Consider the following 461373-nt stretch of genomic DNA (forward strand, 5'->3'; position numbering starts at 1 on the left):
GATGAGCCGCTGGGAGCGCTGGATGCCTTAACGCGGATTGAAATGCAGGGTTTGATCGAATCGCTGTGGCAGCAGCATCATTTTACCGTGCTGTTAGTGACGCACGACGTCAGCGAAGCCGTCGCCATGGCCGATCGCGTTTTGCTGATCGAGGAAGGTCAGATTGGTCTGGATTTACTGGTTGATCTACCGCGTCCCCGCCGTCGGGGTTCGGCAAGGCTGGCGGAGCTGGAAGCGGAAGTCCTGGATCGCGTGATGCGACGCGGCGAAAGCGATCAGCCAGTGCGTTATGCCCAGCAGCGCTAAAAAACGGAGAGGATTAACAAGCCCTCTCCAGACTACCCTGATCGTTTGTGCAGGATGCGGAACGCTTTACCCTTCGGCCTGACGCTCTCACGCTTCAGGTTTATCAGCTGACGAAAATAGCGGGTTTATTCAACCCGCTATTTTATTATCAGGCATTCAACGCCTTGGTAATCTTCTCGTACAGATCGCCGGACAGCTTATCTAATCCTTTCAGCTGCTCCAGCGCCTTGCGCATCAGCGCCTGGCGCCCGGCATCGTAACGTTTCAGGCGAATCAATGGCTCAATCATGCGCGCCGCGACCTGCGGATTACGGGTATTGAGATCGGTCAGCATTTCTACCAGGAACTGATAGCCGCTGCCATCTTTAGCATGGAAAGCGGACGGATTACCTGAAGCAAAGGCCCCAATCAGCGCGCGGATGCGGTTTGGATTGCCCATGGTAAAGGCGCGATGGTGTAGCAGCTCGCGCACTTTTGTTAGCGCATCGGCCGCCGGGCTGGTGGCTTGCAGCATGAACCATTTGTCCATAACTAAACCATCCTGATGCCAGCGCTCGTCATAAGCCGCCAGCAGTGCTTCGCGGCACGCTAGCTGCGCTGCTACTGAGGCTGATAGCGCGGCTAGCGCATCGGTCATGTTGGTGGCCTGCTGATATTGTGCTTGCACCAGTTTATTCGCCAGTTCTGCATCGCCAAACGCCAGATAGCTCAGGCAGACATTTTTCAGGGCGCGCTGTCCAATCGCAGCGTGCTCGATCCGATATTCAGTCTGCTGGCTGGCGTTATAGACCGCAAAGAACTCATTGGCTAACTCCTTCGCCAGCAAACGTTGCAGCGCTTCACGCACCACCGCTATCGCCTGCGAATCGATCACCTCAAACAATTCGGCAATTTCATTTTCACCCGGCAACGTTAAAATCAGCGCCGTCAGTGCGGGATCGCTGTTTTTATCAAGCAGCACGGCACGAAACGCATCCGCAACATGCAGCGGTAGCGAAAGCGGCTGGCCTTGTTGGTGACGCGCAACATTCAGGCGCAGGTAGGTCGCCAGCAAACTTTGCGCCGCGTCCCAGCGAGAAAAATCGTTACGCGCATGGCGCATCAGGAAAGTAAGTTGCGCATCGCTCCACTTGTAGTCAAGCTTCACTGGCGCTGAGAATTCACGCAGTAGCGACGGCACTGGCTGGAAGTAAACCTTGTCGAAAATAAAGGTCTGAAACTCTTCAGTGATATTTAACACAGGGTGAACCGGATGGCCATTGTGTTGCAGCGGAATGACGTTGCCTTCACCATCATATAATTCAATATCCAGCGGAATATGCAGCGGCAGCTTCTCTTTCTGATCTGCGGTTGCGGGCGTATGCTGAGTGACATGCAGCGTGTATTGCTCCAGCTCCGGGTTGTAATCGTCGCGGATGGTTAACACGGGTGTGCCCGACTGGCTGTACCAGCGGCGGAACTGCGACAAATCCACATTCGAGGCATCTTCCATTGTCTGTACAAAATCATCGCAGGTCGCCGCGCTGCCGTCGTGGCGATCAAAATAAAGCTGCATACCTTTCTGGAAATTTTCCTCGCCCAGCAACGTGTGCATCATACGGATCACTTCTGAACCCTTTTCATACACCGTTAAGGTGTAGAAATTATTCATTTCGATCACCTGTTCGGGGCGAATCGGGTGTGCCATCGGGCTGGCGTCTTCAGCAAACTGCGCGCCACGCATGATGCGAACATTATCGATACGGTTGACCGCACGCGAGCCGAGGTCAGAGCTGAACTCCTGATCGCGGAACACGGTTAACCCTTCTTTCAGACTCAACTGGAACCAGTCGCGGCAGGTCACGCGATTGCCGGTCCAGTTATGGAAATATTCGTGACCGATAACCGCTTCGATGCCAAGATAATCTTTATCGGTGGCGGTTTCAGCTTTTGCCAGCACATACCTGGAGTTAAAGACATTGAGCCCTTTGTTCTCCATTGCGCCCATGTTGAAGAAGTCCACCGCGACAATCATAAAAATATCGAGGTCATATTCGAGACCGAAGCGCTCCTCATCCCATTTCATGCTGTTTTTCAGCGAGGTCATCGCCCAGTCAGCCCGATCGAGATTACCACGATCAACAAAGATCTCCAGCGCCACATCGCGTCCTGATCGTGTGGTGAAGCTGTCACGCAACACGTCGAAATCCCCTGCCACTAACGCAAACAGGTAGCAAGGTTTGGGGAAGGGATCTTGCCACTTCACCCAGTGACGCCCTTGCGCATCAAGTCCGCTGTCAACACGGTTACCGTTTGAAAGCAGGAACGGATAGCGTTCGCTATCGGCAATAATCGTGGTGGTGAAGCGCGCCAGCACATCTGGACGATCGAGATACCAGGTAATATGACGGAAACCTTCCGCTTCACATTGGGTACAGAGCGCTTCGCCCGATTTATACAATCCCTCAAGTGCTGTATTTTGATCGGGATGAATGTCGTTAACGATCTTCAGCGTAAAACTGTCAGGCAACTGGTTAAGTACCAGCTTACCTTCCTCTGCATGATAGGCCGACCACGGCTGCCCATTCACTTCCAGCGCAATTAAGGTTAACGCTTCGCCATCCAGACGCAATTCAGCCTGGCTGTCACCTAAGCGTTTGACCTGGCTGAGCGCTGTCACACGTGTGGTAGCAGCATCCAGTTCAAACGTCAGATCAATATCGGTAATGGTATAATCCGGCGCACGATAATCGTGGCGATATTTAATTTGTGGCTGTTGCGTCATATTCCGTCTCGCATTGGTATAAGTTTACCGCCAAAGTCTAAGCTGGTTACTACCAGCTTGCCACGCACAATACATGTAATAGCAAGACATGTAATGGCAAGAATCGCTACAATTCCTTAACAATGGCACATTTTAACCTCGACCCATAGCCTTGAAATATGCTGTGATCGGCCTCAGTTACTGATTTATACTTCTGTGTCGTTATGACTTTTATCACACCGGACTCTGCGCCACCGAACAGGATGCTGAAACGCGCCATGACAGGACATGCTTCCCCGATATTGACTTCGCTGCTGGATACGGATGCCTACAAGCTCCATATGCAGCAAGCTGTTTTCCACCGCTACCATGACGTAACGGTGGTGGCGGAGTTTCGCTGCCGCGGTGACGAGCTGCTGGGTTTTTACGCTGATGAGATTCGCGAAGCGATTAACGCTATGCAGAGGTTGTCACTCAATGATGAGGAGTATGCCTGGCTGGCAGCGCTCCCCTTCTTCCAGAGCGATTATCTCAACTGGCTGCGAGATTTCCGCTACAACCCTGAACAGGTTAAGGTACGCAATCATCACGGCAAGCTGGACATTCGTATTCAGGGACCGTGGCGGGAAGTCATTATGTGGGAAGTACCGCTGCTGGCATTAATCAGCGAAGTGGTGCATCGCCACCGCACCCCGCAAATCGGAACGCAGCAGGCACTGGATCATCTGCACACGAAGCTTGATGCGTTTAAGCATGACGTTGCCGATCTTGATATGTCGCGTTTCCGACTGATGGATTTTGGCACTCGCCGTCGCTACTCACAGGTTGTACAGCAGTCGATTGTTAGCACGCTTAAGCAGGATTTCCCCTGGCTGGTTGGCACCAGCAATTATGATCTGGCGCGCCGTTTAGACCTGACACCGGTTGGCACCCAGGCACATGAATGGTTTCAGGCGTTTCAGCAAATTAGCCCGGTACTCGCCAACAGTCAGCGTGCCGCCCTGCAAGCCTGGCTGGATGAATATGACGATCAGCTTGGTATTGCATTAACCGATTGCATTGCCATGGATGCCTTCCTGCGTGATTTCGGCCTGGCCTTTTCCCAGCGTTATCAAGGGTTGCGCCACGATTCAGGCGATCCGGTTGAATGGGGTGAAAAAGCCCTTGCCCACTATCAAAAGTTAGGCATCGATCCACAAAGTAAAACCCTGGTATTCTCCGATAACCTTAACCTGGATAAAGCCCTGGCGCTGTATCGCCACTTTGGTCAACGCGCTAACGTTATCTTTGGCATCGGCACCCGATTAACCTGCGATATTCCCGGCGTCACGCCGCTTAATATTGTGATTAAACTGGTGGAATGTAACGGCAAGCCGGTTGCGAAACTTTCTGATAGTCCGGGCAAAACCATTTGCCAGGATAAAGCCTTCGTCAAAGCGTTACGAAAAGCCTTCGATTTACCCCTGGTAAAAAAGGCCAGTTAAGCATCCTCCTACCGGGGCGCTAACCCGCCCCGCTTCTGCTGTAATAAATCTGCTTTTCTCCCGCAATTTTGCTTGTTTCCTGTTTAGCCGCAAGTAACATAGCAAAACCCCGGATGGGGCAACTTTTTTTACTCACTTCTTCTATATAGAGAGATATTTATGAGCGTAGTGCCTGTAGCGGATGTACTGCACGGTCGCGTCGCGGTTGACAGTGAAGTCACCGTACGTGGTTGGGTGCGTACCCGAAGAGATTCAAAAGCCGGTCTTTCCTTTATCGCCGTTTATGACGGTTCCTGCTTTAATCCCGTTCAGGCTGTCGTCAATAATTCTCTGAATAATTATCAGGATGAAGTGCTGCGTCTGACCACCGGTTGTTCTGTCATTGTCACCGGCACCGTCGTGGCTTCGCCAGGACAGGGCCAGGCATTCGAAATTCAGGCTACCGGACTTGAAGTCGTGGGCTGGGTTGAAGATCCAGACAGCTACCCGATGGCGGCTAAACGTCACAGCATTGAATATCTGCGTGAAGTCGCACACCTGCGTCCACGCACTAACCTGATTGGCGCAGTTGCGCGCGTTCGCCACACCCTGGCACAAGCGCTGCACCGCTTCTTCCATGAAAATGGTTATTTTTGGGTGTCGACACCACTGATTACGGCGTCTGATACTGAAGGCGCAGGCGAAATGTTCCGTGTTTCAACGCTGGATATGGAAAACCTGCCGCGTAACGATCAGGGCAACGTTGACTTTAGTGAAGATTTCTTTGGGAAAGAAGCCTTCCTGACAGTATCGGGCCAACTGAACGGCGAAACCTATGCCAGCGCACTGTCAAAAATTTATACCTTCGGGCCGACTTTCCGTGCTGAAAACTCCAATACCAGCCGCCATCTGGCTGAATTCTGGATGCTGGAGCCGGAAATCGCCTTTGCATCGCTTGATGACGCAGCAGCCCTGGCGGAATCCATGCTCAAATACGTGTTTAAAGCGGTTTTAGATGAGCGTGCTAATGATATGGCGTTTTTTGCCGAGCGAGTGGATAAAGATGCAGTCGATCGTTTGCAGCGCTTTATTACCACCGATTTCGCCCAGGTGGATTATACGGACGCGGTTGACATTTTGATAAATTGTGGCCAGACGTTCGAGAACGCCGTTTCATGGGGCGTTGATCTCTCTTCTGAGCATGAACGGTATCTGGCGGAAAAACACTTTAAAGCGCCGGTCGTGGTGAAAAACTATCCGAAAGATATCAAGGCCTTTTATATGCGCCTTAATGATGACGGTAAAACTGTTGCCGCAATGGACGTTCTGGCGCCAGGCATTGGTGAGATTATTGGGGGTTCACAGCGTGAAGAACGTCTGTCTGTCCTGGATGCACGCCTGGAAGAAATGGGGCTGAATAAAGAAGATTACTGGTGGTATCGTGACCTGCGTCGCTACGGCACCGTTCCTCATTCTGGTTTCGGTTTAGGTTTCGAACGTTTAATAGCCTATGTCACGGGCGTACAAAATGTAAGAGATGTTATCCCCTTCCCACGCACCCCCCGTAACGCGAGTTTCTAAAATCTGATATTAATTATAAGAAATTCATATATATAACGAGGTCGGCATCGCCGGCCTTTTTTTATTTTTGTAAATTATGAGTTCTCTCACAAAGTTCCCTTAATTTTACATTTTGTAATATAATTTTTCTCACTGAAACAAGATTACGAGTTTAGTAGCATTTTCGAGGTGGAATTGCCGTCAGGGTGATGGAAAGATGCGTGCAGATACATGAGACGCCCATCTTCTTTCAGGGTTCCCGTAAAGGTTTCTTGACATGAGTGGAAGGTGTCCGAATAACTCCAATGAGGGTAATAAATAATGATGAAGCGCAACATTCTTGCAGTGGTTATCCCTGCTCTGTTAGCTGCAGGCGCAGCAAACGCAGCAGAAACCTATAATAAAGACGGCAATAAACTGGACCTGTACGGTAAAGCTGTTGGCCTGCATTACTTTTCTGATGATGACGGCCGCGATGGCGATCAGACTTATGTTCGCTTCGGTTTTAAGGGTGAAACTCAGATTAACGACCAGCTGACCGGTTTTGGTCAGTGGGAATACAACGTTCAGGCTAACAACTCTGAAGGTTCTGATGCACAAGACGGTAATAAAACCCGTCTGGGCTTTGCCGGTCTGAAGTTCGGTAACGCTGGTTCGATCGACTACGGCCGTAATTACGGTGTGGTTTATGATGCAATCGGCTGGACCGATATGCTGCCAGAGTTCGGTGGCGATTCCGGCTACTCCGATAACTTCATGAACGGCCGCAGCACCGGTCTGTTAACCTACCGCAACACTAACTTCTTTGGTCTGGTTGACGGTTGGGACTTCGCTGTTCAGTATCAAGGTAAAAACGACCGTACCGACATCCGTCGTGCAAACGGCGATGGCTGGGGCCTGTCAACCTCTTACACCTCACCAATCGGTGTGGCTGTTGTAGGTGCATATAGCAGCAGTGACCGTACTGATGCTCAGGCGGCAGGTACCGTTGCAGCTGATGGTACTGTAGTTGGCGCGGGCAAACGTGCTGAAAACTGGGCTACTGCGCTTAAGTATGATGCCAATAACATCTACCTGGCAGCGATGTACGGTGAAACCCGTAACTCTACGCCAATTTCAATCACCACTGGTCCTGGCACAACTAACACTGCTTTTGCTAACAAAGCTCAAAACATTGAACTTGTTGCGCAATATCAGTTCGATTTCGGTCTGCGTCCGTCTCTGGCCTATGTTCAGTCTAAAGGCAAAGACATCGATGGCGTGGGCGATGCTGACCTGGTCAAATACTTCTCTATTGGCGCAACCTACTACTTCAACAAAAACATGTCTACCTATGCTGAATACGATATTAACCGGTTGGACGACAACAACCCGTTGGGTCTGAACACCGACGACATCGTAGCTGTAGGTCTGGTTTACCAGTTCTAAGTCAGACAGTCTGAAGATGTAGAAGAAACGGAGCCAAGGCTCCGTTTCTTTATCGGCAAATCCTCGCTCCCTCGCCTGTTAACTTTTTGTACTATTAGTTTTTTTACTATTCCCGCTTCCTGATCGCTAAATGATGAATTTGTCTCGCAAACGGTTGGCTTTTGCCTGCCTCAGCGCTAACCTGATAGCTCATTTTGCTAAAGTTCACGCTACTGGACCTGACTCATGTTTGAATCGATCTCTGCTGCACCCGCCGACCCTATTCTTGGACTGGCCGATCTGTTCCGCGCTGATGACCGCCCTGAAAAAATTAACCTGGGTATTGGCGTCTATAAAGATGAAACCGGTAAAACGCCCGTACTGACCAGCGTTAAAAAAGCCGAACAGTATCTGCTGGAGAATGAAACCACAAAAAACTATCTCAGCATTGATGGTCTGGCAGATTTCGCTCGTTGCACGCAGGAGTTATTGTTTGGCAAAGAGAATGCTTTGATTGCCGCAGGTCGCACGCGTACGGCTCAGACCCCAGGCGGCACCGGTGCGCTGCGGGTAGCCGCAGATTTTCTCTCGACTCAAACCCCGGTAAAGCGAGTCTGGATAAGCAATCCAAGCTGGCCAAACCATAAAAACGTGTTTAATGCTGCCGGTCTGGAAGTGTGTGAATACCAGTATTACGACGCTGAAAACCATACGCTAGATTTTGACGGTATGCTGGCCTCGCTTAAGGATGCTAAAGCGGGTGATGTGGTGCTGTTCCATGGTTGCTGCCACAACCCCACCGGTATCGATCCTACGGCTGAACAATGGCAACAACTGGCACAAATTTCTCAGGCTAATGGTTGGCTGCCGCTATTCGATTTCGCCTATCAGGGGTTCGCTCGCGGTCTGGAGGAGGATGCTGAAGGATTACGCATTTTCGCTGCAACGCATCAGGAACTCATTGTTGCCAGCTCTTACTCGAAAAACTTTGGCTTATACAACGAGCGCGTTGGGGCGATTACGTTAGTGGCTGCCGATACCGCTGTAGCAGACGCGACATTTAGCCAGGTGAAATACACCATCCGCGCCAACTATTCGAACCCGCCAGCGCACGGCGCTGCCGTCGTAGCGACTGTTTTGGGCAACGACGCTTTACGTACTATATGGGAGCAGGAGCTTTCCGATATGCGCCAGCGTATTCAACGCATGCGCCATCTTTTCGTGAATACCCTGGCAGAGAAAGGCGCGCAGCGTGATTTTAGCTTTATTATCAGGCAAAACGGTATGTTCTCCTTCAGCGGGCTGACGAAGGATCAGGTGATTCGCCTACGTGAGTCGTACGGCGTTTATGCGGTAAATTCTGGCCGGGTGAACGTGGCGGGCATGACGCCAGATAATATGTCAGCGCTGTGCGAAGCCATTGTCGCTGTGCTTTAAGCAAGCCAGATTCAGCATAAGAAATGGGCCAAATGGCCCATTTCTTATTGCAGAAAAGGATTACTGATACGTTCTCGCCCTAAAGTAGAGGTCGGCCCATGTCCGGGAATAAACTCCACATCATCGCCTAACGGCAGTAGCTTCGTTTTAATCGCCTCGATCAAGTGATGATGGTTTCCTTGCGGGAAGTCAGTACGACCTACGCCACCATTAAAGATCACATCCCCCGATATAAGTAATCTTCCGACACGATCAAAAAAGACGATGTGTCCTGGCGTATGGCCTGGACAGTGCCTTATTTCCAGCGTCACTAAACCCACTTGTACGCTGTCACCCTCTTCCAGCCAGCGATCGGGGGTAAAAGGGTCACATTCATCCAACCCAAACATACGGCTCTGAGTGGGTAATGCTTCAAACAAAAACGCATCCAGTTTTTGCGGACCGATAACCGGAACCTGATAAAATGCGGCTAACTCAGCGGCCGCACCGACATGATCGAGATGACCATGCGTTAGCAAAATTTGTGCCGGTTTAAGCTTCAGCTGCTCAAGCGTCTGCCTGATGTTTGCTGCATCACCGCCAGGATCGACCAGAGCCGCTTCACGCGTGGTTTCACACCAGATGACAGAGCAATTCTGTGCAAATGCGGTAACAGGAATAATGTGGTAATTCATAATGCTCCATGACCGACTCGCGCAGCGCTGCCGGTTTATGACCAGTGCCTTACCGGCCCGGTATCAATGTGCACAAAGTTGCTGCGTGGGTAATATCCTACACCACCCGCGCGCATTGTTAATGCAGCTTTGCGAACATTGTTCAACGCGATGCCTTCAATATGAAAATCCATCGCCTGCCCCTTCGTGTGATAGCTGTGCTTCGCGACACCCGGCCCCCTTTCGCGCAACATGTTATTTGTCGCCAGCGAACGATAACCGGAAATTAACTGCACCGGTTTATGTGTGTCCAGCAAGGTTTGCAGACGGTAAATTTGATCAAATAAATGGGGGTCAATATTTTTCACCTGGTTAACACGGAAGTCGCGGAAGAAGTGATTCAAACGCGACAACTCATCCTTGTCATAACTTTTCCCATTAAAAAACTCAGTTTTAAGGGTTTCGCCAGTATGCAGATTATTAAGCGTCAATACACGTGGACGAGAAGTTGAAAGTGAGGCCCTTGCTGAAGCTGGCAATAAGGCCAGGCCAGCGGCTGCGCTTCCGCAAAGGAGAAGTTTGCGACGAAAAGAATCGATATTAGACATGTAGCGTGTTACCTGAAAGTGGAGCCATAGAAATGTGCAAAAAGCGCACAAGGCCGAACCTTAACTATCTCTCAGGTGATCGTCAACCCATGGTGAGGGAGTTTATATGGCGATCCCCGTTGGGATCGCCTTTTTGAAGCAGAATTTGCTTTTTTATACGCATTGAAGAGTGACGAATAATCAATCACTAGAGCATGAGTTGTCCTGCTCGTGGCAATAGCTGGCTGCCCGATCGTGCAGTATCATCATAATTGTAAATATCTGTTCGGTACTGCGGTTTACCATCCTCCGCAACCCATGCAGTTAAGTAATAAAGGTTAACCGGAATATGATGACGAATAGACACATAGCGCGTATCTCCCTCTTTTAAGGTGCTTGAGATGCGGCTGTCGTTCCAGCCCACATTCTGCAACAGGATCTCCGCCAGTTCAGAGGCTTTGTTGACGCGAACACATCCCGAACTCAGCGCCCTAATATCGCGTTGGAACAGCGTATGATTTGGCGTGTCGTGCAGATAAATCGCATCGGAACTCGGCATATTAAATTTATAACGACCGAGCGAGTTCGTTGTGCCTGGCGCCTGGCGCAGGCGATACGGGAAGGAGGAAGCCGATACCATTCTCCAGTCAATCATGCTGGGGTCGATAACCTGCGCGTCCGCGCTCCAGCCTGAAAGCAAAATATATCCATGCTTATAGAGATAACTGGGGTCCTGTTTAACCTTCGGAATAATGTCCTGTCGTACCAGCGACGTCGGCACATTCCAGGGCGGATTAAGTACCACGTTATTCAACGCGCTCCGCATCAGCGGTGTTTTACGATCGGGGCGCCCCACAATGACCCGTGAGGAAAGAACCTTATTGCCATTGTTGTAATAAATCAGCGAGTAGTTGGCTATGTTCACCATAATGCCGTTGTGCATGTCATCTGGCAGTAGCCGTAACCGCTGAATATTCAGTGCCAGTAACGCGGCGCGCATCTGTGGTGAAACATTCAGCCATTCACGCGTACGCGGGCCAATAGCGCCATCATCGGCCAGCCCTTGCCATTGCTGAAAGCGTTTAACCGCCGCCACCAGCGTATTGTCATAGATATTGGCTACGCTGACTTCCGTACTGGAGTTCTGAACATTGCCCGGAGACTGCGGTGACTGAGCAGGAAGATCGCTAACGCTGGTAGCAGAAGGACTCACCGCTACCGGTTGTTCGCTTTGGCTTACCGGCACGGCGGCGGTGGGCACCGCGTCATCCGTGGGGGCTGGTGTTGAGGTCTGCGCACGCAACATACCGCTGCGCTGTAAAATCTCGCGTAAAGCGGGCACATCGTCACTCACCTGACCTGGGCGCAACGTTTCGCGATTTCTCAACTGCGGCCACGGACGCTTATCTGCCAGTAAATTTTTTAACGCTGCATGCATCAGCGTATATTGAGGATGCTGCGGAGCCAGCGAAGCAATAAAGCTTGCGTTAGCGCCCGCATTTACTGCGTTTTGCCACTGATTCACCACCGCCACAGAAGGTTGCGCCAGCTTATACGGCACATTACTGTACAGCCAGGTTTCGCCCTGCGTCGGTACGTTCGAGACAAATTGCAGATAACCGAGCATGGCGTCCGACAGCACCACATCACGGGCAAAGCCTTTGATGTCTGGATTGGTTAAGCGATCAACCCAGCGGGTAAATTGTGGTTGCACACCGGAAAGTGCAACTTCGGCCAGTTGCTGCTGAAATTTCTCTACTGCGTTGCGATCCTGCCAAATCGGCTGCATCTGGCGTGATGCATAGAGAGTCGCCAGCGAAGCCTGATAGAAAGGTTGATCGGCACCGGAGAAAGCTTGTCTGATGCGCTGTTGACTCTCGCTAACAGCCATCGTGCCGTGGGGTGAACCCGGAAGTGCAGCGTGCGACGCGCTAAATGGAATAACCGTTAGCGCCAGCGCTAATAGTGAAATAATGCGATGATGTTTGATCTTATTTGCCAGCAACATCCCTGCCCCCTTGATTAATCTACTGCGCAGCGTTCCCTGAAACTACTGCGGTTGGGCGTTACTTATCGTTTTGAGTATATGAATAAAAAACGGCATTTGCCTCAATCGACAAACGCCGTTACCAGATTAACCAATGGCGCAGTTTTTGACTACGGTTCCACCTGAGATTTTTCTGATTCAGGGTCCGGACTGGAATCCACCGCGTTTTCACGCTGTGTCGAGGAGAGATCGGCGGCAAAGCCGCGTAAGCCGACAACGTGGACGTGCTCGGTGTTGTTAAACACTTTACGCACTAACTTGTAGGTGGTGCCTTTCTCTGGACTGATGTTTTCTGGCGCAGCAATAACTAACTGCATCTCCAGACGTTCACACAGTTCAAATAGCGTGGCGATGGAACGTGCATCCAGACGCGCCGCTTCGTCAAGGAACAAAAGGCGGCAGGGCGAAATATCTTTGCCGCGCAAGCGACGCGATTCCTCTTCCCAGCTCTGAACCACCATGACCAGAATCGACATGCCCGTACCGATAGCTTCACCGGTTGACAGCGCGCCACTTTCTGCGCGCAACCAGCCATCGGAGCCACGGTTCACCTCCACTTCCATCTCAAGATAGTTGCGGTAATCCAGCAGCTCTTCACCGATAGTTTGTGGCGTGCGCTGCCCCATATCGATATGTGGATTCAACCGTTGATACAGCTTCGCCAGTGCTTCAGAGAAGGACAGACGTTGGCTGTTAAACAGATCCTGATGCTGTTCATGCTCTTCTGACAGGGTATCCAGTAGCATAGAGTGGGTTTCACGTACATTAACGTTAAGACGCACGCTGCGTACCTGACCAAAACTCACCGTCTGCAAGCCCTGATTAAGCTGACGAATGCGGTTCTGCTCGCGCTGAATAGTTTTGCGGATAATATTCGCCACGCTGCGTGAGCTAATCGCCAGCATTTGTTCACGTGCCGTCAACTCTTCCGTCAGGCGATTCAACTCAATTTCCATCTGTTCGATGGCTTCAACCGGATCATCGGTACGGATGATGTCCTGACGAATACGTTCACGCAGATGCTGATAAACGGCAATGAAAAACTGTATTTTACGTTCGGGACGCTTAGGATCTTCCGACAAGCGCAGCACATCACGCAGATGTTCGTTATCCGAAACCGCCAGACGCAGCGCACCCAGCGCTTTATCTGACATCGAACGCAGCTCATCACCGCTTAAATAAGCCAGCTCGCGTCGATGCAGACGGCGCTCAACGCCGTTGTCTTTTACCAGACGTAGCACTAAGCACCAACCCGCTTTAGCTCTTACCACCTGCTCACGTTTCTGATGATAATCACGTTCAAGGTGGCGCAGCTTTTTACGCAGCGTTTCCATTTCCGCTTCGCAGAACGTCAGCTGTTTTTCCAGCTGATTACGACGCGCACGGTTGTGGCTCAACGCAGTGTAAAGTTCGTCACGGCGAAGACGTGCGCGCGCTTCCGCGCTGGCATCCGCCTGTACGCCAATAGCCTGCATCTCCTGTTGCAACTCTTTCAACATGTCGCGTCTGGCGTCATAAGCGCTTTTCAGCGAGGCCAGCACTTGCGAATATTGCGTCAGCTGCGCCTGATGCTCACGCAGGCGCTCACGCATGCGGCTGCGTTCGCCTTCTGCCTGCTCAAGACGCTGGCGGAGTTTATCGCTGAGATCGTTATTACCATTCAGCATACCTGCCGAATCATGGTAGCTAAAATGGGCCCGCCGCTGGACCACTTCGGTCAAAGCAAATGCCTGCTGGCGAGCACTGTGTTGTTGCTGCTGTGCCTGCTGATAATCAGCCTGCAATTGTTCGTGTTGCTCAGGGTCGCTTTGCAATACGGAAATCAGCGGTTCGAGCTTAGCCAGCTTCGCGCCATGCTGATGCAGGAAGCGCGCGGCGTCCTGGGCTTCTTCAACCTGCTCGCGAATCTCCTCGCAGCGATCGGCCAACGTGTCGTCGAGCAACACATTCACGCGCGGCAGCAAACGGTTTAACTGCGCAACACCCTCTTTCGCCTGCTCGTATTGCTGACGCTGCTGCTGATTGGTGCTTTCATGCTGGTTTAGCGCACGCTCCAGCTCGCCGCGACGGGCGCCAAGCTGGCGGATCTGCGCTTCAGGATCATCATCAAAAGCCACCGCCAGATGGCTACCGATAAAGCGGCTAAAGGACTGATGCAGACGCTGGGTTTTCTGCACGTCGAATGACAGGGTGGCATAACTTTCCGCCAGACGATCGCGTTCGACATGCAGCAGTTCCAGCTGATTCTCACGCGCGGCACGCCCAAACAGCGGCACCTTCGGAAAGCGCGAATAGCGCCATTGACGCTCGGCGATTTTAACAACCACGGCGTTTTGTAATTCATCAACGGCGAAAACGCTGTCATCAAAAGATTGCGGATCGCCTTCGATCAGATAGAGATCTTCCGGGCACTCTTCCAGGCCATCAAGCTGTGCCTGCACCAGCGACAGATCCGGCACCACAATGGCATGACGCGAAGGGCCATACAGCGCTGAAAAGTAAGGAGCGTCGTCGAGCGTGACATCATCATAAATTTCAGACAGCAACACGCCGCCAAACCGCTCTGCCAGCTGATTTAAGCGTGCATCTTCGGCACCGCCAGGCTGGCTAAGCCGTTCAATCTGCTGCTCAACCTCACGCTTACGCGCCGCGACCTCATCACGTGCAACCGTGGTTTCACGCTCGCGCTCCAGCAGTTGCTGCATATATTCCGTTACATGCTGGCTGCTCGCCAGTGCCTGTCCAGTCTGCTCGCTAAGCTGCGTCAGAATTTCCTGCGCTGCCAGCCAGTGTGGCGCACGTGCGGTAAGCGCAGCAATGCGTTCACGCAGTTGCTCCTGTTCCTGACGCATTTTCATGCGCTGTTCACCCGCATCCGACACGCTGCTGTTTAGCTGTTCAATCTGAGCTTCGAGTTCACGCTGTAAACCTTCCAGCGCGTCGGCGTCATAATGCTGTCCCTGGCGTTTACAAAATTCAGCTAACAGACGTTCGGCTTCATGCTGTTCGCGCAGGCGCTGTTCAAGCTCATTCAGACGCAGACGCAGCGAAGAGAGCTGATCGGCGTGATGGCGCTGGTTATGGGCATCGCGCAGCAACTCGCGGCCGGTTTGCCACGCGTCCTGACGGCTGACTTCGCCCGCAATGCTGGTAACCAGCGCTAAAGCCTGTTCAAACTGGCTGTGCGCCGCTTCCGCCACACTGAGTTTTTGCTCCAGACGCAACAGGCGTTCGGTTGTTTCTTCTTCTTTCGCCTGGAAGTTTTCCTGCCATTCGGCGGCATTGTCGATGGTTAAATCAGGGAGCTGGCACAGCGCACGCGCGCGCTCCAGCGCCTGCAACGCCTGTTGATACTGGATCGCTCGGGTTTGCTGCACGTCAAGCGCCTGCTGGAAATCAGCCAGCTGGCTTTTCAGCTCATCCACTTCCAGTTCGGCAGCTTCGGCGCGTGCTTCGTTCTCTTCCTGAATTTCGCGCGCTTCCGCCACCACTTCGTTCTGCTCTTCCAGACGAAGCGTGAGATCTTCGATGTCGCTGTCGTAGCGTTCGATTTTTTCCTGCTGGCGCATCGCGGTTTGCACCAGGTTCAGGTGATCGCTGGCCGCTTGATAATCGGCTTCCAGATCGTTCTCTGCGCCACTGTGCCCGGACAGTTCACGTGCCATTTCAATATGGCGATACTGCTCGGAAGCAAGTTGTTGACGGCTGCTGAACAGGTCGTTGCGCAGCTGTAGCGCGCTATCCAGATAAATGCGGCGCTCATTGGCATGACGCATGTAGTCAGCAGAGACGTAATTAGTCGCTTCGGTAATCAGATGCTTAAACAGATCGCGATCGGACTGCGTTACGCGAATCGCTTCCAGCGTCATGCGGTTTTCACGTAGCGCGGCTTCCATATCCTGGAAAGCTTTACGCACGCCACTGTTTTCTGGCAACAGATAGTCACGCAGCGAGCGGGTAATCGCGCTGGAAATCCCGCCGTACAACGAGGCTTCAATCAGGCGATAGAATTTGCTGCGATCGCTGGCGGAGCGCAAGCGTCGCGGCACAACGCCAAGATCAAACATCATGGCGTGATAATCAGTGATGGAATTATACTGACGGAACTGCACGCCTTCCTGCGCTTCAACCCGATCTTTCACTTCGTTGAGCGGCAGCACGCGCGCCTGACGACTGTTCAGAATCTCCGTCAACATGTCCGTTGGATTGGTATCGGCTGGCAGCCCGTGAATGCTGAACGGCTTAAGATCGACTTTCTTATCGCGACCCGCCACCTGCTGCAAACGAACGCCGACGACCACACGCTGGTGACGTGAGTTCACGACATCCAGCATTGAATAGCAGACGCCCGCACGCAGTTTACCGTGCAGACCTTTATCACGTGATCCTGACGTTGCTCCCGCTTCCGTAGTGTTACGGAAATGAAGCAGCGTCAAATCAGGGATCAGTGCAGTCACAAAGGCTGCCATAGTGGTGGATTTACCGGCCCCGTTTCCGCCAGACAGCGTAGTGACCAGTTCATCCAGATCAAAGGTTCGTGCAAAAAAGCCGTTCCAGTTAATCAGCGTTAGCGAACGAAATTTTCCGCGTTCAATCATGCTTGCTCTTCCTCCGCGTTGTCACTCGCTTCGCTGTCATTTTCCTCACTCTCATCCGCATCAACAGGTGCCGTTCCGTTTTCCAGCAACATGGCTTCCCCATCGCGAATCAGCCGTAGCTGCGCTTCACGGGCATCATCACCGCTGCGCACATCGGCGCCAAAGCGGAATACCGATTCGGTAATGCGAAACTTGCTGCTGTCGTTGCCAAAGAACCACACCATACCAAGACGACGCAGGCGACTCAGCGAGGCGCGCATCTTCTCTTGCAGCCGGGTACGATCCAGATCCGACCCCGTAGAACGCTGGTTAACGAACTTTAATAACTTGTTTTCATCGGCCAGCGACAGGAGTTCATCGTAAAGCTCCTGCTGGGTGAAAATACCTTCATTGGCCAGACGTTCGGGGCTGAGATAGAGATAACAGAGGATTTTTCCTACCATCATATCCAGCTCGGACAATACCGAACGTGGGATCAGCGTGGTAGAGCGCGGCCGCAGATAGAAAAAACCTTCTGGCGCGCGGATCAGCTCAACGTTGTAACGAGCATAAAATTCTTCGAGATATTCCTGGTAATCCATCAGAAAAGCGTGGTTATCCAGCTCTTCGATACCAATGTGTCGCCCTGCGCGTAACTGGCTGTCTAACGCGGGGAAAATCGGATTCGCCAGTGCCTGAGCCAGCTTAACTGGCATCACTTGTTCAATATTTGTCGATGACATGTGCCTGCACCTTGGCTCCGTAATCATTAATGGCCTGCCATTCCACAGGCAAGCCGGCTAAATCGGCTTCCGCTACCCCGAGACGTACGGCCTGGTCCACCACAATTCGGGCAAGATCGAAATGTCGAGCCCGTGGATATTGCGCCAGATAATCGCGCATCACTGTAGCGAGGTTGAGCGGTTTTTGCTGAGACTTATACGCTTGCAGCGCTTCTTCAATCATTGCTGCCAGCTGCTCACGAATTTCGTTGATCTCTTCGTATTCCAGTTCGGTGGGCAGCTCGCCCATAACTTCGTCATTACGCAGCGTCAGTTCTTCGTCGCGCATGTCATACAGGCGTTCAGCATTGGCGTAGGTAAGCGCCCAGGGCGCGTCAAAGTAATTTTGCACTGACAGGCGTAAACGCTGCGCAAAGACACGGTTTTTATCCATATCGATGGCGGTACGAATGAATTTATGCACGTGACGATCGTAACCGATCCACAGATCGATTGCCTGCTGGCCCCAGCTGGTAATGCGGTCAAGTTTGCTTTGCAGATCAAATACCAGCTTGTCGACAAAGCCTAAATCGGGGCTGTTAAGCGTCGCATCCTGAATACGCAGCAGATTTTCCTGTAGCTTATCGCCTGCGGCTTCCAGCGTATCCTGTAACTCGCGCAACGTTCCTGAAGTTTCTGATAGCAGCATTTCACAGCTGGAAATCGCCGCGCGCCAGTCTTTGTTCAGCAGATCTGCGATGTCGTTTTTCACCGCTTGCTGCTGCTCATCCATCATGCGCTGGGTCATATCGATACTGTCGAAAATCTCAGCAACTGAATATTTCAGGGGGGCAAAGACATTGCGATGCCAGTGAAATTCATCACCGTTTTCCTGGGCGGCGTCGGCGGCGCGTTTCAACTCGCTGGCCACAATCGACAACTGCATGGATAGACGCAACGTAGAGAATTCACGCTGGCGGATATAGTAATCGGTAATCCCAATCGCCAGAGGCGTCAGGCGATAGATTGCACTGCCTTCGGTCAGTTCGCTGGTAAACCGGTTGAATAAACGCTGGCGCACCATATCATTGATGGCATTGTTAGCACGCACCAGCACGGTTTCATGGGTTTGTTCAAACGCTTTACTGACGTGACGAAATGCGTCAATCAGGTCGCCTTCACTCATTTCGCCATCCATCCGCTCACCATTCAGGGTGGCGACGGCCAGCAAAAAGGCCAGACGTTCTACGGGCAGCGCAAGAGAAAAGTCGTTCTTACGCGCCCAGGATACCAGTTCAGGTACCGTCTGGGAAAATTCACTCATAATTCGTCCTTCTGCCCGGGTTTGCGCGCGGTCACGTGAATGTAGCGCCCTAAGCTTAAAAAGGGTTCCTGACGGCAAAAACGCCGCTCCATCTCAATGATTTCATCATCGCTTTTCGGCTCGCCTTTAGGCGGTTTCATGTAATCACTGAATACCCGGATGCCGGCGCGTTGCTCAATGATAAATCCACAGGTTTCGAGCCAACGGTAAACCTCATCGGGGTTGCGCGGGTAATCAGGCGACAATGTACGCTTCTTGCGTTTCGTTAAATTGGTGCGTAAATAGCCGAAATTGCCGAGGGTCAAGGTGCGTAGCGTCAAACCATGCAGGTTATAAAACATCAGCGAAAGCACACCGCCAGGTTGCAATACATCAAACAACGCTTTAAGAGTTTTCTCAGGCTCAGCGACCCATTCAAGCACAGCGTGAAACAATACCAGATCCACCGGCGTATCCAAATGTTCGCTAATCTGCTGAGCGCTAATTTGTTTAAATTGCATCCGCTGGCTCACGCCCTGCGCTTCGGCATTTTCCTGCGCACGACGCAGCATCTCTGCGGATAAATCGCACAGCACGATCTGATGACCGCGCGCTGCCAGACCACTGGAGATTTGTCCTACCCCGCCGCCTGCATCAAGGATCTTCAGTGGCTGTGCCGGCAGGCTGGGAAGAATGGTCTCCAGTTCATCCCACAGGATCGCCTGGCGCACCAAACCCTTGGTCGTGCCGTAAATATTTTGCGAAAACTTTTCCGCGAGATCGTCAAAGTTGCGATCCTGCATGGCGTTGGCTCCGGTATGCTGCGGTAAGACTTATGCTATTTTGTCACAGGCACAAGAAGAATGAACCTTTCATCCTGTTCTTCCCTTCCGGCTGCTGTTTTTTCAGACAACAGGAGTGTTTTTTGATGTTTTTTATCCTGAAAAAAGTAGTGGGCAGCATGTTACTTCCCCTGCCATTTCTGCTGTTGCTGATGGCAACGGGCCTTTTGCTGCTTTGGTTCAGTCGCTGGCAGCAAAGCGGCAAAATCCTGCTCTCAGTGAGTTGGCTGTTGTTGCTGTTATTTAGCCTTCAGCCTGTAGCCGATCGTCTGCTTTTACCGCTGGAAAGTCATTATCCAACCTGGAATGGTGCAGAAAAGGTGGATTATATCGTGGTGCTGGGCGGCGGCTACACGTTTAATCCCAATTGGGCGCCCAGCTCAAATTTGGTCGGGAACAGTTTACCAAGAGTGACGGAAGGCGTGCGCCAATGGCACCGCTATCCTGATGCCACCTTGATTTTTACCGGCGCGGCTGCAGGTCAAAATCCCAAAAGCAATGCATGGGTGGCGGCGAACGTGGCGGAAAGCCTGGGCGTACCGCGTGAGAAAATTCATATTCTTGATCGGCCAAAAGACACTGAAGAAGAAGCGCAGGCGGTAAGAAGGCAGATTGGTTATCACCCTTTTCTGTTGGTCAGTTCAGCTAATCATCTGCCCAGAGCAATGCAATTTTTTCAGGCGGCTGGATTAAATCCTATCGCCGCACCCGCCAACCAGCTGGCGATCACATCACCGCTTAACGGCTGGGAACGCGTCATTCCTTCCCCGATTTGGCTGGGGCACAGCGAACGCGCTATTTACGAAACATTAGGGCAAGCCTGGCAGCGGCTAAAGTCTGATGATTTACCCTCAACCGAGCCAGGGAAATAACCCGTTGGCGAATAGGGTCAACACCCCGACTGACAAACTTTGCGCTGTGCGCTCGGGGCGATACGATCCCACCGGTAATACTCGCCAGAGCAAGCCTGCAGTTACTGGCGCGCGCTGCAGGAACGTCAGGCTTGCATGGCTAAACGCACGCGCGCCAAATCTTCTGGCGTATCTACGCCCACACTGGGAATGGTTTGCGCCACAGCTACGTGGATCTTTTCGCCGTACCACAGCACACGAAGCTGCTCAAGCAATTCGATTTGCTCAAGCGGGCATGGCGCCCAGGCAATATAGCGTCGAATAAAACCGGCACGGTAGGCATAAATACCGATATGACGCAGGAGACTGTCGCCAGTTTGCTCGCGAGATGCCGCGTAACGTTCCCGATCCCATGGGATGGTGGCGCGTGAGAAATAGAGCGCATAGCCTTGCGCATCCATCACCACTTTGACTGCGTTCGGATTGAACGCTTCTTCGGCATCCGTAATGGGCACCGCAAGCGTGGCCATGCCCGCTTCGGCCTGGGCCAGATTGGTTGCGACCTGACGTACAATTTCTGCGGGAACCATCGGCTCATCGCCCTGAACGTTCACGATGATTTCGTGATCGGCAAACTGATACTTTTCGATAACTTCCGCTAAACGTTCAGTACCGGATTGATGGTCGGCACGCGTCATGCACACTTCACCGCCAGCAAGTTCAACTGCCTGCGCCACATCAGGATGATCGGTGGCGACAATCACCCGGCTGGCGCCGGATTCACGCGCACGCTCCATCACGTGTACCACCATTGGTTTACCGTGAATATCGACCAGCGGTTTTCCGGGTAAACGTGTAGAGGCATAACGCGCGGGAATGATGGCGATAAAACTCATGGATGGATCTCTTCAACTGATAAGGTGCGGGCTTCATTTTCCAGCAGGACAGGAATACCATCACGAACCGGAAATGCCAGCGCATCCGGTTTACAGATCAGCTCTTGTTGAGCATTGTTGTAATACAGCTTGCCATTACATACCGGGCAGGCAACGATTTCGAGTAAACGGTGATCCATATATCCTCCATCAAGGACCGAATGCTAAGGCATCAAGCATACCATAGCGCAGGCTTTGCGGGTGTGTGGAAACACGTTGAAATGATGAGTAAGCCGCGGCAAATTTTAGCAATGAACGGTCCAGGATGACGTCCAGGCATCGAGTAAATCATGAGTAGCCTGCTCTACAATAACCTGTTCTGCCTCTTGCCAGGTTGCGAACCGATTAATTGCCCGCTGAACATCCTGGACAAAGGATTGCGTAACGCGTGTCGCCTCTTCCAGCCAGAGATTTTTAATGATGAGTTGTCTGGACTTGCGCAGCATACGCGCATCCAGCCGGCCTTTAATTTTTCCTCTGTGCAAAATAGGTAGTACAAAATAGCCATATTTGCGTTTCGCTTCTGGCGTATAGCACTCAATACGGTAATCAAAATCAAACAGTTCCAGCGCGCGTTTGCGATCCCAAACGACGGGATCAAAAGGGGACAGCAATGCGCTGTGGCGGGCGCTAACGGATGAATTAAGCAGCGGGAGATAATCGCGATGTAGCCACATCTCGCCGAGTGCTTCAACGTTAACCGGTACAATGTGACCCTCAGCCTGCGCTTGCATCAGAAAAGGTTTAAGCGCCACCCGCTTAAGACGGTAATAATCAGGTAGCCAGTTAGCACGGAAAATCCCCAGGCTGCGCGCACTGTTCAGCAACATTAATCTGATCGCTTCAGCTTCATTAATACTATGCAGTTCGTCTTGCCAGTCCGGCATTACGCGCGAGCGCAAATCGTAAACGCGCTGGAAATTTCGCCTTTCTGCAACCATCAACTCGCCTGCACTGAACAGGTTTTCCAGATGCCGCTTGTGGGGTTTCCATGCCCACCAGCCGGGTTTATGGTTGCCGTCACTTACAAAATCCGCCGCCCTGACCGGACCATTTTGCTGGATATGAGCAAGCAGCCCGGCAATCTCTTGCTGATGTTCTTTCACCCATGCTGCGTTGTATTTCCAGCCCAGCCGTTCTGGCGACAACATGCGATGTCGCAGCAATTTATAATCTTCGCGAGGAATAAAGCAGGCTTCATGCGCCCAGTATTCAAAAAAGTTACCCTGCGTCAGCGCCTGGTCCAGCCATGCCTGTGGATACGTACCCAGACGGCTGAACAACACCAAATAAGGGCTTCGGGCAACAACGTTAATGGTGTCAATTTGCAGCAGCGACATGCGGGAAACGCAATCAACAATATCCTGAAAGCGAGCGCGACGACTGGGGGTGCGCAACAATCCCTGTGCCGCAAGATGAAGGTTTCGAGCGTGTTGTAACGAAAGTGAATGCATCATGTTCATTCTCTTCCTTATCCGACACGCCTGATATTAATGATGCAGGTCAGGCGAGTATGTACGGCAAAGTTGTTCTATATCATTTAGCAAAGGCTCAACCCCTTCGCCCTGTAATTCAGCCTCTACCGGAAGATACCACCAGTCTGGCCGCGCAAATGATCGGCATTTGACTGCGTCTTTTTCTGTCATCAGCAAGTTCTGACCGGTGACCAGCAAACGCGCTAACTCAGCTTCGCTGTAAGCGTGGTGATCGGCGAAAGCGATTTCGGCGACCGGCGTTAATCCCTGCTGCTTTAGCGTCGTGAAAAAACGCGGCGGATGACCGATGCCCGCCATTGCAACAACATTATCCAGCTGGTGTATGGGCTTTTTCTGCCCGGTGAGTAAATTAGTCACCAGGCCCGGCTGTAAATGCATGGCCATTTCACCCACCTGCGCCGTGCCGCCATTGACGATAATGGCGTCAACATCTTTTAGGCGCGACGCGCGCTCACGCATCGGCCCGGCAGGCAACCACCATCCATTACCGAAGCGGCGCATGCCATCTACCACGACAATCTCTTTATCACGTTGCAGCGCGTAATGTTGCAACCCATCATCGGTGATAATGAGGTCAATATCACCCTGCTTAAGCAGCGCTTCAACGGCTAAACGCCGTTTCGGCGCTACTGCAACTGGCGCCCCCGTGCGTTGAGCGATCAATACCGGTTCATCGCCAGCTTGTTCAGCAGGGGTTTTCTCATTAACCAATAGCGGATAGCTGTCGGCCTTACCATTATATCCGCGTGACACTATGCCGACTTTTAACCCACGCTGCTGCAATGTCTGTACAAGCCAAATGACAACCGGCGTTTTACCGTTTCCCCCCGCAGTGAGATTGCCCACAATCACCACCGGAACGGGCGCGCGCCAACTTTTACGCCAGCCGCGCTGATAACTGTAACGAATCAACGCGGCAATTGCGCCATACAGCAGGCTTAACGGCCATAACAGCAGCCACAGCGGCGATTGCCCACTCCAGATACGTTCAATCATTGGCCAAACTGCATCTTGTGAAGCTGTGCATACGCACCTTTCTCCGCCAGTAGCGTTGAGTGGGTGCCGCGTTCCACAATCTGTCCGTCTTCAACCACGACAATTTCATCAGCCTTTTCAATAGTTGAAAGGCGATGCGCGATCACTAGCGAGGTGCGGTTCTTCTGTAATTCATCAAGCGCAGACTGTATAGCACGTTCTGATTCAGTATCCAGCGCTGAAGTAGCTTCATCCAGAATTAAGATTGGGCAGTCACGCAGCAGCGCTCGCGCAATGGCGATACGCTGGCGCTGTCCACCTGACAACAGTACGCCGTTCTCGCCAATAACGGTATCCAGGCCGTTATCCATCTTGTTGATGAAATCCATCGCATGGGCCATGGTTGCGGCTTTTTCGATCTCTTCACGGCTGTATTGTTCGCTACGCGCATAAGCGATGTTGTTCGCAATGGTATCATTAAACAGATGCACGTTTTGAGAAACCAATGCGACCTGATTACGCAGCGAGAACAGCGTGTATTCACGCAGATCATGTCCGTCCAAAAGAATCTCGCCCTGCTGGATGTCATAGAAGCGGGTCAGCAGGCTCGCCAGCGTTGATTTACCTGAACCGGAACGCCCCACTAACGCAACTGTTTTACCCGCAGGGATTGAGAGATTGATGTTACGTAAAGCAGGTATATCGCGCCCCGGATAAGTAAAGGTGACGTCACGGAATTCAATATCGCCTTTAGCACGGGTAGTTTCACGTGTACCGTTATCAATTTCTTGTTCGCTGTCGAGAATTGAAAACAGCGTTTGGCAAGCAGCCATGCCGCGCTGAAACTGAGCGTTGACGTTGGTCAGCGATTTCAGCGGACGCATCAATGCAATCATTGATGAGAAGACCACGGTAATCGTTCCGGCGGTTAACGTATCCATCACGCTTGGGAAACTGGCCGCGTAGAGCACAAATGCTAAGGCAAGCGAGGCAATTAACTGGATTACAGGATCTGAAATCGATGAAGCAGAAACCAGTTTCATACCTTGCTGGCGCATGCGATTGCTGACCCTGGCAAAACGCTCGGCCTCTACTTCCTGTCCGCCAAAGATCAACACTTCTTTATGCCCTTTAAGCATTTGTTCGGCGCTGGTTGTAACCTGTCCCATGGTGTTTTGCATGGTTTTACTGATGTTACGAAAACGCTTAGACACGGTACGTATGGCTAAAGATACGATGGGTGCCAGTAGTATCAGGATTAATGACAGCTGCCAGCTGTAATAAAACATCATGATAAACAGGCCAATAATCGACGCGCCTTCACGGACCACTGTAACCAGCGCACTTGATGAGGACGAAGCAACCTGCTCAGAATCGTAAGTAATACGTGACAGCAGTGTGCCCGTGGATTGCTGATCAAAGAAGGCGACCGGCATGCCCATCATATGGCCGAATAACCGGCGACGCATACCCATGACTACATTGCCCGAAACCCATGAAATGCAGTAACTGGAGATATAGCTGGTCACCCCACGCACCAGCATCAGCCCGATGACTGCAAGTGGCATCCACAGCATCACTGACTTATCTGCCTTACCAAAGCCGTCATCCAGTAAAGGCTTCAACAGTGAGAGCATCAGGGTGTCGCCTGCGGCGTTGAGTATCAGGGCTATCGCAGCCACAAATAAACCCGCTTTGTGAGGCGTGATCATCGGCCAGAGTCGACGAAATGTCTGCCACGTTGAGAGATCTTTATCTTGATGCATTATTTATTCACGTTGTTGGAAATAGCCGGCCATTCTACCTGGATTCGCGTTTCACGCCAAACCACTGATGATACCAACGGGGCATTAATTGTTCTCTTAGCCCTGCAACCTGCGTTTTTCCGTTGTTGATGGTGATACTTATCTGGCCTGACTGGCCGGTGTCGAACCAGTTAAAACCATTTTTGCGGTAATTTTCCAGTACCGATTTAGCTGGCATACGCCATGCATTGTAGCGTGCCAGAGAAGCTATCGCTGTGTGCCCATTGATATTTCGAAGTAACAGCGTAGTTGATGACGTCCGGCTGCCGTGATGCGGCACCTGTATGACATCTGCTTTTAGATTCTGCTTTTCCAGCTTCACTAACTGGCGCTCCGCTATAGCTTCAATATCACCAGTGAGTAAAAGTCGAACTTTTCCATCGTCTACGCTGAGCACACAGGAGTCATTATTATCGCCTGGTGTGGAAGCACTTAATGGCCACAGAACTTTAAAATGCAGTTGCCGCCATTGCCATTGGGCCCCTCGTGCACAGGGTAAGTGATCAGCATTATTTAGCGCGCTTCTTACCTTAATTTGTGGCCAGCGCTGCTTTATGGATTCAAGCCCACCGCTGTGATCAAGGTGTCTATGGCTGAGGATGATTTGCTGTAACTGCAACTGCTTGCGCTCAAGCCAGGGAACAACGACGCGCCTGCCGGCATCATCTGTTTGCCAGCGCGGGCCAGTATCATATAAAACGGCCTCTTTGCCCTGGCTAATCACGACGCTTAAACCATGCCCTACATCTAACATATCTATTCGCCAGCCTTGCTGCGCTTTTTCCTGACGGCTAAAGAGCAGCGCAATAGCAAGACTGCAGCAACTAAGCGGTACACAATAGAAAATCTGGGTACGCCAGATAAACAGCCCACCCCAGACGATGACAGCAAAAAATTCGGCGTGATACAGCGGCCACCATCCACTGGGCAACATTGTCAGGGCGTCGATAAGTCCACGTAGCGTTAAGTCAGCTAGCCACCAGAATATGGCAGAGCCTGAGGCAACAGGCAGCATCATGGCGATTAATATTAAAGGAACGGTCATAAACGAGACGACAGGTACAGCAATTAAATTGGCGAGCAATGCCGTTAAGCTAATCCCGTTGAACAGGCTGACCTGGAGCGGTGCCATTAAAATCATCATGCCAATTTGTAAATGCACGAGTCTCAGTAATTGCAGGAGTAGCCAGGGTTGTTGCTTAAAGCGTGCCGGTAAAGGAAACCAGTGATACCAAATCAGTAACATGCCGACCGCAGAGGTAGAAAGCCAGAAGCTATCGGAAAGTGTCGCTACCGATGTAAAACTGGCCCACCTGCCGATGTAAATCTGACCCACCTAGGGTAAAAATGGCAGTTTTAAGGCACTGCCAATGATGACATTGGAGACCAGAGTGGAGATTAGTGTTTTACACCGTCAGGGCATGTCGATACGCGCCATCGCGCGCCAGCTTTCATGCTCTCGTGAGACCGTTCGCAGATATATTCGTAGCCCGCTGCCCGTAGCGGATATGCGCTACAAGCCTCGCGCACCCAGACCCTGCAAGCTTGACCCGTTCAAGACCTATATCCTTGAGCGCGTGGCCGCTGCCAGGCCCCTCTGGATACCCGCCAGTGTGCTGCTGCGCGAGATCCGTCAGCGTGGTTACGAGGGTGGTTACAGCATGCTGACCGCTTTCCTGCACCCCATTAAGCAGCCCGTCACTGAAGAGGTAACACGCTTCGAGACCGAGCCTGGCTTTCAGATGCAAGTTGATTTCACCATCATCAGACTCGGTCATAACCCATTGCTGGCCTTTGTCGCCACGCTGGGCTGGAGCCGCGCGACTTTCGTCAAGTTTTACAGCAACCAGGACTCCGCTGCCTGGTGTGACGGCATTGAGTCTGCGCTCAGGTTCTTCGGCGGGACGCCGCATCAGCTGCTGTTCGACAACGCCAAGGCCATCATCATTGAGCGCGATGTCTACGGCCCCGGTAAGCATCGCTGGAACCCGCAGTTGATGCACGTCGCCGAGAAGTATGCCTTTACTCCCAAGGTCTGCCGACCCTATCGCGCCAAGACCAAGGGTAAGGTTGAGCGGTTTAACCATTACCTCAAGAACAGCTTTATCGTGCCTCTTACCGCGACCTTCCGGCAGGCCGGGCTGGTACTGGATGTACCTGCTGCCAACACACGCATCGGCGAGTGGCTGGTCACCGTCGCGAACACACGAGTGCATGGCACCACAGGCGTACCGCCTGAGCAGCGCATGCCGCGCGAGCGTGCTGCGCTATTGCCGTTACCGAAGGTCACGTTGGCATTGCCTGCACCTGTCCCAGCGCTCAGCCAGCGTCCGGTGCCGACCGAGAGCCTGCAACATCCTCTGGCAACGTACCAGGCCTTGCTCGAGGTGCCAGCATGAACCTTCAACATGATCGTATTGCCGCGCTCTGCGAGCAACTCAAGCTCGACCGCCTGCCGGCAGAGTGGCCGGGTGTGGCACAGGCGACCATCGACAACAGCGGCACGCATGCCGACTTCCTGGAAGCCGTTTTGCAGCTCCAGCATGATGGCCAGAACGAACGGCGTCGCCAGACCATTTTGCGGTTATCAGGCCTGCCGGTGATAAAAACACTGGAGCAGTTCGATTACGCCTATGCCAGTGGCGTTCCACGAAGTCAGATCCAGGAGTTGGCGGGTCTGACATTTATCGAACGTCAGGAGAACGTTGTCCTGCTCGGGCCTTCTGGCGTCGGCAAAACGCACCTGGCGACCGCCATTGGCTATAAGGCCGCGATGGCGGGTTTAAGCATTCGGTTCATTACCGCCGCCGACATGATGCTGCAACTGATGGCGGCACATCGTCAGGGTGACCTGAAGGGCTACCTGAACCGCGTCGTAGGTAAACCTAAGCTGTTGATCATCGACGAAGTGGGATATCTGCCGTTCGGTAAAATGGAGGCGAACCTGTTCTTCCAGGTAGTCGCTAAACGGTATGAGTCAGGCAGCGTGATCCTGACCAGCAACCTGCCGTTTACGCAGTGGTCCGGAACGTTTGGTGATGACGAGACACTGACGGCAGCGATGCTGGATCGGCTGCTTCACCATGCGCATATCGCCCAAATCAGCGGCCAAAGCTATCGACTGAAAGATAAGCTGAAAAGCGGTCAACTCCAGAAGAAAACGAAAGCAACAACGCTCGAATGATTCAAAGGGGGTGGGTCAGTTTTACTTTGGCAGGGTGGGTCAGAATTCGATCGGTATTGACAGGAAAGTACGGTTATGGGATCAATCGCTAATAATGAACCAATGCATAATGTCCATACTTGCCAGCTGCTTAATTGAATAGCTGTAATACGTGTCGCTATCCACAGCGTTAAAGCTAACAAGGCACGCTGCGCAGGCGCATGGCTGCCTGATAACCAGGTATAGATAGCCGCCAGAATCCAGCTGGCGAGCAGTGGATATAAATAGCCAATAAAACGCGCCGGTAAAAGAAACTGTGTGCCACGCGCAAGTAGCCAGCCTAATCCAGCTGCCAGCGCTATATGCATGCCTGAAATAGCCATCAGATGCGCGGTTCCCGTATCGCGTAGCAACTGACGAGTGGTTTTACTTAAATCATCACGGATACCAAATGCGAGTGCTTTAAGCGTAGCCTGTTGCGGAAGTAACCTTAACTGCACCTCATGATGCTGAATAAATCGCCATCGCCAGCTGCAAGTGGTTGAACTGGCAGTTTGCTTCACTATCCGGCCTTGCAACGGCGTGTGATTCGCCAATGCAAATCGCTGCGAATCAAACTCACCTTCATTTAGCCGTGCATGCACTGGCCTTAGCCGCAGTTGCATATTCCAGCGCTGGCCGGGACAGTATTCGTTTGTCGCATTATTAAAAGAAATCCAGGCAAAACGAGGTGGGAAAATATAGCGAGTTCCCTCTCTTAACAGCCTGACCTTAATTTGTTTATTTTTCTGGCGGACTTCATCAATGCGTACAGTGAAATTCCCCGGTTTGGCCGCTAACCCTTCGATATCAGTTTTAATATGCTGAGCGCTATTAAGCATCCACACCATTAATAAAATAGCGACGCCGACCATTCTTATCGGTTGAAAGGTGAACTGTAGGAAAACAAAGCCAGTACAGGCCAGGATTAACAATATTGCCGGGGTTGGCAGCTGCGGTAGCACCATTAACGGTAAACTGGCGATGATCGCCATTCGAGCCAATACAGTCCATTTCAGCATGATAAATTCCGTTTAAGAGATATTTTCATTCTGACAATGTGGCGAGTAATGAACAGGCCCGATGTGCTTCTATAGAATCTGTTACGCAGAAAGACGCGCTTTTTGCATTTCACATAACATTAATTTGGAAAGTGGTTCACATTGCAAATTTAAGCAAAAAAAACGACATCCGGAGATGTCGTTTATGCGATTCGGTATTGGCTTAGCCGTAGATATTTGCACGGTCGCGTAATTCTTTGCCTGGCTTAAAGTGAGGAACGTATTTACCTTCCAGATCCACTTTGTCACCCGTTTTCGGGTTACGGCCTGTACGCGGTGCGCGGTAGTGCAATGAAAAGCTGCCGAATCCCCGGATTTCAATGCGCTCGCCCTGTGCCAGTGTTGTGGCCATGTGCTCAAGCATTTCTTTTACCGCATCCTCAACGACTTTCGCCGGTATATGAGTATGCTGGCCCGCCAGTCTTTCAATCAGTTCTGACTTGGTCATGTAACCTCCGGTTAATCCCTATTGGAATGTATGACAGCTTTTTACCGAAACCGGGCAGTTTCCTGCCCGGTGCGTTAGGGAAATTACTCGCCTTTCGCCGCTTTGAACGCTTCAGCCATAGCGCTAGAGAAATTGCTTTCTTCCTGTTTGGTGTTAACAGTATTGATGGCTTCTTTCTCGTCAGCCTGGTCTTTCGCACGAACAGACAGGCTAACAACGCGGTTTTTACGGTCAACGCCGGTGAATTTAGCTTCAACATCATCGCCAACATTCAGAACCAGAGTTGCGTCTTCAACGCAATCCAGCGAAGCTTCAGAAGCGCGCAGGTAGCCTTCAACGCCGTCTGCTAATTCAACTGTAGCACCTTTAGCATCAACTGCAGTCACTTTACCGGTGACGATTGCACCTTTCTTATTCAAAGTGATGTAGTTGTTGAACGGATCTTCTGCGAGTTGTTTAACACCCAGTGAGATACGCTCGCGCTCTGCATCAACCTGCAGTACAACGGCAGCGATTTCGTCGCCTTTTTTGTACTCACGAACGGCTTCTTCGCCAGTCGCGTTCCAGGAGATGTCAGACAGGTGAACCAGACCGTCGATGCCGCCGTCCAGGCCGATGAAGATACCGAAGTCAGTGATTGACTTGATTTTACCTTCAACGCGATCGCCTTTGTTGTGGGTCTCAGCGAACTGCTGCCATGGGTTAGATTTACACTGCTTCAGACCCAGGGAGATACGACGACGCTCTTCGTCGATGTCCAGAACCATAACTTCAACCACATCGCCTACGTTAACAACTTTAGACGGATGGATGTTTTTGTTGGTCCAGTCCATTTCAGAAACGTGTACCAGACCTTCAACGCCTTCTTCGATTTCAACGAAGCAGCCGTAATCAGTCAGGTTGGTAACGCGACCGGTCAGCTTAGTGCCTTCCGGATAACGCTTAGCGATAGCAACCCATGGATCTTCGCCCAGTTGTTTCAGGCCCAGAGATACACGCGTACGCTCGCGGTCGAATTTCAGCACTTTAACAGTGATTTCGTCGCCCACATTCACGATTTCGCTTGGATGCTTAACGCGCTTCCATGCCATATCAGTGATATGCAGCAGGCCGTCAACACCACCCAGATCAACGAATGCGCCGTAGTCAGTGAGGTTCTTAACGATACCTTTAACTTCCATGCCTTCTTGCAGGTTTTCCAGCAGCTGATCGCGCTCAGCGCTGTTCTCAGATTCGATAACGGCACGACGTGAAACCACAACGTTGTTACGCTTCTGATCAAGCTTGATTACTTTGAATTCAAGCTCTTTACCTTCAAGGTGCAGAGTGTCGCGAACTGGACGTACGTCAACCAGTGAACCTGGCAGGAATGCACGAATACCGTTCAGCTCAACAGTGAAGCCGCCCTTGACTTTGCCGTTGATAACACCGGTAACAGTTTCTGCTTCTTCGTAAGCTTTTTCCAGCGTGATCCAGGCTTCGTGACGCTTAGCTTTCTCACGGGACAGCAGGGTTTCACCGAAGCCGTCTTCTACTGCATCCAGCGCAACGTCAACTTCGTCGCCAACCTGGATTTCCAGCTCGCCGGCTGCGTTCTTGAACTGCTCTGCAGGAATTGCAGATTCAGATTTCAGGCCCGCATCAACCAGAACAACGTCTTTGTCGATAGAGACAACAACGCCACGAACGATGGAACCCGGGCGGGTTTCGATTTCTTTAAGGGATTCTTCAAATAGTTGAGCAAAAGATTCAGTCATATTGATAATCTTCAGGATTCTTCAATTTAACGTCCATCTGACTTCATGTCGGATGGGGTTGTTTCACATGCCCAGCACCGGGTCCGTGGTACAGGGTTAATAAATTCTGTCATACCGAAATATTAAATGCCCAGTTTTTCTCGGGCATAGCGCAGCGCTTTGTCGATAACCTGTTCGATAGACATCTGTGTCGAGTCCAGAACCAGCGCGTCTTCAGCGGGAACTAAAGGCGCGATTGCGCGGTTACGATCGCGGTCATCGCGTTCTTTTATCTCGGCTAAAAGGCGATCAAAGTTAACACTAAAGCCCTTTTCCTGCAACTGTAGCATACGGCGGTGCGCACGCTCTTCCGGGCTGGCATCCAAAAATATTTTTACCGGTGCGTCAGGAAAAACCACAGTTCCCATGTCGCGCCCGTCCGCAATTAGCCCCGGGTTTTCCCGAAAACCGCGCTGGCGTCGTAACAGCGCTTCGCGTACACGTGGAAAGGCCGCAACCCGCGAAGCGGTATTACTTACTTCCTGGGTGCGAATTTCACCCGTTACCTCTTCACCTTCAAGGAGAACCTGCATATCACCATTTTGTGATACAAAGCGCACATCGAGATGCGCTGCAATCGGTACAAGCGCTTCTTCAGATTCAATATCAACCTGATGATGTAACGCAGCCAATGCCAGCACGCGATAGATCGCGCCTGAGTCCAACAAATGCCATTGTAAGGATTCAGCCATCGCTTTGCACAGGGTGCCTTTTCCCGCACCACTCGGCCCATCGATAGTTATAACCGGGGCTGTCGCCGTCATCATTCTCTCCTGTTGCTGCGCGTTTATTGGCCATCAAGCCTTAATAATGGCAAGCATTATACGCGGCCTGAGCCAGGTTCGTTACTCTTTAGCATAGACAGGCTTAAAAATTAGAGACAAATCAGAGGACTTCTAAGGAGGAGCGGTCAGTTAAAGCGAGAAATCCGACGCCTGAAGCGCCGGATAGATAGCCTTACGCTTTCTGGCTAATTTTAGCCAACTGCTCGAAATAGTCAGGGAATGTTTTAGCCGTACAGCCCGGATCCAGGATAGTTACTGGCGTGTCAGATAGCGCTACCAATGAAAAACACATTGCCATGCGGTGATCGTTATAGGTGCCAATCTCAGCGTGAATTAAAGAAGCGGGTGGCGTAATACGAATGTAGTCATGGCCTTCTTCAACTTCAGCGCCAACTTTACGTAATTCGATTGCCATCGCGGCCAGACGATCAGTTTCTTTTACACGCCAGTTGTAAATATTATTTAATTGCGTTGTGCCTTCTGCAAACAACGCTGTCGTTGCAATGGTCATAGCTGCATCAGGAATATGGTTCATATCCATATCAATGGCCTGCAGTTTGCCAGCGGTACAGGCTATATAATCATCGCCCCATTCAACGGTCGCGCCCATTTTTTCTAGCACATCTGCAAAACGAATATCGCCTTGCACGCTGTTTCGACCAATACCAGTAACGCGAACCGTGCCGCCTTTAATCGCTGCAGCGGCCAGGAAATAAGAGGCAGAAGAAGCATCACCTTCAACCAAATAGTCGCCCGGTGACTGATACTGCTGTTGCCCTTTAATAATGAAGCGCTGATAACGTTGGTTGTTAACTTCTACCCCAAAGCAGCGCATCAAATGCAAAGTAATATCAATGTAGGGTTTTGAAACCAGGTCGCATTTAATCGTAATGTGTGTATCTTGCTCAGCTAAAGGTGCCGTCATGAGCAAGGCGGTTAAAAACTGGCTGGATACACTGCCATCAACACTGACCTCGCCCCCCACGAAACCGCCATGCAGATGAAGCGGCGGATAATCAGCGTTCTCAAGGTAATCGATCTTTGCTCCGCCCTGGCGTAAGGCATCCACCAGATGACCAATTGGACGCTCTTTCATGCGAGGCTCACCAGTCAACACAACGTTTTGCTGACCTAAACACAGCGCAGCTGCCAGCGGACGCATCGCTGTACCCGCGTTACCCAAAAATAATTCTAACGGCGCAGATGACAGCAGTGGTCCTGCATTTCCCGTTACCTCGCACACGGTACGATCGTCGGAAAGCGTATAATTCACACCCAGCGCTTTTAGCGCATTGAGCATATGCTTCACATCGTCACTGTCGAGCAAATTAGTCAGCCGGGTAGTACCTTTCGCCAGTGCGGCCAGTAGCAAAGCTCGGTTTGACACGCTTTTAGAACCGGGTAAGTTAACGGTGCCATTAACACGAGCAATCGGTTGTAGAGTCAGGGAGTCCTGCATGTGAAACTAAATCCTCAAAAAAGACGAAAAACCCCGCCTGCCGACGGGGTCGATGCCAATACGAAAATTGGCAGGTCATTATTAATTAACCGTGGCGACGCTCGAAATCAGACATGAAATCTGTTAGCGCTTTTACGCCCTCTAACGGCATTGCATTGTAGATAGAAGCACGCATACCGCCTACCACCCGATGCCCCTTCAGCGCATGTAAGCCAGCCTTAAATGATTCTTCCAGGAAGAGTTTGTCCAGAGAAGCATCCGCCAACTGGAATGGAACATTCATGCGTGAGCGGTTATTGACCGCAACGTCATTACGGTAAAAGCCACTTTTATCAATTACACCATAAAGTAAGTCAGCCTTAGCTTGATTGATTTTATCCATCTCGCTTACGCCGCCCTTCTCTTTTAACCATTTAAATACCAATCCAGAGAGATACCAGGCAAAGTTTGGCGGCGTGTTAAACATCGAATCGTTTTCTGCCAGGACTTTGTAATCAAGGACTGACGGCACGTAGGGATGCGCCTTGCCTAATAAATCCTCACGCACAATCACCAGGGTTAAGCCTGCAGGTCCGACATTCTTTTGCGCACCGGCATAAATCACACCATAACGATTAACATCAATGGGACCTGAAAGAATAGTAGAAGAAAGATCTGCGACTACGACTTTATTCCCAAAGTCGGGTTGCTCATCAATGGCGATTCCATCAATCGTTTCATTTGGGCAAAAATGCACATAAGCAGCATCGTCACTGAGATCCCATTCGCTCATTGGCAGAATGGCGCGCTTACCATCAAGCGTGGTTTTTACATCCAGCGTACGTGGGGAACAGTACTTTTCTGCTTCTTTAATTGCACTATGAGCCCAATAGCCGCCATCAATATAATCAGCGCCTGATGCGTTGCCTAACAGATTACCAGGAACTGCAGCGAACTGAGCGCGCGCGCCGCCATGGCAGAATAAAACTTTGTAGTTGGGCGGTATTTTCAGCAGATCACGCAAGTCCTGCCCGGCCTCTTCTGCTACCTGTATGAACTCTTTACTACGGTGGCTGATCTCCATTACAGAGGTACCCAGGCCGTGCCAGTTTGTCAGTTCTTGTTCTGCACGACGGAGCACTTCTACCGGCAGCATCGCTGGGCCGGAGCTAAAATTATAAACTTGTGTCATTTCCCCTCACCACTGTCATATCGAACGGTTATGAATAATCTATCGGTTTTATCACTGCCTACTGGCTGCTGCAATCATAAATCGGAGAGCGGTCACATTTTCTGAATTTGCCTCGTGGAAGGTTATGTTGCGTATGCACAATGCAGCGAAATATTGTGAGGCTGCTCGTGTGAAATGATTTTATGGGCTGGGTTAACAACTAAAAGTGCGAAAAATAGCCAGCAGAAATTTGTGACGCCTTAATAGCGAACAAGCAGTAAAGTCCGTATCATTGCGCGCTTTACGCACACCTATAACAGAGAGAGCGGCACTATGACGCAAACTTTTATCCCAGGCAAAGACGCCGCACTGGAAGATTCAATCACACGCTTCCAGCTTAAACTGCAGGACCTTGGCTTTAATATTGAAGAAGCCTCCTGGCTGAATCCCGTTCCACATGTCTGGTCTGTGCATATTCGTGACCGTGATTGCCCACTTTGTTTTACCAACGGCAAAGGCGCCAGCAAGAAGGCGGCTTTGGCCTCTGCTTTAGGTGAATACTTTGAACGCCTCTCCACCAACTATTTTTTCGCTGATTTCTGGCTAGGAAATTCCATTGCTAATGGCGACTTTGTTCATTATCCCAATGAAAAATGGTTCCCCTTGCCTGCCAATAATGCGCTTCCTGAAGGCATTCTTGATAGTCGCCTTCACGCTTTTTACGATCCAGAGAATGCGTTAACAGCAGCGGAACTGGTTGATTTGCAGTCAGGTAACAGCGACCGCGGCATCTGTGCCTTACCTTTTACCCGCCAGTCAGACCTGGAAACGGTTTATATTCCGATGAACATTATCGGCAACCTTTATGTTTCTAATGGCATGTCTGCAGGTAATACCGCGAATGAAGCACGAGTCCAGGGTTTATCGGAAGTGTTTGAGCGCTATATCAAAAACCGTATTATTGCCGAAGCAATCAGCCTGCCTGAAATCCCGAAAAATGTTATGCAGCGTTATCCGGACGTCATTGAGGCTATTGCTCGTCTCGAAGACGAAGGTTTCCCTATTTTCGCCTACGATGCATCGCTGGGCGGCAAATATCCGGTTATCTGTGTCGTACTGTTCAATCGCGAAAATGGCACTTGTTTCGCCTCTTTCGGCGCTCATCCAGATTTTGGTGTTGCGCTGGAGCGTACAGTCACAGAATTACTTCAGGGCCGCAGCCTGAAAGATTTGGATGTCTTTACGCCGCCGACATTTGATGATGAAGAAGTCGCTGAACATGCCAATCTGGAAACACACTTTATTGATTCCAGTGGCTTAATCTCATGGGATCTGTTTAAAGAAACGGCCGATTATCCTTTCGTTGACTGGACGTTTAGCGGCTCCACGGAACAAGAATTCAATACATTAATGGCTATTTTCCGCGCTGAAGATCAAGAAGTTTATATCGCGGATTATGAACATCTGGGCGTTTACGCTTGCCGTATTATTGTACCCGGCATGTCTGATATTTATCCGGCAGACGATTTGTTACTGGCAAACAACAGTATGGGAGCCGGTATTCGTGAAACGTTACTGGCATTACCCGAAAGCAACTGGAATCCAGAAGAGTATCTGGATTTGATCGCCCAGCTGGATGAGGAAGGCTTTGATGATTTCACTCGCGTACGTGAGTTATTAGGCCTGGCAACCGGGAAAGACAACGGTTGGTATACGCTGCGTATCGGAGAACTGAAAGCGATGCTAGCGTTAGCGGGTGGTGATTTAGATCAGGCGCTGATTTGGACTGAGTGGACAATGGAGTTTAACAGCTCAATTTTCACCCCAGAACGCGCTAACTACTATCGTTGCCTACAAACTCTTTTGCTGCTGGCAATGGAAGATGAACGCGATCCGCTTCAATATCATCACGCTTTTGTCCGTATGTATGGCGCTAAAACAGTTGAAGCAGCCTCCGCAGCGATCTGCGGTGAAGCGCCATTTAACGGACTGCAACCTGTTGATAGCGATTTGAAAACTTTCGCTGCGCATCAGTCATTACTTGCAGCCTATGAAAAGCTGCAAAATGCCAAGCGCATCTACTGGAATAATAAATAAAACCCACCATTTTAAATGGGTGAAAATCAAAACAGAACAAGCATCAATGGCACTAAAATTATTTAGTGCCATTTTTTAATAACGCTAAGAAATTGAACCATTAAAAACGCACCGGCAAATGCTCTAATACGTTTAACATATTATTTTTCTTTAAAACCCGACTTCAGGCTGGGAAAATCCAGTCAGCCACGATAAAAAATATTTTATTTTTTAAAATAAATTTAAACAATGAAATTCAACAAGTTAAAAACAAACAAGCTTATTTTTTAAGCTAGTTTTTATCACCAATCCGGCAAACATGATCCATATCAAATCCCCTTCCCTGTACCTTTGTTAGTATTTTTACAGACAAATTTCGGAGATGATTAGCGTGAAAGCTGATAATCCTTTCAATCTGTTATTACCAGCTGCGATGGCGAAAGTGGCTGAAGATGCCGGCGTTTATAAAGCGACTAAACATCCCTTTACTACATTCTTTTTGGCCATCACTGCTGGCGTTTTTATTTCAATTGCTTTTGTTTTTTATATCACTGCAACCACAGGCAGTGCTGCTATGCCTGCTGGAATAGCAAAATTAACAGGCGGTATCTGCTTTTCACTCGGTTTAATGCTTGTTGTCGTTTGCGGCGCGGACCTGTTTACCTCAACGGTATTAATTGTCGTCGCCAAAGCGAGTGGACGCATAAGCTGGGGGCAACTGGCGCGTAACTGGGCCAACGTTTATTTCGGTAACCTGGCTGGTGCCCTGTTTTTCGTTGCATTGATGTGGTTTTCTGGCGAACACATGACCGCAAATAGCGCATGGGGTTTAAATGTTCTGCAAACAGCCGACCATAAAATGCACCACACCTTTATTGAAGCTGTTTGCCTCGGCACGCTTGCTAATTTGATGGTCTGCCTGGCAGTCTGGATGAGTTACTCTGGCCGAACACTCACCGATAAATTAGTGGTAATGATTCTGCCAGTTGCAATGTTTGTTGCCAGCGGCTTCGAACACAGCATTGCCAATATGTTCCTGATTCCTTTCGCTATTGTTATCCGCGATTTTGCCAGCCCAGCCTTTTGGCAGGCAGCCGGTGCAAGCGCATCAGAATTTCAGGCACTTTCCGTCAATAACTTTATTTTCGACAACCTGATTCCGGTCACCCTTGGCAACATTATCGGTGGTGGTCTGCTGGTTGGGTTGACTTACTGGGTTATCTACTTACGTAGCGATGACGCAGCGCATTAAACGTATCCGGACAGCGCAGACGCTTCTTTGCGCTTGAATGTAAAAGTCTTCTTCGATAAGGCAGGTATATGATGACCGAACTTAATGCAAAACTGGCTTCGGCCTGGGAAGGGTTCGCTACTGGCGAATGGCAACACAGCGTCAATGTGCGCGATTTTATTCAAAAAAACTATACGCCTTATGAAGGTGACGAATCTTTCCTGGCTGGCGCAACAGACGCGACCACAAAATTATGGGAAAGCGTGCTGGAAGGTATCAAAATTGAAAATCGCACCCATGCGCCGGTAGATTTCGACACTGATCTTGCCTCGACCATTACTTCACATGAAGCTGGCTATATTAATAAGTCGCTGGAAAAAATAGTGGGTCTGCAGACCGAAGCTCCATTAAAACGCGCCATTATTCCCTTTGGCGGCATCAAAATGGTCGAAGGTTCGTGTAAAGTTTATGGTCGCGAACTCGATCCCACGCTAAAAAAAGTCTTCACTGAATACCGTAAGACCCACAACCAGGGCGTGTTTGACGTGTATACGCCAGATATTATGCGTTGCCGCAAATCAGGCGTCCTGACCGGTTTGCCCGACGCATATGGTCGCGGGCGTATTATTGGTGATTACCGCCGCGTAGCGCTATATGGCATTGATTTTCTGATGGCAGATAAATTCTCGCAGTTTGCTTCTCTACAAAGTGACCTTGAGAACGGCGTTAACCTGGAAGCGACCATCCGTTTACGTGAAGAAATTGCAGATCAGCATCGTGCTTTAGGCCAAATTAAAGAGATGGCGGCTAAATATGGGCACGACATTTCTGGCCCGGCGACCAATGCAATCGAAGCCGTTCAATGGACTTATTACGGTTATCTGGCTGCTGTAAAATCGCAAAACGGCGCAGCGATGTCATTTGGACGCGTGTCCACCTTCCTTGACGTCTATATCGAACGCGACCTAAAAGCAGGCAAACTAAATGAAGAACAAGCGCAGGAGCTAATCGACCATTTAGTCATGAAGCTACGTATGGTGCGCTTCTTGCGTACGCCGGAATATGATGAGCTTTTCTCAGGCGACCCAATCTGGGCAACTGAATCTCTGGCTGGCATGGGTATGGATGGACGTACGCTGGTAAGTAAAAGTACCTTCCGTTTCCTGAACACGCTTTACACCATGGGTCCTTCGCCAGAACCGAACATGACTATTTTGTGGTCGGAGAAACTTCCGGTCAACTTCAAAAAATACGCGGCGAAAGTCTCCATCGATACGTCATCTCTGCAGTACGAAAATGATGATTTGATGCGACCTGATTTCGACAATGATGACTATGCAATAGCATGCTGCGTAAGCCCAATGATTGTCGGCAAGCAAATGCAGTTCTTTGGCGCACGCGCCAATCTGGCAAAAACGCTGCTGTACGCCATCAATGGCGGTGTCGACGAAAAGCTGAAAATGCAGGTTGGCCCGCAAGGCGATAAAATTACCGATGATGTGTTGAAGTTCGATACCGTAATGGAACGCCTCGACCAGTTTATGGATTGGTTAGCGAAACAATATGTGACGGCGCTAAATATTATCCACTACATGCATGACAAATACAGCTATGAAGCCTCCTTAATGGCGCTTCATGACCGCGACGTTTATCGCACCATGGCTTGCGGCATCGCTGGTTTGTCAGTAGCAGCAGATTCATTATCTGCAATTAAATATGCCAGGGTAAAACCGATTCGCGATGAAGATGGCCTGGCGGTTGACTTTGATATCGAGGGTGAATATCCGCAGTTTGGTAATAATGACTCGCGCGTTGATGATTTGGCCTGCGATTTAGTCGAGCGCTTCATGAAGAAAATTCAGAAATTAGCGACTTATCGTGATGCTGTACCAACCCAGTCAGTGCTGACCATCACTTCAAACGTGGTTTACGGCAAAAAAACTGGTAACACCCCAGATGGTCGTCGTACAGGCGCTCCTTTTGGACCGGGTGCTAACCCGATGCATGGTCGCGACCAGAAAGGTGCTGTTGCTTCCCTGACTTCAGTTGCAAAACTGCCGTTTGCTTACGCGAAAGACGGTATTTCTTATACTTTCTCAATTGTGCCGAATGCGTTAGGTAAAGACGATAATGTACGTAAGGCTAACCTGGCAGGCTTGATGGATGGTTATTTCCACCACGAAGCGAATAGTGAAGGCGGTCAGCATCTGAATGTGAATGTCATGAACCGTGAAATGCTGTTAGATGCCATGGAACATCCGGAAAAATACCCACAGTTGACCATCCGGGTTTCAGGTTATGCCGTTCGTTTTAACTCACTGACAAAAGAACAGCAGCAGGATGTAATTACACGGACTTTCACACAATCGCTTTAAAGGCCAGGCGTTACGATAATAAAAAGGCTCCTTAAAGGAGCCTTTTATCTAAAAATCGGCTTTGGTTGTTTTCTGTGGCAGGCACCAACCAAAATTGATTTTTATATTCTGAGCACAACACAGATTGTGCAGCCTGCTACGACAGGCTTATCTGGAGAATACATCGCAATGTCAGTCATCGGTCGCATCCACTCATTTGAATCCTGCGGTACTGTTGATGGTCCCGGCATCCGTTTCATCACTTTTTTCCAGGGCTGCCTGATGCGCTGCCTTTATTGCCATAATCGCGATACCTGGGACACGCATGGCGGCAAAGAAATTACGGTAGAAGCCTTGATGGCGGACGTTCTGTCGTATCGCCACTTTATGAATGCTTCCGGCGGCGGCGTAACCGCATCAGGTGGCGAAGCGATTTTACAGGCAGAATTTGTTCGCGACTGGTTTCGTGCCTGTCAGGCCGAGGGTATTCATACTTGCCTGGACACCAATGGTTTTGTCCGTCGTTATGATCCCGTAGTTGATGAGCTACTCGACGTAACCGATCTGGTCATGCTCGACCTCAAGCAGATGAATGATGATATTCACCAGATTTTGGTTGGTGTTTCAAACCACCGTACCCTGGACTTTGCACGCTATCTGCAGAAGAAAGGCAAGCGGACATGGATACGCTTTGTCGTTGTTCCGGGTTATTCTGATGACGATGAATCAGCGCATCGCCTAGGCGAGTTTACCAGGGACATGGATAATGTTGAGAAAATCGAGCTGCTGCCCTACCACGAACTGGGTAAGCATAAATGGATTGCGATGGGTGAGGAGTACAAGCTTGATGGCGTGAAACCGCCATCTAAAGAAACCATGGAGCGGGTAAAGAGTGTTCTGGTCAGCTACGGTCACAACGTTATGTACTAATTAGCGTTATGTCTTAATTAACTGTATGTCTTAAAAGGAGAGCATTTGCTCTCCTTTACATGTCTGGCTATTTAACTTCAGGCATGCGCCACAGGTGTGGCCTGCTGATCGGCTTTGCGCAACAGCATCACTAAATAGACCAGCGAGACTACTGCGATCATCACAAATAATAAGCGGTCAGAATAATTTTGCATCAGCATCGAAGTCATACTCGGGCCCACAAGACTGCCAACCGTATAGCTCATCAGTAATGCCTGATTCATTCCCACCAGTTCATGATGTGCAACGGTTTCGCATGCCCAGGACATGGCTACCGGATACAGCGTAAAGCCTGCCAGTCCTAATATGAAAAGCGCGGGTGCCATCGCAGCGCCGGATAGCATCGCTAACGCGCCAAGAATCACCACAAATACCTGCACACGCAGGACCAGCATACGCCCAAAGCGATCGGCAAGACGCCCAACCGGCCATTGCCCTACAATCCCCGCACTGACCAGCAAAGCCATCCAGTAGCCTACATTGGCGTCGCTCATACCCTGATGTGACAGATAAAGCGGCATCAGGCCATATAGCGAACCTAAAACAATGCCAGAAATGATGCAGCCATTAATACCAAGACGTGAACTGCGATGACGCAGCATGGGCCAGATTCGTCCCGGTGCTGCTTCAGTCGATTCACTTTCAGAAGCCACACGCATATAAATCAGTGGTAAGACAGCGCATATCACCAGCGTTGTCACCCAGGGAATAACGCTTACGACTTCAGTAGTAACCTTGCTTACCAACAGCTGGCCAGCAACCGTACCGAGATAATAAACAATCATATACGCTGCCAGCAGCTGACCGCGATTACGAACGGTGCCGCTACACAGCAAAGCGCTTTCTACAACCACCCATATCAACGCACAACCCACGCCAGCGATAAAACGCAACGCTGTCCAGCCCCAAAAACCATTACATAACGCCAGGCAAACCGTTGCCGCCGCAAATAACAGCGACGCAAGATAATAGCTACGATTAAAACCCTGTTTTTTTATCAGCCAGCCAGCCAAAAAAGTGCCGATCAGATTGCCGGTGTAATAAGAGGAGCTGACCATGCCTATTTGCCAGGTCGCCAGTAAATCATGCGTTAACCACAGCGGGACAAGCGTGTTAAGTACTGCAATTGAAACCGTCATTAACAGCAAGCCGCAAAGCAGCAACATCACAGGGCGTGACCAGGTAGACATAGTGGATAAAACCGAAAGGAAGAAAGGAAATTGCGCGCAGTTTGCCACTGCTTTTTTTAAAGTCAACGGGCTAAAAATCAACACAGCATTTTTTGCTGCACGACAATTTAATTTACTAATCTTCAGTAAGTTAGGCTGCAGCTGATCACTGCATCCGTTTTTCCTATCTCTATGAATAGAGAGATTTTTAAGCCATAAGCCCATCAAAATATCGATAACGTTTATTTGTGATAGGTTTGTGCTTCTAACTGCCTGAATAATTTCATTCAGCCATAAAAAAACCCGACCTGAGTCAGGCTTAATTAAAACGTCTGTTAACCAATAAACTCAATGCCCTTCATATAAGGACGTAACACTTCCGGCACTCTAATGCGGCCATCAGCTTGCTGATAGTTTTCCAGCACCGCAACTAAGGTACGGCCTACTGCCAGCCCTGAACCATTCAGTGTATGGACCAGACGTGGCTTTTTGTCTTGTTTACTACGACAACGCGCCTGCATACGACGCGCCTGAAAGTCGCCCATATTGGAGCAGGATGAAATCTCGCGATAAGTATTCTGTGCAGGCAACCAAACCTCCAAATCGTAAGTTTTGGTTGAGCCAAAGCCCATATCGCCAGTGCATAGCAGCACCTTACGATACGGCAGATCCAATAGCTGTAAGACTTTTTCAGCGTGACCAACCAGCTCCTCCAGCGCATCCATTGAGGTTTCGGGCGTCACGATTTGCACCATTTCAACTTTGTCGAACTGATGCATACGGATCAAACCTCGGGTGTCACGTCCATACGAACCGGCTTCAGAACGGAAACATGGTGTATGTGCGGCCAGCTTTATCGGCAGGCTTTCTTCTTCAAGAATTTCGTCGCGAGCGAGGTTGGTCAGCGGCACTTCGGCTGTTGGGATCAAGGCGTAGTTACTGCTGTCTGACTCTTCTGCCAGCGGTTTAGTGTGGAAAAGATCCTCACCAAATTTTGGTAGCTGCCCTGTACCGTATAACGTCGCATGATTGACCAGATACGGAACATAAGTTTCAAGGTAACCGTGCTGCTCACTGTGCAGGTCAATCATAAACTGACTAAGCGCGCGGTGCAGACGGGCAATCTGACCCTGCATCACGACAAAACGTGAACCGGTCAGTTTTACCGCCGCAGCAAAATCCAGCTCTTTGGCGGCTTCTCCCAGCTCTACATGATCTTTTACCTGGAAATCAAACTGGCGTGGCTCACCCCAGCGGCTGACTTCCTGATTATCGTTTTCATCTTTGCCCAACGGCACTTCATCTGCTGGCACGTTAGGCAATGCTAAAGCAAAGTCACGAATTTTATTTTGCAGCTCGTCCAGTTCTGCTTTAGCAGCGTTCAGGCGTTCGCCCAGCGCATTCACTTCCTGACGCAGCGGCTCGATGTCTTCCCCACGGGATTTGGCCTGACCGATGGATTTGGATCGTGAATTACGCTCAGCCTGCAGATTTTCCGTTTCAACCTGCAACACTTTACGACGCTCTTCACAGGAGCGCAGCGTTTCTACATCCAGTTTGAATCCTCGGCGTGCCAGTTTTTCTGCGACTGCGTCTGGCTCATTACGCAGCAGATTGGGATCGAGCATGCTTATCCTGTGTATTTGAAAGTTGTTTAAAAGAAAGGACGCGTTCCCGCTGGAACGCGTTGAAAACCTTGACCACATTACCGCAACGCCTGTTTTAGCGGTAGCGTTTTGTCGGGCTATTTTGATCCTGCTCAGCAAGCCAGGCTAGCTTTTCGCCAATTTTGCCTTCAAGCCCGCGCTGAGTGGGATGGTAATAGCGCGTTTGTGCCATTTCAGGGGGGAAATAGCTCTCACCCGCGGCGTAAGCATGCACCTCGTCATGCGCATAACGGTATTCCCTGCCGAGGCCCATCTCTTTCATCAATTTTGTCGGCGCATTACGTAAATGTTCAGGAACATCGTAATCAGGATTATCACGTGCATCTTGCATCGCGGCTTTAAATGCAGTGTAAACCGCATTGCTTTTGGGTGCGCATGCCAGATAAACAATCGCCTGTGCAATGGCGCGTTCCCCCTCCGCTGGACCGACTCGCGTAAAGCAATCCCAGGCGGCAATAGCAACCTGCATAGCGCGTGGATCGGCATTTCCCACATCTTCAGAGGCAATGGCCAGCAGTCGCCGTGCGACATAAAGTGGATCTCCACCTGCAGTAATAATGCGCGCATACCAGTAAAGAGCCGCATCCGGTGCCGAACCCCGAACCGACTTATGCAACGCTGAAATCAAATCGTAAAAGCGATCGCCTTTATTATCGAAACGAGCCGAACGTTCACCTGACACTTCATTGAGTAACTGTGGCGTTAATTCCCGCTGACCGGCGCTATTAGCTTCTGCCATGTCCGCCATCATTTCCAGCGTATTTAAGGCGCGACGCGCATCACCGTTTACCAGCTCAGCAATCATCCGCCGAGTGTTATCGGGTAATACAATGTCGCTGTTACCATAACCGTGATCTTTATCCTGCATAGCCTGCAGCAGGACCTGCTCAATATCCTGGCTGGATAATGATTTAAGCAGGTAAACGCGGGCGCGTGATAACAGCGCGGAGTTCAGCTCAAAAGAGGGATTCTCGGTAGTGGCACCGATAAAAGTGATGGTTCCATCTTCAATGTGCGGTAAGAAGGCGTCCTGCTGACTTTTGTTGAATCGATGCACCTCATCCACAAACAGAATGGTACGACGACCCACCTGTTTACTTTGGCGGGCGCGTTCAATCGCTTCACGGATCTCTTTAACGCCAGACGTCACAGCAGAGATACGCTCAACATCAGCCTTACCGTAATGGGCGATAATTTCTGCCAGCGTAGTTTTACCTGTTCCCGGCGGCCCCCAAAGAATCATTGAATGCAGATGCCCGGCTTCGATAGCGCGCGGCAAGGGCTTGCCCGGTGCCAACAGATGTTGCTGACCGATATACTGTTTCAACGTTTCTGGCCGCATACGCGCGGCCAGGGGTTTGAAATCTTCGGTGGAAAAATCCAGAGACAGGTTATTACTCACTACAACCTCATCAACGTTGATCGTCCACCGTTACGCCTTTAGGCGGTGTGAACGTAAATTTATCTGGACTGATTGCGCCATTTTTCTGGCTTTTCAGCTGATAGCTGCTGCGCTGGCCATCTTGCTCAATCGCGCTGAACTGGTTGATAGTCCCGTCCGGCGTCACCGAAATGGTGAATTGCTTCAGATTGCCGTCACTGTTTTTCGGTGACAGCTCGAAGTTATCGCCCTTCTGTTTAATATTATATTGCAGCCAGTCGCTGGACTGATTACGCGCAATAAGCATAAACGGCGTATTGCTGGTCGCATTCTTCAGTAAACTCACTGTCGCTTGCTCGACAAAAGGATTGTAAAACCACAGCGACTTACCATCAGAAATGATGACGCTTTCATCCGGTGCCGTCATGTGCCAGTTAAACAGACTGGGGCGCTTCACCCACAATTCACCTTCACCATCCTGTACGTTTGCGCCAGTGCCGTCTGTTACTTCCTGGGTGAAGCTGGCGTGAAAGCTGCTGACTTTATTAAGACGTTGCTGCAAATCACTTGAAGCATCAGCCAACACGCTGGCAGAAGCGAAAGTGGCCAACAGGCCAAAAGCCATTACACGTAATTTCATTTGCTTCAATTCCTTATCTCTTCGTTTCCCATTAATAGCGTCTTTAAGACTGAACGCCGTCCTGCCATTTAAACAGGAGAAAAAACCGAAATCATAGTCAAATATGGGGATGATCGGCTGATAAACAATGAGCCAGTATAAACTGGCTCATTGATTTAAGTTTCAACGCTTGTCTTGATCACGTTACATTTCATGTGGTGGCGGAGCCAACACCTCGCGGTTCCCGTTATGTGCTGGAGGAGAGACAATGCTTTGCGCCTCCATCTGCTCAATGATGCGCGCCGCACGGTTATAACCAATACGGAACTGACGCTGTACCCCAGAAATTGATGCCCGCCGTTTATCGACCACAAACGCTACTGCCTGATCGAACAGGGGATCGAGCTCTTCATCACTGTCCATTCCGCCTGCACCGCCTTCGCTTTCTTCGCCAGCGGTAATGCTCTCAATATATTGCGGACGACCACGCGCTTTCCAGTCCTGCACCACCGCATGCACTTCCTGGTCGCGAACAAATGCCCCGTGAACACGCACAGGCATTGATGAGTTCGGCGGCATATAAAGCATATCCCCCATGCCCAGTAAGGATTCGGCTCCGCCCTGATCGAGAATAGTACGTGAATCAATCTTGCTCGATACAGTAAAGGCGATACGGGTTGGAATGTTGGCCTTAATTAAACCGGTGATCACATCAACCGATGGGCGCTGCGTCGCTAACACCAGGTGGATACCAGCAGCACGAGCTTTTTGCGCCAGGCGAGCAATCAACTCTTCCACTTTTTTACCCACCGCCATCATCAGGTCGGCAAATTCATCCACCAGCACCACAATATAAGGGAGCTTTTCTAATACCGGCGGCGTCATGTCCATGCTGTCACCCGGCTTCCAGAACGGATCGGGGATCGGGCGGCCCATCGCTTCGGCCTGTTCAACTTTTTCGTTGTAGCCAGCCAGATTACGCACGCCCAGAGCAGACATCAGTTTATAGCGACGCTCCATCTCACCCACACTCCAGCGCAGCGCATTGGCGGCGTCTTTCATGTCGGTAACCACTTCGGTTAACAGGTGTGGAATGCCTTCATAGACAGATAGCTCCAGCATTTTCGGGTCGATCATAATAAAGCGCACCTCTTCCGGCGTTGCTTTATACAGCATGCTGATAATCATGGTGTTAACGCCCACAGACTTACCAGAACCGGTCGTACCCGCAACCAGCAGATGTGGCATTTTGGCTAAGTCAGCTACCACAGGTTGTCCGGCAATATCTTTCCCTAACACCACCGCCAGCGGAGAGGGATTGTCGCGGAACTTAGGACAATCCAGCACTTCACGCAGATAAACGGTTTGCCGGTGTTTATTTGGCAGCTCCAGCCCGACATAGGGTTTACCGGGAATAACTTCTACCACGCGAACCGCAACGGCCGAAAGCGAGCGCGCCAAATCCCGCGAAAGATTAGAGATACGCGCAGCTTTCACGCCAGGCGCCAGGTCCAGCTCGAAACGCGTAATGACTGGCCCCGGCGAAATGCCGACCACTTCGGCTTTCACGCGATAATCTCCTAGGCGTGACTCAACCAGGCGTGCGGTTTGCTCCAGCGCGAACATGTCTACCGGCTCTTCCTCTTCTGGCGGAGCCGTCAACAGGCCAAGCGTAGGCAACGGTGTGGATGGTTTCTCTAGAGGCTGTTCGTGACGCATCAGGAAAGGATGAATCAGACTGTCATGCAGCGAAGGTTTCGCTTCTTCAGCCGCTTGTGTAGGGACGGATGCTGCAAAAGGAGAATGCGCTTCCGGTGGTGGAACCGGTGCTGGCGTTTGAGGTGCAGCGACTTCCGCCTTTTGCTGCCACGGTTCATGTGATACCGCAGGTTCTTCCGGTTCAGGCATCGCAGCGATAGTAAACAGCGGCTCAGTTGGGCCGTCATCGACCAGATCTTTCATTGGTGAAAAATCGAAGGCGGAAGAGGTATCCAGATTAAACGCTGGCGCTGTGGCTTGCTCTTGCTCTTGCTCTTGCTCTTGCTCTTGCTCTTGCTCTTGCTCTTGCTCTGGAACATAGCGTTGCTGCTGTTGCTCTGCAAATTGACGAGCGAGCGAAGCCTGCTGCAGAGCGTCTTCATCCTCTTCTTCCTGCTGCCAGTTTTCCCCATAGCGCTGCTGTTGTCCAGACTGAAAAGCTTCACGCAGTTTAGCCTGTTGTAATGCTTCCTCGTCATCTGGCGTCCAGGTGGCATTTTCTTCCGCGGCCATGGTTGACTGAGTAGCACTGGACCTTTCCGCTTTAGCCTTCTCTTCCGCCATACGCTGTGAAGGCAATTTAATGCCATAAGATGCTAATTCACGACGCGTCGGCAGTTTCACCGGATTGGGACGTGGTAAAGATGGCCCGATCCCTTGCTTAACCTGCGGGTTGTGATTGATTTCAGGAGCAGGATCAAACGTCGGTGCCAGTGCAGACGCACGCGACGCGGCAGACGCAGCGGCAGTGCTGACAACGGCGGCGGCTGTCGCGGAAGGCGCTTCTGGCAATGAGGAGGATGTCTCACGCCAGTTGCCCATTTTAGGTTCATCATCTGTAAAAGCAGAAAACTGCGGCGCTGAAACTGGTTTTTCTTCAGGCACTTCAAAGCGATAAAGTGGTGGCGAACTGTCTGGTGCTTGCGAGGAAGCGGGTTTAAGGGGAGCCGCCTGGACTGTTTCAGATGGCGCAGCAGGCGAAGCCGGCGACGCCGCTGAAACAGGCGCTGCAGGTTGTACCGGTGCTAATTTAACCTCTGCGGCTTCTACTGTGGCGGTCACAGCAGCACTGGTTGCCGCCGCCGCTTTCGCTAATAACGGATCCTGCGGGTTGTTAACCTCGCTGGCAGGTGCGCTATGTGGTGCAGCCAACAGCACATCATCGTCATCCTGTGGGATAGCATACAAACTGGATGCAGGCGCAGATGCAGCGTCTTCGTCATAGTCCGCCTCATCTTCTTCCTGCCATCGTTCATCATGACGTGATCGATTGCTGGCAAAAGTCAGTACGCCCATGACTACGCCGCCAATTCTTTCGGCAATCGTCAGCCATGACCAGCCGGTATACAGCGTAACACCCGCCGCCCAGACGCACAGCAACGCTAGCGTACCGCCCGCTGGACTAAACCATGGCGCAATGGCGTTACTAACCAGGCTACCAATTACGCCACCAGACGCGAAATACCAGATGTCATCCGCGTTCAGTGCCGCCATGCCGCACGTAGTGACTACCAGCGCCAGCCCGCCGATTAAACGTAAGCCAACAGCAAAATAATCGAAATAATCCTGCTTATCACGCTGGCAAAAAGCGATCCAACACAACCCAAGAATGACCGGAGGAATGGCATAAGCCATACCGCCAAAAATAAAAAGCAAGGTATCCGCAAGCCAGGCGCCACCGCTCCCGCCAATATTGTGGATAGGTTCGTGCCAGGCCGTTTGCGACCAGCTCGGATCGGAAGGGTTAAAGCTGACCAAAGAAACCATCAAATAGATGGCAAAAAGCGCCACCAGGATGAGCAACGCTTCCAGTAGACGACGTCCACTGCTCAGCGATTGTAACGAAACGTCTTTATCTTCTGTGTATTCCTGGCTCAAGAGGACTCTCCAGGTGCCTGTAAAGTATGAAGCAACAGCGCCGGGCAACCCCGACGCTGATCCTGTATGAATTCACAGGAGTGTATCGAAATCCCACAGGTTTTGCACCTGCTCCGCATCAGCGAGTTTTGATCACCAGGCGATTGCTCTGTTTGACCTCTTCCATCACTACATAAGTACGCGTGTCGTTAACGCCTGGCAGACGCAACAAGGTTTCGCCCAACAGTTTGCGATAGGCAGACATATCAGGTACACGTGTTTTCAACAGATAGTCAAAATCACCGGAAACAAGGTGACACTCTTGAGTTTCCTCAAGTTTTTGCACAGCGGCGTTAAATTGCTCAAAGACGTCTGGGGCGCCACGATTCAGAGTAATCTCAACGAATACCAGCAATGATGCATCCAGATAATGCGGGTTTAATTGTGCGGTGTAGCCCAGTATAAAACCCTGACGTTCAAGGCGGCGCACGCGCTCAAGGCATGGCGTAGGCGATAGCCCTACGCGTTTGGAAAGTTCTACGTTTGAAATACGACCGTCTTTCTGCAGTTCATTCAGAATATTTCTGTCGATTCGATCGAGATCTTTCCCGGGGCGTTTCTTATTGTCTACCATTATTATTGTCTCTCTTCATTCCTTCCCTTTCCCTGCCACACCCTGAAAAACGCTCATTGTTCGGGGCATTTTGAAGTGAAGTATCAGAGCCTGTGCTAACGCACTCATCCGCATGACGCATGCTGTCTGTCCACATCATGCGTCATTACCAATGTCAGGCTGCATTTATTCGACGTTGCGCGCAAAACAAGACATAACGCCCTATTTTGTTTCGACTAACGCCCTTCGCTTCTGACACTGTTTTCGCAAATGCGCAGGCGATTGTCAAAGTAAAATGTCCAAATCCAGTACAAGATGCCAGACAGTCGTCTGGGTAACTGTTTTTAAATGAATATTTTTGAGCAGCTGCACCACAAAAAACCGATTTTTGCCCCATTGTGGCGCACAGGGGGAGCGAAAACCGGCTTCATCGTCTACGCCGTTTGCAGCTATCGTTAACAAAATCGCGCAAGCCTTGTCATTGCAACACGTTATTCCCTACAATCGCAGGCTATGTCAGCCGAATGAAACTGAGGAACGCATGAGTACGGCAAAACACAGTAAGTTACTCATTCTGGGCTCTGGTCCAGCAGGTTATACCGCAGCGGTTTATGCTGCACGCGCCAACCTGAATCCGGTGTTAATTACCGGGCTGGAAAAAGGCGGACAGCTGACCACAACCACAGAAGTGGAGAACTGGCCGGGTGACCCACACGATCTGACAGGCCCATCCTTGATGGAACGCATGCACGAACATGCGGAGAAATTTAATACCGAGATCATTTTTGACCATATTCACAGCGTTGATTTGCAGAGCCGACCGTTTCGTTTAACCGGCGACAGCGGCGAATATACCGCCGACGCGTTGATTATCGCCACAGGTGCCTCTGCACGCTACCTGGGTTTGCCCTCTGAAGAAGCCTTTAAAGGTAAAGGCGTTTCAGCCTGCGCCACCTGCGATGGGTTCTTTTATCGTAATCAAAAAGTCGCAGTCATTGGCGGCGGCAACACGGCTGTAGAAGAAGCGCTTTATCTGGCAAACATCGCTGCAGAAGTACATTTGATCCACCGCCGCGACAGCTTTCGCGCTGAGAAGATCCTGATCGATCGGCTGATGGAAAAAGTGCGCAGCGGTAATATCGTCTTACACACCAATCGCACGCTTGAAGAAGTGGTTGGCGATCAAATGGGCGTCACCGGCTTGACGTTACGCTCCACGCTTGACACTCAGGAAACAGAGGCGCTGGAAGTTGCTGGCCTGTTTGTTGCAATTGGTCATAGTCCGAATACAGCGATTTTTGCTAATCAGCTCGATTTAGAAAATGGCTACATCAAAGTGCAGTCTGGATTACAGGGGAATGCGACACAGACCAGTATCCCAGGCGTGTTTGCTGCAGGCGATGTTATGGACCATATTTACCGTCAGGCCATTACCTCGGCGGGAACCGGTTGTATGGCTGCCCTGGATGCAGAACGCTACCTGGATGGGTTAGTTAAAAACGATCGCTAAGTTGTTAATTCTCTGATCGTAATCAAAAGAGGCGGCTGTTTTTCAGTCGCCTTTTTTGTTGCCATCATGCTAGATTCATGCGCCTGGAGAAACAGTGCCTTCCCTGTTTTGCATTCCTCACTGGCATATTTACGGTCTCGCATGAATAAATCGCGACAACAGCATCTTACCCGCTGGCTTCGTCAGCAACGCAGGCACGCTGAACGATGGTTGCGTCTGACCACATTGCTGGGACTTGCCAGCGCACTGCTAATCATCACGCAGGCCTGGTTGCTCGCTTCTTTGCTGCAGGCCTTGATCATCGAGCAACAACCCCGCGATACACTGTTCTCTTACTTTTTGCTGTTACTGTTGTGCTTTGTGCTGCGTGCGGCTTTCAATTACGCACGGGAGCAGGCCGGCTTTCATGCCGGTCAGGCCATTCGCAAGGCTCTCAGAAAGCAGGTATTAGATCGACTGGCGGAACTGGGGCCTGCCTGGATTCAGGGGAAACCTGCTGGCAGTTGGGCCACGCTGTTGCTGGAACAAATTGAAGAGATGCAGGATTACTACGCGCGCTACCTGCCTCAGATGACGCTGGCAGTGTTGATCCCTTTTTGCATCTTGTTCACGTTATTCCCCTTAAACTGGGCCGCTGGTTTAATTCTGTTTGTAACGGCGCCATTAATTCCTTTATTTATGGCGTTAGTGGGTATGGGAGCCGCCGATGCTAATCGCCGCAATTTTATCGCTCTTGCACGGCTGAGCGGCGATTTCCTCGATCGTCTGCGTGGCCGTGAAACGCTGCGCCTGTTTCACCGTGGTGAAGCGGAAAAAACGGCGATAGCAAACTCAACCACCGATTTTCGCCAGCGCACGATGGAAGTTTTGCGTCTGGCCTTTCTCTCTTCCGCTGTGCTGGAGTTCTTCGCGTCGTTAGCTATCGCGGTGGTCGCCGTCTATTTTGGCTTTTCTTATTTAGGGGAACTGCACCTGGGCGATTACGGTAAAGGCGTAACGCTGTTTGCCGGTTTTTTAGCCTTAATCCTGGCACCCGAATTCTTTCAGCCCCTGCGCGATCTCGGCACTTTTTATCATGCGAAAGCGCAGGCCGTTGGCGCAGCAGATGCCCTTGAGCGCTTTATGCAAGAGGTGCCAGATGTCGCGTCTCAGCAAGAACAGCGGCCGTTTGCCATAAACGCCCCGATTGAAATGCAGGCAAAAGACCTGCTGATTTGTACGCCGAACGGTAAAACATTGTGTGGTCCTCTTTCTTTTAGCCTTGCTGCCGGTCAGCGCGTGGCATTGATCGGTCAAAGTGGTGCCGGCAAAACCGCGTTAATGAATGCGCTGCTGGGTTTTTTACCTTATCAGGGTTCGCTGATTGTTAATGGCGTGGAGTTGCGTGATCTTGCGCGCGACGACTGGCACAGACACCTGGCCTGGGTTGGCCAGAATCCGCATCTTCCGGCTTCAACGATTCGCGATAATATTTTAATGAGCACACCTTATGCAGCAAATCGCTTTGCAGAAGTTTTGCAAGCGTGTGGCATAAATGAGTTTCTGCCACGCCTGCCACAAGGTCTGGATACGATGCCCGCTGATGGCGGCAGCGGACTATCAGTAGGCCAGGCTCAACGCATCGCCGTAGCGCGTGCGCTGTATAAACCGGCATGTTTATTATTGCTGGATGAGCCCGCTGCCAGTCTTGATGCGCTTAGTGAAATGCACGTTATGCAGGCCCTGAATCAAGCCGCGGCGCAGCAAACCACCCTGATGATTACCCATCAGCTTGATAACGTTAAAGACTGGGATGTTATTTGGGTGATGCAGAATGGACAATTGATACAGCAAGGAAACTGGCAGCAGCTAAGCGAACAACCCGGCCAGTTTAAGCAGTTGCTGAAACATCGCCAGCAGGAGGTGAGCTAATGTCTGCATTGCGCCCTTTCCTTCGTCTCTGGAGCCGCCATCCTTATCGTTTAGCCTTAGGCATCCTGCTGGCTATCGTGACATTGCTGGCCAGCATTGGCCTGTTAACGCTTTCCGGCTGGTTTCTCGCCGCCTCTTCAGTAGCAGGTTTCGCTGGGCTGTATAGCTTTAACTATATGCTGCCCGCCGCAGGTGTGCGTGGTGCAGCGATTACACGTACCGTAGCCCGTTATTTCGAACGCCTGGTGAGCCACGATGCCACCTTCCGCGTATTACAACATCTGCGTGTATTTACCTTTAGCCGCTTAATTGCCTTGTCGCCGGGACAGTTATCAGGTTTTCGTCAGGCCGACTTACTAAACCGCTTTGTTGGCGATGTCGATACGCTCGATCATCTTTATCTGCGCGTTATTTCTCCACTGACTGGGGCTTTTGTCGTAATTGTGCTGGTTACGCTGGGGCTTAGCCTGATTGACCTGCAACTCTCCTTTCTCCTTGGCGGCACCATGTTAGCTACCCTGCTGATTATGCCCCCGCTTTTTTATCGCTTAGGCACGCCGGCAGGTCAGGCAATAGCACGTGGGCGTATGCGCTGGCGCATGCAATTAATGCACTGGCTGGGCGGTCAGGCGGAGTTAACCTTGTATGGCACGGCACATTCATGGCGTAAACAACTTGATAATGAAGAGCGTGGCTGGCAACAGGCGCAGCGTAAGCAGCAACGTTTACAGGCTTTAGCCCAAAGCCTGCTGCTACTCATTAGTGGAATGACGCTAACGCTTCTGCTCTGGATTAGCGCTGCTGCGATCGGTGAAAATCAGCTGCCAGGTTCATTTATTGCTTTGGTTGTGTTCTGTGCACTGGGCGCTTTCGAAGCGTTAGCGCCAGTAGCGGGCGCATTTTTGCCGCTAGCACAGGTTATAACAGCAGCCCGACGTGTGAATGACATTATTGTTCGATCGCCAGCAATTACTTTTCCTGCAGTCGCTAACGTACCAGCGGATACACTGAAGGTGTGCATTGAAAATCTGAGTTTCACTTATCCCGATCGACCTGATGCTGTTCTCAGTCATTTTTCATTAAATATGCAACGCGGCGAGCATATTGCATTACTGGGACCAACCGGCTGTGGCAAATCTACGCTGTTAGCATTACTGACGCGCGGCTGGGAAAGCCAGAGCGGCACTATCACGCTCAATGATTTACCGCTGCAAAACTGGGATGAGGCGCAATTACGCCAGCGTATTAGCATGGTGACGCAGCGGGTACATTTATTCAGCCAGACTTTGCGCGATAATTTATTGCTTGCCTGCCCAACGGCTCACGATGAGGCGTTAAAAGCGGTACTTGTTCAGGTCGGTCTGCGCCACTTATTTGATCAAGATGAAGACTTAAATGCCTGGCTTGGCGAAGGCGGACGTCCGCTTTCCGGCGGCGAACTGCGCCGTTTGGCCATTGCGCGCGCGTTACTGCATAACGGTGATCTCTGGTTACTGGATGAGCCTACCGAAGGTTTAGACGCCACGACTGAGCAACAGATCCTGACGTTACTTAATCAAGTGACGCAGGGGAAAACATTAATCATCGTAACCCATCGGCTCAGCGGTTTGCAGCATATGGACCGCATTTGCGTCATGGAAAACGGTAGAATTATTGAGCAAGGAAATCACGCCGAATTAATCTCAAAAGGTGGACGTTACTGGCGTTGCCAGCAGCGCTTTGCGCTATAGTTTTAGCGAATAGCTGACAGGTAGAACGATGCAATGAGACTGGTACAACTTTCACGGGAGTCACTGAATTTTCCGCCGCCTGAAATGGCTTTGCGTGAACCCAATGGTCTGCTGGCAATGGGCGGTGATCTCTCTCCTGCCCGTTTGCTAAATGCTTATCAACGCGGCATCTTTCCATGGTTTTCTCCCGGCGATCCAATCTTGTGGTGGTCTCCCGATCCGCGCGCGATTTTACTGCCTGAATATTTTCATCTCAGCCGCAGCATGAAGCGTTTCCATAAACAGTCGCCTTATCGCGTTACGATGAACGAAGCGTTTGCCGATGTGTTAGAAGGCTGTGCCAGCGGGCGGGAAGAAGGAACATGGATCACCTTCGAAGTTAAACGCGCCTGGTTGCGGTTGTATGAATTAGGCCATGCACATTCGATTGAAGTATGGAACGCGCATAAATTAGTCGGCGGTATGTATGGATTAGCGCTGGGGCAAATATTTTGTGGTGAATCGATGTTTAGTCGCCAGGAGAATGCTTCAAAAACGGCGCTCTGGGTGTTTTGCCAGCATTTCGTTAATCATCAGGGTCGCTTAGTTGATTGCCAGGTCCTGAATCCGCATACCGCATCGCTCGGCGCTCAGGAAATTCCCCGCGTCGATTATTTGCAGTATGTGCAAAGCCTTGCATGGCAACCGGTCAGTGAAGGCTGCTGGCGTACGCAAACCCTTTTTTAAGCCCGCACAGATGTTTTGCACACATAAAGCGTTAAAAGTGATATAATAATCGAGTTTGGTATGTCGTCCGCGCTTTGTAGTTGTAAGCCGGAATTGCCAGGCTGGGAATCTCAACGCACTCTCGGAACTGTTTCAATCGTGCGCGTGTAACCGGTTGATACAGATTCTTAGCCCGCTACTCCCCCGCAGACGTCACATAAAACACCCGAATTTAACCGAGATGCTCGCGTTATAACGCGAAGCACGGCGAAGCGTTGGCAAAACCGTCGACGGTTCTTTACATAAATCGTTGAATTGGGCATTATCTTGCCGGTTCAAGTGAAAGGTAGTACACCCAGAGGATTCGATGGCCAAAGAAGACAATATTGAAATGCAAGGTACCGTACTGGATACGTTACCTAACACCATGTTCCGCGTAGAACTTGAAAACGGACACGTGGTTACCGCTCATATCTCCGGTAAAATGCGCAAAAACTATATCCGCATCCTGACGGGCGACAAAGTGACTGTCGAGCTAACCCCGTACGACCTGAGCAAAGGCCGCATTGTCTTCCGTAGTCGCTAAGCTGCTCTTAGCTTGCTGTAGATAATATCTGACAGCAAAAAAAGGCCGGATTCGCATCCGGCCTTTTTCATTTCTGACATCGATAATTAATGCACGGTGCCTTCCGTTTTACGCTTTTCCGCGCTCAGGAAATGGTAGGTTAACTGGCCTTTTTCTTTATCCAGCCCAACGGATACCGATCCTCCCTCCACCAGTGAACCAAACAGCAATTCGTTAGCCAACGGTTTCTTGAGGCTTTCCTGCACGGTGCGCGCCATCGGACGAGCACCCATCGCTTTATCATAGCCTTTCTCAGCCAGCCAGTCGCGTGCTTCATCGCTCACTTCCAGCGATACTCCTTTCGCATCCAGCTGCGCCTGCAACTCAACAATGAACTTATCCACTACCTGATGGATGACGTCGGTAGACAAATGACGGAACCAGATAATGTTGTCAAGGCGGTTACGGAACTCTGGCGTAAAGATCTTTTTGATCTCTTCCATCGCATCGGTGGTGTTGTCCTGCTGGATCAGGCCGATAGATTTACGTTCCGTTTCACGCACCCCAGCATTGGTGGTCATGACCAGCACCACGTTGCGGAAGTCCGCTTTACGGCCGTTGTTGTCAGTTAGCATACCGTTGTCCATCACCTGCAACAGCAGGTTAAAGACGTCCGGGTGCGCTTTCTCAATCTCATCTAACAACACAACGGCATGCGGATGTTTAATTACCGCATCCGTTAACAAGCCGCCCTGATCAAAACCCACGTAACCCGGAGGCGCACCAATCAAACGGCTGACGGTATGGCGCTCCATGTATTCGGACATATCAAAACGCAGCAGTTCAATGCCCAACGCTTTCGCCAGCTGTACCGTCACTTCGGTTTTACCGACGCCGGTTGGTCCCGCAAACAGGAATGACCCTACCGGTTTCCGATCCTGGCCCAGGCCTGCACGGCTCATTTTGATCGCTTCGGTCAATGCCTCAATGGCATTATCCTGACCAAACACCAGCATTTTCAGGCGGTCATCCAGATTTTTCAACGTATCGCGATCGCTTGCTGAAACGCTTTTTTCTGGGATACGCGCGATGCGTGCGACAACCGTTTCAATGTCAGCCACATTAACGGTTTTCTTACGCTTGCTGACCGGCATCAAGCGTGCGCGCGCGCCCGCTTCATCGATAACATCAATCGCTTTATCCGGCAGATGACGATCGTTAATGTATTTCACCGCCAACTCCACCGCCGCACGCACCGCTTTCGCGGTGTAACGCACATCGTGATGCGCTTCGTATTTTGGTTTCAGACCATTCAGGATCTGCACGGTTTCGTCCATTGACGGTTCAGTGATGTCGATCTTCTGGAAGCGACGCGCTAAAGCGCGATCTTTTTCGAAGATATTGCTGAATTCCTGATACGTAGTCGAACCCATAACGCGGATCTTGCCGCTGGAGAGCAGCGGCTTAATCAGGTTAGCGGCATCCACTTGTCCGCCAGACGCTGCACCCGCACCGATGATGGTGTGGATCTCGTCAATGAACAGAATGCTGTTATTGTCCTGTTCGAGCTGCTTCAGCAGGGCTTTAAAGCGTTTCTCAAAGTCACCGCGATATTTGGTACCCGCCAGCAACGAACCAATGTCCAGTGAGTAAATTGTGCACTCTTTCATCACTTCCGGAACGTCGCCCTGCACGATACGCCAGGCCAGCCCTTCGGCAATGGCGGTTTTACCCACGCCCGACTCACCCACCAGCAGCGGGTTATTTTTACGGCGGCGACACAGCACCTGAATAGTACGCTCCAGCTCTTTGTCGCGACCAATCAGCGGATCGATTCCGCCGACGCGAGCAAGCTGATTAAGGTTGGTGGTGAAGTTTTCCATACGATCCTCCCCGCCTGCTTGCTCTTCGTTGACTGGATTTTCTGCGTTCGGCGCCTGACCGGGTTCGTCTTTACGCGTACCGTGAGAAATGAAGTTCACCACATCAAGACGGCTCACTTCGTGTTTGCGCAGCAGGTAAGCCGCTTGCGATTCCTGCTCGCTGAAGATGGCGACCAGTACATTGGCCCCGGAGACTTCGCTACGGCCCGATGACTGGACATGGAAAACCGCACGCTGCAGCACACGCTGGAAGCTGAGCGTAGGTTGCGTATCACGCTCTTCTTCGCTGGCGGGCAGCACCGGTGTGGTTTGCTCGATAAAGGCTTCGAGTTCCTGCCTTAGAGCCACAATATCTACTGTACAGGCTTCCAGTGCCTCTCTGGCCGACGGGTTACTGAGTAACGCCAGCAACAGATGCTCGACGGTCATAAACTCATGACGGTGCTCACGCGCTCTGGCGAAAGCCATGTTTAAACTGAGTTCCAGTTCTTGATTGAGCATTTGGCACCTCCCCCAATTATCGCTCTGACGATCTGTCTACCTATATGGAGACAGGATCAGGCTTTTTCCAGCGTACACAGCAACGGATGATGATTTTCCCGCGCATAATTGTTCACCTGGGCCGCTTTGGTTTCGGCGACTTCAGCAGTAAATACACCACATATCGCTTTACCGTGGTAGTGAACTTTCAACATCAGCTGCGTTGCACGTTCAATATCATAAGAAAAGAACTTTTGCAGAACGTCAATAACAAATTCCATAGGTGTATAATCATCATTGTTCAGAATGACTTTATACATTGAAGGCGGCTTTAACCCTTCGCGTACTTTGTCTTCGGCCAGATGTTCAAAATTAAGCCAGTCGTTTGTGTTTGCCATAATGATCCGTTGAGATTCCGCCTATCAAATATAAACCTGTTACCGTTCATCTTTAGAGTTTAACACGCCTGTCAAGCACCCCACCGACGATGAAATTTTATCCAGAAAACCCCGTGCGTGACCTGTATCACAAAATTTGCAATAGCGTTAACCACCTCAAATTTTAATGATTTTCTCCCTGTGTAGCTCGGCGCTTTGCTTGACGCCAGTGACTGTTTCTCTACATTCTACTGACACAAGCTGATTGAGATTTAATCGATCTCGACTCACAGCTTCAATGACCTCACCTACTTAATAGAATGTCTTGCGAGGGAAGTAAAAGCATGGAGACGGGTACAGTTAAATGGTTCAATAACGCCAAAGGCTTCGGCTTTATCTGTCCAATCGGGGGCGGCGAAGACATCTTCGCGCACTACTCTACGATTAAGATGGATGGTTACAGAACGCTAAAAGCCGGCCAACAAGTTCAGTTCGACGTCCACCAGGGTCCGAAAGGCAATCATGCCAGCCTTATCGTGCCAGTTGAAGCGCAGGCAGTCGCCTGACGTTTATCCCCATTCTGAACTCTTCCAAAAAAATGCCAGCCAATGCCGCTGGCATTTTTTTAATCGGCGTTACCGTGAGCCAGCCAATGTACACGTGAAAACATCTGACGCATCAGCGTGGGAATGGCTTCCGGCCCGCGTTCCGCCGCTGCCATCGCCACGGCAATCGCCAGTTCGGGTTTCGATGCATGATGAATGGCATGGCTAATAATACGCCTGGCGCTCATGGGCGCGTTTAACGGCAGGTGCGCCATTTGATGATAAACATCCTCGAAGCCGTGCTTATAAAGGAAGTGCTCCATATCCAGCGCCGGAAGCTGGGTAAGGTGATTTTGCTCTTTATCCTGCGCACACAGCTGGCTGCGCGTGGTCGCAGCATACTTATCTCCCGCCTCATCGCCATCCGTTAATACATGCCAGTCAATACCCATGCGGCGGGCAAATTTAAGCAACGGTTTTAATCCCGACTGCGCAAACTCAATCACTTTTACGCCTTCAGCGGCAAAGTGATACCCACATTGTTGCGCCAGCTCATTGATAATCCACACTTCGGTTTCACCTTCTACTAACAGCCAGCAGCGGGCAAACAGCGCGGAGGGTCGATTCACGCGTATATGAAAACCAATCCGACGCCTGTCTTCTGCGCTCAACCCTTCCGGACCAATTCGCCACGCGGCAACCCGCGCCGGTTCACGTACCAGCCGACAGACATTTTCTACCGGCACCTGCGACAGAAGTTCAGCCGAATTAGTGGTGGCGATTTTTTGCAGCGGCAGTAATTCCAGTAAATTCCACGCCACCGACAGCATAATAGGATGAAGCCGCGTTTCGGGATCTTCTATCAGCAGCAGCGGCCGGGCATCCTCAGCCAGCGGTTCGCTCCCACGAGCCTGCACCAGGAGCGTAAACATTCGCAGCAAAATCAGCTGGCGACTGCGCGAATCGGTTTCAGAGATAAACTGATTAAGCTTATCCAGCGAGCGCCAGCTCTGCCTGCCATCGCGCGCTTGCGGATCAACGCGTTTCGCCTGGCGGACATCGCTCGGTTGTTGCACCAGAAAATAGTGCTCCATCAGTTGCTGCATGGTCTGCAATCCCTGACGCAGCACATCATCGCTGAGCTTTTGCGGCTGCGTTACCAGGTCTCGCGTAAGCGTGTCGATTTCCAGCGTCAGCTGATCCAGTGTGGTTGCCTGCCCATCGTTATGGTTCTCGCTATGACGAGCACGACGACTGAAACGCGCATCGCGCAGCCGCAATACCGGATGCATACGCAGCAAATGACGAATGGCAATCTCTGTGCTGACTTCAGCTAACACATTGCCCTGCCGATCGATAAAACGCCGCGAGGTATGGACGTTCTCCTCACGCAGCCTGGCGCGAATGCTGTAACGCAGCCAGCGCTGGCCTTGCTCATCCCGCTGCCAAAATGGCGAAAAATGTTCATCATGATCGCTACCCGCATCACGAAAGTGGAACACAATCTGCAAGTGTCGCCGTTGGTCATTGACGTCGCCCGGCGTGAAGTGAAAATCACTGGCGCTAAACTGATAATCTTCCGTTTGCGGCGACAGTAACAGTGTCAGCGCATCCAGCAAGCTGGATTTACCCCAGGCGTTTTCGCCGATTAACAGATTAGTATGCGTTAATGGCAAAGAAAGCTGGTTAATGCCGCGAAAACCGCGAATGTCGATATGTTCCAGAATCATAGCGTGGCTCATCCTCTTGTTAACCGAAGCATGGTTGGCGAACGTAAACCGGTCAAGCCGCTTAAACCGTTGGTTTACTCTTTCCCGCTTTTTCGCTAGCGTGTTGTCACTTTTCGCATGGATGGCTTAAATATGTATTCCGGGCTTCTGATTATTCTGGTTCCGCTGGTCGTTGGCTGGCTTCTTTCTCTGCATAAAACCGCCGTTCTCCATTTGGTTAATCGCTTACTGAGCGGGATGGTTTATGTCATTCTGTTCTTTATGGGCATTAGCCTGGCGTTCCTTGATAACCTCAGCAGTAATCTGCTCACTGTTTTCTACACCGCTCTGGTTGCCGCACTTTGCATCATGCTATGCAACCTGCTGGCGCTGCTGTGGCTGGAGAAGCGCCTGCCGTGGCAATACACACACAAACAAGAAAAATTGCCATCACGTCTGCATATGGCGCTGGAATCACTCAAACTTTGCGGCGTTGTGGTGGTAGGATTTTTACTCGGCCTGACGCAATGGGCCTTTTTGCATCACGCCTCGGCAGCCAGTGAATATGCGCTAATTTTTCTGCTGTTTTTAGTGGGTATCCAGCTTCGCGGCAGCGGCATGACGCTGCGCCAGATTATTCTTAATCGTCGTGGCATGATGGTCGCCTGCGTGGTGTTGGTGAGCGCCTTAACCGGCGGCATCATTGCCGCACTGCTGCTCGGCTTACCCATAAAAACCGGTTTAGCACTGGCCAGCGGCTTCGGCTGGTATTCACTGTCCGGTATTTTAATGACGGAGGCGTTTGGTCCGGTCATCGGCAGCGCCGCTTTCTTTAATGACCTGCTGCGCGAACTTACCGCCATTATGCTTATCCCGGTGCTGATTACGCGTCACCGTTCCAGCGCGTTAGGATTGTGCGGCGCTACCTCAATGGATTTCACTTTGCCCGTGCTGCAACGCGCCGGTGGAACAGAGATTGTTCCCGCCGCCATTGTCCATGGTTTTATCATGAGCCTACTGGCACCGGTTCTTATCGCCCTGTTCTCCGCTTAAATTCTCCTGACAAAACGCAGCGCATTTTTTTCACAGCTGCGTTCTGACAACCTCGTCTAAGCTTCTCTTTTTGCGCTTTTGGTTAGCCATCGTCAGGATGGCCAACCACCAAAAGGAGAATACGATGAAAAGAACCGTTGCAGCGCTGATCGCAAAAACGCTTGAGAACGCTGGTGTCAAACGCATCTGGGGCGTCACCGGCGACTCTCTTAACGGCCTGAGCGACAGCTTAAATCGTATGGGCACCATTAAATGGATGCCAACCCGCCATGAAGAAGTCGCCGCTTTTGCCGCTGGCGCGGAGGCGCATGTGACAGGTGAGCTGGCCGTGTGCGCGGGCTCATGCGGTCCCGGCAATTTGCATTTAATTAATGGTTTATTTGATTGTCATCGTAACCATGTTCCGGTACTCGCGATTGCCGCACATATCCCTTCCAGCGAAATTGGCAGCGGCTATTTTCAGGAAACCCACCCCGAGGAGTTATTCCGCGAGTGCAGCCATTATTGCGAGCTGGTGTCTAATCCCGAACAGTTGCCGCAGGTGCTTGGCATTGCCATGCGTAAAGCGATCCTTAATCGTGGCGTGTCAGTAATCGTCATTCCGGGTGATGTAGCGCTGAAGCTGGCACCGGAAACGGCTAGCGCAAACTGGTATCCACCCCAGCCGCCGCAAATTCAGCCGCAGCCCGCTGCGTTAGCACAGCTGGCGCAAACGTTGAATGAAGCCAGCAATATTACATTGCTGTGCGGCAGCGGTGTTGCGGGCGCTCACAAGGAAGTGGTTGAGCTGGCTGCTACGCTGAAAGCGCCGATCGTTCATGCGCTGCGCGGTAAGGAACACATCGAATATGCTAACCCTTACGATGTGGGTATGACCGGTCTGATTGGTTTTTCATCGGGGTTTCACGCGATGATGAATGCCGACACGCTGGTGCTGCTCGGCACGCAATTCCCCTATCGCGCTTTTTATCCTGAAAAAGCCAAAATAATTCAGATCGATATTAATCCCGGCAGTCTCGGCGCCCATTGTCACGTTGAACAGGCGTATACTGGTGATGTGAAAACCACGTTGCAGGCTTTATTGCCGCAGCTGACGAAAAAAAGTGATCGTCAACACCTCGACAGCGCACTCGAACATTACGTTGATGCACGCAAGGATCTTGATGCTCTCGCCCAACCCAATGACAGGCAGGCGATTCACCCACAATATCTTGCTCAGCAAATCAGCCATTACGCCAGTGACGATGCGATTTTCACCTGTGATGTCGGTACGCCAACCGTGTGGGCGGCCCGCTATCTGAAAATGAACGGGAAACGCCGCCTGCTCGGCTCGTTCAATCATGGTTCAATGGCCAACGCTATGCCGCAAGCCCTGGGCGCACAGGCTATCAATCGCGATCGGCAGGTGGTTGCGCTGTGCGGTGATGGAGGATTTAGCATGTTGATGGGCGACTTCATCACCGTTGCGCAGCTGAATTTGCCGGTAAAACTGGTGATTTTTAACAATAGCGTGCTGGGCTTTGTCGCGATGGAGATGAAGGCTGGCGGCTACCTGACCGATGGCACTGAACTGGAGAATCCTGATTTTGCCGCCATCGCCCAGGCCTGCGGCATTAAAGGCATACGCGTAGAGAAAGCGTCCGACTTAAACGGCGCGCTGGAACAGGCGTTCGCCCATGATGGCCCCGTGCTGGTGGATGTGATCACCGCCAAAGAAGAGCTGGCAATGCCGCCGCAAATCAAGATGGAACAAGCCAAAGGCTTTAGCCTTTACATGCTGCGCGCCATTCTGAATGGACGCGGTGATGAAGTGGTTGAACTGGCGAAAACTAACTGGCTGCGGTAAAACGGGAGAATGCCATGCGCGGGCGTAATGCCCGCCGTTTTATTTCTCAGGAAAGCTCAGGAGCGCAACGTGATCGATTTACGCAGTGACACCGTTACCCGGCCAGGCGCCGCAATGTTACAAGCGATGATGGCAGCTGAAACCGGCGATGATGTTTATCGTGACGATCCAACGGTTAATGCACTGGAAGCCGAAGCCGCACGTCTGGGCGGCAAGGCCGCCGCGCTATTTTTCCCTACCGGCACTCAGGCCAATCTGGTGGCGTTACTCAGCCATTGTGAGCGCGGCGAGGAGTACATCGTCGGGCAGCAGGCTCACAACTATAAATATGAAGCCGGTGGCGCTGCCGTGCTGGGCAGCATTCAGCCCCAGCCAATTTTAGCCGCTGATGATGGCACGCTGCCGCTGGATGAGGTCGCGGCGGCGATCAAACCTGACGACATTCATTTTGCCCGCACCCGGCTGCTTAGCCTGGAAAACACCCATCACGGCAAAGTGCTGCCGCTCCATTATTTAGCCGAAGCCTTTCAGTTTACCCGCGAACATAAGCTGGCGCTGCATATTGACGGCGCACGCATCTTCAACGCGGTGGCCGCGCAGCAGGTTCCACTGGAAACGATTGCCCGCTATTGCGATACCCTGTCTGTCTGTTTATCCAAAGGGCTTGGCGCGCCGGTCGGCTCGCTGTTATGTGGCGATGCGGCCTGTATTGAACGCGCGCGCCGCTGGCGCAAAATGGTCGGTGGCGGTATGCGTCAGGCAGGTATCCTGGCAGCAGCCGGTTTGTATGCGTTGCAGCATAACGTTGCGCGTTTAAAAGAAGATCACGATAACGCCGCGTGGCTGGGGCAACAGTTGCACGAGACTGGCGTTGAGGTGGTCGATCAGCAAACCAATATGGTGTTTATACGTATCCCTGCCGGGCAGGTTGAACCGTTAAAGGCCTGGATGGAAGCGCGTGATGTGCTGATCAGTGTCGGCCCGTCAACGCGTTTAGTGACGCACATGGATGTGGATCGTGCCGCGCTGGAAAAGGTAGTGACCTACTGGAAGGCATTTTTACAGCAGTAATTACTCCGCCGCGCCATATTTCTCCAGCAGCGCGGCGGCAATCGCTGCGGTTTCCGCATCAGGTAGGCCGCGATAATCAGCCGGGCGAAAATGCATCTGGAAGGCAGCGATAACCGTTTGCTGCTGGCCCGGCGCCATTTCTGGCGTTACCGGATAGCCGTAACGCTGTAGCAAATCCATTATTTTCTCTACTGGCACCCGCGCTCGCGGTGTTTGGCCGGCTAAAAAGTGCTGAACACGGCTGGCATCTGGCCACGCCCCTACTCCCTGTTGCGCCAGGTATTGCCAGGGAAAACGCGGACCGGGATCCTGCTTGCGCTGCGGCGCAATATCGCTGTGACCAACAATATTTTCTGGCCGGATACCGTAACGCTGCGCCACCTCTTTTACTAATGCACTAAGCGACGCGATTTGCTGCGGGCTAAAAGCCTGCCATTCGCGCCCGGTTAGCGTGCTGCGATAACCGTTATTGACCAGCTCAATGCCAATCGACGTGTCGTTAATGCGCGTCGCCCCGCGCCAAAAGCTGGACCCGGCATGCCAGGCCAAATCCTGCTCAGGCACCAGTTGCCAGATAACGCCTTTACCGTCGCGTTGAGGAGGCTGACGCGGGATCAAATAATGGGCGCTGACCTGTTGGTCGGTCAGCGTGGCAAGCGACGTCGGGAAATCCTCAGCGGTGTAATGGATCACAATCACTTTGATGCGCGGACGTGCGCCCTGTGCTGGATGACGGAGATCCACCCAATAGCCATGACGTAATTCCACGCCGGACTGGCAGCCAACCAATAGCAGCCCTGCTAGTACCAGCAGCAGCTTTTTCAACGCACGATCACCGCAGTTCCGCTCACGCTGACCATTAACATGCTGCTGTCTTTACCCACGGTTTCGTAGTCAATATCGATCCCTACTACAGCATTTGCGCCTAACGCTTTAGCCTGTTCTTTCAGTTCTTTAAAGGCAATTTCACGCGCCTTACGTAACTCTTTCTCGTAAGCGCCGGAGCGTCCCCCAACGATGTCGCGGATCCCCGCGAAAAAGTCACGAAAAACGTTCGCTCCCAAAATCGCTTCGCCGGTCACAACGCCACAATATTCACTGATGCTGTGGCCTTCTAATGTCGGTGTGGTTGTCAGTTTCATGTTGTTCTCCTTTTCACCCTTGCGCCTAAAGCTCTTACGACTAAAAGCACGGCTATACTCTATGCTAAAAATGGCGCTTTGCCAGAGAACAATAAGGAAATCGAGATGAGAAACAAAGCCTTTGCGCTTTTGATCCCCGCAGCAATGCTGCTCAGCGCCTGTACCACCGTTGAGCCGGTCATCAAGGATAATGGCCCACGTACAGCGCCCTGTGTAGATGGCGGTCCCGATAGCGTCGCACAGCAGTTTTACAACCTGCGCATTGCCCGGCCTACACAAGGTTTGCCGGACAGCACTACGCTGGCAAAATACCGTCCTTATCTGAGCGAGCACCTCTATCAAACATTGCTCGCTGCCAGTCACGAGACCAACGCGGGTTCCTGGCGTGACGGCGATCTGTTCTCCAGCCTGGCGCAGGGGCCAACCGAAGCCAGCGTCGCGGATGCCTCCACCATTCCTAATCGCGATGCGCGCAATATTCCGCTGCGTGTTGATCTGAGCCGCGACGGCAAAAAATGGCAGGATGAAGTCCTGATGATCCACGAAGGCACCTGCTGGGTAGTGGATGACGTGCGTTATGCCGCTAACGTGCCGCATCCTGACGGTGGTAGCCTGAGCCAGATGCTGGAACACGCGAAGAAGAAATAATTGCTTATTTTCTGCGCGGTCAGTTTCCAGTATTAAGCGCGCTGCATCTTTGCGGCGCGTTTTTACTTTCTATCGCGGCAAAACCGTTGCGCTAAGCCCTTCTCAGCGTTGGACTACGCGATATTGTGCTACGCTTTTAGGATTTCCCTGCCGTTTAATAAATTTTAACTCACCTCAATTGCATAACTATTCTGGTAACGTTAAGATTCGCGGCATCAATTGCTATTCATATTTGGCGCATGAGTATTCAACTAAACGCAATCAACTGCTTCTACGGTGCTCATCAGGCGCTGTTCGACATCAACCTGGAATGCCCGCAAGGGGAGACACTGGTGCTGCTTGGTCCGAGCGGTGCAGGCAAGAGTTCTCTGCTGCGCGTTCTGAATCTGCTGGAATATCCCCGTTCCGGGCAGTTGTACATTGCCGGAAACTCATTCGATTTCAGCAAAAAACCTTCTGACGCCGCGATCCGCGAACTGCGCCAAAATGTCGGCATGGTTTTCCAGCAATACAACCTCTGGCCGCACCTGACGGTATTGCAAAACCTGACTGAAGCGCCCTGTCGCGTGCTTGGTTTGACAAAGGCAGAAGCAAAAGCGCGTGCCGACAAACTGTTGGATCGCTTGCGCTTAACGCCTTACAGCGATCGCTTTCCGCTGCATCTTTCGGGGGGTCAGCAACAGCGCGTTGCGATTGCGCGGGCGTTGATGATGGAGCCGCAAGTATTGCTGTTTGATGAACCCACTGCCGCTCTCGATCCCGAAATTACCGCGCAAATTGTCAGCATTATTCGCGAACTGGCGCAAACCCAAATCACCCAGGTGATCGTCACCCATGAAGTGGAAGTGGCGCGTAAGACCGCCAGCCGCGTGGTATATATGGAGAATGGTCATATTGTGGAACAGGGTGACGCCAGTCGTTTTTCACAGCCGCAAACCCAGGCGTTTGCTCACTATCTTTCGCACTAAGTCAGGATGCTAAAAATGAAAAAGGTTGTACTTGCTGCACTGCTTGCTGGATTAAGCCTGAGCGCATCTGCTGCTCAGACCATTCGCTTCGCCACTGAAGCCTCTTATCCTCCGTTTGAGTTTGTTGACTCAGAAAACAAAATCCAGGGCTTCGATGTCGATCTGGCGAATGCGTTATGTAAAGAGATGGATGCAACCTGCACCTTCACCAATCAGGCGTTTGATAGCCTGATCCCCAGCCTGAAGTTCCGCCGTTTTGACGCCGTGATGGCCGGTATGGACATCACGCCAGAGCGTGAAAAGCAGGTGCTGTTCAGCCAGCCTTACTATGACAATTCTGCCCTGTTTGTGGCGCAGAAAGGCAAAGTAGCTGACATAGCCGCGCTGAAAGGCAAACGTGTGGGCGTACAAAATGGCACAACACACCAGAAATACCTGACCGAGAAACACAGTGAAATTACCACCGTGCCTTACGACAGTTACCAAAACGCGGTGCTTGACCTGAAAAATGGTCGCATCGACGCGGTATTTGGTGATACCGCCGTGGTCAACGAATGGCTGAAGCAAAATACTACGCTGGCACCCGTCGGTGAAAAAGTGACTGACAAAGCCTATTTCGGCACTGGCCTCGGCATCGCGGTTCGCATGGGTAATACCGATCTGCAAGCGAAATTCAACGCTGCGTTGGACAAAGTGAAAGCAGACGGCACCTATAAAACCATCTACAGCAAATGGTTTCAGCAGTAACTTTCAATGAATGAAATGATTCCACTTGCAAGCGCCGCCGGTATGACCGTCGGCCTTGCCCTTTGTGCGCTTATCGCTGGCCTGGTGCTGGCGATGATTTTTGCTGGCTGGGAATCGGTGCGCTGGAAGCCCCTGGCCTGGATCGGCACCGGTCTGGTTACGCTGATTCGCGGGCTGCCGGAAATTCTGGTGGTGCTGTTTATTTACTTCGGCGCTTCGCAAATGCTACTGACTTTATCCGACGGTTTCATCCTGAACGTTGGCTTATTTAAGTTACCCGTTCAGATGCAGATCGAAAATTTCGACGTGAGTCCTTTCCTGTGTGGCGTAATTGCGCTGGCAATGCTCTATTCTGCCTACGCATCACAAACCCTGCGCGGCGCGTTGAAAGCCGTTCCCGCAGGGCAATGGGAATCTGGCCAGGCGCTGGGTCTGAAGAAATCGGCAATTTTCTTTCGTCTGATCATGCCGCAAATGTGGCGACATGCGCTGCCCGGCTTAGGCAATCAATGGCTGGTGTTATTAAAAGATACGGCGCTGGTGTCGTTGATTAGCGTGAATGATTTAATGCTGCAAACCAAAAGTATCGCTACCCGCACGCAAGAGCCGTTTACCTGGTTTTTAGTGGCGGCGGCCATTTATCTGGTGATTACTTTGTTCAGCCAGGCGGTATTACGTCGCATCGAGTTGCGCACCACCCGTTTTGAGCGGGGAAACAGCTGATGCTTGAGTATCTACCTGAATTAATGAAAGGGCTGCATACCAGCCTGACGTTAACCTTGGCCTCACTCATTGTGGCGCTGGTGCTGTCGTTGCTGTTTACCGTGGTCTTGTCCCTGAAAACACCGTTGCTGACGCCGTTGATAAAGGGATTTATCACGTTATTTACCGGCACACCGCTGTTGGTACAAATTTTCCTGATCTATTACGGCCCAGGCCAGTTTCCCAGCCTGCAACAGGTTCCGTGGCTGTGGCATCTGCTGTCACAGCCCTGGCTCTGTGCGATGCTGGCGCTGTCGCTGAACAGCGCGGCTTACACCACGCAACTGTTTCACGGCGCAGTGCGCGCTATCCCTTCCGGTCAATGGCAATCCTGCGCCGCGCTAGGAATGAACCGCCAGCACACGCTGCGTATTCTGCTACCCTATGCGTTTAAACGCGCCCTGTCATCCTATTCAAACGAAGTGGTGCTGGTGTTTAAAGGCACATCGCTGGCTTACACCATTACATTAATGGAAGTGATGGGCCATGGTCAGCTGTTATATGGTCGCACCTATGATGTCACGGTGTTCGCCGCTGCCGGTCTGGTTTATTTATGCGTCAACGGCTTATTGACGTTGCTGATGCGCCTAATCGAAAAACGCGCACTGGCATTTGAACGGCGAAATTAATGGTTAGGCGAGAAATCTCGCCTTTTCTACCTTTTTTCTCACAGATATTGCATAAAAATTCATTTTATGCCACCCTGTAATCCGTCATAACGCAGTTGTGCTGATGATGTTTTACAGGAGCTGTATCATGAAAAAATGGATTGTTGCCGCTGCACTGGCAGCCCTGGCAATGAATGCTCACGCTGCGGAGAAAATCCGTTTCGCCTCTTCGGCAACCTATCCTCCGTTTGAATCGTTGGATCGTGAAAATCAACTTGTCGGCTTTGATATTGATTTAGCGAAAGCGTTATGTCAGCAGATGAAGGCAGACTGCACTTTCACCAACAATGCCTTTGACAGCCTGATCCCCTCGCTTAAATTTCGCCGCTACGACGCGGTGATTTCTGGAATGGACATCACACCAGAACGCAGCAAGCAGGTCGATTTCACCCAGCCTTATTACGCCAACTCTGCCATTGTGATTGCCCGCCAGGGTAAGTTCAGCAATATCGGCCAGCTAAAAGGCAAACGGATTGGCGTCGAAAACGGCACCACGCACCAGAAATACCTGCAGGACAAGCATCCTGATGTGGTTATGGTGGCCTATGACAGCTACCAGAATGCGATTCTGGATATGAAAAATGGTCGCCTGGATGGAGTATTTGGTGACAGCGCCGTGGTTAATCAGTGGCTGAAAACTAACAGCGATCTCGCAACCGTTGGCAAGCATGTTACCGATGCCGACTACTTTGGCACCGGCTTAGGCATCGCGGTGCGTAAAGGCAACGACGCATTGCGCGAAAAGTTGAATAACGCGCTGGCCGAAATAAAAGCCAACGGCAGCTGGCAGCAGCTCAATCAGAAGTGGTTCCCCGAATAAGCATTATGGGCCAGCAAAGTGCTTGTCTGACCGGTTCTGCACTGTCCTCAGTTCAGACGGTAACTGCGCTGGCCCACCCTTGATGCGTTGCAACCTATCGCTTTGTCTCCGTTCGCTTAACCGTTCGCGTTTACGACGTCCCGCATTACACGATGTCACAGCATTACAAGCGATAACCGCTGTTAACCCACAATTAAGAACTTTAATGCTGCCTTTACTGCGAAGGGATGGCGGCAAATTTCAACGCCTCAGAAAAAATGCGCGACTGCTGGCGGGCAAGAAAAGCAGCAGCAACACCAGCAGATCCGGCAGCTTTTGCTGTAGCGTATGATGAATAATCTGCGCATTGTTTTCGCCGCTGATGCTAAAAATTTCTGGATAAATCCAGCCCGTTGATGCCAGCAACATATAAATCAGCACGATTATCTGCGTACCGACATATCCCCAGCGGCCACGATTGCTGCCACGCATTAAGGTAAAAGCACAGCGCAATTCAAACAGAAAGATCAGCTGACTCGCGATAAAGATAAAGGTAGAATCCCAGGCCTGGGCGCTGCGATGAACGAAGTTGATAATTTCGCTATAACCCAACGCATTAGCGAGCATTAATACGCTGAGGCAGCGCGTAACGATAATGGCTATCCCCGCGACTGTCACCGGGACAGGCGCATCCGGTAATACCGATCGGTGCTTGAGGGTTTCCGACATGTTTCATGCTCCGCACGCCATAGAAAATGGGCTGGAAAACCAGCCCATTTTTATAGTGGCAAACGTTACGGATTTCAGCCACGTTTTGCTTTCTGAATATCACTGACACGCTGTTTTTCTTCGTGTGCCATAACGCGCCAGGCAATAAAACCCACCAGACCGACCACAAACAAAATCAGCGAGGCCAGCGCGTTGATTTCTGGATTCACACCGCGCCGCACCGTAGCGAAGATTGCCATCGGCAGCGTGGTTGCACCAGGTCCGGTGACAAAGCTGGCAATCACTAAATCGTCCAGCGACAGCGTAAAAGCCAGCAGCCAGCCGGTGACAATCGCTGGGGCAATCATCGGCACGGTAATCACAAAGAACACCTTAAGCGGCGTCGCGCCTAAATCCATTGCCGCTTCTTCTATTGAACGGTCCAGTTCACGCAGGCGCGAGTTGATGACTACCGCCACATAAGCGGTACAAAACGTGACGTGCACCAGCCAGATGGTTAACATTCCCCGTTCGCTCGGCCAGCCGAATGCGTTGCCAATGGCCACAAACAGCAGCAGCAGCGACAAACCGGTAATCACATCCGGCATGACCAGCGGCGCGGTAAGCATAAAGGCGAAACCGTTATGCCCCCGAAAACGCCCAAAGCGAACGATAATCACCGCCGCCAGCGTGCCCAGTACTACCGCCATGGTGGCCGACAATCCGGCGATGCTCAAACTGAGCAGCACCGCATCAATCATCGCATTATCCTGGAACAGCACGTGATACCAGTGAAATGAGAAGCCTTCCCACACCGTGACCAGTTGCGATCGATTGAACGAATAGATCACCAGCAGCAGCATGGGAGCATAAAGAAACAGGAAGCAGCACGCCAGAATAGCGGTGCGCCAGGGCGAGCGGATCACGGGCAGATTATTCATCCCTTCTCTCCCATTTCACGGTTTTGATGCTTGTGGAACCAGATGATCGGCAGAATCAATATCAGCAAAATAATCACTGCCAGCGCCGATGCCACCGGCCAGTCGCGGTTATTAAAAAATTCCTGCCACAAGATACGGCCAATCATAATGCTGTCTGGTCCGCCGAGCAGTTCCGGGATAACGTATTCCCCCACCGCCGGGATAAACACCAGCATCGAACCGGCAATAATCCCCCCTTTGGTCAACGGCACGATAACGCTGAAGAAAGTTTTCAGCGGTCGCGCGCCCAGGTCCAGCGATGCTTCAACCAGCGAATAGTCAATACGGGTTAATGCGGTATAGATGGGTAGCACCATAAACGGCAGATAGCAGTAAACAATGCCAATATACACCGCAGTATTGGTGTAAAGAATAACCAGCGGATGATCAATAACGCCCAGCCACATCAGAAAACGGTTAAGGATACCGTTGTTATTAAGCAGACCCATCCAGGCATAAACGCGCACCAGGAACGATGTCCACGACGGCAGGATCACCAGCAGTAGCAGAATAGTACGCATTGATGGTTTGCTGTGCGCGACTGCCCACGCCAGCGGATACCCAATCAGCAGGCAGATCACCGTGGAGATGGCGGCCACCTTTAATGATTGCAAATACGCATCGACATATAGCGGATCGTCCGTGAGTTGCAGATAGTTAGCAAAGTTGAGAACGATGCTGAACTGATCGTCGGCCCACGAGATCAGGTCGGTGTAGGGCGGGATCGCGCGCGCAATATCGGCGAAGCTGATTTTCAGTACAATCAGGAACGGCAACAGAAAAAACAGCACCAGCCACAGGTAAGGTAATGTGTACTAGCTCAGACCTGATCTGACAGTTACCGGTTATTTATACAGGTGTCTGTCAGATTAAATCTGGTTCAGATTCTTTTCTGCCCAGACCCGTTTTCCATCAAGTAACGTGGCCATTGGCGTACGCCCGCAGCACATTTTCCCCTGATGAGTTCGCTCATTATTGTAATGCCACAACCAGTTGTCCAGATCCATTTGCAGGCTCTCCAGGTCTGCATATAGCTTCTTGCGGAACGTAACCTGATAAAACTCCTGCAAAATGGTTTTATGGAAGCGCTCGCAGATACCGTTCGTCTGCGGGGACATCGCTTTCGTTTTCGTATGGTCGATATCGTTGATGGCCAGATACAGCTGATAATCATGTTGCTCTACTTTACCGCAGTACTCTGTGCCCCTGTCGGTCAGTATTCTCAGCATCGGCAGCCCCTGAGCCTCATAGAACGGCAGTACCCGATCATTAAGCAGGTCGGCTGCAGTGATCGGCGTTTTACTCGTATACAGCTTGCAGTGAGCCATTTTCGAGTACGTATCCACGAACGTCTGCTGGTAGATGCGGCCAACGCCTTTCAGATTCCCAACGTAGAAGGTGTCCTGCGACCCCAGATAACCCGGGTGAGCCGTTTCGATTTCACCGCAGGCTTCGTCATCGTGCACCTTCTTCTCCAGTGCGGCGATTTGAGCATCGGTAAGCACAATGCCTTCTCTGGCGACCTTTTCCGTAAGCGCCTTCAGCCGCTTACGGAAGTTCTCCAGGTCATGTCGTTGCCAGATGGAGCGCACGCCGCTGCCGGAGATAAACACGCCTTTTTTACGCAGCTCATTACTGGTCCGGTGCTGACCGTGGGCCGGGAACTCAACGGCGTACTCAACAACCGCCCGTTCAGTGGCTTCATCGGCCCGATTCTTCAGGTTGGGTACCCGACGGTTTTGATTAACCAGCGCGTCAATGCCGCCTTCTTCAGCTAGCTCCTGGTAGCGGTAGAATGTGTCGCGTGACACCCCCATGATTTTACAGGCTTTTGATACGTTACCGAGTTCTTCGGCCAGATTGAGCAGGCCGGCTTTGTGTTTGATGATGGGATTGTTAGTATGAAGCATGAGAGTTACCTCGTGTTTTGTATAAGGATTAGACACCCATATCAAAACCGGTAACTCTCAACCTTTCAAGGTCCAGTGTCAGATCAAGTCGCGACTAATACAGGTAATGCAATGACCAGTTTGCGGCCATGCTGCATTTTGATACGCGTCACCCAGCGCTGTAGCGGCGTTCCCACCAGCCTGGCGGGCGCTTTGCTGCGTTGAAAAATCTGGCTCACTACGCCTCCTTAAACCGTTAATACCACGCAGCTGTCGCTATCCCAGCAGAGACGAACTTCATCGCCCCACGTCGGCAATCCTTTGCGATAGCGATGCGCGTTTTGTAGCTGTGCACTGATCATTTGTCCGCTGCGCAAACGTACGTGGAATATTGACAGGTCGCCAAGATAGGCAATGTGCACGACCTCGCCCACAGCAAAGTTGCAGCCATCCGCCGGAACCTCTTCACACAGCATCACTTTTTCCGGTCGCAGCGCAACATGCACCGGCACGTTGTCTATCACCGAGACGTCCGAATCCACTTTCAGCGGATGGACTAATCCCGGACTTTCAATGATGAAGCTATTTTCCTGACGCTCGCGCAGCAAGCCTTCAAATACGTTTACCGAGCCAATAAATTCGGCGCTGTAACGGCTGGTCGGGTGCTCGTAAATCTCTTCTGGCTCGCCAATCTGCACAAACTTACCGCGGTTCATAATGGCGATGCGCCCCGCCATGGTCATTGCTTCTTCCTGATCGTGCGTCACCATGACGCAGGTTGCGCCCACGCGCTCCAGAATATCGACCACTTCAAGTTGCGTACGGTCGCGCAGTTTTTTATCCAGCGCGCCCATAGGTTCATCCAGTAACAGCAACTTAGGGCGTTTCGCCAGACTACGCGCCAACGCCACGCGCTGGCGTTGGCCACCAGAAAGCTGATGCGGCTTACGTTTCGCAAACTCCTGCATATGTACCAGCGACAGCATCTCTTCGACACGGCTGCTGATTTCGCCCTTCGCCAGCTTGTCCTGCTTCAGGCCAAAGGCGATATTCTGTTCCACTGTCATATGCGGGAACAGGGCGTAAGACTGAAACATCATATTAATGGGCCGCTGATACGGTGCGACATGCGACAAATCCTGACCATCCAATACGATTTGTCCGCTGGTTGGCGGCTCAAAACCGGCTAACATGCGCAACAGCGTTGATTTACCGCAGCCAGAGGCGCCAAGCAGGGCAAAAATTTCACCTTTATAAATGGTCAGGCTGACGTCATCAACGGCGTGCTGACAATCGAATGATTTGGTCAGATTACGGATTTCCAGCAGCGGCGCTAACGCCTTTGCGTTTTTATTTTGAGGACGGGGAATGGCGTCGTTCACTAACATTCATCTCCGGGCCAGGCGGAACGGCACAGCAAAGCCAGCCGCTAAAAATGGCACAACAGAGGCCATGACTGCGCCTCTGTTGCTGTTGCGTTATAAGCTTATTCGTTCGAACGAATCACTTACCACTTTTCACTTTAGTCCATGCGCGCGTGCGCACACGATCCAGTTTTGGCTCCTGTACTTTCAGCACGAACAATTTAGACATGGCTTCAGGTGTTGGGAAGATGCCGGGATTGTTACGCACGTCAGCATTAATTAGCGGCAGCGATGCCTTATTACCGTTGGCGTAATTCATTTTGTTAGAGACATCGGCGTTCACTTTCGGGTCCATGATGTAATTCAGCCATTGATAAGCTGCATCAAGATTTTTTGCATCTTTCGGAATGGCCATCATGTCAAAGAACGCCAGGGCGCCCTCTTTCGGCACGCTATAGCCTAAATGCACGCCGTTTTTCGCTTCATCCGCACGGTTTTTCGCCTGCAAAATATCGCCTGACCAGCCAATCGCGACGCAGATATTGCCGTTAGCCAGATCGTTAATGTACTGGGAAGAGTGGAAATAGCGAATACTGGGACGCAGCTTCAGCAGCAAATCGGTTGCCGCACCGGAATAATATTTAGCATCTGAACTGTTCGGATCTTTGCCGAGATAGTTCAGCACGGTAGCGAAAATCTCTTCCGGCGCATCGAGGAAAGAGACGCCGCAGCTTTTGAGTTTTTCCAGATTTTCTGGTTTCAGGACTAAATCCCAGCTGTTTACCGGCGCTTCTGCGCCCAAGGCTGCTTTGACTTTATCGATGTTATAACCAATACCGGTGGTGCCCCACAGATAAGGAATGGCATATTTATTGCCCGGATCGTGCTGCGCGACTTTTTCCATCAGAGCCGGATCGAGGTTTTTATAATTTGGCAGTTTGCTCTTATCCAGCGGCTGAAACACGCCGGATTGTAGCTGACGAGCCAGGAAGCTGGAGGATGGCACCACGACATTGTAGCCGGTGCTGCCCGCCATCAATTTGCCTTCCAGCACTTCATTCGAATCAAACACGTCATAGACCACTTTGATACCGGTCTGTTTTTCAAAATTTGGCACGGTATCTGGCGAGATATAATCGGACCAGTTGTAAACATGCAGGGTTTTATCTTCCGCCATTGTGCTGGCAGAAACTGCCATCAGCACGCCAGCAACCACACCTGACAACCATTTCTGATGTTGGTTGAGCATTTTTTTCCTCCTGAGCGGGGTCATCACAACGCTGTAAACTTCTGATCCGAACGTTGCGTTCTGTGCGTAAAGTCAGTGACACAATGAATCATTATTCAGCGGGAGTTTAAGAGCAAAAAATCTGTACCTGCGCTGCGTTTACAAGGGTGATGCAGCCCCGCAAGAATAGCTGCCCGGCAAAAGGTTCACCAGACCCCGGCTTAAAAAACGCCTAATCGCGATAGTTTATGCATATTTGAATGATGAGGTTCGGCTTTGAGGCCATAAAGAACGCCAGTTATCTGGCATTAAAGGGCAAAATGCAGAATAAAACGTGGTAAGGCAGGCAAGAAAAACTGCTGCCGAAAGCAGCAGTAAGACAGGAAAGGATCAATGCAACATTGAGTGACCCAGCAAGGTCGCCGGACGTTCCTCTTCTTCATCGTCACTGCTCAGCAGCAGGTTATTCGCAAACGCTTCCATAATGACCATGGAAATTTGCGCTTCGCTCTGCTTCATAAAGTGCGCGAACTGACCAAAGGTTAGCCCGGCTTCGGTAAGCATTGACTGACACACGATCAGCTTTGGTAAATTATCATCCTGAATGTCGATAAACGCTTTTACCGTCAGGGAACTGGCATTGATTTGCGACAGGTCGCCCACCAAAGGAATTAACGCCGTCGGCTTCACTTCAGCCAGTGCAGAAAACAAAATGACGTTGTCGACCAGATCGATTTTGGCGTCAAACACCCCTTCGAAGTTCTGCATATGCGGCAAATGAAGGGCCTGACAGGCATCACATTCGAACCAGGTGATATTTTGCTGATCCAGCCAGCGACGCAACAGGTCAATATCCGGAACGACAAGAGAATCCATCGTAAAATCCCATGGGGTGAATAAACAGGCGACTAAGCTTACGGAAAAATTGTCAGAGGCGCCACGAAAACCGCTGAAAAGCACCGGTTAGCCAGCGGTTTTAGGAGGGTGGCCGGGTATGGCGTGCCGTTCAATCCAGTTGATCATCATGCCAGCAATATCCAGACCGCTGATCGTTTCAATGCCTTCCAGACCCGGCGATGCGTTGACCTCCATCACCAGTGGACCGCGATGAGCCCGCAAAATGTCAACGCCTGCGACCTCTAAGCCCAGGGTTGCCGCCGCTTTAATGGCAATATCGCGCTCCTGCCCGGTGATAATGACCGGATGCGCTTTGCCGCCGCGATGCAGGTTTGATCGGAAATCGCCCTCTTTCGCTGCCCGCTCAATAGCCGCCACCACCTGTTTGCCAATCACCAGACAGCGAATGTCGTGGCCCTGTGCTTCTTTGATAAATTCCTGCACCAAAATATGGGCGTTCAGACCGCGAAAGGCGTCAATAACGCTTTCTGCTGCCTGCCGCGTTTCGGCCAGCACCACGCCAATCCCTTGCGTGCCCTCAACCAGTTTCACTACCAGCGGCGCACCGCCGACCATGGCGATGAGATCCTGCGTATCATCAGGAGAAGAGGCGAATCCGGTTACCGGCATGTCGATACCTTCCCGCGCCAGCAACTGTAATGAACGCAATTTATCGCGCGCACACGTGATCGCAGCTGACTTATTGAGCGGATAGCTGCCGCACATTTCAAACTGGCGCAACACGGCAGTGCCATAAAAGGTGATGGGAGTGCCGATACGTGGAATAACCGCGTCAAAATGACCGAGCGGTTCGCCGCGATAGTGCACGGCGGCTGACGCTGGATTGATGTTCATGTAGCAGGAAAGCGGATCGAGGATTTGAATAAAATGGCCACGCTGCTCAGCGGCTTCGCGTAAACGACGGCACGAATAAAGCGATTCATCACGCGACAGGATGGCCATTTTCATTATCGTATTCCCTGGGTCAGATTAACGTGTCGCCCAGCCCTGCTGATGCAGGTAATCCAGCATAAACGGGCGCGTTTCTTTGATGATCAAGCGTTGAATCAGCTGGCTCCAGGTTTCACTACGTTGATTGCTGTCACGCTGCTGATAGTAAACCGCCGTGCGGCTGTCGTAATCGGCGAGCACCGCGGGATCCACCGAATGATAGCGATTTTCATGCACTAACATGGCCTGCGGTATACGGGGCTTCACGTCGGGTACGGATTCCGGATAACCGATACAAAAACCAAACAGCGGCAGCACGTATTGGGGTAACTCCAGTAATTCGGTGACCTGCGCAATGCTGTTACGGATACCGCCGATAAACACGCCGCCAAGATCCATCGATTCCGCAGCGATCATCGCATTTTGCGCCATCAACGCGGTGTCTACGCAACCTAGCAACAGTTGCTCAGCGCGGCCTAACTGGGCCTCCGGGCAAATCTGTAGGTGGCGGTTGAAATCAGCGCAGAAAATCCAGAACTCAGCCGCATCCGCGACCCAGGGTTGCCCGCCCGTAAGCGTGACCAACTGCTCACGCAAGGCTTTGTCGGTAATACGCACAATGGATGAGCACTGCAAAAAGCTGGATGTCGAGGCCGCCTGCGCTGCGGCAATGATCGCTTCACGTTGTTCTTCGTTAACGGGCTGTTCGGTAAAGGCGCGAACAGAGCGGTGGCTACACAGTAAATCAATGGTTGGTGTCATAAGTCTCCGGCAACGTTATCTTTTTTTATTGGTGCGATTAAACAGCTGTGGCGCCATCGCTTGTGCAGTACGCCACATAACCAGCCAGGCAGCAGGCAACATCAGAACGACGCCTGACAATAGCAGTACGGTCGCCAGCGTTTTCCTGCCAACAGAGGGAAACGCCGGCAGCCAGTGATTGACGACCAGCAGTGCGGCAGCAATCAGCAAGCCGCCCAGCATTTCCATCACCAGAATCGGTTTCGGTAATCTTGCTACGCTACGCATCGCCCTGCTTCTGTATCACACCTGAATGAAACGACAATTATGGTTAATCAGCACAAACTTGCATAGATGGCGGGCATTAGACTAACAGGCAAATCCTACTTTCTTTAAGCGGTACGAGCGGGCATGATGATTGCCATTCTTTATTGTGTTGCGTGATACCGATCACGCAATGGCCGCTGCAAGGAGTTCTCAATGATTGCTGTAATTTTTGGTCGCCCAGGCTGTTCTTATTGTGTTCGTGCTAAAGAGCTGGCTGATAAGCTGGCTGCCGATCGTGATGATTTTAGCTATCAGTACGTTGATATTCAGGCGGAGGGAATTACCAAAGCGGATCTGGAAGCCAGCGCAGGTAAACCGGTTAGCACCGTGCCGCAGATTTTCCTGGATGAGCAGCACATCGGTGGTTATACCGAATTTGCGGCCTGGTCTAAAGAAAATCTGGGTTTTAGCGCGTAAGTCCTTTCAAAGCGGAGCCGTGACAGCTGGCTCCGTCCTAACGGCAAGCATCGCCTTCTCGCCGCGTCGTACGGCAAACATTGTACGTCCATCCAATGAGCCTTAACAGCCGATGACAACCGTTGAGATACGTTGTTTAGCTGCGCCCGTTAATAGTGTGCCTGCAAGGTTATCGGCTGTAACTGGCTGGTTAAGCTGTACGTATGTTGTAAATCATCCACAGCCGAGCGCGCCCTGGTGCTTTATTTGCTGCTTCCAGGTGGAAATAAAAAGCAACAGCCCGCGCTTCGTATGAATGTATTCCCCCATAGCTGAAAACGGGTTTTCTGACTAGAATAGCCGCCGTTTTAACCGCTACCGCTTTTCGATGCGGGACGGGCACGGCTTGCGCTGCACCTCAATAAAACAAGCTACACTTCAATCGGTTACTTACACACAAGAAGTTAAACAGTGAATATTAATGTCGCAGAATTGTTAACCGGAAATGACATTCTGTTATTATTTGTCGTATTAACGCTCGGGCTTTGTCTGGGTAAATTGCGTCTCGGCTCGGTCCAGCTGGGAAACGCCATTGGCGTATTAGTTATTTCTTTATTATTAGGCCAACAACACTTCACCATTAATACTGATGCATTGAGCCTGGGCTTTATGCTGTTTATTTTCTGTGTCGGTGTTGAAGCGGGTCCTAATTTTTTCTCTATTTTTTTTCGCGACGGTAAAAACTATTTTATGTTGGCTATCGTCATGGTGGCCAGTGCGCTGCTATTAGCGTTAGGTTTAGGCAAACTGTTTGGCTGGGACATCGGCTTAACGGCTGGCATGCTGGCAGGATCGATGACGTCTACCCCGGTCTTAGTTGGCGCAGGCGATACCCTGCGACAAAGCATCGGCGACAGTAAACAGTTAGCTTTGATGCAAGATCATCTCAGCCTTGGCTACGCCATTACTTACCTGATTGGATTAGTTAGCCTGATTTTTGGCGCGCGCTATCTGCCACGCCTGCAACATCAGGATTTATCCACCTGCGCACAGCAAATTGCTCGTGAACGGGGTCTGGATGCAGACAGCCAGCGCAAAGTTTTTTTGCCGGTGATCCGCGCCTATCGCGTCGGCCCGGAACTGGTGGCCTGGAGCGGCGGTAAAAATTTGCGTGGATTAGGAATTTATCGCCAGACCGGCTGCTACATCGAACGTATCCGCCGTAACGGCATTCTCGCCAGCCCGGATGGTGACGCTGTGCTGCAAGCCGGTGATGACATCTCGCTGGTTGGCTATCCTGATGCGCACGCCCGCCTTGATCCCAGCTTCCGCAACGGTAAAGAAGTTTTTGACCGCGACCTGTTGGATATGCGCATCGTCACCGAAGAAATCGTGGTGAAAAACCATAACGCGGTGAATAAGCGTCTGAGTAAACTTAACCTCACCGATCACGGTTGTTTTCTTAACCGCGTTATTCGCAGCCAGATTGAAATGCCAATTGATGACAACATCATCCTGAATAAAGGGGATGTATTACAAGTCAGCGGCGAAGCGCGTCGTGTTAAAAGCGTGGCCGACCGTATTGGCTTTATCGCTATTCACAGTCAGATGACCGATCTGCTGGCATTTTGTGCCTTTTTTATTGTGGGTTTGATGATTGGCTTAATCACTTTTCAGTTCAGCAATTTTAGTTTCGGCATTGGTAACGCCGCCGGTTTGCTGTTTGCGGGGATTATGCTGGGCTTCCTGCGCGCCAACCATCCCACGTTCGGCTATATCCCGCAAGGTGCGCTGACCATGGTGAAAGAGTTTGGTTTGATGGTATTTATGGCGGGCGTTGGGCTGAGTGCAGGCGGCAGTATCAACCATGGTCTGAGCAGCGACGGTGTGCTAATGCTGCTATGCGGTTTGCTGGTCAGCCTGCTGCCGGTGGTGATCTGCTATCTGTTCGGGGCTTATGTATTGCGAATGAACCGTGCGCTGCTGTTTGGCGCGATCATGGGCGCACGGACCTGCGCACCAGCCATGGAGATTATTAGCGACACCGCGCGCAGCAATATTCCGGCGCTCGGCTATGCCGGGACTTATGCCATCGCCAATGTGCTGCTGACGCTGGCGGGCACCCTTATCGTTATTGTCTGGCCAATTCTGCCCTTATAAAATTTTTTTAGCTGAGTCCAGAACTTTTTTGTTAAGTCACAGTCTGATTAAGTGCCACTGCTTTTCTTTGAAATCCCCAGATTGTGGAGCCCGTTAACCTTTTAGTTAGCGGGTTTTTTTATGCCTGACATCACTCTCCTCTGTCGTCCAGCCTGCCCTTCATCCCGATGTCATCAAACCTAAACCGTTTTGCAACCTAAATAAAGATTAAGACTTTCTGCTATGGACGAATGTGCCTGTTACTTTCAGGATAGCGCGCTTATGTTATTAGCAATTCTTGCGTTTAGCTTTAGCCGATCGATAAACCCGAACCGGCATATTTCTGCCTGTTGCAGAGAACGCTGTCTGGGATCGCTGGGCCTAACGCCCTTTTCAATGAGGAATGCCACCCGTAATGGAAGAGTTAAACCGCAGGCTGTTTATATTGATCAACGCCACGTCAGATTCGCCGATCTGGATGCTGCAACTGGCGACATTTATTGCCAAAGACCTGATTGCTATCGTGCCGCTGCTGATCGTCGCGTTATGGCTATGGGGTCCACATACACAGGTTAAATCCCAGCGGGTGCTGGTATTGAAAACCGGCATGGCTTTGATTTATGCACTCGCGATATCCTGGTGCGTGGGGCAATTGCTGCCACATCCGCGCCCGTTTGCTATGGGCCTGGGGCATCAATTTCTACGTCATGCTGCTGACGATTCTTATCCCAGCGATCACGGCACGACTATTTTTACCTTTGCGCTGGCGTTCATCTTCTGGCATCGCCTGTGGTCTGGGGTAATTTTGTTAGGGATTGGCAGCGTTATCGCCTGGTCTCGGGTGTATTTAGGCGTGCACTGGCCCATGGATATGTTGGGCGGCTTTTTGGTCGGTCTGCTGGGGTGTCTGGCGTCGCATCTCGCCTGGCAGCACTACGGCAATCGCATGTTGAATGTGGTTAATTCGCTGTATCGCGCTTTATTCGCTTTACCGATTCGCAAGGGTTGGGTACAAAACTAAAAACAGCGGGACGCATCGCTGCGTCCCTGATTTTTATGAAAACCACTTCCCGAACCAGCCATTGAATTTCATCATCACAAAATCAATGATGCGGCTAAAAAAGCCGCCCTGCGGCATATCCTGCATCACCACCAGCGGACGCTGTTCAATGGTTTTACCATTTAGCTGGAAATTGATCGTCCCGACCACCTGATTTTTCTTCAGCGGCGCTTCCAGTTGTGGCGAGTTCAGCGTGTAGCTGGCCTTCAGATTTTTCATCTGTCCTTTTGGAATGGTCAAGGCGGCGTCTTTGGCTACGCCCAGGTTCACTTGATTTTGCTCACCAAACCAGACGCGCTGCTGGGCAAAAGGCGCATCCGCTTTAATTGGCGTAACCGTTTCGTAGAAGCGGAAACCCCAGGTCAACAGCTTCTCACTTTCGCGAAAACGGATTGCATCGCTGGCGGTGCCAAGCACCACCGAAATCAAACGCATGTCGCCTTCGGTCGCCGAGGCCACCAGATTATTCCCTGCCCCCGATGTGTGGCCGGTTTTGATGCCGTCAACCTTCAGGTTAGTGCTCCACAGCAGGCGATTGCGATTCCTCTGGCGGATATTATTGAAGGTAAATTCCTTCTCTTTATTCAGCGCATATTCTTCCGGCACATCACGAATAAGCGCCTGACCAATCAGCGCCATATCACGTGCGGTGCTGTATTGCCCCTCGGCATCTAAACCGTGCACCGTCATAAAATGCGTATTTTTCAGACCAAGCGCTTTAACGTAATTGTTCATCAAACCGATAAACGCATCCTGACTGCCCGCCACATAGTCCGCCAGCGCGATACAGGCATCGTTACCCGACTGAATCACAATGCCTTTATTCAATTCATGTACCGGAATGCGATCGCCCGGCTTCAGGAACATCAGCGATGAACCTTTCAGTTTTGGATTACCCGTCGCCCATGCATCCTGGCCTACGGTCACACTGTCATCCGCTTTTATCTTGCCCGCTTTGATCGCCTGACCCACCACGTAACTGGTCATCATTTTGGTCAGGCTGGCAGGATCGAGACGCTGGTCAGCATTGGATTCGGTCAACACTTTGCCGCTGGCGTAATCCATTAAAATATAAGCCTTAGCGTCGATCTGAGGAGCATCAGGCGCTTGTTCCGCGAATACGCTGACAGGCGCAACGAGTAAAGAGGTCGCAGCAAAGAGCCGCAGGCGAGAAGCAAAGTGTTTTTTTGTCATGGGCTTGCCGGAGTGTCCTTATTAAATCAGGGTTTAAGGCAGAAAATCTTCAGTTAGAACGCTAACCGCTGGCGTCAGCGAAAAAAACCGGTGAATCGTAAAGTTTTTTAGAGTTTAGTCGAGTAACCCTGGCATTCATGCTGCGTGCTTGCCAGTTTTCTCCCAGCGCGTCGTCAGAAAAAATACGTGAAAATCCGATTTTTCGCAGAACAGTTAAGGCCGTCACAAATTTCAGCTAACCTGATTTCAGTCAGCCTGAGGAGGATCCCATGGACTTAGCCCTGTTTGATCTGGATGAAACCCTGATTTGCGATGACAGCACCAGCCTGTGGCTGCGCTGGCTGGCTTCACAAGGTTTTGCATCTAACGACCTTATCGACGAAGAGCAGGCATTAATGGCGCAATATTATGCCGGCACCCTTTCTATAGAAGAATACATGAATAAAACTCTCGCTCCGCTGGCTGGCATGGCAACCATGACTGTGGACGGCTGGGTTCGGCGCTTTATCCATCGCGACATTATGCCTCGGGTCTTTCCGGCGGCCCGTGAACGTATTCAGTGGCATCAGCAACGCGGCGATAACGTAATGATTATCTCCGCCAGTGGCGAACATTTAGTTATTCCCATCGCCGAACGTTTAGGGGCATATGGCGCGTTAGCTATTGGCGTTGAGGTGGTTAATGATCGCTACAGCGGCCTGACTTACGGCACCATGACCTATAAAGAGGGTAAAGTGACGCGCCTGACTGACTGGAAAGCACTCCAGGAAGATGAAACCTATAACCGGACCTGGGCTTACAGCGATTCGATGAATGACCTGCCCTTGCTGGCCCTGGCCGATCATGCCCACGTGATTAATCCTGATGCATTGCTGCATCAGGAAGCTCTGGACCGGGGTTGGGAAGTGTGCCGCTGGGTGCGATAATTATCCGCGGGACGCTTTCGCGTCCTGTTCTAATCCGACCTTCAGCAGCTTGCCATTAGCTTCATCGGTGAGCACGTAAAGGTAGCCATCCGGCCCCTGGCGGACGTCACGAATGCGCTCGTTGCGATCTTTTAATAACCGCTGCTCCTCAACCACCTTCTCGCCGTTCACCCGCAAGCGAATCAAACTTTTTTCCTTCAGCGCGCCGATAAACAGCGAATTTTTCCACTGAGGAAAACGCGCGCTGTTATAGAAAGCCATGCCGCTGATGGCGGGAGAGACCTTCCAGTAGAAAACGGGCTGCTCAGTGCCATCAACATGTGTGCCCTTTGATTCCGGCACTTTCTCGCCGCTGTAATCAATACCGTAGGTCGCCAGCGGCCAGCCGTAATTTTTCCCTTTTTCTGGAATATTGACTTCATCGCCGCCACGTGGCCCATGCTCACTTTCCCAGATTTTTTGCGTCCAGGGATTGAGCGCCAGCCCTTGTGGATTACGCAGGCCATACGCCCAAATTTCGGGACGTATGCCGCTGTGATTAACAAACGGGTTATCTTTCGGCACGCTGCCGTCGCCATTCAAACGCAGTAGTTTACCTTGCAGCTTATCTGTATCCTGCGCGGCGCTGCTGACGAAGTTATCGCCAAAGGCAATCCACAAAAAGCCCTGTCGGTCAAAAGCCAGTCGTGTTCCGATGTTATTACCGCTCGACAATGCTGGGGTCTGGCGAATCACTTCATGAAAGTCGCTAAGCTGGCGATTATCTTTGCTCAGCGTGCCATAGCCGACTACCGCCCCTGCCTTACCACTGCTGTCAGCTTCGGTATAACTCAGCCAGACGCGACGGTTTTGTGCAAAATCCGGTGCCAGCACCACGTCCAGCAAACCACTTTGACGGTGCGCCCACACTTTTGGCACGCCCTGAATCGGTCTGGATAAACCGCTGTCCTGTCGCCAGCTGCGTAACTGACCGGAACGTTCGGTAATCAATACGGTTTGGTTATCTGGCAAAAATGCCAGTGACCAGGGATGGTCGAGCTTGTCTTGCAGCACCTGAACCTGTAGGTCTGCCGCCAGCGTCGAAAAAGAGCACATTACGCTGAAAACCAGCGCGGCGGGGAAGCGAGTCATGGCACTCTCCTGTTGGGATACAATGCCCTTAAGCGTAGACAGCTGTTACAGAACGATGTCTGAGATTTACAAAAGATTAAATCAGCGACCCCATATCATCGTCCTTAGCGCTTATTGCCGTGCATCAAAAGCCACGGCGTCACGTATCATCGTATCGAGGCCGGGTTTCAGGTCGGCAAAGGTAATGGGTGCGTTGCTGTTAGTGACTGTTTTACCAAACGCTTTGCGCACGACTTTGATCAACGGTTTGCCGGTTCGCGCGTCGCTGATTTCAACTTCCAGAAACAATTCACTGTTTTGTATGCGATAGCCGGAAGCCGCCATCGTACCGGCAACAACCGCGGCGATCGGCACCATTTCATAGAACTGCATGCCCTTATTTTCTGCGGTTACAGCAGTAATAGCACTGCGCACGCTTAACGAACGCGGGCCTTTTTGCGACACCAGCGGTTTACGGGTTGCAATAGCCCCTTTCAGCTGAATATCGATGTAATTGCGCACCTCATCCAGCGTTTGCTGACTGATACGCTGCGTCGGACGCGCTGCCGGATAATAAACCACGGGGGTGTAGACCACCTCGTTATAATTGCTGTTGTGATAGTCCGGTGAAATCCAGCGCAACGTAGGTTGGCCACTCGCCGAATCGCTGGGTTTTAATTCACTGTAATCACCTAAAAAACCTGAATATTGCTGCTTATCCGCTACCTGTGAAGTGCACCCCATCAAAAGCAGTGAAGCGACGACAAGCAATGCCGTAAGAGAGGAAGTACGCATAGCAAACTCACTTATGTAAAGAAGGCTTTACTAAGCATAGATAAGCTAAACCGTTTGTGCGGCGAAAGGGGGGAAAGGATGAGAACAATAAGCCCGCCGCAGGACGAGGCGGGCTGGAAGACGTTACTCGAAACAGGTATCAGGGTTATCAGCCAGCGAAATGAACTGCTTGCCACCTTCAGTCAATGCAATAATCTGCCCGCTTTCAATATCATAAACCCAACCATGCAGACGCAGCGCACCTTTACGCAGCGCGACCGCCACGGAGGGATGGGTTTTCATATTATTAAGCTGGGCGATAACGTTCTCTCTTACCATTTCGTTCAGCTTCTTCTCAGGCGAGTCATATTGCCGCCCTTCCACCACCGCTTTCGCCGCATCAGCGTAGCGCAGCCAGTGTTCCACCGCTGGCATGGTATCCATACACTGGCAAGATGCGATAGCGTTCATGGCTCCGCAGTTAGAGTGACCACAAATGATGATGTCGGTAACACCCAACGCAACCACCGCGTATTCGATGGTTGCCGAAACACCGCCCGGTTCAGGGCCAAATGACGGTACGATATTGCCCGCATTACGAATAACGAACAGCTGTCCTGGCTCCTGCTGGGTCACCAGTTCCGGCACCAGTCGGCTATCAGAACAGGAAATAAACAGCGCTTTCGGATTTTGATTCGACGCCAGGCTTTTGAAAAGATCCTTCCTTTCGGGAAACACATTCTGCTGGAAATTCAGAAATCCATTGATGATCTCTTTCATTATTTAGCTCTCACATTATCCACTTCGTCAGCTAAAGGATCGATGCCTTTAGTGTTGATTTGTCTGTCTATTATTAAAGCAAACAGCCAAATATCAACGAGGATTTAAGCAAACGTCCCCACTAAACACAACCTTTGCGTTATTTACCTCTGCCGGCAAACTGTGCGTAAAATTTGCCGGATTAAATATTCAGCTCGCATTTACCGAAAAAAAACCGCTATTTTAACCTGTGTTTTTCAGGTGTTAGCAGATCGTTTTTTCTCTGCCGCTTTACGGGATGTTGACCTGATAAACCCTTACAGATAACGCTACAATTTTCATTTCAACACAGGTAAAATCCCGCGCCATCGCTGTGCTGAACCGGAAATAAGGCTATGACTACCACTACAAAAAACCTGCCGCCGCGCGTAGGATTTGTCTCTCTCGGCTGTCCTAAAAATCTCGTTGACTCTGAGCGCATCCTGACGGAACTGCGCACTGAAGGGTATGAGGTGGTGCCGCGCTATGACGATGCTGAAATTGTTATTGTTAACACCTGCGGCTTTATTGACAGCGCCGTTCAGGAATCGCTGGAAGCGATTGGTGAAGCGTTGAACGAAAACGGCAAAGTGATCGTCACCGGTTGTCTGGGCGCCAAAGTCGATCAGATTCGCGAAGTGCATCCAAGAGTACTGGAAATTACAGGTCCACACAGTTACGAGCAGGTGCTGTCGCATGTGCATCATTATGTACCAAAGCCAGAGCATAATCCGTTCCTGAGTCTGGTGCCGGAACAGGGGGTGAAACTGACGCCTCGCCATTACGCTTATCTAAAAATTTCGGAAGGTTGTAACCATCGCTGTACTTTCTGCATCATTCCTTCAATGCGTGGCGATCTTGATAGCCGCGCCATCGGTGAAGTACTGGATGAAGCCAAACGCCTGGTCGAAGCCGGCGTAAAAGAACTCCTGGTCATCTCGCAGGACACGTCAGCCTATGGCGTTGATGTTAAACATCGTACCGGTTTCTGGAACGGTTCACCGGTAAAAACCAGCATGGTCAGCCTGTGTGAGCAGCTCGCTAAACTCGGCGTCTGGGTGCGTCTGCATTATGTTTATCCGTACCCGCACGTAGACGATGTGATTCCGCTGATGGCGGAAGGCAAAATTCTGCCTTATCTCGATATTCCGTTACAGCACGCCAGCCCGCGTATTCTCAAACTTATGAAGCGCCCAGGCGCGGTCGAACGCACGCTGGAACGCATTAAACGCTGGCGTGAAATCTGCCCAACGTTAACGCTGCGTTCGACTTTTATTGTGGGTTTCCCCGGCGAAACCGAAGCAGATTTCCAGTTGCTGCTCGACTTCATAAAAGAAGCGCGTCTGGATCGCGTTGGCTGCTTCCAGTACAGCCCGGTTGAAGGTGCTACCGCAAATCAGTTACCGGACCCGGTTGATGAGGCCGTGAAGCAGGATCGTTATGATCGCTTTATGCAGCTGCAACAACAGATTTCTGCCGAACGCTTGCAGGAAAAAGTGGGCCGCGAAATTCTGGTGATCATTGATGAAGTGGATGAGGACGGCGCAATTGGCCGCAGCATGGCTGATGCGCCAGAAATTGATGGCGCGGTCTATCTGAATGGCGAATATTCTGTCAAACCCGGCGACGTGCTGCACGTAAAAGTCGAGCACGCCGACGAGTATGATTTATGGGCAAGCCGCGTTTAATCGTCTGTCGTTTACCCTGCTTTAACCGTATAACTGCTGGTGCGCTTTCTTACGCGCCAGATAATCTTGATCAGCCCGTAACCGATCCCAATACGCTTTGAAAATGGCCGCCGCAGCGGCCTTTTCTTCAACTACACCCCGTGGCAGCTCTTTGCCTGCTGCATCATATTTCCTTCCCCCCTGATGATTGCTATAGCGTCGGGCGCGTGTATACCCCATCTGAATAAACTTGCGCGCCATATCCATGCCCACAAAATCATCCTGTGCGCGGTACTCTTCAAACAGCGCCATGATTTTTGCCGCCGACGCTTTGGCAATCGGTACGGTACGAAAGCGCCAGTGCGGTAAAATTTCGCCTTTGTAGGGCTGGACCAGCAGCACGCCCTGCTCACCGCGCCCCACCTGGTAACGTTCAGGATGTTTGCGGAAATCGATAGTGCTGAAGTCCTGATCGTAATCGAAAGGTTTCATGTTTTTATTTTAGGATCGAGCGCATCACGCAGGCCATCACCGAGCAGGTTAAAGGCTAAAACGGTGAGGAAGATCGCAAGGCTGGGGAAGAGGGCAACATGTGGCGCAATCACCATATCGGCGCGCGCTTCGTTGAGCATTGCGCCCCATTCCGGCGTCGGCGGTTGCGCGCCCAGGCCGAGAAATGACAGGCTAGCGGCGGTGATAATGGATGTGCCAATACGCATGGTGAAATAGACCACAATCGGCGACACCGTACCCGGCAAGACATGACGCGTCAGTATGGTCCAGTCAGACGCGCCAATGCTGCGCGCCGACTCAATATAAGTTTGATGCTTGAGCACGAGCGTATTGCCGCGTACCAGGCGAGCAAAAGCCGGAATGCTGAAAATGGCGACCGCAACCACCACATTGTTCATACCGCTGCCCATGATTGCCACCACCGCAATCGCCAGCAGAATACCGGGAAAAGCAAACAGCACATCGCAAACACGCATGGTGATACGATCCCACCAGCCTTCGTAATAACCCGCCAGTAAGCCAAAGAGCGTGCCAATAAACGCGCCAATCGCAACGGAAAAGAACCCCGCGATCAGCGAGATACGCGTTCCCACCAGCACCCGACTGAAAATGTCGCGGCCCAGCGAATCCACGCCAAACCAGTGCATCAGCGACGGTCCCTCATTCAGCCGGTCGTAATCAAAAAAATTTTCAGCATCGAATGGCGCAATATAAGGCGCGATAAACGCCAGAATAATTAACGCCACCACAAACAAGCCCGCCAACAACGCCACTGGTTGCCGCTTAAAGCGCCGCCAGAATTCACGCCACGGCGTGCGCACCCGACTTTCCTTTATCAGCGGCATGGCTTTTAATGCCGCCTCGCGTCGCCAGTTTTTCATCGCGACTCCTTATTTGTAGCGTATGGCCGGGTTGATGACCGCATACAGCATGTCAACAATCAGGTTGATCAAAATGAATTCCAGCGAGAACAGCAGCACCTCGGCCTGAAGAACCGGGTAATCGCGCATCTCTACTGAATCCACCAACAAACGGCCCAGTCCCGGCCAGTTGAATACCACTTCCACCACAATCGAGCCTCCCAGCAAGAAGCCAAATTGCAGTCCCATCATGGTAACTACCGGGATCAGAGCGTTGCGCAAACCGTGTTTTACCAACACCAGCGATTCCCGCACGTCTTTGGCGCGGGCGGTGCGCATATAGTCTTCCTGCATCACCTCAACAAACGAGGCGCGTGTGAAGCGCGCCATTACTGCGGCCACTGCCGCGCCCAGCGTGATGGAGGGCAAAATATAGTGCTGCCAGCTATCGGCACCGACGGTCGGCAACCAGCCAAGCTCAACCGAGAAGACCTGCATCAGCAGCATACCCAGCGCAAAAGCGGGAAACGAGATACCGGAAACTGCCAGCGACATACCGATGCGATCGGGCCAGCGGTTACGCCACACGGCAGAGACAATGCCAATGGTCATGCCAAAAATCACCGCCCAGATCATGCTGGCCAGCGTTAACCACAATGTCGGCATAAAGCGTGAAGCAATCTCATCCGCAACCGGGCGTTTCGATACCATTGACTGACCGAAATCGCCCTGCAACGCATTGAGAATAAAGTGCCAGAACTGCTGAGGCAGCGGCAAATCCAGCCCAAGCTCCTGACGCACCATTGCTACCACCGATGCATCCGCATCAGGGCCGGCAATCAGCCGTGCCGGATCGCCCGGTAGCAGATGAACAAACAGGAACACGAGCACTGCCACGATCAGCAATGTGGGGATCAGCCCCAACAGTCGTTTTAGAAAATAATTAAGCATGCAACATTCCGCGCAATCGCGGCCAGCCGGGCAGGCTGGCCTGCTCCGTTACTTCAGGCTGGCTTCATCAAAACTGAATGAGGTATCAGGCATGACGTAAAAACCGCTGAGATTTTTGCTGTTAGCCGACACCAACTGTTCGACCACCAGCGGGATCCACGGATGGTCATTCCAGATACGATCCTGCGCATCTTTATACAGTTTGGCCTTCTGAGTACGATCGGTGGTTTTCAGCGCATCCAGCAGGTCTTTATCCACCTGCGGATTGCTATAAAACGCGGTGTTAAAGATGGCTGGCGGCGCTGACGTGGTGGCGAAAAGCGGTGTTAACGCCCAGTCGGCTTCGCCCGTTGATGCGGCCCAGCCGGTGTAGAACATGCGCACGCCGTTTTCTTTCTGCCCTTTGCCCTCCACTTCAGCGGCACGTTGACCGGCATCCATGGCCGTGACTTTGACTTTCACGCCAACCTGCGCCAGCTGCTGCTGGGTAAACTGCAACACCTTCTGCGCGGTGCTGTGGTTGTGCGAGGACCAGAGCGTGGTTTCAAATCCATTTGGATAACCGGCTTCTTTCAGCAATTCGCGGGCTTTTGCCGGGTTGTACTGAATCGCTGGATAGGCCTGGGCAAAGTCGATAGTGGGCGGCACAATACCGGTTGCTGGCGTGGCGTAACCGGCAAAAGCGACTTTTGCCAGAGCCTGACGGTTTATTGCGTACTCCAGCGCTTCGCGCACTTTTGGATTATCGAAAGGTTTTTGCGTCACGTTCAGGCTAATGTAACGCTGCATGATCGACGGCGTGGTGACCACGTCAATTTTGCTGTTTTTCTTCAGCAACTTAACCTGCTCATTGGGCACCGGGAAAGCAAAGTTAGCCTCGCCAGTTTGCAGCATTGCCGCACGGGTATTGTTATCCACTACCGGACGCCAGGTAATGCTGTCGAGCTTCGGATACCCTTTCTTCCAGTAGCCGTCCCATTTCTTCACCTTCACGAAATCGGTCTGGTTCCAGGTCACGAACTCAAACGGGCCGGTTCCCACCGGATGAAAGCCGATGTCCTTGCCATACTTTTTAAGCGCGGTGGGAGAAATCATGGCCGCTGCCGGGTGCGCAAGGTTGTTGATAAAAGCGGAGAACGGTTGCTTCAGGGTAATCTTCACCGTGGTTGGATCAACCACTTCGGTGGTAGCGATATATTTGAACAGGTTGTAACGCTTCAGATGGTTGTCGGGATCGCTGGCGCGATCGAGGTTGACCTTCACTGCTTCAGCGTTGAAGTCAGTTCCATCCTGAAATTTAATCCCGGAATGCAGCTTAATGGTGTAAGTCAGGCCGTCATCACTGGCCTGATAGCTTTCTGCCAGGACGTTGATCAGCTTCATATCTTTGTCGAAGCCGAACAGGCCCTGATAGAAGGATTTCGCCACCGCCTGCGACAATGTATCGTTGGCATCGTAGGGGTCCAGGGTAGTGAAATTGGAAGCCACGGCAACCACTACATCCTGCGCCGCCCAGGCAGGCAGCGCCATCGCGCTGCTCAGCACACCTGCAGCAAGTAACCCTTTACGCATCGTAATATGCATTTTTTTCTCCTGTAATCCCTGTCTGGTTAGTCGTCGAAGCGACGTGCTTTCATTTTACTCAGGTCACGCTGATAACATGGCGGGCAACAAAATGACCCGGAGCGACCTCCAACAGCGGTGCGACTTCCGGTTCGTCACCCAACGAACGAATTGGGCTGGGAATTTCATCCACCATTAAAGCCCGCTCACGACGCCGGTGCGCCGGATCGGCAACCGGCACTGCAGCCATCAGTTTTTTAGTGTAAGGATGCTGCGGCTGTTCAAATACTGACTGGCGCGGTCCCATCTCAACAATCTGTCCAAGATACATGACGGCTACGCGATGGCTGATGCGTTCTACCACTGCCATATCATGAGAAATAAACAGAAAAGCGATACCGAATTCACGTTGCAGATCGAGCATTAAATTAATAATTTGCGCCTGGATTGATACGTCAAGCGCTGATACCGACTCATCGGCAATGACCACTTTTGGGTTGAGTGCCAGGGCGCGCGCAATACAGATACGCTGGCGTTGGCCGCCCGAAAATTCATGCGGATAACGTTGTGCATGTTCCGGTAACAAACCCACTTTTTCCAGCAGCCAGGCCACGCGCTGCTCTGCTTCGCGGCGTGGCATTATGTTATGCACCAGCAGCGGCTCCATAACAGAAAAACCGACCGTCAGGCGTGGATCGAGTGAGGCATAAGGATCCTGGAAAATAAACTGAATATCGCGTCTTAGGTGTGCCAGCGCCTGGCCGGACAAATCATCAATGCGCTGACCATTAAAGGTGATAGTACCCCCCTGGCTCGCGACCAGCCGTAGCAGGGATCGCCCGGTGGTAGATTTACCGCAGCCCGATTCCCCCACCAGCGCCAGCGTTTCGCCAGCGTAGAGATCAAAACTCACTTTCTCTACTGCGTGCACGCGACTTCTGACCCGGTTGAGCAGGCCGCTACGAATATCAAAGCGCGTGACCAGATCGCGCACCTGCAAAATCGGTGCCTCTGCATGTTGTACCGTATCCTGCGGCGTTGCTTCGCTGTTTTCACCCTGCAATAGCGGAAATTTTGCCGGTAAAGTTTGGCCGCTCATGGCACCGAGTTTTGGCACCGCTGCCAGTAACGCTTTGGTATAGGGCTGTTGCGGCGCGCTAAACAGCTGCTCAACCGGTGCGTTTTCAACCACATCGCCGCGGTACATCACCTGTACACGATCGGCCATTTCTGCCACTACGCCCATATCGTGAGTGATAAAAATCACTCCCATTTGCATCTCTTTTTGCAGCACGCGGATCAGCTGAAGGATTTGCGCCTGGATGGTCACATCAAGCGCGGTGGTGGGTTCATCAGCAATCAGCAGCGCCGGTTTACACGACAGCGCCATCGCAATCATGACGCGTTGGCGCATCCCACCGGAAAGCTGATGGGGAAAACGCTTCAGGACATTTTGCGCGTCGGGAATGCGCACCAAATCCAGCATACGACGCGCTTCGGCCAGCGCCTGGCTGTGGCTTTTACCCTGATGTAAGCGAATGGATTCGGCGATCTGTTCGCCCACCGGAAATACGGGATTAAGCGAGGTCATCGGCTCCTGAAAAATCATCGCCATGTCAGCACCGCGCACTCGCCGCATCTGGCCGGGTGAAGCGCGCATGATGTCCAGCATCTCGCCGTTGCGCCGCCGTAGCTGGATTTCGCCACTGACCCTCCCACCGCTTTGCTCAATCAGCCGCATCAACGCCAGCGAAGTAACGGATTTACCCGACCCGGATTCTCCCACCAGCGCCAGCGTTTCGCCACGATGGAGATCGAGAGAAAGCTGGCGCACCGCTTCCGTTATCACACCTTCATGCTGGAACCGCACATTTAAGTCGCGCACAGCCAGTACCTGCTCTGGCGCCATAAACACTGCTTGCCGATCAGTCATGCCTGCTCCTTAGCTTTCGCGGTAAATCGCCACTTCAACCGCTTCACCTACGCGCGCAAATCCCCGATACATGCCTTCGCTGTTAAACGGCAGTGCGACATTTCCTGCATGATCGATCGCGATCAGCCCGCCGCTACCGCCCATCTCCAGCACCTTATCATGTATGACACTGACAGTTGCCTGCTGCAAACTGCGCGCGCCGTAGCGCATCTGCGCGGCAACGTCATAGGCTGCTAGCGTGCGGATAAACACTTCGCCCGTGCCGGTACAGGAAACCGCTACGCTGTCGTTAGCCGCGTAACAACCGGCACCGGGCAACGGTGAATCCCCCACACGCCCGGCTTGTTTATTGGTCATTCCGCCCGTTGAGGTTGCGGCGGCAAGGTTACCGTTGCTATCCAGTGCCACTGCGCCGACCGTACCGAATTTATGGTCGGGGTTGAGCGGATCGTCGCTGTGGCTTTGCGCCTCGCCGTCATGATCGAGCACCAGCTGGTCGCTGTTTAGCGCACGTTGCAGCTGTTCCCAGCGCTCAGGGGTGGAGAAAAAGTCAGGCTCGACCTGCTCAATCCCCTGAGAGAGGGCAAACTGTTCCGCGCCTGCGCCGATAAACAGCACGTGTGGACTGGTTTCCAGCACAGCCCGCGCCGCCAGCACTGGGTTACGGATGCGCGTCACCCCTGCCACCGCGCCGACTTCCAGCGTGCGGCCATCCATGACGCTGGCGTCAAGTTCATGGGTGCCCCGGTGGGTAAATACCGCGCCTTTGCCCGCGTTGAACAGCGGGCACTCTTCCAGCAAACGTACCGCTTCGGTCACCGTATCCAGTGCGCTTGCGCCCTGCGCCAGCATTTGCTGCCCGCGCGTAACAATATGGGTTAATGCCTGACGATACTGTTGCTCTTTTTCGGCGCTCATCGCGGCACGCGTAATCGCGCCCGCCCCACCGTGAATGGCGATAACTGCAGTTACCATAACGCTTGCCCTGTCGTTGCATCAGGGTTGAAAATCCCTGATTTAGAATGGTTTTCACCCATTTTTGTTAATTTTTGACTATAGAAAGCCTGTTATGGGATGTAAAGCGGAAACTGTTAACCTGGTCATAACCTTTTATTGTGGCTTATGCCGTTGCAGCAAATACAAATGCCACCATAATAAGCAGCAAATGCACTAACCCCAGGTTGAATCCCAATGGAAAGCTTGACCGCAGAATTAATCTCTCTTGAGGATGCTCAGGAAAAAATGCTGGCGCAACTGACGCCGGTCACCGATTCCCTCAGCGTGTCACTGGCTGAAGCTGCCGGACGTATTACGGCCCGCGCAGTGACATCACCCATCGATGTGCCCCCCTTTGATAACGCCGCGATGGACGGTTATGCCATTCGCCTGGCTGATGCCGCCAGCAAAAAGCCGCTGCCCATTGCCGGTAAAGCCTTCGCGGGTGCGCCATTCACGGGCGAATGGCCTGCTGGCAGTGTAGTGCGTATTATGACCGGTGCGCCGCTCCCCGCAGGCTGTGAAGCGGTGGTGATGCAGGAGGAAACCGAACAGCATGGCAACGCCATAACGCTTACTGCACCGGTAACCCCTGGACAAAATATTCGCCTGCTCGGCGATGATATTCGCGAGGGACAAACGGTGCTGACGGCTGGCGTACGTCTTGGTGCGGCTGAACTTCCGTTGCTGGCTTCGCTGGGTATCGCAGAAGTCAGCGTGCTGCGTAAGCTACGGGTCGCGATATTCTCAACCGGTGACGAATTACAGCCGGTTGGTCAGGCGCTGGCGGCAGGCCAGATTTACGATACCAACCGCTTTACCGTGTCTTTGATGCTAAAAAAACTGAGCTGCGAAGTGATCGATCTTGGCATTATTAAAGATGATCCCCATGCGTTACGCGTTGCCTTTGAAGAAGCCGATCGCCAGGCAGATGTGGTGATCAGTACCGGTGGCGTCTCGGTCGGTGAAGCCGATTTCACCAAAACCATGCTGGAGACGTTAGGCGTGATCACCTTCTGGAAACTGGCCATTAAACCCGGTAAGCCCTTTGCCTTTGGACGCCTCACCAGCAGCTGGTTCTGCGGTTTGCCGGGTAATCCGGTATCGGCGGCGGTAACCTTTTATCAGTTAGTTGTTCCGCTGCTTGCCACGCTGACCGGACAGAAAAAATCAGCCCTGCCGCCCCGTCAAAAAGTTCGTGCCGCCACGCCATTGAAAAAATCCCCCGGTCGCCTTGATTTCCAGCGTGGCTTTTATCGTCAAAACGATCAGGGCGAATTAGAAGTGCATACCACCGGTCCGCAAGGCTCGCATGTATTCAGCTCTTTTGCGCAGGCCAACTGCTTTATCGTGCTGGAGCGTGAGCGTGGAGATGTCGAAGCGGGTGAATGGGTAGAAATAGAACCGTTTAATGTCCTGCTGGAGGGATAAATGCTGCCCGAACTCAGCGATAAGGAGATGCTGCGCTACAACCGGCAAATCGTGTTGCGCGGCTTTGATTTTGACGGGCAGGAACAGCTTAAAGCCAGCCACGCTCTGGTGGTGGGTTTAGGTGGCTTAGGCTGTGCGGCGGCTCCGTACCTGGCAGCGGCGGGCGTGGGCAATTTAACCTTGCTTGATTTCGACACGGTTTCGCTGTCAAACCTGCAACGACAGATTTTGCATCATGATGCCGATGTCGGTCGCGCTAAAGTGGCGTCCGCTGCGCAAAGTCTGGCGGCGATCAATCCGCACTGTAAGTTGCACCGCCTTAACGCACGCTATGACGATGACGCGATGCTGGCGCTGATTGCAAACCAGCAGGTTGTGCTGGATTGTACTGATAACGTTCAGGCACGCGAGCAGCTCAATCGACTTTGTCGTCAACAACGCGTGCCGCTGGTATCAGGGGCGGCGATTCGTATGGAGGGCCAAATCAGCGTTTTTTCCTGGCAGCCCGGCACGCCCTGCTATCGCTGCATCAGCCGCCTGTTTGGTGAGCAGACGCTAAGCTGCGTGGAGGCAGGTGTAATGGCACCGCTGGTAGGGGTGATTGGTGCGATGCAGGCGATGGAAGCGATTAAACTCCTGACAAACTACGGCACCCCCGCCACCTCGCGTCTGTTAATGTACGATGCGATGAGCGCAGAATTTCGCAGCATAAAGGTGGTGCAGGACGCACACTGTGAAGTCTGTGGACAGTAACAAACCGGGGCAGCGAACTGCCCCGGTTTGTTTTATACGATGCCCTGGCTACGCAGGTAATCTTCATAATTGCCGGTGAAATCCACAACACGGTCTTCTTTCATTTCCAACACACGGGTTGCCAGCGAGCTCACAAATTCCCGATCATGCGAAACGAAAATCAACGTACCTTCATACATTTCCAGCGCCATATTCAGCGATTCGATAGATTCCATATCAAGGTGGTTGGTGGGCTCATCCATAATCAGGATGTTTGGCTTTTCCATCATTAATTTGCCAAACAGCATACGTCCCTTCTCACCACCAGAAAGTACTTTAGCCGGTTTCTTAATATCATCCTGAGAAAATAGCAGGCGACCGAGAATACCGCGCACGGTTTGTTCATCATCACCCGGCTGTTTCCATTGACTCATCCAGTCAAATACGGTCAGATCGTTAGCAAAGTCTTCTGCGTGATCCTGGGCATAATAACCAATGCGCGCATTTTCTGACCATTTAACGCTGCCGTTATCCGGCGTGAGTTCGCCCACCAACGTTTTCAGAAAAGTCGATTTACCGATACCGTTAGCCCCCAGCACCGCTAATTTTTCGCCCACCTCAAGCATCAGATTTAAATTTTTGAACAGCGGACCGTTATCAAACCCTTTGGTTAATGCTTCTACTTCGAGCGCATTACGGAACAGTTTCTTGTCCTGCTCAAAACGAATAAAGGGATTTTGACGGCTGGACGCTTTCACTTCTTCCAGCTTAATTTTATCCATTTGCTTCGCGCGCGAAGTTGCCTGACGTGATTTAGATGCGTTGGCGCTAAAGCGACTTACAAATGATTGCAAATCGGCAATTTGCGCTTTTTTCTTAGCGTTATCGGCTAACAAACGTTCACGCGCCTGCGTTGCTGCGGTCATATATTCATCATAATTACCCGGATAAACGCGTAACTCACCGTAATCTAAATCTGCCATATGGGTGCAGACCATATTCAGAAAGTGGCGGTCATGCGAAATGATAATCATGGTGCTGTCGCGTTCGTTAAGAAACTGCTCCAGCCAGCGAAAGGGATCAATGTCCAGGGTGTTGGTGGGGTCGTCCAGCAATAAAATATTGGGATTAGAAAACAGCGCCTGCGCCAGCAATACGCGCAATTTAAAACCCGGTGCAATTTCACTCATCGGCCCATAATGTTGTTCAACCGGAATACCCACGCCAAGTAATAACTCTCCGGCACGAGATTCAGCACTGTAACCATCCATTTCACCATACAGCACTTCAAGGTCAGCCACTTTATAGCCGTCCTCTTCGCTCATTTCTGGCAGGGCATATATGCGATCGCGCTCTTGCTTAACTTCCCATAATTCATTGTGACCCATGATTACGGTATCAAGCACACTATATTGTTCGAAGGCAAACTGATCCTGGCGTAACTTACCGATACGTTCATTAGGATCGTAAGAAACATTACCGCCGCTTGGGACCAGATCGCCACCCAAAATCTTCATGAAGGTGGATTTACCGCTGCCGTTCGCACCGATTAAACCGTAACGATTACCGCCGCCAAATTTAACGGAGATATTTTCGAACAGTGGCTTGCTGCCAAACTGCATGGTGATATTGCTGCTAACTAACACGGCATTGACCTTTATGAAGAAGTGGATGAAAAAACGGCAGCTATTATGCCAGATGTGATGTAGCGCACGCCAGCGCAAGGCGTGCGGACCCAACAAGGTGTTTGATAAGTGGGAATATCCCTTGAAAATTTATGTGCAGACAGACGGCAATCGGTCAATTTGAGCAATGCGGTTAATAATGTGACGTCACTCAGAAGCAGCCAATGCACATGCAGCCTGGCGTAGAACAGCGATAAATAAAAAAGCCGAGACACCAATAACAGGTCCTCGGCTCCCACATTACAAGGAATGTGCCAATTAATCGATCAGGAAACTATCCAGGCTTTTACCAGAATCCAGCGCTTTTTTAATCGCAGCCGGGGTACGGCCCTGGCCAGTCCATGATTTCGTTTCACCGTTTTCGTCAGTGTAAGAATATTTTGCTGGACGCGGAGCACGCTTAGCGCGTTTTTTACCTGGCTCCAGAGCGCCTAATAATTCATTGGGATCAATACCGTCTGCCAACAGCATTTCGCGATATTTAGACAGCTTCTCTTCTTTTTCGCGATTTTGCGTTTCTTCCGCTTCTGCTTCTTCGCGACGTTCAGTCACGACAACGGTTAATTTTTCGAGAATTTCTTCCAGGTCAGAAAGTGGCAGCTCACGAGCTTGGGCACGTAATGTGCGAATGTTGTTCAGAACTTTAAATGCATCACTCATCACAATGTCCTTGTTTGAAGGGGGTAATTAAAACTGTAGCGATAAGATTACCTAATTCAAATAAAAAAATAAATTAATTTTACACTCCAGATAATCCCGAACCGTATTTTAAATGGTGATACATTTTTTAGTGGGTCATTTTAGATCTTTTATTAACGTGAAATTAACAGTCGCGCTGCGTTAATCCTGGCGGCTGGAATCGATTTCAGTCGTTAGAATTTTATGAAAAGTTACCGATTGTGCTTAAAGGAAAGCATAAAACTGTGTCAGCGTTATTCCTGTTATCCCCTGGTCAGCAAGGGATTTAACCAAGGCTAAAGTTCGACATTGCTCAGAAGCGCTGTACAACTTGAAGCAAAAAAATAAGCCTGGTTAATAAACCAGGCTTATTTCTCTTTGCGTATTCTTAACGTTAGGAGGTTTTTTTAATTACAGGCGTTAGCGTTTGCGCTTCTTCATTGGTTGATAACCAGTCATGCAAATAACGCTCAATCTGCTCAAGGCTGCGGTTACGCGTTTCCGGTACGCAGGCCACGACAAAAATTGCGCCGCCAATACCTATCACCGCAAAGATAAAGAACGCACCAGAAAGACCGACGCTTGCCAGTAAAAGGGGAAACATCAATGAAATAAGAAAATTAGCAATCCACATGGCAAACACCGCCCCGCCCATAAATATGCCGCGCAGGCGCGTAGGGAAAATTTCTGACAGTAGCAACCAGGTCACCGGTGAGAGTGCGCCTTGTTGAAAGCTAAGGAACATCAACATGCCCAGTAATACCATATAACTGCGTAAGACATCCGGCTGACCATTTACCGTCTCCGGCATTAAATAACTAACGGTGCCGATAAATAATAAACACGCCGTGTAACCAAACTGGCCGATCATTATCATGGTACGACGACCTATTTTCCCCAGCAGCCAAATACCGGCAAACGTCATCAGTACGGAAATTGCACCATTAGCAATAGTGGCAAACAAGGCGGCACTGTTGCTCATACCGACCGCTTTTAGCATCATCGGTGCGTAATACATAATGGTATTGACGCCAGTGAGCTGTTGAATGGCCGCGATCCCCACGCCAATCAGGAATAGCTTCAACAACCACGGCTTGCGTAGTTCACCCAGACCGGGATACTGTTGACTCTCTTCGCTCAGCGTCTCTTCAATTTCCGTCAGCTCCCAGTCAACGTCCTCTTTCGCACGTGTGCGCTCCAGAACCTGTCGCGCTTCAGCCAGACGGCCTTTCATGGCGTACCAGCGCGGCGTATCAGGCATAAACATCATGCCAAACCATAACAGCACCGCCGGAATGGTGGCGATTGCCAACATCCAGCGCCAGGTTGTTTCCCCTCCCCACGCGGCGTTAAAACCGGCATTAGAGATATAGGCGAGCATTTGACCGGAGACGATCATCAGTTCCTGCAGCGTGACCAGCTGCCCACGCTTATTTGCCGGGGCAATTTCTGCGATGTAAACGGGTACGGTCGCGGCAGCGCCGCCAACCGCAATTCCCAGCACTAGTCGGAAAAAAACCATCCAGTTCACATCCGGTGCTAACGACGAGCCCAATGCGCCGGTGGCAAAGATTACGGCTAAGATCAGAATGATTTTTTTTCGACCAGCGGCGGCGGCAAATTGTCCAGACGCCAGCGCGCCAAAAGCTGCACCAAGCAGCAGGCTGCTGGTCACTAAGCCGGTGGTGAATGGAATGAGATGGAGTTCCGGGCCCATAAACAGCAGCGCACCGGAAATGACGCCGGTGTCATAGCCAAACAGCAGGCCGCCAAGCGTGGCAACGACAGCAATCACTTTTACAAAGGGTTCGGTACGGACAGCGCTGTTTGGCCCGGAGGCTTTGTTAGGGGTGAGGTAGCTTTCTCTGGACATATTTTCTCCTGGTGATGTCACAACACCTAAAGAAAATGGATTATTTATGCCATTAACAATAAGAATGGAAAATTAATTTTGCGTAACGCGTCATAAAACCGAGTGAAAATTGCGCTACCCCTCACATTTTTTATGATAAACCCTTTACCCTCTGGCTAATTTTTCGCTGTTTTTATCAGAACAGCCTCAGTTTTAGAAATTTATATTTCATTAGCGTTAATTATTTTCCCTGCGTTATGCCGCCTGTTTCGACAGCAGACTGTGACGATACCTTTTCCCGACGCGCAATTCTGCGAAAATCCGGTATCGCCCTTATGTCAGTCGTCATAAAAATGCCGCGTTCCGCAGGATTAACGCTCGCTTATTACTCACCCTGTAAGGGCAGCATAACGGACCCACAATGCCAGACGGGGAAAAAGCAAATAAGAATAATTTCCTTAACGGGCTTCTTTGTGCTTTTCGGGAATTTGTCGCTTTTAAATTCTTTTGCTCTTCACCACCGAAAATTGCGCCAGAAGGTCACGGCACATATTGCCGCGCATTAGGTCAGACAAATAATTAACGGTCTGCTTATGAAAGCGTTACAGCCTGGTTCGTTTCACCTTTTGTCATAATGGCAGGCAGAACGGCGAAACGTGGCGGGAGTGACTCCCACTATTTCACTGGCGAGACTGATTTCAGTTATTGCTGCGTCCATAATAGCTAGCGCACCAGCGGAACGTTACCGTTGAATAAAACAGGCGTAACGTTGCTAATTTTTAAGCGCACGCTGGTGGTCGATCTGCTGACATAGCGAAAGTGAAAGAGGTTCTCTGCGCCTTCTTTGCAGTGTTAATTCACCTGCGTCGCCGGCCCAAAGACATCGTACTGCGGCAAAGTAACCTGTTGATAGGTTTCCCAGCCGCCGCCCAGGGCTTTATACAACGCGACTAAATCCAGCCCGCTTTGCATTTTTGCCTGAGTCGCCTGTTCCTGAGCCTGCGCTAACTGTCGCTGGGCATCCAGCACATCAAGGAAGGTAGAAAGCCCTTGTCGGTAGCTGTCGCTGGCTAAATCAAACGCACGTTGTAGCGCGCCGGTCGTTTCATCCAGTGCAGTCACACGCTGTTGATCGGCGCGATAACTTACCAACGCATTTTCAACGTCCTGCAATGCGGTTAGCACGGTTTGACGATAATCCAGCGCCGCGCTGGCCTGCTGCGCACGTGCCAGTTTTACGCTCGATACCAGCCGTCCGCCCTGAAAAATTGGGATCGATAATGAAGGGCCGTAGCTATAAAAATGGCTGCTCCAGTTATCCAGATAGCTGGCATCGGTATTGCGTACCCCAAGCTGTCCGGTCAACGACAAATCAGGGAACAGCTGCGCCACTGAAACGCCAATATTGGCGGTTTGTGCATGTAGCGTGGCTTCTGCCTGTCGAATATCCGGCCGACGGCGCGCCAGCGTTGACGGAATACCAACAGAGACAATCTTCGGCAGCGCCGGTATCGCTTTCGGCGTATTCAGTTCGGTATCCAGCGCGCCAGGGGTTTTCCCTAATAGCACGGCTAATCCGTTCATTGCCTGGCGAGCCTGGGCTTGATACTGCGGCAGCTGCGCCTGCAGCGTACTGAGCTGGGCGTGGGCATTTTCTACATCGGTTAACGGCGCCAGGCCGTGGCGCTGCTGGCTTAGCGTCAGCTGAGTGGTTTGTTGTGCGACATCGATCTGTTGTTGCAGGGTTTGTACCGTGGCTTGCGCACCGCGCAGTTGCAGCCAGGCACGCGCCACTTCGGCTTCTAATGATACTAACGCATCGTTACGCTGCTCAATAGCCGCCTGCGTCTGGGCGTTTGCCGCCTCGACCTGACGTCGTACTTTGCCCCATAGATCCAGCTCCCAACTGGCGTCAAAGCTGCCCTGATAAAGCGTCACCGGCTGCGTCAGGCTGTTAAGCTGGCTGGCGACGTCACTATCAAGCTGATCGTAAGCGCCATTTGACTTCAACAGGCCCTTCAGACCAGGCTGCTGGCGCATGACGCTGGCTGAGCCGTTCAGGCTGGGAAATAAGCTGCCCTGCGCCTGCGCCAGCTGCTCACGCGCGCCAGCAATACGCAACACAGCCTGTTGCAATGTCAGATTACCTTCAATAGCACGCGCAATCAGGCTATCAAGCTGGGGATCGTTAAAGTTGCGCCACCAGCGGGTATCTACCACCGAAGATTGCGGTTTCGAGGCTTCCTGGGAATCCAGCGAGTTATAGCCGCCCGGCATCTGTGGTTTTGGGGCCTGATAATCTGGCCCGACAGCGCAACCCGTCAGCCATATTGCCAGCGTCAATAAGCTCAACGGCTTCAGACCGCGAGAAAACATAACCTGCATGTCAGTGTGCTCCTGCACTGCCTTCGCTCTTAATCGGCGCCAGCAGCCAACAAAATGGAATCAATATCAGAGCGATAATGCTCAATCCTGAAAAAACGTCGATGTAGGCGAGAATACGCGACTGCGCGATCATCTCCTGATAAAGCTGCCCGGCCGCCAGCGTCATCGGATCGCCAACCGCCGAAGTGAAGTCGCGAATTGCCTGCGCCCAGTGCTGTATGGTGATGTTAAATTGCTCGTTAAGAGGCGTCATGTTGTGCACCATATGCGCGGACCGCACCTGTTCGCGTTCGGTGATGGCGGCGGTAGACAGCGAAATACCAATCGATCCGGCAACGTTACGGAACATAGTAAACAGCGCGGAAGCATCGGCATTCAGGCGCTGTGGAATAGTTACGAAAGCAATGGTGGTGAGCGGCACAAACAGAAAGCCAAGGCCGATCGACTGCGCACTACGCATCAATACCAGCGTGGTGAAATCAATATTTGGCGCTAAGCTCGCCGAATAGAAGAACGCGACGGCAAGACAGGAGAACCCAAACGCGATAATGTAACGCGTCTGCACGATCGGCATCAGTTTTAACACCAGCGGAATGGTCATTACAATTAACACCGCGCCCGGCGACAGCACTAAACCTGACCAGGTTGCGGTGTAGCCGAGATCCTGCTGTGCCAGCTGTGGCAATATCACTGAACTGCCGTACAGGATCATCGCCATACCAGCCATCAATAAGCCCGCTACCCAGAAATTGCGATCTTTCATCACCAATATATCAACCACCGGTTTACGTGCATACATCAGCCAGTAAACCGCGCCGACTATGCCGATCACCGCCAGAATGGCGAACAACACGATAAAGTGCGAGGCGAACCAGTCTTCATCTTCGCCGCGATCCAGCATCACCTGTAAACAGCCAAGCCCAAGGGTAATCAGTGATATGCCGATGTAATCGATTTTCAGCCGACCTTTAGCCCATTTACGCTCCCAGGGTGGATCTTCCAGCAACTGATAGATCGCCAGTACAGTAAGAATCCCTACCGGGATATTAATGAAAAAGACCCAGCGCCAGCTGTAGTTATCGGTGATCCAGCCGCCAAGCGTTGGCCCGATGACGGGCGCGACGATTATCGCAATTGAGGAAAGGCCAAAGGCCTTACCGCGATCTTCCGATTTGAAGTAGTCAAGCAGTACCGATTGCTGAACCGGCTGCAATCCCCCGCCAAAGAAGCCCTGCAACACGCGAAACAGAATGATTTGCCATAACTCGGTGGCGATGCCACACAGAAACGAGCACAGGGTGAACATTACAATACAAATCAAAAAAAACTGCTTGCGACCAAATAACCGGCTAAAAAAGGCAGAGATGGGCAGTACAATGCCGTTCGCCACCAGATACGAAGTCAGTACCCAGGTTGACTCATCGTAACTGGAAGAGAGCGAGCCGGCGATGTGCGGCAGCGCCACGTTGACAATGGTTGTGTCAAGAATCTCCATGAACACCGCCAGCGTAACTGTGACAGCAACCAGCCACGGATTACTGGACGGTTTCCAGCTCTGCGACGGGCTCATTCCACCGTCACCTTCGGTTCAACCGACAGGCCGAGCGGCAGCGGATGATTCGGATCTAAACCTTTATCGATGACAATTTTTACCGGCACACGCTGTACGATTTTTACGTAATTACCGGTGGCGTTTTCCGCCGGGAAAGTCGAGAAGCGCGAGCCAGAACCCATCTGGATACTATCGACATGCCCTTCCAGCTGCATATCTGGCCAGGCATCAACGGTGATCGCCACTTTGTCGCCCGGATTCATGCGTTCCAGCTGTGACTCTTTAAAGTTGGCGGTGATCCAGATGTCGGGTGATACCAGCGAGAACAGCGAGGTTCCGGCCTGCACCAGCGTGCCCAGCTGCACATTACGTTTGGTGACAAAGCCGTCATAAGGTGCCCGAACCTGGGTATAGGAAAGATTTAATTCCGCCGTATTCAGTTGCGCTTTCGCCTGCTCAACCTGCTGCTGACGCGCTTCCACGTTGGTTTCCTGCTGACGGATTTGCAAAGCAACCTGGGAAGCAACCTCCACTTGCGCTTTGGCACTTTGCAATTGCGCCTCGGCGGAACGCAATTGCGCACTGGCGCTATCTATGTTGCGCTGGCTGGTGGCTCGTGGATCGACGCCACGCTGGCGGCGGTAATCCGCTTGTGCATTAAGCAGATTAGCCTGCGCTTTAGCCTGATCGGCGAGCGCCTGATCGCGCTGCGCTGGATACTGCACGCGCGACAGTGCCAGCTGCGCCTGCGCCTGATGCAGTTGCGCCTGCGCCAGTCCCAGCTGTGCTTTTGCCTGATCGCGCTGCGCCATATTGTCCTGCGGATCGATCTCTACCAGCAGATCGCCTTTTTTCACGCGCTGGTTATCGTTGACTAAAAGTTTAACCACATAGCCTGAAGCTTTTGGCGCAATTGTCACTGCGTTGCCTTCGGTAAACGCATCGTCAGTGGTTTCTTCATTGCGGGTGCTAAACCAAAACCAGAAGCCAACGATCAGCATGATGACCACCACAATCGCCAGAATAACCAACGGCTTTTTGCCGGGGCGTTTGCGCTCGGATTCATCCTCATCGTTGTTCTGCTTTTCCTGAGTATCCTGGGTATCCTGTTTTTCTGTTGACTGACTGTTTTTATCCGCCGCGTTATCAGCGTCTTCCTGGCGTGGCTCGCGTTGATCTTTCTCGCTCATAATTCCCATCACTGGCTAAGGCCCTAATTCTCGGGCATAAAAGGTCAATTTAACCTTAGATCGTAAACTGGCAAATTCCAGTGTAACTTTACATAACTTGAGGAAAGGCGCACGTCTGGTCAATTTCACCTTTAGCAGGACGAGAGAATGAGCCTTATGCCAGCAGAAACAATAACAGCCAGCCGCTAAGCATTGCCCAGGCCAGTAACGGAACAGAAAACAGATGAAATTGCCACCAGACGCGGCGATCTTTCGCCATACGTAGCGCGATCAAATTAGCAAGCGAGCCGGGCAGCAGACCAACCCCGCCAATATTAACCGCCCAGGCGAGCAACTCGGTTGGGGGAACTTTTTGCAGCAACAGTATGGTGGCAGGCACGTTACTGATTACCTGCGATAAACCGATGGCCAGCAGATAAAGCGCACCCTTGTCATAATGCGCAATGGCACCAAAACGCGTCTGTAACAGCGGTAAATACGTCAGCAAATAAACATCAATAAACATGGCGATAAACACCGCCAGCAAACTCCAGTCGATATTGAGTAATACCGGACGCGCCAGCACTAAAAAACACAGCACAATGGCCAGCAGCGCCCAGCCGGTGAGATGCCATTCCAGCGCCATAATAAACAGGACATATAACAGCACGCTCACTATAAACAGTGGCTTTTGCCAGTGAAGGGTTTCGCTATTGCCATGTTTATGAATTTCACGCCTTGAAAAACACCACCAGGTTAGCGACATCAGAGTTAACATCAGCCAGACCGCCAACGGTAACATTTGCAAGATAAAGCCGGCCACACTGAGCGAACCGTGGCTCCATAACAAAATATTTTGTGGATTGCCAACAGGCGTGATTAACGATCCGGCATTCACCGCCAGTGCTTCAAAAATAATTAAACGTGAAATCGGTAAGCGGGAGAATTTACGTAACGTGAGCGTTAAAGGCACTAAAATAAACAGCGCCACATCATTAGTCAGAAACGTAGAAAGCAGTGCAGCAGCCAGAACCATAAACAGCGCTAGCGCACGCTCATGCCTGAAACGTGCGATTAACTTCCCGCCTAATACGTCAAAATAACCGCTGGTTTCTAACCCTTTAGTGAGGATCAACAGACTGGTCAGCGTCATCATGGTGTGCCAGTCCACCGCCTTCGGCAGATCTGGCCAGGAGAAATCGACCAGAAACAGAAGGATCGCGCCCGTCACTACCAGCAGATGCAAAATGCGGTCATGCAAAAACGAACGAAACACGATAGGCATGAGGGCCGGTCGCCTTAAGAATTAGCGGTTCTCGTAAAATTTCTGAAAAACCGCCAGCGTTTCATCACTGACATGATGCTCAATGCCTTCGGAATCACGACGAGCCGTTTCCGGGCTGATGCCCAGCGCTAACAGAAAGGTTTCAACAATATAATGGCGTGCACGGCTCTCTTCCGCGAGTTTTTCGCCTTCAGCGGTGAGAAATACGCCACGATAGGGCACCTGCTCAACTAACCCAGTGCTGCTAAGGCGCTTCAACATCTTAGCAACGGTTGGCTGAGAGACACCCAAACGTGCCGCCATATCAACCTGACGCGCTTCGCCAAACTCACCAATTAAATCAGAGATTAACTCAACGTAGTCATCAATAAGCTCACGACGATGCGCTTCACGCACCTGCCGAAAACCTTCGACATGCTCTTCAATATCTTTTAGTGGTCCTTGCGGGACAGAAACCACGCTTTTAGCACGACGACTCATTCAGCTTCCTCTTTATTATTTTCCGCCTTTAACCTGCTCTGCGGATTAGCTGCGCCTATTGTAAACCAGCTGCAACGAAGCTCAAATTTTTCCTGATTAGCATTGGCTAAACGGTATAGCCAATGCTATATTTGTTGGTAATGTAAGCAGGCCTATCAGCCGCGAGCTAAAGATCATATCGGATCCTTACCTTTTACTGCTGATTTTCCGGGTCTTATCCCTGGATCCTGCTTGCTTTTGCGTCAACATTAATTGGGAGGTGATGCGATGAGCACCCTGAAATGCTGTTTAGATTGCAGCAAATGCTTCCAGGCTGAAAAAATGGCTTCTGTGGATGTGAAATCCTGGTTGTGCCTGCTGACGCGTTCCCCGTTTACGCTGCGCCTGATGTTGATCGAGAAATTGCTGGGCAACAAACCAGCCGATCGCCGCTGCCAAAATTTGATCTGGCGCGGTTAACTCATCCCGCACCGCTGGCCTTTTAGCGCCCCGCTAAAAGGCTTTCCTCTCCTTCTGTACATTTTGTTACTCTCTTTCCGCTGGCCGTTTCGTTTGTTATTGAACTTTTTCCAACCCGCATAATAGCTAGAGCTGAAACGCTTCAATAAAAAGTCGCCTCATAGTTAGCCTGCTAATTTTCTTCTTGCAACCTTTTGTCATTCCTAATTAATCTCCCCATAACAAAAATTACAACCTTATAACAAACCACCCGTAATGGGTTTCCAAGGAAAAGCAATGTCAGCCAACAAGCCTGAAGAGCATCCCTCGGGCCGGAGACGTTTTTTACAAAAATCGCTCTCGCTCATCCCTCTCGCCGCTGCCGCCAGCACGGGTGTCGTTTCATTAACTTCCCCCGCAGCCGAAAAAACGCAAGGCGTAGTACAGGATTACGTTCCTGCCTACTTCAATGATAAAGAGTGGAAATTTCTGCTTGCCGCCTTAGAGCGTCTGATTCCCAGCGATGCAAACGGTCCCGGCGCCGTCAGCGAAGGGGTCCCCGTTTATATTGATAAACAGATGGAACTTCCTTACGGCTATGGCCGGTTGTGGTACATGCAGGCGCCGTTTGCCGAAGCCGCACCGGAAATGGGTTATCAGTCACATCTGGTGCCGCGCGACACTTATCGCGTCGGGATCAAATTAACCGATGACTACTGCCAGCAAAAATTTCAGAAAGATTTTTATCAGCTGGACGCCAGCCAGCAGGAAGCTGTGCTGCGCGATCTGGAAGCGGACCATATCCGCAATGAAGCCATTCACGGCAAGCTATTTTTTGAGCAGCTACTGGAAAACGCCAAAGAAGGGTATCTCGCCGATCCGATACATGGCGGCAACCAGACTCTGGCCTCGTGGAAGCTGATTGGCTTTCCCGGTGCCCGTGCCGATTTTATTGATACGGTCCAGCAACCTAATAAACCGTATCCGCTCGGTCCGGTCAGTATTTCCAGTAAAAGGAGTGTGTAATGGCTGCAGTAAAAAAAGATTCCGTCGATATTGTTATCGTCGGATTTGGCTGGACCGGCTCGCTAATGGCGATGGAACTGGCCAGCAGTGGCTTGAAGATTGTGGCGCTGGAGCGCGGCGAGAACCGGGATACTTATCCTGACTTTGCCTATCCCCGTATCGCAGATGAACTGACCTACGGCATTCGCCTGAAGCTGTTTCAAAACGCGGCTAAAGAAACAGTAACAATACGCCACAAAACCAGCGAGACTGCCCTGCCTTACCGCCGCTTTGGCTCTTTCCTGCCGGGCGATGGCGTGGGTGGCGCAGGGACGCACTGGAATGGTCAACTGTGGCGCCCGCTGGAAGCAGATCTCAAAATGCGCAGCACGGTCATTGAAAAATATGGAGCAAGCTTTATTCCTGAAGGCATGACGGTGCAGGATTATCCGTTTAGCTATGAAGAGCTGGAGCCGTTTTTTGACAAATTCGAGAAAATTTGTGGCGCATCAGGCAAGGCAGGCAATATAAACGGTGAAAAAATTGCTGGCGGTAACCCCTTTGAATCACCGCGTAAAAATGATTATCCCACCAGGCCGCTGCAAACGCTTTATGCGGGAGATTTGTTTGCACAAGCTGCACAAAAACTGGGGTATCACCCTTTCCAGTGTCCGGCAGCCAACTGTACCGAATCCTGGACCAATCCTTATAACGTCCAGCTTGGGGTATGTAATTATTGTGGTTACTGCGAGCGCTTCGGCTGTTTTAACTACTCTAAAGGTTCACCCCAGTCATGCGTGATCCCGGCGTTACGTCAGCATAGTAATTTTGAGCTGCGTACGCAGTCACATGTTATCCGTGTGAATACCGACAGCAGCGGTAAAAAAGCCACAGGCGTCACTTATATTGATGCGCAAGGTAATGAAATCGAGCAACCTGTCAATACCGATCGAATTCTGACCCACCCTGCCAAAGTAAAACTGACCCACCCCCTTTGAATCATTCGAGCGTTGTTGCTTTCGTTTTCTTCTGGAGTTGACCGCTTTTCAGCTTATCTTTCAGTCGATAGCTTTGGCCGCTGATTTGGGCGATATGCGCATGGTTAAGCAGCCGATCCAGCATCGCTGCCGTCAGTGTCTCGTCATCACCAAACGTTCCGGACCACTGCGTAAACGGCAGGTTGCTGGTCAGGATCACGCTGCCTGACTCATACCGTTTAGCGACTACCTGGAAGAACAGGTTCGCCTCCATTTTACCGAACGGCAGATATCCCACTTCGTCGATGATCAACAGCTTAGGTTTACCTACGACGCGGTTCAGGTAGCCCTTCAGGTCACCCTGACGATGTGACGCCATCAGTTGCAGCATCATGTCGGCGGCGGTAATGAACCGAATGCTTAAACCCGCCATCGCGGCCTTATAGCCAATGGCGGTCGCCAGGTGCGTTTTGCCGACGCCAGAAGGCCCGAGCAGGACAACGTTCTCCTGACGTTCGATACATGCCAGACCCGCCACCTCCTGGATCTGACTTCGTGGAACGCCACTGGCATAGGCGTAATCGCACTGCTCCAGTGTTTTTATCACCGGCAGGCCTGATAACCGCAAAATGGTCTGGCGACGCCGTTCGTTCTGGCCATCATGCTGGAGCTGCAAAACGGCTTCCAGGAAGTCGGCATGCGTGCCGCTGTTGTCGATGGTCGCCTGTGCCACACCCGGCCACTCTGCCGGCAGGCGGTCGAGCTTGAGTTGCTCGCAGAGCGCGGCAATACGATCATGTTGAAGGTTCATGCTGGCACCTCGAGCAAGGCCTGGTACGTTGCCAGAGGATGTTGCAGGCTCTCGGTCGGCACCGGACGCTGGCTGAGCGCTGGGACAGGTGCAGGCAATGCCAACGTGACCTTCGGTAACGGCAATAGCGCAGCACGCTCGCGCGGCATGCGCTGCTCAGGCGGTACGCCTGTGGTGCCATGCACTCGTGTGTTCGCGACGGTGACCAGCCACTCGCCGATGCGTGTGTTGGCAGCAGGTACATCCAGTACCAGCCCGGCCTGCCGGAAGGTCGCGGTAAGAGGCACGATAAAGCTGTTCTTGAGGTAATGGTTAAACCGCTCAACCTTACCCTTGGTCTTGGCGCGATAGGGTCGGCAGACCTTGGGAGTAAAGGCATACTTCTCGGCGACGTGCATCAACTGCGGGTTCCAGCGATGCTTACCGGGGCCGTAGACATCGCGCTCAATGATGATGGCCTTGGCGTTGTCGAACAGCAGCTGATGCGGCGTCCCGCCGAAGAACCTGAGCGCAGACTCAATGCCGTCACACCAGGCAGCGGAGTCCTGGTTGCTGTAAAACTTGACGAAAGTCGCGCGGCTCCAGCCCAGCGTGGCGACAAAGGCCAGCAATGGGTTATGACCGAGTCTGATGATGGTGAAATCAACTTGCATCTGAAAGCCAGGCTCGGTCTCGAAGCGTGTTACCTCTTCAGTGACGGGCTGCTTAATGGGGTGCAGGAAAGCGGTCAGCATGCTGTAACCACCCTCGTAACCACGCTGACGGATCTCGCGCAGCAGCACACTGGCGGGTATCCAGAGGGGCCTGGCAGCGGCCACGCGCTCAAGGATATAGGTCTTGAACGGGTCAAGCTTGCAGGGTCTGGGTGCGCGAGGCTTGTAGCGCATATCCGCTACGGGCAGCGGGCTACGAATATATCTGCGAACGGTCTCACGAGAGCATGAAAGCTGGCGCGCGATGGCGCGTATCGACATGCCCTGACGGTGTAAAACACTAATCTCCACTCTGGTCTCCAATGTCATCATTGGCAGTGCCTTAAAACTGCCATTTTTACCCTAGGTGGGTCAGATTTACATCGGCAGGTGGGCCAGTTTTACATCGGTAGCGACAGCAACCGGCTGCTTTAGTGGTATTAAGCGCCTTTCAGCTCCATAACGTGCGCCTGCTGCTCTTATCCAATATCGGCAAACCTTACAACCCAATGACCGGCGAAGGCGTGGTAGGCCGTAATTATGCCTATCAGATGACCGGCGGCATTAAGTTGTTCTTCGATAAAGACACTTATTTCAATCCGTTTGCAGCTACTGGCGCAACCACCACAATGATTGATGATTTCAACGCAGAAAATTTCGATCACAGCAAGCTTGGTTTTGTGGGCGGTGCCACAATTTCCGCCGCCTTCTCTGGAGGTCGTCCGATTCAGCAAATGGGCATTCCTAAAGATGCACCGCGTTGGGGTTCCGGCTGGAAGCAGGCCATCAAAGACAATTATCTGCATACGATGAACGTAGGTTCATCGGGTTCAGTGATGCCATATCGTCAATGCTATCTCGATCTTGATCCGACCTATAAAGATATTTATGGCCAACCGCTGTTGCGGATGACGTTCGACTGGCAACAGAACGAGTTGAAGATGACGAACTTCATTAAGGACCGGGCTGAAGAGATCGTTAAAACCATCAATCCCAAAACCTATGAAGTGGCCTTTAAGACCCTGAATAGCCATTACGATGTACGTCCTTATCAATCCACACACACCACTGGCGGCGCGGTGATGGGTGATAACCCCTCCACAAGCGTAGTGAATAAGTATCTGCAAAGCTGGGATGTGCCAAATCTGTTTGTTACTGGCGCATGCTGCTTCCCGCAGAACCTTGCTTACAACCCAACCGGCATTGTTTGCGCCACGACACTGTTCGCCGCCGAGGCGATTCGCACGCGCTACCTTGCCAGTCCCGGTCCGCTGGTTCAGGCTTGATAAGGAGAGAGACGGTGAAAAGATCTCAGGTAGTTTTTGCACTCGCCGCGCTGGCAGGTATAGCGAGCGGTGCGCAGGCGGCTACGCCGGAATCCATTGCGCACGGTAAATATCTGTCCATAGCCGGGGATTGCGCCGCTTGTCATACCGCCGCTGGTGGCCAACCCTTCGCTGGCGGATTAAAAATGAGTACGCCTGTTGGTGCGATCTATTTCACTAACATCACGCCGGATAAATCAACCGGTATTGGCGATTACAGCTATGATGATTTTGCTAAAGCGGTGCGCGGCGGCGTGAAGAAAAACGGGTCCTCCCTTTATCCCGCGATGCCCTATCCTTCCTACGCCAAAATCACCGACAGTGATTTGCATGATCTTTATGACTACTTTATGCAGGGCGTCAAGCCGGTCAGCCAGGCCAATCACGACAGCGATATTCCGTGGCCGCTCAATATGCGTTGGCCGCTTTCGCTTTGGCGCTGGGCATTTACCGATGATAAAACTTTTGCCAGCACGCCTGACAAATCCGCTCAATGGCAGCGCGGCGCCTATCTCGTCCAGGGATTAGCGCACTGCGGCTCTTGTCATACCCCACGCGGCATTGGATTTCAGGAAAAAGCGCTGGATCAGTCCGATAAAGCCTATCTAGCCGGCGGCACGCTGGAAGGCTGGCATGCGCCTGATCTCACGGCGACTCAGGCAGATGGCCTCGGTCGCTGGTCGCAACAGGATATTGTCGAATTCCTGAAAACCGGCGCCAATACGCAAGCTTCAGCATTCGGTTCAATGACGGAAGTGGTGAATCACAGCACGCAATTTCTGACCGATAACGATTTGAATGCTATTGCCATTTACCTGAAATCATTACCCGCCAGCCATGTTATGCCGGCGCCACAAAACAGCGATGCTACCGCGCAAGCGTTGTTTAAAGGGGATGTCAGCCAGCCTGGCGCTCAAATTTATCTTGATAACTGTGCAGCCTGTCATCGTAGCGACGGCAAAGGCTATACGCGAACGTTCCCGGCGCTGGCCCATAATTCAGCCGTGCTCAGCGATGACCCCTCATCCGTCATCAGTATGATTTTGCAGGGCGGTAAGCGTGTCAGCACTCAGTCGGCCCCAACTGGCTTAGCCATGCCGGATTTCGGCTGGCGTCTGGACGATCAGCAAGTAGCCGATGTGGCAACGTTTGTGCGTAACGGCTGGGGTAATCATGCGAAGCCGGTTACGGCCGATCAGGTGAAAGATATACGTAAAATCACCATAGAAAGCGAACCAGGACAAGAACCGCAGAAATAAAAAAACGGCCCGATAAGGGCCGTTTTTCTGTAAACAGTCTACGCTAACTTAGAAGCTGTAACCTACGCCAGCGATCCAGGTGCCAACGTCAACGTTACGAATGCGGCTCTGCTCGTAGCCTACATCGACTGCAAAGTTTTCAACTGGGTTGAACTGCAAGCCTGCGCCGTAAGAGAAGCCTACGTCGCTGGTATCAGATTTGTCACGCACCACAGTCGAGTTCTGCTGGTATTTGCCGTAGCCGATACCCACAACACCGTAGATGCTTGCCCAGTCGTTCAGACGGTAAGCAGGACCACCGGTAACGCCGTAATATTGGCCTTTGTCATAAACGTTACCGCCGCCATGATGATCTTTCTCGGTGTAGGTGAAAGATGCGATCCAACCCAGTGGGTTAGAACCGTCTTCGTAGCGGTATTTCAGGTTGAAGCCGTTTGCTTTGTTAGCAACGCCTTGGTAATCACTCTGCGCATAGCCACCGGTTACGGTGCTTTGAGCCATTGCAGAACCTGCGGATACAGCCAGAACACAGGCCAGTGCTGAAAGACATGCAATTTTTTTCATAACCACCTCAAATGTGAAAGTACTACTCTCCTGACAACGCTGGAAATATAACAAAAAATAGCAAGAAACTCTGCCCGGATTTTGTTGTCTAACAGAATGTTTGGTGTAACAGGACGTTAATACACGATCGTATGTCATTCTTTTTTCTTATAAAAAGCATCATATTCCTGCAATATAATTTTTGTCATTAAATCTTCGCTTTAAGTAAAATCCTAAAAAATCCTGACGTTTCTTTACCTAAACGGCACTAAATTTGTTCATTTTTTACCCGGTTAAACTACATTTAAAGCGCGCGTTATCATCTCTTTTATCTGCCAATTCCATTACACTGTTCGCCTTGTTACATACATGATTAAGGATGCGCTCACAGGATGTCCCTTAGCTCCCGCACCAAAAATTTTGCGCCTGTCTTTATGCCTGTCGCTGTATTGCTGCTCGCCATGCTATCGCTGCAGGGAGGCGCATCACTGGCAAAATCCCTGTTTTCTACCGTAGGCTCAACAGGGATTACGGCTTTACGTTTGGGTTTAGGCACGCTTATTCTCTGTACGATTTTTAAACCATGGCGGCTGCACTTTACGCGTGAACAGCGGGTGCCGCTGTTAATATATGGTTTAGCGCTTGGCGCAATGAATTTCATGTTTTATTTATCGATTCGTACTCTGCCGCTTGGCGTAGCCGTTGCACTGGAATTTACCGGGCCATTAACGCTGGCATTACTGGGTTCGCGTCGTCTGCTGGATTTTGTTTGGGTCGTGCTGGCCGTGATGGGGTTGTGGTTCCTGTTGCCATTTGGCGCAACGATGACGGCAATCGATCCGTTTGGTGCGGCATTAGCAATAGGCGCAGGTGTCTGTTGGGCATTTTATATCCTGGCGGGACAGCGCGCAGGCGCAGAGCATGGGCCGGCTACCGTTGCGATGGGTTCGCTTATTGCTTCCATAATTTTTGTACCACTGGGTCTGGCATTCGCAGAAAGCGGCATCTGGCACTGGAACATCTTGCCCATCGCTTTACTGGTTGCTTTGCTCTCAAGCGTCATTCCCTATTATCTTGAGATGATGGTGCTTACGCGTCTACCTGCACGTATTTTTGGCACGCTGATGAGTCTGGAACCGGCGATGGCAGCGTTGTCGGGTATGCTATTTCTCGGCGAGACCTTAAGCGGAAAACAGTGTCTGGCGCTACTGGCGATTATCATTGCTTCGGCTGGTTCAACCCTGACAATGAAGCCCAAAAAGAGCCAGTTAAGTGAAGTGGAAATAAATAACAAAGCGGAAAAATAATTAACTGGCCTGCTAACCGGGTGGGCCAAATAATAATGAAATCAGTCTTAATGATTATTCTTAATTAAAAGCGAATCGTTACTATTATTATTTTGAAACAGTCCAGTACACTCTGTTGACGAAACAAACCAACCCTTTGTAAATAAAAACCTTTTTCTAACAAGCCATTTAACACTGTATTAACCCAGTCGGGTTAACTTGTTATTTCCGATAAGAAATAATCTATTTCAATCATTGCTATTGTCGTTACTGCAAATTCTAAAATCGCTGCTATACTTATTTCCGTGTTTCATTTAGGACAACCATCAAAGAGAGGACCGAAACGATGAGTACCGCTAAATTGGTTAAAACAAATTCTTCTGATCTGCTTTACACCCGTAATGACGTAGCTGAAAATGAAAAAAAAGCTACCATTGAGGTGCTCAACCGTATGGTAGTCGAATTTATTGATTTGTCGCTGATCACGAAACAGGCGCACTGGAACATGCGCGGTGCTAACTTTATCGGCGTACATGAAATGCTGGACGGCTTCCGTACCGTCATTACCGATCATCAGGACACCATTGCAGAGCGTGTGGTACAGCTTGGTGGCGTCGCGCTGGGTACCACCCAGGTCGTTAATGACAAAACGCCGCTGAAAAGCTACCCGCTAAATATTCACAGCGTGCAGGATCACCTTAAAGCCCTGGCAGATCGCTACGGTGTGGTCGCTAACGATGTGCGTAAAGCCATTACTGAAGTCAAAGATGAAGATACCGCTGACATCTTTACCGCTGCATCACGTGATCTCGATAAATTCCTGTGGTTTATTGAATCTAATATCGAATAAGACGTTTGAAGATAAAACAGGCGGGGAAACCCGCCTGTTTTACGTCCTGCCTGCCGCTTTTTATGACTTCGTTAACAATTTTTCCTTCCTGATTTTCTCCGTCCTTTTTTTTACGTCACACTTTCCGTTGCACTAAAAAAATGTCACGCACCACAATGAGTCACCAAATTAGTGCAACTTTTCTTTGCAAAACAAAACGGTGACAGGTGGTGCATTTAACCTACTGATCTCATAGATTTTGCGAAGTTGGCATAATACTTTCATAAGACAAGCCGCAAACCCAGGCCTGCAGCCTGATAGTAATAAGGAAAATTGATGAAGTCACTGTTTAAAGTCTCTGTGGCCGCGCTGGCGCTGGCCTTCTCATTCTCTTCTACCGCAGCAGAAAAAAAACTGGTTGTCGCAACCGACACCGCCTTCGTTCCTTTTGAATTCAAGCAAGGGGATAAATATGTCGGCTTTGATGTGGATTTATGGGATGCCATCGCTAAGGAGCTGAAGCTTGATTACACCCTGAAGCCCATGGATTTCAGTGGAATTATTCCTGCACTGCAAACGCGCAACGTTGATCTGGCGTTAGCCGGCATCACCATCACCGAAGAACGTAAAAAAGCGATTGAATTTTCTGACGGTTACTACAAAAGCGGTTTACTGGTAATGGTGCGTAATAACGAAAACGACATTAAAAGTATTAGCGACCTGAACGGCAAAGTACTTGCCGTAAAGAGCGGTACAGGTTCTGTCGATTACGCAAAAGCCCATATCAAAACCAAAGATCTGCGCCAGTTTCCAAATATCGACAATGCTTATATGGAGTTAGGCACCAACCGCGCTGACGCGGTGCTGCATGACACACCAAATATCCTGTACTTCATCCACACCGCGGGGAAAGGCCGCTTCAAAGCAGTAGGTGATTCCATTGAAGCTCAGCAATATGGCATCGCTTTTCCAAAGGGCAGCGACGATCTGCGCACCAAAGTAAACGGCGCGCTGAAGACACTGAAAGAGAACGGTATCTATAACCAGCTGTATAAAAAATGGTTTGGCAGCGAACCTAAATAACAATTCGAGGTAATGCTCCCAACTTACTGATTTAGTGTATGATGGTGATTTTGAGGTGCTTGCGTGGCTTCCATTTCCATCAGATGTCCTTCCTGCTCCGCTACTGAAGGCGTGGTGCGTAACGGCAAAAGCACTGCCGGACATCAGCGCTATCTCTGCTCTCATTGCCGTAAAACATGGCAACTACAGTTCACTTACACCGCCTCTCAGCCCGGTACGCACCAGACAATCATTGATATGGCCATGAATGGCGTCGGATGTCGCGCCAGTGCACGCATTATGGGCATTGGCCTCAACACGGTTTTACGTCACTTAAAAAACTCAGGCCGCAGTCGGTAACCTCGCGCATACAACCGGGCAGTGATGTGATTGTCTGCGCTGAAATGGACGAACAGTGGGGCTACGTCGGTGCTAAATCACGTCAGCGCTGGCTGTTTTACGCGTATGACAGGATACGGAGGACGGTTGTGGCACACGTCTTCGGTGAACGCACTCTGGCCACACTGGAGCGTCTTCTGAGCCTGCTGTCGGCCTTTGAGGTCGTGGTATGGATGACGGATGGCTGGCCGCTGTATGAATCACGCCTGAAGGGAAAGCTGCACGTTATCAGCAAGCGTTACACTCAGCGCATTGAGCGACATAACCTGAATCTGAGACAACATCTGGCAAGGCTGGGACGGAAGTCACTGTCGTTCTCAAAATCGGTGGAGCTGCATGACAAGGTCATCGGACATTATCTGAACATAAAACACTATCAGTAAGTTGGAGTCATTACCCTTTATTACCCTGTTTTTATTTTCGATTTTCAATCCCGGCGACAGCCTGAAATTTATGATGTCTGCCACGGTACGTAGCCTGGCAATTATTGGTATCGCCGCCTTTGCTTCCGGCATGTTGACGCGCTGGATTGGTAAAACCATTACTTTGTCGCCCGAGCTGCGCCGTAACTACCCTGAACTGCAAAATCGCGTAAATGACTGGGTGCGCGCAATGCTGAAACTGGCTCGTATTATCACTGTGTTTGCCACTGTGCTGCTCCTGCTCAATGCCTGGAATCTGTTCGATCTCTGGCACTGGTTAACGGTAGGCGCAGGCGAAAAAATGGTGGATGTTCTGATCCGCATCGTGATGATTCTGCTGCTGTCGGCTATCGGCTGGACAGTGCTGGCGAGTTTGATCGAAAGCCGTCTGTCCTCTGATTCTCACGGTCGTCCAATGCCCAGCGCCCGTACGCGCACCCTACTGACGTTATTTCGTAATGCGCTGGCGGTCGTCATCAGCACCATTACTATTATGATTTTGCTGTCGGAAATTGGGGTTAATATCGCTCCGCTATTAGCGGGTGCAGGTGCATTGGGGCTGGCAGTATCGTTCGGTTCACAAACGCTGGTAAAGGATATTATCACCGGTATTTTTATCCAGTTTGAAAATGGCATGAATACGGGCGATCTGGTTACTATTGGTGCAATTACTGGCACGGTGGAACGCATGTCAATTCGTTCGGTGGGCGTGCGCCAGGATACCGGCGCGTATCACATCATTCCATGGTCGTCGATCACTACTTTCGCCAACTTTGTGCGCGGCATTGGCTCATTTGTCGCCAACTATGATGTCGATCGTAGCCAGGACACGGAGCGCGCCAATCAGGCGTTGCAATCGGCGGTCACTGAACTGCTGGAAAATCCAGAAATTCGCGGCATGGTGATTGGCGAGCCGAATTTTGCCGGGCTGGTGGGGTTGACTAATCAGGCATTTACTGTTCGCGTCTCGTTTACCACTCAGCCGCTCAAGCAGTGGACGGTGCGCTTTGCTTTGGATGACAAGGTGAAAAAACATTTCGACGCTGCGGGCATTAAAGCGCCGCATCAAACAGTGGAAATAATGCAAACTGGCCCAGACATGGCGGGTGCAAGCTTACCCACGCTACCCGCACCACAATAACCGCCACATCAGGCAGCGTATTATTTAAGCCGTTTCGTGCGTAGCGCCGCTGGCATAAAAGTCCAGGCCAGAAAACGACTCTGTTTCTGGCCTTGTGCCATATTGACCACGCGCACTTCTGCATCCAGCGCCTGTAACTGTTTTTCCAGCACAGGCAGGTTTTCTTTACGTGAGACCAGCGAAGTAAACCACATGCATTGGCGCCCCAGCGCTACGCTTTCTGCAATCATCTTACTGACAAACGCCTTCTCTCCCCCTTCACACCATAATTCATTATTCTGACCGCCAAAGTTAAGCGGTGCCGTTTTTTGCAGGCCAAGGTTGCGTACTTTACGCTGCGAACCGGCGGCGGCTTCTGCGGCGGAGGCATGGAACGGCGGATTACACATCACAGCATGAAAGAAGTCATTTTTACCCACGATGCCTGACAGGATCGCCTCGCTGTTTTTTTGCTGACGCAGGCGGATCATTCTTTGCAAACCAGGATTAGCCGCCACGATGCGGTTAGCCGCTTTTAGCGCTCTTTCATCAATTTCGGTGCCGGTAAAGCGCCAGCCATATTCAGCCTGGCCAATCAGCGGATAGATGCAGTTAGCGCCGCAACCAATATCCAGTACATCGGCCACGGGAATCGTGCCATGATTATCCAGCGCCAGCAGATCAGCCAGATAATGCACATAATCTGCCCGTCCCGGCACTGGCGGGCACAACGAGCCGGGTGCAAGCTGCCAGTCGAGACCAAAAATAGCTTAATCAGCGCCTGGTTCAGCAACATCACCGCATCAGGATCGGCAAAATCCACGGACTGCGCCCCATAACCATTTGGCCGCACTTTTGCCGCCAGAGGCGGGTGCGCAGCGGTTAACGCGACAAAATTATATTCGCCCTGATGACGATTACGGACATGGAACGGTGACGGGCTGGCTGACTTTTTCATACTTTCTCTCAATTATTCTGGCGCGCGTACAATACGCTGTGACTCGCTGAAAATAAACCTGCACGATCCGCTTACACAATTCTCTCGCTTTCAGGCGATGCTGTGACGCTAAGATAAACTAAAAACCGCCCCGGAGATGTCATGACGCATAAACGTTACTCTTATCAACCCCACGTCGGTCATGGACTACCGCATGATCCGCTTAACGCCATTATTGGTCCACGCCCGATTGGCTGGATCAGCTCAATCAGTGCCAGCGGTCATCGTAATCTCGCCCCTTACAGCTTCTTTAACTGCTTTAACTATCACCCACCGATAATTGGCTTTGCCAGCAGCGGCTGGAAAGACAGCGTACAGAATATTTCTGAAACCAAAGAGTTCGTCTGGAACCTGGCGACACGCTCGCTGGCGGAGGCGATGAATGAGAGTTCCGCCTCGGTGGCCGCCGATCAGGACGAGTTTGCGCTCGCTGGCTTAACGCCTTTAAGCGCATCACAGGTCAAAACCAGTTTAGTGGCAGAAAGTCCGGTGAATTTTGAATGCAAACTCTCCCAGCTCATTCAGTTACAAGACGCACACGGCAAGCCAATTAATAGCTGGCTGGTGCTGGGTGAAGCGGTGGCGATCCATATTGATGAAACACTGCTGGAAAACGGTATTTATCAAACCGCCAAAGCCGAGCCGGTGCTGCGCGCCGGTGGACCCAGCGCCTATTACGGCATCAGCGAAGCCCAGCGTTTTGACTTAGTGCGCCCGGACGCACGCCGGATATAAATTATAACAGGCACCCGCCCGCGTTTTCATGATGGCGCGGGCCACGGCAGCGGCCGCCAGCGAATCCCCTGCTGTTGCCCACGTCCGACGCAGCCGTCAGCCCTGCAGATTATTAACCCGGACCGATCCCTTTCCCGGAAAAACAGGCTGCGTCGAAGCAGTACAAACGCTGTAGAAGCTGGGTGCAGTTAAATTAACACTTTCCCTTTTCGATAAACGCATGCATCAGCGGCTTAAGCACCTTTTGCAGCTGCGACGCACGCTCTTGCCGCCAGGCGAAAGGTGGCGTCTCATCCATATAATTGCATTGTGCCAGTTCCAGCTGTACCGCCTGTACATTCTGATCCGGCTGACCGTAGGCGCGGGTAATATAACCCCCTTTAAAACGTCCATTTACTACCCAACTGTATTGATCTTGCGCGGTGCAGACGTCCTGAATGGCATTAATTACCGCCGTGCGACAGCTGGCACCATCGTTAGTGCCGATGTTTATATCCGGCAGCCGCCCTTCAAACAAGCGCGGAATCACGCTGGCAATGGAGTGCGCATCAAACAGCAAGGCATAGCCGTGCGCGGCTTTGAGCCGAGCCAGTTCTTGCTGAATCTGCTGATGATAAGGCTGCCAGATGTTATCGATATAGTATTGGCGCTGCGCTGCGCTGGGCGTCTTGCCGTCGGCAAAGGTCGGCGTGCCGTCAAACAGCGTTTCAGGAAACAAACCGGTTGTTGCGGTGGTGTACAGCGGCTGGTTATCCGGTGAGCGATTGAGATCAACCACAAAGCGTGAATAGCGGCCAATCAATACGCTGGCCCCCAGATCGCGGACAAAATCATATAGCAGAGGAATATGCCAGTCGGTATCGGGCAAACCGCGTGCGGCCTCGCTTAATCCTGATTCGACTTCAGGCATGAGCTGCGTTCCGGCATGCGGAATGCTGACCAGCAACGGCATTTTACCAGGGGTAAAATGGAAAGGCGTTATTGCATTACTCATTTGGCTTCTCCGCGATAAATAACTTTGCAGGGCAGTTCGCCGCCCAACCAGTAAACCAGCTCTGCCGGACGTGATAGCGGCCAATGTACAAAGTTCGCCACTTTCCCCACTTCCAGAGAGCCATGTGTCTGCTCTAATCCAAGCGCTTTAGCACCCCAAATCGTCACGCCTGCTAACGCCTCTTCCGGCGTCATACCGAATAGCGTGCACCCCATGTTTAACATCAACCTTAACGATAATGCAGGCGAAGTACCGGGATTTGCATCGCTCGCCAGCGCCATCGGCACACCGTAACGGCGGAACAGATCAACCGGCGGACGCTGTGTTTCACGCAGCAGGTAAAACGCTCCTGGCAGTAAAACCGCTACCGTATTGTGCTGCGCCAACGCTTTGGCATCGTTTTCTGTTGCATACTCCAGATGATCGGCAGACAGTGCCCCATAGCTTGCGGCCAGCGTCGCGCCCCCCAGCGAGGAGAGCTGCTCCGCATGTAATTTAACGGGCAAGCCCAACGCTTTTGCCTGGTCAAATACCCGTGCCACCTGCTGTGGAGAAAAAGCCAGATGTTCGCAAAAGGCATCCACTGCATCGGCCAGCCCTTCGGCTTTTACTTTTGGCAGTAGCCGATGACAGATGATCTCGATCCAGCCCTCGGGATTTTGTTTGAATTCTGGTGGGAAACTGTGCGCTGCCAGACAGGTCGATACAACATCCGCCGGTACGCTTTCGCTTAACTCGCGAATTGCACGCAACATGCGTAGCTCGCTTTCTTCATCAAGGCCGTAGCCGGATTTGATCTCAACCGTAGTAACGCCTTCTGCCAGCAAACGATCCAGCCGCCAGCGCGCTGATGCAACCAGCTCTGGCTGGCGGCGCGCGTAGCGCGTACCGTCGAAAGAATGCCGCCGCCCTGCGCCGCAATTTCGGCATAACTGGCGCCATTCAGCCGCTGCTCAAACTCCTGGCTGCGATCGCCACCGAACACTAAGTGGGTATGGCAATCGACTAAACCTGGCGTAATGATGCCGCCGGGAAGCTGATGCTGTTCGCGGGCCGTAAAAGCGGGCATTGCTTTACGTGGCCCCAGCCACACCAGCTTGCCTGACTTCACTGCCAGCGCGCCATCCTCAATGGTCTGGTATTTACCACCCTGCATGGTAACAAGGTCGGCCCCCAGCCACAGGCTGTCTATGGATAAATCATCTGCTGTTATCACCTCATCGCTCCCGACATTTACACTGTGCATTAAAGTATGTATATGTATATACAACCACATCCGTTGAGGATCAACCATGGCGACTTTTTTTGCTTCACGCGCATTGCTGGCTGACGGCTGGCGCAAACAGGTTCGAATTTCAGTCAACCCGGCGGGCTTCATTGAAGCGATCGCTGCTGATAGCCACGCGCAGAATGCGATTTCACTGCAAGGCGAGATAATTCCCGCTATTGCAAATCTTCACTCTCATGCGTTTCAGCGCGTAATGGCCGGACTGGCCGAAGTTGCGGGCAATCCGCAGGACAGCTTCTGGACCTGGCGCGATTTAATGTATCGCATGGTGCAGCGTCTGTCGCCAGAACAGGTGGGAGATATTGCCGCACTGCTTTATATCGAGATGCTCAAAGGTGGCTACAGCCAGGTCGCAGAATTTCACTATTTGCACCACGATCCGCAAGGCATGCCTTACCCCGCAGATGCGATGCTGCAACAGCTGATTGCCGCCGCTGAGACCGCAGGCATTGGCCAAACGTTACTGCCGGTGTTGTACAGCTACAGCGGCTTTGGCGCACAAAAGCCAACCGACGGGCAAAAACGCTTTATTCAGCAAACCGATCGCTATTTGCAGCAGCAAACCTGGTTGCAAAACGCGTTGCACGACAAGCCGCTGCACAATCATGGGCTGTGTTTCCATTCGCTACGTGCGGTGAGCGAAGCGCAAATGCATGAAGTATTGTCTGTCAGTCCTGCCACACTGCCGGTGCATATTCATGTCGCCGAGCAGGAAAAAGAGGTTAACGACAGTATCGCATGGAGTGGCGAACGACCGGTTGCCTGGTTGATGAACCGTTTTGAAGTCGATAAGCGCTGGTGCCTGATTCACGCTACGCATCTTGATGACGACGAGATTCGGCGGCTGGCAGCCAGCGGCGCGGTTGCAGGTTTATGCCCTACCACCGAAGCCAACTTGGGCGACGGCATTTTCCCGGCGGTTGAATATATCGCTCAGGGCGGACGCTGGGGCATCGGTTCCGACAGTCACGTTTCACTCAGTACTCAGGAAGAGCTGCGCTGGCTGGAATACGGTCAACGCCTGCGCGATCGTCGGCGTAACCGCATCACCACGCCAGATCAGGCCTCAGTTGGCGATCTGCTTTGGCAGCAAGCGGCGCAAGGGGGCGCGCAGGCATGCGGCATTCGCAGTGGTGAAATCGCCGTTGGGCAACGCGCCGACTGGCTGGTTTTAAAAGATGATGCCTGGCTCGACGGCATTGATGACAACGCCCTGCTCAATCGCTGGCTGTTTGCCGGGCAGCGCGATCAGATACGCGATGTGTATGTAGCGGGCAAGGCGGTTATTCAGAATGGCTGTCACGCGGCAGAAGAAGCCTGTGCCAGACGTTTCAAACAGACAATGGCAGCGTTACGATGAAGCGTTTCTCTTACGATGATTTGCCGGTAAGTCGCTGGCGCAACGGCGGTGGTGAAACGCGCGAAATCATGAGTTTCCCGCCCGGCAAAGAACAATTTGGCTGGCGCGCCAGCATTGCGACCATTTCAGCTGATGGACCGTTTTCGCTTTTTCCCCATGTGGATCGGGTTATTACCTTGCTGCACGGCGACGATGTGTTGCTCAGCGCGCCAGGCGTGCAGCATCGCTTAACGCCGCTTCAGCCGTGGGCCTTTTCCGGTGAACTGGCCTTGAGCGCTTGCCTGAATGGTAGTGCCAGCGAGGATTTTAATATCATGACGCGCCGCGACAGCTGGCAAGCCACGGTTGCAATAACCTCAACGCTGGCTTGCAGTGAAAACGGCGTAGCGTGGGTATTAAGCGGAGAATGGCAGCTGGCGAACGGTGAAAAACTCTCTCGCCAGCAGGGCGTCTGGTGGACGGATGAAACGATGCAGCTGAGACCGGGTAGCGACGATGCACAGCTGCTGTTTATCTGCCTTAGCCGTGTCCTTTAAATCGCCCCAGCAATTTGTAACGTGAACACGGATACAGCAAACGCGCATAGGTCACAATTTTATTATCACTCCACGTCTGGCGGCGAATCAGCAGACAAGCTTCATGCTCATCCAGCGCCAGAGGTTTGCGCTGACGCGCATCTGGCAGCACCGCTTCAACAATATGTTCCCCGGCGGTCAGCGGCGCGACACGCATCAAATAGGTGTAGGGCGTCAGGCTGTGATAATTCTGGGTGAGGTAATCTGGTGCCACTAGCGGATTAACTAAACGATCTTCCAGCTGTACCGGCAGGTCGTTTTCATAATGCACAATCAGTGAATGATAGACAGTCTGGCCGGTGCTCAGCCCTAAAATAGCCGCCTGTTCGGGGTCGGCCTTGTTCTGGCCGATGGCGAGGATTTGACAGCGGTGCTGATGCCCACGCTGAGCAATTTCATCGGCGATATTATGTACTTCCAGCATCGCCGTGTAGCCTTTCATCTCCGCGACAAACGTGCCTACACCCTGCATACGTACCAAAAAACCTTCACTGGTAAGCTCGCGTAACGCACGGTTAATCGTCATACGGCTGACGCCCAGCTCATTCACCAGCTCGCTTTCTGACGGTACACGCTGATTAGACTTCCAGTGTCCTTCACGAATCTGGCTGACAATGGCCTGTTTAACACGCTGATAAATCGGCGCGGGTTCATTGCTCATGGCCGCAGCCAGTTGGGCTATCGCCGTATGTTCAACCATGTCCGGTTCCTTATCCTGATAATGTCCCGAGTTTACCGTCTCAGGGCGGAAATGTATATACATCTAAATGGCGCAAAAGTGCACTGTTGGTGCACTACATGCCTCATTACAGTGCAACCCTTGCCGTTAAAAACTCTACGGGCCTGACGCAGCAAAGCATAATTTTTGTGATCGGTTTGGCACAGCACTTGCTACTTGTATAGACAAGATTAGACACTTATGCTTCACTCGCTTTAATCCGCTGGCCAGGAAGCAGCTATTAACAGTGGCAACGCCAGCAAACTTGTATATACAGGAGTAGGCTATGTCAGGTGCATCTCATCATTTATGCCTGGTTCCGGGCGAGGTTGATCTCGCGACGTTGCGTGCTATTTATTACGGCAACGTGTCTCTCAGACTTGATGAACGTACGCGTATCGCTGTTGCACGGTCACAGGAAACAGTGGAAGCCATCGTTGCTTCCGGCAAGGTGGTTTATGGCATCAATACCGGCTTCGGCAAGCTGGCGCAGACGCAAATCCCCGCTTCGCGCTTAGCCGATCTGCAACGTAATCTGGTGCTGTCGCACAGCGTCGGTTTAGGCGATCTGCTGCCCGATAATGTCACGCGCTTGATTTTGGCCAGCAAGATTATCAGCCTGGCGCGGGGTCATTCTGGTGTGCGCATCGAACTGATTGATGCGCTGCTGGCGCTGTTTAACGCAGGCGTGATGCCGTGCATTCCTGCAAAAGGTTCGGTTGGCGCTTCCGGCGATCTGGCACCGCTGGCACATATGTCGCTAATGTTACTGGGCGAAGGCCAGGTACGGGTTAACGGTGAAATGATGACTGCCGTTGAGGGTCTGGCCAAAGTGGGGCTTAAACCTTTCATCCTCGGCCCGAAAGAGGGTTTGGCGCTGCTGAATGGTACACAGGTCTCCACCGCGTTGGCACTGCGTGGCCTGTTTGAAACCGAAAATCTGTTCGCCGCCGGATTAATGGCCGGCGCGTTGTCGCTGGAAGCAATTAAAGGCTCGCTGAAGCCCTATGATGCACGCATTCATCTGGCGCGCGGTCAGCAAGGCCAAATCGCCGTTGCCGCTGCCGTAACAGCATTGATTGAAGGCAGCGAAATCCTCGTTTCGCACGTTAACTGTGGTCGGGTACAAGATCCTTACTCTATCCGCTGCGTGCCGCAGGTGATGGGTGCCTGTCTGGATAATCTGAACCACGCCGCGCGCATACTGCAAATTGAGGCCAACGCCGCCTCTGATAATCCGCTGGTGTTTAGCGAATCCGGTGATGTGATTTCCGGTGGCAATTTCCATGCCGAACCGGTGGCCTTCGCCGCTGACATTATCGCGTTAGCTATTGCCGAAGTGGGTGCGATTTCTGAACGACGTATGGCGCTGTTGCTCGATACCGGCTTGTCCGGTTTACCGCCTTTCCTGGTGCGCGACGGCGGCGTGAACTCAGGCTTTATGATCGCCCAGGTCACCGCAGCGGCGCTGGCTTCTGAGAACAAATCGCTGGCACATCCTGGCAGCGTTGACAGCCTGCCCACCTCCGCTAATCAGGAAGATCACGTTTCTATGGCAACGTATGCCGCACGTCGCCTTGGTGATATGTGCTTTAACACCGCAGCGGTTGTCGGCATTGAAGCGATGGCGGCGGCACAAGGCATTGAATTCAACCGACCGCTACAAAGTTCTGCGTTACTCGAACAGGCGATCAGCACCATCCGCGAGCAGGTGGCTTTTCTTGATGAAGACCGCCTGCTGGCCCCCGACATTGAGACCATGCGTCAGTGGGCGAGCCGTGCCGACTGGCCACAACCATTGACCGCGCTGCTGCCCAGCATGCGTTCTATATCTTCCGCTGAATAAGGATTCTGTAATGAGCGAAACTCTGTCTCAGGCCGTGGCACGCGAAATCCGTGCTCCACATGGTGATAAACTGCATTGCGCTAACTGGCTGATTGAAGCTGCCTACCGCATGATCCAAAACAATCTCGATCCTGACGTGGCCGAACGCCCGGAAGATTTGGTGGTATACGGTGGCATTGGTAAAGCGGCGCGCAACTGGGAATGCTTCGAACAGATCTTACGCTCGCTGAAACTATTAAAACCGGATGAAACGCTGCTGATTCAGTCAGGCAAACCGGTTGGCGTTTTCCGTACGCATGCCGATGCACCACGCGTCTTGCTGGCAAACTCGAATCTGGTGCCGCACTGGGCTAACTGGGACCATTTCCACGAGCTGGATAAAGCCGGATTGATGATGTACGGCCAGATGACCGCCGGTTCGTGGATCTACATTGGCGCGCAGGGCATTGTGCAAGGCACTTATGAAACTTTCGTCGAAGCGGGTCGTCAGCATTACAACAATGACCTCAGTGGACGCTGGATTTTGACTGCGGATTTAGGCGGGATGGGAGGCGCGCAACCGCTGGCGGGTGTATTAGCGGGGGCTTGTGTGCTGGCAATTGAGTGTCAGGAATCACGCATCGATTTCCGTTTGCGTACCCGTTACGTTGATCATAAAGCCACCTCGCTGGATGAGGCGCTGGCGCTGATCGAAGAAGCCACCAAAGCGAAAAAAGCGATTACCGTGGGCCTGCTGGGTAACGCGGCGGAAATCCTGCCTGAGCTGGTAAAACGCGCTAAAGCAGGCGGACCAAAACCGGACATTGTGACCGACCAAACCTCGGCGCATGACCCGATTAATGGTTATTTGCCGATTGGCTGGGATCTGGCCCGCTGGCAGCAAGAGCGCGTCAGCCAGCCAAAAGCGGTAGAAAAAGCCGCACGCGCCTCTATGGCAGTGCACGTACAGGCGATGCTCGACTTCTGTCACATGGGTATTCCAACCGTGGACTACGGCAACAACATTCGCCAGGTCGCGCTGGATGAAGGCGTGAAAAATGCGTTTGATTTCCCAGGTTTCGTGCCAGCCTATATTCGTCCCCTGTTCTGTGAAGGCAAAGGCCCGTTCCGCTGGGTGGCGCTGTCTGGCGATCCAGAAGATATTTACAAAACCGATGCCAGACTAAAAGCGTTGTTCCCCCATAACAAGAACCTGCACCGCTGGCTGGATATGGCGCAGGAACGTATCGCCTTCCAGGGCTTACCGGCGCGCATTTGCTGGCTGGGCCTGGGAGAACGTCACCTGGCCGGGCTGGCATTTAACGAGATGGTGCGCAACGGCGAACTCAAAGCGCCGGTCGTTATTGGTCGCGATCATCTGGATTGCGGTTCTGTCGCTTCACCAAACCGCGAAACCGAAGCGATGAAGGACGGCTCCGATGCTGTTTCTGACTGGCCGCTGCTCAATGCGCTGTTAAATACCGCAGGCGGTGCCACCTGGGTGAGCCTGCATCACGGCGGTGGCGTAGGTATGGGTTTCTCGCAGCACGCAGGCGTAGTCATTGTGTGTGATGGCAGCGAAGCTGCTGATGCACGTTTGGGTCGTGTATTGTGGAACGATCCCGCCACTGGCGTGATGCGTCATGCCGATGCGGGCTATGAACAGGCACAGGCTTGCGCGAAAGAGCATGGGCTGACATTACCCATGCAGGCGTAAACCTGACGTCTCCCCTTTCCCCGGCGCGGGAAAGGGGAACTGCGTACACCCTTTCCTTATTACTTATTCCATTTTGATTTAGCCTATAGCCAAATTTAGAACCTATCCCAAAAGGATTTTATTCCAGACAATGATGCTGCAAGCAAAATGCAGCATCGCCTCGTAGTTTTCGACTTTCTTCTCCCATCGCGTCAGTATGCGGCGAAAGCGATTCATCCAGCTATGCGTTCTTTCCACAACCCAACGATGAGCCCTGAACTCGCTGTTTTTAATTGCCTCAGACTCCTCTTTCCCCGACTGGATATGAGGTTCATAACGACGAGCTTTCAAACAAATTTCCACCCATTCAGCCTCATAGCCTTTGTCCATACACAGATGCAGCCTGCGACCCGGCCTGCCGGTCTGTAGCGCGTCCAGCGTATCTTCAACCAGTTTTATGTCGTGGGTATTTGCCCCTGCGACAGCCAGCGAGAGCGGAAGCCCGTTCCCGTCGGTCATCAGGCTCCGCTTTACTCCCTGCTTCCCCCTGTCAGTCGGGTTGCGACCTGTTTTTTTGAGCCTGCAAGGGGCGATTTTGTCATGCAGCCATCCATCGACAACCATGACCAGTCAATGGCATCCCGCTTCTCGCAGGCAAGCAGCCCGTTTTGCCAGAAGCGTTCAAATACTCCAGCATCCCGCCATTCCTGAAAGCGGCGGTGGGCTGAGCTGGATGAGCAAATATCCGAGGCATTCAGGGCATTCCATTGGCAACCGGTTCTGAGCACAAAGAAAATGGCGTTCATTGCGGCACGATTATCAACACGTCTACGATGCGTGCCCAGCGGATGGTGGGTTTTATGTTCCGGGAGAAGTGGAGCCATTTTCTCCCAGAGTTCATCGCTGATCTGCCACTTGTTGCCCGCCATACTTCGCCCTCAAAAATTGCCATTATTTACGATCTGACAATTCCTTTTGGGATAGGTTCTTAACCGTTTCGGCAATAGACGTGCGCGTGTCAGACCACTAAAGTGAAATCTCCTCAATCCGTAAGGAGCGCGTTTCTGCATGACCCTTTCCCCTGCCCTGCTTGAAGATGCCCTGCGCTGGCGCCACCAGTTTCACCAGGAGCCTGAACTTGGCTACCAGGAGCATAAAACCAGCGATATTGTCGCTCAACAGCTCGAAGTCGCTGGACTGCGCGTATTTCGCGGCTTAGCAGGTACGGCTGTGATCGGCACGCTGGAGAACGGTCCGGGGCCGGTGATTGGCCTGCGGGCGGATATGGATGCCTTACCGATTACGGAAAAAGGCGACGTGCCATGGCGCTCCTCACAGCCTGGCGTCATGCATGCCTGTGGACACGATGGCCACACCGCGATTCTGCTCGCAGCCGCCAGACAGCTAGCCGCAACGCGTCAGTTCAGCGGCACGGTGCATTTTATTTTTCAGCCTGCCGAAGAAAACCTCGGCGGTGCGCGCAAAATGGTGGAAGAAGGACTGTTCCAGCGCTTTCCGATGGATGCGGTCTACGCCATGCATAACTGGCCGGGTATGCCGCTCGGCACGCTGGCGGTGAATCCGGGCGCGATGATGGCTTCGCTCGACTCGTTTGAAATCACGCTCAACGGCAAAAGTTGCCACGCGGCGATGCCAGAAAGTGGTGCCGATCCGATGGTGGTAGCCGCTGAATTAATTCTGGCGCTGCAAACCATTCCTTCGCGTCGTCTGTCACCGCTGGCATCTGCCGTGGTGAGCGTGACCCAAATTCACGGGGGCGAAGCCATCAATGTTATCCCGGAGCAAATTGTGCTGCGCGGCACGGTGCGCTGTTTGCAAACCGATGTGCGTGATCGGGTACGCAGCCTGATCGGGAATTTTGTCAGCACCTTACCAAAGCCGTTTGGCGTGTGCGGGAAGATTGAGTGGTTGCCTGGGTATCCGGTCACTGCAAATCATGCGGGTCCGGCTGAACAGGTGCGCACGGTGGCGCGGGATATGTTTGGCGCAGAGAGCGTGAAATGGCAGGTTAATCCGTCGATGGCGTCGGAAGATTTTGCCTGCATGATGGAAGCCTGTCCTGGCGCCTATTTTTGGCTGGGTGCCGACGGCGAAACGCCTTCTGCTCCGTTACACAACGCGCGCTACGATTTTAACGATGATTTGATCCCGCTGGGCATCGAATTTTGGCAGACCCTGGTAGAAAAAGCGCTGCCAAAAGCCGACGTTAGTAGCCCACGTCGCTAAGGCGCTGTAATCCCGCGTCCAGCGAATCGCACTGACCGCTGGCGCGTAAACAGCAGGCAATCTGCAAACGCAGCGCCTCTGGCACCTTCCGCTGTTTCGCCAGTACGTCTTCAGTCCAGCGTGCCGTTACCGCTGCCGTTTTATCGCCAGGCAATGCCAGTGCAACTTCTGGCTGTCGTTCAACCCATATCTGTGCTGGTGCCGCTGCGCCGTGAACGTAGCTGATTGCCGGACAGCGTAGCGGATTGGCATACACTTCACCCTCGGTGCCGTTCAGCAGAAGGGCTGGCGCATTAATGTCACTGAAAAACTGACCCACGCGTGGCACATATTCAGGATGAGAAACGCTCGACAAACGCAGCGCCTCGCGTTCACCAAAGGGTGTCGCCAGTTTTGCCAGCGTATGCGCACTGTTACGCACGCCCATGCGCCAACGCAGCGAAAGCTGTTTCGCCATTGGCGGACAAAGATTGTCGATAGTAATAAACGCCAGCTTGCCGTTGTCCAGGCATGCCTGCGCCTGTGATTGCGTGGTTACCGGCTGCACGCCAAGTTCAGCAAAAACCGCCTCGCTGGTCACGCGAGTGGCATCGTCGCTCACGCCATGCATCAGCACCGGGAAGCCAAGCTGGTTCAGCAACAGCGCCAGTAACGGCGTCAAATTGCCCTGACGGCGTGCGCCGTTATAACTGGGAAGCACAACGGGCATCAGACGACTGGCTGGTGCACGTAACGTCATCATCCGTGCCTGCATCGCCTGGTAAAAGCCGCGCATTTCGGCCTCGCCTTCGCCTTTAATACGCAGCGCAATCAAAATACCGCCCAGCTCAAGATCGGGCACGTCACCGGCCAGCATCGCGCTGTAAAGCGCGACCGCGCTATCGAAATCGATGTCACGCGCGTGATTTTTTCCACGCCCGATCTCTTTAATAATTTTATTTAGTTCCATCACTCGCTTCCGTTAAAGTACGCGGCCCTTTAGCGCCGCGTGGGACGTTTTTTACGCACGGCTGGCGTGGGTGCGCTTTTTATTACCGCATGTTCGGGTGTTGCTGGCTGCACAATAGGAAACACCGGCAGCGCCGCAAGTAACCGGCTGCCGTAAGCCTTGCTCAACAAACGGCGATCGTAAATGACAATTTCGCCATAACATTGATGGCTACGGATCAAGCGGCCGACCTGCTGAATCAGCGTGAATGAAGCGCTGGGTAAACTCTGCACCTCAAACGGATAACGCTTCAGGCTTTTTAGCCATTCGCCTTCGGTTAAAATTACCGGACTGTCCACCGGGGGAAAAGCGATTTTATGAATATGTACCTGGCTCAGCAGCTCGCCTTTCAAATCCAGCCCTTCTGCAAAAGACTGCAGGCCAATCAGAATACTGGTATCGCCCTTTTCTACGCGCTTGCGGTGCAGTTCGACCAAACGACTGCGTGGCTGATCGCCCTGCACCAGCATTGTCAGCCGTAAATCTGGCAGGCAGGCGACAAATTGCTGCATGGCTCGTCCGCTGGCAAACAACACCAGTATCCCTTTGTGCTTCTCTTCTGCTATTTGCTGACGGAAGAACCCTGCCATTTCGGCAATGTGTTCCGCTTCATGGGCCATCAACGGCTCGTAACGCATTTGCGGTATCACCAGTTTGCCCTGATCGACATGATTGAATGGCGACGCAAGCGCGACAAAACGGTCGCCCGCTTTCTCATTCAGGCCAGACATTTCCTGCAGGCGATGAAAGCTGTTCAGCGAACGCAACGTAGCGGACGTCACCACCACATGCGGGATCTTCCGCCACAACATTTTTTCAAGCTGATCGCTAACGCGAATACCCGCGCAGTGAAACAGCAGGTGCGCCTGACCATCACGCAATTCGCGAGTGATCCACTTTGATCCCGGCGCGCCCGACGCTTTCTCTAGCGCCGCCAGCCGCCACAGCTTACTCACCGATTCAAACCAGCCAAACTGCCGGTTGAGCTGTAAGAGATTACGGTGCAGCCGCACCATATCGACTTTGCCGGTTTGCTCGCTCAGGGCATTGATCAACCCTTCGCTTAAACCGCGTAGCGCATCACAGCGCCTGAATAACTGGGTACAGAGTTCCAGAATTTCCTGTGGCAGCTCGCCAAGCACGAAACGGTATTCACCCGGCTGGTTATGCGCCGGTAATAAAGGCGTTAAAGCGTTACTGATAATCGTTAATAATTCACGTAATTCGTCGCAATGAGCTTTAAGCCGTTCAGGATTTGCCAGCGGCGGCGGCGATTTAGGCCGCATCTGCGTCATAATGCCGTCGACTAATTTTACAAACAGATCGAGCTGTAAGCTGTTCCAGCCAGGGGTAATATCAGCACTCATCTCCAGCGCGTCGCGTGCGACTTCAGGTAAATGATGTCCTTCATCAAGCACCAACATCAGCTGTTTGGCGGGCGGCAACACCGATTCGTTTTCCATCGCAGCCATAACCAGCGCATGGTTTGCCACTACCACATCAACCTGCTCGATTTCACGACGCGCCACAAAAAATGGACATTCGCGATACCAGCGGCAATGCGCCCCCAGACAGCTGGCTTTATCGGTAGAAAGCCGCTGCCACAAGCTATCGCTGACGTTCTCTTCGCTGTGATCGCGCAAACCGTCCCACTGATAACGCTCAAGGGATTTTTGCAAACGTCCACACTGGATTTGCTCTTCTTTGGTGCTGCTGATCGCCTCATCATCCAGATACAACAGGAGATCGCCCTGCTGATCGTCATCTGCGGCCATTGCCGCTAAATTGCGCGGACAAATATAGCGACCGCGACCAAAGGCAGCGGTAAAGGTAAGATCGGGGATAATTTTCTTCAGTAACGGCAGATCCTTAGTGAAGATCTGGTCCTGTAACGCTACATTCGCCGTGCTTATCACCAGCCGCTTCTCTTCAGCCCGGCTGACGGCGATGCCAGGAATTAAATAGGAGAGCGTTTTACCGACGCCGGTTGGCGCTTCAACCGCCAGATGACGGCCATCGTCACCCGCCAGGCATTTCGCCACCGCAGCAATCATCTGTCGCTGCGGCGGGCGGGGAATAAAGTCAGGCACCTGTTGCTGCAGCGCTTTATACCACTGCGCTATCTGACTTTTTAATGCTGCTGTCAGGGCCATTATCTTGTTACCCGCAGAAAAAATTGCCTGTATTTTTACACAGTATCCGGGCTACGTCAGCTTTCGCTGTGTTTTTTTCGTCGCGTAAAATCCTCAAGCCAGGGGTAGTTATCAACCGCAATAAGCCCTTGCAGATGCCGTCGGCAAAACAGCGTGTCGCTGTCGCGCCTGTGTTTTTCCTGATCCGTCATGGTATCTCGCCGATAAATAGCGTGCACCGTCTGTCAGATGTGCAGCAAAAGAGGGCTTGCCTGCTAAATGAAAACGTAAACAGTCGTCCGCTTTTAATGTCCCCTGCAGTACTTTTATGCTGAAGGTCAGGCCGTCTTCGCACAGCCAGACAGGCTGTTCCATTCCATCTTGCAGTGATGCGTCATCATCAATATGCGCGCCGGGATGCAGCCGTGCCCCCTGCCCGCTCACAGTGAAAGTGGATGGCGGGGGCGATACGTTACGGCGAAGGAAATCGCTGTTTCATTCTGGCAGACTGGCGGCTGGTCACGCGTAAGCAGCCGATTTCTATTTCTCTGCGCCTCCACTCCGCTCAACAGATGCGACATAGAAAGCCCAACGCAGCGCGGCTGTTGGGCTGGCCTCACTGCGCTCAATGCGCAATAATGACGCCCGGCTTATTCTGGTTGCGGTTGACAGCTCATTGAACGACAGCCGCATTGTAGACTGAGCGCTGTCAGACGAGCCGCTAAGCGTCGTTTCGTCTCCTGATTCTGCATAATCCCTGCTCATTTATGAGATTTTATTCTCATAAATGAGAGTAGGCTAAAGATAAGCCTGGCAACACGTTGTACAGTCAGGAAACTATTGTCCGGCTTATCCTGCCTGGTTATGGTGTTTCGAATCAGGTCGCCACAAAGAGGAAAGTATGACCTTAAGTATCGGTGATGTGGCCGAACGCTGTGGGATCAACCCGGTAACGTTGCGCGCATGGCAAAGACGCTACGGTCTGCTGAAGCCACAACGCTCTGAAGGCGGGCATCGTCAGTTTGATGAAAAAGATATAAATCGCATTGAAGAGATCAAACGCTGGATTGAAAGCGGTGTGCCGGTGGGCAAAGTTAAAGCGTTGCTGGAAGGCAGTGATATTGAGGCGCATGACAGCTGGACTTCTCTGCAGGATGAGCTGGTTAGCGTGTTACGCCACGTTCGCCCGTCAAAGTTACGTAATAAAATTTCGCAAATTGGCCGTGAATACCCGGTTGATGGCTTGATCGATCACGTTTTTATGCCGGTGCGTCAAAAGCTCGGGCTGGATCAGAATACCGCCCGCCCCCTGTGCAGTTTGCTTGACGGCGCATTGATTGATTACATTGCTTTTTGTCTCGCTTCAGGCCGTAAAAAAGCCGGTAAAGATGCCGTGATTGTTGGCTGGGGCATTGACGATCGTACGCGTATCTGGCTTGAAGGCTGGCGTCTTTCCCAGTTTGGCTAGCGCATTGATGTGCTTGCTGAGCCTCTTAATTTGCCGCGCCCGGAGCTGTTTCCGGGTTTGAATATGTTTGTCTGGACCGGCAAAAAGCTGACGCGACGTCAACAGGAACATTTGGCCCGCTGGGAAGAACAAGGTTACCCGGTACGCCTGCACGAAACGCTTTGATAACAAAAACGCACGCTGGGCGCTTTGCCTGTTCCCTTGCGCGCGCTATTATTCCCCGCTCCATGTTACACACTCAGGCTTCTGCATGAACTGGCAAAAAATTTTCTTCGCAACACTGTTTTTCATCATGGCCGTTGGTGGCACCGGCGGATTGATGCTGGTGGGCTACAGCATTATTGTCCACGCAAACTAAACCAACGCTGCAAGCGCTCAAACAGGCGATCGCTGACAATCGCTAACAGCGCTACCAGCAATGCTCCCTGAATCACGTAAGCGGTATTAAAGCCGCTCAGACCGATGATGACCGGCGAACCGAGACTTTTTGCGCCGACGGTTGAAGCGATCGCGGCAGTGCCAATATTGATAATCACCGAAGTCCGTACACCCGCGATGATCACGGGCGCCGCCAGCGCTAATTCCACCTGCCATAAACGTTGCCAGCCACTCATGCCGACGCCTTGAGCGATTTCACGGCTGCTGGCGGGCACGCTGTCAATACCGGCCAGCGTTCCCTGGAGAATCGGCAATAATCCATACAGCAGCAGCGCTATCACCGCAGGCCAGGCACCAAATCCCATCACCGGTACGGCAATAGCTAAAACTGCCACCGGGGGAACGGTTTGTCCGGCAGCCACTATCGTCTCCATTAACGGGCGGAAAGCGCGTCCGTGGCGACGCGTCACTAATATACCGCTAGTTACGCCAGTCACAATCGCCAGCAGGCTTGCCGTGACAACCAGAAAAAGGTGTGCCAGTGTTAGCTGCCAAAAACTGTCCTGCTGATAGAGCGGGCGCGCCAGTTCTGGAAACCAGTGCGCAAACAGCGGCCCGCTGTACGGCATGGCGCTGAGCAGAGCGAGATAAAAAATCATCAGCCACAGCAGCGGATCTTTCAGCCAACGCATTGCACGCCCTCACGCAAATTGAGTAAATCGGTGAAGTGCAGCACGCCAAGGGGTTTTTGCTGATCGTCAACGACCGGCAACTTGTCGGTGCGACGGGTAATAAATTGCGATAACGCTTCGCGTAGCGTCAGACCCGCCATAATCGGTTCGCCCTCCAGCCATTCACCGCGCCGCGCCGCGTTACCTGCCTGGCCCAGCGCCAATAGCCGCACGCCCATTTCGCTTCGCCCCAAGAAGTCGCGCACAAAGTCATTTTTGGGCTGAGTCAGCAACTCAACCGGCTTACCCTGCTGAACAATTTCGCCGTCATCCATCAGCACAATGTTATCTGCCAGCGTCAGCGCTTCGTCAATATCATGAGTGACCAGGACAATGGTGCGTCCCGATAAGCGATGAATGCGCAACATTTCCTGTTGCAGCGCACTGCGTGTCACCGGATCGAGCGCACCGAAAGGTTCGTCCATCAGCAATACTTCAGGATCGGCGGCCAGTGCGCGCGCCACGCCGACGCGCTGCTGTTGCCCGCCGGAAAGCTGGTGCGGATAGCGGCGCAGCAGCGGAAGGTCCAGGTTAAGCAGGCTGAACAGCTCCTCGACACGTTCGCGCACCCGTTTTTTTGACCAGCCGAGCAGCGCGGGCACGGTGGCGATATTTTTTTCCACCGTCCAGTGCGGAAACAGGCCGATGGACTGGATGGCATACCCCATGCGGCGGCGCAGCATCCGCGCATCTAACTGACGAATCGCCTCACCCGCAAAACGGATTTCCCCTTCATCAGCTTCAACCAGCCGGTTAATCATTTTTAGCGTGGTGGATTTCCCTGAACCCGATGTGCCAAGCAGCACGCTAAATTCGCCTTTATCTATTTGCAATGACAGGTTTTTCACTGCCGCTTTACCGGAGAAATACTTACTCACGTTATCAAACTGAATCATCTTTTTTCTCCAGCAGAGAGATCAGCAGCCGGAACAGAGCATCAATGGCTACCGCCAGCGCAATAACCGGTATGACACCCAGCAGCACCAAATCAAGTGCGCTGCTTAACAGACCCTGAAAAATAATGGCGCCAAAGCCGCCCGCGCCAGTCAGCGCGGCAACCACCGCCATTCCCAGCGTTTGCACCACCACCACGCGCAAACCGGCCAGCCACACCGGCAGCGCCAGCGGTATATCAACGGCAAAAAACTGTTGTCGCTCGCCCATGCCCATGCCGCGTGCACTTTCACGCACATCGTGCGGCACCTGCTGTAGCCCCACCACCACGCTACGCACCAGAGGCAGCAAGGCATACAGCACCAGCGCAATGAGCGCAGGCGCCATGCCGATACCGCTAACCCCCCACGCGCCCAGCCACGGAAAGCGTTTTACCAGGCCCGCCAGCGGCGCGATCAGCAGGGCGAACAGCGCCACCGACGGCACGGTCTGAATAACGTTAAGTACGCTGAATACGCTGCCTTGCCAGCGGGTCCGACGGTAGAGCACCACCCCCAGTGGCAGCGCGATAATCACCGCAGGCAACAACGTGCCGCCGAGCAGCGCCAAATGCCGCATTAAAGCCGCATCAAATACTGACTGGCGATTGGCATACTCTTTTAGCAGCGAGAGGTGATCGAGCGTGCCGCTCGTCAGCAGTATTACCGGAATAATCCATACCTGAATATTCAGCAGCAGCCGGGCGAGGCTATGGCGAGTATATCGTCGTATCACGTCTGTCATCAGCAACAGCGTTAATCCGCTGGCGCACCACATGCCGCTGGCAAAACTGGTTCGTGCCAGCGGACTCCCCTGACTCGCCATCAGTGCCGCCTGATTACCGCTCAGCCAAATCATCCCCGCCAGCAGCAACTCGCCGGCAAGCAGCGATAACAGCAGCGTCACGCGCGCCGGTTTACACCACAGCAGCACAATCAGCAGCGCCAGCGGTAAGAGCAGTACCGCCGCATGGCTGGTTTGCCACAGCATCAGCGCTTGCCCGGCAACCAGACGGTTGGCGGCATAGTTGAGAAACGGTAAGCCCGTCAGGCTGATGACGATCATTATGACCAGCAGCAGCGCAACCGGTGAATGGCGTGGCCGATACATCGCATCCCGCGATAAAAACATCGCTACAGCAGCTTCTTCTGTTGCAGCCATTGCGTTGCTACGCTGCTGGCATCTTGTCCGTCCACGGCAATTTTGGCGTTAAGCTGTTGCAGCGTTTTCTCGTCCAGCGCGCTAAAAACCGGTTTTAGCCAGTTGCCTGCCTCCGGGTAGGCTTTGAGTACCGCTTCACGGATCACCGGCGTGGGGGCATAAATGGGCTGCACCCCTTTTGGATCGCTCAGCGTTTGTAAACCCAGCGCCGCAACCGGGCCATCAGTACCGTATGCCATTGCCGCGTTGACGCCCGAGGTTTGCTGTGCGGCTGCACTGATCGTGACTGCCGTATCGCCGCCTGCCAGTGACAGCAGCTGATCCTGCTTGAGGTGAAAACCGTAGGCTTTTTCAAACGCCGGTAACGTATCGCCGCGTTCAATAAATTCAGCCGACGCTGCCAGTTTGAAAGTGCCGCCTTTTTTCAGATAGCCGCTGAGATCGTCCAGTGATTTCAACTGATTTTTAGCGGCGAGATCGTTACGCACCGCAATCGTCCAGGTATTATTAGCGGGCGCAGGCGTTAACCAGATCAGATGGTTTTTTTCGGCATCCAGTTTTTTTACTTTTTCGTAGCCCTGTTGAGCATTTTTCCAGGCGCTGTCTTTCTCATCATTAAAGAAGAAAGCGCCATTGCCAGTGTATTCCGGGTAAATATCCAGCTCACCGGCGGTAATCGCACCGCGTACAACTTGTGTATTACCTAACTGAATTTTGTTTATGGTTTTGACGCCATGATTTTCCAGCACCTGCAAAATGATGTTACCCAGCAGCGAACCTTCAGTATCGATTTTGGAGCCTACGCGCACCGGATCGGCCGCATGGGCGACGCCCAGGCTCAGTAACAGCGCACTGATGCTTATCCACCCCTGAATTTTTTTCATTACGTATTCCTTGTTCTTAGAAAGAGAGCTTTTAGTCATATGCATTAAAAGCGTAGCCTGGCACTGCCGTTGCGTGACAGACGATCATTGATTCGGTTAACAGTTTCAGACCATTGGGATCTGACTTATAACTGAATGGAATTTACGTCTAGACGTCCGCAGATTATTCTGCTTACCCAGTTTAATAAGAACAGACAACATCATGTCCGACTTAACATCTTCAGCCCATGTGGCAACAGCAGGGAGCGCGCCTACGGGCGAAACGCAATGGATCCGCAGCGCGTCAGACGTTTCAAATCTGATCAATCATAGCGATAACGCCCGTAATAACGCACGCATCGTGGTGGCTATCGCCCTCGGCGGGGTATTTCTCGATGCCTACGATTTGGGCGCGCTGGCGTTCGGTATCAAAGATATGGCGCGGGAATTTAATCTGTCTCCGACCGGCACGGGTTTGGTGGCCTCATCCATCACCTTCGGCGCGATTGTTGGTGCGTTGATTGGTGGCTACCTCACCGACAAAATCGGCCGTTATCGTGTATTTATGGCCGACATGTTTTTCTTTGTAGTGGCCGCGCTGGCTTGTGCCTTTGCGCCGAATGAATACGTGCTTGGTGGCGCTCGCTTTGTGATGGGATTGGGCGTTGGCATTGATCTACCGGTGGCGATGGCATTCCTGGCGGAATTTTCGAAGCTGCGTGGCAAAGGCAATAAAGCCGCCAGCGTGGCGATGTGGTGTCCAACCTGGTACGCCGCCATCAGTATCTCTTATCTGCTGGTGCTGCTGCTGTACGGCGTCTTGCCGGAAAGTCACGCCGACTGGCTGTGGCGCTTAATCCTTGGTTTCGGCGCCGTGCCCGCGATTCTGATCATCGCCATTCGCAGCCGCTATATGAGCGAATCGCCGGTTTGGGCTGCTAATCAGGGCGATTTGCAAGGAGCCGCCAGTATCCTGCGTAGCGCGTGGAATATTAATGCCCAGGTGGCGAAAGATGCATCCCTGACGCCAGAAAAACCCGCACGCCGCGCCAGCTGGCGCAACTATAGCGCGCTGTTACAGGGCATCTATCTGCGTCGTACCCTGCTGGCTACCATCACCTCGATTGCATCGTCGTTTGCTTATAACGCAGTGGCTTTTGGCCTGCCGGTGATTATTTCCAGTTTCTTTGCCCAGTCTATGCTAACCACAATTTTGGTTTCGCTGGCGCTGAACCTGCTGTTTGCCTTTATCGGTGGGGTGCTTGCGGTACGTCTGGTGCCGCGTCTCGGTGCGTGGAAGATGTCGGTGGTGGGTTATAGCTGTCAATGTATTGCGCTGCTGGGGCTGGCCTTAATCGGTCGCCCGGAAGGCGGCCAGGAAGCGGCACTGGCTATCGCTATGCTGGCGCTGTTCCTGTTTGGCCAGGGCTTTGGTCCAGGTTCGCATACCATGACGTTTGCTTCACTGAGTTACCCGACGTCACTGCGTGGCGTAGGAGTCGGATTTAACCAAACGTTGATGCGCGGCAGCTCAACGGTATCCCTGTTTCTGTTCCCGGTGTTAGTCGCCGCGTTGGGTACCGGCGTGTTTTGGGTGATCTTCCTGGCTCCGCTGGCCGGCTTACTGGCACTGCTGGCGATTCGCAGGGAACCGTCAGGCTATGATGTGGATGCGGAAGATTTTAATCAGTAAGCGACAGGCCGCACCCAATGAGGTGCGGCTTTTTATGAAGCAGGAAAGCTAAACGCGTCGAGACAGGCCGGGATACGCGGAAAGGTATATAAAAACCACGGCGTGAACTGTTGCGGATTCTGCGTCATTTGCTGCTGGATTTCCTGAACCGAACGATAGTCAAACGCATCCGCTTCCTGCGGATTAAGATTCGGCATTTCATCGCAGACGGCAAAAAAGACGTGCCCGTATTCGTGTTCGGTCAGTCCATTGCTCAGCGGCAGGTTGTAGCTCAACTCAAATATCGGCGTTAGCGAGACATTCATCCCCATCTCTTCACGCAGGCGACGTTCAGCCGCATCCTGCGTTGATTCATGCGGATAAGGATGACCGCAGCAGGTGTTGCTCCATAATCCACCGCAGTGATATTTATTGCTGGCGCGACGCTGCAGCAGCAACTCATGCCGGGAGTTGAATACATAAACCGTTACCGCACGATGTAATAATCCCTTCTCATGCACTTCCAGCTTTTCCATTTTGCCAGTGGGGCGATCAAGATGGTCGACGAGGATAACTTCAATAACAGACATGTCGGTTCCTTGCGATTAATCCTAACTATTTTGGCACAGGATGTGGGGTTTGCAGCGCATAAAATCGTGCTTTTTCTGAGGAGGCCGTATCAGCCACGGCTTGCGGATGGGGAACGTTATTCAGGCCAGCGGGATAGCTGACCTGTTGAAACAATTACAGCCTGAAGCTTTGCACTATTGATTCCAGCTGCACGCTTTGCGTTTCCATTGCCTGAGCGGCGGCAGAAACCTGCTCAACCAGGACGGCGTTCTGCTGCGTGGTGCCGTCCAGCTGAGTAATGGCGACGTTAACCTGCTCAATACCCATACTCTGCTCCCGACTGGCCGACATGATTTCACCTATTAATGTGGTCACGCTACTGACGCCCTGCATCAGCTCATCCATGGTGTTACCCGCCTGCTCTACCAGCTGGCTACCGGTATCGATATTGGCTACCGACTCTTCAATGAGCTTTTTGATTTCACGCGCCGAATTCGCCGAGCGTTGCGCCAGGTTACGCACTTCTGACGCCACCACTGCGAAGCCGCGGCCTTGTTCACCGGCTCGCGCCGCCTCTACCGCCGCGTTCAGTGCGAGAATATTGGTCTGGAATGCAATGCTGTCGATGACGCTAATAATATCTACGACTTTACGTGACGAGTGATGGATCTCGCCCATGGTGCTGACCACCTGACCTACCACGTCGGTGCCACGCGCCGCGACTTTTGACGCATCGTCTGCCAGTTGGTTGGCGTGAGTCGCATTATCCGCGTTTTGACGTACCGTGCCGGTCAGTTGCTCCATGGATGCCGCCGTTTCGACAATCGAACTGGCCTGATCTTCCGTACGCGACGACAGATTGGCGTTGCCGCTGGCGATTTCACGCGAGGCTGCGCTAATCGTCAGCGCACTTTCACCCACCTGGCGCATCAGCCCTTGCAGGTAGCTAATAAACTGGTTGAAGCTTTGTGCCACCGCGTTGAACTCTGGGCTGCTGCTGGCGGGCAAACGCTGGGTTAAATCGGCGCCTCCCATCGATAACGCTTCGATATTTTTATTCAGCACATTAAGGCGTTTCATCATAGTGCGCACAAAACCGAGTAACACCAGTAACAAAATCGCCGCCAGCGGGATCTGCACCAGACCAAGACACGTCAACATCGTGTTGGATTGCGCATTCAACAGACTGGTTGGTACGCTACTGGCGAGATACCACGGGCTGCCAGGAATGGCTTGCAGCAACAAGCTTTGCTGACCATTGTCGCTGTCAAAAGTGGTTTCTGCTGGTTGAGTTCCGGCATCCGCCAGCATCGCCTTTAACGGCGCGGCCATCGGCATTTTCAGGTCGGCCAGGTTCTCCAGCTTCGGTGTGGCGCCCACCAGCGCGGCATTACCGACGACTTTACCGTCGGCTTCAACGATCAGTACCTTGCCGTGGATCGCTTCGCCCATCTGCTTGGCTAACTGATTAAAGAAGCCGAGGGTGACGTCAATCGTCGCAACCCCCCATACGGAGCCACCGCGATAAATCGCCATGGCACAGTTAGTACGCGGCTGCGGGCTGGCGGCATCCTGATACGCTTTTGCCCAGGCGCACTGGCCTTTTGCCGCTGCCATACCGTCTTTATACCACGGCTGCTCCCAGTATTTATCGGCCGCCTCTGAGTTCCAGTAAGTGTTTACCCGTAGTTGATTACTGGCATCACGAGCAAAAAAGCTGCTGGCTTTCTCTTTGTCTGCGTCACGGCGATTCGGTAACGGCCAGATGCCGCCGCCGAAGACATTGCTGTCTTGATATTGGTTAACCAGAGCAGGCAACACGGTCTCGATGGTGGCGCTTTCCATAACGGATGCGGCTTCAGTAATGGCACGTTGCTGCGCCTGCACCCGGTTCATCTGTTCAACGATGCTACTGGCGAGCGAGTTAACCTGGTAACGCACCAGCCGACTTTCATTGTGGATCAGCTGTGGTGCGACAAACTGGTTGATCACTAATACGGTAATCAACATCAGCAAAATAAAGAACGCGATGAGTGTTGCGGTGAAGCGGGATTGGGTTGTTTTGAACATCTTTGTTCCCTCAAGCCTGGTGCGGCGCAATTGCCTGATCCGATTTAACGGCTTGCGGCTGGAGAACTTGAGACAGAGAAGATCACAGTTTGGAGAAATTATTGATTAGGGTGAGAATTTAGTTTGCGGGGATCAGGAATATCTCCCACAAACTAAAAAATTATTCCGCCGAATCCACGACCTGCTGCCTTGGCCGGAAAATGTGATTGCTCCCTTGCGCGGTCAGCAATTCGCGTAGACGCTGGCCGCCATGCTCATCTGCCTGAGCGAAAATCCGCTCGGCTTCCGTTACGGGGGTGGCCCACAGTAATTTAGGCCGGTCACTGTCGCGTTTCGGTAATTTAAACTGCGCTTTATCTTCTGCCAGCTCGTTCGCCAGCAAAAAACTTTCAAAACCAACCGGCGCAACTTCTGACGCTAACGTATGCCCTTCGCCCAGCCATGTCAGGCGTGCCCAGGGAAGATGAACAAACTCTGCCAACGCGCTGGCCATTTGTACCGCGTTACCTTCCGTCATCACTTCGCCGTCAACCGCCATCGCCAGTTCAACCCGGCGATACTGAGGAGCCAGCTCATCAAACAGATAATCCACTTGCGGCATAGGACGAATGCTCATCCCCAGCGTCAGGAAATACCACGCGCCCTGATACCAGTGCTGGGAAATCGCCATAGGTGGCCAGCTTCCCTGATCGATAGCGTAATATTTTACCGACTCGCCGAAGTGCGCCTGATAACACGCCATCAAATCTTTTTGCACCCTGTCCCATTCGCTGCCGTCGTGCCATTCGCGCCAAAACTGACGCTGCTGTACGGCACGGGCATAGTAATCATTGGTAGATGCGGAACCCAGCGGCGCAGTCAGCCGGTTCTTTTTAATGCAGCCTGCGGAAAAGCTGACCTGTTTGTCCTGATACAGGCTCCACCCTGGGATCACCGCCAGCAGTTGGCCGTAATACCACAGTGCAGCGCCATCATCACTCGGTTCCCACAGCACCTGCAAACCCGCAGGATCGAGTGCCGGCTCGGCTTCCAGCGTGCGGCAAAACTCTGCGCTCAGTAGCGGTGCAATACCCTGCTCCATCGCTTCGCGATCTTCCTGGGCGGGCGCGGGCGCAAGATTACGCAGCCAGCAACCGCGCACTGCATACTGACTGCGAAACAGATCCGTCGGCCAGATGTAGTGTCGCTACCGATGTAAAACTGGCCCACCTGCCGATGTAAATCTGACCCACCTAGGGTAAAAATGGCAGTTTTAAGGCACTGCCAATGATGACATTGGAGACCAGAGTGGAGATTAGTGTTTTACACCGTCAGGGCATGTCGATACGCGCCATCGCGCGCCAGCTTTCATGCTCTCGTGAGCCCGTTCGCAGATATATTCGTACCCCGCTGCCCGTAGCGGATATGCGCTACAAGCCTCGCGCACCCAGACCCTGCAAGCTTGACCCGTTCAAGACCTATACCCTTGAGCGCGTGGCCGCTGCCAGGCCCCTCTGGATACCCGCCAGTGTGCTGCTGCGCGAGATCCGTCAGCGTGGTTACGAGGGTGGTTACAGCATGCTGACCGCTTTCCTGCACCCCATTAAGCAGCCCGTCACTGAAGAGGTAACACGCTTCGAGACCGAGCCTGGCTTTCAGATGCAAGTTGATTTCACCATCATCAGACTCGGTCATAACCCATTGCTGGCCTTTGTCGCCACGCTGGGCTGGAGCCGCGCGACTTTCGTCAAGTTTTACAGCAACCAGGACTCCGCTGCCTGGTGTGACGGCATTGAGTCTGCGCTCAGGTTCTTCGGCGGGACGCCGCATCAGCTGCTGTTCGACAACGCCAAGGCCATCATCATTGAGCGCGATGTCTACGGCCCCGGTAAGCATCGCTGGAACCCGCAGTTGATGCACGTCGCCGAGAAGTATGCCTTTACTCCCAAGGTCTGCCGACCCTATCGCGCCAAGACCAAGGGTAAGGTTGAGCGGTTTAACCATTACCTCAAGAACAGCTTTATCGTGCCTCTTACCGCGACCTTCCGGCAGGCCGGGCTGGTACTGGATGTACCTGCTGCCAACACACGCATCGGCGAGTGGCTGGTCACCGTCGCGAACACACGAGTGCATGGCACCACAGGCGTACCGCCTGAGCAGCGCATGCCGCGCGAGCGTGCTGCGCTATTGCCGTTACCGAAGGTCACGTTGGCATTGCCTGCACCTGTCCCAGCGCTCAGCCAGCGTCCGGTGCCGACCGAGAGCCTGCAACATCCTCTGGCAACGTACCAGGCCTTGCTCGAGGTGCCAGCATGAACCTTCAACATGATCGTATTGCCGCGCTCTGCGAGCAACTCAAGCTCGACCGCCTGCCGGCAGAGTGGCCGGGTGTGGCACAGGCGACCATCGACAACAGCGGCACGCATGCCGACTTCCTGGAAGCCGTTTTGCAGCTCCAGCATGATGGCCAGAACGAACGGCGTCGCCAGACCATTTTGCGGTTATCAGGCCTGCCGGTGATAAAAACACTGGAGCAGTTCGATTACGCCTATGCCAGTGGCGTTCCACGAAGTCAGATCCAGGAGTTGGCGGGTCTGACATTTATCGAACGTCAGGAGAACGTTGTCCTGCTCGGGCCTTCTGGCGTCGGCAAAACGCACCTGGCGACCGCCATTGGCTATAAGGCCGCGATGGCGGGTTTAAGCATTCGGTTCATTACCGCCGCCGACATGATGCTGCAACTGATGGCGTCACATCGTCAGGGTGACCTGAAGGGCTACCTGAACCGCGTCGTAGGTAAACCTAAGCTGTTGATCATCGACGAAGTGGGATATCTGCCGTTCGGTAAAATGGAGGCGAACCTGTTCTTCCAGGTAGTCGCTAAACGGTATGAGTCAGGCAGCGTGATCCTGACCAGCAACCTGCCGTTTACGCAGTGGTCCGGAACGTTTGGTGATGACGAGACACTGACGGCAGCGATGCTGGATCGGCTGCTTCACCATGCGCATATCGCCCAAATCAGCGGCCAAAGCTATCGACTGAAAGATAAGCTGAAAAGCGGTCAACTCCAGAAGAAAACGAAAGCAACAACGCTCGAATGATTCAAAGGGGGTGGGTCAGTTTTACTTTGGCAGGGTGGGTCAGAATTCGATCGGTATTGACAATGTAGAAATAAGCGGTGCGCGCATTTTGCTCGACAATCGCTGTCAGGGTATGTTGCTGATTGTGGACTTCAGCAATCAGGGGTTGATACGTCATAGAGCCTCAACAAAGCGGGAGGAATTCTTTTTCCCCGAGATTAGAGCAGGATCCTGACTGCTGCCACATGAGGCAAGGGTAAAACTCTCAAAGTGTGAAAAGCACAGTTTAAGGCAGGCGGTTTAAAGCCAATTCGTTATAAGCCCTCAACCTGCCCATTGTCTGTAGGTACGTTAAACCGGTAAGCGAGCCTGGCAGAATATTAAGGCTCTCTTCCCATCCGCAGCATAGCGCGCTGATAAGCGCCACGCTGAATTGACCAGCGCAAGGTGCCAGCAACCAGATTAATTTGCCGATCAAGCCAGTATTGCTGCCAGCGACCAACACGATAACCTGACATTTGCTGCGCCCAGTCCGGCATCAAACTTATTCCCGCTTTCAGCATAACATTCATCACCGGCCTGGCCTGCCAGCCTGGTGCAGGCGCGTTCATCAGCGTGTGCGTGACGTCGGCGGTGCGCGCATCAAAGCGCAATTCGCTACGCATGACCTGCAGATAATGTTCGACTTCCGCGCAACTTTTAGGCACCTGCTGCGCGCCCAGTGCTTCGGCGATACTAGCCGCCTCATGGTAGTAGCGGTCTTGCTCGGGCAGCGTAAGAGAGGGATTTTTATAGCGCAGGTGAGCGGCAAGGAATCGACTGGTTTCTGCTACGTGCACCCATGTCAGTAAGTGCGGATCGCTGGCGGCATAAGGTTTGCCTGCGCTATCAACGCCGGTCACTTTCAGGTGGATACGCTTTACCCGCTCAATAAGTAGCTGCCCATCGTGGCGGTTACCAAAGGTAGTTACCGCAATGAACTGGCTGGTACGACGCAATCGTCCCAGCATATCTTCACGAAAGTTTGAATGGTCCCACACGCCTGCCAGCGCGGCGGGATGCAGCATTTGCAGCAGTAGCGCGCTGATACCGCCACACATCATCGAAGTGAAATCGCCATGTACACGCCAGATAATGCTGTCCGGGCCAAACAGACCTGGATCGCCGGGTGGCTGAGAAATGTCGAATTCGTTAAGTGAGAGGCCGTTCAGACGAAAGACGTGTTGCTGAATGCGTTGCCGAATGTTCATGTTATATCGTGTGCGTTGCTCCCTTACTTCATCATAAGCATAAAGAGCAACGCACCTCCGCCTCTTACAAATAATCGAACTGTGCATCCTGGGTTCGCACAGAATCCAGTCCGATCATGACATTGAATTTGCCCGGCTCCGCCACGTGCTGCATTTGCTGATTCCAGAACTTCAGCGCATCAACATCAATCTTAAACGTCACCGTCTGCGATTCGCCCGCTTTTAGCATGATGCGTTTAAAACTGCGCAATTCCTGCACCGGACGACTCAGGGACGCCACCGGATCATTCAGATACATCTGCACCACAGTAGCGCCGTCACGTTTGCCGCTGTTGGTTACCGTCACGCTGGCGTTAATCGTGCCGTTACGCGGCATGGTGCGCGACGACATCGTAACCGGCGAGACCGTAAAGCGGGTGTAGCTCAGGCCATAACCAAACGGATAAAGCGGACCGTTAACCGCATCGTAATAATGCGAGGTGTACTTATTTGGCTTTTCAAAATTGTAAGGACGGCCCGTAGGCAAATGGTTGTAATAAATCGGGATCTGACCCACAGAGCGGGGGAAAGAGACCGGCAGTTTGCCCGATGGATTGTAATCGCCGAACAGCACATCAGCGATAGCATTACCGCCCTCGGTGCCGCTAAACCAGGTTTCCAGCATCGCATCCGCCATGCGATCTTCATTGGCGACCGCTAGCGGACGACCGTTCATCAGCACAATCACCAGCGGTTTGCCGGTAGCCTTCAGCGCGGCAAGCAGTTTTTGCTGGCTCTGTGGAATCAGCAGCTCACTACGGCTGGATGCTTCGTGTGCCATGCCCTGCGCTTCACCGATGGCAGCAACCACCACATCAGCCTGCTTAGCCTTTTCTACCGCTTCATCAAGCAGCTGCTGCGGAGAGCGTTTATCAACGGATACCGCTTGCTCATACAGATTCAGGAAATCCTGAATGCCTTTGTTATCAGAAATATTGGCGCCTTTGGCATACAGCAGCGTCGCCTTGCCCGCCGTGGCGTTACGCATACCTTGCAGCAACGAAATGGATTGCTTCGCCACGCCTGCGGCTGACCAGCTTCCCATAATGTCGCGCTGGCTGTCTGCCAGGGGGCCAATCAGTGCAATGGTGCCCGTTTTTTTCAGCGGCAGGGTTTCCAGACGATTTTTCAACAGTACCAGACTTTTACGCGCCACGTCGCGCGCTTCAGCACGGTGTAAGCGGCTTTCGGCATTGGTATCCGGCGGATCGCTCTCCTTCGGACCAAGATGGCTATAGGGATCGTTAAACAGCCCCATATCGTATTTCACGTTCAACACATGGCGCGCCGCATCATCAATTTCCGCCATGCTCACCGCCCCCTTTTTCACCAGGTCCGGCAGATATTTGCTGTAATACTCATCGCTCATACTCATATCGACGCCAGCTTTCAGCGCAATGCGCACCGCATCTTGTGGATCGCTGGCCACGCCATGCTTAATCAGCTCTTTAATTGCGCCATGATCGCTGATGGTGATGCCTTTGAATTTCCATTGTCCGCGCAGCAGATCCTTCAACAGCCAGCCATTGGCGGTCGCCGGTACGCCATTAATGGTATTAAGCGACACCATCACGCCACCACTGCCTGCCTCTAGCGAGGCTTTATAAGGGGGCAGGTAATCCTGAAACATGCGCTGCGGACTCATATCAACCGTGTTGTAATCACGCCCGCCTTCCACTGCACCATACAGCGCGAAGTGCTTTACGCTGGTCATAATGGAATAGCGATCGGCCGCGCTTTTGCCCTGCATGGCTTTCACCATGCTGCGACCCATTTCCGCAGTGAGATAAGTATCTTCACCGAAGCCTTCCGAGACGCGTCCCCAGCGCGGTTCGCGGCTGACATCGACCATCGGTGCCCAGGTCATATTCAGACCGTCATCAGCAGCCTCATAGGCAGAAATGCGGCCCACTTCACTCACCGCATCCCGATCCCAGCTCGCCGCTAACCCCAGCGGAATCGGAAAAATCGTGCGCTGTCCATGCACCACGTCATAGGCAAAGAACAGAGGGATTTTCAGACGGCTGAGGTGCATGGCCTGGTCCTGCATGGCGCGAATGTCCTGACGCGTCACTGTATTAAAAATCGCGCCGACCTGGCTTTTGCGAATCATCTCGCGGATTGCTTCTTTAGGATTATCGGGGCCAACGCTTATCAAACGTAGCTGGCCGATTTTTTCATCCAGCGTCATTTTTTTTAGCAGATCGTTGACGAAGGCGTCGCGCGCCTGTTCCGTCATGGGATGATGACTAATCAGCTCCTCTGCCAGTGCGGGTTGCATAGCGAGGGAGACAGCGAGACTAACAGAGTAAATCCATTTCATCAGATCGGGTTCTCTTAAGTGACTACGCAGTATCGAATTAACAGGCGGCAGTGTGCCACAAGTTCAGAATAGCGGGTAGCTGACGCTGGCACACTGGTCCCGTGCGCCTGACGTGCTACATTAATGACGCACGAATAAGACAAGGGAATTGCCCATGATAAACATCTCTGCCCTACTTTCCGATTTACGCAGGTTAGTCGGCCCCTCCCATCTCCTGACTGAAGCAGCACAGACGGCACGCTACCGTAAAGGCTTTCGTTCAGGCGAAGGGGATGCCTTAGCCGTGGTTTTTCCCGGTACGCTGCTGGAATTGTGGCGGACCTTACAAATACTGGTAAATGCCGACGTTATTATTTTGATGCAGGCCGCAAATACCGGACTGACAGAAGGCTCGACGCCGCACGGCAACGATTACGATCGGCCATTAGTGATCATCAGCACGTTACGGCTTGATAAGTTACAGCTGATCGAGGATGGCAAACAAATTTTAGCGTTTCCAGGCAGCACGCTGTATCAGCTGGAAAAAACGCTCAAGCCGCTGGGCCGCGAGCCGCATTCGGTGATCGGCTCCTCATGCATTGGCGCATCGGTACTCGGCGGTATCTGTAATAATTCTGGCGGTTCGCTAATCAAACGCGGTCCGGCTTACAGCGAAATGGCGCTGTTCGCGCAGATTGATGCGCAGGGTAAATTAAAACTGGTGAACCACTTAGGTATTGATTTAGGTGCGTCACCAGAAGAGATTTTAGGTCGCCTGGATGATGATCGCTGGCAGCCCAAAGATGTACAACATGATGGCCGCCACGCATCGGATAGTGAATATGCCGAGCGGGTGCGCGAAATCGACGCCGATACCCCGGCGCGTTTTAATGCAGATGCGCGTCGGCTGTTTGAAGCTTCAGGTTGTGCGGGTAAGCTGGCTGTCTTTGCAGTGCGACTCGACACCTTTCCCATCGAACCGCAACAGCAGGTTTTCTATATTGGCACCAACGATGTTGGGGTGCTGAGCGATATGCGCCGTCATATTCTGGCGCACTTCAAAAACCTGCCGGTTGCTGGCGAATATATGCATCGTGATATTTATGACATCGCTGAAGTTTACGGCAAAGACACCTTCCTGATGATCGACAAGCTCGGTACTGACAAGATGCCGCTGTTTTTCACCCTGAAAGGTCGCGTTGACGCCTGGCTGGCAAAGCTATCTTTCGTTAAGCCACATTTCAGCGATCGTGTATTACAGCGTTTGAGCCGCCTGTTTCCGGCGCATTTGCCGCAGCGAATGAAACAATATCGTGATAAGTACGCGCATCATCTGATGCTGAAAATGTCCGGTGATGGCGTGCAGGAAGCGCGTGATTATCTGAAAGACTGTTTTCGTGAAGGCGGGGGCGAGTACTTTGAGTGTAAAGGCACAGAAGGTGCACACGCGTTTCTGCATCGTTTTGCCGCCGCGGGTGCTGCGGTACGCTACCACGCGGTGCATTCGGATGATGTCGAAGATATTCTGGCACTGGATATTGCTCTGCGTCGCAACGATCGCGACTGGTTTGAAACGTTGCCGCCGGTAATCACCCAATCGCTGAGCCACAGCCTCTACTATGGCCATTTCTTCTGTCATGTATTCCATCAGGATTACATCGTGAAAAAGGGCGTAGATGTGCACGCGCTGAAGGAGAAGATGCTGGAAATCTTACAGGCGCGCGGCGCAGAATATCCGGCAGAGCACAACGTCGGGCATCTGTATCAGGCCAGGCCGCAACTGGCTTCGTTTTATCGCCAACTTGATCCGACCAACAGTTTTAATCCCGGCATTGGAAAAACCAGCAAACAGAAAGGCTGGGCGGTAAAGCAAATTTAAGCTATTTTTCTTAAAAAATTTATAGAAAAGGCATTCTTTATAGTGAATGCCTTTTTATATTTACGGCATCGGCTCTTCAGCCGCCGCTTGTTGCCGACGTTCGATAATCATTGTCTGTGGCGCTGACAGCACGATGCCCTCTTTACGCAATCGGGTAAGAATGTCGAACAGCAAATCACTTTTCGCTCCAGAGATCTGACGCTGGCTCGACACATTACCGGTGACGCTGAGCACAATGCCCTCCGGCGTCAAATCTTTAAACGATACTGACGGCTCAGGTGTTTCCAGGATGCGTTCGTTTTCGTTATACACTTCCAGCAAAATTTCACGTACCCGTACCGGATCGATGTTCAGTGGGAAAGTCAGCAGAATGGTGACCACCCCTTGCGCATTGCCCATGGTCGCGTTGCGTACGTTTTGCGAAATAAGCTGCGAGTTCGGCACAATGACCGTTGACTTGTCGCTAAGCTGAATCTCGGTAGCACGCACGTTGATGCGGCGAATATCCCCTTCTATTCCGCTAATGCTCACCAGATCGCCCACTTTCACCGGACGTTCGGTCAGCAGAATAAGTCCTGAGATAAAGTTCTTTACGATCTCCTGCAAGCCAAAACCGATACCGACCGACAAGGCGCTAACAATCCAGGCCAGCTTGTTCCACTGCAAACCCATGATCGACAGCGTCAGCAGAATAATCAGTACATAGCCGACATTGCTGAACAGCGTTACCAGCGAGACGCGCATACCAACGTCCATGGTCGTTTTCGGCAGAAAATCGCTATCCAGCCAGCGACGTACCGAACGCAGCACATAAATACCGACGATCAGGCAAACCAGCGCATTGACCATGTGCGCCGGAACAATATTGAGCGATTCCAGCCCCTTACCGCCCCAGAATTCGATGGCTTTTTGCAACAATTCAATCGGGGTTGATGAGGCGAAAGTGGCGTTCAGTAACGCCAGTACCACAAACAAAATCAGGAAAGTTTTGCCAATGGCCGCTAATACCGTTGCCGTTTGTTGCAGGTGGCGCTCATCAATATTTAGCGAACTTTGAATACGCCTGCCGGATGGGTTGTTGGTGGAAAATAAACTTTCACAGCCGTCGTTGAACAGATGACTGAGGAAATAAAACGAGCCGAACAGAATACCGCACCAAATTACCTCGTAACTCAGAAAGCGAGCCAGCGTAACGTATCCGATAATCAACGATAGCAGAATTGCAATCGCCATCAGCGTCAGCGCCATATGTATCAGCCCGACTAACGTCGAGCGCGCTTCGGGCGGCGTGGCTGCCTGCACCATACGACGGCGAGCGCGATTGGTGCGTATGCTGATAGCCAGCGCGGTGCTACCAATCAGCAACGCGGTCAGGCCGTTAGCAAAAATGGTGGTATTCAGGCTGGTGCCAACGCTGTAGTTAAACGCTTCTACCGTCTGGAAAATAAACACCAGCAACGCCGTAATCGGCGGGAATGGCTTCAGTGCCAGAGCGACGTCGTTAGAAATCGCCGGTAAGCGCCAGCTTGGACGACGCGTAGATAAGAAGGCACGTCCTAAACCCGCAATCAGTCCACAATAGACGCTAAGCTGCACCAGACGATCCACAAAGTCCTGTACATCGGTAGACACTTCATCACGGCGTGTAAAAGCCAGCGCAATAAAGTTGAACGTCAGCACCACCGCAACCAGGGTCGTTAGCGCAATAGCCGCAGCGAGAAAGCTGCGGCGCAGTCGGCCTTCAGGCATTTTATGAATGCTGATGCTGGCGAGAAACTCTTCGCTGTAACGACGGCCCGGCACCATCACCAGTATGGCGGCAATCAGCCAGGCGATAGTGCCGAAACGCCAGCCCGGTTCCCAGGACAGCCCGGCGGTATCTTGCAACTCGTCAAGGAAATCACTGATCTTTTCGCCATCAAGATCCTGGCTATTGAACACCGGGGCCCAGAAACGTGGGCCGAAAATACTGCCGGAGTTTAGCGCCAGCTGACTTTTCAGCTGATCGCGACGCAGGTTAACGATTTGCGAAGAGAGCGTCAGTGCGCCGTTTTTAATGCCTTCGGCCTGCTTGATCTGCGCGTCCATTTTGCTCTTTTGGCTCTCAAGCGCGTTACGTTTACGCGTGACTTCCGCGGTCTCTTTCATATCGCTGTCTGACTTCGGTGCCGGTCCAAGCACCGCCAGCTGGGCTTCCAGCTGCTGACGATCCGGCAGCAATGCCTGTCCCAGCGTATCGGCATTACCTGACAGCTCCAGCGCCATCTCATTCAGCTGACTGAGTTTGCTTTCACTGGTTTCACCCGACACCTGACCTTTAATCTTGTCGAGGATCTTTTGCATTTTTGGCAGCTCAACCGCGGCATTCACCCTGGGTTGCGTCTCTTGTTCCTGTGCGGCGCTCGCCGCATCGTCCGCTGCCAGGCTGAGTCCAGGGGCAAAGAACACCAGAGCCAGCATTAATAGCATAAAAAAGGATTTTAACTTAAACATGAGAATGAGATTCCGGCACAATAATCAGGCGATATTCCCTCGCCGTTCGCGCGTAGTGTAGGATTTTGCGGGTCATGAAACTATAGGAATAGGGGGTAATTCTCATGGTGCCCACCGAAGTGAGCACCGAATGACTTTACTCAATTGCGGAGCTGCTGGCCGCATTGCTGGCCACCTGCGACGCCTTCTGTTTTTTATAAGCCAGCGCAGCAGCAGGGACTGGCGCGGCCTTGCCCGTTTCTAACCAGTCGCGCAGGCGATTCGCATCGGCAAAATGCGTGTATTTACCGAACGCATCCAGCACCACTAACGCAACCGGACGATGGTTGATTTGGGTGCGCATTACCAGGCAATGCCCCGCTTCATCGGTGTAACCCGTTTTGGTCAACTGAATACGCCAGTCATCTTTATAAACCAGGTGGTTAGTATTACGGAATGGCAGCGCATAAGCGGGATGCGCAAATACCGCAGTGTCTTGTTTCGTCGTGCTGAGCTGTCCCAGCAGCGGGTATTCACGCGTGGCTTTCAGCAGCTTGATCAGATCCTCTGCGCTGGAGACATTCTGAATGGACAAGCCCGTTGGTTCGACGTAGTGGGTGTGGGTCATGCCGAGGGCGCGCGCTTTAGCGTTCATCGCACGAATGAAGGCGTTATAGCCGCCGGGATAGGCATGCGCGAGGCTGGCTGCAGCACGGTTCTCTGATGACATCAACGCCAGCAGCAGCATATTGCGGCGGCTGATTTGGCTGTTGAGCTTAACGCGAGAAAATACGCCGCGCATTTCAGGTGTCTGACTCACATCTACCGTCAGCATTTCGTCCAACGGTAAATGGGCGTCCAGCACCACCATCGCTGTCATTAATTTAGTAATAGACGCAATGGGTCGCACACGATCTGGATGGCTGGAGAACAGCACTTTATTAGTGCTGAGATCGACGATCATCGCACTGCCAGAAGCAATTTGTGGCTGAGCAATCGGTGCCAGCTGCGACAGCGACGTCGCCGCATGAGCCGGAAGCGCCTGTATCTGCCCGGAAACGAGCAGCGCCAGCGACAGCAGTGAAAAACGAATTTTTGCAGGCATCGTAAGAAAAAGACCCGGTTAAGATTGTGCGCTGTGTTCAGACACAGGCCGCCCGCTCCCGATCAGTCAGTGAGCACGCGGGCTGGCTGCAGCATCATACGCTGAAGTCTCCCCCTTTTCCTGGCGAGATTGTTTCCGGGCGTTAAAAAAGCTGCCGCCAGTGCGGCGGCAGCGACAGGATTAAAACAGTCGTGGTCCGTAACCCCACAGGATCACGGTCATGGCTAACAGCACTTCAAACACCAGTACGCCAATGGCCAGCGTTGAGCCAGAAAACCGCAGGCTCTCTTCACGATCGATATTCAGGAACAGCGGAATACCGACATACAGCAAATAACCGGTATAGACCAGTGCCAGTGCACCAACAAAAACACACAGCCATACCAGCGGATAGAGCGCCACCAGCCCGCTCAAAAACAGGGGAGTCGCCACATAGCCTGCAAACACCGTACAACGCTGGACGTTAGGACGTTGCGGGTAATCACGCGCCATCCAGTGTATGACCCGTCCCATAACCGCCACGCCGCCCAGAATAATCAGATAAAACAGAATACCGAGCCCAATCCCGGTCAGCAGATTAAGTTGCACAAAACGCCCTTCGCCCAGATTCCAGCCCAGCTGTGTTGTACCAATAAAGGCGCAGATCACCGGAATGGCAGCCATTAACAGAACATGGTGGGCGTAATGGTGCGAAACGCTTTCGTTCTCTTGCTTGATGTTGCGCATTTCCTGGTTCGGATGCGACAGAAGACCCCAGACATGATTCATACAAACACTCCTCTGATGCGATGGGCCGCCCCTTCTCACCTGCAGACTTGTCTTAAGGGCAGCTTCATTTTCAAGTATAAACGTCGCCGCAATTTCTGCGGCGATTGCTGAATAAATCAGCTGAAAAAGGCCATTACCTACGCTACTGAGCGGAAGCCCAGGCGGTTAGCGTATAAACTGAAGCTGGCGATCATCAAACAGGGAGGTCAGTTTTGCATTTTGATATTAATGGGTTAATCACCGAATACGGTTATCTGGCGCTGTTTATCGGCTGCATTGCTGAAGGAGAAACCTTTACCCTGCTCGGCGGGGTCTCGGCGCATGAAGGCTTGTTGCATTTTAGCGGCGTCGTTTTAGCCGCGATGGCGGGCGGTGTGGTGGGCGATCAGTTGTTGTACTGGCTGGGCCGACGCTATGGCAGGCGCATCTTGAGTCGGTTTAAAAAGCATCAGGATAAAATAATTAAGGCGAACCGCCTGATAAAGCGTCGTCCCAGCCTGTTTGTCATTGGCGTGCGCTTTATGTACGGCTTTCGTTTGATTGGTCCGATTATTATTGGCGCCAGTCGGCTCAAACCCATGAAGTTCTTTCTGCTGAATGTCGCTGGAGCGGCGATCTGGGCACTGATTTTTGTCACGCTGGGTTATTTTGCTGGCGGCATTATTACGCCATGGTTGCACGCACTCGACCAGCACTTAAAGCATGTGCTTTGGCTGGTCGGCGCGATAGTATTTGCGTTCCTTGTACGCTGGGTGATTCGCCGCTGGCACACCAAACGGGCAGATCAGTAACCTTTGAATTGCGGATTCGCCAGCATAAATCCGCCATCGATAATAAACGACTGACCGGTCGTGTATGTTGCCCATTCTGAACATAGCCACGCCACCATACTGGCAATTTCATGCGTGTCGCCGGGCCGGCCTGCCGGTATTTCCGGCATTTTTATCTTATGCACGTCTGCATCGGTCATATCATTCATCGGTGTGGCAATGGCACCGGGCGCAACAGCATTCACCAGAATATTGTGTGGCAGCAGGCTTAACGCCATTGATTTGGTTAAGCCGCCGATAGCGTGTTTGGATGAGGTATAGGCCACGGAACCAGGTAGTGGCGTGTGTTCATGTACCGATGTGATGTTGATAATACGGCCCCCTTCGCCCTGCTCTACCATTTTTTGCGCGGCAATCTGGCTACAGACAAATGCGCCATCAACATTGACGCTAAAAACGTTGCGCCAGTCCTCGAACTTCACATCCAGGAAATCGGCTTTAATATTTGTCCCCGCGTTGTTGACTAACACATCAATGCGGCCAAATTTATCGATAAGCTGTTGCAGAGACTGACCGCCCTGTGGCGGATCGGCAAGATCAAGCTGAATGACTTCGGCACGACGGCCTTGTTCACGTACCCGCCGCGCAGTGTCCTGTGCGCCTTTTTCATCCGAGCGCCAGGTAATGCCAATGTCAAAGCCCTGTGCTGCCAGCATTTCAGCACAACGGCTGCCGATACCTGAATCCGAAGCGGTAATCACGGCTACTTTAATGGATTGCGTCGTCATTGCTTGCTGCCTCCTTAAAAAGTGTGTCAAAGAAGTATAGAACTTAACTATCTGTGCCCAAGCGGAGCCGCATTGCGTCTCCTGGCTATAGTTAGGGTTAACACTAACCGGGAGTAATGGATGAGTACGGTAAAACGCAAAATTGAGGATCATGGTGTTATTGGCGATTTGCGCACCTGCGCCCTGGTCGCCAACGACGGTACGATTGACTATCTCTGCTGGCCAGAACTTGACAGTCCTTCGGTATTTAGCGCGCTGCTTGATGGGGAAACCAGCGGCTTGTTTTCTCTTGCACCGGACTGGAAAAACGTTCGCCGCCAGCAGCTTTATCTCCCCGACACCAATATCCTGCAAACGCGCTGGCTGGGTAATGAAGGCGTGGCTGAAATCACTGATTATATGCCAATTTGCGATGATGCCGATAAACTGCCCCGCCTGATTCGACGGGTAAAAATGGTGCGTGGCAGCACGCATTTCACCATGCGTTGTGCACCGCGTCATGATTATGCGCGTGCACAGACCCGCGCCGAAGCTCAGCGCGGCTGTATTGATTTTCACGCTGACGGCCAGCCGTCGTTGCGCCTTGCCGCGACGGTCGTGATGACGCTGGATGACAATGCCGCCACGGCCAGATTTGTCCTGAAAGCCGGGGAACACGCCGAATTTGAATTGGGTAGCGTTGACGATGCGCATGTTGAAGCCATTGCCACTGAACGCTGCTTTGAAGAGACGCTGGCTTACTGGCGGCGCTGGTGCGCGAAAAGTAATTATCGCGGTCGCTGGCAGGAAATGGTGCAGCGCTCGGCACTGGCATTGAAATTACTGACCTCACACCGGCACGGTTCCATTGCTGCCGCTGCTACCTTTGGTTTGCCAGAAGAGTTAGGCGGAGAGCGTAACTGGGATTATCGCGCCTCCTGGATCCGTGACGCGTCATTCAGCATGTATGCCTTAATGCGTCTCGGCTACGTTGGTGAAGCTAAGCACTTCACCAAATGGGTTGGGCGTTGTGTTGAAAACAGCCATCATGACGAGATGCGTTTACAGGTGATGTATCGCCTCGACAGCAGCACCGAACTACACGAAATGGAGCTGCTTAACCTTTCGGGTTACGGTCATTCCCGGCCAGTACGCATCGGGAATGACGCCTGGCAGCAAATCCAGCTGGATATTTATGGCGAACTCATGGACGCCATCTATCTCGCCAATAAATACGGCGAAGCGATTTCCCAGCGCGGCTGGAGCCAAGTCTCGCAAATGATTGATCGCCTGTGCGACAGCTGGAATCAACCGGACGCCGGAATTTGGGAAATGCGCGGCGAGCCGGAGCATTTTCTGCATTCCCGGTTGATGTGTTGGGTAGCCCTGGATCGTGCATTACGCCTTGGTATGAAACGTTCATTACCGATGCCTTATGAACGCTGGGATCGCGCGCGCCGCGATATTCGCGAAGATATTTGGCAGAACTTCTGGAACAGCGATCGCGGTCACTTTGTCTCAACGCGTCACGGTGAATACCTTGATGCGTCAATGCTGTTAATGCCGCTGGTGCGTTTTGTCGGTGCCACCGATCCTGACTGGCTGGCCACGCTCGACGCGATTAAAACCCAGCTGGTCAGCGACGGCATGGTACGCCGCTACAATATTAGCCAGACTCCTGCCGATGGGCTGAAGGGATCGGAAGGTTCGTTTGGTGCCTGTTCGTTCTGGTACGTCGAATGCCTGGCGCGTGCCGGACGCATTCAGGAGGCGCAATTTGAATTTGAAAAGCTGCTCAGCTACGCCAATCCGTTGGGACTGTATGCTGAAGAGTTCGACAGCCGTGGCCATGCGTTGGGCAATTTTCCGCAGGCGCTCACCCATCTGGCGTTGATCAGTGCCGCTTTTTTCCTGAACCGCAAACTCAGCGGTGAAGTGACATTGTGGCAGCCTTGAAAGAGGGATATTTCGTCTAAAATAGCTATATGAAACACCTGGTTAAGGTGAGAAGTTTCGTAAACTGTGTCAGGACAGCTAAGATCCTGATTCACAACATCAGTTTAATGAACATATAATGCGCAGCGGGTCACCCTGACCGGCACGCTTTCAATACACTGACAAGCCTGAAATATGGCGATAACGACTTGTAAAATATGAAAATGAGTATTCGCGCGTTCGCTACAATCGCTTTGGCCCTGGCCGCTTTCAGCCAGTCTGCCTTCGCTGTGGTTTATCCTTTACCTGCGGCAAACAGCCGGCTGGTTGGGGAAAATATTGAAATTACCGTCCCACAAGACAGCAAATTGCCACTGGAAGCTTTTGCGGCGCAGTATCAAATGGGCCTCAGTAATATGCTGGAAGCTAACCCAGGCGTTGACGTTTATCTGCCGCAGGCTGGCCGTAAAATAATTATCCCGCAACAGTTGATTCTGCCTGACGCACCGCGTGAGGGCATTGTCATTAATAGCGCGGAAATGCGTCAGTATTACTATCCGAAGGGCAGCAAAACCGTCGTGGTTCTGCCTATCGGTATCGGTGAACTGGGTAGAGATACGCCCATTAACTGGACCACTACCGTACAACGCAAAAAAGATGGCCCGACCTGGACACCCACCAAAGCGATGCATGCAGAATATGCTGCACGCGGTGAAAACTTACCGGAAATGTTCCCGGCTGGCCCGGATAACCCAATGGGCCTGTATGCGCTGTATATTGGCCGTCTGTATGCCATCCACGGTACTAACGCCAACTTTGGTATCGGCTTACGCGTAAGTCACGGTTGCGTACGTTTACGCGCCGACGACATCAAATGGCTGTTCCAGAACGTGCCAGTGGGTACGCGCGTACAGTTCGTCGATCAACCGGTGAAAGCGACGGTGGAAGCCGATGGCTCACGTTATGTAGAAGTGCACAATCCGCTTTCTACTACCGAAGAACAGTTCAATTCAGGCGAGCTTGTACCGATTACGCTGACCCAGGCGGTAAGTAAGGTGCTGGTTGATAACAGTGTGAACCAGGACGCAGTTAACCGGGCGATTCAGCGCCGCTCCGGTATGCCGGTTAAAGTTAACGCTGTTGCGAATAATGTGCAGACTACGCCGGTCGATGTGCCAGAAGGTCAGAACGCACAGCCGAAAGAAGAACCGATGACGCCAGTGACCGCCCAGGGCGCAAACGCCATGGATCCAAACGCTGCCCAGCAAACACAACCTCAGCCCGCCGCTGCTAACGACGACAATTCATAATCATTGCTTCGTTAGCGATAACCCGCTGTGCCATGAACCCCGAAAGTTGAACATCCAACGAGTAGGGGTTTTTCATTATGAATAAAAAACGCCGTTAATTACAGGCATCAGGCTGCCTGCCATACTCTGAACAATAGCGGTTGCAGAAAGGTGCTCCGCGCCGACGCCGATCATTTTACTGTCATACAAAGCGTGTATCACACTGCCCATAGCGGATGCAAACTGACATCTGGCATGTGAAACCCGAGGTGTGCCATGAGCGAAAATAGTCTGTCGTCTACTCCCTCAACACCAGGACGTCCTGATTTCAACGGTAAAGGTAGCCGATTCTCAAAACCGCTGTTTCTCACTCTTCTGGCGGCAGGTCTGCTATTTGCCGGGCTGAATTTATTCAAGGATGTTGAGGAAACAGGCACGGCGGTGACCAGCTATGTTCCCTTCCTGCTGCTGGGTCTGGCGCTGCTGATAGCGCTGGGTTTTGAGTTTATTAATGGCTTTCACGACACGGCGAATGCCGTGGCAACGGTGATTTATACCCGCTCCCTGACGCCAGGCGTCGCGGTGATATGGTCGGGAATATGTAACTTTCTCGGCGTGTTGCTCTCCAGTGGCGTGGTGGCATTCGGCATAATTTCCTTGCTGCCGGTGGAGCTGATTCTGCAGACCGCCAGCAACAATGGCTTCGCCATGATTTACGCCCTGCTATTTTCTGCGATTATCTGGAACCTCAGTACCTGGTATTTTGGTTTGCCATCATCGTCATCGCACACATTAATTGGTTCAGTTATTGGGGTAGGCGTCGCAAATGCCATGTTGCAGGGACTGAGCTGGACAACGCCACGCGTTTTATCCCAATGTGGGTCAAAGTGGTGGTGGCAATTGCGCTGGGGCTGGGAACCCTGGTTGGCTGGCGCCGAATTGTGGTTACGGTGGGGGAGCGCATCGGCAAAACTCATCTTACCTATGCGCAGGGAGCAAGCGCCGAGCTCGTGGCGATGATAACCATTGGGGCGTCTGACAGCTTCGGCCTGCCGGTATCTACAACGCATGTTCTCTCTTCAGGCGTTGCCGGCACTATGGCAGCAAACCGCTCAGGATTGCAGATCGCTACCCTGCGCAACCTCGCCATTGCCTGGGCGCTGACGCTACCGGCTTCCGTCCTACTTGCCGCTCTGCTTTATGGGCTGTTTATCCACTTTTAATCAGCGACCGCTGTAAGCGTTCTGCGACAGCCATGATCGGGAGATTTACGCGTCGGTGCACGGCATCAGGTTGTGCACCGATTAACGTCGGGTGCTTTGCAACCGCAACCGCAGCGTAATTAACAGCGCGCCCAAAACCATCATTGCCGCCGCCAGATACACCGACTGCATGCCCCAGTGACCGATAAACAAGCCCGCGACCGGCCCCGTTAATCCCAGCCCCAAATCCAGGAATGCCGAATAGGTGCCCAGCGCCGAGCCGTGATCCTGACGTTCAACCTGTTTCACCGCTTCAACACCCAGCGCCGGGAAGATCAGCGAAAAGCCGCAGCCGGTAAGAAATGCGCCACCCCCCACCAGCAGTGCGCTGTCAGCTTGCCAGATGATGATTAATCCCAGGCATTCCAGCAGGAAGGAAACAAGCGATACGTTAAGGCCACCAAAACGGGTAATAAAGCGACCAAAACTCAAGCGCACCAGCACAAACCCAAGGCTAAATACCGACAGCGCCAGCGCCGCTCCATGCCAGTCACGGCTGGCAAAGTAGAGCGTAATAAAGGTGGCGATAACACCAAAACCGATAGTGCCAAAGCCCAACGCCATGCCATATAGCCAGACACGCGAAAAGACACGATGAAAAGGAATGCGTTCACCCACACTAACGCTGACCGCCGGTTTGCTGTTAGCCAGCAGATAACCACCTATACCCATTAAGGCAATCAGTCCGGCGAAGCCGCTCATGCCAAACCCTGCATTAAGCATCACCCCGAGCGGCGCACCAATTGCCATCGCCAGATAGGTCGCGACGCCATTCCACGAAATGACGCGAGCGGTTTGCATCGGTCCGACAATATTCATGCCCCACAACGTTGAACCCGTGCTGCTAAAGCTTTCACCAATGCCGAGAAACAAACGGCCCAGCGCCAACAGGGCCAGGCTGAGCATCGGTAAATGGCGCACTAACGCCGCAATAATCGTCAGCACCCCGCTCATGCCGCAGCAGATCAGCCCCAGCATAACCACACGTTTTGGCCCAAGGCGATCGGCAAGGCGGCCCGACTGCGGGCGACTGAGCAACGTTGAGAAATACTGCAAACTGATAATAAGCCCGGCGATAAACGAGCTGAAACCCAGCTGGTTTTTGACAAAACCGGGCAGCACCGCCAGCGGCAGGCCAACAGAAAGATAACAAAAGAAGGTAAAAACAATGACGGAAAGAATACGTTTATTGAGCTGGCTGTTACTCAATACGGCGACGTCAGACATGGCGGACTTGTAAGCTATGTGAAAATTTCATCCATCATACCTTTAGCCTGCTACCCAGTCGCCTGATTTTTTTATCACAAACTGCCAGCAGCCGCATGACGATTGATGGCGCCAGCTATGGCACTGGAAGTTTTTAACGTGCGGATTTCACTGAATAAACCCTCTGCTTCGCCATAGGCTTTGCGTAGATAGCCCAGCCACTGCTTGATACGGGCAACATGATAAAGTCCGGTATCGCCCTGCTTTTCGAGGTGAGTGTATTTTTGCAGTAACGCGACCACGCCAGGCCAGGGCATCGGCGCTTCGTGGTACTTCACCACCCGGCTCAGGTTCGGCACGTTAAGAGCACCGCGTCCGAGCATAATTGCGTTACAGCCGGTAATACGCAGACAATCTTGCGCGCTTTGCCAGTCCCAGATTTCACCGTTGGCGATAACCGGGATGCGCAATCGCTGACGGATTTCACCAATCGCCTGCCAGTTAATGGCTTCGGCGCGGTAACCGTCCTCTTTGGTGCGGCCATGTACCGCCAGCTCGCTGGCCCCGGCCTGCTGTACCGCATCAGCAATTTCCATGCTACGCGCGCTGGAATCCCAGCCAAGACGTACTTTTACCGTTACCGGCAATTCGTCAGGCACGGCTTCACGCATCGCTTTAGCAGCGCGATAAATCAGCTCAGGATCTTTGAGCAACGTCGCTCCGCCACCGCTGCCATTTACCACTTTGGAAGGACAGCCGCAGTTGAGATCGATGCCCCAGGAACCCAGTTCCACCGCGCGAGCAGCATTTTCGGCGAGCCATTCAGGATACTGCCCCAGCAGCTGTAAACGCACCCGCGTGCCGGAGGGCGTGCGGCTGGCGTTATGCAACTCGGGGCAGAGGCGATAAAAGGATTTTACTGGCAACAGCTGATCGACCACGCGCAAAAACTCGGTAATGCACAAATCGTAATCGTTGACTTCCGACAACAGCTGACGCACCAGCGAATCGAGCACGCCTTCCATCGGCGCCAGTAAGACCCTCATCGCTTAGCTATTCCCGGAACGTTTCACTGCCGGGCGACGTGGACGTGCCGGTTTATCAGCCGAGGCCGGACCCTGACGACGTGCCTGCTGAGGCCGTTTGTCACCAGAAGGCCGTGGCATCGATGAGCCGGGACCACGCCCACGCCCGCCGCCGCCACTACGCGTTTGCTGCTGGCGTCCGTTTTGAATCGGTTCCGCTTTGATTCCTGGATCCGGGTCGTAACCGGCAACGGCCAGACGCGGAATCTCACGCTTCAGCAGACGCTCGATGTCACGCAGCAGTTTATGTTCGTCAACGCATACCAGCGACAGTGCTGCGCCAGTTGCCGCAGCACGCCCGGTACGACCGATGCGATGGACGTAATCTTCTGCGACATTTGGCAGCTCGTAGTTAACCACGTGTGGCAGTTCCTCAATATCGAGGCCGCGTGCGGCGATGTCCGTCGCGACCAGCACGCGAATGCCGCCTGACTTAAAGTCAGCCAGTGCACGTGTACGTGCGCCCTGGCTTTTATTGCCGTGGATCGCGGCGGCGGTAATTCCATCTTTACCAAGCTGTTCAGCCAGATGGTTTGCACCGTGTTTGGTTCGGGTAAACACCAGCACCTGTTGCCAGTTACCTTCACCGATCAGCTGCGACAGCAGCTCGCGCTTGCGCTTTTTATCAACAAAAACCACCTGTTGCGAAACCTGTTCAGACGCGGTGTTACGGCGTGCGACTTCCACCTGTTCCGGGTTGTGAAGCAGCTTTTCTGCCAGCGTTTTAATCTCATCAGAAAAGGTGGCAGAGAACAGCAGGTTTTGACGTCTGGCTGGCAGTTTTGCTAACACGCGACGAATGTCGTGGATGAAACCCATGTCAAGCATGCGATCCGCTTCATCCAGCACCAGCACTTCAACCTGCGAAAGGTCCACTGCATTCTGATGTGCCAGATCCAGCAGGCGGCCTGGCGTCGCAACCAGAATATCGACGCCGCCACGCAGTTTCATCATTTGCGGATTGATGCTGACACCACCAAACACCACCAGTGAACGCAGCGGTAAATATTTGCTGTATTCGCTGACGTTTTCGCCGACCTGCGCCGCCAGTTCACGGGTTGGGGTCAGAATTAGCGCGCGCACCGGGCGACGGCCACGCGCAGTACCGGCTTTCGCCGACAATTTTTGTAACAACGGTAAGGTAAAACCGGCTGTTTTACCGGTGCCGGTCTGGGCGCTTGCCAGCAGATCGCGGCCTGACAGCACCACAGGAATCGCCTGGCGCTGAATCGGTGTGGGTTCGCTGTAGCCTTGTTCGGCGACCGCACGCAAAATATCGGCACTCAGGCCGAGAGAGTCAAAAGACATTAAGTGTTTTACTCCGGTCCGCTCTGGCCGTGATTCACGGTGTAGTTTTCAGAGGGATAGTGACGCCAGCTGGGGCTGACGCGTGAAAAGGGCACAAACTACGATGCGTAAGCGAGCCAGTGTAGCAGCTTTATGGCGGCGGGGCGAGATAGCTCACATTTCCTGACAGAACGTGCAACGCTATAAACAGGAAGGCCACCGTTAGGTGGCCTTCGGCTTAGCTACGTTTTTTCTCGACGCGCCCTGTTGGCTGTTGGCTCTTTCGCCAACAGCGACACCAGCGCCGGCCCCACTAACATCACCAGGCCAAGGCAGGCCAACAGCAGACTGTTATGAAAGACGCGCGACACTAAAAACAGCGTCATCATTGCCGCCCCAAAATAGTAAGTGGTGGTCGCTTCTTCAAGGTAATCGCCCAGGGTGCGCAAACGAGCACTACGCTGCGTGACCAGCATGGTGATAAACACCCCCGCATAGGCCACTACCAGTGTACTGCACACTTCAACCAGCGCGTTATGTTTCCAGCCCCAGACCAGCGCCACAATTACCAGCAGATGCAACGCGATATGTGCATACGTTTGACCGGTGATAATTTGAATACGATTAGACCATTTCATTTTCTTCTCCTGGCAGACCCAACAGGTCGCCCAAGTACAACCGGCACAGGCCGGTGACGGATTTCCTCAATGTAAAGCAAATTTCGGATAACGCCCTAAATGTCGCCCTTCTTCACCACCTGTTTGTGACAAAGACTACACTTTGATCCTGTTGATGATGAAAAGGAGTGCGTCGCGAGTATGCCACAAAACAAGCAAGGATTTTCATTTAAAGTCCTGACGATCAACACACACAAGGGTTTTGCCCCCTTCAATCGCCGCTTCATCCTGCCGGAACTACGCGAAGCCGTTCGCGCGACCTCAGCGGATGTAGTTTTTTTGCAAGAGGTGATGGGTACGCACGCCATCCACCCGCTGCACCATGAAAACTGGCCGAATATGTCGCATTACGAATTTCTGGCCGACACAATGTGGAATGATTATGCCTATGGGCGCAACGCCGTTTATCCCGAGGGACATCACGGTAACGCCATTTTGTCACGTTTTCCTATTATCGATTATGAAAATCGCGATATTTCTGTTGCCGGAAGTGAAAACCGCGGCATGTTGCACTGTAAAATTGCCCTGCCTGAACCACACGGCTTGCTGCATGTGATCTGCGTACATTTGGGGCTGAAAGAGGCGCATCGCCATGCGCAAATGAAAATGATGTGCGAGATGATTGCTTCCCTGCCGCCCGATGCGCCGCTGGTGGTGGCAGGTGACTTTAACGACTGGCAGCATCGCGCCAATAAGATCCTGAAACAAGGCGCGGGATTAAAAGAAGTTTTCAGCATGAAAACCGGACGCCCGGCGCGCACCTTCCCGGCCCGCTTCCCTTTTCTGCGGCTGGACCGTATTTATGTGCGTAACGCGACGGTAAGTCATCCGTGGGCGCTACCGCGTAAACCCTGGTCGCACCTGTCCGATCACGCACCGCTGGCTGTGGAGATCCATCTATGAATTTTCACTGGCAAGAGGGGAATAAACTGCGCCTGCTGGAAAACGGCGATGAGTTTTTTCCGCGGGTATTTGGTGCTATTCAGCGTGCCGAACGCGCGCTAATGCTCGAAACGTTTATCCTGTTTGAAGATGAAGTTGGAAAAGCGTTACATCGTGAATTACTGGCAGCAGCAGAACGCGGCGTGAAAGTTGAAGTCATGGTATACGGCTACGGGTCGCCAGATCTGTCAGAGGATTTTATCAACAGCCTGACCGGTGCAGGCGTGCGCTTTATCTATTACGATCCGCGTCCGCTGGTCATGGGTATGCGCACCAATGTATTCCGCCGCCTGCACCGTAAAATCGTGGTCATCGATGACGTTATCGCCTTCGTTGGCGGAATTAATTTCTCTTCTGAACACAACACCAGTTACGGGCCGGAAGCAAAACAGGATTATGCAGTAGAAGTTAAAGGCCCGGTGGTGGCAGACATTACCCGCTATGTGCAATGTGCCATGGGCAGTGAGCAGGCGACGCGCCGCTGGTGGGGAGCGCGCTCGCATCGTCCGGCAAAAAATGCCACGCCAGGGGATGCCCAGGTCCTGTTCGTTTATCGCGACAATGACGCGCACCGCGACGACATCGAAACGCATTATCTTGATATGCTGCGCAGCGCCAGAGAAGATGTGATTATTGCCAATGCCTACTTTTTTCCTGGTTACCGTTTGCTGCGTGAGATGCGTAACGCGGCTCAGCGTGGCGTGCGCGTCCGGCTGATTGTGCAGGGCGAACCGGATATGCCGATTGTGAAAGTCGGCGCAGAAATGCTCTATAACTACCTGGTGGATGCAGGGGTTGAGATTTATGAATACTGTCGTCGTCCGCTGCACGGTAAAATTGCCGTGAAAGATCAGCAATGGTCAACGGTCGGCTCCAGCAACCTTGATCCGCTAAGCCTGTCGCTAAATCTGGAAGCGAACCTGATTATTCACGATCGCCAGTTTAACCAGACACTGCGCGAAAATCTGGGACATTTACTGGCGGAAGAGTGTCAGCGCGTGCAGGACGATAAATTGCCGCCGCGCACCTGGTGGCATCTTACCAAAAGCGTGATCGTGTTCCACTTCCTGCGTCACTTCCCGGCCATTGCCGGTTGGTTGCCCGCCCATACGCCGCTTTTGGCTCAGGTTGATCCCCCGGTTCAGCCAGAAATGGAAACGCAAGACCGGATCGAAACGGATAATGAAGGAGCGAAACCCTGATGGCGAAAAAGCATCCTCGCTGGCGACTGGCGAAAAAAATCCTCACATGGCTGTTTTTTATCGCGGTGATCGTGCTGCTGGTGGTCTATGCACGTAAGGTGAACTGGGAGGATGTGTATAAGGTCATCGTTAACTATGACCGTTTCGTGGTGTTAATTGCCGCCGGGTTAGTGGTAGCGAGTTACCTGACTTATGGCTGCTATGACTTGATTGGCCGCGCTTACTGTGGCCACAAGCTGGCGAAGCGTCAGGTTATGCTGGTGTCATTTATCTGTTACGCCTTCAATCTGACGCTAAGCACCTGGGTTGGCGGTGTAGCGATGCGTTACCGGCTCTATTCTCGCCTGGGCTTAAACAACGGCACGATTACGCGCATTTTCTCGATCAGCATTGCGACTAACTGGCTGGGCTACATTCTGCTGGCAGGCGTGATATTCACGGCGGGCATGGTTCCGGTTCCCGCAGGCTGGTTTATTGGCGAGACGACGCTGCGATTAATTGGTGCTGCGCTGCTGGTGATGGTGGTGGTCTACTTGTGGGCCTGTGCCTTTTCAAAGCGTCGCCGCTGGACAGTGAAAGGTCAGACATTGCAGTTGCCATCGCTGCGCATGGCGCTGCTTCAGTTTGTGGTCTCCTGCGCCAACTGGATGGTGATGGGCGCAATTATCTGGCTGCTGCTGGGCCGGAATGTAGGCTATCCGGTGGTGCTGGGTGTGTTGTTAATCAGCAGTATCGCAGGCGTTATTATCCATATTCCGGCAGGCATTGGCGTGCTGGAGGCGGTATTCCTGGCGTTACTGAGCGGGCAACATGCAACGCATGGCACAATCATTGCTGCGCTGCTGGCCTATCGCGTATTGTACTTTATTTTGCCCCTGCTGCTGGCGCTGGTGCTTTATTTGCTGCTGGAGAGTCGGGCTAAGCACCTGCGTGAGAAAAATGAGAAGAAGTTGCAGAACGTACAGAAATAAGACGGGCCATTTTAACCCTCTTGCGTATTGCCAGAGGGTTAAAATTTCAGACAAGCCAGGCTAGCGGCGATTACCAAAAATTCGCAGTAACATCAGGAACAGGTTAATAAAGTCGAGATACAACGTCAGCGCGCCCATAATTGAATAGCGACGCAGGTTTTCTGTATCACGTACATCGATCTGCGCACCCATGTTTTTCAGTTTCTGCGTGTCATACGCTGTTAAGCCTACAAACACCACCACACCAATATAGGTAATGGCCCACATTAACGCCGGGCTTTTCAGCCAGAAGTTCACCAGCGACGCCAGCACGATGCCAATTAACGCCATAAACAGCAAACTGCCAAAGCCACTCAGATCGCGTTTAGTGGTGTAGCCGTAGCAGCTCATCGCGCCAAACATCCCAGCGGTGACGAAGAAGGTACTGGCAATCGAAGAATAGGTATAAACCAGGAATATGCTCGCCATCGTTAACCCGGTCAGCGCCGAATACAGCATAAATAATCCGGTTGCCACCGCGCCGCTCAGGCGATGCACCATGCCGGAAAGGAAGAAAACCAGGCCGAGCTGTACGATAATCAAACCAAAAAATGTGATGCGATTAGCAAACACCAGCTCCATTATCGCTGGCGTGCGGGCAGCAAACCAGGAAACAAAGGCAGTGAGCAGTAAGCCACAGGTCATCCAGCCATAGACCTGCGCCATATATACCTGCAGCCCGCGGGTCGCAGGCTGCACTATTGAATCATTGCGTGGATATCGGTCCATGATGCACCTCTTGTAATTGGATTTGGACACACTCCGTCAAACGGAGACTCGCTAAGTGTGGCACAGCTCCGCTCAACTATGCCACAACCTATGCACTAACGACGCAACAGGCATTGTTGATAACGACTATCAACACGCTGCGCAAACCAGGCAGTGGTGAGTTTACGGGTAATTTTGGGGCTTTCCAGCTGGATGCCAGGCAGCATTTCTCGCGGCAAACGGCGCCCGGCCATTTTATCAGCCAGCGTGAACACCTGCTTCCATACATCGCTGTCGCTAAAATCTGCCTGCTCCCCTTTTTCTAAATCATCACGAATTTCGCTGTTACTCATATCAATGCGCTTCGCCAGCGTGCGCACCGCCAGTTCGGTAGAACCGGCTTGTTCTGAGCCATAAAGAATAAGATCGCCATCCAGCGCCAGCTTCATGCCAGTAACACGTGCTACAGCGGCCTGGAAGGCCGCGTTACGGCTGGCGTACCAGCCCGCATTAAAATCGGCGAAACGATACAGCGGCTGGCTGTAATCGGCCGAATAGCCCAGCAGATGCATAATACCGAAATACATACCGCCGTGGCGGGTAAAGACTTCCCGGCGGATCGAGCCGTCCACCGGCCACGGATAGCCTTTGGCATGCGCTTCAGCAAAGGCAATACTGACCTGCATCGGCCCCCCCGTATGGATTGGATTAAGATTGCCAAACAGCTTCTGCCCCATCGGTATTCTGTCAATAAAGTCATCAAAGATAGCGCTTAGCTCTTTTTCACTACGGACTTTATCCAGCCGCGCAGCATAGCTTTCTCCATTGGAGGATTTGATCAACAGCGCAGTACGCACCAGGAACGCGGGTACATGAACGCTGGCGGCACGGCGATCGATTTCACCCCAGGCAATTTTAGTCAAGCCCGGCACCGCCGCTTCGGCGCTGAAATTAGACTCCTGATCGGCAATGGCGATCGCTGCGCACAGGTTACTGCTGCTGGGATCGATCTGCTGGGTGCGGAACGCGGTGTAAATATCGTCGGCCCAGTCTGATTTATGCGTGACGTGTAAAGGCAGCAACTTCTGAATTTGTGCTTTGACATCAGCAGGCTGGCGAACCGGTACTTGCGGTGATTTTTTGGTGCTACACCCCGCCAGCATCAGGGCGGTAATCAACGCCAGCCGCTGCAAAAGAGTCGTGGATGACATGCCTGTCCTCTGGTGAAACGAAACGCCTACCTTATCATTGCAGCGCATCAGGCGGCAGGTCTGTTTTTCTGAACTACTTTTAATCTTTTACGCTTAAAAGGCTGCAACATGTTGAAACGCTTACCTCTCGCTACGCTTAGTTTGCTGTTGGTTGGCTGCGGCGGCAATAATTCTCCGGCCAATGTCCACGCGCCAGGCGCGCCTGCCTCGGCTTCCCTGCAAGTGCTGGAAACCGGCGCGGCCGCCCTGCAAGCCCGTCCCCCCATTGATGCGATTAGCGCCTATCTGGATGGGTTTCATTTCTACAATGGCGACCAGAATGGACAGATGGAAGCGCATCATTACGTGACGGTGCTAAATGAAGATGTGATGCAGGCCGTGATTTACGACGGCAATACGCGTGATGCAAAACTCATGGGTGTGGAGTACATCATCAGCGAACGGTTATACAAAACCTTACCGCCTGAAGAGAAGAAGTTATGGCACAGCCATCAATATGAGGTGAAATCAGGTTCACTGATTGCGCCAGGTTTACCCGCCACAGCCGATCACGCATTAATGAAACGCATCGCCAATACTTACGGAAAAACCTGGCATACCTGGCACACCGATCGCGACAAAGCCTTGCCGCTGGGCATTCCGGCGTTAATGATGGGATTCACCGCCGATGGACAGCTGGATCCACGCCTGCTGGCCGATCGTGATAAGCGGTTTGATATAGAGACGAAAACGATCCGTGCCGAACGCGCCGATATTGTGACGCATCCGGTGGTGCCAGGAGCGAATGCCTGGGAACAAGGACAGGTGATCCAACTGAAACGCGTGGCGGGCGGCGGTGAACACGCGCATGGCGAAACACATTTCGCTCCCGCCGAGCAGCTTAAAAAACCTTAATCCCAGCGCTGTGCTGCCTGCTGGTCGCTGACGCGCGCATCAACCCAACGTTCGCCCTGTCCGGTCGTTTCACGTTTCCAGAAAGGAGCGCGGGTTTTAAGGTAATCCATAATAAATTCCGCAGCGGCAAATGCGCTGCTGCGATGCGCGCTGGTCACGCCGACAAAGACGATTTCATCGCCTGGAAACAGTTCGCCAACACGATGTATTACCGTGATACGCTGCAGCGGCCAGCGCTTGCGTGCATCATCCACGATATCCTGCAACGCCTTTTCGGTCATGCCCGGATAATGCTCCAGCGTCAGCGCCACCACATGATCGCCAAGATTATGGTTGCGCACCTTGCCGGTAAACGTCACCACTGCGCCATCTTCTTCACAGGCCGCCAGCCAGCTGTACTCTTCGGCCATATTAAACGGTGCGCGGCCAACACGAATTTGCGTTTCCATCTTATCCTCCGGTAACCGGCGGAAAGAATGCCACTTCATCGCCTGCCCGCAACGGATGCGTCATCGGCACCAGAGTTTGATTCACCGCCGCCAGCAGTTTGTCGGAGTCCAGCGCCAGCGCCCAGCGATCGCCCCGCTCAGCCAGCGCACGACGCAACGCGGCAATGTCGGGATAAGCTGGGGAAATGTCTATTTCGCCCGCGCCGATTAATTCGCGGACCTGCGCAAAAAACAGCACTTTAATCATGCCCTACCCGCCTGAAAATCACCAGATTTACCGCCGCTTTTGCTCAGTAAACGCAGCTTTTCGATAACAATATCTTTCTGCACCGCTTTGCACATGTCATAGATCGTCAGAGCCGCCACAGAAGCCGCAGTTAACGCTTCCATTTCAACCCCGGTTTTGCCCCTCAGGCGACACAGCGAGGTAATGCGCACCCGATTAAACGCCGGCTCGGCAATCAGGTTTACCTCAACTTTGCTCAGCATCAGCGGATGGCACAGCGGAATCAATTCCCAGGTCCGTTTAGCCGCCTGAATACCGGCAATGCGCGCAGTGGCAAAAACATCCCCTTTATGGTGGCTGCCTTCGACAATCATTTGCAGCGTTTCCGGTTGCATCAGCACCAACGCTTCCGCCTGCGCTTCGCGCACCGTGTCCGCTTTGGCTGAGACATCCACCATGTGAGCTTCACCGGCGGCATTAATGTGTGTGAGTTGTGTCATATTTACAGCTTCTTCAGATGTGAAACGAAATTACACGGGCGCGTACGCGCATCCACTTGATCGGCAATAATGCGCTCCCAGGCACTGCGACAGGCAGGCGTGGAGCCGGGTACGGCGAAAATCAACGTTTGATTCGCCATACCCGCTACCGCACGCGATTGCAGGGTTGAACCACCGATGTCTTCATAGGAAATCATGCGAAACAGCTCGCCAAAACCGTCAATCTCGCGGTCAAAAAGCGGCAATAGCGCTTCCGGCGTACTGTTTTTGGGGTTAAACCCCGTCCCCCCATTCACCATCACCACCTGCACATCTTCGCTGGCGATCCAGCGCGAAACAATAGCGCGTACCCGGTAAAGGTTGTCCGGCACAATGGCGTGATCAACCACGCTATGCCCGGCTTCGCGAGCCGCTTCACGTAGGTAATCACCAGATGTGTCATTGTCGGCATCGCGGCTGTCCGAAACGGTTAGCACGGCAAGCTGCAACGGTTGAAATTCGGGGGTTGGTTTACCCATGGTGGCTCCTGAATTATCCGCCAATATAAGAAAGATTTTGTGTCATGCCGGTATTACCCTGATGCAGAAAATGCGTCTGCTTTTTCTGACCGAGGCTGCTGGCGATACGCGCTTGCAGTTCCAGCTGCTGATCATCAGCGGCCAGCAAATCGCGCAGCGGTATGCCACCTTCGCCAAACAGGCAAAGATGCAGATTACCCTGGGCAGACACGCGCAGACGGTTGCAGCTGGCACAAAAATCTTTGGCATACGGCATGATTAAGCCAATTTCGCCAATATAATCCGGGTGAGAAAACACCTGGGCCGGACCATCGCTGCGTCCGCTTAAGCGACGTTGCCAGCCCTGGGCGATCAATTGATCGCGGATCACGGCGCCAGAGACATGCTGCTGACGAAACAGCGAGCCGCCGTCGCCGGTTTCCATCAGTTCGATAAAACGTAGCTGAATGGGGCGAGGTCGAATCCAGTCAAGGAAGGTAATCAGGTTGTGACTGTTAAGATCGCGCATCAGCACGCTGTTGACTTTGACCTGCTGAAAACCCGCGTCAAAGGCCGCATCGATTCCTGCCATCACCTGATGGAATTTATCCTGACCGGTAATAACATGAAACTGACGCGCATCCAGGCTATCAACGCTGACGTTGAGCGCGGTTAAACCGGCATCGCGCCACTGTCTGACGTCGCGCGCAAGGCGATAGCCGTTGGTGGTAACAGCAATATGGCGAATCGAAGCGTTTTCACGTACTGCAGCGATGATGTCGGTGAAATCGCGCCGTAGTGATGGTTCGCCACCGCTCAGGCGCACTTTTTCAGTGCCTGCGGCAGCAAATGCGCGCGTCACACGACGAATTTCATCCAGCGAAAGAAAGCTTTTATTACGGATGCCGTGCGGTTTGTAGCCGTCCGGCAAACAGTAGGTACAACGGAAGTTGCATACGTCCGTGACCGACAAACGCAAGTAATAGAACTTACGTTCAAATGCATCAGTAAATTGTGGCACCGGAACACCTTTCCAGATTCGGGAGATGCAGGCATTTCTTTCTGCACCCTGGTAGCGCGAAGGCTACGGCCTGAATCCCCTATCTTGCGACTTAGGCACTCAGGCTAGAGTGTACGCTGACCTTATGATCAACGCGGTTAGAGTGATGGTAGCGCGAAATTTCATACTATTCCATCGGCTGTTTTCGCTATATATTTAGTAACATAACGAACTTTCACCGCATTTTCGCGACAGGATACGTTAAAATGCACAGCAGAAATTGATGATTGTCATCCTCGTCCGGCCCTGTTTTTAAGAGGTCAGGCACCCGGCGCGTTTTAAGGAGAAGTATGAATCGAACACTGGCCTATCTCGATCGCGTCGTGGCTTTAGGTGGCGGACATGGTTTAGGACGCGTGATGTCGGCGCTTTCCCCGCTTGGTTCGCGCCTGACCGGCATTGTTACGACCACGGATAATGGTTGCTCGACCGGGCGTATCCGTCGCTCAGAAGGCGGTATTGCATGGGGTGACATGCGTAATTGTATTAACCAGTTAATCGCTGAACCCAGCGTGGCGTCAGCGATGTTTGAGTATCGCTTTGCCGGCAACGGTGAGCTGGCAGGTCATAATCTGGGCAATTTGATGCTGAAAGCGCTCGATCACCTTAGCGTGCGTCCACTCGAAGCCATTAATATTATTCGCAATTTATTAAAAGTAGATGCGTTTCTCATCCCGATGTCCGAGCAGCCGGTTGACCTGGTGGCGCTGGATAACGAAGGCAATATGGTTTACGGCGAAACCGCCATCGATGAGATGAAGCAACCGCCGCAGGAAATGATGTTGCATCCTAACGTGCAGCCTACCCGTGAAGCACTGGAAGCCATTGCTGAAGCCGATCTTATTCTGATTGGTCCCGGCAGTTTTTATACCAGCCTGATGCCCATTTTACTGATGGAAGAAATGGCTCAGGCGCTGCGTCGTACGCCCGCGACCATGGTCTACATTGGCAATCTGGGACGTGAGCTAAGCCCCGCCGCCGCCAGCCTGACCGTTGCCGATAAGCTGGAAATGATGGAACGTTATATTGGCAAACGCGTCATTGATGCCATTGTGATTAGCCCGGCAGCCGATACCCGCAACATTGAGAACCGGCTAATTGTGCGCGAACCGCTGGAAGCCGCTGACATTCAATATCGTCATGACCGCCAGCTGTTACGCGTCGCATTAGAACACGCCATCCAGGGGTTAAACTAAATTACGATGCAGCAATAAAAAGCGTGCGCAGTTCATGCAGCTGATCGCGCACGTTAGCCGCCTGCTCAAATTCCAGGTTCTGCGCATGCTGCTGCATCTGCCCTTCCAGCTCGTGGATCTTTTTCTGCAGTGCCTGCGGCGACAAGGCCAGATAATCGGCTTCCGCTTCGGCTGCACCACGTCGTGTTGACCTGGCTTTGCCGCGCGTTTTCACCACGTTATTACCCAACTCCAGAATATCAGTGATCTTTTTATTCAGGCCCTGCGGTACGATGCCGTTGGCTTCGTTATATTGCTGCTGTTTTTCACGACGACGCTCAGTCTCTTCAATGGCGCGCGCCATTGATGGCGTAATTTTGTCGCCATAAAGAATCGCTTTCCCATTGATATTACGTGCGGCACGGCCAATGGTTTGAATCAACGAGCGTTCGGAACGCAGAAAACCTTCTTTATCCGCATCCAGAATCGCCACCAGTGACACTTCTGGCATATCCAGACCTTCACGCAGCAGGTTAATCCCCACCAGTACGTCAAATTCGCCCAAACGCAAATCGCGGATAATCTCCATACGCTCAACGGTATCAATATCCGAGTGCAGATAACGCACTTTTTCGCCGTGTTCTTCAAGGTATTCGGTAAGATCTTCTGCCATGCGTTTAGTCAGCACAGTCACCAGGACGCGCTCGTTGATCGCCACGCGCTGGCGGATCTCTGACAGCAGATCGTCAACCTGGGTCGCGACCGGGCGCACCTCAAGGATCGGATCCAGCAAACCGGTCGGGCGCACCACCTGATCGATAACTTCGGAGCCCGATTTTTCCAGTTCATAATTGCCTGGCGTCGCGGAGACATAAATCGTTTGTGGGGCCAGCGCTTCAAACTCTTCAAACTTCATTGGGCGGTTATCCAGCGCGGACGGCAAGCGGAAACCGTATTCGACCAGCGTTTCTTTACGCGCCCGATCGCCGCGGTACATGCCGCCGATTTGTGGAATGGTGACGTGGGATTCATCCACCACCAGCAACCCATCCGCAGGCAAATAATCAAATAACGTGGGTGGCGCTTCGCCCGGTCCGCGCCCGGAAAGATAGCGCGAATAGTTTTCGATACCGGAACAATAACCTAATTCGCCCATCATCTCTAAATCAAACTGGGTACGCTGAGTAATACGCTGCTCTTCTAACAGCTTATTGTTTTCCAGTAATACTTTGCGACGGTCAGCCAGCTCAACTTTAACGTCTTCCATCGCCTGCAATATACGCTCGCGCGGCGTGACATAGTGCGTCTTGGGATAAATGGTAAAACGCGGGATCACCGACTCCACCTGACCGGTCAGCGGATCAAATAACGACAGCCGTTCGACCTCTTCATCAAACAGTTCCACACGCAACGCGATGTCATCGGATTCTGCCGGAAAGATGTCGATCACCTCACCGCGCACGCGGAACGTGCCGCGCTGGAAAGCCTGATCGTTACGGGTGTATTGCAGCTCCGACAGACGGCGCAGAATACTGCGCTGATCGATAATCATGCCGCGCGTCAGATGGAGCATCATTTTCAGATAGAGATCGGGATCGCCCAGACCGTAGATCGCTGAAACCGACGCCACCACAATCACATCGCGGCGCTCAAGCAGCGCTTTGGTCGCGGAAAGGCGCATCTGCTCGATATGTTCGTTTACCGAGGCATCCTTTTCAATAAAGGTATCGGAGCTGGGAACATAGGCCTCGGGCTGATAATAGTCGTAATAAGAGACAAAGAATTCCACAGCGTTGTCCGGGAAAAATTCTTTCATTTCACCATAGAGCTGCGCCGCCAGCGTTTTATTCGGTGCCAGTACCATCGTAGGCCGATTAAGATCGGCAATGACGTTGGCTACGGTAAACGTTTTCCCCGAGCCGGTTACGCCTAGCAGCGTCTGATGAGCCAGTCCATCCTCAAGCCCTTCTTCCAGGCGACGGATCGCTTCAGGCTGGTCGCCAGAGGGCTTGAAAGCAGAATTTAATTTAAAGGCTTTACTCATGAATGTGGTTCCTGCTGAAGAAGTCGGCGGGCAGGCGATAAGTTTACTCCGCTATGGCAATTTTACCAGAAAAAAATACTGGATATAACAACAGTAATTCTGCACTGTTATGAGGAAAGTCGCCGTAATCTGTAAACAGAATGTATAAGCCAGACACGGCATCTTTGTTGCGCAAGGTTATCCCCAGATGGAGCGTCATTTTAACATTTGTCAATAGAGCGTCATAAAATTACGGTTTGATGAACTGACGGATAATCCTTAGGCTTGTTTTTTATTAACTTTTTGAATTTATTCATTAAGGCCGAAAAGCCCAGTTTCTCAGCATAATGTGAACAAGCCGCGTATTTCCTCGCTTTCAACCTGTTTTCATTACCTAATGCACAAGGTTATCCACAGGAATAGTGGATAACTAAAGTCAGCCCTGTCGCCATCGGCTGTGTATAATTTTTCCCCCAGCAAAATCCCGCTTAGAAATACATTTTTTTCGGCTAAATTTGCCCCTTTCTGTAAAGCTTTAACTATCCTTTTGGAGCCTTGATGAAAAATTTACTCGCTGAAAGAGTCTTTTAAAGGCCGGTCATCATCAGGTGCGGTGCTTCGTCACAGCACAGCTGCACCAGAACCGTTAAGCATCCGGCACTGTCTGAGTGCAATGTTTTTATCACTTCAGAAATGGTTAAACATTTCTCATGTTTGGCCGCCATTTTATCGCTTTCTCAGGCTAGAACAGGCCATATTTTGAATCTGGCCTGAGAATTGCAAGTTCTGGTATCGGTAAGCGTCCCCGCGCTCGTTGGCGTACTGTGCGGCAATGGCGGAAGCGCCATTGTTGATGTCTTGTTTGCCAGACGACAAAGAGCGGAAGCATTCAGGCCAATTATCTGGAAGGAGTGTATAAGATGCTGAGTTTACGTTCGGTAAATCAATTTTACGGTCAAAATCACATACTGTGGGATATGGATCTGGATCTCCCCCCCGGCACCTGTACCGGCGTTCTGGGTCGCCCCGGTATGGGCAAAACCACGTTAGTGAATTGCATTATGGGCAAACTGCCGATCAACAGTGGCTCAATATTCTGGCAGGAAAATGGCGCACCGCCGGAGGATTTGCTGCTGCAACCGGCTGAACAACGCGCGCGCAGAGGCATTGGCTATGTACCTCAAGGAAGCCATATTTTCACGCAGATGAGTGTTGAAGATAATTTATTGATCGCGCTACTGGCAGGTGCGGATCAGGCAGATCGCCATCGCGCTATCCCTGAAATGGTATTTGATCTGTTTCCTGCCCTCTATTCTTTACGCCAGCAGCGCAGTGGCGATCTGCCGGTTGATCAACAACAGCAGCTGGCGCTAGCGCGGGCGCTGGTATTACAGCCCAAACTGTTAATTCTGGACGAGCCCACCGATGGCATGTCGCCATGGCTGGAAGAAGAGATGGGAAATTTGATCCGCCGCCTCAATCTGGATTACGGCATGACGATATTGCTGCTGGAGCAGCGTGTGTCACTGATTCGTCGGGTTGCCGATTATTTTCTGCTGCTGCACCGCGGGCGCAATGTGGCGCAGGGCAAAGTGGCGCAGTTAGATGATTTCACCGTCAACAAATGGCTGACGGTGATGTGATCAGGCAGGCAAGGTCAAATAGCGGCCACAGTCGGCATACTGGGCGGCATCGGTGAGATACGGAATCTCGCCGAGACAGGGTGCCGGTAAACGCTGTTTCAGCGTAGTAAGATACTCCTGGTGGCGTTTGCCCGGCGGCAAAACGGTATTGGCGATCCAGCCCGCCAGGCGCAGCCCACGTGCTTTTATCGCATCAGACGTAAGCATAGCGTGATTAATGCAGCCCAGTTTCACGCCCACCACTAAAATCACCGGTAGCTGTTCCGCTTCCACCCAGTCGGCGTAAGTTTCACTTGCCGATAGCGGCGTATACCAACCGCCTGCGCCCTCAACCAAAATCCACTCGGCTAGCGGCTCCAGCTGACGTAACCCTGTCGATAACGTATCAAATGTAATTGGCCTTTCCTCTTCGGCGCTGATGATATGCGGTGAGGTTGGTTCAATAAACGCCAGCGGATTGACCTGTGGGTAATCCAGCGCCACGCTGCTGTAGCGCAGTAAGGCCAGCGCATCGCTATTACGAATGCCTTCAGGCGTAACGTCGCAGCCTGACGCTACCGGCTTGTAACCCGCGGTACGAAAACCCGCTGCGCTTGCCGCTTGCAGTAACGCGCTGCTGGCAACGGTTTTACCGACTTCGGTGTCGGTGCCGGTGATAAACCAGCGTTTCATCATGAACTGACTCCATACATCAAATGGTAACTAAGGCGAAATCCTTGTGCGTCGCGTGGCCAGTGTTTTTCCAGCTGCGCCAGACGCTGACGTGTTAATAAGTGGCTTTCACGCCCCTGATGCAAATGCGTTGCGCCAATACCTTTTAGGGAGCGCATTGCGCTAAGCGCATCCGGAAAATGCAACGTAATCACCTGCGACTGACATTTCAGGTGATATTCAGCACAGGTAGTCGCGATCTCCTGTTCATTCAGGAAATGATTGGCATGGGCGCCATTATCAATATGCGACCAGGCATGATGCACTTCATACAGCGAACCGGCACTTAACGTAGAAAACAGCAAGCAACCTTCTGGCTTCAGCACACGCGTAAACTGGCTCAGCGCTGCACGTAACGTGTCGCTCCACTGCACCACCAGGTTGCTCCACACCATGTCCATACTGGCGCTGGCAAACGGTAGAGCATCAATATCCCCCAACAGGTAATGGTCGGCCGCGTTATTTTGTCGGGCCTGTTGAAGCATCTGTGCTGACAAATCGAGCGCAGTGACTTGCTTGCCACGCTGACGCCAGACATGGCTATACCAGCCCGTCCCACATCCGGCATCCAGCACCTTTTTACCGGTGTGCAGCGGTGCCAGCGCCAGCAGTGCATCGCCGCTTAAGCGTTGCAATGCCGCGTGGCGATCATAATGTGTGGCCGCACGACCAAAAGCGCGTGCCACGGCGCGTTTATCCACCAACAGCGTCATGCAGCGCCTCCAGTAATACGTCTATATCTTCAGGCAAATGCGCGGCGGTTAAGGTTATACGCAACCGGGCTGTGCCCGGCGGCACGGTGGGGGGGCGTATCGCGCTGACCCAGCAACCCGCATCGGCCAGTTTTTGCGATAACGCCATTGCCTGAGCATTGCCGCCGACAATTAACGGCTGGATAGCGCTGTCGGCATTCATCAATTGCCACGGTAGCGAAGCCGCGCCCGCACGGAAGCGCTGAATATTGGCGTTGAGCTGCTGGCGCAACGCGTCACCTTGCTGAATCTGTTGCAGTGCCGCCTGCAACGCACAGGCTTGCGCCGGTGGCATCGCCGTTGAATAAATCAGGTGGCGAGAGAACTGCAGGAAGTAGTCTGCGGTTGCGTCATCACACAGCAATGCCGCACCGCTGACACCAAACGCTTTGCCAAACGTCACTACTAACAGTTCCGGTTTTACCTTTTGCTGCCAGCAGCTACCGCGTCCCTGCTCGCCTGTCACACCAATGCCATGCGCATCATCCACCAGCAGCCAGCCGTTAGCGCGACGCGTTTGTTCAGCAATTGCGCTTAGCGGCGCGCTGTCGCCATCCATACTGAAAATGCCTTCTGTCACCACCAGCGTTTCGCCGACACAGGGCGCATCTAAGCGCGTCGCGAGGCTCTGGACATCGTTATGACTGTAACGACGCAGTTGCGCCGGGCTATGGCTGGCCGCATCTAATAGCGACGCGTGCGCCAGTTTGTCCGCCAGAATGCGATCGTTTTTTTCCGCCAGCAGATGGATCACCGCCTGGTTGGCAGCAAAACCAGAAATAAACAGCAGCGCACGCGAATAGCCCAGCCAGTCGGCAAGCTGCGCTTCCAGATCGGCATGCAGACGATGGAAGCCGGTTACGTGGCCCGATGCGCCCGCCCCTGCACCGGCTTGCTCAGCGCCCTGCCGCCAGCCCGCAATCACCGCAGGATGCTGGCTCAATCCGAGGTAATCGTTGCTGGAAAAGTGGCGATAATGCTTACCCGCCAGCAGCAGCGAGCGGGTGTGGTTGCCTTCGGTGATATGGCGCTGGCGCCAGCCATCGACTGCGCGCCGCTGCGTCAGCGCCTTGGTAATGCGATGCTGCCAGCTCATTACACCGCCGCGTTATAGAACTGTTCGGTATCGGCTTTAAACAGCTGCTCGCTTAAATGCTGCTGCTGTTCGTTATCGCCGTTTTGCGTATGCGTATGTTCTGGGTTCAGTCCCAGTTTGCGGAACAGTAGGTGATCTTTGTCTTCTTCCGGGTTTGGCGTGGTCAACAGCTTGCAACCGTAAAAGATGGAGTTAGCCCCGGCCATAAAACACATCGCCTGGGTTTGTTCACTCATCTGTTCACGGCCTGCGGAAAGGCGTACGTGCGAAGTTGGCATCATGATGCGCGCAACCGCAATGGTGCGGATAAAGTCGAAAGGCTCAACGTCATCGTTATCTGCCAGCGGCGTGCCTTTCACCTTGACCAGCATATTAATTGGCACGCTTTCTGGTGGCGTTGGCAGGTTTGCCAGCTGCACCAGAAGCCCGGCGCGATCGTTAACGGTTTCGCCCAGGCCCACTATGCCGCCTGAACAAACTTTTATACCGGCATCACGGACTTTACCCAGCGTATCCAGGCGCTCCTGATAGCTGCGGGTAGTGATGATGCTGCCGTAAAATTCCGGTGAAGTATCAAGATTGTGGTTATAAAAATCCAGTCCGGCACCGGCAAGACGCTGTGCCTGCGTGTCGCTAAGCGTGCCCAGCGTCATACAGGTTTCCATCCCCATCGCCTTTACGCCCTCGACCATTTTTTCGAGATAAGGCATGTCGCGGTCGCTGGGGTTCTTCCATGCTGCGCCCATACAGAAACGGCTGGAACCCGCGGCTTTAGCCTTGCGGGCGGAGGTTAAGACTTCATCCACTTCCATTAGCCGCTCGGACTCAAGCCCGGTTTTATAGCGCGCACTTTGCGGACAGTATTTGCAGTCTTCCGGACAGGCGCCAGTTTTGATGGATAACAAGGTGCTGACCTGTACCTGGCGCGGATCGAAGTGCTCACGATGTACCTGCTGCGCTTCAAACATGAGTTCGAGAAACGGTTTATCAAATAGCGCCTGTGCCTGCGCGAGTGTCCAACGTTGTGCCATTGCTTGCTCCAAAAAAGGGTGTCATCCCGACGATTAACGTGGTTATACTTGTAAACTATATTTTTTATTTTTGGTTTACAATACCCATGTTCACTCAAAGCGACGCCGAATTTGATCGCCAGCATATCTGGCATCCCTACACATCCATGCAGGATCCGCTGCCGTGTTACCCGGTGGTGGCAGCGCAAGGGTATCTGCTACAGCTGGCTGATGGGCGCGAGTTAGTGGACGGCATGTCGTCCTGGTGGGCAGCCATTCATGGCTACAACCATCCCCGTCTGAACCAGGCGTTACAGCAGCAAATGACGCAGATGTCACACGTGATGTTTGGCGGCTTTACCCATCCCTCAGCAGTAGCGCTGTGTCGCAAGCTGGTGGAAATGACCCCCGCCGCGCTGGAATGTGTTTTCCTTGCCGACTCCGGTTCGGTTTCAGTAGAAGTGTCAATGAAAATGGCGCTGCAATACTGGTTAGGACGCGGCGAAACCCGCCAGAAATTTTTAACCCTCAAGCGTGGCTATCACGGTGACACTTTTGCTGCGATGTCGGTGTGCGACCCCGATAATTCGATGCACAGCTTATGGCGTGGCTATCTACCCGAGCATGTTTTTGCGGCGGCACCAGAATGTGGTTTTGATGATGAATGGAATGCGCATGATTTCGACGATTTTGCTCGCCTGATAAAGCAGCATCATCAACAGCTAGCGGCCGTTATTCTTGAGCCAGTTGTGCAAGGCGCGGGGGGAATGCGTTTTTATCACCCGCGTTATTTACAACGCGTACGTGAATATTGCGATCGCTACGGCGTTTTACTGATAGCTGATGAAATTGCCACCGGCTTTGGTCGCACCGGCAAGCTGTTTGCCTGCCAGCATGCGGGCATTGAGCCTGATATTTTGTGTGTCGGGAAAGCATTAACCGGCGGCACCATGACGCTGGCCGCAGCCCTGACCACGCGCGAGGTAGCCGATACCATCAGCCGTAGTCCGGCAGGCTGTTTTATGCATGGCCCAACCTTTATGGGAAATCCGCTGGCCTGTGCGGTTGCCGTGGAGAGCTTGCGCATGTTGCAGGAGGGCGCATGGACAGCGCAGGTTGCCAGCATCGAGCATCAGCTGCGTGAACAATTACTGCCATTGCAAGCGGCGTCGCAGGTGAAAAGTGTTCGTGTATTGGGCGCAATCGGCGTGGTAGAAACCCATCAGCCGGTCAACATGGCGGCGTTACAGCAATTTTTTGTTTCACAGGGTGTCTGGATACGGCCATTTGGTCGATTGATTTACCTGATGCCGCCTTACATCATCGCCCCGGCAGCCCTGGAAAAGCTTATACAGGCCATAGGCGTGGCGCTTGAGCATCCTTCCCATTTTACTTCGTGAGTTAAGCTAACAACTGGAAGTGGCACCCTTTTTCGCTAAGATGAGGGGGAGTTTAACGACAACAGAAGGAGAGGTGATGCGAATTTATAGTCAGGACTTTAACGAGGGCGACAAACTGCCTGAGAAGCATGTGTTTAATGGCATGGGTTATCAAGGCGAGAATGTGTCGCCGCATCTTGCCTGGGAAAACGCGCCGCAAGGCACCAAAAGTTTTGTCGTGACCTGCTACGATCCCGACGCGCCGACCGGTTCCGGCTGGTGGCATTGGGTGGTAGCGAATATCCCTGCCAGTACCACCGCCCTAGCGCAAGGGGCGGGATCAGGCGTAGTTTCATTACCTGCGGGTGCCGTTCAGACGCGTACTGATTTCGGCCAGGCCAGCTATGGCGGCGCAGCGCCACCGAAAGGCGAAAGTCATCGTTATATCTTCAGCGTACATGCGTTAGACGTGGATAATATCGACGTAGACGAAGGCGCAAGTGGCGCAATGGTGGGTTTTCATGTGCTGGCCAGCGCGTCGTTAACTGCGATGTATTCGTAATCCTTTTCATGTCTGTTAACGCTGTAAAAAAGACGTGACGACAGGATAAATATCGCCCGCATCTATTGCGGGCGTTGAGGGAAATGAATCAGGCTGCAAGCTGATGAATGACTACCCACATCGGGCCCTGGCCTACCGCGTAACGGCCTAATGGTTTTAATAAACCCTGTGGCTCAGTAATGCTGTAAATCTCAACATGATGGGATTTCTGCCCCGCCGCCACCAGATACTTGCCACTGGTATCAATGTTAAAACCGCGCGGTTGCGTTTCGGTTGGCTGGAAACCTTCTATCGCCAGCAATGCGCCATCTTCACTGACACTGAATACCGCCAGCGTGCTACTGGTGCGATCGCAGGCGTACAGGAATTTCCCGTTTGGCGTAAGATGAATATCCGCAGCCCAGCGCGTACCGGTAAAACCTGGCGGCATCAAATCTAACGTTTGTACCCGTGCCACTTCACCCTGGGCATTACTGAGCGCCCAAACATCCACGGTGCTGTCCAGCTCGTTCACGCAATAGGCGTAATTGCCGTTCGGATGGAACGCCATATCTCGCGGCCCGGCACCTTCAACCGTCGTGACCTGCGCCTGCTTACGCGGCGTTAACTGGCCTTCTGCGCTCAGTTCGAACAGGCAAATACGATCCTGCTTCAGAGCAGGAACAAACAGCGTCTGGTTAGCGTTATCAATATTAGCGGAATGACATCCAGCCAGACCGTGAATGACCTGTGAAGGCGCCTGTGGTAAACCATCGACACTGATCGGGCTGACGCTAACGCATTCGTCATTATATGATCCGCAGAACAGGAACTTACCGGCATGATCGGTGGAGAGGTGTGTCGGACTGCCCGGCAAAGGTGCCTGCCCCGCCTCGGTCAGGGTACCGTCGGCTGCAATACGAAAGGCTAAAATGCGGAAACTGGGCCGCACGCCAACATAGAGAAAATCTTTTTTCGGACTCACCACCATCGGCTGAACCTGACCGGCGACATCTGTCACCTGAAGCAGAGTCAATGCGCCATCTTCATTCAACTGCCAGACGTGAATCTGCTGACTCTCTGGACTGGCGGTGTAGACAACTTGTTTCATGCATTCTCCTTTTACGCTGCCTGCTTAACTTCAGGAAATCACTTTAGCGCGTTTTCCGTGCCGCCGCTGGAATCATTTGTGCCTTGTTTTTTGTCTCTGCCCCGCCCGCAATGTAGACTTGACGCCTCGCTAACTGATACAGACGGAAGGATTAATGAGCTATCGTGTCATTGCCCTCGATCTCGACGGCACGCTATTAACGCCAGCAAAAACCATTCTGCCGCAGTCCATCGAAGCGCTGAAGCGGGCGCGCGAAGCCGGTATTAAGGTCGTCATTGTTACGGGTCGCCACCACTGTGCGATTCATCCTTTTTACCAGGCACTGGAGCTGGATACACCCGCAATCTGCTGTAATGGAACCTATCTGTATGATTATCAAAATAAAAAAGTATTAGCTGCCGATCCGCTGGACAAACAGCTGGCGTTACGCGTCATTGAAATGCTGGATGAACAGCGAATCCACGGCCTGCTGTATATCGATGAGGCGATGCTGTACCAAACGCCAACCGGCCATGTTACCCGCACCTTAAACTGGGCCGAATCGCTGCCGCCCCACCAGCGTCCGGTATTTAAGCAGGTGCCGGATCTGGCACAAGCGGCGCGTGAAGCTGAATCTATCTGGAAATTTGCGCTGTCTCATGAAAATATCGCCGAGCTGGAGCTGTTCGCAGAGAAAGTGGAGGCAGAATTAGGGCTGGCATGTGAATGGTCCTGGCACGATCAGGTCGATATTGCGCGAGGCGGTAACAGCAAAGGCAAACGGCTGGCACAATGGGTAGCATCGCAGGGTCTGAAGATGAGCGAGGTGATCGCGTTTGGTGATAACTACAATGATCTCAGCATGCTGGAATCCGTTGGTCTGGGAATAGCCATGGGCAATGCCGATGAAGCCATCCAGCTCCGGGCGAAAAAGGTCATCGGCACCAATCTCGAAACCGGCATTGCCGATACTATCTATAAAGAAGTGCTGTAATCAGGATGTTATCGAGACGCTTTTGATCTGGGCATAAAGCCATTGTTCTGGCCGAATGCCCAGTTCATCCCGCGCCCATGGCGAAATGCGCGCCCATAGTTCGCTGATACCGATACGCAATTTCACTTCTACCTGTTCGCCAACTTCCATCAGTTCCACCACCTGTGCGGGCAAGATATTACGGATCGAGGTGTTATGTGGTGGTTGCAGCGCCAGCGAGACATCCGCTGAGGCAATGCGAATACGTAGTGGTGTTTTTACGGGATGGTTTATCCGGCTGACCCAGATGTGCTGATCGCCTAACGACAGCGCGGTCATCGGATAATCCGGATGCTGTTTCAGCACCTGCACGCGCAGCACGCTGGTCAGTTCACTTATCGGCAGCCACGGACGCATCGCGCTGCTGCTCCAGACACACTCCAGCGGACCAAACGCTTTAACTTTACCGCTATCCAGCACCAGCACATTGTCGGCTAACTGCAGGATCTCTTCGAGGCTGTGCGACACATACAGCAGTGGAATTTCGACCTGCTTCGCCAGCTTTTGCAGGTAAGGCATCAGCTCACGTTTACGCGGCAGGTCCAGCGACGCCAGCGGCTCATCCATCAGCAAAATATCTGGCGCGGTGAGTAAAGCGCGTCCAATCGCCACGCGTTGTTTTTCGCCACCAGACAGCGATACCGGAAAGCGATTCAGTAGCGCTTCCAGACCAAGCAGCGAAACCAGGTGGTTAAACTGCCCTTTCATCTTCGGAGCCATGCCATATTGCAGATTGCCGCGCACGCGATAATGCGGAAACAGGCGCGCATCCTGAAAGACATAGCCAATGCGGCGTTTTTCCGGCGGCAGCACGATCCGTTTTTCCACATCAACCAGCACGCGATCGTTAAGATGGATATATCCATGCTGTGGCTGGGTTAATCCACCAATAGCATTAATGAGCGAGGTTTTCCCTGCGCCCGATACGCCGAACACCGCCGTAATGCCTTTAGCCGGAATCTGCGCGCTGACGTCAAGAAGATGATCGCCCAACTGCTGGGAAAAATTAAGTGACAGCATCAGGCCCCCATGCGCTTACGGCCCCAGCGCGCCAGCCATTCCGAAACCATTAACGACGCCAGCGCCAGCACAATCGCAATCACGCATAATCGCGCTGCTGCGCCTTCCGCACCGGGAGTTTCAATCAGGGTATACATCGCCAGCGGAATGGTGCGCGTCTCGCCGGGAATATTTGAAACGAAGGTGATGGTTGCGCCAAATTCGCCGAGCGAACGCGCAAACGCCAGTACAGTGCCAACAATAATGCCCGGCAGAGTCAGCGGTAACGTGATGGTGAAAAATACCCGCCAGCGACCCGCGCCTAACGTTCGGGCGGCTTGCTCCAGTCGCGTATCAACGGCCTCCAGCGCCAGACGAATCGCGCGCACCATCAGCGGAAACGCAATCACCGCCGACGCCAGCGCCGCGCCGCGCCAGCTAAAAGCGAAGCTAAAGCCAAACCAGTCATACAGCTTTTCACCGATTATCCCCCGCCGTCCCAGACCAATCAGCAGCAGATAACCGACAACCACTGGCGGCAGCACCAATGGCAGGTGAATGAAACTATCAAGCAGGGTTTTGCCCGGAAACCGGCAACGGACCAGAATCCAGGCCATCAGGATGCCAAATGGCAGGCTGCAGAACACGGCAATGCCAGACACTTTCAGGCTGAGCATCACCGCCTGCCATTCGAAATCGCTAAATATCATGTCTTGGGTGTGAATCCGTAATGTTTAAACACGGTAGCCGCTTCCGGCCCTTTTAAGTAATTATAAAAAGCAGTAACGGCACTACCGTCGTGATCTTTAACGATTGCCATTGGATATTCCACTGCTTTATGGCTCGATTCAGGGAAAGTTCCGACGACCTGCACTTTATTGCTGGCTACCGCGTCCGAACCATAAACAATGCCATACGGCGTTTCGTTACGCTCAACCAGCGCCAGCGCGGCGCGCACGTTATTGCCACGTGCCATGACCGGCGATACGGTCTCCCATGCGCCTAATTTCTGTAACGCTTCTTTCGCGTAAATACCGGCTGGCACGTGATCCGGGTCGCCCACGGCCAGCCGCTCGCCTTTCAGCAGGCTTTTCCAGTCGGTTTTTTCGTTGATGGTTACCGCTTTAGCCGATGCGCTGCGGGGCGCCACCAGCACCAGGTCATTACCTAACAACGTGAAGCGCGTGTTGTCGATCATGCTCTTTTTCGCGACTGCATCATCCATCCATTGCTGATCGGCAGAAATAAACAGGTCGGCCGGTGCGCCCTGCTCAATCTGGCGTGCCAGCGTGGAAGAAGAAGCAAAAGAAGACACCACTTCGACGCCGCTTTTTTTCTGATACTGGGTGGCAATATCCTGTAAGGCATTCGTCAGCGACGCCGCTGCAAATACGGTAATTTTTTCTGCCGCCACGGCCTGACCAGCCAGCGACACGCTTAATACAGCAGCCAAACCCCAACGGGTTGATGATACAGACATGTTCTTCTCCAGCAGTTCGTTGTGTAGGCGATAATACAACGCAAATTCCCGCAGTGTCATGAAATTATCGGGTGAAAATCAACAAGGCTGAAAAGGAAGAGAGGAGCGCATCAACGCCCGTAACAATGACGGGCGTTGTGGGAAATTAATTGTGCGAGCGGGATGAAGCGTTTTCGCGATGACCAAATTTTGAGATGACGTTAAACACTTCGCCCAGGCCATAAATCAGGCCAAGCATCAGGGCCATTATGATGGGCACCATAATTACCGCCACGGCGAGGCTTTTTAGCAATTCCAACATGGAGCGTCTCACTTTGCGAACAAAAAAGGGATTGTAACGGTTCAGGTAAAATTTGCGCAGCCCTTTTCGTGCTTTTACTTTTTCAACAAAACGCCGCTATCATCACAGGGTTTTCCTGAATTGATCTTTTGCCGGAGCTGTCATGCAAGCCGAACTTTCTCTTCATATCCGCTTACAGCAGAAACTTTTTGCCGATCCACGCCGCATTGAGCTGTTGAAACGCATCCAGCAAACCGGTTCAATCAGCCAGGGCGCTAAGCTTGCAGGCATCAGCTATAAGAGCGCGTGGGATGCCATTAATGACATGAACCTGCTGGCGGACGAAACGCTGGTTGAGCGCGCCACCGGCGGTAAAGGCGGTGGCGGTGCGAATCTGACGCGTTACGGCGAACGACTGATTCAGCTGTTTCAGTTGCTGGAGCAGATTCAGCAAAAAGCCCTTGATGCCTTGCAGCAAGACTCTCTACCGCTCGACAGCCTGCTGGCGGCAATTGCCCGTTTTTCCTTACAAACCAGTGCGCGCAATCAATTATTTGGCACGGTTATCGCGAATGATGATCAACCGATAGTGCAACATCTGACTATTTTACTGGCCGATGGCCAGACCCGGCTGAACGTAGCCTTAACCCAGCGTAGTGCAGAACGCCTGCAACTGACGGCGGGCAAGGAAGTGCTGGTGCTGGTCAAAGCGCCGTGGATCCGGGTGAACTACCAGCCGGGCAAGGAGGATAACCAGCTGGCAGCGCAGATTAATGCCATTGAGCCCGGCGAGCAGGTCAGCGAAATTTTGATGACCTTAGCCAGCGGCGAAACGCTGTGCGCCACGTTGCCGAATGACGAGGTAAAGCAGCTAAAGCTACATGACACTGTGATCGCCAGTTTCAATGCCAGGCATGCGATTGTCGCTACGTTACTTTGATTTACAGGTCGTGATTTGACTTCATCGCAGCCAGTGGTTACAACTCAGTAACACTGATGCATAAAATGGAATATATCATGGCTTCATTGCAAATTTTGCAAGGTACGTTTCGCCTTAGCGACACGCGAACCCTGTCCCTGAACGATATACAGCTGCACAGCGGCGAAAGCTGGGCCTTTGTTGGCTCCAACGGTAGCGGCAAGTCATCGCTGGCACGGGCGCTGTCCGGTGAACTGGTGCCATTAACAGGCACTTTTAGCAGTCATTACCAACGTCCGACCCGCCTTTCTCTTGAACAACTGCAAAAGCTGGTTTCCGATGAATGGCTGCGTAACAACACCGATTTGCTAAGTGAAGGCGAAGATGATACAGGCCGTACCGCTGCAGAAATTATTCAGGATGAAGTGAAAGATGCGTCGCGCTGCGCACAACTGGCAGAACAGTTTGGCATCAGCTATTTACTCTCGCGTCGTTTCAAATATCTTTCCACGGGTGAAACGCGCAAAACTTTGCTGTGTCAGGCGCTGATGAAGCAGCCAGACCTACTGATTCTGGATGAGCCGTTTGACGGCCTGGATGTCGCCTCCCGCGCCAGTCTGACCGAAACGCTACAAAGCCTGGAACAGCCCGACTTCACATTAGTGCTGGTATTAAATCGCTTCGATGACATCCCTGATTATATCCAGCAGGTCGGCGTATTAGCGGAATGTACGCTAACCCACAGTGGCGCACGTAAATCTATTTTGGCTGAAGCGCTGGTGGCACAGTTAGCCCACAGTGAACAGCTACAAGGCATGGTATTACCAGAAGCAGATGTTCCCGATCATCTGCCAGCGCTGGCAGATGATGCACCGCGCGTGATCCTGCGTAACGGCGTAGTGTCCTATAACGATCAGCCCGTGATTGATGGGTTGAGCTGGCAGGTCAGCGCAGGTGAGCACTGGCAAATTACCGGACCAAACGGAGCCGGAAAATCAACGCTGCTGAGCCTGGTTACTGGCGATCATCCGCAAGGTTACAGCAATGATTTAACCCTGTTTGGTATTCGTCGCGGCAGCGGGGAAACCATCTGGGACATTAAACAGCATATCGGCTACGTCAGTAGCAGCCTGCATCTGGATTACCGTGTCAGCGTGAACGTGCGCACAGTGATCCTCTCCGGCTTTTTTGATTCGATTGGCCTGTATCAGGCGGCTTCAGATCGCCAGATTTCGCTGGCACGTCAATGGCTGGCGCTGCTGGGCATGGATCATGACAAAGGCGATGCGCCTTTCCATAGCTTGTCGTGGGGCCAGCAGCGTCTGGTTCTGATTGCGCGTGCGCTGGTAAAACACCCCACTCTGCTGATCCTTGACGAACCGCTGCAAGGGCTTGATCCCATCAACCGTCAGCTGGTGCGCCGTTTTGTTGACATATTAATTGGTGAAGGTCGCACTCAGCTGCTCTTTGTCTCGCATCACGCCGAGGATGCGCCGCACTGTATCACTCACCGTTTGAGCTTTGTCGCTCGCGATGGCGGCTACGATTACCGTCAGGAATCACTGCGTTAACTTCTCTAAACGCCGCCCTGTCGGCGTTCTTTTCATTTTATGGTGTAACCGCTACCATTTAGTCAGAATTTTTTTAGCCCGCGTTCATCACATAAAGCCTAAAAATAAGTATAGTCAGCTTGTGTAAACGATACCATTTATCCAGGCTCGATCACGCTTTCGTGCTAGCTGATGTGCTACTTTTTATGGATGCCTAACCGGCTTTTAACGCTTACCAGGATTAAACATGGAAAAATTTAACCCGGTCGATCACCCGCATCGCCGATATAATCCCCTGATCGATCAGTGGATTTTGGTTTCTCCTCATCGTGCTAAACGTCCGTGGCAAGGTGCACAAGAAACCCCTGCGGCCCATACGCTTCCCGCACACGATCCCGATTGCTTTTTGTGTGCGGGTAATACACGCGTCACAGGTGATAAGAATCCGGACTACACCGGCACGTATGTTTTCACGAACGACTTTGCCGCATTGATGACCGACACGCCGGATGCGCCGCCCAGCGATGACATCCTGATGCGCTGCGAAAGCGCGCGCGGCACTAGCCGTGTTATCTGCTTTTCGCCTGATCACAGTAAAACGTTGCCGGAGATGACGCTCAACGCGCTGGAACAGGTGGTGCGTACCTGGCAGGCGCAAACGGCCGATCTCGGCCAGCATTATCCCTGGGTGCAGGTTTTTGAAAACAAAGGTGCGGCAATGGGCTGCTCCAATCCTCATCCTCATGGGCAGGTATGGGCCAACAGCTTTCTGCCTAATGAAGCGCAACGTGAAGATGATCATCAGCGTGCCTATTTCGCCAAAAACGGCTCGCCAATGCTGTTGGATTATACCGCTCGTGAACTGAAAGATGGCAGCCGCAAGGTCGTTGAAACCGATCACTGGCTGGCTGTCGTTCCCTGGTGGGCGGCCTGGCCATTTGAAACGCTGCTGCTACCGAAAGCGCATGTGAAGCGTCTGACCGATTTGAATGAGGCGCAGCGTAAAGATCTGGCGCTGGCGCTGAAGCAGCTCACCAGCCGTTATGACAACCTGTTTCAGTGTTCTTTCCCCTATTCCATGGGCTGGCACGGCGCGCCGTTCAATGGTGATACCAATGAGCACTGGCAGCTGCATGCCCACTTCTATCCGCCGCTGCTGCGTTCTGCAACGGTGCGTAAATTTATGGTCGGATATGAAATGCTGGCCGAAACCCAACGCGATCTAACGGCTGAGCAGGCTGCTGAGCGGCTGCGTTCTGTTAGCGACGTTCATTTCCGTGAGGCACAATAATGAGCTTAAAAACTATCACCCATCAGGTTTTTTCGGATGTTTACGGCTATGCGCCGACACATACTATTCAGGCACCGGGTCGCGTGAATCTGATTGGTGAACACACCGACTACAACGACGGTTTTGTGCTGCCCTGCGCCATTAATTATCAAACAGTCATCGCCTGTGCCCGACGTGACGATCGTCAGGTACGCGTAATTGCAGTGGACTACGACAACGCGCAAGACAGTTTTTCGCTGGATGAGCCCATTGTCCGCACGGAAGAGCCCATGTGGGCGAACTATGTGCGCGGCGTGGTGAAACACCTGCAAAAACGCCATGCGGATTTTGGCGGAGTCGATATGGTGATCAGCGGCAATGTGCCGCAGGGCGCGGGATTGAGCTCCTCGGCATCGCTGGAAGTGGCGGTTGGCACCGTATTGCAGCAACTGTATTCCCTGCCGCTGGATGGCGCGGCAATTGCGGTAAATGGCCAGGAGGCAGAGAACCAGTTCGTCGGCTGTAATTGTGGCATCATGGATCAACTGATTTCCGCCCTGGGCCAGAAAGATCATGCCATGCTGCTTGACTGCCGCACGCTGGGTACGCGTCCGGTTTCTATGCCAAAGGATGTCGCCGTGGTGATCATCAATTCTAACTTCCGCCGCAACCTGGTCGGGAGCGAATATAATACGCGTCGTCAACAGTGTGAAACAGGTGCGCGCTTCTTTGAGAAGCCAGCACTGCGTGATGTTGATCTGACGCAATTTGAAGCAGCCGAAGCCAAACTGGATCCGCAAGTCGCCAGGCGCGTTCGTCACATCCTGACTGAAAACGCCCGCACATTAGAAGCCGCTGACGCGCTGAGCAATGGGGATTTGAAACGCATGGGTGAGCTGATGGCCGAATCACACGCATCAATGCGTGATGATTTTGAAATCACCGTGCCGCCCATTGATACGCTGGTGGAAATCGTGAAAGCCAAGATTGGCGATCGCGGTGGCGTGCGTATGACTGGCGGTGGCTTCGGTGGTTGCGTCGTGGCGTTAATGCCTCTCGACCTGGTCGATCAGGTTAAAGCCGCCGTAGAAAAACAGTACGAAGCGAAAACCGGCATCAAAGAGACCTTTTATGTCTGTAAATCCACAGAAGGAGCCGGCCAATGCTGAATGATATAAATTCGCATGCGCCAGATGGTCAGCCGTGGCGCATTACCGTTTTACGCAACGCCAATGGCATGATCGCCACCTTTATGGACTGGGGAGCAACCTGGCTGTCGGCTCGCGTGCCGATGCATGACGGCAGCGTGCGTGAAACCCTGCTTGGCTGCGCCACACCATCCGACTATCTGCATCAGGACGCCTATCTCGGCGCGACGGTGGGCCGATATGCTAACCGCATCGCGCAGGCCAGACTGAAGAAGCTGGATTGCCAGCTGGCCGCGAATCAGGGGGAAAACCAGCTTCACGGCGGCCCGGAAGGCTTTGATAAACGCCGCTGGCAAATTGTCAGCCAGTCTGACAGCGAAGTGCATTACCGCCTGGATTCGCCAGAGGGCGATCAGGGCTTTCCCGGCAATCTGATTGCCGATGTACGCTTTCAGCTTGATGACGATAACTGTTTGTCGATCCGCTATGAAGCACGCTGCGATAAAGCCTGTCCGGTCAATCTGACCAATCACGCTTACTTTAATCTTGATGCACAACATGGTGACGCACGCCAGCATGTCTTACAGTTGCACGCCGATCGTTACTTGCCGGTTGACAGCGCGGGTATCCCTGATGCGCCACTGAAAGCGGTAGCGGGCACCAGCTTCGATTTCCGTCAGGCTAAAACCGTGGCCCAGGATTTCCTCGCGGATGACGACCAAAAAGCGGTGAAAGGCTATGACCACGCCTTTTTGCTCAATAGCGCCGGTGACGCCAGTCAGCCTGCTGCTGAATTATGGTCAGCAGATGGCAAGCTGCAACTCAGCGTGACGACATCTGCGCCAGCCTTGCAGCTTTACTCTGGCAACTACCTCGACGGCACCCGCGCCCGCGAGCAGGAAAGCTATACTGCTTTCCAGGGCATTGCGTTGGAAAGTGAATTTTTGCCGGATTCACCTAATCATCCTGAATGGCCGCAAGCTGATTGCTGGCTGCAACCGGGTGAATGCTGGGAGTCGGTAACACGTTACCGCTTTACGCCACGCTGAGTTACCGCCTGGAAAACGCGCAATGCGTAACACACAGGCTTACGCGGTGCGCTGTTTTCCGTTATGGTATGGCGTTATCAATGCGCCGCTCGTCGGGCTGGCAGCAGCAGGTTTCCATTATCATAGAAACATTAAGTATTAAGGAGTTAAGCTATGGCCGTAACTAAGCTGGTTCTGGTGCGACACGGCGAAAGCCAGTGGAACAACGAAAACCGCTTTACCGGATGGTATGATGTCGATCTTTCTGACAAAGGTCGCACTGAAGCCAAAGCAGCCGGTCAGCTGCTGAAGAAAGAAGGTTTCGTCTTTGATTTCGCTTACACCTCTGTGCTGAAACGCGCTATCCATACGCTGTGGAATGTTCTTGATGAGCTGGATCAGGCCTGGCTGCCGGTTGAAAAATCCTGGCGCCTGAATGAGCGTCACTACGGTGCGCTGCAGGGTCTGGATAAAGCCGAGACCGCTGCGAAATATGGTGACGAGCAGGTTAAACAATGGCGTCGCGGCTTCGCAGTGACCCCGCCAGAGCTGGATCGCAGCGATGAGCGCTTCCCAGGACACGATCCGCGTTACGCCTCTTTGACCGCTGAACAGCTGCCAACCACCGAAAGCCTGGCGCTGACTATCGATCGCGTTATTCCTTACTGGAACGAAAGCATTCTGCCGCGCCTGAAAAGCGGTGAGAAAGTGATTATCGCTGCACACGGTAACTCACTGCGTGCCCTGGTAAAATATCTTGATAACATGAGCGAAGAAGCGATCCTGGAACTGAACATCCCAACTGGCGTGCCATTGGTGTATGAGTTCGATGAAAACTTCAAACCGCTGAAGCATTACTATCTGGGCGATGCTGACGAAATCGCTGCGAAAGCAGCCGCCGTGGCAAACCAGGGTAAAGCAAAATAAGCTAACGCTGCAATGCAAAAGGCCAGACGCGAGTCTGGCCTTTTTAGTCTTAGCGCTGCGAAGCGTTAACCGCGGCGCTGTTTTACCGCGGCTGCTAACTGGCGCAGCACTTTATCGGTGTCATCCCAACCAATGCAGGCGTCGGTCACGCTTTTGCCGTAGATCAGCGGCTCACCGTTTTCCAGGCTCTGGTTACCTTCCACCAGATGACTTTCAATCATCACGCCAATAATGCCCTTCTCGCCCGCGATAATCTGCTGCGACACATCCTCCGCCACCAGCATCTGCTTTTGATACTGCTTGCTGCTGTTAGCGTGGCTAAAATCGATCATGACCTGCTGCGGCAAACCGGCTTTTTCCAGCCCCGCTTTAACTGCGCGAACATGGTCTGTGCTGTAATTTGGCTCTTTACCGCCACGCAAAATAATATGGCAGTCGCCATTGCCGCTGGTTTCAACAATGGCGGAGTGGCCATATTTGGTCACCGACAGGAAACAGTGAGGAGAACCTGCGGCGTTAATGGCGTCGATTGCTACTTTGATAGTGCCATCGGTCCCGTTCTTGAAACCAACCGGGCAAGACAGCCCTGAAGCCAGCTCGCGGTGAACCTGTGACTCAGTGGTACGCGCGCCAATCGCGCCCCAGCTCATCAGATCAGCGACATATTGGGGCGTGATCATATCAAGGAATTCACCCGCCGCCGGCAAACCGCTGTCATTGATGTCCAGCAGCAGCTTTCGCGCCATACGCAGGCCATCATTGAGTTGAAAGCTGCCGTCCATATACGGGTCATTAATTAGCCCTTTCCAGCCTACCGTGGTACGCGGTTTTTCAAAATAAACTCGCATTACCACTTCCAGCTCGCCTTGCAGCTCATTGCGCAACGTCAGCAGGCGGGTGGCGTACTCTTTTGCGGCTTCGGTGTCGTGAATTGAGCATGGGCCAATCACCACCAGCAGGCGATCATCCTGGCCTTGCAGGATCCGGTGAATCGCCTGACGTGCCTGAGACACGGTCTGAGCGGCGTTATCGCTCGCGGGGAATTTTTCAAGCAGCGCAACAGGGGGTAACAGCTCTTTAATTTCTTTGATGCGTAAATCATCGTTCTGGTAATTCATACTGATTCCATATTATTTCTGGCCCAGCGCGCGCCGGGCACAACCCGAACAATGTAGCCCGTTGTGCTGGGGGTGTAAATTCCCAATCGGTTTAAAATGTGCGCATGAAATTTGCATTTATCAGCTTATCAACTAAGAACCTATCCCAAAAGGATTTTATTCCAGACAATGATGCTGCAAGCAAAATGCAGCATCGCCTCGTAGTTTTCGACTTTCTTCTCCCATCGCGTCAGTATGCGGCGAAAGCGATTCATCCAGCTATGCGTTCTTTCCACAACCCAACGATGAGCCCTGAACTCGCTGTTTTTAATTGCCTCAGACTCCTCTTTCCCCGACTGGATATGAGGTTCATAACGACGAGCTTTCAAACAAATTTCCACCCATTCAGCCTCATAGCCTTTGTCCATACACAGATGCAGCCTGCGACCCGGCCTGCCGGTCTGTAGCGCGTCCAGCGTATCTTCAACCAGTTTTATGTCGTGGGTATTTGCCCCTGCGACAGCCAGCGAGAGCGGAAGCCCGTTCCCGTCGGTCATCAGGCTCCGCTTTACTCCCTGCTTCCCCCTGTCAGTCGGGTTGCGACCTGTTTTTTTGAGCCTGCAAGGGGCGATTTTGTCATGCAGCCATCCATCGACAACCATGACCAGTCAATGGCATCCCGCTTCTCGCAGGCAAGCAGCCCGTTTTGCCAGAAGCGTTCAAATACTCCAGCATCCCGCCATTCCTGAAAGCGGCGGTGGGCTGAGCTGGATGAGCAAATATCCGTGGCATTCAGGGCATTCCATTGGCAACCGGTTCTGAGCACAAAGAAAATGGCGTTCATTGCGGCACGATTATCAACACGTCTACGATGCGTGCCCAGCGGATGGTGGGTTTTATGTTCCGGGAGAAGTGGAGCCATTTTCTCCCAGAGTTCATCGCTGATCTGCCACTTGTTGCCCGCCATACTTCGCCCTCAAAAATTGCCATTATTTACGATCTGACAATTCCTTTTGGGATAGGTTCTAAGCTTTTTACCTGTAAGCACTGAGGAACTGGCTGCTTGCACAATTAATATTTGCTGTTAAGCCAAACGGCGGAATTATATTTCGCCCGAGCGACTTTTCTTCTCAATCTGCACTACTGGATATGAGACAAGCAACTGTCATTAATTAACAGGAGCATAATGATGAATAAGTTTGCAATTATCTTTTTGACGGCAGCGATGACCCTGGGCAGCGGTGCGGCAATGGCGGCAGACAGCAGCAGCAACAACGGTACCGCAAATCAGGCTGCTGACGCTGGCGCAGCGGCAGGTGGTGCAAAAGAAAATCTGCCACCAAACAAGGTTGATAACAGTAAAATCAACAATTCTGGTGTGAATAGTCATTCTGCGGCCACAGGCGGTAGCAGCGGCAAGAATATGTCCGCTGATGAAATAGACCAGAATAGCCAGTGCAAAGACGGCAAATGTCCCAATATCAACAAAAAAGTTGAGACTAAAAAAGGTGGCGGCGAGGTTAATACCAAAACCGACGGCACCACACAGTAAGCGTTTATTAAAGGAGAGCAAAGGCTCTCCTTTATATTATCTCCTCATTTCTTCCGCTATGCTGAACCTGTGAAATTAACAGGGACTTTCTCATGGCTTCTTTACTTCTGATTGACGATCATCCTCTGGTAGGAGTGGCGCCGGAAGCTGCGTTAAATAATGCTCCCATCCTATCCGTTTATTAGCCGCCAGCAGTGAAAAAGCCGCACGTCCGCTATTACTGCATCCCCTCGACATTATTGTGCTGGATATAGGTCTGCCGGATTGCCCGGTACTCATCTATTCTGGTCAGCAAACCAGCCACTATGTGCGCAGTGCGCAAGCACTGGGTGCCGCCTGATACTTTGAATAGCGATAGCTGGTTTAGCAGTCCGCTACGTATTTATCGTAATCAACAAAACCGGCGTGCAGTAATGTTCAACAGTCAAAATGCCCAGCTCGCCATCAGCCAGTCAACGCTCGGGTACGCTGGCTCTTGCGCATCACTGGCGTAACTACAGCAGCGATCTCCAGGCCTTGTATACCCTGCTTAATCAGCAAAACGATTACGTGGTGGCGGATGAAACCAGTGCCGGTTTTCTGCTCAGCCAGCTTCAGCAGGGTCAGATTTATCAAATTGCTTCGGTCATCGAAACCGGTCAGCTTAACCTACGCGCATTTGCCCGCGATCCGGCTCTTATACGCTGGCTTAGTCAGAGCTTACGTCAGTTGCCAGCCGAATTGTTGAGCTCACTACAAAGCCGCTGGCGCACCCCATTACCGCGTTATCAGGACACACAAACCTTGATGCTTAGCACAGCGGAGCTGTCACTGGATAAGCGCGCATCCCGTCATTTATTACGCTGCCGAACGCGATAATTATCCGTGGAGTTATCGCGACAGCAGCGGTACCGCGCGCGGTTACGGCATCGACCTGTTAAAAGCGGTGGCACAAAGCGCGGGCCTGCATTTTGCACCACGCTGGGTGAATAATCCGCAGCAGGCGGCAAATATGCTGGCGCAACATCAGGTAATGCTGCAACTGATGCAGCCATTGACCGGCACAGCGATGCCAAACGTCAGCCTGCCGGTTTGGCGCGCCTTATGAGCAATTTACACCACCAGTCACGCCCCGCTCGTTCACTGGAGCGATCTGCGCGACAAACGCATTGGCATATTACAAGTCGATTTGGCTTCGCAGTTTCTGACCGCCGATTTACAGGCGCAAACCTTTGCCGATCGCACCCGTTTGTATGACGCGCTGACCCATGGACAGATTGATGCTTTAGTCGATAACGTGCTGTCGGCGCGCTGGCGTATTGCCAGCCGCAACGACAGCAGAATACATCTTGCCTTTGCTGCCAGCGATATTGCCTGGCCGATAGCGTTAGGTGTAGCGCCGAATCAGCCCCTTTTGCATTCGTTGCTTGATCGCGCGCTGCAGCAAATCCCTGCCGATACGCAAAGCCAGATGCGTGACCGCTGGTCGATGCCACCGCAGCCGGGTAGCGTGATGGCGATGCGTTCGCTGCCCCTGATGGTGCAGATAGGTGCAGGCGTGGCAATTATCGTTTTGCTGCTGTTGCTTGCCCGACGTTACTGGCAGCAGCGCCGCGAACGTCAGCAGCGTGAGCAGGCCGAGCGCGCTAACACAATGAAAAGCCAGTTTTTAGCTACCGTCAGTCATGAGCTATGCACGCCGATGCAGGCGATTATTGGCCTGCTGGAGTTAGAAAAGCAGCAACATCCGAGCGCCAGTCTGGCTTTATTACACAGCAGCGCGCATTCACTCATGACATTATTAAATGATCTATAGAATCATGCGCGTATTGAGAGTAACAGTTTTGCCCTTGCGCCACGTCAACTGGCGTTCGCACAATGACTGGCGCAGCTGCAGCACTATTATCATCCCTGATGCGCCAGGACGGGCCAACAGTAACTTTTCAGGCGCTAACGCCATTGCCGCAGACGGTATTGATTGATGCCGATCGTTTACAGCAAGTGGTGAATAACCTGATGATGGATGCGCTGAAATTCTCTCGACACGGCGAGATTTTCCTGACGCTGGCCGCTGAAAGTCATCTCATTCTTACGGTAAGCGACAGCGGCAGCGGTATTCCACTGGATGAGCAACAAAAGTTGTTCGATCCGTGGTATCAGGCGCCATCCGGGCAATCCGTATCGGTTCAGGGGAGCGGGCTGGGGCTTTTCATCTGTCGTGAAATCGTGTCACGTATGGGGGGCGAAATCAGGATTAACTCCCGGCCCGACGCGGGGACACGGGTCATCGTTACGCTGCCGTTGATGCTTTGCGATACGCCCGAAATAAGCGATGAAAATGTACTCCCGCTTTATCCACATTTGCGTGTAGCTGTCGTTGATGATCATCCTGCTAATCTGCTGGTGATGCAGCAGCAGCTGGCACGTTTTGCTATTCAGGCGGATGGCTATGAACAGGGGCGCGCTTTGTTGCGGGCCGACGCACAACAGCCGTATGATTTGCTGTTTATTGACCAGATGATGCCACGTCCGAATGGTATGCAGTTGCTCCGCCTGCTGCGTCGTCGTGATCGCCAACGCAACCGTCAGCCGCTGCGCATACTGTGCTCAGCCAATTCGCAACGGCTTAGCGTGACGCTGCAGGAGAATGAACAGATGCTGACTAAACCGGTTTTACTGCGGGACATAGCCGCGCTACTGCAACGGTTATAGCATGATCTGTTACAGGCTCTGGATGATAACCTGTGGTAGCTGGCACAGCAGAACGAGCAATTTCTGCTGCGCTTAAGTCGCACGCTACGTGAAACGTTAGAATCTGACCTGGCACAGATGAAAACGGCGAAGGAAACCGCCAACTGGACACGGCTGGCAGAAGCTGCACACCGGATGAAAGGAAGCTGGCTGCTGATTGGGTTAAGCGAAGGCGTAACGCTAAGCCAGCAACTGTCTGAAAGGGCAAAACAGCATCAGGACGTGACTGATGAATGGAATTTGCTGGTATCATTAACTAACAGGTTGCTGAAAAAACTGGATTCTTATGGCTCATACCCACTCACATAGCGGGCAGAACAGCAATCGCAAGCGCCTTGCTGCGGCCTTTGCTGTTACCGCCGTGTTTATGCTCGCCGAAGTTATCGGCGGCTGGCTTTCTGGCTCGCTGGCACTGCTGGCTGATGCCGGACACATGTTAACGGATGCCGCCGCGCTGTTAATGGCGCTGCTGGCGGTGCAATTCTCACAACGTAAACCCAATGAGCGGCACACCTTTGGCCTTCTGCGCCTCACCACACTGGCCGCCTTCGTTAATGCCATTACGCTGTTAGTGATTACGGCGTTAATCGTTTGGGAAGCGATACGGCGTTTTTATCAACCGCAGCCCGTGGCCGGCGGTTTAATGCTCGGCACTGCTATCGCAGGGTTATTTGCCAATATGTTGTCGTTCTGGTTGCTTCATCACGGCAGTGAAGAAAAAAATTTAAACGTTCGCGCCGCGGCGCTGCACGTAATGGGAGATTTACTGGGTTCGGTTGGTGCTATTGTTGCCGCAGTGGTTATTATGCTGACCGGCTGGATGCCGATCGACCCGATATTATCTCTGGTGGTGTCGTTGCTGGTCTTGCGCAGCGCGTGGGCATTGCTGCGTGAAAGCCTGCATGAACTGCTGGAAGGCGCGCCACGTTCGCTGGATGCCAATAAACTCGCGCGCGACCTGACGCTAAACCTTCCTGAAGTGCGCAACGTTCACCACGTTCATTTGTGGCAGGTCGGTGAGAAACCCGTCTTAACGCTGCATGTGCAGGTCATCCCTCCCTACGACCACGATGCGCTGTTGCAGCGTATTCATCACTACCTGCACCAGCACTACCAGATTGTCCACGCTACGGTGCAGATGGAATATCAACCGTGCGCCGGTCATGATTGCGAGCTGGGCCTGAATAATGATTCAGCCGCCAGGCATCACCATCGTCACGCAGGACATAGCCATCCTCACTGATTTGACAGCGCGTGTGAGCCATGCTCGCGCGCGCTTTTAATCCACATTCGCGAACCGTTCAAAGCAATCAGCGTCAGGATAATGTACTCCAGCGACATCGCATAAACCCCCTGTCGGGCAAATATCAGCACGCTAATCACGTTGATAATCACCCACAGTAGCCAATTCTCAACGTATTTTCGCGTCATCAGGACCATTGCCACAATCGACAGAATCATCATGCAAGAATCCCAGAACGGGAAGGCATCGGGCTGCAGTTGCGGCATTGCCACTTCCAGCCCTAAACCGTTCATCAGACTTACCGCTGCGCGCGTCAGCACGGCAAATACCGGATCGATGTACTTCGTCATCATACCGATAGCGATGACACAGACCGCACCCCATATCAGCGCCTTAGGCAGCGGCAGCCAGCGAATTTTCAATGCCGCCTGGTTATCTGACGTCTGCCGACTCCAGGCATACCAGCCATAAACGTTGGCAACGAAGAAGAACAGCTGTAGCAGCAGGCTGGCGTAGAGCTGGATTTGAAAAAAGATCACCGCAAACAGCGTGACGTTGATTAATCCGAAAGGATAGTTAATGACTTTTTCCAGGCTGGCAAGCCAGATACACACCAGGCCAGCCAGGGTGCCAATGGCTTCAATCCATGACAAGTCGTAACCGCCTGCACCCAGAGGTATGTGCACCAGAATATTTTGTGTGCTTAAGAAGTCCATAACAGGCACCAGTAAAAGGCGTACGTCAGGCGTTGCCTTTTACATTAAGTTTAAGTTCCGCTGCAAAGGATAGCATGCGATTCAGGGGCAGTAATGCCGCTTCCCGTAATCCCGCATCAACATGGATTTCATGCGCCTGCCCGCCGGATGCCAGCCCATCCGCTATCGCTTTTAAGCCGTTCATCGCCATCCACGGACAATGCGCACAGCTGCGGCAGGTAGCACCCTCGCCCGCGGTTGGCGCTTCCAGTAATTCTTTCTCTGGCACGGCTTGCTGCATTTTGTAGAAGATACCGCGGTCGGTCGCCACAATCATTTGGGGATGCGGCAACGTTTTAGCCGCCTGAATTAGCTGGCTGGTAGAACCCACCGCATCAGCAAGATCAACAATGGCCTGCGGTGATTCTGGATGAACCAATACCGCCGCATCAGGATAAAGCCATTTCATCCGCTGAAGCGCCTGGGTTTTAAATTCATCATGCACGATACAGGCGCCTTGCCAGCACAGCACATCTGCGCCGGACTTTTGCGTGACGTAGCGGCCCAGGTGACGATCCGGCGCCCAGATAATTTTTTTGCCAAGGCTGTCGAGATGTTCGATCAGCTCAACCGCAATACTTGAGGTGACAACCCAGTCGGCCCGCGCTTTAACTGCCGCTGAGGTATTGGCATAAACCACTACGGTACGATCAGGATGCGCATCGCAAAAGGCGCTGAACGCTTCAATCGGACAGCCAAGATCGAGCGAACATTCAGCCTGTAAGGTTGGCATCAAAACGGTTTTTTCCGGGCTGAGAATTTTTGCCGTTTCGCCCATAAAACGCACACCCGCGACCAGCAACGTGGTCGCCGGATGGCTGCTACCAAAACGCGCCATCTCCAGTGAATCTGCAACGCACCCGCCAGTTTCTTCTGCCAGCGCCTGAATGTCGGGATCGGTGTAATAATGCGCCACCATCACCGCATTACGCGCTTTGAGTAACTCTTTGATCTTTGCACGATAAAATTCTTTTTCATTATCGCTTAAGCGGGCAGGTTTTGGCGGAAAAGGATAAATGGCGCTTTCAGGATCGAACATTACACTCATAACACCGCTCTCGTTTTATCTAATTAACAAAAGTCGTCATTTATAACGACTTATGGCGTTCGCTTCGCCATCATGTTTTATATGCTAAACACGATAGCGGAAAAGCGTACAAGTGTCGTGCTTTTTTTGCGCATGTTTTTTAACGATGCGAGGCGTTATACATCTGGCGTTGTCTCAAGCTGCAACAGAAATGCTTTTACGTCGAGCCCGCCAGCAAATCCGGTCAGCTTGCCGTTAGCACCAATTACCCGATGGCAAGGCGCAACAATAGAAAGGGGGTTTTTCCCGTTTGCTGCACCCACCGCGCGCATCGCCGTCGGGTGGCCGATCTGCTCGGCAATCTGGCGATAGCTTCTTGTTTCACCGAATGGAATCGCCACCAGCGCTTGCCACACTTTCTTCTGAAATTCAGTGCCGGCGAAATCCAGCGTCAGGGTAAATTGCTGACGAGCGCCGGCAAAATATTCCAGCAGCTGTTTTTCAGCTTCACATAAAACCGGATGCCTGTCGTTGCGTTCCAGGGGGGCCAGACGCACCCGTTTAGGATTGTCGTTCTGCCATAAGATCGCCGCAAGGCCAAGATCGCTGGCAATTAATTTCAGTTCGCCAACTGGCGTGACAACAGATTTGTAGTAGTACATGGTGTATCTCCCGCCAATGTGATGACACGCATTATCGCACTTTTATCATGACAAACTGGCTGTTTCCGGTCATCGCGATAAACTAGTGTGCTGTCCGAAAACAGCCAGTTCGTGACGTGTTGCGGGTATAGGCTGGCGCTTTATTTAGCGGAGATTTTTCATGCTCGATCCCGATAGCGCTTATCAGGCGTTAACCTCGCGTGATACGCGATTCGACGGCGTTTTTTATGTTGGCGTGACATCGACCGGAATTTATTGTCGGCCCGTTTGCCCGGTAAAAGCGCCCATGCAGAAAAATTGTCTGTTCTTTGCCAGTGCCGAGGCCGCAGAAAAGGCGCATTTCCGTCCCTGCTTACGCTGCCGTCCTGAACTCGCGCCGGGTAACGCGCCAGTCGATCAACCTCACCGGATAGCCGATCGCCTGGTTCAGCGTATAGAAGAAGGTTTGCTGGAAGAGCACGAAGGGCTGGACGAAATTGCCGCCGAGTTTGGCCTGAGTTTACGTCAGTTAAGACGCATTGTTCAGCAAGAGCTGGGAGTATCACCGCTGGAATTGAAACAGACGCGCCGCATGCTGTTAGCCAAGCAGTTGCTTACTGAAACTCGCCTGCCCGTTATCGATGTTGCTTACGCCAGTGGATTTAGCAGCCTGCGCCGCTTCAATGATGTCTTTCAGGCACGCTATCGCATGACGCCGAGTGCCTTACGCAAAGAAATTGCACAACCAACCCAATCGTATCCCGGCGATACCGCACAACTGCGTCTCAGCTATCGTCCACCTTATGACTGGCTGGCTATGCTGAATTTTTTACAGATTCGGTTAATGAAAGAAGTGGAAGCGATTGAAGGAGAAACTTATCGCCGTACTGTCGCTCTGGGTAAGTATCGCGGCTGGATCAGTGTTTCACATCTGCCCGCTAAAAACGCGTTACATGTGACGTTTACTACCTCATTAATACCGGTATTGCCTGCTCTTTTACGTCGGCTGCGCGACCTGTTTGATCTGAACGCCCAGCCATTGCTGATTGCAGCTCATCTTCGCCAGGATCCTTTATTAGCTTCCAGTATTATTACCTTTCCCGGCCTGCGCGTACCGGGCGCATTTGACGGGTTTGAGATGGGCGTTCGCGCTATTCTGGGTCAACAAATTACGGTTAAGGCGGCAACGACACTAAGAACCTATCCCAAAAGGATTTTATTCCAGACAATGATGCTGCAAGCAAAATGCAGCATCGCCTCGTAGTTTTCGACTTTCTTCTCCCATCGCGTCAGTATGCGGCGAAAGCGATTCATCCAGCTATGCGTTCTTTCCACAACCCAACGATGAGCCCTGAACTCGCTGTTTTTAATTGCCTCAGACTCCTCTTTCCCCGACTGGATATGAGGTTCATAACGACGAGCTTTCAAACAAATTTCCACCCATTCAGCCTCATAGCCTTTGTCCATACACAGATGCAGCCTGCGACCCGGCCTGCCGGTCTGTAGCGCGTCCAGCGTATCTTCAACCAGTTTTATGTCGTGGGTATTTGCCCCTGCGACAGCCAGCGAGAGCGGAAGCCCGTTCCCGTCGGTCATCAGGCTCCGCTTTACTCCCTGCTTCCCCCTGTCAGTCGGGTTGCGACCTGTTTTTTTGAGCCTGCAAGGGGCGATTTTGTCATGCAGCCATCCATCGACAACCATGACCAGTCAATGGCATCCCGCTTCTCGCAGGCAAGCAGCCCGTTTTGCCAGAAGCGTTCAAATACTCCAGCATCCCGCCATTCCTGAAAGCGGCGGTGGGCTGAGCTGGATGAGCAAATATCCGTGGCATTCAGGGCATTCCATTGGCAACCGGTTCTGAGCACAAAGAAAATGGCGTTCATTGCGGCACGATTATCAACACGTCTACGATGCGTGCCCAGCGGATGGTGGGTTTTATGTTCCGGGAGAAGTGGAGCCATTTTCTCCCAGAGTTCATCGCTGATCTGCCACTTGTTGCCCGCCATACTTCGCCCTCAAAAATTGCCATTATTTACGATCTGACAATTCCTTTTGGGATAGGTTCTAAGTAGTCGTTTCGCTCAGGCTTTTGGCGAGCCATGTCTGACGCCTTTCGCCGACTTATCGCGCTATTCAGCCCATCCACAGCATATCGCTGAAGCCACGATCGATGATATTGCCAGGCTCGGCATTGTCAGCGCGCGTTCTAACGCTATTTTGGTCTTTGCTACCGCCTGCGCTGAAGGTGCGCTGCGCTTTAACGCGACGCTATCGCCTGATGAAATGATGAGGCTGCTGGTGAGCTTGCCGGGCATTGGTCCATGGACAGCGCATTACATTGCGATGCGGGCGCTACGCTGGCCTGATGCTTTTCCAAAGGAGGATATTGCGATTCGCAATAATCTTGGTGGGCTAACGCCGCGTGCCGCAGAAGAACGCTCGCAACAATGGCGCCCCTGGCGCAGTTATGCGGTGATGCATATATGGAAGAGTCTGTCTTAACTCAAAACCTCGCTGGATAAATGCACCTTCTGGCATGGATGGTTAGCTCAATTTATCGTTTTGTTTTTCAGGCGTAAGCGTCTCATCCAGACCGTCTTTTATTTTTGCCCGCGTTTCCTACCATGGACACTTTCGCGAACATGGACACTACCGTGGACAAAAATACGCCTTACACCAGAAGACCATGGATCTTCACAGCGCTGAGCCTGCGCTTTAATGAGGCTCTGACTTACCGTGAAATAGCAGAACAACTGAACCTTAGCTCATCTGCCATACATAAAATGTTCACGCGTTTTCGACGAACCGGAATTAACTGGCCATTGTCGGAAGAATACACGCCTGAACGCCTGGAGGAAGAGCTCTATGCCTTCAATCTTGAGACAAATCTTCCTGTAAAAAAACGCCGGCCGGACTGGCCTCTGGAATTCAAAATTCGCATGGCGGAGCTGACCCTGCAGCCGGACGCCTGTGTGGCTCAAATTGCCCGTGAGCATGGCATTAACGATAATCTGCTGTTCAACTGGCGCAATCTGCATCGTCAGGGGCTACTGGATCCGGCCAACAGAGCGACTCTGATTCCGGTTACTATGGAGCCTGTTGTCCCTCCGCCCAGGCAAAACGGCGTCGTATCAGCAGACCTGCCACCGGTCATCAGCTGCAGGCTGACGTTGCCAGGTGGAAGCCTCAACCTGACTGGCCCGCTGACGCCTGAACTTCTGCGCGCACTGGTCAGCGAACTCAGGGAGGGTGAGTCATGATTAGCTTTCCGGCAGGTTCGCGGATCTGGCTGGTTGCTGGCGTGACAGATATGCGCTGTAGCTTCAACGGGCTGGCAGCGAAAGTGCAGAACACGCTTCGCACCGATCCGTTCAGCGGTCATCTGTTTATCTTTCGCGGTCGTCGCGGCGACATGATAAAGGTGCTGTGGGCCGACCGGGACGGCCTGTGCCTGTTCACCAAACGACTGGAGCGGGGGCGCTTCGTCTGGCCGGTGACCCGTGACGGAAAAGTGCATCTGACGCCTGCGCAGCTCTCCATGCTGCTGGAAGGCATTAACTGGAAGCACCCACAGCGGACTGAACGGCCTGGCCTGCGGATATAACCTGCTGTAAAATGGGGTTATGGACGCATCCCTTCCCGATGAAAACGCCCGGCTCAGGGCGCTGCTGCTGGAGCAGCAGACCACCATCCGCAAAATGGCGGAGTATAACCGCCTGCTCTCACAGCGGGTGGCGGCGTACGCCAGCGAAATCAACCGGCTGAAGGCGCTGATCACTAAGCTTCAGCGCATGCAGTTCGGCAAAAGCTCCGAAAAGCTGCGTGAGAAAACGCAGCGCCAGGTGCGCGAGGCTGAAGAGCGCATCGGCGCCCTGCAGGAGGAGATGGCTGAGGCGCTGGGTGAGCAGCATGACCCGGTGGTTCCGCAACCGCTGCGCCAGTCTTCTGCCCGTAAACCATTACCGGCCACACTCCCCCGCGAAACCCGCACGCTGTCGCCGGCAGAAACCGCCTGCCCGTCGTGCGGCGGAGAGCTCAGCGCGCTGGGCTGCGACGTATCGGAGCAGCTGGAGCTCATCAGCAGCGCCTTTAAGGTTATCGAAACGCAGCGGCCAAAACTGGCCTGCTGTGGATGTGACCACATCGTTCAGGCGACCATGCCGGCAAAACCCATAGAGCGCAGCTACGCGGGTCCCGGGCTGCTGGCGCGCATCGTCACGGCAAAGTTCGCAGAGCACACGCCTCACTATCGTCAGTCAGAGATATACCGGCGTCAGTGCGTGGAGCTGAGTCGTGCCACACTGGGGCGCTGGTCCGGTGCGGTCAGCGAACTGCTGGAGCCGCTGTATGACCTGCTGCGCCAGTACGTGCTGATTCCGGGCAAGGTGCATACCGACGATATCCCTGTGCCGGTTCAGGAGCCGGGCAGCGGTAAAACCCGCACGGCCCGGCTGTGGGTCTACGTGCGGGACGACCGTAACGCGGGCTCACCGCTTCCCCCGGCGGTGTGGTTCGCGTACTCGCCGGACCGTAAGGGGATACATCCGCAGCAACACCTTGCCGGATACAGCGGTATCCTGCAGGCCGATGCTTACGGCGGCTACAACGCACTGTACGAAGACGGCCGTATCGCCGAAGCGGCCTGCATGGCGCACGCCCGGCGAAAAATCCATGACGTTCACGTCCGCACACCGACCGACGTCACAACCGAAGCGCTGAAGCGCATCGGTAAACTGTATGCCATCGAGGCGGAGATACGCGGCAGCCCGGCAGAGGAGCGGCTGGCGGTCCGGAAAGAGCAGACGGTCCCGCTGATGCAGTCGCTGTACGACTGGGTACAGGCACAGATGAAGGTGCTGTCGCGCCACTCGGATACGGCGAAGGCGTTCTCGTACCTGCTGAAGCAGTGGGATGCGCTGAACCTGTACTGCAGCAACGGCTGGGCCGAGATAGACAATAACATCGCAGAGAACGCGCTGCGTGGCGTTGCCCTGGGGCGGAAAAACTGGCTGTTCGCGGGTTCAGACGCGGGCGGGGAACGTGCTGCGGTACTGTACTCGCTGATCGGCACCTGCCGGCTTAACGGCGTGGAACCGGAGGCGTGGCTGCGTTGCGTCATCGGTCATATCCAGGACTGGCCGGTGAACCGGGTCCGTGATCTGCTGCCCTGGAAGGTCGATCTCACTTTTGTCTGAGCGTCAATACGGTCTGGATGAGACGCTTACTGATCGCCTCTCCGACACTCACCGTATTTTTGGCGAGCGTATTTCTGCGACGACGCCGGGTACGTATGTCGGATTCCGCTACCCTACCCAGCACCGCATCAGCCGGATTGTTTACGGTTTCCCAGCCAAGAACCGAACTTGCCACCCGGACAAGTCCACCGGCCCCACAGCCTACTGGCCCGGTTTTAACCGAGCGCATATCACCTTTTGTTACCCCATCATTCCCGATAATCAGTACGCTGGTCGTTTCAAACGCATCCCCTGCCTGCGTTTCGGCCAGAGAGCCTTTCGGTATCAGAGTCTGTGGTACGCCTGCAAACTCCACATTCGTCAAAAAAGAATGCGTTGCGGACAGCCGCTGCCCGCCCATCAGCGCCCAGATAGCATCGAGAAAGATCCCCCCGGCTATGTCCGGGTTAATCTGGTTCGCCAGTTCTGCGTTATTGCGGGCGATGGCGTCCCGATTTTCCACTTCCATTGTGACAAGTGCGCCCTGCGGTGTTTCCGGCGACAGGTCAATTTCCTGACCAAAGACATCCCGGAACTCATTTTCAACCTGCTCCCGCAACGTGGAGGTGTCAGGGATGATCACTCCTGTGCTTGCTATAAACTGATAATCAGACATTAAGCGTTATCCTCCCGTAGAGGGTGCTGATCACGGCGGTGTAATGAAGCTCGTTGTTTTCAATCGATGCAGAAAAGGAATCGACTGCCAGAACTTGAGAAATTTCCCGCATACGGTCGCGGAACGCCGCCTCAAACATTGGCAAATCAGCATCGCGGCCAAAGGTGGTTTTCCAGTAAGGTATTCCCTTGTCCATCCTGTGCAGCATTTCACCCCGTAACGCTCTGGCATAGTGCATACAGCAATTTTTCACCGCCGCTTCATCACGAACCAAAGCCAGGTTGCCATCGTTTCCGAGGTAAATATCATTACCTTCAGTAACATCAAACGTCATCATACCGGCACCCCACTGTTGCCCGATCCCGGCTGAACACCGCTATGCTGGTGATCAGCGCCAATATTTTTACCGTTATGTCGCATAGTCCCGCCGTTTGACTCACTGTTACCGTTGGTCTGGTGATTGCCGTTCACCGTCACGTTGCCGTTAAAAATGCTCTCAGCAGCGTTAACTTCAAACACTGGCGTATCCAGCACCGCCTGCCCGTTATGCAACGCCAGACACACGCTGCCATCCAGCGACTGGATCACCAGCGCATCAATATTTTTGCCATCCACCATCCAGCCTTTAACGCTGTCTGGAAAAAACATCGCATCACTGAATGATTTCAGCCGGTGGGTATTAGGCTCATCCTCCAGACCGCCGCGCTGAAAAATCAGACTGATATCGCGATCATTGGCTTTCAGCCAGCCAAAATCCCCCGGTTTTAGCGGCACCCGGATAAAGAACCCGCCGCCGCCAAAGCGGAAAACAGGAATATTATGAACAGGAGCGCGGGGTATTCTTTGCCCTTCGGTTGACACCATCATCACCAGCGGTTTAATCACCGCGCGGTTCGTGGCGTCGTCATAACTGACCACCGTTGCGGGTAACATATCGTCGGTGTTCATCATCAGGTTACGAAAAGCGCCCATAAGCTGCCCTGCCAGACTGGATTCACTGGCAATATCGGTATTCGGTTTATTCATTGGTTAAGCCCGTTTACAGGTGGCCTGATAAAAGAAGGGATCGTCGTGTGAGGCAACATCGAACTTAAGCTGCTCGATGATGTAATCACCATCTAAAGAAGGGTTAAATTTACTCTCCAGCCGTAACGTGCCGCCCAGGCTGGATTCACCGTCGATAAGCCAGGTCACGTCCAGGCCTTTTTCGGTGGCTTTGGGTAGCCCGACCATCCCGGTATTCTGGTTGATAATTTTGACTCGCCCTTTGACCGCACCGGCTTCGTCCTTCACATACAGAACATCATCATCGATAAAGGCTTTAACGCCACCACCATCCTGCAACCGCTCGACCTGTTTCAGCTTTGAGCCGCAAAAATACCAGTTAGCAATATTTTTATCCGTGGCCTGAAAGTCGAGACGTACACCGCAGTCCCGCGCAATCCCTGCGGATATTTCACTCAGCTTACTCTTCGCACCGGAGGACGTTGCCACAATATCCCGCGCACTGCCGTTACCCGTTTTTGCTTTCAGCGTTAACGTCACGTCAGGCGGGCTGGAGGGTTCAGCACTGACAATATCACCCACGAAAAGGCGAAATACGCCGGTACTCGCCCTCCCGGCTTCCAGTATAAGCCGGGAGGGTTGCTTGCTTTTGTTATAAGGGCTGGTTTCCGTCAACAGCATATTGCGGGTGGTCGCATTCAGCCCATCAATGCTGACCGTGCATTCATTCTGCAACGGATTCGCATATTTGGTGCCGCTTGCCTTTACGCGCATCCCTTCATACCACTGTATATGCCCGCTGACTTCTACCCCCACCCTGATCCGCCTTAAATCAATCATCCGACCCCCAGAATACCAGGCTTTGCGTTTTGCCGAATTCCTCATACCAGGGCAGGGCATCGCGTTCTGTGATAAACGCAAAATTACCGGCTGGGGTCAGATAAGAGTAGGGTATTAAGGGTGCATCGGTCGTCGCTCTGGTTGCCAGCATGACAACCTCATCGTTGCGGCGTATGTCACACACCATCATATTTCTCGCGACTTTGATCGTCAGATCCCAGCGGTTATCATCAATGGTAATTTGCAGGCGCTGGTTCGGCACCGGGTTTAACGGTATTTCACGCATCGTGCTTATCCTCCCAGAACCCTGACCAGAACCGATTTTTTCCGTTCTTCGGATACCGATTTTGTCTGTGCACCGCCCCTTTTAACGGTACTGGTCTGCAATGGCTTCTGAACTTTTTTGGGCGGTAGATCTCCGTATTCGGGTGTTACACTGCGCCACTCGGTGAACCGTAAAGACAACTGGATAGCATCGGCCATCTCAGCGGTCTCATCGTGGTAGAAATTGACCAGCAGCATAGGCTGGTAGGTTTTGACTCTGGTCTGAATGCCTACCAGCTTGTTTTGTTCCCAGGCTTGTTGCATCAGGCCAAAAGCATTTTTAAGCTCACCGGATAAAATCAGATCCATGCCAATTTCCACGGCCTGCACAACAACATGATCGCTACGGGTTTCCCCTGACTCGACCTGAAAAGTGGTGGCTTTGTGCTCGTCGCGGATATTGATTTTTATCGGGCTGGCGGTTTCAAACAGCGTGGTAAAACTGTCGGTATCGAAGATTTTTACATCAGTGATCATATTGCCAGCCCCGTTTGCGTTTGCTGCCCCAAATCCTGCAACTGTTCCTGCAATGCGTCTTTCGTGCCCGCCGCCATGCCTTTAGCATCGGTTGCTTTGGTTTCAACCTTCACTTCCCCAATATTCAGGGTGGTTTCATTTTTCACGCTGGAACGATTGCTGATAGCAGTGCTGGTCACGGGGTTAAGGGGGTGATTATTCGCCGCTGCAATTTGGGCTTTTCCCTGCTCGACCATATTCTGTGTATCCTGCTGTGGTGAAGGATGTTCAGCTTCAGGAATACGGTGCGTCACCTCTCCCTCAGCGCTGATTTTACGCTCTACGGTGAGTTCTTTTTCATCATCAGCACCAAACCAGCCCGCAACGACTGACCAGCCTTTCTGGATGGTATCCAGACCGCCGCTTATCCAGCCAATCACCTTCTGCACCTGCTCCCACATCCAGGTAAATATGCCGACAACAGCATCCGCCACGTTATCGAAGACGCCCCCGAACTGTGCGCCCCATTTAACCAGACTTTTTATTGACTCCAGCAACCAGCCAATAAACTGGTTCAGGGCATTATTCATTGTGTTGTAAGCATCAACCACTACATCAGCAACGAATTTAGCGGCGATTTTCAGGTACTCAAACAGGGTCTTGAATGCTTCCCACAGCGTCATAATGACCTGTTTAAGCTCAGGATAGGCATCAAGAATTCGCCCGATCATTGAATCATTACCGTCGATAAAATTCATGATGTCGTCGTAAACCAGCGCGAACGCTGCGGCAAGCGCCGCAATGATGGCGATAATAGCGAGTATTGGCCAGGTTGCTGCCAGCGTGGCAGCAGCGGCGGCAAGCATCGGAGGAACGTAGTACGCTGCAACAGCCACACCGATCGCGAGGAAAAAACCGATGATGAGGTTCTTATTTTCCCGGCAAAAACCAACAAATTTACTTAAGAATTCCATGCCCTTAGTCAGGTAAGGCAACACCATTTCGAGGAAGCTGTTTTTTAACAGGCCGGATGATTGCCTGAACCCCTGCATGGCCTGATTAAAGCGCCGGGACTGTTCAATACTGTCTTTGGTAATGCCAGAGTATTCTTTTTGCAGGCCCATCATGCGTTCCATCTCATGACGGCCCTTCATCATCAACTCAATCGTTTTGTCGTCCGTCACCCCAAGGTTTGCAAGGTGCGATTTGGCTTTATCAAAACTCATCCCCTTTACTTTATCTGCTGTAGCGAGGATTTTTTCCATAGAGTTCGTGGTGCCGCCAAAGGCTTTTGCCATTGCCGACAAATCAGCCTGAGCACTTTCCCTCGCGCCCCCCAGCTCGGCAACTGAACCGGCGAAAGCATCCACATCCGCCGTCGCCACATTGATCTTCTTGCCCAGCTTATCAAGCGCCTCCACTTCCTCCGCGCGTGAAACAGACTCGCTGAAAATGGAAGATACCCCCAACAATACGCCAAGTACCCCAAGGGTTTTCTGGGCTAATGCGGCAACGCTGGTTTCCGTGCCGCTGGCAAAATCACTGACGCTTTTTGCCGCTTTATCGGCTTCATGCTGGGCCTGTTTCATACCATCAATAATATCGTCGGTAGAACGCTGAACATTTTTAAACGCCGCGTCGGCCTGCCGGGTGTCGAATTCAAACACCTGCACAAAGGTATCTAACAGAGACATTATCGGTTTCCTGCGGCGGCGAGCGCCTCGTTATAGCGGTTAGTCACAGCGATTTCCCACAAGTCCATCGCCTCTTCCAGGTCTATTGAGGTTTTGAGTTCTGTGAAGCTGGCGAGTTTTTCTGAGATGATGACTGCAAAGAATCCATCAGCGTTTTTATAATCGACGGGAGTGAATCGCTGATTTTGCCCAGCAGGTAAGGCAGGAAACCTTTGCTCCCGGCGTTGCCGAAAAAACTGGTGTTGTACCTCAGCATCTCCAGTTCAAGGCGGATCAGCGCTTCACCGTCCGGTACATGGTTATCAATCAGCGTCTGGGTTTTCAGGCAAATTTCTGCACCATCCCGCACGACTGCCACATTAGCCATCATTTTCAGCATGGCTTCTTTACCGATTTCGTAGTCGCCAATTTTAGGTGCGTTCGACAGCGGATATTTTGCCAGGATTTCACGCCCCAGCGTGGCGGGCAGACGGCTGATCACAAAGGTGTGCATCTCACCATCAACATCTTTAATTTCAATATCTTTCGGCTTAATGAGCATAATGGCCCCAATAAAAAAGGCGGGATGTTCCCGCCTGATAGTTAACGAACGCGCGTACTGTCAAAGTCCTGGAACACAAAGGTATAAGCCTTTGATTTAAGACGCCCACCGCTGGCAGCTGAGTTACCCCGACTACCGTTGGTAATTTTTCCGTTTCGCGCGGTAGTGGTCGCGCCGTCACCGTAGGACGCCACGAGCGTAATAATATCTCCGGCGTGTCTGCGGCCACGTTTCGCCGTGTTGGCTTCCAGCAGGATCGCCAGATTCTGATCTTCTTCACTCCCCGGTAGCACGTTTATCGTCACAGCCTGCGGGGTTGGTGTTGACCAGGACACCAGATTGCCATTGATATCCATGCCGGTCTGGGCGATATCGACAGCAGGCAGATCGAACGGGTCGGCATCATCGGCGAAAGCCGTTACCAGTATTCCTGCCGGAAAGGTTGTACTGGCCTGAACCAACAGACTGAGGCCAGTTGCAGATACATCATTCATCATTTAGTCCTTATACCAGGTTGTGCGAGCCTTCGACCTTACGTACCCAGTCGCCTTTACCGTAAATCAGTACGTATTTCATCACGTATTCCGGCAAGCCAGATGGCCCGGTACTTTCAACAATCTGCGCGTTGTACCAGTAGCCCTTGTCCTGAATATCGTGCCACGCTAAATCGTCACCAGACGCATCAGCCACCGCGAGTTTCTGTACATCCGAGAGCGTTTTGCCGGGGAGGATGGTGCCGTTATTCACTGCTTTGGTCACGGCTCCGGCGATAATCATCATTGCCCTGGCCTCACCATCGCGGTTTGCAGGTACGCCGCGCGTCGCCAGCAATAAAGAAAACCATTGCTGTGCAATGTAGGCTTTTAACCATTGCTCATTGGCATGAACGCTCATGTCCAGCGGTGCGGTACCCGGCCCGCACAGGAAACCACGCTGGTAAAACGCAATATGTGAACCCGCCACCGCCGTTTCGCCGTAATAGTTGACGCGCAACTTATCCAGCTTGTCGGCATCCAGATCGGCGGTTACCTGTGCCGGGGACGGCACGCCCAACTGACGAAACATATAGTTGGTGGGGGGGGTTGTTCGGTCATAGTCCGTTGCCGCCATAACCGCCATCGGTAACGCCTGAGCATAAAAATTATCCTCGGTTTTAAGATTCAGCGCCGTTGACGCTGTACCTATCAACGCCGCGCTAAAAGCCTCCGCATCTGTTGCGGAAATATTCAGATGTAGCTGGTATTTCACGTTCTCACCTGCCACATACTGAGCAAGGGCAACGACCTGTTCGAGCGTCAGTGGGTCGATAAAAGTCGCACTGCCGAATGAATCCGAGATTTTCTCTGCCGCCATAAAGGCTTCTAGCGGAGTTTGTGCGGTATTTCCGGGCAAGGCTTGTCCGCGAGATAAACCCATCGCATCCGCAAGAGCGGAAGACTCAACGTTAATGTTTGCTCGCTCCGGTACCCCACCACCGAGTTCAAACGTGCCGCTGATAGCGATAAAAGTCACTCTGGCAGAAGCGAAAGCGGGTTCAGATTCAGCATTTAGCTTTTGCTGTACGGTCGAGGCTACATCGGCGTAGGACTTGGCCGTAGAAAGATCGATTTCGGTGAGTTCTTTACGAATATTACCGATAATCACCGTGAGTGTTCCGGTAGTGATCGCCTTCAACTCGTCCAGACTGGCCGCATCCCCTCCCGAAAGCGTCGGTGCCCGACCGGTTGGTACCCAGGGTGCTACCTGCAATTCTCTCGGCTTATTGACGGGGGCCGGGCTGGTATAGCTGAAATATTGCCGGGCAAAATTCGCTTCGGGAGAGCTGGCCCCCAGAAACTCATCAATCTGACCGCTGGCGAATTCCAGCACATCACCGGATGGAATTTTTGCGTTTTGAGAGAATATGCGGCCCGTCAGTTTGCGCATCGGTACAGCAGACGCGCCAATGACCGCACTCGCAATGCTGACATAGCGTGTTTGTTTGATTGGCATGGTTAAACCTTAATTAAATGCGGTGAATATCAGGATAAAGCGCTTTTACTGCTGTGGTGTTTGGGAACATTTCGCGGTGGAATGTGACGTTAAAATCAAACGAGGGGTTCTGTTCATAATCCCCCTGGTCATTGATAAAATAAGGCGTTCGAATACCAGAAGCACGTTGTACCCCCACACCCTGTTTTTTTAGCGCATCAATAAAAGGTAGTGAGTTCACTATCATTCGAACCGTGGCAGTCAGGTCGGTTGCTGTAAGTTCACTGGCATCGGAAACCAGCCCCTGAACCTGCAACGTTTTTTCTACCAACTGAGTTTCTTTGTGATTCGCATCAGTGCCAGCAACCTGATAGTTTCGCGCCTGCCATCCGTGGCCTGCCTCGTTGATGGGAAAGAACATAACAAAGCTATCTTCCCTCCCCTGCTTTGTTGACTGGAAACCGGCAACAACAGGTATCGAAAGCCCCGCATCATTCATTTGCGCCAGCATCTGGTGCCGGATGACAATGTAAACCTCGTTATCCGTCATAGCTTCCAGCCTCAATGCAAAGAACAGACTTCCAGCCGTCCTGCGCGTACCAGTCTGCATCACCAGTGACGTCATAGCGCTTGCCGTTGAACACCAGATAATCCGGTGCATCCCCCCGCTGGATGGCGTGAATATCGTGCGAAGTGTAGAGCCGCCGATAAACTTTGCCGGTCACCAGCCCCATTTCCTGTACATCCTGCGTATCCACCGCCTGCCAGCTACCCGTGACCGGTTCGGGCGAATGGTACTGCGCTACCCATTTGCCAAGGTCGTCTGTAGTGCGCGACTTAAACCGATACCAGAAAGCCGTCTGCTGTGGGATCACCCGTGCGGCCACATTGTAGAGATTGCCAAACATTATTTGTCCTCCACTGTATAAGTGACCGTCTGCAACATCTGTCCGGTATCTACCAGCGGTTTTGTTGAGGCTTTACCTTTGCTGTGTCTTCTGGCTCTGCCCCGGATGGTGGATGTATCCAGCGGAGGCGTTGTCAGGGTACGGATGGCATTCTTTACATCCCCCGCAGCTTTGGCTCCAATCTGATTCAACCCATCGTTAAGCGCAATACTGCCTGCAACAGAAGCATTAACGGCTTGCGAGATGAGATTTTTGTAACCAGCGGCATTCTCTGTCATTGCCGGACGCAGGAAAGGCCGGGGCGGGATGCCGCCAGCCGGATACCCAAGTTCCTGAATGGCCGCGACATAAGCAATCGGCGTACCGTCAGGGTATTTACTGTGCTCAAAAAATCCGATCTTCAACTGCTTTTTGTTCAGTTCATCGTAGACCGCTTTCAGCCTGGCAAAATTACTCATCGTCTCAGCCTCCCGCGCATCGGAAACCGGCCACCCACGCTACGAAAGGCCGCACGTTCTCCCATGCCACCGATATAGCGCGGTACACTACAGCGTTTAATCAACGCCAGATATTGCTGGCCGAATGGCGTCAGGTTGTACCAGTGTGACCAGTTTGAACTCGTCGGCGGGGCAGCAAATGATACGCTCACTTTATCGATCGTGGCGCTGGTCACCGCCCCTGAAGGGGATTCTCCTTTAGCCGCCATCTGGCGCAGCGTCAACATATGCGCAACCACCAGCATCCACAGTTCACTGGTGCAGATCCCGTGACATTCCGAGAAATAACAGGTTGCTGATTTGGCGATAATAAAAATATCATCAGCAGGCACATCGTTAAACTGTGGGTAAAGCACACGAAATGCTTCGAGGGGAAAGGTGCCAGCATCCATAATCATTTACCTTTTTTGTTGTTTTTCGGAACCTCTTTATTTTCTGCTTCAAGAGATTCAGGCGTATCTGGCGCTGACAGATCGCTGGCTTCCATATTGGTCGCCACTTTTTCGGGATCGGCTTTTATTTCTTCAACCGCGATAAAACCATTTTTTTCATGTAGCTGAAAAACATGATTCTTTCTAAGTAGGGCGTACTGCTCATCGGTAATTTCAGTAACACGACCACGTGGGGTGTACATTTGTCTGGTCATGATATTGGCTTTTCCAGCAATAAATAACGCTCCACCCGCTTCCAGTGAGTAATTCTGGTCACTGGAAAGCGTGGAATAAACGTAGATAGGCATGGGTAATCCTTAAAGATTAAGCCCTCAAAAATTGAGGGCTGTTATCAAAGACCGGTCAGACGGGTGATCGCCCAGGGACGGGTGACAATGACACCAGCAGTGGCATTAGTGGCATCTTCCAGATAGCCCTTGATCTGATTCTCAGACCCCAGCAACTGGTATTTCACCGGCACAACCTGCAAAATTGTTGCACTGGTTGCGGTAGAACCATCATCCACGCTATCGGCAAACATATAGGCAATATTTGCCCCGCCATTCGCACCTTTGAATTCAGGTGAAAAGACCTGGCGCATATTGGAATAGTTGTTGTTGATCCACTCTTTGACGGTTTCACCTTTAGCGACCGGATTAGAGATGTTCAGCGCAGAACGGAAACCCAGCGGCAACGTCAACGTGATCGGCGTATCATCGCGAATAATTCCGCCTGAATTTGCTTCCAGACGTGAAAACATCGCGGTGATGTCACCAGTGATTTGCGCAAATGTTGCGCCCTGCCACGGTGCTGTCGCAGTTTCATAGGATGGCAGGTTTGGGTCATTTAACAGACCAAAAACACGGGTAGTCGGGCTGTTAAAACCCTGATAGCCGACTCGCTCACGCCCCTGCTCCAGTGACTCAGTAGCAGCAACGCGTTTTTCTGCTGCCGCCTCAAAACCCGCCGCCGACTGGCGAGCCTCCTCCAGCTTACCTACCTGAAAACCTTGCTCAAAACGTACAATACCGCGACGTTCCTGATCCTGCGCATAGGAAGCCAGCGGGATATTAGTGTGGTCACCGTACAGTTCTGGTTTGCCTACCGGCGTTGCCACGTTCAGGATGATCTCTTCATCGTGCCACTCACCCGCGTTCATTACTCCGGTAATTTCATCAAGAACACGAACACGGGTCGCCGTGCGGATAAGACCCGGTAAAACATGTTGCAGCATTTCACGATGAATAAGACCACCGCTTACCGCAGGGCCGGTTAACGCGGAGTCCATCGCCGCAAGGCCACCGAAGCCAAGTTGCCCCAGCTCGTTGTACGTCCACTTTTGATCGGGCTTAATATTCAGCGGCCCACGTCTGCGGATCTCGCGGCCAGACATATAAAATTTTTCTTTGCTTAACGCCATTTTATTACTCTCCGATTACGGTTCAGGGGTTATGGCTCGATCTGGATATGGGATCTCGGTCAGGCGAACAAGACAGAGATGGGGTGTTTCAGCAGAACCAACGTGACGTGATACAAAGCCAATCGCTTTGTCTCCGGCGACCAGTGTGGCTTTAGCGGTCAGTTCGCCGTCAGCGTTAAACACCACTGGCATGTTAATTGCGTTAGCCGATTCGCTAACTTCGACGTATACCTCTCCCATAGTGAGAAACTCCCCCTGAGTCCCGTTGCGGGCATATTCGGTCTCGATACGATACGCTTTCGGGTTAATCATGATCCCCGCAAACGCCCCATTACCGCCCGGCTGCACAGATTCAACACTGGCGTCTTTGTAGGTATAGGCCAGACCAAACAGATTCTTTTTTTCGTCGGCTGAGTCCAGAACGGCACTGGTGGCGCGAAGTGGGCCAAAGTGGCTGACTTCACCGACTACGCCGGAGATCATGCCGTTTGCTACAGATTTAGGGATTGCCATTATTTATCGCCCCATTTATCTAAAATTGACTGGTTGCTGACGGCCTTATCCATCGCAACAGACGGCTTTTGGGAATCCGGTACTCGTCCCTGCATCCACGCATCAAGCGCGATAGCCTCAGTGCCTTTACCACACTGGATACCCAGCTTTTCAACGCCATATTCTGCGACCTGTTGCGCAGTCATGGGCGCATGATCGAACACACCAACGAATGGCGTTAACTTACGCGCCAGTTCATCGCGGGCACCGATTTGTTTCAGCAACGCACCGGTATCCATTGTCGGTTTGCTTTTCTCCAGTTTTGCCACCTTGCGTTTCAGCGCGGCGATGGTATCAACCGTGCCAATACTTCTGCGCAGGCGTTTAAGCCGACGACTGAGACTGTCAGTGGTAGCCTGGTCGAGCTGCTCTTTCGCCTCCTCGATAGCCGATTCTGCCGACTCGATAGCCGTTTCAGCATTTTCGATAGCGCCAGGCTCCCCGGTTTCTGCTGCCTCCGCTGCTGCCTCAGCCGCTTCTACCGCCGCCTCCGCGCCTTCTTCTGCCGCTGCTGCCCCTTCGGTTGCTGCTGCCGGATCAACGGGGTCAGCAGGGTCTGCGGGTGCAGTCGGATCGGGATCGTCCGTAGTTGGCTTACCCGCCGCCAGCGCTGCCACAACAATCTGTTTGATTTGCTCAACCTGTTCGGGGGTAAAACCACCGTCATCAGTTGTGGGCTTGTTTTTGTCATCATCTGGATTCATGCGAATGAGTTCCTTGGTATCTATGGTTATAACGTGATCCTGCACGGAGACATCGGGGCCAGTTCGCCCCTCGTCCACCAGCGCAAGGTGGTTTGCTCTGATATGCCGCTGAACAGCGTCATAGGGCTGGCCGTTGAAATTGCCAGGGGTGAAGTCATAGCGGCATCGATAGCCGGGAGATAAATCTATTTTTCCGCTGCTGATATTGCTCAGGGCGGAGTTAGATAGAATTTTGATGTTTCCCCGTAAGTAGGGGTAATCGAACCAGATATTTTCACCAATGACGCCCTGTATCCCTTTTTTCTCAGCAGGGGTGGCGTCTTTACCCAGCATTTCGTGCTCATCAATGAAGGGCATCAGCCGGAAAGAGTTAATCGTATCGATGCTACGTAGCTCCTCCTCCGGTCGATAGACACGATAGATACGGCTGGGGTCAGGAGCATTAATTTCAGCCCCCAGATAATCAAAAACCCCAACTTTTGAGATGGGGTTGTCTTTTACTTCCAGCCAGCCATTGAGGTCATACGTTCGTTTAGTTTCGTTCATGAGGTGTCACCAAAATCCACAACCGGCGTCCAGAAGCATTTGCAATTAGGCAACGTACCGGGTAGGCCACGCTGACCGGTTTTTTCATCAATAACAGGAGGGTTATCCAGATCGAACGTCTGGCCGTCTAACCTGAGATGCAGTTCTCTGGGTTCAGCGCTACCGGCTGAGTGATGCCAGACTGCTTTACGGATACCGGCTGATTTCATCCGCTCATAGTTAGATACCGTGGTGATTTTCCGGCTCTGATCCACAGCGATAAACTGCGCCCGTTTTTCTGTCACCGTGCCGGTTTGCCTGATTTCGTCGAGAAGGGTTTTGGCTCCCTCGCCTGGGTGGCTGACGGATCGCAGCGCAGCGCCTTCAATCCTGCGATGAATCTGTTCAGGAATGGTTTTAATCAGCGCGACGTTCTCTGCGGTGGCAGCGGTTAAACGCTCTTTCATCTCACCCGGCATATCTGGCGTCTTTATTGTCAGCCCCCCGGATAGCGTTTTTAGTGAATCGTCCAGGTTGCGTTGCGCGGCCAGATCGGTCTGGGAAACAAACTTATCCGCTATTTCTGCCGCTTTTTTGTTGAAAATACCGTCCCATTTACGTTTCAGGCGGTTCAGCCAGATACGGGTCTGGCTGGCAACGCTGGCATCCATACCAACCGGCGCAAAGTCGTCATTCAGTTGGGTAAAGGTTGCCTGATAGTCAGCTATCATCTGGCGCACCAGTTGCGACATAGCCTGGCTGTAGCGTGTTGCCGGGGCGGCTGGATAGGCCAGCGGTTTCCCCTTCATTACCGCCTGACGGGATGCCGCCCATCGCGCCCGATTCTCCCGGAATCTGATTTTCTTCTTCATCGGTCATGTCCAGCCCGTAGTAACTCGACTCTTTATCCGCCGCCAGCTTTTTACGAATGTCGTAGCCGTCAATGGCTCCGGCTGTAGCATATGCAGAGGCTGTTTGTGCCTGTTTCAGTTCAATATCGGCATATTCTGCTGCGGTCGGGCTATCCAGCGGTTTCCAGTTGATACTGACCTCAACAACGGGCAGGCCCGCGCTACGCAACAACATATCGAAATGGCGCTGTAACAGTTCTTCAAGGTCGTTCGACTGAATACTCTCCAGTTCCTCGCGATAGCTGGCTTCCTCGTACTCCCCCGTGGCGTTAAAGCCTTTCGGTGTAGTGCCAAGAAGTTTTGTGGCCGGAACATTCGCACCCGCCGCGACCAGTTGATATTGCGTCATAATGGTGGCATCGAGATCGGCCAGTGAGGTATCAAACTGCTGCACGGTATCCTGACTTCCGGTAACGTGAACGCCGTAGTTGTCACGCATTTCAATGAAATAGGACATATTCTCGCTGACGGTCGCTTTATCTGCGCTTTCCAGATCGCTGATACCCATCGTCAACAGACGCTTGGTCATCGCCAGTTCAGGGGCTTCGTTAGCTGTACGTTCTGAGGCATAAACGCGCTCGTAGATGCGCTCAGGCACGGATACGCCAAAATAGTTGTAGGTCGGCTTGAGAACATTCGGTACCGGGAAGGGCACGAATTTAACAAAATGCGATTTATGGTACCGGCGACCGGCGATCACGTAATACGTGGGTTCGTAAAAATCCAGCCCTGCCGGATCTTGCAGATTGGCCTCCGTCAGTTCAGGCGTCACCCACTGCGGGTCGATCTGCTTGATACCCTTGTAACTTCCTCTGACCACACCATCGATGTTAAAGGGGTTTTCATACCACTCTTTGGGGTTTGAAGTCTCAACGACAAACAGCGCCAGACGACCACCATATACGCGACCAAAATGGATCAACTCTTTCATCGCCTGATTGATGCGGTATTTTTTGCTGCGTTTTATGAGCAATTTAGCGACATCTTTATCGTCGCAGTCCAGGTCATAGCCCTGCCGGATAGCATCACGCGCGGGCATATTACACGCCTTATCCACCAGCCAGTGTTTGGCTATCACCGCGCACATATTGTTGCCGATAAAGCCCTGGCTGGCGTACCACATAGCCTGTGCTTCGGGAACACCGTAAACATTCCCACCTTTAAATGCAGGCACGGAACCATCGATGGAGTCCATCGCCACACCGCTAATAACAGGTTGCGGTAAGTCCAGACCGTTAAATCCCTCCGAACGCGCCAGTGCGGGGTAAAGCTGAGTGGTGAACGCCGACCGTTTAACCGGCGCGACCTGATTTTTACGCCTCTTAAACGGCCACATAGTTACCTCTTCGTTGTAAAGAAACTGCCTTTTTTGGTGTATAGCTTGCGTAGCGCCTGGGTCATGGCATCAACCGTATCGTCGTGAGCACCAAACGGGAATGTGGTAATTTCCTCGACGGTTTCAGTTATCCAGGGGGCCGTACTCGGGTGTGGCAGGAGTACGTTGCCTGATTCCCACTCAGCCGTTACCGCATGAGCACGGGCGACTTTGCTACCATCCGGCTCGACAGGGATCAGGCCGGATACCGTGGACTTCAACGAATCGATAACAGCAGGCCCGTTAGCTTTGTCCTCAACGTATTTTCGACGACCTTCCGGGAACATATCAGACTGACGTTTAACCGCTTTTAACGTCTGTGTGAAGCTCATGCGGGCGCGTGTCTGATACAACAGGTAGGCGTTGGCGTCTTTTTTGCCCCATACCTGGCCGACAACATAGTCCGTTCCTTCGCTGTCTTTAAAGGTCATATCCCAACTGTGGATAACGGTATCGAATTTGGCTGGCAGATCTTTAGGTAAGTAATATCTGACCCAACCTTCCTGGAATATCTGTCCGTCACCCGGTTTGGGCGATTGCTGGTACATTGCCGACCAGAAATAGTCGCCCAAAATAGCTTTCGTCTCTAACAGCTTATCGAGCGGGTGTAATTCAGGAACCAGCGCTTCGCCCTGCGCATTAATAGCGGGAAAGGCTAACACCTTAGCTTTCTGCGTTTTCTCTATTACCTGGCCGGATAAATCATCGGTAGCCCAGCGGGTTGCCATAATGATTTCACCGCTATTTTTCGACAAACGGGTTTTAAAAGTCGAAACATACCAGTTCCAGATAGATTTTTTAGTGGTAGGGCTAAGTGCTTCCTTAGAGTTCTTTATTGGATCATCAATAATACCAAGGTCGACTTTTTTACCCGTTAAAGGCCCACCGACACCCGCACAAACATAGCTACCCTTGTAGTTAGCTATCCCAAATCCATCAGAATTACGTTTAACTGCTACACCGTCTTTGGCTTTATTACCAGACCAGCTTTCAGGAAATAATAACCGATATTCATCTGATGCCATGATACGTTGCACATCGGCATTCATATCCCCGGCTAAATCCGATGAATATGATAAAGCACCGATACGCTTATCAGGATATTTACCAAAGAAGTACGCCGGAAGATAGCGAGAAACAATATCAGACTTTCCATGTTGCGGCGGCGCACCCAGTATCAAAACGGGACGCTTACCTTCCATCATCTCCAGCAGAAATTGATCCACTGCTTCACAAACTGTTTTAGAAAACGGGCTGGTAATATATTCTGGGTTAATGTACTGAATAAATTCATGCAGACCTCTGCGAGCATGACGGCGCTTTAACAGTTCTTTGGCAGCATCTTCTTTACTGATTACCGATGATTGCTGCAAGTTGTTCATCTGTTAACTCCGATGCGGTATGGGTATGCTGAATAGGCCCACCGTTTGCACCTGTCAGTTCGTTGCTAATCTGATCACGAAATGCCTGCACACTCACATGCTTACCAAGCAACTCAAGGTTTTTCACCTTATCAGGCCACTTTATTTTTTTGAGGATACCAACCATTTCACGCTCATCCCCCCTGCCCTCAAACATTTCAGCCAGGTCGAAACCGCTTAAATATCGACGCCAGACCAAAGGCCAGTCACTTACCGGCTTAATGGTCATATCTTCATTGAGAATATCCAGTGTATCCATCTGATCAATTTCAACCAGACGTAGCAAAACGTAGTTGGCATCAACGCCTAATTGCTCTATACGTTCCTGTTTCAGTTGGTTGATACGCTGAACAACTTCAGGTTCAAGTAACAGGCGAGGCCCCGCGCTATAGGCTGTTTTTTTGCTATATCCCGCCCGGATCGCTGCCGGGCCAGCTTTTAGGTCAACAATAAATTCCCGGCAAAAAAGCTCTTTCTTAGCGTTGAGTCTTTTTGCCATAAAATAAATTTCCTCTACTCTTTCGGTGCAAGACATACATTACGAATATAATCCTGCAACCCTGCTATTTGACTTCGTGCTGTTTCGATTCGCTTTCTGAGGGTGAAATAATCCCGTTGAGCGGTGTCTGTAAGTCCGGCGCGGGTTCCATCATCCAGGCCGCTGGTGGTGGTGTGACTGGACACGGATTTGCAACTGGCGTTGACACGCAGCCGCTGAGTACCAGCGTTAACGCTACGCTCAAGCTGATTGATAGTAGCCTTAGCATCTGTTAGCTCTCTTGTGTATTTAGCATCAATATCCGCCACAACGCGCTGTCTGGCCTGCATATCAATGATGGCTTTTTGTCTGGTTTCAGCCAGTTGAGCAAACTCGCGCTGCTTGTCGAGGGCGTGGTGGTAGTTTTCGCGGTAGTGGAACGCTAACCGGCCCGCAACGACGATCCCAACGACCAGTATTCCGACAGCCATCGTTCGCCAACTGAATGAAATATTCATGCGGGATAATCCCGGTGTGGTAATTGGAAATGGGGGCCGTCTTTAAGCGTTTTCCAGTCTCCGCCCCACTCAACAGGAATATTAAGTTCCGCTGCTGCTGCTTTAAATGCGGAAGCGATCTGTTCGTAGTATTTCCACTCCCAACTAACCTGACTACCGAGATATGCCACTACGTCAACCGCATGGCCCGTAATATGACGGCTATTCATAGTCTGGCTTTTCCCTTGCGCTAATAATTGTTTCTGACGCTCTCGGCTGCGCAAGCCCTCCGTAATACCAAAATCAACAGTGGTTAATGTCAGCGCAAGCCGTACTATTTTCACCAGATCGGCGTTTACTCCCACCAGATTATTTTCACTACGTTTACTAAATTTATAATCAGGCATGGGATCACCTTAATGGTTTAGCAAAACGCATAACGTTTCCGCGAGCAGCAAGAACAGCGGCACAAAATGCCAGATTGATAAAAGTCTCTGACCAGTCCGCACAACCGTACTCACCTGTCAAAATACGGACAGGTACCGATGCGGAGGCAATAATAAGGAAATAGGCACACCAGGCAGCAAGGGGACGGTGTGTCCCCCCAGCCCTGCGAAAGGTCATCAACCTCAACGCAATCACAGCGCAAGCCAGTGCATTAACAATGAGGAAAATTTCATTGACCATCACCGCCACCCCCTCGCAGTTTTTTAAACCACTGCCCCGGATTCTCTGACTGCTTGCTGATATACATGAACACGCGTACAGCAATAGCCGAAGCAACTACAGCCCCCAGAGGGCGCTCCGCATGAATAACTTCTGGTGTCACATAGTTGATAACATCTGTCACAAACCCCGCCGTCTGCCCCCCGATAAGGAACGAGGCAAGAAACGACAGCAGGCGTTGCCAGATAGACAAATCAGACGCCGACAAGACATAAATGACTGCACCAGAAAAGGCTCCGATGATCACCCCCGTATCTCCACCAGCGAATAAACTTGCGATAGTGATACCGCCGATCATATAGGTTGCCGCACTGGTACCTGTGGTTAGCGGTTCCGGCATTGTTCTTTCTCCTTTGTTCGCCGCAGGGCAGAACGCCGGGCGCTAGACATGAAAAAGGCCACGCTTCAGCGCAGCCCTGAAATAATTGCGGGAAACACTACCCCCGCTTTAAACATTGTTCCGGCATTAGCTCCTGAAACAGCACTTCGATCCCCAGCTTTTCAGCCAGAGCGTATTCAGCGCGTGCGCCAGCACTAGAACGCCAGCCATCAAGCAGATAAATCGCATCTGCGCGTTGCAGCATCGCGAGGGAAATCGCCATGTAATCAGCCTCACTAAGCCCATCGGGTAATACAGCAGGATTCAGTGGGGTATCGCCAGATGCGGCAATTTCCGCTGCCGCTGCGAAGAAAGCTGGCCGGTTAAACTCAGGCAATACCCACCATAGCGCGGACGGTAACCCATTTATCAGATGGCAGAAAGTGATACACGGCGGCGGCGGTTTCTGTCATATCCTGCTGATTTAACATGTCTTATTCCTGAATTAATTGCGTTGGCACACAAATAACTCTGACCAGAGAGCACAGCAAGCGGTAAGTCGCATTCAGGCGGAAAAAATCAGCAAAACGGGGGCTATTTAACATAATGGTTCTTAACCGCACCGGCAAAAATGCACTCGTTTAAAATGTCACCCTAACGCCGCAAAAGTACATGTTTTCCTGGCGTTATTTGACTAAAAACGGCAGCAACATTTTTATAACAAAACGCCACTATTAGCGTTCAACCAAATCAGCATGTGAACGGCTCATTTTTGACAGTTTTATGTTTTCAGTAGCCCGGAAACACGAAAGCCCCGCATCCGAAGAAGCGAGGCTTTGAAATTGAGGTCGTAAAATTAACTTATAATTCTAGATGCTAGAAGATTAGCACAGGTTTTTGGGCGCCCGCAAGAGGTTCAGGCAAAACAACAATCGGGTCCATATCAAGTCGAACAGCCATCGCAACTAAACATCCCTCTAAAAACTCCTCTGACGCATTGAGAGACGCCCTAACCTGCATCCTAGGGATATCCATAGCCTCTGCGATAAATCGTGTTGAATGGCCCCCGATGAAACGCTGCCCCAGGATCAGGATGTCTTCTGCATGGCGTACCGTGCTCATATGCGCGACGCAGGTATCAATTGCCATTCCGTCCTCGTCGGAGCAGCCCGGCTTACCAGCTTCGGGTTTGCGTCCGGGTGTTACCGACATCGCAGGCCAGTCCACCAGTGAGCAGTATTCTTCACTCGCAGCCCACCGGCCCCACCGTTCTAAAACTTCTTGCATATTTCTGCGCATAGCTTTTGACCTCAACATTTCTCAACAAATCTGGTGTTATTCGCTGTCAGGTGTCCAGGTTATATAAAACTGGCTTGGTGCAACGTTTACGGGGCAACCCACCAGCATATCGGGAATTTGTATCTCCGCATTCTCTGGGATTTCAGCAAGTTCCACTACCCGTCCATTAGTAAGTTCTAAGCCGCCGCCTTCTTCCTCAAAAACCAAAGGACGTGTATCCGTGACAAAGGTCTGATAGTTGCTTTCCAGCACTGTGGCCCACGCAACCACTTTCCGAAAACAAAGGCATTTTGACGCATCACCGGTATCTACAGTCGATACCTCCCAATATTTACCGGATGGTTCTGTCACTATTGAACGAATTGCTGCTGCTGATCTCCCGTAGCCTTGTGCTACTTCCAACTTTTCCATTTCGCTAATTTTTACAGTTTCCATTTTGTAACTCCTTTGTGGGTTAAATAAATTTCAGGCATTGCATATGTATATTCGGTGAATGAAAAACGCAACGGCTCGGGCGCAACAACCCCCTCCCCCCTAAAGGGGGGAGAGGGGTATTGTGTTGCGCCGCTACGCTTGCCGTCATGTTGCGCTTGTTGCTCTTAAAAAATCCTTTGAAATCAGTGGAGCAACAATTTTTGTTGCGCTGTTGCGCTTTGTGTTGCGCCTGTATGCCAAAATCTTGGTTGCACTGATTATTTATGCGCATATTTTGCATAAGATTTGCATTCGTACTTTTATGCAAATTCGTAGTTTTTTGCGAATTGGTAAGATTAAACAAGTTTATCCCCTCCAGCTGGCACGCTCTCGCCAAGAGAATCTTTAATAACGCCATCATGCTCTACAATGTAATCCTTCTCTTTCATGCGTCCTAAAACAGTACGGAACTGGCCCGCGCTCTTATCTGTCTCATCTTTCCACATCTCGCGAAGTACCGAACGGTTAATAGTACCGCCAGAGGCTTCAAGTTTTTCCCACACCCACGATTCATCGCTGCTGCCTTTGATATCTGCATCGGTTTTAGCCATCAGCGGATCAATCTCAGCCAGAGGAACATCTTCGAAAACGCGTTCGGTTGTCAGCCTTACGGGGTCATACACATCCCCCTCGGTACTGGTGTACTCATCATCGTACATCTCATACCCGGCGATAACTTCATCAGGCAACTGGACGGTTGGAACCAGATAGCCCCGGACGGGCTGCGCCGGGCCGGTACGCTGCTTCTCATTTATAAGGTTCACCGCGTCGTCAATGCGCTCAACGCGAATAACCGCATCGGCGTTAGCAAAAGCAGCAGAAGAGCCACGCATTCCTTTGCTGCTGTCCTTACCGCTATGATGTACTGGGATCACCGCTGCGCCAGTCTCATTAACGATCCGCGTCGCACCCGCCATAAACTTTGCCACGTCGCTGGCGCTGTTTTCGTCGCCCTGCATCATTGACTGCGACAAAGTATCAACAGCAACAATCCTTACAGATTCACCGGTAACTTGCTCAATCCGCCTGATTTCTTTGATGATGGCACTGACCCGTGCCGGAACAGAGAGATCGACCGCCAGCGGCAACGTGTAGAAAAGTTCAACCGGTTTACCGCCGTTATATTTATCCGCCCAGGCACCAACACGCGACATAACTGAACTGCCACCTTCAGCAGCAACATACAAAACCGCACCGCCTTTGATGTTTCGCCCGGCCCAGCGATGCGTTTTCATCGCTACCCGACAAAGAATCGATATGATGCAATACGATTTAAAAGAGGATGAAGGGCCGTAAAACATGGCAACGCCAACGGGTACCAGCCCTTCAACGATAAACTTTCCCGGCTTACCGTATCCACCTGAGTGAGGAAATGATCGGGGTTGTTCGGGTTCTTCTGGCGGGAGTTCGTCAAAGTCCTCAACGCTGGCGACAGAGGACTGGCGCATACGTTCAGCCGCAGGATTTTTCCATCCGGCTTGCTGCGCACGGGTAAAGATAGCCTGGAAACCAGTGCGATCTGCCGTCAGCTTACCTTCATCCCAGCGGCGTTCAGCCTCCGCAATATCCGCAGCACTCCCACCACCGGCAGCAGACCATTCCAGCCAAAGATCTCTGGCCTGTCCTTCAAATTCAGTATCCATAAACCATGCGAGGCGACACCCCATTGACGCCCAGGCGTTATGCCTGCCACATTCAGGTTGTGCGTCAGCCAGCACAGTGGGATGCCACATCGCAGAACGCAAATCGTCAAAGGTCTGCTGGGTTACGTGATTCAGATCGACGAGACGCGACAAATCATCACTAGCGTGATCAGATACAGACGGAGATGGCACATCGCCAGCCCTTGCCAGCAGCATATCAACGTCAATTACCTTGCCTGAAAAATCAATAAAAACGGCGCTTTCATGGGGGGCATACACCATGTGATCAAGGTTATATACCGATCTGTCCCATTTAACCGGGCCATCGCCAATCAGGCTGTAGCAGTCCATCAACTCCCGCTCAATCGCTTCACACAGGCGTTTATAATCGGATGTTGCTACGGTGTGGGAGAGCGCGAAACACAGACGCCAGCGTTGTTCTCCGTTTACAGTTGGGTGCTCATGGCTGGCGGTGGAATAGGCAAATCCAAGATATACCGACGCGGAATCGCGTAACGCGGGCCAGTCGGCTTCTGAACAACCATCCATATCCAGCCATATTACATCGCGGTCACCCGCATTAACGGCGCTACGCCCGTTCGACGTGTCGCGCATCGCCCCCCAAAGGTAAGACAGGCGCTTTTTTTTACGGGACAAGATGTCCTTTGAATCATCGTGAGTGACGCCAATATTTTTCCGCAAGCGTTCAACTTTCGTCCGATAGTCGGCAAAGTCTTTCGCCCGCGCGGGGGCTGGTCGGCTATCTGTAGCTCCCTGCCCCACTGAGTAGTGTATAGGCATGGGTTAAGCCTTTTGTTCTGCTGTTTGAGCTTTCACTTCTGAGAATAGATTTTCCAGCGTACGTACAACAGATAACCTTGGGTCAGCATTTTTACCCGATACGATACGGCTTATTGATGCCTGGCTAATGCCTGTGCGGGCCTGGATTTCAACCTGCGTAAGGCCTGATGCAATCAATGCCTTGACCGTTTCTTGGGGAGAAAGAGGTTGCATAGAGAGTTCCTCACTACTTTTAAATTCAATACCGGATTAAATCATAATTCAGTTTTGAATTAAAAGCCAGAGTACACTATTCAATATAGAATATTCAGCCTTGGATACCCCAACAAGGACACAGGCATGAACAAATCAACAGATCAACTAATCGCCAATATTACCCTCCTGATGCAACGTAAAGGGGTGGCGAACGTAACTGAGTTAGCAAAAAGTACTAAAATCCCACAACCCACTATGCACAGGCTGATCGCGGGAGACATTAAAGAACCGAAGTATGCGCTGCTGAAGCGTATTGCTGATTACTTTAAAATTAAGGTTGAAGAACTAATGGAAAAGGATCTCATTGACTTAAAACCCGAATGTAATGTTAATAGTTCACCTGAACTGCTTCATTTCACAAAGGTTCCTGTCGTAGGAGGTGCACAACTGGGTAACGGGGGGCATTGGGTAAACCTTCAGTATCCGGTTGGCTATGGGGATGGCTTTATCAACTGGCCAACAAAGGACCCGGGGGCCTATGCTCTTCGCTGTTCTGGTGATTCCATGAAGCCACGCATCAAAGACGGTGAGTATGTCGTTGTTGAACCTGGCCACGGCTACCTGCCGGGAGATGAGGTACTTGTCATTACCAAGGATGAACAAGTAATGGTAAAAACCTTTCTTTACGAGCGCGATGCCGAAGTCATGGTTATGTCGATAAACGAAGAACACCTTCCTATACGCTTTGCCCTTAAAGAGATCGAAAGCATTCAGTATGTCGCAGGAATAGCAAAACCTTCCCTCTACATAGGCGATTGATTCAACTATCCTTTCTTCCCGCCGCCCTGTGAGGCGGTAATTTTTTGCAAAAATAAATTCACTTTTGAATTGACAGGGAATTCATGTTTCACTATAAATTCATTATTGAATTTTTCCAGAATTCAAAATTGATAGTCGAACGGCGCGACTTTAAACCATGCGTCGGAACCGCTCTTTAACAATCTGGAAACTGACGCTGCATACCGGACAAACATTGCGCAGTGCGATCGCTCCCTGCGACATCAAGGAAGGTGCTACAGGCGAGGCAAGACATACGCCAGCATAGCGATCAAAGCGGAGGGCATAACGGTACGTAGAGTCAGTTAAAAGCATTTTTCAAGCGCCATCGCGGCGCTTCATAAAGTGCTTTTATTTCTTTTTGCCCTGCCCAAACGCCCCACCAGATAAAGGTTGGGATGCGTAATAGTGCTGCTTTCTATGCGTCATCACATCGGTAGCACTGTTGTTTTTTATCCCAATGCTAGCGCTGATCGCGGAATTTCGTTCTTCCATCATAGATTTGCTAGCGGAATCTATAGCGGCATTTCTAATTAAATCTTCTTGCTCTCTGGTAATGCCCTTGTGGTGATTGAGATGACGCACAAGCCTTCCGATTCTGAATTTATTTTTACAGATGGGGCAGACAGCATATTTTTCCCAAGAACTCGTATCCATTTCTTAACCCTTACCACTAATGGTGTGAACGAAGATAAATCAGACACCATCCGGTTTCCAGCACGTCAGGAGGATTCAACCAGATGCAACAGCCTGAAAAAGTTAAAAACGCCCCGTTAGGCACTGCCCCCGTAAATAACACCGTTCGCCGCCTGCGCTGGTTGCGTAAGCGCGATGAACTGGAACGAAACCCCAACGCCCACTTCCCGATCACCCTTTATATCTGAGGTACCCCATGAGCCTTGAATTAGTCATTAAAGAAAATACCGAGGTAATGCGCCAGCTAATTGCCGCAATGCAGAGCGGCAAAACCTTTGCGCCTGACGCACCGCCGCAACCGAAAACAGACAGCGCCAAAAAAGAGGAACGAAAGGGGCCTTTCTGGTGGAAAAGCCTGGACGGACTAAAAACCGGCGTGGCGGATGATACTACCGCGCTGAAAGCGATAATCGACGCCAACGCTGGTATTGAGATCACCAAAGTCGAATACCTGCAATTGCAGGAGAAGCCCGAAAAAGAAGCACCTGATATTGAATCACTTGATATCCGCATTATCACAGCGCTGGCCAATCTGTTCGGCGCGAAAGCTAAGAACCTCACGACTGAACAGGTAGATAAAGCACGGGCGTATGAGAATGGCAACAAACGCGATCAGTTCACTGACGCACTGAGCCTGGCGCTGATCGATTGCAAAGCGGTGAAAAACACCACACGTGCGGTACTACTCGATCTCTGTATCGTCATGCTGGCGCACTGGAGTGCGATGGAAACCATCGACGAACGTCAGGCGTTTGCCGAATTGTACATCAAAACACCGTACAACAAACGCGCTGGCCTGATACCTCAGAAAGCTGAACCGGAGGCAACACCAGAACCGGAAACTACCGAGCCTGAGCAGGACACCGCAGCACTTTTTGAACAGGCCAGGACTCTGGTCATGAAGCTGACAACAGGCGGCTATCGTAATGAAGCGGTGGAAATCCTGAACAAATTCGGCGCTCAGAAGCTGGGTCAGGTTCCCCAGGAAAATCTGGCAGACGTTGTGATGCTGGCAGAACAGGCGCTGGCGGAGGGGTAAGCAATGCCGGAACAACATGCGAAATTATCCCCCTCAGCAGCACACCGCTGGCTCAACTGTACGGCGGCACTGGCCGTAGAACAGTTTGAGACTGACGAAACAACGAGTTATGCCGAAGAGGGCACAGCAGCCCATACTCTGGCGGAGATTGTTCTTCGTAACCGACAGAAACACCCACCAGAATATGCAGGCTGTGACGTTGGCACCTATCTCGGAACCTATCCGCTGGCGCATCCATCAAAACCGAATCCGGGGCCGCAGGTCAGTCAGGAAATGGTTGATAAGGTGGGTGAGTATGTTGAAGCGGTCTGGACGCTGGCGCAGCAACCCAGCGCGATACTCATGGTGGAGCAGAAGTGTGACTTCTCTCACATAGTCGGTATACCCGATCAGTTTGGTACCTCTGATGCGGTAATCATCATCGGCGACGAATTGCAGATCCACGACCTCAAATATGGCTATGAGAAAGTGGATGCGTTCGAAAACCCCCAGCTAATGATTTATGCGCTGGGAGCACTGGAACAGGTCAGTCTGATCGCCGACATCAATCGTGTACGAATGTTTATCCACCAGCCGCGCATCAACCACGTCAGCGAGTACGAATGCAGCGTACAAAATCTGGAAGAGTTCGGGCAGAACGTGAAAGCCATCGCTGCCGATGTGCTGCAACTGGCAGACCACGCAGGGGATAACGGCCCCGATGTTATTCCGGCAACGGCATTCCACCCCGGAGAGAAAACCTGCCGTTGGTGCAAGCGGCGAGGTAAATGCCAGGCGCAGGCGGAATATGTGTCGGCTGCGCTGATGAATGATTTCAGCGAAATATCCGACCCGCCGCCTCTGGAAGACGCATTGACCACCGCCCGTCAGAAGCTGGCTGAATCGGATGGGAAATGGCTGGGTGAAACGCTACCACTGATTGACCATATCGAAAGCTGGTGTAAAAGCGTCCGCTCTGCGGCATTTAACATGCTGCAAAATGGCCACTCCGTTTCCGGCTATAAACTGGTTCAGGGTAAACAAGGTAACCGTTTGTGGAGTAGTGAAGAAGAGGCAATTTCCCTGCTTAAAGACCAGTTCCGGTATAAAAAGGAAGAAGTTTATACCTTCAAAGTTATCAGCCCGGCGCAGGCTGAAAAACTCATTAAAAAGGCCAACCCGCGCCGCTGGGCGAAGGTAGAAGCCATTATTACCCGCCCTGATGGAAAACCAACAATAGCACCAGAGTCCGATCCCAAACCAGCTTTAAACATCAATCCTGCAAACGACTTTGACGATGTTGAAGCCGCTGAATCCCTCATTTGAATTAAAGGTAAATATCTATGAAAGTAAAACTGAATAACGTGCGACTGGCATTTCCGGCATTATTTGAACCTAAAACTGTTAACGGTGAAGGTGAGCCACGTTTTAGCGCCGCATTTATTTTCCCACCAGACCATCCCTGCGTGAAAGAAATTGAAGCGGCTATCGCTCAGGTAGCTAAAGAAAAATGGGGGCCGAAAGCCGACAGCGTTCTTAAATCCTTACGCACCGGCCTGAAAGTCTGCCTGCACGATGGCGATGAAAAAGCCGAATACGAGGGCTACCCCGGTAATAAATTTGTCTCTGCCAGTAATAAAGCACGGCCACTGGTTATCGACCGCGATCGTTCCGCGCTGACCGCCGCCGATGGCAAGCCGTATGCCGGTTGCTATGTTAACGCCACCATCGATATCTGGGCGATGGATAACAACTTTGGCAAACGTATTAACGCTTCGCTCGGCGGTGTCCAGTTCTGTCGCGATGGTGATGCATTCGCTGGCGGCGGCGTGGCAACCGAAGACGATTTCGACGATGTGAGCGAAGGCGCTGACGCCGAATCGCTGATCTAACCCATCCAGCCCCGCCGCCAGCGGGGTTCAACCTTCAAAGGTGAGCACATGATGAATACCACCCCATTTAACCAACAACTGGTTTACCTGAACAAAGGCACCCTGAATGAAGAACTGACCGAAGTTCTGGCCGAGGTAGTGAAAGCGGTACGCGAAACCGGTAAAGCGGGTTCCCTGACACTGACACTCAAAGTGGCAATGTTCAGTAAAGCCAACGAAGACGTAGTGAAAATCTCCCCGGTTGTCGCCAGCAAAGTACCAGAGGGCGAACGCGCCGAAACCATTATGTATTCGACAGCGGATGGCGATCTGCTGCGTGACGACCCCAGCACAGTACGCACCGAACTGAAACAGGTTGATGCCGGACAACAGGAACGGCGCACCCTGCCAGAACAGGAAACCAGCCTGCGTAAAGTTATCTGACCCTTTTAGCCAGTACCAGGGGAAACCACTCACCCGGCCAACGCGCCGGGTTATTTTTATCCAAAACAGGAACAAAGAAATGACCGAAGCTCAAACTATTCAGGACATTGTAAAAAGCCAGCAGGTTTTTGATATCCACGGTAACCCAGCGGTTGCCCTACCAGAAGGTTACGAACTGGCCGATCTTGAGCACTTTCTTCCAGCGCCGCGCCGCATCCGCCAGAACGTAAAACTCTTGTCCGCTGATAGTTTCATCCAGTACTGCGCAAAGTTTGCAACCGATGCCTCGGTGATCCTGGCCGATGCCAACCAGACAAAGTTAACCGCCCAGCTAGACTACCACGCCGATCCTGCCACACCAGACTGGTGTAGCCACTCCGCTGTTTATCAGTGCGTGAAGTCCAAACCCTGGAAGATTTGGGAAGAACATGATGAAACCGCTATGGGGCAGGAGGCTTTCGCTGAATTTCTGGAAGACCGCGCTGGCGACATTGTTACCCCAACCGGTGCGGAACTGCTGGAAATCGCGACTAAATTCCAGGTGATCCGCAAAGCAGTATTTGGTTCCGCTATCCGCCTCGCCACCGGGGAGTTTCAATTCAACTACAGCGATGAAAACGACAAAGGCACCATTGAGGTACCGGAAGTTATCACGCTGGGCCTGGCACCTTTCCATAACGGTGAATCATATGAGGTGCAGGCTCGTCTGCGTTACCGCCTGCGCGAAGGTAAGCTGGCCTTTACCTTCAAGCTCATCAACCCGGAGCGCGTGATCGAAGATGCCTTTAACTCTGTCGTTGAGAGTGTTAAAGCCGGTGTGACCGAAGCAACCGTCTACGACGCGCAAGCCTAAACGACAACACCCCACCCGGCGAAATGCCGGGTGTTTTGCAAAGAGAGGAATTAACAATGTTGCCCGAATGGAAGTATACCAAGGGTAGCCCACGGCATTTTATAAAAGCGCCAGAATGGGTAACAGTTAGAACTCGAATATTTAAGGATGGGAAAGTGATAGGGGATGCGTGGCTGGAAAAGCATGAGATTGGCTCTCGTGCTCTTTCAGTCGGCCATCGAAAAAGAGGTGAGTTCACTGTCGAAAACCTTCCTTATAACCCGTACATAGAAGAAATTATCGCAGTCCGCGAAAAGCACTATCCCTGACACCCGTAAATATACCGACCATCCAACTCCGAAATAATCCATACGGAGATTAACCATGTCTGAAATATGGAAATCTATTCCCGGCTATGAAGATCGATATGAAATCAGCGATCAGGGTAACGTTCGAAGCCGGGTATTTATGCAGAGATATTTACTTCGAAACGGTTTAGAAGCATTCCGCCAAACTAAACCGCGCATTATTTCACAGCAGGTGACAAACAGTGGCTACGCACTCGTTCATCTGCATCTGAACGGCCATCGCCAGGCCAAAACGGTACACACTCTTGTCGCCAGCGCTTTTATTAGCGGTAAGGGCGCAACAGTAAATCACATCAACGGCAACAAACTTGATAATCGCGCCACCAATCTGGAGTGGGCCACTTACAGCGAGAACCATCTCCATGCCGTTGCTACTGGACTAAACCAACAGGCCGTGCGCGTTCAGAACCCCGATACTGGCGAGATATTCCCCTCAATCACCCAGGCGGCAAAGGCCAGCCGATGCAATCACAGGAAAGTAGCCAAATGGGAACGAGTGTAGAACCTCTTTTTTGCGACCTTGAAACGTACAGCCCAACGCCAATTAATTGTGGTACCCACCGCTATGCTGAGAGTGCCGAAGTAATGTTGTTCGCATGGGCTATCGGCAATCAGCCTGTTCAGGTTTGGGATTGTACAACTAAAGCCCCCATGCCTGAAAAGCTAAAGTCCGCACTTGATGATCCACAGGTGCTGACCGTCTGGCACAATGGCGGCATGTTCGACACAGTGATACTTCAACGCGCTATGGGGATCACTATTCCGCTAGATCGTGTTCACGATACGCTGATACAGGCGCTGGCGCATGGACTCCCCGGTTCGCTTGGTACATTGTGTGGAATACTGAATGTCCCGGTAGATCAGGCAAAAGATAAAGCTGGTAAACAGCTAATTCAGCTATTTTGCAAACCCCGTCCGAAAAACAGCAAGATTCACCGTGCCACCAGCCAGACCCACCCCGTCGAATGGCAACGATTCGTTGAATATGCCAAGTCTGATATTGAAGCGATGCGGGTAATCTGGAAGCAAATGCCACGATGGAATCTCAACGCCTTTGAAACCCGACTCTGGCATCTCGACCAGCGTATTAACCGGCGCGGAATCTGCATGGATGTTGAATTAGCTAACGCAGCGATTGTAGCTATCGACGCAGAACAATCACGGTTGGCGGGACTGACACATACTATGACAGATGGCGATGTTCAGGCAGCGACACAGCGTGATGCCATGCTCCGCCACATCTCCGCTGCATTTAATATCCAGTTACCCGATATGCAGGCCAGCACGTTACAACGGCGAATTGACGATCCCGAAACGCCACCAGCTTTGCGAGAATTACTAACAGTACGTCTGCAATCCTGCACCACCAGCACCAGTAAGTATAAGGCGTTGCTTAAAAGTATCAGCAGCGACGGACGCTTGCGGGGGACAAAACAATTCTGCGGTGCCTCCCGCACGGGTCGCTGGGCAGGGCGAATATTTCAGCCCGATAACCTCCCCAGACCTACGCTAAAACAGGACGACATTGATTTTGGTATTGAAGCACTGAAAGCCGGGTGCGCCGATCTGCTTTACGATGATGTGATGCAGTTGACCAGTTCAGCCTTGCGCGGCTGCATCATGGCCCCTGCGGGTAAAAAACTGGTGGTATCTGACCTTAGCAACATCGAGGGACGCGTACTGGCGTGGCTGGCCGGGGAGAAGTGGAAGCTACAGGCATTTCGAGATTATGACACCATCATCGGCACCGATGAAAAAGGTGAAGCAATCCGCGCTGGCCATGACCTGTACAAACTGGCCTATGCAAAATCTTTCGGCGTCCACCCGGATGAAGTGGACAAAGATCAGCGTCAGGTCGGCAAAGTGCAGGAACTGGCGCTGGGCTATGAAGGGGGCGTTGGCGCATTTCTGACATTCTCTCTGGCGTACAACATCGACCTCGAAGAAATGGCCTCTGCCGCTATCGACAACATTCCGCGTCACATACTGGATGAAGCCGTTCGTGCATATGAATGGGCGGTAAAACAGAAGCGAACCTACGGGCTGTCAAAACGCGCTTATGTTGTTTGCGACTCCTTTAAACGGCTCTGGCGCGAAGCACACTCGGCAACGTTCAGCTTCTGGAAGGAGATCGACCAGGCCACCCGCCGCGCCATTGCTACACCCGGCATAACAATTTCCTGCCGAAAACTAAAACTTCGCCGTGATGGAAGCTGGCTTCGTATCCAGCTTCCCTCCGGCCGAGCGGTCTGTTACCCCGGCGCACGTATCGACGACAGCGGCAAGATCAGCTATATGGGCATCAACACCTACAGCCGGAAATGGCAACGCCTGCAAACCTACGGCGGCAAACTGGCGGAGAACGTTACCCAGGCTACCGCCCGTGATGTGATGGCAGCGAATATGCCCTGTGTGGAGGACAACGGTTACGACATCATACTGACGGTGCATGACGAAGTGCTGACGGAAGCCCCCGACACCGCCGATTACTCCCACGAACACCTGAGCACTCTGCTCGCAACTAACCCCGCATGGGCTTTAGATCTGCCGCTATCTGCTGGCGGATTCGAGGCGTATCACTATCGTAAGGACTAACCCTATGAAATACCTGTATGTGGTGATGGATGGCCGCGCACAATTCGACATTAACCGGGCCGCGATACTAGAGTGTTGCGGTAATAAAAAACCATCCTGGAAATCCCTGCGTGAAGATTGGGGTGAACAGGGAGCCGTGCTCGTCCGGTGCCACCAGTCTCAAATTAACGGCGAAAATGTTTACACCGATGAGGAAGTCGTCGGCGTTATCAACTGATCGAGGCCAACCCTTATGTCTTTTAAAAATTACGACAGCCCCCTGTATTACCGGGCTGCGCGTGAGGCTGCGCAAATTGAACGTGAAGGTGACTATCGCCGCGCGGCAAAGGTATGGACAAAAGCCAGCCGCTTATCACGCAACGGAGTTAACCAAGAGTGGAGCGAAAACCGCTCCGACTTTTGCCTGATGCAGGTCGGGCGGGAAAAACTCAAAGAGGCGGTTATCGATGGCCTACATCCGTGAATCCACCATCGAAAAACATCTGGTAGCGGGAGTGAAAAAGGCTGGCGGCATCGCGTACAAGTTTTTATCTCCCGGTCGCCGTGCGGGGCCGGATCGGGTGGTACTGCTACCGGGTGGCCGGGCAGTCTTCGTCGAGTGCAAAGCCCCCGGCGAAAAGCCACGCCCCGAACAGTTGCGCGAACATGAACGGCTTCGGGCGCGGGGCTTTACCGTAGTGGTGCTGGATAGCAAAAATCTGGAGGGAATATTGTGAGTAAACGTGATGATCCGCAATTGCGGGTACGAATCCCGCAAGAACTTAAAGATGCGCTGGAGAAAATAGCTTCTGATAACGACAGAACACTGACCGCCGAGATCACAAGGCGGCTACGTGAAAGCCTTGAACAGGATGGGGTCACTTTCTCTTACTGAGGACATTGTGGAGTTTTTCGACCGCATCCCGCAATTCATCTTTATTAGCATCGGCCCAAGCCAGACCAAATTCACGTTCGTATTTTTCTTCTAATTCCTCACGCGCCATAACCTCAGCCTCATGGACGTCAACCATGACATAGTACCCGGTCGAAGTGTTACCAAGATGGTTGTCTTGTATCAAAGTGGCTTCCAACCGGTCAACGATTTCCGCAGTCAAAGTTCGCTTATTTAAACGCGCTTTTTCCTCAAGCTCACTCTTGAGTTCTGCGGGGATACGCACCCGTAGTTGTGGATCATCTCTTTTGCTCATCGCTGCCGCCTGAAAAAATTGTGAGAACAACATGCCTCACATTTGTGTTGACTTCAAGCCTCACGGAGAGTACTAATATTTTAGTTCTCACATTGAGTACTAAATGAGGTATTGGATATGGCTATAAAACCGTCACAACTTCATCATGCGGATTTACTCGCACATCTGGCCAGCCTACTTGAAGCTGCGCAGTTGCTGGTGATCTTCAATGGTGGGTATCAGCTAGCGTTAGAAATTATTAATTTTGTACAACAGGCTGCGAAGGAGGCCGCAAATGCAGATGAGCAGTTTTGAAATGAAAAACGCACCAGTAGCGCCAACTACCGATGCGTCAGTAAAACATTCAAGCTTAGGAGGCTTAACGATGTATACCTCACAGGATAATAGCGCGGCCCCCATAACTATGTCCAGCCGGGAGATCGCCACTCTGGTTGAATCCCGACATGATAAGGTCAAGCAATCCGTTGAACGCCTTGCCAATCGTGGTGTTATTAGTCTTCCCCCAATGGGGGAATACCTCGACCGCCTGGGCCGAAAAGCTCACGAATACCACCTTACCAAACGTGACAGCTACGTAGTTGTCGCGCAACTCTGCCCGGAGTTTACCGCCAGACTGGTTGACCGTTGGCAGGAACTGGAAGCCCGCAACGCTATACCTGTTATCGATCCGATGGTTGCTCTTAACGACCCGGCTACAATGCGCGGTTTGCTGCTTGGTTATACCGAAAAGGTGCTCACCCTGGAAAACCAGGTGCAGGAAATGAAACCGGATGTTGATGCCCTGTGCCGCATCGCAAAATCTGACGGTGGCAGCTGCATCACCACTGCGGCCAAAGATCTGCAAATTCGGCCAAAAGACCTCTTCGCTTACCTCAGCGCCAATAACTGGATCTACCGCCGCGCCGGGGGCAAAAGCTGGCTTGCTTACCAAAGCAAGATCCAGTCTGGTTTGCTGGAGCATAAAGTCACCGTTGTCACCAGGGGGGATGGTTCAGAAAAGACCGTCGAGCAAGTACTGGTAACGCCAAAAGGATTAGCCAAACTATCACAGTTGCTGAACCAGCAGGCAGCATAAGATAACCGGCCCCGCCACAGTGCGGGGCTTTTTACAGGAACAACAGCGTGCAACAGGCATTTACCCCCCGCCCTTACCAAAACCTCATTATCGACCATTCCCTGAACCTACCCCGTACCAATATTTGGGCTGGTATGGGTATGGGAAAAACCGTTGCCACACTGACCACGCTGGAAGATCTCTTTATGTGCGGTGCCGAAACACAGCCGGTGCTGGTTCTCGCCCCCCTGCGTGTTGCACGGTCAACATGGCCGGATGAAGTCAATAAATGGAACCATCTCCGCAATATTGAGATGCAGCCAATTGTAGGAACAGTTAAAGAACGGCTGGCGGCGCTGCAAAACACCAATGCCAGCGTGTATACCACCAACTACGACAATCTGGTCTGGCTGGTTGAAACGCTGGGGGATCGCTGGCCGTTCGGTACGGTAGTCGCCGACGAGAGCACCCGGTTAAAGTCATTCCGGTTACGGCAAGGCGGCAAACGCGCAGCGGCGCTGGCAAAGGTAGCGCATAAGCACGTAAACCGCTGGATGAATCTCACCGGTACGCCTGCACCGAATGGCCTGATCGACCTGTGGGGCCAGGCATGGTTTGTTGATCAGGGCCAGCGTTTGGGCCGTACCTTTGGCGCATTCACTTCTCGCTGGTTCAACAACATTCAGTTTCCCGGCCAGCAGTGGTCAAAGCTGGAACCCCGCCCCTTTGCGCAGGAGCAAATGCAGGCAGCGCTAAGTGATGTAACTATCTCGCTGGATGCAGCCGACTGGTTTGATATTGAGGAACCGATCCACAACGTTATCCGGGTGCAGATGCCAGCAAAGGCGCGGCAACAGTATCAGGAAATGGAAAAGCTGATGTTTCTGGAACTAGACGGCACCGACATCGAAGTGCAGAACGCCGCCGCTAAAACGGTGAAGTGTCTGCAAATCGCCAGCGGTGCTGTCTATACCGACGACAAAGGTACGTGGTCAGAGATCAACGACGCCAAATTACAAGCGCTGGAAAGCTTGATTGCCGAATCTGCCGGTATGCCGGTGCTGGTTGCCTACCACTTTAAAAGCGACTTAGCCCGTTTACTGAAAGCTTTTCCAAAGGGTAAACAGCTTGATTCCGATCCGCAGACGCTGCGCGACTGGAACGCTGGAAAAATACCGATGCTATTCGCTCACCCTGCCAGCGCAGGCCACGGCCTCAACTTACAGGATGGCGGCAATATACTGGCGTTTTTCTCCCACTGGTGGGATCTGGAGCAATACCAGCAAATTATCGAACGTATAGGGCCAACGCGCCAGATACAGGCAGGGCATAACCGTCCGGTCTGGATACACCACATTATCGCCGCCGATACCGTAGACGAACTGGTAATGCAGCGGCGCGATTCAAAACGCGAAGTGCAGGACATCCTGCTCGAAGCCATGAAGAAGCGAGGTATGTGAAGATGGCTACTCGGTATATTGGTTACCCTGAAATGAAACGCTTAACCGGGAAGAGCAAGCCGACCCTATGGCGGATGTATGCAAAGAAAAAAGAGTTCCCTAAGCCAGAGCGAACGCCCAGCGGAACATTTCTCGGATGGCCCGAATCGGTCTATGAAGAGTGGGTTAGGAAAGAAAAAACGTAGAAGTTATAACTTGACCCACAACTTGACCTCGGTCGGTTGTGGGTTTTTTCTTTTTTACATCTAACTCATTGTTTTAAATGGCGCGCCCTATAGGATTCGAACCTATGACCTACGGCTTAGAAGGCCGGTGCTCTATCCAGCTGAGCTAAGGGCGCGTGGAGATGGCGTGGATTATACGGAGCGACCCGGTTGAGTCAACGGTTTTGACCTGCCAGTCAGCATGGTTGTCGAAGATTAAGACAATGTCAGCAATTCAAAACCTGACAGCGCGATGCGCTTCTGACAAAATAGGCGCCTTCCCCGTTTCAACACAATACAGTGGATTTCCTCTCTGATGGCAGCAAAAATTATTGACGGTAAAACGATTGCGCAGCAGGTGCGCCTTGAGGTTGCGGAAAAAGTAAAGCAGCGTCTGGCAGCCGGAAAACGCGCGCCGGGTTTGGCGGTCGTTCTGGTAGGTGAAAACCCTGCATCGCAGATTTATGTTGGCAGTAAACGTCGCGCCTGCGAAGAAGTGGGTTTCATCTCCCGCTCTTACGATTTGCCCGCCACTACCCACGAAGCCGAATTGCTTGAGTTAATTGATAATCTTAATAACGACCCGGAAATTGATGGCATTCTGGTGCAGCTGCCGCTGCCAGCAGGCATCGATAACGTCAAAGTTCTGGAACACATCACTCCAGATAAAGATGTCGATGGTTTTCATCCCTATAATGTGGGTCGTCTGTGCCAGCGTGCGCCAAAACTGCGCCCCTGTACGCCACGCGGTATCGTAACGTTGCTTGAGCGCTACAACATTGATACCTATGGCTTGAACGCTGTGGTGGTAGGCGCATCAAATATCGTAGGACGCCCGATGAGCATGGAACTGCTGCTGGCGGGCTGTACGACTACCGTTACGCATCGCTTTACCAAAGATTTGCGCCATCATGTTGAACATGCGGACCTGCTGGTGGTTGCGGTCGGTAAACCAGGCTTTATTCCGGGCGACTGGATTAAACCCGGCGCGATTGTGATTGATGTGGGTATTACCCGTCTGGAAAGTGGCAAAGTGGTGGGCGATGCCGATTTTGCCACCGCCGCTGAGCGTGCTGCCTATATCACACCAGTGCCCGGCGGCGTGGGCCCCATGACGGTTGCAACCTTAATTCAGAATACGCTGCACGCATGTGAAGCCTTTCATGATAGTGAGACAAAATAATGGCGAACTTCTCTCTGGGAAAATTCCCGCACGTTGATCTCTGTGATTTGCTTAAACTGGAAGGCTGGGTAGAAAGCGGGGCACAGGCCAAGGTGGTGATCGGTAATGGCGAAGTGCTGGTCGATGGAATAATTGAAAGCCGTAAGCGTCGCAAAATCCTTCCCGGTCAGACGGTAGAATTTGCTGGGCAGCGTGTAACGGTTATTGCCTGATAGACCCGGCGTCCCTGTTCTATGGGGGCGCCTTAAATCCGCTCAGCGCCTGCCACCCGCGTTTCTCCGTCGATTTGCGCTAACTCAATATGATTCAGCGCCGTATGCTGGCGAATTAACGTCGCCAGCCTGGGGGAATGACTGGTAATCCAGAGCTGGCTGAACTGGCTGGCTTCTGCAATTAAACGTGCCAGTGCAGGCAATAAATCCTCATGAAGACTGTTTTCAGGTTCATTAAGCGCCATAAACTGCGGTGGGCGCGGACTCAGCAGCGCAACCACTAAACAGAGAAAACGCAGCGTACCATCAGAAAGTTCAGCGCTTTCCAGCGGGCGTAAAATACCACGGCGCAACATCAGCATCTGAAAACGTCCGTTTTGCACATCAACCTGAAATTCGCTGTCAGGAAAGGCTTCATCCATTACCTGATAAAGTAATTCGTGATGGCCACGCTCAACAATGGTAGCCCAGGCCGCCGCAAGGTTACTGCCATCATGAGACAGAACCGGTGCGCGCACGCCAATTTGCGGAGCGCGAATGGGCGAGCCCGGCCAGACGGCAAATTCATGATAAAAGCGCCATTGCCGCAACCGTTCACGCACCTGAGATAATTCGGGATAGCGATGCGGCTCTCCCAGCTGGCCAAACAGCGACTCTTCCGGATGCAGAACTGACGGATAAGCGACGCGTTCGCCTTCTATATTATGCAAAAATGCCGTTTGGTTTTGACGCTGCATAAGGCAGGACGAAGGGCGGCGCTGATGACCGCTCAGCCATAAATGCTCTTCTTTTACCAGTGGATCGCGGTTGAATAAACTGGTGGCAAGCGGCTCGGGAAAGCCGACATCCAGTTGATAGTCCATATCGTCCATTTGTACTGCCAGCGAAAGCCGTTTGACATCCTGGCGACGATCGCCCCGGCGTAAGCCGCCCGCCCACATGACTTTCTGGATACCGCCTTCTTCCGCCAGCGCCAGCGCCAGCCGACCACTGGCTGCTTCGTGCAGCAGGCGTACCGCTTTATAGAGATTGGACTTGCCACAACCGTTCGGACCGCTCACCACGTTTAGCTGATGCAGCGGCAGCGTTAAATCTCTGACGGAACGGAAACCGCGAATCTGGATCTGTGCAATCGGCATAATAAAAAAGGCGATTTCTCGCCCTCTCCGGTTACTTACGGCGCCAGGTCGATCCCTGCGGGCCGTCTTCAACAATGACGCCAAATTCATTGAGCCTGTCGCGGGCGACGTCAGCTTGCGCCCAGTTTTTCGCCGCGCGAGCTTCGGCACGGATTTTTACCCAGTGCTCAATTTCCGCCACTTCCTCTGCGTTAACCCGCGCCCCGCTTTGCAGGAATTGCTCTGGATCTTGCTGCAATATGCCGAGAACGTTTGAGATTTCTCGTAATTTTGCAGCCAGCGCATTCGCCGCTGCGACATCTTCGCTTTTCAGACGATTCACTTCACGCGCCATATCGAATAGCACCGAATAGGCTTCTGGCGTGTTGAAATCATCATCCATTGCCGCACGGAAGCGTGCATCGAAATCTTCGCCACTGCTCGCCGCCACGCTGCTGTCGGTATGACGCAGCGCGGTATAAAGACGTTCTAATGCCGCACGCGCCTGATTCAGATTATCTTCGCCATAATTGAGCTGGCTGCGGTAATGACCAGACATCAGGAAGTAGCGCACGGTTTCGGCATCGTAATGCTGCAATACGTCGCGCACAGTAAAGAAATTGCCGAGCGATTTAGACATTTTTTCGCGATCCACCATCACCATACCGGAATGCATCCAGTAATTGACGTACGGACCGTCGTGAGCGCAGGTTGATTGCGCTATTTCGTTTTCATGGTGCGGAAACATCAAATCAGAACCGCCGCCGTGAATATCAAAATGTTCGCCAAGCTGTTTACAGTTCATGGCTGAACATTCAATATGCCAGCCTGGACGGCCATCCCCCCACGGCGAAGGCCAGGCGGGTTCGTCAGCTTTGGACATTTTCCACAGCACAAAATCCATCGGGTTACGTTTAACGTCCGCGACTTCGACACGTGCACCGGCCTGTAACTGTTCCAGATCCTGACGTGATAAGGCGCCGTAATCGGCATCGCTCATCACATCAAACATCACATCGCCGTTATCCGCAACATAGGCATGACCACGCGCGATCAGCTTCGCAACCAGCGCAATAATTTCCGCAATATGGCGCGTGGCGCGCGGCTCCAAATCTGGCGGCAAAATACCTAACGCCGCAAAGTCCTGATGCATCTCGCCGATCATGCGATTAGTCAGCGTTTCAATACTTTCGCCATTTTCGTTGGCACGTTTGATGATTTTATCATCAATATCAGTGATATTACGTACATAATTCAGCTGATAACCGCAATAGCGTAAATAGCGCGCCACCACATCAAATGCCACAAACGTCCGCCCGTGACCAATATGACAGAGGTCGTACACCGTGATGCCGCAAACATACATACCGATCTTACCGGCATGAATGGGTTTGAATTCCTCTTTCTGTCGACTCAGGGTGTTATAAATCTTAAGCATTGAACATTTCCGTATTGACGTATGTAGTTGACACTTATTTTGGGTATCCCGACATTGTGCCGTATTTTTAACGCTCGCGCGACGCAAAGCAAGCCAACTGCGCCTCCCTGCTGACGTGCCATTGCAAATTATGATATAAGAACCGTCGAGAAAAAGAGGCACGCCATTAAACGATGCGGCCTTAGCGACTGACGACAACCTTTACAGGACAACAAAAATGGTAACTTTCCAGACGAACCATGGCGATATAGTGATTAAAACCTTTGATGACAAAGCGCCGGCAACCGTACAAAACTTTCTGGATTATTGCCGTGAAGGCTTTTACGACAACACCATTTTTCACCGCGTCATTAACGGCTTTATGATTCAGGGCGGCGGCTTTGAGCCGGGCATGAAGCAGAAAGCGACCAAAGAAGAAATCCGTAACGAAGCCAACAACGGCCTGAAAAACACCCGCGGCACGCTGGCTATGGCGCGGACTTCCGCTCCACACTCCGCTACCGCGCAGTTCTTTATTAACGTGGCTGACAATGATTTTCTGAACTTCCGTGACGAAAGCCTGCAAGGCTGGGGCTACTGTGTATTCGCTGAAGTGGTTGAAGGTATGGATGTCGTTGAAAAGATCAAAGCCGTTTCCACGGGTCGCAGCGGCATGCACCAGGATGTGCCAAAAGACGACGTGATCATTCAGAAAGTGACCGTCAGCGAGTAATGTCGCGCACGCTGTTTATCGCAGATCTCCATCTGTGTCAGGAAGAACCGGCGATTACCGCCGGTTTTCTGCATTTTTTACAGCGCGAAGCGGTGCATTGCGACGCGCTGTACATCCTTGGGGACCTGTTTGAAGCCTGGATTGGCGATGACGATCCTAATCCGCTGCACCAGACAGTTGCCGAGGCTTTGCACGCCCTGCCAGTGCCTGTTTACTTTATACATGGCAATCGGGATTTCTTGATTGGCCGCCGCTTTGCCCGTGCCAGCGGTATGATGTTATTGCCGGAAGAGCATGTTTTAGCGCGCTACGGTCACCGTGTATTGATCATGCATGGCGACACCTTGTGTACTGACGATCAGGGTTATCAACGCTTTCGCGCAAAAGTACATAACCGCTGGATCCAAACGCTATTTCTCGCCCTGCCGCTGTTTATTCGTAAACGCATTGCGGCGCGTATGCGTGCCGACAGCAAACAGGCAAATCAACACAAATCTGTCTCCATTATGGATATTAATCGGCAAGCGGTTGAAGCAACGATGCTGCGCCAGCAGGTTCGTATGCTGATTCATGGTCATACCCATCGCCCGGCCATACATTCCCTGACGATACAGGGCGAAACCGCCGAGCGCGTCGTTTTAGGCGCGTGGCATACAAAAGGGTCAATGATTCAGCTGGATGACAGCGGTGCTCAACTGATCGAATTCGACTTTTAAAAAACGAGCAGAACCGGACCAGTTTAGCCCGACGCAACCGTTTTCCTTGCTGCTTTCTCATGCTATTCTCTGTGCCCTTCAAAACCTGTCCGCCCGGCCAGGTCTGTTTGTTTATTCACAGGAGCTGACCGCATGTCATCCAACGCCGCCCCGGCCCGTATTGCTATTGTTATGGGTTCCAAAAGTGACTGGTCCACCATGCAGTTCGCTGCGGAAATTCTTACCAGCCTGGACGTGCCCTTCCATGTTGAAGTGGTTTCAGCGCACCGCACCCCAGATAAGTTATTTAGCTTTGCCGAAACGGCGGCTGATAATGGTTATCAGGTAATCATCGCAGGTGCTGGTGGCGCGGCACATTTACCTGGCATGCTGGCAGCCAAAACGCTGGTTCCTGTGCTGGGTGTACCGGTACAGAGCGCCGCGCTGAGCGGCGTTGACAGCCTCTATTCTATTGTGCAGATGCCGCGCGGTATTCCGGTTGGCACATTGGCAATCGGCAAAGCCGGTGCCGCAAACGCAAGCCTGCTGGCGGCACAGATTCTGGCGATTCACGACAGCGCTCTGTCCTCCCGCCTCGCCAACTGGCGTCAGACCCAGACCGATGAGGTGCTGAACAACCCGGACCCGCGGGAGGAAGCATGAAGCCGGTTTGCGTTTTAGGTAATGGCCAGCTTGGTCGTATGATGCGTCAGGCCGGTGAGCCTTTAGGCATTGCGGTGTATCCGGTGGGGCTGGAAACCGATCCTGATGCGCTGCCCATCGCTGAAAGCGTGATCACCGCTGAAATTGAACGCTGGCCTGAAACCGCCTTAACGCGCGAGCTGGCATGTCATCCCGCCTTTGTGAATCGCGACATTTTTCCACGTCTGGCGGATCGTCTGACCCAGAAACAGTTGCTCGCTCAGCTCAGTCTCGCCACCGCGCCGTGGCAGTTGCTGGCAGATAAGCGTGAATGGCCAGAGGTATTTAATACGCTGGGTGAACTGGCAATTGTGAAGCGTCGCACAGGCGGTTACGACGGCCGCGGTCAATGGCGTTTACGAGCCAGTGAAACCGCTACGCTGCCTGATGAGTGCTATGGCGAATGCATTGTCGAACAGGGCATTAACTTTTTAGGTGAAGTCTCGCTGGTCGGCGCGCGTGCGCAAGATGGCAGCACCGCGTTTTATCCGCTGACACATAATTTGCATCAGGACGGCATTTTGCGCACCAGCGTAGCTTTCCCGCAGGCCGATGCTGCACAACAGCAACAGGCTGAAGTGATGCTCAGCGCAATTATGCATGAGCTGGAATATGTCGGCGTGATGGCAATGGAATGTTTTGTCACACCGGAAGGCCTGCTAATCAACGAGTTGGCTCCGCGCGTACATAACAGCGGGCACTGGACGCAAAATGGCGCTTCGATCAGTCAGTTCGAGCTGCATCTGCGGGCCGTACTGGGCCTGGCTTTGCCACAACCGGTGGTGATGGCTCCCTCAGTGATGGTGAATCTGATTGGCACTGCGGTAAACCTGGACTGGCTACAACAACCGCTGGTCCACCTGCACTGGTACGACAAAGAGGTGCGTCCGGGTCGCAAAGTAGGTCATTTAAATCTCACCGACAGCGATCAGCCGCGCCTTCAGGCTGCACTTGAAGCGCTGATACCACAGCTGCCGGAAGCGTATGCCAGCGGCATTGCCTGGGCCGTGGAAAAACTCTGATCGTATATTTTTTATCCCCATAACGTTCAGTTGCCAGATAAGGGGAAACCGGGTGAGAGCTACCGCATGCAAAGAAGTAAACATGCCGCAGCCCTCACCTGTTGCCCACCGTTAAGGGTTCTGGTTCATCATCCTGCCTCAAACCCTTTAAACAGCGCTTTCCCTTTCAGTAACCGAACGCCCAGCCAGCCGCCGCACAACGACAATAACAGCGCACCGCCGAGCGGTAACATCAGCCACAACGTCCAGTCCGGCTGCCAGGGGAAATCAAACACTTTACGCTGCAAGCCTCATAATGCTGCTTCTGCACCCAGGGCTGCCGCCACGCCTGACACGACGCCGAGCAAGGCAAACTCACACCACAGCGTGCTTCGCAGCAGCCGCTTACTGGCCCCCAACGTACGATATACCACCAGTTCCTGACGGCGCTGCCGCATCCCGACCTGAATTTGCGCTAATAACAGCAACACGCCACAGGCCGTTACCAGTACGACCATGATCTCTAGCGCCTGGCTGACCTGCGCCAGCAGCTGGCCGATCTGCCGCATAATACTGCCAATGTCCAGCAGGCTAAGCGTCGGGAATTGACGGTTCAGTTGCGCCAGTAATCGCGGGTTGGGATCCATACGAAAACTGGTCAGCCAGGTTTGTGGCTGCGCATCCAGCGCGCCCGGCGGGAAGATAAAGAAGAAATTAGGCCGTAAACTTTCCCAGTCCACTTTACGCAGGCTGGTAATTTTGGCGCGGAATGTCTGTGTATCGCCGTCAAAGGTCAATGAATCACCCAGCTTCAGGCCTAAACGCTCAGCCAGCTCAACCTCCATTGAGACTTCGCCCGCTTTCGGTGGCCAGCTTCCGGCGACCAGCGGATTATGATCGGGTCGCTCTGTCAGCGAAGTCAGGTTTAATTCGCGGTTCAGCGCGTTATCCATCTTCGGATCGGCTTTTTTGCCGTTCAGCTCACTCAGGCGCACACGGGCAATAGGGTAAAACATTTCTGGCTTGATCCGGTGAACTTGCAGAAAATCGCGTACCTGCGGCACCTGATCTTCAGTCATATTCAGCAGAAAAAAATTTGGACTGTCCGCTGGAAGCTGTTGCTGCCAGCGATCCAACAGATCGCCACGCATCACCAGCAGCAAGGCCAGCAACATGAATGACAGCGAAAACGCTGCCAGCTGGCTCAGCGTTATACCCGGCTGACGCAGCAGGCGGTTGATTGCTAACCGTAGCGCCAGATTGCGCAAAACTAAGCGTCGCAACAGCAGTAACGTGCTCCAGCCGAGCAATGCCAGTAATCCCGCCAGTAACACCACGCCCGTCAATAGCGCCCACAGCATTTTGCTGCCTCCCATCAACAGGGCCAGCAGCGCTACCACCAGCACACCCACCACAGGAAGGTAGATTTTCATCGGCCAGATACTGGCTACCGCGTCCCGACGCAGCACCCGCAGCGGCTGCGTCGCCAACAGCAAACGATAAGGACGCAGCCCCACCAGCAATGAAATAACGAATAAAGATCCCACTGACCACATCCATGGCCACACGCTGGCAGCGGGCAGGCTTGCCGGCAACACCGGTTTCAGCATCGTCATTAATATTGCTTCAACGCCCTGCCCCACAATGCTGCCGCCGATTGTCGCCAGTAATAATACCGCCAGCCATTGACCAATCATCAACTTTTGCAATGCGCCACGGGTGGCGCCCAATGTTTTCAGTACCGCCACCAAATCATAACGGCTGCGACAGTAATGGCTCATTGCGACCGCCACAGCCGCAATCGCCAGCATTAACGTTAACAGCGCTGAAAGCAGTAAGAATTGCTGCGCACGCTGCATGGAGCGCCCCAGCGCATCTTCAGAATTTTCAATGCTCGTCCATCGCTGTTCGGGTTTTAACTGCGGTTGGATCCAGCGGTCATAAGACGCCAGCTGCGTGGGATTACCGGCAAATTTGTAGCGCCAGGTCAGGCGGCTACCCGGCTGAATCGCGCCGGTCTTGTCCACATCGGCAAGGTTAATTAGCAAACGTGGCGCCATCTGAAACGGATTAAATCCTCCATCCGGTTCCTGGATCACTTCTCCGGCAATACGCAATGTAGTATCGCCCACCTCCAGCCGATCGCCGACTTTCAGGTTGAGGAGCGCCATCAAGCGGGGAGCCGCCAATGCCGTGCCCGCAACGGGTTTCAGTCCCGACGGCTGCGTTTGCAGTACGCCAAACATCGGATAACGGTTATCCACCGCTTTTACCGCCGCCAGCTGCGGCGTTTGTCCGGCAAACGTCATGGTCATAAAACTCAGCTGTCTGCTAACTGACAAACCTTCTTCGCGCGCTTTCTTCAGCCACGCTTCTGGCACAACATCGCCGCTGCGTAAGGTTCGGTCACCCGCCATGAAATCACGGCTTTGCTGGTTCAGCCCTTTTCCCATGCGATCGCTGACAGAACCCAAAGCCAGCACGCAGGCCACCGCCAGCGTTAATGCCAGCCAGACAATAAGCAGCGAAGGCGAACGCCACTCGCGCCAAAACCAGCGCCAGATCATTGCTCCTCCCACAATTTGCCGTCACGCAAACGTAATCGGCGATCGCAACGCGCTGCTAATTGTTCATCGTGCGTAACCAGAATCAAGGTGGTGGCGAAATCGCGGTTGAGTGAAAACAGCAAATCAGCGATGTGATCGCCCGTTTTGCGGTCCAGATTACCGGTCGGTTCATCTGCAAACAGTAAACCAGGACGTCCGCTGAAAGCGCGAGCCAGCGCGACACGCTGTTGCTCGCCACCCGAAAGCTGGGCAGGAAGATGATGCAGACGTTCCCCTAAACCCAGCTGAATAAGAAGCTCGCGGGCCTGATCGCGGCTTTGACGATCGCTGTCGCCGCGCAGTAGGGCAGGCAACTGCACATTTTCTTGTGCATTAAGTGTCGGCACCAGCATAAAAGCCTGAAAGACAAACCCCACCTGCTGTGCGCGTAACGCCGCGCGTTGTTCTTCATTCATCTGCTGTAACGGCTGGCCCAGCAGCTTAACCTCGCCGCTGCTGCCATCGTCAAGACCGGCCAGGATGCCTAATAATGTGGATTTACCGGAACCGGATTCTCCAGTCAACGCGATGGTTTCAGCTGGTTTGACAACTAACTCAACTCCGGTAAGGATGGTTAGCTGATGCTCTCCCTGACCGACGGACTTAGTAAGATCATGAACTTCAATAATGTTTTCCGCTGGCATTATCCCTTCCTGTTATTGTGCCTTTTGCTGGTGTCTCGCCTTGCTGCGGCTGACACCCTGATGATTTTGGGTGACAGCCTGAGCGCCGGTTACCGGATGTCAGCCTCTGCTGCCTGGCCCAGCCTGCTCAATAAGCAGTGGCAGCAGCAACCCAGAGTCGTCAACGCCAGTATCAGCGGCGATACCGCTGCACAAGGACTGGCACGTTTACCTGCTCTATTAAAACAGCATCAACCGCAGTGGGTGTTAATCGGACTGGGCGGTAATGATGGTTTACGCGGTTTTACGCCTGATGCTATTGCGCAAAATTTACGTAAAGTCATCGACGACGTGAAAGCTGCCAATGCTAAACCGCTGCTGATGCAGATTCGTTTACCGGCCAATTATGGACGTCGTTATACGGAAGCGTTCAGCGGGATCTATCCCGATCTGGCACAACAGTACGACATCCCTCTGGTGCCCTTTTTTATGGAGCAGGTTTACCCGAAACCTGAGTGGATGCAGCAGGACGGCATTCATCCCAATCCTGATGCGCAACCTTTTATTGCCAACTTAATGGCAAAAGAACTTGCTCCGTTAGTTAAGCAGTAATCGTCACATCCAGCGCAAAAACAGGTAAATAAATGCAAAAATCTGTCCTGATAACCGGTTGTTCCAGTGGCATTGGCCTTGTCGCAGCAAACGATTTGCTGGCACGTGGATATAACGTTATTGCCGCCTGCCGCAAAACTGAAGACGTGGCACGCATGAACGCGCTCGGCTTTGTTGGATTGCAGCTGGATCTCAACGATCCCGCTAGTGTCGATCGCGCTGCGGACACGGTGATCGCCCTGACTAACAACACACTTTTTGCTTTGTTTAACAACGGTGGCTTTGGCGTTTATGGCCCGCTGCAAACTCTCTCCCGCCAACAGCTAGAACAGCAATTCGCCACCAATCTTTTTGGAACACATCAGTTTACGATGCGCCTGCTTCCTGCCCTGCAGGCCTGTGGCGATGGTCGCATCATTAATACCAGTTCAGTGCTGGGTCTGGTGTCTACACCCGGTCGTGGTGCGTATGCCGCCAGCAAGTATGCGCTGGAAGCGTGGAGCGATGCGCTACGCCTGGAAGTTTGCCGTAGCGGCGTGCATGTCAGCCTGATTGAGCCCGGTCCACTCAAAACGCGTTTCACCGACAACGTCACCCAGGGTGAGCAAGAGAAACCCGTGCGCAACCCCGGTATTGCTGCCCGTTTTACCCTGCCGCCGGAAGCCATTCTGCCTAAATTACGCCACGCGCTGGAGAGCAAACATCCACGTTTACGCTATCCGGTGACCTTGATCGCACACGTTATGGGCTGGCTGAAACGCTTGCTTCCGGGCTGGATGATGGATCGCATTTTGCGCAGCCATTAACCACTCAAGCCGAATTCAACTTGAAGCGCGGCTCGTTGGCCCCATATTCTTAGAACACTTTCTGCAAAGAGACTTATTCATGTCACCACACGCTTCGATTATCGACATCAACGAATCCAACCTGCATCAGACACTTGAGCAGTCGATGCAGCTGCCGGTGCTGTTTTACTTCTGGTCCGAGCGCAGCCAGCATTGTCTGGAACTTACGCCGCTGCTGGAACGTTTAGCGCAGGAATATGCCGGACAGTTTATTCTCGCCAGACTGGATTGTGATAAAGAGCAAATGGTGGCTTCGCAGTTTGGCTTGCGATCGATTCCGACGGTTTATTTGTTCCAGAATGGCCAGCCGGTTGATGGCTTCCAGGGACCGCAGCCAGAAGAAGCGGTCCGTGCGCTGTTAGAAAAAGTACTGCCGCGGGAAGAAGAACTTAAAGCGCAGCAGGCAATGGCACTGATGGAAGAAGGCAAGCCGCTTGATGCACTGCCGCTGCTGAAAGAGGCGTGGCAGTTAAGCAACCAGTCGAGCGAAATCGGTTTCCTGCTGGCTGACGTGTTGATTACCTTGAACCGCAGCGACGAAGCAGAAGCGGTGCTGAAAGCGGTGCCGCTACAGGATCAGGATACGCGCTACCAAAGCCTGATCGCGCAGATCGATTTGCTGAAGCAAGCCGCCGATACGCCGGAAATTCAACAGCTACAATCTCAGCTGGAGAGCGAGCCTTTGAATGCCGAGTTGGCTGCTAAACTTTCGTTACAACTCCATCAGGTGGGCCGCAACGAAGAGGCGCTGGAGCTACTGTTTAGCTTCCTTAAATCTGATCTGAATGCCGCTGATGGCCAGGCGCGGAAAATGCTGCAAGAAATTTTGGCTGCGCTAGGTACCGGCGACGCACTTGCTGCACGCTATCGTCGCCAGCTCTACTCGCTGTTGTATTAAGTGAGGGACAACGGGCCGAAGCGACTCGGCCCGTCAGGCTGACAATCTGGAGGTTATATGTTGACTGTTATTCCGGTGCTTATCGTACTGGCGCTTGTCACCGTGTGGGCGGGCGTCAAAATTGTGCCGCAAGGCTTCCAGTGGACAGTAGAGCGTTTCGGTCGTTATACCCGTACGCTGCAACCCGGCTTAAGTCTGGTGGTCCCGTTTATGGATCGTGTTGGTCGTAAGATCAATATGATGGAGCGGGTGCTGGACATCCCTTCGCAAGAGATCATCTCCAAAGATAACGCAAACGTCACCATTGATGCGGTGTGTTTTATTCAGGCCGTTGACCCGGCACGGGCCGCTTATGAAGTCAGTAATCTTGAGCTGGCCATTATCAACCTCACGATGACCAATATGCGCACGGTGCTGGGCAGCATGGAGCTGGATGAAATGCTGTCGCAGCGTGACAGCATCAATACGCGGTTGCTGCATATTGTCGATGAAGCGACGAATCCGTGGGGCGTAAAAATTACCCGCATTGAAATCCGTGATGTACGCCCACCGCAGGAACTGATTGGCGCGATGAATGCGCAAATGAAAGCAGAGCGCACCAAGCGCGCCGATATTTTGGCAGCAGAAGGGGTTCGCCAGGCCGCAATACTGCGTGCTGAAGGTGAAAAGCAGTCACAGATTCTCAAAGCGGAGGGCGAACGCGCTTCTGCGTTTTTACAGGCGGAAGCGCGTGAACGTCAGGCGGAAGCCGAAGCGCGTGCCACTAAAATGGTATCTGAGGCAATTGCTGCCGGTGATGTTCAGGCGATCAACTACTTTGTGGCGCAGAAATATACCGATGCGCTGCAAAAAATTGGCGAGGCGAATAACAGCAAAGTGGTGATGATGCCGCTGGACGCCAGTAGCTTGCTGGGTTCCGTCGCGGGTATCAGTGAATTGCTTAAAGATGCACGCTCCGAGTCGAAACGCTAATGCTGGTTGATATTATTGCTCATCCGCACTGGTTCTGGCTGACCCTGGGAGGCTTGCTGCTGGCGGCAGAAATGCTGGGCACCAGCGGATACTTATTATGGAGCGGCCTGGCGGCGGTAATGGTGGGCATTATCGAATGGTTTATTCCGTTCAGCTGGACGGCACAGGGCTCGATGTTTGCAATACTGACTCTGGTTTGCGTGTTCTTGTGGTATCGCTGGATGCGCTACCGCGAAAACCTACAACAGCCGAATGCACTGAACCAGCGCGGCAACCAGATGATTGGTATGCATCTGACACTGGAGACCTCACTCAAGGATGGGCTGGGTCATGTACGCATTGGTGACAGCAGCTGGCGCGTACAGGCTGAACAGGACTTAGCAGCGGGCACTCAGGTCGAAGTGATTGCTGTGGAAGGCATCACGCTGCGTATTCAACCGCGCTTCCCTTCCGAATGATGACAGCAACCCGCCAGGTTATTAATGATGGGGCATTCGGCGCCGTCATCGCCCGGACAGGCTTCTGCCAGCGCTAATAAACGTGCACGCATGGCGTGGAGTTCTTCAATATGCACCGCAATTTCGTCTGCCTTTTGCAACGTGCGCGCTTTCACATCCGCGCTATGACGCGCAGGATCGTTGAATAACGTGACCAGTTCGCGGCACTCGTCAAGCGTAAAGCCCACCTGACGCGCCTGGCGCAATAAATTCAGCTCTTCGACGTGATGCGGATTGTAGCTACGGTACCCGTTCTCACTGCGCAACGGTGGTGTGACAATGCCCTTCTCTTCATAAAATCGAATTGCTTTGCTGGTAAGCCCGGTTGTTTTTGCTACATCGCTGATATTCATTTTCTCTTTCCCCTTCCCTCCCGAAGGCGGGTAACAGAATGACGCAACCCATAGAGGCGCTATGCCCGTTTAATTATTTACCTGCTGAACCTCTCCTGAACTTCCCGGTTTGCCACGCTTAAGTGAGCGCAAGGTAGACATACGACTAAAAAGGATTGTAGCCCACTATGCCTTGTAAACAGCAGGCACAGCGTGAATACAGCGTCTGGCTTCCGATATAGCGGAGTGGTCGTTCGTTGCAGTGCAATATTGTTCCCGCCCTGCGATGAACGAGTTGCAAACGGGTATTGCTATCCCGCGCTGCCTCCGTCTGGCAAGCCCGATGTCATTACTCAGAGGAACCGGGTATGCCCAATGCGAAGCCCTTTACCCGATTCGCCGTAATGTATATTCATTGCGCTGCCCCCAATGTTAACGCATCTGCCAACCTTGCCAGCTTCCGCCGAATGCGTTTTCCTTCGCACTCTCGCCGCCCTGTTTGCATTTCATCGCTATTCTTACGTTTTGCGGAAAGCCTCCAACAGCCAGCCAGTTAAATGCTTGACCTTCCCCTTGATGGAAGGTCTAACCTTTAACACTCATCGAAAATGACCACACGATCAAATAGCATGAAACGAGGAGTTGAATATGTCACAGACTATTTCCCTGACGCTGGACGGATTGTCTTGCGGTCATTGCGTCAAGCGCGTGAAAGAGGCGCTGGAACAGCGTAGCGATGTCGAACAGGCAGAAGTTACCCAGCAGGAAGCGCAAATTGTAGGCGATGCTGAGGCCGCTGAACTGATTGCGACGGTTGAGCAAGCGGGCTATCACGCCAGTCTGAAAACAAATAACAGCCACCCAAAGTCTGAGCCGTTGACAGCAGCAGAGCCGCCGCCGGAGGCGCTGACAACGGAATTTACTTCTCAACCGGCAGAAAAAACGTTGCCGGCCCATTTTCTGTTAATTGATGGCATGAGTTGCGCCAGCTGCGTCAGTCGGGTTGAGAAAGCGCTGCAACAGGTAGAGGGAGTGAGCCAGGCGCGCGTCAATTTAGGTGAACGCAGCGCGCTGGTGCTGGGTAACGTCGAACCACACCAGCTGGTCGCCGCAGTTGATGGTGCCGGTTATGGCGCGCAGATCATAGAAGACGAGCAGGAACGCCGCAAGAAACAACAAAGCAGCGCCCGTAAAGCCATGCGCCGTTTCAGCTGGCAAGCTGCGGTTGCGCTGCTGTTTGGCATCCCGCTAATGCTTCGGGGCATGCCCGGCGACAATATGATGTTGACCGGGAATAACCATACGCTCTGGCTGACGCTGGGTATTGTTACGCTGCTGGTGATGATCATTACCGGCAACCATTTTTATCGTAGTGCCTGGCGCAGCCTGATGAACGGCAGCGCCACAATGGATACGTTGGTCGCGCTTGGCACAGCCGCTGCGTGGATCTACTCCTTCAGCGTAGTGCTGTGGCCGGATTTTTTCCCGATGCAGGCACGCCACCTCTACTTTGAAGCCAGCGTAATGATTATCGGCCTGATAAATCTTGGCCATGCGCTGGAACAGCGAGCGCGTCAGCGTTCATCGAAAGCGCTTGAGCGCCTGCTCGATTTAACGCCGGACCAGACACGCGTCATCACCGATGATGGCGAAAAATTACTGCCCGTTAGCGCAGTGCAACCAGGCATGATACTGCGATTAGTTACCGGCGATCGCGTACCGGTTGATGGCAAAATTCAGGACGGCGAAGCCTGGTTAGACGAAGCCATGCTGACCGGCGAAGCCGTGCCACAAAGCAAATCTGCGGGCGATACGATTTTTGCCGGTACGCTGCTGCAAGATGGCGCGGTGCGCTTCGTTACCAGCGCGACCGGCAATCACACCACACTGTCGCGCATTATTCGTCTGGTTCGTCAGGCGCAAAGCAGTAAGCCAGACGTTGGTCGTTTAGCCGATCGGATTTCAGCTGTCTTTGTCCCGGTCGTTGTTGCTATTGCCGTTATTAGCGGGCTGCTCTGGTATTTGTTTGGGCCACAACCGCAAATTGCCTACACGCTGGTGATTGCGACCACGGTATTGATTATCGCCTGCCCCTGCGCCCTGGGTTTAGCGACGCCAATGTCAATTATTGCCGGTGTGGGTCGCGCTGCGGAACTGGGCATACTGGTGCGTGATGCCGATGCGCTTCAACGCGCCAGTAAAATCGACACGCTGGTATTCGATAAAACCGGTACGTTAACCGCCGGTACGCCACAGGTAACTGACGTTATCCCCCTCGGTCCTGCTGACCGTCAGGCTGTTTTGCAGGCCGCCGCCGCACTTGAGCAGTCAGCCAGCCATCCACTGGCGAAGGCGATTGTCGCAGCAGCGGGTGAGGCAAAACAATCGGAGGTAGAGCAGTTTCGTACCCTACGCGGTAAAGGCGTCAGCGGCCTACTCGACGGCAAAAAAATGCTGTTGGGCAATGCGATGCTAATGCACGAGCAAGGCATTGATTGCCCGTCTGTACAGGCCGACATCGATCGGTTGACACAGCAAGGCGCAACGCCCGTTTTACTGGCGCAGGATGACAAACTGACGGGCTTAATTGGCTTGCGTGATCAGTTACGTGACGAAAGCCACGCGGCTCTCCAGCGGCTGCATCAAGCCGGTTATCGGCTGGTTATGTTGACAGGCGATCATGAAAAAACCGCGCGCGTTATTGCCGCTGAAGCCGGAATTGACGAAGTGATTGCCGGGGTATTACCAGAAGGCAAAGCCGATGCGATAGCAAAAATGCAGCAGCAGGGCCGCGTAGTGGCAATGGTCGGCGATGGCATTAACGATGCCCCTGCGCTGGCACAGGCCGATGTGGGTATTGCGATGGGTGGCGGCAGCGATGTCGCCGTGGAAACCGCGGCCATTACCTTAATGCGTGCCGATTTAAACAGCGTTGCTGATGCCTTAGCCCTCTCCTCTGCGACCTTACGCAATATTCGGCAGAATTTATTCGGTGCGTTTGTTTATAACAGCATCGGTATTCCGGTCGCGGCGGGAGTGCTTTATCCGCTGACCGGCACGTTGCTAAGCCCCATTGTGGCGGGCGCAGCAATGGCACTGTCATCCATTACCGTGGTAAGCAATGCTAACCGACTGTTGCGTTATCATCCGCCGCGTCAGTAATCGCCACTACAACGCTATTTTTCACGTTCTGAAATCGCTAGCATGGCGTTTTAAGCGAATTAAGGACAGGGAATGACAGGTAGCGTTTGGCATACTTTGCGCAGATTAATGAACCGACTGTTTCCCGTCAGCTATCGTTGGCCTGCCATCGATGTGCGGCTTGGCAATCGCACACTGCATCTGGTAGGCAGTATTCATATGGGCACCCGCGATATGCAGCCGTTGCCCGATCGTTTACTACGCCAGCTGCAACAGGCTGATGCGCTGATTGTCGAGGCGGATATTACTCAGGGCGGCTCGCCTTTTGAAAACAGCGGTGAGCGCGCGCCCTTAGCCGAACGTATTGATACTGACGCTCTGGCAAAGCTTGACGCTCTGTGTAACGAACTTAATCTTACTGTCAGCGTCTTTGACACCCTACCCGCCTGGCAAATAGCGCTAATGTTACAGGCGCAGCAGGCTCAACGATTAGGGCTTCGACCCGATTACGGCATCGATTATCAGCTCTTACAGGCAGCAAAAAACTGGCAGAAGCCGATAATTGAACTGGAAGGCGCGGAGACGCAGATTTCGCTGCTAAAAACGCTGCCGGACGATGGCATGATGTTGCTGCAGGATACGTTAATGCACTGGCACACCAATGCACGGCTGCTACAGATGATGGTGAGCTGGTGGCTGGATGCGCCGCCGCGTCAGTCACACATTGCCCTGCCGACCACCTTTAGTCAGGCGCTTAACGACACGTTAATCAGCCAGCGTAATACCCAGTGGCGCAGCACGTTACAGGCTCTGCCTGCCGGGGAATACATTGTCGCCGTGGGCGCGTTGCATCTCTACGGCGAGGATAATTTGCCGGATCTGCTTAAGATTTTATAAAAAAAGAGAGCCGATAGTTTTATCGGCCCGTCAAAGAGGAATTTGTTTATGATTTTGGTTATCGCTCAGCAATTGCGTTGCTGGCGCGGGGCCAATTTTCACCCAAAGAACAAACTTTCGCCACCTTTATTCACTATTTTTTGCCATAAGATTATGGTGATCACCTCAGCAAAACAGGTACAGCTATGACACCCGCGGTAAAACTACTTGAAAAACAAAACGTCAGCTTTACATTGCATCCTTATGATCACGACAGCCAGGAAACGCATTTTGGTGATGAGGCGGTCCGAAAACTCAATCTAAATGCACAACAGGTTTACAAAACGCTGCTGGTGGCGTTAAACGGTGATGCAAAACAGCTGGCGGTTGCGGTCACACCGGTTGCCAGCCAGCTTGATTTAAAGAAGGTCGCTAAAGCGTTCAAGGCAAAAAAAGCCGATATGGCCGATCCGCAAATGGCACAGCGCATTACCGGCTATTTGGTGGGGGGGATCAGCCCGTTAGGCCAAAAAAAGCGTCTGCCAACGGTGATCGATCATTCAGCCGCTGAATTTGCCACCCTGTTTATCTCTGGCGGCCGACGGGGTTTAGACATTGAGTTAGCTCCGCAGGATCTTTCTCGTCTGTTGGATGCGCCGCTCGCCGATATTGCTCGCCGCGACTAAACGCGCGGCTGAGCGCAGAGTTGATCGATCATCCAGCGTCCGGCGGGTCCTGGCGGATTGCGCCGCGACCAGATCACTTCTATCGCAATATGTTGCGGCCAACCCGCTAAAGGTAGCTCTTGTAAAACCCCATGACCAAACTGATTTACCAGCCAGCGCGGTAAAATACTCCAGCCAAACCCCTGCTCGGCCATTTCCAGTAATAAAAGATAATTGGGTGCCGACCATACACGCCCCAGCGGCAGCGTCTCACGCTGATCAACCCAGGTGTTCAGGCGCAAATGACGCACTTCTTCTAGCTGGCTTTCGCGAAGAGTGGCTTGTTGCGCCAGAGGATGATCGCGATGCAGGTAAATCGCCATCTGCGCTTCAACCTGTAAACGTGCCATCGCAATATCCGCAGGCAAGCGTGGCTGGGTGCGAACCACGCCTAAATGCACCCGGCCAGTTTGTAACAGATCGAGCACATCTTCGTCTTCCGCCATCATGCATTCCAGCTCAATCTCCGGGTAACGTGCATCAAACTGCCTGAGAAGTTGTTCATGATGATCGGTTTGCCAAAAATCAGATACGGCAAAACTCAGACGAGGCTCAACGCCTTGCGCCAGCTGCACCGCCAGCGTATCCAGACGTTCACTGGCGGCCAAAATCTGCTGCACCTGCGGTAACGTCCGCCGTCCTTGTTCGGTAAGCAGCGGCTGCCTGCCGCTGCGATCAAACAGCATAAAACCGAGATCGTCCTCCAGATTCGCCACCGCCGTACTGATTGTTGACTGACTTTTACCCAGGATACGCGCAGCAGCAGAAAACGATCCGCTGTTCACGGTTTGCACAAAAGCTTCAAGAGATTCGGGGGAATATCGCATTTTATCCATCGCTTTTATCGATAGTTATTCATTTTATCCTGGCATTTTTTCGTGAGAAGCTGCACGGCTAATTAAGAGGAGATCATTATGCGTACCCGCTCAATGAAAGAACGTTTTTTACATGCCGCTGGATTTGAGATTTTAGCGATCCTTACGGTATCGCCGCTTGCCGCCTGGGTAATGGAAAAGCCGCTGTTTCAAATGGGCACGCTGGCAATAATGCTGTCGAGCATCGCTATGCTGTGGAACATGGTCTATAACAGCGGCTTTGACCGCCTTTATCCGCCCGATCAGACTCGCCATTTCTCCTTACGTGCCCTGCATGCGCTGGGTTTTGAGGGCGGATTTATCCTGATTGGTTTACCGATTGCCGCGTGGATGCTAAGCATTACGCTGTTACAGGCGTTTCTGGTGGAGGTGGCATTTTTCCTGTTTTTTCTGCCCTATACCCTTGGTTACAACTGGCTATGGTATAAGCTACGTCAGCGCTGGATAGTGCGTAAATCTTGCGAAGCCCGCTAAAAAGGAGGCGCTTACGCCTCCTTAAGTTCAATACGTTGACCCGTCCTTACGACCAAATCCACGCCAGGATCATCTTTGGATAGCTGCGTTTACGTGACTTTTCCGCCGCTTTGTCGCGTGCTTTAATCTGCGACTCCGTTAAATGAATAATCTCATCTTCCGGCATGTAATCGCTGGCTTTGATCGGTGAATGTGCGTTAATCCACGCGCGTAAGACTTGCGCATCGACATCGCCGCTATTCACATAACCGGCATGGTTATCCAGACGCGGATAGCCATCGCCGCCAGCCGCATTAAAGCTGTTAGTTGCCATGCGATAGGTTTGTTTATCATCGATCGGCTGGCCGTTAATCTGCACATCACTTACCGTGCTGCCGTCAGCAACCAGACTCACATTAGCAAACTGGGCAAAGCCACCAGAATCAGGTTTGAGGTTGGCAACCACCGCCAGGTACTTTTTAATCTCAGCCCCAGTCAGGGGGACCGACACCACCTGATTACCAAACGGCTGCACCTGCAACAAATCACGCCAGGTCAGCTTGCCCGGCTTCAGAGAAGTGCGAATGCCTCCGCCGCTCATCACGGCAAAATCGGCGTGAGTATGCGCCATCTGCGCCCGCAAAATAAGCTGCCCAAGATTGGTTTGTTCAAAGCGCACTTTTTCGTTTTCACCCTCGAATACGCCTTCAGCGCTGCCCACATTAATCTTCAGCTTCGTCTCTGCGCGTTTCTGGTACGGCATCAACAGCTTCATCATGGCGGTGTTTTTCGGGATCGCTTCCTGCCAGGTCAGCCAGGTTTCGCTGCCATCCATATTCTTAATTTTATGCTTAAGATTCACCGACACCAGTTGATACGACTCTAGCGAGATCTCACCATTTCGATAGGTAAAGTCGCCGCGACCCACATATTTGCCCCATTTATCGGCCTGCATAATCCAGACCCCGTTTTGTTTATCGGGCTGGCAGGGCTGGCCCGGCTGATAATTTTTGACGCTGACATTCTCTTTTTCCATGCACACTGCATCATGTGAATGACCGCCAACAATCATATCAATCGTGCCTTTCGGCAGGCTACGCGCCAGCGTCACATCGCCAGGCGCGTTGCTGCCGTGCTTGCCATCGGCGTAGTAGCCAAGGTGCGTCAGTGCGACGATCACATCGGGCTTTTCACTGGCACGCAGTTCAGCCACCGCTTTTTGGGCTTCGCTAATGGGATCGCGGAATTCGATGTCGTTCAGACCCGCCGGATTCGACAGCCGCGGGGTGTCTGGTGTAATCAAACCGAGCACGGCAATTTTTAATCCCATACGTTTAAACACCGCCCACGGCTTAAACATCCTTTGCCCACTGCTTTTCTGATAAACATTTGCCGCTAAAAACGGGAATTTCGCCCATTTCTCCTGCTTGCGTAGCACATCAAGTGGTTTATCAAATTCGTGGTTACCTAACGTCATGGCATCGTAGCCAATCAGGTTCATGCCACGAATATCAGGTTCGGCGTCTAATTCATCGGATTCAGGCACACCAGTATTCACGTCACCGGCAGACAGGATCAGCGCGCCACCGCCTTTGGCCTGTATGTCGTAACGCAGCGTATCCATTAACGTCTTTTGTGCAGCCAGACCGTATTCGCCCTGATCGTTAAACCAGAAATGGCCGTGTTCATCGTTGGTGTGAAGGATGCTGAAACGGTAAGTGCGATCCGGCACAGCCGCCTGAGAAAGCATCGGTGTCAGCGCCAGCAGCAGCGCGATTCCTTTTTCTGACCAGCGTGGTAACAACAAAGCCACTCTCCTTATTCACCCATTTGGCCCGTTTATCTGCGGGCTAGCTTGCTAAATCGACCTTCTGTTTCGCACATTCCTCTCTTTAACTCAAGGCCAAACGCGATCAGAAACCATTCAGCCCGTTATATCTTCACTGGCCGAAACAGCGCGAGCGTTAACAGATATTTGCCTTTATGCTGGGGCGACCAGGCGGGTGTTTACATGGCGGGCGATGGGGAATATGCGTTATTTATTTCTTACCGGCAGTCTGGACGCTGCAGCGCCTGCGTGCCAGCACATAGTTTTTACATTTACGGCTGACAGCCAGTAACGAGACGTACAACACCTTTCCTGCCTGTTAATCGTCGCAATTATCGCTTTTCCGACAGGAATATTTTTTCATTCCCTTCCTTTATAAACCCGGCTTACGGCCGATATTAGAGATAATGCGTTAAAACAGGCGTTAGATTGCGCTTTCATCTTAATTAATCACTTTTTTACCTTAGAACCTATCCCAAAAGGATTTTATTCCAGACAATGATGCTGCAAGCAAAATGCAGCATCGCCTCGTAGTTTTCGACTTTCTTCTCCCATCGCGTCAGTATGCGGCGAAAGCGATTCATCCAGCTATGCGTTCTTTCCACAACCCAACGATGAGCCCTGAACTCGCTGTTTTTAATTGCCTCAGACTCCTCTTTCCCCGACTGGATATGAGGTTCATAACGACGAGCTTTCAAACAAATTTCCACCCATTCAGCCTCATAGCCTTTGTCCATACACAGATGCAGCCTGCGACCCGGCCTGCCGGTCTGTAGCGCGTCCAGCGTATCTTCAACCAGTGTTATGTCGTGGGTATTTGCCCCTGCGACAGCCAGCGAGAGCGGAAGCCCGTTCCCGTCGGTCATCAGGCTCCGCTTTACTCCCTGCTTCCCCCTGTCAGTCGGGTTGCGACCTGTTTTTTTGAGCCTGCAAGGGGCGATTTTGTCATGCAGCCATCCATCGACAACCATGACCAGTCAATGGCATCCCGCTTCTCGCAGGCAAGCAGCCCGTTTTGCCAGAAGCGTTCAAATACTCCAGCATCCCGCCATTCCTGAAAGCGGCGGTGGGCTGAGCTGGATGAGCAAATATCCGTGGCATTCAGGGCATTCCATTGGCAACCGGTTCTGAGCACAAAGAAAATGGCGTTCATTGCGGCACGATTATCAACACGTCTACGATGCGTGCCCAGCGGATGGTGGGTTTTATGTTCCGGGAGAAGTGGAGCCATTTTCTCCCAGAGTTCATCGCTGATCTGCCACTTGTTGCCCGCCATACTTCGCCCTCAAAAATTGCCATTATTTACGATCTGACAATTCCTTTTGGGATAGGTTCTTAATCCCATAAATTATTCAGCGAACGGCTGCGGGTTGCATTAAACTCAGTTGTTACAAGCGGATACATTTGCATACAAGGAGACAACCATGCATCACACCACACCGTTGATCACTACCATTGTCGGGGCATTGGTTCTGGCTTTTCTCCTTGGCATGCTGGCAAACCGCCTGCGAATATCACCGTTAGTGGGCTATCTGCTCGCGGGCGTGCTGGCCGGTCCGTTTACGCCCGGCTTTGTAGCCGATACCAATCTGGCGCCCGAACTGGCTGAATTAGGTGTGATTTTGCTGATGTTTGGCGTCGGCCTGCACTTCTCCTTAAAAGATTTGATGTCGGTAAAATCGATCGCCATACCCGGCGCCATCGCGCAAATTGCGGTGGCAACGTTATTAGGTATGGGCTTGTCGTGGGCGATGGACTGGTCATGGATGACCGGTCTGGTATTTGGCCTGTGTCTTTCTACCGCCAGTACCGTGGTGTTGCTGCGCGCGTTAGAAGAACGTCAACTTATTGATAGTCGGCGCGGTCAAATTGCGATTGGCTGGTTAATTGTCGAAGATCTGGTGATGGTACTGACGCTGGTCCTGTTGCCCGCAATTGCCGGAATGCTGGAACAGGGCAACGCCAGCGCGGGGTTGCTGGTCTGGGATCTGCTGCTGACCATCGGCAAAGTCGCGGCGTTTATGGTGTTAATGATGGTGGTTGGGCGCCGTGCGGTGCCGTGGATCCTTGCCAGAAGCGCCGCCACCGGTTCGCGTGAACTTTTTACGCTGGCGGTGTTGTCGCTGGCGCTGGGCATCGCTTTCGGTGCCGTTGAATTCTTTGACGTGTCTTTTGCCCTTGGCGCATTTTTTGCCGGGATGGTGCTCAACGAATCTGAACTGAGCCACCGCGCCGCACACGATACCTTGCCGCTGCGCGATGCCTTTGCCGTGCTGTTTTTTGTCTCAGTCGGCATGCTGTTTGATCCGATGATTCTGCTAACGCAGCCATTAGCGGTGCTTGGCGCCCTGGTGATTATCGTGGTGGGTAAATCCGTCGCCGCCTGGCTGCTGGTATCGCTGCTCGGTCATTCACGTCGCACTGCCTTAACCATTTCCGTTAGCCTGGCGCAGATTGGCGAGTTTGCGTTTATTCTTGCAGGACTGGGCATCTCTTTGGGCCTGCTGAGCGCGGAAGGACGCAATCTGGTGCTCGCCGCAGCGATTCTTTCCATTATGCTCAACCCGATTCTGTTTACGCTGCTTGAGCGGTATCTGGCGAAAACCGAGACCATAGAAGAACAGACGCTGGAAGAAGCCATTGAGGATGAGAAACAGATCCCGGTGGACATATATAATCATGCGGTCATTGTTGGCTATGGCCGCGTGGGCAGTTTGATTGGTCAGAAACTGCTGGAAGCCAATGTGCCGATGGTAGTGGTGGAGAATTCTCGTCCCCGGGTTGAAGCGTTGCGTGAAAAAGGAATTAAAACCGTGCTGGGCAATGCCGCCCGGGCCGATACCATGGAGCTGGCGCGTCTGGATTGCGCTCGCTGGCTGCTGTTGACCATTCCCAATGGCTATGAAGCAGGTGAAATTATTGCGGCGGCACGCGAAAGGCACAAAAGCATTGAGATTATCGCACGGGCGCATTATAACGACGAAGTAGACTACATCTTAGAGCGTGGTGCTACGCGCGTGGTGATGGGGGAACGTGAGATCGCCAATAGCATGTTGCATATGCTGGCAGAAGAAATGGCGCAGGATCGCCAGGATCTGGCGGGTTAAGGCACGCCGTAGCCCGCTTTTGCACCAAAGAGGCCCCTGCACTTTCCCTTCTCCCGCTTCGGGAGAAGGAAAGGCTCGCACAACGTTATCGATCCCAATAAGACTCTTCCAGGCTGTCTTCTCGCTCTGGCAAGCCACGCATCAGGCGTGGTGAATGCTGATTTAGCACCTGATAACTTACGCGGTTGGCGTATTTACACACCTGGGCCAGCGAAGAGTAAGTCAGATAAGGCCGGGCGTGTTTACTGGAGTTCGGCACTTTCAGGCGGTGATAATTGTTTGCGGTGATGTCATGCTGTCAATACCGATCGAATTCTGACCCACCCTGCCAAAGTAAAACTGACCCACCCCCTTTGAATCATTCGAGCGTTGTTGCTTTCGTTTTCTTCTGGAGTTGACCGCTTTTCAGCTTATCTTTCAGTCGATAGCTTTGGCCGCTGATTTGGGCGATATGCGCATGGTGAAGCAGCCGATCCAGCATCGCTGCCGTCAGTGTCTCGTCATCACCAAACGTTCCGGACCACTGCGTAAACGGCAGGTTGCTGGTCAGGATCACGCTGCCTGACTCATACCGTTTAGCGACTACCTGGAAGAACAGGTTCGCCTCCATTTTACCGAACGGCAGATATCCCACTTCGTCGATGATCAACAGCTTAGGTTTACCTACGACGCGGTTCAGGTAGCCCTTCAGGTCACCCTGACGATGTGACGCCATCAGTTGCAGCATCATGTCGGCGGCGGTAATGAACCGAATGCTTAAACCCGCCATCGCGGCCTTATAGCCAATGGCGGTCGCCAGGTGCGTTTTGCCGACGCCAGAAGGCCCGAGCAGGACAACGTTCTCCTGACGTTCGATAAATGTCAGACCCGCCAACTCCTGGATCTGACTTCGTGGAACGCCACTGGCATAGGCGTAATCGAACTGCTCCAGTGTTTTTATCACCGGCAGGCCTGATAACCGCAAAATGGTCTGGCGACGCCGTTCGTTCTGGCCATCATGCTGGAGCTGCAAAACGGCTTCCAGGAAGTCGGCATGCGTGCCGCTGTTGTCGATGGTCGCCTGTGCCACACCCGGCCACTCTGCCGGCAGGCGGTCGAGCTTGAGTTGCTCGCAGAGCGCGGCAATACGATCATGTTGAAGGTTCATGCTGGCACCTCGAGCAAGGCCTGGTACGTTGCCAGAGGATGTTGCAGGCTCTCGGTCGGCACCGGACGCTGGCTGAGCGCTGGGACAGGTGCAGGCAATGCCAACGTGACCTTCGGTAACGGCAATAGCGCAGCACGCTCGCGCGGCATGCGCTGCTCAGGCGGTACGCCTGTGGTGCCATGCACTCGTGTGTTCGCGACGGTGACCAGCCACTCGCCGATGCGTGTGTTGGCAGCAGGTACATCCAGTACCAGCCCGGCCTGCCGGAAGGTCGCGGTAAGAGGCACGATAAAGCTGTTCTTGAGGTAATGGTTAAACCGCTCAACCTTACCCTTGGTCTTGGCGCGATAGGGTCGGCAGACCTTGGGAGTAAAGGCATACTTCTCGGCGACGTGCATCAACTGCGGGTTCCAGCGATGCTTACCGGGGCCGTAGACATCGCGCTCAATGATGATGGCCTTGGCGTTGTCGAACAGCAGCTGATGCGGCGTCCCGCCGAAGAACCTGAGCGCAGACTCAATGCCGTCACACCAGGCAGCGGAGTCCTGGTTGCTGTAAAACTTGACGAAAGTCGCGCGGCTCCAGCCCAGCGTGGCGACAAAGGCCAGCAATGGGTTATGACCGAGTCTGATGATGGTGAAATCAACTTGCATCTGAAAGCCAGGCTCGGTCTCGAAGCGTGTTACCTCTTCAGTGACGGGCTGCTTAATGGGGTGCAGGAAAGCGGTCAGCATGCTGTAACCACCCTCGTAACCACGCTGACGGATCTCGCGCAGCAGCACACTGGCGGGTATCCAGAGGGGCCTGGCAGCGGCCACGCGCTCAAGGGTATAGGTCTTGAACGGGTCAAGCTTGCAGGGTCTGGGTGCGCGAGGCTTGTAGCGCATATCCGCTACGGGCAGCGGGCTACGAATATATCTGCGAACGGTCTCACGAGAGCATGAAAGCTGGCGCGCGATGGCGCGTATCGACATGCCCTGACGGTGTAAAACACTAATCTCCACTCTGGTCTCCAATGTCATCATTGGCAGTGCCTTAAAACTGCCATTTTTACCCTAGGTGGGTCAGATTTACATCGGCAGGTGGGCCAGTTTTACATCGGTAGCGACATCATGCAGCAACGCGGCCAGTGCGCCATCTCCTGCCCCGTTGGTATTCATAATTTTCTCCGGACCGCCCATGTAAGGTGCAATATGGGAAAAAATACGCAACGGTTGCTGGAAGTCTTGCTGGCGCATCACCCGACTGAATTCATACTGGTTAAATTCTGCAATCGCCCCCGGCAATAGTGGATGATTAGTTATGCGCTTGAATTCGTCTTCAGTGTAGCCTGCCATGTATAAGCCGGTCGGACCGGCGGTACACAGCACCACATCCACCCAATTCAGTGCCATATTGGCAGCTAACAGTGGATCCGCTTCACCGGTCAGCGCGAACGCTTCTTCTTCATTCATGGCGACAATTGAAACGTGATCGCGTAAGAAATCGCGCCAGAACGGCGGATTGGCGCCAATCACATGTTTCGTCCCCAGCGTCAGCACCACCGGCACGTTGTGTCGTTTGGCGTATTCAATCGCCTTGAGCGTAGCCTGCGGCATCGGCTCGCTGTCGTGGCAGCGCACCAGATACGATGTCAGCACCAGCGCCGAGGCCCCTGCAATCACCTCTTCAGGGATGCTGGCAGGCTGCAACTGGTTCATCTGCCCTGGACTGATGGCGAAGGTGCGCTCTCCCTGCTCGCTAATCAGTGTAAAGCAGCGACCGATTGCGCCATCAATTCCCTGCAGATAGTTGAGATCCATGCGGCTGGAGGTATTGCACAAATAACGATAAGCGTAGCCACCAATCTGAATGTTATTGCACATCACGCCCAGCAAGACTGAGCGATCATCGGCCAGCACCGAGTAGTTATGCAGCGTATTGCCGATAGTGCCGCCTGCAAACTGATGACTGATCAACGCGCCACGCATCAGCTCTGTATACAGCGCCTCAGCAACAGCATCCTCGATCACTGATGAATGGCCGGCGCTTAAACCGTAGCGCGCCAGAAAGGTGTCATCTACTTTGGCTTCAATATCGACCAGGGTCTGATCGATACCCACTACCCAGCAGCCCTCCTCAACTTCATGCTGAGTCGGCTGCAATAAGGGATCGCGTGCGCTTACGGGAAAATAGTGTTTGGATTTGCGTTTGCCAGGGAATTTCATGGAGGCTGCCGTAGGGGAAAAACAGGCAGAGAATGATACCACATTCTCTGCTTGTGCTTTAGCGGCGTGCGGTAATCAGTTGCACCATCATGTCGATATGCGCTTCATCATCATTTAAAGCCGGGATGTACTCAAATTTCTCACCGCCGGCATGCATAAAGAACTCACGGTTCTGCTCACTGATCTCTTCCAGCGTTTCCAGACAATCAGCGGAAAAGCCCGGACTCATCACCTGCACATGCTTCACGCCTTTGGCTGGCAGACCTTGCATGGTTTCGTCAGTGTACGGCGTTAACCAGGGTTCGCGACCAAAACGTGACTGGAAGGTCAGCTTAACTTGATCGTTGCGCAGCCCGAGCGCTTTTGTCAGAGCGGCGGTAGTATCGGCACAACGCTGCGGATAATCATCGCCTTCATCGGCAAAGCGCTGTGGAATGCCGTGATAAGACATGACCAGCAAATCTGGCTGCCCGTGCTTAGCAAAAGCGCGTTCGACCGAGGCTTTCAGCGCCGCAATATAAGCCGGATGATCGGCATAATCGCGAATAAATTCAACATCCGGCAGCGAGCGGTAATTTTTGAATACAGCCGTTAAGCCATCCCACACCGCAGCAACGGTGGAGCAAGAGAATTGCGGATAAAGCGGCAGAACGATCAAGCGTGTGACGCCTTGCGCCATCAGGCTGTCAACCGCGCTTTTCAGGCTGGGATTACCGTAGCTCATACCCAACGCTACCGGCATATCAAGTTGCGCGGCGAGCGCATCTCGCTGACGCTGGCTATAAACCATCAGCGGCGAGCCGCCTTCCATCCAGACCGATGCATACAGTTTTGAGACGCGCGGCGATCGGAACGGCAAAACAACGCCAGTGAGAATCGGCCACCAAAGCCAGCGCGGTGTATCGACTACGCGCGGATCGCTCAGGAACTGTTTCAAATAACGTTTAACTGCAGGTGTGGTTGGGGCGTCTGGCGTACCTAAATTTACCAGTAACACGCCGGGCTTATCTTGCCTCATTGTTATTCCTTGCTGACGACGGGGGTGCGTGAAAACGAGGGAAATTGTAGCGGAAATAAGAAGTGGTAACAGCGATTACTGCAAGAGGGGCCAGTTAAACCAGCCCCAACGCGCTTAACCGAGGATGTCGGCCAGTTCTGCGCTTACTTCAGATACGCTACGCGTACCGTCAATTTTGCGATAGGCGGTGTTGCCCGCTTTGGCTTCTTTGCTGTAGTAAGCAATCAGTGGCGCGGTCATCTGATGGTATTCCACCAGGCGCTTGCGCACGGTTTCTTCCTGATCGTCTTTACGGGTGGTCAGATCTTCCCCGGTCACGTCGTCTTTACCTTCCACTTTTGGCGGGTTGAAGGTGACGTGATAGACGCGGCCAGACGGCGCATGAACGCGACGACCCACAATACGTTCAACGATCAGTTCATCCGGTACGGCGAATTCCAGCACGTAATCCACGTTAATCCCGGCTTCCTTCATCGCATCTGCCTGAGGAATGGTGCGTGGGAAACCGTCTAACAGGAAACCTTTTTTGCAGTCGTCCTGCGCGATACGTTCTTTTACCAGCGCAATAACTAACTCATCGGTAACCAGCTTGCCCGCATCCATAATGGCTTTCGCCTGGTTACCAAGATCAGAACCTGCTTTCACTGCAGCACGTAACATGTCGCCGGTGGAGATTTGCGGAATGCCATATTTCTCCATGATGAATTGGGCCTGAGTCCCCTTACCTGCGCCCGGAGCACCGAGCAGAATAATACGCATTGCGTAAATCCCCTTGCGAATCGCATTGATCAATCTGAGAAGGCGAAGAACATACCATTATGATCCGCGCATCACAAGGAAGGCACGGATCCTGTTGCGGCTACTTTACTGGCTTTCTGGTCAGATACCAGCCTGCCGGTTCAGGGTGACGCCCTTTTCGGATTTGTGGCCAGCGGCAAATAAGTTTTGTAGCTGCTTACTGACATCATGCGTGACGTTAATGCCTTTTTTGCCGCCACCACGTACATTCGCGTTAATCTGTAAACTCTCGTGGTTCGGCCATATCACCAGTTCTTCTGAACTTTTTAGCGTGGCCAGCAGCGAGGCCGGTAAGATAAAACTGGCAAACGGTAAGCCGGGCTGGTGGCTGGAGTTTAGCATGACCGGTGAAGTAAGCGCAATAATGGCCGTGTTATAGGATCGCCAGTCATCTTCATCCAGACGTTTGAGCGTATTTTGAATGGCTGTTCCCAGCGTCAGGCCGTGTTCGAACAGGCGTAATTCGCTGCGCACCAGCGTGCTGAAATCCTGCGTGCGTAACGCCACCAGCACCAGCTCATTGCCCAGCTCAGCATGACGATCAAGGCGTGTAACAAACAGCTGTGCTTCATTTATCAACCGATGGTGCAACATGCTGGCGAAGCTTTCGCTGGCGTCGGTAACGCCCCGCTGCTGGCAATCGCTTAAGGATCGCACCATACCCTGTGGCACATCAATATGCGGCACCAGCGTAATGTTACCCGCCATCAGCGGTATCGCGGGCAGTACGTTAAGTTCGGTGACAGGATAATGAGAAGCATAACGTGTCTGATTGCGTGCCTGTTCCTGACGTAAAAAAAGTTGAGAGAGCAGGACGCGCGCCACATGTAACGATGGTGTGAAGAACAGATCAAAATGTTCCAGCCTGTACAGTCGTGACAATATGAGACGCAACCTATCTCGTGCCTCTGAAGTACTTTCAGATGAAGAAGATAAGGGAGCCATCGTATTTTTTTCTCATAATAATTGCGGTGTGATGGCAAGCGACTCGTCCTAAGCCAGGCGGAGCAAAGCCGAATAAAGGCACAAACAAACTCATCGGTCAACCCGCCAAAATTTGCTCAGAAGGGTAGGCCAATGCGACTAGACTTTAAAATGATATAAACTGACAATCCCTGTTAGGTTTTTACACAGGGGCTGAGTATGACCGGACTACCACCGCTGAGAGCGCTGCACTATTTTCACCAGGCAGCTTTAAACAGCAGCTTTAGTCTGGCGGCCGAACACCTGCACGTCACACACAGCGCCATCAGCCACCAAATACGCCAGCTTGAAAACTGGATGGGCAAGCCGTTATTTATCCGTACTCATGGGCGCGTCAAATTAACCTCACACGGTGAACGCTTACTTATCAGCTGTCAGAAAGCCTTCGGTGAGTTGCGTACTACCAGTGAAAGCATTCGTACCGGGATGCGTCACCATTTAAACGTGTCATGTTCGCCCAGTTTTTTGTCGCAATGGCTGATCCCGCGTATTGCCACCTTTTATCAGCGCCATCCTGAAATCGAAGTTCAGTTTCAGGCGCTGGCAGAAATCGATCAGCTACGCAGTGAACATATCGATGTGTTAATTCTCAGCTACGAACGGCCCCCGGATGGCGATATTGATGCCACGCTGGTAAGCGAAGATTATATTGGCCCACTGTGTTCGCCGCACTTCGCGCAGCGTTTTCGCAATGTACATGACCTGGTGGAGTTACCGCTGCTGCATGCTGACACCCGCCTGCACGCCTGGTCAGAGTGGGCAAGCAGCGCCGGGGTGCGAGGAAATTTTCTTGCGGGTAAGCATTTTGAGAATCTGACGTTAGGTATTCAGGCGGCACGTAATGGGCTGGGCGTAATCATGGCGCCGCGTTTGCTGGTTCGTCAGGAGCTGGAGGATGGCACGTTGATAGCACCCATTGGTTTTGTCCAGGTTGCGCGCGCAACCTGGATGATGACCAAAGAGAGTCGGCGACACAACGCGGAGATAAGCCTGTTTCGCCACTGGCTACGCGAAGCGGCGCAGCCATAAAAAAAGCCGGTGAACCTTGTCACCGGCTTTTTTTTTAGGCCGTCAGCAGCTGATTCATGCGACGGATAAACTGGTTCGGATCATCCAGCGTGCCACGCTCAGCCAGCAGCGCCTGATCCAGCAACAATTCGACCCATTCGCCGAAACGCGCTTCGTCCGGCGTATCAGCAACACGTTTCACCAGTTGGTGATCCGGGTTGAGTTCAAAGATGTACTTCACTTCCGGCACTTCCTGACCCGCCGCCGCAAACAGCTTCGCCATCTGCGTGGTCATTTCATTCGCGTCGGTGGTGACAATCGCTGGCGTATCGGTCAGACGATGCGTTAAACGCACCTCTTTCACGCGTTCGCCCAGCAGCGTTTTCACCCGCTCAACGAACGGTTCCAGCGCCTTTTCAGCTTCTTTCTGCTCTTCGGTCTCTTCATCTGCCAGCTTGCTCAGCGACTCATCCGCTTTGCTCACCGACTGGAAAGCATGTCCGTCGAACTCGGTCAGATAGCTCATCATCCATTCGTCAATGCGTTCAGACAGCAGTAAAACTTCAATGCCTTTTTTGCGGAACAGTTCCAGATGCGGGCTGCTCTTCGCGGCGGCATAGCTGTCGGCGGTGATGTAATAAATCTTCTCCTGACCTTCAACCATACGGCTGACATAGTCTTCCAGCGAAATAGTCTGTTCTGCACCTTCGCTTTGCGTCGTTGCGAAACGGAGCAATTTGGCGATAGTTTGCTGGTTGGCATGATCTTCCGCCGGGCCCTCTTTCAGCACCAGACCAAACTCTTTCCAGAAAGTTTGATATTTATCGCTGTCATCCTTCGCCAGTTTTTCCAGCATTTGCAGTGCACGCCGGGTCAGCGCACCACGCAGGCTTTGGGTCACGCGGCTATCCTGCAAAATTTCACGCGATACGTTAAGCGGCAGATCGTTGGAATCAATCAGTCCCCGCACGAAGCGTAGGTAATTCGGCATAAACTGCTCAGCATCATCCATGATGAATACACGCTGCACGTACAGTTTCAGACCGTGTTTATGGTCGCGGTTCCACATATCAAACGGGGCGCGCGCCGGGATATAAAGCAAGCTGGTGTATTCCTGCTTACCTTCTACGCGGTTATGGCTCCAGATGGCCGGATCGCTGAAGTCATGCGCAATGTGCTTATAAAACTCGGTGTACTCTTCATCACTGATGTCAGCTTTATTACGCGTCCACAGCGCCTGGGCTTTGTTGATCTTTTCCCAATGAGTGGTATCGTTTTCTTCGTCTTTGCTTTCGATTTCCACTGGCAGTGCAATATGGTCGGAATATTTACCGATGATATTGCGCACGCGCCAGGCATCAAGAAACTCATCTTCGCCTTCACGCAGGTGCAGCGTAATTTCAGTGCCGCGATCGTCTTTAGTGATGTCTGCGATAGTGTAGTCACCCTCGCCCGCCGATTCCCAGAATACCCCTTCGTCGGCTGATGCACCCGCCGCGCGGGTACGCACGGAAACTTTGTCCGCGACGATAAACGCTGAGTAGAAACCGACACCAAACTGACCAATCAGCTGGCTGTCTTTGACCTGATCGGAACCCAGCGACTCCAGAAACGCTTTAGTACCGGATTTCGCAATAGTACCGAGATTCTCGATCACCTCGTCACGGCGCATCCCAATGCCGTTATCGCTTAGCGTGATGGTGCGGTTGTCCTTATCAACAGAGAGACGCACGCGCAAATCGCCATCGCCTTCATATAAGCTGGCATCAGACAACGCACGAAAACGCAGCTTATCTGCCGCATCCGAGGCATTGGAAATCAGCTCACGCAGAAAAATCTCTTTGTTTGAATAGAGAGAATGGATCATCAAGTGCAGAAGTTGTTTTACTTCCGATTGAAAACCACGTGTCTCTTGTCCTTTCATGGTCATTGCTACCTCAACAAAACAGGTTGAACAAACGTTGAGGAAGATGTGGGGATGGGAGCGAAAATTTCAAGCCGGTGTCAGAGATAACACCGGCAAGCGTTTAAAATTTAATCTTGTGACGACCGGCCAGCGAATGCGACAGCGTGGTGCCATCCACCATTTCAAGCTCGCCCCCCACCGGTACACCATGTGCAATGCGGCTGGCATCAACACCATACTGCCCGCACAGCTCAGCGATGTAGTTAGCGGTTGCTTCGCCTTCCACGGTTGGATTGGTGGCGAGGATTACTTCCTGAATGGTTTCTTTTTCTAGACGCTGTTCAAGCCGATCCAGACCAATATCGGCCGGGCCAATGCCATCAAGCGGCGAAAGATGGCCCATCAGTACAAAGTAGCGACCAGCGAACTGCCCGGTTTGCTCAATGGCATGAATATCTGCCGGGCTTTCTACTACGCAGATCAGACCATTTTGCTGACGCCGGGGATTGGCGCAAATCGTACAGATTTCCTGTTCAGTGAAAGTACGGCAATCAGCACAATGACCGATTTCCGACATTGCCCGCGTCAATGCCTGCGCCAGCCGCATGCCACCGCTGCGATCGCGCTGCAATAGCTGAAAAGCCATACGCTGTGCCGATTTCGGCCCAACGCCAGGCAAACAGCGCAGCGATTCCATCAAAGATTCAAGCAGTGGACTGGTTTGCATCAGAACGGCATCTTAAAGCCAGGCGGCAGTTGCATGCCGGAAGAGACGTCTGCCATTTTTTCTTTCTGCGTTTCATCAATGCGGCGTGCTGCATCGTTGAAAGCCGCAGCGATAAGATCTTCCAGCATCTCTTTGTCGTCTTCCAACAGGCTTGGATCGACTTCCACACGACGGCAGTTGTGCGCGCCGTTGATCGTCACCTTCACCAGACCTGCACCTGATTCACCGGTGACTTCCAGTGCGGCGATCTCTTCCTGAACTTTGGCCATTTTGTCCTGCATTTGCTGGGCCTGCTTCATCAGGTTGCCCAATCCGCCTTTACCAAACATAGTTTTCTCTCTCAGCTGTGGCCACAACGCTATCTCCCGGACAGCGGCAGCGTGATCAAACGGGTCGGATACTCTCTTCATCCAGATCAGCGTCAAAAAAGCGACGCAGCGTCTGAATATGAGTATCACTGGTGATCGACTGGCGCGCCTGCGCCAGCTTCTCTTCATAAATGGCCTGACGCCACTCCAGTGGCGTCAACACCGTCGAATTATCATCTTCAATGACCGACAGTTCAACTGCCAGCCCGGCGGCCTGACTTAATGCTGCACTTAATGCCTGTTGCGCGGCGGACGAATTCAGATGTCGCTGGCTGGAACGCAGGTGCAAACATATGCCGTTGGCCGTGGTTTCTTTCCAGGCGTTTAACGCCAGCTGCTGCACCAGTTTTGGTAGCTGCAGCGCCGCAATTTCGGCGGCCCAGGCGTCGCGCTGTTGCGCCTCTTCCGCCAGCCGTGCCGCCAGCTCAGGGGTTTTCTCATGCTCTAGCGCAGAACGCAAGGCTTTTGGCGTCGCCACTGGTTCGGGGGTATTCACTGGCTGGGTTTGCGCTTTCCAGCGGTAGGCTTCTTTTTTTACCGGCGTCGCGGATGCGTTATCGCGAATGCGCTGTTGGCTACGCTCGGTAACCGAGGCCAGCCGCTCCAGCGCGGGGTTGGCCGGCCGCGCTCCAGGCGCCGCCGGCTCACTCTTTTTTAGTTTGTTCGCTCCCCGGCGCAGCAGCTGCGTGCGCGCCTGCAACAGCTGACTGGTGGAACCGGGTAACGAAGGATCCGGTGCAGCCACAGGCGATGTTTCATGATGCTGAGTAACGGATGCCGCATCATCGGGAGGGGCCATTTGCGGTTGTGCCGCTTGTGGCTGCGCAATGTTTGGTTGTGCCTGGGCCGTTTGCGGCTGCGTAGCGGCGATTTGCTGCAGTAACGCCGGACGTGCTAATGGCTCAGCTACCTGCGCTTTTGGATGAAACGCGAGCGCACGCAGCAGCGTCATTTCAACCCCCATGCGGCGATCGGGCGCCATGGGCAGTTCTTTGCGCCCCATTAACAGCGTTTGGTAATAAAGCTGCACATCCGTGGGCGGGACTACACGCGCTAATTCGCGCAACCGTAACGCATTGCTCTCTTCATCATCATTTAAGGAGGTTGGCAGCAGTTGCACCATCGCAATACGGTGTAGCAAACGCAGCATTTCAACCAACAGGGCTTCCCATTCCACGCCGCGTGATGCGGCCTGACTGAGCAACGCCATCACCTGTTCACCGTTACCATCCACCACCGCTTCGATCAGGCCCAGCGGCTGTTCATCATCCAGCGTGCCCAGCATGGCGCTAACGGTTGCGCTACTGACCGCACCCTGCCCCATCGCGATGGCCTGATCGGTCAGACTTAACGCATCGCGCATACTGCCATCCGCGGCGCGTGCCAAAAGTTGCAGTGCTCGCGATTCGCTCTGAATCTGCTCCTGCTGTAAGACGTACTCAAGCTGCTGGCGGATTTGATCGACATCCAGCGCTTTGAGATGGAATTGTAAACAGCGAGAAAGAATGGTCACCGGCAGTTTTTGCGGATCGGTGGTTGCCAGCAGGAATTTGACGTGCGACGGCGGTTCTTCCAGCGTTTTCAAGAGGGCATTAAAGCTATGGCGCGACAACATATGCACTTCATCAATCAAATAGACTTTGAATCGACCTCGTGCGGGCGCGTATTGCACGTTATCAAGCAGATCGCGCGTATCTTCCACTTTGGTACGCGAAGCCGCATCGATCTCAATCAGATCAACGAAACGGCCTTGTTCAATCTCACGGCAGTTGTCGCACTGTCCGCACGGCGTGGCGGTAATGCCGGTTTCGCAGTTAAGCCCTTTGGCCAGCAGACGCGCAATAGTGGTTTTCCCTACCCCGCGCGTGCCGGAGAAGAGATAAGCATGATGGATTCGTCCCAGAGACAATCCATTCGCCAGCGCCGTCAGAACATGTTCCTGACCGACTACGTCAGCAAAAGCCTGGGGACGCCATTTTCGCGCAAGTACCTGATAGCTCATGTGGATTCGACGAATTTAGATGGAAAGGTGAGCGCAGATGTTTTGCAACTCCTGTATAGCGTTGCAGTAGTCTAACAGCGAGAAATGTATCTGCCTATCACTGGTTATCCCGATGACCCGCAAGAAAGCCCTACCTTACGATAAGGCGCGCAAAATAGCTTAGTGGCCTGGAAAATTGACCAGGCTATAGCACTCAAGACCGAGCGCTTTCAGACGTGTTTCACCCGTCAAATCAAACAGGTTGATAATAAAAGCGGCATGTTTAACTTCACCACCTGCGCGACGGATCAGTTTTACCGTCGCTTCAATGGTGCCGCCGGTTGCCAGCAGATCATCCACCACCAGCACCATGTCGCCCGGCTGGATAGCATCTTTATGCAGCTCCAGCTGATCGGTGCCATATTCCAGCTCATAAGTTTCGCTGAAGGTTTCGCGCGGCAGCTTACCGGGTTTGCGCACCGGAACAAATCCTACGCCCAGGCCTAACGCTACCGGCGCGCCAAACAGAAAACCACGCGCTTCGGTGCCCACCACTTTGGTGATGCCTTTATCGCGATAACGCTCCACCAGCAGCGCAATGGCCGTGGCATAGGCTTTTGGATCTTCCAGCAGACTGGTTACGTCACGAAACAGAATGCCTGGCTTTGGATAATCAGAAATACTTTTGATGCTGTTTTTAATGTATTCAAGCTGCTGCGCAGTGTCGGTCATAATGATACGCCTGGTAAAAAATTCTGTTTTGCGCAGCTCTCATAGCGCCAGTCTCTGATAAAAGGCTCAGCGGGAGAGTATTCACAAGGGAAAGCCACGCACGAAGAGGCCCAAATCTAAGCAAATGATCGCATAAATGCAACTTTATCGCGGCGGCTGGCGCGGCTCTGGCGTTTCAGCGACGACCGGGATGCGCCACATAAATGCCACCAGCAAAGCTAACATTGCCAGCAGCATGCTGCGAACCCAAAGGATCTTGACCAACGCAATCGAAATAGCAAAGGTAAGAATAATCAATGCGATAGCACGTCCTTTCGTCCTGGGCGGCATAGCGCGATGCTGCTGCCAGTGACGAAGATAGCGACCAAACGGCGAGCGCCACAGCAGCCATTCATGAAAACGCGGAGAGGAACGGGCAAAGCACCAGGCTGCCAACAGCATAAATGGCGTGGTAGGTAATAAAGGTAATACAATACCTAACGTGCCCAGCACAATTGCCAGCCAGCCGAGGATTAATAACACAATGCGTTGCATGAATATCGCCCAGAAATTTTCTTTTCCGCACACGTTAGCACAAATGACAGACGCGTTATGAGCCTCAGTTCCATTCAGTTACGACTGCAGCAGCGCATTCTTGGTTTGCATCAGGAGATTGCCGGTCACCCTGATGGACGCTGCCGCCAGCCCCGCTTCGATAGTCAGCTGTTTCGTTGTAAAGGCACACGACTAACGGATTATCTGCAGGAAATTGAGCAAAATTTTCAACGATTATGCGCCCACGCAAACGATTTGTCGCGCATCACCTGGCTGGCTGAACATCTTGTTGACCAAATCGCAGCCCTGCAACGGGAAGCCAGTACGCAACAGTTACGGCTCCCGCGTGAACAGCCGCACAGCAATCCGCGGGAAGCGAAGCTGCAGGAATATCGCGAATACGAGCGGCGCTTACAGGCAATGCTTGATCAGCGTGAACAGCGGCTGGCGCTGGCTGAAACGCTGGCGGTACAGCAGCAGTTAAAGCAGGATCTGGAGATCCTTGAAGGTCGTATGATGCGCTGTCGACAGGCAATTCGTTCCGTAGAATGGGGGTTATCGCTGCGCGCCAGCAATGAAAGGGAATAAGCGCAACAGCGGGCGCTGCTGTCTGTAAATAATGATGCGTTTGTGCTAATGAAAGTGCCGTGACGTAAAAACGTCTTAAAAGGAGTGGTTATGGCTTTAGAAAATGCCCCTGACGATGTCAAGCTGGCGGTGGATTTGATTCAGCTGCTGGAAGAACATCAGCTGCCTGTGGAAACGGTGCTTTCGGCGTTAGCGATGGTACAGCGGGATTATGAAAAGAAACGCGACGCTAGCCACACGGACTAATCATGAGCGGTTAAGGTCGGACTCAACCGTAACATATCAATAAAAGCGTTGACTAATTCCGGCGCATCGCCAGCTAAATCGAAACTTTCAGGCGTAAATAGCCAGCTTTCCATCATGCCATTGACATAACCGCGCATGATGAGCGCCGCCTGGCGCGTATTGAGGCGCGGCGACAACTGTGCTGCTTCAATACACTGGCGCAGGACATCTTCAATTCTGTCGTAACATTCAAGCAGTAAATTTTGCTGAATGTTTTTCAGCGTCGCCATTTCACCCACAAATTCACATTTATGGAAAATGATTTCCATTAAAGCGCGACGTTGCGGATCGTTTGCTGTTGCTTCAAAGATATAGACTAGCATGGCACGTAACACTGAAAGTGGATCGCCGGGATATTTTGTTTGATACTCAAGTTCCACGTTATCTAGCCCGGCGTCGCAACGTAGCCAGATTTCATGCAAAACGTCAGCTTTATTTTTGAAATGCCAGTAGATAGCGCCCCGCGTAACACTGGCCGCAGCAGCAATATCTGCCAGTGAAGTGGCTGAAACGCCCTGTTGTGAGAACAGGATGATGGCGGCATCAAGAATTTGATGTCGGGTTTCAAGTGCTTGCGCTTTGGTTTTTCGTGCCATAGGGTACTTTTTTTACAAACGGGAAAGTTTACATACATTTGTGAATGTATGTACCATAGCACGACCCGCGATTTGACGCAGCAATGGGTTCTTCGGTTTGTGAGCCATTGATCATTTGTTATCGGACTCTAGAGGTTTATTTATGAATAAAATCAGAGGATTATCGCCTCTGGCGGCCGTCCTGATGCTTTCAGGCAGCTTTATGTTAACAGGATGTGATGATAATAAATCCCAACAAGCCGCCCAGCAACAGCCGCCAGAAGTCGGCGTTGTCACGCTAAAAAACGCGCCTTTAAAGATTTCCACCGAATTACCCGGCAGGACTTCCGCGTATCGCGTGGCCGAAGTGCGTCCTCAAGTTTCCGGTATCATTCTGAAACGTAACTTTGTCGAAGGCAGTGATGTAAAAGCAGGACAATCTCTTTACCAGATCGATCCGGCCACTTATCAGGCGGCCTACGACAGTGCTAAAGGCGACCTCGCGCAGGCTGAAGCTAATGCGCGCATTGCTCAGCTCACGGTCAAACGTTATAAGCCGCTGCTGGGTACAAAGTACATCAGTCAGCAGGACTATGACACCGCCGTTGCTACCGCCGCGCAAAACGATGCTGCAGTACAAGCCGCAAAAGCAAATGTCGAAACGGCTCGCATCAATCTTGCCTACACTAAAGTCACTTCGCCAATTAGCGGACGGGTGGGTAAATCTTCTGTCACAGAAGGCGCGCTGGTGCAAGACGCGCAAACAACTGCACTGGCCACCGTGCAGCAGCTTGATCCAATGTATGTGGACGTGACTCAATCCAGCGACGATTTTTTACGTCTGCGCCAGGAGCTGGAGTCTGGCAAGCTGAAACAGAATGATGGTAAAGCCAATGTCACTCTGCTGATGCAGAACGGCAAAAGTTATGCTCAGCCTGGTACGCTGGAATTCTCCGATGTAACCGTTGATGAAACCACCGGTTCTATCACTCTGCGCGCTATTTTCCCGAACCCCAACCACGCTCTGCTGCCTGGCATGTTTGTACGTGCACGTCTGGATGAAGGAACCAACCCAGACGCGCTGCTGGTGCCGCAGCAGGCTGTTGCCCGGACGCCAACCGGTCAGGCGACGGTGATGGTTGTTGGTGCGGACAACAAAGTAGAATCCCGCAACATAAATGCAGCGCAGGCTATCGGCGACAAATGGCTGGTGACCGAGGGTGTGAAAGCGGGTGAGCGTGTCATCAGCACCGGTTTACAGCGTGCTAAACCAGGTGCGAAGGTTACGCCACAAGAAGTCTCAGACGATGCTAAGTCCGCGCCAGAGTCCCAATCGCAGGCCCAGTCTGAAAAATCATCGTCATAACAGGAGCCGTTGATACATGGCTAAGTTCTTTATCGATCGTCCCATCTTTGCGTGGGTCCTCGCCATCATTATTATGATGGGTGGTGTGCTATCGATTATCAATCTACCGATTGAGCAATACCCCAACGTTGCGCCGCCGTCAGTTGAAATCCAGGCCACCTATCCAGGAGCGGATGCAAAAACGTTGCAGGATTCCGTGACGCAGGTCATCGAGCAAAACATGAATGGCATCGATGGGCTGATGTATATGTCCTCGAGCAGTGATTCATCCGGCACGCTGACGCTGACCATCTCTTTCGAATCGGGAACCGACGCAGATATTGCCCAGGTACAGGTGCAAAACAAACTGCAACTGGCAATGCCTCTGCTACCGCAGGAAGTGCAGCAACAGGGAATTCAGGTTAAAAAATCCTCTAGCAGCTTTCTGATGGTGGCAGGTTTCATCAGTGAAGATGGCAGCATGACGCAGAATGATATTTCTGACTATGTTGCGTCAAACATCAAAGATCCGATCAGCCGTACGCCAGGTGTAGGTGATACGCAGGTATTTGGTGCGCAATATGCGATGCGAATCTGGATGGACCCGCATAAGCTGAATAACTATCAGCTCACGCCGGTGGATGTCATTAGCGCCCTGGATACGCAGAATGCTCAGGTTGCGGCAGGCCAGTTGGGTGGTACCCCTCCTGCGCCAGGTCAGCAACTCAACGCATCGATTATTGCACAAACGCGTCTGACGTCTACTGAAGAGTTCGGCAACATTCTGCTAAAAGTGAATTCGGATGGCTCACAGGTACGTTTGCGTGACGTGGCGAAAATTGAACTCGGCGGTGAGAACTATGAGATCATTGCGCGTTACAACGGCAAGCCAGCATCCGGTATCGGTATCAAACTGGCCACGGGTGCCAATGCGCTGGATACCGCAGACGCGGTAAAAGCTGAACTGGCTAAGCTGCAGCCCTTCTTCCCTGCCGGGATGAAAGTGGTTTATCCCTACGACACGACCCCGTTCGTTAAGATCTCTATCTTCGAAGTGGTGAAAACCTTGCTGGAAGCGATCGTGTTGGTGTTCCTGGTAATGTACCTGTTCCTGCAAAACTTCCGCGCCACGCTGATTCCGACAATTGCCGTGCCGGTCGTGCTGTTAGGCACCTTTGCCATTATCAGCGCCTTTGGCTATTCGATAAATACCCTGACGATGTTCGGGATGGTGCTCGCCATCGGCTTACTGGTGGATGACGCCATCGTGGTGGTTGAGAACGTTGAGCGCGTCATGGCGGAAGAGGGATTACCGCCCAAAGAAGCGACCAAACGCTCGATGGAGCAAATTCAGGGTGCGCTGGTCGGTATCGCGCTGGTGTTATCAGCGGTGTTTGTGCCGATGGCGTTCTTTGGCGGCTCGACTGGGGTTATTTATCGTCAGTTCTCCATCACCATCGTTTCTGCAATGGCGCTGTCAGTATTAGTGGCGTTGATTCTGACGCCTGCGCTTTGTGCCACCATGCTGAAGCCAATTGCAAAAGGCGACCACGGTAAAACCACCGGTTTCTTCGGCTGGTTTAACCGCCTGTTTGACAAGAGTACAAACCACTACGTTGACAGCGTGGGCCATATTGTCCGCAGCACCGGTCGCTATTTAGTGATTTATCTGGTGATTGTGGTCGGCATGGCTTACCTGTTCCTGCGATTACCCTCCTCCTTCCTGCCGGAAGAAGATCAGGGCTTACTGCTGGCTCAGGCACAGCTGCCCGCCGGCGCAACGCAAGAACGTACTCAGAGAGTGTTGGATCAGGTAACGGATTACTTCCTCACCAAGGAAAAAGACAGTGTTAACTCAGTATTTACCGTAAACGGCTTCGGTTTTGCCGGTCGCGGCCAGAATACCGGTATTGCATTTGTCAGCCTTAAACCGTGGGATGAGCGTGCGGGTAGCGATATGAAGGTGCCGGCAATTGCCGGTCGTGCTATGAAAGCGTTGGGCAAGATCAGAGATGCGATGGTTATCCCGTTTAACCTGCCAGCGATTATCGAACTGGGTAATGCCACCGGCTTCGACTTCGAACTGATCGATCAGGGCAACCTGGGCCATGCCAAACTGACCGAAGCGCGTAATCAGCTGCTGGGTATGGTGGCGCAACATTCAGACTCGCTGGCGGGCGGGCGCCCGAACGGTCTGGAAGATACGCCACAGTACAAACTGATCATCGATCAGGAGAAAGCGCAGGCGCTGGGCGTGTCGCTAAGTGACATCAATACTACGCTGGGCGCCTCCTGGGGCGGATCCTACGTTAACGATTTTATCGACCGTGGACGTGTGAAAAAAGTGTATGTCATGGGCAAAGCAGATTCGCGTATGTTGCCGGATGATATTGGGAAATGGTACGTGCGCAACAGCAGCGGAACTATGGTGCCCTTCTCTGCCTTCTCGTCGGCGAAATGGCAATATGGTTCTCCGCGCCTTGAACGCTACAACGGCTTACCTTCTATGGAGATTCTGGGCCAACCCGCAGCAGGCAAAAGCTCCGGTGACGCGATGAATCTGATGGAACAACTGGCCTCGAAGCTGCCAACCGGTATTGGCTACGACTGGACCGGCATGTCTTATCAGGAACGTCTGTCAGGTAACCAGGCGCCAGCGCTGTACGCCATCTCGCTGATTGTGGTGTTCTTGTGTCTCGCTGCACTGTATGAAAGCTGGTCCATTCCGTTCTCAGTCATGCTGGTTGTTCCGCTCGGGGTCATTGGCGCATTGATCTTTACCACGCTACGTGGACTGAGCAATGATGTTTACTTCGTGGTGGGATTACTGACTACCGTTGGCCTCTCAGCGAAGAACGCCATTCTAATCGTTGAATTTGCGAAAGATTTGATGGAGAAAGAAGGCAAAGGTTTGATAGAGGCAACGCTGGAAGCATCACGTATGCGTCTGCGTCCTATTCTGATGACATCGCTTGCCTTTATTCTTGGCGTGTTGCCACTGGCAATTAGTTCCGGTGCGGGTTCCGGCGCGCAAAACGCCGTGGGTACAGGCGTGATGGGCGGTATGGTGACCGCAACAGCGCTGGCTATTTTCTTTGTTCCGGTGTTTTTTGTCGTGGTACGTCGCCGCTTCAGTAAGAACAAAACGGAGCTGGAAAAAGGCCATCCGGTTGAACACGACCAGTCACACTAAAGTGTGATGCCTGAAAGGCCGCGCAAGCGGCCTTTTTTATTGCCTGTCTGTCTTCATTTCTGCCTTGTTCCGAATCCCTTCCCCTTTATTTCCGGCCTTCCTTACGGTTGCATTCATCAGGAAGGAGGTGCATACTATTGTAATATTATAACATTACATGAAGGTGGGAATATGAAACCCCATATCCATCCGCATTATCGGCAGGTTGTGTTCCACGACACTTCTGCCAACGCCTGGTTCAAAATCGGTTCAACTATCAAAACCGATCGCACCGTGGAATTTGAAGGAGAAACGCTGCCCTATGTCCCGCTTGACGTTTCATCAGCCTCCCATGTGCATTACACCGGTAAACAAAAAGATTTCACCAAAGAAGGCAGTACCGCACGCTTTAATCAACGTTTTGGCCGCTTTCTGGGCCGTAAATAGAGAGGGAAACATGCAAGTATTGAGCTCGTTGCGTTCAGCTAAAAATCGCCATAAAGATTGCAAAATCGTCCGTCGCCACGGGCGCGTTTATGTGATCTGTAAATCGAATCCGCGCTTTAAAGCGGTACAGGGAAGGAAATAAAAAGTCAGGACGTGTCGTGATGATATTGGCCGGGAAAATTCCCGGCTTTTTTTTATGCTTAACGCATGCTGCCTAACATGGCGTTGACGTTGTGTTTGAACGCGGTTACATAGGTTGCTGCCGGCCCCGATGCGTCAGACAGTGCTTCAGGATAAAGCTCGCCGCCCGGTTGCGCACCGGTTGCGCTGGCAATCTGCTTCACTAAACGCGGATCGGTTTGGTTCTCAATAAAGTAACGGTTGATATGTTGCTGCTTCAGCTGTTTGATCAACCCCCCAACGTCGCTGGCACTGGCCTCAGCTTCAGTAGAGAAGCCAACGGGCGCCAGAAAATTCACCTTATAACGCTGACCGAAATAGCCAAACGCATCGTGGCTGGTTAATACTTTACGTTTAGCGGGTGGAACAGCTTCGAAAGCGGTTTTTGCCCAGCTATCCAGATTTTTGAGCTGTTGAATATAATTTTCGCCACGCAGACGAATATCGGTCGCATCCTCGGGATCGGCTTTAATTAATGCATTCATGATATTAGTCGCGTAGATCACGCCATTTTGCAGGTTGTTCCAGGCATGTGGGTCAGTGATATTTTTACCGTCCTCTTCCAGGGTGCGCGTGGTCACCCCTGTGGAAGCAATAACGGGTTGATTTTTGTATCCTGATGCCGTGACCAGACGATTCATCCACCCTTCCAGCCCCAGGCCGCTAACAAATACCACGTCGGCTTTCGCCAGCGCCTGGCTGTCCTGCGGCGTGGGCTCGAAAGTATGCGGATCACCATTCGGCCCGACCAGACTTTTTACGTGCACATGATCACCACCGACTTGTTTAACCATGTCCGCCAGTACAGTAAAGCTGGCTACCGCTTCCACGGTTTTCGCCATGGAGAAGGGGCTAACCAACATCGCACCAAGCGCCAGACTAACCGGTAACTTTTTCATAAAAACTCCTTAATTTAATGGCGGCGTAAAAGACCGCCGCACGGCCCTGTCAAAATTGAGAGAAAGAACAGAACAGCAGCACTCAGTACCACCGCAGGTCCGGCTGGTAATGAGAAATGCCAGGAAAGGATTAAACCGATAAATGACGACATTCCCGCCAGCAACATGGCAATGCCGAGCATGGCGGCAAGATGGCGACTCCAGAAGCGTGCGCTTGCGGCGGGTAACATCATCAACCCGACTGACATCAAGGTGCCTAACACCTGGAAGCCCGCCACCAGATTCAGCACCACCAGCATCAGAAAAAGTCCATGCACCAGCGGCGCACTCCATTTGCCCTGGGCGCGCAAAAAGTCCGGATCAAATGCGTCAATGACTAAAGGCCGGTAAATAAGCGCCAGCATCAGCAAGGTAAAAGCAGCAATACCACTCACCAGCAGCAGCGCCGGGTTATCCACCGCCAATAGTGATCCAAATAGCACATGTAAAAGATCTACGCTTGAACCGCGCAACGATACTAACGTCACACCCAACGCCAGCGAGCCGAGATAGAAACCGGCAAAACTGGCATCCTCTTTTAACGGCGTATAGCGGCTGACGGCACCGGATAACAGCGCAACGGCTAAACCCGCGATCACTCCGCCAATCCCCATCGCCACCAGCGAAAGTCCTGAAATGAGATAACCAATGGCGGCGCCCGGCAGCACCGCATGTGATAACGCATCGCCAATCAGGCTCATGCGACGTAGAGAGAGAAATACGCCAAGCGGCGTGGCGCTAACGGCTAAGGCGATACAGGCCACCAGCGCGCGTCGCATAAAGCCAAACTCCATGAAAGGGTGTATCACTATCACGACGCGACTCTCCGCAGCGGAGTGGAAGCTATTTGTGTCTGGCGATGAGACGCATCGTCCATTGACAGTACATCGTTAAAGTAACGGGCAACCAGAGGACGATCGTGTAGCACCACCAGCAGAGTCGTTCCCGCATGCTGCTGTTGTTGCAGAATCGACATTAATAGCGTGACGGTTTGGCTGTCGATCCCATTAAATGGCTCATCCAGCAGCCAAAGGCGGCTGCGCTGTAACATCAGGCGAGCAAACAATACGCGCTGTAGCTGACCGCCTGATAATGTGGCAGGTTGCGCATCGGCATGCTCTGTCATGTGCACCGCTTCAAGCGCCTGCCAGATTTCTTTCCGCAAAGCGCGAGTGATGCCGCCGAACCAGCCGCAGCGCGGCCAGCAACCTATCGAAACCAGCTCAAAAACAGTCAGCGGAAATCGCGTTTCCAGCTCAGTGCGTTGTGGTAACCAACCCAGCTCTTTGCGTGGTAAAAAAAGATCGCAATGCCCGGCGATGGGAGGCAATAAGCCAGCGATAGTCTTTAATAATGTCGACTTCCCGCTGCCATTAGCGCCCACCAGCGCTGTCATACTGCCTGCCGCTAACTGGCCATTGATGACGGGCGTTACCGTCTGACCCTGATAGCCGACACAAAGATCGCTGAATTTGATCATTTTTGTATTCCCCACCACATCGCTAGCCCCAGCAATGCAATCAGTGTCAGGGCGACACATAATCTGCCGCTTAGCGACAGTAGTAGTCCGCTGTGATTCATCACTGCCACCTTATAATGTTATAACATAACACTAATAATACCTGTTTTTATGAGCAGCGAGAGAGAGTAAAATGTTTCAAAAAATAACGTTGCAGCAATAAAAAGGCGGGAGCTATAAGTATAAAATCAGTTTAATCAAAGAGTTAACGGGTTACGAATCCCAATGACAGGTCAAAGCAACCGTAAGTTACTTGCAAACTTCTTGCAGAACACTAATGATAGGATTATCAATTATTATTACAAACATCTGATATGCTACATCTTGAATGTGATATTGCGCCGGGTGAAAATGACTGCGCAAAATTAGAATCAATTATTCAGCGGAATATTCTCAAAATAGCAGAACCGCTAGCGGGCGATTTACAGTGGTATTCACAAAATGCCCGGATAGTTCCTGAAAGTTTTAAAATTATTTCTGTTGAGAATGGTGGGCCTAATAGATTTAAAATGCTTTACCATTTTGAGTGGAATGTATTTAACCCCTGCCTGGATCTAAACGAGACAGTAACGCAAAAAGAACAGATAATGTTTCGCGTTGTGCCTGGTGCGCTTGCGTTTGAGGTCATCGATAATACGCGCCCTTCTCCAGGCGATGAATTGTAATATTTAGTAATGGAGGTGAGCATAACTAATGGTTTTACTCTATATTTAAAGCACTCCGTTTATTAATAGCTCTAATTATCGCTTCCTGGCCGCTTTATCTTATCTTGCCGCATCGCGGTACCTGTGCTAGCTACGGAGGGGAAAAAGATGGACGAATACTCACCGAAACGGCATGATATTGCCCAGCTTAAATACCTGTGTGAGAACCTGTTTGACGAGAGTATGGCAGTATTAACTGATAGCCATCACGGCTGGGTTAATGATCCGACTTCTGAAAGCAACTTGCAACTTAATGATCTGATTGAGCACATCGCTTCTTTCACGATGAATTACAAAATTAAGCACGTTGAAGATGAAGCGCTGATTTCGCAAATCGATGAATATCTTGATGATACCTTTATGTTATTTAGTAATTACGGTATCAATCCGCAAGACCTTCAACGATGGCAACGTTCAGCTAAACGCTTATTTAATCTGTTTACTGAAGAGTGCGCTTTTCTCCAGCAACCAAGCCATTCATTATAGTACTTATGTGAGAACGGTTTATTTATGAACAAAGCCTTAACCAAAACGGATTATTTGATGCGACTGCGTCGTTGTCGCTCAATCGATACCCTTGAAAGGGTTATTGAAAAAAACAAGTATGAATTATCTGACAACGAATTAGCGGTTTTCTATTCTGCGGCTGATCATCGTTTAGCTGAGCTGACGATGAATAAGCTTTATGACAAAGTTCCCGGTTCGGTATGGAAATTCGTCCGTTAGTCTGTCAATACACTACGTCTTTTCGCGGTAATGTCTTTAATCATCTAAAAAATCTCGCCTGCATACAAGGGATTGATCTCAGGCGAGCTTCGCCTGTCTGTCGTTTCTGAAGGGATTGTTTGAGAAAGCAGAAATGGTGGAGGCCCTGCCAGCTACATCCCGGCACACGCGTCACCTGCTGCGGCTGCTTCCTTCCGGACCTGACCGAGTTCACAAGCTAGCATTGCGGGAGAACCAACAGGGCCTCCATTGACAAGCTCTCATCACAAGAGCGCAGGCATTATCGGGGAAGGCTCCGGCAATTGCAAGTAAAGGCCGGATGACCGTTGTTTTCTTGAACAACAGACCTTTTCCGCGCTTTCTACCCGCCCCGGCCATGCTAAAGTTGCAGCCATTTACTGAGACAGGATCAGCCGATGGATCAACCTGACAGCTTTCAACAACGTATCTGGCAAGTCGTCGCTGCCATACCCCGCGGTAAAGTCACCACCTATGGTGAAATCGCGCAACTGGCAGGCTCTCCGCGCGCGGCGCGTCAGGTTGGTGGAGTATTAAAACGTTTACCTGCAGGCAGCTCGCTTCCCTGGCATCGGGTGGTAAACCGCCATGGTTCAATTTCTTTGCAGGGAGAGGATTTATTTCGTCAACGTGATGCGCTGGAAGCTGAAGGCATTGAAGTCAGCGATGACGGACATATTGAGCTGGAGAAATATCGCTGGATAGGTTAAGCGATGAAAAGGGGCGAACCCGTCGCCCCGAAATCATTACATATTAGTTGGTGCAGGTACTGAAGATGATGGCGTAACCTGCGCTGGGGAGGTAGAGGGCACGGTTGTTGCCGCTCCCGGCTGCGTTGGTATCGCTCTTTGTGGAACCGGAACCAGCAACAGCTCAGCCTTAGTGCCGCCCTGGTTGATAACCGGCTTCACGTTATCAGTGATAAAGGCCAGCTTACCGTCAACAGCAATCGCTGCGCTTAGCAGAATTCGTGCGTTAGATTGAACATCGGCGGGGTTAAACGGCAGCACAAACTGGAACGGTGCTTGTTTACCTTCGGTACGCACAACGCGCTGCGACAGCACTTTCGAGGGTCCGCCCGCTACAGAAGCATCCGACAGCGTGACGGTTAAAACCGCATCCGGTGGCAACGCAACGCGTTGACGAATATACACCGAACCGCTAACGTTTGGCTGGGTAATGGCCGCTTGCTGCCCTGCTACTGCGGCACCTAAAGTTGGCGTCGGAACCGGCCTGCCTTTGTCGGCACACCCTCCGACAGCCACCGCCAATGCTAATCCACTGAACACTTGCCAGAGTTTCATTGATGTCGTCTCCATTTGATCAAAATGATTATCAGCAGCGAATCTGCGATACAGCGCTTCATTCGCTGTATGTTCCTAATACTGGCACAAATATCGAAAACCTGCCTGGCTGGCACCAGCGTTAAAGACTGATTGACGACAACTGGTCGGATCTTTCAAACTGAACCAGACATTATTTTGAGGAATACGCGATGAGCCAGGCACTGCAAAATCTGCTGAATTTATTGAATCTGGAAAAACTCGACGAAGGTTTATTCCGTGGTCAGAGCGAAGATCTGGGTCTGCGCCAGGTATTTGGCGGTCAGGTGGTAGGCCAGGCGCTGTACGCTGCGAAACAAATGGTGCCGGAAAACCGCATAATTCATTCATTCCACAGCTATTTTCTACGTCCTGGCGATAGCAAAAAAGCTATCATTTACGATGTTGAAACTTTACGTGACGGCAAAAGTTTTAGTGCCCGCCGCGTCAGTGCGATACAAAACGGGCAGCCTATTTTTTATATGACCGCCTCGTTTCAGGCACCTGAAAGTGGTTTTGAGCATCAGAATCAAATGCCAGCCGTTCCCGGCCCGGATAATTTATTGTCCGAGCAGTTTATGGCGCAAAAAATGGCGCATATGTTGCCAGAAAAGGTACGCGAAAAATTTATTGCTGAGCGTCCGCTGGAGATTCGACCGATACAAATACACAACCCGTTAAAGGGACATGTAGATGAACCGGTGCGTCAGGTCTGGATCCGCACGAATGGCGCTTTACCAGACGATTTACGGCTGCATCAATATGTTTTGGGCTACGCATCCGATCTGAATTTCTTACCTGTTGCGCTTCAACCGCATGGCAAAGGTTTTTTAGAATCCGATATGCAGGTTGCCACCATCGATCATTCGATGTGGTTCCATCGCCCGTTTGATTTTAGCGAATGGCTGCTTTACAGCGTGGTCAGCACCTCGGCGTCTGGCGCGCGCGGGTTTGTTCGTGGAGAATTTTATAATCAGCAGGGAGTGTTGGTGGCATCGACGGTGCAGGAAGGAGTGATGCGTCAGCGCAGCGAGTAAAAAAGGAGGGCGATTCCTCGCCCCCCTTTTATGTTTTCGCACACAGCTCTTTTTGAGCGGATGTATTATTGATTGTAAGCGTTTTCGCCGTGGCTGTTCACATCCAGACCTTCGCGTTCCTGCTCTTCCGGTACACGCAGCCCGACAATCATGTCAGCCAGTTTAAAGCCGATAAATGCTGCCACACCTGACCAGACGATGGTGACGCCAACGCTGAAGATTTGTACCCAAACCTGATGGCCCATGGTTACACCTTCTGCATAGCCCACACCGCCCAGTGAAGAAGAGGCAAACACACCGGTCAGAATACAACCTACGATACCACACACGCCATGCACACCGAACACATCACAGGGATCATCAACGCGCAGCCATTTTTTCAACGTCGTTACGCCCCACAGGCCAGCCAGGCCCCCGACCAGACCAATGATCAATGCCCCGCCGACACCCACATAACCACAAGCCGGGGTGATTGCAACCAGACCACCAATGAAGCCAGAACATGCTCCCAGCAGGGAAGGATTGCCACGCAGCGCCCATTCACCGAAAATCCAGGACAATACCGCACCCGCGGTAGCCATTACCGTATTCAGGAATGCCAGCGCAGCGATTTCGTTAGCGGCTGAAGCAGAACCGGCATTAAAGCCAAACCAGCCGACATACAGAATGGCAGTACCGGTGAAAACCATTGGCAGGTTATGGGGTTTAAACGCTTCTTTACCGAAACCGGCACGCTTACCCACCAGATAAGCACCCACCAGGCCAGCAATGGCCGCGTTGATATGCACCACAGTGCCACCAGCAAAGTCCAGCGCGCCGTCCTGTGCCAGATAGCCGCCTCCCCATACCATGTGAGCGATGGGCAGATAAGCCAGCGTCAACCATACCACCACAAAAATCAGTACCGCTGAGAAACGAATACGTTCCGCTATCGCACCAACAATCAGGCCGACGGTGATACAGGCGAAAGAGGCCTGAAACGCAACGTGAATGTATTGATAGAAGCTGCCCATTACCGCAGTCAGCTGGATATTTTTCAGCATCGCCCACTCAAAGCCACCAAAGAAAGCGTTACCTTCGCTGAAGGCGAGCGAGTAGCCGTAAACCATCCACAGCACACAAACCAGAGAGAAAGTCACTGCAACCTGCGTTAACATTGACAGCACGTTTTTGGCACGAATCAAACCGCCGTAAAACAATGCTATTCCTGGAATCGACATAAACAGCACCAGCGCGGTGCAAATCATCATAAATGCATTATCAGCCTTGTCCGCAACGGCAGGTGCAGCCATCGCGAGCGATGGTAACAGTGCCAGGCTGGTCAGGCCCAACTTCGTTAAAATTTTATTCATTTTTTCCATCCCATCACATTACTGAATCTGGTTTACAGCGCTGCTTCGTCGGTTTCGCCGGTACGAATACGGATTACGCGCTGCAGTTCAGCGACGAAAATTTTACCGTCGCCAATTTTACCGGTGTACGCCGCCTTGCTGACTACATCCACGACTTCATCAAGCTGATCGTCAGCGATAGCGACATCAATTTTCACTTTTGGCAGAAAATTCACGCTGTATTCAGCGCCACGATAAAGCTCGGCGTGCCCTTTTTGACGCCCAAAACCTTTAACTTCGGAGACGGTAAGTCCCTGAATACCAATAGAGGATAAAGCTTCACGTACATCCTCCAGCTTGAATGGTTTAATCACGACGGTAACCAGCTTCATAGGATCCCCTCCAGCTATTAAATGAATGAATCTTTCGGACACGCAGTGATATAAGCAAAGCGCGTGCCATAAATAAAAAAAGCGATGAATCAGTAAGGCAAGCGCGCTACAACTTGCTTCGTTTTGGGATGGATAAGACGGAGGATAGATGAAGCGGATTGAGAATGGGTGACTGTCGCACCTCTTTGGTGCTTCAGACCTCAAAGAAGTGCATTTATACAGAATATTCCGATAAAGACGGGCTAAAAAGGTGCAATTTACCCTTCTGTTGTTAAGGTTATGCCCGAAGCAAGTTCATCTCCCGCTTGCTGAAGTTGATACATTTGCCAGTAGCGGCCTTGCTGCGCAAGCAGCTGTTGGTGATTGCCCTGCTCCACTACTTGTCCACGATGCAGGACTAAAATGGTATCGGCCTCAATAATAGTTGAGAGACGATGCGCGATAACCACCAGCGTGCTGTGCTGGCGTAAGGCGCGCAGTGTTTGCTGGATCGCCTGTTCAGTGCCGGAATCAATATTTGCAGTGGCTTCGTCGAGGATCAAAATTTTTGGCAGCTCGACCAACACGCGTGCCAGTGCCAGTAACTGTTTTTGCCCGACAGAAAGATTATTGCCCTGCTCGCCCAGCCGGGTATGGATGCCTGCCGACATACTGCGGGCTAAAGGTGCGAGCTGGACCTGCTCCAGTACCTGCCAGACAGCCTCTTCGCTAATAGCGCGCCCTAAGCGCACATTCGCTAACAGCGTGTCGGCCAGTACCACCGGGTCCTGCTGTACCATGGCGATACCACGTCGCAATACCGCATGGGTTAACTGACTTATCGGACGTTCATCAAGGCGAATTTCACCGCGCGTTACCGGATAATATCCCATCAATAAGTTTGCCAGCGTACTTTTGCCGCTGCCGGTATGCCCCACCAGCGCGACAAATCCACGGGAAGGCACATCCAGATTGATTTCACTCAGCACATCACGATCTTCACGGTAGGCAAAACTCAAATGGTTCAGCGTGATGCGGCCTGAAGCCAGCGGACGATTATCCTCCCCGTATTGCTGCTGCGCAGCGTCCATCAGCTCAAAGATACGCTCGCCGGAAACCACCGCCTGTTGCAGCATTGATTGCTGCGTGGTGAGCTCAATCAACGGCTCATTCAGACGCCCCAGATAAGTGATAAAAGCGTAAAGCACGCCAACTTCAAAGGCGCCCGGCACCGAAAAGCTGAACAGCAGCAGCAGGCCGCACAGCACCAGCGCTGAAAACAGGCTTAACAAGGGTCGCAACAGAAAACCATCTAACCGCAGCGTTTCCATGCGCGCCAGATAGTGCGAGCGGCTCGCCTCCCCCATACGTTCACCAAAACGCGCCTGCTGGCGGAATTGCTGAATTACGCTCATGCCGCTGATCACTTCGTTGAAACCATTATTGATTTCGGCGAGATAGCTGCGCACGCGTCGTGCAATTGGCGTGCTGTAGCGCTGATAGATCAGCATGACCACCAGCACCATTGGAAATATCAGCATTGCCACCAGTGCCATGTGCCAGTCGAGGCTAAACATCGCTACCATCATCGCGCCAACTAATGCCGCGCTGCGCAGTACTGTTGCAACGACGGTAACGTAAAGATCCCGGATCACTTCGGTATCGTTAGTGACACGCGAGATGATCTGGCCAACCGGCTGAGTATCGAAAGCGCTCAGTGGCTGGCGCAGCGCTGCATTCATCACGTCGCTGCGAAGCCGCTGCACTACGCCAATCGCGGCACGGTTAAATAGCAGCGCCTGCCCATAATGCAGCGCCGCAGCCAGCAGTTGTAACAGAACAAAACTCACCACCAGACCGGCCACCAGCGCCCACGGCATCTGATGTTTCGTCACCAAATTATCGATAAAGTAGCTGACCAGAACCGGGCCTGTGACTTCGGCGGCCGCGGCGATCCACAACATCGCCACCGCTAACGACAGCGATCTGCGCCAGGGTTTGCCGTAACTCAACAAGCGTTTTAAGGTTGGCCACAAGTGCCGCGACTTAGCCATGTGGCACTCCTTTTTCATGCTCATCCTCATCCAACGCGGCTTCCAGCTGCTGATAACGATACATATCGCGATACCAGCCAGGCTCTGTGGCCAATGCATCGTGGTCGCCGCGTTGTGCGACCGCACCGTGTTGTAACACTAAAATTTCGCTGGCTTCGGTTAAAGCGGACAAGCGATGAGCGCTGATAATCAAGGTGCGGCCCTGGCCCCAGATCCGCAGGTTATGCAGAATTTCATGTTCCGTTCGCCCGTCAACCGCCGACAGCGCATCGTCAAGGATAAGCATCTCCGCGTTAAGCAATAACGCACGGGCAATGGAAATACGCTGTTTCTGCCCGCCCGATAACATCACGCCACGCTCACCGACTTCGGTTTCATAGCCTTGCGGCAGACGCAAAATATCATCATGAACGCAGGCCATTTTTGCCACGCGCTCAAGCTCTGCCTGAGTGGCACTGGGTTTGCCTAGGGCAATATTATGCGCCACGCTATCCGAGAACAGGAACGGCGTTTGACTCACCACCGCCAGACGACTGCGCCAGCTATCAATGCGTAGCTGAGATAACAGTGTGTCGTGATAGCGAATATCGCCTTGCTGAATATCAAAGTGGCGCTGAATAAGGCTGAGCAGCGTGCTTTTTCCGCTGCCCGTTGGCCCACACAACCCCAACATTTCGCCCGGCTTTAGCTGAAAATTCAGATGGCTTAACACCGGGCCAGAACTGGCTGGATAGCGAAACTCGCGAATGGCGGCCTGAAGAATGCCCGGCTCTGAAGGCAGGGTTTTTTGACCGTCCTCTACCGCAGGCGCTTCCGCCAGTAAGGTGCGAATACGGCTCCACGCTGCGCTACCGCGTTCAACAATATTAAACATCCAGGCCAGTGCCAGCATCGGCCAAATCATCAGGCCAAGATACATGACAAAGCTGGTAAGCTGGCCCAGGGTCATCTGATCATGCCAAACCAGCCAGCTTCCACCGCCGACGGCCAACAAATTAGAAAAGCCAATGGCAATGTAAATGGTGGGATCGAAACGCGCATCAACGCGCGCCACGCGCAGATTTTTTTCTCCCGTATCACGTGCGATGTCGGAAAATTGCTGCGACTGATGTTCTTCGAGGCCAAAAGATTTGATCATGCGGATGCTGGTCAGGCTTTCCTGCGTCTGATCGTTGAGACTGGAAAAAGCGGCCTGTGCCCGTTTGAAACGTTGATGAAGCTGATTACCGTAACGATGGATCACCAGCGCCATAATGGGCATTGGCACCAAAGAGAGCAAAGTGAGTTGCCAACTGATTTGCGTGCTCATCACCAGTAATACCACGCAGCCCATCACCAGTGAGTCTACCAGGGTTAAGACGCCTTCACCCGCGGCAAAGACTACGCGATCAACGTCATTTGTGGCACGCGCGATTAAATCCCCGGTACGATGACGCAGGTAAAAGGCCGGGTGCTGACGGCTTAGCTGGCGATAAAAATCCTCTCGCAACTCAACAGCAAGCTGATAGGAGGCGCCAAATAACAGCCCCCGCCAGACGTAGCGCAACAGATACCCCACAACCGCCGTGAGTAACATAATGCCAATCCACATGATGATTTGACCGGCACTCATACTGCTGCGCGTTACGCCATCTACGATGATGCCTACCACACGCGGTGGCAACAGTTGCAGGACAGCAATGATGATCAATAAGGTGACGGCACCGAGATAGCGTCGCCATTCACGGATAAAATACCAACTTAACTGGCTGAATAATCGCACAACGCTATTCTCAATCTTTTGCCCTTACGGGGCGACAGGTAAAGCCGTGGTGTATTTAATCTCTTCCATGGCAAAGCTGGAGGTGACGTCAATCAAGCCCGGCACGCCGTTAACTAAGCGCTTATAAAAGTTGTCATAACTTTTCATATCTGCAACCTGCACGCGTAACAGGTAATCGTGTTCTCCAGCCATACGATAAAAGGCCATCACCTCGGGCATGCTTTGCACTACCGAGACAAAAGTCTGATACCAGTCGCTGCTATGCTGCTGGGTTTTAACAAACATAAAAGCAGTTAAGGATAAGCCGAGCTTCTCGCCATCAAGCAACGCGACGCGTGCGCGAATAATGCCATCAGCTTCAAGCTTTTTCAGGCGTTTCCAGCATGGCGTTGTGGTGAGGTTTACCGCATCTGCCAGCTCCTGCAGCGATAATGTACAATCCTGCTGCAGCAGCGCCAGCATTTTAAGGTCAGTTTTATCTGGCATTGGTGAATTCCGGAGAAAGGGTTTCTCTATTAACGCCATTTTAGCGGCAATATAGCCAACCCTTTTTTCCGTGCGTGCCTTAAACTAACGCTGCTGAATGCGCACAGGGTGCGCTTACCGGGCTCACGACGTCATAAAAGAGACGAATATGGATCGTTAACGTCTTGCTGAAACACATTCGATTCGCCTGGATCAGACAGATGTTAACAGCAAGAGGTAAGCGTCCATCCGCGCGAAGACTGAAACAGAGCCTGGCGCGTAATCAACAGATCGCTGGCGCAGTTTTAATCATGGCTCATCGTCTTTTCACAATCTTCGTTTATCCTTGCGCCATAACAGTAAATTGATCCGCAATGATAACCATGCTGGCGGCCTCAACAAGGCAAAGCATACATCGGCGACTCAACAGTACCCTGCCGACTTTTTCTGTGGCAATAAGCCCGCTCACGCTTTTATAGCAACGTAAGCAACAGCTGATGACCTGTGGCTTATAGTTGCTGCGATGTAGCTCTCGCTAGCAAATTTTTGCGCCACCGGATATTGAGAAGCTCCGGCTTACTTCCCTGGGCTGGTTCGATTTCAGCCGCGTCTGGTTTCCGCCGTCGATTAACGCTTCACACAGCTGTTCAGCAGCGAACGGAAGCATTACCATACGCACAAATTGCTTAACAGGAAAACACCATGAAACGCGCTGTCGTCGTTTTCAGTGGTGGACAAGATTCCACCACCTGCTTAATTCAGGCGCTTCAGCAATATGATGAAGTATATTGTGTGACCTTCGATTATGGTCAGCGCCACCGCGAAGAGATCGAAGTTGCGCATCAACTTTCGCTGCAGTTAGGGGCTTGCGCGCATAAAGTGCTGGATGTCACCATGCTAAACGAACTCGCGGTTAGCAGCCTGACGCGCGATAATATTCCGGTTCCCAGCTATGATCCCCATGCTAGTGGCTTACCCAGCACCTTTGTTCCCGGACGCAATATTTTGTTTCTGACCCTGGCGTCAGTTTATGCCTACCAGGTAGAGGCTGAAGCGGTTATTACGGGGGTTTGCGAAACCGATTTTTCAGGCTACCCCGATTGCCGCGACGAATTCGTTAAAGCGCTCAATCATGCTGTGAATTTAGGTATGGCGCGCAATATCCGTTTTGAGACGCCTTTAATGTGGCTCAACAAAGCCGAAACCTGGGCGCTGGCTGATTACTGGCAACAGCTGTCACTGGTGCGTAAACAAACCCTGACCTGCTATAACGGCATTAAAGGTGATGGCTGTGGCGACTGTGCGGCCTGTCATTTACGCGCTAATGGTCTCAACGCTTATCTCAACGATCAGGCCGGTGTTATGGCATCCATGAAAAGTAAAACCGGTTTGAACTGATTTATTTCGAACAGATGACAAGCGGCGAGATTTCGGTTTTGCCGTCTTATCATCGTTCCATTAAATCGTGTAAGCGTTGACGCAATTCGCCATTAAGCGGCACCGCTTTCTGACTATGCAAATCAACGCATACAAAGGTCAGCGCCGCGTCTGCAATCACTGTTTCATGTCCGGCTAACAGTACACGCTGCGCGAGAATACCGCTTTTACCGTTCAACTGCGTTAACTCACTTTCAATTTCTAATACGTCACCCAGCACGGCCGGGCGACGATAATTGATATTAATATTGACCACGACAAAAGCCAGCTTCTGCGTTACCAGCCAGTTGAAAGCGTTGACTTCTTCCAGCCATTGCCAGCGCGCCTCTTCCAGGAACTCCAGATAGCGCGCATTGTTAACATGTTGATAGACATCCAGATGATAGCCACGTACTTTAATAGCGGATCGCATTTTCTGCTCCTGTCACAGCGAATAACTGGTTGGACCTGCTCACTCTAGCAAAGTCCAACCGCTGCGGCTGGCTATATCGTCAAGATGTGTATCACCTCACAATTTCAGACGCGAAGCATTTCTTTCTACTAAGGCATTGCCGATACCGGGCACTTCTTTTAGCTGCTCAATCGCCGTAAAGGCGCCATATTGTTCGCGATAATTCACAATCGACTGCGCTTTTTTCAAACCGATACCATTCATCCCGGCTGACAGCTGTTCTGCCGTAGCGTCATTGATACTGATTTTTTCCTGCTGCGGCACTGAAACCTGAGCTGCCTGATCTTCGCTTGTGGTTTCTGCGGCCTGCAGTGCAGTTTGAAACAGGGCACCGCCAAGCGCCAGTGAAAGACAAAGTGCATATAAAGTAGGTTTTGCCATGCTGTGTTTCTCCTTGTGTTTAACAGCAGGCTCAGAATGTCACGGCGAAAAGACAGGCTCAAAAGGCGAAGTTTAAAAATGGAAAAGGCCGCGAAAGCGGCCTTTGTTTATTTCAGCGATTACTGATTTTTTGCGAGGCTTACTGCATTTGTGCCGCGGCACCGTATTTAATTTTTGCCTCTTTACGCAAGTTTTGCAGCAGCGCTTCGAAGGCTAACTGAGCATTATTTTGCGTCACGCCTTTAACCATTTCGGTAATCTGTGGCTGAGGCATACTGCCGGCGCTGACTTTATCGACAGCCACCAGTACTACATTGCCTTGCATATCTTCGCTAACGCCCCAGGAGGGTTTGTTATCGGCAGGCTGTGGCAGATTGAAAGCTGCCTGCGCAACGGGATCTTGCGCGTTACGGTCCACCGTTGTCACGCCGCTCAGCGTTAAGCCAGCGACAGATAACGCTTCCTGCTTACCGGCTTTCAGGTCTGCCAGTAATTTATTCGCCTGCGCTTTCGCCTGCTGTTGCGCTTTATCGTGCTTCAGCGTATCGGTGATTTGCGCTTTAACCTGTTCTAATGGCTTCACCGCTTCTGGTTTATGCTCGCTGATACGCAGCACAAACGCGCGATCGCCCTCAACACTGATAATGTCAGAGTTATTGCCCGGCGCACCGTTTTGACCAACCAGACCGCCGTTAAAGATGGCCTGTTTTACCGCATCGAAGTTAAGTTCTTTCGGTAGATCGTCATGGCTGAACCAGCCCGTTTCAGTGGCTTTTATACCTGACGCTTGTTCAGCACCTGCCAGCGATTCATTGTCATTGCTGGCTGCTTCACTGACTTTCTGCTGCAGTTTATAGAAGGCATCAACGCCTTTTTCCTGCTTCACTTTGTCTGCCACGCTATCGCGTACGTCAGCCAGCGATTTAACCTGCTCTGGCTGCACGTCATCAAGACGTACGATCAGGAAGCCAACCGATGATTTGATTACGCCGGATAGCTGGCCTTTTTGCGTCAGCGCGGCATTTTTTAGCTCATCAGGTGTGGTTACGGGTTCCAGCCAACCCATATCGCCGCCTTTGCGGGCTGAAATGGGATCGATAGATTTGCTTTTCGCCAGTTCGGCGAAGTCAGCGCCGCCTTTCAGCTGCGCTAAAAGCGCATTCGCATCAGCTTCAGTTTTGGTCTGAATCACGCTATAGCGATTACGCTGCGGCTGAGAATAATCAGCTTTGTGTTGATCATACCAGCTCTGGATTTCTGCCTCGCTGGCGGCTTGCTGCATACTGGCTGCATCAAGTTTGATATAGCTGACACGGAACTGCTCAGGCGCCATAAAATTGTTTTTATTTTGTTGGTAATACTGACTTATTTCCTCATCAGTAGCGGCCTGCTTAGCGGCAAGGGCATTTACATCGATTGTCGCCTGGCGGATAGCACGCTTCTGTGAGACCAGATCTACCAGCTTGCTGGTTTCGCCTTTCAGCATAAAGTCGGTATTCGCTACTGCATTGATCAGCTGCTGATTCGATAACTGTTTGCGCAACGCTTCCGCATATTGATCGGCGGTATAACCCATGCTGGAAATCAAACCGTTATATTTGCCGTTATCGAATTTGCCATTGGTCTGGAAAGCCTTCTGATTAAAGATGGCTTGTTTAACCTGGTCATCACTGATGTCGATATGAAGATCTTTGATATATGCTTCAAGCAACGCCTGATCGACCAGCTGAGACAGCGCCTGTTGACGTATCTGCTGCATATAGCCATCGTTGCTTGCCAACTGAGAAAACTGATCGCCCAACATTTGCTGTTGACGATTACGCTCATTATTGAACGCCTGCTCCAGCTGTCCCCGACTGATCTCCTGACCATTAACTTTGGCCGCATAATCATTGTTGCCGCCAATCAGGTAGTTGCCAACCCCCGTCAGCACAAAGGAAAAAATGATCAATCCCAAAATAATCTTGAGCACGACATGGTTCGACGCCGCGCGTAAATTGTCCATCATGGTATGACAGCACTCCGCTATAGTGTGAATATAAAGCTCGGCCATAATGCACCGTTTTGCTGGCACATTACGAAGCTGCAAGTTTAGCTGGCAGCATTAATCCTGCTGAGATGCGTCTCACGACCTTTTTCTGCGCTACAAAATAAAAAAGCACATCTCAAAGATGTGCCCGTATATTACATGAGAACGCGTTAACCGTCCTCTAATCCACTGAAGAAAATGCTTCAATGAATGGATTCGTTAACATTAATTGACCGCGTCTTTCAATGCCTTACCCGCACGGAAACCCGGTACTTTACCTGCTGGAATGGTGATTTCTTTACCCGTTTGCGGGTTGCGACCGGTACGTGCAGCACGCTCGCGCACAGAGAAGGTTCCGAAACCAACCAGCGCCACTTCATCGCCGCCTTTCAGCGCGTCAGAAACAGAACCCATGAATGCATCTAAAACACGTCCCGCTGCTGCTTTAGAAATATCAGCGTCCGCAGCAATTTTGTTGATCAATTGTGACTTATTCACTCTCTTCATCCCCTCTTTATTATTTCACTTCGTATCCGTGCTTCCCGCCGGGTACGAACGCGCAGCAAGTTATATCAAGCCTGTTGAGCCGAAACAACGGTAATTCTCTTAGAACGTTGCTCCTGCAACCACCTAAAGTAGCGGCACAAAAAAAAGCTGGCAAGCGCCAATTGCCTTGCCAGCTCTGCTTTTTAACGGTTTTTGCCGTTAATCACTATTTCGCGGTTGCGACCTGCATACCATAAGGCGCATTTTCCAGTGCCAGGTTAAGCACTTCTTCAATACGTTTCACCGGATGAATATCCAGATCGGCAATGACGTTTTGCGGGATCTCTTCCAGGTCGCGCTTATTGTCATCCGGGATCAGCACAGTTTTAATGCCGCCGCGGTGCGCTGCCAGCAGTTTTTCTTTCAGGCCGCCAATAGGGAGCACCTGTCCACGCAATGTGATTTCACCCGTCATCGCGACATCAGCACGCACCGGGTTGCCGGTCAGACAAGAAACCAGTGCGGTGCACATAGCGATACCGGCGCTCGGGCCATCTTTCGGTGTCGCGCCTTCAGGTACGTGAACGTGAATGTCACGTTTCTCATAGAAGTCGCCGTTGATTCCCAGTTTTTCTGCGCGCGCTCGCACCACCGTTAAGGCTGCCTGAATGGATTCCTGCATAACTTCACCCAGCGAACCGGTGTAGGTCAGCTTACCTTTGCCCGGTACGCAGGCAGTTTCAATCGTCAGCAGATCGCCGCCTACTTCTGTCCATGCCAGACCCGTTACCTGACCAACCCGATTTTCGCTGTCAGCACGACCATAATCGAAGCGCTGTACCCCGAGGAAATCCTTCAGGTTCTCACCATCAATGGTGATGTGCTTCGTGGCTTTATCCATTAATAGCGATTTCACTGCTTTACGGCAAAGCTTTGATAATTCGCGCTCAAGGCTACGCACACCGGCTTCACGCGTGTAGTAACGAATAATGCCAACGATAGCGCTGTCTTCAACGGTAATTTCGTTTGCTTTTAAAGCGTTACGTTCAATTTGTTTCGGCAGCAAATGCTGTTTGGCAATGTTAAGTTTTTCATCTTCGGTATAACCCGACAGACGAATCACTTCCATACGGTCCAGTAAAGGCGCCGGAATGTTCATTGAGTTCGATGTTGCCACAAACATAACGTCTGAAAGATCGTAATCAACTTCCAGATAATGATCGTTAAACGCAATGTTCTGTTCTGGATCAAGGACTTCCAGCAGTGCGGAGGCGGGATCACCACGCATATCCGAGGACATTTTATCGATTTCATCCAGCAGGAATAGCGGGTTTTTCACCCCAACTTTCGCCATTTTCTGGATCAATTTACCCGGCATTGAACCGATGTAAGTACGACGGTGCCCACGAATCTCTGCTTCATCACGTACGCCGCCCAATGCCATGCGTACATATTTACGGCCGGTTGCTTTTGCTATCGACTGGCCCAGTGAGGTTTTACCTACCCCCGGTGGTCCAACCAAACACAAAATTGGCCCTTTGATTTTGCTAACACGGCTTTGCACTGCAAGGTATTCAAGGATGCGATCTTTCACACGCTCAAGGCCGTAATGATCGATGTCCAGCGTTTCCTGGGCTTTACGCAGGTCTTTTTTCACTTTGCTGCGTGCGTTCCAGGGAACCTGAACCATCCAGTCGATATAGCCACGCACAACGGTCGCTTCGGCTGACATCGGTGACATCATTTTCAGCTTTTGCAGTTCAGCTTCCGCTTTTTCACGCGCTTCTTCCGGCATTTTTGCTGTATCAATTTTACGCTTCTGCGCTTCGTACTCGTCTGGCGCGTCATCCATTTCGCCCAGCTCTTTCTGTATGGCTTTCATTTGCTCATTCAGATAATACTCACGCTGGCTTTTTTCCATCTGCTTTTTAACACGGTTGCGAATGCGCTTCTCAACCTGTAACAGATCGATTTCAGATTCCATCATTGCCATCAGATATTCCAGACGCTCGTTCACGTCTGACATCTCCAGCACTGATTGTTTATCCGCTAATTTCAGTGGCATATGCGCAGCGACGGTATCAGCAAGACGGGCCGCATCGTCAATATTGTTTAGAGAAGTAAGGACTTCAGGCGGGATCTTTTTATTGAGTTTGATATAGCCTTCAAACTGGTTGATCGCCGTGCGTACCAGAACTTCTTGCTCACGCTCTTCAATTTCTGGCGAAGCCAGATATTCAGCCTGAGCAACAAAATGATCGCCATTGTCTGCCAGCGTCGTGATGTGCGCACGCTGTAAACCTTCGACTAATACTTTAACCGTGCCATCAGGCAGCTTCAGCATCTGCAAAACAGATGCAACGGTCCCTACCGAAAAGAGATCGTTAATGCCAGGTTCATCCGTTGAAGCCTCTTTCTGCGCGACCAGCATGATCTTCTTATCATGATCCATTGCGGCTTCAAGGCACCGAATCGATTTTTCCCGACCGACAAACAACGGAATTACCATGTGCGGATAAACCACCACGTCGCGCAGCGGCAACACGGGGATTTCAATGCGTTCAGAACGCTCAGGATTCATAGAGCTCTCTCTTAGTTTAGTGTCCGCCAGGTGATGGGAACCGCATCATGCAGGAAGTATGCAATTACCCACAGGTATCTGAGTATATGGGGTTGATCGTCCGACATTCAACGTCACGGAGGCGAGAAAAACAAAAGGGGAAAGAATTTTCCCCTTTTTTAAGATAACAACGTGGACGGATTGTTTATTTATTCACCAGAAGCCTGGGCTTCGTGCTTACCATAAATCAGCATCGGGTCTGACTGCCCCTCAATAACTGACTCATCAATGACCACTTTTTCAACGTCATCCATTGAAGGCAGGTCATACATGGTTTCCAGCAAAGCCCCTTCAACGATGGAACGCAGACCACGTGCGCCGGTTTTACGCGACATCGCTTTTTTAGCGATAGCGGTTAACGCCTCGTCACGGAATTCCAGCTCAACGCCTTCCAGGTTAAACAGCGACTGGTACTGTTTAGTTAATGCATTTTTCGGCTCACGCAGAATCTGAATCAACGCTTCTTCGCTCAATTCGCTCAGCGTAGCAACAACCGGCAAACGACCAATAAACTCAGGAATCAGACCGAACTTGATCAAATCCTCTGGTTCACATTGAGCCAGGAGTTCGCCTTCGGTTGCTTTCTGCGATTTGCCTTTCACCGTTGCGCCAAAACCGATGCCTGATCCGGTTTCTACACGCTGTGAAACCACTTTATCCAGCCCTGTGAACGCACCGCCACAGATAAACAGAATCTTTGAGGTATCAACCTGCAAAAACTCCTGCTGTGGGTGTTTACGACCACCTTGCGGTGGCACCGCAGCGACAGTGCCTTCAATCAGCTTAAGCAAAGCCTGCTGGACACCCTCGCCGGACACGTCACGCGTGATAGATGGATTGTCAGACTTCCGTGAAATTTTGTCGATTTCATCAATGTAGACAATACCGCGCTGGGCTTTTTGCACATCGAAATCACATTTCTGCAGCAGTTTCTGGATGATGTTCTCAACATCTTCACCCACATACCCGGCCTCTGTCAGGATCGTTGCATCGGCCATGGTAAATGGCACATCAAGCAGACGCGCCAGGGTTTCCGCCAACAGCGTTTTACCGCTACCGGTTGGACCAATCAGTAGAATGTTACTTTTACCCAACTCAATGCCGTTGCTGGTGTCACCGTTACGCAGACGTTTGTAGTGGTTATACACCGCCACAGCCAGCACTTTTTTCGCCCTTTCCTGACCGATAACGTAATCGTCGAGGTGACGGCGGATTTCATGCGGCGTAGGCAATGCGCTACGTTCGCGATGCGGGGCGACTTCTTTAATCTCTTCGCGAATGATGTCGTTACACAGATCAACACACTCATCGCAGATATACACTGACGGCCCGGCAATCAGCTTACGGACTTCATGCTGGCTTTTGCCGCAAAAAGAGCAGTACAGCAACTTTCCTGAACCGTCTTTGCGCTTATCTGTCATCAGTTAACCTCTTCTAGTTCTCAGGCCATACCGGCGTACGGCGCTGGCCGTGTAGTCACGGCCGAAATTCATTCAACCCATAATATAACCGTTATCCTGATAACTATAGCGTAAGGATAAGGGTAAGTTGGGTCTTATTGGCGATGCGTCAGAATAGAATCGACTAATCCATACTCTACCGCTTCACTCGCTGAGAGGAAACGGTCACGCTCAGTATCGCGCTCAATTTGTTCCAGCGATTTGCCGGTGTGCTCTGCCATCAGCTCATTCATGCGCTGTTTTACTTTAAGAATTTCACGCGCATGAATTTCAATATCCGTTGCCTGGCCCTGATACCCACCTAAGGGCTGGTGAATCATGACGCGTGAATTTGGCAGACAGAAGCGTTTACCTTTTGTCCCTGCCGTCAGCAGAAAGGCCCCCATTGAGCACGCCTGACCCATACAAATGGTACTGACGTCCGGCTTGATAAACTTCATGGTGTCATAAATTGACATGCCAGCGGTAATAACGCCACCCGGAGAGTTGATATACAGGTAGATATCTTTTTCTGGGTTCTCTGCTTCCAGAAACAGCATCTGCGCAACAATCAGGTTCGCCATATGGTCTTCAACCTGGCCGGTCAAAAAAATCACACGCTCTTTGAGCAGACGGGAATAGATGTCGTAGGAGCGCTCGCCACGCGAGGTTTGCTCGACCACCATTGGCACCAGCGCATTTTGCGGTGCAGTAAATTCACGATCGCCACTGTATGACATTACCGTCTCCTGATTAAATTTCATTGGCAACATTCTGTACCGATTTTACGTAAGACGAGCAGGGAAAACGATGCTCCGTCTCTTTCCGACACCTTCAGGACGGTTAATCAGCCAGCTCAACTGTTTTATTTGCATACTCCCTCAATCTGGGGATGCTGCCCAGTTGTTTCAAGCATAACAACCTTTTCCTTAATCGCTAACCCGGAAAAAGCAATGCGCGAATAATTTGCCGGTTAATTAGACAAATAGCGATAAACTCTGTGCGCTCAATCGCTAAAAACAAAAAACCCGCGACTTTACAGCCACGGGTTTAGCACGTCCGGTTAAATCTGAAATCAGGCTGTTTGAGTCTGATTCATCAGATCCTGGAAGTTAGTGGCTTTTTCGGTCACTTTGGCTTTCGCCAGAACCGCTTCAACCGCTTGCTCTTCCAGCGCAACGTTGCGCATATTGTTCATCAGCTCATTATTTTTGCTGTAGAACTCGATCACTTCCTGTGGATCTTCGTAAGCAGATGCCATTTCTTCGATCAGCGTGTTTACGCGTGCTTCATCAGCTTTCAGCTCATGAGTACGGATCACTTCGCCTAACAGCAGGCCAACAACAACACGGCGTTTTGCTTGTTCTTCAAACAGTTCGCGTGGCAGTTCCAGCGCTTGCTGCTCGTTGCCACCAAAACGCTGGGCAGCCTGACGACGCAGAACATCAATTTCGCTGTCGATCAGCGCAGCGGGTACGTCGATTTCGTTGGCATCAACTAAGCCATCAATGGCCTGGCTCTTAATGCGGTTACGGATTGCACCTTTCAGCTCACGATCCATATTTTTACGTACTTCAGTACGCAGACCAGCAACCGAACCATCTTCAACGCCGAAACGCTTGATGAACTCTTCAGTCAGTTCCGGCAGTTCGCGCGTTTCAACTTTCTTCAGCACGATCTCGAACTTCGCCTCTTTACCTTTCAGGTTTTCAGCGTGGTAATCATCCGGGAATTTCACGTCAATGGTGAACGTTTCGCCCGCTTTGTGGCCCACAACGCTTTCTTCGAAACCAGGGATCATGCGGCCCTGGCCCATCGCCAGCACAAAGTCAGACGCCTTGCCGCCTTCGAACTCTTCGCCGTCAACAGAACCGGTGAAATCGATGGTTGCGCGATCTTCAGCTTCTGCGGCAGCTTCTGTTTCGATCCAGTTAGCCTGCTGCTTACGCAGGGTGTCCAGCATGGTATCAACATCAGCGTCGGTCACTTCAACCAGCGGTTTTTCAACTTCGATGTTTTCCAGGCCTTTCAGTTCAACTTCCGGGTATACTTCAAATTCAACCGAGTAGGTGAAATCCTGGCCTTCTTTATATTCACCCGGCACGTAGTTAGGCGCGCCAGCTGGATTGATTTTTTCTTTAATGATGGCATCAACGAAGTTGCGCGTCATCAGATCGCCCAGCACATCCTGACGTACAGACGCACCGTAGCGCTGTGCCACGATGTTCATTGGCACTTTGCCTTTACGAAAACCATCGATACGGACTTTTTTTGCCACATCAACCAGTTCTTTTTTTACGGCGCTTTCGATGCTGTCAGCAGCGACAGTGATCGTAATGCGACGGCCCAGGCCTTGGGTGGTTTCTACTGAAACTTGCATCTTGTTACCTCAAAAATCACGTGCTCGGTCAACTTCAGACACTACACATTGTAAAATGCACCGTATCTAACAACCGGGACGGCTTCCGTGAAGAGTACCTAGTCCCTGTTACCAAAAGCATCCCGAAGACATTACGGAAAAATAGACGCAGCATTATAGCGACATCGCTGAGGTGAGTCGAGGCTGCTAACTCACCACTTTTTATCAGGTTTGCTGCTTTTTTGCGCTGGAGATCGCGTTTATGTCTAAACCGAAAAGAAAAACGACCCGCAGGCCGTTTTTATTAAGAAGGAATTAAGCGAGGGTTCCGGCTCCGTGACAGTTCGGTGAAGCAAGCACAGTGTCTTGTAAACCTTCCCACTCTTTAACTGTGTAAGTATGTAATGCTAACGCATGAACGCTACCCGCCAGTTCCGCCGCCAGTTCACTGTAAATGACACGGTGGCGAGCCAGAAAACGTTGCCCCGTAAAACAGTCGCTGACGATCACCACCTTGAAATGGCTTTCGGAGCCGGCAGGGACATTGTGTCGATAACTTTCATCGTGTACTTCCAGATGAGCCGGCTCGAAGGCCAGGCGCAGCTTTTCTTCTATTTGTTCGCGAATCATTGTTTTATTCCTCAATGGCGAGCGCTGTGCCCCATCTGTTTAAATATTAGTAGGTTTTTCGACGCTTTTTGTAGCGAAGCGCGGAAATATTCCCGTTAACAGCGGCATCTTAACGTAGCTTGTGTCCAGAACAAATGGGCATAATAATCAGACACAATGAAAAAAGCCTTTACAATCAACTTCCCGCTGACCGGGGCTTTTTTCACTGCCGCGCAATGCTATGATGGCGACAGTTTTTGCAATCCAACCCACTATGCTAATGAGAACAAGTATGTTGAAAAAACTGTTATTCCCGCTGCTGGCTGCGTTTATTTTGGCCGGCTGTGCCTCCAGTAATAATACATTAACTATTCAACCAAAGATTCAGTTGCCACAGCAAGATCCAAGCCTGATGGGCGTCACAGTAAGTATTAATGGTGCCGATCAGCGCAGCGATCAAGCCCTGGCAAAAGTGAATCGTGATGGCCAGCTCGTCACCTTAACGCCTTCACGTGACCTGCGTTTCCTGCTACAGGAAGTGCTGGAGAAGCAAATGACCGCACGCGGTTATATGGTTGGTCCAAACGGGGTCGTTGACCTGCAAATCGTTGTAAACAATCTCTACGCCGACGTAACGCAAGGCAGTGTGCGCTACAGCATCACCACTAAAGCGGACATCTCGATCATCGCTACAGCCAAAAACGGTAACAAGCAGGTTAAAAATTATCGTCAAACCTATAGTGTAGAGGGTGCCTTCAGCGCAACGAACCAGAAGATCACCAATGCCGTTAACGCCACCATGAGTGATGTCATCGCCGATATGGCCCAGGACACCAGCGTGAATAGTTTCATCAAGCAAAATTCGCATTAATTCTGTTCTTCCCCTGCCCGGCTTATCGCCGGGCAACGCCTTAAGGTCAGCATGAATCACTATCTCCGCATCTTTACCCAACGAAATGCCGCCGTGTTGTTGCTGCTCGGATTCGCCTCCGGTCTGCCGCTGGCGTTAACCGCAGGCACGTTACAGGCATGGATGACGGTCGAAAATGTTGATCTGAAAACAATCGGTTTTTTCTCGCTGGTTGGTCAGGCTTACGTCTTTAAATTTCTCTGGTCGCCGATGATGGATCGCTACACGCCGCCATTCCTGGGCCGTCGACGCGGCTGGTTGCTGGTGACACAACTGGCGTTAATTGCCGGTATCGTGGCCATGGGTTTTATGCAGCCGAGCCGCGACTTAACCTTAATGGCCGCGCTGGCGATGCTGGTCGCCTTCTGTTCGGCTTCGCAAGATATTGTTTTTGACGCCTGGAAAACCGACATTTTACCCGCAGAAGAACGCGGCAGCGGCGCGGCAATCACCGTTCTGGGCTATCGCCTGGCGATGCTGATTTCCGGCGGGCTGGCGCTGTGGCTGGCTGACCGTTATTTAGGCTGGCAAATGACCTACTGGTTGATGGCGCTCATGATGCTGCCTGGCATTATCGCCACCTTTATTGCCAAAGAGCCTGACACGCGTATCTCAACGCCACACTCTTTGCGTCAGGCCGTCGTTGATCCACTAAACGATTTCTTTCAACGTAATAATGCCTGGCTGCTGATTACGCTGATTATTCTTTATAAGCTCGGCGATGCCTTTGCTGCCTCGCTGACGACGACGTTTCTCATTCGCGGCGTTGGTTTTAACGCCGGTGATGTTGGTTTAGTCAACAAAACGCTTGGCCTGACGGCCACTATCGCTGGCGCCTTATACGGCGGAGTAGTGATGCAGCGTCTCAGCTTGTTTCGTGCGCTGATGATTTTTGGGCTACTGCAGGCGGTGTCCAACTTCGGCTACTGGTTACTGGCAATAACCGATCAACATTTGTGGAGCATGGCCAGTGCAGTGTTCGTTGAGAACTTATGCGGCGGCATGGGAACGTCAGCCTTTGTCGCATTGCTGATGACGCTGTGTAATAAATCTTTCTCAGCGACTCAGTTTGCGCTGTTGTCAGCGCTATCGGCTGTAGGCCGTGTTTATGTGGGTCCGGCGGCAGGTTGGTTAGTGGAGCTTTGGGGCTGGCCGACGTTTTATGCCTTCACCGTTTTAGCTGCCCTGCCTGGCTTGCTGCTGTTAGCATTTTGCCGTCAAACGCTGGATGCGATGCAGCATAGCGGCGAATTTTTACCGCGCAGCGGGTATCGAAATGGGTATCGCTGGGCGCGCCGTTTGTTTTCCACGGGTTGCCTGCTGTTAGCGGTTTGGCTGGTAGCACTGGCACTAAAAGCGGCAGGTTTGCAGCTTGTACCGCACCTTTTATCGCATCTGTTTGAGCCTGGTATTGCCCTAATTTTACTGGGTGTATTGTGTGGTGTGGTGCTGGATTGCCGGGCGATGAAAAAATCATCCATTAGTGAGGCCGCGTTACGTTAAGAAATAATCATTTCTGACTTCACTGGCTTAATTTTCATCAAAAATGGCGAATGTGCTATTTTACACATGCGTGTTATTTTTTTAATACAGGCAAGAGATGAGAAAATTAATACTCATCAGGAATATTAAAAAACCGGCCGCAATTACATTGTTTCTTTTTGGTCTATAAAATGATGCGTATTTGTTAAATAATTGAGAGGTAAAAGTAAGGGTTATTCCTTTCCCTGTTTTTTTTACGGATACCTCCATCATCTTTTGTTATATTAGAGCCAACTACTTGTCTGCGTTAATAATTTATCACCTTAAGTAACATCTGTGACCCCCTTAGCAAAAGGTGTCAACATACCTCTGACACATCCTTAAGCTGGTTTACACTATCTAAACCTTCCCGTAAAATGCGCGCACACTTAAACGACAATAGAGCCCTTTGTCATTGAGGTCGTTAAATGAGACTCAGGAAATACAATAAAAGTTTGGGGATTTTGTCATTAATTGCAGGCACTTTATTAATGAGTGGCTGTAATAGTGCATTGTTAAATCCCAAGGGACAGGTTGCACTGGAGCAACGTTCGCTGATACTGACCGCCTTCGGCCTGATGTTGATCGTCGTTATTCCCGCAATCTTGATGGCGGTGGTGTTTGCCTGGAAATATCGGGCTTCCAACACTAATGCGAAGTATAGCCCTAACTGGTCACACTCTAATAAAGTGGAAGCTGTGGTTTGGACCATTCCAATCCTCATCATTCTCTTCCTTAGCGTATTGACCTGGAAATCAACTCACTCACTCGAGCCCAGCAAACCGCTGCAGTCCGATGTGAAACCGATTGAGATCGATGTGGTCGCGCTGGACTGGAAATGGCTGTTCATCTACCCGGAACAGGGTATTGCAACCGTGAACCAGATTGCCTTCCCGGCAAACACGCCAGTGAGCTTTAAAATCACGTCTAACTCCGTCATGAACTCCTTCTTTATTCCGACGCTCGGAAGTCAGATCTACGCAATGGCTGGCATGCAGACTAAATTGCACCTGATTGCCAACGAACCGGGAATTTTCGACGGTATCTCTTCGAACTTTAGTGGTCGCGGTTTCTCTGGTATGAAGTTTAAAGCCATTGCAACCCAAAACGAGGCGGAATTCCAGCAGTGGGTCGCCAAAGTTAAAGCAGCCCCTAACACGCTGACGACTATGGATGATTTCGAGAAAGTGGCTGTGCCAAGCGAAAACCATCCGGTGGAATATTTCTCTACAGCGAATCCAGACCTGTTCTTGCAAGTCATTGACAAGTTTAAGATGAGCCACGGGAAAATGGACATGCCTGAGCACGAAGGCATGGACATGAGTCACGCCGCTTCCGCGGGAGCCGAGGAATAATACGATGTTCGGAAAATTAACACTGGATGCAGTGCCGTATCATGAACCGATTATCATGGTTACGGTCGCCGGTATCATCTTAGGTGGTCTGGCGCTGATTGCGGCCATTACCTATTTTGGTAAATGGCAATATCTCTGGTCTGAATGGCTGACGTCTATCGACCACAAACGACTGGGTATCATGTATGTCATCATGGCATTCGTCATGCTGTTGCGTGGCTTTGCTGATGCAATCATGATGCGTACTCAACAGGTGATGGCTTCGGCTGGTGAAGCCGGTGTCCTACCGCCGCATCACTACGATCAAATCTTTACCGCGCACGGCGTGATTATGATCTTCTTCGTAGCGATGCCTTTCGTGGTCGGTCTGATGAACATCGCCGTTCCGTTGCAGATTGGTGCGCGCGACGTTGCGTTCCCATTCCTCAACAACCTGAGCTTCTGGTTTACCGCAATCGGTGTGATTCTGGTTAACCTGTCGCTGGGTGTGGGCGAGTTTGCACAGACGGGTTGGCTGGCTTATCCACCCCTTTCCGGCGCGGAGTACAGTCCTGGGGTCGGGGTCGATTACTGGATCTGGAGTCTCCAGCTATCCGGTATTGGTACGACCTTAACCGGTATTAACTTCTTCGTGACCATTCTGAAGATGCGCGCTCCAGGCATGAGCCTGTTCAAAATGCCCGTCTTTACCTGGACTGCACTTTGCACCAACGTCCTGATCATCGCTGCGTTCCCGGTACTGACCGTTACGCTGGCGCTGTTGACACTTGATCGTTACCTCGGCTTCCATTTCTTTACCAATGATATGGGCGGTAACATGATGATGTACGTCAACCTGATCTGGGTTTGGGGTCATCCGGAAGTGTATATCCTGGTTCTGCCGGTCTTCGGTGTGTTTGCAGAAGTCACTGCAACTTTCTCGAAGAAGCGTCTGTTTGGTTATACCTCGCTGGTTTGGGCAACCATCGCCATTACCGTTTTGTCGTTTATCGTTTGGCTGCACCACTTCTTCACCATGGGTGCAGGCGCTAACGTTAACGCCTTCTTCGGTATCATGACGATGATCATCGCTATTCCGACCGGGGTTAAAATCTTTAACTGGCTGTTCACTATGTATCAGGGCCGCATTGAGATGCACTCTGCCATGTTGTGGACGGTTGGCTTCCTGGTCACCTTCTCTGTGGGTGGTATGACCGGCGTTCTGCTGGCCGTTCCGGGCGCTGACTTCATTCTGCATAACAGCCTGTTCCTGATTGCGCACTTCCATAACGTAATTATCGGCGGTGTGGGGTTCGGGTGTATGGCGGGTGTGACCTACTGGTTCCCGAAAGCGTTCGGCTTCACCCTGAACGAAACCTGGGGTAAGCGCGCTTTCTGGTTCTGGATTATCGGCTTCTTCGTTGCCTTTATGCCGCTGTACGCACTGGGCTTCATGGGTATGACCCGTCGTATCAGCCAGGGCATCGATCCACAGTTCCATCCGCTGCTGGTTGTTGCTGCATGTGGTGCTGGACTGATTGCACTGGGTATTATTTGCCAGCTGACAATGTTCTACGTCTCTGTGCGCGATCGCGATCAGAACCGCGATCTGACCGGTGACCCATGGGGCGGTCGTACGCTGGAGTGGTCAACTTCTTCTCCACCACCGTTCTATAACTTTGCTGTTATTCCGCACGTGCATGAGCGCGACGCTTTCTGGGAAATGAAAGAGAAAGGCGAAGCGTACACACAACCGGAGAAATATGAAGAAATTCATATGCCGAAAAACAGCGGCGCTGCGATTGTTATCGCTGCCTTCGGTACCATCTTTGGTTTCGCGCTGATCTGGCATATCTGGTGGCTGGTGGGGCTTTCTTTCCTCGGCATGATCGTTACCTGGATCGTGAAGAGCTTCGACGAAGACGTGGATTACTACGTACCGGTTGCCGAAGTCCAGAAGATTGAGAAGCAGCACTTTGACGAAGTCAGCAAAGCAGGTCTGAAATAATGTCAACTGAAACTGTGATTAAAAACCACCACGACGCCCATGCGGAGCATGGGCATCACGATACAGGAGCCAATAAAGTCTTTGGTTTCTGGATCTACCTGATGAGTGACTGCATTATTTTCGCAACGCTGTTTGCAACCTATGCAGTTATGGTCAACAACACTGCCGGTGGTCCGGCAGGTAAAGACATCTTTGAACTGCCGTTTGTTCTGGTAGAAACCGCCCTGCTGCTGTTAAGTTCCATCACTTACGGCATGGCTGTTATCTCAATGAATAAGGAAAACAAAGGCGCCGTTATCGGTTGGCTGGCGTTAACCTTCCTGTTCGGCCTCGGCTTTATCGGGATGGAAATCTTTGAATTCCATCACCTGATTGAAGAAGGGTTTGGCCCGAACCGCAGCGGCTTCCTGTCTGGATTCTTTACGCTGGTCGGCACGCACGGTCTGCACGTGACCTCTGGTCTGATTTGGATGCTGGTACTGATGTTCCAGATTTCCAAACGCGGTCTGAGCGCCACTAACCGCACCCGTATCATGTGTCTGAGCCTGTTCTGGCACTTCCTGGACGTGGTTTGGATTTGCGTATTTACCGTTGTTTATCTGATGGGAGCCATGTAATGAGTCATTCTGTTAACGAACATGGCGCGTCACACGGTAGCGTGAAGTCATACATGATCGGTTTCATCCTTTCTATTATCCTGACCGGTATTCCGTTCTGGATGGTAATGGATGGCAGTGCATCTCACGGTACCATTCTCGGTGTAGTTCTGGTGTGTGCAATCGTCCAGGTGCTGGTTCACCTGGTGTACTTCCTGCACCTGGACAGCAAGTCTGAGGGTGGCTGGAACATGGTGGCCATTGTGTTCTCGGCAATCATTATCCTGATTGTCGTTGTAGGCTCGCTGTGGATTATGTGGAACCTCAACTACAACATGATGGCCCACTAAAGAGTCGCTCGTAATGATTAAGCAATACCTGCAAGTAACAAAACCAGGAATTATTTTCGGGAATTTAATTTCTGTCATTGGCGGATTTCTGCTGGCATCCAAAGGCAGCATTGATTACGCCCTGTTCTTCACCTCGCTGGTTGGCGTGTCATTAGTGGTTGCATCAGGTTGTGTATTTAACAACGTGATCGATCGCGACATCGACATCAAGATGGAGAGGACTAAGAATCGAGTGCTGGTAAAAGGCCTCATTTCCGCGAAAGTAAGCCTGGTTTATGCCGCTGCGCTGGGTATTGCTGGCTTTGCGTTACTCTATTTCGGCGCCAATCCGCTGGCCATGTGGCTGGCGGTGATGGGCTTCGTGGTATACGTTGGCATTTACAGCCTCTACATGAAGCGTCATTCAGTCTATGGTACGCTGATTGGTAGCCTGTCTGGCGCCGCGCCGCCAGTGATTGGCTACTGTGCAGTAACCAATGAGTTTGATGCTGGCGCGCTGATCCTTCTGGCGATCTTTAGCCTGTGGCAGATGCCGCATTCGTACGCGATTGCGATCTTCCGTTTCAAAGATTACCAGGCAGCGAACATTCCGGTTCTGCCGGTAGTGAAAGGCATTTCCGTGGCGAAAAATCATATTACGCTCTATATTCTGGCGTTCATGATTGCCACGCTGATGCTGACGCTGGGCGGTTACGCTGGCTATAAATATCTGGTTGTTGCTGCGGCAGTTAGCGTGTGGTGGTTGGGTATGGCGCTCTCAGGTTACAAAACGTCAAACGATCGCGTTTGGGCGCGTAAACTGTTCGTCTTCTCGATTGTTGCCATCACCGCGCTGAGCGTAATGATGTCGGTAGATTTCATGGCTCCGGCATCCAAAGACCTGCTGACCTACGTGTGGTAATCAGCACCGCTACAGCATGAAAAGGGCGCGATTTTCGCGCCCTTTCTTTTTGTTACCCTTACTTAAAAACTATTGTTTTACCCGCCCTGCCCCGCTCCTTAGAATGACTGCAGCACATTAACAGAGGTTGGAATGAACGATAATAAAATGACGTCAGTGGAGCTGCGCGCCACATGGGGTCTTGGTACGGTATTTTCCCTGCGCATGTTGGGAATGTTTATGGTCTTGCCGGTACTGACGACTTACGGCATGGCGTTACAGGGTGCAAACGAAACCTTAATTGGCCTGGCGATTGGTATTTACGGTCTGGCCCAGGCAATTTTCCAGATTCCCTTTGGTTTGCTGTCCGATCGTATAGGGCGTAAGCCGCTGATTGTCGGCGGTTTGCTGCTGTTTGTTTTGGGTAGCGTGATCGCCGCTAACAGCGATTCCATCTGGGGCATCATTCTGGGTCGCGCCTTACAAGGTTCCGGTGCTATCGCCGCCGCAGCGATGGCGCTCCTGTCCGACCTGACGCGTGAACAGAACCGTACTAAAGCGATGGCATTTATCGGTATCAGTTTTGGTATCACCTTTGCGATTGCGATTGTGCTTGGTCCGATTGTCACTCATGCTTTAGGGCTGCATGCACTGTTCTGGATGATTGCTCTCCTCGCATCACTCGGCATTGTTATCACCTTGCTGGTGGTACCAACAGCCACACATCATATATTGAACCGCGAATCAGGCATGGTGAAGGGCAGCTTCAGCAGAGTGTTGGCTAATTCGCGCTTGCTGAAGCTGAACTTTGGTATTTTCTGCCTGCACGTTCTGTTGATGTCGAGCTTTGTGGCGCTGCCCGGCCAGTTTGAGCAGGCAGGTTTACCGGCGGCAGAACACTGGAAAGTCTATCTTGTCACCATGCTGATTGCTTTTGCGGGCGTGATCCCCTTCATCATTTACGCCGAAGTGAAACGCCGCATGAAGCGCGTGTTCACGGGCTGCGTGGGCATGATTGTAGTAGCAGAAATTGTACTGTGGGGCGCAGAGGGACATTTCTGGACGTTAGTCGTCGGCGTACAGCTCTTTTTCTTCGCCTTTAACCTGATGGAGGCCATCCTGCCTTCGCTGATCAGTAAAGAATCCCCGGCGGGTTACAAAGGCACCGCCATGGGACTTTACTCCACCAGCCAGTTTCTTGGCGTTGCCATTGGCGGCAGTATGGGCGGTTGGGTATTCGGTCATTTCGATGCACAGACCGTATTTTTAGTCGGCGCGCTGGTTGCCGCGCTCTGGCTGTTTGTCAGCATGACAATGCAGGAACCGCCCTATGTCAGCAGCTTACGCATTGTGTTGAGCGATGCCGCTTTGGCTACTTCAAATCTGGAAAAACGGCTTAAAGCCCAGCCCGGCGTTTCATCGGTATTTATCGTGCCAGGGGAAAAAAGCGCTTACATCAAAATCGACAGTAAGATCACCAGTCGTCCAGAGATTGAAGCGTTAATCGCCAGCAGTTAACTGAAACCCGGCTTCCGCCGGGTTTTATTTTTACAGTGACATATCGACCACGATACGCCCTTCGATTTTGCCTGCATGCATACGGGCAAAAATGTCATTGATATTAGTTAACGGCTCAACGGCAATATTGGCTTTCACCTTATGGCGATCAGCGAAATCCAGTGCTTCCTGCAGATCCTTACGCGTGCCGACAATCGAACCGCGCGCCGTAATACCATCCAGCACCATATCAAAAATCGACAAGTCAAATTTGCCCGGAGGCAAACCATTCAGCACCATGATGCCACCGCGACGCATGGTGCCAATGGCTTGCTCGAATGCTTTAGGTGAAACCGCCGTTACCAGCACGCCATGTGCACCAACGCCATTGGCACCGCGCTGGCAATTGACGATGGCTGCGAAATCGAAGGCGATCAGCACTTTCTTACCAGTAATCACGGGCTTTATTGCGCTGCCATGCTGCTCCAAACGCCAAATGGTCAGATTGCAGGTGTGCTGGATATTTCAGGCCCGGCTCACTTTCCCCATACCCATACGCTCACATGGGTAAAAGAAGCCGCCAGACAGATTGAGTATTTGTGGATCAAACAAAGTCTGCATCCACAACAGTGGTTGATGAGTCTGCATTCTCAGCCGCAAAAGCTCGATAGCGTTGAAGAGTTTCTGCTGGCTTTTTCTGACAATATACTGACCGCCGCCAATCGATTAGCGATGCGTGAATTAGCATTACGCGCCGAACAGCTCGATCAGCTCACCTTTCAGCAGCTTGAGCAGGTCGCCAGCAGCGTACCATTGCCAGTTCATACGACGCAGCAGCAAAAATATTATTTTCGTCTTCGCGCTCCGACCCGTCGCAGCTTTGCCGTTGCGCCTGCGATGAATACCACGCTTCCCTTCTCGCTGCGTAACGACGGCGACAAAATGGTACGCCTGCTGAATGCGGGCGTTTCGCTGTGTATCCACGGTGAAACCGGCTGCGGTAAAGAGTTTGTCAGCCGCCAGCTGCATCAGCAAAGCCGCTGGCGCGACGGCAAATTTTTCGCTATTAACTGTGCGGCTATCCCGGATAGCATTAATTGAAACTAAGCTGTTCGGCTATCAACCCGGTGCGTTTACCGGTGCTAATAAAAATGGCTACATTGGAAAAATACGTGAAGTTGACGGTGGCGTACTGTTTTTGGATGAGATAGGTGATATGCCGCTGGCGCTGCAAACACGCCTGCTGCGTGTGTTGCAGGAAAAAGAAGTCGCGCCGCTCGGCTCCAGTCGCAGCTGGGCGGTGAATTTTGCCGTGATTTGTGCCACTCATCGCAATTTATCCCAGCGTGTGGCCGACGGTGAATTTCGTGAGGATTTACTGTATCGCTTGCAGGAATATGCATTAACCATCCTGCGGCAGTGGCCGGCATTGCCTGCTTTTATCGCCCAGCTATGGCATGAGTTAGATGGACAACAACGTGGCATCCAGCTTTCGCCCGACCTGCTTACGGCCCTGGCCCGTTATTCGTGGCCGGGAAATGTCCGGCAACTACGCAGTGTAATGAACGTCTTGCTGGCGCTGGCAGACGATGGCGAAACGCTCACTGTGGAACAGCTTCCCGTGGAATATCGTCAGTCACAAGCGGAACCAAACACAGCATTGCAGCAGCATGATGAGCAGATCATTGCAGACACACTGCAGCGATTTAACGGTAATATCAGTAAAACCGCGCAGACATTAGGCGTCGCGCGCAGCACATTGTATCGTCGTGCTGCACGCGAAAAATAGCGATTAGTCGCGGAAATTTTTGAACTGGAACGGCTGTCCCAGGTTACCACCGCGCACCAGCGCCATCGCCCCTTGTAAATCGTCGCGCGATTTACCGGTGACGCGCAGTGATTCGCCCTGAATTTGTGTCTGCACTTTCAGCTTGCTGTCTTTAATCAGCTTCACCAGCTTTTTCGCCACATCAGTCTCAATGCCTTTTTTCATTTTGGCATCCAGACTCCAGTTTTTTCCACTGTGTTCGATCTCTTCAGGAACATCTAGCGCCGCGCCTTCGATACCGCGCTTAAGCATTTTCTCGCGCAAAATATCGACCAGCTGTCTTACCTGAAAATCAGATTCGCTGAGCACTTTGATGGTTTCATTTTTTTCGTTGAGCTCGAAACTGGCGCTCACGTTGCGAAAATCGAAACGGGTAGATAATTCACGGTTAGCATTTTCTACCGCGTTACGAACTTCCTGCATATCGATTTCTGAAACAATATCGAAAGATGGCATCTCTTCTTCTCCTGACGCTAAAGTGGCATGCATAATACCCGTCTCAGGGCGCTAAATAAAATCACGCTACGCACGACGCTATACTGAAGTGTGACAGTAAAGGCTAAAACGATAAGCTCGCCAGCGGGAGGCAGTATGAAAATTACCGTGTTAGGTTGTGGGGCATTGGGCCAGGTCTGGCTTTCCGCGCTCGCTCGCCAGGGATACGACGTTCAGGGTTGGCTGCGCGTGCCACAGCCATATTGCTCGGTGAATGTGGTTGATCCTCAGGGTAATGTGACAAATAAAACCTTTATTGCTAATGATCCACTGTTTCTGGCAGAAAGTCAGTTGTTGCTGGTAACGCTTAAGGCGACCCAGGTCTCTCCGGCGGTAAAAAATCTTGAAAGCGTGCTGCCGGAAGGTTGCCCGATTCTGCTATTACACAATGGTATGGGTACGCTTGAAGAACTGAAAGGCCTGACACAACCGCTGCTGCGCGGTATTACTACACATGCAGCAATGCGCGATGGCACCGTGATCAAGCATGTCGCGAACGGCATCACCCATATCGGCCCTGGCAACCGTAAAAGTGCCGCTTACAGCACGATTGCCGACATCCTGCATCTTGCGCTGCCAGATGTTGCCTGGCATGACAACATCCGCGCCGCCTGCTGGCGTAAGCTGGCCGTCAACTGCATCATTAATCCGCTTACGGTAGAATATGACTGCCAAAACGGCGCGCTGCGTACGCATATCAGGCAGATCGAGACGTTGTGTGAAGAGATTAGCTGGGTCATGGAGCGTGAAGGCCAGAGCATCGCCAGCGAGAGTTTAAAAGACATTATCTTTGATGTGGTTGAAAGTACCGCTGCCAATACCTCCTCCATGCTGCAGGATGTACGCGCTCAACGGCGAACCGAGATTGATTACATCAGCGGTTTCCTGCTGCGTCGCGCTCGTACCCATGGTCTGGCGCTGCCAGAAAATACCCGTTTGTTTGAAATGATTAAACGCAAGGAGTCACATTATGACCGCGAACGCATCGGTACTGGTTTGTCTGGCACATGGCAGTGAAGAAACCGAAGCCGTTACCACTATCGATTTACTGGTACGCGGCGGCCTGAAGGTTGTCACCGCCAGCGTTGAGAGTGATGGCTCGCGTGAAATTGTTTGTTCACGTGGCGTGCGCCTGCTGGCCGATGCCGCGTTAGTCGATGTGGCTGATAATGATTACGCCGCGATTGTGTTGCCAGGCGGCCTGAAAGGGGCTGAAAATTTCCGTGACAGTCCGCTACTGGTAGAAACCGTGCGCCAGTTTCAACTTTCTGAGCGCATCGTTGCGGCGATTTGCGCGGCGGCAGGTACGGTTCTAATCCCGCATAACCTTTTCCCGGTCGGGAATATGACCGGTTTTCCCGGCTTAAAATCGACCATCCCGGCGGATAAATGGATGGAGCGCCGCGTCGTCTGGGACCCGCGCGTCAGGCTGTTAACAAGTCAGGGGCCAGGTACGGCAATGGATTTCGCCCTGAAACTGATTGATTTACTGGCAGGAAAAGAGAAAGCGCGCGAAGTCGCTTCTCAACTGGTGCTGGCGGCAGGCATTTATGATTACCAGGCAAGCTAACGCTCCCACACGCCGCAGCCAGGCGGGTACTGTCGGCGTTCAGCCCCCGTCACAGAGTGGAATACGTGACGGGGACGAGGTTCAGAATGGCAGGTAAATGCGCGGGTTACGGTCGGTAGACCTTCACATTTCTGAACCCTTGCTCATGGAGATAAAGCGCCTGCAAACGACTCATTACGCCGCGATCGCAGTACAACAGCCAGGTTTTGTTCTGGTCGAGATCGCCAAACTGCGTGCTGAGCTTGTAGAATGGCATCGACTTCACTTCCGTCTCCGGCAGTTGCAGCGGCTTATCTTCCTGCTCATCACTGGCACGAATATCCAGCACAATATCATTAGCGCCCAGCAAGGCCACTGTTTCAACTTCCACGACGTCTTCTACCGCTTTTTCAGCGATGTCGCGTATATCAACGTTGGTCGCCTCTTCCACGACGCGGTCCAGAATACCAAAATCGAAATGACTTTCTTCTGTTTCAATCTTCGATTTCACCGCTTTGATGGTTGGGCTTTTGGAAATCACGCCGCAATATTCCGGCATTGTGCTGGCAAAATCTTCAGTGCCAATTTCACGGGCCACGTTGATGATGTGCTCTTTGTCGTGTGAAATCAGCGGCCGCAAAATCAATGTGTCTGAGGCGTTATCGATTAAGCGTAAGTTGGTTAACGTCTGGCTGGAAACCTGTCCCAGCGCCTCGCCAGTAACCAGCGCCTGCACGCCGTAGCGTTCGGCAATCCGGGACGCAGCACGCACCATCATACGTTTCAGCACGACGCCCATCTGGCCATCATCCACTTTTTCGAGAATTTCACCTACTACTGGCTCAAAGTTGATTGCCACAAAACGCACACGATGCGAGCGACCAAAGCGACTCCACAGATAGTAGGCAACCTGACGGACGCCAATTTCATGGGCCGCGCCGCCGAGGTTAAAGAAGCAATAATGCACGCGGCTGCCACGGCGCATCAACATATAGCTGGACACGCCGGAATCGAACCCGCCAGAAATCAGCGACAGCACATCTTCCTGCGTGCCGACCGGGAAACCGCCCAGCCCCTCGTAGCGCGCCGTCACCAGCGTCAGGCGGTTCTCTTCAACTTCAAGATTTACCGTTACTTCCGGCTTAGTCAGCTGCACTTTTGCCGTTTCAATATGCTGATTGAGGCCGCCACCCACGTAGCGTTCTACATCCTGCGAACTGAAGCTGTGCTTGCCGCGACGCTTCACGCGCACGCAAAAGGTTTTGTTTTCCAGGCTGTCGCGATACTGCGCCAGCGTCTGTTCAAAAATATTATGGATGTCGGTATATTCACGCTCTTCTACAGCCAGCACGTGGTGAATACCTGGGATGCGCGTTAACTCATCGGCAATCGTTGCTCTCAACATCTCGTCTTTTGAGCGCACTTCAATATGATCCCAGTGACGCACCACCGCGATGTCTTCACTGATCGTTTTCAGGACGTTGCGAATATTGCTGGCAAGAATCTTAATAAAGCGCAAACGCACCGACGGACTCTTGATTGTGATTTCAGGAAATAACTTGATGATAAACTTCATGGCGACACAGCTTCGTTGGGCAAATAAGTGCTAAAACAGGCGGCACTTAGCTGGTAAAATCATAATAATTGCGGGCTGCGAGGCGCATCCGCATCCGAGGCGCGAGAGTATATCACCTTTGACTGATGACTGCTTCTGCAACCGCAGTCACATTGATTATTTTGCTAATCATTTCGTCTCAGCTACCATGTCCGATTGCGAGATGATTCTTAACCGCGAGTCGACACCTAATTATGCCGAAAAAAGCCGAAAAGCCAGCCAGTTTCGAAACTTCATTACAGCAGCTGGAACAGATTGTCAGCCGCCTGGAAAGTGGCGAGCTGCCGCTGGAAGAGGCGCTGAATGAGTTTGAGCGTGGCGTGCAACTGGCACGTACCGGACAACAAACGCTACAGCAGGCAGAACAGCGCGTACGCATTTTACTGAACGATGATAAAGACGCCGATCTCACCTCTTTCACGCCGGAACAAGACTAATGGATTTTGCCAACCTGCTCAGCGCTTATCACCACCGGGTGAATGCTGCGCTGACGTGCTTATTAGATCCACTCCCTTTTCAGAGTTCTCCTCTGGTGAACGCCATGCAATATGGGGCATTATTAGGCGGTAAACGTCTGCGCCCCTTTTTGGTTTATGCCACCGGCAAAATGCTTAACGCCGATCCGGCAAGTCTGGATGCGCCCGCTGCGGCAGTTGAATGCATTCATGCGTACTCTCTGATTCATGACGATCTTCCTGCGATGGATAACGATGCGTTACGCCGTGGGCAGCCAACCTGCCATATTCAATATGGCGAAGATACGGCCATTCTGGCGGGTGATGCGTTGCAAACGCTGGCGTTTTCGATTCTTGCTGATGAGCCGATGCCGGGCGTAAGCGCAGAATATCGCCTCGCGATGGTATCCGAGCTGGCTAAGGCCAGCGGCGTGGCAGGCATGTGCGGCGGCCAGGCGCTTGACCTGGCGGCCGGAGGGAAAGCTGTCGATTTGGCCCAGCTGGAACAAATACATCGCCACAAAACGGGTGCGCTCATCCGTGCCGCGGTGCGTATGGGCGCCCTGGCAGCCGGTGAAAAAGGCCGTGCGGCGCTGCCAGTCCTTGATCGTTATGCCGATGCCATCGGCCTGGCATTTCAGGTACAGGATGACATTCTCGACGTGATCGGCGACAGCGCCATTACCGGCAAGCGTCAGGGTGCCGATCAGGATTTAGGTAAAAGTACCTATCCTTCTCTCATGGGGTTGGATAATGCCCGCGCTAAAGCCTGGGATCTGTATCAGGAAGCGCTTGATGCGCTGGAAATTCTCGCCGCACAATCCCATGACACCGCAGCTTTGCAGGCACTGGCGAGCTTCATAATTGAACGCGACAAATAACCTCCATAATGAGTCTCTGATGAGTTTTGATATTGCTAAATACCCGACAATGGCGCTGGCGAACACGGTTCAGGAGCTACGCGCTCTACCGAAGGACAAACTGCCTGTGCTGTGCGATGAGCTGCGTCAGTATCTGTTAGACAGCGTTAGCCGCTCCAGCGGTCATTTTGCTTCGGGGTTGGGCGTCGTTGAACTGACGGTTGCGCTGCATTATGTCTATAACACGCCGTTTGATCACCTGGTGTGGGATGTGGGTCACCAGGCCTATCCGCACAAAATCCTGACCGGCCGCCGCGATCGCATCGGTACGATTCGCCAAAAAAATGGTGTGCATCCGTTTCCGTGGCGCGGTGAGAGTGAATACGACGTGCTGAGCGTCGGCCATTCATCCACTTCAATCAGTGCCGGTCTCGGCATGGCCGCAGCGGCAGAGCGAGAAGGCAAAGGCCGTCGCACTGCCTGCATCATTGGCGATGGCGCCATTACCGCCGGCATGGCATTTGAAGCGATGAATCACGCCGGCGATATTAAGCCGGACTTGCTGGTGATCCTCAACGACAACGAGATGTCGATCTCGGAGAATGTCGGTGCATTAAATAACCGGCTGGCGCAAATTCTGTCGGGTAAAACGTATGCGCGCCTGCGCGAAGGCGGCAAACGTGTTTTAACCGGCCTGCCGCCCATCAAAGAGCTGGTGAGACGTACCGAAGAGCATCTGAAAGGGATGGTGGTGCCGGGTACGTTGTTTGAAGAGCTGGGCTTCAACTATATCGGTCCGGTTGACGGGCACGATGTGCTCACGCTGGTTAACACCTTAACGAATATGCGTAGCCTGAAAGGGCCCCAGTTCCTGCACATCATGACCAAAAAAGGCAAAGGCTACGCACCTGCCGAGGAAGATCCTATCACCTGGCACGCCGTACCCAAATTTGATCTGGCTAACGGCGCGCTACCTAAAAGCGCCGAAGGTTTGCCGAGCTATTCGAAAATCTTTGGTAACTGGTTGTGCGAGATGGCTGCTGACGATCCGCAATTAATGGCGATTACGCCTGCGATGCGCGAAGGGTCGGGCATGGTGGCTTTTTCACGTGAACACCCAAATCAGTACTTTGACGTGGCGATTGCCGAGCAGCATGCGGTGACGTTTGCAGCAGGCATGGCGATTGGCGGTTACAAACCGATCGTAGCGATCTATTCAACCTTTTTGCAGCGCGCCTACGATCAGGTGATCCATGATGTAGCGATCCAGAAGCTGCCGGTATTGTTTGCTATCGATCGCGGCGGCATTGTTGGCGCAGATGGACAAACGCATCAGGGCGCATTCGATCTCGCTTATCTGCGCTGCGTGCCAGACATGGTGATTATGACGCCAAGTGACGAAAATGAATGCCGCCAAATGCTCTATACCGGCTATCACTATCAGGATGGTCCCAGCGCGGTGCGCTATCCACGCGGCACCGGTATTGGCACTGAACTGACCCCGCTTAAATGTTTACCGCTCGGCAAGGGCGTGGTGAAACGGGAAGGCGAGCAGCTGGCCATTCTCAACTTCGGGACGTTGCTACCGGAAGCCGCCGCCGCCGCTGAAGCGCTGAACGCGACGCTGGTGGATATGCGCTTTGTGAAGCCGCTGGATGAAGAATTAATTGCTGAACTGGCGAGCCAATACGAAGCCCTGATTACGCTGGAAGAAGGCGCGATCAAAGGCGGCGCGGGCAGCGGCGTCAATGAATTTGTTATGGCAAAACGGCTGCGTGTGCCGGTATTGAACCTGGGACTGCCCGATGAGTTTATCCCGCAGGGTACGCAGGAAGAAGTGCGTCACGATTACCAGCTGGACGCAGAAGGCATCCAGCAGCAAATCACGACCTGGCTCGCACAGTAAATAGCGCCCTTCCCTTTCGCTCCCCAACTGGGGAGCGATGCGCCTGCTATGCTTTATGATTCTTTCGAATCATCAGTTACTTTGCGCAGGAGCCATCATGAAAACCATCCAATTAGGTAACACCGATCTCCAGGTTTCGCGTCTTTGTCTGGGCTGCATGACCTTTGGCGAGCCGGAGCGTGGTAAACATGCCTGGACTCTGCCGGAAGAGAGCAGCCGTCCACTCATTCGTCAGGCGCTGGATGCCGGCATTAATTTCTTTGATACCGCCAATAGTTATTCCGATGGCAGCAGCGAAGAGATCGTCGGTCGCGCGTTAAAAGAATATGTTCCCCGCGATAAGGTTGTCGTTGCTACCAAAGTCTATTTCCCCATGAGTAATTTATCGCAGGGTCTCTCGCGTAAAAATATTCTGCAATCCATTGATGACAGCCTGTCTCGCCTCGGCATGGACTATGTCGACCTGCTGCAAATCCACCGTTGGGACTATGACACGCCACTGGAAGAGACACTGGAAGCGCTGCATGACGTAGTGAAGGCAGGTAAAGCGCGTTATATTGGCGCGTCATCCATGCATGCCAGTCAGTTTGCGCAAGCCCTCGAAACACAGGAACGCAATAACTGGGCAACTTTTGTCAGTATGCAGGACCAGTACAACCTGATTCAGCGTGAAGAAGAAAATGAAATGCATCCACTGTGTCTTGATAAGCAGATCGCGGTGCTGCCGTGGAGTCCACTGGCACGCGGTAAACTGACGCGTCCGTGGGGCGAAACGACGGCACGTTCGGTATCGGATGAATTTGGCAAAACGTTGTATAGCGCAACGGAAGAGAATGACGCTGCAATCGCTAAGCGAGTTGAAACAATTGCGGCGGATAAAAATATTAGCCGTGCGCAGGTGGCGCTGGCGTGGCTGTTGCATAAACCCGCCGTCACTGCACCGATTATTGGCGCATCGCGGGCAGAGCAGTTAAAGGATTTGACCAAAGCGGTGGAAGTCGAACTGGAGCCAATGGAAATTGCCGAACTGGAAAGCGTTTATCAGTCGCATCCAACGGTAGGGTTTGAATAAAGCATTGGTTATAAAACAGCCTGAGCCAGCACCGCAACGTTCCCTCTCCTGTTGGCAAGGGAATATTTATTACGGAGTTTAATACCCCAACCAGTAATGCCCCGCCCCGTACAATATCGCCGCCGAAATCACCCCGGCGATAATATCGTCAACCATAATACCCATGCCGCCATGGACATTGCGGTCAAACCAGCGAATCGGCCACGGTTTCCACATATCCAGAATGCGAAACAGCACAAATCCCGCGAGCACCCATTGCCAGCTGTTAACCGGGATCGCCATCAGGGTGATCCACATACCAATGAATTCATCCCAGACAATGCTGCCGTGATCGTGAACGCCCATATCTTTAGCGGTGCGATGGCAGAGATACACGCCAACGCTAATACCCAGCAGCACGACCAGTGAATAGAGATCCTGCGGCAATCGGGTCATCAGCCACCAGAATGGGATAGCGGCCAGCGACCCCATGGTGCCTGGCACAAAGGGGCTTAAACCGCTGCCAAAACCTGTCGCCAGCAGATGCCATGGATTGCTCATACGCAAACGACTTTTCGCTACGTCTTTATCAAGCGTCAAAATGGTCAAATCCTTTATGACTGAAGGTTGCCGGTTTGCCATTATCCAGCAGCGTCAGGCCGTCTGATTCCGGTGACATCTGACCGATACAGGTGAAAGGCACGCCAAGGTGACCTAGCGCCACTTCCAGCGCACCACGATGCACTTCCGGCACGGTAAAGCACAGCTCGTAATCTTCGCCGCCACTTAATGCCCAGCGCAAAACCTGCTCTGGCTCGAAATGATCGCGCAGCGCAGACGACAGGGGCAGCGCATCCAGATTGATCCGCGCGCCGCAGCCGCTGGCTTTCAGTATATGGCCGAGATCGGAAATCAAACCATCGGAAAGATCGATTGCCGATGAAGCCAAAGGACGCAGTGCCTGGCCCTGCAAAATGCGCGGCATCGGGCGTAAATGGCGCTTAATCAGCGCTTCATACACTACCGGATCGTCAATGCGCTTGTGATGCTGCAACAGCGCCAGTCCTGCCGCGCTGTCGCCTAATGTGCCGGTCACATAAATCCAGTCGCCCGGCTTTGCACCGGAACGTTTTAATGCGCGGCCTTGTGGCACCAACCCGTGAATGCCGAGCGTCAGGCTGAGTGGTCCGCGCGTGGTATCGCCGCCAATCAGCTGCATATCGTAGTATTCCAGCAGTTCGAACAAACTTTCGCTAAACGCCGCCAGCCAGGATTCATCCACTTCAGGCAACGTCATTGCCAGCGTCAACCATGCCGGATCGGCGCCCATTGCGGCAAGATCGCTAAGATTTACCGCCAGCGCTTTGTAGCCTAAATCGGCAGGATGAATATCGCGCAGGAAATGTATGCCAGCCACCAGCGTATCGGTGCTGATCGCCAGCGTCTGTTTTTCTGGCACGCCCAAAAGCGCACAATCATCACCAATGCCGGTTTCGACATCACGGCGGCTGCGCGTTCTGCGATTGAAATAGCGTGCGATGAGTTCAAATTCACCACAAGACATGTTTGCGTTCCGCTTAACCATTAAAGAAAAAAGGCCGGCAAGCCGGCCTTTTTATTTACTTACGATTGGGTCGAATCTGTGGAGCTGCTTTATCCAGCACGCCGTTGACGAACTTATGGCTGTCTTCAGCACCAAACACTTTCGCCAGCTCAATACCTTCGTTGATGGCCACTTTATAAGGCACATCGGAACGTTTGCTTAGTTCGTACAGCGAAATCCGCAGAACAGCTTTTTCTACCTGGCCCAGCTCTTCCAGCTGACGCGACAGGTAAGGTTGCATCAGCCCATCCAGATACGCGCTGTTGGTCGCCACACCGGACAGCAGTTCGCGGAAATACGCAATATCGACGTCTTTGACGTCTTGTTCCGCCAGGAACTGGTATTCCACATCGGCAATGTCGTTGTTAGACAACTGCCAGGAGTAAAGCGCCTGGACAGCGCACTCACGGGCGCGACGACGAGCAGCAGGTTTCACAAAATTCCCCTTACAAAAATCAGGCTTTGATGGCTTTCAATACATTAATCATTTCGAGCGCGGTCAGGGCTGCTTCGGCGCCTTTATTACCGGCTTTGGTGCCAGCACGCTCAATGGCCTGCTCGATATTTTCGGTGGTCAGTACGCCAAACGCGACAGGAATATCGCTGTTCATGGCCACGCTGGCAATACCGGAGCTGGCTTCGCCTGCAACATATTCGAAATGTGCAGTGCCGCCACGAATGACCGTTCCCAGCGCAATAACGGCGTCATATTTGCCGGTTTTTGCCAGTGCACGCGCCGCCAGTGGCAGTTCGTAAGCACCTGGAACCCAGACGACGGTGATATTGTCATCTTTAACCTGGCCGATACGCTTCAGGGCATCGACCGCGCCATCCAGCAGGCTGTCATTAATGAAGTTGTTAAAACGCGCAATAACGATGGCAATATTGGCCTCTGGCGTTGCAACAGCAGCTTCGATAACTTTCATACTTATCCTTTCAGGGGTTTGTTTGGCCCCGCGCAGGGGGGCGGATTCTATCATACTCTTCGGCGACGTGCTCTCGCTTTTCCATCGGCGTTATTGGGGTATCAGCGTCAGGCGCAAATCACTGCCAACCTGCCGGACATCGCTGAATGAAAAGGCAGGTGCATCAGCAAGTTGATGTAAGCCGGGTAACTGGCACAAGCCACGTCCGCTATCACCCAATAGCTTCGGCGCCACATACACAATCAGCTCATCGACCAACCCGGCTTGCAGTAACGCTCCGGCCAGCGCTGCGCCCGCTTCGACCCAAACGCTGTTAATCTGGCGCTGGCCCAGCAACATCATCATTGCAACCAAATCAAGTTGCTGCTCACGCAGCGGGGCAGCAATTTGCGTCACGCTTCCAGGCCAGACCTGCTGGTCTGGTGTGTGTCGCATCAGCCAGGTTTCACCCGGCTGGTTGATAACGTTATGGTGCGGCGTGACGCGATTTTGACTGTCAACGATCACCCGCAGCGGCTGACGCAGTGAATTCTCATCCAGCAGCGATCGCGTTTCTTCATTAAGTTCTGACCAGCGCACCGTGAGCGAAGGATCATCGGCTAACACTGTAGCGCTGCTACTGAGAATAGCCGCGCTTTGCGCCCGCAGTCTTTGCACATCGCGCCGTGCATGCGCCGACGTAATCCACTGACTTTCACCGCTGGCCATCGCAGTACGACCATCCAGCGAGGCGCCTGATTTAAGCTGCACCCAGGGAAAACCGGTGCGCATACGTTTTAGGAAGCCGCGGTTGAGCGCTTCCGCTTCACTCATCATTAAGCCGTGGCTGACGTCAATTCCTGCCTGATGTAAACGCTGTAAACCACGTCCCGCCACTTGTGGATTGGGATCCTGCATCGCAGCGACAACACGCTTAACGCCCGCAGCAATTAACGCATCGCAACATGGCGGCGTGCGCCCATGATGGCTGCAAGGTTCCAGCGTGACGTAAGCTGTCGCGCCACGCGCTTTATCCCCGGCCATCCGTAATGCATGTACTTCAGCGTGCGGTTCACCGGCGCGCTGGTGCCAGCCTTCGCCGACGATGTTGCCATCACGCACGATCACGCAACCCACATTGGGATTGGGCAGAGTAGTAAAACGACCACGCCGCGCCAGTTCCAGCGCGCGTGCCATATAGCGTTCATCGGTCATGCTTTAATCCTGTAAGCGTGCGATCTCTTCGCCAAAATCACGAATATCTTCAAAGCTGCGATAGACCGAAGCAAAGCGAATGTAGGCGACTTTATCGAGCTTTTTCAGCTCATCCATTACCAGCGCACCAATCAGTTTACTGGGAATTTCACGCTCACCGGTGGCGCGCAATTGGGTTTTGATATGGTTAACCGCACTCTCAACGGCATCAGCGCTCACTGGACGTTTCTCCAGCGCCTTCATCATGCCGCTGCTGAGTTTGGCCTCATTGAAGGGCTCGCGTACATCGTTGCTTTTTACCACGCGCGGCATCACTAATTCAGCCACTTCAAACGTGGTAAAACGTTCATGACACACCAGACACTGACGACGACGACGCACCGACGATCCTTCACTAACCAGACGAGAATCAATCACTTTGGTGTCCACAGCGGAGCAGAATGGGCAATGCATGACGTTACCTGACGCAAGATAAATAAGTCATACAGTGTAGCGCGAACTGCAATTCAACAAAATCTATTCCCGTGCCTTTCCGTTGCCCAACGCACAGCCAGGCAATGCCTGCCTTACATTTTCTGAAAAACCACTACGCTTATAAAGCTGCATAGCAGCACACAACCACTAACAATCGGAGGTTTTATGGGTCTGTTTAATTTTGTGAAAGAAGCTGGAGAAAAGTTGTGGGATGCGGTCAGTGGCAGTGGCGATGACCAAAGCAAAAAACTGCAAGATCACATTAACAAATTAGGGCTACCAGACAGCGATAAGGTCAATGTCAAGGTGGATGGCGATACTGTAACCGTCAGCGGTGAGGGCGTTTCCCAGGAGCTCAAAGAGAAAATCATGGTAGCGGCCGGTAACGTAGCCGGTATCACCAAAGTCGATGATAAAGTTACCGTGAAAGACAGCGCACCAGAAGCCGAGCTGTATACGGTGAAAAAAGGCGATACCCTGAGCGCGATTTCCAAACAGGTTTACGGAAATCCTAATGAATACAATAAGATTTTTGAAGCGAACAAGCCAATGCTGTCGCATCCTGATAAGATCTATCCTGGCCAGGTTTTACGTATTCCAAAATAACTGACAAGGATAATTTATGAACAGGACGGTTTGGGCGCCGATGGCGATGTCACTGATCATTCTCAGCGGCTGTAGTAGTACGCCTTCGGCACCTAAAGTGAACGCGCTGCATCAGGAGGTGAGCCAGCTGAATCAACAGATGCAGCACTTGACCACCCAGGCCAGCGCGCTGGAAATTCAGGGCCAACTGAATAGCCACTCGCAACAGGGCGCATGGCTGGTTCCTCAGGCGAACACGCCGGTGGAACTGCAAACCCAGCTCGGCACATTGCGCTTATCCCTGTCACGGGTAGAAAGTGAAGCCAACGGTTCACGCGCTAATCTCAATATCCGTGCAACTGGCGATCAGCCCCTTTCTGCGCTGCGCGCCACAGTGGTATGGGGCGAGCTGGATCCGGCCAGTGGGAAACCGCTGAATGCCGATAGCCTGAATCAAACCATTGAGGTGCCCGCCTCGCTGTTGCCCCAGGCCTCGGTCAGCGTTCCGTTGCGTCTTAGCGGCATCACGCCTGAACAATTAGGTTACGTGCGCGTGCACGATGTCACGGGCGAAAGCGCCACTTCTACCGTTCCTGCTGCGCAATAAGCGCAAAAAAATGGGCTGCCACTGGCAGCCCATTTCATTTTACATGCCATGTTTAAGGCAGGATTGAAGGCTGATCGGCGCCCTCTTTCTCCACTTTCTGCACCAGCATATGTTCACGCTTCATGCCCAGTTTCAGCGCCAGCGCTGAAGAGACATAAATCGACGAAATCGTACCAATCGTCACACCGATCAACATGGTCAGCGAGAAGCCTTTCAGCAACGCTCCCCCAAAAATGAACAGGATCAGAATCATGGCCAACGTTGTCAGCGAGGTAATTAAAGTACGGCTCAGCGTTTGGGTCAGCGACACGTTGGTAATATCGTAAGGCGAACCGCGACGGATTTTGCGGAAATTTTCACGAATACGGTCGGATACCACGATCTTATCGTTGAGTGAGTAACCAATTACCGACATCAGCGAGGCGACAATGGTCAAATCGATTTCGATGTGGAACAGCGCCAGCAGGCCGCAGGTAATAATAACGTCATGCGCCAGTGCCAGTACCGTACCGAGCGCCAGACGCCACTCAAAGCGAAAACCGATATAGAGCAGAATCGCTATCAAGGCTGACAGCAGAGCCATCGCCCCCGCTTGCGCCAGATCGCTGCCCACACTTGGACCGACGAACTCAATGCGCTTGACGGTGGCGTTTTGCTGAGTGGTCTGGTTAATGACCGAGACCACTTTATTGCCTAACTCGGTGCCCGCTGGACCTGAAACGGGCGCCATGCGCACCATCACATCGCGGCTGCTGCCAAAATTCTGCACCAGCGGCTCATCAAAGCCCGCCTTCACCAGATCACTACGCAGCATATCGAGATCGGCGGGTTTTTCCAGGTTGATCTCAATCACCGTACCGCCGGTAAAATCGAGACCCCAGTTGAAACCACGCACGCCAACAATCGCAATCGCGGCAACAATCAGTAGCCCCGAAATGATAAACGCCAGCGTGTCCCAGCGCATAAAGTCAACGACTTTACGACCGTGGTTCAACTGTTCAATATTATAATCCTGTGCCACAACGCACTCCTCAGATAGACAGCTTGTTGATGCGTTTGCCACCGTAAACCAGGTTAACAATGGCACGGGTTCCAATAATCGCAGTGAACATGGAGGTTGCGATACCAATTGCAGTGGTAATTGCAAAGCCTTTGATCGAACCCGTACCAACCGCGTAAAGAATGATCACTTTGATGAGCGTGGTAACGTTCGCATCGACAATACTTGAAAAGGCGCCTTTGTAGCCTTCATGGATTGCCTGCTGAACGGAACGCCCGTTGCGCAGTTCTTCTTTAATACGTTCGTTAATCAGTACGTTGGCATCGACCGCCACTGCCAGCGTCAACACAATCCCGGCAATGCCTGGCATAGTCAGCGTCGCACCCGGCAACAGGGACATGATACCGACAATCAATATCAGGTTAACCAACAGCGCACTGGTCGCAATCAGGCCGAACTTTTTGTAGAACACCACCATAAACAGGATAGAGGCGAGCAGGCCCCACAAACAGGCTTCCAGCCCCTGGGTTATGTTTTGCTGACCCATGGTTGGACCGATGGTGCGCTCTTCAACGATCTGAATTGGCGCTATCAACGCACCGGCACGCAGCAGCAGCGACAGCTGACGGGCTTCGTTAGGGTTGCTGATACCGGTAATGCGGAAACTGTTACCCAGTCGGGACTGGATATTGGCAACGTTAATCACCTCTTCCTGTTTCACCAGGATTGAGCGACCGTTTGCATCTTTTTTGCCGCTGTCTTTATATTCCACAAACAAGGTCGCCATCGGCTTGCCGATATTGTCCTTAGTGAAGTTAGACATCAGGTTACCACCCGCACCATCCAGTGAAATATTCACCTGCGGCTGGTTGTACTCATCCATGCTCGACGTCGAATCGGTAATGTGATCACCGGTCAAAATCACGCGTTTATACAGGACAACGGGCTGGCCATCACGCATGTTTTTCACTTCAGAATCGCCTGGCACGCGTCCGTTAGCCGCAGCGCCTGGATCAACGCTGGTATTCACCAGACGGAACTCCAGCGTTGCGGTTGCGCCTAAAATCTCTTTGGCGCGAGCGGTATCCTGAATACCCGGTAACTCAACCACGATACGGTCAGCGCCCTGACGCTGCACCAGCGGCTCGGCAACACCTAACTGGTTTACACGGTTACGCAGAATCGTGATGTTCTGCTGGACAGCATACTCACGTGCTTCGCTGAGACGGGCATCGCTCATCGTGGCGCGCAGTGAATCTGCCCCGCTGTTATTAATCACCAGGTCCTGATGACGTGAGCTCAGCCAGCTTACCGCAGCATCGCGGCTTGCAGCATCACGGAAACGAATTCCCACACCGTAATTAGCGAGTTTATTAACGTTGGTATAAGGGATATTTTTCTCGCGCAGATCGCTGCGCAGGGTATCGGCGTTCTGCTCTTGCAGTTTGCCTAACGCGGTATCCATATCCACTTCCATCAGGAAGTGTACGCCACCACGCAGATCGAGGCCAAGTTTCATTGGCTCTGCCGCCAGCATAGACAGCCAACGCGGCGTCGCAGGCGCAAGGTTTAACGCAACAACATAGTTCTCGCCAAGCGCTTTCGTAATGGCTTCACGGGCACGTAACTGGACATCCGTATTAGCAAAAAGCGCAGTGATTGCACCGTTTTCCAGCGCAACCGATTTGCTCTGAATATTATTTTGTTTTAATGCGGTCTGAATCTGATCCAACGTTTGCTCACTGGCGGCGCTTCCGCGCGCACCAGTGATTTGAACGGCCGGATCCTCACCATACAGGTTGGGAAGTGCGTACAGCAGGCCGACAATAAAGACGACGACCAGCATGATGTACTTCCACAAAGGATAACGATTTAACACGGCAGTTCCCTTAGGGAAGTAAAAATTACAGCGCCTTCATAGTACCTTTCGGCAGGACGGCAGCCACGAAATCACGTTTGATCACTACTTCAGTCGTGTCGTTCAGCGCGATAGCAACATAGCCCGTTTCCGCCACTTTCGTCACACGTCCCACTAAACCACCACTGGTCAGCACTTCGTCACCCTTAGAGATGGAATCCATCAGCTTCTTGTGCTCTTTTGCACGTTTCTGCTGCGGACGCAGGATCATGAAATAGAAAATCAGACCAAACACCACCAGCATGATCACCAGAGAATACGGACTTCCCTGAGACGGTGCGCCTGCTGCAGCTACAGCGTCAGAAATGAAAAAGCTCATTAAATTTCCCTCATTGATGAATTATCAGACGTTAAAGGCGGAACTTCTTTGCCCGTCCGTTGGTAGAACTCGTTAACAAAGCGCTCTAATTTACCCTCTTCGATGGCCTGGCGTAAACCTGCCATCAGGCGCTGGTAATAGCGCAGATTATGGATAGTATTCAGTCGCGCGCCCAGTATTTCGTTACAGCGATCCAGATGATACAAGTACGCACGGCTGTAATTGCGACAGGTGTAACAATCACACTCGGCATCCAGCGGTGAAGTATCATCTTTATGCTTAGCATTGCGAATTTTTACTACACCGTCGGTCACAAACAGGTGGCCATTACGTGCGTTGCGCGTTGGCATGACGCAATCGAACATATCGATACCGCGACGAACGCCTTCCACCAAATCTTCAGGCTTGCCGACGCCCATCAAATAGCGCGGCTTATCGTGCGGAATTTGTGGACAAACATGCTCAAGGATGCGGTGCATATCTTCTTTCGGTTCACCCACCGCCAGGCCGCCCACAGCGTACCCATCAAAGCCGATCTCTACCAGACCTTTCACCGAGACATCTCGTAAATCTTCGTAAACAGAACCCTGGATAATGCCGAACAGTGCATTTTTATTGCCCAGGCTGTCGAAGCGGTCGCGGCTGCGTTGTGCCCAGCGTAGCGACATTTCCATCGAACGTTTCGCGTAATCCCAGTCGGCAGGATACGGCGTACATTCATCGAAAATCATGACGATGTCAGAACCGAGATCAAACTGAATCTCCATGGATTTTTCGGGATCGAGGAAAATCGCATCGCCATTGATCGGATTACGAAAATGTACGCCCGCTTCGGTTATTTTACGAATATCGCCCAGGCTGAATACCTGAAAGCCACCGGAATCCGTAAGAATCGGCCCTTTCCACTGCATAAAATCATGCAGATCGCCGTGCAGCTTCATGATCTCCTGGCCCGGACGCAGCCAGAGATGGAATGTATTACCCAGGATAATCTGCGCCCCGGTAGCCTGAACTTCTTCTGGCGTCATGCCTTTCACGGTGCCGTAAGTGCCAACCGGCATAAAGGCCGGGGTTTCTACCACGCCGCGATCAAAAATCAGACGGCCACGGCGCGCGCGCCCGTCTGTGGTATCCAGTTCAAATTTCACATAGCCTCCACCAGAGATACAGTCTGATGATTGGGTTAAATAATCAGGCGCCGACTGTTTCCTGCGGTGCCTGCGGGTTTTTACTGATGAACATCGCATCGCCATAACTGAAGAAACGATATTGCTCAGCCACAGCGGCGCGATACGCCGCCATGGTGTGCTGATAACCGGCAAAGGCCGAGACCAGCATAATCAGGGTTGATTCGGGCAGATGGAAATTAGTGATCAACGCATCGATCACCTTATAGTGATACCCTGGGTAAATAAAAATTTGCGTATCATCAAAGAACGGGGCAATTAGCGCGTCCTGGCTGGCTTTGGCCGCGCTTTCCAGTGAACGGACGGAGGTGGTGCCCACCGCAACCACCTTGTTGCCGCGTGCTTTACAAGCCAGCACCGCATCCACCACGTCCTGCGGCACTTCAGCATATTCGGCGTGCATGTGATGCTCTTCAATGGTCTCGACACGTACCGGCTGGAAGGTGCCCGCCCCCACATGCAACGTGACGAAGGCCATCTCAATGCCCTTATCCTTCAAAGCCTGAAGCAGCGGTTCATCAAAATGCAGGCCAGCAGTGGGTGCAGCAACCGCACCGGGACGTGCACTGTAAACCGTTTGATAAAGCTCACGGTCAGCGTCTTCGTCAGGCCGATCGATATACGGCGGCAGCGGCATATGGCCCACGCTGTTCAGTATATCCAGCACAGCACGATCATCTGCAAAGACAATTTCAAACAGCGCATCGTGGCGCGCTACCATGGTCGCTCTGACGCTCTCGTCATCCCCTAACAGCAGCTCCGTGCCAGGCTTAGGCGCTTTCGAAGCGCGCACATGCGCCAGTACACGTTTATCGTCGAGCATGCGCTCCACCAGCATTTCGATTTTGCCACCGCTCGCTTTACGGCCAAAAACGCGCGCCGGAATAACGCGCGTATTATTGAATACCAGCAAATCGCCGGGGTTCAGCTTATCCAGCACATCGGTGAAAACGCCATGCGTCAGCGCGCCACTTGGGCCATCCAGCGACAGCAAACGACAGCCGCTGCGCTGCGCCTGTGGGTAATGGGCGATAAGGGATTCAGGCAATTCAAAAGCAAAATCGGCAACACGCATGCAAGACTTCTTTCTCAGGCAAAAACAGGCGGCACAGTTTAGCGGAAAATCGACCAATTCTGAACAACTGGCTGTGCAAAGGCAGTTCAGCCTATAATGCGCCATGAACTTTCTTGCCCATCTTCACCTGGCCCAACTGGCTAACAGCTCATTGCTTGGCAATTTGATGGCCGATTTCGTGCGCGGAAACCCGTATCAACACTGGCCAACGCCGGTGGCTGACGGTATTCTGCTGCATCGTCGCCTCGACGTCATGACCGATTCATTGCCGGAAGTGCGCGAAGCGCGTCAGCTGTTCCGCCCTGAGACTTATCGCGTGGCGCCTGTCACACTTGATATAATCTGGGATCATTTCCTGGCGCGTCACTGGACAACATTCCACCCTACGCTGACGCTGGCACAATTTTCTGCCATAGCAGAGAAAGAGATCGTGCCGCAGCTGGCGCCAACGCCTGAAGCATTCAAAGCGCTGAACGCCGTGATGTGGCGCGAACGCTGGTTTGAACATTATGCGACTCCCGCACGGCTGGAAGGCGTGTTGAATAACATGGCGAGGCGTCGTCCACGCTTAGTCGCGCTGCGCGACTCCTATCAGGATTTTGTCACGCATTACCTTGCGCTGGAGAAACTGTTTTATCAATTCTATCCCCGGTTGATGGCGCTGGCGCAAACTCAGCAATTATAATTTTATCCGGTTCTTCATACGTTTTACCGACGCCATCCCTGCGCCCGGTTGTGATAACCGCCTACCCGGCGGGCGTAAATAAGTCCGTCCGTCGCATTACGCCGATCTTGTCGTACTGTTAAGCAGGTTCAGCCTTTCATCTGATGGCCGTTCTGTACCACATCTTAAATTGTCCGTTTACTGTAAAAAGCCTGCGGATGAACTTCTCCCCTTCTTGCCATCGGTTCTCATCTACGGCTTAATGAAGCCTTTCTTAACTTTTGTTAAGTAGGCCACACAGCCAGACCGCCTGTTCAGGCGTTTCTTCCGTTCGATATGTCTTAAAATCATAAGAGGGAAAGATGTCATCCGCTTCTCATTCTGAAACAGACGTGCGTTACCGTTATGCCTGCGAAATTGCTCAGGCGGCAGCCAGCCGCGCTTATTCCTGGTATCAACAACGCCAAAAATTAGTGGTGGAACATAAGAGGGATCTACAGGACGTGGTCAGCGAAGCCGACCGTAACGTGGAGGATTTAATCAAAACGCTTATCGCTGAACGTTTTCCAGAGGATGCCGTGTTAGGCGAAGAAAGTGGGGGCGATACTCAAGGCGCAACCTATGTCTGGGTGGTCGATCCGATTGATGGCACTGCCTGTTTCGTTAATGGCCTGCATAACTGGTGCGTTTCGCTAGCAGTATTGTGCGAAGGCGAAGCAGTGATTGGCGTCGTATGCGATCCTAATCATCAGGAGCTGTTCCATGCACGCCAGGGGCAAGGCGCATGGATGAACGAAACGCGCATTCAGGCGCACAGCGCACAGCATTTAAGCGAGGGCTTATTTGGCTTAAGTAATTCAGGTCGCGTGCCGTCAGAAAGCGTGACCACGCTGATCACCGCTTTAATGCTGGAGGGCGGTATGTTTATCCGTATCGGGTCTGGTGCGTTGACCAGCGCCTGGGCTGCGGCGGGACGGTTGATTGGCTATTACGAAGCACATATGAATCCGTGGGATAGCCTGCCGGGCATCGTTCTGATGCGGGAAGCTGGCGGGATCACCAATGATTACTTGCGTAATGATGGTCTGAAAAACGGAAACCCGGTGCTGTTAGCCAATGCCGCGCTTTATCCACGGCTAAAAGCATTGATCAATAACAACGCGCTACACGATTAGGAACAGAAATCTGTCATGGCTTCCTCACTATTCCGTTGGCGAGCATGGATATTTTGCTCGCTATGGCTGCTAACCAATCCATTACATGCGGAGGGGCGTTATCAGCTGGAGAAAGTGGTGGAGCTAAGCCGACACGGCATACGTCCTCCTACAGCCGGTAATCGCAAGGAGATCGAAGCAGCCACGCAACGTACCTGGACGAAATGGCGAACGCCAGATGGCGAATTAACCGAGCACGGTTACAGCGCGGTGATGAATAAAGGACGCTGGCAAGGCGAACATTATCGGCAGCTGGGCCTGCTCAGTGCCGGTTGCCCTTCTCCTGCGGATATCGCTGTTCGCGCCAGTCCCATGCAGCGCACGATTGCCACCGCTAAGGCCTTGGTTAACGGTGCGTTTCCCGGCTGTAGCATCCCCGTTCATCATGTAAAAGACGATATCGATCCGCTGTTTCAGGCAGATAAGCTGGAGGCGACGCAAACAGATCCCATCAAGGAGCTGGCCGCGAAACGGGCGAAGGCGGGCAATCTTCCTGCGCTTCAGCAGCGTTTACAGCCCACCATTCAGTTACTGAAGCGGGCCGTTTGCGCATCGGTTAAGGATTGTCCTTTCTTTGACCGTCCCTGGCAGTTTAAGCAGACCAGAAGCGGTCACACTTATGTGCAAGGGCTGAGCGCCATGGCCAGCATGGTAGAAACGTTGCGCCTGGGCTACAGCGAAAATTTACCTTTTGACCAACTGGCATGGGGCCACATTACCTCAGCCGCGCAAATTACCGCATTGTTACCGCTGTTAACTGCTAATTACGATCTGAGCAACGATATATTCTATCTGGCGCAACGGCGCGGTTCAGTTTTGCTTAATGCGATATTGCAGGGTATTAACCCCGGCGCTGACGCACTGCCCAAAACACGCTGGCTGCTATTTGTCGCGCATGATACCAATATCGCCATGGTGCGAACGTTAATCGATTTCCACTGGCACTTACCCGGTTATTCGCGTGGGAATATTCCACCAGGTAGCAGCCTGGTGTTTGAACGCTGGCGCGACAGCCAGAGCGGCGAACGTTTTATACGTATCTATTTCCAGGCACAAAGCCTGGATGCACTGCGTCAGTTGCAGCCAATTGATGCGGCCCACCCACTTTTACGGGAAGAGTGGTATCAGCCAGGCTGTAAGCTGACTCCGGTCGGTACGCTTTGCCCTTATCAGTCCAGCATCGAACAACTGCGTAAGCGGCTGGATCCAAAGGCGATCGTCCCGGTCGATTACGCTCTTCCCTCATCCTGATCCTGAATGAACAGCGGGCAAATGGACAGTAAACTTCACAATCAGTTAATTAAAAATGATTAATCCAGACGATACTTTCTGGTATTTATCTCATTTTCGTTAAAAACATATCCAGCTATATTTTTTTGATTTAGGATAGCGCTGTCAATCATCCCTTTTTATTACTCTTTTTTGTTAACACTTCGGCGACTGGATTCGCCGTTTTTATTTATTAATAAGCCTGTTTATTAACTTCAATGTTCATGTAAACACTAACATTAAAAAATATAACGTTTTGACCGGCCCAGAGGCGGGCAATAATGCTTCATCGCGATTTCCTGCAGACAGGCTATTTTCTTTTGGTATCAGTTTATTATCGGGCAGACTGAAAAAGCTTTTTTATTTTCGACGGCCCTTACCGCAATACGGCCAGCTGGCGCCGGCAGCATGGGACGATTCCTTTCTGTACCTGATGGTATCTTTATTATTTCATTCCACAGCCGTTGTTAAATTTGCTATTAATAAGCCGTTATTACGTGCTGAAGCACAATTTTAATAATACTGTTTTTTATGAGCGGCAAAAAAAGTAAAACGCCCCTGTTTTAGAGGGGCGTTTCCGTTTATTTCGCCTGCTTACGTACCAGCTTATAGCCCAGCAGTAGCAGCACAATCCATACGCAGCCAGCGTAAAGCGACACACGCGTATCCGGGAAATAACCGATCAGGCCGATAATAAAGGCCAGAAACGCTACCCCTACCCCGGCGGTCCAGCTGCCACCAGGCAAGGCGAATTGCAGCTTACTGGCCGCTTCCTGACCAATTTTGCGACGAAAAGCCATCTGTGACAGCAGGATCATGATCCACACCCAAACCGTAGCAAAGGTCGCCAGTGAAGCGATTACCAGGAAGATTTTTTCCGGCATCAGGTAGTTAAGGTATACCGCGATCAGCATGGCGAACATCATCACCACCACCGTAACCCACGGAATACCGCGCCCGGAGACTTTCATAAATACTTTCGGTGCATGGCCCTGCTGCGCCATGCCGTGCAACATGCGCCCTACACCAAATACATCGCTGTTAATCGCAGACAGCGAGGCAGTCAGCACCACAAAATTTAGGACAGAAGCCGCAGCGGCAATGCCAAGATGCTGGAAGGTCAGCACAAACGGACTGCCGGATGTACCGACCTGGTTCCACGGATAGATCGACATGATCACAAACAGTGTGCCGACATAAAACACCAGAATACGCAGCGGCACCGAGTTGATAGCACGTGGAATCGATTTGGCGGGATCTTTGGCTTCACCGGCTGTAATACCGATGATTTCGATCCCCCCGTAGGCGAACATCACCATTTGTAGCGACAGCAACATCCCCACGATACCGTGAGCGAAGAAGCCGCCGTTACTCCACAGGTTATGAATGCCGGTTGGCTGTCCGCCATTGCCGATCCCCCAGAAGATCATGGCAAAACCGGCCACAATCATCACAATGATGGTGGCGACCTTAAAGAAAGAGAACCAGAACTCAACTTCGCCAAATACCTTCACGCTCATCAGGTTGACCGCACCGATAATCAGCACCACGCTCAGTACCCAAATCCAGTGCGGCACATCGGGAAACCAGACGCCCATGTAAATGCCGAAGGCGGTAACGTCAGCAATGGCAACAATCAGAATCTCAGAACAGTATGTCCAGCCCGTGATATAACCCGCCATCGGGCCGAGATAATCCTGGGCATAACGTGAAAACGAACTGGCCTGCGGATTGTTCACCGACATCTCGCCCAGCGCACGCATAATAATGTAAGCCACCGCGCCACCGATGATATAAGCGAGCAATACGCTCGGTCCGGCCATTTTAATGGCATCTGCGGAGCCGTAGAACAGCCCGGTTCCAATCGCCGATCCCAGCGCCATAAAACGGATATGGCGCGTGCTCAGTCCGCGTTTGAGCTTGTTGATTTCTTGCATAACAACACTACCTTGCAAATGAAAAAACCACGGGCAAGCCCGTAGTTAGAGAAAAAACGTTTACTGTTACGAGTGAATCTTGACCTGTGCGCGTCCTTTCACCCGGTCCACCAGCGCAACAATCAGCAGGATAACCAGCGAGGGCGGCAACCAGGCAAGCCCCTGATCCGCCAGCGGCAGGTTCTGACTAAAGGCCGGCAACACCGCTTTAAATTCGGTAGTTTTAATGGCATCCACAATACCGAACAGCAGGCTAATCAGCATGGTTGGCGCAATAATGAGGCTACTCTTGTTCCACCAGCGCAGGGTGAAGCTCAACACGACCAGCACGATGCACGGCGGATAAATCGCAGTCAGTACCGGAATCGAAATCTGAATCAGATGGCTCAGACCAAGGTTCGACACCACCATTGAGAACAGGCCGAGGACGAACACCAGCGTTTTATACGACAGCGGCAGGTACTGTGCAAAAAATTCAGCACAGGCACAGGTCAGGCCTACGGCGGTAACCATACAGGCAACAAAAATCAGTGCCGCCAGGAAGAAGCTGCCCATACTGCCGAACGTCTGCTGAACGTAAGCGTGCAGAATAGCGGCACCGTTAGCGTTCTGATCGACCAGCGAGCCGCTACCTGAACCCAGCCTGAACAGGCTGAGATAAACCAGCGTCAGGCCAATACCGGCAATCAGCCCCGCCAGCACGGTATAACGCGTCAATAAGACTGGATTTTTAATCCCGCGTGACCGTGCGGCGTTGACAATAACAATACCGAAAACCAGCGCACCCAGCGTATCCATCGTCAGATAACCATTAACGAAACCGCTGGAGAAAGCCGCACGTTGATAATCAGCCGTTGCCGGAATAATATCGCCCGCTGGCCATATCAGCGCAGCAAGGCCAAGCACGGTCAGCGCAACAATTTTCAGTGGCGCGAGGAAATGACCAACGGTATCCAGCAGTTTTCCCGGATAGAGAGAAATTCCGATGACCAGTGCGAAGTAAATCAGACTGTAGCTAAACAGCGGCAGCGAGCCGTCTCCCGTCAGCGGCGCAATGCCCACCTCAAAGGACACTGTGGCGGTACGCGGGGTCGCGAACAGCGGACCAACGGCCAGATAGCACACCGTTGCCAGCACCAAACCGGCTACTTTGCCAATCGGCGAACTGAGCGCGTCGATGCCGCCGACCACGCGCGCCAGCGCAATAACGGTGATCACTGGCAAACCCACAGCGGTAATAAGGAATCCGATCGCGGCGGTCCAGACATGTTCGCCGGACTGAATGCCAACCATCGGCGGGAAAATAATGTTGCCCGCGCCCACAAACAGGGCAAACGTCATGAAGCCCAGCGCGAGAATATCTTTCGAAGTTAAACGGTGTGTCATACGGCCTGTCATTGTTGTTGCGGTGGAAGTTGAATTTGCATTGCCCTCGCTGCGTCAAAACAACGATTTGCCAGCCAATATCAGCGCATTATGCTCGTCGTGAGATGAAGCGCAGGTGATTTAAGCTGCTTTTTTTCTGTTCACGGAGGGTTAAATCGACAGCGGCGCTAAGTAGAACGTTTATAGCGAAGAAAGGCAATACAGGATCGGAAAACCAGAGGTTTATTGTGAATTTATATGTATAACCAGATAATGGCTCTAATATTTGGCGTAAGCACATCAGATGATGTGCTTATTTTTTCTTCAGGCCGTAAGAAGTTCCAGCATTAACGGAGGTTAATCTGCACAAAAGGCGCGTTTTACGCGCCTGTTTGCGTAACGTTACAGCATCACCACACCTGATTCGCAATATCGACAACCAGACGAATCTTTTGCCATTGCTGCGCCTCGCTCAGGCTGTTGCCCTCTTCCGTTGAGGCGAAGCCGCATTGTGGGCTGAGGCAGATCTGGTCGAGACTCACAAACTTCGCCGCTTCAGCCAGACGCGCTTTCACCTGGGCCGGATCTTCCTGTTCACCGTTTTTAGTGGTAACTAATCCCAACACGACTTGCTGATGCCCTGGCTTGATGAAGCGCAGCGGTTCAAAACCGCCAGAACGCTCGTTGTCATATTCGAGAAAAAACGCGTCAATATTAACCGTACCAAACAGGATTTCAGCCACCGGCTCATAGCCTCCTTCTGAAATCCAGGTTGAACGGAAATTACCGCGACAGACATGCAGCCCAACCGTCAGATCGGCGGGCTTACCTTCCAGCGCTTTGTTCAGCACGTGGGCGTAGATACGAGCCAGCTCTTCGGGATCATCGCCGCGCTCACGGATCTGACGTTTCTGATCTTCAGAACACAGGTAGGCCCAAACAGTGTCATCCAGCTGTAAATAGCGGCAACCTGCGGCATAAAAAGCGCTAATTGCGTCTTTATAGGTTTGTGCCAGATCGTCAAAATACGCAGCCAGATCCGGATAAACAGTGGAATCGATCACATTGCGACCGCCACGGAAATGCAGCACGCTGGGGCTGGGAATGGTCATTTTAGGCACTGCATCACCCGCGATGCTTTGCAAAAAGCGGAAATCTTCCAGCATGGGGTGATTGCCAAAGCTCAGTTTGCCCGTTACTTTCACGCCACGCGCTTTAGTCTGTACCCCATTGAACTGGATGCCCTGACCGGCCTCATAACGTTCAACGCCTTCCAGACCATCGAAAAAGTCGAAGTGCCACCATGCGCGACGAAACTCACCGTCAGTAACCACTTTCAGGCCATTTTCGCGCTGTTTTGCTACCACATCACGAATAGCTTCATCTTCTACACGACGCAGTTCAGTGGCATCAATTTCACCGGCGGCGAACTGTTCGCGTGCCTGTTTGATAGCGGCAGGACGCAGAAAACTGCCAACGGTATCGGCACGGAAGGGGGCGGTATTTCTTTGCATGATCGCTCCTGGCTCACCTGTCACATAATTGCGGCAGGTAATAATTTCATAGAGTTAAGTATAGCCATCCGGATGGCTATATGGCCAACGAAAGAGTGACATGCGAGCTTCTCAGCCGCAACAGAAGAAAATTCAACGTGCGTGAGGAAAATTCATGTTGCAGCCAGGGAAATTAATTATCGTCAAGGATGGCGCGCGTCTGCGCCAACTGGCGGTGCGATAAAGGCAGATAGCCCGCCTCGCTCACGCGGTGCTGACCTTGCGATGACAAAATCTGCTGTAAAAATGCCGCCACCAGCGGTGGCAAAGGTTTGCCGGGTGCTTTGTTTACATAGAGGTAAAGCGGACGTGCCCAGGGATAATGGCCGCTGCGAATACTTTCCGCATCAGGCATCACCGCATCTCCGCTGGCATTGACCACAGACAACATTTTCACACCGCTGAGGTGAAACCCAAAGCTGGTGTAGCCGATACTGCGCAGGTTGCCCGCCACTGCCTGTACCACTGCGGCTGAACCGGGAAACTCTGCAACATCACTGCGAAAATCACCGTTACACAGCGCCTGCTGTTTGAAAAAACCCCACGTCCCGGAGGCCGAATTACGGCCATAGCGCTGTAAACTACGATCGGCCCAGTCAGCCTGTTTCACGCCGAGATCTCCCCAATGGGCGGGGATGTGGGTTGCGCCGCACAGACGCGTAACAGAAAAAATCGCATCAAGCTGGCGCGGATCGATCTGCTGCAACGGGTTGCGCTGATTCACCACCACCACCAAAGCATCCATTGCCACCGGTACTGCCAGCGGCGGATAGCCGTATCGCGCCTCAAACGCCTGGCGCTCGTCAGCCTGCATTGGTCGGCTCATTGCCCCAATCTGAGCGGCTCCCGCAGCCAGCGCAGTAGGTGCGGTAGACGAACCGGATGCCTGCACCTGCACATTGACGCCTGGCGCCTGACGGCTGAAATCCTCCCCCCATAACGTCATTAAATAACCGAGGGTGTCTGAACCGACACTGCTTAAATTGCCGGAAAGCGTACCCGGCTGTGCCTGGGTTACCGCAGGCAGCAAAAACAAGAGGGAGCAAAGAAACGTGCGCATGAGAAGGTCCCTTAACCGTTAATGAACGGCATTCTCCTGCATCCCGACGCTGACAATCAACCTTGGTGCCAGCGTAAAGGTAAAGCAGGTTTCCTGGTAAGGGATGCTGGTGATGTCCAGCCGTGCGTTGTGATGGCTGAGCGCATGTTTAACAATAGCTAATCCTAAACCGCTGCCGCCGGTGGCACGCGAACGCGCTTTATCAACCCGATAGAAACGCTCAGTCAAACGCGGCAGGTGTTCTGGCGGAATGCCCGGTCCGTTATCGCACACTTTGAATATCGCGCCTTGCGGGCCGCGCAACCAGCTAATATCAATGCGCGTGCCGTCCGGTGTATGGTTAACCGCGTTGTACACCAGATTAGAGATAGCGCTGCGTAGCTGTTCATCGTTGCCAAACACTTTCAGATGCGGATCGGTGTGAAAATGGATCTCGTGACGCCCGGCGCTCAGGGTTTCAGCCTCACGTTGTAGCAGTTTGAGCATTATCGGCACATCGACTTTTTCTTTCATATCGATGACTGGCGCAGCTTCAATGCGCGACAGCGTTAACAATTGTTTCACCAGGCTGTCCATACGGCGCGTCTGCTCTGACATGGTATGCAACGCCTTGCCACGCGATTTTTCGTTCATCACCGAATCGTTCATCATTTCCAGATAACCTTGCAGCACCGTTAATGGTGTGCGCAGTTCGTGACTCACGTTAGCAAAGAAATTACGTCGCGCGCCTTCCAGCTGATGCATTTGCGTTACATCACGCGCCACCGTCAGCCACTGGCCTTCGCTGTACGGCATGACGCGAAATTCCATATGATGCTGATTATTTAGCACCAGCGTCAGGGGTTTATCAAAATCGCATTTACGAATATAGCGGGAAAATTCGGGGTAACGCAGCAGGTTAAGGATGTTCTGCCCGTTATCTTCCGGCCAGCGCAGGCCCAGGTGTTGCTGCGCTAAGCCATTACACCAGAAGATGGTGCCTTCTTCGGTAGTCAGAATGACCGCATCCGGTAGCGACTCCGCACCGCTGCGAAAGCGCTTGATCAGGCTGCCTAACTCCCGGCGCCGTCGTCGGTTACGCAGCTGCATCTGATATAACCCATAAAACAGCGGCTCCCAACTGGCGCGCCCGGTGGGCGGCGTCATGGTGCGATCCAGCCATAACCAGTGCGACAGGCGCATCAAATTATGAAAATGCCACCCCAATAGCGCCAGTACGCTGAACAACAGCCACCACGGTAAATAGCCGAATAGCAGGCCGAGAATCAGCGCAGGCAGACACGCCAATACCAGTTCTGACAGTAATCTCTTCCAGGAGAGGCGTTCCAGCACGGTTAAGGCTCCGTTTAGTAGCGGGCAGAGAAACGATAACCTGTTCCGCGGACGGTTTGCACCATGCGATCGTGCCCGGAGACTTCCAGCGCTTTACGTAAACGGCGAATGTGAACATCAACGGTGCGATCTTCAACATAAACATTGGTGCCCCAAACGTGGTTCAGCAGCTGTTCACGGCTGTAGACCCGTTCCGGGTGAGTCATAAAGAAATGCAATAACTTATATTCAGTCGGTCCCATTTCCAGCGGGGTCGCTTCCGACATAACGCGATGCGATGAAGGATCCAGACTTAGCCCCTGCATCTCAATTATCTCTTCCACCGCCATTGGTGAAATACGGCGCATTACCGCTTTAATACGCGCCATAAGTTCTTTCGGCGAAAATGGCTTAGTGACGTAATCATCAGCACCTACTTCCAGGCCGCGAACGCGATCCTCCTCTTCACCACGCGCTGTCAACATCATTACCGGGATGTCGCGCGTCATTGCTTCGCGTTTCAGATGCTTAATAAATTGTATGCCGCTGCCGCCGGGCAACATCCAGTCCAGCAGAATTAAATCTGGCCAGGGTTCAATCAGTTTCCCGACCGCGCTGTCATAATCTTCCGCCTCAATTGGCTGATAGTCGTTCTGCTCCAGGACAAAACACAACATTTCACGGATGGGGGCTTCATCTTCCACAACCAAAATGCGCTTAGCCATTAGTACTCCTGCTGATATGACGGCTTCTTGATATTTGCGGCGCCATTATGCGTCAGATTTGTGACACTTTTATGAAAAACATAGCCCGTTAAACAAGGCTTTAATAGCCATTTATGACAATAACGCGGCATTTTTTCTTTTTGGTCACCGTCGCGCATTTATCGAAAATTTTTTGTGCAGCCGTCAGCGGACACCTGCATCTTTAAACATGATGGGTATAATCGCCGGGCGATTTGTTACGGCAGGGAGTTTTATGCGCATCATTCATACTGCGGACTGGCATCTGGGGCAGTTCTTTTATAGTAAAAGCCGGGCAGCTGAACATCAGGCTTTCCTTGACTGGCTGCTGGTAAATATTGAGCAGCACCAGGTCGATGCGCTGATTGTGGCGGGTGATCTGTTTGATACCGGGACACCGCCGAGCTATGCCCGTGAAATGTTTAATCGCTTTGTGGTGGCGCTGCAACCCAGTGGCTGCCAACTGGTTGTGCTGGCTGGCAACCACGATTCGGTTGCTACGCTGAATGAATCACGCGAACTACTCGCCTGCCTGAATACCCGTGTGATCGCAACGCCGCAGGGCAACGACGATGTGCTGGTGCTAAATACGCGACGCGGCGAGCCGGGCGCGCTGCTATGCGCTATCCCTTATCTGCGTCCGCGCGACATCATGCGCAGTCGGGCCGGTCAGTCGGGCCGTGAGAAATAAATCAGCCTGTTAGAAGCCATTTCGGAACATTATCAACGTCGCTTTAGCGCCGCACAGGCACATGCGCTGTCATTACCCATTATCGCAACAGGCCATCTCACCACCGTGGGCGTGAGTAAAAGCGAGTCGGTACGTGATATTTATATCGGCACCTTAGATGCCTTCCCCGCCTCCGCTTTTCCCGCCGCCGATTATATCGCATTAGGCCACATTCATCGTGCTCAGCGCGTTGCCAATAGCGATCACATTCGCTATAGCGGTTCGCCGATCCCATTGAGTTTTGATGAGCTGGGCACGGAAAAAAGCGTATTTCTGCTCGATTTTTCACCTAACGGTTTGCAGAGCATTACGCCGCTGGCGGTTCCGCAGTTTCAACCCATGCAAATGCTCAAAGGCTCGCTGGCGCAGATCGAACAACAGCTGGCGGATTTCCAGACATATCAGGATGAGAAACCGGTGTGGCTGGATATTGAAGTCACGACGCAAGAATATCTCAGCGATTTGCAACGGCGGATTGAAACGTTGACGGACGGATTGCCGGTAGAAGTACTGTTACTGCGCCGCAGCCGCGCGCTGCGTCAGCACAGCCTTGCCCGGCTTGATAACGAAACGCTGAGCGAGCTGAAAGTAGAAGATGTTTTTGCCCGCCGCTTAGCGCTGGACAGTGAAATGGATGAGCAACAGATCCAGCAATTAAATACGCTGTTTCGCCGCACGCTGGCGGAGATGGAGGAGCAATCATGAAGATCCTCACGCTGCGTTTTAAAAATCTTAACGCGCTAAAAGGCGAATGGTTTATCGATTTCCGGACCGAACCATTTGCCAGCAATGGTTTATTCGCCATTACCGGCGCGACCGGCGCGGGTAAAACGACGTTGCTGGATGCCATTTGCCTGGCGCTATATCACCAGACGCCGCGTCTTGGCGCCATTTCACAAACCCAGAACGCCCTGATGACGCGTGACTGTGCCGAATGTCTGGCAGAAGTCGAATTTGAAATCAAAGGTGAAGCCTGGCGCGCTTTCTGGAGTCAGAACCGCGCTCGCGGCACGGCGGATGGCAAATTACAGGCGCCCCGCGTTGAGCTGGCCCGCTGTGCCGATGATCAGATTGTTGCTGATAAAGTCGGCGATAAATTAAAGCTGACTGAAACCCTCTCCGGCCTCGATTTTGCCCGCTTCACCCGTTCCATGATGTTGTCGCAAGGCCAGTTTGCCGCCTTTCTGAATGCTAAAGCGGGTGAACGCGCTGAGCTACTGGAAGAGCTGACCGGTACTGAAATTTACGGCCTGATTTCAATAGCCATTTTTGAACGCCATAAAGAGGCGAAACGCACGCTGGATTTATTACGCAGCCGGGCGGGTGGTATGGCACTGCTTGATACCGACACGCGCGCAGCACTGCAACAGCAGCTCGCTACGCTAAGCGAAGCCGAAAAAACCTTAAGCACTCAATACACCAATGCGCACAAACAGCAGCAATGGCAGCAACAGGCACAGCAATATCGCGCTGATGTGCAGCACAGCAGTGACGCTTTACAGGCCGCAGAACAGGCGTGGCAGGCTGCCGAAGCCGATCGGCAACGTCTGGCACGCAGTGAACCGGCGGAGAAACTGCGCGCCAGGCTACAACAGCGTGATGATTTACAGACCGGGCAGCGCGAGATCATTGCAGCACAGCAGCAGCTTACGCAGCAGCATCAGGACGCCGTAAACCATCAACAGCGTGAACAACTGGCTTACACCGAGGCACAACAGGCACGGGAACAGACACTGCAACAGCAGCAGCGTCAGGAAATTTTGCTGACAGAACAGGTGATGCCGCTTGATCAGCAGATCGCTACCCTGCAACAGCAGCAACAGCAGCAGCAATGTGACCAGCAACAGCAACAGCAGGTGTGCGAGCAGGCGCAACAGGCGTTTGTCTACGAAAGCACCCACCAGGCGACGTTACAAAAAGAGATTGCCGCCCAGCAAACCTTACGTGAACAACTGGCCGATGTCGCACAATGGGGCGCCTCTCTGCCACTGTGGCAGGAGCGATTTGCCCAACTGACGCAGCGTGAAAATCTGCTTGCCGAACTTGCCCGACAATCTCAACAGCAGCAGCAACAATTCACGCAACAACAGCAACAGTTCAGCCAGCAGGCGCAGCAGGCAATGCCACTGCAACAGGCAGAACAGCAGGCCCAGCAAGCGGCAACAGAAGCGGAGCAAGCACTAACTTCGCTACAGCAACGTTATCCACCAGAAACGCTTCATCAGTCGCTGACGCAATTGCAAACCAGCCGTGACGCCCGGCAAAAATTGACGCTGCTGGCCTCGCAATGGCAGTCACTGCAACAACAGCTTAGCCAGCGTCAGCAGCGCCTTGCCGCACTGGAGAAAACCCATCAGCAAGACGAAACCGAATTGCAAAAGCTGCGCGATCTCTGGAAACGCGAGTATCAGCAGGAGAAAGACGTCGAAAAAATTTGCGCGCTGGAGCAGCATATCGCCGATCTCGCCGATCACCGGGCGCGGCTGGAAGCCGATCAACCCTGCCCGCTGTGCGGCTCCTGTACCCATCCGGCGGTTGAGGCTTATACCCGACTGGAAGTCAGCGAAAATCAGCAGCGGCTGGCAGCACTTAAGGTTCAGGTTGAGGCATTAAAAGAAGCGGGCACCGCCAAAAAAGAGCAGATAAAACAGTCTGCGCTTCAGCAACAGACGCTACGCGAGGAGATTGCCGATTTAACGCGCCAGACAGAAACACTGCATCAGCAGTGGCAGGCGCTTAGCCGTGAGCTGGCACTTACCTTCTCCCCTGGCGATCAGGCCGCGCTGGCAAGCTGGCAGCAGCAGCAATCCGCACAGGAAGCCGCGCTGCATCAACAGATCCAGGCGCAGGATGCCGCTGAGCGTTCGCGCCAGGCGGCGAAAGAGCACCATATTCAACAGCTACAGGCTTTACAGCAGCATCAGCAGGCACAGCAGTTGGCCCAGCAAGCCTTAAAGAATCAGCAGCAGGCACTGGAAGCGCTACAACAGCGACAGCAGCAGGAACAGGCCAGCTGGCAGCAACGCAATGATGACTTACAGCAGCAGCTGGCAAACGTCGCGTTATCGCTACCGGCCGCAGAAGAAAGATCGCGCTGGTTAGCGACGCAACAGCAACGTTGGCAGCGCTGGCAAGAAAGTGAGCAATCACTCGCTAAGCTGCAACCTCAACTGACGCGCGCTGAAAGCCAGGTTACCGCGCTGCAACAACGGCTTACTATCGAACAACAACGCCTCAGTGCGCAGCAGCAGCAACTGACCCAGCTTACCGCGCAGATTACCGAACGGCTTCAGCAGCGTGAAGCGCTGTTTGGTAACCAGCAGGTAGCAAGTGCGCGTCAGCAAATGCAGGCCGCGCTGCAACAGAAGGAGTCTCAGCTAACGCAAAGTTTAAGCCGCTGGCAACAGACGCAAACACAGGTCAGCAGCCTGAACGGGCAGTTAGCCGTCATCGAGACCCAGCTGAAAACGCTGGCAAACCGACTGGCCGATGCGGAACAGGCATTTAGCCGCGCCTTAGCCGCAGCCGAATTTAAGGATGAAGCCAGCTTGCGCGCCGCTTTGCTGGATGAACAAACGGCGCAGCAATTACGTAGTCAGCTGCAACAGCTGGAGCAGCAGCGGCAACAACAGCGGGCGCGGTTGACGGAAGTGCAACAACGCTTCACTGCACATCAGCAGGCGCAACCGGAAAATATGCCGGAATCTGCTGACGCCTTGCGCGAACAGCTGGAACGTTTGCGCCTGGCGTTGCGTGAAAACGCCAGCCAGCAAGGCCAGGCACAGCAGCAGTTACACAGCGATGCGGCTCTGCGCGCCCAGCAAGCGGCATTAATGCAGCAGATCGAGCAGGATGACGCGACGCTGGCACAATGGAGTTTACTCAATGATTTGATCGGCTCCGCCAGCGGCGATAAGTTCCGCCGGTTCGCCCAGGGCTTAACGCTGGATCATCTGGTGGCGCTGGCCAATCGCCAGTTGGATCGCTTACACGGGCGCTATCTGCTACAACGCCGCGCACTGGATGTGCTGGAGCTGGACGTCGTTGATACCTGGCAAGCCGATGCCGCTCGCGATACGCGCACGCTGTCTGGCGGCGAAAGCTTTCTGGTCAGCCTGGCGCTGGCGCTGGCATTGTCCGATCTGGTCAGCCACAAGACGCGCATCGAATCTTTGTTTCTTGATGAAGGCTTCGGTACGCTGGACGCTGAAACGCTGGATACGGCACTGGATGCGCTGGATGCGCTCAATGCCAGCGGCAAAACCATCGGGGTGATCAGTCACGTCGAGGCGATGAAAGAACGCATCCCGGTGCAGATTAAAGTGCAGAAAATGAACGGGCTGGGCTACAGCAAACTTGAATTGCCCAGCCCGTGAGGAGAGAACAATGACAAGATGGATAAGGTTCAGCACCCTTGCCATACTGCTGACGGGGTGTAGCCATGCGCCGTCAAACGTGGCGGACAGAGAAACGAAGGCTTATTTGCATCACGTGCAAAGTGCAATTACGCATAATTTTGGCGATACCCGCCACTATGCCGGGAAACGCTGTTTAGTCACGGCGCAACGTCGCGCTGATGGCCGTTACAGTGTGCTGCGCACCGAGGGCGATGAAGCGCTGTGTCTGAAAGCATGGCAAAGCGTGAGCGGCGCGCGCAATCTGCCGCTGCCACCGAAAAATGCCCCGGAACAGCTAATGATTGCCTTTCCACCGGCTAATTAACGCCTTCAAAGGGATTGATCAGCAAACGCGTCAGCGCAGTCAAGCGTTATGCCATTTCGGTTTTCACCTGCGATGCGGCCCACGCGCTAAGCCGGGCGCAACGCGGGAACCACAAGACAGGGACGGACACTCGCGCTTTATCGCTGATATGCGCGGCTTGTTCGGCATTATGGCTGCCGTTTTCACCGCTATCGCCGCGCGAGGCCGTATATTGCGGAAGACTAAACCGGCGTGTTCGCCAGAGCGGGGATTAAAAAGCGGCCGGTAGTAAAAATGTGACGGCCTGACAGCCAGGCCGCCGGATGCGTTTACGCTTGCAGCGGCCATAGCCAGGCCGCGCCCCGCACGCCGCTGGAATCGCCATGAACAGCTTTCAGTACCGGTGTCTCGCACTCACCGCCAAACACCCATTTTTTCATCAGGGTCGGTACCGTTTGATACAGACGGTCAACGTTGCTCATGCCGCCGCCTAACACTATTACGTCGGGATCAAGCAGATTAACCACCTGCGCCAGCGATTTCGCCAAACGCATCTCATAGCGGCTCATCGCCAGCTCCGCAACGGGATCCTGCTGCTCCAGCAAGGTAATGATCTCCGCGCCTTTACGCGCTACGCCGCTCAAACGCTGATAGTCGGTGGCAAAACCCGTCCCTGATACAAACGTCTCGATACAGCCCTGCAGCCCGCAATAACACGGCACTTCTTCACGATAACGCAGCTCATCGGCATCCATCCAGGGCAATGGATTATGCCCCCATTCACCCGCGTTGCCGTTGCCGCCGATACGCGACTCTCCATTGATTGCGACGCCAGCACCCGACCCTGTGCCAATAATTACCGCGAAAACCAGCGGCTTCCCTGCGCCCGCGCCATCCACGGCTTCGGAAACGGCCAGACAATTCGCGTCGTTAGCAATGCGCACCTCACGCTTCAGCGCCTGGGCTAAATCTTTATCCAGCGGCTGCCCATTAAGCCAGGTTGAATTGGCGTTTTTCACCCGCTGGCTGTACGGCGAAATCGTGCCGGGGATCCCCACGCCCACGCTGCCAGTTTGAGCCGTTTTTTCTTCTGCCATCAAGACTAAATCGACAATCGCCTGCACCGTCGCTTGATAATCGTCGCGCGGGGTATTCACACGATGGCGAAACAGTTCCTGGCCTTCATTTGATAACGCAATCACTTCAACCTTGGTTCCACCCAGATCAATACCAATACGCACGGGTTATTCCTCATTATTCGCTCAGGTGAGAGATACAGTAAAAGGCGCTTACCGGAAAGGCAATGAAACCTGACCGGTGTTTCGCTATCATGCGCGCTGACTCTGTTAGACTTGTGCGCCCGATCGCGCCACGGTAAGGAATCCTGATGTTGTGGTTTAAAAATATGATGGTTTATCGTCTGAATCGTGACATTCCGTTGTCCGCAGACGAGATGGAAAAACAGCTCGACGCCTTCACCTTTTCGCCGTGTGGCAGTCAGGATATGAGCAAAACCGGTTGGGTGCCGCCGATGGGCAACCGTAGCGATGCGCTCATCCATGTAAATAACGGTCAGATGATTATCTGTGCCCGTAAAGAAGAAAAAATTCTGCCTTCGCCGGTGGTGAAACAGGCGCTGGAAGCGAAAATCAACAAGCTGGAAGCGGAACAGAGCCGCAAGCTGAAAAAGACCGAGAAAGATTCGCTGAAAGATGAGGTGCTGCACAGTTTGTTACCACGCGCCTTTAGCCGTTTCAGTCAGACTTATATGTGGATCGATACCGTTAACAACCTGATCATGGTTGATTGCGCCAGCGCGAAGAAAGCGGAAGATACCCTGGCGCTGCTGCGTAAAAGCCTCGGATCGCTGCCTGTGGTGCCGCTGACGCTGGAAAACCCTATTGAACTGACGTTGACGGAATGGGTGCGTTCAGGCGATGTGCCTGCTGGTTTTGCCCTGCTGGATGAAGCCGAACTGAAAGCCGTTCTGGAAGATGGCGGCGTCATTCGTTGTAAAAAGCAGGATCTGGTGTGTGATGAAATCGCTAACCATATCGAAGCCGGCAAATGGGTAACCAAACTGGCGCTCGACTGGCAGGAACGTATCCAGTTTGTGTTGGCTGACGATGGATCGGTAAAACGTCTGAAATTCAGCGATACGCTGCGCGATCAGAATGATGATATTGATCGAGAAGATTTTGCTCAGCGTTTTGACGCTGACTTTATTTTGATGACCAGCGAACTTGCTGCATTGATCGGTAATCTGGTCGAAGCCTTAGGCGGCGAAGCCCAGCGCTAGATCCAATAATGTTGTTGATAACGCGCCAGAGCCGTTAACCCGGCCAGTACGTTTGTCGGCAATCTGAAATGGCCGCGTTTATCACGCGGCCATTTTTTTAGTCTTTCAGATAGCGACAGAGATAAGAACTCGGCTCGCCCACTTGTAGATGAAACTCGCTGTGACCCGGCACATTAAACACCGAACCCGCTTCAAACCATTTCCATTCGGCCTCGCCCGGCAGCAGCACTTTCAGTGAGCCGCTGACAACGGTCATCTCTTCCGGCTGCCCGGTGCCAAACGTATATTCGCCTTCGGCCATTACGCCAACGCTGGCACGGCCTGTGCTCGCACTGTCAAAACCGATGGATTTAACTTTTCCGTCAAAATACTCACTTACGTTGAGCATAATACTTCCTCACAGCACATTTAGGTGACTGGCAGTGTAGAAGGGAACTCACTGATCTGTCACGCGAAAAAAACAGCGATGTGACAGAGTGTGATCTCGCCAGATCTCACAGGATCAGCTCCGCTACCAGTACGTTTGACAGCAATACCGGTATCGCGAGCTGCTTTTGTAAAAAATCGCGATGCTGCTGGTGATACCCAATGCAGTCTAATACCACCACTTTCGCACCCTGCGCCTGCAATGCCTGCGCCGCTTTTAGCAACGTATTTTCATCCGCCAGGTACGGGCTGGCGACAGCTTAAAGCCGTAACTCCCTGTTCGGGTGCCGCCACTGGTCTTGGCAATCTTTCTGAATCTCGATAATCCATCGGTAAGCTCGTGAGCCAGTCGCTCCATCCATTTCGTAAAGCGAAAATATCCGGAATATTGCTGGCAGATGTAGTCCATCTGAGCTGTTAGCTGGATTAAAATGCGATTCACAACGGCTTTGTTGAATAAATCGAACTTTTGCTGAGTTGAAGGATCAGATCACGCATCCTCCCGACAACACAGACCGTTCCGTGGCAAAGCAAAAGTTCAAAATCACCAACTGGCCCACCTACAACAAAGCCCTCATCAACCGTGGCTCCCTCACTTTCTGGCTGGACGATGAAGCGACTCATGCCTGGTATGAGTCGGCAACGCCTTCATCACGGGGAAGACCTCAGCGCTATTCTGACCTTGCCATCACCACCGTCCTGATGATTAAACGCCTGTTCCGGCTGACCCTGCGGGCTGCGCAGGGTTTTATTGATTCCATTTTTGCCCTGATGAACGTTCCGTTGCGCTGCCCGGATTACAGCAGTGTCAGCAAGCGGGCAAAGTCGGTTAATGTCTGTTTCAAAACACCCACCCGGGGTGAAATCGCACACCTGGTGATTGATTCCACCGGGCTGAAGGTTTTTGGTGAAGGCGAATGGAAAGTCAAAAATCACGGCAAAGAGCGCCGTCGTACCTGGCGGAAGCTGCATCTGGCCGTTGACAGCAGAACACATGAAGTCATCTGCGCGGACCTGTCTCTGAACAACGTCACGGACTCAGAAGCTTTCCCGGGTCTTATCCGGCAGACACACAGAAAAATCAGGGCAGCCGCAGCAGACGGCGCTTACGACACCCGACTCTGTCACGATGAACTGCGGCGCAAGAAAATCAGTGCCCTCATCCCGCCCCGAAAAGGAGCGGGTTACTGGCCCGTAGAGTACGCAGACCGTAACCGTGCAGTAGCGAATCAGCGGCTGACCGGGAGTAATGCCCGGTGGAAATGGACAACAGATTACAACCGTCGCTCGATAGCGGAGACGGCCATGTACAGGGTAAAGCAACTGTTCGGAGGTTCACTGACGCTGCGTGATTACGATGGTCAGGTAGCAGAGGCTTTGGGCATGGTGCGTGCGCTGAATAAAATAACGAAGGCTGGTATGCCAGAAAGCGTGCGTATTGCCTGAAAACCCGGTCAGCTACAGAGTCACTCGTCCTGAAGCTGATTTATTCAACAAAGCCATTCACAACAGCTAACGAAGCGGATTATACTTGTTTACCTACTCATCCCGGAGGGAGCAACTGACGTGAAGGACACATATTACAACGACACCAGGATCAATTCGTTAATCCAGAATGAACTGAATGCGTTCTTTGAGGGCTACAAAGGTATCATCTATGCCTACGCCATTATGAACAAGAAAGACCCTTCACAGATGCGGATTATCAATAATAATCCGGAGTGGTTTGATATCTACCTTAAAAGAAAATATCAGTTTATTGACCCTGTTATTATTCAGGGTTTACGCTGCGTTGAAGATTATTTTTGGGAGAATAAGATCATCTTGTCGGGTGGTTACAACCTTACGCGAATTTTCAACGAAAGTTTACAATATAATATTTATCAGGGGCAGACATTTCCTCTGCATGACTATCTGAATAATCTGGTTTTATTATCTATTATCAGTCAGAAGGAGTCTGGCATTGATATGGAACAGTATCGTTCACAATTTATGAGTTTTCTTATTAAGTTGCATCAGAAGACGCTCAATCTATATAGACAACACAATCAGAAAAAGAGCTTTTTTTTGTCACCGCGTGAGAGGCAAATCCTTAAGTGGGTCAGCGCAGGGAAAACATACGCCGAAGTTTCGGTTATTTTATCTATTGCGGAACGCACCGTGAAATTCCACATGGGCAATGTCATGAAAAAACTTGGAGTGTATAACGCCAGACATGCGGTAAAACTTGGGACAGAGCTCAGATTGCTGGACAACTGAGCCAAGGTCATGGGTTAAAGATGGCGTAAATGCTGGAGCATCTCACTAAGCCAGTCACAGGCTTTGTCTTTAATGATGATGTCTTCAACGATGGTTATGCTGGCAGGCATGAAAACATAGTAGATAACTTCCCCTTTTTCAGAAAAACCTTTCTGAATAACTTCTATTTTCCAGTTCGCATGGCGAAATATGGCATACATGCCGCGACTGACCACTGCATACATCCCCCGATATTTTTTCTTCATGCAATAAATAATCATTGCGAGGAATAAAACTTTACTGGCGGGCAAACCATGCAGACTTGCTGAGTCACGTCTTTCTTTATCTAAAAACAGGCGGCTAATTTCACAACAAGGGATATCTGTGGGGAGACTATTTATACCCTCAAAGTAATCATGAAAAATTTCGCTCATCATCGTCGGCTGGGTCGAAACTATAAATCGTGCACCACATAGCAACTGCCCGTCATGCATGCCCAGCAAGTACGTCGTGTTTTCGCTGTCAAATTGATCCTTTTCCAGGCCGTCAATACATTCGACTTTCCAGTCGAGTCGCTCCCGAAATGTTTTTCTTCTGAGCCGGTAGAGTTCGGTCGCTAATTCTGGCGGCAGTTCATCGTAATCATGCAAAAAAAACTCGATAACAGAATCCATTCACTTACTCCTAATAATCACACGTTGGAACTATTACCCCTGCCTTTTAGGGCAGCTTTTATTATATCGCACAGTCCCTATACTAAAAAAAGTACCTGACCACCAGACACTCACAATGTTTAGCGGTCAGGAGGTCAAAGACCAACAAAATACCAGGGAAAATTCACACGAGATTATCTAATATTTAAAGTCTCGGGTACAGAATGCAAGAAGCGTTTAAACGACAACCATATTAAAATACTATAATTATCAAAAAATTACAATTTATTCTTTGTTCCTTAGTAGGTTTAAGGTGTAACCTTTTTTGTTACATTCACTAAAGCAAGAATTGCCTTATCTGTTGATACAGGATTAAGAGTCTATGTGACCTTCCCGTTTTTGCAATACCGACAGGCCATACTTACCAGGATCTTATTTTGTTTTTTGCGCAGTCAGCACATAAACAGGGTGCCCCTCTCTGCCCCGCATTGATTTGGCCATCTTGATTATCCTAATCTCGGCACATGCTCTTCTGGTTGATTTCTGCACAGCACTTGCGCATACCAGACCAAAGGAATGGAAACGATAAAAGCGATCATCGCGGCAATTAACTGGTTGCGACGTCCCCACAACACCTGCTGCATATCCGCGCCATTTCCACGCAAAATAAAATCGGCTTTCAGGTCGTAGCCCATATCAGCAAAAGCCGGGAACCAGCCTGAATGCATTGCGGCAATGCTGACAATCAGCTCGTGTACGAAGGCGGCAAACGCGGCATAACAGATAAACAGTAGCAACATGCCGATGCCCATTTCGCTCCACAATCCGCCCGCCAGCGCCAGCAGCGCGGAAATCAAGACGTAGCCAACCCCACCGAGACCCAGCGCACGCTTCACTTCAGCGCCACTACGACTTACCACCAGCGCATCCTGCTGGCGGCTGCGAATGACCATTACCACCTGGATCAAGGTCACTAAGCCCGCGCCCACCATGACACCATGCGGCAGATAAAGCGCATTAATATCAATATTCGCAACCGGTTGTGCATAAGCCCGAACCAGAAAGCCGATACCGAGCATACTAAGCGCCCAGATATTGCCGATAAATGCCATACCAAAAGCAGACATGTGAATTTTTAGCATCGAGCCGACAATACCCGCCACCAGTAGCCACGCCTGCCGACCGTCGCGATCGCCAGCTTTAATCGCTTCGGCTGCCGCGCCCCCTGGCGGCCACGCATTGCTGGCTGGAAAAACGCGCGTATCAAATAAGCGATAGAGTAAATACGCATCCAGCAGCATGGCGGCGCTGACGCCACAGAATAATGGCAACACCAGCTGAGGTTCGCCTAAAACCCATGGGACCGCGATCGGCATTAATAAACTGTTTGCTGCACCAAAGGTGGCAGAAGAAATAGCGGTTTGCGCCAGATTTTGTATTTCAACAGAACGATAACGGCGAAAAGCCTGTAAAGGGATACGCGCTAATAACATGGCAAACAGCGCGCCAATAATAGACGTATTCGGTGTAACACCAATTGTGGTAATTAATTGAATGCCAATTATTGCACCTGCAATTGAAAGTAAAATTAAAACCAAAGCAACGCCGGCCTGTTTTACAGGATTTACCCTTTCCATATAATCTCCGCCAATAAATACCCAGACGAAATGAAATGGCGCTTCGCGACTCTAATGGTTCGCTTGCGTCGTTTTTTAAATTCCCCTGTTTTGTCCTAAAGAAATCGCGCTGCTAAAGGCGGCCAGCCCAAAATATTTATGAACAGCATGAAAGAAACAGGCCCGAGGGCCTGAGTTTTCCCCGGTTTGGCGAAAGTATTACGCCGATAAAATCGTTGAGACATTACGCGCCATATTTATCGGCCATCTCTGTAGCCGTTGCGCGTAAAGCGTCTAATAGTGCTGGCGGGTATCCCGGCTCCGCCTCCTGCGACAGAAACGACAGGCAGAGCGCCACCGATTCGCCATGATGTTTGTTATTAACAATGACTGACAAAGAGCTAATACCGGCTAAGGTTTCGCTTTGCGCCAGTGACCAGCCTTGCTGGCGGATCTGCGCTAATTTTTCACACAGCTCCTCGACATTCCGCGGCGAATTCGGCGCTACCCTTTCCCACTGATCTTGATAACGGGCCCTAATATCTTCATCGCTTAACAGTGACAGCAATGCCCGCCCGGTCGATGTTGCGGCAGCAGGCATGCGACTGCCCGGCGGCGTGACTAACTGCGTAAAGTGACGACCATGAAACATCCGCATCACCAAAACTTCACGTCCATCCAGCTTAGAGATGTAGCCCATGCAGCCAGTAATGGACGCCAGGCGCACCATCGCCGGTGATACGCTGTCAACCAGCGGCGCAGAAAGGTAGTGGCCTGCCACCGCCAGCAATACGCGACCAATATGAAAGCAGCGACTTTCTGGATCGCGCTCCAGCAGCCCCTGATTTTCCATGGTAGCCAGCAGGCGCGACACGGTGCTTTTCGGCAGCGTGAGCGCCTCAACCACTTCGGTAAACGTCAGCCCCGCATGTCCCTGGGTAATACCTTTACGCTGGAACAGCCTGAGCACGGCGGCTGCATTTTCAAGGGTGGTCATAGTGCCAGTTTCAATATATGGAACTCAGTTCCTGTTTGGGTAAACCGAAAGTAAAACGTGAGATGAGCTCGGTCAAGCCGGAATTTTTCACCAGCCGATTTTCATACAGTTTAATTATTCGACAAATGGCCCACGACTGGTGTTTTGTCTTACGGCAGGGTTAAAACGCAGGATGGGATGCAGGAAGAAAGGTGTTTTGCGGAAAATTGAAGTAAATATGGCGGGGACGAATAAAGCCGCTTACTGGCATCCTTGCCAGCGGGCCTGTCCTACTCTTTTTCTATATCTTCGTAGCGCGCTTTAGCATCTTGCGCTTCGGCTTCCGTTTTATATTCACTGATGAGCGAATTGGGGGTGGGATGATCGGCACGCAGTTCATACGAGATGACCCGACTGCCTTCCGGGCCTTTTTCTACCGGCACAATGCGCGCTTCACGTGGATACGGTGGTCTTGTTGGCATATTCAATCCCTCTTGGCTAAATGGCACTCCACCTGACAGATGAGCACCTGTCAGGCAGTAAGTATAGATAACAGGAGATAAGGAGCGATTAAAGCAAGAAAAATCTGTAGGTTAGTTCAGCTGGCTCGCGCCAGCGAAAGGGATTGCAGAATTTCATCAACCACGCGTTCCGGCGCCTGCATAGCATTGACTTCATGGTGCGCTGCCGCACGATAAAGATGCGCGCGTTCACGCAAAACCTCGCCCATTTCTTCAGCTATCGGGCGGCCGGTTAGGGTTGGCCGCTGTTCCGCTTCGGGCTGATTTTCAAGTCGTTCCGCTAATATTTCCGGCGGGGCGCTTAGCCAGATGACCCGGCCCTGTTCCTGCATAAAGCGTCGATTCGCTTCCGCTAACACCATGCCGCCGCCGGTGGCAATAATGGTGGCAGGAGCGGTAACCGCCTTTAATGATTCAGTCTCACGCGCCCGGAAACCTTCCCAGCCTTCTTCCGCAACCATTTCCGCTACGCTGCGTTGCGTAACATATTGCAGATGGTGATCGGTGTCACGAAAGGCATAACCCAGCGCCTGCGATAACGCTTCGCCAACGGTGGTTTTGCCGCAACCGCGTGCGCCAATCAGAAAGATGGGTAATGACATCAGGGCAGTTCCTCCGCCGTGGCAGCCGGGAAAGGCTGCGCGTTCAGCTCAATAATGCAACGCATAATAACCGGATTTTATTATCACCTCCACCCATCAAGCATGAAATGCTTGCCCGGCCCAGTTAACTTACCTTAACCTTTTGATTTATTTTAGCTATTTGATGCACGTTTTGTGCATCCTGCCTGGTTATACCGCCTTGCAACATTTGCTTACGCCTGCTGTTTTACTTTCCCCTTAATCGGCCCCATATACTCATAACAGTCGCAACAGGAGAGTCATCATGCAACGCGAAGAACAACAACTGATTGATGGGCTGTTTAGCCGTTTGAAACAGGCTGAAAGCCAAACCACGGCGCGCGACGCCGATGCCGAACAGCGGATTAAGCAGCATCTGCAGGCGCAACCGGGCGCACCTTACTATATGGCGCAGGCAATTCTGATTCAGGAAGCTGCCCTGAAAAAGCTGAACGACCGTATTAACGAGCTGGAAAGCCGTATGGCACAGCAACAGCAGCCACAGCAGAGCAGCGGCGGCTTCCTTTCCGGGCTGTTTGGCGGCTCGCGTCATCAGGCCCCCGCGCAGCAGCAGCCACTCTGGAATAGTGCGCCTCAGCAGCAACCGCAATATAGCCAGGCTCCCGCCGCTCGCGGCAGCGGTTTTCTCGGCGGCGCGCTGCAAACGGCGGTGGGCGTGGCGGGCGGGGTGGTAATGGCAGATATGCTGACCAGCATGTTCCACCATTCGCAGCCTGAGGAGATTGTAAATATCATTAACGAGCCGCCATTACCGGATGTGAATGATAACCTTGATACCTTTAACGGGGGCGATCAGTCATTTCTCGATCCCAACAGCGGCTGGGATCACAACTTTGCCGACAATAACGATCTGAACGACTTTGGCGGTGATGATTTCGACGACGACAACTTTGTCTAAACTCAGCGCTTCTGCTGTCTGAGCCAGCTGTCCAGCTCGTTCGCAAATTGTTGGCGGTCACGCGGACTCATCGCCGCCGGGCCGCCCGTTTGTACGCCGCTGGCGCGCATCGTATCCATAAAATCACGCATCGTCAGTCGCTCGCGAATCGTTGCTGACGAATAGCGTTCGCCGCGAGGATTTAATGCCGCAGCGCCCTTCTCCATCACCTCTGCCGCCAGGGGAATATCGGCCGTGATCACCAGATCACCCGGCTCCGCACGCCTGACAATTTCATTATCCGCCACGTCAAAACCTGCTGGCACCTGCAAGGTGCGTAGATAAGGCGACGGAGGCACTCGCAGAAACTGATTCGCAACGAACGTCACCAGGGTTTGGGTTCTGTCTGCCGCGCGATACAACACCTCTTTTATTACATTTGGACAAGCGTCTGCATCAACCCAAATAGCCATTTCAATTCCTTATTCTCGGGAGATGATGGAGATCTTGCCGTTCTTCTCCAGAATGGCAAATTTAATTTGGTCCAGCCGCTCCAGGCCCTGCGAACTGCGCGCACTTTGCAGAATGTCATCCTCGCTGACACCGGCCTTTCGCGCGCGTTGCGAAAGCAGTTTGCCCTCTTCGACCAATATCAGCGAGGTTCCGTCAATCAGCATTTCAACGCGCGGAAACCAGTTTTTTAACATGCCAAACAGAATATCGATCACAATCAACGTAATGATGGTAATTGACGCGCCGGTGACGGAGAAATCATCTCCCAGCAATGCCTGCTGCGTAGCTTCACTGATGATTAGCAACAGAATCAGGTCAAAGGAGGTCATTTCCATTAAGGTGCGTCGTCCCGCCACTTTCAGCACTACCATCAATAATAAATACATGCTGGCCGCACGTAATACCGTTTCCATGCCGTTCTCCTAGGGGTAAACCAATGAAGTCAATTTAACCTGGCTGCTATCGTCGAGTTGTAGGGTGAAGGTAAACCGTCCGTAATTTTGGGGCTGTGCTGAGAGCCATATCGTTGCGTCCTGCTGCCCGGCCCGACGCAGCCAGCGTAAGATCAGCGTATGGGCATCGCTCCAGGCTTCGTCAGGCTGAGGTTGTAACGTTTGAATTTGCAGCTCATCAAGTTGTTCACCGCTCATCGTGATTTGATAATAATCCCCCTTCAGTTGATGCAGATGAAGGTTCATATCCATATTGCTGTCAAGGCGGCCAAACCGTTCGTAATCCACCTGCATTCGCCCATCGCTGCTGCTGACTTGCTGGTCGCTGAGAAAACCTTTAGAAAACACCCCGCAGGCACCGGCAATAACAATCAATACCAACAGGGCATAACCAACACGCTGAATGCGCCATTCAAGGCGTTGCCACGGCATGTCCTCTTTTACCGGGTAGTCTCTGCTGCGCTGTTCGTCATGCGACATCGGGTATCCTCTCTTTGACTGACTTGTTATTAATCATGGCTGAAGTAAGCTAACCCGCTCAGAAAATCGAAAATTTCTTAAGGAAACGGCGATGTTAGAGAAGAGAATCGGGTTTATCGGCGGTGGCAACATGGCGAAAGCTATCATTGGCGGGTTGGTGAACAGTGGAAAGATCGCGCCGTCCAGCATCTGGATTTATGATCGCAAACCCGCTACCAATCAGGCACTGGCCGATCAATACGGCATTAACGCGGCCGGAAGCGCCGAAGCGCTGGCACGTGAGGTCGATATTCTGTTTGCCGCCGTGAAGCCGAACGTCATTCTGAAGGTGCTTAACGATCTCGCCGGACAGTTGCGAAAGGACGCAGTAGTGGTCTCCATTGCCGCAGGCGTAACGCTGGACTCGCTGGCGTCAGTTCTGGGACACGATCGCAAAATTATCCGCGCCATGCCGAATACCCCCTCCTTAGTCAGTGAAGGTATGACCTCCGTGACGCCGAACGTGCTGGTTGAGCAAGCAGAGCTTGAGGATGTCGTCACTATTTTTGAGAGCTTTGGCAAGGCGGCAGTGTTAAACGAATATTTGATCCATTCCGTGGTGAGTGTGAGCGGTTCTGCGCCCGCTTATGTATTTATGTTTATCGAAGCGATGGCCGATGCAGCCGTGCTCGGTGGTATGCCGCGTGCGCAGGCTTACCAGTTCGCCGCGCAGGCGGTTAAGGGGTCGGCGCAAATGGTGCTGGAAACCGGCAAACATCCCGCCGAGCTGAAAGATATGGTGTGTTCGCCAGGGGGGACAACGATTGAAGCGGTGAAAGTGCTGGAAGAAAAAGGCTTCCGGGCGGCGGTGATCGAAGCCATGCAGCGCTGTATGGCGAAATCTGAAAAGTTAAGTGGCGCGTAAACGATCAGACTAAACCGCCTGAGGCTGGTGTGAGTTAAGGCTGACGTAATGGTGAAAAGGCCATTCGTTATCCGTCGACGCTCGGCCCCTTACCATTCCTGGTGCGGGGCACGTTGCCATTTGAGATGCGTTTCTGCTGGGTTTATTATTTTAAAACAGGCGCGCTGAAATATATCGTTCAGCTTTTAAGGCTTATTCTCTTCAAACAGCGCCAGCCCTTCTTCCACCGTCATCGGCTCCTGCATTTTTCTGACAAACTTTGCCGTCAGCGTATACATCCCGCATGAGCTGATCGCCGCTAACTGGCCTTGCTGACCATAAAAGGCGATAAATTTCTTATCCTCCAGCGAACCGACCAACTTATATTCGTCCCATTCCTTCGCATGTCCGACATATTCATAGCGGGTGCCAAACTGCGCGGTCCAGAAAAACGGTACGCGGTCATAGACGATATTTTGGTCAAGCATATTTTTTGCCGCGATGCGACCCTGCTGATGCGCCACGCGATAGTGCTCAATACGCAACGGACCCTGTGCTGATGGATAGGTGGCTATATCGCCCGCAATCCAAATATTTTCAGCTACCCGCAGCTGCTCATCGGCCTGCAGGCTACCATCATCCAGCAGTGGCAAATCATGAATAAAGGGTGTTGCAGGTTTAATGCCGGTGGCGAATAACACTACATCGGCAGCAATCACCTTGCCGTCTTTCAAACGCAGCCCGGTAACGTGGTGCTCGCCTTCTAGCGATGCCGTTTCGCCCTCAACAAACTTCACGCCATTGGATTTGTGCAGGTCATAGAAATACTGGCCAATCTCTTCGCCAAATTGTTTAGCAAAGGGAACCGGATGACGTGCAATCACGGTCACCTCAACGTTACGGTTTCGAAGCGCTGAAGCCATTTCCATCCCGATAAAGCTATTCCCGACAATCACAATCTGTTGACTTTTATCCACTTCCGTTAGCAACGCCTCGGTCTGACGTTTATTGCGCAGCACATGCACACCGGCTAAATTGCTGCCAGGTAAATCTGGCCTCGTGGGTGTACCGCCGCTGGCAATCAATAATTTATCGAATTTAAGTTCACCACCCTCTTCAAAAATCAGCCGCTGCTGTTTGCTATCGACACGCGTGACGTTCGCCTGGAGGCGTTCGATATGCTCCAGCACATCGCCTCCCAGCAACTGTGGAACGTCATCGATTTTCATCTTACCTGCTGGCACAAATTTAGTTAGCGTGGTGCGGTCGTAAGGCGCATCTTCCTCGCGCTCTACCAGCACCACGCGACCTTTAAAGCCGTCATGACGTAGCGTCCATAGCGCGGCGCTTCCGGCGGCTCCGCTGCCCAGAACCGCATATACCGGCGAATCTGCTCCGCTGCCAATCGGTGCCGCAGGTGACATGGCTTTGGGGTTCACCATCACATTGCCGTTTTCAATGCGTACCGGATACTGCCTGAGATCGGCCAACGCCAGCGGCTCACACATTTTGCCGTCTGCTATTTGAAACACCGCTTTATGCCACGGACAGACCAGCTTATCGCCGCAAATAGCACCTTGCTCTAAAGGCGCGCCAGCGTGAGGACATTTAGCCTGGTAGGCGTGAACGCTTTCTCCGTCACGTATCAGCAGCACTTCGGTTTCACCCAGCTTCTTTTTGGTTGGCTGACGTTGCGGGAGATCGATCAAGGCGACAACAGATTGATAATTCACGACATGGCTCCTTTCGCTGTTCTCATTATTAATTACGCAGTAATAAGCGAAGCACTGCGTAATACCTTACAAACAGTAAGTGTGGCAAAAGATCCAGGGTGCTATTGTCTGAATGTAAATCGAAACGGCCAGTGCGTTGTTTATTGAGGTTTTTTAATAAAGAAAAGCGATTTAAGCGTAGCGCGGAAAAAAGGCAAAAATGAAATAACTGGCCCCCAATTAATCACGGCCACCGCAGTGGCCGTTACGCTAATTAACGCTTTTTCAAACACTGACTCATGTAACTTTTACGTGCTTCACCCGTCAGCTTTTTATCACCAGCGTCGCTGTTACAGATTTTCATTTTCATTTGTTGCGGCGTCATGCTGGACATTTTACTGTCTTTTTTCAGGCAATCACTCATAAAGGTTTTACGTGCATCGCCTTTCAGGCTTTGCGAACCAGCGTGTTGATTACAGAGTGCCATTTTTTCCTGCTGCGACGTTTTTTCTGCCGCGCTGGCAATTCCACTAGCCAGTAATCCTGCCATGGCTATCGCTACCAAACAGCCTTTCATCATTGCTTCTCCTTTATCACAGGGACCCGATAAGTTTGGCAGGCAATAAAAGAAAGGGTGAATTTTTAAATGTGATCGGTAAGCGGATCGCAAAAGTGGCGATACCGCCCTCCGCCCAGACATTAAACGCGAGGATGGTTTAACAGTTTGTCGATGTAATTACGTAGTAAAATGGCGTTTTCATCAGAGGCATCAGCGCCGGCATTGATCATTGCTGTTTCAATACCGGCAGCGATCGACTTTTGCTGGTCAGACTCCATTTTTCGCAATATCGCTGTCACCACAACTTCCAGCGCTTCAATTTGCGCGACCAGTTCTTTAGACGCTTCTTCTTTCTCAGCAAGTTTATCCAGTAATTCAGCAATAAGGTATTTCATGCTGCAGCCTCAGCGGTGAGGAAAAGCTGAAGTTATCACCAGCCTGAATAAAAAAAAAAGTTATTTTTTAGCTTTGTTTCAGCAAGTTAAAATAAAAAAATAGCGAAACAGGGTTTTATTATTTTTATTAATCGCGAGCGAAACGTTTTCCTTAATCGCTTCCAGAAACGTTAAACGTTTCGCTCACCGTTAAATACCGTTTGTAGGAATATTAACGCGGGTCAACAAAGCCACGACCCGGACCGCCACCATGCCCGCCGCCATGTCCACCACCGCCCCAACCACCGCCGCCACCACCAGGAGGGGGGGAAATGCATCCGCTCAGCGCGGTAACCAATGCCACAACGGCAGCCAGCTTAACAATCCGTACCATATCAACCTCAGGGTGAAGAAAACGAGCTGAGTGTATGAGCGCCCTGAAATGCCAACAAGACAGAATCCTCTGTATCCCGTCGCTATTAACTTTTACTGACCAGCCTTAACATATTACTGGCAGTAACAAGACAAGAAACCCACACATCGCCTCGTAAGCCGCCTTCAGGCCCAGTAAAACTTTGCTTAAATCGTTAAGTCAGGCTCTTTACAGTCAGTAAAATTTTACGCATTGTGAGCGCATTACATTTTAGAGATGCCAGCATGTCGAATGCTCAAATTGCTTTTGGTGAAATTATTGCCCGCCACGACTGGGAAAATCCGGTCATTACCTCGCTGCACCGACTGGATACGCATCCTCCCTTCGCCAGCTGGCGCAATGAATATGCCGCACGAGATGATCTCTCCTCACCTGCTCTGCAAAGCCTGAATGGGCAATGGACATTCAGTTATTTCCATTGCCCTGAAGCCGTACCACACAGCTGGCTGCTGCAGGATTTACCTGATGCAAAAACGCTGCCCGTTCCCGCTAACTGGCAAATGCACGGCTACGATGCGCCCATCTATACAAATGTGCAGTATCCGATTCCAGTCAATCCGCCCTATGTCCCCGTAGAGAATCCAACCGGCTGCTATTCGCTCACATTCAATGTGAATGCGGCGTGGCTGGAATCCGGGCAGACGCGCATTATCTTTGATGGGGTAAATTCGGCTTTTCATCTGTGGTGTAACGGAAAATGGGTAGGATATTCACAGGACAGCCGCCTGCCCGCTGAGTTTGATCTCAGCCTGATACTGCAGCCGGGTAAAAATCGTCTTGCCGTCATGGTGCTGCGCTGGAGTGATGGCAGCTATCTGGAAGATCAGGATATGTGGCGCATGAGCGGCATTTTTCGCGACGTCACATTACTGCATAAGCCGGACGTGCATCTGGCAGATATTCAGCTTGAAACACCACTCAGCCCGACGTTTGACAGCGCCAGCCTGTGCGCATTGGTAAAGGTAAAATTGCCGCCAAATGAGCAGGAAAACTATCGCCTGCGCCTGACATTATGGCAGGGCGAACAGCAAATCGGCCAGTGTGAGCAACCGTTGGGTAGTGCGATTATTGACGAACGAGGCGCGTATCCCGAGCGCGCCCGGCTGCGCTTGCGGGTTGAGCAGCCAGCGTTATGGAGCGCTGAAACGCCGCATCTCTATCGCGCCACGCTGGCGCTGCTGGACAACAGCGGGCAGGTGCTGGAGGTAGAAGCCTATAACGTCGGATTCCGCTGCGTCACTATTGCTAATGGCCTGCTCTGTTTAAACGGTAAGCCGCTGCTGATACGCGGTACTAATCGCCATGAGCACCATCCGGTTAGCGGACAGGTAGTTGACGAAGCGTCAATGCGCCGCGACATTGAACTGATGAAGCAGCACAACTTTAATGCAGTGCGTTGTTCGCATTACCCTCAACATCCGTTGTGGTATCGGTTATGCGATCGCTATGGCTTGTATGTGGTGGATGAAGCCAATATTGAAACGCACGGTATGCAGCCGATGAATCGCCTGTCGGACGATCCCCGCTGGTTTGCCGCCTACAGCGAACGTGTGACGCGCATGGTGCAGCGCGACCGCAATCATTGCAGCATTATTATCTGGTCTTTAGGCAATGAAGCGGGCCACGGCAGTACCCATGATGCGTTATATGGCTGGGTAAAAAGCGCCGATCCCACACGTCCGGTCCAGTATGAAGGGGGCGGCGCTGATACGACTGCGACTGATATTATTTGCCCGATGTATGCGCGCGTCGATCAGGATCAGCCTTTCCCCGCTGTGCCAAAATGGTCATTAAAAAAATGGATTAGCCAGCCCGGTGAAACACGCCCGCTCATCCTGTGTGAATATGCCCACGCCATGGGCAACAGCCTGGGCGGATTCGCGAAATACTGGCAAGCCTTTCGCCAGTTTCCACGCCTGCAAGGCGGCTTCGTCTGGGATTGGGCTGACCAGAGCCTGACGCGCTATGACGATCAGGGCCAGACGTGGCAAGCCTACGGCGGCGATTTTGGCGATAAGCCTAACGACCGCCAGTTTTGCATGAATGGCTTAGTCTTTGCCGACCGCACGCCGCATCCAGCGCTCTTCGAAGCGCAGCGCGCCCAGCAGTTTTTCCAGTTTAAGGCGGATGCTGATAATCCCTTCGCTTTTACAGTCAGCAGTGAATATCTGTTCCGCAGCAGCGATAACGAACGGCTGTACTGGCGCATTGAGCAGGAGGGCAATGTTGTGGCGCAGGGAGAAGTGGTATTAGCGATACCGCCACAAGGTCAGCAATCGGTGAACATCTTGCCACCCGATGCTTTAACAGGGGAATGCTGGCTGAATGTTGCTGTGCATCAGATAAACGCAACAGCCTGGGCCGATGCCGACTGGCGTGTGGCCTGGGATCAGTGGCCACTGCCAGCGGCGCTGAGTTTACCTGACTGGAATGAAACGGGTTGCCCGCCGGAGCTGGAGTTTAATCACGATTTGATTGCCGTCAGCCACCAGCAGCAGCGTTGGCATTTCTCGCGTCGCAGCGGCGAGCTGGTGCAGTGGTTGGTGAACGGTGAAGAAACGCTGCTGTCGCCGCTGCGCGATTGTTTTATTCGTGCGCCCCTGGATAACGATATTGGCACCAGCGAAGCCGGACATATCGATCCCCACGCCTGGGTTGAACGCTGGAAAACGGCAGGTTATGACCAGATGGAATGCCGCGTCGAATCGACACACGTTGATGCCTTAAACAACGCGGTACAAATCGCTACGCTGCACAGCTGGCATGCTAATGGCCAAATCGCCTTTATCAGCCGCAAGCGCTACGACATTAATGCGCAGGGCGAAATGCAAATCAGCGTATCGGTGGAACAGGCTGCCGGTTTACCGCCGCCAGCCCGCATAGGTTTACGCTGTCAGTTAACCCATGTGCCTGAAAAAGTGGAATGGCTGGGCCTGGGTCCGCATGAAAACTATCCAGACCGCCAGCTTGCAGCGCAGTTTTCACGTTGGAATTTACCGCCAGACGCGCTCTATACGCCCTATGTCTTCCCCAGTGAAAACGGTTTACGCGGCGCAACAAAACAGCTTAACAGCGGTAGCTGGCAGGTCAGTGGCGATTTCGCTTTTTCGCTGAGTCGCTTCAGCCTTGAACAGTTGCGTGAGACGTCGCATCGTCACCTTTTGCAGCCTGAAGCGGGCTGCTGGCTGCATCTTGATGCCTGCCATATGGGCGTTGGTGGCGATGATTCACGGAGTCCCAGCGTCAGCCACGAGTTTTTGCTGACTCAGCAGCGCTGGCATTATGTTCTGACGATTCATCAACAGGCCGCGCCAGTGGGGTTTTCGGGCGGCGGTAAAAGCGACGCAGAAAAAATACGTTGATCAGTACCACAATGGCAGTGGCGAAGAAAACCCAGCGATAACCGGCAAGCGCCGAAACCGCGGCGCCGAGCATTGGCCCGGTGACGTTGCCCAGGTACATAAATGACTGGTTATATCCAAAAATGCGGCCGGTAATACTGTCGTGTGAATGCCGCACCAGCAGCGTTTGCACCGCAGGCATCATCGCGCCGTCGGCAAAACCCAGCAAAAAGCGCAACACGCCAAGCTGGGTCGCATTGGTGACAAAAGACATGGCGATAAACAGCAGCAGCGAAATTATCATGGTTGCCAGCAGAATACGCTGCGTACCAATGCGATCGCCCAGCCGTCCCAGGCGCGGTGCAGAAAGCAGTGCCGAAATACCTGGAAGCGCGGCAATAAAACCGCTGAGAAAAGCGATATTTTCAGCGGAAGGAGCCAGTTCATGCACAAACAGCGTCAGGATCGGATTCACCGATCCGTTACACATCTGGATCACCATCGTGGTAAAAAACAGGCAAACCATCAGTTTTGGATTCTCCAGCGAGCGAAACAATTCGCGTCCGCTGAGCTTGTCCTTTTTACTCACCGGCGTATAGCCAGTTTCTTTAATCAGAAACAGCGTCACTAAAAAGCTAATCATTAATAAAACAGCAGTGATGATAAATACCATACGCAAACCGACCCAGTCGGCCAGCAAACCGCCGAGCATTGGTCCCAGAATTACGCCACCAATCTGACCGGTGGCTACGCAACTTAGCGCCCACCCGCTGCGTTCACGCGGCACCTGCGCCGCCACCAGCGCCATTGCATTAGGAATATAGCCCGACGTTAATCCCATTAATGCTCTCAGCAGCAGAAGCTGCCACGCCTGCGTCACAAAAGCCTGCAATAAAATTACCGCCCCCATCCCGAACGCGGCGCGCAGTAACATCAACTTGCGCCCTTTACGGTCCGCCAGGCTACCCCACAACGGCGCGACCGCCGCTGAGACAATAAAAGTGACGCTGAACGTCAGACCAGACCAGAGGCTAAGCGCATCCGCGCCTTTAATACCGAGCTGTTCGATATACAGCGGCAGGAAAGGAATGATCTGGCTGATTGCCAGCCCAGTGAAAAAACAGCCAAACCAGACCGAAATCAGGTTTATTTTCCAGGATTCTCCTGTGCGAAACATAGGTATGCGGGCAGCTTGCAGGTCAAATGAACGCTTAGTCTAACAATTGATTAACATTACTGAGCGACAAAACATGGCACGTTATGCAAAACGCAGTTTTACGCTGAGATTTAACGATACGCCGCGTGCATATTTTCCGGCTGCTTATTTTCTCAGTGGGATTATGTGCAAAAACAATCGTTCGCTTTTCTGATTATTGGCAGAGAATCGATCACATGAAAAAATATTTCAGCCTGTTACTGACAATTATCTCTGATAGTTCTATGTTTAAAAAACCGTCCGTCACGTGCGGTACGCAGACTATTCTGGTCAGCGCAAGGTTCTCAGGCAGGGTGCAGTCCACTGCCCGGACAGAGAGAACGCATGACTTAACCCAGCGTTATTGCCTGTTGCGCCGCAGCGTAATGGGTTCGTCGTTGTCTTAGCGGAGGTGGATGATGAGAGTGCAACCAAACAGCGCCAGCCGTGCTATCACCGACTATTTCAACAGCCCAGACTGGAATGTCCCGCCGGAATCCGCTCTGCTGGCAGCCATCCTGCGTGAATTAATGGCAGCGGGACAACCGGCTACCAATAAAGCGATTATTGCGCGCGTGATCGACAAGCTGGAATTTGAAGGTGATGAGAAACATCTGCAAAACTACCGTGCCCTGCTGGCGAAGTTACTTGAAACACAGCCACAAAAGTAATTAATCAGCAATATTTAATGTTCGGCACGTCAATTCCTTTTTACTGGCCTAAAAGCCGGCTAAAAAAATTCCCGCCGTGGCGGGAAGAAACAAGACGAGCATTGCATATTGAAAGTGACGAGAAAATCCTGGGCTGCGCGCGCATACTTCAAATTGCCAGTTGACGGGCAGCGTATTTTCACCCCGATCGCCGCGTTTTCTATGCTCACTGGGCTTAACAGCTTGCCGGTTTTCTGCAATTCGAATGCGTTCGGGCAGCGGAACTATCCTCGCCTGCCTCCATGACAACCGTATGACAATACCCGACCTATTCCGTATTAGCCGCAATAAACCCGATTGATGTTGCCGCTCTTGTCTGCCATAAAGTTCAGCCGGTTAAGATTAAAGTCCATCGTTACCGCTGAATTCCACGGAATGGCGCGAACCGGATGATCGAAGCGTTGGCTGCTTAACGAAGATAACGGCTTACCTACGTAATTTTGGTACTGCGAAGCGCCACAGCGATCGCTTTCTGGATCCTGAGGCACCGCAGCGGTTTTGGGGTTGCTGGCTGACTGACACGCGGTTAAGGCAAAGAATCCCATCACAACCAGCGCCTTTCCATAATGATTCACGTTTGATCTCCTCTTGGACGTGTTAACCCTGAGCCAAAGAGTAGCAAAGCGTGTCCGCATACCAAACCTTTGATTGTCAACCTGCCGTATTGGGCGAAAAAAGAGAACCGGCAGAAATAAAAAGCGGTCGGGATCACAATTTTTCAGACAAATCGCACTTGCCGTCTAAAAAAACACCTGTCGAGCGCTAAAATTACTTAAGTTTTTTCTGGGGTAATGATTATGGAACTTGCAATCTTTATTGGCTTCGCCGCTTTAATGACGTTTGTTGCTGTGAAAGTACGTTAAGCCTGATCCTGATGATTTAGCGTCGTCCTCTCCAGAAGCATACTGAACGCCGCGAGTGGCATTGGGCGGCCAAGGAAATATCCTTGCCCTTCTTCGCATGAAAGCTTTTTAAGCTGGTTCAGCTGTGCTTCTGTCTCAATCCCTTCAGCGGTAATGGTCAGGGCGAATGCACGCGCCAACGCAATAATGCCTGCCACCACCGATTGCGCCTGCTGTGATTCCGGGAAATCCTTCATCCATGAGCGATCAATCTTCAGGCCATTAAACGGAAAGGTTTTAAGGTAGCCGAGCGCCGCGTAACCGGTGCCGAAATCATCTACCGTTAAACGCACCCCCAATGCGCGCAAACCCTGCATGACTTCCAGCGCCTGCTTCGGGTGTTCGAACGTAACGTTTTCAGTGATCTCCAGCTCCAGCCGCGACGCCGGTAATCCGCTGACTTCCAGCACGTTAGCAATGCGCTGCACTAAATCGGTGCTACGAAACTCGACCGGTGAGATATTGACCGAAACGTAGCGATCGCCGCCCCATGCCAGCGCATCTTCACACGCGCGTTTTAACACCCAGTCACTGATCGCCGCGACTAGACCGTTTTCTTCTGCCTGCGGGATAAAGCGGTCCGGCGTGATCCACTGATCCAGCGAGGTTTGCCAGCGGATCAGCGCTTCTGCCCCCGCTAGCTGTCCACTCAGCAGCTGATACCGTGGCTGGTAGTACAAACGAAACTCCTCATTTTTGAGGGCTCGCTCAATCCGACGCGCCATCTCGCGTTTGCTTTCGCGCTGGCTGGCCATTTCATTGGCATACCAAATCCACTGATTGCGCCCGGACACACGCGCTTCATTGAGTGCCATATCGGACATACGCAGCAGCGTTTCGGAATGGGACGCATCCTGCGGCGCACAGGCAACTCCCATGCTGGCGGTAAGATAATGCACATGCTGGCCCGTAGTGATCGGCTGTTGAACATCATGCAGCAGCTGGGCACAGCGTTCGTTGACTTTTTCTCGATCGCCTTCCCGCAGGATCAGCACAAACTCATCACCGCCAAGCCTGGCGGCCAGCTCATGTGGGCCAACCCAATTTTTGAGGCGCTGCGCCATCTGATTCAGCACTAAATCTCCCGCCGCATGCCCCCAGGTTTCATTGATCGGTTTGAACTGATCAAGGTCGAGGCTGATAACAGTCAGCGGCATATCCTGATTGTATTGCTCAAGGTGACGGGTGAGGAATTCCTGCAGTTGGATACGGTTTGGCAGGCCGGTTAAGACATCGTGACGTGACAGAAATTGAATACGCGCTTCCGCTTCCATACTCTGGGTAATATCCAATACCGTGCCGCGAAAGCCAATGCGCTTGCTGTTATACCAGACGGTTTTTGCTACCAGCTGACCAATGCGCCGATCGCCCTGAGCAGACATAAACTGACAGCGTAGCGGTATTTGCTGCGGCTCAGACTCCTGACGCATCAGCCAGGTCACTAAAGAATAGCTGGGATGAGTCAGCAGATGATCAATATGGCGGCCCAGCCAGAAGGGAATTTCATGCCCCGTCACCACGAAGAAACGCGACGACAAATAAATCAGCCGCCCCTCTTCATCGGTTTCCCAAATCCAGTCTGAAGCGGCTTCAGCAAGGTCGCGAAAGCGCGCCTCGCTGTTTGCCAGCTCTTGCTGGCTCACCGCCAGCATGGCGAAGCGGCGATCGGATAAAATCGCGTTGTGCAGCGCGTGGCGGCTGACGCGACGTGTAATCCACGCGATGATGATTCCCATCACCAGCAGCAGTGGCAGCAGAAACCAAATCAATTCCATTCCCGGCAACTTTGCCGTCCAGCGCAACACCAGCGGCTCGCCTCCCGGCACGTCTTCCACCAAACGCGGGATCATTTTGGCATCCACTTCGTTTTGGGCAAAGCGCGGACCGCTTACACCGAGCGCCGCGCCCAGGGCTTCCAGCTTGGCCGGCGTAAACAGATTGACAAAAACCAGCACCGATGGCGGACCCGCTTTTTTCGCCAGGCCCGACACTTTACCCGTACTGATTGGCGCAGCCACCACAATCGCAGGCTGATGATCCACCAGCGCGTTGCGCGCCACGGTGCCATTATTTAACGTGCGTGCTTTGGCAATCAGCGACAGGCTGCTTTCCCCCAGCCAGGCCTCCAGCTTCGTATCACTGAGCTTGCCATTAATCACTGAATACGTGGTGTGGCCGCTGCCATCAACCACAAAGACCCCTTCGTAGTGATATTCCTCATACAGGCCCGGCCCGATGTTTTCTTCATCGTAAGCCCAGGTTTTGTTCACCGTAATATGCAAATTACGCCAGGCTTCTCCCCAAAAGGCATAATCACGGACGTCGGTGATCATCGCCTCTTTACGCCCTTCCCAGGCTTGCATCATCAATATCTGATCATGCTCAATCGACAACTGGTTTTGCCGACTGGCGATAGTCAGCACCATGAGCACGGAAAGTATTAATACGCTGAATAGCAGCAGCGTAAGAGTGCGCAGGCTGCGCCGTGTAAAGCGGACGGTACGATCTTCAGTTCCGTTTATAAAAGGGCGCAGCGGTGGTTCCTGGGGTACAAAAGTCATTAAGAAAGCTCACAACAAAGCGAAAAATTCGGCTCGGGTTTCATCGTGCTGACAATGTATGCTGCCTTGCCCGAAAACATTCCCTCAGTTATCGGCTCAGTGTGCTGGCGGTTTAGCCTGATCAGGTAAATAACGCGCAAATATTGTCTCTCCCGGTGACTCGACAGCGATCAGGCGCATTGCTACTATGCGCTAACCTTCGCTGGCTGGGCCGCTTATGAACATCAATTCCGACAGAGTGACGCTGACGCTGTTTTACGCCGGCAGCTTTGTGGTCTATTACCTCATTACTATGCTGATTACGCTGTTTCCTAACTACGGTGTGTTGCGTAATGACGGTTTATTAGTGCCGGTGCTTTGCCTGTTCGAATTCGCGGTGATCTATCCGCTCTATCGTTTCTACTGCCAGCGTCGTGCCGACCTGCCTCTCGGTGAGTTGCGACCGTTACAGACGCTGCTGTTTATTATTGCGCTGTTTGTTTTGATGGCGGCACAAACGCAATTTCTGCAGCCGGAGGGCTGGCTGGTTGAGCAAGCGCAGCAAGGGCGACATTCGCTGTTGATATTGCTGCTGACAGCAGTACTGCTGGCGCCGGTCTTTGAAGAGGTACTGTTTCGCGGCTTTTTGTTACAGGCGTTCTTACTGTGGGCGCCTCGTAGCCGGTTCGCCTGTATGTTATTAACGTCGCTACTGTTCGCGATAATGCATACGCAATATGTGCACTGGGAAACCCTTATCGCACTGACGCTGTTTTCTCTACTGCTCTGCTACGCTCGTCTGCGCAGCAACAGCCTGGCACTCCCCATTTTTCTGCATACGTTAAACAATCTTATCGCGCTGCTGCCTGCCTGGTATTTCTCGGGTTAAGTTCTTTACCGCTCAGGCTGATAATGCTGTGCCGACACGTTTGTCTATACTGGATCACTAAAAAGGATAAAAAACATCACAGTCCGAGCCACCAGACCGTGTAAAGGAGTCGAGCCATGTTGATAGGATTTGTGTTGTTAGTGAGCGCCTGCGGTCATGATGCCTGTGATGCGTTGCCGGTATCGGAACGGATTTATCCCACAAAAGTTGTCTGTGAACAGATGGCAGATCGCATCCACAAAGTGCGACCAAACGTGGTACTGCTGTGTGGTGAAGTGCATCGCTAGAGTAGGGCCAGCAATAAGAAAGCCTGTCTACAACATTGCAAGGTGGCGCTTTAGCGTACAAAATATAAGCTGTTGTTCACTATTACCGTTGTGAATCCCATGAAAAAATCACGCCCCCGTCGTCCCAGCGGACGCTGGGTTTATTACATTTTGTATGATGGCATTCTGTGGCCGTGTCCCGTTCGCTGGGAGTGGGAGAGCGGCTACGGCGGCTGGCTGCCGTTTTATTACTCGCCGACATTCGAATTTGTGGCGGGCGATCCGGGCAAGGCGTATCGCATTGCCCGCAGCGATATACGTACTAAACGGCACGAAGGTGAATACGTCTGAAGGGTTTTAGCCCCGTTCACCATGACACTTCCTAAGCTCCTCCGGTATCCTTATTAACTAGAGAACCCCCAATAAAACCGGGGCATTGATCGCGCCCCGAATTTGTATGCATGTTTTATGCTCAGCATCATGCCTGCGGCGCATTGAAGATGTGGCTCTGCCCGCCCCCGAGTTCTGCCTTCTTGCCCGTAAAAACAGGCTGTTACCTACTGCCGCGCTCCATTTTATTGATGCAGTTAAAAACTATCTCCCTGTCTTTATTTGAATGAAAGAACAGCGGCGCAGGCCGCTGTTCTTCCGCCTGCGCAATAGTGAAAATCCGGACGTATATCAAATTTCCCTGATGCAGAAGTTGCACAGTTGTGATGAGAATGCCATTAGTGTTGCGCCAGCATGGCACTCTGTCGCCTGCACGCTTTTCTCCGCCTAAGCCTTAAATATTCTTATTTTGTTGAATTAAAAAGAAAACTAATGATTTTCTAAAAATGGCATACATCGTGCTTTGTTAGTTTTATGTCAGACATTCACGCAATGACAACCAAATAACATTGAAGCCAAAATGAACGCAAATACGAAATTCTTCAAAGCGATTAAGGCGGCTTACAGTCATCAGACGCCCAGCGAAAAGCGGATCAGTTCCTGGCTGTTGAGTAACAGGGGGCAGATCCCTTTTGAAACGGCTGACAGCATTGCGCAGGTATCCTTTCGAATTGTCTGGCGGTATGCGTCAGCGTGTCATGATTGCGCTGGCTTTCTCCTGTGATCCGGATTTGCTTATTGCGGATGAACCAACCACGGCCCTGGACGTGACGGTGCAGCGGCAGATACTCCGATTGCTGAAGCAAAAAGCGGTTTCAACCGGAACAGCCGTACTCTTTATCAGCCACGATATGGCCGTCGTGTCACAGGTCTGTGACAGGCTGTACGTAATGTATGCCGGCTTGGTCATTGAAAGCGGTCTTACCCGTGGCGTGCTGACGAAACCTTTTCATCCTTATTCTGTGGGACTGCTGGCGTGTTCGCCAGATGCGCGCGAACCTCGCGAGGAACTGGCTTCCATTCCGGGTACCGTGCCTAATCTGGCAAAACTGCCATCAGGCTGCGCCTTCCGTGAACGCTGCTTTGCAGCCGGTGAAGCCTGTGGCAAACCCCCTCAGTTACGGCCTTCAGGCGCTTTAGAGCAGCAGGTAGCCTGTTGGTACTCACAGCAGGAGAATGCCCATGTCTGAAGCTCTGCCTGAACTAAACGACGTTCACGTAAATTTTCCTGCAAAAACCAACTGGCGGGGAAAGGTCACCGAGCGCGTTCATGCGCTGAACGGACTGGACATGGTTGTTCAGCGGGGCGAGCCCCTGGGAATTGTGGGCGAATCAGGATGCGGTAAAAGTACGCTGGCAAAACTTCTTATGGGCATGCTCAAACCCACCTCGGGCCGTTTCGAACTAACAACCTCTCCCGGCTCGTGGTCTGGGCGCAGCATGCAAATGGTTTTTCAGGATCCCCTCTCTTCCCTTGATCCCCGCCTGCCCGTCTGGAGAACCATCACAGAGCCGGTATGGATTCAGTCGCGTTCTGGCGAAAAAGAGCGGCGTAAGCTCGCCGACTCTCTGGCTGCGAAAGTCGGCATTCGTCCTGAATATCTCGACAGACCTCCGCATGCTTTTTCAGGTGGTCAGCGCCAGCGTATTGCCATTGCACGCGCTCTTTCGGCACAGCCTGACATTATGGTTCTGGACGAGCCAACTTCAGCGCTGGATATTTCGGTCCAGGCGTAGATCCTGAATCTGCTGGTCGATTTGCAGCAACAGCAGAACCTTACCTATGTTCTTATTTCACATAACGTGTCCGTCGTTCGCCATATGAGCGTTCGCGTGGCGGTGATGTACCTCGGCCAGATTGTCGAAGTTGGCGAAGCGAAACAGGTCCTTGACGCTCCCGGCCATCCTTATACCCGTCTCCTGATGGAATCAGTACCGCGGATTGGTGCTGCACTGGATGGCGCGCCCAGTAATACCGAATTGCCAGGGAACCGGAAGCTGCCAGAGGGCTGTTATTTCCGGGAACGCTGCCCTTATGCAACGGCTGCCTGCGGCAATCCTCAGTCGCTGCGGCTACTGGGGAACGGTACTGCGGTCAGGTGCTGGAAAGCTGAAAATCTTACACAGCTATAAACCTTTCAGAAGTGGTTAAAAATGTATGGCAGTACATTACTGCCAGATAAAGAACCTTCAGGAACAGCAGATTATAAACATTATCGTACGGAAGCGGTGTGGTAGGGGCTGTAACCGCCTGGCAACGGCCTCTGGCGGGACACGGTTACCGAACGTGAAGCCAGCCCCGCTTCAGAGACAAGCGCAGGCAGTGCCGGGATACGCTGTACCATGACCGCGCCAGGCGTGCCTGTTAAAGCCGTAAAGTGGGCCGCCTGTCGTAGGAGGCACTTATCTCAGCACTCTGTAGTTGAATACTGACCACGCGCCTCAGACTTGACTGTTAACCAGTTTCACAACGCCATACCCTGCCCCATTTATACCTGCTCAGGCCAGAAAGCGAAGATGCGCCCTGAGGCGCATCTGGTGCAGTTCATAGCAGAACCGTGCTGTCCTGGCATAATACTCAAACCACCAAAAAGGCGGTCTGTGCTGCACGCTTAGTTATTCAACGTATAATCAAGCGTAATTTCAGCATTCAATACCTGTGAAACCGGGCAGCCTGCTTTCGCTTTATTGATAATTTCATCGAATTTCGCTTTATCAATGCCAGGCAGTTCGATGGTGCTGGTTAAAGCCACCTTCGTAATGGCAAAGCCTTCGCCTTTTTTATCCAGAGAAACATCCGCCGTCGTGTCAATGCTTTTCGGGGGATGGCCCGCCTCGCCCAGCATCAGCGATAACGCCATTGAGAAACAGGCTGCATGCGCTGCACCAATCAACTCTTCCGGATTGGTGCCCTTTTCCCCTTCAAAGCGGGTGTTAAAGCCATAAGGTTGCTGGTTCAGTACGCCGCTTTCAGTGCTTACGTTGCCTTTTCCCTTAATATCGCCTTCCCAGTGCGCCGATCCTTTCTTATGAATGGTCATGTCGTTCCTCCTGTTGGTAAAGAAGGTAAGTATAGACAACACATTTGTTTTCGCGCGTCAGCTCACCGCGCGTGGTTGCACAGGAGCTGCCTCGCTAAGCAGCGCATTAGCCTGCACCAGCGAATCCCGGCTGATTTCACTGATTGATTTGGCACCGGTTAACGTCATTGCGACACGCATCTCTTTCTCAATTAAGTTGAGCAGATTTTCCACGCCGCGCTGGCCATGCGTCGCTAACGCATAGATAAAGGCTCGCCCCAGCAGCACCGTATCGGCACCCAGCGCAATCATGCGCACCACATCTAATCCGTTGCGGATGCCGCTGTCCGCCAGAATAGTGAGGTCGCCCTTCACCGCATCAGCGATAGCAGGCAGTGCGCGCGCCGAAGAAAGCACACCATCCAGCTGACGTCCGCCGTGGTTGGAAACCACAATGCCGTCTGCGCCGAAGCGTACCGCATCACGTGCATCTTCTGGATCAAGTATGCCTTTTATAACCATCGGGCCATCCCAGAATTCGCGGATCCACTCCAGGTCTTTCCATGAAATGGAGGGATCAAAGTTGCTCGCCAGCCAGCCGATGTAATCTTCCAGCCCGGTCGGCTTGCCAAGGTAGGCAGAAATATTACCGAGATCGTGTGGTCGCCCCTGTAAGCCAACGTCCAGCGCCCATTGCGGATGCGTTATTGCCTGTAAATAGCGGCGCAGCACGCCGTTTTTGCCGCTCATCCCGGAATGCGCATCACGGTAACGCGCGCCAGGCGTAGGCATATCCACCGTAAATACCAGCGTTGAGCAGCCTGCTGCTTTGGCACGCTCCAGCGCATTACGCATAAAACCACGATCGCGTAGCACGTAGAGCTGGAACCACATCGGACGATTAATTGCTGGCGCAACTTCTTCAATCGGACATACGGAAACGGTCGATAAAGTAAACGGAATGCCTTTCAGCGCTGCCGCACGCGCCGCCTGTACTTCACCACGCCGCGCATACATGCCGCACAAACCGACCGGTGCCAGCGCGACCGGCATGGAAAGCGTTTCGTTAAACAGCTTCGTTTCAAGGCTGAGATCCGACATGTTTTTTAAAATACGCTGGCGCAGCGCGACACCGGCCAGATCGTCCACATTGTGACGCAGGGTGTGCTCGGCGTAAGCCCCCCCGTCGGCATAATGGAACAAAAATGGCGGCAGAATGCGTTGCGCAGCGGCGCGGTAATCGCTGGCAGCAGAGATAATCATGAGTCGTTTTCCTTACGGTTGCGTGATTCATTGCCCGGCAAGCGGGTAATACGCGCCTGACGCGCTTCATCTTCATGCAGATTTTTCATGGTGGTGTGAATAAAGCCGAGATGCTGCATAGCAGCCTGACGCGCCCCTTCGGCATCCCCCGCGAGAACAGCATCCAGCATTACCCGATGCTGTTCGGTGATGCGGGCAAAAATTACCGGCTGGGTATACATACGGAGGCGGCTCTGCATCACGGACGATTGCAGCAAATCAAACAAGCCGCGCATGGTTTGCAGCAACACCACGTTATGCGAGGCTTCGGCGATGGCGAGATGAAAGCGTAGATCGGCCTGGGCGGCGAGATCGGGATCGTCGCTCTGTTTCATTTTGAGCGTGGCGTCAAAAGCATATTGCAGCTTCTCTTTGTCGGATTCAGTGGCACGCAATGCGGCGTGCCAAGCCGTGCTGGCTTCAATGGCGTGACGCGCTTCAAGAATGTCATAGCGGTAATCGGGATCGTCCCTCAGCAGTTGCCGAATCGGCTCTACAATCCGCTGTTCCGACCATGGGGCAGGCTGCTGTCGTAACCAGGTACCCCCGCCGCGCCGACTGATCAGCATGCCATTGCTGATCAGCTGTTGAATTGCCTCGCGCAGCGATGAGCGCGAGACGCCAAGTTCGGCAGATAACTGGCGCTCGGCAGGCAAACGCATACCCGGCTCCAGCTGATGTTCACGGATATATGACTTCAGGCGTACCACCAGATGTTCCGCCAGGGGTGGGACAGGTTGTGTCATGGAACCATCCAGGAAAAAACGTAAGCCTGCAGCGTGGTGATCACGCCCACCATACAGGTGAATATCAGGCTGTGCTTAACCGTAAAGCGGAATAAATCGGACTCTTTACCGACTAATCCCACCGCCGCGCAGGCAATGGCGATCGATTGTGGCGAAATCATCTTACCGGTAACGCCGCCCGTGGTATTCGCCGCGACCAGTAGCACATCCGGGACGCCAATCTGTTGTGCCGTTGTTGCCTGTAACGCGGCAAACAGCGCGTTAGATGACGTGTCCGAACCGGTAAGAAACACGCCCAGCCAGCCAAGAAACGGTGAGAAGAACGTAAAGGCGTCACCAGTATGCGCCAGCGCTAAAGCCAGCGTCGCCGACAAGCCGGAATAATTGGAGATAAAAGCGAAGGCCAGCACCATGCCAATTGAGTAAATCGGTAACGCCAGCTCTTTCAGCGTTTCACCAAACGTCTGTAGCGCTGCTTTCGGCTTCATGCGTAAGAACACCATCGCCATGATTGCGGCCAGCAAAATTGCCGTGCCGGTCGCAGAGACAATATCAAACTTAAAGATAGCCGGATAAGGCGTGGCGCTGTTAACCACCGGCGGCATACGCGCTACCAGATCATTCAGCAGCGGCACCGGCACGCTAAATACCCAGTCAGCCAGCGGTCCCTCCTTAGCAAACAGAGCTTTGAAGGGTGGAATGCTCCACAGGGTTACGGTGGCAGTGAGAAACAGGAACGGCATCCAGGCGCGGATCACCTGCCCGGTACGGTATTTTTTGCGCGTCAGATCCTGATCGACCACTGACGCCCCCACATCATTGAAGCGGAAAATACGAACCGGCTTCCAGCGACGCAAAAACAGGGTTAAACACACCAGTGAGGTGAGCGAAGAGATGATGTCTGGCAGTTCCGGGCCGAGAAAGTTAGCGCTGAGAAACTGTGCAATCGCAAAGGAGCCGCCTGCTACCAGCACCGCCGGCCAGGTTTCTTTGATGCCGCGCCAGCCATCCATGATCGCCATGATCCAGAACAGCACGATGATCGTCAGCAGCGGCAACTGGCGACCGGCCATTTGGCCGATCTCGAAACTGTCCAGGCCGGTGATCTGCCCCGCAACAATGATCGGGATGCCCATCGCTCCAAACGCCACTGGCGCGGTATTCACAATCAAGCATAAACCAGCCGCGTACAATGGATTAAAACCAAGCCCAACCAGCAGCGCAGCAGTAATTGCAACCGGCGCACCAAAGCCCGCGGCGCCTTCAAGGAAGGCACCAAACGAGAAGCCCACAATCAGCATTTGTAAACGCTGATCGGGCATAATCGACAAAATTGAAGCGCGAATAATGTCAAACTGCCCGGTTTTTACCGAGATTTTGTACACAAATACGGCGGCGATGATGATCCATGCAATTGGCCATAAACCGTATAAGAAGCCGTAACCCACCGAGGCTAAAGCCTGTCCGGTTGGCATACGATAAAGCAATAACGCCACCAGCAACGCCAGCACTACCGTAGCCGTTGCCGCCACATAGCCTTTCAGTTTTAGCTTTATCAGGGCGAAGAAGAAAAAAATAATAGGGATCAATGCGATCAGGCTGGACAACCAAATATTGCCGAGCGGATCATAGTTTTGTTGCCAAACCTGCATGCTGTTATCTCCAGAGGAACGGTAAACAGGCGTGCGCAGCCATGTCAGCGCGCCCGCAACGTTTACAAGCCTGTTTTGGTCAGACCAAAAAAAGGGTTTGAAGCGTACTGGCAACAGATAGTTAATGGTTTGTTAAGTTCAGGCAATATTAATGCTATGAATTTTCCTGTTCTGTGAAGCAGGAAAATTTTTCGGCCCGTTTGGTAGGACCAAATTTATCGATTCGTTGCTGGTAGCAGCCTAAAAGAGAGTGGCATATGAGCAGGTTCAGCAATACTGCCATCGCACCCTGCCCGTTGCCTGTATAGCGGTATTGTGATCTTTAGTAGGCCAGATAAGAACAAAGCCTCCCGAAGGAGGCCTTGAGAAGGCTGACCCGTAGCAGTGTTACACGCTTTTTATCAGGCTCGCTTTTGACATCAATTCCATTGCCAACGCATATAAACGACGATCTTCCTGATCACAGGGTTCATCTTCCGCATAACAGCCGATCATCGAAGCAACTTTGTCAGCCGACAAGCTCTCCCCATGAACGTGCAACGTCAACACGGCGCGGCCCACTATTTTAAGCACATCTTCATGTGGTCCCTGGATACTACTCAATGAACAAATCCTCTAACGGTCGTTGTGACAGGAATATGGCGCGCTAAATATAAAGCAATTAGCTTAAGATTTTTATCGGCAAGGTAGGATGTATTTTTTAATGATTAATTGTATTACTGGAGCAAATAAAACAGATTCATCTGATTTAATTAAAAAATAATTTTAAAAAACGGATAATTATAAAGTTATTTCTGGCCTTGCTCTTTTTTTAAGGCAGCACTTTATTACCCCTTCGCCCTTAACTGATTAAAAGAAACCAACCATAACAGGTAAACTTCAGGTGATTCCTAATGCCCGCCAGGCGGACATATTCATATTGTTAACCTTCAAGGTTGCCGTTGCCGTCGAACGCACTTTCTGCCAGACTTGCGCGCGCAATAATGCCCTATTTTTAGCCTCAGAGGCCGCGCCGTGACTGCTTTTTCTACCCTCAATTCCCTTCCCGACAGCCAACTCAGTAACCTGCGCGAGATGGGCTACACCAGCATGACGCCGGTTCAGGCTGCCACGCTACCCGCCATTTTACAGGGGCGTGACGTGCGTGCGCAGGCGAAAACCGGTAGCGGAAAAACCGCAGCCTTTGGCATTGGGTTGTTGCACGCTATTGACAGCGCACAGTTTCAGACCCAGGCGCTCATTTTATGCCCAACGCGAGAACTGGCGGATCAGGTCAGCAATGTGCTGCGCCAGCTGGCGCGCTTCACGCGCAACATCAAAATTCTGACGCTGTGCGGTGGTCAGCCCATCAGCGCCCAGCGTGATTCTTTAAGCCACGCGCCCCACATCGTGGTTGGCACGCCGGGGCGTATTCTTGATCATATCAAGCGCGAAAATTTAAAGCTCAATAACCTGCGCACCCTGGTACTGGACGAAGCGGATCGTATGCTGGAGATGGGTTTCCGGGATGATATGGAAACGATTATCGAAGCCACGCCGGCAGCGCGCCAGACGCTGCTGTTCTCGGCGACCTGGCCGGAAGGCATTGCTGCCATCAGCACGCGTTTTCAACGCGACGCCTTAAGTGTGGTAACGGAAGAAGTCAGCGAGCTGCCAGACATCGAACAGCAGTTTATTGAGGCCAGCAACCACGAAAAGCTGCCACTACTGATTGCGTTACTGAGCGAGCGTCAGCCATCATCCTGCGTCGTGTTCTGTAACACCAAACGCGAATGCGATGAGGTTGCCGCGGCGCTGAACGATCGTGACATTAGCGCGCTGGCACTGCATGGCGATTTAGAACAACGCGATCGCGAACGCGTATTAATCCGTTTCGCCAACGGTAGCGGCCGCGTGCTGGTAGCAACCGATGTGGCAGCGCGTGGCCTCGATATTAAATCGCTGGCGCTGGTAGTAAATTATCAGCTGGCATGGGACCCGGAAGTGCATTTGCACCGCATTGGACGCACCGCTCGTGCCGGTGAAGAAGGAGCTGCAGTCAGTTTCGTGGCGGCCGATGAAATGGTCCGGGCGCATGCGCTGGAAGACTTTTTACAACAACCGCTGCCCTGGATTGCCGCCAAAAGGCAGCAGTAAAGCGCTACCCGCAGCCATGATGACGTTGTGCATTGATGGCGGTCGCAAAGCCAAAATTCGTCCAGGCGATATTCTGGGCGCACTAACCGGCGAGGCGGGTTATCGCGCCGATCAGATTGGTAAAATCGATCTGGCACCTAACCATGCTTATGTCGCCATTGAAGCCGCCCAGGCAAAATCGGCCCTGGTAAAGCTCAGGCAGGGAAAAATCAAAGGCAAAACCTGCCGCGCCATTTTGCTGAAAGACTGAGGCAGGCAGAGGTTGGAAAGACGGGCGAGGCATAACCGCGCCCGGAAGTGCTTAGGGTTCAGTAATTTGCGTAACGTGCAGCTGCGTTTTCTCGCCTTTGCCCTGTACCTTTCCGCTGACGCGAACCTGATCGTCTGCCTGATAGGTTTTTCCTTTAAAGGCTTTTTCCGGCGCGATAATGGTGATATTGCCGGTACTGTCACGGAACAGATAATTATCGCCCTGCTCTTTTTTCACAATATAGCCTTCAAGCGTGACGTAACCGCCCGGCCGGAAATCGCGTATCTGATTAATATGCGTTTGTCCGGTATCTTCCGAACCTTTATAGCCCGCATCCTGCTTTGATTGCGGTTGCGGCGCTTCACCGCCTTCAAAGCCCCCCTTCTTCTCAGCGTAAACGCCGGTACTCAACATCACTAACAGCGTGGTTAAAATGATTTTCTTCATTACGCGCTCCTTTATTCAGAAGTATCCATTTCGCCTTAGCAGGATTAAGCCTGGCACAATAATCGGGACGCGGTTTATTTCGCCTTCTTTACTCTCACCTTTTTCGCTTTATGGCCGATAACCTTGTCACACCCTATTCATCACCTGCGCCGCTGCAGAGGCAATAATGGATAATTTTCAGAAAGAGATAGATGAGAGAGCGAACCTTGCGTTATCAAATAAATTTGAGCTACTGCTGTTTCGCTTAGGTTCCGATAAACAGAAAGGCCGGTCAGAACTGTTCGGCATTAATGTGTTTAAGCTGCGTGAGATTGTGCCGATGCCAGCCATAACCAAAGCGGCCGGCATGAAATCGCCGCTACTTGGCATGGCGAATATTCGCGATCAGTTTATTCCCGTTATTGATCTACCTGCGGTCGCGGGTTGCGTGCCGGAAACCGGCCTGAATCTGTTACTGGTAACGGAATATGCGCGAAATACGCAGGCGTTTGCGGTGGAATCGGTGGAAAACATTGTGCGCCTCGACTGGAGCCAGGTGCATACCGCCGAGGCCGGTATTGGCGGGCGCAATATCACCAGCATTGCCTGCCTGGATAATGACAGGCAAAACAATAATCTGGCAATGGTACTGGATGTTAAACAGATCCTGTATGACATCATTCCCTCAGTGCGCGGTGTCGAGCCAGAAGCGACCAGGCCGCGTGCGTTTAACTATCAGCCGGGCGCCGTGGCGATTGTGGCTGAGGACTCCAGGGTGGCGCGTCAGCTGCTGGAACAAGGTCTGAAAAGCATGGGCATTCCTGCCTTGATGTTCAATACCGGTTTAGAGGCATGGGAAAAGATTAAACAGATGAGCCAGGAGGCACAGACAGCGGGCGAATCGATCCATAACAAAATTGCGCTGGTGCTCACCGATCTCGAAATGCCAGAAATGGACGGTTTTACCCTGACGCGCAATATCAAGCGCGACGACATTCTCAAATCTGTTCCGGTGGTGATTCACTCTTCCCTGTCCGGCAGCGCTAATGAGGATCACGTGCGTAAAGTCGGCGCAGATGGTTACGTGGCCAAATTTGAGCTGAATGAACTCTCTGAGTTGATTTTTAACGTGCTGGAAGCGGCACGTTAACCGGCAGCCCTATGCTGAGCTGGGCTGAATGCTGAGCTGCTGCTGAACCTCTGATTTAACTCGCTGTTATCCCCGCATGCAGGTCATCACTATCATGACGATCTGCTTTGTCACGACTTCACTCTCTGCTTCCCTTTGAATTTCATTAAAAAGTTAAAGTTAGCGTGGAAACTTCCGATAACTGCGTGCGCTGGATCACCATTTCACGTGTACACGCAGCCTCTTATGCAATGACAACGGTAAGCAGATTCGCGGTGAATATTAGCTATCGAAATAACGCTATTTTTATAAAAACGGGGAGAGAGATTTGTTCAGAATTAAAAATATGAAGGTGGGTTTCCGGCTCGCTGCCGCCTTCGGTATTGTGGTCGCACTGCTAATTGTGATTGGTGTGACATCCATAACCAAAATTAACAGTATTAAAAGCGGCATCTCTTCGATCGTTGATGATCGTTATGTGAAAGTGCGTCTGGCATTTGACGTACGCGATGGTGTTAATGATCAGATCAAATACCTGCGCGGCATAGTGATTGACACCAATCGTCCGGGCGCTAACGCTAAGCGCTATGGTCAGCTGGAAGAAGCCACGCAACGCACCAACACGGCAATGAAAAAAATTGCTGATATTCAGGTGACAGCAATCGGCAAGAAGAAGATTGCGGGCCTGCTTGCATCCGGCGAAGCCTTTGAAAAGGTGAAAAGTGAATTAATTGCCCTGGTGCAGGCCAATGATTTTGACGCAGCCAGCACCTACGCGCTAAAAACCATGACGCCGACACAGAATCAGTTTCTTGACGACGCCGTAAGATTCGCCAATTCACAAGATTCACAACTGCGTGCTGAAGGACAAGGAATCGTCGACGATGGCACCTCCGCCATTACCATTACGCTTATCTTCTCCGCGCTCGCCATTGTCGCTTCCATCCTGCTCGGTTATTTCCTCACACGCTCAATCGTGCGGCCACTAAATGCAGCCGTTAAGGTGGCAGAAAGCGTAGCAGCTGGCGACCTCCGCTCGAAAATTCAGGTAACGACGCGTGATGAAACAGGCATACTGATGCAGGCATTGCAGCGCATGAATGATAACCTGCTGTCTATCGTCACCGAGGTGCGCACAGGCTCTGACACTATCGCCGTAGCCTCTAACCAAATATCCAGTGGTAATCTCGATCTTTCATCACGTACCGAGCAGCAGGCCAGCTCGCTGGAAGAAACTGCCTCAGCGATGGATCAAATGACGGCCACGGTGAAACATAACGCCAGTAATGCACGTGAAGCTAACCAGCTGGTTGCCTCTACCTCAAGCGTGGCGCGTGAAGGCGGTGAAGTGATGGAACAGGTGATCGAGAAAATGGAGGCGATCGCGCTGTCATCGAAAAAGATTGTCGATATTATCAGCGTGATCGACTCCATTGCTTTTCAGACCAATATTCTGTCGCTTAACGCTGCCGTGGAAGCCGCTCGCGCTGGCGAGCAAGGACGCGGTTTTGCCGTGGTTGCGACCGAAGTACGTAATCTGGCACAGCGTTCCGCTTCCGCCGCTAAAGAGATCAAAGTACTGATTGAAGACTCAGTAGCGAAAGTTGATGAAGGCAACAAACTGGTGACCCATGCCGGATCGACGATTAGCGAAGTGGTTAACAGCGTGAAGAGCGTGGCGAATATTATGAGTGAAATCACTATCGCCAGCAGCGAGCAGAGTAGCGGCATCAGCGAGATTAATCTGGCGATTACCCAGATGGAAGCGGTGACGCAGCAAAACGCAGCGCTGGTGCAGGAAGCTTCCGCCGCGTCACAGGCTTTGCAGGATCAGGCTGAACGTATGGCGCAGGCGATGAGCGTGTTCAACGTCGGCCAGATGTCAGTGAATCCATCCAGCTACGCTTAAATACTTTCCCGGTGGGCAAACCTGCCGGGAGATTTAACGCTTTTTTAGCGTCTGTCTGGACGCTTGCTACCTGAGCAATGAATGCCGCAGGGTAGAACATCAACGCGCTGAAAACTAAAAAGGCCGCCCACTGGCAGCCCTTTAAATTATCGTTAATGCAACAACGCTATAAAGCTCACTTAGCCTTTATCAGAACACGCGTGACGGGCTCTGATGTGCAGTCCTTGTCGTGTTGATTTGTACAACGACAGATTTGCAGAAAATGCATTTCGCTCCAAGCGGGTTGGCTCTCGTCACATCATAATGTGATGTGCGGTACTGTGAGCCATTACAGTGTGGACATTTAAAACGAGTAATTTTGTAATCCTTAGAGACCAACAACGTTCGCAGCAGACGGGCCTTTCGCGCCGTTTTCTACTGTAAACTCAACTTGCTGACCTTCATCCAGTGAACGGAAATCAGTACCCTGGATTGCAGAGAAATGGACGAATACGTCTTTGCTGCCATCCTGTGGAGAGATGAAACCGAAACCTTTCTCTGCGTTAAACCATTTTACGGTGCCGCGGATTTTGTTAGACATGTTTAATTCCTTAATATTTGAGCCTTCCGGCATAAATGGCCCGAGAACAGATTTTAATCAGAACGTAAGAGAAGACTCAAAAAGAAGGGATGTCTCACGACAAACTTAGGGATGAGAACTGCTTTGGATGCTTACTTTGATAGTGTCTGTTAATCAAACCGACGATGCATTAGCTCATAATCCGCGAAGTGATGCAAGCTCTTTCTCAGATTAAATGCATTAAGTAAGAAGAAACGCGGAAAGCTAAAAGGATTAACGCCGTTGAAAACCCGACAATCTCATTTTTTTCAGAATAAAAACGGAATAAAATCAGAAAATTATAATTAAACGATTTTCCTGATAAACCGTTCATCCTCCCTTCCGTTAGATAAAAAATCGTGTCATCAGCGCCTTTGCGTACTAAGCGTGACAGCCTGCCAATAGCTATTTTATTTAAAGGGAAAATGCGGTTTTGAGTGGTGCCGGTAAGAGGAGTCGAACCTCCGACCTTCGCATTACGAATGCACTGCTCTACCAACTGAGCTATACCGGCTTTGAGGCGGGATACTGCGGGGCAGTACGTTAGAAAAAATCAGAAAACGAGTCAAGGCTTGCCGGAATCGTATGCTGGTTTTATCAGCACTTACCGGACGCATTGTTTAAACCTTCATCAATATAAAAATATAAAGCGCCTTTTCAGGTGTTATTACCGACTTTATCCATGCCTGACGATAGGTATCCACCCCACAAACAAAAAAGGCGAGGCTATTGCCTCGCCCAAAACGTGCCAGTCATCAATCGTAGTAAGCGACCTTGCGATCTACTCCGTTGATATTGACCAACACGAAACCCGTTGGCGTGGTTTTATTTGTCGGTGTCCCTGCGGTCGTCGCGAGCGTAAGCACACCTTTCTCATTGGCGCCTATTCCCGCCAACCCATTATGTAAGCCAAAACGTGCCGCCGGTTTCAGCGTTCCCATCTTGGTGGTGTCAGTGACAACTGACATATCGGACTGGAATAGCGAACACGAGCCGGTATCGAAGCGCGTCGGTCCGGTATTCTTCAGATTAAACATGGTGTCGCCACTGTTGGCCTTCAGCTTCACCCACACTACCGCATAGGTGGTGCCAACGCGGCTATAGCGAATATCCTGTACCGCTGGCTGTCCCATGTGGCAAGCGTCTGCCCATACCGTTTCCAGCCGTTGCAAATTGATCCACGTTTTACCTGTCCCGGTCAGATTCACCGGCGAACCGGCAGTATCTGAAGGAGTTGTCGCGTCAGCTTTACCAATTAATTCGATCACCCATTGTTGGTTCGCGTTTGGGAAGAAGAGCTGTCCCAGACGATACCAGTTATCAGTAGCGGTATTGTTGGTCACTTTATAACCGCTAAAGTACCCTGCTCGCAGCGAACCGGTCAGATAGCTGCCATAGTTTTCATCACGGCGATAGCCATATTCAAAGGTCGATAACCATTTACCCGCGACCAAATCATTACTGATTTTTGCACCGAATTGCAGATTAATATGGCGCATCAAAACACGCGCATTATTGAGGTTGAACGCAGAGCCACAATCCTCAATGTTTAAGGTATCCACTGTCCAGCCGCCATCTGATAAATCACCTGGGTTACGCGTATGCTCAATCCATACATTGCGCAGCACACCCTGGGTGACACGCGGCATATACAGCGTGGCATCGCCATAACCGGTCTGGAAGTTAGCGTTACACAACTCAATGGCGGTTGAGTGATCCCAGACGCTGTTTGGCGAGTTTGACCAGCCGACATCGAAAACACGTGAATAGGTGTTTAGCGTATAGATCTGATCGAATTTGCTGTCGAGCGTATCGAGAATTTTGATGACCGTGCCGCCGGTACTTTGTGCACGGAAACAGCTGATATTCACGGTTTCCCCTTCTATACAGGTGTTTTCGAAGAAGGGCTGTACGTTGCTGCACATCTCGGCGGTAATGGTGCCGGTATTGGTGGTTACGTCGGCGCTGGCCTGACCATTCCAGAGAATGCCTTTGATCGCGGTACGTCGCGCCTTTACTTTGAACACCGGGCTGGCACTTTTATCCGATATGATGGTGGTACGCGGCAGTGAACCCAGCTCCAGGTCATCCCCTAACAGGCCGAAGAAGGGAATCTCTGAGGCGCTGAGATCGACAGGTGAGATCAGAAACTTACCGCCAGGAAAACGGATCGGCAGATCTTTCACGTTAGTGTTGTAGCTTGTCGTCCAGGTCAACATACGGTTAAAAGCGTCGGTATCATTGGTCGTACCATCGCCTTTGGCACCAAAGTGCAGGATATTCACTTCCGTAGGATCGTTGATAATCCGCTTCCAGTAGAATCCGCTACCCACGGCAACAATACCGCCGTCATCTTTCAGGGTAGTGGTGCCGGTAAAACCGACAAAATCGCCGCCGCCCCGGAAACTGGAATCTTTATCGTAGTAACGTTTAAGACTCGCAATATCGCCGGATTTGGTGGGAGCCGTGGTACGTAGTTCTGCAAATGAGTTCACTTCGATCATAGTATCCTCCTCAGGATGGCTTTGATATGCCGCTGTTTATCAGCGGATTACTTCGATTTGGCCGAGTGGCCGCACAGGGAATCCCACATGTCGTTGTGGGTATTAATGGCGCGCACGGTACGAATATCCATGTTCTGAGCATCGTTGCCGTGGGTGTAAATCGGGGAAAAAAATACGCAGGCAGAATCGGTGATCGCCACCGGTTTAGGGCTGGTTGTATTTCGACTGCTGCAACTTATCGCGAGCAGCAGCGTCATCAAGGTTACTGTTGTCAGCTTCCACACGTTTAGCCTCCTCGCGATTCTGCTGTTGTTGATGGGCAATATCCGCTGCGCGCCCGGCTTCTTTATGCGCGCTGTCGACATCGGCTTTAGCTTGCTGCTGCACCTTGCCGATCTTTTTGCCGCCAAAGTAACTAGCGCCTAATGCGGCGATAACGGCACCCAACGCCGCCAGCCAGTGCCAACCGCCACCCAGCAGCGTGGAAAGAAATGTCATGATTTCCCCTCCTCTGCCTGCTGTTTCACATTCAGTAGATTTTTTTGCCGGACAAATTGGGCAATGACCCCCATCGCCACCATAAAAGCGCCGACCAGACCAAGGTAGTTGTGGGGCAAAATGGATTTAACGTCCTCTGGCAAGGTATTCCACGCCTCCAGCGCAGACGAAGGGAAGGATTGCACCCATGCACTGAGTATTGAACCGAGCGAAGCCAGCCAGACTGACCATGTTCTGAATAGCAGACGCGCATGAGAGACAAACTGAAGCGTGGTAAATCTTTGTAAAATCAATACGATGATGATCGCCGTCAGTACAGCGGTCAGGAAAAATAGCCATTTCATAGCAGCCCCCTGTATACGTCGTAAGTACCGGTACGCATCACTTCAGCATGGCGACGGGCGCGCCCTGGCGTTTGACGCGCCCACAGGCTGGTCAGCATGGCATTAGCCGCCTCCGGAAAGTTCTCCTCAGTAATAGCGCTGAGCATATTTTTAAACTGTCCGACTCCTTCCACGCCCAACTGATAAGCCATGCTCAGCAACACGTCTGTGCGCGCGTCATTGCACCTGGTTAAGGCATGGCTGATAGGCTCTCGCGCCTGCATCTCCTGGAGCTTGCTTTCCAGGATGCATTGCTTCCAGACATCGCCAACGCGACGCGGAACGCGAAAAACATAGTTGCTGAGTGAGGCACCTTTTGGTCCGATGCGGATGCCACCCGCCACGGTGGGATAGCCGAGCGTGTCCAGATAAGGCGTATCAACGTAACCTTCTTCAAAATTCAGCATTGCAATAATCTGACTCATAAAAATTCCTCAATGACGGCACAGACAATTCAGGCTCTGTGGAAATAAATACATAACGCTCACTGATCAGTACCAGGTGAACCGCCCCGGTTTTCCGGGAGAGTATTTTAGTTGGGAACTCAGGCTGCCAGATCCTTATTCCCGATGGAAGCATAATATGCCCGTTCGGCTTCTGCCGGTGGGATATGCCCCAGCCTTTCCAGCAGCCGGCGATTGTTGTACCAGTCCACCCACGCCAGCGTCGCCAGCTCCACTTCGCCGCGGTTTTTCCAGCTTTGCCTGTGTATCACCTCCGCTTTGTACAGGCCGTTGATGCTTTCGGCCATCGCGTTATCATAAGAGTCACCCGTGCTTCCCGTTGAAGCCAGAAGCTCCGCCTCCTGCAACCGCTGTGTGTAGGCCAGCGACACGTACTGTGAACCTTTGTCGCTGTGATGGATGGTTCCTGATGGCCGACGGGCCCACAGCGCCTGCTCCAGCGCATCCAGCACGAACGTCGTCTCCATCGACGATGACACCCGCCAGCCCACGATGCGACCGGCGAACACGTCGATAATGAACGCTACGTATGCGAAGCCCTGCCAGGTGCTGGCGTACGTGAAGTCTGCCACCCACAGCTGGTCAGGGCGTTCAGCCACGAACTGACGGTTCACCCGGTCATGCGCGGCAGGGGTCTTACGGCTGACGGTGGTTCGCACCTTTTTACCTCGCAGTACGCCGGTTAGGCCCATGGACTTCATCAGCCTCGCGATGGTGCATCGGGCCACGCTGAAGCCCTCCCGTAGCAGCTGGCGCCAGACCTTGCGAACACCATAGACGCCGTAGTTTTCGTCGTACACGCGCTGTATCTCCTGCTTCAGTTTCTCATCACGCTGGTCGCGATGGCTACGTCTGTCAGGATGCAGCTGATATTCACGGTAGCGGTAGTATGACGACGGGGCGATATCCAGCTCATGGCATACCGGTCCGACCCCGTATTCATCGCTCAGGGTATCCACCAGGAGGGCTATTTTTTCCAGAGGCGGTCGAACTCCGCCTTCGCAAAATAAGCTGAGGCCTGCCGCAGGATATCATTGCTGCGCCGCCGCTCGCGGTTCTCACGCTCCCGCTCTTTCAGGCGCTGGCGCTCCGTGGTGGAGAGACCACCATCACCGCCACCGGCATCACGTTCATACTGACGCAGCCAGATACGCAGGGTCTCCGGCGTGCAGCCGATTTTAGGGGCGATGGAACTCAGGGCTGCCCACTGTGAGTCATATCCGTCCTGGCATTCCAGAACCATGCGGACGGCGCGCTGCCGTATCTCGGGGGAAAAACGTGTATTTTTAGTCATCCTGTTTACCTCTCTCTCAGGGAGTTTAGTCTCCAGGATTCCCGGGGCGGTTCAAGGCTAAGTGCAGTCATCGATATGGCTGAAGCTGCAACAGAACTGAAGAGTGAGCCGAAAAGTTGCATCCAGAAAAAACTGGAAAAATAACTGAAAAGCTGGCGTTAAAAAGACGCGCTTTTTGCTGCTCAGCTTACGGCGTAGAGATGGACATGTGGCAGGCAGCAATTATCGAAAGAAGAGGCTTCCTGGGTTTGTGAACGCGGCGCGGTGATTGCGCGCTCAACGCGCGGGGTAACCTGACGCTGACAGATTTGCTCGGCGCGCCGTAGGGGGAAAGTTTCAGGTTCGTAGTTCAGTGCCTGATCGATACTTTGCTTCAGACGGCTGAGAGGCTGGCGTCGCCGATGGCGACGAGTGCGTGCGTTGCCCGTAAAAACGCTTTTGCCATAGTGGATAATCGCCATAACTCCTCCTGTGAATGAGTCTTTGGCGATGGGGTGGCAGGCGCGAGCTTTCGGTATGCCGAACGGGCCCGAATGCCTTCTGTTAACGCTCACAGGCTTTCCGCCCGACTGATAACAGCCAGGTGGAGAGTAAGAGAAGGAAAACAGACGGCATCTGACGACGCTGCATTTTGCGCATCCACCCCATCCCAAAGTTCACTGACTTTTGGGTGGTATGATTCGCGCTTGTGCAGCGCCTCAATTGTTTAAGAGCAGCTCATCCCAGAGAAAACAGCTTCGTTCATCCATGCTCAAATTATTAACAGGTTCTTATGCTTTATCAAACACTGATAGTTAATTTTTTATTTACTATTGGTTAACTTTTTGAATTTATGCCGATTATTTTTTCGGCGACGTGAAAGACAGGCCCGTTTGACCACAAAGCTAACCCAGAATCTGATAGTGCCGTGCCTGGCTCATAATAACTTTCGCCAACACTTTCAGGTTTTCGACCTCATCGCAACTGAGATACCAGGTTTCATAGCGCTTATTATCTGAAATAACAGCAATTTTTCTGTGCTGGAGCTGAAGGCGCTTCAGGTAAAGCTGATCGTCAAGCGTAAAAATGTAGATACCATCACCATCAAAGACGCGCACGCTGATGTCCACAAACAGCTGATCGCGTGGAGCAAAGGTATCAGCCATGGAGTCATTATTAACCGCAATCAGACGAATGTTTTCAGCCGGTCGTCCGTTGAATAACACCCGCGCTTCATCCTGACCGTATTCAATTGCCTGAATGGTCTCGACGAATTCATCACGGGCTGGAATACCCGCCGCGGTTTTCTGGCCAATGTCGAGGCTGTCTACCCTGAATACATTTTTGTGACCCGCTAAAGCGTTTAACGACAACGGTACAGCGGATTTTTCCATTCCGAACTGTAACCACTCAACCCTGACTCCAAGCAGACGGCTGAGCGCCAGTAGATTGCCGTTATCCGGCACCGACTGCGCGTTAAACCACTTCCACACCCCCGGCGTGGATATTTTACAACCCTGCTGTTGTAACGCTCTGGCAACCTGTTTGTTTCGTCCATGTCCAATAATGCCAGCGCTTTCGCAAGCGGCGATAAGCCTGGCGGTGAAAGCTTGTCTCGTACTTTCTTTTTTAACCATTAGTTAATAATCAGCCATTGAAGAGGTACTGGATGTTATTTTCATTATTGCTACCAGTTCATTTTATATTACCGACCGTTTACCACCTAACCGGTTTATCAAGCATTTCTAATTATCATTATCCTCTTCACGTTTACGCGAGCCAAAAAATATTGTTTTACGGCTGTCACAGCCATGGCTTTCAGGAATGTTCCGCAAAGAATTGACTAAAATTCCCTCTACCTTTTAGCCTCAACGTCAGCACCTGGCAGAGAAAACATTCAGCTACCGCTAAAGCTCTACTATTAACTGGACCGAAATAAGCGACCTAAAAAAAACGGGAGCCTGAAAAGGCTCCCGTTTTTGAATAAAAGAGGAATTAAGCACGCAGCGTATCGTCGCCCCACGCAATCCATTTGTAGGTGGTCAACGCTTCTAAACCCATCGGTCCGCGTGCGTGTAATTTCTGCGTGCTGACCGCAACTTCAGCCCCAAGGCCAAACTGTCCGCCGTCAGTGAAGCGGGTGCTGGCATTAACATACACAGCCGCAGAATCCACCTGCTTAACGAAACGCGTGGCGTGTTGAGTACTGCGAGTCAGGATGGCATCAGAATGCTGCGTGCCATGGCGACGAATATGGTCGATTGCCTCATCCATATCCGCGACCAGTTTGACGTTCATATCAAGCGACAGCCATTCATCATCATAATGACCCGGCTGGATCAGCGTGACGCTGGCCGGGCCTTGCTGTAACCGGGCCAGTACATTCTCATCGGCATGCAGGAGGATATTTTCCTGCGCCATGCGCGCGCTCAGTGCCGGCAGAAAGCGCTCGGCGATGGCGCGATCAATCAGCAACGTTTCCAGTGAGTTACAGGCGCTGGGGCGCTGCTTTTTCGCATTAACAATTATCTCCAGCGCAGGCTCAATCTCCATCGTTTCATCAATGTAGATATGGCAAACGCCGATGCCGCCGGTAATGACCGGAATGGTTGAGTTTTCACGGCACAGCTTATGCAACCCCGCTCCGCCACGTGGAATCAGCATATCGACATAGCGATCAAGTTTCAGCAGCTGGTTCACCAGCTCACGATCGGGATTCTCAATTGCCTGGACCGCCGCCGTCGGCAAATTATGGTGCTGCAAGGCATTTTGAATTAGGCGAACCGTTGCGGCATTAGTACGCCAGGTTTCTTTGCCACCCCGCAAAATTGCGGCATTACCGGTTTTCAAACACAGGCTGGCAACATCTACCGTCACGTTTGGGCGAGCTTCATAAATCACGCCCACCACGCCTAACGGAACGCGACGACGCTCAATGCGCAGGCCGCTGTCAAGCTGCCCGCCATCCATCAGTTGTCCAACCGGATCGGCCAACCGGCATACCTGACGTACATCGTTGGCCATTCCACTCAGGCGCTGCGGATTTAGCGTTAAGCGATCCAGCAACGCGGCGCTCATGCCATTCTGGCGTGCATCAGCGAGATCCTGCTCGTTCGCCGCCAGAATGTCGGCGCTTTCTGCTTCCAGACGATCGGCGATGCTCATCAAGACCTGATTTTTCTCAGCGGTCGACAGATCGGCCAACTTATATGCGGCGGCACGCGCCGCCTTACCCATTTCTTCAAGCATTGCCTGTTCCTTAACTGACGATCATATCGTCGCGATGAACCGCCACCGGGCCATATTCATAGCCGAGAATTTCACTGATCTGCTGGCTGTGGTGTCCGGCAATCATGCGCATCGCATCGCTGTTATAGCGCGACACGCCATGCGCAATATCACGCCCCTGCAGGCTACGAATACGGATCACTTCGCCACGGGAGAAATTGCCCTGAATATCACGAATCCCTTTTGGCAGCAGCGAACTACCGCGCTCAAGAATAGCGGATAACGCGCCATCATCCACGGTGAGCTCACCGGCGGGCGGCGCGGCAAAAATCCAGCGTTTGCGGTTTTCCAGCGGTGACTGCTGAGCATGGAACTTCGTGCCGACCGGCTTGCCGTCAATCACATCAGCGATCACACCGCTGCGGCTGCCAGCCGCGATAATGACCTCAATACCTGCCCGGCAGGCCACATCAGCAGCCTGGAGTTTGGTTGACATGCCACCCGTTCCCAGCCCTGAAACGCTCCCGCCTGCCAGCGCGCGCAGCGCATCATCAATCACATGTACATTGCTGATAAGTGAAGCCTGGGGATTATTGCGCGGATCGGCAGTAAACAATCCTTCCTGATCGGTCAGCAACAGCAGCTTATCCGCGCCGCCCAGCATGGCGGCCAGCGCGGATAAATTATCGTTATCGCCCACTTTGATTTCAGAGGTAGCGACGGCGTCGTTCTCATTAATCACCGGAACGATGTGGTTATCCAGTAGCGCACGAAGCATGTCGCGCGCATTAAGAAAGCGCTCGCGATCTTCCATGTCCGCGCGGGTTATCAGCATCTGGCCAATGTGGATGCCATAAATAGAGAACAACTGCTCCCATAGCTGAATCAGACGGCTCTGCCCCACCGCAGCCAGCAGCTGCTTTGAGGCGATGGTAGGCGGCAGTTCGGGATACCCAAGATGTTCACGCCCGGCGGCCATCGCGCCAGAGGTGACAATCACAATGCGGTGGCCCGCCGCGTGCTGCTGCGCACACTGACGAACCAGTTCCACCATATGCGCTCGATTCAACCGACGTGAACCGCCAGTAAGCACGCTGGTTCCCAATTTGACCACTAAGGTCTGACTACCACTCATATTTCCTGCCGTCGTGAAAAATATATGCGAAAAGACGTTTTAACAGGAGTCGGGAAGGAAGCCAACAGCCAGCAGGGGAAAAGCAAGAAAATCACCTCACAAGGACGTAGTTCAAAAGTTCACTATTAACAAGAAAACAGGAAAAGTGTCATAAAACTTTCATCGCCAGACGGTAAAAAGTCCCTGTTTTACAAAAGGTTCTATATAAATTACAAATTGACTCATCGGGGATTTTTAAATGAAGAAAAGCCTTCTGGCACTGTTGGTCTCAGCACTGGCACTGACATCAACTGCACACGCAGCAGAAATTTATAACAAAGACGGTAATAAGCTGGATTTTTACGGCAAGCTTAAAGCAATGCGTTACATCAGTGATGCAGACACCAACGCCAGCAACAATGCTGACAAATCTTATGTTCGTATTGGTTTCAAAGGTCAGACGCAAATCAACGATCTGATGACAGGCTATGGTCAGTGGGAATATCAGTACAACCTGAACAACCCAGAAAGCGACTCCAATGTGGGTAATAAAAAGCGTCTTGGTTTTGCTGGCCTGAAATTTGGCAACTACGGCTCCGTTGATTACGGTCGTAACTACGGCCTGATTTATGATGTGGAAGCCATTACCGATATGATGCCAGAGTTTGGTGCGACCGCTTACACCTCTGCTGACGTCTACATGCTGACCCGAACTAATGGCGTAGCAACTTATCGCAATTCTAACTTCTTTGGTCTGGTTGATGGTTTAGATTTCGCCTTGCAGTATCAGGGCAAAAATGAAAACGCCTCCCGCTCTGACTCCGCCTCAAATGGCGACGGCATGGCGGCTTCACTTTCTTATAAACTCATTGAAGGCCTGAGCATCAAAGGCGCCGTCTCTTCTTCAAACCGTACCTTCGATCAGAAAGATACCGCTTATGGTCGTGGCGACAAAGCTGAAGCCTGGGCAACGGGCCTGAAATATGACCGTGATGGCATTTATCTGGCAGCAAACTATGCGGAAACCCGCAATATGAACCCAATCAACGGTACGGCGCAGGTGGCAGGTAATGATGTCGCGGTAAGCGGCTACGCGAATAAATTGCAAAACATCGAAGTCGTGGCGCAGTATCAATTTGATTTCGGCCTGCGTCCCTCCCTGGCTTACGTGCAGACCAAGGTTAAAGATATTGAAAATGGTATCGGGGACGCGGATTACTACAAGTTTGTTGACCTGGGTGCGACTTATTACTTCAACAAAAACATGTCTGCCTTCGTTGATTACAAAATCAACTTGCTGGATGACAACAATACGCTGGCGAAAAACACCGATGATATTGTCGCATTAGGCGTGACCTACCAGTTCTGAATTTGCGCTATTTCTACGCCCGCCGCCCTCCTGATTGCTGTACGGCAGAGCTAACGAAATAGCGCTGCACTTCATCTTTAAGGCGAATGTGCACAAAAAAGGGCAAGTTCCTCAACTCGCCCTTTTCTCCTGGATGCAATGCCGTATCAGGCACTCAATTTTACAGGTTTTTCATCGAAACCGCTGGCCGGTTCCAGACCTAATTCATGTGTCTTCAACATGGCTTGCAGGCGGGTGTGGAAATTACGTAAGGTTTCTTCCACGCGTTGATTGTTCTCTTTGCCTTTGATCGTTGCGACAGACCAGTCGCCTTCTTTATCAAATAAGCCGATATGGTAAACGTACGTGAAGTGATCGGCATGGGCTTCCAGCTCCATCCACCAGCCCCAAAATTCGCGCAATTCCGGGGCCGGTTTCACATTGATGCAGGCAGCCAGGCAGTCGAAAAAGAAACGCGTTTCTTCACATTTTCCTTCACGGATATACGGTCCCAACTCAGTGAAGCGCTTAAGCAGGCGACTGCGGGGATGACCACTCGGTAACATCATGCTAAATCTCCATTCGTTTTAACCGCTAATAGTTGTAGCAAACACTGTAAATTTTGCCAGTTACCTTTTCAACCGTTTCTCCAGCCAGTCACACATTTCATTAAGCGCACGATCAAAGCTGGACATCATCGGCGTAACCGGAATCAACAGGGCTTTACCTTCGGAGGACGAATTAACGATTAATTTTGCCTCTTCTTCCGGGCTAAACAGATCTTTTTGCCAGTAACCCGCTAGCATTGGCGTTGGCGTGCGACGACCAAGCAGCCCCTGCGTTTTCAGCGAATAGCGGTTTAGCTCAGTGCGTAATGCGCTGTCGGACGTTGATGCCATGCCGAGGCGGCTGGCGAACATATCCATATACATATCCGGCACCGCATCTTGCAAAGCAGGCTGTGTAAACAGGCTATGCACAATGGGTCCCAGGCAGGCTACCGCGCGCAAACGCGATGTTTCCAGATACGCCAGCCGCACCGCGACGTTGGCGCCAAAGCGATAACCAAACGCCGCGACGCGCGTATGATCAATCCAGGGCACGTTTTGCAGCTCCCGCAGCACCTGCTGATGTAAAAAGCTGGTGTCCTGATTCAGCGTCCATTTCACCGAATATCCCACCGAGGGGACATCAATGGTCAACATGGCCATGCCGCGCGGCGCAAGATAATCATGGAACAGGCGATAGTGATCGCTTTGCAGCGAATCCAGCGCGCCGCAGAACAACACGGTGGGATAAGGCGCCTTAACGCCAGGCGGCATATGCAGGAAACCGTTCACCGGGCTACCGCCACTGATGGGAAAGGTCAGGGATTTCAGCTCACCGGGAAAGCGTCTGGTGGCCTCTTCATATGCACGATTCGCCAGCACCTGGGCCTGATCGGCCAGCTCATCGCCCTTTATATAAGGGTATGCGGCAAGGCTGTACAGATGCGCGGCATGTAACCAGTGTTTACCTGCCTGGGGATCCTCATCCGTTTCCTGCGCTTTTTGCTGCCAGTGCGCCGCCTGCTTACACCACTCATAATGCCAGTTGCCGCTGCGATAACCGATGACCGTATCCAGCAAGCTATTATCGGTGTGCCCGGCGTTGCTCATGGCAATACGCGCCAGTACTTCGCTGATTTCCTGCGGTGTCAGTCCGCGCCATGCCCACATCAGCTTATTGAGCATACGATACCAGCCGCGTTGGCTGTCGCCATCAAGGGCGGAATGCACAGCGCTGGTGGCATGGGGTTGACGACGAACCAGTGAAGAGGTTTCGGGGTGTTTGAAGCGCGGCTTAAACAGCTCTTCGCTAAGATTTTTGCTCGTCATACGACGTTCTCCTGCAGCAAACGCGGCAATGGCTAAGTGTACTGCACGGCATAACAAGGTGCGAGAAGCAGAAAGGACAACGCCCGGAAAACCGGGCGTTGTTTGTGTTAAATCAATCAGCTTTTAACAATGGGTGGAATATAAACCACGCCCATATCCCACGGCTGCTCAATCCAGGTATTTTGCGGAATATCGACGATATAGTTGTCCACCAGCTCACGACCGGCAGGTTTAGCGAAGATGGTGCAGAAATGCGCTTTAGGATACATATCGCGAATGGCCTGCGCCGTCCCGCCAGTATCAACCAGATCATCAATCACGATAAAGCCTTCACCATCGCCTTCTGCGCGCTTCAGCACTTTCATTTCGCGCTGGTGATCATGGTCATAGCTGGAGATGCACACGGTATCGACATAACGAATACCCAGTTCACGCGCCAGCAGCGAAGCCGGTACCAGGCCGCCACGGCTAACAGCAATGATGCCTTTCCACTGTTCAACAGGAAGCAGGCGCTGAGCCAGTTTGCGGGCATGGATCTGTAGCATGTCCCAGGTAACGACGTATTTTTCGCTCATAAATAGGTATCCCAGCCAACCGGATTGGCTTAAAAAATGTGCAACAGGGAAAAGGTTGCGCGAGATTATAAGGATATGACGCGTTAAAAACCAGCACCCGCGCGCCGGTTGCGGCTTTTTAACGCGTCTGATTACGCACCTGGCAAAAAACAGTGATATTCTCAGGCCCATCTCGTCAGATTCTCTGGCGGCGATCTTTCACTGGAAACTCGCGCCCTCCGGTTCATCCGGCGCACTGACACAGGAGACTTGTCGTGTCTGAATTGTCTCAACTTTCGCCACAACCGCTGTGGGATATTTTCGCTAAGATCTGCTCAATTCCTCATCCGTCTTTCCATGAGGAAGCGCTTGCCACCTATATTGTGGGCTGGGCTAAAGAGCAAGGTTTCTGGTGTGAACGCGACCAGGTTGGCAACATCCTGATCCGTAAACCGGCAACTGCTGGCATGGAAAAACGCACGCCGGTTGCCTTGCAGGCGCATCTGGATATGGTGCCGCAGAAAAACAACGACACCGTTCATGACTTCACCAAAGATCCTATTCAGCCGTATGTTGATGGCGAATGGGTGAAGGCACGTGGAACTACGCTGGGTGCAGATAACGGTATCGGTATGGCATCGGCGCTGGCGGTCCTGGCAGACAACACGCTAACGCACGGCCCGCTGGAAGTGCTACTGACCATGACCGAAGAAACCGGCATGGATGGCGCGTTTGGTTTGCAACCAAACTGGCTACAAGCGGATATTTTGATCAACACCGACTCTGAAGAAGAGGGTGAGATCTACATGGGATGTGCGGGCGGCATCGATTTTATCACCACGCTGTCGCTGACGCGTGAAGAGGTTCCCGCTGATTTCGACACCCTGAAGCTGACGCTGAAAGGTCTGCGAGGCGGCCATTCCGGTGCCGACATCCATATGGGGCTTGGCAACGCCAATAAGCTGTTGGCGCGTTTTCTCGCGGCGCATGCGGCTGAGCTGGATGTGCGCCTGATAGACTTTACCGGCGGCACGCTGCGTAACGCCATTCCACGTGAAGCGTTTGCTACGCTGGCGGTGGCAAATCACAAGGTTGATACACTGAAAGCCGCTGCGGCGCATTTCCTTTCTGCTTTGCAAAATGAGCACGGTGTGAAAGAGAAAAATATCGCGCTGGTGACCGAGCCACTGGCACATCAGGGTCAGGCGCTCACGGCTGACAGTCGCGATCGCTTCCTGAATTTGCTGAACAGCACGCCGAATGGGGTCATTCGCAATTCTGACGTGGCGAAAGGTGTGGTCGAAACGTCGCTGAACGTAGGCGTGGTCACCATGGATGCTGATAACGCTGAAATCAATTGCCTGATCCGCTCGCTGATCGACACCGGCCGCGATTATGTGGTGCAAATGTTGACTTCACTCGGCCAGCTGGCTGGCGCGCAGACCAGGCCGAAAGGCGGCTATCCTGGCTGGCAGCCAGATGCGGATTCGCCAGTTATGGCGCTGACGCGTCAAACTTATCAGGCTCTGTTCAATAAGATGCCGAATATCCAGGTGATCCATGCAGGTCTGGAGTGTGGCCTGTTCAAGAAGCCCTATCCTGATATGGACATGGTGTCCATTGGGCCAACGATTACCGGTCCGCATTCGCCTGATGAGCAAGTGCATATTGAAAGCGTCGGGCTTTACTGGAAATTATTGACAACATTGTTGACTGCGATTCCAGAAAAATAATTTTTTCCTCCGCTTAATCCACCAGGCTACGGCCTGGTTTTTTATACCCGCCGGTTTAAGTCAGCATAAAACACTACGCTAACTCACTATTTCCCCTTAAATCACCACGCTATCAGTTACATCCAGTTATAGACGCCATTATGTCCAGATCTCTGGATGGCTAATAGGAGTTTGTGCTAGCTTATGCGCTTTCGATTGTTGCCGCTCCCGTGACTTTAGGAAACAATGCGGTCGTTATTTTGTACAGAGGTTCCTTCAATGAGCGCGTTAAACCGCCTTGAGATGCGTAACATCTCCATCGCTTTTGGCGGATTTGCCGCGTTAACGCAGGTGGATTTTGTCAGCGAAGGCCATTCGGTACATGCGTTGACGGGCGCGAACGGCGCTGGAAAATCGACGCTGATGGCCGTGTTGTCCGGGGCGCATAGCCATTACAGCGGCGAGATACTGTTGGACGGCAAAAAGGTGTCGATACGCAGCCCGCGCGATGCCAAACAGCTCGGTATCCATCTGGTCCAGCAGGAAGTGGATGTCGCGCTGGTGCCACAACTCAGCGTGGCAGAAAACATTTTGCTGGATCGGCTGGCGGAACCGGGACACGGTTATCGCTGGAGTGAAATCCGTCGCCAGGCTCACCTTTTGCTGGCTCAGCTTGATGTCGTCATTGACATTAATCGTCTGGTAGAGCGCTGTACGCTGGCCGAGAAACAGCAAATTCTGTTGGCGCGTGCGCTGTCGCATCACTGCCGGTTTCTGATTCTGGACGAGCCTACTGCCCCGCTCGATCAGCATGAAAGCGAGCGTCTGTTTAATGTGGTGCGACGGTTGCAGGCCAGCGGTATTGGCGTCGTATTTATTTCCCATCGTATTCATGAACTTAAAGCGATTTGCGATCGCCTGACGGTGCTGCGTGATGGAAGCTTAATTGAAAGCTGTCCGATGGCGGCGTTAAGCGGTGAGCAAATCGTGGAGAAGATGTTAGGCCACCCGCTGACCGACATCTATCCCATCCCGCGTGAGCCACAGACACAGCCGTTACTGTTGGCGGTAGATGGCCTGCACGACGAACAGTTGCTGCAAAACATTTCACTGCGCCTGCATAAAGGTGAAATTCTTGGTATTGCTGGCCTGGCGGGCGCGGGCAAAACCGAGCTGTGCAAGGCGCTGTTTGGTGCCAGTAAAAGCCGGGTGACGCGTGGTGAGCTACACGGTAAGCCCTGGAAACCGCGATCGCCACATGAGTCGGTGTCCCAACGCCTGGCTCTGGTGCCGGAAGAGCGTCGCAAAGAGGGCATTTTTATTGATGAATCGGTGGCGATGAACCTGAGCGTGAGCGCCGATGACAGCTTTTCTCGCTGGAGTTTGTTTGGGCATCGGCAGGCGTGGCGTTGGGCGGAAGAAATTATTCAGCGCCTGAATGTACGCACGACCGGCCCGACGCAACCTCTGCGTCGTTTGTCCGGCGGCAATCAACAGAAAGTGGCGATCGGCAAATGGCTCCGCAATAACGCTGACGTGCTGATTTTTGATGAGCCAACCAAAGGCGTAGATATTAAAGCCAGAACTGAACTGTTTGCGCTGATTGACAGCCTGGCGCGTGACGGCAAAGGCATTATCTACGCGTCAGGTGAATTTTCGGAGCTGGTTGGCTTATGTGACCGCATTTGCGTGCTCTGGGATGGACGCATTGTGGCGGAGCTGGACGCACGAGACGTTACCGAAGAAACGCTTTTGCTTTATTCCACCGGAGGAACCCCTGCGTGAGCAGTAAAGAACTAACCCTGAACCCGGCGCCGCCGTCGCTGCGCCATCGACTGTTCGATTTTCTCTATAAATGGGGGATGTTACTGACGGTAGTGATTTTAATCGCCGCCTTTGGCCTGGCGACTGACAGCTTTCTTGATCCGAATAACATCATCAACATTTTGCGCTCTATCGCGATTGTGACGGTTATTGCGGTCGGTGTGTCGGTCTCGCTTACCGTAGGCGGTTTCGATCTTTCTGTGGGTTCTACCGCCTCGCTGGCAAATGCGCTGGTGATCTCGCTATTCGTCTGGTATGGCTTCAATACCACTGAAGCGATTGTTATTACGCTGGCGCTCTGCACCCTGGTCGGTCTGTTTAACGCCTTTCTGATTGTCATTCTGCGTATACCTGACATGCTCGCTACGCTGGCAACGCTGTTTGTGATTCAGGGCGTAGCGATGACCTACAGCTTTGGCGGCTCGATCACCGAGAACATGGTGTTACCCAGTGGTGATATGGCGGAGGGCACTATTCCGGCAGCGTTTGGCCTGCTCGGTCAGGTGCCGACTAACGTGGTTATCATGTTGCTGGTCACTGTCGTGGCGCAGCTGGGGCTGTCGCTAACCAAACACGGTCGGCGCATGTATGCGCTGGGCGGCAACCCGGAAGCCGCGCGCCTTTCCGGTATTCGTACTACGCGTTACCGTGTGCTGGCTTATGTCATTGCTTCGCTGCTGGCTGGGCTGGGTGGCATTTTGCTGGCCTCACGTATTGGTTCCTCACAAGTCAACGCCGGAAGCGGCTATCTGATGGATGCGGTTGCGGCAGCGTGGATCGGCTTTTCCCTGGCCGGTTCAGGTAAACCCAATGCTTTGGGAACGCTGGTTGGCGCGGTAATTCTGGGCGTGCTGCAAAACGGTCTGGTGATGCTGTCGGTGCCCTATTACGCCATGGACATTATTAAAGGGCTGGTGCTGGCGTTAGCACTGGCGATGACTTACATCCAGCGCCGCTGAGGCGCGATATTCTGGAGTTAAAATAATGAAAAAAATCACGCTCTCGCTGCTGGCTTTAAGCCTGCTCAATGCCAGCGCCACGTTTGCCGACACCGTGACGCCGGTGCCGACTGTCATCGCCAGTCACGCTGGTCCGATTCGTATCGCGGTCATCCGCAATCTGGGTTCTGATGACAATACCACCCAGTTTGTCGCCGGTGCCATTCAGGAAGGCCGTAAGCTGGGCTTTAAGGTCAGCACTTTTCTGAGTAACGGCGATGATGCTCGTTTTCAGGATTTCGTAAATCAGGCTATCAGTCAGAAATATGACGGCATCATCCTGTCGCACGGCAAAGCCCCTTACGCCAGCGGTTTAGTGAAGCGTATCGCTGACGCTGGCATCAAGCTGTCGGTGTTTGATACACCAGTCGATTCGCCCGTCAATGGCGTAACCGTCACTGCCCAAGATGACGCGTCACTGGCGCAGCTGTCCCTTGGCCAAATCGTCAAGGATTTCAACGGCAAAGCGAACATAATCAAACTATGGGTCGCCGGGTCCCCGCCGATGGAACGCCGCCAGGTGGTGTATGAAAAACTGCTGCAAGCGAATCCGGGCATTCATCAACTGGAATCAATTGGTGCCGTTTCAACGGATGTACAGGGTGATACTGCCAATAAAATTGGCGCAATCCTCGCGAAGTATCCGAAAGGAAAAATTGATGCCATCTGGGGCGCGTGGGATGCTTTCAGTCAGGGCGCATACAAAGCGCTGCAAGAGAACGGACGGACTGAGATCAAACTGTACAGCATTGACGTATCGAACCAGGATTTGCAGTTAATGCGTGAGAAAAACAGCCCGTGGGTGCAAACTGTTGCGGTTGATCCTAAAACGATCGGCGCAGTGAATATGCGTCTGGTGGCGAACAAGATAGCCGGTGAGGCCACGCCAGCAACCTATGAATTCAAAGCGGCCTCGATTTCTCAGCAGCAGTTGAACGGTCAGCAAGGTGCGGTCAATGTCGCTTCGCTGAACAAAATCGTTCCCGGCTGGGGCAGCAATGAAGACTTTGTCGCGCCGTGGTTTGCCACGCTGGAAGCGAAATATAAGAAGTAATGGCAGGCGGGCAAGGCCCGCCTTGTTTATAAGCCGAGCAATAGCTGCCTTTCAAGCTGCGGATCAACCAGCGTAACGTGTAACCCCACCAGCCGAACGCCTCTTCCTGCGCGGCGTTCGTCCCAAGTTTTACGCGCCACCGCAATCATGTCGTCCTTATTCAGCACCGGCCAAATGTGCTCTTGAGTGGTCTGCTGGAAATCATCAAACTTTAATTTTACGCCCTGACGGGCAATCAGTTTATCCGGGCGAATCTGCGTCAGGCGGCGTTCTAACTCATCGTAGAGATAATCAATAATCGCTAAACAGGCTTCCCAGTGATTGATGTCCTCCGCCAGGGTTCTTTCTACCCCCAGCGACTTACGCTCGCGTTCGACCACCACGCCGCGCGCATCAATGCCGTGACTGCGTTCCCATAATACCCGGCCAAATTTGCCAAAGCGTTTTAGCAGCAGCGCCAAATCCGCTTTTTGTATGTCGCCACAGGTATGCAGGCCCATCTCTTCCAGCTTCTTTGCAGAGACTTTCCCCACACCCGGAATTTTCGCCAGGGGTAAAGTCAGCAAAAAGTCCGGCATCTGTGACGGCGTGATCACATATTGCCCGTCCGGTTTATTTAAATCGGAGGCGATTTTGGCGAGAAATTTAATCGGCGCAATGCCTGCCGACGCGGTAAGTTTGGTTTCCCGATAAATCGTCGCACGGATCTCCTGAGCGATCAGCGTAGCGGAGCCGTGACAATGCTGGCTGTCGGTGACATCCAGATAGGCTTCATCAAGGGAAAGCGGTTCAATTAATGCGGTATAACGCGAGAAGATGGTGCGGATTTGCGCTGATGCCTCTTTGTAAGCAGCAAAGCGCCCCGGCAGCAGACGTAAATGTGGGCATAGTTTCAGGGCCATGCCGGTTGGCATTGCACTGCGCACGCCATATTTACGCGCCGGATAGTTGGCGGTACTAATTACGCCACGACGTTCACGACTACCGCCGATAGCGACGGGAATATCGCGTAACGTTGGATCATCCCGCATCTCAACTGCGGCAAAAAAGCAGTCCATATCAACATGAATGATTTTACGCATACCCGCCTCCAGAACTGGATAAGTATACAGTCAAAAAAAGCAACCGCAATATTTGTGGCGAGGCGCAGTAACGTTTACAAATTTCTGCCGCTATTCCCTTCAGGAAAGCGTGATTTTCCGGGGCATTGACTTGCTAAAAAAACAGACAATGTTAATGTTGCGCAGCGGTAGCGGAGTTATCCGATAATGCAAGCAGAGACGCCTTTGGGTCGTCATTGTTCTTCTTCACGTCAAGGTACACACAGCATGGGCAAAATCGCACTTCTGTTTGCGATGATTTTGATGCCAGCCCTCAGCATGGCAATGACGCCGGAGCCAGTTCAGCAACTGGCGCCGGTGAATAAAGAATTAAAGAAACAGTTACTCGGCACGCCGGTTTATATCCAGATCTTCAAGGAAGAACGCACACTTGAGCTGTACGGTAAAATCGGTAACGAATATCGGCTACTGGATGCTTACCGCATCTGCAACTTTTCGGGTGGCCTCGGCCCGAAACGCCGTCAGGGCGATTTCAAAAGTCCGGAAGGTTTTTATCACGTCAGGCTGAATCAGCTGAAGCCGGATAGCCGCTTCTATCGTGCAATCAATATCGGTTTTCCAAATCAATACGATCGCGAGCAGGGCTATAACGGCAACTTTTTGATGATCCATGGCGATTGCAAGTCAATTGGCTGCTACGCCATGACCAACGCTTATATGGACGAGATTTTCAATTATGTGAATGCGGCGTTGCGTAATGGTCAGCAAGAAGTAAGCATTAGTATCTATCCGTTCCGTATGACGGACAGCAATATGCAGCGTCATCGCTATTCCACTTACGCCAGTTTCTGGCGTGAGCTGCAGCCGGGCTATGCGTATTTCGCCAAATACCATCAACCCCCTACGGTTAACGTAAGCAGCGGTCAATACGTGATGAACAGCAGCCCGGTATTAACGCAACCCGAAGCTGCCTCCAAATCATTCCTCGCGCTCTCCAAGGCAGAATAATGCCCACTCGCCTGGCACGATGCGGTGCCAGGTCTCATTACCTGTCAGCGGCTGCGTCGCAATCACCGTCACAATGTCGTTGGCGGTGGTATGTTCCTGAAAATCAACTTCCACATCCTGATCGAGCAGCTGCGCACGACCAAACGGGGCACGCCGCGTAATCCAAAATAAATTGGTCGAGCAAAACGCCATTAAATAGCGCCCGTCTGACAGCAACATATTAAACACGCCCTTTAGTCGCAGTTCACTCGCCAGCTCGCCAATATAGCGAAACACCGCAGGCCAGTTGCCTGGCGTGCGCGGATAGCGTGTCGCCAGCTTGTGCAGAATCCAGCAAAATGCCTTCTCGCTGTCCGTTTCACCCACCGGACGGAAGTGACCGGTTTCCAGTTGGCGATAGCCTTTGAGCTGACCATTATGGGCGTAGGTCCAGTTGCGTCCCCACAATTCACGGGTAAACGGATGGGTATTTTCCAGCGAAACCTGACCCCGATTAGCCTGGCGGATATGCGCCACCACCGAATGGGATTTAATCGGATATTCCTGCACTAGACGAGCAATGGGCGAATTATAGCCTGGCAAGGGATCCTTAAACGTGCGACAGCCTTTATCTTCATAAAACGTAATGCCCCAGCCATCTTTATGTGGCCCGGTTCCGCCGCCACGCTGCACCAGGCCGGTGAAGCTAAAACAGATGTCTGTTGGAACATTTGCGCTCATCCCGAGCAATTCGCACATAGCCGCCGCCTTAGTTAAGATGCCTCCCGCCTGGCAGGAGGCTAATGCTGTTACTTCACCATCTCTTTTTCGATCAACAACATCAGGATATGGATCACTTTGATATGGATCTCCTGAATACGATCGGCGTAACCAAAATGCGGTACGCGGATTTCAATGTCTGCCGTTCCCGCCATTTTGCCGCCATCTTTGCCGGTCAGGGTAATCACTTTCATTCCCTGCGCACGCGCAGCATCAATCGCTTTGATGATGTTGGCGGAGTTGCCGGAGGTGGAAAGCGCCAGCAGCACGTCGCCTGAACGGCCTACCGCTTCGATGTAGCGTGAAAATACATAGTCGTAGCCAAAATCATTGCTGACACAAGACAGATGACTGACGTCAGAAATGGCAATCGCCGGGTAGCCAGGACGGTTTTCGCGATAGCGCCCGGTCAACTCTTCGGCAAAATGCATCGCATCGCAATGTGACCCCCCATTTCCACACGACAGCACTTTGCCGCCCGCTTTAAAGCTATCTGCCAACATTACCGCTGCGCGTTGAATCGCATGGATATTGGCTTCGTCACTCAGAAATTTATTTAGCGTATCCGCTGCTTCGTTAAGCTCTGAACGAATCATGTCCTGGTACATAGGGATGTCCTTTAAAGAGGAGATTTATCGCAGCAAGTTTAACGGAATGGCCGGCTCGCGCAAAGCATCGCGCCCGATCCAGCGTACTGGACGCCCTAATATTTAGCCAATGATTTTACCCACCCTTTCCCGGTCATGATTTTGTGAGCAAGGTTGTAATTGCGATGTAAAAAAATTGATAAATCAAACGATCTGCTCTAAACCTCTACCCATAACAGGTCAGACCTCTTACGACTTACGGAGTCACTCATTATGATGGTTGTTTCGATACTGGCAACAGTAGTGCTGATTAGCGCCTTGTTTTATCACCGCGTTTCGCTACGGCTAAGCAGTATTATTTTGCTGCTGTGGACCGGTGCACTGGCCACGGCGCAACTCTGGACGCCGTGGCTGCTGCTGCCATTAGCCATTATTCTGCTGCCCTTCAATCTGCAAAATATGCGTCGCAATATGTTCTCTAAACCGATGCTTCAGCGTTTTCAACAGGTAATGCCGCCTATGTCGCGCACGGAGAAGGAAGCCATTGATGCGGGTACGACCTGGTGGGAAGGCGATCTGTTTCAGGGTAAACCTGACTGGCAGAAGCTACACAATTATCCGCAGCCGCGCCTGACCGCCGAAGAGCAAGCCTTTCTGGACGGACCGGTTGAAGAAGCCTGCCGCATGGCGAATGATTTCCAGATCACGCATGAAATGGCCGACCTGCCACCTGAGCTGTGGGCATACCTGAAAGAGCAGCGCTTTTTTGCCATGATCATCAAAAAAGAGTACGGCGGCCTGGCGTTTTCAGCCTATGCACAAGCCCGCGTGCTGCAAAAACTGGCGGGAGTGTCAGGCATTCTGGCGATCACCGTTGGCGTGCCGAACTCGCTTGGACCAGGCGAACTACTGCAACATTACGGCACCGAAGCGCAGAAAAATCACTATTTGCCTCGTCTGGCGCGTGGTGAAGAGATCCCCTGCTTTGCCTTAACCAGCCCCGAAGCTGGTTCTGACGCGGGCGCCATCCCCGATACGGGCGTGGTATGCATGGGCGACTGGCAAGGTCAGCAGGTTCTCGGCATGCGTTTAAGCTGGAACAAGCGCTACATCACCCTCGCCCCGATTGCTACCGTGCTGGGGCTGGCCTTTAAACTGTCCGATCCCGAACATTTACTCAGCGACAATGAAGCGCCCGGCATCACCTGCGCGTTGATCCCCACCAGCACGCCGGGGGTTGAAATCGGCAATCGCCACTTCCCACTTAACGTTCCCTTCCAAAATGGGCCAACGCGCGGCAAAGATATTTTTGTCCCCATCGATTTTATTATCGGCGGCCCGGAAATGGCCGGTCAGGGCTGGCGTATGCTGGTTGAATGTTTGTCGGTTGGGCGCGGCATTACCTTGCCATCAAATTCTACCGGCAGCCTGAAAAGCGTGGCGCTGGCAACCGGCGCCTATGCGCATATCCGCCGCCAGTTCAAACTGCCGATTGGTAAAATGGAAGGGATTGAGGAGCCGCTGGCACGTATCGCCGGTAATACCTACGTGATGGATGCAGCAGCCACGCTGATTACCGCAGGCATTATGCAGGGTGAAAAACCGGCTGTACTGTCGGCTATCGTCAAATACCATTGCACGCATCGTGGTCAGCGCGCCATCATCGATGCGATGGATATTGCGGGCGGTAAAGGCATCATGTTGGGTAACAATAACTTCCTTGCGCGCGCATATCAGGGGGCTCCTATCGCCATTACGGTAGAAGGTGCCAATATTCTGACCCGCAGCATGATCATCTTTGGTCAGGGCGCGATTCGCTGCCATCCTTACATACTGCAAGAGATGGCCGCAGCCGCCAGCAATAATATAAGCGCCTTTGATGAGGCTCTGTTCAGTCACATGGGTCATGTCGGCAGTAATAAAGTACGCAGCCTGTGGCTGGGTCTAACCAGCGGGCGCACCAGCGCTACGCCGACGCGCGATGCTACCCGCCGCTATTATCAGCACCTGAACCGGATCAGCGCTAATCTGGCTTTGCTGTCTGATGTTTCAATGGCAGTGTTGGGCGGTAGCCTGAAACGCCGCGAACGTGTCTCGGCGCGTTTGGGTGATGTGCTGAGTCAGCTTTATCTCGCTTCTGCCACGCTGAAACGCTATGACGATGAAGGCCGTAATGAAGCCGATCTGCCACTGGTTCACTGGGGCGTGCAGGACGCCTTGCATCAGGCAGAAAACGCAATGGATGAGCTACTGCGTAACTTCCCGAATCGCTTTGTTGCAGGCGTACTGCGTGTGGTTATTTTTGCGGGCGGCAAACATTGCCCTGCCCCGTCTGATCGCCTCGATCACCAGCTGGCGAAGCTGTTACAGCAGCCATCAGCCACGCGAACCCGCCTGGGACGTGGCCAATACCTGACACCGAGTGAACATAATCCCGCCGGTCAGCTAGAGCAGGCGCTGCTGGATGTCATCGCGGCTGAAGTGATTCACGATCGGTTATGCAAGCAGACTAAAAAACATCTGTCGTTTACCCGTCTTGATGCTCTGGCAATACGTGCTTTAGAGCAGGGTTGGATTGATGAGCAGGAAGCGGAGGTATTGAAACGCGCCGAAGCAAGTCGTCTGCGCTCCATTAACGTTGATGAGTTTGCTGCGGATGCCCTGGCGGTGCCGGCTAAACAAACCGAACAGAAGCCTTCCCGGCCCAGCGAAGCAGCTTAGTAAAAAGGAATAAAACACAATGGGCCGATATACTCTCGGCCCAAACCTGCTGCAGCGGCTTGCTCATTGCTTAACGAGAGCCGCTATATTCTGCACCGCTCCCACATATTTAGCGTTAACCTGCCTGGCGAATGCGCGCAATCAGCGCATCAACATCTTCTACATGATCGGCCGCAAGGATTAGCGTGCGCCCCAGCGTAATGGCGTTGCGAAGGCATTCAGTGCGCATCGCCACATCTTTGATCAGTTTCATATCCGCCACATGCGACATGCCGACGGTGCGTCGAATCAGCTCAGTGCCACAATAACCAATGGTATCGGCCCACACTTTACGCAAAAATGCCTGCGCATAACCCGGATATCCCAGTGCTATACCGGTCGTTTTTTCTTTCGCCAGTTGCAGAAAGCGAGCGGAGAAAGTGCTCCATATATCATGGACATCAGCCAGGCGCTGTTCACGCGCATCGGCAGCTTCGCGTGGCGCGACTAAGCCCGGCAAGCCACAGTAATTGATCAGCAGGTTGCCAATCGCGGTGCCAACATCAAAGCCTATCGGCCCAAAGTAACCAAACTCGGCATCAATCGCCTTCAGGCTACCCTCCGCCACAAAAATCGAACCGCTATGAATATCGCCGTGCAGCAGAGCTTCGGCATTGGCAAAGAAGCGATGCTTAAGCGCCGCCACGGCAATACGTAGCGCATTGTCATGACGCAGGCTTGCAACCAGCGGTTCCAGCGCGGCTGGATAGTTATTGCGCTGGTGATCGTTATAGGGATCGTTGAAGAACAGGTCTTCGGTGATTTCGCACATTTCCGGATTAATGAAGCGCGCCACTTCCGCCTTTTTCTGGTGCGGATGCAGAATAAAGTCGGAGGTATGAAACAGCGTTTGCGCCAGATACTCACCCAACTGACGTGATGCTTCTGGATAACGCACGCCTTTTACCAGCTCGCTGCGCCAGATGCGATAATGGGAAAGATCTTCCATTACCATTACCGCCAGATCAGCGTCGTAATGGATGATCTGAACGGTATGCTGCGGACAATATTTATAGTGTTCAACCAGAGTTTGCGCTTCAAGCCGCGCACGGTCCAGCGTTAACGGCCAGGATTCGCCTACGCAACGTACATAGGGCAGCGCCTGCTTTACCACAACCCGGCTAACTCCCTGATTATCGTAAATTTTAAACACCAGATTGAGATTACCATCACCAATCTCTTCGGCACTGACCAGCGCCGATGGATCGTCTATTCCGCCGTAGCGTTTGGCATATTCCACAGCGTCAGCAGCGGTGAAGGTACGGTATTGCGACATTGCCTGTTCCTCATCAATCGAATGCCTGGTAAATCGTAAGCCGTTCAGACGTCTATACATCCGTTCAGCATGTTGGCACAATATCCGCCATTAACGCAACATGGATTTCACAGACAATGCAGACACTTCAAACCACCAGCTTACAGGTTCGTGACAACCAGCTCTGGGTCCTTGATCAGCAAGCGCTACCGCAGTAAAAAAACTGGTTGCCTGCGCACAGCGTGGCGCAGTTGGTTGCGCATATTCACGCCTTACGGGTGCGTGGTGCGCCGCTAATTGGTCTTCCCGCTTCGCTGTTGCTGGCGCTACTGGCAGAGCATGGGCAAACACGCGACCAGCTGGCAGAAGCGCTGGAGATTCTGCGGGCCGCACGTCCAACCGCCGTTAACCTGATGAATAATCTTGATCGCATGAAGCTGGCGCTCACGCAGGAAAGCTTTGTTGATGCCCTCGGTAAAGAAGCGATACGTCTGGTGGCAGAGGATAAGCAGCTTTGCGACAGCATTGCGGACGCAGGAAGTGCGCTGGTTAAACCAGGCAGCCAGCTACTGACGCACTGCAATACCGGTGGATTAGCCACGGCCGGGGTCGGCACCGCATTGGGAGTGATTGCCCGCGCACATCAGCAAGGCAAAGTCGCGAACGTCTGGGTCGATGAAACTCGCCCTTTACTACAAGGCGGCCGCTTAACTGCCTGGGAACTGGGCGAACTGTCAATTCCGTATCAGTTAATCACCGATTCGATGGCGGCAAGTTTAATGGCAAGCCAAAAAGTAGATGCGATTTGGGTGGGTGCGGATCGCATTGCGGCGAATGGCGATGTGGCGAATAAAATTGGCACGTACAGCCTGGCGGTGCTGGCGCATTATCACGCGATTCCGTTTTATGTTGCAGCGCCGCATACTACGCTGGATCGCTTGTGTCCCGATGGCGCCGCGATCCCCATTGAACAGCGCGCCGCCAGTGAAATCACCGGCGTGGCAGGCAGCTTTGGCAGCGTACAGTGGGCACCCGAGAAGGCGACCGTCTGTAACCCGGCGTTTGACGTCACGCCAGCCGCGCTAATCAGCGGCTGGGTACTGGATACCGGCGTGGTGACGCCTTCAGAGGTTGCAGCTGGCGTGTTACAGCCGAAGTAATACGCTGCGGCATTGTGCGCGCGGTGAGCTGCGCGCACAGACAGGAAACTAAGCCAGGCGTGGATATGCATCGGCAATCTTGTCACCGGTAAAATTCGCGATCCAACCTTCCTGATTATCAAAAATACGTATCGCAGTGAAATTCGGTGCCGAGCCCATATCAAACCAGTGCGGCGTACCGGCTGGAACCGAAATCAGATCACTCTTCTCACACAGGATCTGCAAAATCTGCCCATCCAGATGCAGGCAAAACAAACCTGCACCTTCCACAAAAAAGCGGACTTCATCCTCGCCGTGCGTATGTTCAGAAAGAAACTTCTCGCGCAGCAGATCTTTTTGTGGATGATCGGCACGCATACTGATCACATCCCAGCTCTGATAGCCCTTTTCTGCCACCAGCCGATCGATCGCATGCTGATAAGCGTTAATTACCGTTGCGGCATCCGGGTTTTCACCCAGATCGCGATCCGCTTCCCAGCGCTCAAAACGGACACCTTTGGCATTCAGACGCGCACGGATCGCCTCCGCATCGGTGCTGTGCCACACCGGCTGGCTGGCTTCGCTATCGGTAAAAATAGTCAGTGCACTCATCTCAAATCGACTCCGGGTTAATCTGGGAAAAATTATTGACCTGACGGTGACGGCTTTCATTATCCGCATCGTCACGAATCAATTGCAGAGTTTGCCATCCGGCTGCGGCTGCCGCGTCCAGTTCCTGATGTATATCAGAAAGAAACAGCAGCTGCTCAACCGGTAGACCGATTTCGGCGGCGATAGTGCGATAAGAGGCCACGTCGCGCTTGGCGCCAACGTGAGTATCGAAATAGCCGCTGAACAGGCCAGTAATATCACCTTCGTCGCTGTAACCAAATAACAATTTCTGCGCCGCAACCGAGCCGGATGAATAAACGTAAAGTTTCAGTCCCTGCTGCTGCCACGCGGTTAGCGCAGGTGCAACATCCGGATAAAGATGACCGGTAAAGTTGCCATTCACGTAACCATCGCGCCAGATCATGCCCTGCAACGCTTTCAGTCCGGTAGATTTACGATCCTGATCCATAAAGCTGAACAGGATCGCTATTAACGCTTCCCGATCGGCATTCGGTTGATCTACTTCGGCGCGTACCGCATCCAGCGCCGCATTAACGTGTGCATTATCCTGATGATCGCGAATAAAGGTGGCTAAATGCTGGCGGGCATAGGGAAACAGGATATTATGCACGAAGCGAATATCGCTGGTCGTGCCTTCAATATCAGTAACAATGGCGCGGATCATTTTTTCTCCAGCAGGCGATGTTGACGTTCACATTCAAATAAAAATTCCAGCCCTTCCAGATGACGACGCGCTTCACTGACATCTTTGCCCCAGCACGTGAGGCCATGACCGCGTAGCAGAAAGCCATAACGCAGCGGGAAGCGTGCGGCATAGTCTTCAATTTCCGACGCCAGTGCGCTGATATTCTGACTGTTATCGAAAACCGGGATAGCGACCGTGTCCTCATGCGTGTGTTGTCCGGTCAGCGATTTCTGCATTTCATAGCCATAGAGCAATAACGCTGCGCCCTCTTCCACTCGCGACAGCACGGTTGCGTTCACGGTATGGGTATGTAAGACCGCACCCGCATCGGGGAACAGGCGATAAATTAGCGTATGCAGGCCCGTTTCGGCAGAAGGTTTGCGCCCTGATGGTGCATGATTGCTGGCGATTTCGACCTGGATAAAATCATCACGAGTCAGGCTTCCTTTATCCTTACCGGACCCACTGAGCAGGCAAAAATGCGCATCCTGGCGTACCGACATATTACCGCCAGTGGCGGGCGCCCAGCCTTTAGCGCCAATCCAGTGGCAGGCTGCAACGAGTTGATCAAGCGGTTGAGGGTCCGACATAGGGTATCCTGTGCGATAGGTTTTAGCCGTCTAAGCGTCTCGATTGCCAAATACTAGCATCCTGTTTATAGTGGCAGCAACACAGGGATACTCCGCAAAGACATTCGCGCTTAAGGGCAAAGAACAATGACGCAGCATAACCTGATTCCCGAGAGCAAATTACCTGCGCTCGGCACTACCATTTTTACTCAAATGAGCGCGCTGGCGCAGCAGCATAAGGCTATCAATCTGTCACAGGGCTTTCCCGATTTTGACGGCCCGCGCTATTTACAGGATCGGCTGGCATATCATGTTAGCCAGGGTGCAAATCAATATGCGCCGATGACCGGTGCGCTGCCGCTGCGTGAAGCCATCGCGGCTAAAACTGCTGAGCTTTATGGTCACCTTCCCGATGTTAACAGCGAGATTACCGTCACCGCAGGCGCAACTGAAGCGTTGTACGCAGCGATCACCGCGCTGGTAAGGCCGGGTGACGAAGTGATCTGCTTCGATCCCAGCTATGACAGCTACGCGCCTGCTGTGCAACTGGCTGGGGGAACACTGAAACGCATCGCGCTGCAACCGCCTGGTTTCCGCGTTGACTGGTCGGAATTTAACTGCTTATTAAGTGATAAAACCCGCCTGGTGATCCTGAATACCCCTCATAATCCTTCCGCCACGGTGTGGCGCAAAAGCGATTATGCTGCGCTGTGGCAGGCCATTGCCGGGCAGGAAATTTATGTTCTGAGCGATGAAGTGTATGAACACATCTGCTTCGCCGAAGAGGGACATACCAGCGTGCTGGACCATGCCGAGCTGCGTCAGCGTGCGATTGCGGTGTCATCGTTTGGCAAAACTTTCCATATGACCGGCTGGAAGGTGGGGTACTGCATCGCACCGGCGGCAATGAGCGCCGAGATCCGCAAAGTGCATCAATATCTGACCTTTTCGGTGAATACTCCCGCGCAGTTAGCCATTGCCGATATGCTGCGTCAGGAACCTGAGCACTATCGCGAGCTGCCGGACTTTTACCGCACCCGCCGCGATTGCTTAATTCAGGCGCTAAGCAAAAGTCGCTTTAAGGTGCTGCCATGTGAAGGCACCTATTTTCTGCTCGTTGATTACAGCGCCATTTCTGATCTGGATGACGTGAATTTCTGTCAGTGGCTGACGAAAGAGGTGGGTGTCGCGGCTATTCCGTTGTCCGTATTCTGCGCCGGTCCGTTCCCGCATAAGCTGATTCGTCTGTGCTTTGCCAAACAGGAAGCGACGCTGATTGCCGCTGCGGAGCGCTTATGTCAACTTTAAACATTACCGTTTTACAGGAAACGCTGACCTGGATGGACGGCGAAGCGAATTTACGTCATTTCGATCGCGTACTGAGCGGTATTCACGGACGCGATTTAATTCTGCTGCCGGAAATGTTTACCACCGGGTTTGCTATGGAAGCGGCAAAAAGCTCGCTACCGCAACAGCAGGTGGTTGAATGGTTACACGGTCATGCGCGTACCCGCAATGCACTGGTGGGTGGCAGCGCCGCAATTCAGACTGAAAATGGTGCAGTAAACCGTTTTTTGCTGGTGGAGCCAGACGGTACGCTGCATCAATATGACAAGCGTCACCTGTTCCGTATGGCCGATGAACATCATCACTATCTGCCGGGTGAAACGCGTGAAGTGTTTAACTGGCGCGGCTGGCGTATCCTGCCGCAAATCTGTTATGACCTGCGTTTTCCGGTATTTTCCCGTAACCGTAATGATTATGATCTGGCGCTGTTTGTGGCTAACTGGCCAGCGCCGCGTGCTCTGCACTGGCAGGCGTTATTGCTGGCGCGAGCCATTGAGAATCAGGCTTACGTGGCAGGCTGCAACCGCGTGGGCGAAGACGGCAACCATCATCAATACAGCGGCGACAGCCGAATTATTTCGCCGCAGGGCGAGATTCTCAGCGCCGCCGAACCCTTTAAACAGGCGCGCATCGATGCGGAATTATCGCTGGATGCGTTGAATGCCTACCGCGAACGCTTCCCGGCGTGGCGCGATGCAGATAATTTTTCGCTGTAAGCCAGAAAGTAAACGGCCACTCAGGTGGCCTTTTTTATGCGCGTTATGAACGCGTTAACTGCCACGATAGGTCGACCATGACCAGGGAGAAATCAAAAACGGCAGATGGAAATGGCTGCCCGCTTCGGCAATCACAAAATCAATTTGTGCGCTGACATACAGCGCATCGCGCCCGCCAGCGGCAAAATAATCGCCAATCTCTGCGGTTAAACGATAGTGGCCCGGCGCGACGGGTTCCGGTGTCAATGCTTTCAAACGGCCATCGCTGTCGGTAACGCCTTCAGAAACCGGCAACCAGCCCTCCGGGCTGTTTTGTTCCAGTGAAATCGCCACGCCGATAGCCGGTTTACCCAGTGCGGTGTCGAGGACGTGCGTCGTAATGGTGCTCATGCAATGCTCTCCTTCAGGCGTAACAACGTGATTTCGCGCAGTTGGCTCAGAGCTTCCTGCTGCTCAGTATGCTCGTCATTGTTCAGGCGGCGCTGTAGCTCTGCCAGCATCTCTTCGCCGCTGCGTCCTTTTGCGCGAATCAAAAATACCCGCTGGAAACGCGCTTCGTAGTCCCGGTTACCTTGCAGAATCGCCTGCTGTAAAGCCTTACCGGCCTGCTGCATAGCGGACTGCTCACCACGCGAAAGCGAGGCTTCTTTGCTCACGCCGTTCGCTGGCTCGCCAATACGCGGATGAGCCGACAGCGCCTGTTGCAAATCATCACTTTGCCACAGGCATGCCAGGCGATCCCCTTCGGCGAGCAGCGCGTCAGGCGAAGCATAAGGACGCGCCGCCGCCAGCGCCTGTTGCCAGGCAGGAATCGCCACACAATGCGCAATCGCAGCCGCCGCGTCTCCAGGTGGCAGTTGATTAAAAGTCGCTAAATCCATGTTTATTCCCGTTCAGCAATCTGGCATATCGCCTGTAAACAGGCTTGCAGCGCACATGCAACGTCATCGGCCCTCACTGATTCCGCCGGGTGATGGCTGATACCGCGATGGTTGCGTACAAATAACATGCCGACCGGCCAGCGTTCGGCAATCGCAATCGCATCATGTCCCGCTCCGCCTGGCAGCGACAAACTGCGTCCCTGTACTGTTTTAACCGCGTGGCTCAGTACCTGTTGTAACTGCGGATCGCAGGCCGTTGCGGCGATACGATAATACTCGTTTGCTTCAAACGTCAGCCCCCGACGCAGCGCAATGGCTTCAGCCTGGGCGAGTAATGTCGCAAGCAGCGACGCCAGCGGTTCGTCCTGCGGCCCACGCACGTCAAGCGACAGTTTTACTTCGCCAGGGATCACATTCACCGCGCCCGGTGTGCAGCTCAACGTGCCGACAGTCGCCACCAGCTGCGGACCCTGCTCGCGGGTGGTATGTTCGATAAACATCATCCACTCTGCGGCAGCAGCCAGCGCATCTTTACGATGCGTCATGGGTACGGTGCCTGCATGGCCAGCCTCGCCCGTAAAGCAGCAATGCAGGCGTCGTGCGCCGTTAATCGCCGTAACGACGCCAAGCGCCAGCCCCTCCTGTTCCAGGCACGGCCCCTGTTCGATATGCAGTTCAAGATAGGCGACGAACGCTTTTACATCTCGTGCAGCGCTGGCTATCTGCGCGCTGTCGAGGCCCACCTCCGCCATCGCCTGCGCCACAGTAATTCCGTTCTCATCAGGATGCGTCACCCAACTGTCTGGCCAGGTACCGGTAAGGCCGCGGCTTCCCAGCAGCGTGATGCCAAAACGAGTTCCTTCTTCATCGCCGAAACCGACAATCTCAATTGCCAGCGGCAAACGCTGTTGCCGATCATGCAGCCATTGCACGGCTTCAATGGCGCTTAATACCCCAAGCATGCCATCGTAACGACCCGCGTTGCGTACCGTATCCAGATGCGAACCCAGTAACAGCGCGGGTGCGCCAGCTTCTGCCGCTTCATAGCGCCCACAAATATTGCCGACCGCATCCTGCCAGACCTGCATGCCCGCCGCCTTCATCCACTGACCCACGCACCTGTTAGCGCGTAGATGTTCAGGCGACAGATAGACGCGGGTTAATTCATCCGCTGACGCGCTGATCTCTGCCAGTGCGTCACAGCGCGTCATTACCCGCGCCGCAGCGGTTTGCGCTTCGCTGGCGTTCATTTTCATGCAGGGCTCCCGTAATGATCCCATGCCGCCTGTGCAGCCGCACCCTGCGGCGTGCGGTAGCCAAGATGCGTTAATACTGTTTCCAGCGCGGCCAGGGTTTGCATCACGCAATCTTTACGTGCGTTATAACCCATGGTGCCGATGCGCCATACTTTGCCATGCAGCGGACCGAATGACGTGCCAATTTCAATAGCGAAATCTTCCAGCATCAGCTTGCGCACCTGATCACCATTAATGCCCTGCGGAATAACCACGCCTAATACATTATTCATTTTGTGTTTCAAATCGCCGAAGGTTTCCAGCCCCATGCCCTGAATGCCTTTTAACAGCGCGTCCCCATGCAGTTTGTGACGGGCAATCCCTTCATCTAACCCTTCCTGCAGGATCAGACGTGCGCATTCCCGGGCCCCAAATAGCGCGGTGGTGGCTTCGGTGTGATGGTTCAGGCGCTCAGGTCCCCAGTAATCCATGATCATGCCGAGATCAAAATAGTTGGAGTAGATCATCTCGTCGTCGCCGTCCTGATGGGCGGCAGTACGAATGCCCGCTTCCACACATTTACGCTTGCGGATCACCGCTTCCATTTTTGCACTCAGAGTAACCGGCGACGTGCCGGACGGGCCGCCGAGGCACTTTTGCATGCCAGCAGAAACCGCATCCAGACCCCATGCATCGGTTTCCAGCACGTTGCCACCCAGCGAAGCAGTGGCATCGGTATAAAACAGCACGCCGTATCTGATACAAATTTCACCCAGCTCGGCCAGCGGCTGTAACATGGTGGTGGAGGTGTCGCCTTGCACCGTCAACAACAGGCGCGGCTTTACCCGTTTAATCGCCTCTTCCACCTGATCCGGCGTAAACACGTCGCCCCAGGGGACTTCAATGGTGTGTACATCGGCGCGACAGCGGCGAGCAATTTCACACAGCAAATGACCAAACCGACCAAATACCGGCACCAGTACTTTGTCTCCTGGCCGGATCGCCGACAGCAAAATCGCTTCAATCCCGGCGCGTGATGTGCCATCAATCAACATCGTCCAGCGGTTTTCAGTGCGAAACACGCCGCGATACAACGCCATGACTTCGTTCATATAGTGCGTCATGGCGGGATCATACTGACCAAGCAACTGGCTCGACATGGCGCGCAGTACGCGCGGATCGGCGTTGATCGGTCCCGGCCCCATCAGCAGGCGTTGCGGTGGATCAAGTTGCGAAAACTGAGTGATGTCCATAATGATTCCTTGTTGAACATGTAGAAGCGGACCGGGGGATAACCTGTTTCAGCCCTGACGTTTGCGGGTTCGCAAACAGCATTTTGCTGTTCGCCAGCGCCCAGGCATTCCCCGGAGACACAGGCGAAGTGGCAATACCCGTCACGCCACGGCGTGTCGTACAGTTGATCGGCGAGCGCTGCCTGCTTTGTCATCAACAACGCCGCTGCCGCCGCCATAAAGACTTTCTCATTCTGTGCTCTGGTGAGCCATTATGAAACAAAAGATTCTACATCAATCGATTTGCAACTAATGTGCCAGAGCGCGGGAATCAGGGAAACCTATTTAATCACAGAGACAACCGGGGATTGACGGCATAGATGCAGCGGCCAGCCGCCAAAATCGCTGAACCAAAACAGAGCAAAGCACCAAAAAGGGGCCTGTTAGCGGTGCTCCAGTTCATCAAACTGCTGATAGAGATCGGCAATCTGGTGAATACGCTGACGCCCGTGTGACAACATTTCGTGTAATAACGCATTCGCCAGCAGGTTAATTAAACTCATTGCCGATGCGTAGCTGTCAAAGGCCGACACGCTGTCGAGCGGCGCGCACAACTGCCAGCGCGCCAGTGAAAGCACCGTTTGCGCCTGCGGCTCACACAGCGCCAGTAGCGGAATACCCGCGTTTTGTAGCTGCTGCATCAGCGGGCGAATAATGCGCGTGCGGCGACGGAACGCCATTATTACCACCATGTCATCCGCCGTAATATCCACCAGCTCTTCCGATAGGGTCTGTCCCGGCTGCGGCAAAATATGCACCTGCATACGCGCCTGCATTAATTGCTGCCGCAGATGCAGCGCTACCGGATACGCATTTCGCATGCCGATGATAAATACGCGTTTTGCCTGTGCCAGCTGCTGAATGACTTCACCAAATTGCTGTGCATCAATGCTGTTAACCCACTGGGTCAGGTTAGCCATTTCCTGTTTGTAATGACGTGACAGCAACGTGTTGCCCTGCACTGCATTGCGGTTATTAGTGAGCGGCATACCGCTCTGGCGCAGGGTACGCAATTCATCGCGCATGTCCTTGTATTTTTCATAACCGAGGCGCTTGAATAAGCGGCTGACGGTGGCTTTTGACACACCGCTTAAGCGCGCCAACTCGGCGCTGTTATAGCTAATCAAATCATTGAAGTGATCAAATATAAAGTTCGCAATACGCTGCTCTTGCGGCGAAAGCTGGGAATAGTGGCTTCTGAGCCGTTCATCAAGCTGTTTCATTCTTTGTCCTGTAACTTTCGTTTCAACTCAAGCTAGCACAGTTTGCGCCAGGTTAACCTAAATGCCGCGTCCTGCTAAATGAAAACTGGAACGGCTCTTGCTTGCATTTCTCTACTGTTACCCGCTAGCAAAATGAGAAACGAATGATTCAGAGCAATATGGCGCCGCTGGGCATGGCGGTGACGCCTCATCATCTGGCAAGCGAAAGTGCGCTGGCAGTGCTGCGTGAAGGCGGCAATGCCATAGAAGCAATGGTTGCCGCAGCCGCCACCATCGCGGTGGTTTATCCGCATATGAATGGATTAGGTGGCGATGGTTTCTGGTTAGTGATGCCCGCCTGTGGCGATCCCATTGCCATTGACGCCAGCGGTGCAGCCGGTTCGCTGGCTCATATCGATTTCTATCACAACGAATCTCATATTCCTCATCGTGGTCCGAAAGCCGCATTGACAGTGGCGGGGACCGTGAGCGGCTGGCTGGAAGCATTAACCCTTTCTGGTGAACTGGGCGGTACGCCGCTCCCGTTGCCACGCCTGCTACGCGATGCGATTCGTTATGCTGCCGACGGCATTCCAGTGACAGCATCGCAAGCGGCGGCCACGGAAGCCAAACGCAACGAATTACAGCATCAACCCGGTTTTGCCACCACCTTTTTGCCGGACGGTAAAGTCCCGCGCGCGGGTAGCCGTTTCACTCAACCAGCCCTGGCGCAAACGCTCAGTCAGTTAACTGAAGAAGGACTCTACAGCTTTTATCGTGGCAATTTGTCTCATCGCCTGGCGCGTGAAATGACGGCGCTCGGTATGCCAGTCACCCTGGAGGATCTGCAACAGCAGCGCGCGCGACGCTGTACGCCCCTGCATATTGCCCACAGCGAAGGCGATATATGGAACATGACGCCGCCGACCCAGGGTGCCGTGTCGCTGGCAATTCTTGGCATTACCGATCAGCTCGATATGGCAAAGGCAGATGAAGCGCAAACCGTGCACCGCATTGTTGAAGCCACGAAAAAAGCTTTCGCGCTACGTGATAAGTACATTACCGACCCGCGTCATGTCACCGAAGATTTGCAGACGCTGCTGGATAGCGATCACCTTGCCACGCTTGCCAGCCAAATTGATGAAGAAAAGGCTGCGCCGTGGGGAACCGGGCGCGGTCCTGGCGACACGGTATGGATGGGCGTCATGGACAGCAGCGGCCTGGCGGTCTCTTTTATCCAAAGCATCTATCACGAATTTGGTAGCGGCGTGGTGTTACCCGGCACCGGCATCACCTGGCAGAACCGGGGCGCGGCTTTCAGCCTTGATCCTGAACATCTGCTGGCTCTTGCACCAGGTAAGCAACCTTTCCATACCCTCAATCCTGCCGCTGCGCGACTGAAAGATGGTCGCGCCATGGTGTACGGCTCAATGGGCGGCGACGGCCAGCCACAAACGCAGGCTGCAATTTTTACTCGTCACGTGATTCAGGGTTTGCCACTGCAACAAGCCGTAAGTGCACCGCGCTGGCTGTTAGGACGAACGTGGGGGCAATCATCCGACTCGCTCAAGCTGGAGAGCCGCTTTTCTGCCGCCACGCTGGAACGTTTGCGCCAGCTGGGCCATGAGGTAGAACTGCTGCCGGATTTCAGTGAAGCAGTTGGACATGCAGGCGCGATTGTGCGTCATAACAACGGCATGCTCGAGGGCGCAAGCGATCCACGTAGCAATGGCAGTGCCGCAGGTTTCTAACCGGAGGAATAATGAATCAGAATATCGACTGGGCGATGTATATCGCGCAAATGGCGCAGCTGCTGGAGATTGACCTGGATGAAGCCCGCCGCGCTGCATTACTGACGCAGATGACACGTATTGCCGGCATGGCGATACCGCTGATGGCGTTGCCGCTTGACGATAGGCTGGAAGTGGCAGGAGTGTACAAAGCGTGAAACTGAGCGAACTTTCCCTTCGATCGCTGCATCAGGCGGTTCAAAACGGCACTATCAGCGCACGCGAAGTTGCCACCGCAACGCTGCAGGCGATTGAGCAACATAATCCAGCACTCAATGCCTGGACCGAGGTTACCGGTCAACGCATGTTAAAAGAAGCCGGGCTGATTGATAAACAGCGCCAACGCGGAGAAGCGCTGTCCTCGCTGGCGGGCATTCCTTATGCCGTAAAGAATCTGTTTGACGTGGCTGGCCACAGCACCTTAGCGGGTGCCCGCTTGTTTAGCGAGCGCCCTGCCGCCCGGGAAGATGCCTGGGCTGTCAACAGGCTGCGTGAAGCCGGCGCGCTGCTTTCCGGCATGCTGAATATGGATGCCTATGCGTATGGCTTCACGACCGAGAATAGCCATTATGGTGCGACACATAACCCGCACGATTTATCCCGCGTGGCGGGGGGATCGTCTGGCGGCTCAGCGGCGGCTGTCGCAGCGGGGCTGGTACATTTCTCACTTGGCACTGATACCAACGGATCGATTCGCGTGCCTGCCTCGCTGTGCGGCATTTTCGGACTGAAACCGACTTTTGGTCGTCTGTCGCGTAGTGGCAGCCACCCGTTTGTTGCCAGCCTGGATCATATCGGTCCTTTTGCCCGGCGTGTGGAAGATTTGGCGCTGGTATATGACGTATTGCAGGGCTGCGACAGCAACGATGCCTTTCAGGCGAGTCACCCGGTTGCGCCAACGTTACCCGGCTTAACGCAAGGCGACAGCGGTCTGCGCTGCGGCATATTAGGCGGCTTTTTCTCCACCTGGTGCGATGATGATGCGCGTGTAGCCTTAGCCATCGCGGCAAATGCCTTACAGACCCGCGAAGAAGTACAGATACCAGAAGCGGAACTGGCCCGCTCGGCGGCCTTTATCATGACCGCATCAGAGGGAGGAAATCACTATTTGCCTGCGCTGCGCCAGCTACCGGAGCAATTTGAGCCTCATTCCCGTGAGCGTTTGCTGGCTGGCGCGATGATTCCGGCCGTGTGGTATGTGCAGGCGCAGCGTTTCCGCCGACATTTCCAGCAGCAGGTTTTGCCGCTATTTGAGCATTTTGACGTGCTGATTGCGCCTGCTACGCCGTGTAGCGCGATAAAGATTGGTCAGGAAAGTATTCACATTAATGGCCAGGATTTACCTGCCAAAGCCAGCATGGGCATGCTGACGCAACCGATTTCATTCGCTGGCTTGCCGGTATGCACCGTACCGCTGGCAACCTCCAGCGGATTACCCATTGGCCTGCAGCTGATCGCTGCGCCATTCAAAGAAGAGGCCGCGCTGCGTGCCGCTTATGCACTGGAGCAGCAAGGCTTAACGATGCCACAAATGAGCATGGTAGGTGTGTAATGAAAGCAGAACATATTGATCGCCCGATGATCGTCGCTGAAGTTACTGACGCTTTTTACCGTTATGAGCAGGCATTAATCAGTAACGATATTGCCGTGCTGGATGCGTTGTTTTGGCATGATGAACGTACTGTACGACTGGGTGCCGGTGAGAACCTTTACGGCATTGATGAAATCCGCGCTTTCCGGGCTGCGCGCTCCTCTGCTGGTCTGGATCGTACCCTGCGAAATACCGTGATCACCACCTTTGGTGAGGATTATGCGGTATGTAGCACCGAATTCACGCGCGAAGGCAGCGAGAAAACGGGGCGTCAGCAGCAAACCTGGGTGAAGTTACCATGCGGCTGGCGCATCGTGGCAGCCCAGGTGAGCATTATGACTTAATGGTTTGTCCTGCGAACGGCTAAGGCCAGGATCAAAAGCATTTCATTCAGCCTGAAGTCCGACGGAGCAAGGCCAGCAGTCGCCCCGGCCCTGCTCCTGGCTGCGCATTTGCCCGCTTCGCGGACACCTTCATCAGGTAAGCAACTGGCGCGAGGGGACCACGTAGCGGCAATGATGCCGACAATGCGCGGGTGCGCCGGGGAGGGACGACGCCTCGCCTGGGGCGGTCGGACATCAGGCCGAACGAAACGCCCCTGGCCTTGAAATGGGGCCTGGCCTTAGCCGTTTGCAAGACAACGCCCCAGGCGGCCAGCCTGCGCCATCATACCTCTGGCGCGGGATGCTTTTTAATCCAGTGTTCAGCAATTTGCTGGCGGGTACAGACCCACACTTTCTCATGCTGCTGAATGTGGTCGAGGAAATTTTGCAAGGCGCGAAACTTGCCCGGACGCCCCAGCAAGCGACAGTGCATGCCAACTGACATCATCTTCGGCGCGGTTTCTCCCTCTTCATACAACACGTCAAAGGTGTCGCGAAGATAGGTAAAGAATTGTTCGGCGGTATTAAAGCCCTGCGGTGAAGCAAAGCGCATATCGTTACATTCCAGCGTGTAAGGAATGATCAGATGCGGTTTCACCGTGCCATCCTGACAGGTAACCTGTGTCCAGAATGGCAAATCATCACCGTAATTATCGCTGTCGTAAGTAAACCCGCCCTGCTCCACCACTAAGCGGCGAGTATTTGGACTATCGCGGCCAGTATACCAACCGGTTGGGGCTTTACCGAACAGATCGACCAACACGTCAACGGCCTGCTGCATATGCTCGCGTTCGGTCTTTGCATCCATGCCCTGATAATGGATCCAGCGCCAGCCGTGACTCACCACATCGTAACGCGCATTTTTGATGGCCTCGACAATGTCAGGATGCCGCGCCAGCGCCATCGCCACCCCAAAAATAGTCAGTGGCAAACCACGCTTTTGAAATTCATTATGGATACGCCAGAAACCGGCACGCGAGCCATATTCATACAGCGAATCCATCGACATGTGGCGATCGGGATAACTGGCCGCGCCAATGATATCGGAAAGAAATTGCTCTGAACCCGCATCGCCGTGCAATACGTTGTTCTCTGCACCTTCTTCGTAATTCAGTACAAACTGCACCGCCACGCGCGCTTTTTTCGGCCAGGCGGCATCTGGCGGATTCGCGCCGTAACCCACCATGTCACGCGGATAATTTTTGTTAAAGCTGTACTCTTTTTTCTCTACACCTTCACTCATGCTCGCTTCCCGTTGTAAGAGTGCAACACCCCGTTAGTTTAGGTGCTGAAATGCACCGGAGAGAGGTTTCTGCAAAGGATAAGCCAGATCGCCCTGCTTGCTAGTACCAAAGCCCAGCGCCACCAGCGACTCAACCATTTTTACAGCCGCGCTGACGCCATCAATGACCGGCATGTCTAGCTCCTGGGTTAACGAAGCCGCTAAGGTTGCCATACCGCCGCAGCCTAAAACTATCGCCCCACTGCCATCTTCGCGCTTCGCCTGGAGGCAGCGTTCGCGCACTTTTTCCTGCGCCAGACCGCTGCCATCTTCCAGTGCCAGCACAGGCAGATCGATGGCGTGTAACGCGGCGCAATGCTGGGTAAAGCCATATTGCTGTAACAGATGACGCGCAATCACTGATATATGCGGTAATGTCGTGACGATGGAAAAACGCGTCGCCACCAGCGTGGCGGTGTGCATCGCCGCCTCAGCAATGCCTATCACCGGGCCGCTTGCCAGCTCGCGTGCCGCCAGCAGGCCGGGATCGCCAAAGCAGGCAATCACATGGCCGCTAACGCCCTGCGCTTTGCCCAGTCTGACCTGTTTCAGCACCCCAATCGCCGCAATCGCTTCATCAAAATGCCCTTCAATTGATGGCACACCTTACGAAGGCGATACCGCCAGAATTTCAGGGCCGGGCGCGGCTACTGCGCGTGCCGCCTGACCGATGGTGTCTGTCATTGCCAGGCTGGTGTTGGGGTTAATCACCTGGAGCAGGTTCATGATGCCGCTCCTTTATGACCGGAAAATAAACGTGAGAAGTCCGGCAAGGCTTCGCCGCTACGCTCGAAGTGCAGGCTGGAAACGATGTGATCAAAATGTTGTTGCAGCGCCCCGGACAGCGGCTCTGCTTGCTGAGTACGCAGTAATTTGTCAATACCGATCGAATTCTGACCCACCCTGCCAAAGTAAAACTGACCCACCCCCTTTGAATCATTCGAGCGTTGTTGCTTTCGTTTTCTTCTGGAGTTGACCGCTTTTCAGCTTATCTTTCAGTCGATAGCTTTGGCCGCTGATTTGGGCGATATGCGCATGGTGAAGCAGCCGATCCAGCATCGCTGCCGTCAGTGTCTCGTCATCACCAAACGTTCCGGACCACTGCGTAAACGGCAGGTTGCTGGTCAGGATCACGCTGCCTGACTCATACCGTTTAGCGACTACCTGGAAGAACAGGTTCGCCTCCATTTTACCGAACGGCAGATATCCCACTTCGTCGATGATCAACAGCTTAGGTTTACCTACGACGCGGTTCAGGTAGCCCTTCAGGTCACCCTGACGATGTGACGCCATCAGTTGCAGCATCATGTCGGCGGCGGTAATGAACCGAATGCTTAAACCCGCCATCGCGGCCTTATAGCCAATGGCGGTCGCCAGGTGCGTTTTGCCGACGCCAGAAGGCCCGAGCAGGACAACGTTCTCCTGACGTTCGATAAATGTCAGACCCGCCAACTCCTGGATCTGACTTCGTGGAACGCCACTGGCATAGGCGTAATCGAACTGCTCCAGTGTTTTTATCACCGGCAGGCCTGATAACCGCAAAATGGTCTGGCGACGCCGTTCGTTCTGGCCATCATGCTGGAGCTGCAAAACGGCTTCCAGGAAGTCGGCATGCGTGCCGCTGTTGTCGATGGTCGCCTGTGCCACACCCGGCCACTCTGCCGGCAGGCGGTCGAGCTTGAGTTGCTCGCAGAGCGCGGCAATACGATCATGTTGAAGGTTCATGCTGGCACCTCGAGCAAGGCCTGGTACGTTGCCAGAGGATGTTGCAGGCTCTCGGTCGGCACCGGACGCTGGCTGAGCGCTGGGACAGGTGCAGGCAATGCCAACGTGACCTTCGGTAACGGCAATAGCGCAGCACGCTCGCGCGGCATGCGCTGCTCAGGCGGTACGCCTGTGGTGCCATGCACTCGTGTGTTCGCGACGGTGACCAGCCACTCGCCGATGCGTGTGTTGGCAGCAGGTACATCCAGTACCAGCCCGGCCTGCCGGAAGGTCGCGGTAAGAGGCACGATAAAGCTGTTCTTGAGGTAATGGTTAAACCGCTCAACCTTACCCTTGGTCTTGGCGCGATAGGGTCGGCAGACCTTGGGAGTAAAGGCATACTTCTCGGCGACGTGCATCAACTGCGGGTTCCAGCGATGCTTACCGGGGCCGTAGACATCGCGCTCAATGATGATGGCCTTGGCGTTGTCGAACAGCAGCTGATGCGGCGTCCCGCCGAAGAACCTGAGCGCAGACTCAATGCCGTCACACCAGGCAGCGGAGTCCTGGTTGCTGTAAAACTTGACGAAAGTCGCGCGGCTCCAGCCCAGCGTGGCGACAAAGGCCAGCAATGGGTTATGACCGAGTCTGATGATGGTGAAATCAACTTGCATCTGAAAGCCAGGCTCGGTCTCGAAGCGTGTTACCTCTTCAGTGACGGGCTGCTTAATGGGGTGCAGGAAAGCGGTCAGCATGCTGTAACCACCCTCGTAACCACGCTGACGGATCTCGCGCAGCAGCACACTGGCGGGTATCCAGAGGGGCCTGGCAGCGGCCACGCGCTCAAGGATATAGGTCTTGAACGGGTCAAGCTTGCAGGGTCTGGGTGCGCGAGGCTTGTAGCGCATATCCGCTACGGGCAGCGGGCTACGAATATATCTGCGAACGGTCTCACGAGAGCATGAAAGCTGGCGCGCGATGGCGCGTATCGACATGCCCTGACGGTGTAAAACACTAATCTCCACTCTGGTCTCCAATGTCATCATTGGCAGTGCCTTAAAACTGCCATTTTTACCCTAGGTGGGTCAGATTTACATCGGCAGGTGGGCCAGTTTTACATCGGTAGCGACAGTAATTGCAGCAGACGATCGTGATCGTCACAGCGGCATCCGTGCTGCCACGGTGCGCCATAGGCGGCGATCACCAATGAAGATCGCTGAGTCAGACGCGTCACCATTTCGGTTAACACCTGATTACCTGAGATTGCCTGCAACTGAATATGGAAAGCAGCAGAAATACGGATCGCAGCGGCACCGTCACGATCTGAATGCGCCTGCTTTTCCTGCTCCAGTAAATTTGCCAGCGCGACCAGATGAGGAGGTTGTAAATGTTCCAGCACCGCCGGTAAGTTGGCGCGCTCCATCAGGCTGCGAGTGCGGAAAATATCACGCGCCTCATCAACGTCCGGCGTCGTGACATGTGCACCGCGTTTGGGCGTTAAGGTAATCATCTGCACTGTAGCGAGGCGTTGTAGCACTTTGCGAGCCGGTGCGGCTGACGCCAAAGACGTCTGACAGTGCTTCTTCTGGCAATTTGCTGCCAGGCGGCAACTGATGTTCAACGATAGCGTTCATTAACGCCTGATAGATAACTTCATCTTTATCATGCCGATCAGCGGCCGTTCTCTGGCCTGTTTCGCTCTTCATTACCTGCTCCGGTAAGGCTCTGTGTGCAACGTATCGTATACGTGAAAGACAATTTTTGTATACAAGAAAGAAAATATGGCCTGAATCCTGCAATACCGTTTCACGCCGTAATTAATTGTTATCGTGTTAACAGAGGAGCAGGTTTCATGCCAAAACATTCAACGGTGGCCAGCAGGGCCTCTGAAGCTCAGTCAGATGGCGGGCGTACCCTATGCGGTAATTTGCCGTCAGGCGTTTGGGGTTTTCGGTGCCAACATTCCGGCTGTTATTCGTAGTCTGATCGCCTTTGCCTGGTACGGTATTCAGACTTATTTAGCGGCCAACGCATTGATGCTGGTGCTGTTGAAATTTTTCCCTGGGCTGGCATCTATGACGCAGTCTGACTGGCTGGGTTTATCGCAACCTGGCTGGTGCTGCTTCAGCGTAATGTGGCTGTTACAGGCGTTGGTGTTCTGGCATGGCATGAGCGCTATCAAACGCTTTATCGATGTGGCGGGTCCCGCAGTCTATGTGGTCATGGTGGCATTAGCAGGTTGGATTGTATACAAAACCGGTTTTGATGGGATTTCTTTCACGCTTGCCAGCAAGCAACTTTCTGTAGGCGAGCAAAGCTGGCAGATGATTACCGCTACCGCACTGGTTATGTCCTATTTCTCCGGTCCGCGGCTTAACTTTGACGATTTCTCGCGTTACGGCAAAAGCATGGGTGAATTCGTCGCGGCAACCGCTGGGGCCTCCCCTTCAATTTCCTGCTGTTTTCCATTGTCACGGTTGTTATCGTTTCCGGCACGCAATCGCTGTTCGGCAAAATGATGACCGATCCGATTGAAACCGTCAGTATGGTGGGCAATGATTTGGCGGTAGCGATTGGTCTGCTGACGATGATTACCGCAACTATTGGCATCAATATCGTCGCCAATTTTGTGTCGCCAGCTTTTGATTTTTCTAACTGTTCGCCACAAAAGATTAGTTTTCGCACCGGTGGGCTGATTGCGGCGGTCGGTTCCGTCTTGCTGACGCCATGGAACCTGTTTCAGCCACCCGAACTGATTCACTACACGCTGGATGTGCTGGGCTCCTTTATTGGAGCGCTATTTGGCATCCTGCTGGCAGACTTCTATTTGATTAAACGCAGCCGTATTTTTGTTGATGATCTGTTCGACAATACGCCAAAAAGCCGTTACTGGTATCGCGGTGGCTTTAACCCGAAAGCCATTGCTGCCCTGCTACCATCGGTAGGAATTTGTCTGGTGATTAGCTTTATTCCTTCATTGCATGAAGTGGCGAACTTTAGTTGGTTTATCGGTGCGGCATTGGGTGCTGGCTGCTACCGCTATCTGGCGCGTGCTGACATGGAATCGGCGGATAGCGCGGCAGATTTTCGTGGCAGTGTGGCGATGCAAAAGAAGTGAAATAATAGCGGGGATAACGGTAATTCGCTGATTTTCCCGCGCTCGTGCTGAGGCTTCATAGAGCAAAAAGCCGATTCATTTCTGAATCGGCTTCTCCAAATAGTTGGCGGTGCGGACGGGACTCGAACCCGCGACCCCCGGCGTGACAGGCCGGTATTCTAACCGACTGAACTACCGCACCGCGCTGTATTCCCCGTCGGGAACGAGGCGAATATTAATAGTAGCGAAAACCGTCGTCAACGCTTTTTCTGTTGCAGATAATCGTTTGCTGTTTTTTTCATCTTGACGCTGTTTTTGCCAGCAAAATCACCCTGTTCAGCCGCGCCACAGGCAGCTTCCCCCCTTTTTCATGACCAGATCGAGGCGGGATTCATGTGCAGCAATTTCTTCATCGCTGGCGGAGACCACACGCAGCGCCGACGCCGGACGCACTATACGCTGGATACCATCGCCCTCATTTTGTTGCGACCTATCGCCTTCCATCGAAAAAGTTAATGATGTCTGGCCGCCCGTCATGGTCAGAAAAACTTCGGCCAGGATCTCAGCATCAAGTAATGCGCCGTGCAGGGTACGTTTGCTGTTATCAATTTCATAGCGCGAACACAGCGCATCAAGGCTGTTGCGCTTGCCAGGAAACATGCGGCGCGCCATCGCCAGGCTGTCGGTGATTTGACAAAACGTTTCCGTTTTATCAATTCCGCGCTGAAGTTTGCCGAACTCACAATCCATAAAGCCTATATCAAACGGCGCGTTATGAATGACTAACTCGGCACCACGGATGTAAGCCAAAAACTCATCCGCAATGTCACTAAACGTGGGTTTATCAGCCAGAAACTCATCAGCAATCCCATGTACGCCAAAAGCTTCAGGGTCTACCAGCCGATCGGGTTTCAGGTACATATGGAAATTATTCCCCGTCAGGCGACGGTTGATTACCTCCACCGCACCAATTTCGATGATGCGATGCCCTTCATAGTGAACCCCGATCATGTTCATGCCGGTGGTTTCAGTATCGAGTACGATTTGGCGATTATTTGCAGTGCTCATAGAACCCGTTTTATGTCAGACTTGGCGTTTTTTCAGAAGGAAGTCTACCAGAGATGCGCAAACAGGTAGAAATATTCACCGATGGATCTTGCCTTGGTAATCCTGGCCCTGGCGGCTACGGTGCCATTTTACGTTACGGTCAGCATGAGAAAACCTTCAGCGCCGGGTATCGTTTAACCACCAATAATCGTATGGAGCTGATGGCGGCCATTGTTTCGCTGGAAGCGCTTACTCAACCCTGCGATGTGGTGCTGAGCACGGATAGTCAATACGTACGCCAGGGCATTACCCGCTGGATCCATAACTGGAAAAAGCGCGGCTGGAAAACGGCGGACAAAAAGCTCGTGAAGAATGTCGATCTCTGGAAACGACTTGATACGGCGCTGAGTACACACAAAATTGAGTGGGAATGGGTGAAAGGTCACGCCGGTCATTCCGAGAATGAACGCTGCGATGAGCTGGCGCGCAGCGCGGCGGGCAATCCTGCTTTCGACGATATCGGTTATCAGCCGGGTTCCTGATCGTCGGCCTGACGAAACTGGCGCGTCGCGTTAACGGTTTGTCGCACCTGTGATTTGCTCAGACTTTTTTTCGCTTTAGTGGGCGTCAGCGGGAAAGTCCGCTTGCGTGCCACCACGATATTCAGGCAACCCAGCGCCGGTAAATGGGCGCTGATAAGCGCGCCGCCCTGCCGATGCCACGGCAAAACCTGAAAACGCGTGCGGTAAACAACTTCATAATTAAGTAACCCCAGCCAGTCCAGTAAACGCATCTGACTAAACATCCGTCCGCTCCACGGCGCTTTGCGGTGAATAACGGGCACAATTTTGCTGATACCGAGTAAGCTAAACGGATTGAAGCCGCTGATGATCATCCAGCCGTCGTCGATCAATACCCGATCCACTTCGCGCAACACGCGATGCGGGTCCCGACTCCAGGCCAGCGTATGTGCCAGCAAACAAGCGTCTACCGATTTCGATTCAAAAGGCAGTCGCGCCGGGCTAGCCAGCACCTGTAACAGGTCGCCTTCACTGCCCACATTTACCTGATGTGAGATGGCACAGTTTTCGGTATTGATTTCTGCACTCAGGTTGCCAAGCTTAAGCATATGAAAGCCATAAAGCTTTCCGAGGTAAGGCTGGAGCTGCTGCGTCAACGCGTCACGAAAATATTCTCCCCACGGCATATCCTGCCAGGAGAGTGGCGCGGTCAGCATTTGGCGAGTTTTAGCGGGCTTCATGCTTTAACCATCTTCCTTTTCCAACGGCCTGCAAGAGGTGATTATGAATCTTACCAGTATTCCGGCATTGCAAGATAACTACATCTGGACACTGACAGATAATGAAGGAAAATGCCTGATTGTCGATCCTGGCGAAGCTCAACCAGTAATAGAAAAAGTCAAAGCGAATGGCTGGCAACCTGTCGCTATCTTGCTGACACACCATCATAACGATCACGTTGGCGGTGTGAATACGCTTCTTGAGCATTTTCCTGACGTAGACATTTTTGGACCACAAGAGACGGTGGATAAAGGGGCCAAAACGGTGGTGCGCGAAGGTGATCAGGTTAGCATTCTGGGTCTGGTGTTCGAGGTTATCGCCACACCGGGACATACTTTAGGACATGTCTCATATTTCAGTTCACCTTACCTTTTTTGTGGGGATACTATGTTTTCTGGCGGTTGCGGACGTCTGTTCGAAGGCACAGCTGAACAAATGTACCAATCATTTCAAAAACTTAATACGTTGCCGGAAGATACCCTGGTTTGTTGTGCGCATGAGTATACTTTATCCAATTTAACCTTTGCTGCGGCTATTCTGCCTCATGATCCGCAAATTATGGCCGAATACCAGAAAATTAAGGACTTACGCGCCGCAAATGGCATTAGTTTGCCAACAAAACTCGAGCACGAACGGTCAATAAATTTATTTTTAAGAACGCAAGATCCTGATTTAAAAAAGGCTTTAAGCGTTGACCCCACCGGAAAGCCGGTATGGCAAACATTTGCTGTACTACGCGAAAAGAAAGACCATTTTTAATATTTCGGGTTGTGTTGTGAAAAGCCGTCACGTATAGTTGCTCGTCTTTTAAGCGAACTATTGACACACACATGAAGGCTAAAGCGATATTACTCGCCTCGGTCTTGCTGGTTGGATGTCAGGCTTCACGGAATGATGCCAACATCCCAGAACAGCATGCCCAGAGTCTGTCTTCAGCTGGTCAAGGTGAAAATGGAAAATACGGAGACGAATTGTTATCGCCGCGATGGCAGGAAGATGGAACTGGCCTCGCAGAAGATACCGATCTCTGGAGTTTCATTAGTGACGAGTTGAAGATGGGAGTTCCGGAAAACAGCCGGATCCGCGAACAAAAAATAAAGTTTTTAAAGCATAAGAGCTATCTCCACGATGTAACATTACGGGCAGAGCCGTACATGTACTGGATAGTCGAGCAAATACAGAAACGTAAAATGCCGATGGAACTGGTACTGCTACCCATAGTGGAGAGCGCTTTTGACCCTCGTGCAACGTCATCCGCCAACGCCGCAGGCATTTGGCAGATTGTTGCAGCAACCGGGCGAAACTATGGTTTGAAACAAAACCGCTACTACGATGGTCGACGCGATGTCGTCGCGTCAACCAAAGTTGCACTGGATATGATGCAACGTCTTAACACGATGTTTGACGGCGACTGGTTATTAACTATCGCGGCTTATAACAGCGGTGAAGGGCGTGTATTAAAGGCGATTAAACAGAATAAGGCGCGCGGTAAGCCCACCGATTTCTGGCATCTTTCGCTGCCCCGTGAAACGACGGTTTACGTTCCTAAAATGTTGGCGTTGAGCGATCTGCTCAAAAACAACAAACGTTACGGTATCTCTCTGCCGACACCAAACGAAAGCCGTGCATTAGCACGCGTTGAAGTGGGTCAGCAGATGCAATTGACGCAGGCCGCTGAAATGGCTGGTATGTCGCTCAGTAAGTTGAAGAGTTTCAATACCGGTTATAAAGGTAGCTCAACGGCGCCAAATGGACCGCACTATATTCTGGTGCCAAAGTCTAACGTCGCACAGTTGCGTAGCTCACTGGCTTCCGGTGACATCGCAGCCGTACAGCCGACACAGCTTGCGAAAGCCAGCGCGTCCGGCGGTTACAAAGTGCGTTCGGGCGATACGCTTTCCGGTATCGCTAATAAGCTGGGCGTCAGCGTTGCTACACTGAAACAGCAAAATAACCTGCGAAATGCAGCTATTCATCCAGGGCAAACACTGACGGTAGATGGCGGCGCCAGGTTGGCTGATAACGGCAACAGCATCACCTATCGTGTTCGTAAGGGTGATTCTCTTGGCAGTATTGCACGGCGTCACGGCGTCAACATCAAAGACGTGATGCGCTGGAACAGTGTGTTGGATAATGCAAACGATATTCAACCCGGCGACAAATTAACGCTATTTGTTAATAATAACGCAACACCTGATACCTGATATGACGAAAAGGCTGACTAATGTCAGCCTTTTTTATGTCCGCCGTTTTTTTCCTGAAGGGGTTAGCGTTTAGAATGGAATTCGACCAATAAAGGGTTATGGTCGGAGGCGCGCGTCACTAGCACCGATGCTTCGCTAACATGAATGTCGCGGTAAAAAACAAAATCCAGCGGTCGGCCAAAAGCTTTTCTTCGATGATCGGAGGTGAACATCACCTCTTCCAGCTCCATCCGGTGCGCAAAACGATACAGTGCATTGATACGCTGGCGGCTCCATGCATTGAAATCTCCCGCCATGATTACGGGTCCGCGATGATGTGTAATCTGCTCACCTATCGGTCCCAGCTGTTTGCTGTAAACGTCCACGCCCAGACTAAAATTCACAGCATGTATATTGACCACCATCAGCATTTCACCCGTGGGCAGCGGATAAGCAGTGATAAGCGCCGATTTAGATAATCGAAGCAATGGTTCGCGTTCGCGTAAGGGGCAGCAATAAACCGGATGCGCCGATGCTAACGTCATAACACCTGATGGATGCTGGGGCAGCACAAAAGCAGGAACCTGGTCGGCGGCAAGATAGTTACTGGTAGCAAACCGAACCAGTTCTGGCGTGGTCTGTGCTTCCTGCAGTAAAACAAGGTGCGCATCTTTGCCAAATCCCTCCAGTACTGACATCCAGTCGGCACGCTGCTGCTTGAAAATATTCCATACCAATACTTTTAGATTGGGATGGGCAGGCAGCGGCGCGCCAGGAGGAAGCGCTTTCCCGAGATGTAGCATTGCTCCCGGCGGGAAGATCTGTTCCGCTGGCTGGCCAGCGACATATCGCATTGCATAAGTTTTTTTCCGCACTTTTCCGCCTGACTGATTATTCAACGCGTTAAATCTCTTACCTGTTATAGGGATTTTAGTTCGGGGTTTCAATCAATGCTGCTGATTGTCGGAATACATCTCAAGCTTAAGTCGCAAGCTGACCTGCTATGCAGGCTGCCGGTGGACCGAAACACGCCTGGTAGTATCACAGCCGCGACAAAATCAGGCTTAGCACCCGGCCGTGCTTATGCGCTAATTATCCGCCTCTTATATTTAGCGCAACCATGCCACCAGAATGATACTGCTGGCGAGGTAAAACTTGCCAATTGTTGCGTAACAGGCTCAGGAAACTTCCTATGGCTGTTTACTCAGTCCTCTAAGGGCGCTTATCGGTTCTTCTACTAGCGCCATCACAATGGCTGTTTTCTCGTTGCAGACCCGCTGATGGCAAAGGCTGACATTAATCCTGTGATAACAATTCAGACGTTCTCATAGTGAAAGCGCTAATGGCTATCGTTCAAAGAGCCAGCGGCACGATGATACGTTTGGCTGTAAATATTGCCTTATGCTTTGATAACAAAAAGATGCAAAATAAAAATTGTATGTTGCCTGGGAAGGAATAATGAAAGCATCGTCTGAAGAACTCAAAGTATTTGTAAGCGTGGTGGAAAGCGGAAGCTTTAGCCGTGCAGCCGGGCAGTTACAGATGGCGAACTCTGCCGTAAGTCGAACAATTAAAAAACTGGAAAATAAGCTTGGCGTTGCGCTACTTACGCGCACGACACGACAGTTAGCGCTTACTCAGGAAGGAGAGCGTTATTTTCGTAGAGTACAGAGTTTATTGCAGGAAATGACTTCGGCGGAGAACGATCTTATCGAAGGCCGCCATGCTCCGAAGGGGTTATTACGTATTGATGCCGCAACGCCGGTCATTCTTCATCTACTAATGCCGATGATTAAACCCTTTCGCGAACGCTATCCAGAGATAACACTGTCGTTAATTTCTTCGGAAAGCTTTATTAATTTGATTGAACGTAAAGTTGATGTGGCGATACGCGCGGGAAACTTAACTGACTCTACGCTACGCGCCCGTCTGCTATTTATTAGCTACCGAAAACTGGTCGCTTCACCCGCCTATATTAAGGAAAAAGGTATGCCCCGCCTGGTCGCAGATTTAGATCGTCATGAGTGCCTCGGCTTTATTGATCTTTCGCGGCTTAATCGCTGGCCTGTGGCGCAAGACAATGGTGAGCTGTATGTTGCTCCGCCCGGAATGTCCTCAAACAGCGGTGAAACTATTAAACAGCTTTGCCTGAATGGAAACGGTATCGCCTGTCTGTCTGACTATATGATTGACAGAGAGATTGCTGAGGGAAAATTAGTAGAATTATTAGCTGACCAGCTTATTCCGGTTGAGATGCCTTTTAATGCGGTTTATTACAGCGATCTTGCCGTAAGCCAGCGCGTGCGTGTATTTATTAATTTTCTCAGCGAATGGATGGCGGAGCAGCCCTGGCAAATTTCAGGTGAAAATTAACTTCATGCTAAGGCTGCTGTACTGATAAGCTGATAGTTACGCGCTCATGCAGCGCTCTGTGCTATGCCCTGTTTTTCCAGGGCATTTTAACCCGTATGAAATAAGCGATGCGGGTAGATTGGCAGGGCTATCAATGCAATTTAACTGCCTGCCAGCGCTCAAATTAAAGTACCGCCGCCAGGTTACTTTAACCAAATGAAAAAGCCCTGACTTTTCAGTCAGGGCTTCTCAATAAAGTGGCGGAACGGACGGGGCTCGAACCCGCGACCCCCTGCGTGACAGGCAGGTATTCTAACCAACTGAACTACCGCTCCACCGATTCTGTACTGCCGTCCGCCCGCAGGCTGACTTCAGGTATTTCGCCCATCCCGCGTCACCGGGGTGGTCATGGCCGGTATACTGTACCGTCCGTAATTTGATGCCTGGCAGTTCCCTACTCTCGCATGGGGAGACCCCACACTACCATCGGCGCTACGGCGTTTCACTTCTGAGTTCGGCATGGGATCAGGTGGGACCACCGCGCTACGGCCGCCAGGCAAATTCTGTTTTATTCACGCCGTCACCCTCAGGTAACCACGTGAACCAGTCCGTGAACCAAGCTGAAAACCGGTCTCAAAACGCCTCTGGCGTTGTAAGGTTAAGCCTCACGGGTCATTAGTACCGGTCAGCTCAACGCATCGCTGCGCTTACACATCCGGCCTATCAACGTCGTCGTCTTCAACGTCCCTTCAGGCCCCTTAAAGGGTCAGGGAAAACTCATCTCGGGGCAAGTTTCGTGCTTAGATGCTTTCAGCACTTATCTTTTCCGCACTTAGCTACCGGGCAGTGCCACTGGCGTGACAACCCGGACACCAGCGGTGCGTTCACTCCGGTCCTCTCGTACTAGGAGCAACCCCCCTCAGTTTTCCAGCGCCCACGGCAGATAGGGACCGAACTGTCTCACGACGTTCTAAACCCAGCTCGCGTACCACTTTAAACGGCGAACAGCCGTACCCTTGGGACCTACTTCAGCCCCAGGATGTGATGAGCCGACATCGAGGTGCCAAACACCGCCGTCGATATGAACTCTTGGGCGGTATCAGCCTGTTATCCCCGGAGTACCTTTTATCCGTTGAGCGATGGCCCTTCCATTCAGAACCACCGGATCACTATGACCTGCTTTCGCACCTGCTCGCGCCGTCACGCTCGCAGTCAAGCCAGCTTATGCCATTGCACTAACCTCACGATGT

At 52.3% G+C, this 461373-nt stretch carries 419 protein-coding genes, 4 tRNA genes, 2 rRNA genes, 1 other RNA gene, 37 pseudogenes, 1 riboswitch and 2 other annotated features (2 of these 466 only partly in view); of the genes and pseudogenes, 190 read left to right on the forward strand and 273 right to left on the reverse strand.

Features of this window, described 5'->3' with window-relative positions; genetic code table 11:
* Nucleotides 1-306 carry the final stretch of an aliphatic sulfonates ABC transporter ATP-binding protein gene (ssuB, locus tag H2P46_RS00640; protein ID WP_193403291.1) on the forward strand. The gene continues 483 nt to the left of window position 1, outside the view, so only the last 306 of its 789 coding nucleotides appear in the window; its start codon lies beyond the left edge, outside the window; its stop codon occupies nucleotides 304-306.
* 148 nt (nucleotides 307-454) lie between these two features.
* Here ssuB and pepN read toward each other — a convergent pair whose 3' ends face one another.
* Nucleotides 455-3070, reverse strand: coding sequence for an aminopeptidase N (gene pepN, locus H2P46_RS00645; RefSeq protein ID WP_193403292.1), 2616 nt, complete (start codon nucleotides 3068-3070; stop codon nucleotides 455-457).
* Between the two features lie 257 nt (nucleotides 3071-3327).
* Between pepN and pncB the strand changes: the two genes are divergently transcribed.
* From pncB to H2P46_RS00665, 4 genes are all read left to right on the forward strand, one after another.
* Nucleotides 3328-4533: a nicotinate phosphoribosyltransferase gene (gene pncB / locus H2P46_RS00650; RefSeq protein ID WP_193403915.1), complete on the forward strand. Its 1206-nt coding sequence runs from the start codon at nucleotides 3328-3330 to the stop codon at nucleotides 4531-4533.
* 159 nt (nucleotides 4534-4692) lie between these two features.
* Nucleotides 4693-6093: an asparagine--tRNA ligase gene (gene asnS, locus H2P46_RS00655; protein ID WP_193403293.1), complete on the forward strand. Its 1401-nt coding sequence runs from the start codon at nucleotides 4693-4695 to the stop codon at nucleotides 6091-6093.
* A 300-nt stretch (nucleotides 6094-6393) separates the two neighbouring features.
* Nucleotides 6394-7500, forward strand: a complete 1107-nt coding sequence (ompF, locus tag H2P46_RS00660; protein ID WP_275092408.1) for a porin OmpF — start codon at nucleotides 6394-6396, stop codon at nucleotides 7498-7500.
* A 225-nt stretch (nucleotides 7501-7725) separates the two neighbouring features.
* Nucleotides 7726-8916, forward strand: coding sequence for an amino acid aminotransferase (locus tag H2P46_RS00665; protein WP_193403294.1), 1191 nt, complete (start codon nucleotides 7726-7728; stop codon nucleotides 8914-8916).
* Nucleotides 8917-8960: 44 nt separating this feature from the next.
* On the opposite strand, the gene H2P46_RS00670 is transcribed toward H2P46_RS00665, so the two are convergent.
* From H2P46_RS00670 to cmoM, 7 genes are all read right to left on the reverse strand, one after another.
* The gene (locus H2P46_RS00670) at nucleotides 8961-9590 is read right to left on the reverse strand and encodes an MBL fold metallo-hydrolase (protein WP_193403295.1); all 630 of its coding nucleotides are present in this window, start codon (nucleotides 9588-9590) and stop codon (nucleotides 8961-8963) included.
* Nucleotides 9591-9625: 35 nt separating this feature from the next.
* Nucleotides 9626-10177: a peptidoglycan L,D-endopeptidase MepK gene (gene mepK / locus H2P46_RS00675; protein ID WP_193403296.1), complete on the reverse strand. Its 552-nt coding sequence runs from the start codon at nucleotides 10175-10177 to the stop codon at nucleotides 9626-9628.
* A gap of 187 nt (nucleotides 10178-10364) precedes the next feature.
* Nucleotides 10365-12164 carry a L,D-transpeptidase gene (gene ldtD / locus H2P46_RS00680; RefSeq protein WP_193403297.1) on the reverse strand — a complete coding sequence of 600 codons (1800 nt, stop codon included), beginning with the start codon at nucleotides 12162-12164 and terminating at the stop codon, nucleotides 10365-10367.
* A 149-nt stretch (nucleotides 12165-12313) separates the two neighbouring features.
* On the reverse strand, nucleotides 12314-16801 hold the full coding sequence (gene mukB / locus H2P46_RS00685; RefSeq protein WP_193403298.1) for a chromosome partition protein MukB: 4488 nt from the start codon (nucleotides 16799-16801) through the stop codon (nucleotides 12314-12316).
* Entirely contained in the window at nucleotides 16798-17523 is a 726-nt protein-coding gene (gene mukE, locus H2P46_RS00690) for a chromosome partition protein MukE (RefSeq protein WP_193403299.1), read from the reverse strand. Before mukE ends, mukB begins: the two co-directional genes overlap by 4 nt.
* A complete protein-coding gene (mukF, locus tag H2P46_RS00695; RefSeq protein ID WP_193403300.1) occupies nucleotides 17504-18826 on the reverse strand; it encodes a chromosome partition protein MukF in 1323 nt (440 codons plus the stop codon). Before mukF ends, mukE begins: the two co-directional genes overlap by 20 nt.
* Nucleotides 18823-19608 (reverse strand): tRNA uridine 5-oxyacetic acid(34) methyltransferase CmoM, encoded by a 786-nt coding sequence (gene cmoM, locus H2P46_RS00700; RefSeq protein ID WP_193403301.1) that lies wholly within the window; start codon nucleotides 19606-19608, stop codon nucleotides 18823-18825. The genes mukF and cmoM overlap by 4 nt, the downstream gene beginning before the upstream one ends.
* Nucleotides 19609-19733: 125 nt before the next feature.
* Between cmoM and elyC the strand changes: the two genes are divergently transcribed.
* Nucleotides 19734-20519: an envelope biogenesis factor ElyC gene (gene elyC, locus H2P46_RS00705; RefSeq protein ID WP_193403917.1), complete on the forward strand. Its 786-nt coding sequence runs from the start codon at nucleotides 19734-19736 to the stop codon at nucleotides 20517-20519.
* Between the two features lie 125 nt (nucleotides 20520-20644).
* Here the strand turns inward: elyC and kdsB are convergent, their stop codons facing one another.
* From kdsB to H2P46_RS00735, 6 genes and pseudogenes are all read right to left on the reverse strand, one after another.
* Nucleotides 20645-21394 carry a 3-deoxy-manno-octulosonate cytidylyltransferase gene (gene kdsB, locus H2P46_RS00710; protein WP_193403302.1) on the reverse strand — a complete coding sequence of 250 codons (750 nt, stop codon included), beginning with the start codon at nucleotides 21392-21394 and terminating at the stop codon, nucleotides 20645-20647.
* Complete coding sequence (locus H2P46_RS00715; protein WP_081135850.1) at nucleotides 21391-21573, reverse strand: Trm112 family protein; 183 nt, start codon at nucleotides 21571-21573, stop codon at nucleotides 21391-21393. The genes kdsB and H2P46_RS00715 overlap by 4 nt, the downstream gene beginning before the upstream one ends.
* Before the next feature lie 105 nt (nucleotides 21574-21678).
* Nucleotides 21679-22896 carry a winged helix-turn-helix domain-containing protein gene (locus tag H2P46_RS00720; protein ID WP_193403303.1) on the reverse strand — a complete coding sequence of 406 codons (1218 nt, stop codon included), beginning with the start codon at nucleotides 22894-22896 and terminating at the stop codon, nucleotides 21679-21681.
* Between the two features lie 27 nt (nucleotides 22897-22923).
* Complete coding sequence (gene lpxK, locus H2P46_RS00725; RefSeq protein ID WP_193403304.1) at nucleotides 22924-23925, reverse strand: tetraacyldisaccharide 4'-kinase; 1002 nt, start codon at nucleotides 23923-23925, stop codon at nucleotides 22924-22926.
* Nucleotides 23922-25670, reverse strand: a complete 1749-nt coding sequence (msbA, locus tag H2P46_RS00730; protein WP_193403305.1) for a lipid A ABC transporter ATP-binding protein/permease MsbA — start codon at nucleotides 25668-25670, stop codon at nucleotides 23922-23924. Before msbA ends, lpxK begins: the two co-directional genes overlap by 4 nt.
* A 34-nt stretch (nucleotides 25671-25704) precedes the next feature.
* Nucleotides 25705-26997: pseudogene (locus H2P46_RS00735) on the reverse strand (DNA internalization-related competence protein ComEC/Rec2); the annotation flags it as partial.
* An 82-nt stretch (nucleotides 26998-27079) separates the two neighbouring features.
* On the opposite strand from H2P46_RS00735, the gene istA (H2P46_RS00740) reads away from it, so the two are divergent.
* Both istA (H2P46_RS00740) and istB (H2P46_RS00745) read left to right on the forward strand, forming a co-directional pair.
* Nucleotides 27080-28108, forward strand: coding sequence for an IS21 family transposase (gene istA / locus H2P46_RS00740; RefSeq protein WP_193403243.1), 1029 nt, complete (start codon nucleotides 27080-27082; stop codon nucleotides 28106-28108).
* Nucleotides 28105-28893, forward strand: a complete 789-nt coding sequence (gene istB / locus H2P46_RS00745) for an IS21-like element helper ATPase IstB (protein ID WP_193403307.1) — start codon at nucleotides 28105-28107, stop codon at nucleotides 28891-28893. Before istA (H2P46_RS00740) ends, istB (H2P46_RS00745) begins: the two co-directional genes overlap by 4 nt.
* Here the strand turns inward: istB (H2P46_RS00745) and H2P46_RS00750 are convergent.
* The 6 genes from H2P46_RS00750 to serC form a co-directional block, all read right to left on the reverse strand.
* Nucleotides 28854-29906 (reverse strand): ComEC/Rec2 family competence protein, encoded by a 1053-nt coding sequence (locus H2P46_RS00750; protein WP_238938910.1) that lies wholly within the window; start codon nucleotides 29904-29906, stop codon nucleotides 28854-28856. The genes istB (H2P46_RS00745) and H2P46_RS00750 overlap by 40 nt on opposite strands.
* 229 nt (nucleotides 29907-30135) lie before the next feature.
* The gene (ihfB, locus tag H2P46_RS00755) at nucleotides 30136-30420 is read right to left on the reverse strand and encodes an integration host factor subunit beta (protein WP_003849360.1); all 285 of its coding nucleotides are present in this window, start codon (nucleotides 30418-30420) and stop codon (nucleotides 30136-30138) included.
* Nucleotides 30421-30503: 83 nt separating this feature from the next.
* The gene (rpsA, locus tag H2P46_RS00760; protein WP_193403309.1) at nucleotides 30504-32177 is read right to left on the reverse strand and encodes a 30S ribosomal protein S1; all 1674 of its coding nucleotides are present in this window, start codon (nucleotides 32175-32177) and stop codon (nucleotides 30504-30506) included.
* A 122-nt stretch (nucleotides 32178-32299) separates the two neighbouring features.
* Entirely contained in the window at nucleotides 32300-32980 is a 681-nt protein-coding gene (cmk, locus tag H2P46_RS00765) for a (d)CMP kinase (RefSeq protein ID WP_193403918.1), read from the reverse strand.
* A 193-nt stretch (nucleotides 32981-33173) separates the two neighbouring features.
* On the reverse strand, nucleotides 33174-34460 hold the full coding sequence (aroA, locus tag H2P46_RS00770) for a 3-phosphoshikimate 1-carboxyvinyltransferase (protein ID WP_193403310.1): 1287 nt from the start codon (nucleotides 34458-34460) through the stop codon (nucleotides 33174-33176).
* An 85-nt stretch (nucleotides 34461-34545) separates the two neighbouring features.
* The gene (gene serC / locus H2P46_RS00775) at nucleotides 34546-35631 is read right to left on the reverse strand and encodes a 3-phosphoserine/phosphohydroxythreonine transaminase (RefSeq protein WP_193403311.1); all 1086 of its coding nucleotides are present in this window, start codon (nucleotides 35629-35631) and stop codon (nucleotides 34546-34548) included.
* Nucleotides 35632-35943: 312 nt separating this feature from the next.
* Here serC and ycaO point away from each other — a divergent pair, with 312 nt between their 5' ends.
* The 4 genes from ycaO (at nucleotide 35944) to pflA (ending at nucleotide 42201) form a co-directional block, all read left to right on the forward strand.
* Entirely contained in the window at nucleotides 35944-37707 is a 1764-nt protein-coding gene (gene ycaO, locus H2P46_RS00780; RefSeq protein ID WP_193403312.1) for a 30S ribosomal protein S12 methylthiotransferase accessory factor YcaO, read from the forward strand.
* 370 nt (nucleotides 37708-38077) lie between these two features.
* On the forward strand, nucleotides 38078-38938 hold the full coding sequence (gene focA / locus H2P46_RS00785) for a formate transporter FocA (protein WP_193403919.1): 861 nt from the start codon (nucleotides 38078-38080) through the stop codon (nucleotides 38936-38938).
* A 71-nt stretch (nucleotides 38939-39009) separates the two neighbouring features.
* Nucleotides 39010-41292, forward strand: coding sequence for a formate C-acetyltransferase (pflB, locus tag H2P46_RS00790; protein WP_193403920.1), 2283 nt, complete (start codon nucleotides 39010-39012; stop codon nucleotides 41290-41292).
* 168 nt (nucleotides 41293-41460) lie between these two features.
* A complete protein-coding gene (gene pflA, locus H2P46_RS00795; RefSeq protein WP_193403313.1) occupies nucleotides 41461-42201 on the forward strand; it encodes a pyruvate formate lyase 1-activating protein in 741 nt (246 codons plus the stop codon).
* Between the two features lie 77 nt (nucleotides 42202-42278).
* On the opposite strand, the gene H2P46_RS00800 is transcribed toward pflA, so the two are convergent.
* The 6 genes from H2P46_RS00800 to lrp all read right to left on the reverse strand — a co-directional run bounded on the left by H2P46_RS00800 (nucleotide 42279) and on the right by lrp (nucleotide 51325).
* Nucleotides 42279-43430: an MFS transporter gene (locus H2P46_RS00800; RefSeq protein WP_193403314.1), complete on the reverse strand. Its 1152-nt coding sequence runs from the start codon at nucleotides 43428-43430 to the stop codon at nucleotides 42279-42281.
* Between the two features lie 314 nt (nucleotides 43431-43744).
* Entirely contained in the window at nucleotides 43745-45037 is a 1293-nt protein-coding gene (serS, locus tag H2P46_RS00805; protein ID WP_193403315.1) for a serine--tRNA ligase, read from the reverse strand.
* 94 nt (nucleotides 45038-45131) lie between these two features.
* The gene (locus tag H2P46_RS00810; protein ID WP_193403921.1) at nucleotides 45132-46418 is read right to left on the reverse strand and encodes a replication-associated recombination protein A; all 1287 of its coding nucleotides are present in this window, start codon (nucleotides 46416-46418) and stop codon (nucleotides 45132-45134) included.
* Between the two features lie 70 nt (nucleotides 46419-46488).
* The gene (lolA, locus tag H2P46_RS00815; RefSeq protein ID WP_193403316.1) at nucleotides 46489-47097 is read right to left on the reverse strand and encodes an outer membrane lipoprotein periplasmic chaperone LolA; all 609 of its coding nucleotides are present in this window, start codon (nucleotides 47095-47097) and stop codon (nucleotides 46489-46491) included.
* Between the two features lie 183 nt (nucleotides 47098-47280).
* On the reverse strand, nucleotides 47281-50712 hold the full coding sequence (locus H2P46_RS00820) for a DNA translocase FtsK 4TM domain-containing protein (protein WP_193403317.1): 3432 nt from the start codon (nucleotides 50710-50712) through the stop codon (nucleotides 47281-47283).
* A 118-nt stretch (nucleotides 50713-50830) separates the two neighbouring features.
* Nucleotides 50831-51325 (reverse strand): leucine-responsive transcriptional regulator Lrp, encoded by a 495-nt coding sequence (lrp, locus tag H2P46_RS00825; protein WP_006118610.1) that lies wholly within the window; start codon nucleotides 51323-51325, stop codon nucleotides 50831-50833.
* A 520-nt stretch (nucleotides 51326-51845) separates the two neighbouring features.
* Between lrp and trxB the strand changes: the two genes are divergently transcribed.
* The 5 genes from trxB (at nucleotide 51846) to infA (ending at nucleotide 57746) form a co-directional block, all read left to right on the forward strand.
* Nucleotides 51846-52814 carry a thioredoxin-disulfide reductase gene (gene trxB, locus H2P46_RS00830; RefSeq protein WP_193403318.1) on the forward strand — a complete coding sequence of 323 codons (969 nt, stop codon included), beginning with the start codon at nucleotides 51846-51848 and terminating at the stop codon, nucleotides 52812-52814.
* 141 nt (nucleotides 52815-52955) lie between these two features.
* Nucleotides 52956-54725: a heme ABC transporter permease/ATP-binding protein CydD gene (gene cydD, locus H2P46_RS00835; protein WP_193403319.1), complete on the forward strand. Its 1770-nt coding sequence runs from the start codon at nucleotides 52956-52958 to the stop codon at nucleotides 54723-54725.
* A complete protein-coding gene (cydC, locus tag H2P46_RS00840) occupies nucleotides 54725-56455 on the forward strand; it encodes a heme ABC transporter ATP-binding protein/permease CydC (RefSeq protein WP_193403320.1) in 1731 nt (576 codons plus the stop codon). Before cydD ends, cydC begins: the two co-directional genes overlap by 1 nt.
* A gap of 33 nt (nucleotides 56456-56488) precedes the next feature.
* Nucleotides 56489-57181, forward strand: a complete 693-nt coding sequence (aat, locus tag H2P46_RS00845) for a leucyl/phenylalanyl-tRNA--protein transferase (protein ID WP_193403321.1) — start codon at nucleotides 56489-56491, stop codon at nucleotides 57179-57181.
* A gap of 346 nt (nucleotides 57182-57527) precedes the next feature.
* Nucleotides 57528-57746 (forward strand): translation initiation factor IF-1, encoded by a 219-nt coding sequence (gene infA, locus H2P46_RS00850; RefSeq protein ID WP_002211347.1) that lies wholly within the window; start codon nucleotides 57528-57530, stop codon nucleotides 57744-57746.
* A gap of 86 nt (nucleotides 57747-57832) precedes the next feature.
* On the opposite strand, the gene clpA is transcribed toward infA, so the two are convergent.
* The gene (clpA, locus tag H2P46_RS00855; RefSeq protein WP_193403322.1) at nucleotides 57833-60109 is read right to left on the reverse strand and encodes an ATP-dependent Clp protease ATP-binding subunit ClpA; all 2277 of its coding nucleotides are present in this window, start codon (nucleotides 60107-60109) and stop codon (nucleotides 57833-57835) included.
* A gap of 56 nt (nucleotides 60110-60165) precedes the next feature.
* The gene (gene clpS, locus H2P46_RS00860) at nucleotides 60166-60486 is read right to left on the reverse strand and encodes an ATP-dependent Clp protease adapter ClpS (RefSeq protein WP_193403323.1); all 321 of its coding nucleotides are present in this window, start codon (nucleotides 60484-60486) and stop codon (nucleotides 60166-60168) included.
* Between the two features lie 323 nt (nucleotides 60487-60809).
* On the opposite strand from clpS, the gene cspD reads away from it, so the two are divergent.
* Nucleotides 60810-61031, forward strand: a complete 222-nt coding sequence (cspD, locus tag H2P46_RS00865) for a cold shock-like protein CspD (RefSeq protein WP_193403324.1) — start codon at nucleotides 60810-60812, stop codon at nucleotides 61029-61031.
* A 59-nt stretch (nucleotides 61032-61090) separates the two neighbouring features.
* On the opposite strand, the gene H2P46_RS00870 is transcribed toward cspD, so the two are convergent.
* Nucleotides 61091-62740 (reverse strand): ATP-dependent nuclease, encoded by a 1650-nt coding sequence (locus tag H2P46_RS00870; RefSeq protein ID WP_193403325.1) that lies wholly within the window; start codon nucleotides 62738-62740, stop codon nucleotides 61091-61093.
* A gap of 132 nt (nucleotides 62741-62872) precedes the next feature.
* On the opposite strand from H2P46_RS00870, the gene H2P46_RS00875 reads away from it, so the two are divergent.
* From H2P46_RS00875 to ltaE, 3 genes are all read left to right on the forward strand, one after another.
* The gene (locus H2P46_RS00875) at nucleotides 62873-63772 is read left to right on the forward strand and encodes a LysO family transporter (RefSeq protein WP_193403326.1); all 900 of its coding nucleotides are present in this window, start codon (nucleotides 62873-62875) and stop codon (nucleotides 63770-63772) included.
* A 124-nt stretch (nucleotides 63773-63896) separates the two neighbouring features.
* Nucleotides 63897-65618: a ubiquinone-dependent pyruvate dehydrogenase gene (gene poxB, locus H2P46_RS00880; RefSeq protein ID WP_193403327.1), complete on the forward strand. Its 1722-nt coding sequence runs from the start codon at nucleotides 63897-63899 to the stop codon at nucleotides 65616-65618.
* Between the two features lie 69 nt (nucleotides 65619-65687).
* Nucleotides 65688-66689 carry a low-specificity L-threonine aldolase gene (gene ltaE / locus H2P46_RS00885; RefSeq protein ID WP_193403328.1) on the forward strand — a complete coding sequence of 334 codons (1002 nt, stop codon included), beginning with the start codon at nucleotides 65688-65690 and terminating at the stop codon, nucleotides 66687-66689.
* Here ltaE and H2P46_RS00890 read toward each other — a convergent pair whose 3' ends face one another.
* Both H2P46_RS00890 and H2P46_RS00895 read right to left on the reverse strand, forming a co-directional pair.
* A complete protein-coding gene (locus tag H2P46_RS00890) occupies nucleotides 66690-67514 on the reverse strand; it encodes an N-acetylmuramoyl-L-alanine amidase (RefSeq protein ID WP_193403329.1) in 825 nt (274 codons plus the stop codon). It abuts the gene before it with no gap.
* A complete protein-coding gene (locus tag H2P46_RS00895; protein WP_193403330.1) occupies nucleotides 67511-67831 on the reverse strand; it encodes a heavy metal-binding domain-containing protein in 321 nt (106 codons plus the stop codon). The genes H2P46_RS00890 and H2P46_RS00895 overlap by 4 nt, the downstream gene beginning before the upstream one ends.
* A 105-nt stretch (nucleotides 67832-67936) precedes the next feature.
* Here H2P46_RS00895 and H2P46_RS00900 point away from each other — a divergent pair, with 105 nt between their 5' ends.
* From H2P46_RS00900 to H2P46_RS00925, 6 genes are all read left to right on the forward strand, one after another.
* Nucleotides 67937-68479, forward strand: a complete 543-nt coding sequence (locus tag H2P46_RS00900) for a lipoprotein (RefSeq protein ID WP_193403331.1) — start codon at nucleotides 67937-67939, stop codon at nucleotides 68477-68479.
* A 239-nt stretch (nucleotides 68480-68718) separates the two neighbouring features.
* Entirely contained in the window at nucleotides 68719-69447 is a 729-nt protein-coding gene (gene artP, locus H2P46_RS00905; protein WP_193403332.1) for an arginine ABC transporter ATP-binding protein ArtP, read from the forward strand.
* A 15-nt stretch (nucleotides 69448-69462) separates the two neighbouring features.
* A complete protein-coding gene (gene artJ, locus H2P46_RS00910) occupies nucleotides 69463-70194 on the forward strand; it encodes an arginine ABC transporter substrate-binding protein (protein WP_193403333.1) in 732 nt (243 codons plus the stop codon).
* Between the two features lie 6 nt (nucleotides 70195-70200).
* Nucleotides 70201-70917, forward strand: coding sequence for an arginine ABC transporter permease ArtQ (gene artQ / locus H2P46_RS00915; RefSeq protein ID WP_193403334.1), 717 nt, complete (start codon nucleotides 70201-70203; stop codon nucleotides 70915-70917).
* The gene (gene artM / locus H2P46_RS00920; RefSeq protein ID WP_193403335.1) at nucleotides 70917-71585 is read left to right on the forward strand and encodes an arginine ABC transporter permease ArtM; all 669 of its coding nucleotides are present in this window, start codon (nucleotides 70917-70919) and stop codon (nucleotides 71583-71585) included. Before artQ ends, artM begins: the two co-directional genes overlap by 1 nt.
* A gap of 127 nt (nucleotides 71586-71712) precedes the next feature.
* Nucleotides 71713-72444, forward strand: coding sequence for an arginine ABC transporter substrate-binding protein (locus H2P46_RS00925; protein ID WP_193403336.1), 732 nt, complete (start codon nucleotides 71713-71715; stop codon nucleotides 72442-72444).
* 240 nt (nucleotides 72445-72684) lie between these two features.
* Here the strand turns inward: H2P46_RS00925 and H2P46_RS00930 are convergent, their stop codons facing one another.
* From H2P46_RS00930 to H2P46_RS00980, 11 genes and pseudogenes are all read right to left on the reverse strand, one after another.
* Nucleotides 72685-73152, reverse strand: a complete 468-nt coding sequence (locus H2P46_RS00930; protein WP_193403337.1) for a YbjO family protein — start codon at nucleotides 73150-73152, stop codon at nucleotides 72685-72687.
* Between the two features lie 74 nt (nucleotides 73153-73226).
* The gene (gene potI / locus H2P46_RS00935; protein WP_193403338.1) at nucleotides 73227-74072 is read right to left on the reverse strand and encodes a putrescine ABC transporter permease PotI; all 846 of its coding nucleotides are present in this window, start codon (nucleotides 74070-74072) and stop codon (nucleotides 73227-73229) included.
* Nucleotides 74069-74920: pseudogene (potH, locus tag H2P46_RS00940) on the reverse strand (putrescine ABC transporter permease PotH); the annotation flags it as partial. The gene potI and the pseudogene potH, both read right to left, overlap by 4 nt.
* Before the next feature lie 60 nt (nucleotides 74921-74980).
* The gene (locus H2P46_RS00945; RefSeq protein ID WP_193403339.1) at nucleotides 74981-76021 is read right to left on the reverse strand and encodes an IS481 family transposase; all 1041 of its coding nucleotides are present in this window, start codon (nucleotides 76019-76021) and stop codon (nucleotides 74981-74983) included.
* A gap of 95 nt (nucleotides 76022-76116) precedes the next feature.
* Nucleotides 76117-76239, reverse strand: a pseudogene (locus H2P46_RS23220) (putrescine ABC transporter permease PotH); the annotation flags it as partial.
* 9 nt (nucleotides 76240-76248) lie between these two features.
* Nucleotides 76249-77382, reverse strand: coding sequence for a putrescine ABC transporter ATP-binding subunit PotG (gene potG, locus H2P46_RS00955; RefSeq protein ID WP_193403922.1), 1134 nt, complete (start codon nucleotides 77380-77382; stop codon nucleotides 76249-76251).
* Between the two features lie 121 nt (nucleotides 77383-77503).
* On the reverse strand, nucleotides 77504-78613 hold the full coding sequence (gene potF / locus H2P46_RS00960; protein ID WP_193403340.1) for a spermidine/putrescine ABC transporter substrate-binding protein PotF: 1110 nt from the start codon (nucleotides 78611-78613) through the stop codon (nucleotides 77504-77506).
* A gap of 369 nt (nucleotides 78614-78982) precedes the next feature.
* Nucleotides 78983-79468 carry a YbjN domain-containing protein gene (locus H2P46_RS00965; protein WP_193403341.1) on the reverse strand — a complete coding sequence of 162 codons (486 nt, stop codon included), beginning with the start codon at nucleotides 79466-79468 and terminating at the stop codon, nucleotides 78983-78985.
* Between the two features lie 87 nt (nucleotides 79469-79555).
* Nucleotides 79556-80458, reverse strand: a complete 903-nt coding sequence (rimK, locus tag H2P46_RS00970) for a 30S ribosomal protein S6--L-glutamate ligase (RefSeq protein WP_193403342.1) — start codon at nucleotides 80456-80458, stop codon at nucleotides 79556-79558.
* 21 nt (nucleotides 80459-80479) lie between these two features.
* On the reverse strand, nucleotides 80480-81202 hold the full coding sequence (gene nfsA / locus H2P46_RS00975; RefSeq protein WP_193403343.1) for an oxygen-insensitive NADPH nitroreductase: 723 nt from the start codon (nucleotides 81200-81202) through the stop codon (nucleotides 80480-80482).
* 15 nt (nucleotides 81203-81217) lie between these two features.
* Entirely contained in the window at nucleotides 81218-81469 is a 252-nt protein-coding gene (locus H2P46_RS00980; protein ID WP_193403344.1) for a DUF1418 family protein, read from the reverse strand.
* Nucleotides 81470-81661: 192 nt separating this feature from the next.
* Here H2P46_RS00980 and H2P46_RS00985 point away from each other — a divergent pair, with 192 nt between their 5' ends.
* The 3 genes from H2P46_RS00985 to ybjG all read left to right on the forward strand — a co-directional run bounded on the left by H2P46_RS00985 (nucleotide 81662) and on the right by ybjG (nucleotide 85064).
* A complete protein-coding gene (locus H2P46_RS00985) occupies nucleotides 81662-81925 on the forward strand; it encodes a GrxA family glutaredoxin (protein WP_193403345.1) in 264 nt (87 codons plus the stop codon).
* Nucleotides 81926-82375: 450 nt separating this feature from the next.
* Nucleotides 82376-84064 carry an aspartate:alanine antiporter gene (locus H2P46_RS00990; protein WP_193403346.1) on the forward strand — a complete coding sequence of 563 codons (1689 nt, stop codon included), beginning with the start codon at nucleotides 82376-82378 and terminating at the stop codon, nucleotides 84062-84064.
* Nucleotides 84065-84458: 394 nt separating this feature from the next.
* Nucleotides 84459-85064, forward strand: a complete 606-nt coding sequence (ybjG, locus tag H2P46_RS00995; protein ID WP_193403347.1) for an undecaprenyl-diphosphate phosphatase — start codon at nucleotides 84459-84461, stop codon at nucleotides 85062-85064.
* A gap of 33 nt (nucleotides 85065-85097) precedes the next feature.
* Here the strand turns inward: ybjG and H2P46_RS01000 are convergent, their stop codons facing one another.
* Entirely contained in the window at nucleotides 85098-86297 is a 1200-nt protein-coding gene (locus H2P46_RS01000) for a serine hydrolase (protein WP_193403348.1), read from the reverse strand.
* A 269-nt stretch (nucleotides 86298-86566) separates the two neighbouring features.
* On the opposite strand from H2P46_RS01000, the gene H2P46_RS01005 reads away from it, so the two are divergent.
* Nucleotides 86567-87223, forward strand: coding sequence for an HAD family hydrolase (locus H2P46_RS01005; protein WP_193403349.1), 657 nt, complete (start codon nucleotides 86567-86569; stop codon nucleotides 87221-87223).
* Here the strand turns inward: H2P46_RS01005 and H2P46_RS01010 are convergent, their stop codons facing one another.
* From H2P46_RS01010 to H2P46_RS01020, 3 genes are all read right to left on the reverse strand, one after another.
* Nucleotides 87224-88354: a PQQ-dependent sugar dehydrogenase gene (locus tag H2P46_RS01010; protein ID WP_193403350.1), complete on the reverse strand. Its 1131-nt coding sequence runs from the start codon at nucleotides 88352-88354 to the stop codon at nucleotides 87224-87226.
* A gap of 111 nt (nucleotides 88355-88465) precedes the next feature.
* On the reverse strand, nucleotides 88466-89128 hold the full coding sequence (locus H2P46_RS01015) for a DUF3313 domain-containing protein (RefSeq protein ID WP_193403351.1): 663 nt from the start codon (nucleotides 89126-89128) through the stop codon (nucleotides 88466-88468).
* A 123-nt stretch (nucleotides 89129-89251) separates the two neighbouring features.
* Nucleotides 89252-89887: a carbonic anhydrase gene (locus H2P46_RS01020; RefSeq protein ID WP_193403352.1), complete on the reverse strand. Its 636-nt coding sequence runs from the start codon at nucleotides 89885-89887 to the stop codon at nucleotides 89252-89254.
* Nucleotides 89888-90261: 374 nt separating this feature from the next.
* Between H2P46_RS01020 and rimO the strand changes: the two genes are divergently transcribed.
* Entirely contained in the window at nucleotides 90262-91593 is a 1332-nt protein-coding gene (rimO, locus tag H2P46_RS01025; RefSeq protein ID WP_193403353.1) for a 30S ribosomal protein S12 methylthiotransferase RimO, read from the forward strand.
* Nucleotides 91594-91614: 21 nt separating this feature from the next.
* Here the strand turns inward: rimO and H2P46_RS01030 are convergent, their stop codons facing one another.
* Genes H2P46_RS01030 through H2P46_RS01055 form a run of 6 tightly spaced genes read right to left on the reverse strand, consistent with a single transcriptional unit; the run spans nucleotide 91615 to nucleotide 98367 of the window.
* The gene (locus tag H2P46_RS01030) at nucleotides 91615-92064 is read right to left on the reverse strand and encodes a DUF4385 domain-containing protein (RefSeq protein ID WP_193403354.1); all 450 of its coding nucleotides are present in this window, start codon (nucleotides 92062-92064) and stop codon (nucleotides 91615-91617) included.
* Entirely contained in the window at nucleotides 92061-92966 is a 906-nt protein-coding gene (gene gsiD, locus H2P46_RS01035) for a glutathione ABC transporter permease GsiD (RefSeq protein ID WP_193403355.1), read from the reverse strand. Before gsiD ends, H2P46_RS01030 begins: the two co-directional genes overlap by 4 nt.
* A gap of 9 nt (nucleotides 92967-92975) precedes the next feature.
* Nucleotides 92976-93896, reverse strand: a complete 921-nt coding sequence (gsiC, locus tag H2P46_RS01040) for a glutathione ABC transporter permease GsiC (protein WP_193403356.1) — start codon at nucleotides 93894-93896, stop codon at nucleotides 92976-92978.
* A 48-nt stretch (nucleotides 93897-93944) separates the two neighbouring features.
* A complete protein-coding gene (gsiB, locus tag H2P46_RS01045; RefSeq protein WP_193403357.1) occupies nucleotides 93945-95480 on the reverse strand; it encodes a glutathione ABC transporter substrate-binding protein GsiB in 1536 nt (511 codons plus the stop codon).
* Between the two features lie 58 nt (nucleotides 95481-95538).
* The gene (locus tag H2P46_RS01050; RefSeq protein WP_193403358.1) at nucleotides 95539-97392 is read right to left on the reverse strand and encodes a dipeptide ABC transporter ATP-binding protein; all 1854 of its coding nucleotides are present in this window, start codon (nucleotides 97390-97392) and stop codon (nucleotides 95539-95541) included.
* Nucleotides 97393-97401: 9 nt separating this feature from the next.
* The gene (locus tag H2P46_RS01055) at nucleotides 97402-98367 is read right to left on the reverse strand and encodes an isoaspartyl peptidase/L-asparaginase family protein (protein WP_193403359.1); all 966 of its coding nucleotides are present in this window, start codon (nucleotides 98365-98367) and stop codon (nucleotides 97402-97404) included.
* Nucleotides 98368-98583: 216 nt separating this feature from the next.
* Here H2P46_RS01055 and moeA point away from each other — a divergent pair, with 216 nt between their 5' ends.
* Nucleotides 98584-99819: a molybdopterin molybdotransferase MoeA gene (moeA, locus tag H2P46_RS01060; protein WP_193403360.1), complete on the forward strand. Its 1236-nt coding sequence runs from the start codon at nucleotides 98584-98586 to the stop codon at nucleotides 99817-99819.
* Nucleotides 99820-100572: a molybdopterin-synthase adenylyltransferase MoeB gene (moeB, locus tag H2P46_RS01065; protein ID WP_193403361.1), complete on the forward strand. Its 753-nt coding sequence runs from the start codon at nucleotides 99820-99822 to the stop codon at nucleotides 100570-100572.
* A gap of 32 nt (nucleotides 100573-100604) precedes the next feature.
* On the opposite strand, the gene H2P46_RS01070 is transcribed toward moeB, so the two are convergent.
* The 8 genes and pseudogenes from H2P46_RS01070 to mntR form a co-directional block, all read right to left on the reverse strand.
* Nucleotides 100605-102197, reverse strand: a complete 1593-nt coding sequence (locus tag H2P46_RS01070) for an ABC-F family ATPase (protein ID WP_193403923.1) — start codon at nucleotides 102195-102197, stop codon at nucleotides 100605-100607.
* Nucleotides 102198-102494: 297 nt separating this feature from the next.
* Nucleotides 102495-102896, reverse strand: a complete 402-nt coding sequence (locus tag H2P46_RS01075) for an H-NS family histone-like protein (protein WP_193403362.1) — start codon at nucleotides 102894-102896, stop codon at nucleotides 102495-102497.
* A 544-nt stretch (nucleotides 102897-103440) separates the two neighbouring features.
* Nucleotides 103441-104787, reverse strand: a pseudogene (locus H2P46_RS01080) (sugar porter family MFS transporter); the annotation flags it as partial.
* Nucleotides 104788-105618: 831 nt separating this feature from the next.
* The gene (locus H2P46_RS01085; protein ID WP_193403364.1) at nucleotides 105619-107151 is read right to left on the reverse strand and encodes an efflux transporter outer membrane subunit; all 1533 of its coding nucleotides are present in this window, start codon (nucleotides 107149-107151) and stop codon (nucleotides 105619-105621) included.
* Between the two features lies 1 nt (nucleotide 107152).
* Nucleotides 107153-108721: a DHA2 family efflux MFS transporter permease subunit gene (locus H2P46_RS01090; protein ID WP_193403365.1), complete on the reverse strand. Its 1569-nt coding sequence runs from the start codon at nucleotides 108719-108721 to the stop codon at nucleotides 107153-107155.
* Entirely contained in the window at nucleotides 108718-109902 is a 1185-nt protein-coding gene (locus H2P46_RS01095; protein WP_420846528.1) for an HlyD family secretion protein, read from the reverse strand. Before H2P46_RS01095 ends, H2P46_RS01090 begins: the two co-directional genes overlap by 4 nt.
* Nucleotides 109903-110047: 145 nt before the next feature.
* Nucleotides 110048-111157 (reverse strand): SLC13 family permease, encoded by a 1110-nt coding sequence (locus H2P46_RS01100; protein WP_193403366.1) that lies wholly within the window; start codon nucleotides 111155-111157, stop codon nucleotides 110048-110050.
* Nucleotides 111158-111178: 21 nt separating this feature from the next.
* On the reverse strand, nucleotides 111179-111637 hold the full coding sequence (mntR, locus tag H2P46_RS01105; protein WP_193403367.1) for a manganese-binding transcriptional regulator MntR: 459 nt from the start codon (nucleotides 111635-111637) through the stop codon (nucleotides 111179-111181).
* A gap of 267 nt (nucleotides 111638-111904) precedes the next feature.
* Here mntR and H2P46_RS01110 point away from each other — a divergent pair, with 267 nt between their 5' ends.
* From H2P46_RS01110 to H2P46_RS01120, 3 genes and pseudogenes are all read left to right on the forward strand, one after another.
* The gene (locus H2P46_RS01110; protein ID WP_193403368.1) at nucleotides 111905-112096 is read left to right on the forward strand and encodes a hypothetical protein; all 192 of its coding nucleotides are present in this window, start codon (nucleotides 111905-111907) and stop codon (nucleotides 112094-112096) included.
* A 276-nt stretch (nucleotides 112097-112372) separates the two neighbouring features.
* Nucleotides 112373-113101 (forward strand): gluconate 2-dehydrogenase subunit 3 family protein, encoded by a 729-nt coding sequence (locus H2P46_RS01115; protein WP_193403369.1) that lies wholly within the window; start codon nucleotides 112373-112375, stop codon nucleotides 113099-113101.
* A pseudogene (locus H2P46_RS01120) lies at nucleotides 113101-114024 on the forward strand (GMC family oxidoreductase); the annotation flags it as partial. The gene H2P46_RS01115 and the pseudogene H2P46_RS01120, both read left to right, overlap by 1 nt.
* A 55-nt stretch (nucleotides 114025-114079) precedes the next feature.
* Here H2P46_RS01120 and istB (H2P46_RS01125) read toward each other — a convergent pair.
* Both istB (H2P46_RS01125) and istA (H2P46_RS01130) read right to left on the reverse strand, forming a co-directional pair.
* Nucleotides 114080-114868 carry an IS21-like element helper ATPase IstB gene (gene istB / locus H2P46_RS01125; protein WP_193403371.1) on the reverse strand — a complete coding sequence of 263 codons (789 nt, stop codon included), beginning with the start codon at nucleotides 114866-114868 and terminating at the stop codon, nucleotides 114080-114082.
* On the reverse strand, nucleotides 114865-115893 hold the full coding sequence (istA, locus tag H2P46_RS01130; RefSeq protein ID WP_193403243.1) for an IS21 family transposase: 1029 nt from the start codon (nucleotides 115891-115893) through the stop codon (nucleotides 114865-114867). The genes istB (H2P46_RS01125) and istA (H2P46_RS01130) overlap by 4 nt, the downstream gene beginning before the upstream one ends.
* 83 nt (nucleotides 115894-115976) lie before the next feature.
* Here istA (H2P46_RS01130) and H2P46_RS01135 point away from each other — a divergent pair.
* Nucleotides 115977-116846 (forward strand): annotated as a pseudogene (locus tag H2P46_RS01135) (GMC oxidoreductase); the annotation flags it as partial.
* Nucleotides 116847-116860: 14 nt separating this feature from the next.
* Nucleotides 116861-118144, forward strand: coding sequence for a c-type cytochrome (locus H2P46_RS01140; RefSeq protein ID WP_193403952.1), 1284 nt, complete (start codon nucleotides 116861-116863; stop codon nucleotides 118142-118144).
* A gap of 48 nt (nucleotides 118145-118192) precedes the next feature.
* Here H2P46_RS01140 and ompX read toward each other — a convergent pair whose 3' ends face one another.
* Complete coding sequence (gene ompX, locus H2P46_RS01145) at nucleotides 118193-118708, reverse strand: outer membrane protein OmpX (RefSeq protein ID WP_193403372.1); 516 nt, start codon at nucleotides 118706-118708, stop codon at nucleotides 118193-118195.
* Between the two features lie 371 nt (nucleotides 118709-119079).
* On the opposite strand from ompX, the gene rhtA reads away from it, so the two are divergent.
* The 5 genes and pseudogenes from rhtA to ybiO all read left to right on the forward strand — a co-directional run.
* The gene (rhtA, locus tag H2P46_RS01150) at nucleotides 119080-119994 is read left to right on the forward strand and encodes a threonine/homoserine exporter RhtA (RefSeq protein ID WP_193403373.1); all 915 of its coding nucleotides are present in this window, start codon (nucleotides 119080-119082) and stop codon (nucleotides 119992-119994) included.
* A gap of 325 nt (nucleotides 119995-120319) precedes the next feature.
* Entirely contained in the window at nucleotides 120320-120823 is a 504-nt protein-coding gene (gene dps, locus H2P46_RS01155; RefSeq protein ID WP_193403374.1) for a DNA starvation/stationary phase protection protein Dps, read from the forward strand.
* A gap of 315 nt (nucleotides 120824-121138) precedes the next feature.
* Nucleotides 121139-121885 carry a glutamine ABC transporter substrate-binding protein GlnH gene (glnH, locus tag H2P46_RS01160; protein ID WP_193403375.1) on the forward strand — a complete coding sequence of 249 codons (747 nt, stop codon included), beginning with the start codon at nucleotides 121139-121141 and terminating at the stop codon, nucleotides 121883-121885.
* A gap of 63 nt (nucleotides 121886-121948) precedes the next feature.
* Nucleotides 121949-122646 (forward strand): IS1 family transposase gene (locus H2P46_RS01165; RefSeq protein WP_239952247.1). Its coding sequence is split into 2 segments (ribosomal slippage): nucleotides 121949-122198 and nucleotides 122198-122646, totalling 699 coding nucleotides; the frame shifts between segments, so codons are not numbered across the junction.
* 1 nt (nucleotide 122647) lies between these two features.
* Nucleotides 122648-123826, forward strand: a pseudogene (gene ybiO, locus H2P46_RS01170) (mechanosensitive channel protein); the annotation flags it as partial.
* A 20-nt stretch (nucleotides 123827-123846) separates the two neighbouring features.
* On the opposite strand, the pseudogene rlmF reads toward ybiO, so the two are convergent.
* Nucleotides 123847-124763: pseudogene (gene rlmF / locus H2P46_RS01175) on the reverse strand (23S rRNA (adenine(1618)-N(6))-methyltransferase RlmF).
* 141 nt (nucleotides 124764-124904) lie between these two features.
* On the opposite strand from rlmF, the gene H2P46_RS01180 reads away from it, so the two are divergent.
* Nucleotides 124905-125537 (forward strand): flavin reductase family protein, encoded by a 633-nt coding sequence (locus H2P46_RS01180; RefSeq protein ID WP_193403376.1) that lies wholly within the window; start codon nucleotides 124905-124907, stop codon nucleotides 125535-125537.
* Nucleotides 125538-125730: 193 nt separating this feature from the next.
* Here the strand turns inward: H2P46_RS01180 and hutG are convergent, their stop codons facing one another.
* Both hutG and hutI read right to left on the reverse strand, forming a co-directional pair.
* Nucleotides 125731-126519, reverse strand: a complete 789-nt coding sequence (gene hutG / locus H2P46_RS01185) for an N-formylglutamate deformylase (RefSeq protein WP_193403925.1) — start codon at nucleotides 126517-126519, stop codon at nucleotides 125731-125733.
* A gap of 8 nt (nucleotides 126520-126527) precedes the next feature.
* A pseudogene (gene hutI, locus H2P46_RS01190) lies at nucleotides 126528-127687 on the reverse strand (imidazolonepropionase).
* Nucleotides 127688-127823: 136 nt separating this feature from the next.
* Between hutI and H2P46_RS01195 the strand changes: the two are divergent.
* Nucleotides 127824-129179, forward strand: a complete 1356-nt coding sequence (locus tag H2P46_RS01195) for a formimidoylglutamate deiminase (protein WP_193403377.1) — start codon at nucleotides 127824-127826, stop codon at nucleotides 129177-129179.
* Nucleotides 129176-129715: a HutD/Ves family protein gene (locus H2P46_RS01200; RefSeq protein ID WP_193403378.1), complete on the forward strand. Its 540-nt coding sequence runs from the start codon at nucleotides 129176-129178 to the stop codon at nucleotides 129713-129715. Before H2P46_RS01195 ends, H2P46_RS01200 begins: the two co-directional genes overlap by 4 nt.
* On the opposite strand, the gene hutC is transcribed toward H2P46_RS01200, so the two are convergent.
* Nucleotides 129699-130454, reverse strand: a complete 756-nt coding sequence (hutC, locus tag H2P46_RS01205) for a histidine utilization repressor (RefSeq protein WP_193403379.1) — start codon at nucleotides 130452-130454, stop codon at nucleotides 129699-129701. The genes H2P46_RS01200 and hutC overlap by 17 nt on opposite strands.
* A 304-nt stretch (nucleotides 130455-130758) precedes the next feature.
* On the opposite strand from hutC, the gene hutH reads away from it, so the two are divergent.
* Both hutH and hutU read left to right on the forward strand, forming a co-directional pair.
* Complete coding sequence (hutH, locus tag H2P46_RS01210) at nucleotides 130759-132318, forward strand: histidine ammonia-lyase (protein WP_193403380.1); 1560 nt, start codon at nucleotides 130759-130761, stop codon at nucleotides 132316-132318.
* 10 nt (nucleotides 132319-132328) lie between these two features.
* Nucleotides 132329-134014 (forward strand): urocanate hydratase, encoded by a 1686-nt coding sequence (hutU, locus tag H2P46_RS01215; protein WP_193403381.1) that lies wholly within the window; start codon nucleotides 132329-132331, stop codon nucleotides 134012-134014.
* 102 nt (nucleotides 134015-134116) lie between these two features.
* Here hutU and H2P46_RS01220 read toward each other — a convergent pair.
* Nucleotides 134117-134922, reverse strand: a pseudogene (locus H2P46_RS01220) (IS5 family transposase).
* Nucleotides 134923-135061: 139 nt separating this feature from the next.
* Here H2P46_RS01220 and H2P46_RS01225 point away from each other — a divergent pair.
* Nucleotides 135062-136240, forward strand: coding sequence for a M20 aminoacylase family protein (locus tag H2P46_RS01225; RefSeq protein WP_193403383.1), 1179 nt, complete (start codon nucleotides 135062-135064; stop codon nucleotides 136238-136240).
* Here H2P46_RS01225 and ybiB read toward each other — a convergent pair.
* From ybiB to H2P46_RS23225, 3 genes are read right to left on the reverse strand one after another with little or no spacing between them, the layout of a single operon-like run.
* Nucleotides 136221-137189, reverse strand: a complete 969-nt coding sequence (gene ybiB / locus H2P46_RS01230; protein ID WP_193403384.1) for a DNA-binding protein YbiB — start codon at nucleotides 137187-137189, stop codon at nucleotides 136221-136223. The two genes, H2P46_RS01225 and ybiB, sit on opposite strands and share 20 nt — an antisense overlap.
* A gap of 29 nt (nucleotides 137190-137218) precedes the next feature.
* Nucleotides 137219-139381, reverse strand: coding sequence for an ATP-dependent DNA helicase DinG (dinG, locus tag H2P46_RS01235; RefSeq protein ID WP_193403385.1), 2163 nt, complete (start codon nucleotides 139379-139381; stop codon nucleotides 137219-137221).
* Nucleotides 139382-139437: 56 nt separating this feature from the next.
* The gene (locus H2P46_RS23225) at nucleotides 139438-139572 is read right to left on the reverse strand and encodes a hypothetical protein (protein ID WP_275092417.1); all 135 of its coding nucleotides are present in this window, start codon (nucleotides 139570-139572) and stop codon (nucleotides 139438-139440) included.
* A 689-nt stretch (nucleotides 139573-140261) separates the two neighbouring features.
* Between H2P46_RS23225 and H2P46_RS01240 the strand changes: the two are divergent.
* Nucleotides 140262-140993 (forward strand): annotated as a pseudogene (locus tag H2P46_RS01240) (MerR family transcriptional regulator).
* A 173-nt stretch (nucleotides 140994-141166) separates the two neighbouring features.
* Here the strand turns inward: H2P46_RS01240 and H2P46_RS01245 are convergent.
* Genes H2P46_RS01245 through osmF form a run of 4 tightly spaced genes read right to left on the reverse strand, consistent with a single transcriptional unit; the run spans nucleotide 141167 to nucleotide 144915 of the window.
* Nucleotides 141167-141898, reverse strand: coding sequence for an ABC transporter permease (locus H2P46_RS01245; RefSeq protein WP_193403386.1), 732 nt, complete (start codon nucleotides 141896-141898; stop codon nucleotides 141167-141169).
* The gene (locus tag H2P46_RS01250) at nucleotides 141886-142833 is read right to left on the reverse strand and encodes an ABC transporter ATP-binding protein (protein WP_193403387.1); all 948 of its coding nucleotides are present in this window, start codon (nucleotides 142831-142833) and stop codon (nucleotides 141886-141888) included. The genes H2P46_RS01245 and H2P46_RS01250 overlap by 13 nt, the downstream gene beginning before the upstream one ends.
* Nucleotides 142820-144001 (reverse strand): ABC transporter permease, encoded by a 1182-nt coding sequence (locus tag H2P46_RS01255; protein WP_275092414.1) that lies wholly within the window; start codon nucleotides 143999-144001, stop codon nucleotides 142820-142822. The genes H2P46_RS01250 and H2P46_RS01255 overlap by 14 nt, the downstream gene beginning before the upstream one ends.
* Before the next feature lie 2 nt (nucleotides 144002-144003).
* The gene (osmF, locus tag H2P46_RS01260) at nucleotides 144004-144915 is read right to left on the reverse strand and encodes a glycine betaine ABC transporter substrate-binding protein OsmF (RefSeq protein WP_193403388.1); all 912 of its coding nucleotides are present in this window, start codon (nucleotides 144913-144915) and stop codon (nucleotides 144004-144006) included.
* Nucleotides 144916-145117: 202 nt separating this feature from the next.
* Here osmF and H2P46_RS01265 point away from each other — a divergent pair, with 202 nt between their 5' ends.
* Nucleotides 145118-146587, forward strand: a complete 1470-nt coding sequence (locus H2P46_RS01265; protein WP_193403389.1) for an MFS transporter — start codon at nucleotides 145118-145120, stop codon at nucleotides 146585-146587.
* A 32-nt stretch (nucleotides 146588-146619) separates the two neighbouring features.
* Here the strand turns inward: H2P46_RS01265 and idi are convergent, their stop codons facing one another.
* From idi to H2P46_RS01280, 3 genes and pseudogenes are all read right to left on the reverse strand, one after another.
* Nucleotides 146620-147156, reverse strand: coding sequence for an isopentenyl-diphosphate Delta-isomerase (gene idi / locus H2P46_RS01270; RefSeq protein WP_193403390.1), 537 nt, complete (start codon nucleotides 147154-147156; stop codon nucleotides 146620-146622).
* A gap of 154 nt (nucleotides 147157-147310) precedes the next feature.
* A complete protein-coding gene (locus H2P46_RS01275) occupies nucleotides 147311-149206 on the reverse strand; it encodes a methyl-accepting chemotaxis protein (RefSeq protein WP_193403391.1) in 1896 nt (631 codons plus the stop codon).
* A 160-nt stretch (nucleotides 149207-149366) separates the two neighbouring features.
* Nucleotides 149367-150386, reverse strand: a pseudogene (locus H2P46_RS01280) (suppressor of fused domain protein); the annotation flags it as partial.
* Between the two features lie 86 nt (nucleotides 150387-150472).
* Between H2P46_RS01280 and istA (H2P46_RS01285) the strand changes: the two are divergent.
* Both istA (H2P46_RS01285) and istB (H2P46_RS01290) read left to right on the forward strand, forming a co-directional pair.
* Nucleotides 150473-151501, forward strand: coding sequence for an IS21 family transposase (gene istA, locus H2P46_RS01285; RefSeq protein ID WP_193403392.1), 1029 nt, complete (start codon nucleotides 150473-150475; stop codon nucleotides 151499-151501).
* Entirely contained in the window at nucleotides 151498-152286 is a 789-nt protein-coding gene (gene istB / locus H2P46_RS01290; RefSeq protein WP_193403211.1) for an IS21-like element helper ATPase IstB, read from the forward strand. Before istA (H2P46_RS01285) ends, istB (H2P46_RS01290) begins: the two co-directional genes overlap by 4 nt.
* 1 nt (nucleotide 152287) lies before the next feature.
* On the opposite strand, the gene H2P46_RS01295 is transcribed toward istB (H2P46_RS01290), so the two are convergent.
* From H2P46_RS01295 to bglX, 3 genes are all read right to left on the reverse strand, one after another.
* Nucleotides 152288-152443: a hypothetical protein gene (locus tag H2P46_RS01295; RefSeq protein ID WP_193403393.1), complete on the reverse strand. Its 156-nt coding sequence runs from the start codon at nucleotides 152441-152443 to the stop codon at nucleotides 152288-152290.
* A gap of 202 nt (nucleotides 152444-152645) precedes the next feature.
* Nucleotides 152646-153515 (reverse strand): oxygenase MpaB family protein, encoded by an 870-nt coding sequence (locus H2P46_RS01300; protein ID WP_193403394.1) that lies wholly within the window; start codon nucleotides 153513-153515, stop codon nucleotides 152646-152648.
* 64 nt (nucleotides 153516-153579) lie between these two features.
* Nucleotides 153580-155877: a beta-glucosidase BglX gene (bglX, locus tag H2P46_RS01305; protein WP_193403395.1), complete on the reverse strand. Its 2298-nt coding sequence runs from the start codon at nucleotides 155875-155877 to the stop codon at nucleotides 153580-153582.
* A gap of 154 nt (nucleotides 155878-156031) precedes the next feature.
* On the opposite strand from bglX, the gene dld reads away from it, so the two are divergent.
* Nucleotides 156032-157735: a D-lactate dehydrogenase gene (gene dld / locus H2P46_RS01310; protein WP_193403396.1), complete on the forward strand. Its 1704-nt coding sequence runs from the start codon at nucleotides 156032-156034 to the stop codon at nucleotides 157733-157735.
* 60 nt (nucleotides 157736-157795) lie between these two features.
* On the opposite strand, the gene H2P46_RS01315 is transcribed toward dld, so the two are convergent.
* The 3 genes from H2P46_RS01315 to H2P46_RS01325 form a co-directional block, all read right to left on the reverse strand.
* Nucleotides 157796-160228 (reverse strand): DUF3772 domain-containing protein, encoded by a 2433-nt coding sequence (locus H2P46_RS01315; protein WP_193403397.1) that lies wholly within the window; start codon nucleotides 160226-160228, stop codon nucleotides 157796-157798.
* A gap of 136 nt (nucleotides 160229-160364) precedes the next feature.
* A complete protein-coding gene (gene pbpG / locus H2P46_RS01320; protein ID WP_193403399.1) occupies nucleotides 160365-161312 on the reverse strand; it encodes a D-alanyl-D-alanine endopeptidase in 948 nt (315 codons plus the stop codon).
* A 180-nt stretch (nucleotides 161313-161492) separates the two neighbouring features.
* Complete coding sequence (locus tag H2P46_RS01325) at nucleotides 161493-162080, reverse strand: Yip1 family protein (RefSeq protein WP_193403401.1); 588 nt, start codon at nucleotides 162078-162080, stop codon at nucleotides 161493-161495.
* A 212-nt stretch (nucleotides 162081-162292) separates the two neighbouring features.
* Here H2P46_RS01325 and H2P46_RS01330 point away from each other — a divergent pair, with 212 nt between their 5' ends.
* The gene (locus H2P46_RS01330) at nucleotides 162293-162871 is read left to right on the forward strand and encodes a DedA family protein (RefSeq protein ID WP_193403403.1); all 579 of its coding nucleotides are present in this window, start codon (nucleotides 162293-162295) and stop codon (nucleotides 162869-162871) included.
* On the opposite strand, the gene H2P46_RS01335 is transcribed toward H2P46_RS01330, so the two are convergent.
* The gene (locus tag H2P46_RS01335; protein WP_193403405.1) at nucleotides 162865-163638 is read right to left on the reverse strand and encodes an SDR family oxidoreductase; all 774 of its coding nucleotides are present in this window, start codon (nucleotides 163636-163638) and stop codon (nucleotides 162865-162867) included. The two genes, H2P46_RS01330 and H2P46_RS01335, sit on opposite strands and share 7 nt — an antisense overlap.
* A 120-nt stretch (nucleotides 163639-163758) precedes the next feature.
* Here H2P46_RS01335 and H2P46_RS01340 point away from each other — a divergent pair, with 120 nt between their 5' ends.
* The 3 genes and pseudogenes from H2P46_RS01340 to H2P46_RS01350 all read left to right on the forward strand — a co-directional run bounded on the left by H2P46_RS01340 (nucleotide 163759) and on the right by H2P46_RS01350 (nucleotide 168064).
* Complete coding sequence (locus H2P46_RS01340) at nucleotides 163759-165573, forward strand: glycoside hydrolase family 15 protein (protein ID WP_193403406.1); 1815 nt, start codon at nucleotides 163759-163761, stop codon at nucleotides 165571-165573.
* A 197-nt stretch (nucleotides 165574-165770) separates the two neighbouring features.
* Complete coding sequence (locus H2P46_RS01345; RefSeq protein WP_193403408.1) at nucleotides 165771-166862, forward strand: L,D-transpeptidase family protein; 1092 nt, start codon at nucleotides 165771-165773, stop codon at nucleotides 166860-166862.
* Nucleotides 166863-167117: 255 nt separating this feature from the next.
* A pseudogene (locus H2P46_RS01350) lies at nucleotides 167118-168064 on the forward strand (inorganic phosphate transporter).
* A gap of 81 nt (nucleotides 168065-168145) precedes the next feature.
* On the opposite strand, the gene H2P46_RS01355 reads toward H2P46_RS01350, so the two are convergent.
* From H2P46_RS01355 to H2P46_RS01370, 4 genes are all read right to left on the reverse strand, one after another.
* Complete coding sequence (locus H2P46_RS01355; protein ID WP_193403410.1) at nucleotides 168146-169330, reverse strand: MFS transporter; 1185 nt, start codon at nucleotides 169328-169330, stop codon at nucleotides 168146-168148.
* 74 nt (nucleotides 169331-169404) lie between these two features.
* A complete protein-coding gene (dusC, locus tag H2P46_RS01360) occupies nucleotides 169405-170355 on the reverse strand; it encodes a tRNA dihydrouridine(16) synthase DusC (protein WP_193403411.1) in 951 nt (316 codons plus the stop codon).
* A 3-nt stretch (nucleotides 170356-170358) separates the two neighbouring features.
* Nucleotides 170359-171702 carry an ATP-dependent RNA helicase RhlE gene (rhlE, locus tag H2P46_RS01365; RefSeq protein ID WP_193403413.1) on the reverse strand — a complete coding sequence of 448 codons (1344 nt, stop codon included), beginning with the start codon at nucleotides 171700-171702 and terminating at the stop codon, nucleotides 170359-170361.
* Nucleotides 171703-171923: 221 nt separating this feature from the next.
* Nucleotides 171924-172319, reverse strand: coding sequence for a YbhQ family protein (locus H2P46_RS01370; protein WP_193403415.1), 396 nt, complete (start codon nucleotides 172317-172319; stop codon nucleotides 171924-171926).
* Between the two features lie 180 nt (nucleotides 172320-172499).
* Between H2P46_RS01370 and H2P46_RS01375 the strand changes: the two genes are divergently transcribed.
* The 3 genes from H2P46_RS01375 to H2P46_RS01385 are packed head-to-tail and all read left to right on the forward strand — an operon-like array spanning nucleotide 172500 to nucleotide 175473.
* Nucleotides 172500-173261: an endonuclease/exonuclease/phosphatase family protein gene (locus tag H2P46_RS01375; protein WP_193403417.1), complete on the forward strand. Its 762-nt coding sequence runs from the start codon at nucleotides 172500-172502 to the stop codon at nucleotides 173259-173261.
* Nucleotides 173258-174502: a cardiolipin synthase ClsB gene (gene clsB / locus H2P46_RS01380; protein ID WP_193403419.1), complete on the forward strand. Its 1245-nt coding sequence runs from the start codon at nucleotides 173258-173260 to the stop codon at nucleotides 174500-174502. Before H2P46_RS01375 ends, clsB begins: the two co-directional genes overlap by 4 nt.
* A complete protein-coding gene (locus H2P46_RS01385; protein WP_193403421.1) occupies nucleotides 174502-175473 on the forward strand; it encodes a lysylphosphatidylglycerol synthase domain-containing protein in 972 nt (323 codons plus the stop codon). The genes clsB and H2P46_RS01385 overlap by 1 nt, the downstream gene beginning before the upstream one ends.
* A 60-nt stretch (nucleotides 175474-175533) precedes the next feature.
* Here H2P46_RS01385 and H2P46_RS01390 read toward each other — a convergent pair whose 3' ends face one another.
* Both H2P46_RS01390 and H2P46_RS01395 read right to left on the reverse strand, forming a co-directional pair.
* Nucleotides 175534-176241 carry a Bax inhibitor-1/YccA family protein gene (locus tag H2P46_RS01390; protein ID WP_193403423.1) on the reverse strand — a complete coding sequence of 236 codons (708 nt, stop codon included), beginning with the start codon at nucleotides 176239-176241 and terminating at the stop codon, nucleotides 175534-175536.
* 95 nt (nucleotides 176242-176336) lie between these two features.
* A complete protein-coding gene (locus tag H2P46_RS01395) occupies nucleotides 176337-177431 on the reverse strand; it encodes a DUF1615 domain-containing protein (RefSeq protein WP_193403425.1) in 1095 nt (364 codons plus the stop codon).
* Nucleotides 177432-177542: 111 nt separating this feature from the next.
* On the opposite strand from H2P46_RS01395, the gene H2P46_RS01400 reads away from it, so the two are divergent.
* A complete protein-coding gene (locus H2P46_RS01400; RefSeq protein WP_238938927.1) occupies nucleotides 177543-178325 on the forward strand; it encodes an OBAP family protein in 783 nt (260 codons plus the stop codon).
* Here the strand turns inward: H2P46_RS01400 and moaE are convergent.
* The 5 genes from moaE to moaA form a co-directional block, all read right to left on the reverse strand.
* On the reverse strand, nucleotides 178322-178774 hold the full coding sequence (gene moaE, locus H2P46_RS01405; RefSeq protein WP_193403428.1) for a molybdopterin synthase catalytic subunit MoaE: 453 nt from the start codon (nucleotides 178772-178774) through the stop codon (nucleotides 178322-178324). The two genes, H2P46_RS01400 and moaE, sit on opposite strands and share 4 nt — an antisense overlap.
* A 1-nt stretch (nucleotide 178775) precedes the next feature.
* The gene (gene moaD / locus H2P46_RS01410; protein WP_193403430.1) at nucleotides 178776-179021 is read right to left on the reverse strand and encodes a molybdopterin synthase sulfur carrier subunit; all 246 of its coding nucleotides are present in this window, start codon (nucleotides 179019-179021) and stop codon (nucleotides 178776-178778) included.
* On the reverse strand, nucleotides 179018-179500 hold the full coding sequence (moaC, locus tag H2P46_RS01415) for a cyclic pyranopterin monophosphate synthase MoaC (protein WP_193403432.1): 483 nt from the start codon (nucleotides 179498-179500) through the stop codon (nucleotides 179018-179020). Before moaC ends, moaD begins: the two co-directional genes overlap by 4 nt.
* A gap of 2 nt (nucleotides 179501-179502) precedes the next feature.
* Nucleotides 179503-180018 carry a molybdenum cofactor biosynthesis protein B gene (gene moaB, locus H2P46_RS01420; RefSeq protein ID WP_193403434.1) on the reverse strand — a complete coding sequence of 172 codons (516 nt, stop codon included), beginning with the start codon at nucleotides 180016-180018 and terminating at the stop codon, nucleotides 179503-179505.
* A gap of 13 nt (nucleotides 180019-180031) precedes the next feature.
* On the reverse strand, nucleotides 180032-181018 hold the full coding sequence (gene moaA, locus H2P46_RS01425; protein ID WP_193403436.1) for a GTP 3',8-cyclase MoaA: 987 nt from the start codon (nucleotides 181016-181018) through the stop codon (nucleotides 180032-180034).
* A riboswitch (molybdenum cofactor riboswitch) is annotated at nucleotides 181008-181142 on the reverse strand. (Overlaps the previous gene by 11 nt.)
* 205 nt (nucleotides 181143-181347) lie before the next feature.
* On the opposite strand from moaA, the gene H2P46_RS01430 reads away from it, so the two are divergent.
* Nucleotides 181348-182253, forward strand: a complete 906-nt coding sequence (locus H2P46_RS01430) for a gluconeogenesis factor YvcK family protein (protein ID WP_193403438.1) — start codon at nucleotides 181348-181350, stop codon at nucleotides 182251-182253.
* A gap of 1 nt (nucleotide 182254) precedes the next feature.
* Here H2P46_RS01430 and uvrB read toward each other — a convergent pair whose 3' ends face one another.
* Nucleotides 182255-184276 carry an excinuclease ABC subunit UvrB gene (gene uvrB / locus H2P46_RS01435; protein WP_193403440.1) on the reverse strand — a complete coding sequence of 674 codons (2022 nt, stop codon included), beginning with the start codon at nucleotides 184274-184276 and terminating at the stop codon, nucleotides 182255-182257.
* 899 nt (nucleotides 184277-185175) lie between these two features.
* Between uvrB and H2P46_RS01440 the strand changes: the two genes are divergently transcribed.
* Nucleotides 185176-185898, forward strand: coding sequence for an ABC transporter ATP-binding protein (locus tag H2P46_RS01440; protein ID WP_193403443.1), 723 nt, complete (start codon nucleotides 185176-185178; stop codon nucleotides 185896-185898).
* Here the strand turns inward: H2P46_RS01440 and bioD are convergent, their stop codons facing one another.
* From bioD to bioB, 4 genes are read right to left on the reverse strand one after another with little or no spacing between them, the layout of a single operon-like run.
* A complete protein-coding gene (gene bioD / locus H2P46_RS01445) occupies nucleotides 185899-186570 on the reverse strand; it encodes a dethiobiotin synthase (RefSeq protein WP_193403927.1) in 672 nt (223 codons plus the stop codon).
* Entirely contained in the window at nucleotides 186570-187322 is a 753-nt protein-coding gene (gene bioC, locus H2P46_RS01450; RefSeq protein WP_193403445.1) for a malonyl-ACP O-methyltransferase BioC, read from the reverse strand. Before bioC ends, bioD begins: the two co-directional genes overlap by 1 nt.
* Nucleotides 187303-188457 carry an 8-amino-7-oxononanoate synthase gene (bioF, locus tag H2P46_RS01455; protein ID WP_193403447.1) on the reverse strand — a complete coding sequence of 385 codons (1155 nt, stop codon included), beginning with the start codon at nucleotides 188455-188457 and terminating at the stop codon, nucleotides 187303-187305. The genes bioC and bioF overlap by 20 nt, the downstream gene beginning before the upstream one ends.
* Nucleotides 188457-189488: a biotin synthase BioB gene (gene bioB / locus H2P46_RS01460; protein ID WP_193403449.1), complete on the reverse strand. Its 1032-nt coding sequence runs from the start codon at nucleotides 189486-189488 to the stop codon at nucleotides 188457-188459. The genes bioF and bioB overlap by 1 nt, the downstream gene beginning before the upstream one ends.
* An 86-nt stretch (nucleotides 189489-189574) precedes the next feature.
* On the opposite strand from bioB, the gene bioA reads away from it, so the two are divergent.
* Together bioA and H2P46_RS01470 are read left to right on the forward strand one after the other, a co-directional pair.
* Complete coding sequence (gene bioA / locus H2P46_RS01465) at nucleotides 189575-190867, forward strand: adenosylmethionine--8-amino-7-oxononanoate transaminase (RefSeq protein WP_193403451.1); 1293 nt, start codon at nucleotides 189575-189577, stop codon at nucleotides 190865-190867.
* Between the two features lie 76 nt (nucleotides 190868-190943).
* Nucleotides 190944-191408 carry a kinase inhibitor gene (locus H2P46_RS01470; protein WP_193403453.1) on the forward strand — a complete coding sequence of 155 codons (465 nt, stop codon included), beginning with the start codon at nucleotides 190944-190946 and terminating at the stop codon, nucleotides 191406-191408.
* Nucleotides 191409-191496: 88 nt separating this feature from the next.
* Here the strand turns inward: H2P46_RS01470 and pgl are convergent, their stop codons facing one another.
* Nucleotides 191497-192498: a 6-phosphogluconolactonase gene (gene pgl, locus H2P46_RS01475; protein WP_193403455.1), complete on the reverse strand. Its 1002-nt coding sequence runs from the start codon at nucleotides 192496-192498 to the stop codon at nucleotides 191497-191499.
* A 154-nt stretch (nucleotides 192499-192652) separates the two neighbouring features.
* Here pgl and H2P46_RS01480 point away from each other — a divergent pair, with 154 nt between their 5' ends.
* Nucleotides 192653-193471: a pyridoxal phosphatase gene (locus H2P46_RS01480; RefSeq protein WP_193403457.1), complete on the forward strand. Its 819-nt coding sequence runs from the start codon at nucleotides 192653-192655 to the stop codon at nucleotides 193469-193471.
* On the opposite strand, the gene modC is transcribed toward H2P46_RS01480, so the two are convergent.
* From modC to H2P46_RS01500, 4 genes are all read right to left on the reverse strand, one after another.
* Nucleotides 193472-194530: a molybdenum ABC transporter ATP-binding protein ModC gene (modC, locus tag H2P46_RS01485; RefSeq protein WP_193403459.1), complete on the reverse strand. Its 1059-nt coding sequence runs from the start codon at nucleotides 194528-194530 to the stop codon at nucleotides 193472-193474.
* Nucleotides 194530-195219, reverse strand: coding sequence for a molybdate ABC transporter permease subunit (modB, locus tag H2P46_RS01490; RefSeq protein ID WP_193403461.1), 690 nt, complete (start codon nucleotides 195217-195219; stop codon nucleotides 194530-194532). The genes modC and modB overlap by 1 nt, the downstream gene beginning before the upstream one ends.
* Entirely contained in the window at nucleotides 195216-195989 is a 774-nt protein-coding gene (gene modA, locus H2P46_RS01495; RefSeq protein WP_238938928.1) for a molybdate ABC transporter substrate-binding protein, read from the reverse strand. Before modA ends, modB begins: the two co-directional genes overlap by 4 nt.
* Before the next feature lie 145 nt (nucleotides 195990-196134).
* Nucleotides 196135-196290, reverse strand: coding sequence for an AcrZ family multidrug efflux pump-associated protein (locus H2P46_RS01500; protein ID WP_193403465.1), 156 nt, complete (start codon nucleotides 196288-196290; stop codon nucleotides 196135-196137).
* Between the two features lie 142 nt (nucleotides 196291-196432).
* On the opposite strand from H2P46_RS01500, the gene modE reads away from it, so the two are divergent.
* The 6 genes from modE (at nucleotide 196433) to gpmA (ending at nucleotide 203111) form a co-directional block, all read left to right on the forward strand.
* Nucleotides 196433-197209: a molybdenum-dependent transcriptional regulator gene (modE, locus tag H2P46_RS01505; protein ID WP_193403466.1), complete on the forward strand. Its 777-nt coding sequence runs from the start codon at nucleotides 196433-196435 to the stop codon at nucleotides 197207-197209.
* Nucleotides 197210-197286: 77 nt separating this feature from the next.
* On the forward strand, nucleotides 197287-198759 hold the full coding sequence (gene modF, locus H2P46_RS01510; RefSeq protein WP_193403467.1) for a molybdate ABC transporter ATP-binding protein ModF: 1473 nt from the start codon (nucleotides 197287-197289) through the stop codon (nucleotides 198757-198759).
* A 226-nt stretch (nucleotides 198760-198985) separates the two neighbouring features.
* A complete protein-coding gene (galT, locus tag H2P46_RS01515) occupies nucleotides 198986-200029 on the forward strand; it encodes a galactose-1-phosphate uridylyltransferase (RefSeq protein WP_193403468.1) in 1044 nt (347 codons plus the stop codon).
* Nucleotides 200029-201177, forward strand: a complete 1149-nt coding sequence (gene galK / locus H2P46_RS01520; protein WP_193403469.1) for a galactokinase — start codon at nucleotides 200029-200031, stop codon at nucleotides 201175-201177. The genes galT and galK overlap by 1 nt, the downstream gene beginning before the upstream one ends.
* Nucleotides 201171-202205: a galactose-1-epimerase gene (galM, locus tag H2P46_RS01525; protein WP_193403470.1), complete on the forward strand. Its 1035-nt coding sequence runs from the start codon at nucleotides 201171-201173 to the stop codon at nucleotides 202203-202205. The genes galK and galM overlap by 7 nt, the downstream gene beginning before the upstream one ends.
* 153 nt (nucleotides 202206-202358) lie before the next feature.
* The gene (gene gpmA, locus H2P46_RS01530; RefSeq protein ID WP_193403471.1) at nucleotides 202359-203111 is read left to right on the forward strand and encodes a 2,3-diphosphoglycerate-dependent phosphoglycerate mutase; all 753 of its coding nucleotides are present in this window, start codon (nucleotides 202359-202361) and stop codon (nucleotides 203109-203111) included.
* A 65-nt stretch (nucleotides 203112-203176) separates the two neighbouring features.
* On the opposite strand, the gene aroG is transcribed toward gpmA, so the two are convergent.
* Both aroG and H2P46_RS01540 read right to left on the reverse strand, forming a co-directional pair.
* On the reverse strand, nucleotides 203177-204229 hold the full coding sequence (gene aroG / locus H2P46_RS01535; protein ID WP_193403472.1) for a 3-deoxy-7-phosphoheptulonate synthase AroG: 1053 nt from the start codon (nucleotides 204227-204229) through the stop codon (nucleotides 203177-203179).
* Nucleotides 204230-204369: 140 nt separating this feature from the next.
* A pseudogene (locus tag H2P46_RS01540) lies at nucleotides 204370-205175 on the reverse strand (IS5 family transposase).
* A gap of 219 nt (nucleotides 205176-205394) precedes the next feature.
* On the opposite strand from H2P46_RS01540, the gene H2P46_RS01545 reads away from it, so the two are divergent.
* From H2P46_RS01545 to zitB, 4 genes and pseudogenes are all read left to right on the forward strand, one after another.
* The gene (locus H2P46_RS01545) at nucleotides 205395-205760 is read left to right on the forward strand and encodes a YbgS-like family protein (RefSeq protein ID WP_193403476.1); all 366 of its coding nucleotides are present in this window, start codon (nucleotides 205395-205397) and stop codon (nucleotides 205758-205760) included.
* Between the two features lie 92 nt (nucleotides 205761-205852).
* Nucleotides 205853-206097: pseudogene (locus H2P46_RS01550) on the forward strand (response regulator); the annotation flags it as partial.
* Nucleotides 206090-208799: pseudogene (locus H2P46_RS01555) on the forward strand (ATP-binding protein); the annotation flags it as partial. The pseudogenes H2P46_RS01550 and H2P46_RS01555, both read left to right, overlap by 8 nt.
* Nucleotides 208777-209733 carry a CDF family zinc transporter ZitB gene (gene zitB, locus H2P46_RS01560; RefSeq protein ID WP_193403478.1) on the forward strand — a complete coding sequence of 319 codons (957 nt, stop codon included), beginning with the start codon at nucleotides 208777-208779 and terminating at the stop codon, nucleotides 209731-209733. The pseudogene H2P46_RS01555 and the gene zitB, both read left to right, overlap by 23 nt.
* Here zitB and pnuC read toward each other — a convergent pair.
* The 3 genes from pnuC to H2P46_RS01575 all read right to left on the reverse strand — a co-directional run bounded on the left by pnuC (nucleotide 209727) and on the right by H2P46_RS01575 (nucleotide 212177).
* Nucleotides 209727-210449 carry a nicotinamide riboside transporter PnuC gene (gene pnuC / locus H2P46_RS01565; RefSeq protein ID WP_193403479.1) on the reverse strand — a complete coding sequence of 241 codons (723 nt, stop codon included), beginning with the start codon at nucleotides 210447-210449 and terminating at the stop codon, nucleotides 209727-209729. The two genes, zitB and pnuC, sit on opposite strands and share 7 nt — an antisense overlap.
* 25 nt (nucleotides 210450-210474) lie before the next feature.
* A complete protein-coding gene (gene nadA, locus H2P46_RS01570; RefSeq protein ID WP_193403481.1) occupies nucleotides 210475-211536 on the reverse strand; it encodes a quinolinate synthase NadA in 1062 nt (353 codons plus the stop codon).
* A gap of 155 nt (nucleotides 211537-211691) precedes the next feature.
* Nucleotides 211692-212177 carry a methylated-DNA--[protein]-cysteine S-methyltransferase gene (locus H2P46_RS01575; RefSeq protein WP_193403482.1) on the reverse strand — a complete coding sequence of 162 codons (486 nt, stop codon included), beginning with the start codon at nucleotides 212175-212177 and terminating at the stop codon, nucleotides 211692-211694.
* Between the two features lie 160 nt (nucleotides 212178-212337).
* On the opposite strand from H2P46_RS01575, the pseudogene H2P46_RS01580 reads away from it, so the two are divergent.
* A pseudogene (locus H2P46_RS01580) lies at nucleotides 212338-213351 on the forward strand (bifunctional transcriptional activator/DNA repair enzyme AdaA); the annotation flags it as partial.
* Between the two features lie 5 nt (nucleotides 213352-213356).
* On the opposite strand, the pseudogene H2P46_RS01585 reads toward H2P46_RS01580, so the two are convergent.
* Nucleotides 213357-214162 (reverse strand): annotated as a pseudogene (locus H2P46_RS01585) (IS5 family transposase).
* Nucleotides 214163-214220: 58 nt separating this feature from the next.
* Here H2P46_RS01585 and H2P46_RS01590 point away from each other — a divergent pair.
* The 4 genes and pseudogenes from H2P46_RS01590 to tnpC all read left to right on the forward strand — a co-directional run.
* Nucleotides 214221-214658, forward strand: a pseudogene (locus H2P46_RS01590) (DNA-3-methyladenine glycosylase family protein); the annotation flags it as partial.
* Nucleotides 214659-214780: 122 nt separating this feature from the next.
* The gene (gene tnpA / locus H2P46_RS01595) at nucleotides 214781-215416 is read left to right on the forward strand and encodes an IS66-like element accessory protein TnpA (RefSeq protein ID WP_193403483.1); all 636 of its coding nucleotides are present in this window, start codon (nucleotides 214781-214783) and stop codon (nucleotides 215414-215416) included.
* On the forward strand, nucleotides 215413-215760 hold the full coding sequence (gene tnpB / locus H2P46_RS01600; protein WP_193403484.1) for an IS66 family insertion sequence element accessory protein TnpB: 348 nt from the start codon (nucleotides 215413-215415) through the stop codon (nucleotides 215758-215760). The genes tnpA and tnpB overlap by 4 nt, the downstream gene beginning before the upstream one ends.
* 19 nt (nucleotides 215761-215779) lie before the next feature.
* Nucleotides 215780-217351, forward strand: a complete 1572-nt coding sequence (gene tnpC / locus H2P46_RS01605; protein WP_193403485.1) for an IS66 family transposase — start codon at nucleotides 215780-215782, stop codon at nucleotides 217349-217351.
* A 13-nt stretch (nucleotides 217352-217364) separates the two neighbouring features.
* On the opposite strand, the pseudogene H2P46_RS01610 reads toward tnpC, so the two are convergent.
* From H2P46_RS01610 to H2P46_RS01750, 29 genes and pseudogenes are all read right to left on the reverse strand, one after another.
* Nucleotides 217365-218006, reverse strand: a pseudogene (locus H2P46_RS01610) (baseplate J/gp47 family protein); the annotation flags it as partial.
* Nucleotides 217999-218343, reverse strand: a complete 345-nt coding sequence (locus H2P46_RS01615) for a contractile injection system sheath initiator (protein ID WP_193403486.1) — start codon at nucleotides 218341-218343, stop codon at nucleotides 217999-218001. The gene H2P46_RS01615 and the pseudogene H2P46_RS01610, both read right to left, overlap by 8 nt.
* The gene (locus H2P46_RS01620; protein ID WP_193403487.1) at nucleotides 218340-219032 is read right to left on the reverse strand and encodes a Gp138 family membrane-puncturing spike protein; all 693 of its coding nucleotides are present in this window, start codon (nucleotides 219030-219032) and stop codon (nucleotides 218340-218342) included. The genes H2P46_RS01615 and H2P46_RS01620 overlap by 4 nt, the downstream gene beginning before the upstream one ends.
* 3 nt (nucleotides 219033-219035) lie before the next feature.
* Complete coding sequence (locus H2P46_RS01625) at nucleotides 219036-219851, reverse strand: baseplate hub protein (protein ID WP_193403488.1); 816 nt, start codon at nucleotides 219849-219851, stop codon at nucleotides 219036-219038.
* On the reverse strand, nucleotides 219844-220137 hold the full coding sequence (locus tag H2P46_RS01630) for a phage baseplate plug family protein (protein WP_193403489.1): 294 nt from the start codon (nucleotides 220135-220137) through the stop codon (nucleotides 219844-219846). The genes H2P46_RS01625 and H2P46_RS01630 overlap by 8 nt, the downstream gene beginning before the upstream one ends.
* Before the next feature lie 5 nt (nucleotides 220138-220142).
* Nucleotides 220143-220652 (reverse strand): phage baseplate protein, encoded by a 510-nt coding sequence (locus tag H2P46_RS01635; RefSeq protein ID WP_193403490.1) that lies wholly within the window; start codon nucleotides 220650-220652, stop codon nucleotides 220143-220145.
* Nucleotides 220649-222325, reverse strand: coding sequence for a hypothetical protein (locus tag H2P46_RS01640; protein ID WP_193403491.1), 1677 nt, complete (start codon nucleotides 222323-222325; stop codon nucleotides 220649-220651). The genes H2P46_RS01635 and H2P46_RS01640 overlap by 4 nt, the downstream gene beginning before the upstream one ends.
* Before the next feature lie 82 nt (nucleotides 222326-222407).
* Nucleotides 222408-222866, reverse strand: coding sequence for a hypothetical protein (locus H2P46_RS01645; RefSeq protein WP_193403492.1), 459 nt, complete (start codon nucleotides 222864-222866; stop codon nucleotides 222408-222410).
* 41 nt (nucleotides 222867-222907) lie between these two features.
* Nucleotides 222908-223360, reverse strand: a complete 453-nt coding sequence (locus tag H2P46_RS01650) for a phage tail fiber protein (protein ID WP_041474485.1) — start codon at nucleotides 223358-223360, stop codon at nucleotides 222908-222910.
* Nucleotides 223361-223370: 10 nt separating this feature from the next.
* Entirely contained in the window at nucleotides 223371-224858 is a 1488-nt protein-coding gene (locus tag H2P46_RS01655; RefSeq protein ID WP_193403493.1) for a DUF3383 domain-containing protein, read from the reverse strand.
* Between the two features lie 13 nt (nucleotides 224859-224871).
* The gene (locus H2P46_RS01660; RefSeq protein ID WP_193403494.1) at nucleotides 224872-225387 is read right to left on the reverse strand and encodes a phage gateway protein; all 516 of its coding nucleotides are present in this window, start codon (nucleotides 225385-225387) and stop codon (nucleotides 224872-224874) included.
* Nucleotides 225377-225745: a phage collar protein gene (locus H2P46_RS01665; protein WP_193403495.1), complete on the reverse strand. Its 369-nt coding sequence runs from the start codon at nucleotides 225743-225745 to the stop codon at nucleotides 225377-225379. Before H2P46_RS01665 ends, H2P46_RS01660 begins: the two co-directional genes overlap by 11 nt.
* Nucleotides 225745-226203 (reverse strand): hypothetical protein, encoded by a 459-nt coding sequence (locus tag H2P46_RS01670; RefSeq protein WP_193403496.1) that lies wholly within the window; start codon nucleotides 226201-226203, stop codon nucleotides 225745-225747. Before H2P46_RS01670 ends, H2P46_RS01665 begins: the two co-directional genes overlap by 1 nt.
* The gene (locus H2P46_RS01675; protein WP_193403497.1) at nucleotides 226200-226640 is read right to left on the reverse strand and encodes a DUF4054 domain-containing protein; all 441 of its coding nucleotides are present in this window, start codon (nucleotides 226638-226640) and stop codon (nucleotides 226200-226202) included. The genes H2P46_RS01670 and H2P46_RS01675 overlap by 4 nt, the downstream gene beginning before the upstream one ends.
* Entirely contained in the window at nucleotides 226637-226981 is a 345-nt protein-coding gene (locus H2P46_RS01680; RefSeq protein WP_193403498.1) for a hypothetical protein, read from the reverse strand. Before H2P46_RS01680 ends, H2P46_RS01675 begins: the two co-directional genes overlap by 4 nt.
* A gap of 44 nt (nucleotides 226982-227025) precedes the next feature.
* A complete protein-coding gene (locus tag H2P46_RS01685; RefSeq protein ID WP_193403499.1) occupies nucleotides 227026-228093 on the reverse strand; it encodes a major capsid family protein in 1068 nt (355 codons plus the stop codon).
* Nucleotides 228094-228108: 15 nt separating this feature from the next.
* A complete protein-coding gene (locus H2P46_RS01690; RefSeq protein WP_193403500.1) occupies nucleotides 228109-228606 on the reverse strand; it encodes a structural cement protein Gp24 in 498 nt (165 codons plus the stop codon).
* A complete protein-coding gene (locus H2P46_RS01695; protein ID WP_193403501.1) occupies nucleotides 228606-229895 on the reverse strand; it encodes a DUF2213 domain-containing protein in 1290 nt (429 codons plus the stop codon). The genes H2P46_RS01690 and H2P46_RS01695 overlap by 1 nt, the downstream gene beginning before the upstream one ends.
* Entirely contained in the window at nucleotides 229892-230605 is a 714-nt protein-coding gene (locus tag H2P46_RS01700; RefSeq protein ID WP_193403928.1) for a phage minor head protein, read from the reverse strand. Before H2P46_RS01700 ends, H2P46_RS01695 begins: the two co-directional genes overlap by 4 nt.
* Nucleotides 230595-232121: a phage portal protein gene (locus H2P46_RS01705; RefSeq protein ID WP_193403502.1), complete on the reverse strand. Its 1527-nt coding sequence runs from the start codon at nucleotides 232119-232121 to the stop codon at nucleotides 230595-230597. Before H2P46_RS01705 ends, H2P46_RS01700 begins: the two co-directional genes overlap by 11 nt.
* Before the next feature lie 2 nt (nucleotides 232122-232123).
* Complete coding sequence (gene terL, locus H2P46_RS01710) at nucleotides 232124-233542, reverse strand: phage terminase large subunit (protein WP_193403503.1); 1419 nt, start codon at nucleotides 233540-233542, stop codon at nucleotides 232124-232126.
* Nucleotides 233508-234080, reverse strand: coding sequence for a terminase small subunit (locus H2P46_RS01715; protein WP_193403929.1), 573 nt, complete (start codon nucleotides 234078-234080; stop codon nucleotides 233508-233510). The genes terL and H2P46_RS01715 overlap by 35 nt, the downstream gene beginning before the upstream one ends.
* Before the next feature lie 14 nt (nucleotides 234081-234094).
* Nucleotides 234095-234577, reverse strand: a complete 483-nt coding sequence (locus H2P46_RS01720; protein WP_238938912.1) for a lysis protein — start codon at nucleotides 234575-234577, stop codon at nucleotides 234095-234097.
* Nucleotides 234574-234963, reverse strand: coding sequence for a M15 family metallopeptidase (locus H2P46_RS01725; protein ID WP_193403504.1), 390 nt, complete (start codon nucleotides 234961-234963; stop codon nucleotides 234574-234576). The genes H2P46_RS01720 and H2P46_RS01725 overlap by 4 nt, the downstream gene beginning before the upstream one ends.
* Nucleotides 234964-234967: 4 nt before the next feature.
* Entirely contained in the window at nucleotides 234968-235243 is a 276-nt protein-coding gene (locus tag H2P46_RS01730; RefSeq protein ID WP_193403931.1) for a phage holin family protein, read from the reverse strand.
* Complete coding sequence (locus H2P46_RS01735) at nucleotides 235233-235622, reverse strand: putative holin (protein ID WP_160620754.1); 390 nt, start codon at nucleotides 235620-235622, stop codon at nucleotides 235233-235235. The genes H2P46_RS01730 and H2P46_RS01735 overlap by 11 nt, the downstream gene beginning before the upstream one ends.
* 97 nt (nucleotides 235623-235719) lie before the next feature.
* Nucleotides 235720-235998, reverse strand: coding sequence for a DUF4406 domain-containing protein (locus H2P46_RS01740; RefSeq protein WP_202987307.1), 279 nt, complete (start codon nucleotides 235996-235998; stop codon nucleotides 235720-235722).
* A gap of 479 nt (nucleotides 235999-236477) precedes the next feature.
* Nucleotides 236478-236918, reverse strand: a complete 441-nt coding sequence (locus H2P46_RS01745; RefSeq protein WP_338103629.1) for an antiterminator Q family protein — start codon at nucleotides 236916-236918, stop codon at nucleotides 236478-236480.
* A gap of 18 nt (nucleotides 236919-236936) precedes the next feature.
* Nucleotides 236937-237335, reverse strand: a complete 399-nt coding sequence (locus tag H2P46_RS01750; protein ID WP_193403506.1) for a hypothetical protein — start codon at nucleotides 237333-237335, stop codon at nucleotides 236937-236939.
* 121 nt (nucleotides 237336-237456) lie between these two features.
* Between H2P46_RS01750 and H2P46_RS01755 the strand changes: the two genes are divergently transcribed.
* Nucleotides 237457-237723 carry a hypothetical protein gene (locus H2P46_RS01755; protein ID WP_193403507.1) on the forward strand — a complete coding sequence of 89 codons (267 nt, stop codon included), beginning with the start codon at nucleotides 237457-237459 and terminating at the stop codon, nucleotides 237721-237723.
* Here H2P46_RS01755 and H2P46_RS01760 read toward each other — a convergent pair.
* Both H2P46_RS01760 and H2P46_RS01765 read right to left on the reverse strand, forming a co-directional pair.
* A complete protein-coding gene (locus H2P46_RS01760) occupies nucleotides 237671-239818 on the reverse strand; it encodes an AAA family ATPase (protein ID WP_193403508.1) in 2148 nt (715 codons plus the stop codon). The genes H2P46_RS01755 and H2P46_RS01760 overlap by 53 nt on opposite strands.
* A gap of 3 nt (nucleotides 239819-239821) precedes the next feature.
* Entirely contained in the window at nucleotides 239822-240031 is a 210-nt protein-coding gene (locus H2P46_RS01765; RefSeq protein WP_193403509.1) for a helix-turn-helix transcriptional regulator, read from the reverse strand.
* 126 nt (nucleotides 240032-240157) lie between these two features.
* Here H2P46_RS01765 and H2P46_RS01770 point away from each other — a divergent pair, with 126 nt between their 5' ends.
* Nucleotides 240158-240832 carry a S24 family peptidase gene (locus H2P46_RS01770; protein WP_193403510.1) on the forward strand — a complete coding sequence of 225 codons (675 nt, stop codon included), beginning with the start codon at nucleotides 240158-240160 and terminating at the stop codon, nucleotides 240830-240832.
* A 369-nt stretch (nucleotides 240833-241201) separates the two neighbouring features.
* Here H2P46_RS01770 and H2P46_RS01775 read toward each other — a convergent pair whose 3' ends face one another.
* Entirely contained in the window at nucleotides 241202-241507 is a 306-nt protein-coding gene (locus tag H2P46_RS01775; protein WP_193403511.1) for a hypothetical protein, read from the reverse strand.
* A gap of 83 nt (nucleotides 241508-241590) precedes the next feature.
* Between H2P46_RS01775 and H2P46_RS01780 the strand changes: the two genes are divergently transcribed.
* The 13 genes from H2P46_RS01780 (at nucleotide 241591) to H2P46_RS01840 (ending at nucleotide 249548) form a co-directional block, all read left to right on the forward strand.
* The gene (locus tag H2P46_RS01780) at nucleotides 241591-241734 is read left to right on the forward strand and encodes a hypothetical protein (protein ID WP_193403512.1); all 144 of its coding nucleotides are present in this window, start codon (nucleotides 241591-241593) and stop codon (nucleotides 241732-241734) included.
* A gap of 8 nt (nucleotides 241735-241742) precedes the next feature.
* On the forward strand, nucleotides 241743-242585 hold the full coding sequence (locus H2P46_RS01785) for a hypothetical protein (protein ID WP_193403513.1): 843 nt from the start codon (nucleotides 241743-241745) through the stop codon (nucleotides 242583-242585).
* A gap of 3 nt (nucleotides 242586-242588) precedes the next feature.
* Complete coding sequence (locus H2P46_RS01790) at nucleotides 242589-243890, forward strand: DUF2800 domain-containing protein (RefSeq protein ID WP_193403514.1); 1302 nt, start codon at nucleotides 242589-242591, stop codon at nucleotides 243888-243890.
* A gap of 17 nt (nucleotides 243891-243907) precedes the next feature.
* Nucleotides 243908-244456, forward strand: coding sequence for a DUF2815 family protein (locus H2P46_RS01795; protein WP_193403515.1), 549 nt, complete (start codon nucleotides 243908-243910; stop codon nucleotides 244454-244456).
* A 48-nt stretch (nucleotides 244457-244504) separates the two neighbouring features.
* Nucleotides 244505-244879, forward strand: coding sequence for a hypothetical protein (locus tag H2P46_RS01800; RefSeq protein WP_099705601.1), 375 nt, complete (start codon nucleotides 244505-244507; stop codon nucleotides 244877-244879).
* Nucleotides 244880-244958: 79 nt separating this feature from the next.
* Nucleotides 244959-245732: a YfdQ family protein gene (locus H2P46_RS01805; protein ID WP_193403516.1), complete on the forward strand. Its 774-nt coding sequence runs from the start codon at nucleotides 244959-244961 to the stop codon at nucleotides 245730-245732.
* Between the two features lie 56 nt (nucleotides 245733-245788).
* Nucleotides 245789-246040 (forward strand): hypothetical protein, encoded by a 252-nt coding sequence (locus H2P46_RS01810; RefSeq protein ID WP_193403517.1) that lies wholly within the window; start codon nucleotides 245789-245791, stop codon nucleotides 246038-246040.
* Between the two features lie 55 nt (nucleotides 246041-246095).
* The gene (locus H2P46_RS01815; RefSeq protein WP_193403518.1) at nucleotides 246096-246581 is read left to right on the forward strand and encodes an NUMOD4 domain-containing protein; all 486 of its coding nucleotides are present in this window, start codon (nucleotides 246096-246098) and stop codon (nucleotides 246579-246581) included.
* Entirely contained in the window at nucleotides 246566-248674 is a 2109-nt protein-coding gene (locus tag H2P46_RS01820) for a DNA polymerase family A protein (protein ID WP_193403519.1), read from the forward strand. The genes H2P46_RS01815 and H2P46_RS01820 overlap by 16 nt, the downstream gene beginning before the upstream one ends.
* 4 nt (nucleotides 248675-248678) lie before the next feature.
* Entirely contained in the window at nucleotides 248679-248891 is a 213-nt protein-coding gene (locus H2P46_RS01825) for a hypothetical protein (protein ID WP_193403520.1), read from the forward strand.
* 15 nt (nucleotides 248892-248906) lie between these two features.
* On the forward strand, nucleotides 248907-249137 hold the full coding sequence (locus H2P46_RS01830) for an ANR family transcriptional regulator (protein ID WP_193403521.1): 231 nt from the start codon (nucleotides 248907-248909) through the stop codon (nucleotides 249135-249137).
* Nucleotides 249121-249390, forward strand: coding sequence for a PDDEXK family nuclease (locus H2P46_RS01835; protein ID WP_193403522.1), 270 nt, complete (start codon nucleotides 249121-249123; stop codon nucleotides 249388-249390). The genes H2P46_RS01830 and H2P46_RS01835 overlap by 17 nt, the downstream gene beginning before the upstream one ends.
* On the forward strand, nucleotides 249387-249548 hold the full coding sequence (locus tag H2P46_RS01840) for an Arc family DNA-binding protein (protein WP_193403523.1): 162 nt from the start codon (nucleotides 249387-249389) through the stop codon (nucleotides 249546-249548). The genes H2P46_RS01835 and H2P46_RS01840 overlap by 4 nt, the downstream gene beginning before the upstream one ends.
* Here H2P46_RS01840 and H2P46_RS01845 read toward each other — a convergent pair.
* Nucleotides 249532-249861 (reverse strand): Arc family DNA-binding protein, encoded by a 330-nt coding sequence (locus tag H2P46_RS01845; RefSeq protein WP_193403524.1) that lies wholly within the window; start codon nucleotides 249859-249861, stop codon nucleotides 249532-249534. The genes H2P46_RS01840 and H2P46_RS01845 overlap by 17 nt on opposite strands.
* A 117-nt stretch (nucleotides 249862-249978) precedes the next feature.
* Here H2P46_RS01845 and H2P46_RS01850 point away from each other — a divergent pair, with 117 nt between their 5' ends.
* The 4 genes from H2P46_RS01850 to H2P46_RS22850 are packed head-to-tail and all read left to right on the forward strand — an operon-like array spanning nucleotide 249979 to nucleotide 252560.
* Entirely contained in the window at nucleotides 249979-250155 is a 177-nt protein-coding gene (locus H2P46_RS01850) for a hypothetical protein (RefSeq protein WP_193403525.1), read from the forward strand.
* Nucleotides 250136-250936, forward strand: a complete 801-nt coding sequence (locus H2P46_RS01855; protein ID WP_238938913.1) for a phage antirepressor KilAC domain-containing protein — start codon at nucleotides 250136-250138, stop codon at nucleotides 250934-250936. Before H2P46_RS01850 ends, H2P46_RS01855 begins: the two co-directional genes overlap by 20 nt.
* A gap of 47 nt (nucleotides 250937-250983) precedes the next feature.
* A complete protein-coding gene (locus tag H2P46_RS01860; protein WP_193403526.1) occupies nucleotides 250984-252375 on the forward strand; it encodes an SNF2-related protein in 1392 nt (463 codons plus the stop codon).
* A 2-nt stretch (nucleotides 252376-252377) separates the two neighbouring features.
* The gene (locus H2P46_RS22850; RefSeq protein WP_238938914.1) at nucleotides 252378-252560 is read left to right on the forward strand and encodes a helix-turn-helix transcriptional regulator; all 183 of its coding nucleotides are present in this window, start codon (nucleotides 252378-252380) and stop codon (nucleotides 252558-252560) included.
* A 78-nt stretch (nucleotides 252561-252638) separates the two neighbouring features.
* Here the strand turns inward: H2P46_RS22850 and H2P46_RS01865 are convergent.
* Nucleotides 252639-252715: transfer RNA gene (locus tag H2P46_RS01865), tRNA-Arg, on the reverse strand.
* A gap of 179 nt (nucleotides 252716-252894) precedes the next feature.
* Here H2P46_RS01865 and folD point away from each other — a divergent pair.
* Together folD and ybcJ are read left to right on the forward strand one after the other, a co-directional pair.
* The gene (gene folD, locus H2P46_RS01870) at nucleotides 252895-253761 is read left to right on the forward strand and encodes a bifunctional methylenetetrahydrofolate dehydrogenase/methenyltetrahydrofolate cyclohydrolase FolD (protein WP_193403527.1); all 867 of its coding nucleotides are present in this window, start codon (nucleotides 252895-252897) and stop codon (nucleotides 253759-253761) included.
* Nucleotides 253761-253973, forward strand: a complete 213-nt coding sequence (gene ybcJ, locus H2P46_RS01875; protein WP_193403528.1) for a ribosome-associated protein YbcJ — start codon at nucleotides 253761-253763, stop codon at nucleotides 253971-253973. Before folD ends, ybcJ begins: the two co-directional genes overlap by 1 nt.
* A 32-nt stretch (nucleotides 253974-254005) precedes the next feature.
* Here ybcJ and H2P46_RS01880 read toward each other — a convergent pair whose 3' ends face one another.
* Nucleotides 254006-255112: an AAA family ATPase gene (locus tag H2P46_RS01880; RefSeq protein WP_193403529.1), complete on the reverse strand. Its 1107-nt coding sequence runs from the start codon at nucleotides 255110-255112 to the stop codon at nucleotides 254006-254008.
* A 31-nt stretch (nucleotides 255113-255143) separates the two neighbouring features.
* Complete coding sequence (cysS, locus tag H2P46_RS01885; RefSeq protein ID WP_193403530.1) at nucleotides 255144-256529, reverse strand: cysteine--tRNA ligase; 1386 nt, start codon at nucleotides 256527-256529, stop codon at nucleotides 255144-255146.
* 217 nt (nucleotides 256530-256746) lie between these two features.
* On the opposite strand from cysS, the gene ppiB reads away from it, so the two are divergent.
* The 4 genes from ppiB (at nucleotide 256747) to purK (ending at nucleotide 259660) form a co-directional block, all read left to right on the forward strand.
* The gene (gene ppiB, locus H2P46_RS01890; protein WP_193403531.1) at nucleotides 256747-257241 is read left to right on the forward strand and encodes a peptidylprolyl isomerase B; all 495 of its coding nucleotides are present in this window, start codon (nucleotides 256747-256749) and stop codon (nucleotides 257239-257241) included.
* Nucleotides 257241-257957: a UDP-2,3-diacylglucosamine diphosphatase gene (lpxH, locus tag H2P46_RS01895; RefSeq protein ID WP_193403532.1), complete on the forward strand. Its 717-nt coding sequence runs from the start codon at nucleotides 257241-257243 to the stop codon at nucleotides 257955-257957. Before ppiB ends, lpxH begins: the two co-directional genes overlap by 1 nt.
* A gap of 132 nt (nucleotides 257958-258089) precedes the next feature.
* The gene (gene purE, locus H2P46_RS01900) at nucleotides 258090-258599 is read left to right on the forward strand and encodes a 5-(carboxyamino)imidazole ribonucleotide mutase (RefSeq protein WP_193403533.1); all 510 of its coding nucleotides are present in this window, start codon (nucleotides 258090-258092) and stop codon (nucleotides 258597-258599) included.
* Nucleotides 258596-259660, forward strand: coding sequence for a 5-(carboxyamino)imidazole ribonucleotide synthase (purK, locus tag H2P46_RS01905; protein ID WP_193403534.1), 1065 nt, complete (start codon nucleotides 258596-258598; stop codon nucleotides 259658-259660). Before purE ends, purK begins: the two co-directional genes overlap by 4 nt.
* 128 nt (nucleotides 259661-259788) lie before the next feature.
* Here the strand turns inward: purK and ybbP are convergent.
* Both ybbP and ybbA read right to left on the reverse strand, forming a co-directional pair.
* Nucleotides 259789-262206: pseudogene (ybbP, locus tag H2P46_RS01910) on the reverse strand (putative ABC transporter permease subunit YbbP).
* On the reverse strand, nucleotides 262203-262889 hold the full coding sequence (ybbA, locus tag H2P46_RS01915) for a putative ABC transporter ATP-binding protein YbbA (RefSeq protein ID WP_193403535.1): 687 nt from the start codon (nucleotides 262887-262889) through the stop codon (nucleotides 262203-262205). Before ybbA ends, ybbP begins: the two are co-directional and overlap by 4 nt.
* Between ybbA and tesA the strand changes: the two genes are divergently transcribed.
* The 5 genes from tesA (at nucleotide 262857) to H2P46_RS01940 (ending at nucleotide 266653) form a co-directional block, all read left to right on the forward strand.
* Nucleotides 262857-263480 (forward strand): multifunctional acyl-CoA thioesterase I/protease I/lysophospholipase L1, encoded by a 624-nt coding sequence (gene tesA, locus H2P46_RS01920; RefSeq protein ID WP_193403934.1) that lies wholly within the window; start codon nucleotides 262857-262859, stop codon nucleotides 263478-263480. The genes ybbA and tesA overlap by 33 nt on opposite strands.
* 32 nt (nucleotides 263481-263512) lie before the next feature.
* Nucleotides 263513-264286, forward strand: a complete 774-nt coding sequence (locus H2P46_RS01925; protein WP_193403536.1) for an SDR family oxidoreductase — start codon at nucleotides 263513-263515, stop codon at nucleotides 264284-264286.
* A 79-nt stretch (nucleotides 264287-264365) separates the two neighbouring features.
* Nucleotides 264366-265223, forward strand: coding sequence for a co-chaperone YbbN (locus H2P46_RS01930; RefSeq protein WP_193403537.1), 858 nt, complete (start codon nucleotides 264366-264368; stop codon nucleotides 265221-265223).
* A 57-nt stretch (nucleotides 265224-265280) separates the two neighbouring features.
* Nucleotides 265281-266195: an SPFH domain-containing protein gene (locus H2P46_RS01935; protein WP_193403538.1), complete on the forward strand. Its 915-nt coding sequence runs from the start codon at nucleotides 265281-265283 to the stop codon at nucleotides 266193-266195.
* Nucleotides 266195-266653: an NfeD family protein gene (locus H2P46_RS01940; protein WP_193403539.1), complete on the forward strand. Its 459-nt coding sequence runs from the start codon at nucleotides 266195-266197 to the stop codon at nucleotides 266651-266653. Before H2P46_RS01935 ends, H2P46_RS01940 begins: the two co-directional genes overlap by 1 nt.
* On the opposite strand, the gene cueR is transcribed toward H2P46_RS01940, so the two are convergent.
* Nucleotides 266629-267045, reverse strand: coding sequence for a Cu(I)-responsive transcriptional regulator (cueR, locus tag H2P46_RS01945; protein ID WP_193403540.1), 417 nt, complete (start codon nucleotides 267043-267045; stop codon nucleotides 266629-266631). The two genes, H2P46_RS01940 and cueR, sit on opposite strands and share 25 nt — an antisense overlap.
* Nucleotides 267046-267672: 627 nt before the next feature.
* Between cueR and copA the strand changes: the two genes are divergently transcribed.
* From copA to ybaK, 3 genes are all read left to right on the forward strand, one after another.
* Nucleotides 267673-270186 carry a copper-exporting P-type ATPase CopA gene (copA, locus tag H2P46_RS01950; protein WP_193403541.1) on the forward strand — a complete coding sequence of 838 codons (2514 nt, stop codon included), beginning with the start codon at nucleotides 267673-267675 and terminating at the stop codon, nucleotides 270184-270186.
* 72 nt (nucleotides 270187-270258) lie between these two features.
* Complete coding sequence (locus tag H2P46_RS01955; protein ID WP_193403542.1) at nucleotides 270259-271062, forward strand: TraB/GumN family protein; 804 nt, start codon at nucleotides 270259-270261, stop codon at nucleotides 271060-271062.
* Between the two features lie 185 nt (nucleotides 271063-271247).
* A complete protein-coding gene (ybaK, locus tag H2P46_RS01960) occupies nucleotides 271248-271727 on the forward strand; it encodes a Cys-tRNA(Pro)/Cys-tRNA(Cys) deacylase YbaK (protein WP_193403543.1) in 480 nt (159 codons plus the stop codon).
* On the opposite strand, the gene H2P46_RS01965 is transcribed toward ybaK, so the two are convergent.
* Complete coding sequence (locus tag H2P46_RS01965) at nucleotides 271724-272593, reverse strand: LysR family transcriptional regulator (RefSeq protein ID WP_193403544.1); 870 nt, start codon at nucleotides 272591-272593, stop codon at nucleotides 271724-271726. The genes ybaK and H2P46_RS01965 overlap by 4 nt on opposite strands.
* An 87-nt stretch (nucleotides 272594-272680) precedes the next feature.
* On the opposite strand from H2P46_RS01965, the gene H2P46_RS01970 reads away from it, so the two are divergent.
* Complete coding sequence (locus H2P46_RS01970; RefSeq protein ID WP_193403545.1) at nucleotides 272681-273115, forward strand: multidrug/biocide efflux PACE transporter; 435 nt, start codon at nucleotides 272681-272683, stop codon at nucleotides 273113-273115.
* Nucleotides 273116-273161: 46 nt separating this feature from the next.
* Here the strand turns inward: H2P46_RS01970 and ushA are convergent, their stop codons facing one another.
* Nucleotides 273162-274844, reverse strand: coding sequence for a bifunctional UDP-sugar hydrolase/5'-nucleotidase UshA (ushA, locus tag H2P46_RS01975; protein WP_238938930.1), 1683 nt, complete (start codon nucleotides 274842-274844; stop codon nucleotides 273162-273164).
* Between the two features lie 548 nt (nucleotides 274845-275392).
* A pseudogene (locus H2P46_RS01980) lies at nucleotides 275393-276198 on the reverse strand (IS5 family transposase).
* 148 nt (nucleotides 276199-276346) lie between these two features.
* Here H2P46_RS01980 and ybaL point away from each other — a divergent pair.
* Nucleotides 276347-278029: a YbaL family putative K(+) efflux transporter gene (gene ybaL, locus H2P46_RS01985; protein WP_193403548.1), complete on the forward strand. Its 1683-nt coding sequence runs from the start codon at nucleotides 276347-276349 to the stop codon at nucleotides 278027-278029.
* A gap of 85 nt (nucleotides 278030-278114) precedes the next feature.
* Here the strand turns inward: ybaL and H2P46_RS01990 are convergent.
* The 7 genes and pseudogenes from H2P46_RS01990 to H2P46_RS02020 all read right to left on the reverse strand — a co-directional run.
* A pseudogene (locus tag H2P46_RS01990) lies at nucleotides 278115-278324 on the reverse strand (inosine/guanosine kinase); the annotation flags it as partial.
* A 63-nt stretch (nucleotides 278325-278387) separates the two neighbouring features.
* A complete protein-coding gene (istB, locus tag H2P46_RS01995) occupies nucleotides 278388-279176 on the reverse strand; it encodes an IS21-like element helper ATPase IstB (protein ID WP_193403211.1) in 789 nt (262 codons plus the stop codon).
* Nucleotides 279173-280201, reverse strand: a complete 1029-nt coding sequence (gene istA, locus H2P46_RS02000; protein ID WP_193403549.1) for an IS21 family transposase — start codon at nucleotides 280199-280201, stop codon at nucleotides 279173-279175. The genes istB (H2P46_RS01995) and istA (H2P46_RS02000) overlap by 4 nt, the downstream gene beginning before the upstream one ends.
* Nucleotides 280202-280273: 72 nt before the next feature.
* Nucleotides 280274-281383 (reverse strand): annotated as a pseudogene (locus H2P46_RS02005) (inosine/guanosine kinase); the annotation flags it as partial.
* A 58-nt stretch (nucleotides 281384-281441) separates the two neighbouring features.
* On the reverse strand, nucleotides 281442-282401 hold the full coding sequence (gene hemH / locus H2P46_RS02010) for a ferrochelatase (protein ID WP_193403551.1): 960 nt from the start codon (nucleotides 282399-282401) through the stop codon (nucleotides 281442-281444).
* A gap of 114 nt (nucleotides 282402-282515) precedes the next feature.
* The gene (gene adk, locus H2P46_RS02015) at nucleotides 282516-283160 is read right to left on the reverse strand and encodes an adenylate kinase (RefSeq protein ID WP_193403552.1); all 645 of its coding nucleotides are present in this window, start codon (nucleotides 283158-283160) and stop codon (nucleotides 282516-282518) included.
* Nucleotides 283161-283280: 120 nt separating this feature from the next.
* The gene (locus tag H2P46_RS02020) at nucleotides 283281-284144 is read right to left on the reverse strand and encodes a DUF6024 family protein (protein WP_193403553.1); all 864 of its coding nucleotides are present in this window, start codon (nucleotides 284142-284144) and stop codon (nucleotides 283281-283283) included.
* Nucleotides 284145-284342: 198 nt separating this feature from the next.
* Here H2P46_RS02020 and H2P46_RS02025 point away from each other — a divergent pair, with 198 nt between their 5' ends.
* Nucleotides 284343-285212: a LysR substrate-binding domain-containing protein gene (locus H2P46_RS02025; RefSeq protein WP_193403554.1), complete on the forward strand. Its 870-nt coding sequence runs from the start codon at nucleotides 284343-284345 to the stop codon at nucleotides 285210-285212.
* A gap of 34 nt (nucleotides 285213-285246) precedes the next feature.
* Here H2P46_RS02025 and htpG read toward each other — a convergent pair whose 3' ends face one another.
* The 6 genes from htpG to H2P46_RS02055 form a co-directional block, all read right to left on the reverse strand.
* Entirely contained in the window at nucleotides 285247-287121 is a 1875-nt protein-coding gene (htpG, locus tag H2P46_RS02030) for a molecular chaperone HtpG (protein ID WP_193403555.1), read from the reverse strand.
* A 97-nt stretch (nucleotides 287122-287218) separates the two neighbouring features.
* A complete protein-coding gene (gene recR, locus H2P46_RS02035) occupies nucleotides 287219-287824 on the reverse strand; it encodes a recombination mediator RecR (protein ID WP_193403556.1) in 606 nt (201 codons plus the stop codon).
* Nucleotides 287824-288153, reverse strand: a complete 330-nt coding sequence (locus tag H2P46_RS02040) for a YbaB/EbfC family nucleoid-associated protein (RefSeq protein ID WP_193403935.1) — start codon at nucleotides 288151-288153, stop codon at nucleotides 287824-287826. The genes recR and H2P46_RS02040 overlap by 1 nt, the downstream gene beginning before the upstream one ends.
* A gap of 55 nt (nucleotides 288154-288208) precedes the next feature.
* Nucleotides 288209-290194, reverse strand: a complete 1986-nt coding sequence (gene dnaX, locus H2P46_RS02045; protein WP_193403557.1) for a DNA polymerase III subunit gamma/tau — start codon at nucleotides 290192-290194, stop codon at nucleotides 288209-288211.
* Nucleotides 288806-288867, reverse strand: a sequence feature (DnaX frameshifting element). (Overlaps the previous gene by 62 nt.)
* Nucleotides 290195-290353: 159 nt before the next feature.
* Complete coding sequence (apt, locus tag H2P46_RS02050; protein ID WP_193403558.1) at nucleotides 290354-290905, reverse strand: adenine phosphoribosyltransferase; 552 nt, start codon at nucleotides 290903-290905, stop codon at nucleotides 290354-290356.
* 144 nt (nucleotides 290906-291049) lie between these two features.
* Entirely contained in the window at nucleotides 291050-291439 is a 390-nt protein-coding gene (locus H2P46_RS02055; RefSeq protein ID WP_193403559.1) for a DUF454 family protein, read from the reverse strand.
* A 57-nt stretch (nucleotides 291440-291496) separates the two neighbouring features.
* Here H2P46_RS02055 and priC point away from each other — a divergent pair, with 57 nt between their 5' ends.
* Nucleotides 291497-292027 (forward strand): primosomal replication protein PriC, encoded by a 531-nt coding sequence (gene priC, locus H2P46_RS02060; protein WP_193403560.1) that lies wholly within the window; start codon nucleotides 291497-291499, stop codon nucleotides 292025-292027.
* A gap of 90 nt (nucleotides 292028-292117) precedes the next feature.
* Nucleotides 292118-292273 (forward strand): pleiotropic regulatory protein RsmS, encoded by a 156-nt coding sequence (rsmS, locus tag H2P46_RS02065; RefSeq protein WP_193403561.1) that lies wholly within the window; start codon nucleotides 292118-292120, stop codon nucleotides 292271-292273.
* Here rsmS and acrR read toward each other — a convergent pair.
* The gene (acrR, locus tag H2P46_RS02070) at nucleotides 292270-292908 is read right to left on the reverse strand and encodes a multidrug efflux transporter transcriptional repressor AcrR (protein WP_193403562.1); all 639 of its coding nucleotides are present in this window, start codon (nucleotides 292906-292908) and stop codon (nucleotides 292270-292272) included. The genes rsmS and acrR overlap by 4 nt on opposite strands.
* A 142-nt stretch (nucleotides 292909-293050) precedes the next feature.
* On the opposite strand from acrR, the gene H2P46_RS02075 reads away from it, so the two are divergent.
* The 4 genes from H2P46_RS02075 to ykgO all read left to right on the forward strand — a co-directional run bounded on the left by H2P46_RS02075 (nucleotide 293051) and on the right by ykgO (nucleotide 297993).
* Entirely contained in the window at nucleotides 293051-294253 is a 1203-nt protein-coding gene (locus tag H2P46_RS02075) for an efflux RND transporter periplasmic adaptor subunit (protein ID WP_193403563.1), read from the forward strand.
* A 16-nt stretch (nucleotides 294254-294269) separates the two neighbouring features.
* The gene (locus tag H2P46_RS02080) at nucleotides 294270-297425 is read left to right on the forward strand and encodes an efflux RND transporter permease subunit (protein ID WP_193403564.1); all 3156 of its coding nucleotides are present in this window, start codon (nucleotides 294270-294272) and stop codon (nucleotides 297423-297425) included.
* A 171-nt stretch (nucleotides 297426-297596) separates the two neighbouring features.
* Nucleotides 297597-297851 (forward strand): type B 50S ribosomal protein L31, encoded by a 255-nt coding sequence (locus H2P46_RS02085; RefSeq protein ID WP_193403565.1) that lies wholly within the window; start codon nucleotides 297597-297599, stop codon nucleotides 297849-297851.
* A 10-nt stretch (nucleotides 297852-297861) separates the two neighbouring features.
* Nucleotides 297862-297993, forward strand: coding sequence for a type B 50S ribosomal protein L36 (gene ykgO, locus H2P46_RS02090; RefSeq protein WP_193403566.1), 132 nt, complete (start codon nucleotides 297862-297864; stop codon nucleotides 297991-297993).
* A 58-nt stretch (nucleotides 297994-298051) separates the two neighbouring features.
* Here the strand turns inward: ykgO and H2P46_RS02095 are convergent, their stop codons facing one another.
* The 3 genes from H2P46_RS02095 to H2P46_RS02105 are packed head-to-tail and all read right to left on the reverse strand — an operon-like array spanning nucleotide 298052 to nucleotide 300449.
* A complete protein-coding gene (locus tag H2P46_RS02095; protein WP_193403567.1) occupies nucleotides 298052-298930 on the reverse strand; it encodes a metal ABC transporter solute-binding protein, Zn/Mn family in 879 nt (292 codons plus the stop codon).
* A gap of 14 nt (nucleotides 298931-298944) precedes the next feature.
* Complete coding sequence (locus H2P46_RS02100; RefSeq protein WP_193403568.1) at nucleotides 298945-299784, reverse strand: metal ABC transporter permease; 840 nt, start codon at nucleotides 299782-299784, stop codon at nucleotides 298945-298947.
* Nucleotides 299781-300449 carry a metal ABC transporter ATP-binding protein gene (locus H2P46_RS02105; RefSeq protein WP_193403569.1) on the reverse strand — a complete coding sequence of 223 codons (669 nt, stop codon included), beginning with the start codon at nucleotides 300447-300449 and terminating at the stop codon, nucleotides 299781-299783. The genes H2P46_RS02100 and H2P46_RS02105 overlap by 4 nt, the downstream gene beginning before the upstream one ends.
* 353 nt (nucleotides 300450-300802) lie before the next feature.
* Here H2P46_RS02105 and H2P46_RS02110 point away from each other — a divergent pair, with 353 nt between their 5' ends.
* From H2P46_RS02110 to H2P46_RS02120, 3 genes are all read left to right on the forward strand, one after another.
* A complete protein-coding gene (locus H2P46_RS02110) occupies nucleotides 300803-301153 on the forward strand; it encodes a hypothetical protein (protein ID WP_193403570.1) in 351 nt (116 codons plus the stop codon).
* A gap of 147 nt (nucleotides 301154-301300) precedes the next feature.
* Nucleotides 301301-301678, forward strand: coding sequence for an Hha toxicity modulator TomB (tomB, locus tag H2P46_RS02115; RefSeq protein ID WP_193403571.1), 378 nt, complete (start codon nucleotides 301301-301303; stop codon nucleotides 301676-301678).
* 24 nt (nucleotides 301679-301702) lie between these two features.
* Entirely contained in the window at nucleotides 301703-301918 is a 216-nt protein-coding gene (locus H2P46_RS02120; protein ID WP_193403572.1) for an HHA domain-containing protein, read from the forward strand.
* A gap of 143 nt (nucleotides 301919-302061) precedes the next feature.
* Here H2P46_RS02120 and ffs read toward each other — a convergent pair.
* Nucleotides 302062-302158: signal recognition particle sRNA small type (gene ffs / locus H2P46_RS02125), an RNA gene on the reverse strand.
* 176 nt (nucleotides 302159-302334) lie between these two features.
* Here ffs and H2P46_RS02130 point away from each other — a divergent pair.
* On the forward strand, nucleotides 302335-302646 hold the full coding sequence (locus H2P46_RS02130; protein ID WP_193403573.1) for an MGMT family protein: 312 nt from the start codon (nucleotides 302335-302337) through the stop codon (nucleotides 302644-302646).
* 36 nt (nucleotides 302647-302682) lie between these two features.
* Here the strand turns inward: H2P46_RS02130 and H2P46_RS02135 are convergent, their stop codons facing one another.
* On the reverse strand, nucleotides 302683-303240 hold the full coding sequence (locus tag H2P46_RS02135; protein WP_193403574.1) for a YbaY family lipoprotein: 558 nt from the start codon (nucleotides 303238-303240) through the stop codon (nucleotides 302683-302685).
* Nucleotides 303241-303431: 191 nt separating this feature from the next.
* Between H2P46_RS02135 and tesB the strand changes: the two genes are divergently transcribed.
* On the forward strand, nucleotides 303432-304295 hold the full coding sequence (tesB, locus tag H2P46_RS02140) for an acyl-CoA thioesterase II (protein ID WP_193403575.1): 864 nt from the start codon (nucleotides 303432-303434) through the stop codon (nucleotides 304293-304295).
* 65 nt (nucleotides 304296-304360) lie between these two features.
* Here tesB and amtB read toward each other — a convergent pair whose 3' ends face one another.
* The 5 genes from amtB to H2P46_RS02165 form a co-directional block, all read right to left on the reverse strand.
* Entirely contained in the window at nucleotides 304361-305647 is a 1287-nt protein-coding gene (amtB, locus tag H2P46_RS02145; RefSeq protein WP_193403576.1) for an ammonium transporter AmtB, read from the reverse strand.
* Between the two features lie 32 nt (nucleotides 305648-305679).
* The gene (glnK, locus tag H2P46_RS02150) at nucleotides 305680-306018 is read right to left on the reverse strand and encodes a P-II family nitrogen regulator (protein ID WP_193403577.1); all 339 of its coding nucleotides are present in this window, start codon (nucleotides 306016-306018) and stop codon (nucleotides 305680-305682) included.
* 257 nt (nucleotides 306019-306275) lie between these two features.
* The gene (locus tag H2P46_RS02155; RefSeq protein ID WP_193403578.1) at nucleotides 306276-308051 is read right to left on the reverse strand and encodes a SmdB family multidrug efflux ABC transporter permease/ATP-binding protein; all 1776 of its coding nucleotides are present in this window, start codon (nucleotides 308049-308051) and stop codon (nucleotides 306276-306278) included.
* Nucleotides 308044-309813 (reverse strand): SmdA family multidrug ABC transporter permease/ATP-binding protein, encoded by a 1770-nt coding sequence (locus H2P46_RS02160; RefSeq protein ID WP_193403579.1) that lies wholly within the window; start codon nucleotides 309811-309813, stop codon nucleotides 308044-308046. Before H2P46_RS02160 ends, H2P46_RS02155 begins: the two co-directional genes overlap by 8 nt.
* A 24-nt stretch (nucleotides 309814-309837) precedes the next feature.
* The gene (locus tag H2P46_RS02165; protein ID WP_193403580.1) at nucleotides 309838-310299 is read right to left on the reverse strand and encodes an Lrp/AsnC family transcriptional regulator; all 462 of its coding nucleotides are present in this window, start codon (nucleotides 310297-310299) and stop codon (nucleotides 309838-309840) included.
* 681 nt (nucleotides 310300-310980) lie between these two features.
* Here H2P46_RS02165 and queC point away from each other — a divergent pair.
* Entirely contained in the window at nucleotides 310981-311676 is a 696-nt protein-coding gene (gene queC / locus H2P46_RS02170) for a 7-cyano-7-deazaguanine synthase QueC (RefSeq protein ID WP_193403581.1), read from the forward strand.
* 49 nt (nucleotides 311677-311725) lie between these two features.
* On the opposite strand, the gene H2P46_RS02175 is transcribed toward queC, so the two are convergent.
* The 9 genes from H2P46_RS02175 to bolA form a co-directional block, all read right to left on the reverse strand.
* Nucleotides 311726-312127 carry an acyl-CoA thioesterase gene (locus H2P46_RS02175; protein WP_193403582.1) on the reverse strand — a complete coding sequence of 134 codons (402 nt, stop codon included), beginning with the start codon at nucleotides 312125-312127 and terminating at the stop codon, nucleotides 311726-311728.
* A gap of 96 nt (nucleotides 312128-312223) precedes the next feature.
* The gene (locus H2P46_RS02180; protein ID WP_193403583.1) at nucleotides 312224-312547 is read right to left on the reverse strand and encodes a ComEA family DNA-binding protein; all 324 of its coding nucleotides are present in this window, start codon (nucleotides 312545-312547) and stop codon (nucleotides 312224-312226) included.
* Between the two features lie 139 nt (nucleotides 312548-312686).
* Nucleotides 312687-314555: a peptidylprolyl isomerase gene (gene ppiD / locus H2P46_RS02185; RefSeq protein ID WP_193403584.1), complete on the reverse strand. Its 1869-nt coding sequence runs from the start codon at nucleotides 314553-314555 to the stop codon at nucleotides 312687-312689.
* Between the two features lie 246 nt (nucleotides 314556-314801).
* Entirely contained in the window at nucleotides 314802-315074 is a 273-nt protein-coding gene (hupB, locus tag H2P46_RS02190; RefSeq protein WP_193403585.1) for a nucleoid-associated protein HU-beta, read from the reverse strand.
* Between the two features lie 214 nt (nucleotides 315075-315288).
* A complete protein-coding gene (gene lon / locus H2P46_RS02195; RefSeq protein WP_193403586.1) occupies nucleotides 315289-317643 on the reverse strand; it encodes an endopeptidase La in 2355 nt (784 codons plus the stop codon).
* 188 nt (nucleotides 317644-317831) lie between these two features.
* Nucleotides 317832-319103, reverse strand: a complete 1272-nt coding sequence (gene clpX, locus H2P46_RS02200; RefSeq protein WP_193403587.1) for an ATP-dependent protease ATP-binding subunit ClpX — start codon at nucleotides 319101-319103, stop codon at nucleotides 317832-317834.
* A gap of 134 nt (nucleotides 319104-319237) precedes the next feature.
* The gene (gene clpP / locus H2P46_RS02205) at nucleotides 319238-319861 is read right to left on the reverse strand and encodes an ATP-dependent Clp endopeptidase proteolytic subunit ClpP (RefSeq protein ID WP_193403588.1); all 624 of its coding nucleotides are present in this window, start codon (nucleotides 319859-319861) and stop codon (nucleotides 319238-319240) included.
* 335 nt (nucleotides 319862-320196) lie between these two features.
* Nucleotides 320197-321501, reverse strand: a complete 1305-nt coding sequence (gene tig / locus H2P46_RS02210; RefSeq protein WP_193403589.1) for a trigger factor — start codon at nucleotides 321499-321501, stop codon at nucleotides 320197-320199.
* A gap of 294 nt (nucleotides 321502-321795) precedes the next feature.
* Complete coding sequence (bolA, locus tag H2P46_RS02215) at nucleotides 321796-322110, reverse strand: transcriptional regulator BolA (protein WP_193403590.1); 315 nt, start codon at nucleotides 322108-322110, stop codon at nucleotides 321796-321798.
* A gap of 271 nt (nucleotides 322111-322381) precedes the next feature.
* On the opposite strand from bolA, the gene H2P46_RS02220 reads away from it, so the two are divergent.
* The 8 genes from H2P46_RS02220 to H2P46_RS02255 all read left to right on the forward strand — a co-directional run bounded on the left by H2P46_RS02220 (nucleotide 322382) and on the right by H2P46_RS02255 (nucleotide 331206).
* Nucleotides 322382-322960, forward strand: coding sequence for a lipoprotein (locus H2P46_RS02220; protein WP_193403591.1), 579 nt, complete (start codon nucleotides 322382-322384; stop codon nucleotides 322958-322960).
* A gap of 51 nt (nucleotides 322961-323011) precedes the next feature.
* Nucleotides 323012-324502: a muropeptide MFS transporter AmpG gene (gene ampG / locus H2P46_RS02225; protein ID WP_193403592.1), complete on the forward strand. Its 1491-nt coding sequence runs from the start codon at nucleotides 323012-323014 to the stop codon at nucleotides 324500-324502.
* A gap of 446 nt (nucleotides 324503-324948) precedes the next feature.
* A complete protein-coding gene (gene cyoA, locus H2P46_RS02230) occupies nucleotides 324949-325875 on the forward strand; it encodes a cytochrome o ubiquinol oxidase subunit II (RefSeq protein ID WP_193403593.1) in 927 nt (308 codons plus the stop codon).
* Nucleotides 325876-325879: 4 nt separating this feature from the next.
* Nucleotides 325880-327862, forward strand: a complete 1983-nt coding sequence (gene cyoB / locus H2P46_RS02235) for a cytochrome o ubiquinol oxidase subunit I (protein WP_193403594.1) — start codon at nucleotides 325880-325882, stop codon at nucleotides 327860-327862.
* Entirely contained in the window at nucleotides 327862-328479 is a 618-nt protein-coding gene (locus H2P46_RS02240) for a cytochrome o ubiquinol oxidase subunit III (RefSeq protein ID WP_193403595.1), read from the forward strand. The genes cyoB and H2P46_RS02240 overlap by 1 nt, the downstream gene beginning before the upstream one ends.
* Nucleotides 328479-328808 (forward strand): cytochrome o ubiquinol oxidase subunit IV, encoded by a 330-nt coding sequence (locus H2P46_RS02245; RefSeq protein ID WP_193403596.1) that lies wholly within the window; start codon nucleotides 328479-328481, stop codon nucleotides 328806-328808. The genes H2P46_RS02240 and H2P46_RS02245 overlap by 1 nt, the downstream gene beginning before the upstream one ends.
* A 13-nt stretch (nucleotides 328809-328821) precedes the next feature.
* The gene (gene cyoE, locus H2P46_RS02250; protein ID WP_193403597.1) at nucleotides 328822-329709 is read left to right on the forward strand and encodes a heme o synthase; all 888 of its coding nucleotides are present in this window, start codon (nucleotides 328822-328824) and stop codon (nucleotides 329707-329709) included.
* 132 nt (nucleotides 329710-329841) lie between these two features.
* Nucleotides 329842-331206, forward strand: coding sequence for an MFS transporter (locus tag H2P46_RS02255; protein WP_193403598.1), 1365 nt, complete (start codon nucleotides 329842-329844; stop codon nucleotides 331204-331206).
* Between the two features lie 30 nt (nucleotides 331207-331236).
* Here the strand turns inward: H2P46_RS02255 and H2P46_RS02260 are convergent.
* A pseudogene (locus H2P46_RS02260) lies at nucleotides 331237-331566 on the reverse strand (zinc-binding dehydrogenase); the annotation flags it as partial.
* A 96-nt stretch (nucleotides 331567-331662) separates the two neighbouring features.
* Here H2P46_RS02260 and H2P46_RS23230 point away from each other — a divergent pair.
* A complete protein-coding gene (locus H2P46_RS23230) occupies nucleotides 331663-332286 on the forward strand; it encodes a sigma 54-interacting transcriptional regulator (RefSeq protein WP_275092410.1) in 624 nt (207 codons plus the stop codon).
* The gene (locus H2P46_RS23235; RefSeq protein WP_338103630.1) at nucleotides 332258-332974 is read left to right on the forward strand and encodes a sigma-54-dependent Fis family transcriptional regulator; all 717 of its coding nucleotides are present in this window, start codon (nucleotides 332258-332260) and stop codon (nucleotides 332972-332974) included. Before H2P46_RS23230 ends, H2P46_RS23235 begins: the two co-directional genes overlap by 29 nt.
* A gap of 3 nt (nucleotides 332975-332977) precedes the next feature.
* Here H2P46_RS23235 and H2P46_RS02270 read toward each other — a convergent pair whose 3' ends face one another.
* The gene (locus tag H2P46_RS02270; RefSeq protein WP_193403599.1) at nucleotides 332978-333469 is read right to left on the reverse strand and encodes a YajQ family cyclic di-GMP-binding protein; all 492 of its coding nucleotides are present in this window, start codon (nucleotides 333467-333469) and stop codon (nucleotides 332978-332980) included.
* A 135-nt stretch (nucleotides 333470-333604) separates the two neighbouring features.
* Here H2P46_RS02270 and panE point away from each other — a divergent pair, with 135 nt between their 5' ends.
* Together panE and yajL are read left to right on the forward strand one after the other, a co-directional pair.
* The gene (gene panE / locus H2P46_RS02275) at nucleotides 333605-334525 is read left to right on the forward strand and encodes a 2-dehydropantoate 2-reductase (RefSeq protein WP_193403600.1); all 921 of its coding nucleotides are present in this window, start codon (nucleotides 333605-333607) and stop codon (nucleotides 334523-334525) included.
* Nucleotides 334479-335078, forward strand: a complete 600-nt coding sequence (yajL, locus tag H2P46_RS02280; protein WP_193403601.1) for a protein deglycase YajL — start codon at nucleotides 334479-334481, stop codon at nucleotides 335076-335078. The genes panE and yajL overlap by 47 nt, the downstream gene beginning before the upstream one ends.
* Nucleotides 335079-335184: 106 nt before the next feature.
* Here the strand turns inward: yajL and thiI are convergent, their stop codons facing one another.
* Nucleotides 335185-336633 (reverse strand): tRNA uracil 4-sulfurtransferase ThiI, encoded by a 1449-nt coding sequence (gene thiI / locus H2P46_RS02285; protein WP_193403602.1) that lies wholly within the window; start codon nucleotides 336631-336633, stop codon nucleotides 335185-335187.
* 233 nt (nucleotides 336634-336866) lie between these two features.
* Here thiI and xseB point away from each other — a divergent pair, with 233 nt between their 5' ends.
* The 4 genes from xseB to H2P46_RS02305 all read left to right on the forward strand — a co-directional run bounded on the left by xseB (nucleotide 336867) and on the right by H2P46_RS02305 (nucleotide 340965).
* Nucleotides 336867-337109: an exodeoxyribonuclease VII small subunit gene (gene xseB, locus H2P46_RS02290; RefSeq protein ID WP_193403603.1), complete on the forward strand. Its 243-nt coding sequence runs from the start codon at nucleotides 336867-336869 to the stop codon at nucleotides 337107-337109.
* Entirely contained in the window at nucleotides 337109-338008 is a 900-nt protein-coding gene (gene ispA / locus H2P46_RS02295) for a (2E,6E)-farnesyl diphosphate synthase (protein WP_193403604.1), read from the forward strand. Before xseB ends, ispA begins: the two co-directional genes overlap by 1 nt.
* A 19-nt stretch (nucleotides 338009-338027) precedes the next feature.
* The gene (dxs, locus tag H2P46_RS02300) at nucleotides 338028-339893 is read left to right on the forward strand and encodes a 1-deoxy-D-xylulose-5-phosphate synthase (protein WP_193403605.1); all 1866 of its coding nucleotides are present in this window, start codon (nucleotides 338028-338030) and stop codon (nucleotides 339891-339893) included.
* A 97-nt stretch (nucleotides 339894-339990) separates the two neighbouring features.
* Entirely contained in the window at nucleotides 339991-340965 is a 975-nt protein-coding gene (locus H2P46_RS02305; protein WP_193403606.1) for an aldo/keto reductase, read from the forward strand.
* Between the two features lie 78 nt (nucleotides 340966-341043).
* Here the strand turns inward: H2P46_RS02305 and pgpA are convergent, their stop codons facing one another.
* The 6 genes from pgpA to nrdR all read right to left on the reverse strand — a co-directional run bounded on the left by pgpA (nucleotide 341044) and on the right by nrdR (nucleotide 345120).
* Nucleotides 341044-341586 carry a phosphatidylglycerophosphatase A gene (gene pgpA, locus H2P46_RS02310; RefSeq protein ID WP_420846525.1) on the reverse strand — a complete coding sequence of 181 codons (543 nt, stop codon included), beginning with the start codon at nucleotides 341584-341586 and terminating at the stop codon, nucleotides 341044-341046.
* Nucleotides 341534-342508, reverse strand: coding sequence for a thiamine-phosphate kinase (gene thiL / locus H2P46_RS02315; protein WP_193403608.1), 975 nt, complete (start codon nucleotides 342506-342508; stop codon nucleotides 341534-341536). Before thiL ends, pgpA begins: the two co-directional genes overlap by 53 nt.
* A gap of 55 nt (nucleotides 342509-342563) precedes the next feature.
* Nucleotides 342564-342983: a transcription antitermination factor NusB gene (gene nusB / locus H2P46_RS02320; RefSeq protein WP_193403609.1), complete on the reverse strand. Its 420-nt coding sequence runs from the start codon at nucleotides 342981-342983 to the stop codon at nucleotides 342564-342566.
* 19 nt (nucleotides 342984-343002) lie between these two features.
* The gene (gene ribH, locus H2P46_RS02325; protein ID WP_193403610.1) at nucleotides 343003-343473 is read right to left on the reverse strand and encodes a 6,7-dimethyl-8-ribityllumazine synthase; all 471 of its coding nucleotides are present in this window, start codon (nucleotides 343471-343473) and stop codon (nucleotides 343003-343005) included.
* Nucleotides 343474-343563: 90 nt separating this feature from the next.
* Entirely contained in the window at nucleotides 343564-344667 is a 1104-nt protein-coding gene (gene ribD / locus H2P46_RS02330; protein WP_193403611.1) for a bifunctional diaminohydroxyphosphoribosylaminopyrimidine deaminase/5-amino-6-(5-phosphoribosylamino)uracil reductase RibD, read from the reverse strand.
* Between the two features lie 3 nt (nucleotides 344668-344670).
* Nucleotides 344671-345120, reverse strand: a complete 450-nt coding sequence (nrdR, locus tag H2P46_RS02335) for a transcriptional regulator NrdR (protein ID WP_193403612.1) — start codon at nucleotides 345118-345120, stop codon at nucleotides 344671-344673.
* 186 nt (nucleotides 345121-345306) lie between these two features.
* On the opposite strand from nrdR, the gene lysM reads away from it, so the two are divergent.
* Together lysM and H2P46_RS02345 are read left to right on the forward strand one after the other, a co-directional pair.
* Nucleotides 345307-345747, forward strand: a complete 441-nt coding sequence (gene lysM, locus H2P46_RS02340; protein WP_193403613.1) for a peptidoglycan-binding protein LysM — start codon at nucleotides 345307-345309, stop codon at nucleotides 345745-345747.
* Nucleotides 345748-345763: 16 nt separating this feature from the next.
* Entirely contained in the window at nucleotides 345764-346333 is a 570-nt protein-coding gene (locus H2P46_RS02345) for a SadB/YajI family lipoprotein (protein ID WP_193403614.1), read from the forward strand.
* Nucleotides 346334-346385: 52 nt separating this feature from the next.
* On the opposite strand, the gene secF is transcribed toward H2P46_RS02345, so the two are convergent.
* The 5 genes from secF to queA are packed head-to-tail and all read right to left on the reverse strand — an operon-like array spanning nucleotide 346386 to nucleotide 351832.
* On the reverse strand, nucleotides 346386-347354 hold the full coding sequence (gene secF, locus H2P46_RS02350) for a protein translocase subunit SecF (protein ID WP_193403615.1): 969 nt from the start codon (nucleotides 347352-347354) through the stop codon (nucleotides 346386-346388).
* A 10-nt stretch (nucleotides 347355-347364) separates the two neighbouring features.
* On the reverse strand, nucleotides 347365-349212 hold the full coding sequence (secD, locus tag H2P46_RS02355; RefSeq protein WP_193403616.1) for a protein translocase subunit SecD: 1848 nt from the start codon (nucleotides 349210-349212) through the stop codon (nucleotides 347365-347367).
* 25 nt (nucleotides 349213-349237) lie between these two features.
* The gene (gene yajC, locus H2P46_RS02360; RefSeq protein WP_193403617.1) at nucleotides 349238-349570 is read right to left on the reverse strand and encodes a preprotein translocase subunit YajC; all 333 of its coding nucleotides are present in this window, start codon (nucleotides 349568-349570) and stop codon (nucleotides 349238-349240) included.
* Nucleotides 349570-350718 (reverse strand): tRNA guanosine(34) transglycosylase Tgt, encoded by a 1149-nt coding sequence (gene tgt / locus H2P46_RS02365; RefSeq protein ID WP_193403618.1) that lies wholly within the window; start codon nucleotides 350716-350718, stop codon nucleotides 349570-349572. Before tgt ends, yajC begins: the two co-directional genes overlap by 1 nt.
* Nucleotides 350719-350761: 43 nt before the next feature.
* The gene (gene queA, locus H2P46_RS02370; protein ID WP_193403619.1) at nucleotides 350762-351832 is read right to left on the reverse strand and encodes a tRNA preQ1(34) S-adenosylmethionine ribosyltransferase-isomerase QueA; all 1071 of its coding nucleotides are present in this window, start codon (nucleotides 351830-351832) and stop codon (nucleotides 350762-350764) included.
* Nucleotides 351833-351935: 103 nt separating this feature from the next.
* Between queA and H2P46_RS02375 the strand changes: the two genes are divergently transcribed.
* The 3 genes from H2P46_RS02375 to H2P46_RS02385 all read left to right on the forward strand — a co-directional run bounded on the left by H2P46_RS02375 (nucleotide 351936) and on the right by H2P46_RS02385 (nucleotide 354961).
* Nucleotides 351936-352517 (forward strand): acyl carrier protein phosphodiesterase, encoded by a 582-nt coding sequence (locus H2P46_RS02375; RefSeq protein WP_193403620.1) that lies wholly within the window; start codon nucleotides 351936-351938, stop codon nucleotides 352515-352517.
* Between the two features lie 341 nt (nucleotides 352518-352858).
* On the forward strand, nucleotides 352859-353671 hold the full coding sequence (locus H2P46_RS02380) for an inositol monophosphatase family protein (protein WP_193403621.1): 813 nt from the start codon (nucleotides 352859-352861) through the stop codon (nucleotides 353669-353671).
* Nucleotides 353672-353686: 15 nt separating this feature from the next.
* Nucleotides 353687-354961 carry a histidine-type phosphatase gene (locus H2P46_RS02385; RefSeq protein WP_193403622.1) on the forward strand — a complete coding sequence of 425 codons (1275 nt, stop codon included), beginning with the start codon at nucleotides 353687-353689 and terminating at the stop codon, nucleotides 354959-354961.
* Nucleotides 354962-355560: 599 nt separating this feature from the next.
* Here H2P46_RS02385 and proY read toward each other — a convergent pair.
* The 6 genes from proY to phoB form a co-directional block, all read right to left on the reverse strand.
* Nucleotides 355561-356916, reverse strand: a complete 1356-nt coding sequence (proY, locus tag H2P46_RS02390; RefSeq protein WP_193403623.1) for a proline-specific permease ProY — start codon at nucleotides 356914-356916, stop codon at nucleotides 355561-355563.
* 66 nt (nucleotides 356917-356982) lie between these two features.
* Nucleotides 356983-358302, reverse strand: a complete 1320-nt coding sequence (gene brnQ, locus H2P46_RS02395; RefSeq protein ID WP_193403624.1) for a branched-chain amino acid transport system II carrier protein — start codon at nucleotides 358300-358302, stop codon at nucleotides 356983-356985.
* A 389-nt stretch (nucleotides 358303-358691) separates the two neighbouring features.
* A complete protein-coding gene (locus tag H2P46_RS02400; RefSeq protein ID WP_193403625.1) occupies nucleotides 358692-359795 on the reverse strand; it encodes a cobalamin-independent methionine synthase II family protein in 1104 nt (367 codons plus the stop codon).
* Between the two features lie 172 nt (nucleotides 359796-359967).
* Complete coding sequence (locus tag H2P46_RS02405) at nucleotides 359968-360894, reverse strand: PstS family phosphate ABC transporter substrate-binding protein (protein ID WP_193403626.1); 927 nt, start codon at nucleotides 360892-360894, stop codon at nucleotides 359968-359970.
* 18 nt (nucleotides 360895-360912) lie between these two features.
* A complete protein-coding gene (gene phoR, locus H2P46_RS02410) occupies nucleotides 360913-362226 on the reverse strand; it encodes a phosphate regulon sensor histidine kinase PhoR (protein WP_193403627.1) in 1314 nt (437 codons plus the stop codon).
* 14 nt (nucleotides 362227-362240) lie between these two features.
* Nucleotides 362241-362930 carry a phosphate response regulator transcription factor PhoB gene (gene phoB, locus H2P46_RS02415; protein ID WP_193403628.1) on the reverse strand — a complete coding sequence of 230 codons (690 nt, stop codon included), beginning with the start codon at nucleotides 362928-362930 and terminating at the stop codon, nucleotides 362241-362243.
* Nucleotides 362931-363183: 253 nt separating this feature from the next.
* Here phoB and sbcD point away from each other — a divergent pair.
* From sbcD to H2P46_RS02430, 3 genes and pseudogenes are all read left to right on the forward strand, one after another.
* A pseudogene (sbcD, locus tag H2P46_RS02420) lies at nucleotides 363184-364383 on the forward strand (exonuclease subunit SbcD).
* Complete coding sequence (locus H2P46_RS02425) at nucleotides 364380-368054, forward strand: SbcC/MukB-like Walker B domain-containing protein (RefSeq protein ID WP_193403629.1); 3675 nt, start codon at nucleotides 364380-364382, stop codon at nucleotides 368052-368054. Before sbcD ends, H2P46_RS02425 begins: the two are co-directional and overlap by 4 nt.
* Before the next feature lie 10 nt (nucleotides 368055-368064).
* Nucleotides 368065-368400: a cell envelope integrity TolA C-terminal domain-containing protein gene (locus H2P46_RS02430; protein ID WP_193403630.1), complete on the forward strand. Its 336-nt coding sequence runs from the start codon at nucleotides 368065-368067 to the stop codon at nucleotides 368398-368400.
* 308 nt (nucleotides 368401-368708) lie between these two features.
* Here the strand turns inward: H2P46_RS02430 and mak are convergent, their stop codons facing one another.
* Nucleotides 368709-369620 (reverse strand): fructokinase, encoded by a 912-nt coding sequence (mak, locus tag H2P46_RS02435; RefSeq protein WP_193403631.1) that lies wholly within the window; start codon nucleotides 369618-369620, stop codon nucleotides 368709-368711.
* 146 nt (nucleotides 369621-369766) lie between these two features.
* Between mak and rdgC the strand changes: the two genes are divergently transcribed.
* Nucleotides 369767-370678 carry a recombination-associated protein RdgC gene (rdgC, locus tag H2P46_RS02440; RefSeq protein WP_193403632.1) on the forward strand — a complete coding sequence of 304 codons (912 nt, stop codon included), beginning with the start codon at nucleotides 369767-369769 and terminating at the stop codon, nucleotides 370676-370678.
* 97 nt (nucleotides 370679-370775) lie between these two features.
* On the opposite strand, the gene ppnP is transcribed toward rdgC, so the two are convergent.
* Together ppnP and H2P46_RS02450 are read right to left on the reverse strand one after the other, a co-directional pair.
* Nucleotides 370776-371066, reverse strand: a complete 291-nt coding sequence (ppnP, locus tag H2P46_RS02445) for a pyrimidine/purine nucleoside phosphorylase (RefSeq protein WP_193403633.1) — start codon at nucleotides 371064-371066, stop codon at nucleotides 370776-370778.
* Between the two features lie 106 nt (nucleotides 371067-371172).
* Nucleotides 371173-371364: pseudogene (locus H2P46_RS02450) on the reverse strand (AroM family protein); the annotation flags it as partial.
* A gap of 217 nt (nucleotides 371365-371581) precedes the next feature.
* Here H2P46_RS02450 and H2P46_RS02455 point away from each other — a divergent pair.
* Both H2P46_RS02455 and H2P46_RS02460 read left to right on the forward strand, forming a co-directional pair.
* Complete coding sequence (locus H2P46_RS02455) at nucleotides 371582-372550, forward strand: IS5 family transposase (RefSeq protein WP_193403199.1); 969 nt, start codon at nucleotides 371582-371584, stop codon at nucleotides 372548-372550.
* A 120-nt stretch (nucleotides 372551-372670) separates the two neighbouring features.
* On the forward strand, nucleotides 372671-373363 hold the full coding sequence (locus H2P46_RS02460; protein ID WP_193403634.1) for a LuxR C-terminal-related transcriptional regulator: 693 nt from the start codon (nucleotides 372671-372673) through the stop codon (nucleotides 373361-373363).
* Nucleotides 373364-373377: 14 nt separating this feature from the next.
* Here the strand turns inward: H2P46_RS02460 and H2P46_RS02465 are convergent, their stop codons facing one another.
* From H2P46_RS02465 to aroL, 5 genes and pseudogenes are all read right to left on the reverse strand, one after another.
* Nucleotides 373378-374016 (reverse strand): acyl-homoserine-lactone synthase, encoded by a 639-nt coding sequence (locus H2P46_RS02465; RefSeq protein WP_193403635.1) that lies wholly within the window; start codon nucleotides 374014-374016, stop codon nucleotides 373378-373380.
* 536 nt (nucleotides 374017-374552) lie between these two features.
* Nucleotides 374553-375632: pseudogene (locus H2P46_RS02470) on the reverse strand (OPT family oligopeptide transporter); the annotation flags it as partial.
* A 223-nt stretch (nucleotides 375633-375855) separates the two neighbouring features.
* Nucleotides 375856-376608: an IclR family transcriptional regulator gene (locus H2P46_RS02475; RefSeq protein WP_193403636.1), complete on the reverse strand. Its 753-nt coding sequence runs from the start codon at nucleotides 376606-376608 to the stop codon at nucleotides 375856-375858.
* Nucleotides 376609-376877: 269 nt separating this feature from the next.
* Nucleotides 376878-377069: a YaiA family protein gene (locus H2P46_RS02480; protein WP_193403637.1), complete on the reverse strand. Its 192-nt coding sequence runs from the start codon at nucleotides 377067-377069 to the stop codon at nucleotides 376878-376880.
* 116 nt (nucleotides 377070-377185) lie between these two features.
* Complete coding sequence (gene aroL / locus H2P46_RS02485; RefSeq protein WP_193403638.1) at nucleotides 377186-377710, reverse strand: shikimate kinase AroL; 525 nt, start codon at nucleotides 377708-377710, stop codon at nucleotides 377186-377188.
* 283 nt (nucleotides 377711-377993) lie between these two features.
* Between aroL and H2P46_RS02490 the strand changes: the two genes are divergently transcribed.
* Nucleotides 377994-378647 carry a DUF2076 domain-containing protein gene (locus H2P46_RS02490; RefSeq protein ID WP_193403639.1) on the forward strand — a complete coding sequence of 218 codons (654 nt, stop codon included), beginning with the start codon at nucleotides 377994-377996 and terminating at the stop codon, nucleotides 378645-378647.
* 2 nt (nucleotides 378648-378649) lie between these two features.
* Here H2P46_RS02490 and H2P46_RS02495 read toward each other — a convergent pair whose 3' ends face one another.
* The 3 genes from H2P46_RS02495 to H2P46_RS02505 are packed head-to-tail and all read right to left on the reverse strand — an operon-like array spanning nucleotide 378650 to nucleotide 380071.
* Complete coding sequence (locus tag H2P46_RS02495; protein ID WP_193403640.1) at nucleotides 378650-379099, reverse strand: YaiI/YqxD family protein; 450 nt, start codon at nucleotides 379097-379099, stop codon at nucleotides 378650-378652.
* Between the two features lie 9 nt (nucleotides 379100-379108).
* Nucleotides 379109-379552: a DUF421 domain-containing protein gene (locus tag H2P46_RS02500; protein WP_193403641.1), complete on the reverse strand. Its 444-nt coding sequence runs from the start codon at nucleotides 379550-379552 to the stop codon at nucleotides 379109-379111.
* A gap of 9 nt (nucleotides 379553-379561) precedes the next feature.
* The gene (locus H2P46_RS02505) at nucleotides 379562-380071 is read right to left on the reverse strand and encodes a hypothetical protein (RefSeq protein ID WP_193403642.1); all 510 of its coding nucleotides are present in this window, start codon (nucleotides 380069-380071) and stop codon (nucleotides 379562-379564) included.
* 91 nt (nucleotides 380072-380162) lie between these two features.
* Here H2P46_RS02505 and proC point away from each other — a divergent pair, with 91 nt between their 5' ends.
* A complete protein-coding gene (gene proC, locus H2P46_RS02510) occupies nucleotides 380163-380975 on the forward strand; it encodes a pyrroline-5-carboxylate reductase (RefSeq protein WP_193403643.1) in 813 nt (270 codons plus the stop codon).
* Nucleotides 380976-381160: 185 nt separating this feature from the next.
* On the opposite strand, the gene H2P46_RS02515 is transcribed toward proC, so the two are convergent.
* From H2P46_RS02515 to H2P46_RS02530, 4 genes are all read right to left on the reverse strand, one after another.
* The gene (locus H2P46_RS02515; protein ID WP_193403644.1) at nucleotides 381161-382687 is read right to left on the reverse strand and encodes an FAD-dependent oxidoreductase; all 1527 of its coding nucleotides are present in this window, start codon (nucleotides 382685-382687) and stop codon (nucleotides 381161-381163) included.
* Nucleotides 382688-382940: 253 nt separating this feature from the next.
* Entirely contained in the window at nucleotides 382941-383243 is a 303-nt protein-coding gene (locus H2P46_RS02520; protein WP_193403936.1) for a PsiF family protein, read from the reverse strand.
* A gap of 122 nt (nucleotides 383244-383365) precedes the next feature.
* On the reverse strand, nucleotides 383366-383620 hold the full coding sequence (gene iraP, locus H2P46_RS02525; RefSeq protein ID WP_193403645.1) for an anti-adapter protein IraP: 255 nt from the start codon (nucleotides 383618-383620) through the stop codon (nucleotides 383366-383368).
* Between the two features lie 211 nt (nucleotides 383621-383831).
* A complete protein-coding gene (locus H2P46_RS02530; RefSeq protein WP_193403646.1) occupies nucleotides 383832-383993 on the reverse strand; it encodes a hypothetical protein in 162 nt (53 codons plus the stop codon).
* Nucleotides 383994-384256: 263 nt separating this feature from the next.
* Between H2P46_RS02530 and H2P46_RS02535 the strand changes: the two genes are divergently transcribed.
* Entirely contained in the window at nucleotides 384257-387394 is a 3138-nt protein-coding gene (locus tag H2P46_RS02535) for a beta-galactosidase (protein ID WP_193403647.1), read from the forward strand.
* Here H2P46_RS02535 and H2P46_RS02540 read toward each other — a convergent pair.
* Nucleotides 387276-388550: a multidrug efflux MFS transporter gene (locus H2P46_RS02540; RefSeq protein ID WP_193403648.1), complete on the reverse strand. Its 1275-nt coding sequence runs from the start codon at nucleotides 388548-388550 to the stop codon at nucleotides 387276-387278. The two genes, H2P46_RS02535 and H2P46_RS02540, sit on opposite strands and share 119 nt — an antisense overlap.
* 437 nt (nucleotides 388551-388987) lie before the next feature.
* Between H2P46_RS02540 and H2P46_RS02545 the strand changes: the two genes are divergently transcribed.
* Entirely contained in the window at nucleotides 388988-389239 is a 252-nt protein-coding gene (locus H2P46_RS02545) for a biofilm development regulator YmgB/AriR family protein (RefSeq protein ID WP_193403937.1), read from the forward strand.
* Nucleotides 389240-389556: 317 nt separating this feature from the next.
* Here H2P46_RS02545 and H2P46_RS02550 read toward each other — a convergent pair whose 3' ends face one another.
* Both H2P46_RS02550 and H2P46_RS02555 read right to left on the reverse strand, forming a co-directional pair.
* On the reverse strand, nucleotides 389557-389853 hold the full coding sequence (locus tag H2P46_RS02550; protein WP_193403649.1) for an I78 family peptidase inhibitor: 297 nt from the start codon (nucleotides 389851-389853) through the stop codon (nucleotides 389557-389559).
* A gap of 284 nt (nucleotides 389854-390137) precedes the next feature.
* A complete protein-coding gene (locus H2P46_RS02555; protein WP_193403650.1) occupies nucleotides 390138-392741 on the reverse strand; it encodes a bifunctional diguanylate cyclase/phosphodiesterase in 2604 nt (867 codons plus the stop codon).
* 217 nt (nucleotides 392742-392958) lie between these two features.
* Between H2P46_RS02555 and H2P46_RS02560 the strand changes: the two genes are divergently transcribed.
* The 6 genes and pseudogenes from H2P46_RS02560 (at nucleotide 392959) to H2P46_RS02580 (ending at nucleotide 396398) form a co-directional block, all read left to right on the forward strand.
* Entirely contained in the window at nucleotides 392959-393609 is a 651-nt protein-coding gene (locus H2P46_RS02560) for a CPBP family intramembrane glutamic endopeptidase (RefSeq protein ID WP_193403651.1), read from the forward strand.
* 116 nt (nucleotides 393610-393725) lie between these two features.
* Nucleotides 393726-393896, forward strand: a complete 171-nt coding sequence (locus H2P46_RS02565; RefSeq protein WP_193403652.1) for a hypothetical protein — start codon at nucleotides 393726-393728, stop codon at nucleotides 393894-393896.
* A 99-nt stretch (nucleotides 393897-393995) separates the two neighbouring features.
* Nucleotides 393996-394226, forward strand: coding sequence for a hypothetical protein (locus tag H2P46_RS02570; protein WP_193403653.1), 231 nt, complete (start codon nucleotides 393996-393998; stop codon nucleotides 394224-394226).
* A 559-nt stretch (nucleotides 394227-394785) separates the two neighbouring features.
* Nucleotides 394786-394920, forward strand: a pseudogene (locus H2P46_RS22865) (MurR/RpiR family transcriptional regulator); the annotation flags it as partial.
* Nucleotides 394916-395455 (forward strand): annotated as a pseudogene (locus H2P46_RS02575) (oligopeptide/dipeptide ABC transporter ATP-binding protein); the annotation flags it as partial. The pseudogenes H2P46_RS22865 and H2P46_RS02575, both read left to right, overlap by 5 nt.
* A pseudogene (locus H2P46_RS02580) lies at nucleotides 395448-396398 on the forward strand (oligopeptide/dipeptide ABC transporter ATP-binding protein). The pseudogenes H2P46_RS02575 and H2P46_RS02580, both read left to right, overlap by 8 nt.
* Before the next feature lie 479 nt (nucleotides 396399-396877).
* On the opposite strand, the gene H2P46_RS02585 reads toward H2P46_RS02580, so the two are convergent.
* The 5 genes from H2P46_RS02585 to H2P46_RS02605 all read right to left on the reverse strand — a co-directional run bounded on the left by H2P46_RS02585 (nucleotide 396878) and on the right by H2P46_RS02605 (nucleotide 401588).
* Complete coding sequence (locus tag H2P46_RS02585) at nucleotides 396878-397306, reverse strand: OsmC family protein (RefSeq protein WP_193403655.1); 429 nt, start codon at nucleotides 397304-397306, stop codon at nucleotides 396878-396880.
* Between the two features lie 57 nt (nucleotides 397307-397363).
* A complete protein-coding gene (gene lldD / locus H2P46_RS02590) occupies nucleotides 397364-398548 on the reverse strand; it encodes an FMN-dependent L-lactate dehydrogenase LldD (RefSeq protein WP_193403656.1) in 1185 nt (394 codons plus the stop codon).
* Nucleotides 398545-399333, reverse strand: coding sequence for a transcriptional regulator LldR (gene lldR, locus H2P46_RS02595; protein WP_193403657.1), 789 nt, complete (start codon nucleotides 399331-399333; stop codon nucleotides 398545-398547). The genes lldD and lldR overlap by 4 nt, the downstream gene beginning before the upstream one ends.
* Nucleotides 399330-400985: an L-lactate permease gene (gene lldP / locus H2P46_RS02600; protein WP_193403658.1), complete on the reverse strand. Its 1656-nt coding sequence runs from the start codon at nucleotides 400983-400985 to the stop codon at nucleotides 399330-399332. The genes lldR and lldP overlap by 4 nt, the downstream gene beginning before the upstream one ends.
* A 387-nt stretch (nucleotides 400986-401372) precedes the next feature.
* Complete coding sequence (locus tag H2P46_RS02605) at nucleotides 401373-401588, reverse strand: hypothetical protein (protein WP_193403659.1); 216 nt, start codon at nucleotides 401586-401588, stop codon at nucleotides 401373-401375.
* Nucleotides 401589-401999: 411 nt separating this feature from the next.
* Here H2P46_RS02605 and dbpA point away from each other — a divergent pair.
* A pseudogene (gene dbpA, locus H2P46_RS02610) lies at nucleotides 402000-403371 on the forward strand (ATP-dependent RNA helicase DbpA).
* Between the two features lie 51 nt (nucleotides 403372-403422).
* On the opposite strand, the gene H2P46_RS02615 reads toward dbpA, so the two are convergent.
* Nucleotides 403423-403818, reverse strand: a complete 396-nt coding sequence (locus H2P46_RS02615; RefSeq protein ID WP_193403660.1) for a YgiW/YdeI family stress tolerance OB fold protein — start codon at nucleotides 403816-403818, stop codon at nucleotides 403423-403425.
* A 166-nt stretch (nucleotides 403819-403984) separates the two neighbouring features.
* Here H2P46_RS02615 and H2P46_RS02620 point away from each other — a divergent pair, with 166 nt between their 5' ends.
* Nucleotides 403985-404947, forward strand: coding sequence for a chemotaxis protein (locus H2P46_RS02620; RefSeq protein WP_193403661.1), 963 nt, complete (start codon nucleotides 403985-403987; stop codon nucleotides 404945-404947).
* Between the two features lie 307 nt (nucleotides 404948-405254).
* Nucleotides 405255-406835 carry a methyl-accepting chemotaxis protein gene (locus H2P46_RS02625; RefSeq protein WP_193403662.1) on the forward strand — a complete coding sequence of 527 codons (1581 nt, stop codon included), beginning with the start codon at nucleotides 405255-405257 and terminating at the stop codon, nucleotides 406833-406835.
* Between the two features lie 189 nt (nucleotides 406836-407024).
* Here H2P46_RS02625 and ymcF read toward each other — a convergent pair whose 3' ends face one another.
* The 13 genes from ymcF to proB form a co-directional block, all read right to left on the reverse strand.
* Complete coding sequence (gene ymcF, locus H2P46_RS22870) at nucleotides 407025-407216, reverse strand: cold shock small protein YmcF (protein ID WP_238938915.1); 192 nt, start codon at nucleotides 407214-407216, stop codon at nucleotides 407025-407027.
* Nucleotides 407203-407415 (reverse strand): transcription antiterminator/RNA stability regulator CspE, encoded by a 213-nt coding sequence (cspE, locus tag H2P46_RS02630; RefSeq protein ID WP_193403663.1) that lies wholly within the window; start codon nucleotides 407413-407415, stop codon nucleotides 407203-407205. The genes ymcF and cspE overlap by 14 nt, the downstream gene beginning before the upstream one ends.
* Before the next feature lie 456 nt (nucleotides 407416-407871).
* Nucleotides 407872-407947 (reverse strand) — tRNA-Thr (locus tag H2P46_RS02635).
* 241 nt (nucleotides 407948-408188) lie between these two features.
* Nucleotides 408189-409937 carry a glycosyl hydrolase family 28-related protein gene (locus H2P46_RS02640; RefSeq protein WP_193403664.1) on the reverse strand — a complete coding sequence of 583 codons (1749 nt, stop codon included), beginning with the start codon at nucleotides 409935-409937 and terminating at the stop codon, nucleotides 408189-408191.
* A gap of 47 nt (nucleotides 409938-409984) precedes the next feature.
* Nucleotides 409985-410137, reverse strand: a complete 153-nt coding sequence (locus H2P46_RS02645; protein ID WP_193403665.1) for a hypothetical protein — start codon at nucleotides 410135-410137, stop codon at nucleotides 409985-409987.
* Nucleotides 410138-410141: 4 nt separating this feature from the next.
* On the reverse strand, nucleotides 410142-410435 hold the full coding sequence (locus tag H2P46_RS02650; RefSeq protein ID WP_193403666.1) for a hypothetical protein: 294 nt from the start codon (nucleotides 410433-410435) through the stop codon (nucleotides 410142-410144).
* Complete coding sequence (locus H2P46_RS02655; protein WP_193403667.1) at nucleotides 410432-410779, reverse strand: DUF7940 domain-containing protein; 348 nt, start codon at nucleotides 410777-410779, stop codon at nucleotides 410432-410434. Before H2P46_RS02655 ends, H2P46_RS02650 begins: the two co-directional genes overlap by 4 nt.
* The gene (locus H2P46_RS02660; RefSeq protein WP_193403668.1) at nucleotides 410776-411243 is read right to left on the reverse strand and encodes a lysozyme family protein; all 468 of its coding nucleotides are present in this window, start codon (nucleotides 411241-411243) and stop codon (nucleotides 410776-410778) included. The genes H2P46_RS02655 and H2P46_RS02660 overlap by 4 nt, the downstream gene beginning before the upstream one ends.
* A 119-nt stretch (nucleotides 411244-411362) precedes the next feature.
* A protein-coding gene (locus tag H2P46_RS02665; RefSeq protein WP_420846526.1) for an IS3 family transposase occupies nucleotides 411363-412576 on the reverse strand; the annotation gives its coding sequence in 2 pieces (ribosomal slippage) (nucleotides 411363-412288 and nucleotides 412288-412576; 1215 coding nt in all).
* Nucleotides 412179-412295 (reverse strand) — a sequence feature (AL1L pseudoknot). (Overlaps the previous gene by 117 nt.)
* Nucleotides 412577-412758: 182 nt before the next feature.
* A complete protein-coding gene (locus tag H2P46_RS02670; RefSeq protein ID WP_193403670.1) occupies nucleotides 412759-413037 on the reverse strand; it encodes a transcriptional antitermination N peptide in 279 nt (92 codons plus the stop codon).
* A 423-nt stretch (nucleotides 413038-413460) separates the two neighbouring features.
* Nucleotides 413461-414192: a S24 family peptidase gene (locus H2P46_RS02675; RefSeq protein WP_193403671.1), complete on the reverse strand. Its 732-nt coding sequence runs from the start codon at nucleotides 414190-414192 to the stop codon at nucleotides 413461-413463.
* Nucleotides 414193-414550: 358 nt separating this feature from the next.
* Nucleotides 414551-415804 carry a glutamate-5-semialdehyde dehydrogenase gene (gene proA, locus H2P46_RS02680; protein WP_193403672.1) on the reverse strand — a complete coding sequence of 418 codons (1254 nt, stop codon included), beginning with the start codon at nucleotides 415802-415804 and terminating at the stop codon, nucleotides 414551-414553.
* 10 nt (nucleotides 415805-415814) lie between these two features.
* The gene (gene proB / locus H2P46_RS02685) at nucleotides 415815-416918 is read right to left on the reverse strand and encodes a glutamate 5-kinase (protein WP_193403673.1); all 1104 of its coding nucleotides are present in this window, start codon (nucleotides 416916-416918) and stop codon (nucleotides 415815-415817) included.
* 238 nt (nucleotides 416919-417156) lie between these two features.
* Between proB and H2P46_RS02690 the strand changes: the two genes are divergently transcribed.
* Nucleotides 417157-418266: a porin gene (locus H2P46_RS02690; protein WP_193403674.1), complete on the forward strand. Its 1110-nt coding sequence runs from the start codon at nucleotides 417157-417159 to the stop codon at nucleotides 418264-418266.
* A gap of 146 nt (nucleotides 418267-418412) precedes the next feature.
* On the opposite strand, the gene crl is transcribed toward H2P46_RS02690, so the two are convergent.
* From crl to gpt, 3 genes are all read right to left on the reverse strand, one after another.
* Nucleotides 418413-418814, reverse strand: coding sequence for a sigma factor-binding protein Crl (gene crl / locus H2P46_RS02695; protein WP_193403675.1), 402 nt, complete (start codon nucleotides 418812-418814; stop codon nucleotides 418413-418415).
* A 60-nt stretch (nucleotides 418815-418874) separates the two neighbouring features.
* Complete coding sequence (gene frsA, locus H2P46_RS02700; RefSeq protein ID WP_193403676.1) at nucleotides 418875-420122, reverse strand: esterase FrsA; 1248 nt, start codon at nucleotides 420120-420122, stop codon at nucleotides 418875-418877.
* Between the two features lie 116 nt (nucleotides 420123-420238).
* A complete protein-coding gene (gene gpt / locus H2P46_RS02705; protein ID WP_193403677.1) occupies nucleotides 420239-420697 on the reverse strand; it encodes a xanthine phosphoribosyltransferase in 459 nt (152 codons plus the stop codon).
* Between the two features lie 254 nt (nucleotides 420698-420951).
* Between gpt and pepD the strand changes: the two genes are divergently transcribed.
* The 4 genes from pepD (at nucleotide 420952) to H2P46_RS02725 (ending at nucleotide 426264) form a co-directional block, all read left to right on the forward strand.
* Nucleotides 420952-422409: a beta-Ala-His dipeptidase gene (pepD, locus tag H2P46_RS02710; RefSeq protein ID WP_193403678.1), complete on the forward strand. Its 1458-nt coding sequence runs from the start codon at nucleotides 420952-420954 to the stop codon at nucleotides 422407-422409.
* Between the two features lie 258 nt (nucleotides 422410-422667).
* On the forward strand, nucleotides 422668-424173 hold the full coding sequence (locus H2P46_RS02715) for a sugar ABC transporter ATP-binding protein (protein WP_193403679.1): 1506 nt from the start codon (nucleotides 422668-422670) through the stop codon (nucleotides 424171-424173).
* Entirely contained in the window at nucleotides 424170-425171 is a 1002-nt protein-coding gene (locus tag H2P46_RS02720; RefSeq protein ID WP_193403680.1) for an ABC transporter permease, read from the forward strand. Before H2P46_RS02715 ends, H2P46_RS02720 begins: the two co-directional genes overlap by 4 nt.
* Before the next feature lie 25 nt (nucleotides 425172-425196).
* Entirely contained in the window at nucleotides 425197-426264 is a 1068-nt protein-coding gene (locus H2P46_RS02725; protein WP_193403681.1) for a sugar ABC transporter substrate-binding protein, read from the forward strand.
* A 26-nt stretch (nucleotides 426265-426290) separates the two neighbouring features.
* On the opposite strand, the gene dinB is transcribed toward H2P46_RS02725, so the two are convergent.
* Entirely contained in the window at nucleotides 426291-427346 is a 1056-nt protein-coding gene (gene dinB / locus H2P46_RS02730; RefSeq protein ID WP_193403682.1) for a DNA polymerase IV, read from the reverse strand.
* Nucleotides 427347-427592: 246 nt separating this feature from the next.
* Between dinB and dpaA the strand changes: the two genes are divergently transcribed.
* Nucleotides 427593-428333 carry a peptidoglycan meso-diaminopimelic acid protein amidase gene (dpaA, locus tag H2P46_RS02735; protein ID WP_193403683.1) on the forward strand — a complete coding sequence of 247 codons (741 nt, stop codon included), beginning with the start codon at nucleotides 427593-427595 and terminating at the stop codon, nucleotides 428331-428333.
* Here dpaA and H2P46_RS02740 read toward each other — a convergent pair.
* The gene (locus H2P46_RS02740) at nucleotides 428304-429071 is read right to left on the reverse strand and encodes a class II glutamine amidotransferase (RefSeq protein WP_193403684.1); all 768 of its coding nucleotides are present in this window, start codon (nucleotides 429069-429071) and stop codon (nucleotides 428304-428306) included. The two genes, dpaA and H2P46_RS02740, sit on opposite strands and share 30 nt — an antisense overlap.
* A gap of 50 nt (nucleotides 429072-429121) precedes the next feature.
* On the reverse strand, nucleotides 429122-429700 hold the full coding sequence (lpcA, locus tag H2P46_RS02745) for a D-sedoheptulose 7-phosphate isomerase (RefSeq protein WP_193403685.1): 579 nt from the start codon (nucleotides 429698-429700) through the stop codon (nucleotides 429122-429124).
* Nucleotides 429701-429952: 252 nt separating this feature from the next.
* Between lpcA and fadE the strand changes: the two genes are divergently transcribed.
* Nucleotides 429953-432400, forward strand: a complete 2448-nt coding sequence (gene fadE / locus H2P46_RS02750) for an acyl-CoA dehydrogenase FadE (RefSeq protein ID WP_193403686.1) — start codon at nucleotides 429953-429955, stop codon at nucleotides 432398-432400.
* Nucleotides 432401-432515: 115 nt separating this feature from the next.
* Here fadE and mtnK read toward each other — a convergent pair whose 3' ends face one another.
* Nucleotides 432516-433715, reverse strand: coding sequence for an S-methyl-5-thioribose kinase (gene mtnK / locus H2P46_RS02755; RefSeq protein ID WP_193403938.1), 1200 nt, complete (start codon nucleotides 433713-433715; stop codon nucleotides 432516-432518).
* Between the two features lie 116 nt (nucleotides 433716-433831).
* Between mtnK and mtnA the strand changes: the two are divergent.
* Nucleotides 433832-434854, forward strand: a pseudogene (mtnA, locus tag H2P46_RS02760) (S-methyl-5-thioribose-1-phosphate isomerase).
* Nucleotides 434855-434902: 48 nt separating this feature from the next.
* Here mtnA and H2P46_RS02765 read toward each other — a convergent pair.
* Genes H2P46_RS02765 through H2P46_RS02775 form a run of 3 tightly spaced genes read right to left on the reverse strand, consistent with a single transcriptional unit; the run spans nucleotide 434903 to nucleotide 436741 of the window.
* Nucleotides 434903-435445, reverse strand: a complete 543-nt coding sequence (locus H2P46_RS02765; protein WP_193403687.1) for a 1,2-dihydroxy-3-keto-5-methylthiopentene dioxygenase — start codon at nucleotides 435443-435445, stop codon at nucleotides 434903-434905.
* Nucleotide 435446: 1 nt separating this feature from the next.
* Entirely contained in the window at nucleotides 435447-436130 is a 684-nt protein-coding gene (mtnC, locus tag H2P46_RS02770; protein ID WP_193403688.1) for an acireductone synthase, read from the reverse strand.
* Nucleotides 436127-436741: a methylthioribulose 1-phosphate dehydratase gene (locus H2P46_RS02775; protein ID WP_193403689.1), complete on the reverse strand. Its 615-nt coding sequence runs from the start codon at nucleotides 436739-436741 to the stop codon at nucleotides 436127-436129. The genes mtnC and H2P46_RS02775 overlap by 4 nt, the downstream gene beginning before the upstream one ends.
* 126 nt (nucleotides 436742-436867) lie before the next feature.
* On the opposite strand from H2P46_RS02775, the gene H2P46_RS02780 reads away from it, so the two are divergent.
* Complete coding sequence (locus tag H2P46_RS02780) at nucleotides 436868-438028, forward strand: pyridoxal phosphate-dependent aminotransferase (RefSeq protein ID WP_193403690.1); 1161 nt, start codon at nucleotides 436868-436870, stop codon at nucleotides 438026-438028.
* Nucleotides 438016-438783: an amidohydrolase gene (locus H2P46_RS02785; protein WP_193403691.1), complete on the forward strand. Its 768-nt coding sequence runs from the start codon at nucleotides 438016-438018 to the stop codon at nucleotides 438781-438783. Before H2P46_RS02780 ends, H2P46_RS02785 begins: the two co-directional genes overlap by 13 nt.
* A gap of 54 nt (nucleotides 438784-438837) precedes the next feature.
* Here H2P46_RS02785 and uraH read toward each other — a convergent pair whose 3' ends face one another.
* From uraH to hpxU, 6 genes are all read right to left on the reverse strand, one after another.
* Nucleotides 438838-439173, reverse strand: coding sequence for a hydroxyisourate hydrolase (uraH, locus tag H2P46_RS02790; protein WP_193403692.1), 336 nt, complete (start codon nucleotides 439171-439173; stop codon nucleotides 438838-438840).
* On the reverse strand, nucleotides 439170-439664 hold the full coding sequence (gene uraD, locus H2P46_RS02795; protein ID WP_193403693.1) for a 2-oxo-4-hydroxy-4-carboxy-5-ureidoimidazoline decarboxylase: 495 nt from the start codon (nucleotides 439662-439664) through the stop codon (nucleotides 439170-439172). The genes uraH and uraD overlap by 4 nt, the downstream gene beginning before the upstream one ends.
* A gap of 2 nt (nucleotides 439665-439666) precedes the next feature.
* Nucleotides 439667-440920, reverse strand: coding sequence for an allantoate amidohydrolase (gene hpxK / locus H2P46_RS02800; protein WP_193403694.1), 1254 nt, complete (start codon nucleotides 440918-440920; stop codon nucleotides 439667-439669).
* Nucleotides 440917-442152 (reverse strand): pyridoxal-phosphate-dependent aminotransferase family protein, encoded by a 1236-nt coding sequence (locus tag H2P46_RS02805; protein WP_193403695.1) that lies wholly within the window; start codon nucleotides 442150-442152, stop codon nucleotides 440917-440919. Before H2P46_RS02805 ends, hpxK begins: the two co-directional genes overlap by 4 nt.
* Entirely contained in the window at nucleotides 442104-442370 is a 267-nt protein-coding gene (locus tag H2P46_RS02810; protein ID WP_193403696.1) for a hypothetical protein, read from the reverse strand. The genes H2P46_RS02805 and H2P46_RS02810 overlap by 49 nt, the downstream gene beginning before the upstream one ends.
* A gap of 204 nt (nucleotides 442371-442574) precedes the next feature.
* Nucleotides 442575-443414 (reverse strand): MurR/RpiR family transcriptional regulator HpxU, encoded by an 840-nt coding sequence (hpxU, locus tag H2P46_RS02815; protein WP_193403697.1) that lies wholly within the window; start codon nucleotides 443412-443414, stop codon nucleotides 442575-442577.
* A 143-nt stretch (nucleotides 443415-443557) separates the two neighbouring features.
* Here hpxU and H2P46_RS02820 point away from each other — a divergent pair, with 143 nt between their 5' ends.
* From H2P46_RS02820 to hpxZ, 4 genes are read left to right on the forward strand one after another with little or no spacing between them, the layout of a single operon-like run.
* Complete coding sequence (locus H2P46_RS02820; protein ID WP_193403698.1) at nucleotides 443558-445144, forward strand: gamma-glutamyltransferase family protein; 1587 nt, start codon at nucleotides 443558-443560, stop codon at nucleotides 445142-445144.
* 11 nt (nucleotides 445145-445155) lie between these two features.
* Entirely contained in the window at nucleotides 445156-445341 is a 186-nt protein-coding gene (gene hpxX / locus H2P46_RS02825; protein ID WP_193403699.1) for an oxalurate catabolism protein HpxX, read from the forward strand.
* A complete protein-coding gene (locus H2P46_RS02830) occupies nucleotides 445338-446735 on the forward strand; it encodes an AtzE family amidohydrolase (RefSeq protein ID WP_193403700.1) in 1398 nt (465 codons plus the stop codon). Before hpxX ends, H2P46_RS02830 begins: the two co-directional genes overlap by 4 nt.
* Nucleotides 446735-447118 (forward strand): oxalurate catabolism protein HpxZ, encoded by a 384-nt coding sequence (gene hpxZ, locus H2P46_RS02835; protein ID WP_193403701.1) that lies wholly within the window; start codon nucleotides 446735-446737, stop codon nucleotides 447116-447118. The genes H2P46_RS02830 and hpxZ overlap by 1 nt, the downstream gene beginning before the upstream one ends.
* A gap of 322 nt (nucleotides 447119-447440) precedes the next feature.
* Here the strand turns inward: hpxZ and puuE are convergent, their stop codons facing one another.
* The 6 genes and pseudogenes from puuE to H2P46_RS02865 form a co-directional block, all read right to left on the reverse strand.
* Nucleotides 447441-448400, reverse strand: a complete 960-nt coding sequence (gene puuE, locus H2P46_RS02840; protein ID WP_193403702.1) for an allantoinase PuuE — start codon at nucleotides 448398-448400, stop codon at nucleotides 447441-447443.
* Nucleotides 448401-448433: 33 nt separating this feature from the next.
* A pseudogene (gene hpxA / locus H2P46_RS02845) lies at nucleotides 448434-449165 on the reverse strand (allantoin racemase).
* Nucleotides 449162-449287 (reverse strand): annotated as a pseudogene (locus tag H2P46_RS02850) (GntR family transcriptional regulator); the annotation flags it as partial. The pseudogenes hpxA and H2P46_RS02850, both read right to left, overlap by 4 nt.
* 88 nt (nucleotides 449288-449375) lie before the next feature.
* A complete protein-coding gene (gene istB, locus H2P46_RS02855) occupies nucleotides 449376-450164 on the reverse strand; it encodes an IS21-like element helper ATPase IstB (RefSeq protein WP_193403211.1) in 789 nt (262 codons plus the stop codon).
* Nucleotides 450161-451189, reverse strand: coding sequence for an IS21 family transposase (gene istA, locus H2P46_RS02860; RefSeq protein ID WP_193403243.1), 1029 nt, complete (start codon nucleotides 451187-451189; stop codon nucleotides 450161-450163). Before istA (H2P46_RS02860) ends, istB (H2P46_RS02855) begins: the two co-directional genes overlap by 4 nt.
* 83 nt (nucleotides 451190-451272) lie before the next feature.
* Nucleotides 451273-451849: pseudogene (locus tag H2P46_RS02865) on the reverse strand (GntR family transcriptional regulator); the annotation flags it as partial.
* Between the two features lie 183 nt (nucleotides 451850-452032).
* On the opposite strand from H2P46_RS02865, the pseudogene H2P46_RS02870 reads away from it, so the two are divergent.
* Nucleotides 452033-453261: pseudogene (locus H2P46_RS02870) on the forward strand (NCS1 family nucleobase:cation symporter-1); the annotation flags it as partial.
* 104 nt (nucleotides 453262-453365) lie between these two features.
* On the opposite strand, the gene H2P46_RS02875 reads toward H2P46_RS02870, so the two are convergent.
* Nucleotides 453366-453442, reverse strand: a tRNA-Asp gene (locus tag H2P46_RS02875).
* Between the two features lie 134 nt (nucleotides 453443-453576).
* Nucleotides 453577-454308: a DNA polymerase III subunit epsilon gene (dnaQ, locus tag H2P46_RS02880; RefSeq protein WP_193403703.1), complete on the reverse strand. Its 732-nt coding sequence runs from the start codon at nucleotides 454306-454308 to the stop codon at nucleotides 453577-453579.
* Nucleotides 454309-454361: 53 nt separating this feature from the next.
* On the opposite strand from dnaQ, the gene rnhA reads away from it, so the two are divergent.
* Nucleotides 454362-454829 (forward strand): ribonuclease HI, encoded by a 468-nt coding sequence (gene rnhA / locus H2P46_RS02885; RefSeq protein ID WP_193403704.1) that lies wholly within the window; start codon nucleotides 454362-454364, stop codon nucleotides 454827-454829.
* Here the strand turns inward: rnhA and H2P46_RS02890 are convergent.
* Complete coding sequence (locus H2P46_RS02890) at nucleotides 454814-455548, reverse strand: class I SAM-dependent methyltransferase (RefSeq protein ID WP_193403705.1); 735 nt, start codon at nucleotides 455546-455548, stop codon at nucleotides 454814-454816. The genes rnhA and H2P46_RS02890 overlap by 16 nt on opposite strands.
* Nucleotides 455549-455591: 43 nt before the next feature.
* On the opposite strand from H2P46_RS02890, the gene gloB reads away from it, so the two are divergent.
* Both gloB and mltD read left to right on the forward strand, forming a co-directional pair.
* Nucleotides 455592-456347 (forward strand): hydroxyacylglutathione hydrolase, encoded by a 756-nt coding sequence (gloB, locus tag H2P46_RS02895; RefSeq protein WP_193403706.1) that lies wholly within the window; start codon nucleotides 455592-455594, stop codon nucleotides 456345-456347.
* Between the two features lie 71 nt (nucleotides 456348-456418).
* The gene (mltD, locus tag H2P46_RS02900) at nucleotides 456419-457792 is read left to right on the forward strand and encodes a murein transglycosylase D (RefSeq protein WP_193403707.1); all 1374 of its coding nucleotides are present in this window, start codon (nucleotides 456419-456421) and stop codon (nucleotides 457790-457792) included.
* A gap of 62 nt (nucleotides 457793-457854) precedes the next feature.
* Here the strand turns inward: mltD and H2P46_RS02905 are convergent, their stop codons facing one another.
* Nucleotides 457855-458646 (reverse strand): endonuclease/exonuclease/phosphatase family protein, encoded by a 792-nt coding sequence (locus H2P46_RS02905; RefSeq protein ID WP_193403708.1) that lies wholly within the window; start codon nucleotides 458644-458646, stop codon nucleotides 457855-457857.
* Nucleotides 458647-459229: 583 nt separating this feature from the next.
* On the opposite strand from H2P46_RS02905, the gene yafC reads away from it, so the two are divergent.
* A complete protein-coding gene (yafC, locus tag H2P46_RS02910; RefSeq protein ID WP_193403709.1) occupies nucleotides 459230-460144 on the forward strand; it encodes a DNA-binding transcriptional regulator YafC in 915 nt (304 codons plus the stop codon).
* A gap of 237 nt (nucleotides 460145-460381) precedes the next feature.
* Here the strand turns inward: yafC and H2P46_RS02915 are convergent.
* The 3 genes from H2P46_RS02915 to H2P46_RS02925 form a co-directional block, all read right to left on the reverse strand.
* A tRNA-Asp gene (locus H2P46_RS02915) sits at nucleotides 460382-460458 on the reverse strand.
* Nucleotides 460459-460564: 106 nt separating this feature from the next.
* A 5S ribosomal RNA gene (gene rrf / locus H2P46_RS02920) occupies nucleotides 460565-460680 on the reverse strand.
* 97 nt (nucleotides 460681-460777) lie between these two features.
* A 23S ribosomal RNA gene (locus H2P46_RS02925) occupies nucleotides 460778-461373 on the reverse strand (it continues 2307 nt past the right edge of the window).

Origin of the sequence: Mixta mediterraneensis (assembly GCF_014946725.1) — a bacterium.
Lineage (GTDB): Bacteria > Pseudomonadota > Gammaproteobacteria > Enterobacterales > Enterobacteriaceae > Pantoea > Pantoea mediterraneensis.

Bases quoted from the DNA above. Each gene is read 5' to 3' on its own strand.
- H2P46_RS01200 (WP_193403378.1), top strand. From the start codon at position 129,176: ATGAAGCGTTTCTCTTACGATGATTTGCCGGTAAGTCGCTGGCGCAAC.
- H2P46_RS01720 (WP_238938912.1), bottom strand. From the start codon at position 234,577: ATGAATATTTCATTCAGTTGGCGAACGATGGCTGTCGGAATACTGGTC.
- H2P46_RS01695 (WP_193403501.1), bottom strand. From the start codon at position 229,895: ATGAACGAAACTAAACGAACGTATGACCTCAATGGCTGGCTGGAAGTA.
- crl (WP_193403675.1), bottom strand. From the start codon at position 418,814: ATGATGTTACCGAGTGGTCATCCCCGCAGTCGCCTGCTTAAGCGCTTC.
- H2P46_RS00925 (WP_193403336.1), top strand. From the start codon at position 71,713: ATGAAAAAATGGATTGTTGCCGCTGCACTGGCAGCCCTGGCAATGAAT.
- H2P46_RS02780 (WP_193403690.1), top strand. From the start codon at position 436,868: ATGACGCAGCATAACCTGATTCCCGAGAGCAAATTACCTGCGCTCGGC.
- queA (WP_193403619.1), bottom strand. From the start codon at position 351,832: ATGCGTGTTGCCGATTTTGCTTTTGAATTGCCTGAATCCCTTATCGCC.
- tnpB (WP_193403484.1), top strand. From the start codon at position 215,413: ATGATTAGCTTTCCGGCAGGTTCGCGGATCTGGCTGGTTGCTGGCGTG.
- hutC (WP_193403379.1), bottom strand. From the start codon at position 130,454: ATGGTTGAACATACGGCGATAGCCCAACTGGCTGCGGCCATGAGCAAT.
- H2P46_RS01275 (WP_193403391.1), bottom strand. From the start codon at position 149,206: ATGTTCAAAACAACCCAATCCCGCTTCACCGCAACACTCATCGCGTTC.
- rhlE (WP_193403413.1), bottom strand. From the start codon at position 171,702: ATGTCTTTTGACTCTCTCGGCCTGAGTGCCGATATTTTGCGTGCGGTC.
- bioD (WP_193403927.1), bottom strand. From the start codon at position 186,570: ATGAAACGCTGGTTTATCACCGGCACCGACACCGAAGTCGGTAAAACC.
- H2P46_RS23230 (WP_275092410.1), top strand. From the start codon at position 331,663: ATGCTGCTCCAAACGCCAAATGGTCAGATTGCAGGTGTGCTGGATATT.
- rsmS (WP_193403561.1), top strand. From the start codon at position 292,118: ATGGCTTTAGAAAATGCCCCTGACGATGTCAAGCTGGCGGTGGATTTG.
- dpaA (WP_193403683.1), top strand. From the start codon at position 427,593: ATGGGCAAAATCGCACTTCTGTTTGCGATGATTTTGATGCCAGCCCTC.
- H2P46_RS01340 (WP_193403406.1), top strand. From the start codon at position 163,759: ATGAGTACGGTAAAACGCAAAATTGAGGATCATGGTGTTATTGGCGAT.
- thiL (WP_193403608.1), bottom strand. From the start codon at position 342,508: ATGTCTTGTGGTGAATTTGAACTCATCGCACGCTATTTCAATCGCAGA.
- dinB (WP_193403682.1), bottom strand. From the start codon at position 427,346: ATGCGTAAAATCATTCATGTTGATATGGACTGCTTTTTTGCCGCAGTT.
- nfsA (WP_193403343.1), bottom strand. From the start codon at position 81,202: ATGACACCAACCATTGATTTACTGTGTAGCCACCGCTCTGTTCGCGCC.
- H2P46_RS02495 (WP_193403640.1), bottom strand. From the start codon at position 379,099: ATGGCTATTTGGGTTGATGCAGACGCTTGTCCAAATGTAATAAAAGAG.
- H2P46_RS01830 (WP_193403521.1), top strand. From the start codon at position 248,907: ATGTCTTTTAAAAATTACGACAGCCCCCTGTATTACCGGGCTGCGCGT.
- H2P46_RS01955 (WP_193403542.1), top strand. From the start codon at position 270,259: ATGACAGGTAGCGTTTGGCATACTTTGCGCAGATTAATGAACCGACTG.
- clpA (WP_193403322.1), bottom strand. From the start codon at position 60,109: ATGCTCAATCAAGAACTGGAACTCAGTTTAAACATGGCTTTCGCCAGA.
- H2P46_RS00985 (WP_193403345.1), top strand. From the start codon at position 81,662: ATGATTGCTGTAATTTTTGGTCGCCCAGGCTGTTCTTATTGTGTTCGT.
- H2P46_RS02380 (WP_193403621.1), top strand. From the start codon at position 352,859: ATGTCATCCGCTTCTCATTCTGAAACAGACGTGCGTTACCGTTATGCC.
- H2P46_RS01020 (WP_193403352.1), bottom strand. From the start codon at position 89,887: ATGAAAGAGATCATCAATGGATTTCTGAATTTCCAGCAGAATGTGTTT.
- dnaX (WP_193403557.1), bottom strand. From the start codon at position 290,194: ATGAGCTATCAGGTACTTGCGCGAAAATGGCGTCCCCAGGCTTTTGCT.
- clpP (WP_193403588.1), bottom strand. From the start codon at position 319,861: ATGTCATACAGTGGCGATCGTGAATTTACTGCACCGCAAAATGCGCTG.
- H2P46_RS02305 (WP_193403606.1), top strand. From the start codon at position 339,991: ATGAAAACCATCCAATTAGGTAACACCGATCTCCAGGTTTCGCGTCTT.
- H2P46_RS01630 (WP_193403489.1), bottom strand. From the start codon at position 220,137: ATGCGTGAAATACCGTTAAACCCGGTGCCGAACCAGCGCCTGCAAATT.
- H2P46_RS02535 (WP_193403647.1), top strand. From the start codon at position 384,257: ATGTCGAATGCTCAAATTGCTTTTGGTGAAATTATTGCCCGCCACGAC.
- thiI (WP_193403602.1), bottom strand. From the start codon at position 336,633: ATGAAGTTTATCATCAAGTTATTTCCTGAAATCACAATCAAGAGTCCG.
- H2P46_RS01930 (WP_193403537.1), top strand. From the start codon at position 264,366: ATGTCACCACACGCTTCGATTATCGACATCAACGAATCCAACCTGCAT.
- H2P46_RS02400 (WP_193403625.1), bottom strand. From the start codon at position 359,795: ATGCAAAGAAATACCGCCCCCTTCCGTGCCGATACCGTTGGCAGTTTT.
- apt (WP_193403558.1), bottom strand. From the start codon at position 290,905: ATGACCGACACTGCGCAGCAGCTTGAATACATTAAAAACAGCATCAAA.
- H2P46_RS01620 (WP_193403487.1), bottom strand. From the start codon at position 219,032: ATGAATAAACCGAATACCGATATTGCCAGTGAATCCAGTCTGGCAGGG.
- hpxU (WP_193403697.1), bottom strand. From the start codon at position 443,414: ATGAAACAGCTTGATGAACGGCTCAGAAGCCACTATTCCCAGCTTTCG.
- adk (WP_193403552.1), bottom strand. From the start codon at position 283,160: ATGCGTATTATTCTGCTCGGTGCTCCGGGCGCAGGTAAGGGGACTCAG.
- proC (WP_193403643.1), top strand. From the start codon at position 380,163: ATGTTAGAGAAGAGAATCGGGTTTATCGGCGGTGGCAACATGGCGAAA.
- aat (WP_193403321.1), top strand. From the start codon at position 56,489: ATGAGACTGGTACAACTTTCACGGGAGTCACTGAATTTTCCGCCGCCT.
- bioA (WP_193403451.1), top strand. From the start codon at position 189,575: ATGTTCACTCAAAGCGACGCCGAATTTGATCGCCAGCATATCTGGCAT.
- H2P46_RS01685 (WP_193403499.1), bottom strand. From the start codon at position 228,093: ATGGCGTTAAGCAAAGAAAAATTTTATATGTCTGGCCGCGAGATCCGC.
- mtnK (WP_193403938.1), bottom strand. From the start codon at position 433,715: ATGTCGCAATACCGTACCTTCACCGCTGCTGACGCTGTGGAATATGCC.
- pflB (WP_193403920.1), top strand. From the start codon at position 39,010: ATGACCGAACTTAATGCAAAACTGGCTTCGGCCTGGGAAGGGTTCGCT.
- serS (WP_193403315.1), bottom strand. From the start codon at position 45,037: ATGCTCGATCCCAATCTGCTGCGTAATGAGCCAGACGCAGTCGCAGAA.
- H2P46_RS00870 (WP_193403325.1), bottom strand. From the start codon at position 62,740: ATGATTCTGGAACATATCGACATTCGCGGTTTTCGCGGCATTAACCAG.
- modB (WP_193403461.1), bottom strand. From the start codon at position 195,219: ATGATATTTAGCGATTTCGAATGGCAGGCGGTGATGCTCAGCCTGAAA.
- H2P46_RS01785 (WP_193403513.1), top strand. From the start codon at position 241,743: ATGAGCCTTGAATTAGTCATTAAAGAAAATACCGAGGTAATGCGCCAG.
- H2P46_RS01195 (WP_193403377.1), top strand. From the start codon at position 127,824: ATGGCGACTTTTTTTGCTTCACGCGCATTGCTGGCTGACGGCTGGCGC.
- H2P46_RS02120 (WP_193403572.1), top strand. From the start codon at position 301,703: ATGAACAAAGCCTTAACCAAAACGGATTATTTGATGCGACTGCGTCGT.
- nrdR (WP_193403612.1), bottom strand. From the start codon at position 345,120: ATGCATTGCCCATTCTGCTCCGCTGTGGACACCAAAGTGATTGATTCT.
- acrR (WP_193403562.1), bottom strand. From the start codon at position 292,908: ATGGCACGAAAAACCAAAGCGCAAGCACTTGAAACCCGACATCAAATT.
- gsiD (WP_193403355.1), bottom strand. From the start codon at position 92,966: ATGAAAAACTGGCGACGCGAGGCGGCATTAAAAGCCATGCCGCTGATA.
- H2P46_RS01655 (WP_193403493.1), bottom strand. From the start codon at position 224,858: ATGCCAATCAAACAAACACGCTATGTCAGCATTGCGAGTGCGGTCATT.
- H2P46_RS00965 (WP_193403341.1), bottom strand. From the start codon at position 79,468: ATGGATTCTCTTGTCGTTCCGGATATTGACCTGTTGCGTCGCTGGCTG.
- H2P46_RS00895 (WP_193403330.1), bottom strand. From the start codon at position 67,831: ATGAAACTGACAACCACACCGACATTAGAAGGCCACAGCATCAGTGAA.
- H2P46_RS02490 (WP_193403639.1), top strand. From the start codon at position 377,994: ATGCAACGCGAAGAACAACAACTGATTGATGGGCTGTTTAGCCGTTTG.
- H2P46_RS01790 (WP_193403514.1), top strand. From the start codon at position 242,589: ATGCCGGAACAACATGCGAAATTATCCCCCTCAGCAGCACACCGCTGG.
- amtB (WP_193403576.1), bottom strand. From the start codon at position 305,647: ATGAATAAAATTTTAACGAAGTTGGGCCTGACCAGCCTGGCACTGTTA.
- H2P46_RS01680 (WP_193403498.1), bottom strand. From the start codon at position 226,981: ATGCCTATCTACGTTTATTCCACGCTTTCCAGTGACCAGAATTACTCA.
- H2P46_RS01780 (WP_193403512.1), top strand. From the start codon at position 241,591: ATGCAACAGCCTGAAAAAGTTAAAAACGCCCCGTTAGGCACTGCCCCC.
- H2P46_RS01355 (WP_193403410.1), bottom strand. From the start codon at position 169,330: ATGTCTGACGTCGCCGTATTGAGTAACAGCCAGCTCAATAAACGTATT.
- H2P46_RS01115 (WP_193403369.1), top strand. From the start codon at position 112,373: ATGTCAGCCAACAAGCCTGAAGAGCATCCCTCGGGCCGGAGACGTTTT.
- H2P46_RS00810 (WP_193403921.1), bottom strand. From the start codon at position 46,418: ATGCGGCCAGAAACGTTGAAACAGTATATCGGTCAGCAACATCTGTTG.
- H2P46_RS01250 (WP_193403387.1), bottom strand. From the start codon at position 142,833: ATGATTCAGTTTGATAACGTGAGTAAGTATTTCTCCGGTAAAGCGGCA.
- H2P46_RS02095 (WP_193403567.1), bottom strand. From the start codon at position 298,930: ATGAAAAAGTTACCGGTTAGTCTGGCGCTTGGTGCGATGTTGGTTAGC.
- istA (WP_193403243.1), bottom strand. From the start codon at position 451,189: ATGATGACATTGGAGACCAGAGTGGAGATTAGTGTTTTACACCGTCAG.
- H2P46_RS01370 (WP_193403415.1), bottom strand. From the start codon at position 172,319: ATGAAATGGTCTAATCGTATTCAAATTATCACCGGTCAAACGTATGCA.
- H2P46_RS01775 (WP_193403511.1), bottom strand. From the start codon at position 241,507: ATGGATACGAGTTCTTGGGAAAAATATGCTGTCTGCCCCATCTGTAAA.
- galK (WP_193403469.1), top strand. From the start codon at position 200,029: ATGAGCTTAAAAACTATCACCCATCAGGTTTTTTCGGATGTTTACGGC.
- H2P46_RS02565 (WP_193403652.1), top strand. From the start codon at position 393,726: ATGTTGATAGGATTTGTGTTGTTAGTGAGCGCCTGCGGTCATGATGCC.
- H2P46_RS02740 (WP_193403684.1), bottom strand. From the start codon at position 429,071: ATGTGCGAATTGCTCGGGATGAGCGCAAATGTTCCAACAGACATCTGT.
- artQ (WP_193403334.1), top strand. From the start codon at position 70,201: ATGAATGAAATGATTCCACTTGCAAGCGCCGCCGGTATGACCGTCGGC.
- potI (WP_193403338.1), bottom strand. From the start codon at position 74,072: ATGAATAATCTGCCCGTGATCCGCTCGCCCTGGCGCACCGCTATTCTG.
- aroA (WP_193403310.1), bottom strand. From the start codon at position 34,460: ATGCAGGACTCCCTGACTCTACAACCGATTGCTCGTGTTAATGGCACC.
- H2P46_RS01050 (WP_193403358.1), bottom strand. From the start codon at position 97,392: ATGACTGATCGGCAAGCAGTGTTTATGGCGCCAGAGCAGGTACTGGCT.
- ycaO (WP_193403312.1), top strand. From the start codon at position 35,944: ATGACGCAAACTTTTATCCCAGGCAAAGACGCCGCACTGGAAGATTCA.
- H2P46_RS01845 (WP_193403524.1), bottom strand. From the start codon at position 249,861: ATGAGCAAAAGAGATGATCCACAACTACGGGTGCGTATCCCCGCAGAA.
- mltD (WP_193403707.1), top strand. From the start codon at position 456,419: ATGAAGGCTAAAGCGATATTACTCGCCTCGGTCTTGCTGGTTGGATGT.
- H2P46_RS00930 (WP_193403337.1), bottom strand. From the start codon at position 73,152: ATGTCGGAAACCCTCAAGCACCGATCGGTATTACCGGATGCGCCTGTC.
- H2P46_RS23225 (WP_275092417.1), bottom strand. From the start codon at position 139,572: ATGACGGATCAGGAAAAACACAGGCGCGACAGCGACACGCTGTTTTGC.
- H2P46_RS02615 (WP_193403660.1), bottom strand. From the start codon at position 403,818: ATGAAGAAAATCATTTTAACCACGCTGTTAGTGATGTTGAGTACCGGC.
- H2P46_RS01715 (WP_193403929.1), bottom strand. From the start codon at position 234,080: ATGGCAAAAAGACTCAACGCTAAGAAAGAGCTTTTTTGCCGGGAATTT.
- H2P46_RS01265 (WP_193403389.1), top strand. From the start codon at position 145,118: ATGTCCGACTTAACATCTTCAGCCCATGTGGCAACAGCAGGGAGCGCG.
- queC (WP_193403581.1), top strand. From the start codon at position 310,981: ATGAAACGCGCTGTCGTCGTTTTCAGTGGTGGACAAGATTCCACCACC.
- H2P46_RS01430 (WP_193403438.1), top strand. From the start codon at position 181,348: ATGAATCGAACACTGGCCTATCTCGATCGCGTCGTGGCTTTAGGTGGC.
- hutH (WP_193403380.1), top strand. From the start codon at position 130,759: ATGTCAGGTGCATCTCATCATTTATGCCTGGTTCCGGGCGAGGTTGAT.
- iraP (WP_193403645.1), bottom strand. From the start codon at position 383,620: ATGAAATACCTTATTGCTGAATTACTGGATAAACTTGCTGAGAAAGAA.
- cspD (WP_193403324.1), top strand. From the start codon at position 60,810: ATGGAGACGGGTACAGTTAAATGGTTCAATAACGCCAAAGGCTTCGGC.
- xseB (WP_193403603.1), top strand. From the start codon at position 336,867: ATGCCGAAAAAAGCCGAAAAGCCAGCCAGTTTCGAAACTTCATTACAG.
- H2P46_RS02500 (WP_193403641.1), bottom strand. From the start codon at position 379,552: ATGGAAACGGTATTACGTGCGGCCAGCATGTATTTATTATTGATGGTA.
- H2P46_RS01770 (WP_193403510.1), top strand. From the start codon at position 240,158: ATGAACAAATCAACAGATCAACTAATCGCCAATATTACCCTCCTGATG.
- nadA (WP_193403481.1), bottom strand. From the start codon at position 211,536: ATGAGTGTAATGTTCGATCCTGAAAGCGCCATTTATCCTTTTCCGCCA.
- dnaQ (WP_193403703.1), bottom strand. From the start codon at position 454,308: ATGAGCACTGCAAATAATCGCCAAATCGTACTCGATACTGAAACCACC.
- H2P46_RS02890 (WP_193403705.1), bottom strand. From the start codon at position 455,548: ATGAAGCCCGCTAAAACTCGCCAAATGCTGACCGCGCCACTCTCCTGG.
- H2P46_RS02430 (WP_193403630.1), top strand. From the start codon at position 368,065: ATGACAAGATGGATAAGGTTCAGCACCCTTGCCATACTGCTGACGGGG.
- H2P46_RS02105 (WP_193403569.1), bottom strand. From the start codon at position 300,449: ATGATCAAATTCAGCGATCTTTGTGTCGGCTATCAGGGTCAGACGGTA.
- moeB (WP_193403361.1), top strand. From the start codon at position 99,820: ATGCTGCCCGAACTCAGCGATAAGGAGATGCTGCGCTACAACCGGCAA.
- bioF (WP_193403447.1), bottom strand. From the start codon at position 188,457: ATGAGCTGGCAGCATCGCATTACCAAGGCGCTGACGCAGCGGCGCGCA.
- hpxX (WP_193403699.1), top strand. From the start codon at position 445,156: ATGAATCAGAATATCGACTGGGCGATGTATATCGCGCAAATGGCGCAG.
- H2P46_RS01110 (WP_193403368.1), top strand. From the start codon at position 111,905: ATGAGCACCCTGAAATGCTGTTTAGATTGCAGCAAATGCTTCCAGGCT.
- moaB (WP_193403434.1), bottom strand. From the start codon at position 180,018: ATGGGTAAACCAACCCCCGAATTTCAACCGTTGCAGCTTGCCGTGCTA.
- rnhA (WP_193403704.1), top strand. From the start codon at position 454,362: ATGCGCAAACAGGTAGAAATATTCACCGATGGATCTTGCCTTGGTAAT.
- glnH (WP_193403375.1), top strand. From the start codon at position 121,139: ATGAAGTCACTGTTTAAAGTCTCTGTGGCCGCGCTGGCGCTGGCCTTC.
- H2P46_RS01325 (WP_193403401.1), bottom strand. From the start codon at position 162,080: ATGAATCATGTCTGGGGTCTTCTGTCGCATCCGAACCAGGAAATGCGC.
- H2P46_RS02375 (WP_193403620.1), top strand. From the start codon at position 351,936: ATGAACTTTCTTGCCCATCTTCACCTGGCCCAACTGGCTAACAGCTCA.
- H2P46_RS01825 (WP_193403520.1), top strand. From the start codon at position 248,679: ATGAAATACCTGTATGTGGTGATGGATGGCCGCGCACAATTCGACATT.
- H2P46_RS01735 (WP_160620754.1), bottom strand. From the start codon at position 235,622: ATGCCGGAACCGCTAACCACAGGTACCAGTGCGGCAACCTATATGATC.
- H2P46_RS01675 (WP_193403497.1), bottom strand. From the start codon at position 226,640: ATGATTATGGATGCTGGCACCTTTCCCCTCGAAGCATTTCGTGTGCTT.
- H2P46_RS01315 (WP_193403397.1), bottom strand. From the start codon at position 160,228: ATGTTTAAGTTAAAATCCTTTTTTATGCTATTAATGCTGGCTCTGGTG.
- hemH (WP_193403551.1), bottom strand. From the start codon at position 282,401: ATGAGGCAAGATAAGCCCGGCGTGTTACTGGTAAATTTAGGTACGCCA.
- kdsB (WP_193403302.1), bottom strand. From the start codon at position 21,394: ATGAGTTTTATCGCCATCATTCCCGCGCGTTATGCCTCTACACGTTTA.
- terL (WP_193403503.1), bottom strand. From the start codon at position 233,542: ATGAACAACTTGCAGCAATCATCGGTAATCAGTAAAGAAGATGCTGCC.
- uraH (WP_193403692.1), bottom strand. From the start codon at position 439,173: ATGAGCACCATTACGACGCACGTCCTCGACACCGCACTGGGTAAACCG.
- H2P46_RS02220 (WP_193403591.1), top strand. From the start codon at position 322,382: ATGTTGAAAAAACTGTTATTCCCGCTGCTGGCTGCGTTTATTTTGGCC.
- ampG (WP_193403592.1), top strand. From the start codon at position 323,012: ATGAATCACTATCTCCGCATCTTTACCCAACGAAATGCCGCCGTGTTG.
- gpt (WP_193403677.1), bottom strand. From the start codon at position 420,697: ATGAGCGAAAAATACGTCGTTACCTGGGACATGCTACAGATCCATGCC.
- idi (WP_193403390.1), bottom strand. From the start codon at position 147,156: ATGTCTGTTATTGAAGTTATCCTCGTCGACCATCTTGATCGCCCCACT.
- puuE (WP_193403702.1), bottom strand. From the start codon at position 448,400: ATGAGTGAAGGTGTAGAGAAAAAAGAGTACAGCTTTAACAAAAATTAT.
- ompX (WP_193403372.1), bottom strand. From the start codon at position 118,708: ATGAAAAAAATTGCATGTCTTTCAGCACTGGCCTGTGTTCTGGCTGTA.
- H2P46_RS02820 (WP_193403698.1), top strand. From the start codon at position 443,558: ATGATTCAGAGCAATATGGCGCCGCTGGGCATGGCGGTGACGCCTCAT.
- ybiB (WP_193403384.1), bottom strand. From the start codon at position 137,189: ATGGAACTAAATAAAATTATTAAAGAGATCGGGCGTGGAAAAAATCAC.
- H2P46_RS02405 (WP_193403626.1), bottom strand. From the start codon at position 360,894: ATGCGCACGTTTCTTTGCTCCCTCTTGTTTTTGCTGCCTGCGGTAACC.
- aroG (WP_193403472.1), bottom strand. From the start codon at position 204,229: ATGAATTACCAGAACGATGATTTACGCATCAAAGAAATTAAAGAGCTG.
- fadE (WP_193403686.1), top strand. From the start codon at position 429,953: ATGATGGTTGTTTCGATACTGGCAACAGTAGTGCTGATTAGCGCCTTG.
- artP (WP_193403332.1), top strand. From the start codon at position 68,719: ATGAGTATTCAACTAAACGCAATCAACTGCTTCTACGGTGCTCATCAG.
- dps (WP_193403374.1), top strand. From the start codon at position 120,320: ATGAGTACCGCTAAATTGGTTAAAACAAATTCTTCTGATCTGCTTTAC.
- H2P46_RS01090 (WP_193403365.1), bottom strand. From the start codon at position 108,721: ATGAGCCCGTCGCAGAGCTGGAAACCGTCCAGTAATCCGTGGCTGGTT.
- rdgC (WP_193403632.1), top strand. From the start codon at position 369,767: ATGTTGTGGTTTAAAAATATGATGGTTTATCGTCTGAATCGTGACATT.
- moeA (WP_193403360.1), top strand. From the start codon at position 98,584: ATGGAAAGCTTGACCGCAGAATTAATCTCTCTTGAGGATGCTCAGGAA.
- H2P46_RS02075 (WP_193403563.1), top strand. From the start codon at position 293,051: ATGAATAAAATCAGAGGATTATCGCCTCTGGCGGCCGTCCTGATGCTT.
- H2P46_RS02725 (WP_193403681.1), top strand. From the start codon at position 425,197: ATGAAAAAAATCACGCTCTCGCTGCTGGCTTTAAGCCTGCTCAATGCC.
- istB (WP_193403371.1), bottom strand. From the start codon at position 114,868: ATGAACCTTCAACATGATCGTATTGCCGCGCTCTGCGAGCAACTCAAG.
- H2P46_RS01010 (WP_193403350.1), bottom strand. From the start codon at position 88,354: ATGACTCGCTTCCCCGCCGCGCTGGTTTTCAGCGTAATGTGCTCTTTT.
- H2P46_RS02475 (WP_193403636.1), bottom strand. From the start codon at position 376,608: ATGACCACCCTTGAAAATGCAGCCGCCGTGCTCAGGCTGTTCCAGCGT.
- H2P46_RS01850 (WP_193403525.1), top strand. From the start codon at position 249,979: ATGGCTATAAAACCGTCACAACTTCATCATGCGGATTTACTCGCACAT.
- H2P46_RS01925 (WP_193403536.1), top strand. From the start codon at position 263,513: ATGCAAAAATCTGTCCTGATAACCGGTTGTTCCAGTGGCATTGGCCTT.
- istB (WP_193403211.1), bottom strand. From the start codon at position 450,164: ATGAACCTTCAACATGATCGTATTGCCGCGCTCTGCGAGCAACTCAAG.
- zitB (WP_193403478.1), top strand. From the start codon at position 208,777: ATGGCTCATACCCACTCACATAGCGGGCAGAACAGCAATCGCAAGCGC.
- H2P46_RS02765 (WP_193403687.1), bottom strand. From the start codon at position 435,445: ATGAGTGCACTGACTATTTTTACCGATAGCGAAGCCAGCCAGCCGGTG.
- proA (WP_193403672.1), bottom strand. From the start codon at position 415,804: ATGCTTGAAGAAATGGGTAAGGCGGCGCGTGCCGCCGCATATAAGTTG.
- artJ (WP_193403333.1), top strand. From the start codon at position 69,463: ATGAAAAAGGTTGTACTTGCTGCACTGCTTGCTGGATTAAGCCTGAGC.
- H2P46_RS01335 (WP_193403405.1), bottom strand. From the start codon at position 163,638: ATGACGACGCAATCCATTAAAGTAGCCGTGATTACCGCTTCGGATTCA.
- H2P46_RS01760 (WP_193403508.1), bottom strand. From the start codon at position 239,818: ATGCCTATACACTACTCAGTGGGGCAGGGAGCTACAGATAGCCGACCA.
- moaC (WP_193403432.1), bottom strand. From the start codon at position 179,500: ATGACACAACTCACACACATTAATGCCGCCGGTGAAGCTCACATGGTG.
- pgpA (WP_420846525.1), bottom strand. From the start codon at position 341,586: ATGGCAAACCGGCAACCTTCAGTCATAAAGGATTTGACCATTTTGACG.
- H2P46_RS02165 (WP_193403580.1), bottom strand. From the start codon at position 310,299: ATGCCAGATAAAACTGACCTTAAAATGCTGGCGCTGCTGCAGCAGGAT.
- H2P46_RS02345 (WP_193403614.1), top strand. From the start codon at position 345,764: ATGAACAGGACGGTTTGGGCGCCGATGGCGATGTCACTGATCATTCTC.
- potF (WP_193403340.1), bottom strand. From the start codon at position 78,613: ATGCTCAACCAACATCAGAAATGGTTGTCAGGTGTGGTTGCTGGCGTG.
- H2P46_RS01255 (WP_275092414.1), bottom strand. From the start codon at position 144,001: ATGTTTTTATCGCGGGATGCGATGTATCGGCCACGCCATTCACCGGTT.
- H2P46_RS02155 (WP_193403578.1), bottom strand. From the start codon at position 308,051: ATGGCTAAGTCGCGGCACTTGTGGCCAACCTTAAAACGCTTGTTGAGT.
- hutU (WP_193403381.1), top strand. From the start codon at position 132,329: ATGAGCGAAACTCTGTCTCAGGCCGTGGCACGCGAAATCCGTGCTCCA.
- H2P46_RS01700 (WP_193403928.1), bottom strand. From the start codon at position 230,605: ATGATAGCTGACTATCAGGCAACCTTTACCCAACTGAATGACGACTTT.
- asnS (WP_193403293.1), top strand. From the start codon at position 4,693: ATGAGCGTAGTGCCTGTAGCGGATGTACTGCACGGTCGCGTCGCGGTT.
- pgl (WP_193403455.1), bottom strand. From the start codon at position 192,498: ATGAAACAAGTTGTCTACACCGCCAGTCCAGAGAGTCAGCAGATTCAC.
- lysM (WP_193403613.1), top strand. From the start codon at position 345,307: ATGGGTCTGTTTAATTTTGTGAAAGAAGCTGGAGAAAAGTTGTGGGAT.
- H2P46_RS01245 (WP_193403386.1), bottom strand. From the start codon at position 141,898: ATGCGTTGGCTGAAAGATCCGCTGCTGTGGCTGATGATTTTTTATCTC.
- H2P46_RS01375 (WP_193403417.1), top strand. From the start codon at position 172,500: ATGCCACAAAACAAGCAAGGATTTTCATTTAAAGTCCTGACGATCAAC.
- cmoM (WP_193403301.1), bottom strand. From the start codon at position 19,608: ATGCAGGATCGCAACTTTGACGATCTCGCGGAAAAGTTTTCGCAAAAT.
- H2P46_RS02110 (WP_193403570.1), top strand. From the start codon at position 300,803: ATGCTACATCTTGAATGTGATATTGCGCCGGGTGAAAATGACTGCGCA.
- yajL (WP_193403601.1), top strand. From the start codon at position 334,479: ATGACCGCGAACGCATCGGTACTGGTTTGTCTGGCACATGGCAGTGAA.
- H2P46_RS02240 (WP_193403595.1), top strand. From the start codon at position 327,862: ATGTCAACTGAAACTGTGATTAAAAACCACCACGACGCCCATGCGGAG.
- cyoA (WP_193403593.1), top strand. From the start codon at position 324,949: ATGAGACTCAGGAAATACAATAAAAGTTTGGGGATTTTGTCATTAATT.
- lpxH (WP_193403532.1), top strand. From the start codon at position 257,241: ATGTCGCGCACGCTGTTTATCGCAGATCTCCATCTGTGTCAGGAAGAA.
- pbpG (WP_193403399.1), bottom strand. From the start codon at position 161,312: ATGCCTGCAAAAATTCGTTTTTCACTGCTGTCGCTGGCGCTGCTCGTT.
- H2P46_RS01795 (WP_193403515.1), top strand. From the start codon at position 243,908: ATGAAAGTAAAACTGAATAACGTGCGACTGGCATTTCCGGCATTATTT.
- H2P46_RS01645 (WP_193403492.1), bottom strand. From the start codon at position 222,866: ATGCTCATTAAGCCGAAAGATATTGAAATTAAAGATGTTGATGGTGAG.
- H2P46_RS02080 (WP_193403564.1), top strand. From the start codon at position 294,270: ATGGCTAAGTTCTTTATCGATCGTCCCATCTTTGCGTGGGTCCTCGCC.
- H2P46_RS01815 (WP_193403518.1), top strand. From the start codon at position 246,096: ATGTCTGAAATATGGAAATCTATTCCCGGCTATGAAGATCGATATGAA.
- H2P46_RS00750 (WP_238938910.1), bottom strand. From the start codon at position 29,906: ATGGCGATCATCGCCAGTTTACCGTTAATGGTGCTACCGCAGCTGCCA.
- pflA (WP_193403313.1), top strand. From the start codon at position 41,461: ATGTCAGTCATCGGTCGCATCCACTCATTTGAATCCTGCGGTACTGTT.
- modA (WP_238938928.1), bottom strand. From the start codon at position 195,989: ATGTCTGTATCATCAACCCGTTGGGGTTTGGCTGCTGTATTAAGCGTG.
- H2P46_RS01810 (WP_193403517.1), top strand. From the start codon at position 245,789: ATGTTGCCCGAATGGAAGTATACCAAGGGTAGCCCACGGCATTTTATA.
- osmF (WP_193403388.1), bottom strand. From the start codon at position 144,915: ATGAAAAAAATTCAGGGGTGGATAAGCATCAGTGCGCTGTTACTGAGC.
- H2P46_RS01500 (WP_193403465.1), bottom strand. From the start codon at position 196,290: ATGTTGGAATTGCTAAAAAGCCTCGCCGTGGCGGTAATTATGGTGCCC.
- glnK (WP_193403577.1), bottom strand. From the start codon at position 306,018: ATGAAGCTGGTTACCGTCGTGATTAAACCATTCAAGCTGGAGGATGTA.
- lpxK (WP_193403304.1), bottom strand. From the start codon at position 23,925: ATGATTGAACGTATCTGGAGTGGGCAATCGCCGCTGTGGCTGCTGTTA.
- mukE (WP_193403299.1), bottom strand. From the start codon at position 17,523: ATGTCATCGACAAATATTGAACAAGTGATGCCAGTTAAGCTGGCTCAG.
- tnpC (WP_193403485.1), top strand. From the start codon at position 215,780: ATGGACGCATCCCTTCCCGATGAAAACGCCCGGCTCAGGGCGCTGCTG.
- H2P46_RS02715 (WP_193403679.1), top strand. From the start codon at position 422,668: ATGAGCGCGTTAAACCGCCTTGAGATGCGTAACATCTCCATCGCTTTT.
- yafC (WP_193403709.1), top strand. From the start codon at position 459,230: ATGAAAGCATCGTCTGAAGAACTCAAAGTATTTGTAAGCGTGGTGGAA.
- ybaL (WP_193403548.1), top strand. From the start codon at position 276,347: ATGCATCACACCACACCGTTGATCACTACCATTGTCGGGGCATTGGTT.
- H2P46_RS01725 (WP_193403504.1), bottom strand. From the start codon at position 234,963: ATGCCTGATTATAAATTTAGTAAACGTAGTGAAAATAATCTGGTGGGA.
- msbA (WP_193403305.1), bottom strand. From the start codon at position 25,670: ATGCATCAAGATAAAGATCTCTCAACGTGGCAGACATTTCGTCGACTC.
- H2P46_RS00720 (WP_193403303.1), bottom strand. From the start codon at position 22,896: ATGAACATGATGCATTCACTTTCGTTACAACACGCTCGAAACCTTCAT.
- H2P46_RS02465 (WP_193403635.1), bottom strand. From the start codon at position 374,016: ATGGATTCTGTTATCGAGTTTTTTTTGCATGATTACGATGAACTGCCG.
- lldD (WP_193403656.1), bottom strand. From the start codon at position 398,548: ATGATTATCTCTGCTGCCAGCGATTACCGCGCCGCTGCGCAACGCATT.
- modF (WP_193403467.1), top strand. From the start codon at position 197,287: ATGGCTTCATTGCAAATTTTGCAAGGTACGTTTCGCCTTAGCGACACG.
- ybjG (WP_193403347.1), top strand. From the start codon at position 84,459: ATGGAAGAGTTAAACCGCAGGCTGTTTATATTGATCAACGCCACGTCA.
- H2P46_RS01835 (WP_193403522.1), top strand. From the start codon at position 249,121: ATGGCCTACATCCGTGAATCCACCATCGAAAAACATCTGGTAGCGGGA.
- H2P46_RS01000 (WP_193403348.1), bottom strand. From the start codon at position 86,297: ATGACAAAAAAACACTTTGCTTCTCGCCTGCGGCTCTTTGCTGCGACC.
- trxB (WP_193403318.1), top strand. From the start codon at position 51,846: ATGAGTACGGCAAAACACAGTAAGTTACTCATTCTGGGCTCTGGTCCA.
- istB (WP_193403211.1), bottom strand. From the start codon at position 279,176: ATGAACCTTCAACATGATCGTATTGCCGCGCTCTGCGAGCAACTCAAG.
- H2P46_RS02540 (WP_193403648.1), bottom strand. From the start codon at position 388,550: ATGTTTCGCACAGGAGAATCCTGGAAAATAAACCTGATTTCGGTCTGG.
- cueR (WP_193403540.1), bottom strand. From the start codon at position 267,045: ATGAATATCAGCGATGTAGCAAAAACAACCGGGCTTACCAGCAAAGCA.
- copA (WP_193403541.1), top strand. From the start codon at position 267,673: ATGTCACAGACTATTTCCCTGACGCTGGACGGATTGTCTTGCGGTCAT.
- H2P46_RS02545 (WP_193403937.1), top strand. From the start codon at position 388,988: ATGAGAGTGCAACCAAACAGCGCCAGCCGTGCTATCACCGACTATTTC.
- H2P46_RS01440 (WP_193403443.1), top strand. From the start codon at position 185,176: ATGCTGAGTTTACGTTCGGTAAATCAATTTTACGGTCAAAATCACATA.
- H2P46_RS01345 (WP_193403408.1), top strand. From the start codon at position 165,771: ATGAAAATGAGTATTCGCGCGTTCGCTACAATCGCTTTGGCCCTGGCC.
- H2P46_RS02690 (WP_193403674.1), top strand. From the start codon at position 417,157: ATGAAGAAAAGCCTTCTGGCACTGTTGGTCTCAGCACTGGCACTGACA.
- H2P46_RS01300 (WP_193403394.1), bottom strand. From the start codon at position 153,515: ATGAACATTCGGCAACGCATTCAGCAACACGTCTTTCGTCTGAACGGC.
- uvrB (WP_193403440.1), bottom strand. From the start codon at position 184,276: ATGAGTAAAGCCTTTAAATTAAATTCTGCTTTCAAGCCCTCTGGCGAC.
- H2P46_RS01670 (WP_193403496.1), bottom strand. From the start codon at position 226,203: ATGAGTAATTTTGCCAGGCTGAAAGCGGTCTACGATGAACTGAACAAA.
- H2P46_RS00945 (WP_193403339.1), bottom strand. From the start codon at position 76,021: ATGCTTCATACTAACAATCCCATCATCAAACACAAAGCCGGCCTGCTC.
- gsiC (WP_193403356.1), bottom strand. From the start codon at position 93,896: ATGCTTAATTATTTTCTAAAACGACTGTTGGGGCTGATCCCCACATTG.
- istB (WP_193403307.1), top strand. From the start codon at position 28,105: ATGAACCTTCAACATGATCGTATTGCCGCGCTCTGCGAGCAACTCAAG.
- H2P46_RS00670 (WP_193403295.1), bottom strand. From the start codon at position 9,590: ATGAATTACCACATTATTCCTGTTACCGCATTTGCACAGAATTGCTCT.
- H2P46_RS02620 (WP_193403661.1), top strand. From the start codon at position 403,985: ATGGATAATTTTCAGAAAGAGATAGATGAGAGAGCGAACCTTGCGTTA.
- H2P46_RS01940 (WP_193403539.1), top strand. From the start codon at position 266,195: ATGCTGGTTGATATTATTGCTCATCCGCACTGGTTCTGGCTGACCCTG.
- clpS (WP_193403323.1), bottom strand. From the start codon at position 60,486: ATGGCAAACACAAACGACTGGCTTAATTTTGAACATCTGGCCGAAGAC.
- dld (WP_193403396.1), top strand. From the start codon at position 156,032: ATGATAAACATCTCTGCCCTACTTTCCGATTTACGCAGGTTAGTCGGC.
- H2P46_RS01705 (WP_193403502.1), bottom strand. From the start codon at position 232,121: ATGTGGCCGTTTAAGAGGCGTAAAAATCAGGTCGCGCCGGTTAAACGG.
- lolA (WP_193403316.1), bottom strand. From the start codon at position 47,097: ATGAAATTACGTGTAATGGCTTTTGGCCTGTTGGCCACTTTCGCTTCT.
- istA (WP_193403243.1), bottom strand. From the start codon at position 115,893: ATGATGACATTGGAGACCAGAGTGGAGATTAGTGTTTTACACCGTCAG.
- pepN (WP_193403292.1), bottom strand. From the start codon at position 3,070: ATGACGCAACAGCCACAAATTAAATATCGCCACGATTATCGTGCGCCG.
- H2P46_RS02530 (WP_193403646.1), bottom strand. From the start codon at position 383,993: ATGGTACGGATTGTTAAGCTGGCTGCCGTTGTGGCATTGGTTACCGCG.
- H2P46_RS01075 (WP_193403362.1), bottom strand. From the start codon at position 102,896: ATGAGTGATGCATTTAAAGTTCTGAACAACATTCGCACATTACGTGCC.
- H2P46_RS02555 (WP_193403650.1), bottom strand. From the start codon at position 392,741: ATGACTTTTGTACCCCAGGAACCACCGCTGCGCCCTTTTATAAACGGA.
- hpxZ (WP_193403701.1), top strand. From the start codon at position 446,735: ATGAAAGCAGAACATATTGATCGCCCGATGATCGTCGCTGAAGTTACT.
- H2P46_RS02785 (WP_193403691.1), top strand. From the start codon at position 438,016: ATGTCAACTTTAAACATTACCGTTTTACAGGAAACGCTGACCTGGATG.
- folD (WP_193403527.1), top strand. From the start codon at position 252,895: ATGGCAGCAAAAATTATTGACGGTAAAACGATTGCGCAGCAGGTGCGC.
- H2P46_RS02520 (WP_193403936.1), bottom strand. From the start codon at position 383,243: ATGAAAGGCTGTTTGGTAGCGATAGCCATGGCAGGATTACTGGCTAGT.
- bioB (WP_193403449.1), bottom strand. From the start codon at position 189,488: ATGGCACAACGTTGGACACTCGCGCAGGCACAGGCGCTATTTGATAAA.
- H2P46_RS02660 (WP_193403668.1), bottom strand. From the start codon at position 411,243: ATGAGTCAGATTATTGCAATGCTGAATTTTGAAGAAGGTTACGTTGAT.
- H2P46_RS01730 (WP_193403931.1), bottom strand. From the start codon at position 235,243: ATGGTCAATGAAATTTTCCTCATTGTTAATGCACTGGCTTGCGCTGTG.
- mukB (WP_193403298.1), bottom strand. From the start codon at position 16,801: ATGATTGAACGCGGAAAATTTCGTTCGCTAACGCTGATTAACTGGAAC.
- istB (WP_193403211.1), top strand. From the start codon at position 151,498: ATGAACCTTCAACATGATCGTATTGCCGCGCTCTGCGAGCAACTCAAG.
- gsiB (WP_193403357.1), bottom strand. From the start codon at position 95,480: ATGCATATTACGATGCGTAAAGGGTTACTTGCTGCAGGTGTGCTGAGC.
- H2P46_RS02585 (WP_193403655.1), bottom strand. From the start codon at position 397,306: ATGACCATTCATAAGAAAGGATCGGCGCACTGGGAAGGCGATATTAAG.
- cysS (WP_193403530.1), bottom strand. From the start codon at position 256,529: ATGCTTAAGATTTATAACACCCTGAGTCGACAGAAAGAGGAATTCAAA.
- H2P46_RS02040 (WP_193403935.1), bottom strand. From the start codon at position 288,153: ATGTTTGGTAAAGGCGGATTGGGCAACCTGATGAAGCAGGCCCAGCAA.
- proB (WP_193403673.1), bottom strand. From the start codon at position 416,918: ATGAGTGGTAGTCAGACCTTAGTGGTCAAATTGGGAACCAGCGTGCTT.
- H2P46_RS01650 (WP_041474485.1), bottom strand. From the start codon at position 223,360: ATGAATGATGTATCTGCAACTGGCCTCAGTCTGTTGGTTCAGGCCAGT.
- H2P46_RS01545 (WP_193403476.1), top strand. From the start codon at position 205,395: ATGATGAATAAGTTTGCAATTATCTTTTTGACGGCAGCGATGACCCTG.
- H2P46_RS02255 (WP_193403598.1), top strand. From the start codon at position 329,842: ATGAACGATAATAAAATGACGTCAGTGGAGCTGCGCGCCACATGGGGT.
- H2P46_RS00715 (WP_081135850.1), bottom strand. From the start codon at position 21,573: ATGGATCACCGTTTACTCGAAATCGTTGCCTGCCCGGTATGTAATGGC.
- H2P46_RS01575 (WP_193403482.1), bottom strand. From the start codon at position 212,177: ATGTACTACTACAAATCTGTTGTCACGCCAGTTGGCGAACTGAAATTA.
- H2P46_RS02640 (WP_193403664.1), bottom strand. From the start codon at position 409,937: ATGATCGAAGTGAACTCATTTGCAGAACTACGTACCACGGCTCCCACC.
- rimK (WP_193403342.1), bottom strand. From the start codon at position 80,458: ATGAAAATGGCCATCCTGTCGCGTGATGAATCGCTTTATTCGTGCCGT.
- H2P46_RS02085 (WP_193403565.1), top strand. From the start codon at position 297,597: ATGAAACCCCATATCCATCCGCATTATCGGCAGGTTGTGTTCCACGAC.
- bolA (WP_193403590.1), bottom strand. From the start codon at position 322,110: ATGATTCGCGAACAAATAGAAGAAAAGCTGCGCCTGGCCTTCGAGCCG.
- H2P46_RS01800 (WP_099705601.1), top strand. From the start codon at position 244,505: ATGATGAATACCACCCCATTTAACCAACAACTGGTTTACCTGAACAAA.
- H2P46_RS01390 (WP_193403423.1), bottom strand. From the start codon at position 176,241: ATGGACCGATATCCACGCAATGATTCAATAGTGCAGCCTGCGACCCGC.
- tig (WP_193403589.1), bottom strand. From the start codon at position 321,501: ATGCAAGTTTCAGTAGAAACCACCCAAGGCCTGGGCCGTCGCATTACG.
- H2P46_RS02055 (WP_193403559.1), bottom strand. From the start codon at position 291,439: ATGCAACGCATTGTGTTATTAATCCTCGGCTGGCTGGCAATTGTGCTG.
- cydC (WP_193403320.1), top strand. From the start codon at position 54,725: ATGTCTGCATTGCGCCCTTTCCTTCGTCTCTGGAGCCGCCATCCTTAT.
- tesB (WP_193403575.1), top strand. From the start codon at position 303,432: ATGAGCCAGGCACTGCAAAATCTGCTGAATTTATTGAATCTGGAAAAA.
- H2P46_RS02670 (WP_193403670.1), bottom strand. From the start codon at position 413,037: ATGGCGATTATCCACTATGGCAAAAGCGTTTTTACGGGCAACGCACGC.
- H2P46_RS01295 (WP_193403393.1), bottom strand. From the start codon at position 152,443: ATGACGTATCAACCCCTGATTGCTGAAGTCCACAATCAGCAACATACC.
- H2P46_RS01615 (WP_193403486.1), bottom strand. From the start codon at position 218,343: ATGATGACGTTTGATGTTACTGAAGGTAATGATATTTACCTCGGAAAC.
- priC (WP_193403560.1), top strand. From the start codon at position 291,497: ATGAGCCTCAGTTCCATTCAGTTACGACTGCAGCAGCGCATTCTTGGT.
- ldtD (WP_193403297.1), bottom strand. From the start codon at position 12,164: ATGTTGCTGGCAAATAAGATCAAACATCATCGCATTATTTCACTATTA.
- H2P46_RS01100 (WP_193403366.1), bottom strand. From the start codon at position 111,157: ATGCCTATCGTGTTTCGTTCGTTTTTGCATGACCGCATTTTGCATCTG.
- lldP (WP_193403658.1), bottom strand. From the start codon at position 400,985: ATGCAGGTTTGGCAACAAAACTATGATCCGCTCGGCAATATTTGGTTG.
- htpG (WP_193403555.1), bottom strand. From the start codon at position 287,121: ATGACCATGAAAGGACAAGAGACACGTGGTTTTCAATCGGAAGTAAAA.
- H2P46_RS01855 (WP_238938913.1), top strand. From the start codon at position 250,136: ATGCAGATGAGCAGTTTTGAAATGAAAAACGCACCAGTAGCGCCAACT.
- H2P46_RS01745 (WP_338103629.1), bottom strand. From the start codon at position 236,918: ATGTTGAGGTCAAAAGCTATGCGCAGAAATATGCAAGAAGTTTTAGAA.
- H2P46_RS01030 (WP_193403354.1), bottom strand. From the start codon at position 92,064: ATGAAACCTTTCGATTACGATCAGGACTTCAGCACTATCGATTTCCGC.
- ihfB (WP_003849360.1), bottom strand. From the start codon at position 30,420: ATGACCAAGTCAGAACTGATTGAAAGACTGGCGGGCCAGCATACTCAT.
- rimO (WP_193403353.1), top strand. From the start codon at position 90,262: ATGACTACCACTACAAAAAACCTGCCGCCGCGCGTAGGATTTGTCTCT.
- infA (WP_002211347.1), top strand. From the start codon at position 57,528: ATGGCCAAAGAAGACAATATTGAAATGCAAGGTACCGTACTGGATACG.
- istA (WP_193403243.1), top strand. From the start codon at position 27,080: ATGATGACATTGGAGACCAGAGTGGAGATTAGTGTTTTACACCGTCAG.
- purK (WP_193403534.1), top strand. From the start codon at position 258,596: ATGAAGCCGGTTTGCGTTTTAGGTAATGGCCAGCTTGGTCGTATGATG.
- H2P46_RS02650 (WP_193403666.1), bottom strand. From the start codon at position 410,435: ATGACATTTCTTTCCACGCTGCTGGGTGGCGGTTGGCACTGGCTGGCG.
- poxB (WP_193403327.1), top strand. From the start codon at position 63,897: ATGAAAAGAACCGTTGCAGCGCTGATCGCAAAAACGCTTGAGAACGCT.
- H2P46_RS02570 (WP_193403653.1), top strand. From the start codon at position 393,996: ATGAAAAAATCACGCCCCCGTCGTCCCAGCGGACGCTGGGTTTATTAC.
- aroL (WP_193403638.1), bottom strand. From the start codon at position 377,710: ATGTCATTACCCATCTTTCTGATTGGCGCACGCGGTTGCGGCAAAACC.
- cmk (WP_193403918.1), bottom strand. From the start codon at position 32,980: ATGACGGCGACAGCCCCGGTTATAACTATCGATGGGCCGAGTGGTGCG.
- tomB (WP_193403571.1), top strand. From the start codon at position 301,301: ATGGACGAATACTCACCGAAACGGCATGATATTGCCCAGCTTAAATAC.
- lrp (WP_006118610.1), bottom strand. From the start codon at position 51,325: ATGGTAGACAATAAGAAACGCCCCGGGAAAGATCTCGATCGAATCGAC.
- H2P46_RS00875 (WP_193403326.1), top strand. From the start codon at position 62,873: ATGTATTCCGGGCTTCTGATTATTCTGGTTCCGCTGGTCGTTGGCTGG.
- clpX (WP_193403587.1), bottom strand. From the start codon at position 319,103: ATGACAGATAAGCGCAAAGACGGTTCAGGAAAGTTGCTGTACTGCTCT.
- ompF (WP_275092408.1), top strand. From the start codon at position 6,394: ATGATGAAGCGCAACATTCTTGCAGTGGTTATCCCTGCTCTGTTAGCT.
- H2P46_RS01635 (WP_193403490.1), bottom strand. From the start codon at position 220,652: ATGATCACTGATGTAAAAATCTTCGATACCGACAGTTTTACCACGCTG.
- clsB (WP_193403419.1), top strand. From the start codon at position 173,258: ATGAATTTTCACTGGCAAGAGGGGAATAAACTGCGCCTGCTGGAAAAC.
- H2P46_RS01765 (WP_193403509.1), bottom strand. From the start codon at position 240,031: ATGCAACCTCTTTCTCCCCAAGAAACGGTCAAGGCATTGATTGCATCA.
- proY (WP_193403623.1), bottom strand. From the start codon at position 356,916: ATGCAAGAAATCAACAAGCTCAAACGCGGACTGAGCACGCGCCATATC.
- H2P46_RS01805 (WP_193403516.1), top strand. From the start codon at position 244,959: ATGACCGAAGCTCAAACTATTCAGGACATTGTAAAAAGCCAGCAGGTT.
- dxs (WP_193403605.1), top strand. From the start codon at position 338,028: ATGAGTTTTGATATTGCTAAATACCCGACAATGGCGCTGGCGAACACG.
- galT (WP_193403468.1), top strand. From the start codon at position 198,986: ATGGAAAAATTTAACCCGGTCGATCACCCGCATCGCCGATATAATCCC.
- lldR (WP_193403657.1), bottom strand. From the start codon at position 399,333: ATGACACAACCTGTCCCACCCCTGGCGGAACATCTGGTGGTACGCCTG.
- H2P46_RS02270 (WP_193403599.1), bottom strand. From the start codon at position 333,469: ATGCCATCTTTCGATATTGTTTCAGAAATCGATATGCAGGAAGTTCGT.
- H2P46_RS02805 (WP_193403695.1), bottom strand. From the start codon at position 442,152: ATGGACATCACTCAGTTTTCGCAACTTGATCCACCGCAACGCCTGCTG.
- ybaK (WP_193403543.1), top strand. From the start codon at position 271,248: ATGACACCCGCGGTAAAACTACTTGAAAAACAAAACGTCAGCTTTACA.
- pnuC (WP_193403479.1), bottom strand. From the start codon at position 210,449: ATGGACTTCTTAAGCACACAAAATATTCTGGTGCACATACCTCTGGGT.
- H2P46_RS01005 (WP_193403349.1), top strand. From the start codon at position 86,567: ATGGACTTAGCCCTGTTTGATCTGGATGAAACCCTGATTTGCGATGAC.
- H2P46_RS00665 (WP_193403294.1), top strand. From the start codon at position 7,726: ATGTTTGAATCGATCTCTGCTGCACCCGCCGACCCTATTCTTGGACTG.
- gloB (WP_193403706.1), top strand. From the start codon at position 455,592: ATGAATCTTACCAGTATTCCGGCATTGCAAGATAACTACATCTGGACA.
- mtnC (WP_193403688.1), bottom strand. From the start codon at position 436,130: ATGATCCGCGCCATTGTTACTGATATTGAAGGCACGACCAGCGATATT.
- H2P46_RS01660 (WP_193403494.1), bottom strand. From the start codon at position 225,387: ATGACGGATAACGAGGTTTACATTGTCATCCGGCACCAGATGCTGGCG.
- H2P46_RS00900 (WP_193403331.1), top strand. From the start codon at position 67,937: ATGAGAAACAAAGCCTTTGCGCTTTTGATCCCCGCAGCAATGCTGCTC.
- istA (WP_193403549.1), bottom strand. From the start codon at position 280,201: ATGATGACATTGGAGACCAGAGTGGAGATTAGTGTTTTACACCGTCAG.
- H2P46_RS02025 (WP_193403554.1), top strand. From the start codon at position 284,343: ATGACCGGACTACCACCGCTGAGAGCGCTGCACTATTTTCACCAGGCA.
- ykgO (WP_193403566.1), top strand. From the start codon at position 297,862: ATGCAAGTATTGAGCTCGTTGCGTTCAGCTAAAAATCGCCATAAAGAT.
- ppiD (WP_193403584.1), bottom strand. From the start codon at position 314,555: ATGATGGACAATTTACGCGCGGCGTCGAACCATGTCGTGCTCAAGATT.
- rhtA (WP_193403373.1), top strand. From the start codon at position 119,080: ATGTCCCTTAGCTCCCGCACCAAAAATTTTGCGCCTGTCTTTATGCCT.
- H2P46_RS01480 (WP_193403457.1), top strand. From the start codon at position 192,653: ATGAGCTATCGTGTCATTGCCCTCGATCTCGACGGCACGCTATTAACG.
- H2P46_RS01385 (WP_193403421.1), top strand. From the start codon at position 174,502: ATGGCGAAAAAGCATCCTCGCTGGCGACTGGCGAAAAAAATCCTCACA.
- brnQ (WP_193403624.1), bottom strand. From the start codon at position 358,302: ATGACACACCGTTTAACTTCGAAAGATATTCTCGCGCTGGGCTTCATG.
- H2P46_RS01690 (WP_193403500.1), bottom strand. From the start codon at position 228,606: ATGGCAATCCCTAAATCTGTAGCAAACGGCATGATCTCCGGCGTAGTC.
- cspE (WP_193403663.1), bottom strand. From the start codon at position 407,415: ATGTCTAACAAAATCCGCGGCACCGTAAAATGGTTTAACGCAGAGAAA.
- H2P46_RS00800 (WP_193403314.1), bottom strand. From the start codon at position 43,430: ATGTCTACCTGGTCACGCCCTGTGATGTTGCTGCTTTGCGGCTTGCTG.
- phoB (WP_193403628.1), bottom strand. From the start codon at position 362,930: ATGGCTAAGCGCATTTTGGTTGTGGAAGATGAAGCCCCCATCCGTGAA.
- H2P46_RS02175 (WP_193403582.1), bottom strand. From the start codon at position 312,127: ATGCGATCCGCTATTAAAGTACGTGGCTATCATCTGGATGTCTATCAA.
- H2P46_RS01880 (WP_193403529.1), bottom strand. From the start codon at position 255,112: ATGCCGATTGCACAGATCCAGATTCGCGGTTTCCGTTCCGTCAGAGAT.
- H2P46_RS01015 (WP_193403351.1), bottom strand. From the start codon at position 89,128: ATGCGTACTTCCTCTCTTACGGCATTGCTTGTCGTCGCTTCACTGCTT.
- H2P46_RS01225 (WP_193403383.1), top strand. From the start codon at position 135,062: ATGACCCTTTCCCCTGCCCTGCTTGAAGATGCCCTGCGCTGGCGCCAC.
- mntR (WP_193403367.1), bottom strand. From the start codon at position 111,637: ATGAGTCGTCGTGCTAAAAGCGTGGTTTCTGTCCCGCAAGGACCACTA.
- ppiB (WP_193403531.1), top strand. From the start codon at position 256,747: ATGGTAACTTTCCAGACGAACCATGGCGATATAGTGATTAAAACCTTT.
- H2P46_RS02135 (WP_193403574.1), bottom strand. From the start codon at position 303,240: ATGAAACTCTGGCAAGTGTTCAGTGGATTAGCATTGGCGGTGGCTGTC.
- ribD (WP_193403611.1), bottom strand. From the start codon at position 344,667: ATGACCGATGAACGCTATATGGCACGCGCGCTGGAACTGGCGCGGCGT.
- mepK (WP_193403296.1), bottom strand. From the start codon at position 10,177: ATGTCTAATATCGATTCTTTTCGTCGCAAACTTCTCCTTTGCGGAAGC.
- panE (WP_193403600.1), top strand. From the start codon at position 333,605: ATGAAAATTACCGTGTTAGGTTGTGGGGCATTGGGCCAGGTCTGGCTT.
- H2P46_RS01095 (WP_420846528.1), bottom strand. From the start codon at position 109,902: ATGGGAATTATGAGCGAGAAAGATCAACGCGAGCCACGCCAGGAAGAC.
- yajC (WP_193403617.1), bottom strand. From the start codon at position 349,570: ATGAGCTTTTTCATTTCTGACGCTGTAGCTGCAGCAGGCGCACCGTCT.
- ribH (WP_193403610.1), bottom strand. From the start codon at position 343,473: ATGAAAGTTATCGAAGCTGCTGTTGCAACGCCAGAGGCCAATATTGCC.
- H2P46_RS01820 (WP_193403519.1), top strand. From the start codon at position 246,566: ATGGGAACGAGTGTAGAACCTCTTTTTTGCGACCTTGAAACGTACAGC.
- uraD (WP_193403693.1), bottom strand. From the start codon at position 439,664: ATGGATTTAGCGACTTTTAATCAACTGCCACCTGGAGACGCGGCGGCT.
- lon (WP_193403586.1), bottom strand. From the start codon at position 317,643: ATGAATCCTGAGCGTTCTGAACGCATTGAAATCCCCGTGTTGCCGCTG.
- dinG (WP_193403385.1), bottom strand. From the start codon at position 139,381: ATGGCCCTGACAGCAGCATTAAAAAGTCAGATAGCGCAGTGGTATAAA.
- H2P46_RS01665 (WP_193403495.1), bottom strand. From the start codon at position 225,745: ATGTTTGGCAATCTCTACAATGTGGCCGCACGGGTGATCCCACAGCAG.
- H2P46_RS01970 (WP_193403545.1), top strand. From the start codon at position 272,681: ATGCGTACCCGCTCAATGAAAGAACGTTTTTTACATGCCGCTGGATTT.
- ppnP (WP_193403633.1), bottom strand. From the start codon at position 371,066: ATGCTCAACGTAAGTGAGTATTTTGACGGAAAAGTTAAATCCATCGGT.
- H2P46_RS01085 (WP_193403364.1), bottom strand. From the start codon at position 107,151: ATGCAGGTTATGTTTTCTCGCGGTCTGAAGCCGTTGAGCTTATTGACG.
- ybcJ (WP_193403528.1), top strand. From the start codon at position 253,761: ATGGCGAACTTCTCTCTGGGAAAATTCCCGCACGTTGATCTCTGTGAT.
- H2P46_RS01625 (WP_193403488.1), bottom strand. From the start codon at position 219,851: ATGATTGATTTAAGGCGGATCAGGGTGGGGGTAGAAGTCAGCGGGCAT.
- H2P46_RS01395 (WP_193403425.1), bottom strand. From the start codon at position 177,431: ATGTCATCCACGACTCTTTTGCAGCGGCTGGCGTTGATTACCGCCCTG.
- cyoE (WP_193403597.1), top strand. From the start codon at position 328,822: ATGATTAAGCAATACCTGCAAGTAACAAAACCAGGAATTATTTTCGGG.
- elyC (WP_193403917.1), top strand. From the start codon at position 19,734: ATGTTTTTTATCCTGAAAAAAGTAGTGGGCAGCATGTTACTTCCCCTG.
- H2P46_RS01965 (WP_193403544.1), bottom strand. From the start codon at position 272,593: ATGCGATATTCCCCCGAATCTCTTGAAGCTTTTGTGCAAACCGTGAAC.
- istA (WP_193403392.1), top strand. From the start codon at position 150,473: ATGATGACATTGGAGACCAGAGTGGAGATTAGTGTTTTACACCGTCAG.
- H2P46_RS00980 (WP_193403344.1), bottom strand. From the start codon at position 81,469: ATGCGTAGCGTAGCAAGATTACCGAAACCGATTCTGGTGATGGAAATG.
- modE (WP_193403466.1), top strand. From the start codon at position 196,433: ATGCAAGCCGAACTTTCTCTTCATATCCGCTTACAGCAGAAACTTTTT.
- bglX (WP_193403395.1), bottom strand. From the start codon at position 155,877: ATGAAATGGATTTACTCTGTTAGTCTCGCTGTCTCCCTCGCTATGCAA.
- H2P46_RS01640 (WP_193403491.1), bottom strand. From the start codon at position 222,325: ATGTCTCTGTTAGATACCTTTGTGCAGGTGTTTGAATTCGACACCCGG.
- galM (WP_193403470.1), top strand. From the start codon at position 201,171: ATGCTGAATGATATAAATTCGCATGCGCCAGATGGTCAGCCGTGGCGC.
- tnpA (WP_193403483.1), top strand. From the start codon at position 214,781: ATGGACACTTTCGCGAACATGGACACTACCGTGGACAAAAATACGCCT.
- H2P46_RS02130 (WP_193403573.1), top strand. From the start codon at position 302,335: ATGGATCAACCTGACAGCTTTCAACAACGTATCTGGCAAGTCGTCGCT.
- purE (WP_193403533.1), top strand. From the start codon at position 258,090: ATGTCATCCAACGCCGCCCCGGCCCGTATTGCTATTGTTATGGGTTCC.
- pncB (WP_193403915.1), top strand. From the start codon at position 3,328: ATGACAGGACATGCTTCCCCGATATTGACTTCGCTGCTGGATACGGAT.
- frsA (WP_193403676.1), bottom strand. From the start codon at position 420,122: ATGACGAGCAAAAATCTTAGCGAAGAGCTGTTTAAGCCGCGCTTCAAA.
- H2P46_RS01180 (WP_193403376.1), top strand. From the start codon at position 124,905: ATGACGCATAAACGTTACTCTTATCAACCCCACGTCGGTCATGGACTA.
- modC (WP_193403459.1), bottom strand. From the start codon at position 194,530: ATGCTGTCACTTAATTTTTCCCAGCAGTTGGGCGATCATCTTCTTGAC.
- gpmA (WP_193403471.1), top strand. From the start codon at position 202,359: ATGGCCGTAACTAAGCTGGTTCTGGTGCGACACGGCGAAAGCCAGTGG.
- H2P46_RS02675 (WP_193403671.1), bottom strand. From the start codon at position 414,192: ATGGTTAAAAAAGAAAGTACGAGACAAGCTTTCACCGCCAGGCTTATC.
- artM (WP_193403335.1), top strand. From the start codon at position 70,917: ATGCTTGAGTATCTACCTGAATTAATGAAAGGGCTGCATACCAGCCTG.
- ispA (WP_193403604.1), top strand. From the start codon at position 337,109: ATGGATTTTGCCAACCTGCTCAGCGCTTATCACCACCGGGTGAATGCT.
- cydD (WP_193403319.1), top strand. From the start codon at position 52,956: ATGAATAAATCGCGACAACAGCATCTTACCCGCTGGCTTCGTCAGCAA.
- bioC (WP_193403445.1), bottom strand. From the start codon at position 187,322: ATGACGCTGTTGGTGGATAAACGCGCCGTGGCACGCGCTTTTGGTCGT.
- H2P46_RS02180 (WP_193403583.1), bottom strand. From the start codon at position 312,547: ATGGCAAAACCTACTTTATATGCACTTTGTCTTTCACTGGCGCTTGGC.
- dusC (WP_193403411.1), bottom strand. From the start codon at position 170,355: ATGAGGGTCTTACTGGCGCCGATGGAAGGCGTGCTCGATTCGCTGGTG.
- H2P46_RS01055 (WP_193403359.1), bottom strand. From the start codon at position 98,367: ATGGTAACTGCAGTTATCGCCATTCACGGTGGGGCGGGCGCGATTACG.
- H2P46_RS02480 (WP_193403637.1), bottom strand. From the start codon at position 377,069: ATGCCAACAAGACCACCGTATCCACGTGAAGCGCGCATTGTGCCGGTA.
- H2P46_RS02655 (WP_193403667.1), bottom strand. From the start codon at position 410,779: ATGAAATGGCTATTTTTCCTGACCGCTGTACTGACGGCGATCATCATC.
- rpsA (WP_193403309.1), bottom strand. From the start codon at position 32,177: ATGACTGAATCTTTTGCTCAACTATTTGAAGAATCCCTTAAAGAAATC.
- serC (WP_193403311.1), bottom strand. From the start codon at position 35,631: ATGACACAAGTTTATAATTTTAGCTCCGGCCCAGCGATGCTGCCGGTA.
- H2P46_RS02020 (WP_193403553.1), bottom strand. From the start codon at position 284,144: ATGGCTCCCTTATCTTCTTCATCTGAAAGTACTTCAGAGGCACGAGAT.
- hpxK (WP_193403694.1), bottom strand. From the start codon at position 440,920: ATGAAAATGAACGCCAGCGAAGCGCAAACCGCTGCGGCGCGGGTAATG.
- cyoB (WP_193403594.1), top strand. From the start codon at position 325,880: ATGTTCGGAAAATTAACACTGGATGCAGTGCCGTATCATGAACCGATT.
- H2P46_RS01470 (WP_193403453.1), top strand. From the start codon at position 190,944: ATGCGAATTTATAGTCAGGACTTTAACGAGGGCGACAAACTGCCTGAG.
- H2P46_RS02560 (WP_193403651.1), top strand. From the start codon at position 392,959: ATGAACATCAATTCCGACAGAGTGACGCTGACGCTGTTTTACGCCGGC.
- H2P46_RS02810 (WP_193403696.1), bottom strand. From the start codon at position 442,370: ATGGCGGCGGCAGCGGCGTTGTTGATGACAAAGCAGGCAGCGCTCGCC.
- mukF (WP_193403300.1), bottom strand. From the start codon at position 18,826: ATGAGTGAATTTTCCCAGACGGTACCTGAACTGGTATCCTGGGCGCGT.
- ushA (WP_238938930.1), bottom strand. From the start codon at position 274,844: ATGCTTTCTCAGGCGGCTGTGCCGGATCGCACTTACCGTTTCAGCATC.
- H2P46_RS02385 (WP_193403622.1), top strand. From the start codon at position 353,687: ATGGCTTCCTCACTATTCCGTTGGCGAGCATGGATATTTTGCTCGCTA.
- recR (WP_193403556.1), bottom strand. From the start codon at position 287,824: ATGCAAACCAGTCCACTGCTTGAATCTTTGATGGAATCGCTGCGCTGT.
- H2P46_RS01750 (WP_193403506.1), bottom strand. From the start codon at position 237,335: ATGGAAACTGTAAAAATTAGCGAAATGGAAAAGTTGGAAGTAGCACAA.
- H2P46_RS02245 (WP_193403596.1), top strand. From the start codon at position 328,479: ATGAGTCATTCTGTTAACGAACATGGCGCGTCACACGGTAGCGTGAAG.
- H2P46_RS22850 (WP_238938914.1), top strand. From the start codon at position 252,378: ATGGCTACTCGGTATATTGGTTACCCTGAAATGAAACGCTTAACCGGG.
- H2P46_RS02505 (WP_193403642.1), bottom strand. From the start codon at position 380,071: ATGTCGCATGACGAACAGCGCAGCAGAGACTACCCGGTAAAAGAGGAC.
- moaD (WP_193403430.1), bottom strand. From the start codon at position 179,021: ATGATTAAAGTGCTGTTTTTTGCGCAGGTCCGCGAATTAATCGGCGCG.
- H2P46_RS02425 (WP_193403629.1), top strand. From the start codon at position 364,380: ATGAAGATCCTCACGCTGCGTTTTAAAAATCTTAACGCGCTAAAAGGC.
- lpcA (WP_193403685.1), bottom strand. From the start codon at position 429,700: ATGTACCAGGACATGATTCGTTCAGAGCTTAACGAAGCAGCGGATACG.
- moaE (WP_193403428.1), bottom strand. From the start codon at position 178,774: ATGGAAACGCAAATTCGTGTTGGCCGCGCACCGTTTAATATGGCCGAA.
- H2P46_RS01935 (WP_193403538.1), top strand. From the start codon at position 265,281: ATGTTGACTGTTATTCCGGTGCTTATCGTACTGGCGCTTGTCACCGTG.
- ybbA (WP_193403535.1), bottom strand. From the start codon at position 262,889: ATGCCAGCGGAAAACATTATTGAAGTTCATGATCTTACTAAGTCCGTC.
- H2P46_RS02775 (WP_193403689.1), bottom strand. From the start codon at position 436,741: ATGTCGGACCCTCAACCGCTTGATCAACTCGTTGCAGCCTGCCACTGG.